The following is a 461,373-nucleotide window of genomic DNA, read 5'->3' on the forward strand; positions in this document are numbered from 1 at the left end:
CGCTGATCAATACATCGTTTTTCCATAGTGACAAGTGATATGAGGAAATTTTATATAGATTTATTAATAGTATGTGATCTTTCTCTGTTTCATTTTGCTCAACGATTTTCTCATTCTCTCTTCTACTGACATTATATTTATCTTTAACATCTTCAAATTTGATTCCATCCACAAAATTTTTGCTATATCTTTTAAAAGCCATTTCTAACTTTTTTTGGTTCATCATTGCATCCTCCCTATGAATTAATCTATTTTCTTATTCCAGTCCTTTACCTTTAACTTTAAGATAATGTTAATAAGACAGATTGTTATTTTATTTTTTCTTCATATTGTTTAGCAAGTTTATAAAATGAAGAACGTTTGATGCCATACTTTTTCATGGCTCCTACTGCTGTAATTGAACCGGATTTCCATTCCTTGTAAGCATCCGTGAATTCTTCTGTTATTTCGACAGGCGGACGTCCTAAACGTTTACCTTGTTTTCTGGCAAGAGCAATTCCTTCAGCTTGACGTTGTTTAATATCAATGCGCTCTTTTTCTGCAAAGGCTGATAATATTGTAAGAGTTGCTTTTTGAATCGCACTCTGAATGACATCATTTGTACTTTCTCCAGTGTAATTGACATTAATATATGGTTCCTTTATAAATTGTAAATTTACTCTATGTTTTTCATAGTACCTAAATCCTTCTAATGTATCATTCCTATTTCTCCCAAGTCTTGTTAAGGAATCAAATACAATGGTATCTCCAGTACGAGCAAGACGCTTTAGCATTTGGTAATTCTCTCGCTCCATATTTTTTCCAGATTCTTTATCAATGAAAAATATCTCGATCTTCTATCCCTAGATCCTTCATATTTTGAATTTGTCGTTCTTCGTTTTGATCTTTACTTGAAACTCGTACATATCCAAATTTTTTATGTTTCATATGCCACACCTCACTGGTAATTACATCAATAATGTCTGTAAAGGTATATAAAATAAACAGATGTCTGTAAAATTAAAAATTAATATTTATAGACGTGGTTTTTTTTAGTTTTCTATATATCTGTAAAGGTATACCTTTACGAACACATAAAAAGAAAAATCAAAAATGGACTCTTCTTTTGTAAATTTAAATGGGGAAGATTTAGATATGTCAGAGCATTCCTCAAATCGTTCTGTAAGTAAATGCCAGAGTGGCACCTCATTCCCTGAATCGTTTCCGTACCCCTAATTCATCTGATACAGAAATTGACATACAAAAACGCCATCCTTTCCTATGATTCTACAGAAAGAATAGCGTATTTTTTCATTTTAGGGGAATTTTATTTTGTTAGCTGGATAGCGATGTGGCAAACTTTTCTGATAGGCTGATAGGCATGATGTGCTACCTCACATCCATCACCTTAAGTATTTAGAATATATTCAAAGTTAAAAGCACGTTACTATCTTCTTATGTTAATGAGTAAGAGTGACGTGCTTTTTATGGACTTGCATCAAAAACACGAATTATCTTTATTCACCGAAGAGTTATATCGATATATGTCTTTCGCAACTCTTATTAATGAGTATAGCTCAAAGTACTTATCGTCAATTCATTTATCAAGGGAACTAGACAAAAATTCTCTTCTAAACTGAAATATTGCATCAACTGCTTTCTTACATCCACCTGCTTCACGTAAACTCTGACCAATTATTTTGCTTCCTTCCCTATAAGTTTTGTTATTAAGTACATTCCTTACCGTTTCTTTCAATAAATCAGATGTAATTTTTGTATAATCCAAAGTCAAACCAGCATTTAAATCCTCGACTCTTTTTGCTACAAAAGGTTGATCATTTGTAATTGGTAAAACAACAAGAGGCGTGTCATAATATAATCCTTCGCTTACACTATTCATACCACCATGTGTAATAAAGACATCTGTATATTTTAAAACCTCTAACTGTGGAACATAAGGACGAATAATGAAATGGGGTGGCATATTAAGAAAACGTCGCATCTCTATTTCCTTACCTACAGAAATTACAACTATTCCATTAAATTCTTTAAATGCATGCAAACATTTCTCATAAAATTCCGGCTGTTTATTTAACTCTGTTCCCATCGAAATGTAAATAACCTCTTTTCCGTCTAACCTATAAAGAGGAAATTCTACTATTTCCTGCCGTGAAGTGATAGAAGGTCCTATAAACTTAAAGGTATGATTAAAACAATGAGCATGAGGTTGAAAATATTTAGAAGTAAAAACTAATGTCATGTCACTTTCATAATGAAAAAGTTGCTCTAATGAATCAACATTCACCCCATAACGATCACTAATTCTATTTACAATCATTTGACATTCCTCAACCAATGGTGAAGTAGGATTAGATTCGATGTTTCCCAGTGGAATTTCCTCCAATATTTCTTTATTCATAGCAAATGTTGTACAGGACGCAATTGTAGGTATAGGTAACATTTCAGCAAGAATTCTGCCTAAAAGAAAATGCTGATCATAGATCATATAATCATACTTTTCACGAGTAATTTCTTCTAAAAGAAAAGGGATGGCATTCTCTGTTACCCTTAAAAATCTATACATCATTTGTAAAGGGTGAAACATATCCTTCATTCTATTTTTTAAATTAATTTCTTTTAAGTAATCTCCATAGTTTCGAAATTCAACATCTATATTCTTTAATTTATGGCGATATTCTTCCTCGCAATAATAAATAACTTCTTCTCCCCTATTCACTAATTCATTAACAAGACCAATTGTAGGATTGATATGACCTTCTGCAGGAAAATTTATAACCAACGCTTTTGACATAAAAAATCTCTCCATTTCTATATATTTTTATTAGAGTAGATTTCTAGTTGTCATTTTAAGTTTCTTGTTACATTATTTGTCTACACACGACAATTGGAAGTGAACTTTACAATTTCCTCAACTGCCTGTTTATAGCCACCAGATTCACGTAAAGACTCTCCAATCTTACGACTATTTTCTTTAAATTCCTTATCATTCATTACCTTTTCTACTGCTTCACGCAGCATTTCAGGAGTTAATGCTCTGCGATCAAGCTGAACTCCGGCTCCCACTTCAGTGACTCGTTTCGCGACTAATGGCTGATCCCCTGTAACTGGAATCACAACTAACGGGACACCATAATATAACGCCTCGCTAGAACTGTTCATACCACCATGTGTAACAAATACATCTGTATGCTGTAATACTTCTAATTGAGGTACATAATTAAACACTTTAAAATTCTCTGGAATATTTTCAAATTGGTCTATATTTATCCTTTTCCCGACCACTAACACGACCATTGCATTCATATTTCTAAATGCTTCAAAACAGTTCTCATATAAATCTGGTTGCTCATTAAAGACTGTCCCCATGGAAACGAAAATAACTTTCTTTTTTAAAATGTCAACTGGAAAGCTTCCTACCTCTTTACGTACTGCAATTGATGGCCCAACGAATTTAAAAGAATTATTAAATACTTGAGAAAACGGTTGATATTCCTTAGATGTATATACTATCGTAATATCTCCAGGGTGATTCATAATATCATACAAGTTATTACACTTAATCCCATATTTCTCTTCCCATCGTTCCATTCCTAATAAACATGATTGATATAATGGAGAATTTTCATCTACTTTTCTCGATTCAGATTCTTCATTAAAAGTGATGTAATTATTAAAAGCAAATGTTGTACAAGAAGAAATTTTAGGTAACTGTAAAACAGTTGCTATAATGCGACCTACTGCGAAATGATTATCATATATAATATAATCATATTGTTCTTCCTTTATTTCCTCTAGAATCTGGTTTACAATACGATCTGTAGCTGCAATCATATTGGACAACATTTCGACAGGACTATTGCCTTCATTAATTCGATTCATAATATTGATTTGTGGAAGAAAATTTTCATATGCTCGAAATTCCACACCGGTTGCTTCAATTTTATTTCTATAGTCCGCTATACAATACGAAACAACTTTTTCTCCTCTGTGTACTAATTCACTTACAACTGCTAATGTCGGGTTGATATGCCCCTCTCCAGGAAAATTTATTACAAGTACATTCGCCATAATACTCGCTCCTTTCAAACTCATTAACAAAGTTAAATTAATATTTGATTGACCTTTTAATTTAGAGTCTATTATAAACAAATATTTTTTAATATTTCATATGATTAGCTCATTTCATTATTGAGAAATATATTCCTGAGCACTTTGACATGCCTGTTTAACAATAAAAATACTTTTCGATAAACAAATCCCATTTTCTATTTATTCATATTCTCCGGTTAGCAAATAACTGCCTTTGCAAAAACTAGATATTCTTCCTAAATCTCTTAAAAAACATTATTTTAATGATTCTTACAAAAAAAGAATAACACTCTTATTTTCTTTTGTTCTTTTACGGTTGTTGCAACACCCATAAATATTAAAGCAACTATAAAGTCGAAGAAATGTACTGGTAAAGGTGTTTTTTCTTTATGAAAGATTCCCGCACAAAGTACAGGTACCAAGAACGTATCCTTTAGTTAGATGACCACTTTCAACATAGCAAAATTATATTTCCTATAGCCATAGTGATAAATATCTATACTGAACATTAACAAAATTACGTATGAATATTCTTAATTTACAATCTATTTTCACGATGTTAACCTATAAGTGCAGTAACAATTTGTCAAAATCAAGTCCCCAAACGAGATTTTGAAACAGTCATCTCAATACGCGAGAACAAAACAAAAGAACACTCATGTTGAGTGTTCTTTTGTTTTGTAATAATTAATATAAATATAACGAAATATTAATTAGATAGAGGCCCAAATATACACGTATATTTGGTTCTGGTGCAAAGATAAAATAAAAGATAATATAGCTCATATATTTCTAGCGGAATTCTATTTTATGCTGTAAGCCCAAACAATCGATGGATGAATTCTTTCTGGTTTTGGACAGACTGCTCCCGTAAATCAATCTGTTCTTTTTTAATCATATGCATAGCTTTCACTCCTGCAAGAATGGATGTAGCTGCGCCAAAAGACTTGAACCCTAACATAGAACGAACACGTTTCTTAATAAAACGATGATCTTGTTCCACTATATTATTGAGATATCTAACTTGCCTTAGTTGTATGCTTTCAGGGGTTCTGGTGCAAAAAATACTGTCATTGTGTACACTGAAAATATTCATAAATATTAGAAAAGGACACACTTTCCATGGGGAAAAGTCTGTCCAAAAGCAGATACAACTGATTAATATTCTCTTTGGCCTTACCGCATAAGCAGTCATTCCGTTAGGAATGAATCATTCTTTTTACTCTTCATTATCTTTTTGCACCAGAACCATTATTAATAGTTTCATAAAACTGGCCCACAATATTCCCCATCTCTTTATGTCTTCGGAAACTTTGCAACAGAACCTTAAACTACATTATAAGGCGTTTTTCATTATATTCAAATATCTATTACGTTATTTGAATATCTGCTAGGGCACAATTTAAATTTAATAAAGTTTGTAATACTGAAGAATAAATAATTAATTCAGAAAATTTTTTAGCAACTTCATTATATCGCAATTACTTTTTAAAATTAATCAAAAAATTTTTCCTTTACTTTAAATTCCAGAATTCATATAATTTTCTATGGAATTACATTTTTTTCTAAACAGCTCCTGATTCATACACATTCTAAAGGATAAACACAAATCATTTCACTCGTATATTTAACTAGGTAAAATAAAAATCCATATTTTCACAAGGAGAAGTGGCCACATGCAAGATATTTTGAATCTATTTCCGAGCGCTGATGGAAATGAAAAAAAACAAAAACTTTTTTTAGAATCTATGCAGAAAATAGTTGAAAATCTTAGCCGATTAAAAAATGAAGACCAAGCATCTTTAGGTAACTGTGAGGAAAAATCAGATGGATATTACAATAACTTAATTCACCAAAGTCATATACCACTGGCTGGAATTGCTATGTCTGAGGTTATGGAAGAACTAAACCAATTTATGAATGGTCATCCTTATCCAAATAAATACTATTTGTCTAACGCTGTACCACTACCAAGTATTCCATCACTATTAGGTACAATGACCATGGCGCTTTTAAATGGTAATGGCGTTTGGGATGTATATGGCCCTGGGGCAGCTGAAGCAGAAGTAAAAGTTGTATCCATGCTTTCAAAACTGATCGGTTATAATCCGCATAATAGCGGTGGTTATACAACATGGGGTGGACAAGGATGTGTATTTTCAAGCTTACGTTTAGCAATTGCTAAACAATTTCCATTAGCAAAGGAACACGGTGTTCCACAAAATGTATATTGCTTTGCTTCTGAAAATGCACACTATAGTTTATTAAAGTCAGCTGAAGCAACTGGCATTGGGACAAATCACCTAATTAAAGTGAAAACTGACCCTTATACAAATTCTATGGATATAGAAGATTTAGAGGATAAAATGATAAATGTTATTGAAAACGGAGGTATCCCCCTTTATATTCTAGCTACTATGGGGTCAACAGATACATTTACAATTGATGATATAGAAAAAATTAAAGATAGTGCTGAATCAATACAGAAAAAATATAAATTAAAACCTATTTATATTCATGCAGATTCTGCAATGGGCGGATTCTATGGTTTCTTTAATAATTATAACTTTGAAGAAAATCCACTCTCATTTGAACCTGATGTGAAAGATGCCTTACAACTCGTTCAAGGGAAAATGCAATATATGTCTCTTGCAGATAGTGTATGTTTTGATTTTCATAAATTAGGACAAACACCTTATACTTCAAGTATTTTAATCGTGAAAAATCATACTGACTTACAACTTATGGACATCGAACAAAATGACACACCTTATCTTGGGAATAGATCATATGGCAGTTATCATACAGGCTATACCTTAGAATGTTCACGAGCTGGTAGTTCTATTCCGATGTATATAAATTTATTAGCCTTTGGAATTGAAGGATATCAAAAATTATTAGCAAATTATGTTCGTGTAAATCTATTATTTAGGGAGAAATTGCGCAAGGCTCTTCCTCAAGTAGCAATAACAAATGATTTTACTTATGGACCAATTACAACATTTCGTTTCTATATGAATGGAGATGGCCAGGTAAATTGGGAAAAGGAGCGTACAGGTCTCGCAACACAAGAAGAGATTGAGGATACAAATCGGTTAAATATAGAACTATTTAATTACCTAGGAAAAAATCGTGATCAAATATTCTTTGGCGATACAACTCGTTCTTGTGTAGTAGATGTAATAAACAGTTGTGATAGAAAACCAATTTCTACATTAAAATTCTTTTCTATCTCGCCATATACAAATGTTGAATGTTTAGATGAGATTGTAGCATTTCTTCATAAACATGTATCGATTGCTACTAAACAGATTTATTCATATGTTTAATAACCTTATTTGTTAGCGCTTTAATATTTAAACTTAACTACATTAAATAAAATTTCCAATCCCTTTTAATCAATATCTAATTTCAATTTACCACTATCTATATTAAGAAATGAGGAAAAATATATGAATATAGAGCTACTAGATACACACCACGTGAAAGATGCAGCACATTTAATTGCACATTCTTTTGTGAATAACGAACCTCTTGTAAGCAGTTTACAAATTCCTTTTGCTCCTTTTCACAAAATGTGCGAGGAAATGGTAAAACAAGCTGTATCTCAATCTATGTCATTTGTAGCAATAGAAAACTTTCAAATTGTTGGTGTTCTTTTAACAAGAAAAGTAACCCAACCATTAATAGATAAAGATAAAGCGAGTGAACTGTGTCCACAAATGGATCCTATTTTTCTACTCTTAGATACTTTAGAAACGGAATCAATTGAGTTTTCAAATTTAGATAAAGAAAGATTAGTCTATCTAGATATGGGCGCTTGTCATCCAGATTGGATGGGCAGTGGGGTAGTCACTACTCTTATTTCACATGCTATTCAGGAAATAAGTACAAGAGATTTTGATTTTATTGCTGCTTGTACAAATAAAATTTCTCAAAAAATCCTTAAAAAATTGTATAAGACTTTTGAGATTAATGAAATAGTGTATAATAAATTTCCTTATAAGGAATCATTGCCTTTTGCTAACACAACAACTTCCTTAACAGCTCAATTATTATATATACCTCAATCTCAATTTGTCATTAAAGCTATATAATTTTTAGAACTACTATAAATTCGAAAAAAATTATCCTATATGTGCATGAATCCTAAATTATTACTTTTCAAATAGTATACCCATACTTTTATAGCAGCTAAAAAAGGCTCCGAATTGAGGAGTCTTTTTCTTTATAATTGGTCAATATCTTAACTTTTTCGGATTCTGGTGCAAAAAATCTCTTAAACTTGGACATACTGATATTACTACTCTAGAAAAGGTGCGTGACCAGTATGGAAAAGGAAAATTTGTTCAAATGGAAGCATTATCAGCCTGAACTCATCTTATTAACAGTAAGGTGGTATCTACGGTACAATTTGAGCTTTCGAAACCTAGTGGAAATGATGGAAGAAAGAGGTTTATCCATTACTCACACAACGATTATGCGCTGGGTTCATCAATATGGATCTCAATTAGAAGAGAAAGGGTTCTGTTGCAAAGTTTCCGAAGACACAAAGAGATGGGGAATAATGTGGGCCAGTTTTATGAAACTATTAATAATTCATGTAATGCGTTATACGTCGAAAAAACGAAGTTTGGTTGAAGACTTTGAAATCCTAAAGAACGGGAGAATCGACGTTTCACATGTCGGTGATCTTGCTCAATGATATTATTGAGATACTTGATTGTACGATGAAAGGTATTTTTGTAAAGACCTATCTCCTTTAATTTTTTGAATGCGAAAGCTAAAGAAGGGGCCTTATCTGTCGTCAGAACAGTTGGTTCTCCAAAAGTTCGAACAAGTCTTTTCATAAAAGCATATGCTGCTTGTGTGTCCCGTTTTTGACGAAGTTGAATAACAAGTGTTTGTCCCTTTTTATCAATTGCTCGATATAAATAACACCATTTCCCTTTCACCTTGACATAGGTTTCATCCAAACGCCAAGATAACAATATGTTTTTGTTTTTCTTCTTCCAAATGTGATAGATAAGATTTCCATATTCATGAACCCAGCGCATGATAGTTGTTGGATGAATAGAAATACCACGTTCTTTGAGAATTCCAGACACATCGCGATAACTTAAAGAAAAACGACAATAGTAGCCAACAGCTATTAAAATAAGATTCTTCTTGAACTGGTTCCCTTTAAAATATCCCATCTGTGATTCTCCTCGTTTTCTTTTTCGAAAGTGTAGCTTAGTTTAGAAAACTTTGCAACAGAACCCTAATTTTCATATAGGATACCGTCATATTGATAAAAAGACGTTATCCTTTCCCATGATTTCTCAGAAAGAATAACGTCTTTTTCATTTTAGGGGGTATTTTGTCTTGTTAGGTTGATAGTACTCCCATAACGAAATTTTCTGCTAAATTGTAACAAAAAAGCTCAGTTTTTCATTTTGGGGTAATTCTGAATTCTTAAGTTGATGAGCATGGGACTGAACCCCTAATACTTTATTTTAATAATGACTCTTTTCATGAAATAAAACTCAGTTATCAGTCTAAACCATTTTTTAGATTTAACAATAACAAGTGTGCATTTTTACCTTTCAGATAGTCTCTTTTATTCTAATTCCTTCATTTCTTTCAGCCGTTCTATATCCTTTTCTGAAGCCTTTTCTATTTTATACAGTTCATAGCTACCCTTTATCTCATTTATCACTACAAATTCAATTTCATTCCGAACATAGCTTTTAGTTTTTCCCTTTTTATAACCAATAACATTATCTAATATAGTTTCCCCACTATCTTTTTTATATAAGTTATAGCTAACAGGTGGACGACCAATTACATACTTATTATCAGAAAATCCGACTATATCATCCCTCCCTAATCCTGTCGAAACACTCCAGACAAAAATAATCTGAAATATAGAATAAACAACAATACCGCTTAAGAAAAAAAATAGGATTGATTTAAAAAATAACTTTAAAGGTATCCTGCCCAAAAACTATTCCCTCCCATTTCATCTCGGGATAGCAAGAACAAACCGTGAATTTTGTACGCTAAGGAACCGATTTTTTTAGATTGTTGAACTTAATCCCCCGTTAGTACCATAAGAAAAAGAGTTACCGCAGTAACCCCATTGTTTATAATACACGTCATTGGGAGACGCTATGGATGAATATAGTCAATCTATGAAATTTCCCATAATCTTTTAACCTCCACCAATTCCTGTCCATTGAATTCCATTCTGTATATATCTGGTTTTGATGTATGTAGTAAAAAATTCAAATCATACTTACTGTCATAATACCCCATCATCAAAGTCATAACAGCTCCATGAGTGCCTAATACTACTTTCTGCCCTCGATAGGTGTTTAATAATTCTTTTAAGACTTTTATAGCACGTTTCTGACAGTCGACATTAGACTCTCCTCCCGTTAAAGCAAAGTCGGGTTCTAAGAATGACTTTGTTATCAAAGGAAATAATTCTTTATCCGACATTCGTTCCTCTTCAGCAATAAAAATTCTCTCTTTTAAGTCTTCAAATACTAAAACTTCTTTTCCTATTTGCTTCGCTAATTGCTGAACAGTTAGAATTGAACGATTGTATGGACTTGAGATAACAACGTCAATTCCCTCACCTTGTAATACATCTGTTATTCGTTGAACTTCTAATTTTCCTTTTTCCGTTAATCCTCTCGCTCTTTCTTTTCCAGATTTCGGTGAATCTCCGTGTCTCACCATATATATGAAAGTTTTCATAATTACCTCCAATTTTTTAGGTTTCTGTATTCCATATATAGCTTATATTAATTAAAAAGAACTTTCCCAGTGACCATAACTAATACTCACTATAAATCCTTCTGTATGCGATATCTTAGATACATTTCTTTACAATTCCGTGAACGTAAATGTATTAAAACAAAAGAACACGTAAAATGGAGAGCTAAAAAAGACGCGTTCTGTTCTAGCTCTTTTTTCATTTTCTAATTAATAATTCGTTTGCATATTCACGAGCCCAATGATCGGCGTCTAATACTGTTTCCAAATCTGGCTTTGCAATGCTATGATGAGCTTCAAGAGTAGAATCAGGGTGAGTTGCAACTTCAATTAATCCATCTGTTCCATATGTGACTTTTGTATCTGTAGGAATTCGCTTCCGAAGATCATCTGTTAATTCTTTTGTACTTACGCTTACAATTCGAGGGTAAAATGTATATATTTGTTTTTCAAGAAGGTCAATATTGTGATTTGCTGTTAAACCAATAATTTTAAAATGTTCCGGATGAGAAGTAACTACATCTAATGCAGACGTACCAATTGAGCCAGTTGAACCAAGAATTGAAATATATTTTACCATGATAATTCCTCCAAAGTTGTAGAATCCCTTTTTGCAAACCTAGATATAATTAGACAAAAAAGATAAAATTCCTTCTTTTATAAAAAAGAAACAACAGGAATTAAGCGAATATAAAGTAATTGGTTCTGTTGCAAAGTTATCCAAAACATAGAAAATCTAGGGTTGCATCGTTAAATGCTTATGCAACCATTAATAATTCCTGTAATTCGTTATACACCGAAAAGGCGGAGCCTATTTGAAGAGTTCGCCTTTGTTTGTATAGGGCATGAATGATTTCAATGCCTTTTATTGTGCCGTCATCTTTTTCCAAAGTGTACTTGAATTTCGAAAACTTTACTACAGAACCACTTTTATTGTATATTTTAGAGTTACTTTATGTTTACGTCTAGAACATGTTAAAATAACCACGTATGCAAACTATATAAAGAGAATAAGGGAGTCATGAGCTTGAAGAAGGTATTGAAAGGTTTATTATGGGGTACAGGCTCAATATTTGGTGCTTTCGCGGCGTTTATTACGTATGTGGTAATTACGGATGTGAAGCATAAGGATGTTGAGAAGTTGAAGGTGGCAAATAATAACGAGCGCATTCTTAAGGTTGGGGAAGAGTTTAAGGCGACAACGTTTAATATTGGCTACGGCGGTTTAGATAAGGATCAAGATTTCTTCTTAGACGGAGGGACGGGTTCGCGCTCTAGTAGTAAAGAGCAAACAGAAAAGAATATCAGCAATATGCTGTCTTTCTTACAAAAGGAAGATTCTGATTTTATTTTAGTGCAAGAGATGGATGAGAAGTCACTTCGTTCATTTGATGTGAATCAGTATAAGGCGTTTCAAGATGGACTGAAAGATCATGCGTCTACGTTTGGTTATAACTTTAATGCGCAGTGGGTGCCGGTGCCAATTAAGAAGCCGCACGGATATACGAACAGTGGACTTGGTTCGTTCTCAAAATATAAAGTAGAAGAAGTGACGAGATATCAGCTTCCTGGAAGAGAAATGTGGCTTCGTCAATTATTCGAATTAGATCGAGCGATTGTTGAGCATAAGGTTCCAGTTGATAACGGGAAATATTTACGAATGGTGAACGTTCATTTATCTGCATATGATAAGGGCGGAAACATTCGAAAGCAACAAGTTGAGTTTTTGAAAGAGTATATGAATAAGCATTATAAAAATGGCGATTATCTCGTGCTTGGCGGAGACTGGAATCAGCTATTATCTGATGTGCAGTTAAAAGATCCGAAGTTTAAAGAAGAATGGCCAGAGTGGTTAGTACAGCTGCCAGAAGATTTCACTGATGGTGGATTCCAGTGGGCTGTTGATGATACTGTTTGGACAGTTCGTGATAATGTAAAGAGCTATGTCGAAGATGAGAACTTTGTTACGATTATCGATGGATTTTTAGTGTCTCCAAATGTGGAGATTGTGAGCGTACAAGGGCATGATTTGAAGTTTGAAAACAGTGATCATAACCCGGTTAACGCAGTGTTGAAGTTAAAATAGTAGGGGAAGACAACGGAATGGTTCAAGAGAGAATGTGTGCAAGAAGAGTGTAACCATATGTTGTCTGAAGTCTTATCCAATGTAAATACTCTCGGCTCTTTCATTCATTCCATTAATGGATGAATGAAAGAAATTGCAACGCATCAGTTTTCTCTTTCCTGACTTTTATAAAACTCATCAATTACTTATTTGTAGATGGATATACCCAGAATTAATATTCTGAATATTCAGCTCGAAAAATATCAATTTACTTTATCTAACAATTATGTAAAACTATAACCAAGCTGAATTCTTCTTTAAAACTTTCCCCTAATAAAGATTTAAAGACAATTCTGTTTTTATTCGAACTTAAGAAAGAAGCCAATTCCTATACAAATTGGCTTCTTTCTTATGAATTCACGCTACAACGTGAATTCATACTCTTTTTCATCTATAATCTTACCACATCATCAACATTTTTACGATATTTTTTCCGATAATTCAGACAAAATAGCTCGTTTTGATGAAAGGTATTTTTGTAAAAGTCTATCCTCTGTAATTTTTTAAATGCGTAAATTAAAGAAGGAGCCTTATCTGTAGTCAGAACCGTTGGTTCTCCATAAGTTCGAACCAGTCTTTTCATAAAAGCATATGCCGCTTGTGTCTCTCTCTTTTTACGCAGTTGAATATCAAGCGTTTGCCCCTCTTTGTCAATGGCACGATATAAATAACACCATTGTCCTTTTACTTTAATATAGGTTTCATCGACTCTCCATGAGTCATTTATTGATTTAAGGTGATATCGTATTTTCTCTTCTAATTGAGGCCCATATTGATGAACCCAGCGCATAATCGTTGTGTGAGTAATGGATAAACCTCTTTCCTCCATCATTTCCACCAGGTTACGAAAGCTCAAATTGTACCGTAGATACCACCTTACTGTTAATAAGATGAGTTCCGGCTGATAATGCTTCCATTTAAAAAAATTTTCCTTTTCCATACTGATCACACACCTTTTCTAGAGTAGTAATATCAGTATATCCAAGTTTAAAAGATTTTTTTGCACCAGAACCTCCAAAATTATCTTTTGTAGTTGAAGTTTTCCAAATAATAAGTTACATTTTTAAAGTTCAAGCAACTTTATGACAATACAAAAAGGGGAGAAATATTGTTATTATGCCAAAAATGAAATGGAAGAACTATGTATGTTATTTTGTTATTCTTGTACTTCTTGGAACAGCAGTAACAGTCAAACCAGCTATCTCTAAAGCTGAGGAATCTGATGTTAATATTACATTATTGGGTACTGCAGATATTCATGGTAGATTTATGCCTTGGGATTATGCGCTTGATGGTGCAAATATGAGTGGAAGTTTAACGCAGCTTTATACGGTTATAAAGAAGGTACGTCAAGAAAATCCAAATACCATATTATTAGATGCCGGGGATACAATTCAAGGAAACTCAGTAGAATTATTCAATGATAAGCCACAATCTCCAATGATGGTAGCGATGAACGCAATGGGATACGATGCTTGGGCATTTGGAAATCATGAATTCAACTTTGGATTAGATACATTGAAAAAAGTTAGTGAGCAATATAAGGGAAAGACGTTAGCAGGAAATATTTATAAGGAGAATGGAGAGCGTTTTCTTCCTGCATATACGATTGTTGAAAAAGGTGGAATTGAAGTTGGGATTATTGGCATGAATACACCAATGATTAGTGATTTTGAAAAAGGGACAGATCATTTGGCTGGTTTAGTGGTGAAAAATCCAGTAGAAGAGACAAAAAAGGTAATTAAAGAATTAGAAGGTAAAGTAGATGTAATGGTAGGGGTTATGCATATGGGACTAGAAAATGAGAATGGAATCCCTGGTACTGGGGTTCAAGATATTGCGAATGCTTGTCCGGAAATAAGTGCTATTTTTGCAGCTCATATGCATAAACTTGTTAAAAAAGAAGTTGTAAATGGTGTTATTATTACAGAACCAGATAAATATGGAACGCATATCTCACGTATTGACCTTACTTTTACAAAGCAAGATGGGAAGCTGGTTTTAAAAGATAAAACAGCTACCGCTTTACCTGTAAAAAATGCTGATGGAACAACGGTATTATCTGATCCTACACTTGAAGCAACACTAACACCTTTTCACGAGTATGCGAGAGGAGATGCAAATGTTGTAGTCGCTCAATTAAAGGGTAGAAATCTTGTTCCTGAAAATGAAATAAAGGGTATTCCAAGTGTGCAAATTCAAGAGACACCTTTATCAGATTTTTTTCATGAAGTCATGCTCTATTACAGCAAAGCAGATGTAGTAGCCCATCAAATTGATAACGATTATGCCCGTTTGGATGTAGGTCCTATTAAGAAGAAAGATATTGCATATAATTACCAATATGCTTTGGGAGAAATTACAGTATATAAGATAACTGGGAAAGATTTAAAAGACTACATGGAATGGGCGGCAGGGTATTTTAACTCATCTCGTGCCGGAGATGTAACAATTAGCTTTGATAAAACCCGCCGTGCGTCTAAATACAGTACGAACGATTTCTTTGGAGGCGTAAAATACGAAATTGACTTAACAAAACCATATGGAAGTAGAATTACAAATTTACGATCTATTCGTACAAATAAACCAATCAAAATGAGCAATGTTATGACGCTGGGAATGAATGCATATAGAATGGAGGCTCTTCAGGCAAAAGGGGGAGCTTTAGAGGGACGTAAGTTTGAACAAATTTGGTCATCTAAACAAGAGAATGCATTCGGAGAAACAGGTGGAACCATTCGTAACCTTGCTATTACATATTTAAAAGAGGTAAAGAATGGTGTATACACGCCAAAAGTTATGCATAATTGGAAAATTACCGGTGTAGATACACATTCTTCAGAGCATAAGGCTGTAGTGGATCTTGTAAATAAAGGAATTTTAGAAATTCCAAAAACAGAAGATGGAAAATATACAAATATAGCATCTATAAATACTAAAGATTCAATTACAAAAGAAGAGATTGTAGCACTCTCTCAAAAAGCTAATATGAATCCGAATCAGTTTAATCATGTAAAAACAAAAGGTGAATTTTACAAAAAACTTAATAGGATTATTAAAAAAATATAAGAAAAATCTGGTTCTGGTGCAAAAAAATCTCTTAAACTTGGATATACTTGTAGCTTTAAAATAAAGTTTGATTAAATTATTACTAATAACCTTGATATAAAGACAAGTCTAAAGAGCATGTTTTGATCAATCTTTTTTCAAAACATGCTCTTATTTAATGTACTCGATTCATTTCTTTATAAAAAAGTTTGATAATTTTATTGGGTCTGTTGCAAAGTTTTTTACACATAGAGACATGGGAAGATTGTGGTCAAATTTTATGAAACCGATAATAAATTCTGTAATTCGTTATACGTCGAAAAGACGGAGTCTGATTGAAGACTTCGTCTTTGTTTGTATATGGCATGAAGCGTTTCTATCCCTTTTATCGTACGTGAGGCATGACGAAGACTTTGAAATCCTAAGGAACGAGCGAAACGGCAAGCGGGTACACTCCGCTTGCCGTTTTTTCATAGCCTCGTATGTATTTGAATTCCTTTCGCTTTCTCTTCTTCACCCTTCACGCGTACAATTAAATCATATGATCCGGATTTTGGCGCTTCAAAAGAAAGCAAACCTTCTTTTTGAGAAGTGACTTCTTCTTCATAAATGACCTTATCGTCTTTTGTGACTTGCAATAAAATCGTACCTTCTTCAACGGCTGCCTCATAAGGAATTTCCACATTTCCTTTTTCAGCTTTAATCGTTTGCACATCGTGATACCCTTGCAGGGAGCCAATTTTTAAAGTCGTTTCGCCATTTTTTTGAACCTTTGTGACTTTTGTTGCTGTATTGCATGCGCTTAACAATACAACAAGAGTGAGAATGAGAAATGAACGTAGCAATTTCATAGAGATTCCCCTTTCTTTTTTATCATGATAAAATTTTACCATTGCGGTAACTATTTTATCATTTTTTGATAAGCCAACATACTCATCAAAATTAAAAATTGTTATTTACTGATAACCTGTATGACATCCGCATCCTGTCAGCCTAATAAACTCCCGTAAATTTACTTAATCTACATTTCTTTTTGTAAATTTTAATACAGATTCTCTTGAACGTTCGATTTCATTTTTATTTTCATTATAGAACTTTGACACAAACCTTAATATCATCATTTGTTTTTGAAATGACTGATACATTTTTTCAATAATCCGTAATGCTATCGCAATTGCCATAACCGCATTCTTTTTCTGATAATAATACCAATCATTAGCTAACATCATTTGAGCCTTTATCACCTTATCGCTCATTACTTCACTCTTTAAATACTTCCACTCAATAATTTCCCTTTGCTCAATATGGGGTACCACCCCACATCCATCAACTTAAGAAAACAAATCCACCCCAAAACGAAAAAAGTGAACTTAATTGTCATGAATAAATGTGGCGTGAAAAATGTTGTTATGGGTATATTTCGAAATCTTAGAGAGAATAAAAAAAGATATTGTCATATTCTTAAATCTGTAATATAATGAATTTATAGAATTCTCAATATTCAGATATTTAAAGAGGAGGAATTATTATGGCAATCGCAATTGCAGTTTTATCATTTTTAGGTGGAGTAATTCCGTTAGTAACAACCCTATTAAAAGCATTCATGTAATCTTTACTTCTTTACAATGAATTATTATCTTACAAATGATCTGTTTATCAAAGCTAAATTGATGCACAGATCATTTGTGTGAGTCTAAATAGTAAAAAGGCTTATTTTCCTCACAAGGACTAAGTCTTTTTTATGATTTCTTGTGAAAAATATACAAATTTACTTCTTCTCAAAATACACAGCTAGAATCATAGCACTCTCAATATGTTCATGAATTATATGTAATAATAACATGAGTTTCATTTTATTATAGTTAATTAATCCCAAATATAAATATAGGTCATTAAGTAAGAATGCCTCATTCTTCTCTATTTACCTATATCTATATTTTTACTAATTTATTATGATATCGACATTGATTTAAAGTGTTTTACACGAAATAAACAAGTGGGATTTTTTGGTTGATACAAGAGTAATAAACGATTTTGTTTTCGTAATTCACAAAATTTTCAAAATCAAAATCTTTAAATGTTAATATTTGTTATATAATAAACCTATCAAGAAACATCCCTATGTTTTTCTAATATGCCTGTTAAGATAGTTTGTGTTACCCTTTTTGTCACCTTACCTTAAAAAGAACTTGTAGTGATTCCTACAAGTTCTTTTTGTTTTTTAACTTATAAAACCTACAATAGATCTTTAAAAATCTAAAAATTTTATTTGAAGTCAAAGTTTATATAAACTTAGTTTGATGAGCATAGGAAGACACTCTAAAATAAACATTTTTTGTAATTTCAATCATTTTGGGTTCTGGTGCGAAAACTTCAAGATAATTGCAAGTAATCTCTAAATCTTGGGCATACTGATACTATTACTCTAAAAAGGTGCGTGATCAGTATGGAAAAGCGAAATTTATTCAAGTGGAAGCATTATCATCATAATATTATTTTGCAAACAGTAAGATGGTACCTACGGGGCAACTTGTTTTACTGGACAAGTCTGTCCAAAATCAAGTGAAGTTCATCCATCAACTATTTGGAATTGCTGCTTAAGACTAGATTCCACTAGGAAACTTTTCGCCTCTTTATATCTTTCCTAAGTATTTGCACCAGAACCCCCAGAATCGTTTCCGTACCCCATATATACATAATTACTTTTCGATCTACAGCAAGAACCCTATGATTAAACCTATGTTAGGATTTAAATCTTTTTACACAGCTAAATCCACGATTTCTGGTATTGAAGCGATACATATGATAAAAAACAGAAACTTATTTTACGGGATCAGTCTGTTCAAAATCAGAATATCTTTATCAATCAATTATTTGGATTAGCTGGATAAAGGATGATTCCGTTAGGAATTTACCCTCCCTTTCATTTTCCGTTATATATTTGCACCAAAACCCTTTGATATCATATTCCTCTTTAATTAGATAAGAAAGAATAACGTCTTTTTTCATTTCAAGGAAATTTCTTTTTGTTAGCGTAATAACGATGTAATTCTATCCCTCTATCAAGTTTAAAGCTTCACTTCGAAGTGCACTATTATCTTTAAATATTCCTTTATATGAGGAAGTTATAGTCATTGAACCAGGTTTTTTCACACCTCTCATTGTCATACACATATGCTCAGCTTCAATTACAACAATTACTCCTTTTGGCTCTAAAGTTTCAAAAATTACATTTGCTAATTCATTGGTTATTCTTTCCTGCAACTGTGGTCTTTTGCATATGGTTTCTAAAGCTCTAGCTAATTTGCTTAACCCAGTTACTTTTCCATTATTGGGAATATAACCTATGTGGGCCCTTCCAAAAAAAGGTACCAAATGATGTTCACACATAGAATAGAACGGAATATCTTTAACTAATACCAATTCTTCATGATTTTCATTAAATATTTTTAACAAATGTTCAGAAGGGTTTTGACCTAAGCCTTGAAAAACTTCCTTATACATTTTTGCTACTCGCTTTGGGGTTTCCAAAATACCTTCCCTATTAATATCTTCTCCAATTGCTTCAAGAATCATTTTTACTGCTACTTCAATTTTGTCAGTATCTATTTCTACACTTTGGATTGTTTTTAAGCTCATATATTATTTCCACCTTATTAATTTATTCATAAAATGCTCTTATTTATACGCCTCGTTTATTTCCCCATACTAAAGCATGAAGTTGAGGTAATACTTTCGCATCATTCATTTCTTTACACTGTACAGCTTTTTCAATCAACCGTTCATATTTCTGTAATAAGTTTTTAATAAGCGCTGCATCATCCACCGTTTTCGTATCATCGTTCCCAACTTGTAAGAAAAATGGTACTTGCGGATATCGCTTGTGCACCTTTACTGCATATTCAAAATCATAATCTTCAAATACGACTACTTTTAAACTAAAATCTTTTCTTACTAATTTATGAATAATAGAATCTAGCATCGTAAAATCTGTTTTCATCTTCGAACTTGGTGGTTTAGGCGAAATCGTCACTTCATCAATTTGAAGTAACCATTCTTGCCACTTACTCCCTTGCGTCTCAATCGCTGTACGAATTCCATTCTCTTTTAATACAGTAAGAAGAAACTGAATATTTTTCAGCAAAACGGGATTCCCACCTGAAATTGTAACGTGAGAAAAATTTTCTCCACCAATTTCAACAAGTTCATTCCAAATTTCTTCTGGCGCCATTTGTCTAATTTGTTCTTTTGTTGAGCCATCCCATGTAAAGGCTGAATCGCACCAAGAACAGCTATAGTCACAACCTGCTGTGCGAATGAACATCGTTTTTTGCCCGATAACCATTCCTTCTCCTTGAATGGTTGGACCAAATATCTCCAAAACAGGAATCTTACTCATCGAGTATCCACTCCCGTCTTACTTCTGCATAACTCGTTGGTGTTTCAAAGAGACGTACGAATTCGACACGAGCTCCTTTATATTCTTCTGCTCGATTCCCTTTTGTTAATGCTTCCGCCATCTTTTCATAAATCCAGACGACCATATTTTCCGCAGTCGTATTCATCACTGGTAATGTTTCATTTAAATAGCGATGATCCAAATAAATCTCTATTTCGTTTTTCCAAATTTCTTTTATATCTCCAAAGTCAATTGCAAGTCCAATGTCATTTACATATCCACTAATACCAAATACAACTTTGTATGTATGACCATGTAAATTTTTACATTTCCCTTCATAACAGTGCAAATGGTGTGCTGCATCAAATGTAAATTCCTTGCTGACCATTACTCTTTTATTATGGTATTTTAATTGCTCACGCTGAATATCCTTGTCCATTTTTTGCAAATTTTCTACAATGCGAAATCCGAAAAAGTTTTCCATTATTCATTCCCTCCTTCGCGTTCTTGTAGATACGTATCTAAACCTGCTTTACGAAGTTGGCACGCTGGACATTCACCGCAACCATTACCAATGATTCCGTTATAACATGTTAAAGTTTTTTCTCTAACAAACTCGAATGCTCCAAGTTCATCTGCTATTTTCCATGTCTCTGCTTTATCAATCCACATAAGTGGTGTATGAATGACAAACGGATAATCCATTGATAAATTTAATGTAACGTTTAACGATTTCACAAACACATCACGGCAATCTGGATAACCACTAAAATCAGTTTCACATACACCTGTTACGATATGGTGTGCCCCAACTTGTTTTGCTAATACAGCAGCAAATGATAAGAATAGTAAATTTCGCCCATCTACAAATGTCGATGGTAATTCACCTTCTTCGTGTGTAATCTCCATATCTGTTCTTGTTAACGCATTTGGAGCTAGCTGATTTAGTAGGCTCATATCTAGCACTGTATGTTTAATGCCAAGCTCGTTCACAATTTCCGCTGCACAATCAATTTCTAACTTATGACGTTGATTGTAGTTAAATGTTACAGCTTCCACCTCCGCAAACTGTTGCATTGCCCAAAATAAACATGTTGTGCTATCTTGCCCACCACTAAAAACAACTATTGCTTTATCATTAGAGTACATTTTATTCTCCCCTTAACTACTTGCACTGTTATAATATCTTAAGGCAAACTTCCAAAAATAAATTGAAATAATAAAAAATCCACTAGAATAACCCATTAACACGAATACATCGTTTAGTTCTAATCGACCAATTAAAGCATAAGTTGGAATATTACTAACAATAACAATAGGAAAAACAAATAAAAAAACAAATCGACTTATTCCTTTATATAAGGAAGATGGGTATCTAAGTAATGTCATAGTACCAAGAAATAACTCATGCATACCTTCAACTTTGGTTAACCATATAGATAAAGTCATTAAAATATACCACAGAGAATACGAGAGTAAAATCCCTAAAAACAATAGACCCAAGAAAGAAAATCCATTTACAATACTAACACTCTCTCCCTTTTGTAATAATGCATAACTAATTAACAGTACGGCTGGTAAACAGTTCCCTAAATTCCCTAAATCAAGCTTTCTTAATGAAACTAGAAACTGACTATTAATAGGTTTAAACAATATATGATCTAAACTTCCTTGGTTAACTAAACCCGGTATATACGGTAGATTATTAATAAAAAGAGTAAACATCAAAGATTTTATCAACTCACTTGTTCCAATTAGCAAATAAATATCATTTGTATTCCAACCATTAATATTACCAAAACTATCAAATATACTATTAAAAAATATTAATGTAACAATGAACCAAACAACGCTATCTAATATATTTAAAAAAAAGTTAACTCTATACATCATAATATTACTTAAATTAATTTTAAGAATTGCTTTTAACATTTTTAAATATCTAATCATATTTATGCACCAACAGATTCATATTTATTTAACCCCTTCTTCCAAAGTACTCTAATAAGGACATAGAAAACTAAAGACCATATCACTTGTAAAATTAATCCATTTACAATTTCAGTGCCACTTAAATTTCCTAAATATACATTTACCGGAAAGTGAATCAAGTATGAAAAAGGTAAAAACTGAGTTATTGTATTTAACGGGGCTGGTAAAAATTCAAGCGGAATAAGCGATCCAGATAATAATTCTAATACTATATCTACAGTAAAGAAAAAGGATGATATCTCTACAAAGTAAAATGAGAAGAGTGATATCAAATAATAAATCATATAATATAGTATTAATGCTCCTACTATTGAAAGAATGAACAGGAAAGTATATTTTAAAGTAGGCAAAAGGAAATAATCCCTGTTCAGGAATATTATCGGTATTATCGGTATCACTGACATCAGTACCTGAATAATTTTGTTACCTAAATTATGACTAAACCAATATCCAAAATATGAAAATGGTTTTGTAAGATATTTTGATAATTCACCGGATTGTATTTCCTCATTTATCGACCAGTGCATTTCAGGAATTAGTAAAAGTTCAATTAACTTAGCAATTATTACATAAGTAATCATCATTTCAAGAGTATAGCCTTGAATATTGTTTTGTGTTTCAAAGAGAGAATGCCACAATAGTATTAAAGCCACAAGCGGTATTAAACCAAAAATCATATATAATACAACATTCATGCGATACTGAAAAACCGCTTGAAATGAAAGCATCATTGGTTTTAAATACTTCTTCATACTGTTATTTTCACTCCAGTCGATTCCATTGAATAAATATCTTCAATGAGGTCTTGTGATGACATTTCAGTCAAATTGTAGTCAATAACATTGAATTCTTTTAATATGCTAGATATGGTCTCGTTCACTAGCTTATCTTGAATTTTTATTGTTACACTAAATTTATCCGATTCTTTAACTTCTCCATATTTCTTAAGATCTTGAGAATTTATTTCATTCTCAAAGCTAAGAGATATATATTTATAACTCTTAATTTCTTCTTTTATTTTTTTGAAATTGTTATTAAAAACAACTTCTCCATTCTTCAATATTATTAATTCTTCACATAACTCATATATATCTGGGAAATAATGGCTAGTCATTATAACTGTTGTATTTCTTTCTTTGCAATAATTCTTGAGAAAATTTCTAATATTCTTTTGAGCAAGAAAATCCAATCCAATAGTCGGTTCATCTAAAAATAATATCTTAGGTGAGTGTAAGATTGAAGCAATTAACTCACATTTCATTCTCTCTCCTAACGATAGATTCCTTACTGGCGATTTAAGAATTTCTGATACCCCAAGATTTTCAGCTAATTCATCTACATTCTTTCTAAACTCTGTATCAGACAGTTCATATATTTCTTTATGTAATAAAAATGTTTCGTAAGGGGAAAGATCCCACCATAACTGATTTTTTTGGCCTAAAACAACACCAATTGACTTTAAAAAATCTTTCTTCTTATTATGGGGGTTAAATCCATTTACCAAAATCCTCCCGGAAGTTGGTTTAATTAACCCAACCATTGCTTTCATTAAGGTAGACTTACCAGCACCATTCGCGCCAATAAGCCCTATTATTTTACCTTCTTTTATTTTGAATGACACATCACTTAAAGCAGTAACCTTGACCTTTTCTCTTTTAAATAAACTCTTGAAAGAGTTTATTAATCCTTCTTCAATTTTTACTCTTTCAAAAGTTTTTGATACATTTTCAATTTCAATGATATCCATCTTCTCTCTCCTTCTTACTACTTACTTACCACTCTAAAAACTTCTGCAAATTGCACTCCTGCCTGCATACCTCTATAAGAATTTAACCCCAAAACTCCATCAACCAAATTTAATGTTTTAAGTTGTGATTCGTATTTTTTAATTGATGCTTTTTTCAGTTCAATAAACCTGGTAATATCTTTTACAACCTGATAGTTTTTCATGGGAGTCCATACTTCATACTGTAAACACATCCTTATATAAGGAGCACAATCCTCTTTTAAGAACCCTGATTGACACAGGAATATTGCTTCTGATACAACTTCATTTACTATTCGATGATCCCTATCACTTTCCATATCATGGGGGAAATAAATAAAATTAGGCTTATATAGAGAGATTTCGTGAATAATTTCTTCCACAAAATCTAAAGAATACACAAGTGATCTGTCTGGTTTCTTTAAAAATTTAACATTTTCTTTTTCTATCCCTAATGTATTACAAGCTTTTATACACTCGTTCTCTCTATTTGAAACAATTTCATTTAAATCCCCTACACCTCCAGATAAATCTCCTTTTGTAATTATTATTACTTTTATATGTTCACCCTTACTAATAGCTTGAGCAATTGTTCCACCACAGCCAATGACTTCATCGTCATGGTGTGGCGCTATAACTAAATGTTTTTTTACTATATCCTTCATTCAGCATCACCTTTATTGAACAGGTAAATCATTTACCTATTATTTTAATTAAAAATTATTTACTCTGGAGTCCCTATACTAACTGGATACATTTTATTTCCACTAGAAAAATATACTTTTTTAAGAACGTCTATTCGCACTGTATATCATTAAAATTCTACCCTTACTTCCTACATTCATACACCATAAATTCACTATTCCTCCCAAAAGGATTTTTATTGTAATCACCATAAAAATTTTTTATATTGAATCCTTCTATTTCTAAGAGATACTGCATTTCGGATGGTAAAGTATATTTTGCAAGAAATCTAAATTCTTTTTTACTTAAGAAATTATCTGCTATGTCATAAACCTCAAAATAACAAGTGGTTTCAATTATTTGCTTATAATGATCTGCTTTTACGACATCCCATGATTTAACTTTATAATTTTTAAAATTCTCCCCTTTAATAGGACCATTTCCTCCATCACTCACTCTCTTAGAATAAGGAAGAATAGTTGGAGGTGTAATAATATCGAAAACAAAAATCCCGCCTTCTTTTAATAGTAATTTAATATTTCTAAGAGCTAATTTTTGTTGTGACGATGTAAGTAAATATTCAAATACACCACCAGACATAAATATAAAATCAAATTTTCTTTCAGACTTAAAATCTGTAGCAGAAGAAACCTTAAATTCTATTTTATCCTTAATATTTGGCATCTCATCTAGCTTCTTACTAGCTTTTTCAATCATTCCTGCTGATATATCAACACTAGTTACATTAGCGCCTTTTTCAGCAAGAATAAAAGATAATCTACCAGTACCGCACCCCAAATCTAAAACTTCATCATTTGGTTTTACCAAACCACTGTAAAAATCAAAAATACCATCAGGTTCTGGGATGATAATGTCGTATAATTCAGAAATTTCATCGTATTGTTGCTGCATTGTTTTCCTCCTTAATGTATTTCTTTTTCATATCCCCTATAAAAGGCAATCTGCCAAAATATGAGATAGAAAGCAGTTAAATAACCGTATTTTTTCTTGATATACTTATATGAGTTAATAATCGACCTTAATTTATTTTTAGGTTCATAATAACCATTTTTTTGTTGTAAAACCCCACGTGCATGACCTATCCCATAATTAAATGAACTTTTCAAATCTTGCTTAATGCTTAACTCTGGATGAATAATTCTTGCATTATCATCATATAAAATCTTAAGACTTGCAGATTTAACTCTAATATCAAAATCATAATCCTCTGTCCAAGATAAATTCTCATCAAAATAATATCCATTTACCTTCGCTAAGATTCCTTTATTAAATGCCAATGGAGGTGAATATGCATTTTTTTTGCAAGTATGTATATGTCTTGCACGTGCAATGATTTTTCCAATTTTGCTGTTAAATGAAAACATCACTCTTCCTTTAGCTAAAGATCCTGCATCTAATAATTTATATAACTTATTGATGGTACCTGGCATAAAAACACAATCTGAATCCATAATTAACACATTATCTTTACTAGAAATTTCAATTCCATAATTATATGCTTTTGCTAAATTAGGTGTAGGTAATTCGCCAATTACTGCATCGCTAGAATAGGCGATTTTTTTTACTTCTTCGGTTGCACCATTTAAAACAACGACAACCTCTACATTTTCATCAATACTCTTTAAACACTTTTCTAATCTAATATCGTTATAAGCTGGTATTACAATTGATAGATTCAACATATCTACTCACCTTATTTAAACAATTATCCATACTACTCAGAACTTCATCTAAACAATAAAATTCCCCTGAATCCTTTAACTCGACTAATTTATCTTTATTATTTCTATATGTTTCTATATCTGGGGTTAAAAGAAAAGTAATTCCTAATTCCTTACAAATATCTTTAATTGCAGGAGCCATTGAATATTTTTTTACCGGTACACCATATTGTACTACTACATCGTATGAATTTGATTCTAGGTATCTCCTAATTCTTTGTATCAATACATCCCTATATTCTTTCATCAATTCTTCGTAAATTACTGGATCCTCAATATCTTCCATCCAATCGTATGCACAAAAAGTAGGGTTCATTTGGTATTCATATGGTATAACTCCCGCATTTGATAGAATAATTGGATGAACCATAGGGTATTTATTTGTAACTTGCCTAATTTTTTTACCAATATATGAAAAGTCATATGGTTTAGCCCAAGTACAAACTTGTAAAAAAGCAATTCTTTTCCCCTGAGGCTTTTCGTAATAATCCCCACAAAAATATTCCTGCCATGTATTGAACTCTTCATGCTGAATATACTTTGAGCAAGCTCCTCGTTTAAAAATTGTTTCCTCTTTTATTAAATCTAATAGTATATATTCTGGGTAGTTAGGATAACTTTTTTTATTAAGTAACAAATCCTCTATCATTCCATCTTTTAGATTAGAATAATTTCTATTTCTCAAAATCTCTCCTCCTTTATTTAATAATCAAAAATGAACCTAATAAAAGGGCATCCACCTCTGATCCATAAAATGACCTAATAGCATCACTTGGGTTACAAATAATTGGTTCTTTTCCTACATTAAACGATGTATTCATAACTGCAGGAATTCCTGTTTTCTGGTAAAAGTTGCGGATTGTTTCATAATAATCAGAATTCATATCCCTAGTAACTACTTGAGCCCTTGTTGATCCATCAACATGAACAATTGCTGGAACTAAATGATGTACCTCTTTTTTAACAGTAGAATTTAACAGCATATAAGGGTTATTTATTTTTTCTTCTAATACTACAGAAGCGTTTTCATCTATGATGCTAGGAGCCAATGGTCTCCATTGCTCTCTTTTCTTAATAGTATTTACTTTATTTAACATATCCCTCCTCTGAGGGCTAGCTATTATGCTTCTATTTCCTAAAGCTCTAGGGCCGAATTCCATCTTTCCAGAAAATCTTCCTATTACCTTATTTTGAATTAATAACTCGGAGCATTTATCATATTTGTTAGAGCCTAATTCTATATATGATAGATTATATTTTTTTAGTATATTTAAGATACTAGAATCAGGAAATTCCGGACCAGAATATACATGATCTTCAGTGAACTTAGGCGTTATACCATTTTTGGCAAGAAACCATGAAGCTGCTCCAATACTTACCCCACTATCTGAAGCACCTGGTTGAATGTACAAACTATCCACTTCTGGTAAATCAGCTATCATTCTATTCGCTATACAATTTAATGCTACTCCTCCCGAAAGACACAAATTATCTATTCCAGTTAGATTAATAGCTTTTTTTACAAGCTTAACAATTGCTCTTTCCAAGGCTGCCTGACCTGAGGCTGCAATATTTTTATATCCCATTACCGATGAATCCATTAATAATATTGAATCTATTGGATTATATTCATACTTAATATAATTAGGAGCAATCTTTGTTATACTATTAATAACTTTTATCCAATCTTTTAATACCGAAAAATATTTACCATTCATACTAACTGTATTTTTATTTGGTTTCAAAGGGTTTTCCAGTATATCAGGAAATTCAAATATTTCTTCCCCATATGAAGATAGGCCCATTAACTTCCCTTCATTATGCCTCCCTAAACCTGAAAATACAGTTAATGCTTCATAAAAAATACCTAAAGAATGTTCCAGCGGGTATTTTTCTAGTACTTCTATTTTATTACCTTTTCCTTTTGCTATCGTTATTGACTCTTCTTCTCCACTCCCATCAATAACTATTAGGGTAGCTTCATTGAATCCCGAACTAAAAAACGCACCAGAAGCATGTGCCAAATGATGAGAACACATATGAATTTGGGGATCTTTATCTCTCTTAAAAATTCCCTTCGGAAAAACCTTTTCAAGACAATCTTCTTTGTTAAGCTTCTTTGAATACTTCTCAAAATATAATTGCTCTACATCCCAACCCATAACAATATGATCTACTTCATTTGGAGTAATTTCAGCTTCCTTTAAACAATAAGCTATTGAATTATATGGAATTTTATCTAATGCCTTTTTTTGACGAATAAATCTTTCTTCTTCAGCTGCAGCTATTAATTTACCATTATAAAATAAACACGCACTTGCATCATGAATATCAAAGTCCCACCCATTGACTCCTAAAACATACATTATTTTACCTCGCAGTTATTTTATATTTTTCTTCTAATCTCATAATATTCTTGCGGAAAGAGGGTTGGTTTATCTATTAATCGTACAAAAACTAACATGTCTGTTTGAATATACAAATTATGATATGTACCTTTAGAAAAACCAATGCTATCTAAGTCCTTTTTTATTAATTCTTCATCAATGTAAGGCTCTTCAGCCACTTTATAAGAACTTAAATCGTGAATAATTTCTTTTAAATAAAAACCTAAAGATGTCAAAAAATTCTGCAAATAAACCGCCCTATTACCTAATCTTTTAACACTTATATTTAAAAAAATTAAATCACCCTTTTGACCTTTTAATAATTCATTAGCTCTATTTAACCACAAATCTAACCCTCTACCATCATCTATAGGGTCACAATGTATTGCATCATACTTATTCCTTAAATCTTCCATAACTTCATTTCTAACATCAAAATTATAAAACTTAATATCATCGTTTGTATATTTCAAATATTCAATCATCTCTTCGTCAATATCTCCTACATCTATTTCTCTGTTTTTATATTGTTTAAGGGCTAAACTTGTATAATCATCATCTCCACAAAAAAAGATATTTTTATTAGACGATAACTCTTGATTTATTATTTCAGCTCTCCTCAACGAACTATCCCAAGTAGCTTTAAATTGAGCATATTTTTTTTTGTTTATTTTATTCTCATATCCTGTATTACGAAGAGGGGTTGGTTCATATAAAATACTACTTGTTAACTCTTGTGAAAACCTTATTTTATTTTCTATAATTTCAACTAAATTTCTTTCTTTTAATACTTTTAATAATCTTAAAGCCAAACTTAAAGTCCCAGTTATTTTGACTAGATCATCTAAAGTATCTACAGTATTAATGGACTTCCAAATTATAAATTCGAATTGTTTTTCACTAATTTCATACCATTTTTTCCAAAAATTCAAAAGTACCCCTCTGTTTTTTAATTTTGGTACTTTATCTAACTCTTCTTCATAGTCTAATTCAATAAATCTTTCATATAATAAAATAATCTTATTTTCTTTCATTCTGTATACCCTACCTTAAAAAAAGTTACATATACAGTTAAACTGCATATGTAACCTCCTTATTTTAAAACTTAACCTAATGTCTTGCCTGCACGAATTAGTAAATCCTCTTCATCTAATTCAAGATCTTCAAGCTCTAACATTTCTTCATGAATATATTCCTTTTCCATTTCACATTCCCCCCTTATATAGATAATTGTGTAATTCAAATATTTGCAACAGAGCTGCACCACCAATACTACCATAGAAATAGAATTTTCTGATTAATAAAAATTTTATATTTGTGGATAAAATTCATTCAGAAAATTAAGTAAAATTTTTCCTGATAAAACAATACCAGGAATAATTATGGGTATTTTTATTATCATAATTTATATATTGAGATTTTTTAAAAAACCTAGTATAGAGCCCTTTTTTAGAAATTTTTGTCGATTTTTTTATTTATAAATTTTTCGAAAAATATTTATTTTTGGGATTATTAGGGGGTTTTGTGCTAACAAATACCAGTGAATTATCATAAAAATAGAATGAAATGGAGGCGTTATTATGGGTTCTGGTGCAAATATATGAAGAAGAACGCGGATAATAGTATATTCCTAGTGAAATCGTATTTTATGCTATAAGTCCAAACACTTGGTGGATGAACTCTTTTTGATTTTGGATAGACTGATTCCGTAAATCAATCTGTCCCTTTTTTATCATATGCATGGCTTCAACACCACTCAATATAGAAGTTGCAGTTTTAAATGACTCTATTATTTTTCAAACAACTTTATTATTCGTGAACACGTATTTTTTTTCACTTTAAGAAGATTTCTTTTTGTTAGCTTGATAGCGATGTGGCGGTACCCCATGCCAATCAAACTAAAGCGAAATTGTATCCATAATACGAAAAACACCTCCATTAAAATCATAACTGATACTTACGATTTAGAGAGGTGTTTTTTATTGTCTCTTTCTCATGGGGCACTCCAATAGGAAAGGATGACGTATTTTTTCATTTTAGGGAGGATTTTGTTTTATTAGCTTAATAGCATTGGGTTGTCAACGAAATCCCGAAAACTCCCAATTTTTTTAGAGTAAGTTGGAAGTTTTTGAACCAGAATGGTATATTTATAAAAACTATGACAAAATTTATTCGTTTTTCCTTTTTGCCTACTTGCTAAATTCAGCAAGTAAAATATTTTTAAAACAATCAGGACTGTTAGCTTTACCCATACTGTTCAAATTGACGGCCAACGTATGCTTGCCTCCAAGTGTACCCCCAGCAAGAGTAACAAACCCTGGAATGCTACCTGTGTGTCCCCATATCGAGACACCGTTTGGAAGCTTAGTTTCATAGATTCCAAGACCATATCCGCCGATTTCAGCACTTCCTGTTGGAACTGTAGTAAGCATTTGTTTTAATTGCTGTTCCTTCAGTAATTTGCCACTGAGTAAGTAAGAGAAGAATTTGTTTAAGTCGTCAGCAGTAGAAATCATATCTCCAGCCGAGCTAGCTATACTTGGGTTATAATAAGTAACGTCTTTTAGCTCACTTGCTCCGTCTGGTTGGAAATATCCACGGGCATGCTTGGTGCCTGGAATAACACTTGAATTGCCAGGTAGGAATGTATTCGACAATTCAAGCGGTTCAATAATCCGATTTTCAATCTCTTCCGCATAGCTGTTCCCGGTTACTTTTTCAATAAGGATACCCAGTAATACGTATCCTGTGTCTGAATAAGACCAGCCCTTTCCTGGGGCAAAGTCTGGAGGCAGAGAAAGCCCAATCTTCACTATTTCTTCAGCGGTATATGTTTTTTTGGTATTCATCATATCAGCGTCTTTTGACCTTAAGTATTCAGCGATACCACTTGTATGGTTCAATATCTGCCGGATAGTAATCTGGTTACCATCATATCCGTTTCCTTGAATGACACCAGGCAACCATTTTTCGATGGAGTCGTCTAGATTCAGGCGGTTCTCTCCAGCTAATTGAAGTACAACTGTTGCGGTGAACGTCTTCGTCACGCTGCCAATGCGAAAGCGAAAATCTGTTTTCATTGGTTTCTTGGTGCTCAGATTCGCTACCCCAGCGGCATAACCCCACGTTTTTCCATCCTCGGAAGTTTTAGCAAGTATCCCCGGGATTCCAAGTTGCAATGTATCCCGCATTGCTTGCTTGACGGAATTACGATCTCGTTGAGTGCTTGTTTGTAAGGAACTAGATACATTTTGAGTGGACTCTGCTTTTACAATTGAGGTTGGTGTTGTGTATAACAGGGAACTTCCAGCTATTAAAAGGGCCAGACTTGCACATGTAATTTGACTACGTGTTTTCATAATGAATTCCTCTCCTCTATTCATATTGTATAGGTGGTTGCTTGCTGTTTCATACTAACCACACAGCTATCATCTCTACCAATGACAAAAGGTCAACATTAAATTTGTGATCATCTTCATAATGATTATTTTTACAAACGCTATTCTGTCCTAACAAACGGTAAATCCCTCTTTTTTCACATGTATGTTAACCCCAGAAATCACTTCTTTTCCTTGAAACACTCTTGTTAACTGGTTTTTTTCATATATAAGTCATATCTGTTCCGCCTTTCATGCTTCTTTATATTTTGATCATACACAATGAAAATCTCTTTTTCCTTATCTATTCCTTACAAATCCCTTACGTTCAAAATAGCTTCTATAATAGGGTAGAAGGAGTATCTGTGCCTGAAAGTTCAAAGTATTTTCCAATAAATATATGAATCAAAAAGAAACACAGAAGTTTTTCACTTCTATGTTTCTTTTTTTCGTCCTTTAAATATTAAAGATTTGGTTTACTCTTAACAGGGTGAATTCCGGCTCTTTTCTAATGTAATTTTTCTTCTTGCGATACAACATAAATGACATTGTGCTGCATGAAACACTCCTAACGTTGTTAAAATCACTTGTTTCTAAGTGGGGTCACTATATCACGGAGTTTATAATGATATGTAAATGTAAACTAATATTCAAAAGTTCACTTTCATTTATGGTATTAAAAAAGATCCTAATTAAGGATCTTTTTTTGTCTATTATAAATTATTTAATTATAAAGTTTAAAATCCCTATAATTATACATGCAATTCCGGCTAAAAATTGTCCTATTCCAGTGATTTTGTCTAAAAATGTTTCATATTTTTTAGTACTATATATACCCCATAATACTAAGAGTACTCCAAAAAGTATAAATGATAGTTTTAAAATCATCTTATAATTACCTCTGCCTATTATATTTTTTCTATGTATGTATTTCTTATACCTTTATTATTACATTGAAATAATAGTTGTACTATCTAATAACCTTACATAAAGATGACAGTTTTGTAAGATTTCTTTCATAAGTAAAAAATAAACTTTTTGGTATTATTAACGTCTGTGTCCCTTGTCATCAAACGTCCATGTTTTACCATCTATTTGAACAGTGGTATTTTGGTGAATTGATCCATCCTCTTTAGCATAATACCTAAAATATCCATATTGACCATGATGCGTTTCATAATCACCATTGAACCATCCTATCTTGGCTGCTCCAGAATCATCGAAGCGATACCATTTACCATCTATTTCTTGCCACCCTGTCTGCTTTACGCCTTTATCATCATAATGGTATATCTTACCATTCGCTTTCTCAAACCCTATCATCATAGCTTGTCCGTCATTATTAAAATAATATCTTTTTCCTTCAATGGTTTCATGACCATCTAAAGTATAGTGTATGCCATCTTTAAAGCGGTATTTTTTTCCTTCAATTTCCTTCCAACCAGAATAGGAATCCCCTTCTTCTAAGCTGTAATATACGATTGCAGCCTGCTTCTGTAATCTGAAGTTGCTGCCCCGATCTTAAGTTGTGAATCTCACTTTTCCCATTTGGATAGAGAACTTTAATCGATTTAGTAAAATTCTCATCATCTTTCGTATGATGCACAGAAATATTAAATTCCCCCGATTTAAAGTTAGGAGCTCTGTAAGATACATTCTCTGCATATGGACCCGCGTAATTAGTTAGGTCAGCACCCCCCCACCTCTTCGCCAACTGCTTCATAAATATCTTTCGCTGCTCCTAATGAAGTAATAGTCACGTCCAGCACTTAGCTATAAACCCTACACTTATTTTTGCGCTTGCCTGGTTCTCTGCAACAGGAGCTACAGAAAAAAGAATACCTAATGCCGCTGTGGCAGGAATCACTTTTTTTCCAAATCCACTTATTTTAAATGTTTTTTTCATTTTTGTTTTCCTTCCTTAGTAAGATTTAGATTTCTTAAACACAATACTGTAAAATAATAAGCACCGAGAAATTATCATAACTTCTTTTTGTCTTTTCATTCATCACGTTGTTCTTCACTCTTTGTTTATACCTTTTATTACCGACTTATCTAAAATAGGTGCCGGGAAATTCATTTTATTTTAAATATTTTTCATCTCCCTTTCATAAAGGTTACAAAAGTCTTGCAACGGTTGTGTTATATTACGCAAACTGTAATAAATAGAAATATTAAACATTAATAAGTGGGAGAAAATATAATAAATTAGAAGTATTTATGGAGAAGAACAACATAAAAACCCCGCTTTTTTTAAGAGGATCAGGACATCTGAGCGCGTTTGAGAGCTTTTTCTGCCACATGCGAGGGTTAAAACAAAGAAAGAACTTGAGTTCAAGTCATCTCTTCTTCTGCATATCAAAAACTTATATGTAAAAAAATGAAAATGGATTTATATAGGTAAGAGGTAACAAAATAACATAACAATATAATAATATATAAAACAAAAATTTTATTCATTACACTAAAAATGACATGGAATATGAATTCCATGTCATTTTTCAAAGTGATTTCGAAAATAAGGGGGAAAGGGATTGCTCAAGCTTATTTTTCTAGCACATCTGAGCCAATTAATTTTAAATCCTATGTTTTAATTGCACTTGTTGAGGTAAATGAAACTATAAAACATAAGATTATACTGTACATTGCTTATACTTTTTACTTCTGAGTTAAAATAAAATCAACTTTGCTTTATTCATCTTATTATATATCCCTTTCAATTTGCTTTCATAAATGTTACAAAAGTCTTGCAATCATCTTATTTCTTTGCTGATGTAACGGGGAAGAGTAAACCAAAATTCACTCCCCTGTTTAGCGCCTGAACGATCTCGTACACCAATTTCGCCTTTGTGCATTTCAATTAATGATTGTGCAATGGCTAATCCAAGTCCAGATCCCCCAGATTGTGAGCTTCTTGATGAATCTGTTCTAAAAAAGCGTTCAAATATGCGCAGTTGATCACTATAAACAATGCCTTCTCCTTCATCACGTACAATGAATTGAACGTGATGCTTCTACTTATTTTCCTCTACAATTAACTCAATCGTTCCAGACACTGGAGAATATCGAATTGCATTATGTAACAAATTACTGATAACCCGTGCTATCTTACAAGGCATAATCCAGAGCTTAGGCAATGTATCAGAAACTTGGAATTGCAAATAGATCTGTTTTTCTTCTAATAAAATAGAATGTGAATCTAGTACTTCTAATAGAATACGATCCATATGTGTGAAACTTGGATAAAAATCTTCTTGTCCAAGTTCTAACTTAGAAAGATCAATACGTGTATTCGATTTGATACGCGAGATATAATAGGGGTCACCATATCACTATCAACTTAAGAGATTTTAATAACTATAAGTACAAAAAACGGTATCCTGTCTAATAATCTAGCTTGCTTAGAAAGAATAACGTTTTTACTTTTTAGGATCGTGAATATTCTTAAGTTGATGGGCATGGTATTGTGACCCCTAAAGAGGAATCCGGTTTGCTCAAACTTTATGTCAAAGCTACATTTAGATAAACATAAAACCGTAGAAATGATTAATTTCTACGATTTTTATTGCATTAATTTAAAATTCTTTCGTAGTGGCCCCTCATACCAGCTGCTACTCCACCGATGGATTGGTCGGATAATACAATTTCAAATGAAATATTTGCTGTATGATTATGGTTTATTCAGTAGGATGTACATGGACTCTACTGATTATTAATAACATCCACAGTGATACATCACTACTATTTTCTTTTATTAATCATCATCTCTAGCATGATCTTATCCATATTCGATGAACCTTCATTTCCTAATCGGCAAAAGTTCTCAATTGTTTTATCAACATCTGCTTCGATAAATCCATCTGTAGCAGAGATACACATTCCTTGTGAGGCTAACAGTGCAGATTGTACAGCTGCACTTGAACAAGTTGCAACCTTCATCGCACATCCTGCTTTTGCTCCGTCACAAATCATCCCTGTCACATTTCCAAGTGTATTTTGGATTGCATACTTTATCTTTTCAATATCTCCACCTAATAAATACGTAATAGCAGCCGATGCACTTGCACCAGCAACTGTTACACCACAAAGTGCAGACAAACGTCCAAACTGATTTTTAATGTAAATCGCTAATAAATGACTTAACGTAACAGCACGAATTAGCTCTTCTTCCGAAGCATTTAATTTCTCACCTGCGGCTACTACAGGCATCGTTACGGCAATCCCTTGATTACCACTTCCTGAGTTAGCCATTACTGGCATTGTCGAACCGGCCATACGTGCATCTGAACCAGCAGCTGCTAATGCCATCGCATGAGTTGTTAAATCATCTGATAAAATTCCTTTCAATACATTTGCCTTTAATGTTTTTCCAACTTGTAAGCCATATTCATTCGACAAACCATCTAATGCCACATTACGATTCAGTTCAATACTCTTTTTTACAAGTACCAATTCCTTTACATCTACAGTCGTAACAAATTCATATAGTTCTGGAATCGTTAGTTCATCACGTTCTTCTTCAGAAGTGGCAAAGTGTGTATTTCCACATCCATTCTTATAAACAAGCTCCCCGTTCGCTTCTACTAATGCGATAAATGTGTGATTATCCTGAATAATAGCCCTTGCATATCCCTCGTCTGTCGTAAACTTCACTTCAATGTATAGCTTTTTAGACGTATCTGCTAATTCTACAGACACTTTCCCCGCTTCTACTAAAGAGATTGCTTGTTCTTCATCTTCTTCTGAGATTCCGGCTAACACTTCTAAATCTTTTTTGCTATCTCCTGCTAACACCCCTAAAGCAGCAACAAAGTCAATTCCAGTAGCCTTCATTCCTGGTATACCAACCGCCATTGCATTTTTAATGACATTTGTACTTGCAAGTACTTCAATTGACTGTATGTCGCCCTTCATATAATCTCTTGCAGTAGCTGCGGCTAACGCAATCGACACTGGCTCTGTACACCCTAAAGCAACGACTAATTCTTTCTCTAACACACGTAATATACTATTCTTGTTCACAAATTGCCCCCCTATCTTTCAACCACCCATCATGTGAAATGATGAATAAGTTTTCACAAAAATTAATTGTTTTCATCTTTAATCTTCTGTAAATAACGGTATATAGTTGGCTCAGATGTTTTTAACATTTTCGCCACATCAGCATTTACACATAGAATCCCCACTAACTCTTTCTTATCATTCTTAATGAAAAAGCTAGAGGAGCGAAAGACCTTTCCATCCTTATTTACTGCTTTGTAATTAGCGATAAAATCACGCGTTAAATATGTTTTTTCTTGAAGTACCTTTAACACTAAGTTTGTAGGTGCGTCCCCGATCTTACGACCAGTTATATGCCCGTTCTCAATAGCAATGACAGAGCTTTCCGGCCTTGATAAATCGTGCAATACGACTTCACAATTTCTTCCCATTACCTTCGATAGAAATGTAACGAACGGATAGTATTGCTGTAATAATGTTTCGTTCTTCATCCTTCATTACTCCTATACTTCCTGTATTAAATTGTAATAATAAACTATCATTATAATTTATTATTACAATTTAATAGTATCACAATATGTAAGCGCTCACAAAAAAAAAAAAAAAACGAACCCTTTTAATATTTTTTTCTATCCCTAGATATTCTCATTGCAAGCAAGCCTTTAAGGGGTACTGAAACGATTCAAGGAATGAGGGGCATTCTGGAAAATAAATATAAAACAAAGGGGTTAATTTTAAAATTCAACGTTTATATCCAAATTTTATTTATAAAGGGGTCTCGCCACATCCATCAACTTAAGAAGATTTACTACCCATTATTGTTAAAAACATTATTCCTTCTAGATTAATAAGAAGGGATAACACACAAAAAGACACCTTCTCAGGTGTCTTTTTTCATTATAGAAATATCTTAAAATAGATATCTAGTGTCATATATTCAATTTAAAAGGCCTTTTGTTATATCATAACGCCATTATCGGCAAATTGATACCATTTTCCATTGATATTCTTCCATCCAGTAGCCATATATCCGTAGTTATCAAAGTAATACCAGTTACCTTCAATTTTTCTCCAATCCGTAGCCATAGAACCATCTTCTATGAAATAACGCCATACTGCATCAGCATCGGATTTACCAAAACTTATCCATCCTGTAGACATAACCCCTTCATAACCAAAGTAATATGTCTTTTCATTAATAGTTTGTAACTTTAAAGACATACGTCCATCTTCATCTAAGTAATACCAATTCCCTTTATCTTGTATCCAGCCAGTTTTCATCGTGCCATCTTCATTTAGATAGTACCAATTATCTTTATCTTGTACCCAGCCTGTTTGCATCTTTCCAGCAACAAAGTAATACCAGCTTCCGTTATAGCTTAACCAGCCATTATAGCTAATACCCTCGTTATTAAAGTAGTACCACTCATTCTTAATTAAATTCCACCCAGTTGCCATGGATCCATCTTCAAAATAATAGCTAGCAGTGCGGTATTCTCCTATCCAACCTGTTTGCATTCTCCCATTACTATATCCACTTAAAAAATATGTCTTACCATTATATTCAAGATGACCTGTGTGTAGATTTCCGCCTTGGAGAACGTAATACCAACCTCCTTCATATTGAACCCATCCTTCATTAGTATGCAGTGCACCGTCTGCTCCTAATAAGTAAAATCTATTATTTCCATCTTCAATAGGACCCGTTTGCATTTTTCCGCTTGCATCAAAATAATACCATTTTCCTCCATCTTGTAGCCAACCTATTTTCTTCATACCTTTTTGATCATAGAAATACCATGTATCTCCCTCTTTTACCCAACCACTTTTTTGCATTGTCTGTTCTGCCTTTGCAGTGGTCTGTTTCACATTATCTTGTTTTTCAGCATGTGATACCGCAGGAACTACAAGCATTGCAGACATTAAAACTGGTAAAATAGCTTTCTTCATTTTCCATATCCCCCAAATAATGAATAATTTTAGTCTTTATTTCCATAAACAGAATTATATTATGATGTTTAAATATAATCAATATTTTTTGTAACAAAAATGAAATATACTTTATCTAATCGAAATAAAATATATTAGATATTAATTTTATTCATTTTTTTGTTACATTGTTTTTAAACTTATTCTAAATGTACAGATGAAAAAGCATCACTAAAAGTGGACAATACACTTTTGGTGATGCCTGGGTTAAAAAACATTTCAGAAACCGGATATTGCATAAACGCTTCCTTATGTAACATTCATATGTTGCAACTTAAGTTAATTCTTTCTTTTTCTTATTATATTGTGAATAGGAATACAAGAAGAAAAGGAATGCAATGATAAAAATCCAAGGTGATAAAAAGCGAAGCATAGCAAATGGAGTTTCAAATAAAAAAGTACTCCAAAACGCTGTCCCTTCCTTTTCCCATAATCCCTCTGTTAAATAGCTCACTTTAGGGTTGAATAAACGAATAAATGACGGACCGTTAAATAACACAATTGTGTACATAAAAGACATCATCGCACACGTAAACGAATAGTTCGATAATCGCTTGTAAAAAGCGACTCGAGACGTTTGATCAGAGAACATTTCATCACGCCCATCCTCTTCCTTTTGCCAATAGTGCATGCTACCGAAGCGACTACCATAAACATGCTCCCAGCCAAAGTCTTCATGTATTGCAACGTATTCACCGTATTTTTCCTTGCTCATATAATCTTGATAGTCAAGGCGCATTACTTTTTTGATATTTGTTTTTTAAAATGTATATACCCCAAACGGATTGACACTGGTACATGTATAGCCTTGAGCAAGCATATCGTTTAACCAAAATTGTTCGTTTAAAACATTTGTAAATAATCTAAATTTCTTCATCGAACTACCTCATTTCATAGAGTGATAATACATGTTGCAACCTTCTTTTTTCGATTCCTAAAATTTCTTCTCCAGTATGTGTAATCTGGTATATTTTACGTCTTCCTGTTTCACCTGTTACCGGTTCGATCCAACCTTGTTTACTCAAATTTTCGATTGCACCATAAAGAGTGCCAGCTGCTAAAATTACATTCCCTTGACTCATTCGTTCTATTTTTTGCATAATTGCATAGCCATGTAACGGCTCTCGTAACGCTAATAAGATATAATGCATCGTTTCGGATAACGGCAGTAATCTATGCTTCATTCATTCACCTCCTAGTATTAAGTCCAACTATACAGTTTAACTTAATAATCATTATATACAGTTCAACTATACATTTCAACTGAATAGTTAAACTACACAAAAAACATACACTGATTTTACTAAGTGTATGTTATAACTAGAATTCTTAATTACAGAATGGGGTAGCGTCAGGTCTATGCGGATTTACAACGTTAAGCGGAAAACCTAACGGGGCAGGTTAAGTTAGTAAGAGGATTAGATAAAACTGTGTCGAATATACTTTATTTGGTGAAATTGAAGGCTTGAAGGATACATTTTGAAGAAATATGAGATTAAAAATAACATTCCAACATTGGAAGAATACAAATATTTGTGTGACTCTGTGGGATGGACTAATTATATGAATTTTGAAGTGGTGGAAACATCACTTCAAAATTCTATTCACTGCATCACAGTCAATGATAATGATCAAATTGTGGGTATGGGGAGAATTGTTGGCGATGGGGCTATCTATTTCTATATCCAAGATATAGTGGTTCATCCAGATTATCAAAAGAATGGTATTGGAAAGGAAATAATGAATATTTTAGTTGAATACTTAAATCGGAATGCCCCAGATAAAGCGTTTATTGGTTTGTTTGCATCACAAGGTAAAAAATCATTCTATGAAAAATATGATTTTAAAGATTACTCACCCAACATGACAGGGATGTTTACTGTAATTTCAAAAAAATAGACATAATAAATTTAAAATTTTAGAAGAAGACATTAATCAACATAAAAGCCATTATTCTTCTAGTAGGGGTCACTATATCATTTCAGGAAAATTGTACGTTAATTAGAGTATTATGAAGAGAGGATTGTTCGTTCAATATAGAGACGAATACCCTCTCTTTTTATAGATGTTAGGAATATAAACAGTAGCTTACATATTTAGTCTAGTTCGTTTATTATGTAGCTACAACGCCGTCTCAAGAAGTTGGAAGGTGGGAACAAGCAATTATGTGAGCAATTAAAGGTTGCTTACGCAGATATTTATAAGCATATATACCTCACTCTTAGGGGCTAGTTTAGTATAGCTTCTTAAACTATTGAAGTAGCCCAGTTGAAAAATCAAACCAGTTCAGATATGGTAATATAAGGGTTAAAGGTACCCAACGCTAAGTTTAAAGGGGACGTCTAAATGTCAACGATAAGGATCGAGAAAGCATCTATTACGGATGCTGAAAAGTTAACAGAAATTAAGAAAAGAACTTTTGATGAAGAAGCAAAAAAATGGCTTCCAAATCAAGAGAATATAATTGACTATAATATTCAGCCACCAGGGTACTATTCAATTGAAATGACTAAGTATATGATTAAGGAGTTAAATTACTTCAAGGTTATATACAACAAAACAATTGTGGGTGGAATTATTGTCACGATTTCCGGTAAATCTTTCGGAAGAATAGACCGTATTTTTGTAGACCCTGACTCTCAAGGTAAAGGCATAGGCTCAAAGGTCATAGATTTGATAGAAAAAGAGTTTCCGAATGTGCGAGCCTGGGATCTTGAAACATCTAGTAGACAGCTAAACAATCACTACTTTTATGAAAAAATGGGATATCAAGCAACCTTTAAAACCGAAGATGAATATTGTTATATAAAGAGAATAGAAACCCCATTAGGGATAGAAAAATCAGTTGAAAATGAGGACATTTCAGGTACTCAATATGAAAACTGTAATATGGCTAAAACGGAGTGTTATCAAGTAACTTTAGAGGGTAGTTCTTTTAGCAATAGTAACTTGATGAGCAGCCACATTAATAATTGTAATCTTAGTCATTCAAAGTTCCACAATATAAATTTTAGAAATACATTGTTTGCCGATCTAAATTTTTCTAATAGTGAAATGGCTTTGGTGACTTTAGATGGGGTTCGTTTCGTTGATACAAGTCTTGGAGATGAAGGTAATCCAATCACATTTGAAAGGTGTGACCTTAAAGGTAGTAAAATAAATAATAGTAACCTTAGGAACGTGGAAATACAGCAGAGTGATATAACGGGTATGAAAATAAATAACATTCCTGTGGAAGACCTTCTCGAACTATACTATCATGTGAATAAAAAGTAAACAATCAGTGCTTCCCTTCAAAATTGGCTCTTTTAAATATTGGATTCATTTTTGAATGATGACCTCTAAATCAAAGGAGCTTACATATTAGATATGTCTAATATGTAAGCTCCTTTATTTTTCAAGGATTCTCAGAATTTAGGTTGGTATGTCAACACGAAACTAGACAATTTTTTTAAGGTGTTCCTGCCTGTACTGAACAGGGCTCAAATAGCCTAGTGTGCCATGGATTCTAATATTGTTAAACCAGTTTACGTAGTTGTTCAATTCTAAAATCAATTCTTCTAAACTTGCGAAATGACGATCGCGAACGAACTCTGTTTTAAGAAGATTAATTGTTATTTTTATAGTAGAAGATGGTAGCAGCTAATTCACCATTCTCAGATTTCGCATAGTTAGGAATCCGCCCAGCTTGAATATAACCTAATGAAGTATATAGTTTATTGGAAGGGTCTCCTTCTCTTGTATCAAGAACTAATAATGACCTATCCTTCTGTTTTGCTATTTCTTCAGCCCCTTGCATAAGTAAACGACCAATACCATTACGTCGATAATTGGGGTGTATCATTAATTTTGCGATTTCAGCTCTATGGCTTCCATTCTGCTTCGTCGATAATTGTAACTGTACACTTCCAACAATTTGATTGTTTGATTTAGCAACAAATAAAATCACTTCGGGGCTAAGAACGGTTTCCCAGTACTTCTCTGCATCTACTTTTCCCATTGGTGGTAAAAATCCAATCGAAGCCCCATCTTCTACGACCTTTATTAAAAGTTCTGAAAGCTCATTAAGATGTTCTTCAATTAAAAATAATTGTTCAATTTTTACATCAATATCCAAGACAATCACCTCCATTTTAAATTAGCAACTTAATAAAAATTAGGTGTATCTGTGTTGCCTATCTAATTTCATAAAATAACCATTCGGATATTTCTCCTCCCTATAACCAATTTTCAATATTATTTTTTTATTCATACGAATAGATAAGAGTTTGAAGTTATCGCTCCCTTTTCCCCCCGTTAGCACCGTACGTGCAACTTTCATCACATACGGCGCCCCAACTAATCCAAATTTATTTGCTCATTGACACTTCTGATACTGTGTATCTTCAGAGCCTCAATTCTTCCGTATTAATAAGTCGGTGCCTTTCGCAAAAGGTGAACCTCTATTATTCTCACAAAAACCTTATTAATCGATAAAGATTTGCCTTGCATGAACAAATAATCCTTCATTAGTCTAGTGGCTATCCCTCCATGTGGATTGGACATTTCATCGATACTGTGCCACCACTTTCACTGATATAAAGAGAAGTTATACATTCGCTAATCTCACAAATGCTTTCTAACTCAACGCTTCAAAGAGAGTAAGCCCTCCACGTTATCAGCTTACAACGTTGAATTATATCTATCATAGAACAAACGTAGGTGCTTCCTGTGAGCCTGTTAATCTTCATACGCCTGTAACGTATCATGAATTTTCATATTAGCTAGTTTTACTCATCCACTACTAACTTCACACAAGGTGAGATACACATTTCTATGTATTGCAGGTCTAGACCCGTACATTCGAAAGTTCGTCAGAAACCCATTTCTTATTGTAAGGTGCATTGCATTCTCACCATATTTGTTCAACTCAAGCATCATAATTTACACCGCCCCCTCGTGTAAAGTTTTCGTCAGCCGATACTGTTACGGTAAATTCTCACGCCTATTTGCCGAGCTTATAACACGAAACTTCTTACTCAATGTCGTGCTATTCGACGCAGAGAGAGCCTTTCAAGGCGTTACCCTATCATTCGACTCTTCGATATAATCCTTCCGTTTCATCAAGATGAAACGGTCTAGCCTTTACCAGAGTAATGTGACCATTCTCCATTTAAGCTAGAAATATTTCGCACAACTATCCTGCACCTTTAGTGAAATAACAGAGTGTAGTTAATTTTGGTACATCTTTTTTATAAACGGTTTAACTTTCTTCAAAATGGCATGACTTTTTTATAAACAGTACAACTTTGTTTTAAGTCGACATGTCACATCTTCTGCTAAAGTTCTCTTATTTTTAAATTCTTCCTGTTTTCACTGCTCTAGCCCAATCTAAGCGACCGTTTATTTCACTTTTGTTAATTGCTCCATCTTGATTATAAGGAATATGTAATTGCTCTATCATCCAATCATTTTCTTGTTTTGTAACAATTGTATAATTAGCAAATGGTGAACCTGATTCCATTTTATGATAGATTGGTAATGCATCTTCATAGGCGGGTAGCCCAACACTTCCTGGATTAATAATTATTTTATCATTTGGAAGATAAATGACTCTTGGTATATGTGTATGTGCACAAAAAATAAGCCTTTGTGGAATACCACTTACTAATTTCATAATATCTTCTGTCTTTTTAAGTACTGATCCACTAGAGTTCATTTCCTCTAACAAATATATTTCATCACTTGTCGGTGTTCCATGACAAAAATAGAAATCATCGGTTTGTAAGAAATTAGGCAAATTAGAAATCCACGTTTTATGCTCATCCTCTAATAAATTCTGTACATATTGAACTGTTAAATTAGACGTATTAGGCTCTAATAAAATTCGATCGCAATTCCCTTTAATACTTTGAATATTTTGGTTCATTAAAAGATCATAGGTTTCCAGTGGAAATAAAGGACCATATAAGCTATCCCCCAAATTATAAATAGATTGAATCCCTCGGTTATTAATATCTGTTAGTACAGCTTGTAAGGCATCTTTATTTCCATGAATATCAGCCATTATTGCAATTTTCATACCAATCACCCCTTCAGAATTTATAGTTTCGCTTTTATTTCATCATAAATATGAAAAGAATTCTGTCCTTACCTTATATAGAATGAATATTCATACTATTATTGTACATTAATTGAAAAAAGCCGACACTAAATGTTATAGGTAATGGAGATGTAAAAGCACAGGGCATATTTAAAGCTTTAGAAGTCTACGTTATGAATCGTCAAGAGGAACCTATTACACTAAATAGCAAAAACTTTAAATTAATTGATGATCTAGGAAGAGAATATTACAGTTCTACTGAAGCTCAATTAGCACTTAAAGCTGTGAATAATGCTACATTTAAATTTGATACTCTTAATCCAGATTCAAGTTCGTCAGGAAAAATTGTATTCGATGTACCGAAATATGCTAAAGGATTAGTTTTACAATTTAATGGTGATATGTTGGATAAAGAGATTGATTTAAAAGTTGAATAGTCAAAAGAACTCGAAAAAGTGTTTTTTGAATGAAATACTGATTTGAATCATATTTCTCAAAAGTAAATGCGGATAAATATGGTAAAATAGTAATTGGATGGGAGTCCAATACATATTATTAAAATTAAAGTGGTTCAAGTCGGAGAAAGGCACCTTATGGTGTCTTTTCTTTATTTCTTAAAGGACCTGCTCATTCATCATTATAAAACATAAAGTAATGTAAACCCGTTAAAACACAAGAATGACCCAATGTTCTCCCCTCTTATCTAAAAGGAGGAACTGTTATGGGCTTTGGAGGTAGTTGCAGTAGTTTTGGTGGTGGATTCGCCTTAGTCGTTGTGCTCTTTATATTATTAATCATAGTTGGAGCTAGCTGCTTTTGCTGATTTACTTACTAGTAAAGAAAAGGCACTCATTGGAGTGTCTTTTCTTTATGAAAAAATCCCCACACAATGCGCAGGGGAAAGAGCAAACTGTTCAGTTGGATGAACATCTTCATCATAATGGCGTACCGCTCCATGCCCATCAACTTAAGAAAACAAATCCACCCCAAAACGAAAAAACTTTTTAGGGAAAAAATCAAGATTACAACCAAATTTTTGCTAGTTGAGATACTCCTTTTATTATCTTTTCTTCACATAAATTACCCAATCCAAGTTGAATATGTGGATATCGTGGTATACATTTCGAGAAATATTTCGAGCAAGGATAAACTGCAATTCCGTATTCATATGCCCTTTCAATTAGCATTTTTTCACTCATTTTTGTTTTAACTTCAATAATAACGAAAATTCCGGAGCTACCACCTTTTATTTCAACATAATTCTTAAAGTGTTTTAGTAATTCCCTATTCAATAGATTCATTTTACGTTTATACAAAGCTTTCATCTTCCTTAAGTGTGAGTACCAATATCCTTCATCCATAAAGGTCGCCAGTGTTCGCTGATGAATAGATGAGGATGTTTGCTCAAGGAAAGGGAGTATCTTTTTATATTCACTTACTAGCCTCCTAGGTAAAACCATATAACTGACACGGATAGAAGGTAGCAGTGCTTTTGAAAAAGTTCCTAAATAAACCACCCTATCATTAGAATCTAAACTTTGAAGAGACGGTACAGGTTGATGGATGTATCGAAATTCACTATCGTAATCATCCTCAATAATATATCCTTCCACCCTTTTTGCCCATTGAATTAACTTTAATCTTTCATTGACGGGGATAGTCACTCCATATGGAAAGTGGTGAGTAGGAGTGACATATAAAAGTCTAGAAGGCGACTTTAAAAGGCGATCGACTTGGATGCCTTGTTCTTTTACCGGAATCGGATCAATGATAAATGACTGAAGAGCAAATAGTTCCCTTGCCACATCATAGCCAGGGTCTTCTACTGCCAGATAATGATAGTCTTGCTTTAGCAACAGCGACAAAAGTAATAACAAGTGTTGTGTGCTACCGCCAATAATAATCTGTTCAGCAGAAGTATTAACCCCTCTTGATTGAAACAAGTAATCTGCTAGTACCTTTCTTAATTTAATATCACCTTGTTTTTCTCCGTATGAAAACATGCTAGAGTCTTTAACGATTTTGTTTGTAAGCATTCTCCATTTTTTCAAAGGGAAGTTCTCTTGATCCACTGTCCCAATCTTAAAGTCAATAGTTTTCATGTCAGTTTGATTTTTTTCATGATGCTGTTCTCTAATGGGTTCATAATTAAGCGTCTCATCCGATATAGTGGCCTCTACAAAAAATCCCTTTTTGTTCTCACTTCGAATATATCCTTCCGATTGCAATTGTTCATAGGCTACCTGAGTTGTGTTTCTGCTGACCTCTAATTGGAGAGCAAGTTGTCTAATCGATGGCAACTTTGTATTCCTTTCTAATTTACCAGATAAAATCTGGGTACGTATGTATTGATAAACTTGTTGGTACATAGGAGTGTTACTTTCTCGATTGATATTAAATATTAGTTCATTCATCATTGAAATACCTCATCTGTCATTTGTATTTATTGTAAACTGTACCTTTTAGAAATGACAGTATAAATGAATAATGAATTTAGAAAAAATTTTGATCTGGGAGATAACTTATGACAATATTTATGTACATATTTTGTTTGATTGTATGGGGACTCAACTTTATTGCAGTAAAAATTCAAGGAACTCCTGTCAGCTTGGAATTATCCTTAACTTATCGTTTAGTTATGACAGCCTTTTTATTTTTGATTCTTGTTTGGTTCCTTCGACCAAGAGGGAGGCCAACAAGAAAAGATATCCCATTTGTAATAGTTTTTGGTGTATGTAACTTTGCATTAAGCTACTTATGCCTTTATTACGCCACAATTTTGAGTTCTGCAGCAATCGTAACATTGATTTTTTCATTAAAGGTGATTTTGACCCCGATTACTCTTCGGATTTTTTTAAAAGAAAAGTTACATTCACGCGTTTTGTTTGGGGGGATTTTGGGTGTATTAGGCGTATGTATTCTCATCTATCCGAATTTGAACAACTTTCAAGGATCCAATGACATAAAAGGAATTATGGTTGCGATCTTAGGTACGCTTCTTACAGCAGTAGGTGATGCCAGCTCGGCACGAAATGCAAGTCACAAGGTGAATCCTATCTATGCAAATGCCATTGGATTTACAGTGGGCAGTATATTGATGGGAGTAATTGTATTATTTCAAGGACAAGAATTTATATTTCCAACATCGTTTTCATACTTATCTGTGTTGCTATATTTAACCCTGGTTGCTTCATTTGTAGCATGGTTATTCTATTTGAAGCTTGTAGAAAAAATTGGAGGAGCTCAAAGTGGCTATATGGTTGCACTTTTCCCGGTAATTGGAGGAATAGCTTCCGTTTTAATCGGTGAGTCAGATCCATCATTGTATTTGTTTGCTGGCTGCTTTTCTAGCTGTACTGGTGCTGCCATCGCATTAGGGTTTGGAACTCGGAAGCAAAATGCGAAATTACCTCTAAAAAGAGCTAATTAAGAAGGAATAAGTCTTGTGAACTTGAAAATAGAGCTCATTTATTTGGTTCTCAGGTTGTTGACCAAGAATGCATGAACACTTAAACAAATGGAATATAGACTATAGGGGTCACCATACATTACTATCAACCTAAGAGGAATTTGTATCCATAATTCATAGAAAGCGTTATTCTTTTTGTAGAAATATACAGAAAGGATGGCGTTTTTGTATGAATCTATCGATTCAAGATGAGTTTTATTTGTTCGCTGAAGAATTACAGCGATATCTATCTCCACATATTCTTCAACAACTTGCACAAGAGACAGATTTTGTAAAACGAAAAAGTAAGTATGGCGCACGAGATTTGGCTCCTATTTATCCTGGTTCAGGAGAATGTGCACAAACAGCCGGTATTAAAATTCAGCTAGAGTATGATTTACATAGTGGAAAATTCCTCAATTTTCAAATGGAGCCAGGTGAAAATAATGATAAAACCTTTGGTACAGATTGTTTAGATACTTTATGTCCAGGAGATTTATGCATCCGGGATTTAGGTTATTTTCACTTGAAAGATCTTCAACATATACAAGATAAAAAGGCTTATTATATCTCAGGTATCAAATCGAATACACGTATTTATCAAAAAAATCCTAACCCTGATTATTTTCAAGATGGCAGAATCAAGAAAGGTACAGAGTATATCCAGATAGATATGGAGGTTTTAATGAACTCTCTTCAACCAGGACAAACATGTGAAATATCCAATGCTTTTGTAGGAATGGTTGACTTACGCTGTTTCCATTCTTGATATACGGATATAAATCTATTATCAATCTCAATTTTCTTTCGACCAAATTTAATACCCTTAAAAAATCACTATTCTCCCATTTCTTCTAAACCGATGAGAGGATAGTGATTTTGAAACTTCTTCACCTGTTCAATTGAAATTTCCCGTTATTTATTATGGATTCATCGTGATTTCAATTGCTGAAGCCCTATCATTCCAATCCGCAGCCATATTAGCAGTTTTACCATACCACTCATAATGTCTAAACATGACTCCTTGACCATATCCCTGAGATGAAGTATGCTCCCACAGCGTCGTTGAGTAGCTTGCAGAAGGTGACGCCGTACTTAAGGAGGAAATTCTGTCATTCCAGCCAGAAGATAAGTTTGTAAACCCACTGCTCCAATAAATATACTGTCCACCTTTATTTATATGCTCATAGAAATCCGTACTTTCAGGACCACTACCTAGAGGCTTTATTACATTTTTAAGTTGAGGCTGTATTACATTTTTAAATCTTTGCTTATCTTTTTTAATGAAAGCCTCCAAGGTTTCTCTGCTCGTAAAACCATACGCTAACCAATCTCCCTTGTTATTCTGTTTAGGCAAAACCATGGTTATTTTTATGTCTTCGTTAGATTTGTTATTCACTTTGGCCAGGGAATCCACACTCTGTTCATCTACAGTTAAATACTCGAACGATTTAATCGTGTAATCTTCTTCTACACTTGCTGATACCGTTCCCAATCCTCCAGTTAATGCAAAACCAGCTGCTAATGCTCCTACTACTAACTTCTTGAACATACAACCATCCCCTTTTCGCTTAGATTTTTGGTACAACTAAAATATATGTTATTTTTAGAATCATATAAATGTTTAGAACTTTAGAAATAAAAAACGGAATATTCACTGTTTTTTATTTTAATTTTTAGAAAAAAATACACTATTGAGGTTTTATGGCATGCCTATTAAGTTAAAAGGTTCTGTTGCAAAGTTACCCCAAACATAGAGAATCTAGGATTGCATCGTTAAATGGTTAGGCAACCATTAATAATTCCTGTCATTCATTATACGTTGAAAAACCGAAGTCTGAGCCAAGACTTCAGTTTCTTTTATATAGAGCATGAATGGTTTCGATTCCTTTTATCGTACGTGAAGCATGCCGAAGGTTTTGAAATCCTACGGATTTGGCAAAACGCCTCTTGACATGCCTATGATCCTGTTCAACGAGATTGTTCAAATGTTTGATTGTACAATGAGCTGTATTTGAATAAAAATCTTGTTTTCTTAATTTCTTAAATGCGCAAAGTAATGCCAGCGCTTTGTCTGTTGTTAGAGCCGTTGGTTCGCCAAATGTTTTCACTAATCTTTTCATAAAGGCATAAGCAGCCGGATAATCCCGTTTTTTACGAAGTTGAATATCCAATGTATGCCCGTCTTTATCTATTGCACGATATAAATAACACCATTTTCCTTTGACTTTTATATAGGTTTCATCTAGCTTCCAAGATAATTGGACGTTTTTATTTTTCTTCTTCCAAATTTGATAGATAAGATTTCCGTATTCATGAACCCAACGCATGATAGTTGTTGGGTGAACTGAGATTCCACGTTCTTTTAAAATTTCAGAGACATCACGATAACTTAAAGAAAAACGACAGTAGTACAGGGCGGCTACCAAAATAATATCTTTCTTGAACTGTTTTCCTTTAAAATATCGCATTTATGTTTCTCCTTACTCTTTTTTTCTAGAGTGTGGTCTCATTTAGAAAACTTTGCAACAGAACCCTTGGTAGCCATTTGGTGAAACTTTTTTACAAATAATTTAACTATGTTTCAAACCAACAATATTTTCTCTTTTTACAAATTATAGTTAAAAGGTTAGGCTTCAAACTCTTTCCTTTAAAAGTTCATAAAAATGTTTTAATATGTTTAATTATGCTATTTCCTTATTCAAGAAATTAGTCTATAATTTTCTAAGGAATATTATGGGGATAGAGGAGTTTATGCAAGAATATGGAGATGAGAAAGTTACATTATTTAATTGAAAAAAGAAAAGAAGAATTAATTGAGCTTGTTAAACACTATGGTTTTTGTCATCCTAGGGTGCTAAAATTTAGCCAAGATCTAGATAAATTAATTATTCATATGATGAAACAAAGTGAAATACGTGACATTATTACAAAAGCAAACAGTAATACATGTAAAAAATAAAAATTCTATAATTTTACCTCTTATATTTATATATCAATCTATAAAGAACTTTTTTTCATGGAATATTTATAAAATAAATATATTTCTAGATCCTTTTAACTGGTTCGGTTGAGGTGTAGGTACAAGCATTAAATAAGAACTGCATTCGTTAAAAATTAACATAACTAATAGCAAAAAAAGAAGCGGAAACCGCTCTTTTTTGTTCATTCTCTAATCGTTAGCATAGCAGGTGAGTAGTTCACGAGATGCTCACAATCTAATTTTATTTAAAAATGAAATCTTATTAAGTGTAAATAATGCATAATCTAAAGTTGTAGTTCTAATTAATATACAATCTGATTCACCACTTTGTGTTCCTATCTTTACTAACTTTTTCTTTTCAGGAACATAGTCATTATCTTCAATAATCTCAACAATGTCCTCTAACAGAATATTAATTTCTGCAGTTTGCCATTCAATTGTTAATTGTTCATGTGTCTTTGTTACCTTAATATCTTGCATATAACTCTATTACCTACCTATTAAATTTAAATTTCATTATAAATGAATGTAACGAAATTATATCAAAAAGTTATAAAAACAGCTACAATTTTTTATTCTTAAACAAAGCACCAAGATTCCTATTTGTTAATTAAAAAACCAGGGATTATTACCCCTGGTGTCTCAAAAAAAATGTTTTAGACCATAGAAAAAAGGGTTCTGTTGCAAAGTTTTCGAAACTCAAGTACACTTTGGACACAACCACCATACCTTTTTAGTGTAGCTTTGAAATAAACTTTGATCAAAAACAACTCGAAAACCTTCATTTTACAATACAGAAAATCCAAAAATCACCTGAGTAAACCTGTATATCGAATTAATAGTATCTTTTTTATAAAGAGTTTAATAATATATTATGGTTTCCATAAAACCCTTGGAAGATCCTTTATACCCTCTCCATCTATATATACAACATTCGTTTCAAATTTCACTTTTTGCCGTATTGCTTCTTTAAAATTTTTAAAATAGTTATCTACTGATTCTTCTGTAACACTAGATACGCCTTCATAATTATATAGGACTGCTTTTCTAACCTTTTCTACCATCGCTTCATTAAATTGTTTTCCATCTTCACCTGTTAATTTACTCATTTTGTCTATATCTTTATCATAGAAGCCCACCTATTGTAAGTGATACTATCAAACTCATACCTACTAAATTTTTGGAATATAACATATTCTACTTCAACTCTTTTCTGTATAAATTATGAATTACAGTAATATGACACCATTATATCTCGGTGTTCTATAGCATATTTTATTTATATGCAATTATTAAAATGTAAAAACCACAAAAACATCAAACCCTATTTTATTTCAAGGTGCGCCGTTATCTATAGCACTGGAATAAAGTTTAATTAAAATGACCCTACTAAATCCCTATGCAATACACAAAAAGAAACCATTTTGAAAGATCTTTTATCAAGACCTAAAATAAAAAAAGATAGATAAATTAAAGGACATTACATATTTTATATGACTAATATGTAATGTCCTTTCTTATTCAACAATAGCGTTCTTTAACAGAAGACTCGATTTCAAGATAATCTTAACAGACATTAATATCGATCTTCAGTTACTACCCCCTTATATGTCCTAGTGACAGGGTTCTTACCATAGACCGCAAAGCACCATGATGTCAATGATTCTCCTAATTCGAATGCTCTTCTTTTATGATTTAAATGTAATGAATTATAGTATTTCTATATAACCTTCTGTTCCATTTACTCGAATACGTTGCTCATCTTTTATCAGCTTGGTGGCATTTTCAACACCGACAACGGCAGGTAAGCCATATTCACGTGCGATGACTGCTCCATGGGTCATCAGTCCGCCAACTTCGGTGACAAGTCCTTTTATGGATACAAACAATGGTGTCCAGCCAGGGTCAGTAAAGGAGGTGACTAATATATCTCCATCTTCTAAATCAGCATCTTCCATGTTTAAAATAACACGCGCTCGTCCCTCTATAACTCCGGAAGAAACAGGCAGACCTAAAATCGCTTCGGCTGGGAGATTTTCTCGTTTGTACTCACCCGCAATAATTTCACCATCAGACGTGATAACACGTGGGGGAGTTAATTTTTCATATAATTTGTACTCGTCTTTTCGTTTGCTGATGATCTGGTAATCCAGTTTGTTTGTACGTACGACTTCGTGAAGTTCTTCAAAAGTGAGATAGTATATATCTTCTTTTTCGTGAATAACGCTGGCTTGCACGAGTTGTTCGGCTTCTTTCAGTAAAGCCTGCTTATAAATGAAGTAGCGATTAATCATGCCGTATTTTGGATATTCACGATAACCGATGAAATTCCGGATCAGGCTGATCATTCGTTTTGTCTCTTTGGCTTTTCGTTTACCATCCGGTAATTGCTTCAATCGATCTAATAACTCTTGTTCTTTTTTCAAAGCTTCCTGTCGCCCTTGCTCAAATTTCCGGTTGCCAGAATTAGGATCAAATTCTTTGATGTTATTGAGAATCATGTGGACAAGTGTAGTTGGTTTTTCACTCCAACGAGTTTTAGTAATATCAATTTCTCCAGCACATCGCATTCCGTATTTGTTGAGATAAGCATAGATAGCGTCTTGGATTTCCTGTCCACCATCAAACTTAACCAGTTCATCCAAAAAGTTATCATCTTTTACATGTTGTAAATAATTGATTACTTCCGGATAAGGACGAATCACATCTGCAACATCCAATAGCGCCAGACCCATTTCTGAAGTAATATTGTTTGGTGCAGATAGAGAAAGCGTGTCTGCTACGTTTTTTTCACCTAACCACTTGTTCATTTTCTCATTGATCCATGATGAAGCATCTATAGCAGCCATAATTACACCCAAACTTTGTGGGTCAAATAAAATCGTCTTTAATTTCTGGATATCTTCTAGAATACAATCAAATAAATCTGATCCTGATTTCGTTTGGATGTCTTGTTTTAACTCTTCTATCGATGTTTGACTACTCTGAATCAAATCAGAAACGATTGTCGGATTGTTTTCGATTTGTGCTTGAAAACCCGAAGACGATATACCTTTATTGCTTTTACTAGAACTCGGTACTTTTTTACCATCTGGTGACGATTTTATAAAATCTTCTCGCTCTATTATAGTCATGAGTGCGTCTTTTATAAGCGGATCGGATTGCCCCAAGGTATCTATTATCGTTTTTCTACTGACAGGCGAAGCCAGATTATGCGTGATATCAACAAATAACCTTCCACCAGCTTTAAACCTGGGTCCAAAAGATGTTAACTGGAATAAAGACATCCCCAATGGTTTCAAGGGATCGGTCATCATTTGTTGGTGACCGACAGATACATAAACGTGATTTTCCTGATCATCTGCTTCAGGGACAGGGTATAAAGTAGTGATGGGACGACTTTGCACGATATAAAATGTCTCGTCAGCCAGACACCATTCGATATCTTGTGGGCAACCAAAATAAGCTTCAATCTCTCTGCCTATGCGTGCGAGCTGTAAAATTTGTTGTTCAGTAAGTGTTTGCGTCTTTTGCCGATCAGGATCGATCTGCTGTGTCTCTGTTCCGCCTTCTTTTAGTCCATAGATGGCCAATTTTTTGGTTGCTATCATCTTATCGACGATTTTATCTTCTTGCACCTTATAGCAATCCGTAGATACCAAGCCGGAGACAAGAGCCTCTCCTAGTCCAAAGCTAGCATCAATCGATAGTAGCTTTCGATTGGAAGTAATCGGATCAGCAGTAAATAAAATTCCTGAAGCCTGTGGGAAAATCATCCGTTGAATGATAACGGATAGGTAAACCTGGCTGTGATCAAATCCGTTTTGAATTCGGTAAATTACTGCGCGATCAGTAAATAGGGAAGCCCAACATTTACTGATGTGTCGCAATATTGCATCTTTTCCGATGATATTTAAATAGGTGTCCTGTTGACCAGCAAAGGAGGCAAATGGAAGATCCTCGGCTGTAGCACTTGAACGAACAGCATATGCATGCTCGAAGCCAAAAGTTAAGAGACATCGATCGATATCTTCTTCGATCCCCTTCTCGATCTCGATCCCCTCAATCAGCTCACGAATCTTCCTGCTAATTTCACTAATTCTTTCTCGTTCGTCCACTTTTTGAACTGCTAGTTGATCCAGTAATTGATGAAGCTCCTCATTTTTCCCAATGACTCTTTTATATGCCTCAGTGGTAACACAAAATCCCTCTGGTACAAGTATTCCTTCAATCCTCGAACATTCGCCCAAATTCATCCCTTTGCCACCGACCACCATTTGTCTCGTTTTATCGATCTCACGAAACTCTAGTACATATGGTTTCATTTCTTTCCCTCCCATTTATCGCTCAATACCAAGACGAATCATATGACAAAAATTGTTCATCTGATCAACCAATTACCCTGTCCACTCGTTCTTGCTCCTCGCGAAGTTCCATGTTCATATCAAACACTCCTTTAAAAAAATAAAAATAGGGGTTGACTGAAAAGGATTTTATGACCTATAATTAAAATAGGGATAATTTACATAAAAATCCATAACTGGTGTATCTATATAAATTTACCACACTTTCTCATTTTTATCAATGTATTTACACGACCATAATTGTTGCAAATTCAAAGGAAGAAAAACCCCATTTCACAAGACAAATGACTTACAAAAAATGATATCCAAATATCCAATCATTTAGTGTAGCGTCAGGAAAATACGGATTTACAACGTTAAGAAATTCCAATATTAAAAAGCCCAATTTCTTAGTATTAATATTAAGAAATTGGGCTTTTTTCGTTACCCCATTAAAGCGCCCTATAATTGAATAAAAACCTAATTGATTTTTATGTCCCAAGGAGAAGAAGAAGTAAACTGCCTGCCCAAAGAAAATATGCAAGTTGAGTTAATATATACATGGATAATTAACAAAAAGCATGACATAAAATTGTCATGCTTTTTTTGCCTATTAAAAAATTCTTTTCGTACATTATTATTTTTTCAGTATATTAACACAAAAACTCATTAATTCAGTGGTATTTTTCATTCTTTATACTAACTTTAAACAGTACAAACAATTTTCATTTCCCATTAGCGGACTTTTTTCCCGTTGGACACTCTCCTACATCACCCGCTTAAACATCTTCTCCAGTTCATACGTCGAATGATGCACAAGTATAGGTCTACCATGCGGACATGTGTAAGGATTTGTTGTTGTACGCAGTTCTTCTAGCAAAGCAAATATTTGATCGTTCGTTAAATATTGATTTGCTTTGATCGATGCTTTACAGCTCATCATAATAGCTGCTTCTTCACGCAGTTTTTTTATATCGACTTTTTTTAGTTTGACAACTTGCTGCATCATTTCATCGATGATTTCTATTTCCTGTCCTTTTGGGAACCACGTTGGATGCGAACGAACGATAAAGGATTGATGACCAAATTGTTCTAAGAATAATCCTACCTTTTTCAATTCCTCTAATTGCTCTTCGACACGTAAGAATTCAGTGAGAGATAAATCAATACGATATGGTACGAGCAATTCTTGTACTTCTTTCGTTACTTGTCCTACTTTATCACGGAAATATTCATAATTGATTCGCTCTTGCGCTGCATGCTGGTCAATCATATATAAACCTTTATCATTTTGGGCGAAAATATAGGTTCCATGCATTTGCCCGATTGGATAAAGCGGTGGTAAGTCGTTTCCATTCATTTCGATTTCTTGGATTTCTGCTACTTCTTCTAATTCAAAATCTTCCTCGCTGTTATCCCATCCATTCCTGTCTTGGACAGATTTTCCAATCATTGATTTAGAAAGTTGCCAACTATTTTCTTCTTTTACTAAAGATTCTGGTGGCTGCCATTCCTGCTTCGGTGGTTGCCAAAGTAAATTTTTGTTTTGTGGTTTGGCTTGGATTTCTTCTTGTTTCTCATCCATTCCAGTCGGTAAGACGATGTTTGGCAGTGGTACTTCTTTCGGTTTTGTATGTTCAAAATGAAATTGCTCTTGTACACTTTCATCTTTTTCTTTTTTCTTTGATGTAACACCAGCATCTGGAATGAGCTGTATTTTTTTAAACGCGTCCTGCAATGTTTTTTCAATCAATTGCAGTAATTCCTGCTCTTTACTAAAACGCACTTCTAATTTCGCTGGATGAACGTTCACGTCAACTAACATTGGATCCATCTCGATTGATAAAATACCGATTGGATAACGTCCCACTGGAAGTAATGTGTGATACCCTTGCTGAATTGCTTTCATTAAGACATAGTTTCGAACGTAACGGCCATTTACAATCGTAGATATGTAATTACGAGATGCTCTCGTTACTTCAGGTAACGTTACATATCCACGAATGGTAAAGTCCAATGATTCCGCTTCAATCGGAATGAGTTTTTTCGCAACTTGAATGCTGTAAATTGCAGCAAGTACTTGCCTCACATCACCATTCCCCGAAGTGTGTAGCAGTTTTTTCTCATTATGAAACAATTTCAAAGATACTTCTGGATGGGACATAGCAATGCGATATACAATGTCTGTAATATTCCCAAGCTCTGTATGAATTGTTTTCATATATTTAAGGCGTGCTGGCGTGTTAAAAAACAGATTTTGAACCGTAATATCTGTCCCTTTACGGCTCGCTGTTTTTTCCTGCATTATAATGTCTCCGCCCTTAATAATAAGATGTGTACCTGGTGCATCCCCTGTACTTGTGACTAACTCTAATTCACTAACAGATGCGATACTTGGCAATGCCTCACCACGGAAACCGAGCGTGCGGATGCGAAATAAATCATTTTCATCTTTAATTTTACTTGTTGCATGCCGCTCAAAAGCAACAATACAATCTTCTTCAGCAATGCCATCTCCATTATCAATGATGCGAATTTTTGATAATCCAGCTTCTTCTAAGTGGATTTCAATAGATGTACTATTCGCATCGATGGAATTTTCGACAAGTTCTTTTACAACTGAAGCAGGTCGTTCGACTACTTCCCCTGCGGCAATTAAGTTAGAGAGTTGATCATCGAGTTTACGAATTTTCCCCATCTACTTACTCATCCTTTCTTTAACTTTTTCTGCAAACGATACAGTTCATTTAAGGCTTCTAGAGGAGTCATATCAAGTAAATCGATTTTTTTAATTTGTGTTAATACAGCTGTTTCTTTTTGATCAAACATAGGCTTGTCTTCTTTTTTCACAGGCTGTTCTGTAGTAAAGAAAGATAGCTGTGATTCTGCAGGTTCTTCTTTCTCTTCTAGCTGCGGTTCTGATTTTTCTTTTACAACGACTGGTTCTTGGACAATTTCTTCTTGTACTTTCACTTCCACTCGTTTTGGAATGATGATTTCCTCTTGTCCTTCTAGCTGCGCTAACACTTCTTTCGCACGAGCAATTAAGCTATCTGGTAGTTCAGCAAGCTGGGCAACGTGAATACCATAACTTTTATCTGCTGCACCATCTTGAATCTTATGCAAGAAAACAACTTTTCCGTTTTCTTCAATAGCTGAAACGTGTACATTTTTCAGTTGCTCTAAGCTTTCTTCTAATACAGTTAGTTCGTGATAATGTGTTGAGAATAATGTTTTCGCTCCAATTTGATCATGAATATGTTCTATGATTGCTTGTGCGAGTGCCATACCGTCATACGTAGATGTACCGCGTCCAATTTCATCAAATAGAATTAGACTTCTTTCCGATGCATTCGCAATTGCATTTTTCGCTTCTAACATTTCGACCATAAATGTACTTTGACCTGAAATTAAATCATCTGCTGCACCTATTCTCGTAAAGATTTGGTCAAATACAGGTAACACCGCTTCTGTTGCTGGTACAAAACAACCGATTTGCGACATAACAGTAATAAGTGCTAATTGACGCATATACGTACTCTTACCAGACATATTTGGACCCGTAATTAAAAAGACATCCATATTTTCAGGCATCATGCAGTCATTTGGAACATACAATTTGCCGTTCAATACTTTTTCTACAACAGGATGGCGACCATCTTTTATAAAGATTTCACGTTTATCTGTTAAAACTGGTTTTACAAATTGCTCTTCTTCACTTACTGTTGCAAAGCTTTGCAGTACATCTAGTTCACTAATAACTTTCGCTAGATGCTGTAATTTAGGAATAAACACCTTTACTTCTTCACGAAGTACAGTGAATAAATCATATTCTAGCTGTACAATTTTTTCTTCTGCCTCTAAAATCAATGTTTCTTTTTCTTTTAATTCATCTGTGACGAAACGTTCTGCGTTTGCAAGTGTCTGCTTACGCTCATAGCGCCCCTCTGGAAGAGCAGAAAGATTTGCCTTTGTCACTTCAATATAATAGCCAAAAATACGGTTGTAACCAATCTTTAATGATTTAATACCTGTAATATCACGCTCACGTTTTTCAAGCTCTGCAATCCACGTTTTTCCGTTCTTACTAACATAGCGATATTGATCTAATTTGTCATTATAGCCATCTTTTATAATATCCCCATCTTTTATAGAAAGCGGTGGGTTTTCTTGAATACTTCTTCCTAGTAACTCTGTTAAACTTTCACATGGATCAGCGCCTTGAATTAACCTTGCTGCATAAGAATTGTCTAATAAACTAATGGCCTCTAAAATAGCTGGCACTTGCAGAAGTGAACGTCTTAATTGCAGTAAATCACGCGCATTTACGTTACCATATGCGACTTTTCCTGCTAAACGCTCTAAATCATACACTTCTTTTAATTTTTCTTTTAAATCTTCACGTAAAAAATAGTCATTCACAAACGTTTCAACCATTTCTAAACGTTCTTCAATGTTGTCTTTTTGTATAAGTGGACGTTCCATCCACTGTTTTAACATACGGCCACCCATAGCTGTTTTTGTTTTATCTAATAGCCATAATAAAGAGCCTGTTTTCTCTTTTGTTCGAAGTGTTTCTGTTAACTCTAAATTACGCTTTGAATGTACATCAATTTTCATAAATTGATTTGTATAATAAATATCTACCGGCTGCAAGTGATCCAATGAACGTTTTTGCGTTCTTAATACATAATTCAATAAGCGTCCTACTGCTGCAACTAATTTCGTTTGCGTCACACTTTTAACAAGGTGTTCCAACCCTTCAGGAATCTTCGTTGCATCTTCATATGAAATTGTCATTTTCAATGTTTCTGTTAGCTTGTTTAGCTCATCTTTTGAAAATGTAGAATCTACAACAATTTCTTTTGAACCTGTTGCATACACCTCTAATAAAACATCTTCTACCGTACCCGTTAATAGTGTCACTGTATTTTGTCCTGTTGTTAAATCATTACAAGCCAGTGCATAAGAACCATCTTCAAAATGAGTTAACGCCGCTAAGAAGTTGTTTTCTTTCTCATCAATTGTGCGCCCTTCCATCATCGTTCCTGGCGTAATCAATTGAACAACTTCACGTCTTACAACACCTTTTGCTGTTTTGGGATCTTCTACTTGTTCACAAACCGCAACCTTATATCCTTTTTCAACAAGCTGTTCAATATAGTTTTTTGCTGCATGATATGGGACACCACACATCGGTATACGATCACTACTCCCACCATCTCGGCTTGTCAATGTAATTTCAAGCTCATGTGCTGCCTTTATAGCATCCTCAAAGAACATTTCATAAAAATCTCCTAAACGGAAAAATAAAAAGGCATCTTGATAATCTGCCTTGACCTTTAAATATTGTTGTATCATCGGGGTGTACTGTGCCATTTGTTTCCTCCATACTTCATAAAAATGTGCTATATTTATATGCCGCACTTCACGGACAATTTCCTCTCCACTTATAGGAGTCTCTCTTCATTATAGCACATTTTCAATACAAAATAGTTCCATCCAGTATGACTAATACTATGTAAAAAGCTAGGAAGAAATTCTCCCTAGCTTTCTATTATTCTTCTTCTGCATCTACAATAAAGTTTGGATCTAACTCTTCAAATTCATCATCATCTACTTCAAAGCTATCCTCATCCTCTGGACATCCATCTGGATTTACATTTACACAAATTTTTGTTTCACCGACAACTTCTGTTACAAATTCACGCTCTACCGTTACAACAATTTTGTTATCATTTGGTGAAACAATTGCTTCTAAACAATTTGGATGTTGAATAACGCGGGCAATAATTTCTAAATCTTCACCTGAAAAATTTTTGTCACGATATCCAATATTGATTTCATCCGTGTAACTAACACGTTCTGTTACAACTTCTGTTTTTGTGTTTTCATCAAATGAGTACCACGTATTCACATCGTAGTATCCTTCAATTTCTACAGCCTTCCCATTCTTTCTTGCTTCATATGTGTGATTAATTACCCAACATCCGAGAATACTTGTCGGCTCATGATTTGATTCACATGTATGCGTTGACTTTGTATACTTACGTCCTTTGCCCACTACTGCCTTTGTAATAATCTCTCTAAATTCGGACATTCGGAACCCTCCTCAATCAATATTCACTTAATCATATGCGTGACAATAGCGGAATGTGTCATTCTTTTTTTGACAAAAGACTATAGAGCAAAATAAAAACAAAAAAGAGATGTCCATAAGACATCTCCCTTAACAATCACAATTCCCTTTTTTACTCTCTACTTCAGCACCCGTTTCACCTTTTAACACATTGCCACCAGTTGAAATTAAAATTTCATCCGTTACGTTATTAGAAATGGTACTTGCTACAAGCTGCAGTAAATCATTTACATATGTTTGTGAAGATTTAAATTCCTGTACAACCGGAATGCTATCAAGTTTATCTTGCAGAGCATCTATTTCCGCTTCTACTTTTTTCAATGCTTCCCATTTTCCATAATGCTGTAAGTTTACGGCTTGTTTTTGCAGCGCTTTAATTTCATCAATTGCACGTTTTACATTTTCATTTTTATGAATTTGCGCTTCCGCACGTTTAAAGAAATCCACTTCTTCTGTTTCAGAAATCATTTTCGCTAATTCTTTCGCTTGCTCAACAATTTCATCTTTTGTATAAACTTTCATCTATTATTTCACCTCGAGTGGCTCCTCAACCAATTCCCCGTTTAGAGACCAAGTTTTTGCTTCCGTTACTTTTACTTTTACAAGCTGACCGATTGCATATTTTGGAGCTACGAAGTTTACAAGTTTATTGGTACGCGTATAGCCTGCAAGCACGTCGGGATTATTCTTACTTTCTCCATCAACTAGTACTTCAACGATTTGGCCTTTATATCGTTTATTCTTTTCCATAGAATATTCATTAACCAATGCATTTAAACGTTGTAAACGCTCTTTTTTCACTTCCATCGGTACATTATCCTTCATTTTTGCAGCAGGTGTACCTTCACGTGGAGAATAAATAAATGTAAATGCACTATCAAACCCTACTTCGCGATATAACGACATCGTTTCTTCAAACTGCTCGTCTGTTTCATTTGGGAAACCAACGATAATATCAGTTGTTAATACTGCATTCGGAATCGCTTCTTTAATTTTACGTACAAGTTCTAAATAGTGTTCCCGTGAATATTTACGTGCCATAATTTTCAACATATCTGTACTTCCAGATTGCACCGGTAAGTGGATATGTTCAACTAAATTACCGCCTTTTCCAAGTACTTCAATTAAGTGATCATCGAAATCACGTGGGTGACTTGTCGTAAAGCGAACACGTGCTATATCAATCTTACGAAGTTCATCCATTAAATCACCAAGACCATATTCTAAATCTTCAAAGTCTTTACCGTATGCGTTTACGTTCTGACCAAGCAACGTAATTTCTTTATATCCATTTGCCGCTAAATGACGAATTTCATTAATAATATCTTCTGGGCGGCGACTACGTTCTTTACCACGTGTATATGGTACTATGCAATATGTACAGAATTTGTCGCATCCATACATAATATTTACCCATGCTTTAATATCACCACGACGTACTTTCGGAAGGTTTTCAATTACATCCCCTTCTTTAGACCATACTTCAACAACTGTCGCTTTTGAGAACATCGCATCTTTTAAAATGTACGGCAAACGATGAATATTATGTGTACCAAATACCATATCTACATGCTGGTTTTTTTGCATAATTTTATTTACAACAGATTCTTCTTGAGACATACAACCACACACACCAATTAAAAGATCTGGGTTTCTTTGTTTTAATGGTTTTAAATGACCAAGTTCACCAAATACTTTATTCTCAGCGTTTTCACGAATGGCACAAGTATTTAATAGAATCACATCTGCATCTTCTGTCGAAAATGTTGGTTCATATCCAAGTGTTGTAAAAATACCAGCCATTACTTCTGTATCATGTTCATTCATTTGACATCCATAAGTACGGATATAAAACTTTCTTCCGGCACCAAAGTTACGAAACTCTTCTGGCAAACCAAAATCACGTTCAATTTTAACTTCTTCTTTTCCGCGTTTTTTCGCATCTTTTAAAGAAGGCGGCTGATATACACTTTCAAAGTATTTACTGTAATCTTTTTCTCCTTTTTTCATAGAAGAATTGGCTTGTTGACTTGCTAATCGTTGTTGCTCGTTCATGGGTAATCTCCTTTCAACCTTAACTATACACACTCTGTAGTCCATTCTAATGACAATCAGACCCATCTTAAAGATTAGGATAGTTTGAGAGATAACTTGCCCCTTTGAAACTCGAGTAATCGATCTAACCATCCGTAAGAATGGAGTCTTCCCGACACCAATAGACATTCCCTTTTTTGTTGTTTTAACCTTGTCCTTTTAAATAGCATGTTATTTTATTCCTATACACACTATCATAGTATAAAGTGTTTAGCTAAATTTAACAACAAAGAGACAGTATCATACCCACGTACTACAGCGCACAAACCAATTTTTTCTGGCAAGACGATACACTATCATTTTATCATTCTGAATTTTCCGAGTAAACAAAATGTATTAAAAAGTTAACTCATTTTGTTTACTCACCATGTAAATAAAAAAGCTGCCATTAAGCAGCTTTTTTATTATGATTACATAAATTCAGCAACGAGTTCATCAAACATTTTTTGATCCATTTGTAAATCAGCTTGCACTAAAGGCTTTTCACTATATCCCTTTACAAGTTCTTGGTAAGAAGGCTGCTCTGTATTTTGATAAATTAAGCCTGTTACTAAACCTTTGTTTTCCATTAATGTTTGCATAGCAATCATACGATTAGATGGATCGTATCCTTCAACTGTGCTTAATTTTGTTAAATTCTCTTTAAACCAGTCATACGTATTTACTTTATTATAAGTTACACATGGGCTAAATACATTAATTAAAGAGAATCCTTTATGCTGAATACCAGCTTCGATAAGCTGCGTTAATTCTTTTAAGTCACTAGAGAAGCTTTGTGCCACAAAAGTTGCACCAGCTGTTAACGCCATTTCCATTACAGATAACGCTGGTTCAATTGAACCTTGCGGTGTACTTTTCGTTTTAAATCCCGCTTCGCTACGTGGTGAAGTTTGACCTTTTGTTAAACCGTAAATTTGGTTATCCATAACGATGTACGTAATGTCAATGTTACGACGAATCGAATGAATTGTATGTCCCATACCGATTGCAAAGCCATCTCCGTCACCACCAGATGCGATAACTGTTAAATCACGGTTTGCCATTTTCACACCTTGTGCAATTGGAAGTGCACGCCCATGAATACTATGAACACCATACGAATTAATATAACCTGAAATACGACCTGAACAGCCAATTCCAGAAATAACAGCTAATTCATCTGGGTTTAAACCAACGTTAGCTGCTGCACGTTGAATTGCAGCTTGCACCGAGAAGTCTCCGCAACCTGGACACCAGTTTGGTTTTACACTGTTCCGAAAGTCCTTAAATGTTGCCATTTAATACAACCCCTTTTTTGCATTCGTTGTAAATTTCTTTTGGGAGGAATGGATTCCCGTCATATTTTAACAGACTAGAAATTTTCTCACCAATGCCAAGATTCATTTTCATAATGTTAGCAAGCTGACCAGTTGCATTGTTTTCTACTACAACAACGCGTTTTGCATCCTTTACAAGTGGAAGAATTTCATCAGTTGGGAACGGATGAATTAAACGAACATGAGCATGATTTACTTTTAATCCTTCTTGCTCTAAACGCTCCATTGCTTCTTCAATTGCACCACGAGTAGAGTTAAAGCCAACTAACAATACATCAGCTTCATCATACTTAGCATTTTTGTAAACAGGGGTATTAAACTTTAAATTCTCCATTTTACGGAAACGTTTGTCCATTTGTGCTTTACGATTCAGTGCTGATTCAGATGGTTTACCAGTTTCATCATGTTCTACACCTGTCACATGGTGAACACCATTTTTCATACCAGGTAAAACACGTGGTGAAACACCATCTTCTGTCACTTCATAACGTTTAAAGTAAGCTTTATTTTCACGATCTGGTAACTCTGCCTGTAAATCAAGCTTACCGCGGCGAATTTCTACTCTGTCTAACTTCAATGGTTCTACTGTTTGCTTTCCTAAAGAAAGCTGTAAATCTGTTAAGAAAATAACAGGAACTTGATATTCTTCCGCTAGGTTAAATGCTTCTACGATATCATAGAACGCTTCTTCAACAGTACTTGGCGCCATTACGATTTTTGGAATTTCACCGTGTGTCCCGTAAATCATCGCCATTAAATCAGATTGCTCTTGCTTTGTTGGTAAACCAGTACTTGGACCTCCACGCTGTGTATCAACGATTACAAGTGGTGTTTCTGTAATACCAGCTAAACCAATTGATTCCATCATTAAAGATAAACCAGGTCCTGCTGATGCTGTTAGGGTACGTACACCCGCATAGTTCGCACCAATTGCCATTGTACAAGCAGCAATCTCATCCTCTGTTTGGATGACTGTTCCGCCTACTTTTGGCAATTTTTTAATTAAGTATTCCATAATTTCAGAGGCAGGTGTAATTGGATATGCTGACATAAAGCGCGCTCCACCAGCTACTGCGCCAAATGCAATTGCATCGTTACCGATCATAAACATACGTTTTTGACCATCAGCTTTTTCAAGCTGCATCATATTCACTTTCTCACCAAGTAATTCTTTCATATATTGAGAGCCGCGTTTGATTGCTTCCATATTCTTTTTAACGACTTGCTCTCCCTTGCGACCGAAAATTTCTTCAACAACTTCTAAATATACAGTTTCATCTAACCCTAATACTGCACTAGATGCCCCAACGGCAACCATGTTTTTCATTAATGATGTCCCTAATTCAGAGGCAATATCTGTAAACGGTATTGCATATAGATTTACATCTGAACTTTCTGGTATAGTTGGATTAAATTTTGCATCTGCAACAACAATTCCACCTGGTCGTAGTTCGTGGAAGTTAAAATCAATTGTTTCTTGATCAAAAGCAATTAAAATATCTAAATCATCTGATATTGCGCGTACTTCAGTTGTACTTACGCGAATTTTATTATTTGTATGACCACCCTTAATTCGTGATGAAAAGTGGCGGTAACCGTATAGGTAATACCCTAAGCGGTTTAATGCAATACAGAAGATTTCTCCTGTACTTTCAATTCCTTCACCTTGTTGTCCTCCAACTTTCCATGAAAGTTGACTAATCATCTCCTACACCCCTTTTGGCTGCATTCATTGTAGTGTATTTTTTTACAGTAATAGTGTAGCACTTTTTATGCAAAGAAACTACAATGGACACAAATTATACCTCTTCAGACTTCCCTGAATGTTTTGCATAATCTTAATTCGTCTACAATTCTAGCCTTACAATGAAAAAAATGCAATAATTTGGTCTGAATTTCATTAGAATTTTTTAATTTTTCTAACTTTTTATTTTCAAATAAAAAAACAATAAAAAATAAGAAACTAGAAAGAAATATGATTAATGAAATTATCATATAAAAAGCTTTGAACATTTGTTTCACTGTATCGCTTACTCAGTTCATTGATTACATATTCATAACGCCGATACGCTTCCACACCGACAACCATTTCTGTGATACCATCAAAATCCGAACCAAATCCTATATTGCACTCTCCTCCGAGCGAACAAATGCGCTCCACATGCCGTAATATGTCATCCATATAAGCAGGCCCATGGTTGGTTAAAAACTCTGGAACGAACGTTACACCAATTACACCATCTTTTTGAATAAGTGCTTGTACTTGTTCATCTTTCAGATTACGCGGGTGCTGACAAAGCCCATAACAATTTGAATGTGATGCAATTGGATATTGAGCAATTTCCATCACATCCCAAAAACCTTTTTCATTTAAGTGAGACACATCTGTCCATAAACGAAACGAATTCAGCTCTTCTACAACCTTCTTACCAAACGCAGTAAGTCCCGCTCCTCTTGTTTCCAGTGCTCCATCAGCTAATAAATTCGCATGATTCCACGTGAGTCCCATAGATCGGACTCCTAAACGATAGAGCGTGCGCAATTTCATCATTTCTTTTCCAATTGCTTCGCCGCCTTCTAATGTTAAAATCGCGCCAATTTCATTTGATTCTAACTGCGTTATATCTTTTTTTGTCTGAATCAATTTCATGTTTGGTAACGATAAAACCTGCTTATAAAATATATCTATCATAGCTAACGTAGCTTCAAAACGTTGTTCATATGGTACGATTTCAGGTACATATATCGCAAAGCATTGTACGCTTCCTTTTCTTTGCTCCAATTGTTCAAATGTAATATGTAAAGACGGATCATTTTGAAAATTCTTCTTTCCTTTTGCACTCCATAGTTGCCATAGTACATCACAGTGCGCATCAAATACTTTCACTTTCATTTCCCCTTCCCCATAAAAACAACCTGTTTGCATAAAAGCAAACAGGTTGTTCAAACTTAACGAGGTTCTACAATTAATTTTATTGCTGTACGTTCTTCACCATCAATCATAATGTCTGTAAAAGCTGGGATACAAATCAAATCCAAACCACTAGGCGCTACAAACCCTCTTGCAATTGCTACTGCCTTCACAGCTTGATTTAATGCACCTGCGCCAATAGCTTGGATTTCTGCTGTTCCGCGTTCGCGAATAACTCCAGCAAGTGCACCGGCTACAGAGTTAGGGACCGAAGTTGCTTTAACTTTTAATATTTCCATTCCTCGTTTCCTCCTCGTTTCTTTAAAAAGTATTAGCGATTGATTTCACTTTAACTTATATTCACGAGGGGAGACATGTATTCCTGCTAAATTTCTGTAATTTTTCTAAAAAATTAAAATATAATGTTTTTTCTAACTTCTAAATAATCTTATTCGAAAAATGGCTGATCATCATTGATTAAAATACGCTCAATTTTTTTCGCTTTTCCTGTATTTGGATCCACATCAATTAATACTGCACTTAGTTGCGTTCTTCCATTTGTTACTTCAAAACGTACAGGTAAATTCGTTAAAAATTTCTTCAGTACAGCTTCACGATCCATACCTAAAATCCCATCATACGGACCAGTCATTCCAACATCTGTAATATAAGCTGTTCCGCTTGGCAAAATACGATTATCTGCTGTTGGAACATGCGTATGTGTCCCTACGACTGCCGTAGCACGTCCATCTACGTACCAACCAAGCGCCTGTTTTTCACTTGTTGTCTCAGCATGAAAATCAATAAAGATAATATTTGTACGTTTTTTCGCAATGTTAATTAATTCATCTACTTTTCGGAACGGGCAATCAATTGGCGGAAGAAACGTACGTCCTTGTAAATTAATTACCGCTACTTCGGTACCGTTACAATTTACAAAAATAAGTCCTTTTCCCGGTGTTCCCTCTGGGAAATTGGCTGGTCTTGCAAGATATTTTGCATCATCAATAAACTCAAACACTTCACGGTTATCCCAAGCATGATTCCCAAGCGTAACTGCTTGTGCACCACACTCTAAAAAGTTTCGGTAAATTTTCTCTGTAATACCACGGCCACCTGCAGCATTTTCTCCATTAATAATTGTTACAGTAGGCGTATATTTTTTCTTTAACGCCGGTACGTATTGTTGAATCATACCTCTTCCAGGGGATCCTACTACATCTCCAACAAATAAAATTCTCATATGTCTTACCCTTTCTATGTACTACTTATTTTATTACTCACTAATAAGAAAAACAAACTGCTCATTAAAACTCTTCTTCCATTCTAGCCAACTAGAATGGAAATCGAATAAAGTGATTTGCAAACGATTTATTTTATATTGCCCAATCCCAACACAAAAAAATAAAGTGGTGTTTCACCACTTTATTTTGCGTATTCCACTGCACGTGTTTCACGAATAACTGTTACTTTAATATGTCCTGGATAATCCAGTTCATTTTCAATACGTTTTCGAATATCACGCGCTAAACGATGAGCTTCTAAATCATCGATTGTATCCGGTTTTACCAAGATGCGAACTTCACGTCCTGCTTGAATTGCAAAAGATTTTTCTACTCCTTCATAGGATTCTGAAATCTCTTCTAACTTTTCAAGACGACGAATATAGTTTTCAAGCGTTTCACTACGAGCTCCTGGTCTTGCAGCTGATAACGCATCCGCTGCTGCAACTAAAACTGCAATGATGGAAGTTGGTTCTGTATCACCATGGTGAGATGCGATACTATTAATAACAACCGGATGCTCTTTATATTTCGTTGCGAGTTCAACACCAATTTCAACGTGACTACCTTCTACTTCATGGTCAATTGCTTTTCCGATATCATGCAATAGACCTGCACGTCTTGCTAGTTTTTCATCCTCGCCAAGCTCCGCTGCCATAAGTCCTGTTAAGTACGCTACTTCCATAGAGTGTTTCAACACATTTTGTCCATAACTTGTACGGTATTTCAAACGACCTAAGATTTTAATTAAATCTGGATGTAATCCGTGGACACCTACTTCAAATGTTGTTTGTTCCCCAACTTCGCGAATATACTCATCCACTTCACGTCTCGATTTTTCGACCATTTCCTCAATACGTGCTGGGTGAATACGTCCATCCTGTACGAGCTTATCAAGAGCGATACGAGCTGTTTCACGACGAATTGGATCGAACCCTGATAGGATTACCGCTTCTGGCGTATCATCAATAATAAGGTCAATACCTGTTAACGTTTCTAACGTACGAATATTACGACCTTCACGCCCGATAATACGTCCCTTCATTTCGTCATTTGGAAGATTTACAACCGAAACGGTTGTTTCAGCAACATGATCAGCTGCACATCTTTGCATTGCAAGAGATAAAATCTCTTTTGCTTTCTTATCCGCCTCTTCTTTCGCACGAACTTCACTTTCTTTTACCATAACGGCAATTTCATGAGAAATTTCACTTTCCACTTTCCCTAAAATGATTGCTTTCGCTTGTTCGCGTGTCAGATTGGAAATGCGCTCTAATTCCGTTTGTTGCTTTTGAACTAACTCTCCCACTTTGCTTTCCAACTCTTCAATCTGTTGTTGTCTCGCTACAAGAGATTCCTCTTTCTTTTCTAACATCTGCTCACGTTTATCGAGCGTCTCGTCTTTACGATCAAGGTTCTCTTCTTTTTGCATTAAACGATTTTCTTGTTTTTGTAATTCGCTTCTACGATCACGAATTTCTAATTCAGCTTCTGTACGAAGTGTATGAATTTCATCCTTTGCTTCTAAAAGCGCTTCCTTCTTAAGTGCCTCTGCTTCACGATTTGCATCTTCTAAAATGCGTCTCGCTTCGTTTGCTGCACCATTAATCTTCGCTTCTGCAATAGACTTTCGAACAAAAAAGCCAACAACTGCACCGACTGTTGCAAGCAAAATGGAGATGAGTATCCAAATTAATGTACTACTACTCATGATTTCACCTCCCCTTGCCATGAATGAAAAAAGACTGTCGGCATGTACATTAATTTGCAACGTACAGCAAAGACCGTCGCCCCGCTTTTTAAGGGACTTTCTTCATTTCACAATTAAAATGTCATATTATTATTTCGAAAAGGTATAGAACCTACTCCGAATGTTACTTCTCTTCTAGAGAAGAGTGTATCGTATATAAGAAAAAATATACATTCTCATTGTATCTATCGCAATTTTCATTGTCAAGCGTTGTCTACTTTTACTTTCTTTACCTTTGTCATATAAATCTCCTTTTAACGAAAAAAGTTTATATTCACCAAAGATGGCACCCCTTACCTAATCAGTTTTAACAAGGGAGAACGCCTGAATGAAAGACCTTGCTACATATTATTGTGAAATAAAAAATAAAAGACACGAAATCGTGTCTTTTGTTAATCTAGAATAGCACCTTCTTCTAAGTTTCCAGAATCTTCACCAATACCATGATGTTCACGAATAAAGAATGCAATTTCATCTCTTAATTCTGGATTTTCTTTTAAGAATTGTTTTGCATTTTCGCGCCCTTGTCCTAAACGTTCTTCATTATAAGAATACCAAGCACCACTTTTTTGAACGATATCAAGTTCAGAAGCCATATCTAAAATTTCGCCTTCTCTTGAAATCCCTTCTCCGTACATAATATCAACTTCAGCAACACGGAAAGGAGGTGCTACTTTATTTTTCACTACTTTTATTTTTGTTTTGTTACCAACAATATCATTACCTTGCTTTAATTGCTCAGCGCGACGCACTTCAAGACGAACTGTTGAATAGAATTTCAACGCACGACCACCTGGAGTTGTTTCTGGGTTCCCGAACATAACCCCAACTTTTTCACGAATTTGGTTAATAAAGATTGCAATTGTTTTTGATTTGTTAATCGCACCGGAAAGCTTACGAAGTGCTTGTGACATTAGACGTGCTTGTAAACCGACGTGAGAGTCACCCATTTCTCCTTCGATTTCCGCTTTTGGTACAAGAGCCGCTACAGAGTCAATTACGATAATATCAATTGCACCGCTTCGTACTAAAGCTTCTGCAATTTCTAGACCTTGTTCTCCTGTATCAGGCTGTGATAATAGTAACTCATCAATATTAACACCCAATTTTTGTGCATATACAGGATCCATCGCATGTTCTGCATCAATAAATGCTGCTTGTCCACCTTGACGTTGCACTTCTGCAATCGCATGTAAGGAAACCGTTGTTTTACCTGAGCTTTCAGGTCCATAGATTTCGATAACACGTCCGCGCGGGTAACCACCAACACCTAAAGCTACATCAAGTGCTAATGAACCACTTGGAATTGTAGAAATTCTACGTTCTGCCTGTTCTCCTAATTTCATAATGGAGCCTTTACCAAATTGCTTCTCTATTTGTTTTAACGCCATATCTAATGCCGCTTGACGATCACTCATTCAAAATTCCTCCTTAACTGAATTGCTAATCTTATTATACCTATTTTCATATCAATTTGCCAACAAAAATCGAACGTTTATTCGTTTTTTTGTTTTCCATGGAAAAAGTTTCATTTTTCATCACAAAAAAACTAGAAGAAACTCACATCTCTTCTAGTTTTTTGTATAAATGATAAAATCCATATTTCACAGAGCGTTCCCGAATTTGCTGACGACTTCCACTTAATTTAAGAGGAAAAACAAACGTTGGTTCATTCTTTATCGCTAAACCTACAAAAACAGTACCAGGCTCTTTATTTTCCGAAGCACCCGGTCCTGCCACTCCAGTAAAGCTAATCCCAATATCTGCCTTCAATAGTGTCTTTACATTTTCAGCAAGATAACGAGCACATTGTTCGCTAACAGCACCGACTGTTTGTAAGGTTTCTTCAGGCACTTGTAAAACATGTTGTTTCACATCGTTATGATAGCAAATCACGCCGCCTTTAAAAACAGAAGATACGCCGGCATTTTCTGTTACTTGATTTCCAAACAGACCGCCTGTTAAACTTTCTGCACACGCTAAAGTTAAAGCTTTTTTCTTCAATAAATCAATCGCTTTATTATGAAGAAAATCTTGATTATATCCGTAGAAAAACTCCCCTACTCGTTCTAAAATCAAATCTTCTATATGTTGAATTAACACTTCCGCATGCTTTACATCATGGTGTTTAGCGGTCAAACGAAGCGTTACTTCTCCATCTGAAGCTAGCGGAGCAATTGTTGGATTCGTTTGACCATCAATTAAGTCTTGAACTTTCACTTCCAGTTGGGATTCTCCAATGCCGAAAAAACGAAGAACACGGGAATATATATGCTCTTCAGTTGTAAGGTTACGTAAAAACGGCTCTACGTAGCTTGTATACATCGGTTTCATTTCTTTTGGCGGGCCCGGTAATAAAATATAAACCTTCTGGTTCTTAGCTAGCCCCATACCCGGTGCCATACCATGATCATTTGCAAATACAGTCGATCCCTTCAAAACAAGTGCTTGTTTCTTATTATTTTCTGTGAATTCGCGTCCTGTACGTTTAAAATACTCGCCAATTGACGTTAAAGCCTCTTCATCATAAACAAGTTCTTCTTGTAAGGTTGAAGCAATTGTTTCTTTCGTTAAATCATCTTTTGTCGGTCCTAATCCACCAGTAAAAATAAGTATATCTGCACGCTTCTCAGCAATTTGAATTGCTTCTTGTAAACGATGATTATTATCACCTACAACCGTATGATAATACACATTAATTCCGATGGAAGCTAACTTTTCAGATAAAAACTTCGCATTTGTATTTGTAATTTGCCCGAGTAACAATTCTGTTCCAACCGCAATAATTTCGGCATTCATTCCGATTCCCCCATAAGCTGTTATTTTGAATTTACAAAAGCAGCTCTATTTTTCCAGAAATAGTCCCAACCAGAAATAACCGTAAAGATAAGTGCAATCCATATGAAAATATCCGCAACCGGAATATGGATTAAATTTAACGGTACATCATGTAATAAATATGCTGAAATCGCAATAATTTGTGTCCATGTTTTAATTTTCCCTAACATATTCGCCGCAACAACCTCACCAGTTCCAGCCAATATAAGACGTAATCCTGTTACAGCAAACTCACGGCTAATGATTACAATAACGATCCAAGATGGAACATATTGCATTTCTACTAATGTAATAAGCGCTGCTGAAACAAGTAACTTATCAGCTAATGGATCAAGAAACTTACCTAGATTCGTCACGAGATTATACTTTCTTGCATAATGTCCATCAATCCAATCTGTAGCTGAAGCAACAATGAAAACTATCGCTCCTACTAAATGTTGAATTGGTAAATCTACATTTCCAACTGTATATGTTCCCCAGTTAAAAGGAGCTAACATAATTACTAAAAAAATTGGAATTAAGCAGATTCGAGATATTGTAATTTTATTTGGTAAATTCACAGCTATTCCTCCATCATGTCAAAAACATTTGTTCATTGGAAAAAAGTCATCGAAGCGATGACTGTTATTGTGCAGGTTGTCCTATCCCTAGATTTTTAATCACTAATCTTTGGTGATATTCCTTTTCTGGATCTAGTGGGAAAGCAACAACTTGGCCATTCAGTTTAATTTCAACATTCGGTGCACTTCCAATGTTGAGAAGTACTTCTTTTGCTGTTGTTAAATCATGTTTTTCTGTTTGACCTTCTTGAAGTGTACCATTAAAAACGACATTTCCACCTTCATTTTTAATGTCTACATAACTTGCACCCTTCGCTGTAATTTCTAACTCCAGTGCTTTATTATTATGAATTTCCAAAGTAGATACCTTACCACTTGTTCCAACAAGCTTCACTTCTTCTTGTCCAGCAGGTGGCTGTTGTGCTGGTGGCTCTTCTTTTTTAGGTTCTTCTTTTTTAGGTTCTTCTGCTTTTACTTCTTCTTTCTTTTCATCAAGCGGAGAATTTTTCGCCTTCTGTACTTCTATTTGCTCACTTTTCGTTTGTTTTACTTGTCCTTCATCTTTTCCAATTAACCATTGGAAAACAAACCACACAGCTACCCCTACTGCAATTACCAATAATGCAATCAATATTTTAGACATATGATCTGCTATTGGAAGCGATGCTGCTTTTTGCATAGTTTCTTGTGTTTTTTGACCTTTTGATATTTGCGGTACATCATGAGATTCAGATTGTGGTACTACGCTTTGATACTCTACAATCAACTCTTCTCCGTTCAGACCAACCGCGTCCGCATATTGTTTAATAAATGCACGTGCATAAAATGCACCAGGCAATATACTATAATCGCCCTCTTCAATTGTTACTAAATACCGTTTTTGAATTTTCGTTACCTCATGTAGCTGATCAATAGATAAGCCTTTCGCTTCTCTTGCTTCCTTCAGCTTTTGTCCTAATTCCGTCACTACTAACACCTCAATATTTCTTTAAAAGTCAAACATAGAGAAATTATTTTGCGCTCCTTGCTCAATTTCATCTACTAAATTATATTGAATTTCTTCATCATAATCGTTACGCAATTCAATAATATAATCAAAATCATCAAGTGTATATTCTGATTGACTCACAAATACATCTGGATGTTCGACAACTTTAGTTGCGGGTAACCTCATAATTTCACGAACGAGTTGCCAATGCCTTTCATTCGCACGCTTTGTTGAAACAATGCCATCTAATATAAAAATATTATCGTCACTATACTCATCTTCAATCAGTTGACTGCGTACAGTTTGTTTAATAAGAGTAGACGAAACAAATAGCCAACGCTTATTTGCACAAACACTTGCAGCAACGATAGATTCCGTTTTTCCAACGCGAGGCATTCCTCTTATTCCGATGAGTTTATGCCCTTCTTTTTTCATTAGTTCCGCCATAAAATCAACGAGTAAACCCAATTCATCACGAACAAAACGAAATGTTTTCTTATCATCTGCGTCTCGCTGTATGTACCTACCGTGCCTAACTGCCAACCTATCTCTGAGCTTTGGCGGACGATATTTCGTTACAGTTATATTATCCATCGTATTCAAAATTGATTCAAGTCTAGAGATTTGCTCTTGGCTATCACACATAAGCAACAGCCCGCGCCGAGCGTTGTCTACACCATTAATTGTGACAATATTAATACCAAGCATACCGATTAACGAAGAAACGTCACCAAGCAAGCCAGGTCGGTTTTTATGTATTTCATATTCAAAATACCATTCAATCATCAAATGTCACTCCCCCTGCTTACTTTACACCTACGTACTATATTATATGATTTTACGTTAATAGGGAAGATAAATGTATAATGAATCACGGTATTTTCAATACCTAAAAAAAAGAGAGGATTTTCTCCTCTCTTTTTTACTTATGTTGTACAAACTTTACCATTAAGTTAGCAATCATGTGTTGTTCTTGTTCATCAGCCACTTTCCAAAGCTCAGCTAATAATTTTTCTTGATCATTTCGCGCCTCTACTTCATTTGCCAAATAATCACCTACACGGAATGCCATATCTGAAACTGCACCACCATCAAGCCCTTTTCCTTGCGCTTGTTCTAAACGTTCTCCTAAAAAGCTTTTCCACTGGTCAAAATTCTCTAATACTGACATGTTTAAGCACCTCACTATTAAGTAATAGAATCATACTTAATTTGTACAATTTCTCACTTTTTATGTACATATTTTTATTTTAACAATGCCAGCCACCGTTTACTCCAATAATTTGCCCTGTTATATAGGAAGCCCCTGGTGATACAAGGAAAGAAACAGTTTTGGCGATTTCCTCTGGAAATCCAATCCTTCCAGCTGGAATCTCTTCTGCGATCTCTTTCTTGTCCTCTTTTGAAAACACACTTAACATTTCCGTCTCTATGGCTCCTGGTGCCACTGCATTTACACGTATACCACTTAGCGCAACCTCTTTTGCGAGCGCCTTTACATAAGAGTTTTGTGCACCTTTTACCATAGAATACAGCACCTCACAAGACGCTCCTACTTGTCCCCATATAGATGAAATAACAACGATATTTCCACTTCGCAGGCGGATCATCGATGGAAGCGCAAGTGAAAGAAGGTTATAAACACTCTTCACCTGCAATTCCACCATCTCATTCAATTGCTCATTTGTCACATCTGTCGCCAAACCAAATATACTTTTTCCAGCTGCATACACAATAACATCAATCGGATAATGAATTTGCGCCCAGAGCTTTTGCACGCCATCTACCACTGCTAAATTCGCTTGAACTGGAATAATTGCACCAAGTTGCTGTTCTAATTTTTTTATTTTCTCTTCACTTTTGTTGTAATGGACATACACCGTATAACCATCTTCAACTAATTGTTTCGAAATTGCAGAGCCAATTCCTCCGCTTCCTCCAGTCACTAATGCAAACTTTGTCATATGTATCCTCTCTTATCTTTCCTCTACAGAGAAACTCTTTCAAAACACTAATCTTATCATGTATTCACAAACAAATAATACCCCCCACCTTACAATTCAGCAATAGCCAAAAGGTTAGGTGGGGGATAAACTGTCCGTAAAGTTCTAAATCGTAAGGCTTAAGCCCCACTTATTCATGTTTCATTTTATTTCTTCGGCAAGACTTGGCAAATACTCATTCTTTCTTCAGATAAAAATACTTTGGCTGCTTCTTGTAAATCTTGAACAGTTAATCCCTCTAAAACGGACAGAGCATCAAACAAACTAGATTCATTAAACGCATACCTTGTGAATTGATTTGCAATATATTCAGGTGAGTTAAGCGATCGTAAAAAGCCGCCAATTTTCTTTTTCTTTACACGCTCTAACGCATTCTCATCTAATTCATTATAATTAGTCTGTAGTAAAACACCTTTTAAACGTTCAGCTAGCTCATCAGGTTGCTTCGTATCACCACCAACCATCGCAAAACCAAAGTTACCTTCTTCTGTATAATCATAAGAGAATGAGTCATCAATAAGTCCTTCATTATATAAAGACTCATAATGAACTGATCCTTTCCCAAATAAATAATCTAAAAGTAATGTAAGCGCGATCTCTTGTTTTAAAAGCTCTTGCCCTTTTTCTTTAAGACCAGTCGCCTTTATGCCTATTAAACATTTCGGTGTTTGAACAGGCATAGAAATAATTTTTTTCTTTTCATTTACTGATTCTGGTTCATCTTCAAACGAACGTACGATTTCTGGTTGATTTTTATAATCTTTTTTCGCCTGTTTTTCACGTACTAAGGTCATTGTTTTTTCTGGGTCAATTGCTCCTACAACAAATAACAACATATTGCTAGGATGATAAAATGTCTCGTAGCACTCATACAATAAGTCTTTTGTAATTTTACTAATGGACTCAATTGTTCCTGCAATATCAATTTTAATTGGGTGTTTGACAAATAAACTATCGATTAAGCCAAAATACAAACGCCAATCCGGGTTATCTTGATACATTTGAATCTCTTGACCAATAATTCCCTTTTCCTTTTCAACTGTTTTTTCAGAGAAATAAGGTTCCTGAACAAAATTTAATAATGTATTTAAATTTTGTTCTACATTTGATGTACATGAAAACAAGTACGCTGTTCTCGTAAATGATGTAAACGCATTCGCAGAAGCGCCTTGTTTACTAAACAACTGAAACGCATCATGATCTTCTTTTTCAAACAATTTGTGCTCAAGAAAATGAGCAATCCCATCTGGCACTCGAACCATTTCTTCTTTTCCAAGTGGAACAAACGTGTTATCAATGGAACCATATTTTGTTGTAAACGTCGCAAAAGTTTTATTAAACCCTTGCTTCGGCAATATATATACATCTAAACCATTTGGAAGCTTTTCATAATAAAGTGTTTCTTTTAATTGTTCATAAGAAATTTTCTCCATCTATTCTCCCTCCGTTCCGTGTAAAAAGTAAATCGTATCTAGCTCAATATTATTGGCAACCTTTACAATTTTCTCTTTTGTAACACGTTCAATTCCAGTTAACCATTCCTCTACTGGACGGGTACGTTCTGCAATGACGCCATGATAAAGCATTTCTACGAAACCACGCGGTGTATCAATTGCCTCTAAAATTTGGTTTTGAATTACACTCTTTGTTTGATGAATTTCTTCTTCAGAAAAGTCACCGTTTTGCATTGCTTTCATTTGCTCTTTAATAATCTCGACTGCTTTTTCATAATTTTTCGCTTCAATTCCCGACATAACAAAGAGAAGACCTTTATGACTTTCAAAACGCGACGCTGCATAATAGGCTAAACTGTTTTTTTCACGTACATTCACAAATAATTTCGAATGTGAGAATCCACCAAATAACCCGTTAAACAGCTGTAGCGCAAAATAATCCTCATCACGGTACGTAATATATGTGCGATATCCGATATTTAATTTACTTTGCTTTAATTCTTGTTTTTCAACAATTTCTTGTTCTTCATTATTTCGCTTATGAAGAATGACATTTTTGTCTTTTGCTGTACGAGGCGCGATTGAAAAGTATTTACCTACTAAGTCAACCGCATCTTCATCTATGTCACCAATGATATATAGATCCATTTCATCTTCCGCTAACACCTTTTGATAATAGCGGTATAAAGTTTCATTTGTAATAGAGGCAACGCGCTCTTTTTGACCATTTGCACTTAAACGATATGGTTCTACTTTACACATTTCTTCTATTAATCGTTCATTCGCATAGCGCATTTTATCATCATATGTAGCTTCAATTCGTTGCACGAGCGCTCTTTTTTCACTTTCTACAATTGATGATAAAAAACCGCTCCCTTCAGTTGCTGGGTGTAATACAATATCAGACAGCATAGACAGTGCTTTTTCAAACAACGGCGGTGCATCTTGTAAATATGTTTCGTTGGCAATATCCACATAAATAGAGATGATATGATCTTCCCCTTTTTTACTTACATCTACCGCCAGAGAAGAACCGTACAACTCCTCTAAATATTGGCGAAGACGAATTACAGATGGCAGTTTTTCTGTTGCACTTTGCAATACATATGGTAATAAAGCACGCTCTGTCACCGTTTCTTCATTTAAAGGTGCTTTAAGGCGAAATACAAATGTATTTGTTTTATATTTATCTGTCGGAATCATATGTACACGTAAACCACCTAGTTCATGCATTTGCTGTTCCATCAGTTTCATTTTATAGCCCTCCTTTACGTATGTAGGAATATTCCTCTTCAATATACAGTTTTTAGAAAAGAAAAATCAACTTTTCTCCCTTACATACTTTTCCCTCAAACAGTTTACTAATTAAAAAGAGAAAGTAATTTTCTGTATTAAACATATTCTATGTAAAAAAGCCCGCACTAATGTGCGAGCTTTTTCCATACTTGTAAAACGCTTATCTTTTTCCTTTTTCATAGGGTGTTCCAAGTGCCTTTGGAGCTTCTGAACGTCCTACAAAACCAACAAGCGCTAAAATTGTGAACACATATGGTAATATCGCTAAGAAAACACTCGGAATTTCTTTTAATACAGGGATTGTACCACCAGTTACCCCTAGTGATTGTGCAAATCCAAAGAATAAAGCAGCTCCTAGTGCACCAATTGGGTTCCATTTCCCAAAGATCATAGCAGCTAACGCTAAGAAACCTTGTCCCGTAATCGTTGCACCTGAGAAGTTGTTTGAGATTGACAGTGCAAAGGTTGCACCGCCTACTCCAGCAAACATCCCTGAAATACAAACAGCAATATAACGCATTTTATATACATTAATCCCCATTGTATCCGCAGCCATCGGATGTTCACCAACCGCACGAAGACGAAGACCAAACGGTGTTTTATAAATAATATACCAAACAACAAATGCTAAAATAATGGCAATATACGATGTTAATGGTACATTTGAGAAAAAGATTTTTCCAATAACCGGAATATCCGACAGTCCTGGAACATCAATTTTCTCAATACGGTAGTGAATAAAATCAGTTTGTCCTTTACCAAAGATTTTCTTAATCGCAAAAACAGTTAAACCAAGAGATAAAAAGTTAATTGCTACTCCACTAACAACTTGATCCGCACGGAATGTAATCGATGCAACTGCATGAAGAAGTGCAAATAATCCGCTACCAATTGCGGCAAATATAAGTGCAATCCAAGGAGTCATAGCCCCCCAAGTATCCCCCATTAATAGCGTGGTAACAACACCAACAAATGCACCAAATAACATTAATCCTTCCAATGCGATATTTACAACACCAGAACGCTCACTAAATACGCCACCTAACGCTGTAAAGATTAGAGGTGCTGCCGTGTATAACGTACCCGTCACAAGAATGGCTAAAACATCTAGAAAGCTCATTTATTTCCCCTCCTTGCTTATGCGCGTAAGTGTCCAGCGTAAAATATAACTACAAGCAACAAAGAAAATAATACATGCAATAATTACATTAATTAACTCAGATGGTACATCTGCTTCAAAGTTCATTTGCGGCGCTGCACTTTTTAAACCTCCAAATAATAACGCAGCAAGTATAATACCAAATGGATTATTCCCTCCAAGAAGCGCTACCGCAATCCCGTCAAATCCAATTCCGGTAAATGTAGCCATCGCTGTCATACTTTGGAACGTTCCAAGCCCTTCCATCGCGCCACCAATACCAGCAAATGCACCCGCAATTGTCATAGATAACACAACATTACGAGACACTTTCATACCAGCATATTGAGACGCTTGTTGGTTAAACCCAACTGATTTCAATTCATAACCTAAAGTTGTTCTATCTAATAAGAACCACATAAGAATCGTAACAAGAATTGCGACAACAATTCCCCAGTGAAGACGAGAGCCATCTGTTAAAGAAGCTAACCAATCTGAAGCTAATGACGCACTCGGCTGAATATCATATGTTTTGTCATTGCCTTCATGTAAAAAGCGTTTAATGATGTCATATGTAACATATAATGCAATGTAGTTCATCATAATCGTTACAATAACTTCATTAACCTTAAATTTCCCTTTCAAATATCCCGGAATAAATCCCCATAGTCCACCAACTATAGCTGCCACTAAAATAGACAATGGAATATGAAGAAAGGCAGGTAATGATACTGCATAACCAAACCAAACAGCAGCAAGCCAACCAACTAACAATTGTCCTTCTACCCCGATATTAAATAAACCTGTACGAAACGCAAAAGCTACCGATAACCCCGCAAGAATAAGCGGAATCATTGTACGAAGCGTCTCTCCAATTGCACTGGGACTTCCGAACATACCAGTCCAAAGTGCACTATATCCAACAATTGGATCATACCCACTAACTAACATAACAATGGCACCAACAAGCAACCCAAATATAACGGATAATACAGGAACTAAAATATTAATCGTTCGCTCCGTTAAAAACTTTTTAGCCATTTGTACTCACCTTCGCTTCCCCTGTTCCACCAGCCATTAAAAGACCTAATTGTTTTTCATTTGTTTCTTTTGCATTAACAATCGCGACAATTTTCCCTTCATAAATAACAGCAACGCGGTCACTCACATTTAAAATTTCATCGAGTTCTAAAGAAAGAAGAAGCACCGCTTTTCCTTTATCTCTCTGTTCAATTAATTTCTTATGAATAAATTCAATCGCACCTACATCTAAACCACGTGTCGGCTGCGCTGCGATTAATAAATCTGGATCACGATCTACTTCACGTGCAATAATTGCCTTTTGCTGGTTCCCGCCAGATAATGCACGAGCTACTGTTTGCTCGCTAGGTGTACGTACATCAAACTGCTCAATCAGCTCTTTTGCCTTTTTCGTTATTTTACTAAAATTTAAAATTCCTTTATTTGAAAATGGATTCTTATAATATGTTTGTAAAACAATATTATCTCTAACGGAAAAATCAAGAACGAGTCCATGTTTATGACGGTCTTCTGGAATATGACCGACTCCTTCTTCCGTAATTCGTCTAACAGGCCAGTTTGTGATTTCTTTTCCATTAATTGCAATAGAACCTGACTCAACTTTTCGTAAACCAGTAATTGCCTCTATTAATTCACTTTGTCCATTCCCATCAATCCCTGCAATACCGACGATTTCTCCTGCACGAACAGTTAAGTCAAGGCCTTTTACAGCAGGCAATTGGCGCACATCATGAACAACAAGATTTGCAATAGAAAGTACATCTTCCTTAGGTCTGGCATCTATTTTTTCTGTTTTAAAATTCACTTGACGTCCGACCATTAGTTCTGCAAGTTTATGTTCATCTGTATTTGCAACGTCAACCGTTCCGATTCCTTTTCCTTTACGAATAATCGTACAACGATCACAAACTTCCATAATTTCTTTTAACTTATGTGTAATAAGAATGATAGATTTCCCTTCTCGCACAAGCTTTTTCATAATTTGAATAAGCTCATGAATTTCTTGAGGAGTTAATACTGCCGTCGGTTCATCAAATATTAAAATCTCTGCTCCGCGATACAGCGTTTTTAAAATTTCAACACGTTGCTGCATACCAACTGAAATATCTTCAATTTTCGCATACGGATCTACAGCTAAACCATATTGTTCTGATAATTGTTGAATCTCTTTTGCAGCTTCATCAATAGCAATTTTCCCTTTTCTCTTCGGTTCATTTCCAAGAATAATATTCTCTGTAACTGTAAAATTATGAACAAGCATAAAATGTTGATGAACCATACCAATCCCGAAGTCATTTGCAATATTAGGGTTTGTAATCTTTACAGGATTCCCTTTAATTTTAATTTCTCCTTGTTCTGGCTGATATAATCCAAAAAGAACGTTCATTAACGTTGACTTCCCTGCACCATTTTCTCCGAGTAAAGCATGTATTTCTCCCTGTTTTACTTGCAGCGTAATATTATCGTTCGCTACAATGCCTGGGAATACTTTTGTAATATTATTCATCTCAATTACGTATTCCATTTTGTTCCTCCTTTTAGCAGGGAACAGTCCCCAATTACACTCTATTAACAGTAATTTTATATATACAAAGGTTAGTTCTAAGAACTAACCTTTGCTATTTCTCTATTATTTCTTAAGAGCAGCTTCGTATTCTTTGTACTCTTTATCAGTAGCAGGTACTTTAATTTCACCAGCAGTAATTTTCTTTTCAAACTCTTCTACTTTTGGTAAAATTTCTGGATTTACTTTTTTCACATTATCAGTTGTTTTCGCAATGCCAACACCTTCATCTTTCAAACCAAACGCTTCTACTTTTCCGCCTTTTAACTTACCATCTTTTGCTTCTTGTGCTACTTTTTCAACCGCAACATCAACGCGTTTTACCATAGAAGTTAGCGTTACGTTTTCAGGCATACCTTCTTGATTTTGGTCACGGTCAACACCGATTACCCAAACATTTTCACCTTTCTTCTTACGGTTTTTCGCTTCAGTAAACACGCCGTTACCAGTACCACCAGCAGCATGATAAATTACGTCTACTCCTTGTCCGTACATTGCTGATGCAAGTGCAGCACCTTTTTCAGGTTTATCAAATGCTTCTGCATATTCAGATACAATCTCAATATTTGGGTTAACAGCTTTAGCACCAGCTTTAAATCCATTCTCAAACTTACTAATTAAATCACTCTTCATTCCACCAACAAACCCAACTTTATTTGTTTTTGTTGACATCGCTGCTACTGCACCTACAAGGAATGATCCTTCATGATCCTTAAATGTAATACTTGTTACGTTCGGTTGTTTTACTACAGTATCTACAATCGCAAACTGTTGCTTTGGATTTTCCTTCGCAACTTCTTCAATTGCTTTTTCTAATTTATAACCAATACCAAAAGATAAATCATATTTATCTTTTGCAAATTTCTTTAAGTTCGGAATATAATCTGCTTCTTTTTCAGACTGAAGGTAACGATAGTTCGTCTTCTCTTTTAGCCCATTATCTTTACCGAATTTTTGTAAACCTTCCCAAGAAGATTGGTTAAATGATTTATCATCAACGCCCCCAACGTCTGTAACCATACCTACTTTAATGCTCTTTCCATCTTTTTTATCTCCACTTGCTTTATCCGAGTTACCACATGCACCTAACACTGTACTCGCCGCTAACGTTAATGATAATAAAAGACCTGTTTTTTTCTTCATACTAGAAACCCCTCCTAAATGATATATGTATCTATTAATATGCTAGTGTCCCCTTCTTCTTGCTGTCACCTCCCTAAAAAGGAACGAATTACATACGTTTTCGTAATACGTGGAAGCTAAATTTATCTGCTCTAAAATAATTAATAGAATATAAGATCGGCTCATCATTTTGATCATAGTGCATTTGTTTTAGAATCAGCAGCGCTGTTTCTGGTTCGCATTGTAAAATTGGTGATATTTTTGGATGATAACCAATTGGTTCAATATGAGCAACCGCGTATGTAATGCGTTTATGCGTGTTATTATGAATAACAGTAAGTAGCGATTCCTCATTATAATCAGACAAATCTGGTAATACTTCTTTTGCCAACTTGTCAATGCAATAGACAACAGGTTCCCCATCTGCTGTACGAACACGCTCAATCATCACAGCCTCAAAGCCTTCATCACTATTAAACTTTTCTTTTTCCTCTTCTGTTAGACTCGTAGTAGATGATGATAAAAAGATTGTTCCCGGTGTTTTCCCCACACTAGAAATCATATCTGTAATACTAGAAAGTTGTTCAATTCCAGAAGAAAACAGCGGTTTTGCATTCACAAAAGTACCAACGCCATGTCTGCGAATAACAACATTTTCCTCTTCTAAAATACGCAATGCTTCCCGTAAAGTCGCTCTACTTACGCCAAGTTCTTTTGCTAAATCAAACTCTGAAGGCAATTTTTGTTTTTCTTTATATGCCCCGCTTTTGATTTTCTCTTTAATATGATCGATCACCCGTAAATATAAGTGTCGACTATCGGATTTAACTGACATAAGACTCCCCCGCATTCCAATTATTCGACCTCTGATGTAAGACTTCTGTTCTCGATTTTCAACCAATACATGACATACCTTACATAACGATACGATAAAATAAAATTTGTCGAATAAATGTTAATAATTTTTCAAAATGAAATTTTCTATCTTTATTTCATAAAAAAAACTTTGCACCCCAACATTCCTCATATAGAGAAAAAGTTAGATACAAAGATCCCTTACATCCTTTGTTACACACTTTTCCCCTCATAGTCCAGCAATTCATGGTTGCCAGGTAGAAACTTATGGACCCTATCTCCAAGATTATATGAGGCAGTGATTCTTTTCGAAGTAATCGTACCACCTGCTCCCATATGTGTCAACACAATTCAACATTTTTTTGCAAGTAATATCGAACATTTTCCAAAAATAATATTGAAAGCATTCGTATTCTAAAGAACTATCATAAATGAAAGCCCTTTCTTCCGTGATAGTTCTAGTATATAACAAAAACTCCATATAAAAAAGCCCAATTGTAAACAATTGGGCTTTTTTATTAAGAACTTTTTTCTTGTATATCTTTAATCAAAACTTCTCTCGGCTTACTACCTTCATAAGGTCCAACTACACCATTCATCTCCATCGCATCAATTAAACGCGCCGCACGTGTATATCCCACTCGGAATCTACGTTGTAACATAGAAACAGAAGCCGTCTGCATTTCTACAACAAGCTGAACCGCTTCATCATATAATTCATCTTCTACTTCTTGTCTTGTTTCTGGTACATCCTGTGGAATCATGTCCTCTTGATATTGCGCTTTTTGTTGTCCAACAACATATTCCACAACTCTTTCCACTTCATCATCTGATAAAAATGCACCTTGTACACGAACTGGTTTCGATGCTCCAATTGGTATGAACAGCATATCCCCTCGTCCTAATAATTTTTCAGCGCCTCCGCCATCAAGAATCGTTCGAGAGTCAGTTTGTGAAGACACAGCAAACGCAATACGTGATGGAATATTTGCTTTGATAACACCTGTAATAACATCAACAGATGGGCGCTGCGTCGCGATAATTAAATGAATACCAGCAGCACGTGCCATCTGTGCTAGGCGCATAATTGCATCTTCTACATCTGAAGAAGCAACCATCATTAAATCGGCCAACTCGTCCACGATAACAACAATGTATGGAAGTTCAGGCTGTTTTGCTTCTGATTGTTCATTATGATGTCTAATGTATTCATTATATCCTTCAATGTTACGCGTTCCGCTATGAGCAAATAATTCATAGCGACGCTCCATCTCACTCACAACTTTTTTCAAAGCTTGTGATGCTTTTTTCGGATCCGTTACAACAGGTGTTAATAAGTGCGGAACGCCATTATATACGTTCAACTCTACCATTTTCGGATCAATCATCATTAATTTGACTTCATGTGGTTTGGCACGCATTAAAATACTAACAATAATACCATTAATACATACACTCTTTCCACTACCGGTCGCTCCAGCTACTAATAGATGGGGCATCTTATTTAAACGTGCTAATACTGCTTCACCAGTAATATCACGCCCAAGACCAATTAATAACTTTTCTTCTGGATGATTATTCGCTTTCGAATCAAGTACTTCTCTAAGCGTTACCATAGAAACCTCTGAATTTGGAACTTCAATCCCTACCGCGGATTTCCCAGGAATAGGGGCCTCAATACGAATATCTTTCGCAGCTAATGCGAGTGCTAAATCATCACTCAAACTAACAATTTTACTTACCTTTACTCCCATATCAGGATACACTTCATATTTCGTAACTGCAGGTCCTTTATGCACTTTCGTTACTTTTGCCTTTACACCAAAACTTTGAAAAGTACGTTCCAACTTACGAGCATTTTCATAAATCTTCTCATTTTCATTTGTAACCTGTTTATTTTTTGGGAACTTCAATATATCGATAGAAGGAAGCTTGTAATCTTTGTTTTCCACATTTGAAAATTGCATTGGAGGAGCTTTTGTTTCTCCTTCCAGAGATTCAACAATTTTTTCTCCTCGTTTCTTTTGTGTTCGTTCTTTTGATGCAGATGGAATCTCTTCCTCTGCCATAGAAGGCGGCGCAATCAACTCATTTGCAATCTCATCTTCACTTTCCTTATCTTTTTCTTCACTAACTGGATAGTTCTCTGTAAAATTCGAAATAATTGGCGGTCCAATTTCTATCTCTTCTAACGGCTCAGTAATTTCTTCTTCGCTATCAAAACGTTCACTACGCGTACGCCTTGTCGTTTTTTTCTTTTCTGTTTGTTCAGCAGTACGTTTCGATCTCCAATCCTTGTAATCCCCTTGCATCCCCTGAAATTGACTTCTGAGTATTCGTCCAACCGGGGCTAACACTTCCCCAATGTGTTTGTTTGTAATGCAAAGTATACCAAGAATAACAAGAATGATACCTATAATGTAGGCTCCTACTTCATCAAACAAAAAGTAACATGTAGCAAACATAAGGGCACCAACCATCCCCCCGCCTAAGTGAACGGACTCTACTACACCTTTCTTCATCTCATAAAAAAATAAATCTTTTGTACTGACAATCACAGATGTATTTTCTACGGTTCCTTCTTTTGAAAGCAAATTAAATAATGTAATATGACTAAACATTACTATTGCTAATACAATTAAATAGACACCGATTAACCGTTTATTTAAAAGGTTTGGCCATGCGCGCTTTATAACAAATGCAATCGATAATGCAATCACACCAAGCACACCAATTATGTACCATTCACCAAAGAAAAAGCGAAAGAAGAAAACAAACGATTTCCCTACAATACCTAGCTGTAAAATTGTAATGATTGAAAGTGCAAAAAGAGTCAATCCGACGATTTCGTAATACAAGGTTGGCTTTATCGTACGTCTTGCTTTTGATTTCGTCCCTCTTTGCTTTTGTTTTGCCATTTCTTCACCCCAAGTCCAAAAATTAAGTACGACTTTCATTCATTGAAAGTATTCTCTACATGTTGTTCATCACATCTTCTAGATCTGTTCATTTGACATTTTACACTTCTTGTAAAATGTCAAATAAACAGAAGAAAGCAGCCTAATCATGGCTGCTCAACCGTCTTGTTTTTTATATTATACCATAGCTTCTACACAAAATCCTGCTTTTTGCTAAAAGGTTATTTTCTGGCCTGGTTCATACTGTAAGTAGTGGGATGGATTTGTACTTAGCACACGAACAACGGAATAATATTGACTACCCTCTTCAGATACAATCATCTCTACTCCATTTACATTCACTATTTTTTGTTGTTCATACTGTGAATAATCAGCCTGATAAACAAGTTGCTCTGGCATAATTGTATACAAAATCATTGCAGCAACTTCCCGTCTTGATTTCCATCTGTTCGCATGTCTATTAATTCATTCAACTTTCGAATCGCATCCCCGATACCACCGACATCATCTATAAGGCCATACTTTACTGCATCTATTCCAATTACATTTGTTCCAATATCTCGTGTTAAATTTCCCTTCGCAAACATAAGCTCTTTAAAACGATCTTCCGTCACTTTTGAGTGTTTTGTTACAAATCGAATTACACGTTCTTGCATTTTATCCAAATACTCAAATGTTTGCGGCACACCAATAACAAGACCCGTCAGACGAACTGGATGAATCGTCATCGTTGCAGTTTCAGCAATAAACGAATAATCTGTTGACACTGCAATTGGCACACCTATCGAGTGCCCTCCACCTAAAACCAAAGATACAGTTGGCTTCGATAATGAAGCTACCATTTCAGAGATTGCCAACCCAGCTTCAACATCACCACCAACAGTATTTAGCAATAAAAGTAACCCTTCAATTTTTGGATTTTGCTCAATTGCCACAATTTGTGGAATTACATGTTCATATTTCGTCGTTTTATTTTGCGGTGGAAGCTGTACATGTCCTTCTACTTGTCCAACAATCGTTAAGCAGTGAATACGTGATTCATTCATTTGCGGAACATTCGTTTGACCAAGTTGTTGGATTTTTTCTATTACTGACGCCTCTTTTGAATCCTCTTTCGGTTCTGCTTCTTTTTCCTCATTTGTTAAACCATCACGTTCTGTCATGTCGCATCCCCTTTCACTCTTATACAACTATTATTTCTTAAGTTGTAAATTTCATGCGATAGGGATAAAAAAGAAAAAACCACCGATAAAGGTGGTTTTTCTTATACTTCCATGATAATTGGTAAAATCATCGGTTTTCTCTTCGTTTCCTCATACAGAAACTGTCCTAATAATTCACGAATATTTTGTTTTAGCATGGACCATTCAATAGAATACTCTTTAATGGACTGTTCAACAATTGTACGTACAATATCTGTAGACCTTTCGATTAACGCTTCAGATTCACGAACATACACAAAACCACGCGAAATAATTTCTGGTCCAGAGATGATCTTTTTCTCATCTTTTCCAAGCGTTACAACAACGACTAAAATTCCGTCTTGTGATAACATCTTACGATCACGCAAGACAATATTTCCGACATCACCTACACCTAATCCATCAATAAGAACATTACCCGCTTGTACCTTACCAGCTTGCTTTGCCTCTTCGCCCTCAAAAGCAATTACATCGCCCTTTTCTACAATAAAAATGTTTTCTTTCAATACACCAACATCTTCCGCCAAATACGCATGTGCTTTTTGCATACGAAACTCGCCGTGTACGGGTATAAAATATTTCGGTTTCATTAAATTCAGCATCAATTTCAATTCTTCTTGACTACCATGACCCGAAACATGAACTTTTCTTTCTCCATAATAAACAACTTCTGCACCAGCCCTAAATAATAAATCAATAATTTTAGATACTGATATTTCATTTCCCGGAATTGGAGAAGCTGCAATGATAACTGTGTCTCCTTTACGGATTGAAATTTGTTTATGAGCTTGCTTTGCCATTCTTGAAAGAGCTGCCATCGGTTCCCCTTGACTACCAGTTGTTAAAATCGCTACCTTCTTCTCCGGGAAATTATCTACCTCTTGCAATGAAATAACCATACCATCTGGAACGTCTAAATATCCAAGACGCCTTGCAATATCTACCACTTTTACCATACTACGACCTACAACGGCCACTTTACGGCCTGTTTCAGCAGCTGCATCAAATACTTGTTGAATACGATGTACATTAGATGCGAAAGAAGCAACGATGATACGTCCTTCTGCATTATAAAATACTTTTGAAATTTCTATACCAACTTCTTTTTCAGACCCCGTGTAACCAGGACGTTCAGCATTTGTACTATCTGATAACAGACAAAGAACGCCTTCATTTCCAATTTGCGCCATCTTTCCAAGATCTGCCCCACTGTTGCCAATTGGTGTTTGGTCAAATTTAAAATCTCCTGTATATACAATGGCTCCTTGTGATGTATGGAAGCACACACCAACAGAATCTGGGATACTGTGTGTTGTTCCAAAGAAGGAAACCGTTGTCGTATTAAATTCTACAGCCGAATTCGAATCAATTGTTTTTAAGTCTACACGGCCTAGCATTCCCGCTTCACCGAGTTTTTCTTGTATAAGACCTACCGTTAACTTCGTTGCATACACCGGGATGGAAAGTTTGCGCAGCACATAAACAATTCCACCAATATGATCTTCATGACCATGTGTAATAAATAAACCTTTTACTCGCTCTTGATTTTCTACTAAATATGTAATGTCAGGGATAACAATATCAATTCCAAACATTTCGTCTCCCGGGAACATCAATCCTGCATCCACAATAAAAATTTCGGAATCAATTTCCACACAATACATATTTTTCCCGATTTCACCTACTCCACCAAGAGCAAATACCTTTACAGAATCAATCTCTTTTCTCTTCATGTTGTTGCCTGGTTTAAAAATCTTACAAACACTGATTTCACTAAAATCGTAGAGACACCAGGGAAGCTCTACAACCACCATATATTCACCGTCCAAGACGAATGTCCTTACCGTTATGCGATATCATGTTCTTGTTCGTTTTTTAAACCAGGTTTCACCTCTCTTTCATTATATAAATCAAATATCTTATGCGATATGATATAAAAATTCCGTTAAACCATAATTTTTTCCAATTTTGCTAAGCATACCCGTACTAAGCTACTTAGCCATATTATAACTGATACCAGAAATAGAACACAAGTTAATTTGCGAGAAAGAGAAGAGAAGCATAGAAATTTTATATAAATTAAACTACCCCCACCTTCACTTCGTTTAGAGGAGGGGTCTTCTCGGTTAAAATGATAAATAAAAAATGGCCTAGTTTTTACTAAGCCATTTTTTATTTAGCGAGGAATCGATTGGATTACTTCTTGTAATGTTAATCGTTCTTCTTCTGTTAATGGAAGAAGTGGAAGACGTACAGATCCTACGTCTAATCCAACCATTTGTAATGCTGTTTTGACTGGAGTTGGGCTCGGCGCCATAAATAATGCATTTGTCACTTTGACAAGTAACTGATGCAATTTCTGTGCTTTTTTGAAATCTCCTGCTTGGAATGCCGCAATCATTTCTTGCATTTCATTTCCAATCACATGAGATGCAACAGAAATAATACCTTTAGCTCCAACTGCCATAGCTGGTAACGTTAAACCATCATCACCGCTGTATACAGCAAAGTCGTCCGCTGTTTTTTCAATAATTTCTGTCATTGTTAATACATCGCCGCCAGCATCTTTAATTGCAACAATGTTTTGTATTTCTGATAAACGAACAACTGTATCAACGGAGATTTGTACAATAGATCGTCCTGGAACATTATATAGCATAACCGGAAGTTCTGTACTTTCAGCAATTGTTTTAAAATGCTGATACATGCCTTCTTGACTCGGTTTATTATAATACGGCGCCACTAACATAATTGCATCGACACCAACTTCTGTAGCTTTCTTCGTTAATTCGATAGAAGCATGTGTATTATTACTACCTGTTCCAGCGATTACGGGCACCCTTTTATCGACAACAGATACAACATGGCGATATAACGCTACTTTTTCTTCTGATGACAATGTAGGAGACTCTCCGGTTGTTCCTCCTACCACGATTGCTGTTGTACCGTTATCAATTAAATAATTTACCAATTTAGTTGTCTTTGCAAAATCGACGTTTCCATTTTTATCAAACGGTGTTACCATCGCTGTCGCAATTGTCCCAAAATCTATCATGGTCTCACTCCTTATTGTTCCAGTTGCTTTTCTTTTGAAAGCTCAAACGCACTATGCAATGCATTCACAGCTTCCACTAAATCTACTTCTTTTACAAGCACCCAAATGGTCGTATGACTATCTGCCGATTGTAAAATTTGAACACCTTTTTCTGCCAATGCTGTGACAATTTTCGCAGTAACCCCTGGAATACCTGCCATTCCAGCTCCTACAATAGATACTTTTGCACAGTGCTCCGTCACGATCGGATCATATCCAAGCTTATGAAGAACTTCAACAGCACGACTTGATACATTATCATTTACTGTATAAGCCACACCTGTAGGCGAAATGTTAATTAAGTCTACACTAATTCCTTCATTTGCCATCTCTTTAAAAACATGCTTTTGTAAATCATACGATCCGTCTTTTGCAAGCACTTTAATTTGCGTCACGTTTGATACGTGAGCGATACCTGTAACAGGTCGTTCTTCTACATCACGGCCTTTTGTAGCACCATCATATGCAGCAATAAGTGTCCCTTCACTATCAGAGTACGTGGAGCGCACACGAAGTGGTACTTTTGCATGCATTGCAATTTCAACGGCGCGCGGATGAACAACTTTTGCACCTTGATAAGCCATGTTGCAAATTTCATTATATGTTACGTTTTGAAGATGACGCGCATCCTTTACAATCCTTGGATCAGCAGTCATCACACCTTCTACATCAGTAAAAATATCGATATATTCAGCTTGAAGCGCAACACCTAGTGCTGAAGCTGAAGTATCACTACCTCCGCGTCCAAGTGTTGTCGTATCGCCTTCTTTAGTTCGCCCTTGGAATCCAGTAACAACAACAGCATCTACGTTTTGTAACTCTCCATGTATACGATCACAATTCATTTCAATAATCTTTGCATTCGTAAAATCATCATTTGTTACAAAACCAGCTTGTGCACCATTTAGTGCTGCTGCTTTCACACCATTTTCATTTAGCATATTTGAAAAGACGATTGCCGAGATTAATTCTCCGCATGATAATAATAAATCTTGCTCACGTTTTGAAATGCTAGATTCCTGTTGATTTACAAGACTTAATAATGTATCCGTTGCATATGGTTCACCTTTACGTCCCATAGCTGATACAACCGTAACTACTTTATAACCAGCATCTAATGCTTTTTTAATATGGTGAAGTGCATGCTTACGTCCGTTTTCATCACGTACCGATGTACCACCAAATTTTTGAACAATAATTTTCATTTTTTTGCACCTTCTCTTAGCCGTTTACACTAATTGTAATTTTACTAATCGTTCTGCAATTTGAACAGAGTTCCATGCAGCACCTTTTAATAAGTTATCAGATACGACCCAAAGATGGAATCCTTTTTCATTATTTAAATCTTTACGAATACGCCCAACAAATACTTCATTTTTCCCTACCGCAGTAGATGGCATTGGATATAATTGTTCTGCTGGATCATCTTGCAGTACAATTCCTTCCGCATCCGCAAGCAAGTTTTTCAGTTCTTCTACAGTTACGCCTTCTTTTTCCACTTCAATGTAAACGGACTCAGAATGACCTGATACAACTGGCAAACGTACACATGTCGCTGCTACTTCTAACTCGGGCATATGCATAATTTTTTTCGTTTCATTAATCATTTTCATTTCTTCAAATGTAAATCCATTATCTTGAAACTTATCAATTTGTGGAATGGCATTAAAAGCAATTTGGAAATGTTTTTTGTCACCTGATACAGGTAAAACATTTGCTTTTACTTCTTCTCCATTTAAGATTGCTTGTGATTGTTCATGAAGCTCTTCAATTGCAGCAGCACCTGCACCTGACACCGCTTGATATGTGGAAACGATTACTCGTTTTAAACCAAACTGCTGACGAATTGGTTCAAGAGCAACTACCATTTGAATTGTAGAACAGTTTGGATTTGCAATAATACCACTATGTTCTTTTAAGTCATTTTCATTCACTTCAGGTACAACAAGTGGTACATTTTCTGTCATACGGAATGCACTTGTATTATCAACAACAATTGCACCACGTTTTGCTGCTTCTGGTGCTAGTTGTTTCGATACAGATCCACCTGCACTAAAGAGTGCAATATCGACTCCTTCAAAGCTTTCAGGAGTTGCTTCTTGTACTGTGAATTCTTCTCCTTTAAATACAAGCTTCTTGCCTGCAGAACGTTTAGATGAAAGTAACGTTAACTTCCCAATTGGAAATTCTCGTTTCTCTAAAGTATTTAACATTTGTTCACCAACTGCGCCGGTTGCTCCAACTACAGCGACATGAAAAGATTTTTCCTTTTCCATCACTATGCCCCTTTCTAGATACCAATCCTTCTATACTTAGAATTAGAAGGAGTATAGAGTACTCCTTCTAATCTTAATAACATTAATTTTATCATATTCTGCGATAAGAATGATGGTTTCGTAAAAAATTGTCTGTTTTTTTTCGTTTTTTAATTCATATATCTGAATTTTTCTACAACAACTGGCTGTAATTGCTTCCCTTCTATTGCTTCTATAATTGTATCTTCAAGAAGTTCCATACGAGCTACCATTGAATTTGGTTTTTTTTCTGGTGCATCTTGCCCAAATGGCACAAAATAAATATGTTTTGTCGCCATTAAACGCATAAGGTTTACACCAACAAGATGACGACAAAGATATTTATTTTTTCTTTCTTCTATTATATATAAACATGATGAGGAATTAAAAGAGAAACATACACAAGTGGTTGATTTACTTGAAAAAGCCAAAAATCTTTAAAAGTAAATAAAAAACCGACTACATTATGAGTTGGTTTTTCTTTTCATTTGTTCTTTACCTTTTAAAATATCTTCCTTATAAATATTAAAAAATGCTAGAAAAATAAAAGCAGCTATATATACAGCTGCTAAAAATTTATGTTCTAAGAAGAATATATCTAGTCTAATTTAACCATCTCATCCACTGTGTTTGTTATAAATAAAAAAATTACAAATTATAAATTTTTTCACTGTACAGATTGTTCCATTTGTTTTTGTTTTAATCGTTGTTCCAAAACATGAATCATAAAAAGGAAGTGCTCCGCTTCCCTTGTTACATGATCAGCTAGTAACGGATTAATTACATTTTTAATTTGACATGTTTGAATAAGCTCTAATCCAGCTTTTTTGAAATTCCTCAATTCAACTGTAGCATTTTCACTATCTTTATTCATTTTTCCGATAATTGGATATGTTGGTTGCTTTTGATATAACATTGATTCAACATCCCTCGCTTGACCAAGAAGAACTTCAAAATCATCACCAAATTTTAAAGCAGTATGAACTAAATTTCGCTCTGATTGATCAAGCAAGGAGGCAATAAAACGAGAGTGCTCCATCATAATCCGTAGCCAAAATACATTTTCACTAATAATTGCATCCTGAATCGGATCCATTTTTCCTTCATTAAACTTTTGAAGCGTCCTCATAAAATATTCTGCTTCACGTGCAATATGATCTACTAATAACGGAAAGTTGAACCCACTTACTTTACAATTAATAATTAAAATTAACAGATTTCTTTTATAATTACGAAATGCATAAACGAGTTGAATACTTTCTTCATTTAATTGCCTAACTGCTTGAACAGTTTGAGGAATAGAAAACGATTTTTGCAAATGTCGGTCAAAAAGTTGAAAAAACTGTTCTACTTGTTGAATTAAATTTGTATCTTTCCGATTAAATCCTTCACTAAGAAATAAAGCATGTTCCTTCATAATTCTTAACCAAAATTGATTTTCTGTTAATGACCTTTCAATAAAAAGTTGTTCTGTTAATGATTCTGATGGAGCTGCTTTCAATTCTGGTGGTAGAAGCATGGCTCGTTGAGGATCCATAACAAAATGACCAGGAATAGGTTGATTAGAAATAGGTTGATGACTAGACATAAAAATCACTCCTTATTCTTTAAATCTCATCATTTTACTATATATATAAATTGAGACAATACGGTTAGGAGGTGTATTATTATTTTCAAATTTTCTAACGACTTCTAACAAGATACCTTTTTTACATAAAAGGTGTTTTTATACAAACTTCATTTGTCACCTGGAGCTGGTTGATCTACTCCCTTAATACGGTGTTTATGCCCATCATCCTCAGTCGCATTAAAATCGTAATAATGAACATGCATCCCATTCCCAACCGGAATTGCTGGTCCAGAATATGCCTTATAATAATGCATATGTCCGTCCTCAAAAAGAACATATCCTTCTGTGTAATGTATATACCCTCCATCCTGTGCAGGAATTGGTGAGGATGTAACATCTAAACATTGATGTACATGCCCACCTTCAACAGATGTATACTCCACTGATCCATGGTTATGATGCGGTACAAATCCCGAAACAAAATCTGCTTTTCCTACTATATTCATGCTCCCTATACAAAAAATAAATTCTATAACTAATATGCTTTTCATCCCAAGATAATTACTACATATGTTTTTTCCTTTACTGTTGTGTACTTTGTATTGTGGAGAACCGTTAGAGCAGCCGACTCTGGATGAGAGCCGGCTTTAACCTTATTTAATATCAAAATGTTTTTCTTCCACATAGTTTTTATTATCGATAGCAAGCCATCCATCTTTTCTATAATAGATGTCATAAGGAACAGAACCGTCAACTCTACCAAGAAATGGACCATTAGGTGATTCATACGTATTGATGCCATATCCAGCAGGATGTTTCGAATACGCTTTAAACCATCGGACATCAAAATGTTCTTGCTTTGCCCATTGATTTGCACCAAAACAAAGCATGTTTTCATTTCCACCATACCAAGCACCTTCAAGAATTGCATATGGTGTTTTGTCACTAAAACGTTCTCCAGTAAAGTTACCATCTGGCGCATCATAAATATTAATTCCATATCCAACAGGATACTTAGAAACAGCAGTTCCGATTCCTACATTTTTGTTTGGAGCTATTGTGTTTACATCATCACCAATATACCAATCTAATGTTTTATCTCCCAGTAATAAATTAATATCTACTCTTCCAATACCATTGATATATCCGTTATCAGTGTATTGCCAAATATCACATGGATATGCTGGTTTGACTTGTGGTTGTCCATCATTTGTCCCGTAACGTGGTAACCAAATAAAATTCGCTTTTACATTTTGCAAATTATATTGATTATACATATGATGTGATACATATAAACCAACTTTCCAACCTGCAGCCTTACAAGTATCAATAAATGCTTGTGATGCCTTTGCTAAGTCTCCCAAGTTACCCTTACTTTCCATAGATGATACAGTATCATCTTCTACATCTAAAACAAGAAACTTAGCATTCTTATTAACTCGGTTCAAGAAGTCTTTTGCTTCCACAATTGCATCATTTACACTAACATAGCAACCATACGCATATGCTGCATGTGGAATACCTCTAGCTTCTAAATTTTTTACGTGTTGATTATATAATTCATCTACTTTATTTGAACCATATTGCACACGGCAAATTGCTAATCCCAATTGTGGCGCTGCTACATTCCAATTAATTTTATCGTTAAATTTTGAAATATCTACAATGTATTTTTCTGTTGTCATTATTCAACATCTCCTTTTTCATTCTCTTCATGATCTGACCAAATTCCCAATGCAATACCAACGGATAATATATAAGGCGCTAATTCATCTAAAAACCTTTTTGCTTCTGGTAAGCCGAATTTAGTGAATAGAAATCCGACCAACGAAAAAACCGCAACCCATGTTTTCCAGTTGCGGAATCGTTTCATAATATCTTGTTTGTTCATTATTTCCCCCTACTTCCCTGCAAATTTAAAAAGCAATGTAATGGCACCAGCAATAAGTGAGCCAATTACTGTTGTTCCCATCCAAAAAATTAATCTATCTAAACGATCTACACGCAAGTGCGCACTTTTTGCTGATTGCTGCGCTTCTATTGCAAGTTCCCTCACATTGCCAAGACCATCAATTTTTGTTTCTACTCTTGTTAATCCAATAATTACTTTAGTGAAATCATCATGATTTTCTTGTTCCGGCAATTTTTTCATCCCCTTTACTGCTTACCATCACTTAATTGGATATGATAGCGAAAATGATACATAGCGAGTTTGCGATTCTGGAAGATAAGTAGAAACTCTTCCGTCTGCATGAACAATCACATCGGCTGCAACTGGACGATTTGGATCGTTATCTAAATACGCTGTAGCAGAAAAATAAGAATCTTGTCGTGGTGCAATATCTGGTGTTATTCTTGTGAATACTTGTTGGTTTTTAACCAATCTAATCGCACCTGTCATGTGAACCCAGTTTCCATGTCTACGTAGCATTGGAGGTGTATCAGTGTCAGCTACTGCATTTGTAATAATAAGCTCTTCCCAAGGTACATCGTCCTCATAAAAAAGCCCTTCACCATCCATCCAAATGCTACTTTCATAATTACCTTTATTTAAGAAGATAGCACCTGCTTCCTTATCCTCACTGAAGAATCCCGGAATTAAACCGAAACGTCTTCGGACCTCTTTAATTACCTCTTCAACTACTGCTTGATTTACCTCATTAGAATTATTAGCCATTATTAAACATCTCCATCGAATTTTTTTGTTTGATTTTTTGATTCTCTTTAATCGACTCTTATTTATCTTTTTCTACATTGTTCTCACCCCCTTTCGAGCAAAATAAAAAGAGAGACGATTGTCCCCCTTTATAACCACATTTAAACATATACTTTAAATACCACCTTTTATTATCAATCCTAAAACTGCCATAACTATTGCACTGATAACAATTCGCAAAATCCATGTTGTATTCATGCTAATTTTTTCTAACTGCCTATTAATTGTAGAAATGTCTTTTTCGTTAATAGTTGTACGAGTTTCTAAATTGCGAATATCTCTCATGATTTCTTTTTGTTCCGTTTTTAGGCTGTCAATTTTTTTATATACGTCTTCCATACGCTCACACCTTTCATCCACCTTAATAAATCAATCTTTATATATTATGAGACAACCCTATTCACTGTGAATGTAATTCAGATGTTTGCGTATCAAAGCCGTATTTTATCCAAAATAAAAAAGCCTACTTCTGTACACTTACTTATTAAACCGCATTATTTTCATCTAAACCTTTTGATAACTGGGTAACAGTAGTTCTTGCTTCCCAAACATAAATCTGATCTTTGTCTTTATTGTTATAAACAACTTTGAATTTTTGCCCTGCTGTAAAGTACCACTGAAAACTACCTGTCATCCTAACCCATTTACTTACATAGCCCGTAATTTCTCCTGCAATTTCATGTTCTTCAATTGTTTTTCCACTTGCATCTAATATGTGGATTTCAAGTATATGTTCAGCATCCGCTGTTTGGGCTAATGCAGACAGGTAAGCATGTATATCATAGATACCACTTTCTTTAATGTGAAATAGACCACCAGAACGATCTACACTTCTATTAAAACCCCAACGTGGTTTATCGTTAAACTCTACAATCCACTTTCCGCTATTGTAGCGTTTTTCTTTATGAAACCAAACAGCAGCATTAGAAGGAGCTTGAAGTTTATTGTGGATTAAGAGATCAGCTTCAACTTTAACTTTTTTATATTTCGTATCTTTACTAATGACTAGAGCATCAGTTTCTTCTTCTAAAATTGATTTACCATTCAAAAGCAATCTCTTCTCGTCAAATCCCCATAATGAGAACAATTTTTTCACATCTTCAAACGATGGATGTTCAACCCAACCTAACCAGCCTTTTGCATCATCAATATAATTAGTCCAAAGTTTATTTTGGTAATCTTTCGCAAAAATAAATCCATAGGTAGGGGAATTTATAAATGAGATACCACGCCAAGATTTAGCATTAGGTGTATTTCCTTGCACACTGCCATGACAATATATTGTGTTTATCCCTAGTCCCCTGGCTACAATTTCATCAAGAATATTTTTTGTAGCATCACTGACCGAGATTAACGCACCGCCTATATCTGTTGTGATTTTGGGTACTTGAACATTATTTGCATTAATTAATTTTGTTAACTCTACGATTTGTTTATTTGTATCATCAATTTCTTTTCTATATTCTGCTACTTGTTCCAAGGCTTTTTCAAAATCAGAAATATAACTTTCCAGTTTGATATTTCCTTCTTTAACATCTCTTCTTAAAACAATTCGGATATCAGGTGTACTTGTACGTTCTGAATCTCCCTTTTCTATAACAAAATAAGCCATCCATTCGTTAGAAGTTGAGACTGCTTTGGCAGGTAATATATATTCGATGATTCCATTACTCACATCAATAATTTTGGCATCATCCCGAATAAACTGTTTATTATTTGTTGCTTCATACTTTGCTACATATCCAGTTAAATCAACTACTCTACCATTATCTTTTAGATATACAGTTAGTTTTAAACCATTTTTATCATTTTGGCGTGAACGAATGGTTTTGGTGAATACTGGATCAGCTAAATCAATTGTAATTACTTCATTTCTCATCTCGTTACGCTCCTTTCAATCACACCATTTTTAAGACGTCTAGGTGGTCTTCTCGTGCGTTTTGGTCTTTCTCTATGCTTTACATTTCCTTTTGGTTGTTGTGGCTCTATTTTTTCAATTCTGGTATCAGTTTTTGTAACATACTCTTGAACCCCTTTTGTTAATTGTGAAAGCATACCATATAAACCTACGCCTGTTTCTTCATCTTCATTCGGAATAACTAAACCATAATGTGTTGGAATTGCATCAGTGGTAATTGGTGGCTCTCCTTCTTTTCGATTCATACGCATTTCATAAAGCTTTGGAATATCTGTTTTCAGATTGTATTGTTTAATATCCCAATCCATGACTTTCTCTAATGCACTAAATTGTATATCTCGAATATTAGTCTTGTATTTTTTCTTTGATGATACTTTAAAATCAGCAGCTAAAATCCCACCATAAAATGAACCAGTGCCAGACATAACTTGAAGGTATCCATTTGCAGAATTAGAATTTCGTAGCAAAGAATACTGAAGCACTAAGTCTGTATCACCGCTAGAAGCAGTTTTTACCGAAAAGATTCTCTTTCCGTTTTGATGAAACAGAAATCCTTTTCCTGCTGTAAAATGCATATTCTCTTCAGTTGCTTCAAGCATGAGATTCTTTTTACTTTTCGCTGCGAAATCTGTTGCAGCATAAAAATTCATGTATGAATATAATGCATCTATATTTAAAGACTCTTCTGCTTTTATACTCATCTTTCCATTTTGGTCGAAGATAATACTTGCTGGAAAGTACAAATCTGTTTTACTTCCGCTTTCATATCCTCTAGTGATACCAATGCCGCCAACTTTGGGATACCTGTCAGAAAGTTGATATACTGCTACCGCTCCCTGTGAAGCAGTTACATCATTATCTCCACCTAAAAAGAGAGTAGGCTGCATTTCTTTTCTCGAGTTTGTATAATATCCTAAAAACATACGGGTAATGTCTGACTCAAACAAACGTATAAATTGTTTTGATATACTTACGTAATTTTTTGTATCAGACGTTCTTAAAGTAGCACCGTTTATTTCTCCACCTTTTATTAAATTCCCATTCATTGTTCCAGCAGTAATAAAATCAGCAACAATTCGCCCATCCATTGTCATAGCAAGTCCATATGGACCATTGATTCCAGTACTTGAATACCCTAAACCGTTAATATTCCATTGCCAAACCTTTGTAGCTGTCATTTCATCTTTTGTATCCATAATCAAAATTCTGTCTGGATGTATGCGAACATGACCACCAAAACCACTATTAATTAAATTGGTTGCATGTTCTTTTGCTGCATCTAAAATATCATATGGCATATCTTCTAAGTTATTTTGCATCTGATCCAGCTTATTGGCTAAGTTTGTAAAGGATTCTTTAAAATTCCCAATCGTTAAGTCGATATATTTCTTTTCAATTGGATCATATTTATATGCATTTACTTTTGCTTGAATATGAAGGTTATCTTCTTCATGGTTGATAGTAACGATATCCCCCATGTACACCTTCTGTAAAACAGCATAGTCTTTATATTCCTCTGTTTGTGATAGTTCTAGAAATTCAACTTTGTATGTTGCTTTGGGTTGATCTACTCTTTGAATCTCATACATTTCTTTTGCAGCTTTGCGCAATAATTTATATGCTTCTTCCAATGGAACTGCATCTTCATCTTTTGCATGATCTCCAATAGCTGCTTTTATATCTTTAAATTCCACCACTCTAATTTTAGGATGAGGATATTTATTTATAAGTGGACTATCAACATATTTTTCTGGTAAAAGCAAACCATCAAACCCTTGTGGCATAATCCTTGTAACAGGGCTTTTCCAATCAACATTTCCTTCATATCCTAATAAATCTTTTTTGTGTTGAATGACAACTCCTCTATCCATTCCCCGATTCTTTAACATTTTCACATCAAAATTATCTCGTTTTAATTCGCCACCCCAACGATTGATAAAAGAGTTATCTTGATTATTATCTAAAATCACTTCGACTGGATTTTTCCGTACAATACGAGCGCTTGCAATGGTTGGTATATCAGAATAAAAGGTAAACGGATGCTTATATTGACATCCTGCTGATAAACGATTCATTGCACCGTTTCCGTTTGTTGTTTGAATAAATATATCCTCAATTAAGTTTTCAGTTAGATCATAGAAAATGTGATAGCATTGTACTTTTAATTCGCCCATGCTTGGTTTAGGTGTCACAACACGAAATAATTGATCTCCATCAGGTGTTGGTGCTTTAACAATGCTCATACCATCAATTTTTGTTCCGTGAGGAGCAAATAAAGGATAACTAAAAGTAAATACAAATAAACCGTTGAGTTCTTCCTCAACAGTTGCATCATAAATATGGTTATCTAAAACCCCTATTCCATTGTGTGTAAAATCTGTTTCATTTGCTTCATATAGTGTAATCATACATATCGCCACCGTGGTTCAATTAGAATTTTATTTACATTTCCAGACCATGTAATTGTATTTTCTCCAACTTTGAAAACAGGGAAACTCCCTACTGTTTTTATTGGTTTTGTGCCTTCATAAGCAATGAGAAGTTCAGAATCAACTATAACAAAATTGGTTATTCCTTTTATTTGAAAGGAAACGTCATTTATCATAATTCGCACATCATTATTCCCAAAAATCTCAAATTTAGGAGCAGATTCATATGTTCCGATATTCATAAACGTTTCTGATTTCGTTACTACAAATGGAACTGTTTCAACATATTCAAAAGGATCAAGTGTAAATTCCACTTCAAATTCTCCGTACTCTTCAATTTCATTTACAATGTCGCCAATTTCTACATGTTTGATTTTTCGATACACTTCATCATCTGTAAAATAGAGAGTTTTACCATTCGTAAGCCAAACTTTTATATCACGTACTAAAGGTTTTATATTTTCTTCTTCTAGCAAATTAAATTTAATTTTAAAAGGGACATCCTCAAATGCCCCTTTTTTCGTGAGTGAACCGTGCCTTCCGGGTACTTCTATGTGTTCTACTTTTTGTTTTGCAGTAGGAATAACAGGACGATCTACCATGCATAATCCGTAATCACTCGCTAATCCCTTATCAATTCCAATGTCTAGCAAATCAATTCCTCCCTATGCCAATATTCAAGTTACGTCCTTTTTGTGCAAACCAATCATCCGCTTTTTCAAACATACGATCAATGTCACGTTCATTCCGAACAGTATTATAAAAATTAACTTCAATTGGTTGTTGATTATTGCCTTCTCCTGTTGTTGTTCCTGCAATATTAGGAAGACCATTTAAAAGTGCATCCCCTAATGCATTGGGTACATCAAATGCAACTATTTGTGCCAATTGTGCAGCTGCATTTTGTATCGTTTCCGCAACATTTCTTGTAAGTAAGTTCAATTGTCCACCAATACCAGCTGATTTTTCTGAAGAACTTAAAGGTGTAACAGATACTTTATTTCCTTTTTTACTGAATAATTCGGGACCAGCTTCACCGGCAATAAATTGTCCATCCCCTAAAACATGCCCACCTTTTGCAAGCATCGGTACATGTGGAATGGTTGGTGCATCTACACCGGGAATTTTGTTTAATAGATTAGCAGGTGTATTAAATCCATCAATGAATTTATTAATCATACTAATAATACCATTAATGACTGTTCTGATACCGCTTTTGATACCATCCCAAACACCTAATACAGCAGATTTCATTCCATTAAAAGCGCCTTCTACTGCACCAGTAACCCAACGAACGGGTGTCATAATTACTTCTTTTAACCCATTCCAAACACTAGAAGCTGTCGATTTAATACCTTCCCATATACTTGAAAGAGTAGATTTTATGCCTTTCCAAACACTGCTACTTGTACTACTAATTGCATTCCAAACAGTAGATATTGCTGATTTTATGTTGTTGAAAATTGGAGTTACCACAGAAACAATAGAATTCCAAATGCTTGATAAAAAATTTTTTATCGTGTTCCATACCGTGCTTGTAGTAGAACTAATTGTATTCCATACAGAAACAATAAAATCTTTAATACGATTAAAAATAGGCGTGACAAAAGAAACTAGTCCATTCCAACAAGTAGATAAGAAGTTTTTAATCGCTTCCCAAACCGTACTTGTAGTAGAACTAATTGTATTCCATACACCTGTAATAAAAGTTTTAATCCTTTCAAATATTGGCGTTGCAAAGTAAGAAATAGCATTCCAAATCGCTTGTAAATATTGACTAATAAAATTCCATACGGTTTGAATTACAGTAGAAATACCATTCCAAATCAATGAAAAGAAATCTGCAATCCCTTGTAAGACAGGTGTTAAAAAGGCTACAATTCCATTCCAAATTTCCATAAAGAAAGTTGAAATAGCAGTCCAAGTTGTTGTAAAAAATGTAGCAATCCCCTGTAAAACTGTAGTGATAAACAGTACAATGCCATTCCAAATCATTGTGAAGAATTCTGAAATAGCAGTCCAAACTGTTGTTGTAGTTGTACTAATCATATTCCAAGTATTAGTTAATATTAGAAGTAAACCATCCCAAATACCTACTAAAAACTCCTTAATCGTATTCCAAGTATTTATTGTCCATTCTTTAATAGAATCCCAATTTTGAGCGATTGCAACAACTAATCCCACAACAGCCGCTATAATGATTGGGATGATTGCGATCCAGCCAAGCATTGCCCCTGCTGTAATTCCAAATGCACCAGCTAATGCACCAGCGAGTGGTGCAAGTGAGGATAGAATGATTAGCAAGGGACCAATGGCGGCAACAATTCCACCAACTATTATGATGATCTTTTGAGCAGTTGGAGATAAATTATTAAATCCATCTGATACGGTTTTTACTGCACTTGAAATAGAAGGCATGATATCTTTTGCTAAAGATAATAAAACTTTTCCTAAAGGTTCAAGAGCAGCTGCTAATTCTCGCAACATACTTTTAAATTGTTGCCCAAACGCTTCCTCTTGGAGTTTTTTCATGTTATCCATAGCGCCTTTGGTTTTACCTAATCCACCATTTAATTCATTTAGACCTAAAACTGCATCAGCGCCCATATCTTCGAATTTTGTACCCATAAGAGCAACGCCAATTTGATTCGCTTTTACTTTGTCATCCATGTTTTTTAAATCACCAGTAACAGCTTTAAACACGTCGGCTGCGGTTGCTTTTCCTGCGTTAAAGCTTGCCCAAACATCTTGTGTTTCCTGGGATAACTCACCAAATCCTTCAGCGACGCCCTTAGAACCATCTTGCACACGAATTCCAAATTCTTTTATAAGATCATTAATATAATCAAGATTGTAAGAACCATCACGAGTACCATTTGCTAGAATATTAAACATCTCATCAGCCGTAAAACCTGCTTGTTTAAATAACGGTGCATATTCTGAAAGGTTATCAAACAATTCATCTGAATAGTTCAGTCCTTCTTGAGCACCTGCAGCAAGTAAATCAAATGTTTCTTCTGTAGATAATCCGAATTGACTCATTAATTGACCTGCACCACGAGTTGCTTCATTTAGATCAACATCATATGTTTGAGCAAGTGTTAATACATTTTCAGTTGCACCTTGTAATTCTTCATTTGGAACATCACGCATATTTTGAAATACTTTTATTAATGCTGTATCGACTTCTGCCAGATTTTCACCAAATCCATTTTCCCAAGTACTTTCTGCTATCTTTTCAAGATTTTGAGCACCTTCGGATGTTAAACCTAAACTTGCTTGGATTTTTCTTTGTGAAGCATCCATGTCAGAAGCTACTTTCATTGCTCCTGCACCCAAACCTAAAATAGCTGGTGTTGCAGTTGTAGACATAGTTTCCCCAGCACTTCGCATTTTTTCACCAGCAGCATTAATTTTTTCTGATGCTTGGCTTGCAGTGTTTGCTTGTTCTGATAGTGCTGTATTAGCTTGTCGAACTTCATTTTGCAATTGCTGTTCCGCTGCTCTTAGTTGTAATAATTTTGTTTCAAGCTTATTTACTTCAGCAGAATTTTTTCCATACTGTGATTTAGCAACTTCTAGTTTCTGTGCACAATTTTGTGTTTGTTGAGCAGCATTTTGCTGCGCTTGTTCCAAGTAATGAATCTTTGCAGTTAATTTTTCAGATTCAGTTGCATTATTACCAAGTGCTGCACGTTGCAAATCATATTCAGCACGTAATTTTGCTGATTTATTTGCAAGACTAGTTTCTTCTGCACTTAATTTATTTAATTCTTGTGCAGCAACACTATTTTGTTGTCCTAATCTTTGAAGTGCTGATTCAGTTTCTTTAACTTGATTTGAAAACTTTTGTTCAGCTATTTGAGCATTCGCTAATTGACGTGCAAGTTTTTCTACTTCTACAGAGTTTTCACCATATATAGCTTTTGCTTTACTTAATTGTTGTTCAGTTGCTGCAACCTTTTGTGCTGCCAATTGTTGTTGCTGCTGTAGGTATCCTAACTTTGCAGTTAGTTTTTCTGTTTCTGTACTGCTTAATTTAAGTTGTTCTTGTTGCAAGGTGAATTCTTGACGTAACTTTGTACTTTCATTCTTCATTTCACCCATTGCTTTATTAAATTCTTGATTGAAAACTTTAAATGTTATTTTTGATTCTGGACCATTTGCCATATTTTCACCTGCCTTTCTTTAACGTGGATTGGCTTTCCAACCATCAAAAGCAAGTTTTCCTTCGGCTATTCGCTCCACCGATGCAACAGGAAAGTGCCAAAATGTATCTGGATCAATCCCATAAATTAAAACGTAGAGAACATATTTGTCCTCTACGCATTCAATGTTTATTTTCGGTGGGCTTATTTCTTTTTTCCGTTTCTGGTGCTATTGGCTAATCCTTTTGCAAATCCGTTTTGTTGTCCTGTTGTTACACCAGAAATTAATTGTGCATATAATTTTACTGTTGCATCAAAGGAATAATGAAATCGCTCTAAAAATGCATCAAAATCATAAGGGAAATTTTTATTTGCACCTAAGCACCCTAAATAAATGATCTTTTGTAATTCAACCTCGTCAATTCCTTGTAAAGCAGTACTATCTATACTATCAAGTTGATTTGGATCAACGTTCACTAAACCTTTTAATTTAAATAACCCCTGCAAAAGGGATTCTTCTAGTAATCCTAAATCTTTGCCCTTCTTCACTGCATAATTTGTAATGTAACAAGGGACAGTTTGTTGATTTTTAGTTATTCTTTGGAATTGTCCGTTGTCTAACTGTACAGTTTCTACTTCTTGTAATTTTACAATTTCTACTTTCACCAATTTGTTGTCCCCCTATTACTGTTGTGGTGTTTGAGTTGTTGCTTTTACAAGTTCTGGTGTGAACTTTGTATGCCATTGATCTTTTACCGTTTGGTCTTCTAGTTCATCCACTAATGCTTCATAATAGAATTCATTATTACTATCTTTCATTACAGTAAACTCAAGTTCTGTTTCCGCAACTTCATCTGCACCATTTTCCACTTTAAATTTGAATCCTGTTGAAGAAGCACAATTAGAAAAGGCAACAAGTTTTTGTAAATCCTCAAACTCATCAACTACATCTGCAGTTAGGACAAATGGTTTCCCTTTAGATTTAGCACCATATGACCATACACCTGGTTTTAATCCATCTGTTTTTATTCCGAAAATCTTTCTAAGAACTGCTACACGTAAATGCCCTGAAAGAGTCATAATCATTTTGGATGGTCTAGAAATCTTTTTAACTTCTAACCCCTCACACTTTTTAACAATTTCAAGCATTTCCGTTTCACCTTCGATGGTCCCAACACAACCAAACTTTGTTCCTACTTGTTGTTCTCCACCTTCAATAAATTGAATCCCTACATTGGTAAATGTCATTGGATCAAATTCTTTAATTATTGTTTTTGCCATATTATGAACCTCCTAATGTTTGCTGAATAACTTTATCTAACTCTGTATTTAAACGTTCCGATATTTTCGGTGTAGCTGTTTGTAATCCTCGCTCCAATATTTTTTGAGGAGTGTTTTTTGCTGATCTACCAATACCTAAATCGGGATATTTTAAATAATTAAACCTTGGTGTTGGACGAATCGTAAAACCAAGGTTCATTTTGCTATTTGTTAATGCTTTTTCATTTCTTGCATGTCGCTTATTTCTAACTCTCCCTTTCCATGTAGAGATAGGGATTTGAGGTTGAATAGATTCTACTGCTAAATTTACACCGTCATTATGTAACACTTTATTTAGTGCTTGTTCTGACTTGTTCGGAATCTGTTTAAGTTTGTTTTCTAATTTCTCAATATCTCCAAACTCTAAACTCCATGAACTAGCAGCCATATTTGACAATCCTTGTTACATAAATCTCAATTTCATCAATATATTCATCCAATTCGCCTTTTTGAATGGATGTTTTATTAGAATGCTGAAATGAATTTCCTGCAGCTTCAAGTGCAGCAATAATATCTAGCATTCTTTCGTCTAGATCATCACGATTTTCAGAATAATAACGAATTAAAACATTTTGTTTTAATGTGAACTTGCTATCTGTTTTTTCAAAACCACCTGTTTCAAAGATGAAATAATGATAGTCTTTTTCTTCATCTTCACTCACTTGATCTTGATAAACTCCTATCTCAAACTGTTCTTTCAACTTTGAGATTAGCAAACTATTCATTTTTTGCAGTCGTTTCTTCGATTGTTCGTTGCTCATCATATCCACCTACTTCCTGCAAATAAAAATATAAATATCTCTTGTCTGAATCGACTTTGATTACATCATATTGCAAAGCATCTATAACTGCTTTTAACTGGTTTTTATTAACGGAACGAAAAGAAGGTGGAAACAGCGTTTTGACTTTCTTATCTAGCTTTGCATTTAATAATCCACAAGATTGATAATCGCTATCTCGTGCTGATAACTCTCTAAAAGCAAGTTTTCCTTCTTCAGAAAAAATCCCTTTAATCCGTTTTCCATTTTCACTACGTTTTGTTTCTGTCCGTCCGTATTTTAGAAAACCATCATTAAATGTTTCGTTATATGGCTTCATCTTTTGCCCTCTCTTTTAAGGCGGCATCTATAATTAACCGTTGTAATTCTCCTCGGAAATTCTTTTCAAAATCTTCTAGAGCATTGTTGTATTCATATCTGCAACGCTCAATCAATAATTGCTTTACTTGATTTTCTTCATCAAATGAAAAAGACGTACCACAAAGATTTTGCAAATACGCCTTTCCACGTTCAATTGTTTTATTTATTTGTTCATCTTCATCATTCCAAGTGATACGCAAACGGCTTTTTACATCTTCAAGTAATGTTTCATCTAATGTTTTCCCCATTTTAATCACCATTTGTAACTGATTCCTCTATAATTTTACGAATATCCTCTTTTAAGGTTGCAGAAGAAATATCTATATTATGTTGATTTGCGTAAGCAATTAATTCTGGTTTTAACATGCTACTAAAATCAATTCCCTCCACTCTTAATGTAGAGGGTTGATTAGGGTGTAGGTGTTTGACTACCACCATTTTTTAAGCTGCTAATATCAAATACTAAGAACGATTCATTATCTTTTGGACGACCATTTGCATATTGCTTAGATAAATAAACTGTTTCATCTTCTAAGAATTTATATTCTGTTGATACTTCAATTTTTTGAGTCGAACCAACACCCATAAAGTAATCACTTGCAATCCCTGCAACCATCTTTCCTTTTGGAACAGCTAAAGACTGAATAACTGTAGCTGGAATTGGAAGCACACCAGATACATATGCACCATTTTGTGTTAAGAATGTAGTTGCTGGGAAGATTTTTTCCCAATAATCAAGAGGATTCACAACCATAAGTGCATTATTTACGGCACGTCGTCCACCTTTTGTTAGTGGTGCCATAACTTCTTTTCCTAATGATTCTGGTGATAAACTAGTAAGCACAATTGCTTTTTTATCACTATAAACTCCTGCTGTTACCGCTGCATTAAGATCTTTCATCATCCCAATTGGTTGATCTTTCCCTGTTCCATTTACAATTGCTTCTTCTAACGCAATTGCCATTGATTCCGTTAAAATTTCACGAACATAACGATCTAACCAAACTGGGCCCAAATCTAACATTGCGTTACAAACTGGAACATATGCACTTAATTTATATAAGTTTGTTGGGATAGATTCAAAACCATCATCTAATAATTCTTTAATTTCTTCACAAAGTTTTCCCCACCAAGCAGATTGTACATTCCCTTTTTTCACAATCCATTCTGTTACACCAGTCGTATTTACAAATTCAATATAGTTTAACAATGCGTGATTTGTGCGTAAATACTCAAATACACGTTCGAAAACTGTTGCAGGTACTAACTTTTCAACTCCTGCAAAACCTTTATTTGCGATTACTTCGTTATAATAGGATTGCTCATCTTTTGTTAAAACTTGTAGTCCACGGCTTGCCATCACTTGTTGATCTGTTAAATCTTCATTAACTGCTCTACGTGCTTCATTGATAATATTTTCTTGGATAGAATTTGCAAACTCTACCATAGCTGCAGCTGCAGCTTCTTCATTTCCACTATTCATTGCATTTAATAATTTTTCTTTCATTTCGTTTTGTTTCTGTGCTTCACGATCTAAATTTTTAATTGCCATTTTTCATTTCCTCCTATTTTATGCAAAATAAAAAACACTACCTTTTGGAAGTGTTCAATGCCGTTAGTAATGTAAATAAAGCATTTTTAGTATTGTTCGTATTTTCTTGGTTTTCTTCTTTTGTACTAGCTGATACTGATGATATATATTTGTTTAATATTTTTTCTTTTGTTGTTTCATCATCTTCATCTTCTTCATTATCTTCTTCTGGTATTTCAATCTCATCTACAATTTCATCACAGAAGCCAAATGTTTTACATTCTTCAGCAGTCAACCAAGTTTCTTCTGCTAACAATTCCTCTAATTCGTTTCTTTCTCCTACAAATCGGGAAGTATAGCTTTCTGTTACTGCAGTATCAATTTTATCAAGACGATCAGCTACTTTTCGTAAATCTTCAGCATTACCAGCTGCATATGTCCACGCTCTATGAATCATCATCATTGTATTCTTCGGCATAATAATTTTATCGGCTGCCATTGCAATAACAGATGCTCCACTTGCTGCCAAACCATCAATGTGAATAACGATTTGGGCAGAATGATTTTTTAATAAATTAGAGATGGCAATTGATTCAAATACATCTCCACCACCACTATTGACGTGAACGTTAATTGTTTTGGCTGTAATATTCTTTAACTGTTCTCGCACTTTACTACTTGAGATACCGTCATACCAAGAATACGCTGAAATAGTTCCATACATATATAAGTCTGCTTCTTCAGTATTAGCGCTATTAAGTACCTCAAATCGATTTTTGATTTTCGGAATTTCCGTTACTGTCATTCTCATCACCTCCCCCTAATGCTGCTGCATTTTCAACTGATTCATAGTTTTTCGTAACATACCGTTTATTTGCCCATTCCTCATTAATTGGTTCACGTCCTAACATCCGTAAAATATCATTAATTGAATTTGCACCAATTCTAAAGAACACATCACAAGCACTTGCTAGTTGTGTAATATCTACATATTTAATACGACTCGTATCTACTTTTAAATATGTTCGTTCTAAGTACTCTTCCTTCTTATAAAACTTACGATTTATTTCATCTGCAATAAGTTCTATAAGCGGATTAATACAGAACATAAGGAAATTATCTGTTTGCTTGGAGACATCGACAACATCACCTTTTAACATTCCTTTTGGTACATGAAAAGCCATTGAAACAAAATCAATAATGTCATCAACAAGTGCTTTAATATCTCGACTATCTAATTTGTTTCCTTTGGAAGTGTTACTAAAATTCTCTAATGTATATCCATCTTGTAATTGGAACACAGCACCTGCATTATCTGCTTCAAAAAACGCTTTAAACTGTTCATTGAACATTGCATCCATTTGTTGTTGCATTTCTGGTGTTTGCGCTCTTAAAAATTCACCTTTCACCACAACACGCATTGCATTAGAACGCTTATAAATACTTGTAGCAGAAGTAATTAATTTGCCCCAGCTACTATATAAACCATCAATTACATTCATGATATTTTCATCATTTAATTGAAAATAAAAAACCTCACTCTCTTTAAATACCTTTTCGGTAAAAGTGAAGTTTTTAACAGTAACGCCTTTATATATATTTTCTTTTAATGCAAATTCTTCTTTGCTAAAACTATCTGCAATATATAGTTGATCGTTATGCATAATTACTAAACACTCATTATCATAAATTAAATGTGAGACTAAACTATGCATAAATTGTGAAGCATTTTGGTTTTGGTTGGGCTGCACATTAAATAAATAGTGATTTCCCTTTCGAACTTCTATTCCTTTTTCAAATGTTTGAAATTCACAACGAACAAGCGTATTCGCAATTAAATCTACACAAGTATTAACAGCCAGTTTTTTAAAGAAGTAATCTATGGAAGCTTCATAAAAACAACTTTTTAAATCTGCCCTGCTCCTTTTTCCAAACCAACCACCAATCCAATCAATTAACCCCATTCCCTCACCTGCCTTTCTAGTAAGTTCTTACCTTAAATGCATCAACAGAAAATGGTTTTGCTTCTGTTAATTCACTATCTTGTGTTAAAGCATGAGTAAAAGCAAAGAAACCATCTGTTTTCCGTTTCTCTTTATCAATCTTGCAATACTCTTTGTTGCCATTTCCTTTTTCATCTACATAAACATTCCCTACATACCAACGCATTAACGGATCATCACCAAACACAATTAATTGTTTAATAAACATCTCATCAATTAATGGTGCTAATTTTGCATGTGTAATCGGGCCTCTTCTCACAATTTCTAAAGGAATCCCCGTTTCCTTGAATTTCTCCTCTAAGATGGAAGCACGGAAACTATCACAAGCGACCTTCTTGATATTAAATATTTTTGCTTGTTCTAAATACCAATTTACAACACGATCTGCATCAATGGATTTATCATAAACAATCGTACATAAACCTTTTTCTTTTGCAATTTCAATAATATCGGGGTTGATATCTTGCAATTTTAAAGCCATATGATGAATGAAAGTGTGCTGTATCCAATATCTTTTCCCATCATGTTTAAATAACAAACCAACAGAACAAAAGTCTCGAACATCTGCAAAATCAATACCGCCTACTGCATCAATACCCTTTAGATTCTCTGGAAAAGGTTGATCTGTTGCTAATCTATCTTCATAGGTTGCAACCTCTTTTCTAGAATCTTCAACTGGTGAATTCATTCGTTTTGTCATAAATTCAATACGTAATGAACTGTTTTTCTGCATATCGTAGTATTCTTGACGCATTTTTTGTTGTAAAGATGGATTATATCGGTATGATGGATTCGCTTTTTCCCACATTTCTTCATTATCTACTTCTGACGGATCATCTAATTTACAAATGAACGGAAATAATGTGGAATCTGGCAACTCTTTATTTAATACTGCTCTTGCTTCTTCTTTTAAATCATCAAGAACACCACCACGAACATAACCATCTGTAGAAATATAGAAAATACGTGGATCTTTCTTTTTACCAAGACCAGAAGTAAATACCTTTATATTCTTGTAATTGTCATATTCATGTATCTCATCGAAAATAACAATACCAGAACGCTTACCATCTTTTGTTCTAGCATTTGATGTATTGTAGTTCATTTTTGATTTTGTACGTTTATGTTGAATCAATGTTTGAGACTTATAAAAATTCTTCTTCATTTTTTTCTTATGTTTTAGATCATCTAAAACATTGTAAACATCTTCGAATGAGGTTTTTGCTTGATCTTCTGATGTTGCAACAATATCAATATCGTAGTTTGGTATTCCATGATGTGATGTCAGCATAAAAAAACCATCATAACCCATCCAACCATTCTTACCAGCACCACGCCCTAATAAATTAAAAAAGCGATCAAACATCAATCGACCATCATCATAACGAACGCCAAATATAAATGCATTGCAAAACTTCTGCCAAGGGAATAATTGAAAAGGAAAATAAGGTGCTGGAACACTCACTGATTTTTCAATTGCTTCTGCATCTATTACAACGTTTGGTTGATCTAATTTCCATCGTAGAAATTCCATAAGCTGTTTTTGTTCTTTACAAGCTTGAATTTCTCCATTTTCAACCATTCTCATGTAATCATCAATGTAGGGGTGATAATTATACGTCTTCGTCATCATCATCATCCTTATCTACTTCTGTTGCTTTCAATCCTAGTTCTGCTAAAAGTTTAAGCATTTGAGCATTCGTTTTATTTAGTTCACTAATACTTTCATTTTTCTTTTTGCCCCTTTGCTTTCCATTCGACCAATCAACAACAACACCCCTTTCTTCTATATCAAGAATGAGATTGTTTTTAATGTCCCAAAGTGCCATATAGTCAGATACTAAATCAGTATAATGTGCGCCAAATGTTCCGTTTTCTTCTAATTTGTTCATTAAATCCTGTTTGATAGTCTCTTTTAGCTTGTTTATTTTCGGCTTTGGTTTTGTGTGCACCCTTGTTTTTTTAGGTGCAACCTTTTGAACTTTGTGTGCACCCTCTCTTTGCCACCCATATCTCTTTTTCCATGACTTTACGGTATTAATAGAAACAGCATATTTTTCTGCAATGTCCTTATACTTCATACCGCTTAAATAGTCACTGTGAGCGACTTCTTGAGGTGTCGCATTATTATTCATCCATATTCACCACCTCTTTCCATACATCGAATTTGAGGCGGTTTTAAACGAATTTAAAAAGGATGCACCCTGTATTTTGTGTGCACCCCTCCCCCTCACGTGAGAAAATCAAAAAATATTTTTTCCGACGTCCCCTCCCCGTTGAATGGTTCCCCAGAAAAAAAGCTAAAATTTTTGACCGGGGGGGTTTTAGGAAACTAATTCAAAGTATGTTTCGATAAAATCTAAAATAAAAAAGACTTCTTCACTAGAAATCTTTAGAATATCTATAGTAAATTTTAATTTCTCTTCATCTTGCGATCTTTCTCTTACATCAATAAGTTTAAGTCGTTTGCACTTCCTTGGATTAACACAGTCTCTTATCTGACAGTAACGCCAGTAAGAATACTTTCTAAACTGATTCAACATGTCACGTTCATATGAAGTTCGTTCTTCCTTATCAGTATCAGCATATTGAATCATTAAGTCAGTATCGAATGTCCAACTACCATCCACAATAATCATAGCTACCACCGTTCCTCATTCAAGAACTTAGGTTTTTTCTTCTCAATCTTATCTAACCGATCATGTACTTCATTATGACATCGAATGCATAAACATTGTAAGTTATCCAAGTCTAATGCTAAATGTGGATGCGTCTTTACTTCTTTAAGATGATGCACATTCTCAGCAGGTTTGTATTTACCTTTTGACTTACACATCTGACATTCATAGTTATCTCGCTTTAAAGCTTTAAGCCTTAGCTCTCTCCACTCTTTAGACTTGTAGAACTTCATAAGTTTTCCTTCTCTTATGAGTTTAATATAGTCAATCATTAGCACACCATCCTTGCTCGTACACAGATAGGCTTACGATACATAACCTGTGATCTTATTACTTTATGTTTAACGTATCCATATACTGGACGCTCTGGACGTTCCAACTTATACTCCATATACTTTGCTGAAAGTTCTTTAATTTGTTCCCAGTAGCTAGAAAACAACTGAGAGATTACTTTATATAATTCATACGCTAACTTGTTAAAGGCTTCTCTAAGTGATTCAATATTAATGTTCATTCCTTCACCCCTTAACCTTCTTTATCCTCACCAATGCGATAACCAAAATATACTACTAATAAAGTAACAAGTGTACCTATGAAGTATCCCATAAGACCTCCTAACCAAAACACCCCATCACTTCCTCACAATAGAATATGACGCTAAACCGATAACGGCAGCGCCTAGGATAATTGATATTGGTTTAATCATTATGCTTAATGTTCTTTCATTCTTGAAGGCATGCTAACTTTTCTAAAAGATCATAATAACTACCATAAGAATCTATAACTCCTTTACATGGTCCCACTGTCAAGGCGCCTTTAGGGTCTTGCTCTTTCCACTTCCTGCTAGCTTCTTCCATAATATATCCAAGTTGATGTGTATTGTTAGCAATAAATCGTTGTATTTCGTCCATCATTTATCTTCCTTCCTGTTAAAACTATCCGCTTTATATAATAAAAAGAGCACCCGTTTCCGCGAGCGCTCCTTTTAAGGGATTACGAGAATCCCATTAACGAAAGTCAAGGCTACTAAAGTTAATGAGGTACAAGTAGTATATGCTTGTCTCATTCAAATGTTCACTAGTTTAATGTGTAATTTCTATATAACAAAGAAAAGCACCCGAATGGATGCTATATCACTACTTATTAATTTGTAATTTAAATACGGTAAATGAAGTTTTATTCTTTTCTCAAGAAGCCAATGTTGTTTGCACAACTGCATCTACACAGTATCAAGTTCCTGAGAGAAGAGCAAAAAGCCCTCCTATATTAACGAGATCATTCAATCAATACCATTAAAGCTGGTTACGGATTTTAAATTATGCCGTCAATATGAAGCCGTTTAGAATTATAAAGGTATCCTTGTGAGAAGTGTTTTCCGCCACTTCTCACAATACAAATATAACATGGTGATTCTAAAACAACCGGCACATTTACGGCCAAAAAGCGGTCACGACTCTGCCACTTATTTTAATTCGCCAATAACCTTTATTTCCCTAGACAAGCCCACTGCAACAACCATAAAGAATAAATTGGATTTCTATTAAGGTGTTATGCTTGTTCTGATTGTTGAACATGTAATGGAGGCGGAATAATCCAACCTTTTTTCTTATTCAGACGAAGTAATATAGCTCCAGCTTGTGCTTTTTTCATATGGAATTGACCAAACATCATTCCTACATCTTCTCGAAGAGATTGTCCCATTGCTTGGCTACATGCTACTAATCCAGCAGCAAGATCCATGGAAACTTTAGCTGCAATTTCTGCATCATTAATACGAGCACCTGGAGGAATCGTTTCAATAGATGCAACTGGTCTTTCTGGAGGTGCTGGTGGTAATGCAACACCATTTAATTTTAATAAATTTTTTAATTCTTCAACTTCTGATTGGATATCATTCTCTACAAGATTTTCTAAAAATTTCTTTAAATCCTCGTCTCCTGTGTGGTTAATAAGAACTTGATATCCAGCAATTGCACCTTGTGCCGCTGCAAGATAACTCCAAATCCCAAAGACTTCTCCGTAGTGCATTGGTTCATTTTGTGGATTTCCACTTAAAACACCCATTAAAATATTCCTCCTTAAAGAAATTAAACTTTTAATAACAACTCTTACTATAGAAAAAATTTTCCCAACCATGTTCCGGGTTAAAGAAAATAAGTTCTTATAACTCATAAGGCACACCTTACCCATATATAGTAATTACACCTTATAGAATGTACTGCTACAAAAAAATTATTCATATAAATAACACATATATTTCAATTAACATAATCCATTATTATCAGTACTTTTAATAATAGAAATTAAAGATATTTATCATAATTTTAACTCAAATGAATTTATATATTCTTAAACGAATATTGTCTAAAGGAACTGGAGACATTACTAAATATGAAAGGAGGGAAAACTATGAAGAAAAAATTGTCATCTATTTTAAGTGCTCTATTACTAACTATTATGTTTTTTGGTACAAGTGTCCATGCTGAATACGATGGAAATAATATGAATAGAGTTAACAATAATGATATTACAACTCGAGTTAATGACAATAACATGAATAGAGTTAATTATGATACTAGAACTCGAAATGTGAATACAACAAATGATTTAAATAATGATCGTGATGATAATAATAATTGGGCGTGGCTTGGTTTATTAGGACTAGTAGGTTTATTTGGTCTTAGAAGAAAAGAAAAAGAACCTGAAACACGTTAATGTAGAGCATTGCATTTAACTTTAAAAGATACTTATTTATCAAAAGAATGCAAAATGAATAAACTATGAATCGCCTTTTATAAGGCGATTTTTTATTTTTTCAAAATCTATAATAATTACATAAAAACGGATACCATTAATCGGAAACAATGAATTTCTTAACTTGATGGTAATAATGGAGCGGTACGTCCATTTAACGAACAACGCTTCTTTTTTATACCGTCGCTTCACTTACCCATATCTTATATTTTGTGTAACTGCCCCTATCGCTGAATCCCTTGATATCCATAGCTCCATAACACTTTCCTTTTTGAGTTACACAACACATAAAAAATGGGTAACTATAAAAGACAAAAAAATAAAAAGGATGTTGCTATATTTTGAATCTGGTCATAGCTTTATCCATTGCATCTTGGTTAACACCTATGTATCTTAATGTAACTCTTTCGGATGAATGGTTAAATATCTCCATCAGCAATGCGATATTCTTCGTTTGCATATACATATGATAGCCGAATGTCTTACGTAATGTATGCGTTCCTATTTCGTCTAACCCAAACTCTGCTGCAGTACTTCTAAGTATCTTATATGCCATACTTCGTCCGATTGGTTTATTCTTTCCTTCGCGACTCTTAATCAAGTACTCATTATCATCTCTTTCTTCGATATACCAACGTAATTCTCTTTTTAATGCTGGTGTCAATTGAATACGTTTCTGTTTTCCTGTCTTCTTTTCTCTCATTGAAATATGACTACCTTTTAAATCACCTATTTTAAGCTTGAGGATGTCACTAATACGTAGCCCGGTATTAATTCCCATTACAAATAGAATATAGTTTCGTATATTCTCCTCTTTTAAGTATTCTTTAATTTGTTGTATTTGCTCTGGATCTCGAATAGGTTGGACAAAATTCATAGATCATCCCCTCCATAATGCTTTTCTACCTCATATGCTTCTAATCTCAGAGCGAAAGCTAGTTTATAAAAAGCATTAGACTTATTACGTCTATATGTGCGCTCACTCATGCCAATCTCGTTATAAACCATATAATCAAAAACTTCTTCATCTTCTAAATAACGTTTTATAATAATGTCTCTTTGATTCTTACTAAACCTACTTAATGCCTTGTCGATCTGAAAAGATAGGCGTTTTAACCTTTCTTCTCTTATACGTAATCCTATATTCGCTAAAGCAACATCTTCAGCTGGCTTCCCTACTACATTTGTTGGTCCGTGATATCTTATCTCACCTGAAGCTGTAACCTTCATTTCATTTCTAATCATCCCAAATTGTCTATAAATACGAACGTTTTCAAGAACCTCTTCTAATCGAGATTGTGTTGCTTTACGGTCGATTTTTGGTAAGAATGTCAATTGTGTCATATATATAAACACTCCTTGTCTATTTTATTAATGAAAATAAAAAAAGCGGACACCAAACCACAGAGCAATATTGTTATTACTCTTAATAGTTTGATGTCCGCTGGTTCTTCCAGTAGGACTAAATATTTAATTTCTATTATTATATCATTTTCTTTCGTCTTAGTAATTTTTAAAAGGATTATTTTGTTCAATTTCTGGATAGATGTTAATATTCTTCATAAAGGAGGTCTATTGATGAAGAATTTATGGACAAAGATTTTTATAGGTGTTCTCATAGGAATTCTTATAGGAACTGCTCTTTTAATAACATTATATTTTGTTAGTGTTTCACTTTTTTGGAATCAGCCCTAAATTAAAAGTGTTTTAAAATACTACTATTAAAAATATCCTCACGTTTATTTAACGAGTATTCCGTCAATAATGTAGATAGGCTGTATGCCAAAACTCATTTAAATTTCTTTCTCCGTCCCCCTTTTGGAGATACCTTGGAGCCGAACAGTTAGCTTTTGCTAGCTGCTCTTTTATTTAAAATGCAATTTTTATTTTCACCTTTAACTGATACACACATATATTAATAATCTAAATACAAATGTTAACTAGCTCCCTAAAGAGCACTATTCGAAAGTGCTCTTTTTGGTTAATCCAACCTTTTTTCAAATAGCGTTTTTGTTGATTTTTGACACATTTAAATGAAACAAACATATGTTATTGTATAGAGACCCTCTCCCATAAAAACTTATCTTCCTATGAGCACACTATATTTGTGCTCTTTTTGATTTTTTAAATAGACATTTTCTTTTTTACATATTTTCAAATAGGATGCACACACTATCCATAAGCCGTTCGAACTAGCGGCTTCACTCTTTCCTTCAATGAGTAAGCGATTAGTTAATCTCCCAAACTCATGAGACCCACAGGCAGGCAACAACAAATGTTGTCTGCCAATTCATTAACAAATTTGTATAATTAATACTGATTTTTCACATACTCTTTAAAGAGTTATTGACATTTCCATAATTTCTCTAACGGACTCTTCACCGTTATCCAAGGGCTTTAGTAACAGACAACTGAAAAAAGTTGTCTGTTATTTTTTTGTATAATCTTTTCCCGTTCACACATACTATCCATGAGTCAATTTACCAATACGAGTCATTTTGGTGCTTTTAAAATCTTCCTAAGTTATTTTATCCCTCATGGGACAAGCAATTTCGCTTGTCCTATTTGCAATTAAAGCTTTATCTTTATGTCTCTTTTCCCGATTCTCTACATTTAAATTTATTTTTTTATTTAGTATTAAAAGCAAAAATTTGTACATTATAAAAAATGTTGTTCACTACTATGTGGGTACAAAAGGAGGATTTTAAAATGGACAAACGAACAGAGAAAAAAGTTGAAGCTGTAGCACGTAAAGCTGCTGACTTAGAAGTTTCACAAGAATTAACTAGTCTTAAAAATCAAATTCAACAGTTACAACAGTCTTTATCTCAAGCATCTCAGAGTCAACAACAAGGGCAACAACCACAAGGATTACAACAAGCTAATCAACTGATGCAACAACTTCAACAGTTTAGTCAACAATCCCAACAACAAATGCAACAAGCTGATCAACAATTACAGCAAACTATTCAACAAGCTATTCAAACGTTAAATCAAGGCTTACAATACCTGCAAGCTAATCAAACATTAGGCCAAATCAATCAAGCTATTTCTCAAGCTCAGACACAAGTTGACCAAATGAGCAGCCAACAAGGGCAACAAATGGGTGGTCAACAAGGTTTACAAACGGGCGGCCAACAAGGGCAACAAATAGGTGGCCAACAAGGTTTGCAAATGGGCGGCCAACAAGGGCAACAAATGGGCGGCCAACAACAATTTCAATAAGTGCATTCCTAATAATCCAAGAAGCAGTAAATTTTCCGTATCTTATATAACAGTAAGTAAACTTCAACTTCTTTTTGTTAGTTATTTTTAGTATCAAATAAACAGCAATACAGTTCTTGTAAGAGCACTTTTATATAGTGCTCTTTTCTGATACAAAAGTCTAAATACCAAAATGAATTTTTTATTATTCATCCTTTTCATTCCTGTATAACATTTCAAATCTCGTTTATACCATAGCTGTGACTTATGGAAATGAGGCATATTCACTCATACGCCCTACTTTTATAGAGGGTTTTTAATAATTTTGTTAACACTTTCTTGAGATTAGCATATCTTATCTTATACTACCCATTGATTCAAAGAGCACTTTGGCTCAGTGTTCTTTGATACCTATCTTTTGAAGAGCACTGCATACCAGTGCTCTTTTTGCGTATACATATTGTGATTTCAATTATTTAATTTTCACGCTTACAGCGACACCAACGTATACATATAAAAATAAGTGAAAACCTATTAGGCATTAGAACCCTCTTTCTAGGAGCATCTTAAAAAGATGCCCTTTTTACATATACAAGTCAGATATCAAATAGCATTTTTGCTGATTTTTTGAACCTTTAAATAAGACAAGCATATGATATTGTATGGAGACCCTCTCTCATAAGAACCTATTTTTCTAAGAGCACATTTATATGTGTGCTCTTTTTTATTTGCTACAAAATAACTATTTTATTAAGTTTCTCAATTTACTAAAGTAATGCTCTCGAAAAGGCATTCATATATATATTTATCGAATGCGCTTTGGAATTCTTAGAAAATCAAATACTTTAGGAGTTGATTAACATGGAAAATAAATCACCAAAATTAATAATTCCTCCTGACACGAAAATCCAATTTACATTTTTCTCTCCTTCTGGTGAAGTAATTTTCAAACAATCTCTAGCAAACGAAACTTTAGAGTCCATCATACTTCCTATTCATTGTCCTATCGAATACGAAAGACTTGAAGCTGTAAGAATCCCATTATCTAAAGAATAGCTCCCCATAGAGGGTTACCCAAATCCCCTTAATTGCAAGGTATTTTTCAATATAAAATAACGCTTTTGTTTAGTTCATAATTTAAAAAATTCCTTTCCTAAGTACTGTTTCTATATGCTATACTGATTCTTAATTAATTGTAGAAGGATTGATAAAATGAATGATAGATCCTCAAGACGATGGCAAATGCAACAAAAGTTAAGAGCACTGAAAACAAAAAACAGGAATAATACAAATCCTTTGTTTAATGAATGTCTTGAATCCCTAGGAGACGAAACTTTAATTTTCTCTCAGGGAAAAAGCCAGCAGATTGCTACTAATTTAATAAAATCATTTCCTATAACTGTCTCTGGAAAAATAGATTGGGAACAGATAGACAATCAATTAGTAGTTCCAAACAAAGAACGACTAATTTCCCTTATTAGAGCACACAAACTAGATTTTAATGAACAGATTTTTATACTATGGGATAACTATGAAATCCCTGTAGTAGGTACAAATCTTGATAATGTATTCCAATCACTAGCTGACGTTGATGCAGTCAGTTTTTATTACTGGTTATTAGATAAAGAATATAGATTCGTAATTGAAATAGAGGATGAAGAAATGATTAGGGTTGGATTTCGCTAATAATCTACTCATCTTTCCTTATTCTGCTTTTCTACAAAATTCAAATTTGGTATTAAATCAACTGCGTCTTCCGTTCATCCATACGAGTTACTTTTCCACTTTTATATACAAAGGACTGTTCCCCGTGACCACTTGTGGGTGGCTCTATTGGATGAACTTGTCCATCTTTCACAACATAAATCATATTTTCTACTAATGAAATTTCAGCCTTCATTTCTGCAATATTTTCCTTAATAATTGCCACTGGAACCACTCCTATTTGTGTTATAATTACTTTGTCGAATAATTATGTCGGGAGTGATCCCGGCTTTTTTATTTGCCTATAAGTATTGCACAACATTCTCTGGAATGAACGGTTGCTCAACAGATAAGTGAAGCCGTATCGAAATTGGCTTTTTACTATCCCTTGCTCGCCTACACATTTCTTCCGCTTCTTCCCACTCAAATTGTTTATCCTCCGCTCGTTTATAACGCCAAACCCCAATTGCGTACTCTTCAAATAATTCATAACGATCGTCTGGTGCTGTCGTTGGTTTCAATTCATTAATTGCTTTGGCTTGACGAGGTATTTGCACAACTACATCAGCAAAACGTAATTTTGAATTCAATCGATGAATATTCGCTTTATTAAGATCAAATGAAACAACAGGCTCAACATCAAAAATCGTTAGCTGCTTCATAATCTTCACTCTTTTCTTTTCTCATCATCACAACATAGCAAGTATCAGCATCCGTTTGTTTAAAGCTATAATTAGCTGTGCTAATCTTTCCGTTCGTTCGCTTATGAATGAATTCTCTCTGCCGCTGCACTAACGATCTAATCGGATGAACACATGAGTATCTTCTTTTTTCTAAATCTTGTACGGCATGTAGGATATCTTTAAATTTTTTACGTTTGAGATGAATCGTATCTCCATTACGCCAATTTCTTGTTAGAATCATTTTTTGTTCCCTCCAGCACTTGCAAGCTTGCTGCTAAAATCCCTTCAAGCTGCGTTAACGTTAATTGGTCTAATGTTTGTCCGTTTATTTCAGATAATCCTAAATCTAGTAATTTACGAATAATAAACAATTTTCTTCTTTCAACTTCCCGTCGTAATAACATCATCTGGCCTCCTGCTGCTCATTAAATTTACGTTCTAAGTTAACAAACTTACTAAACTCTTTAATGAATGCCAGCTCTACTGTACCGACAGGCCCATTTCTCTGCTTGGCCAAAATAATTTCAGTTATGTTTTTATTCGCCGCTTCTGCATCGTAATAATCTTCACGATATAAAAATGCAATCAAGTCAGCATCTTGCTCAATTTGCCCTGTCTCACGTAAATCAGATAACAGAGGACGTTTATCTTGTCTGCTCTCAACAGCACGACTTAATTGTGATAAAGCAACTACACATACATCTAATTCCCTGGCCATCAATTTCAACTTACGACTAATCTCACCAATCTCTTGCATACGATTTCCTCGATGCTTTGGATCACCAACAATAAGCTGTAAATAATCAATCGCTATTAATACCTTTTTATCTGGATGTTTACGTTTTAGTTTTCTGGTCTTTGCATAAATTTCTTGCATTGTTACATTTGCTTTATCGTATATTTCCAACGGTAAATTATTTATCAGCCCCATCGCTTGACTAATATTTTCCCAATCTTTGATATTGCAAAGCTTCTTAGGATTTTTCATTTTGGTTGCATCAACATTACCAGCACTAGAAATCATTCGCTTGAGCAATTGTTCTTCTCCCATCTCTAAAGAAAAGATTCCAACTGCTGTATCCGAGCTTGCCGCATGATAAGCAACGTTCAGTACAAATGCTGTTTTACCCATTGCTGGACGTGCACCAACGATGATTAAATCTCCTGCTTGTAATCCAGAAGTCATTCGATTCAAGTCGCTGTATCCTGTATCGATGCCTGTTAAATCACCAACATCGATTTGCATTTTCTTATATAGATCAACAAGCGTTCCCTTTAAATCAAACTCACCTGAATAACCTGTTTCCTCTATCGCATTTAATTCATCAATTGTATTGCTGATTGCACTAATATCTTTGTCTTTCCGAAGACGCTTATATAAATCACCAGCAACCTCTTGAGCATGTCGCATTTTCCATGCTTCTATCACAAGACCCTCGTGATACGAAAAGTTTTTTGTTGTTGAAACGCCCTCAGCTAAATTAACTAAAAACTGAATGCCACCAATTTGATTTATAAAACTATCTAATTTTTCAACTACAGTCACAAGATCTATAGGACTTTCAACATATTCAAGTTCTCTCATCGCTTTAAAAATGGCTTGATGTGTTGGAAGAGAAAACTGTTTTTGTTTTAACTGACAATCTTTTATCAAATCCCCTTCGATGATGATGCTACCTAAAACACTTTGTTCGGCTTCTACATTGCGAATGATTTCGTTACTCATTGCATCATCCACCCATTCTGTTGGTTAAGTGCTGCAAGTTCCTCGTCTGTAGGAATGTTTTGTTTCCATGATTCCTGCTGCTGTAACACTTGCTTAGTAGATTCAGACATAGCTGCCGATTGATATACAGGTTGTTGCTTTGCTTGTGCTGTTCGTTTATCACGAAATGCTTTATCAGCTGCCTCAACATCACCTACTGTTTTCAAGCCTTTAAGATGCCAATCTCGTAAAATCGTATTTACGTAAGACATGTTTCTAGTATTTTTTTCTAAAGCAATCTCCATTGCCTTAACAACTAACTCTGCATTTAAGTCATCTACCCATGCGTTAATGCCTTCTGCGATAAAAGGTGTAATGAATCCGAAGTTTTGTTCGTAAAAAGAAATTGGATTAACAACAACCTCTTCCGCATTCGCACGTTCTTCTTGTTGTTGTTCTTCTTTTTCTTTTTCTTCTTCTTTTTCCCCACTTATCGTGGACGTATCGTGGCACGTATCGTTAACAGCAAGAAACTCTTCGAAAATAGCACGAATTTTATCATTTTTAACTTTTGGAGTTACTAAGCTAATAAGACTAATATCTGTTACTCCATCAAGTTCTTTGCGAACACAATCTTCAATTGGTTTACCGCCTCTATTAAGGTTATATTTACCCCAATTGATAATTGCTAGTTCTCGTGTTTCTGGATTGTATTTAACCAATTTATGATGATTTTCAAAACGATCTAAGAGTGCATTAATACTTTCCATGGAGTATCCTAAATCAAAAGCCATTTGTTTCTTTGTAATTTGATATACACCAATTTGTGTAGTACATGGGTTTGTAAGAAGATACAGATTGAATAATTTATCTTCTGGAGTCATCTCCTCAATAACTTTTGCATCCTGCCAAAATGAAACTTGTACTGGTCTATAAACTGCCATGTTATTCATCCTCCCGTTTACATATCGCAAATCCGTCCTCTATACGTAATAAGCGATAATTTTTATAACCTTTTTAAGATATTGCTTTACTAAATAAACAAGGTGCTGTTCTGATGTCGATTGCTGAAGCAATTTAGGATTCAGCAATACTTTATGTAGTGTTTTGTCTAAAAGCATCTAGCACCCTCCATTGTTATACCAACTACGATTTGTTATAATTAACCCAACTTAAATTAAAAAAGACCTTTTCTTCTATCACTCGGCAAAGTGATAGATTTTTTTATTTCCTACGACTTACCAGTGAAACATTAATACCTTTAGAGTGAAGCCCTTTAATAATCACACGATAGCTTTTAGATACTTCATGTTCTTCCTTTTCTTCACGAAGCATCTTAAACTCTTTTACACATCGATTAAGCTCTTCTTCCCAATAATTTGCTTCTTCATGAGATTTAGCGTTAAACATGTTGTAAATGCATGTATTCATGCAATCATGAAGTTCATTTGCAAATGCAAAGTCCCCTAGAAGAACAAGATCATGAAGACTATTGTATTCAGTTGGCATGGTTTTCACCTCTTTTCCATGTATATTGATGCTGTACGCATCGTTACAACCAGAAAGGGATATCTTTAAAGGGGGTCTTTCTAGTCATAACGACAAGCACAGTGGCTTGTCCAAACAAATAATAAAATGTTATAATTGCTTTATCATATTTTTTTCAGAGCTACTGTTTCCTAGGCGGTAGCTTTTTCTTTTACCCATTTATGTTTTAACGTGAATGACGCTTCAATAATTTTTATACGAATTTCCACTAACTTCTTCTCTTGTTGTAATTCTTCTAATTTTTTTACATCATTAAATGTTTTAGCTATTGTTATTTCACCGTTTAACTGTGCATCGTAACGAATTAAATTCTTGTAATCATTTAAGTTAGGATTTTTATAATCTACTGTCATATGTATTCCCTCCCTTACAACGCTTTTGTTATATTTATTAAACTATCTACCGAACGAATAATGACATTTTCTGACATCGCTTTTTGTAACCAACTTCTTTGTATTTGATCCATAATGTCGGAATGAACTTGTGTTAAAGCTTGTACTACACATTGAGTCGCTTGGATCATATCGAATATTTCTTTCGCGTGAACTGCATATTCATGTTTCTTCTTTTCATCCAACTTCCATGAACGTGTTGTAACTTGCAAATTCATAATTTCCTTTGCTGCCGCAATTCCCTCTTCGGCTTGCTTGATGTAATTCATAAGCTGCAAGTTTACATCGCTTGTTAAACGTGGATCTGTAGGTGGTAACCCTACACCATAAATATGTTTAATTGCTTGTTTGTTTATCGGTGCTTCCGTTGCATCACACCAATCCATCGCTAATTCAAAAGGCACTTTAGAAAAACCAGATTCAATATTTTTTAAACGTTCGTAAGTAATGCCGAGGTACTCCGCTAGACCTTTCTTTGTTCGATAATGTGCATTTTCACAACGTTCTCTCGCATTACGTAATAATATTCCTACTGATGAATTGCAATATATACTTGTTCCCATATTTGTTCGCCTCCGTATTCAGTTTTCAAAGGATTACAATAAAATATATAGAATACATAACTTGTCTATTTTTTAAGTAAAAAGAGAGGAGCTATTCCTCAACGTTTTCTTTCACTTGCATTTCTTTGATGATGGCCCAACCAGCCTCGTAATATGCTTGAAGGATTTTATCAACTTCCTTTTGCGATTTAGGTTCAGGAGCCACAACATAGACTTTCGTTTTTCCAAATTCATAATTCGCTGCATATTCTTCTTGTTGGCTCATGGTGTCACCTCTTGAAGTGCTTTTTATATGTGTATGCCGCTGATTTACTGGTACTGCCATTTGACCCATTGACATTTTCCCACCTTTCCAGAAACATTTCGTTTCCTTTTTAATTAAAAAAAAGATCATCTATTGTGGTTTTATAAAAATCAGCTATTTTCTTAGCTAATTCTAATGAAGGTGTCCTATCACCTCGTTCAATTGCCCCTAACATTTGAGGAGTAATTTCCAACATCTTTGCGATATCTATTCTCGATTGACCATTTCTAAAATCAATCATTTTATTTCTTGCTTTGTCCACCGGTTCACCCCCTTAGAAACATTTTGTTTCTTTGTACCCCTAATATATAGAAACGAAATGTTTCTGTCAATATTTATTAGAAACTTTTCGTTTCCTTTATGGATTTAGAAACTAAACGTTTCTATAATTAAGAAAAAAAGCTCCTATTCTTATTTAGAAAGAAGGAAAAAATATGCTTGGAAAAAAGATTTCAGAACTTAGGAAACAACAAAAACTAAGTCAATATGAACTTGCTGAAAGATTGGGCTTTTCAAGAGGGAAATTAGCTAATTATGAGCAAGGTCAGCGTGAACCGGATTATGATACTTTAAAAAAAATTGCTGATTTCTTTGAAGTATCAACCGATTATTTATTAGGTAGAACTGAAAAGAAAGAATTATTCTCTAATCCAATCCCTAATTTATCAGAAAAAGAAAAGCGTGATATCGCTAAAGACTTAGAAAAAACATTGGAACAACTAGAAAACAGTGATGAAGCGTTAATGTTTGACGGAGAACCAATAGACGAGCATACAAAAGAAATGATTCGTATCTCTCTTGAAAACTCAATGCGAATGGCAAAACAACTGGCAAAGCAAAAATTCACTCCAAACAAATACAAACAGGATTGAATGAGGCTAATTTAAATGGGCATCAAAGAATATGTACTAAACATCGCGAAAAAATACGGAACAACCAATCCATTTGAAATTGCCAGGCAAAAAAATATTTATGTGTTGTACGAGGATTTAGGGAATACCCTCGGTTTTTACAACACTTATAAACGATTCAAATTCATTCATATTAATAATCAAATTGAAGAAACAACTCAACGATTTGTTTGTGCTCATGAATTAGGACATGCATTACTTCACCCTAAAGCAAATACTCCTTTCTTGCGTAACCAAACTTTCTTTTCCGTGGATCGCTTAGAAATTGAGGCAAATACATTTGCTGTGGAATTATTACTTACTGATGAAATAGTTTCTGAATATAAAAATACCAATCTATCTATTCAAGAGGTTGCGGAAATCCATGGGATTCCAAGAGGATTTGCTCGTTTAAAAACGTATTAATATAAATTTATAGGTTAGGAGTTACATAGATGAAAATCTTTTTCTCATTTTTATTCGTAATAGCGATTATTGCTACATTCGTTTTATTAATCACATCATTAGTATTTCGTTTTAAAAAGAAAACGAACACTTCGAAATATTTCAAGTTTACTGGTATAACCTTTGCTTTATCTATCATTTCGCTAATTGTAGTTAACATGAATATGACACCACAAGAAAAACAAGAGATTCTTGCTAAACAGCAAGCTGAAGAAAAGCAAAAAGCTGAAGAAAAGCAAAAAACTAAAGAACTAAAAGAAGCTGAGAAAAAACAAAAAACCGAAGAGAAACAAAAAACTAAAGAACAAAAGGAAGCTGAGAAAAAACAAAAAACCGAAGAGAAACAAAAAACTAAAGAACAAAAGGAAGCTGAAGAAAAGCTTAAAGCCGAAGAGAAACAAAAAGCTGAAGAACAAAAGGAAGCTGAAGAAAAGCTTAAAACCGAAGAGAAACAAAAAGCTGAAGAACAAAAGAAAGCTGAAGAAAAGCTTAAAACCGAAGAGAAACAAAAAGCTGAAGAACAAAAGAAAGCTGAAGAAAAGCAAAAAGAGTTTGTATCCTATGCTCAAAACATCAGAGGCGGAAACTTTATTAAAGATATGAAGCTTAACAATAATGAAGCTGAAATTGCATTCCATGATTCATTTGTATCTTATAAATCTGCTAATCCTACTAGTACAAATACAGAAGAACAATATAAACAATATTTTTCAACTGGAGATGCTATTGAGAAAATGTTTGTAAGTGAACCTGCTAGATTACTAAGACAATTCCCTAATTTAAATACCGTAAAAATGACTCTTCCATTCGACGGGAAAACATATAGTACTAGTTTGGATAGAAAATCTTTGAATTCATATCTTGGATTTAAAATTGAAGATTTAAAAGTTGAAGATCAGTCTTGGAGTAAAAAGTTTAATAATCCATACGTATATGATAAGAAAAAACGTAAGGATTTCTTTGAGAAATTCGTTACGACCTACTAAAATAAAAAAGGAAGGAAACGAGAACATGGATATAAATTTATTAAATAATACTGATTTTTTCAAAGCTCTTCCAGCTGTTAATTTATTAATAAATTTATCACTGACTATATTATTCGGTTCAGCTGTTTTTACGTTTAGACAATTCTTCTTAGTGGCAACAACCACTCATGTAGACCGTCTCTTTCTTGACAGCACGCAACAAAAAAAAATAGACCTTTCTAACTTTTTTGTTGGAGCATTATTGATGTGTTATACGTATGGTATTATAAGTGCAACTTTCCATTTTAATTCTTATAATACATTAATGCATAACAAAGATATATTGCGTTTCTTTCTCTTAACTTCCTTAGTTATTTTAATTATTATTTATCCTATTTTTAGTACGGTAATTTATAAAAAGTTAAGAAAATGTAATCCTAATAAAATTATAAGAATTAGAAAATTAATCAATTATTTAACATTCTTATCCGTTTTACAAGTTTTAAGCGGGGGAATCTTTTGGTCATTTTGTTTTAGTGGTATTGTACTAGATTCAAAAGACTCACAATTATATTCTATAATTGTAATATTATTCATTATGTTAATTTTCTTACATACTAACTCATTAATGAAAATTCACAGATTATCTCGCCCTAAATACCAAACAACAGAAATAACTAAAGAACAATTAAACGATATTCAAGCCAGTGTACCATTAATCCATATACATATAATTGATGATAAAAGAACTCTATGCATTCAAGCTGATAAAAAGCTTCAAGATCATTTTTATGTATGTGATTTTTCTTCAGAAATATACCTGGAGTATAAAATACACGAACGCTTTACTTTAAATTAATCATTAACATAGCAATAGAGCTCCTATCCAGGAGCTTTTCTTATACCGTTAATTCCATTTACTTCTTCTATCTCTCTATTTCTCGTATAATAACTAATAACAAGGAGGTCTAACTATGAAAACAGCAATCTACTTACGTAAATCTCGTGCCGATCTCGAAGCTGAAGCACGCGGTGAAGGTGAAACTTTAGCAAAACACCGCTCTACCTTGCTGAAAATTGCAAAAGAGAAAAACTTAAATGTTCTAGCTGTCCGTGAAGAAATCGTTTCTGGTGAAAGCTTAGTGAAACGTCCTGAGATGTTAGCACTACTTGAAGAAATTGAAGATAACAAATATGATGTTGTTCTTTGTATGGATATGGACCGTTTAGGTCGTGGTGGTATGAAAGAACAAGGAATCATTTTAGAGACGTTTAAACGCTCGAATACGAAGATTATGACACCAAGAAAGACTTATGACCTTAATGATGAGTGGGACGAAGAATACAGCGAATTCGAGGCGTTTATGGCTCGTAAAGAATTAAAGATTATTACACGTCGTATGCAACGTGGGCGTATTGCAAGTGTAGAGGCTGGTAATTACCTTGGTACGCATGCACCTTACGGATATGATATCCATCGCTTAAATAAACGTGAGCGTACGTTAACAATTAATCCAGAAGAAGCTTCTGTTGTAAGAATGATATTTGAATGGTATGCCAATGAAGATATGGGTGCGAATGCTATTATGCGGAAATTAAATGAACTTGGCTACAAAAGTAAGTTAGGTAACGATTGGAACCCATACAGTATATTAGACATGTTAAAAAATAATGTGTACATTGGAAAAGTAACATGGCAAAAAAGAAAAGAAGTGAAACGTCCGGATGCAACGAAACGTAGTTGCACTAGACAAGATAAATCAGAATGGATTATTGCGGATGGAAAACATGATCCGATTATCCCAGAAAGCTTATTCGAAAAAGCACAGGAGAAATTAAATACGAGGTATCACGTTCCTTATAATACGAATGGATTAAAGAATCCGTTAGCTGGGATTATCAGATGCGGAAAATGTGGATACAGCATGGTACAACGATATCCAAAAAATCGAAAACATACAATGGATTGTAAACATCGTGGTTGTGAAAATAAATCCAGTTATACAGAACTAATCGAAAAACGTTTACTCGAAGCATTAAAAGAATGGTACATCAATTATAAAGCTGATTTTGAAAAAAATAAGCAGGATGAAAGCACAAAAGAAACACAAATTATTCAAATGAACGAGGCTGCTTTACGAAAACTTGAAAAAGAGTTAGTGGATGTCCAAAAACAAAAAAATAATTTACACGATTTATTAGAGCGTGGTGTTTATACTGTTGATATGTTTTTAGAACGTTCTAATGTTGTTTCCAATCGTATTAATGAGATTACTGAAACGATGAAAAACCTCAGAAAAGAAATTAAAACAGAAATAACAAAGGAAAAAGTGAAGAAAGATACAATTCCTCAAGTCGAGCATGTGTTAGATCTATATTTCAAAACAGATGATCCACAAAAAAAGAACAGCCTCCTAAAGTCAGTTTTAGAAAAGGCTGTTTATACGAAAGAAAAATGGCAAAGACTCGACGATTTTAAACTTGTGCTTTACCCTAAGCTCCCTCAAGATGACGACAAATAAATGTTTGCTTTTTGTCGTCATCTTGTTGGTGTAATTAGGTTTACACCATTAAGGCCAAGAGCATCATTTGTTGAAACAGCTAACACAACTGGTTTTCCATTCCGAAGCGTCGCCTTTGCTGCCATTAATACAGGAGAATCTGTCATTGCATTAGCAAATTTACTCATTGAATTCCCTGTTAATGGAGCAATCACCATGCAGTCTAATGGAATTTTAGGACCGAGTGGTTCTGCGCCTACAATAGAATTAATAACCTTATTTCCTGTTATCTCTTCAATCCTTTCAATCCACTCTGCTCCTTCACCAAATCTAGTATTTGTTGTTTGTACAGTATATGAAACAACCGGCAGCACTTCTGCTCCTTCTACAATTAGTTTCTCTACATGCGGCATAACTTCCGCATACGTACAATGTGATCCTGTAAATCCAAACCCAATTCGTTTTCCTTTTAAACTCATTTTCCATTCTCCTCCTTTGCCATCATATCTGCCGTTAATAACTGAGAAAGAACATTCGCTAAAATTTGCCCTGCTGTTTTTGGTGCAACAATTCCTGGAAGACCGGGTGCTAACAAGGCTTTAATCCCTCGTTTCTCTGCATAACGAAAATCCGTACCACCAGGCTTAGAAGCCAAGTCAATAATCAACGTATGAGCTGGCATCCTAGAAATAGCCCTTGCCGTTACAACGAGGTGCGGAATCGTATTAATGACAATATCAACATCACTTACTTCTTTCTCAATATCCTGCATATAAAAAGGAGAAAACATCATTTCCGAAATACGAGCGATATGTTCTGAACGTCGTGCTCCTACTTTGACATGAGCTCCTAGTGATTGAAAAGCTCTCGCTACACTCATTCCAGTTCTACCAAATCCTAAAACCATTACATTCGAACCGTGAATTGTATAATCTGTATGTTGAATAACCATCATTAATGTTCCTTCTACCGTTGGAATAGAATTATAGATCGCCACATCATCACGATCGAATAGTTTCACAAGTTTTCGATTTGTTGTAGATGTAATACTTTCTAAATACGGTGTACCAATTCCTGAATATATAGTAAAGTTTGCTGGTGTTTTTTCAATCTGTTCTTTCGTAAGCGCAACTTTTTCATTTGAAAAAATAGTATCTACTTCTCCTTTTGCATTTGTTCCTGCTACCGGCAAAATAATTGCATCTAAAGAAGTGAAATCTAGATCTTGCATACTCTCTTTTGCTGCCCCTGTAAAACCATGATCCAATTGATCAAATCCTACTAATGAAAGTTTTGCATCAAGTTCAACCAACTTACGAATCACTTCTAGCTGCCTTGCATCTCCTCCTATGACAGCAATGTGCATCTCAGTCAACATTCCCTACTTCACCTTCTTTTTCTTTCATTTATAAGAAAAGTGCCTACTTTTTCTTTTTCCTCCACATAATATGTACCGTACGAGTTAGAGGTGATTGAAAAGCAAAAAGCATTCAATATTTCTAAATATGTGAAATTCTATAAGATAAAACTTCCATTAGAGTTACACTCTTCCTCATTACTTAACTACTACTCCCTCACTCCATTTTCATTTGAACGTGCTACACCTGTTCCAATAAAGCGAAACTTTAATCAACGACATCCCCCACCGATTATTATGCTTCATAACTTGGACCTTTACCGACAGTTTATCTTCCAACCTATCTTCTTTGTTTTACTGAATCTTGAGGTAGGAGTATTACTTGCCTGTGAATAGTGGAATAAAAAAAAGACAACCAAAATGGTTATCTTTTACTGTGAGCTTGGGCGGCTTGCAAGGTCAAAAATAATCATATCATGACCGACCTTTTTAATACGGTTCCATTCTACACGAACTTCTTGCTGCTCCCTTTTAAACCCACCCCATTTTCCTACCGGTATAATGAGAGCTTGAATTTTCCCATCCTTCTCGTTTATTTCTAAATCAGCATGACCTAAAACTCCCATTTTTTCCGCACGCTCCAAGTCCACAATCTCTTTTCCACTTAATTCACTTAAACGCATATGATTCTCCCCTTTACGAATATCTTCCATACAACATCCTCAAATCCTAGCCTATAATAAGTACGTATTCTACACGTCTCTAAAAAATACCAAGAAAATGAACTCCTCTCCCTAGCATTCAAAATCTGTTATACTTATAAAAAGCTTAGTACATAAAAATAACCGTATCTCCTCGTATGAGATACGGTTATTTCGTCTTATTTCATTCCTTTTGGAAGCTCTCCATTCGGACTAATTAGCGCTGCGGAAAATTCATTTGTAAATATACTGCGAATCAATTGATCCACATCTGTTTTGGTAACCTTGTTCACACTCTCAATAATTTCATCAAGCGAACGATGTTTTCTAAGGAGCAATTCATTTTTTCCATTGCGACTCATACGGCTATTCGTACTTTCTAAACTTAACATCAGATTTCCTTTAAGCTGCTCTTTACTATTAACAAGTTCTTTCTCTGTAATACCTGTATTTTTCAATGTCTCTAACGTTTCTTGCATTGTATCATATAAAGTATCTAATTGTTGGCTTCCTGTACCACCGTAAAGTGTTAACATTCCTGTATCTTCATATGAAGAATGATAAGAGAACACTGAATATGCTAATCCTCGTTGCTCACGTACTTCTTGGAATAAGCGGCTACTCATACTGCCACCTAATACATTATTTAATACAATTAAGTTATAAATATCTTCATGCCCCATTTGTAATCCTTGGAATCCTAAACATAAATGAGCTTGCTCTGTTTCCTTTTTACGCGCCACTTTATTAAAATGAAAAATCGGACTATGTACTTGTTCACGATTTGTTGTTCCCTCGTAGTTGCCAAAATATTGTTCCACTGTTTGAACAAATGTTTCATCAATATTTCCAGCAATCGAAACTACAACATTTTCAGGTGTATAATGATCTTTTATATATTGACGTAATGTATCCCCTGTAAATGTTTCAAGCGTTTCTTCTGTACCTAAAATTGGGTATCCAAGTGGATGCGTTTCATATGTCGCTTTCGTTAACATGTCATGCACAATATCATCTGGCGTATCCTCATACATTTTAATTTCTTCAAATACAACGTTCTTCTCTTTTTTCAATTCTTCTTCATCAAATGTAGAATTGAAGAACATGTCAGCTAACACATCTAGTGCATATTTTGCATGCTCATCAAGTACCTTTGCATAATAGCACGTGTATTCTTTTGAAGTAAATGCATTCACTTGACCACCAATACTATCAAATGACTCTGCAATTTCTCTCGCACTACGCGTCTCTGTCCCCTTAAAAAACATGTGCTCTAAAAAGTGCGAAACTCCATTGTTTTTTTCATTTTCATTTCTTGAACCTGCATGAATCCATATACCAATTGCAACAGAACGAACAGTTGGTATATTCTCCATAACGATTCTTACACCATTTTTACAAGTATATTTTTTAATCAAAAACTTTCCTCCTAATGCCAGTTTCTCTAAATAATTGCTATTATTTAATGATAACAAGTTTGAACATGAATGTCATGTAAATGTATTTAATCAATGCGTTTTTCATCTAATAATTCTGTAATATTCCCTACTTTATACCCTTGTTTTTTCAACTGTGAAATCATCGTATCTAACGCCTCAGCTGTTGGAGGTGTCGGATGCATTAATACAATTGCACCTGGGTGTACTTTCCGCATCACACGCTGAAGAAGCACTTCAGGCTCTGGACGTTTCCAATCAATTGTATCAACTGTCCACATAATAGTCCCCATCTTCAATCCGCCCGCCACTTCTACAACTTCATCGCGGAAACTTCCACTTGGTGGTGCAAACCATCGTACTTTTTGACTTGTAGCCGCCTCAATAATTTGATTCGTTTTTTGTAATTGTTCTTGTATTTGATTTCTAGACAGCGTTTTCATATCCGGATGCGTATAAGAATGATTTCCTACTTCTTGCTTTGCATCTACAATCATTTTTGCAAATCTTAAATTTTCTTTTACCCAGCGTCCTTCCAAAAAGAACGTTGCCTTTACATCATGCTTTTTCAATGTTTCTAATATACGCGGAAGATACTCATTTCCCCACGCCACATTTATCGTTAATCCTACCATTTTTTTATGTGGATGCCCACGATAAATGGGAGAATACGATAAATCTTCTAAATGCGTGCTTGGTGAAACTTCCCGATATACAAGTTGCTTCTCATCAAACCTCCCTATTTTCTTCATGTTATTATATGACGCTTCAATATCAACCTCTTTACCATTATACCCTGGCGTCGCTTTCCAAATCTTATCAATTATCGCATTTTGCGGTGCAATTGAATATTGCTTCGCTTGTTTCTGAATTTCTTCATAAAGATCATCATTTGCTAGCGCTGAATATGAGCATAAACCCATACAAAGAAAGAATATAGATATGAATACAAATATACGAGTTCTCATATAACCCCTCCCATTAACTATACACATAAGAAAAATCCATTTTCTTCTTATCCTTGTTAATTTGAGCGTTATTATGAAAACTATACCTTTTCACTAATAAAAATCTATGCATCGAATGTATTTTTATTTAACAAAAAAAGCCAGGAACCCTGGCTTTTTTACTTACTTCTGTTCTTGTATATTTTCTTGTTTTGAAGCTTCTTCTTTTGCCGCTTCTTTTTCTTGCTCTTCTTTTAGCAATACTTTTCTAGACAAGTTTACACGGCCTTGTTTGTCAATCTCGATAACTTTTACTGAAATCTCGTCACCGATTTTCACAACGTCTTCTACTTTACCTACACGTTCAAGTGCAAGCTCAGAAATATGAACAAGTCCATCTTTACCACTAAATAATCCAACGAAAGCACCGAATTTTTCAACGCGTTTTACTTTTCCTAAGTAAATTTCGCCTACTTGTACTTCACGAACAATATCTTCGATGATTTTCTTCGCCTTTTCATTCATCTCTTGATCAATAGAAGAAATAAAGACTGTACCATCTTGCTCAATATCAATTTTCACGCCAGTTTCTTCAATAATTTTGTTAATTTGCTTACCGCTCGGTCCAATAACATCACGGATTTTGTCCGGATTAATTGTCATTGTAATAATTTTCGGAGCATACGCAGATAACTCTTTACGAGGCTCGGCAATAGCAGATAGCATATGATCTAGAATGTGCATGCGGCCAACTTTCGCTTGTTGTAATGCTTCCTCTAAAATTTCACGAGATAAACCAGCAATTTTAATATCCATTTGTAGCGCTGTTACACCTTGAGCTGTACCTGCTACTTTAAAGTCCATATCACCTAAGTGATCTTCCATACCTTGGATATCAGTTAAAATTGTGTAGTGCTCACCAGACTTCACAAGTCCCATTGCAATACCAGCAACTGGTGCTTTAAGTGGAACACCTGCATCCATCATAGCTAACGTACTTCCACAAATACTTGCCTGTGAAGTAGAACCATTTGATTCTAATACTTCTGATACAAGACGAACTGTATACGGGAAGTCTTGCTCAGATGGAATAACTGGTTCAAGCGCACGTTCACCTAATGCACCATGACCGATTTCACGACGACCAGGTCCACGCATTGGTCTCGTTTCTCCAACACTAAAGGATGGGAAGTTATAGTGATGCATAAAACGTTTTGATTCCTCTACACCAAGACCATCTAAAATTTGCACATCGCCTAATGCACCTAACGTACAAATACTAAGCGCTTGTGTTTGTCCACGTGTAAATAAACCAGAACCGTGCGTACGAGATAAAATACCTACCTCTGATGCTAAAGGACGGATTTCATCACCTTTACGTCCATCCGGGCGGATTTTTTCAACTGTAATAAGACGACGTACTTCTTCTTTTACAATTTTATATAAAATCTCATTTACTTGTCCTAATGTTTCTCCATCAGCTTCATTTGCTTCATAGTGCTCAATCACACGCTTTTTCACTTCGTTAATTGCATCTTCACGTGCATGTTTTTCATGTACTTGAATCGCAGCATGCATATCTTTCTCTGCCATTTCGCGTACATCTTGATTGATTGTAGCATCTACTTCATATAATTTCACTTCTGTTTTTTCTTTACCAACTGCTTGTACAATCTCTTCTTGGAAAGCAACTAAACGTTTAATCTCATCATGACCGAACATAATCGCTTCTAACATTATTTCTTCAGGTACTTGATCAGCCCCTGCTTCTACCATGTTAATTGCATCTTTTGTTCCAGCTACAACAAGGTGAATATCACTTTGTTCTTGTTGTGCTACTGTTGGGTTAATAACAAATTCCCCGTCAATACGACCAACTGTCGCACCAGCAATCGGACCTTCAAATGGCACATCTGAAATCGATAACGCTAATGAAGAACCAAGCATAGCTGCCATTTCTGACGAACAATCTTGGTCCACACTCATAACGATGCTGACAACTTGTACTTCATTACGGAATCCATCAGCAAAAAGTGGACGAATTGGACGGTCAATTAAGCGACTCGCTAAAATTGCCTTTTCACTTGGACGACCTTCACGTTTAATAAAACCGCCTGGGATTTTTCCGACTGCATATAAACGTTCTTCATAGTTTACTGTAAGTGGGAAGAAATCTACATTTTTTGGCTCTTTTGATGCAGTTGCTGTAGATAGAACCGCTGTGTCGCCATATCTTACTAATACTGCCCCGTTTGCTTGTTTTGCAAGCTGGCCTGTTTCAATTGTTAGCTGACGACCAGCTAAATCTATCGAGAAGACTTGCTTTTCTTGACTCATTTAAGTACCCCTCTCAATTTAAAATATTCAATTCTTCTATGTAAATGGATAATATATCACAATATTCTTCCTCTAGTATTACCGAAATTTAAGTAAGCTATTAAGAGTAAAAGATATATTTTTACCTAACAAAAAAGCGGGAATATTCCCGCTTCTTTGACTATCGACGTAAGCCAAGCTTTGTGATTAATTCACGGTAACGTGTGATATCGCTATTACGAAGGTAAGTAAGTAAGTTACGACGTTTACCAACCATCTTTAATAGACCACGACGTGAATGATGATCTTTCTTGTGAGTACGTAAGTGCTCGTTTAGAGTGTTAATTTGCTCCGTTAGGACAGCAATTTGAACCTCTGGAGAACCTGTATCAGTCTCATGAGTTCTAAATTGTGCAATGATTTCATTTTTACGCTCTTGTGTTAAAGCCATCCTATTTCACCTCCTAATAATTAAACCCCCAATTACCTAGCAAGCGTCGGTGAGTCGCAATGCCAAGCAATGGTTGTCATAAAGTACATAACATAGAATACTACTTTTCATTGGAAAAAGCAAGTATATTCTTTGTTGTGCTAAAATATTCTTGTGCTGTTTTTTTATCTTTGGCAATTTGAGCAACTAACTCATCGATGCCATTAAACTTTTTCTCTTCTCGAATACGCATGTGCCATTCAACAGTAACAACCTGATCATATATATCCTCATTAAAATGGAATAGATGTACTTCAATAGACAGATTACGCTCATCATCTTTAAAAGTTGGTTTATAACCGATATTACATACACCATCATGCCACTCACCATGAACTTTTAATCTTACTGCATACACACCAACAGGCGGCAGAAGATACTCCTCACTTAAAGCTACATTAGCTGTTGGAAAACCAATTTGACGTCCACGTTTATCTCCGTGAACAACCATTCCTTCTACTGTATAAGCTCTACCTAAAATAGATGGGATTTGTTCCATTTCTCCATTTCGAATCAATTTTCGTAATGCTGTGGAACTTACTTTTTCTTCTTGAAATTCAACTTTTTCAATCACGGTCTGTGTAAACTCCCCTCTTGCATGAAATGGTAAAGTCTCCATCGTCCCTTTTCCTAAACGTCCATATGAATAATCAAATCCTGCTACTACATGCTTTACATTTAGCCCAATAATATATTCATCTACAAACTGTTGTGGTAACAATCCAGCAAATGATTCATCGAATTTCACCACATATAACATATCAATCCCTAGGCTTGCAATTACTTTTTCTTTAATACGTAGCGGTGTAATATACTCCACATGCGCTTCCTTTTTCCCTAAGACAACAGATGGATGTGGATGAAACGTTATGACAGCACTTTTACATCCTCTTTCATCCGCTATTTTTTTTGCTGTGCGAATCACACGTTGATGCCCTAAATGAATGCCATCAAAAAATCCTAATGCCATTACAGTAGGTGGTAATTCTATTTTATTTTGTTCATGTGGATGAGTTAAATGAATGAGTTTCACGCTTGAATTCACCTTTTTCTGTAATAATCCTTCCAATAATTCATTATAGCTTTAGTTCCTGATTATTCACAAGTACTTTCATTGGCTTTAACATGCCAGGGTGTTTTGGATGATGTTCGTAAATTGCTAAGCAACGTTCATTTTTATCAAATACTGTAATAAACGGCGCTGTCACTTGCAGTTCATTCTTTAAAAACATACCATTTTTTATTTTTTCCGCTTGTTTTTCATCTACAACCATTTTTGGAAATTTACTTAACGCTTCATCGATTGAGATAAAAATAGACTGTACTGTTCCATTTTGCATGTTTTCTTCAATTTCTTCAAATGATATGCAATCTTCTAACAAAAATTCTCCTGAAGCTGTTCTCACAAGATGTGACATATGTGCTGGGAATCCTAACTTTTCTCCAATCATAACCGCTAATGTTCTCACATACGTTCCTTTACTACATGTAACGCGGAAGCGAAATGAAATATTCTTCCCTTCAAATACCTCACGATCATCAAGTAACACAAATTCATGAATTGTTATTACACGAACTGGACGTTCAACTTCTTGCCCCGCTCTTGCGTATTCGTATAGTTTCTTTCCGTTTACTTTTACAGCTGAATACATAGGAGGTACTTGCTCAATTGTACCCGTTAGTTCCGCTAATACAGTTTCCACTTCCGCACGTGTAATTACACGATTTACATCCTGTTTTTCCACTACTTCACCAGAAGCATCTTCAGTCGTTGTCGAAAATCCTAGTGTAACTTCACCTTCATATGTTTTTGTTTCACTTGTTAAAAATTGCGCAATCTTTGTAGCGCGCCCTACACAAATTGGTAATACTCCTGTTACATCTGGGTCTAATGTCCCTGTATGGCCAATTCGCTTTTCACGCAATATCTTTCTTAACTTAAATACACAATCGTGTGATGTCATTCCTTTTGGTTTATGTAACAATAATACACCTTCCATATGTTCACCTCATCGTTATACTTTTGTAGATGATGTTCAAAAAATCCGGTAAAGGTAGCTATCGCATTTCTTCGCCTGCGTCGCCAGTCCGGTACTGATGTAGGCCCCCTGTTCCTCAAAATGGTGGACTCTCTTTATCCTCCTTTTTGAACATGCACTTGTATGCCAAACTTACTTTCCATTGAAAAAATGGATAGACAAATGTCTATCCATTATTCTTCACGTTTACCGTCTTTATTAATTTCATGTAAAAGCGTATCAATTCTATGTCCATAAGCGATAGACTCATCAAATTCAAAGGTAATTTCAGGTGTTTTACGAAGACGAATACGCTGCCCAATTTCAGCACGAATAAATCCTTTTGCCTTCGCTAAGCCTTTTAATGTATTTTCTTTCTGTTGTTCGTCTCCTAAAACAGAAATATATACTTTGGCAATCTGTAAATCCCCACTTACTTGCACATCTGTTACCGTCACAAAACCAATACGTGGATCTTTAATTTTGCGACTGATAATTTCGCCTAGTTCTTTTTTCATTTGCTCGCCCACGCGATTTGCACGTAGCTTCATAACTAATCACCTCATTCAATACCATTCCAATTGTGTTATCGTACGTTCAATCTCAGGAAACGAGTCAACATACGCAAGTACACGATTCATTTCTTTTTCGCAGACAACACGATTTGAGGATACGGAAACGATTGCAATTTCTGTACGTTGCCATACATCCTGGTGTCCAACTTCTGAAACAGATACATTGTACCTTTGTTTCACACGAGTTAAAATACGCTGTAAAATTGCTCGTTTCTCTTTTAAAGAATGCACATCATAAATCATACACTCAAATGAGAGTGAAGCGATAATCATCGCTTCACTTCTTCCATAATGTACGCCTCAATGATGTCCCCTTCTTTAAGATCATTATATCTTTCAATTGTGATACCACACTCATAGTTTTGTGCAACTTCTTTTACGTCATCTTTGAAACGTTTTAACGTATCAAGCTGTCCTTCGAAAATAACTACGCCATCACGAATGATACGTACGCCGCTATCACGTGTGATTTTACCATCAGTTACATAACAGCCTGCAATTGTTCCAACTTTAGTAACTTTGAATGTTTGACGAACTTCTGCTTGACCAATTACTTTTTCTTCGAATTCAGGATCCAGCATACCTTGCATTGCTGCTTCAATTTCTTCGATTACTTTGTAAATAATGCGGTGTAAGCGAATATCAACATTTTCTAATTCAGCTGTACGTTTCGCGTTTACATCAGGACGTACGTTAAATCCAATCACGATTGCATTTGATGCAGAAGCTAAAATAATATCAGACTCTGTAATTGCACCTACGCCTGTGTGAATGATTTTTATTTTTACGCCTTCAACATCAATTTTGCGAAGTGATGCTGCCATTGCTTCTACAGAACCTTGTACGTCCGCTTTCACAATTAAGTTAATTTCTTTCATTTCGCCTTCTTGAATTTGTTGGAATAAATCTTCAAGGCTTAATTTAGATTTTTCACCACGTTGTGCAAGCAATGCTTGTTGTGCACGTGATTCACCGATTTGGCGTGCTTTCTTCTCGTCAGCAAATGCCATAAAGCGATCGCCTGCTTGTGGTACTTCATTTAGACCTGTAATTTCAACAGGAGTAGACGGACCAGCAACTTTCACACGACGACCAATATCATTTACCATCGCACGAACACGTCCGAATGATGTACCAACAACAATTGGATCTCCTACTCGAAGTGTACCGTTTTGCACAAGTAATGTTGCGATTGTTCCTTTACCTTTATCAAGCTGTGCTTCGATTACAGTACCAGCTGCATAGCGATTTGGATTTGCCTTATATTCTTCTACTTCACTTACAAGAAGAATCATTTCTAACAGGTTGTCAATTCCTTCGCCTTGAATTGCAGAAATTGGTACGAAAATTGTATCTCCGCCCCAAGCTTCTGGAACTAATTCGTACTCTGTTAATTCTTGCATTACGCGGTCTGGATTTGCTGATGGTTTATCCATCTTATTCACAGCAACGATAATTGGTACTCCAGCTGCTTTCGCATGGTTAATTGCTTCAACTGTTTGTGGCATAACACCGTCATCAGCTGCAACAACAAGAATTGTAATATCTGTTACTTGTGCACCACGTGCGCGCATTGTTGTAAACGCTGCGTGACCTGGTGTATCTAAGAACGTAATTTTTTTGTCATTTACTTCAACTTGGTATGCACCAATATGCTGTGTAATTCCACCAGCTTCGCCAGCAGTTACTTTTGAATTACGAATAGAATCAAGCAGTGTTGTTTTACCATGGTCAACGTGTCCCATAATTGTAACAACCGCAGGACGTTCTTTTAAGTTTTCTTCATCGTCTTGCTCGTCCATGAAAGTTTCAAATTCTGTTTCGCTAACAATCACTTCTTCTTCTACTTCAATACCGTAATCACTAGCAATTAGCTCAATTGTATCTTTATCTAAATCTTGGTTAATTGTCGCCATAATACCTAGCATAAAGAGCTTTTTAATAAGTTCAGATGGCTCTTTTCCTAGTTTTTTTGCAAGTTCACTTACTGTAAGAGAACCAGTGAAAGTAACTTTATCCGGTGTCTCTACTGTTTGTGTTGGTTGTCTTCCAGCAAAGTTTTCTTGACGTTTGTCTTCATTTCCTTTGCTTTTTTTCTTCTTCTTATTGCTGTTCTTTTTGCTGCGAACAACTTTTTCTTCTACTTCAAACTCATCTGCAACAGAAGGTTTTTCTGCTCCAGTATTATATTGATTATCTAAATTATTTACTACTTCATCGTCTAACATTGTCATATGATTGGAGACCTCAATATTCATTTCTTTTAGTTTTGTAATAATATCTTTACTTGAGACATTGTGTTTCTTCGCATATTCATACACTCGAATTTTACTCATACCTTCACCCCCGGTAAGTTGTATCGAGCATGCTACGCAGCTTTTTCGCAAAGCCCTCATCTAACACGGCTACAACGACTCGCTCATCTCTCCCAATCGCATGCCCTAATTGTTGTCGATTTTCGACTTTTTTCATTGGTACGTTGTAGTACGTTGTTTTATCAGTAATACGTTTTGTTGTGTTCGCTGACGCATCTTCAGAAAGCAATACAAGCTTTGCTTTGCCACTTCGTACCTCTTTTAAAACGAGTTCTTCACCCGAAATTATTTTTCGAGCACGGTTTGCTAGTCCTAAAAACGATTTCCAATCGGACACTTATTTCGACTCCTTCTCAACAAGCTCAAGGAGCTCTTCATAAAGAGAACTGTCGACCTTCGCTTTTAGATGATGTTCCAAAATATTTTTCTTTTGCGCTTGGATGATGCATTCCTTGTCTTTTGACAAATATGCACCACGTCCTGATTTCTTTCCAGTTAAATCAATAGACACTTCGCCCTCTTTGGAACGAACAATGCGAACGAGCTCGCGTTTTGATTTCATTTCTTGCGTTGCAATACATTTTCGTAACGGAACTTTTCGATTGCTCATACTCATCACCTCTATTCGATTTCATCTTCAACTGAATCGAATGCGATCATGTTGTCTTCTTCTGTTACAATGCCAAGTTGCTTCGCATCAGACTCGCTCTTAATATCAATTTTCCAGCCTGTTAATTTTGCTGCAAGACGTGCGTTTTGTCCACGTTTACCAATTGCTAATGAAAGCTGATGGTCTGGAACAACAACAGTTGTTGCTTTTTCCTCTTCATTCACAAGTACTTTTACAACTTGTGATGGGCTTAAAGCATTTGCTACATATTCAATTGGATCATTCGACCAGCGAACAATATCAATCTTTTCACCTTTTAGTTCATCTACGATGCGTTGTACACGTTGACCTTTTGGACCTACGCAAGAACCTACTGGATCAACATCGATATTCTCTGCATATACAGAAATTTTAGAGCGGTCGCCTGCTTCACGTGCTACCGAACGAATTTCTACAGTTCCATCGTAAATTTCCGGCACTTCAATTTCAAATAAACGTTTTAAAAGACCTGGATGTGTACGTGATACATAAATTTGTGGTCCTTTTGTCGTTTTTTCTACTTTTGTGATGAACACGCGAATGCGATCATGTGGTTTATATTGTTCGTTAGGCATTTGCTCACTTACTGGTAGTAGTGCTTCTACTTTTCCTAAGCTTACATAAATAAAACGAGCATCTTGACGTTGTACAATACCAACCATGATGTCTTCTTCACGATCACTAAATTCTGAATAAATAACACCGCGTTCCGCTTCACGCACACGTTGTGTTACAACTTGTTTTGCAGTTTGTGCTGCAATACGACCAAAATCTTTTGGCGTTACTTCAATTTCTAATACATCGCCATCTTGATAGTTCGGATTGATTTGTCTTGCTTCTTCTACAGAAATTTCAAGACGTGGGTCAAACACATTATCAACAACGTCTTTACGTGCTAAAACTTGAATTGTTCCCACTTCTGGGTTAAAGCTAACACGAACGTTTTGTGCTTGGTTAAAATTGCGTTTATAAGCAGAGATTAAAGCTGCTTCAATCGCATCAATAATAATATCTTTGCTAATACCTTTTTCTGATTCTAATACGAGCAAAGCATCTAACAACTCAGTGCTCATGAAGATCCCCCTTCTTACTAAAACGTAACAGCAAGTCGCGCATTCGCAACTTTGTCCATTGGAATTTGAATTTCTTTTTTACGTGTTTTAATTGTTAATAGTAGTGTAATTGTTGTACCATCGTAGGATAGTAGCTTTCCTTCAAACATCTTTTCACCATCGATCGGCTCATATGTTTTAATTGCCACTTGCTTTCCTACCGCTTGCTGGAAGTCTTTTTCTTTCTTTAATGGGCGTTCCGCTCCAGGAGATGATACATCCAAAAAGTAAAGATGAGGAATTGGATCCTCTTTATCTAAAGCTTCGCTTAAACGTTCACTTACCGCTCCGCATTCTTCAATGTCTACTCCTGTCTCTGAATCGATGGATACGCGTAGGAACCAGTCTTTTCCTTCTTTCACATATTCTACATCTACAAGTTCAAGATTTAACTCTTCAACAATCGGCTGCGCAAGTGCTTCAACAACTTCTGTGACTTTCTTATCCATAAACAGCCTCCTTTCTGCCGCCATGTACCATTTGAAAGAAAAAATCCGCCCTATTTAAAACGGTCTATCTTATTCTTTCTTGTTAGCTAACAAAAGCCCCTGCCATTAAGCAGGGAATATCTGTCTTAGTATTACCAAATTTAAGAAGTAAAACTTGTAACAAAATATGTATATACGACAGAAATGTCTCACCTACATCCATAGATAAAACATAGATAGTAACACGAAAGAGTGGGTTTCCCCACTCTTCTTTTCGCAAAATATACATGACATGGTTATCTCGGTTAATAGTATACCATAGCAAATAACGATTTGCAAAGATTTTTCCTGCCTGTTAGAACAGTGATAATTGGTTTTTATCCGGTAGATCTCCTAAACAACCTTGGCTATCTAAATACTCAATGATTGTTCTAGAAAGCTTACTACGTTGTTGCAAATCTTCTTTTGATAAAAACTCACCATTTCCACGTGCTTCCACAATACTTAAGGCCGCATTTGTACCAAGACCAGGTATCGCATTAAATGGAGGAATTAACGTATCTCCATCAATAATAAAGTCAGTTGCATGTGAACGATATAAATCAACCTTTTGGAATGAATAACCACGTTCACACATTTCAAGTGTCATTTCTAACACTGTTAGTAAACTTTTCTCTTTCGGCGCTGCATCCAATCCTTTTTGCGCAATTTCATCAATTCTTGCACGAATTGATGCCGAGCCTTTGACCATCGCATCTACATCAAAATCATCTGCACGTACTGTAAAATATGCTGCGTAGAACAAGAGTGCAAAGTGTACTTTGAAGTAAGCAATACGTACAGCCATAAGTACATAAGCAGCCGCATGGGCCTTTGGAAACATGTACTTAATCTTTTTACAAGAATCAATATACCAACTAGGTACATTGTTATTACGCATTTCCTCTTCCCACTCTTCTGGTACACCTTTACCTTTACGCACCGATTCCATGATTTTAAATGCTAAGGATGGATCTAATCCTTGATAAATCAGATAGACCATAATATCATCACGACAACCGATAACTTCACTCAGTGTACATGTACCGTTATAAATGAGTTCGTTAGCATTACCAAGCCATACGTCTGTACCATGAGATAGTCCAGAGATTTGGACAAGTTCTGAGAATGTTGTTGGCTTTGTTTCCTCTAACATCTGCCTTACGAATTTTGTACCAAACTCCGGTATACCTAGTGTACCGGTTTTACAATTAATTTGTTCTTCTGTTACACCTAAAGATTCTGGCCCAGAGAAAATCTTCATTACTTCTGGATCATCTGTTGGTATTGTTTTTGGATCCACGCCGCTTAAATCTTGCAGCATACGAATAACGGTCGGATCATCGTGTCCCAGAATATCCAGTTTTAATAAATTATCATGAATAGAATGGAAGTCAAAGTGTGTCGTTCTCCATTCTGCCCCTACTGAATCGGCTGGGAATTGAATTGGTGAAAAATCAAAAATATCCATGTAATCGGGCACAACAATAATTCCGCCTGGATGCTGCCCTGTTGTGCGTTTTACACCAGTACAACCAGCAACAAGACGATCAATTTCTGCATTTCGAATGGTTAAGTTATGATCAGATGCATACCCTTTTACATAGCCATAAGCTGTTTTCTCCGCAACTGTACCGATTGTTCCAGCACGGTATACATAGTCCTCACCGAACAGTACTTTCGTATAGTTATGGGCACGTGGTTGGTACTCTCCGGAGAAGTTCAAGTCAATATCGGGAACCTTATCCCCTTTAAAACCAAGGAATGTTTCGAACGGAATATCATGTCCATCTTTTACATACGGGATATTACATGTTGGACACTCTTTATCAGGTAAGTCAAAACCAGAGCCTACAGAACCATCATTAAAGAACTCTGATTGCTTACAATTCGGACATACATAGTGTGGCGGCAATGGATTTACTTCGGTAATTTCCATCATCGTCGCAACGAATGATGACCCTACGGATCCACGTGAACCTACAAGGTAGCCGTCAACCAGCGATTTTTTCACAAGCTTATGTGAAATTAAATAAATAACGGCAAATCCATGCCCAATAATACTTTTTAATTCTTTTTCCAAACGTGCTTCTACGATTTCTGGCAATTCTTCACCGTAGATGCTGCGTGCCATTTTATAACTCATGTCACGCGTTTCATCATCAGCACCTTCAATTTTCGGTGTATATAGGTCATCTTTTACTGGATGAACATCACCAATTAACGATGCGACCTTTTGTGTATTCGTCACAACAATTTCTTTTGCTTTCTCTTCTCCTAAGAATGAGAAGCAATCTAACATTTCATTTGTTGTACGGAAATATACAGGCGGTAATGAATGACGATTTAATGGATTTGCCCCGCCCTGCGAACTTACTAAGATTTTGCGATACATTGCATCTTCTGGATCTAGATAATGCACATTCCCTGTAGCAACAACAGGTTTATCTAACGTTTCACCTAGTTTTACTAAGTTAGAAATAATTGTTTTTAACTGTCCTTCATCTCGAACGAGTTCACGTTCTACTAAATGACGCAACACTTCCGGAGGCATAACCTCAATGTAATCATAGAACTGCGCAATCTCTTCTACCTCTTCAGGAGCCTTTTGCATCATCGCTTCAAATACTTCACCCTTATCACAAGCAGTACCAACTAATATACCTTCGCGATATTTTTTTAATAAAGAACGTGGTACCCGTGGTACGCGGTAAAAGTAATTCAAATGAGAATATGAAACAAGCTTATATAAATTTTTTAAACCAACATCTGATGTTGCAAGTAGTGTCATATGACTTGGACGTCCACGTTTATACGCATCCCCTTGCCCCATGCTGTCATTTAATTGATCGTGATATTCAAAACCTTTTTCAATGACATCTTTTAACATTTTCACAAGTAAATAACCTGTTGCCTCTGTATCATAAATTGCACGGTGATGTTGCGTTAATTCAATATCAAGCTTTTTACACATCGTATTTAAACGATGATTCTTCATCTCTGGGAATAAAAATCTAGCTAACTCCAATGTATCAATAACTGGATTTTTCGGCTTGTCTAAGCCACATTTCTTAAACCCAACATTTAAGAATCCCATATCAAAACTTGCGTTATGGGCAACAAGTGTATGGTCACCCATCCATGATTCGAACTTTTTAAATACTTCTCCTACTTCTGGTGCATCCGTCAACATATCATCTGTGATACCTGTTAATTCAATAATTGTTGCTGATAATGGTTGATGCGGATTTGCAAAAGATTCAAAGCGATCGATAATTTCGCCGCCTTTCACTTTTACAGCGGCTAATTCAATAACCGTATCATATACAGCTGATAGCCCTGTCGTTTCAACGTCGAAAACAACGTATGTTTCATCTGCAAGTAGTCGATGAGTCTCATTATAAGCAATAGGAACACCGTCATTTACTAAATTGGCTTCTACACCATAAATGACTTTTACACCGGCTTTTTTACCAGCGGAATACGCTTCTGGGAAAGACTGTGCAACAGCATGGTCTGTAACAGCGATAGCCTCATGTCCCCATTTTCCAGCTTGAGCAACAAGCTTAGATACCGATGTAACAGCATCCATTTGACTCATAGGGGTATGCAAATGAAGCTCTACCCGTTTTTCTCCTTCAGGTGCTTTATCTTTACGAGAAGGCCCTGTTATTTCGTTAATATCGTTCGCAATCATTACTAAGTCACGAACAAACGTATCGTTTTGGACCGAACCTCGCGCTTTTACCCACATTCCTTTTTTTAAGGATTGCAGCATCGGAATATCTTCTTTATCACGTGAGAACATTTTAATCATAATAGAATCCGTATAATCCGTTATTTTTAACGTTAATAACGTACGTCCACTACGCAGCTCTTTTGTTTCCACATTGAAGACATAACCTTGAACAGTTTTTCTTCTTTCTTCATCTTGAATTTCGCGTAGCGGTGTAATCTCTTCATCAGGCTTAATAAGGTAACCGAGTACAATCGGCCCTTCATGTACAACATCACTTTCTTCAGCTTGCTTCTTGGCCATTTCTTCCATAGCTTGTATAACACGCTGACGATCTTCTTGCTGTGTTTGTTCACGAAATTTTTGAACTTCCTCTTCGTTTTGCTTTATATTTGTTTCAAGCTGAAAACGTGGAAATCCGAAAACTTCATATTGATCCCCTACCGACTTCGCAAGATTTTTCTTTAGCGCAGTAGATTCTAACTCATTATTCACATCAAGTAACAACTTCACTCCGTTTACATGCGGAAGTTGCTTTTTTAAATACGCAAACATAGGTGAAAAAGTAATTCGATCTGTACAAAGTGGCCAATATGCTTTGACCTCTTCTTCTGTAAATTGTTTATTCTCTGTTTCTAGTGCAAATGACGTTTTTGCAATATGTGAAAATGACTGCTTGAGCTGTGTTTCTAACAGTTCATATAATTCTGTTGGCAAAATACGTGGCACTTGTAAATCAAAATGCCAACTCTTATTTGCTTTATCAACAACTAGCCTTTGAATACCGCCACCTTGTAAATATTGATTGATAAGGTCTTCAGGCATTTGCAGCTGTTGGAGCAAAATTTGAAATCGCTCTTGTTGTTCGTTTGTTAATGACATAAGCAACCTCCTTCCATCTGCTATTATAAATTGAAACGTTCCGCAAAGAAAGATTTCTTCCTTTTAACTGATTATTTTTTATTTTACATAGAAATAGAAGGTACCTCACCTGGAGGTACCTCTTCTTATTTCAAAATATTAGCAATGTATGCATGAAGTTCTTCTACCTTTACTTCTGCAGATTCATTTGTAGCACGCACTTTTACTTCAACAATGCCTTCATCAGCTTTTTTACCAACTGTTACTCGAACTGGAAGACCAAATAAGTCTGCATCAGCAAATTTAACACCTGCACGCTCTGCACGATCATCTAACAATACTTCATAACCTTGTTCTTGTAATGAATTGTAGATCGTTTCACCTACTTCACGCTGTGCATCAGACTTCATGTTTACTGGAATTACATGTACATGGAATGGTGCAACAGCTTTTGGCCAAACCAAACCATTTTCATCGTTAAATTGCTCAGCGACTGCCGCAACTGTGCGAGATACCCCGATACCATAGCATCCCATGATAAGTGGCTTCGTTTTTCCATTCTCATCTAAGAACGTTGCATTCATTGCTTCGCTATAACGTGTACCTAATTTAAACACATGTCCAACTTCGATACCACGAGCAAAACGGATTGTCCCATTTCCATCTGGAGATTGATCTCCTTCTTGAATGAAACGTAAATCTGTATATTGACTCACTTTGAAATCACGCTCTGGATTTACATTTATATAATGGAATCCTTCTTCGTTTGCACCACAGCAACCATTTACAATTGCTGCTACAGCATGGTCAGCAATGACTTCAATGTCTCCTGTTACACCAATTGGTCCTAAATAACCAACTTCGCAATTTAACAGTTCTCTTACCTCTTCATGTGAAGCAAGTTCAACAACTGAAGCACCATAGACATTCTTCACTTTTACATCATTTACTTCATGATCCCCGCGAACAAGTACAACAACAAACTTTTCATCGACTTTAAAGACCATAGATTTGATGCAATTTGACGCTTCCATATTTAAGAATGCAGAAACCTCTTCAATTGCTTTTTGATCTGGCGTTGCTACTTTTTCAAGTGCTTTTTCTGCTTCATCGCTTTTTGCATAGGAAGCAACAACAGGTGCCATTTCAATATTTGCTGCATAATCAGATGTATCAGAATACGCAATTGTATCTTCTCCTACATCAGATAATGCCATAAATTCATGTGTATCTTTACCACCCATTGCTCCAGAATCAGCAATAACCGCACGGAAATTCAATCCACAGCGAGCGAAGATATTAGAATATGCTTGGTATAGGCCACTATAAACTTCATCCAAACTTTCTTGTGTCGCATGGAAAGAATAAGCATCTTTCATTAAAAATTCTCTTCCGCGTAATAAACCAAAACGGGGTCTTTGTTCGTCACGGAATTTTGTTTGGATTTGATATAATGTTAACGGTAGCTTTTTATAAGATTTAATTTCATCACGTACAAGGTCTGTAATAACTTCTTCATGCGTTGCTCCTAGTGCAAACTCACGATCATTACGATCTTTCATACGCATTAACTCAGAACCGTAAGAATACCAACGACCTGATTCTTGCCACAATTCAGCTGCTTGTAATGCTGGCATTAATAATTCTACAGCTCCTGCTCGTTCCATCTCTTCTCGAACAATACGTTCCACTTTATGCAATACTTTTAGCCCCAGTGGTAAAAAGCTGTAAATACCAGAAGCATTTTGACGCATGAATCCTGCACGAAGTAGCAATTGATGACTTTTAATCTCAGCATCGGCTGGTACTTCACGTAATGTAGGACTAAATACCATACTTTGTTTCATCTATTCGCACCTCTTTAATTTACTCTAATACGCAGTAAAACCCCCCACCTCAAATTAGGTGAGGGATTACGACTCTAAGAGTTTTATTCATTTCATTCACTATTCACAAAAAACATCGTGAATTTTATACTTACTACAAGTTTCACTTTATTTTACAAGAAAAATCTCCGAATGTCATTCCAAGTTACAACTAACATAAGTAACATCAATAACGCAAAGCCAATAAAATGAACCATTCCTTCTTTTTGGCGATCAATTGGTTTCCCACGCAAAGCTTCAATTAAGAAGAAGAACAAGCGTCCTCCATCAAGAGCAGGAACCGGTAATAGGTTGAATAGACCAAGGTTTATGCTTAAAACAGCCGCCAAACTAAGAACACGAATAAAGCCATAATCTACTACTTGGTCTGTTAAATTATAAATTCCTACGGGACCTGATAAATCATTAATAGAAAACTGACCCGTCACTAGTTTTACAAGGGAATCAAAAATTAATTTTGTCCATGTATACGTCTGCTCAAAACCTGATTTAATAGAACCAAAAATAGATTTCTCTACAGGCGAGTATACACCAATTCTACCAACCTCTTCTTTCCCCTCTTTATCAGCTGATGGCGTTACTTTTACATTCAATTGTTCGCTGTCACGTTTTACATGAAGCGTAATTTCTTTATTTGGGTGTTCACGTACAATCGTGACAACATCTTTCCATGTATTCGTGTCTTTCCCATCAATTGCTTGAATCGTATCATCTTGTTTCAATCCTGCTTGTTCTGCAACACTATCCTTCATTACTTTCCCAACCATTGGCTTATCAACAGGAATACCTTGTACCAATCCAATGATAACAAAAATAACAAATGCAAGAATGAAGTTCATAGCAGGACCTGCAAAGATTGTTAATGCTCGCTGTCCTAGCGTTTTAGAACCAAATTGTCTGTTAAACGGGGCGATTTGTATTTCTTCTCCTGCTGAAACAATACGAGCTTTTTCACTCACACGGAATGTTTGCAATTCCTCCTCGTATTCTTCGTAACCAGCAATTGTGAGATTGTGTTCCAAATCAGCTTGCTCTACTTCAATCACGCGAACATTCGGATACTTTTCGCGCCCGTCTAAAACTAATTTCATAACTTCTTCGTTTTCATTTAACACGAGTCCAACTTTTTTTCCTGGTTTTAATTCAACCGTTTCTGCATCCTCACCAGCCATTCTAACATAGCCTCCAAGAGGTAGCAGCCGAACTGTATAAACTGTTTCATTCTTTTCAAATGAAAATATTTTTGGTCCAAAACCAATTGCAAACTCGCGACATAAAATACCCGCTCTTTTTGCGAAATATAGATGCCCTAGCTCATGGAAAAATACGAGTGCACCGAAAATTAATATAAAGGCAATCGCTGTATTCAATTCCATAACCACCTTTGCTAAATTTGTTCCATCACAAACCGTCTTGTGGCCGCATCAATTTCCTGAATTTCTTCTAAGCTCGGACGTGCAATGACATTGTGATGGTGCATTGCTTTTTCAATGAGGTCTTCTACTGTTAAGAAACCAATTTTCTTTTGTAGAAAGGCTGCTACAGCTACTTCATTTGCTGCATTCATAACAGCTGGCATGCTCCCACCCATCTTTCCAGCTTCATATGCAAAACGTAGGCAACGGAAACGATCTTGATTCATTTGTTCAAAATGCAGTGTTCCAATTTCCCATAAATTTAACTGTTTTGTATCTGAGAGAGGTAATCGATCTGGATATGTAAGTGCATATTGAATTGGTACACGCATATCTGGTGAGCCGAGCTGTGCCATTACACTACGATCTTCAAATTCAACCATAGAATGAATAATGCTTTCTTTATGTAAAACAACATCAATTTGCTCATAAGGTATGCCGAAAAGCCAATGCGCTTCAATTACTTCCAGCCCCTTATTCATCATTGTAGCAGAATCAATTGTAATTTTCGAACCCATTGACCAGTTTGGATGACGAAGCGCATCTTCCACAGTCACATGATGTAATTCATCTCTCGTTTTATCGCGGAAACTCCCACCTGAAGCAGTGATAATTAAGCGAGAAATTCGCTTTTCATTTTCTCCATTCAAACATTGAAAAATAGCCGAATGCTCACTATCTACTGGAAGTAACGGCACATTATGTTTGCGTGCAGCTTCCATTACAATATGTCCCGCAGTTACTAATGTTTCTTTGTTTGCAATTCCAATTGTTTTTTTCGCCTCAATTGCACGGAGTGTTGGTAACAACCCTACACTACCTACAACAGCATTTATTACAACTTCTGCACTTGGGTGAAGAGCTACCTCTAATAGTCCTTCGTCACCATATACTACTTTTGTATTTCCAGAAACTGATTGTAACCTTACAACATCTTCCTCTCTTTGTACAGAAACAAGCTGAGGAGAAAATTCTTGAATAACTTTTACTGCGTAGTCAATATTTTTCCCTACAGAAAAAGCAACGAGACGGAATTGGTCTGGGTGCGAGCGTACTACATCTAAAGTTTGCGTCCCTATTGATCCGCTTGCCCCTAATAAACTAATGTTTTTCATGACTCCAACCCCTCGTTTTATTATGAAATGAAATGTAAGAAGTGTAAAATCGGTAATACGAACAACCAACTATCTGTTCGATCTAAGATTCCACCATGTCCAGGTAAAATTCTACCTGAATCTTTCACACCGTAATGGCGTTTAAAAGCAGATTGTACTAAATCACCAAGTTGTCCAAAAATGGAGATTGCAATTGTAACAATTATTAACATTCCAACGTTCCCTTGAACTTGGAAAAACATATTGTATACAAAAGCAACGACAATCCCACAAACAATACCACCTAGTGAACCTTCTATCGTTTTATTCGGACTAATTTCTGGCCACAATTTTCTTTTTCCGATTGCTTTCCCTATGAAATATGCACCTGAATCAGTTGCCCAAATAACAAATAACGCATAAAATACAAAATGGATTCCCGCTATTCTCGTTTCATTTAAATATAAGAATCCCATTGCAACATACGTTGTTGCCATAAGTAAAAAAGAAGCATTGTCAAAAGTAAATGTATTCTTTGAAAGGACTGTATATGATAAAAGTAATAAAACAATCACAAATGTGATTTCTAGTTTATCTAATCCAATCCAATTGAACACTCCTGATGCATTACTTGGAACTAAAATACTCCACAATAATAATGCGGCTAAAACTGTTGGCACCGAAATAAGTGTAAGCTTGTTCATACGAATTAATTCATATAATCCTATAGAAGCAAGTGCATACACTAAAACTGTAAAAGGCACGCCACCGTAAATTACGATGGGAATGAACAGCGCGGCAGCAATCACTCCAGTAATAATTCTCTGTTTCACTACCAAACCCTCTCTTTCTACACGCCTCCGAATCTGCGCCCTCTATGTTGAAAGTCTGTAATCGCATTTAGCAAATGTTCCTCGGTAAAATCTGGCCAATACACATCTGTAAACCAAAGCTCCGAATACGCAATTTGCCATAGCATGAAATTACTAATACGTAGCTCCCCACTTGTACGAATAAGCAAGTCTGGGTCAGGTAAAGAGCTTGTCATTAAGTATGAAGAAAGCATTTCTTCATTTACATCTTCTGAACGAACTTTCCCTTCTTCGCTATCTTTCATCATATGTTGCACAGCAGAAACGATTTCATCGCGACTTCCATAGTTTAACGCAAAATTGAGAATTAATCCCGTGTTCTCTTTTGTATCTTCCATGGCTTTTTCCATCGCTCTGCGCGTATGCGTAGGAAGACGATCTTTTTGTCCAATTACTCGAACTTGTACATTTTCTTCAATTAATTCTGGTAAAAATGCACCTAAAAATTCTTCTGGAAGCTTCATTAAATAATCGACTTCCTTTTTCGGTCTTTTCCAATTCTCAGTAGAAAAAGCATAAAGAGTCAGCACTTTCACATCAAGTTTACTAGCAAATTTCGTAATTTTTTTTACTACTTGCATTCCTTCATGATGTCCGGCAATGCGGGGCATTGCTCTTCTCTTTGCCCATCTTCCATTACCATCCATAATGATCGCAATGTGCTCTGGGATATGTCCCTTTTTCACTTTTTCAATGAGATGATCAAACGATGTGACCTTTTTACCTTTAAAAAAAGGAAACTTTTTAAACATCATTCATACCCTCCAACAAGCAGACGTATGCCTAAAAGTGTAAAAAGACCCCCTTAAGAAGAGGGTCATATTTGCGAAGGTATCGCTATTACACTTCCATGATTTCTTTTTCTTTGTTTTTTGCGATTTCGTCAACTTTTGCAATATATTTATCTGTTTCTTTTTGGATATCTTCTGTATATCCTCTTAAGTCGTCTTCTGTAATATCTCCAGCTTTTTCAAGCTTTTTAAGATCATCATTAGCATCACGACGTACGTTACGAACTGCTACTTTTGCTTCTTCAGCATATTTCTTAACAGTTTTTACTAGGTCTCTACGACGTTCTTCTGTTAATGCAGGGAATGCAATACGAATTACTGATCCGTCGTTAGAAGGATTTAGACCTAAATCAGCTTTTAAAATTGCTTTTTCAATATCACCGATAGAAGTTTTATCATACGGCTGAATAACAAGCAAACGTGCTTCAGGAACTGTAATGTTCGCTAATTGCACAACAGGTGTTGGTGCACCATAATAATCAACTTGTACTTTATCTAATGCAGACGCGCTTGCACGACCAGCACGAACAGAAGCTAATTCACGAGAATAAGCAGCAACTGCTTTTTCCATTTTTTCATTTGCAGCTTTTAATACTTGTTGTCCCATTTTTATTTCCCCCTTACAATTGTTCCAATATTTTCGCCTAAAACGGCACGCTTAATATTACCTTTTTCCATAACCGAGAATACAATTAATGGAATATCATTATCCATACATAAAGAAGAAGCAGTAGAATCCATTACACCTAAACCTTCTTTTAATACATCTAAGTAGGTAAGTGTTTCATATTTCGTAGCTGTTGGGTCAATAGATGGATCTGCATTATATACGCCATCTACATTGTTTTTCGCCATTAAAATAACATCAGCTTCGATTTCTGCTGCACGTAATGCTGCAGTTGTATCTGTAGAGAAGTACGGGTTACCTGTACCCGCTGCAAAGATAACAACACGCTTCTTCTCTAAGTGACGAACTGCTTTGCGGCGAATGTAAGGTTCTGCCACTTGACGCATTTCAATAGAAGTTTGAACGCGTGTTTGAATTCCAATGTTCTCCAAGCTATCTTGAAGAGCTAATGAGTTCATAACTGTCGCTAACATGCCCATGTAGTCCGCTCCTGCACGGTCCATGCCCATTTCACTTCCAATTTTCCCACGCCAAATGTTACCGCCGCCAACAACAACAGCAACCTCTACATCAAGTTCTGCAATTTCTTTCACTTGTTCTGCAACTGACTTAATAACAGCTGGGTTAATTCCAAATCCTTGTTCACCAGCTAAAGCTTCTCCGCTTAGTTTTAAAACGACACGATCATATTTCGGTTTACTCATAATGAACCTCCAATTGCTTACATCTTTATTTTAAAAAAGGGAACACAATGTGTTCCCTAATCTGTATTAGTTGTTACCTTTTACTTGGTTCATTACTTCTTCAGCAAAGTTGTCTTCGCGTTTTTCGATACCTTCACCAACAGCGTAGCGAACGAATCCTTTTAATGTTCCGCCTTTAGACTCAACGAACTGACGAACTTTCATATCAGGGTTTTTAACGAATGCTTGGTCAAGTAAGCAAATCTCTTCAAAGAATTTACCTAGACGGCCTTCAACCATCTTAGCAACGATTTTTTCAGGCTTGCCTTCGTTTAAAGCTTGTTGTGTTAATACTTGACGCTCGTGCTCAACTTCTTCAGCTGTTACAGCATCGCGGTCGATGTATTTAGGGTTAACTGCTGCAATGTGCATTGCTACATCTTTAGCAGCCGCTTCATCTGTAGAACCTTCAAGAACTGTTAATACACCAATGCGTCCACCCATGTGTAGGTAAGCACCGAATGCATCTGCATCAGTTTTTGATACGATTTCGAAACGACGAAGTGTAAGTTTTTCACCAATTTTAGCGATTGCTTCGTTGATGTACTCTTCTACTGTTTTGCCGTTTGCAATTGTTTGAGCCATAGCTTCTTCAATGTTAGCAGGTTTGTTAGCTAATAAATGAGCAGCTAATTCTTTAATTAATGTTTGGAAACCTTCGTTTTTCGCAACGAAATCAGTTTCAGAGTTTAATTCTAAGATTAAACCTTCGTTACCGTTTGTTTCGATGAAAGTTAAACCTTCAGCAGCGATGCGGTCTGCTTTTTTAGCAGCTTTCGCAATACCTTTTTCACGTAAGAAGTCAATTGCTTTCTCCATGTCGCCGTTAGTTTCTGTTAAAGCTTTTTTGCAGTCCATCATACCCGCGCCAGTTTTTTCACGAAGTTCTTTTACCATTTGTGCAGTGATTGCCATATTTTTCATCCTCCTAAAATATGTATTTATACCTTTTGAAAAGGTGTTTATACCTTAAAAAAGGTGATAAAAGGCCGAACCCCTTATCACCTTTCAAATTTGTTACGCAGTAACAGTTTCTTCACCTTGTTTTGCTTCAAGGATCGCGTCTGCCATTTTAGATGTAAGAAGTTTTACAGCACGAATTGCATCATCGTTTGCTGGAATTACGTGATCGATTTCGTCTGGATCACAGTTTGTATCAACGATACCGATGATTGGAATGTGTAATTTGCGTGCTTCAGCAACTGCGATACGCTCTTTACGAGGGTCTACTACGAATAATGCACTTGGAAGACCTTTCATATCTTTAATACCGCCTAAGAATTTTTCAAGACGCTCTAACTCTTTTTTAAGTTGAACAACTTCTTTCTTAGGAAGTACATCGAATGTACCATCTTCTTGCATTCTTTCGATGTCTTTAAGACGCTTGATACGCTTTTGGATTGTTTGGAAGTTTGTTAACGTTCCACCTAACCAACGTTGGTTAACGAAGTACATACCTGCACGAGTTGCTTCTTCTTTAATAGCTTCTTGTGCTTGTTTTTTTGTACCTACGAATAAAATGTCGCCACCTTCAGCAGCGATGTTACGCATTACGTTGAAAGCTTCTTCAACTTTTTTCACAGTTTTTTGTAAGTCGATGATGTAGATACCGTTACGCTCTGTGAAAATGTAACGTTTCATTTTTGGGTTCCAACGACGAGTTTGATGTCCGAAATGAACACCAGCTTCAAGCAATTGCTTCATAGAAATTACTGACATAATTTAGTTCCTCCTAAATGGTTTTTGATATCCTCCGTTTACTTCATCTTTAAGCGAAACTACAAGCGTAGCACCAACACTTAAATCGGTAAACGTGTGTACTTTGTACTGACACCACTGCTTACTATATCATAATGAAATATTACAATCAAGTCGAAAATGCGAACAATGTAAAACTTTCTTTTTAATTATGATTTTACTCATCTATTTCTCAATTCTAACTTCAGTATTACCACTCTTCCTTTACTTTAAGCAGCCGTACCTAATAAAGCAAAACTACGGCTTTTTCCCCATCAGAACGCAATGAATCTTTTAGAAAATAAAAAAGCTCTCCTCACATGAGGAGAGCTTCCCTTAACAATTAGTTTGTTTTTAATTTAGCAAGTTCATGTAAAAACTTGTCGTTTAATACTTTAATGTATGTTCCTTTCATACCTAAAGAACGAGATTCAATAACGCCTGCACTTTCTAATTTACGAAGTGCGTTTACGATTACAGAACGAGTAATTCCTACACGATCAGCAATTTTACTTGCAACAAGTAAACCTTCTGTTCCATTTAATTCTTCGAAGATGTGCTCAATTGCTTCTAACTCACTGTATGATAACGAGCTAATTGCCATTTGAACGACCGCTTTACTACGCGCTTCTTCTTCGATTTCTTCCGCTTTTTCGCGTAAGATTTCCATACCTACTACAGTTGAGCTGTATTCAGCAAGAATTAAATCATCATCTAAAAATTCTTGACCAAGACGCGCTAACACTAGTGTACCTAGACGCTCACCGCCACCAACGATCGGTACAATTGTAGTTAAACCTTGACCGAATAATTCTTTGTTTTCTACAGGGAATGCTGTAAATTGACTGTTTACATCTAAGTTCGAAGATGTTTCTGTAACGTTGAATAGGCTTTGTGTATACTCTTCTGGGAATTGACGCTCTGCAAGCATTTGTTTCATGCGCTCATTCTCGATTTGTTGGTGAATTGCATATCCTAATAATTTACCGCGACGACTTACAACGAATACGTTTGCTTCAATTACTTCACACATTGTATCTGACATTTCTCTAAAGTTTACAGGCTTTCCTGCTGCGCTCTGTAATAACGCATTTAATTTTCTCGTTTTTGCTAATAATTCCATTTCAAAAGTTCCTCCTACATGTTACTTACATATTTTTTCATCACTTGGAAACTAGGGCGAGTCACCTGATGACACTATTACAAAATAAACTGGCTCACATCTTTATTTTTAGCAATCGTTGCTAATTTTTCCTCTACATATTGAGGTGTTATCGTTATTTTCTCTAACGTAATCTCAGATGCTTCAAACGATAAATCTTCAAGAAGTTTCTCCATAATGGTATGAAGTCTTCTCGCTCCAATATTATCCGTATCTTGATTAACTTGATAAGCAATCTCAGCAATCTTACGAATAGCTTCGTCAGAAAATTCAATTTCTATACCCTCAGTTGCTAATAATGCTATATATTGCTTCACTAAAGCATTATCAGGTTCTACAAGAATTTTAACAAAATCATCTACCGATAATTTTGTTAATTCCACTCGAATCGGGAATCTTCCTTGCAGTTCTGGAATTAAATCAGACGGTTTGGACATATGGAAGGCACCAGCCGCAATAAATAAAATATAATCTGTTTTCACCGATCCATATTTCGTTGCAACGTTCGATCCTTCTACAATTGGCAAAATGTCACGCTGTACACCTTCACGCGATACATCCACGCTATTCGACTGCTTACCAGCAATTTTGTCAATTTCATCAATAAAAATAATCCCAAGCTGTTCAGCACGATAAACAGCCTCTTGTGTAACTTCATCCATATCAATTAAGCGCTGTGCTTCCTCATTTGTCAAGACTTTTCTTGCTTCTTTTACAGAAAGTTTACGTTTTTTCGTTTTTTTCGGCATAAAACTTCCTAATGCATCTTGGAAATTCATCCCCATTTGCTCCATACCAGTACCTTGCAACATATCAAACATAGAAGACTGTTGTTCCGTCACTTCAATCGATACAATTTCATCTTCAAGTAAACCTGCGGCAAGTTTCTTTTCAACTTCTCTGCGCTTCTTTTCAATTTCTGTGTCATCTTGTGTTTCAGATGTCTGATTCGCATTTTGATTTCCACCAAATAACATCTCTAACGGATTTTTGAATCCGGATTGTTTTTGCGGACTTGGCACCAAAATTTCAACAAGCCGTTGATTTGCTTGCTCCTCAGCCTTATCTTTAACCTTGACGACCATTTCTTCTTTTACGATGCGAACTGAAGTTTCTACAAGGTCACGCACCATAGATTCTACATCTCGACCGACATATCCAACTTCTGTGAATTTCGTCGCTTCAACCTTAATAAAAGGTGCTCCAACGAGCTTCGCCATTCGTCGTGCTACCTCTGTCTTTCCGACCCCTGTCGGTCCAATCATTAAAATGTTCTTCGGAGCAATTTCATCGCGTAAATCTTCCGCTAATTTACTACGACGATATCGATTTCTAAGCGCTACTGCAACCGCTTTTTTCGCATCTTTTTGACCAATAATATATTGATCCAATTTTTCTACAATTTGACGCGGAGTAAAATGTAAATGCATATAAAATGCCTCCCTTACGATTCTACAATTCTTCCACAATAATGTTGTGATTTGTATACACACAAATGTCACCAGCAATTTCTAAACTTGCTTTCGCAATTGCTTTTGCTGTTAAATGTTCACTCGCATGTTGCTTTAAAGCGCGGCCAGCTGCAAGCGCATAATGTCCACCTGAACCGATTGCTAAAATGCCATCATCCGGTTCAATTACTTCTCCTGTTCCTGAAACAAGAAGTAACGTTGTTTGATCCATAACGATTAACATCGCTTCCAATTGACGCAGCATTTTATCACCACGCCATTGTTTCGCCATTTCAACTGCAGCACGTTGTAAATTTCCATTATACTCTTCTAACTTCCCCTCAAACATTTCAAAAAGAGTAAACGCATCCGCAACAGAACCTGCAAATCCAGCTAACACCTTCCCTTGAAATAGCTTTCGAACTTTTCGTGCTGTGTGCTTCATCACAACAGCATTGCCAAATGTCACTTGTCCGTCGCCGGCCATAGCACACTCTCCATTATGGTGAATGGCAAATATCGTTGTAGCGTGGAAATTTCCCATAGAAAAAACTCCTTTATATGTTTTTATAGCTTTAAAAGCAATTTATGCCCTCGGGTGATGCTTCATGTAAACAGAACGCAATCTTTCTTTTGAAACATGCGTATAAATTTGTGTCGTTGATAGATTTTCATGACCCAATAACTCCTGCACAGTTCGTAAATCTGCACCTTCATCTAACATATGTGTAGCAAATGTATGCCTTAACATATGCGGACTTATTCGCATTGTAAGAGAAGCTTTCTTAATGAGCTCATTTAAAATATAACGAACACCGCGATCCGTTAATGGCTTACCCTTTGCATTTAAAAACACCATTTGAGAATGTTCCTCTGTTTTTTTAGCTAACTGTTTTCTACCGTTTTCTATATAAGTAATTAAAGCATCTTGGGCATAACTTCCAAACGGAACGTACCTTTGTTTTTTGCCTTTTCCCGTCACTAGAATTGTCCCTACCGAGAAATCAATATCAGTAAGTTGTAAACTTACACATTCACTCACACGGATTCCCGTTGCATACATAAGCTCTAATAAAGCTTGATCCCTTTGACCAAGTGGTGTTTTTACATCAGAAACTTCAAACAATTTCTCCAATTCTTCAACATACAAAAACTTTGGGATTGACAGTTCTTTTTTGGGGAGTGACGCAAGTGCAAACGGATTATCTTCTCGATATCCTTCACGCATCAGAAAACGATATAAACTTCGTAAGCTCGATACTTTTCTTGCGACAGATTTACGGGCTAGCTTTTCATCGTGTAATGTCGTTAAGTACAAACGAACATCTACGTATGTAACGTCTAAAAAAGAGGATATGCCTTCTCGCTCCATAAATTGCACAAAATGTTCTAAATCATTTTGATAACTTGCAATTGTATATTTTGAATAATTTCTTTCAATTTGTAAATATCCAACGAATAATTGTAACAATTTCTTCACATTCACATAACTCACCTCAATAAAGGCTACTAAATCGTATCACAACTCAGTAGCCTTTGCAAGAAATTTAACTAAATATTTACAAAATTTTGAATCATCTCTAAAGCGCGTGTTGCGTATGCTTCATTTCGCTCTTGTTTCTTTTTAATTTTCTTTTCTAATGGCGCAAATAAACCAAAGTTTGCGTTCATCGGTTGGAAGTTTTTCGCATTAGTTGCAGTAATATAATTCGCCATACTGCCCATTGCTGTTACAGGAGGTAATACAACAGGCTCTTCTCCCTTTACAAGACGAGCTGCATTAATACCTGCTAACAGCCCTGAAGCAGCCGATTCTACATATCCTTCTACGCCTGTCATTTGTCCAGCAAAGAATAAATCATCACGATGTTTATATTGGTATGTTGGACGAAGTAATCTTGGTGAATTAATAAACGTATTACGATGCATTACACCATAGCGTACAATTTCTGCATTTTCAAGTCCAGGAATCAATTGTAATACTTCTTTTTGAGGTCCCCACTTTAAATGTGTTTGGAACCCAACAATATTGTATAACGTTCCTGCTGCATCATCTTGACGTAATTGAACAACAGCATATGGCGTTTTACCTGTTTTCGGATCTTCCAGCCCCACTGGTTTCATCGGTCCAAATAACAATGTCTGTCTACCACGGCTTGCCATTACTTCTACAGGCATACAACCTTCAAAGAATACTTCTTTCTCAAATTCTTTTAATGGCACTGTCTCTGCAGCAATTAAAGCATCATAAAAACGATCGAACTCTTCTTCTGTCATTGGGCAGTTTAAATAAGCCGCTTCTCCCTTATCGTAACGAGATTTTAAATATACTTTGTTCATATCAATGCTTTCTTTTTCCACGATTGGTGCAGCTGCATCATAGAAATAAAAATAATCTTCACCCGTTAACTCTTTTAACTGTGCAGAAAGTTCTGGAGATGTGAGTGGACCTGTCGCAATAACAGTTGGTCCTTCTGGAATTTCTGTCATTTCTTCATTCATCACAGTTACGTTTGGATGATTTTTCACATACTCCGTTACTTTTGCTGCAAATTCATGCCGATCAACCGCTAATGCTCCTCCTGCTGGCACAGAACACTCATCTGCCGCACGGATAATAACAGAGTCCATTTTACGCATTTCTTCTTTAATGACCCCAACAGCATTTGTTAATGTATTTGCACGAAGTGAGTTACTGCATACTAACTCAGCAAATTTATCTGTGTGATGAGCCGGCGTTTGTCTTACTGGTCTCATTTCATATAATTTTACTTGAACACCACGTTTTGCAATTTGATAAGCTGCTTCACTTCCTGCAAGACCTGCACCAATGACGTTTACCACTTGTATTGTCATGTATTTATCACCTTTCCTTTTCTATCCCGAAAAAAATGTGAGCAGTTACGCTCACATTTGTTGTTCTTCTTCATAATCACAAGAAATACATTGTACTTGAACGCCTTTTTTCAACTTCTTCTCTACGAGCATACCTTCACATTTCGGGCATTTCCGGCCAATCGGTTTATCCCAAGATACAAAGTCACATTCTGGATATGTGCCACATCCATAGAAAAGACGTTTCTTTTTATTACTTCGGCGTTCAATAATTTGTCCTTTATCACATTTCGGACAAGTTACACCGATTTCTTTCACAATCGGTTTTGTATTGCGACAATCAGGGAAATTAGAACAAGCCATAAACTTCCCGTATTTGCCCATTTTAAAGACCATTGGGTGACCGCATAATTCACAATCTTCCCCAGCAGGTTCATCTTTAATTTCGACTTCACGCATCTCCTTTTCCGCTTTTTCTAAGCGGGGTTCAAAGCCTACGTAGAAATCATCAACAATTTTCACCCAATTTGCTTTCCCCTCTTCTACTTCATCAAGGTTTTGCTCCATATTGGCCGTAAATTCAATGTTAATAATTTCTGGGAAAAACTCTAAAATAAGTTCAATTACAATTTCTCCAAGTTCAGTCGGAACAAAGCGTTTATTGTCTAATGCAACATATCCTCGCTTCTGAATCGTTTCAAGTGTTGGTACGTAAGTAGACGGTCTCCCGATTCCAAGCTCTTCAAGCATCCTAACTAAACGGGCCTCTGTATAACGTGGTGGCGGCTGCGTAAAGTGCTGCTTTGGATCCATATCTTTTGAAAATACAGTTTCTCCTATTTCTAAAGGAGGCAACATTTTATCTTTTTCTTCCGCACCATCATCTTTCGATTCTACGTAAACTTTCATAAACCCTGAAAATTTCACTACTGAGCCACTTGCACGGAATTGAACGTTATTATTAATGAGTTTAGCCGTAACAGTATCCATTACAGCAGATGCCATTTGACTTGCAACAAATCGCTCCCAAATCAATTTGTACAAACGATGTTGATCACGACTTAAGAAACTTTTTAGTTCCTCTGGCTTTCTCATTACCGAAGTTGGACGAATTGCTTCATGCGCATCTTGTGCATTCGCTTTTTTCGTTTCCTTCTTCTTCTCTGTCCCTATGTATTCTGAACCAAACGCCTCAGTAATATAAGAGCGAGCTTCCTCTTGAGCAGTTTCCGATATACGCGTTGAGTCTGTTCTCATATACGTAATAAGACCTACGGTTCCCTGTTTACCAATATCTATCCCTTCGTATAGCTGCTGCGCAAGCATCATTGTCTTCTTTGCTCGCATATTTAATTTACGTGCAGCTTCTTGTTGTAAAGAAGACGTTGTAAATGGTAATGCAGGATTACGTTTCCGCTCTTTTTTCGTTACATTTTCAACTGAAAACGCATTGTCTTTCATTGTTTCAATTATGTCTTTTACTTGCGCTTCATTTGTTAATTGAACCTTTTCTCCATTCACACCATAAAAAGATGCTTCAAATGTGTCTTTTCCTTTGACAAATTCTGTTTTAATTGTCCAGAACTCTTCCGGAATAAAACTTTGAATTTCTTTTTCACGATCAATAATTAAGCGAACCGCTACAGATTGTACACGTCCTGCACTTAATCCCTTTTTGACTTTCTTCCATAATAAAGGACTAATATTATAACCAACAAGGCGATCAAGTATCCGTCTTGCTTGCTGTGCATCTACTAAATCCATATTAATTGCACGAGGATGCTTAAATGACTCTTTAATCGCATCTTTTGTAATTTCATTAAATACAACCCGGCAATCTGATTCAACATCCACATTTAGCGTATTCGCTAAATGCCAAGCGATCGCTTCTCCTTCGCGGTCTGGATCGGCCGCGAGATAGACTTTTTTTGCTTTTTTTGCTGCTGATTTTAAATCTTTTAAAACAGGACCTTTACCACGGATGGTAATATACTTCGGGGTGAAATTATTTTTTACTTCTATCCCCATTTGACTTTTAGGCAAATCGCGAACATGTCCCATAGACGCGACGACTTTGTATTTTTTCCCTAAATATTTCTCAATGGTTTTCGCCTTAGAAGGCGACTCCACGATTACGAGGTAATCTGACATGCTAGTGCCTCCTTAAGAGGTGGATTCAAGTCTTCATTAATCTTATTGATTTCTCTTGTTTTTGTCAATCAAGAATGAGTATAACATACAGTGCCACTCTACCATTTGTCAATAATTGTTTAATAAAAACATAAAAATATACGGTTAATTTAAAAATTCCTCGAGAATATCCTCTGCTTTTTGAACAAGTTTCGCCCCTTGCTTTATAAGTTGATTTGTTCCTGCTGCACTTTCTGTAAAAATAGGACCTGGAAGAGCAAATACCTCCCTATTTTGTTCTAAAGCGAGATCTGCAGTAATAAGCGAGCCACTTTTCGATTTCGCTTCCACTACTAGAACCCCTTTACAAAGACCACTGATAATTCGATTTCGCTTTGGAAAATACCATTTTCTAGGCGCGTAATGTGGCGGATATTCTGTTAATAACAGTACAGTATTCTTCCATATTTTATAAAAGTAGCAATTCTCTTTTGGATACATATACTGTAATCCATGCCCTAAGACAGCAATAGTAGGGCTATGTTGTTGCACTGCGATTTGGTGAGCAATGGTATCAATTCCATTTGCAAAACCACTTACAATTAGCCATTCTTTGTCTATTAGCGGTTGTAAAATAGATTGTATGCTTTCTTTCCCGTATAAAGAAGGTTTTCTTGTTCCAACTACTGCAAATTTATTTATTTCTCCTAATAATTCTCTCTTTCCCTTTCCATATAAAATGAAAGGCGGATCTGATATTTCACGTAATAATTCTGGATAATCATCATCCCATATTGTGACATAAAAAATATGCTTTTCTTCTAAATGATGTATACATTGTGCCGGGGTAGATGTTTGTAAGAAGCTAACTAATTCAGCAGATTTTTTCGGAGTCAGCCCAGCATACTTTTCAAATTCCACTGAACTAAATTTATACAGTTTCTTTATCTCTGGATCTATATGCAATAAGCGAGTTAACGCTTTCCAATGATCCGCTAACACATAATGAAGATGGAGCAATCGTTCCCTTTTCATGATCATTCTCCTTACCCATAATTTTTATTATGTAAACAGGAAAAAGTGTAAAAAGACACCCTCTAGCACGAAGGTGTCTTTCAAAAAGATTAATAGTTTTTACAAGTTTCAAATAATCCTTTTTCTTTTAAAACAGCGATTAAAGTTTCGCCCATAACAGCTGGTGTTTCAGCAACTTTAATACCACAAGCTTCCATTGTTTTGATTTTTTCAGCAGCTGTACCTTTACCGCCAGAAATAATCGCACCAGCATGGCCCATACGTTTTCCTGCAGGCGCTGTTTGACCACCGATAAATCCAACAACAGGTTTTGTCATATTTGCTTTTACCCACTCAGCAGCTTCTTCTTCTGCTGTTCCACCGATTTCACCAATCATAATAACAGCATGTGTTTCTTCGTCTTCATTAAACGCTTTTAACGCATCAATAAAGTCTGTACCATTGACAGGGTCGCCACCGATACCTACAGCAGTAGATTGACCAATGCCTTCTTGTGTTAATTGATGTACAGCTTCGTATGTTAATGTACCTGATCGAGATACAATACCTACATGACCTTTTTTATGAATATATCCTGGCATAATACCAATCTTACATTCATCTGGTGTAATAACACCTGGGCAGTTTGGTCCAAGTAAACGCGTCTGTTTACCTGCCATATACTTCTTAACTTTAACCATATCTAATACAGGGATTCCTTCTGTAATACATACTACTAAGTCAATCTCTGCATCAACCGCTTCCATAATTGCATCAGCCGCAAAAGCGGGTGGAACGTACACAACTGAAGCATTTGCGCCCGTTGCTTTTACAGCATCTTCTACCGTATCAAAGACAGGTACACCTTCAATTTCAGTGCCACCTTTACCAGGTGTTACACCACCGACAATTTTCGTACCATATTCAATCATTTGTTTTGTATGGAATAAACCTTGTGAACCAGTAATACCTTGTACAATAACTTTTGTATCTTTATTAACTAATACGCTCATTTTTCTCCCCCGCTTTCTATTAGCCCACTAGTGAAACAATTTTTTGTGCACCGTCTGCCATAGATTCTGCTGCAACAATATTTAAACCAGATTCATTTAAAATTTTCTTACCTAGCTCAACATTTGTACCTTCAAGACGAACAACAAGTGGTAATTCAAGGCCTACTTGTTTTGTCGCTTCAATAACACCTTCTGCAATAACATCACATTTCATAATGCCACCAAAAATGTTAACGAAAATACCTTTTACATTTTTGTCAGAAAGAATAATTTTGAAAGCTTCTCTAACTTTTTCAGCTGTAGCACCGCCACCAACATCTAAAAAGTTAGCTGGATCGCCATGGTAATGTTTAATGATATCCATTGTTGCCATTGCTAATCCTGCACCATTTACCATACAACCAATATTTCCATCTAAAGGAATATAGTTTAAGTCGTATTTAGAAGCTTCAATTTCTTTCGGATCTTCTTCTTCAAGATCGCGAAGTTCTAGAATGTCTTTATGACGATATAATGCATTAGAATCAAAGTTTAATTTTGCATCTAATGCCATAACTTTTCCATCACCTGTTGTAACAAGTGGGTTAATTTCTGCAATAGAGCAATCTTTTTCGATATAAGCACGATATAAGCCCATCATAAACTTCACAGCTTGTCCTACAAGCTCTTTTGGAATATTGATGTTAAATGCAATGCGGCGTGCTTGGAAACCTTGCAGACCTACTGCTGGATCAATATATTCTTTAAAGATTTTTTCTGGTGTTTTTTCTGCTACTTCTTCAATTTCTGTTCCGCCTTCTTCAGACGCCATTAAAACAACTTGAGAAGTCGCACGGTCTAAAACTAAACCAACATAATATTCTTTTTTAATATCGCAACCTTCTTCGATAAGTAAGCGTTTTACTTCCTTACCTTCAGGACCTGTTTGATGCGTAACAAGCGTAGTACCTAAAATACTTTCCGCATATGTACGAACTTCATCTAAATTTTTCGCAACTTTTACTCCGCCAGCTTTGCCGCGTCCACCAGCGTGAATTTGTGCTTTCACTACACATACATCTGTTCCTAATTCTTTCGCTGCTTCTACAGCTTCTTCTACTGTAAATGCAACCTTCCCGTTCGGAACGCTAACCCCATAGCTTCTAAGGACTGCTTTACCTTGGTACTCATGGATATTCATGGTCCCATCCTCCCCTGTTTTCCTGTTTTACTCAAAAAGTTTTTTAATGTTTAAAAAACACTACATTGCCATTGTATAAAATGATTGGCACGCTGTCTACAATAAAGTGTCAGAAAACTGAAATCGCTTTATTCTTTTTTGAAAATAGTAATGTTTATATACCAAAATAAAAAAATAAGCTGTGAGTCACAGCTTATTTTTGAATCATATCCTTAATCGGCGCAAATGTTTTTCTATGCTCTTCTAATACTCCGTACATTTCAATCGCTTGTAAATGTTGTTTCGTTCCATAGCCCATATGTTGCTCAAATCCATATGCTGGATATTCTTTCCCAAGTTCTTTCATCATGCGATCTCTCGTTACTTTCGCAATAATAGACGCAGCTGAAATAGAAATACTTTTTGCATCACCTTTAATAATAGATGTTTGCGGAATTGGTGTAGGAAGCTTCATTGCATCAATTAATAAATGCTCTGGTGTACATGCTAAATTCGCAATTGCATCTAACATTGCTCGTTTCGTCGCTTGATAAATATTTATTTCATCAATAACTTGCGGAGATACAATTCCAATCCCAATCGCGATTGCCTGTTCTTTAATTTCATCATAAAAACGCTCACGTTTCGCTTCACTTAGTTTTTTAGAGTCATTTAACCCTGGGATATAGAAATCTTCCGGAAGGACGACAGCAGCCGTAACAACGGGCCCAGCTAGCGGCCCCCTTCCCACTTCATCGATACCAGCAATATATATGAGCCCTTTTTCACGTAATGCTTTTTCATATTTTGACATCTCTAAAAACTTTTCTTTTTCCTTTTGCGCTAACTCTTTTTGTTTATACCATTTTAAAATGAGCTTTTGAACGCCTTTCCGCTCATCCTTCAATAACACTTGAAATCTTTCATCTTCTTCATTCTTAATTTCTTGCAATACACATTCTGCCTCTTGAATTGTGATTTTTTGCATCAATGTACACTCCCTTTTAAAAATAACCAAAAAGAAAAGACGCACAAACGCACGTCTTATACTTCTTCTACTTCCTCTGCAAATTCTTCCGGTGTTTCAAATGTCATTTTTCCAAGTTTACCACCGCGAAGCTCGCGAAGAATAAGCTCAGATGTTTTATCATAATCAATCATTCCGCCGCCCATTAAGCAACCTCTATTTCTTCCAATCACATCAAAGAATTCTACAATGTCTTCTGGAATTTCACTTATTTTATAACGTTCTTGTATACGTTCTGGATAATGCTTTTCCATAAAACGAAGTGCATATACTGCTACATCTTGTAAATTTAAAATAGAATCTTTAATTGCACCCGTTGTCGCAAGGCGAAGTCCAACTAATTCATCTTCAAATTTAGGCCATAAAATACCTGGTGTATCCAGTAGTTCCATTTCCTTACCAACCTTAATCCATTGTTGGGCTGTTGTAACACCTGGACGATCACCTGTTTTTGCAATATTTTTCTTTGCTAATTTATTAATCAATGTAGATTTACCGACATTGGGAATACCTACAATTAAAGCGCGAATTGCTCTTGGACGAATGCCTTTTGCAACCATTTTGTCAAATTTTTCTTTTACAAGCACTTTACATGCAGCTGCAATTTCTTTCATACCTTGTCCAGCCTGCGCATTAATTGAAATTGCTTTATGCCCTTTTTCCTCAAAATAGGCGATCCATTGCTTAGTTAAGCGATCATCTGCCATATCCGCTTTATTTAAAACAACAAGCCTCGGCTTATGTGTAATAATTTCATCAATCATCGGGTTTCGAGAAGATAAAGGTAATCGAGCATCTACAAGTTCGATTACAACATCAATTAACTTTAATTTCTCTGTTACTTGGCGCCTAGCTTTTGCCATATGCCCTGGGAACCATTGAATTACCATGTTGCCACCTTCTTTTTTCGTTTATTTCACAATACGTGCGTCTTTTAATGGCCAATATAACATATTCGCTTCTCCAATTACTTGGTCCATCGAAATCGTTCCAATAGTACGACTATCTTTACTAAAACGACGATTGTCACCTAGTACAAATAATTGACCTTTTGGAACTGTTTTCTTACCTGTAATTTCTTCAAGCTTGAAATCATATGTAAGTGGTCCATCAGCAAGTTGTTTTTTCTGCTTGTCTAAATACGGTTCCTCATAAGGTTTTCCGTTAATATAGAGTTTATCATTTCGATACTCAATTTCATCGCCTGGCAAGCCGATAACACGTTTAATATAATCTTTTTCTTCTGTTGCTTGGAATACGATTATGTCAAAACGTTTCGGTTCACCAATGTGATAGCCGATCTTATTGACAATCATTCGATCACGATCATGTAGCGTCGGTGACATTGATACACCATCCACAAGGATTGGAGCAAAGAAAAATTGTCTAATAACACCCGCTAACACAATAGCAATCAAAATTGCTTTTATCCATTCCCAAAGTGAACTCTTCTCTTTTTTCATGTATTTCCCCTCCACGGTTATGTAAGCTGTTCGTATTATATCAAAATTTCATATAGATTGGAAAAAGGGAGCTTGTGCATTTACAAGCTCCCATACATGTCTTATCGAATTTCTTTGATACGCGCTTTTTTACCGCGAAGGTTACGTAAGTAGTATAACTTAGCACGACGTACTTTACCACGGCGAAGTACTTCGATTTTCGCGATTCTTGGCGTGTGAACTGGGAATGTACGCTCAACACCTACACCGTAAGAAATCTTACGCACTGTGAATGTTTCACTGATTCCGCCACCACGACGTTTAATTACAACACCTTCAAAAAGCTGAATTCTCTCACGAGTACCCTCAACTACTTTTACGTGTACACGTAAAGTGTCACCAGGACGGAATGAAGGTAGGTCAGTTTTTAATTGGCCTTTTGTAATTTCTGCGATTAATTGTTGCATATTCAATTCTCTCCTTTAAACGGATGCTCTTATAAAGTCTTAATAAATTACAGCGGAACATCGTTAATACGGCTACTGATTTCAGTAACACAAATGTTATAATATCATATTGCTAGGCCTGTTGCAATAGAAAATATATGAAGTTCTTATTGCTCTTTTTTAATTTGTTCAAGCCATTTTTCTTCTTGCTTTGATAATTGACGTTCTTCAAGTAAATCCGGTCGACGTGTATACGTACGGCGCAGGGATTCTTTATGACGCCATTCATCAATATTTTTATGATTTCCTGACGTAAGTACATCCGGTACCTTCATGCCACGGAAATCAGCTGGACGTGTATAGTGCGGATGCTCTAACAAACCAGTACTAAAAGAATCTTCCACCTGAGAAGCGTGATTTCCAAGTACTCCTGGCAAAAGACGTACAACACTATCGGTAACAACCATAGAGGCTAATTCTCCGCCCGTTAATACGTAATCACCAATAGAAATCTCATCTGTTACAAGATGTTCACGAATTCGTTCATCATATCCTTCATAATGACCACATACAAAAATAACATGCTCTTCTCCAGCAAGCTCTTCTGCCTTTTTCTGCGTGAAACGCTCTCCTTGTGGACACATTAAGACAACCCTTGGTTTACGGTCAGTTTCCTTCGTTAACTCTTCCACCGCATCAAAGATAGGCTGTGGGGTTAATACCATCCCCGCGCCCCCACCGTACGGATAATCATCTACACTGTTATGCTTACTTGTTGTATAATCACGAAAATTTACAACCCTAAGCTCCACTGCCTTTTTTTCTTGCGCTTTTTTTAAAATCGAAGATCCAAAAACACCGGTGAACATCTCTGGAAATAATGTTAAAATATCGATTTTCATTATAGCAATCCTTCCATTACATGAATGGTTACTAATTTATTTTCAATGTTAACTTGAAGTACAACATCATCAATGTAAGGGATTAAAAGATCTTGACCTTTCGGGCGTTTAATCACCCAAACATCATTCGCACCAGGAGATAGAATCTCTTTTATCGTACCTAAATCCTCTCCCTCTTCTGTTACAACTTTACAGCCAATAATTTCATGGTAATAGTACTCACCTTCAGCAAGTTCACCTAACTGCTCTTCTGGTACTTTGATTGAAGAACCTTTTAGCTTCTCTACTTCATCTACATTGTTATACCCTTCAAATGTCAATAAATCAAATGTTTTGTGTTGGCGATGAGAAGCGACCTTTACCGAAAGTGGTTCCGTCCCTTTATCATGCCATATGTATAATGTATTCCCTACTTTATATCGTTCTTCAGGAAAATCGGTACGAGAAATAACTCGAATTTCCCCTCTAACACCATGAGTATTTACAATTTTACCTACGTTAAACCATTTTGTCATAAACAGCATGTCACCCCTGTTTTCTATATAAGTTAAGCATTTCCATTCCATATATGGAACATGCAATTTCTTTAAAAATGTTAAAAAAGGGAGAGGAAAAATCCTCGCCCTTTTAACGTTTATTGAATTTCCAGTGTGACTTTCTCATCATTGTGATGTCCCACTGAATACAAGAGCATCCGAATTGCTTTCGCAACTCGCCCCTGCTTTCCAATGACTTTTCCAACATCCTCAGGATGCACAGTCAATCGATACTTTATCTCTCCGTTGCAAAGTTCCTGTGAAACTTTTACATCTTCAGGATGATCTACAAGAGGTTTGACAATTGTTTCGATCAACTTTTCCATTGTCATTGCCTCAATTACTTACCTTGTTTAGATAAGTGGAATTTCTCCATGATACCTTGGTTAGAGAAAAGATTGCGAACTGTATCAGATGGTTTCGCACCATTTCCTAACCATTTTAATGCTGCTTCTTCGTTGATTTTCACTTCAGCTGGTTGAGCAACCGGATTGTAAGTACCGATTTCCTCAATGAAACGTCCGTCACGAGGAGAACGAGAATCTGCAACAACTACACGATAGAAAGGAGTTTTTTTAGCTCCCATACGTTTTAAACGAATTTTAACTGCCATTTATAAAGCACCTCCGAATTTATTTCACACAGATAATTATATTAGCAAAAAGACTATTGCTTTGTAAAGTATTTTTTCTTAACAGAGCCATCTTTTTTTCCTTACATAAATGGAAACTTCAATCCACCTAGTCCTTTTTTCTTACCTTTTTGCATGCCTGTCATCGTCTTCATCATTTTTTTCATATCTTCAAACTGCTTCAGTAGACGATTAATTTCTTGTACTGTTGTACCACTACCTTTGGCAATGCGTTTTTTACGACTAGCATTGATAATTTCCGGATGTTCTCGCTCTACTTTTGTCATAGAACGAATAATTGCCTCAATATGCCCAATTTGTTTTTCATCAACTTGTGCATTTTTCAGCCCTTTAATTTTATTTGCACCAGGAAGCATTCCTAGCAATTCATCAAGTGGTCCAAGTTGACGCACTTGTCCAAGTTGCTCTAGGAAATCGTCTAGTGTAAACGAAAGCGTACGCATTTTTTGCTCAAGTTCTTTTGCTTTTTCCTCATCAACTGTAGCTTGCGCTTTTTCAATTAATGTTAAAACGTCACCCATCCCTAAAATACGGGATGCCATGCGTTCTGGATGGAACGCTTCAATCGCATCTAGCTTTTCACCCATACCAGCAAATTTAATTGGTGTGTTTGTTACTGCTTTAATAGATAGTGCCGCACCACCGCGCGTATCACCGTCTAATTTCGTTAAAACAACACCTGTTAAACCTAACTGTTCATGGAAACTTTGTGCAACATTTACCGCATCTTGTCCTGTCATCGCATCGACAACAAGGAAGATTTCATCCGGTTTCGCAACTTCTTTCACTTTCGCTAATTCATCCATTAGTTCTTCATCAATATGCAGGCGACCCGCTGTATCGATTAAAACATAATCATGATGATCTTCTTTTGCTTTCGCAATCGCTTGTTTCGCAATTTCAACAGGACTTACTTGATCCCCTAATGAGAAAACAGGCATGTCCAATTGCTTCCCTAATGTTTCAAGCTGTTTAATCGCTGCAGGACGGTAAATATCGGCTGCAACAAGCATCGGTTTACGATTATGCTTTTTACGAAGCAAATTCGCAAGTTTACCTGTTGTCGTTGTTTTACCTGCACCTTGCAGACCAACCATCATAATAACAGTTGGTGGCTTATTAGCGACAGCAATTTTACTTTGCTCTCCGCCCATAAGTTCTGTAAGTTCTTCCTGTACAACTTTAATTACTTGTTGGCCAGGTGTCAAACTCTTCATTACATCTTGTCCGACAGCACGCTCAGACACACGCTTTACAAAATCTTTTACTACTTTAAAGTTAACATCCGCTTCTAAAAGAGCAAGACGAACTTCTCTCATCATTTCTTTTACATCGGCTTCAGAAACTTTTCCTTTGCCGCGGATTTTTTGCATCGTCTGTTGAAGTCGGTCGGCTAATCCTTCAAATGCCATATTGCCGCCCTCCTAATCTAATTTTTCGATAGCTTCAACAACTTGTTTCATTTCTTCATTCACATGCTCTTCTTCGCTGATTAGCTGTTTTAGCTTTGCAACAAGTCGCTGTCGCTCTTGAAACTTTTGAAGTAATACTAATTTCTCTTCATATTCTTCAAGCATCGCTTCAGTCCGTTTAATGTTATCATACACGGCTTGGCGACTTACATCAAATTCTTCCGCAATTTCACCAAGAGATAAATCATCTAAATAATAAAGCGACATATAACTTCTTTGTTTTTGCGTTAACAACGATTGATAAAAATCAAATAAATAATTCATTCTCGTTGTTTTTTCGAGCATGTTGGATCATCCTTTGTTAAGTGATTTCCCTTTACATGAATTAGTTTACATGGAGTATAAAAGAGTGTCAAGTTTTTTTCTTAACATGATATATTTTTTATAAAAAAGAAGCGGAAAAACCGCTTCTTTCACTTCCCCCGCTATTTGCGGGCAGTAAGACCTCCACCTTAAGATTCAAAAAGAAGCGAAGAAGATAGGTGGAGAATAACCACCCATAAATACCCGATTGGTGAGGGCTAACCATCCATGGAAAATGCCTCCACGGATGGAAGTTTCACTTTATACTTCTTCTTTTTCTACTAAGTTTGCAAATAAACCATACACATATTGTTCTGGATCAAATTGCTGTAAGTCGTCCATTTGTTCTCCAAGTCCAACAAATTTCACTGGTACGTCCATCTCATTACGAATCGCTAATACGATACCACCTTTAGCAGTCCCGTCTAATTTCGTTAGAACAATACCTGTAACATTCGTTGCTTCGCGGAATGTTTTCGCTTGACTTAAACCATTTTGACCTGTCGTTGCATCAATAACAAGCAATACTTCATGAGGAGCACCTGGAACTTCGCGTTCAATGACACGTTTCACCTTTTCTAACTCCTTCATTAAATTCACTTTATTTTGCAAGCGACCTGCTGTATCACATAGCAAGATATCTACTTTACGCGCTTTTGCAGCCTGAACAGCATCATACATAACCGCTGCCGGGTCAGAACCAGATCCTTGTTTAATAACTTCCACACCAACTCGGTCGCCCCATACTTCTAGCTGTTCGATTGCTCCTGCACGGAACGTATCCCCTGCTGCTAATAAGACAGACTTACCTTCGGATTTAAACTTATGAGCCATTTTACCAATTGTTGTCGTTTTCCCAACACCATTAACACCAACAAATAAAATAACCGTTAATTGATCTTGTTGTATGTTAAGTTCATTACTGAAGTCTTCTTCACCTTTGTAAATCCCTACTAGTTTTTCCGAAATAACAGCTTGCACTTCTCTCGGATCTTGAATATTGCGGCGTTGTACTTCTTCCTTCAACTGATCGATAAGTTCCATTACTGTTGCAACACCAACATCTGCACCAATTAAAATTTCCTCTAATTCCTCAAAGAAATCCTCATCGACTTTACGATAGCGATACACTAAATCATTTACTTTATCCGCAAATGAATTTCTCGTTTTTTCTAACCCTTGCTTAAACTTCTCTGTTACAGTATCTGTTTGTTTCGAAATCTTTTCTTTTAATTTTTTAAAGAAGCTCATTCTTCTCATCCTTCCTATTTGCTTGCAACAAGCTCTTCTCCGTCATCTAAACGAACGGAAACAAGCTTAGAAACACCTGATTCTTGCATTGTTACCCCGTACAGTACATCTGATTCTTCCATCGTACCTTTTCGATGTGTAATAACAATAAACTGCGTTTCATCACTAAACTTTTTCAAATACTGCGCAAAACGAGCTACATTCGCTTCATCAAGCGCCGCTTCAACCTCATCTAGTACACAGAACGGAACAGGTCTTACTTTTAAAATACCAAATAGCAGTGCAATTGCAGTTAAGGCACGCTCCCCACCTGAAAGTAAACCTAAATTTTGCAGTTTCTTACCCGGTGGCTGCGCAACAATATCAATCCCTGTATTTAATAAATCTTGCGGATTTGTCATCACTAAGTCTGCTCTTCCTCCGCCAAATAGTTCACAAAAGACGGTCTGGAATTCTGTACGAATTGCCTGGAATGTAGTAGAGAAGCGTTTTTTCATCTCTTCATCCATTTCCATAATAACTTGGTGCAATGTCGCTTTCGCTTCTTCTAAGTCATCTCGCTGCTCTAACAAGAACGTATGTCGTTCTGCTACGCGTTCATACTCTTCAATTGCCCCTAAGTTTACTGTTCCGAGCTCCTCGATTGATAGTTTGATTAATTTCACCTTTTTACGCGCATCTTCTGCAGGCATTATCATTGTATACTTCAGTTTTGCTGCTTCAAATGAAATCGTATACGTTTCGCGTAAATGTTGCAATCTATTTTCTAATTCAACATCAAGGCGATTGATTTTCACTTCTTGATCTTTTAAAACCTCGAGAACATATTTATGGCGCCCTTTCGTATCTTTCACTTCACGCTCTATATGTTCTACCCGTTCTTGAAGGCTCAGGCGTTGCTCACGACGGGAACTAATTAATTCCGATGTTTGATTTCGGTCATGTGCTTTCTTTTCAATCATATTCGTAATTTGCTCTTCACCGCTTGAATTCGATGTCATTTCTTGCTTTAAGAATGCTAAATCTTCTTTTGTTTTTACAAGCGTTCGCTGCGTTTCCTCTTGTTCTTTCGTCAAACGATCTACTTTCTCTTTTTGATTAGACAAACGTTGCTGCTTTTCTGCTGCTTGTACTTTCAGCTCCGTCATCTCCGCCTGAACTTTTTCTTTCGAAGAATGCTGGTCACTTTTTTGCTTCGTTAAAGCAACAATTTTTTCATCAAGCTCTGTGATATCTTTTTGAAGCTCTACTAAAATTCTATCCAGCTCTTGTTTTCGCCCTTGCATTTTCACTTGATCTTGTAAAAATCCTTCTATTTCCAAATCATAAATAGATAAACGATCATTAATACGATGCTCTTCTAGCTCAAGCTGATTAATTTCTTCTTTTAATTTTTGTTCATCTACACGCTCTTGTTCTGCATCGTGACGTAATTCTTTTATCTTAACTTCTTTTTCTTGAATTTCTTGTTTTAACGCTTTAACAAAGTTTTCTAACTTAGAAGTTTTTCCTTCCATTTCAGTAAGCTTCTTGCTCCACTCTTCTAATTCACGTTGTCGCCCTAGTAGAGAAGATTTCGCTTGTTTTACAGCCCCACCAGTCATAGAACCGCCAGGATTTACAACATCTCCTTCAATCGTTACAATACGGTAGCGATATTGTAATTGCTTCGCTAACTCATTCGCACCTCTTAAATCTTTTGCAACGACGACCGTTCCTAATAAATTTGAAACTATATTTTCATATTTATTATTGTAATGCACGAGTTCTGCTGCCACACCTATAAACGCTGAATGTTGCTTTATCATACGTAGCTGTTCAAATGATAACGATCTTCCCTTAATAACTGCCTGTGGTAAAAACGTCGCACGTCCATGGCGATTTTGTTTCAAAAAGGCAATTGCCTCGCGAGCATGCTCTTCTGTTTGTACAACAACGTGTTGCATTGCTGCACCAAGTGCAATCTCCATAGCAACTTCATATGCCTTCGGTACAGTAAGTAATTCAGCGACCGCACCTTCAATGCCATGTAGTTTACTTTCACGGGCCTTTAATACTTCACGTACACCTTGATAAAACCCAGAATAGTCTTCTTGCATCTCTTCCAGCATTTCTTTTCGAGAGCGAGCTTGTTGAACAAATTGATATGCTTGATACAATTTTGTTTCATTTTCACTATATTGTGCCTTGCATTTTCCAAGCGCCGCTTCTGTTTTTTGTATATTGGTAATAACGCTTGTCACTTTCTCTTTTACTTCTTCATAACTCTCTACAAATTTTTCCTTTTTAGTTGTAATTTGCATACGCATTTGTACATACTTTTCATTTTCTTCATCAAGGCGTTGATTTTTAGAATTTTGTTGTTTGAATTGTTCCTCAAGCATAGATAATTCATTACGATTACTTGCTTGTTGATTTAAAAGTTCAATATAATCTCCTTTTAAATGCTCAATTTGCTCTTCTAGGTTTTCTGCATATGTAGAAAGAAGTTTCTCATTTTCGTGTAGCTTTTGTTCTAATGCTTTTACCTGATTTGCAAATTTCATTAGTTCTTCTGTACCGGTTTCAATTTCCACATCATAAATCTTGGCTTTTTCTGTTAACTCAATAATTAACTGTTCAAGCTGTGTGCAGTGCGTTGTTGCATTTTGCTTTCGTTCCTTTAGCAATTCACGCTGCCCTTCTAATTTTTCTAACTCTTTACTAGAAAGAAGGAGAACTTCTTGCAAGGAATCTACAGATTCATCAATCGCTTGCAATTGTCCGCGTAATTCTTCGAGCTCTGCTTCATTTTTTTGTAAATGCGTTGACATTTTTACTTCTTCATCTTTATTGTGTCCAAACTGCTTTCTAAGCGCTTCCCATTTTTCATGTAATTCTTCAATTTCATATACAATGAGAGCTGCTTCTACTTTTTCTAGTTCTTCTTTTTTCTCAAGATAGTCTTTCGCAATAGAAGCTTGTCTTTCAAGCGGCTCTACTTGAGTGCTTAATTCGTGAATAATATCTTGCACACGATTTAAGTTTTCTTGTGTTTCTGCTAATTTTCCTTCAGCTTTCTTTTTGCGAAGTTTATATTTTAATACGCCTGCTGCTTCTTCAAATACACCACGACGCTCTTCAGATTTACTGCTTAAAATTTCTTCTACTTTTCCTTGGCTAATGATTGAGAAAGCTTCTCGTCCCATACCAGAATCCATAAATAAATCAACAATATCTTTTAATCGACAAGATTGTTTGTTAATAAAAAAGTCACTATCTCCCGAGCGAGAAACGCGGCGCGTAACACTCACTTCATTATACTCAATAGGTAAACGCTGATCTTCATTATTTAAGGTTAATGTTACCTCTGCAACATTAACTGCTCTTCGCGTATCACTTCCCGCAAAAATAATATCCTCCATTTTTGCACCGCGTAATGATTTTGCAGATTGTTCACCAAGTACCCAGCGAATCGCGTCAGTAATATTACTCTTTCCGCTTCCATTAGGACCAACTACAGAGGTTACACCTGGAACAAAATCAACAGATACACGCTCCGCAAAGGATTTAAATCCTACTATTTCTAATCTCTTTAAAAACACGAAAGGCCTTCCCCCTATTCTTCGTTTTTATAGTCTCTGCCTATAAAAACAAACTACTGTACGGATTCATATTTATCTTTTCATATCCAAATAAAAATAAAGTTTCATTCTATGCATAAGGAATCCCCCTCATGTAAAGGGGGATTCCTTATGATTGTTCTTTTAACTTTTTCAACGCCTCTGAAGCAGCTTGTTGCTCTGCTTCTTTTTTCGACTTACCGCTACCAAGACCTAGAGCCACGCCATTTAATGTAACACGTGACACAAACTCTCGATTGTGAGCAGGTCCTTTTTCTTGCAAAATTTGATACTCAATATTACCGCTACCATCACGCTGAATTAATTCTTGTAGTTGACTCTTATAATCCATCACATGAGAAAAAGCACCTTCATTAATTTTTGGATATACAATTTCTTTTAAGAATTCCCAAACTGTCTCCAACCCTTGATCAAGATAAAGGGCACCAATAAACGCTTCAAAGACATCCGCTAATAAAGCTGGTCGTTCACGTCCACCTGTCATTTCTTCACCTTTTCCTAGTAAAACAAGGTTACCAAATGACAATTCATTCGCAAAGCGGACAAGAGATGGTTCACATACAACAGCTGCACGCAACTTTGTTAGCTCTCCTTCGCTCATTGTCGGATATTTTTGAAACAAATACTGTGATACAGTTAATTCTAATACAGCGTCTCCAAGAAATTCTAGACGTTCATTGTCTTCATGTGGCTTTTTTCGATGCTCATTCACATACGATGAATGCGTAAATGCTTGAATTAATAATTTTTCGTCTGTAAACGTAATACCTATTTTTTGTTGAAACATTTTAAAAGCTTCACGATATTTTGTTTCATATTTTTTTTCTCTATATTTTCGGTACGGCATAGGTCCCTCCAGATATAAGCCGAGAAAGCCCCGCTATAAAACGGGACTTCACTCAAACATTATAGATGACTCTCTATGTAAGTCACAGCATCGCCAACAGTAGCAATTTTTTCTGCATCTTCATCAGAAATTTCCATTTCAAACTCATCTTCCAATTGCATTACAAGTTCAACTACATCTAGGGAGTCTGCACCTAAATCTTCTTTAAAGCTTGCAGCTGGTACTACTTCTGTTTCTTCTACTCCTAAACGATCCACGATAATTTTCGTTACACGCTCTAAAACATCTGCCATAATTCATTCACCTCCCCTCAAATATTATATTAAATATTTCACAAAAAAACTAGGTGAAATCGTTTCTTTTATTACATTACCATACCACCATCAACATGTAATGTTTGTCCTGTAATATATTTGCTGTGATCAGCAGCAAAAAATGTTACAGCATTCGCAATATCTTGCGCTTCTCCAAACTTAGCAGCAGGGATTAATTTTAACATTTCCTCTTTTACGTTTTCGCCTAATACATCTGTCATATCAGTAGCAATAAACCCTGGAGCAATTGCATTTACTGTTATATTTCGGCTAGCCAATTCTTTTGCGGAAGTCTTTGTCAATCCAATTACCCCAGCTTTTGCTGCAACGTAATTTGCTTGACCGGGATTCCCTGTAACACCGACAACAGAAGCAATATTAATAATACGACCATGACGCTGACGCATCATGTAACGAGATACTGCTTTCGTACATAAGAATACACCTTTTAAGTTTGTATCAATAACTGTATCCCATTCTTCTTCTTTCATACGCATTAATAAATTATCTCTTGTTACCCCTGCATTATTCACAAGAATATCAACTCGTCCAAATGTATCCACAGTGTGTTTTACCAGGTTTGTAACTTCTTCAACATTAGCAACGTCTGCTCTCACTGCGATTGCTTCTGAACCAAGTTTTTTTATTTCATCAACTACTTCATTTGCTTTTTGCTCATTACCAGCATAGTTAACTACAACTGTTGCCCCTTGCTTCGCTAAATCAATTGCAATTGCGCGGCCAATTCCACGTGATGCACCTGTTACTAATGCAACTTTCCCTTTTAACATCCGCTTTCTCCTCTCAAACTTGAAATGGTATCTTTCAATGTCTCTTCATCATATATCGCATATACCTTTGCAGATGGAGCAATTGATTTCATAAGACCAGCAAGAACTTTCCCGGGACCAATTTCAATAAATGTATCTACACCTTGTTCTACCATCTGTTCAATAGATGGGTACCATAAAACAGGTGAATAGAGCTGTTCAATTAGCTTTTCTTGAATATCTTCACTGCGATTAACGCAATTAGCCGTAACGTTTGCAACAACTGGGATGTTTGCATCTTGAATTGTAATTTCATTTAAAACATTTTGAAACTTCTCAGCTGCTGGTTTCATTAATGAAGAATGGAACGGACCGCTCACACGAAGCGGAATTGCTCGTTTCGCACCATTTTCTTTCACTTTTTGAGAAGCGAGTTCTACTCCTCGTTTCGTTCCAGAGATAACGATTTGCTTCGTACTATTCATATTAGCAATTTGCACAGCATGACCTTCACTCGTTACTTCTTCTGTAACTTGTTTCAGAACATCTGGATCTGCCCCTAAAATAGCGGCCATTGCACCTTCTCCGCTTGGCACAGCTTCTTCCATATATTCACCACGTTTTCTCACAGCGTAAACAGCATCTTCAAATGTTAATGCTCCCGCTGCAACAAGCGCGCTATACTCACCTAAGCTATGGCCAGCAACATAATCAGGCGTAATATCATATTGTTTCAAAGCTGTTAAGATTGCAATACTTGTCGTTAATAGTGCTGGTTGCGCATTTGTCGTTAACGTTAGCTTCTCCTGAGGTCCTTCAAAAATTAATGATGAAAGAGACTCCTGTAAAACTTCATCCGCTTTTTGAAATATTTTTGCAACCTCTTTATTATTCCCTGCTAATTGCTGTCCCATTCCAACCGCCTGTGAACCTTGGCCCGGAAAAAGAAATGCTAGTTTTCCCATTTCAAACCCTCCTCTTATTGAAGCGGCTCTTTCTCCATTACACTTGAAATTGTAGGAATGACTTCTTTCGCTACCATTTCTCTCGTTTGACGAATCGCACTAAAAATCGATTGATCATTAGAAGATCCGTGAGCCTTAATGACAGGAGCTTTTAATCCAAACAATGCTGCTCCGCCATACTCCGAATAATCCATTTTATCTTTTAATATCATCAGCTTCGGTTTTAATACTGCCGCTGCTAATTTACTTGTGAACGAACTCATTAATTGTTCTTTTAACATAGAAAATAATGCTAGTGCAGTTCCTTCTAATGATTTTAATGCTACGTTTCCAGTAAAACCATCGCATACAACTACATCTGCCACACCTTGTAATAGGTCTCTTGACTCAACGTTTCCAACAAAATTAATTGGCGCATCTTTTAGCATAGCGAATACTTGTTTTGAAAGTTCGTTTCCTTTGCCATCTTCTGTCCCGACATTCAAAAGACCAACACGCGGATTGTTAATTCCTCTTACTTTCTCAGCGTAAATAGAACCCATTACCGCATATTGATATAAATGAATTGGCTTCGCGTCAACATTTGCTCCAACGTCTAACATAACAAAACCTTTTCCATCAATTGTTGGCATTGTAGGAGATAACGCTGGACGTTCAATCCCTTCCATACGTCCTACCACAAACAATCCCGCTGCCATTAAAGCCCCTGTGTTACCTGCTGATATACAAGCATTGGCTACACCTTCTTTTACTTGCTGCGCTGCAAGTACCATTGAAGCTTGCTTTTTCCGACGAACAGCTCTTACTGGTTCATCTGTCCCTTCAATCTTTTCATCTGTATGAAGTACAGTAATACGCTCTTCGCTTGTTAAATACTGACGAATCTCCTCTTCTTTTCCTACCAAAGTAATATGTAAATCTGAATATTCCTTAATAGCTTTCATTGCTCCTAATACAGCTGCTTTTGGAGCGTGATCGCCACCCATTGCATCTATTGCGATTTTCATAAATTGTTACCTTCCTCACTATAATTACTAGATCGATACATTTCAAAAGTGCCTGTAAAAACAAGTTCTTCGCCAACAAAGCTATGCACTTTGACAACCGTCCGTCCTTTATCATTCTCCACATCTTCAACGCGGGCTTTTGCAACAACACGTTCTCCTAATTTTACAGGACGAATATATCGAATGGTAGACTTTGCAGTTAAAGCTAATTCTTCATCAATAACTGCAACAGCTAGTGAGTTCGCTTGAGCAAACAAATGGTGCCCACGCGCAATTTGATTTCTTTTAAATACATGCTCCATCTTCACTTCAAAAATAGAAATTGCATGTCTATCTAATTCTATATCAATAATTTCTCCAACTACCTCTTCTAACGGTAAAGATTTTACATCTTCTTCATGCTGTTTCGTTGCCACATGTTTAATTCGCTCTCTTAACTCAGGAATCGATAATTCCATTCGATCAAGGCGAACAGTTTGTATACTTACTTGAAACTGCTCTGCTAACTCTTCATCCGTTATGAAAGGATTCGTTTCTATTGTTTGTTGTAATAATACTTGTCTTTCTTTCTTACTTTTTCTTTTTTTCATACCGCACCATCCGTTTTTATGACTAGGTACTAACAGTAGTATATAATCATTAAAAGTAGAATGCAACAAAAAAATTTGCACATTCCATTTTTAATCGAGCTTTTCTCCTTGAAACACACTTGCTCCTTCAAGATATACGCGTAATGCAGCATACTGCTCGTTGTGCCAAAACGCTTCAGAATCAACCAGCACGACCGCATCTTGTCTCGCCGTTTCCAACGCTCGATAATCATGTACCATATCAGCTACCTTAAACTCTGGTAGACCACTTTGTTTACTTCCAAAGAAATCTCCAGGACCACGTAACTCTAAATCTTTTTCCGACAATACAAATCCATCATTTGTTTCTGTCATAATGCGCATGCGTTCTTTCCCAGTTTCCGATTTCGGATCTGCGATTAACAAACAATACGACTGCTCACTCCCACGGCCAACACGACCTCGAAGCTGATGCAATTGCGATAAACCAAAGCGCTCCGCATCATAAATTACCATAACCGTTGCATTTGGCACGTTGACACCAACCTCAACTACAGTTGTTGAAACAAGAATTTGCACTTTATTTTCACTAAATTTCTCCATTACATCTTCTTTTTCTTGAGAAGATAAACGTCCGTGCATTAATCCAACCTGAAACTTTCCTTGATAGTGATGTATCAGCATACTATGCAAATCAATTGCATTTTGCACATCAAGCTTCTCAGATTCTTCAATAAGCGGACAAATTACATAAGCTTGTCTCCCCTTATTCACTTCCTTTTCCACGAAACCAAGGACACGTTCTAACATATCATGTTTTGCCCAATACGTTTCAATCACTTTACGCCCAGCAGGCATTTCATCAATAATAGAAACATCCATCTCTCCAAAAGCAGTAATCGCCAATGTACGAGGAATCGGTGTTGCTGTCATAAACAACACATCTGGACTTTCACCTTTCTCTCGTAAAACGCGGCGCTGCGCTACACCAAAACGGTGTTGTTCGTCAGTAATAACAAGTCCAAGTCTATGGAAAATGACCTCATCCTGAATTAAAGCATGTGTCCCAACAAGAATATCTATTTCTCCTTGTTCAAGTTTCGCTAAAACTTCACGACGACGTGCCCCCTTAACTGAACTCGTTAACAATTCCACATTCATATTAAAATGCGAGAACGTCTCTGCTAGCGATTGATAATGTTGCTCAGCTAAAATTTCTGTAGGGACCATTAACGCACCTTGATAATGTGCAAGTTTCGCTGCATAAAGAGCAATTGCAGCTACAACTGTTTTTCCTGATCCAACATCCCCTTGTAATAACCGATTCATCCGGTACGGAGACTGCATATCTTTTATAATCTCAGAAACAACGCGACGCTGTGCGCCAGTAAGCGGGAACGGAAGTGCATCAGTGAACTCTTCTAATTCTTTCATTGAAATATCTTTTTTCGTCCCCTTCGAACTCTCTCTTTCCATTTTACGCAACGCTTGCATTTTGAGCTGGAATAAGAAAAATTCTTCATATACAAATCGACGACGTGCTTGTTTTAAATCTTCTTGACCAACTGGAAAATGCAGCGCTCGAAGCGCTTCATAACGCGGTAATAATTTATAACGCCCTAACAAACCATCTGGCAACATTTCTTCTATAGAGGAACCATACTCTTTTAAAGCTTGTGCAATAAAACGTCGCATTTGTTTTACTGTTAATTTTCCTTTTACTGAATACACAGGTTCCACTTCTTGCTGACGTACGACTGGACCAAAGTGAAGCTCGGATATAGAAATCGTTTGACGATGCTGATCCCATTTACCAGTAATCGTCACCGTTTCATCAAGCTTTAATTTTTGTTTATAATACGGTCTATTAAAACATACAGCCGTAATTAAATAACGGCCAACAAGTACGCGAACAGTAAGACGCGATTTCTTTTTCCCGTAATATTGTAATAAAGGAGCACTATGCACCTTTCCTTCCACTGTTACACGCTCTTCATGTTTCACTTCTGCCAAATCTTTCATCGCGTAGTCTTCATAACGGTACGGAAAATGCTCTAATAGATGGGAAACTGTATAAATCCCCATCTCATGTAATAATTCAGATGTCTCTTCCCCGATTCCTTTTACATCCGTAACAGGAACTTGCACAACTTCACTCAAGATTTTCACGCTCCGTCACATCATTTTCTTATTTTTACTCGCGTATATACTTCATGCATATATGGATATACAATTCCATATAACTTATACATTTACTATCCTAACTTGTAATCGTTCTCTTCTGCCTTTTCTATTCTATCATAGGCATTCTCAAGGAAACTACCCTTATACATTATCAGCCATATATAATGACACTTTCCTTTCATTAACCTAAATACCTACTTGATTAAACTTTGCGAAATCTTTTATCAAATTATGTATATTCCAAAGAAAGATATGCGATAAAAAAGAGCCTTACTATAGCAGCAAGGCTCTTTTTTATCGTCATTATGCTAGCCTTTTGAAAAAGAACCACTGACGATAGATTATCGCTAGTTCTTGCTCATTAGCAAGTAAAACCATTCATCTCTATGCAAAAAAGAAATTCCCTTTATTCTACAGAGAATATGAAAGAATATACAGGTTGATTTCCTTGGTGAACTTCTACCTCTACATCTTCAAACTTCTCTTCTACAAATGCAACTAACTCTGCAACTTCTTCATCTGTTGCATCTTCACCTTGCAAGATCGTTACAATCTCAGAATCTTCATCAATCATACTTTCTAGCAATCGCTTCGCTGCATCTACTTTTTTAGCATTTGTAGATACAATTTTCCCATCTGCAATACACATGAAATCATTTTTTTGAATCGCTACACCGTCAATTTCCGTATCACGAACTGCATACGTAATTTGACCTGTTTTCACATGTGCTAGTGCTTCTTGCATGTTCTCTTCGTTTTCTTCTAACGTTCCAACTGGATTAAATGCTAACATTGCAGCTATTCCTTGAGGAACAGTTTTTGAACGAACAACAATCACTTCTTGATCAACAACAGATGCCGCTTGCTCTGCTGCCATCACAATATTCCCGTTATTCGGTAATATAATGATTTTTTCAGCATTCGCTTCTTCGATTGCCTTTACGATATCCTCTGTACTTGGGTTCATCGTTTGACCACCTTCGATAACTTGTGTTGCCCCAATGCTCTCGAATAGGTTTTTAATACCTGATCCCATCGCTACAGTTACAATACCGTATGGTTGCTTTTCTTTTACTGGAATTACTTTTTCCGGCATCGGTGTTGGTTCATCTAATAAAGCAGTATGCTGTTCGCGCATATTTTCTACTTTAATTTTAATCAAACTACCATAACGTTGACCGTAGTTCATCGCATCACCAGGATGTTCTGCATGAATATGAACTTTTACAACTTCATCATCCGAGACAACAAGCAATGAATCTCCATATACGCTAATATCTTCACGGAATTTCTGCTCAGAGAAATTATGTTCTTTCATTTTTTCAGACTCTAATTTCACCATAAATTCCGTACAATATCCGTATTTAATATCTTCTGTACTCAATTGGCTTTGTACACTACGGTGATGCTCCGCACGCACCATTTCATTCATAGATGGTTGTGCTGGTACATCAGAAGAAATTGTTTCCCCTTTTAAATCAGCTAAAAAGCCTTCGTATACAACAACAAGACCTTTACCACCGCTATCTACAACGCCAACTTGTTTTAATACAGGTAATAAATCTGGCGTACGATTTAACGATGCATTTGCTTCTTTGACAACGTCTTCCATAAACAAAACAAAGTCGCGCTGTTTTTTCGCAACTATGACTGCATATTTCCCCGTTTCTCTTGCAACTGTTAAAATCGTTCCTTCAATCGGCTTCATAACCGCTTTATACGCCGTTTCTACACCAGCTTCTAAAGCTGCCGCAAAATCAACTGTTGTTAATTCTTCTTTTTGTTCAATGGATTTAGAGAAACCACGGAACAACTGAGATAAAATAACACCTGAGTTACCACGAGCTCCCATTAATAATCCTTTTGCTAAACTTACGCCGACTTTACCAGCATGCTGCGAAGGGTTTGCTTTCACTTCACGCGCGCCTGAAGTCATTGATAAATTCATATTTGTACCGGTATCGCCATCTGGAACTGGAAAAACGTTTAATGCATCAACAAGCTGAACATTGTTTGTTAAGTTATTCGCTCCTTGAATAATCATTTGTGATAAACGTTTCCCATCAATTTTTTGAATTGACACAGATTTTCCTCCTTAATGCACATTACAAGTTTATTACTTTAACTCCTTGTACGTAGATGTTTACAGAATCTACTGCTAGTCCTACCGTTTGGTCTAATGTATATTTCACTTTCGTTTGGACGTTGTGTGCTACCTCTGAAATTTTTGTACCATAGCTCACAATAATATACATATCAATATGTACTTCATCTTCGTCTTTACGAACAATAACGCCTCTAGTGAAGTTTTCTTTTCGTAAAATTTCTGTTAATCCATCTTTTAATTGATTTTTTGAAGCCATACCAACGATACCGTAGCAATCTACCGCGGCACCTCCAGCAATCGTTGCAATTACATCTGTACTAATATCAATTTGACCGTACTTCGTTTTAATTTCAATTGACATCTCTTTTCCCCCTTCATAAATGGTGAAAGTGAGCTAGACTACTTTAATTACTATCATATAATCTTTTTAAAGAAAATTCCATCGTTCTTTCTTTTCGCTCTCATATTTTATACTTATTATTACACTTTTCTACGACGAGCAAAATAGTCCATTGTTATTATACAACATGTACCACTATAATATGTCAAGTGATTTTTCTTGATTTCTACTTTTCTTTACTGAAATTTAGTGTCAAGTAATTTTTCTTGATTTCTTTTTTATACACTGTTGCATTCTCTTTTTAGTTGTGTTAAATTATAGTAGTGTTTTTAGCATCGCATAAAAGACTAACATTGAAAAAATTACGTATGGTAAGGTAGTTAAGGGAGGGAAATATAGATGGCTCGTGTTTGTGCTATTACTGGAAGAAAAGCTCGTTCTGGTAACTCTCGTTCTCACGCAATGAACGCTACAAAACGTAAATGGGGCGCTAACCTTCAAAAAGTTCGCGTACGCATCGACGGTAAAGTTCAACGTGTTTACGTTTCTGCTAGAGCATTAAAATCTGGCAAAATCGAACGTGTTTAATAATAAAAAAAAGAGCCAATAGGCTCTTTTTTTATTATCCTCATGAAAAAAGCACCATTAATGGTGCTTTTTTAGTCCTTTTTAAAGGTATTTAACACCGCGCGAACAATTCCACCAAGAAATTTAGGTAACTTAATTGTATAAAATCTCATGGTTTCCCTCCTAATCCCCATTACTCCACTTGTTTACTATATGATGCAAGTAGCAAAAGTGTTTCTTCAATCAGTGCTTCTTATCACCATTAATATGCCAGAAGCAAATGAAAAAGTACCTTTTTCCGCAATGAGTTCATTACTAATACAAAGCGTCGATCCCCATTCTATCGTTTTATCAGTAAGAGGATATTTAAAGCCACGAAGTGTAATACCTTTTACAATTTCCGTAACAGGTACAAAGGATACGTATGGAAATTGTTCATTTTCTTCAATTATATATGTGCCTACTTTTTTTACAGAGATTTCATTTTTATTGTCAACGATATACATTTCAGTATGTGCTTCCAGCCCTTTTAAAAGCATTTGTATGTTCGCTAACCCATGATCAAGCCTTCCGCCTGTAGCACCAAAAATGCGAATCAAATCCGGCTTTTGCTCCAGTGCCCAATGAATTGCAATTTCTAAATCCGTTTGATCTTTTTCACGCGGAACAATATGTAACTCATCTGTCTGTTTTTGCATCCACGCTAATTCTTCATCTGTAACTGAGTCATAATCACCAAATGCAACAGTAGGTATGATTCCTCTTTGCAACAAACGATATACACCACGATCAACCGCAGCCCATACTACTTCCTCATTTTCATACCGAGAGAAATCAGCACAGTACTCCGCCGGTCCTCCAGCTAAAATATGAATAATCATCTTTTCTTTCCCTTCTATAGAAAAAAGCAATCTGCCAGTCGGTAGATTGCTTTTTTCACATTAGCCCGTTCTAACAGGTCTTAAAAGTTTTCTTATCTATATTCCTTACCCACGAATTACTCGAATTGCTTCACCGCGGTCTTTTTGATTGTACACTGCTGATCCTGCTACAAGAACATTTGCTCCAGCTTCTACACAAAGTCTCGCAGTCTCAGCATTCACACCACCATCAACTTCGATTTCTACTTGTAAATTACGCTCTTTGACCATTTCTGCAACTTGTTTAATTTTCGGTAATACAGAGTGAATAAACTTCTGTCCACCAAATCCTGGATTTACTGTCATAAGTAATACCATATCAATATCTCCCAATACGTGTTCAATCATTGAAACTGGTGTATGTGGGTTTAATACAATTCCAGCTTTAATACCATGTGATTTAATTAATTGAATCGTACGATGTAAATGCGGGCACACCTCTACATGAACAGTAATAATATCCGCTCCAGCTTTTGCAAAAGTAGGGATATAGTTATCCGGGTTTTCAATCATTAAGTGTACATCTAATGGTAAAGATGTAATTGGACGAATCGCTTCTACAATTAATGGACCAATTGTAATGTTCGGAACAAAATGCCCATCCATTACGTCAACATGGATATAATCCGCTCCGCCCTTTTCTACATCTTTAATTTCTTCCCCTAGTTTGGAAAAATCTGCTGATAAAATCGATGGTGCAATTTTAATCATAATTAATACCTCGGCTTTCTCTCTCTAATTTCTTCTACAAATTGTTTGTAATGTTCATAACGATATTGTGTAATTTTCCCTTCTTCAACCGCAGCTTTTACTGCACATTTCGGTTCTGAAAGGTGTGTACACCCTCTAAATTTACAGTATTGACTCTCTTCTTTCAACTCTGGAAAACAATACGTAAGATCTTCTACTTCGATATCAATAAAATCAAGAGAGCTAAAACCCGGTGTATCTGCAACCAGACCGCTTCCTACTGCAATTAATTCTACATGCCTTGTCGTATGCTTCCCTCGCCCTAAATGCGATGAAATATCATCTGTTTTTAGGGCTAAATCTGGGCGTAATACATTTAACATGGAAGATTTCCCTACACCAGATTGCCCCGCAACAACTGAGACACAACCTTCTAAGAATGGTTTTAAAATATCAATACTTTCCGATGTATTTATAGAAGTAAATAACACATCATATCCCATTTCACGATAATCATTTGCATAAGATTCAACAGTTTCTCGCATTTTTTCATCTACTAAATCCATTTTACTGATACAAATAATTGGTTTAATGTTATGATATTCAATTAATACTAAAAATCGATCTAATAACCCTGGGTTAAAATCTGGTTCAACTGCTGAGAAAACAAGGATTGCTTGATCAACATTGGCAATTGGCGGCCTAACAAGTTCATTTTTCCGCTCAAAAATCTCTAAAACATAGCCTTCATTCGGATTCTCCGCTTGAAAAACTACTTGATCTCCTACAAGTGGTGTAATTTTATTTTTTCTGAATACACCACGACCACGGCATTGTGTAATGCCACCTTCATGCTGTACATAATAAAAACCACTTAAAGCTTTTACAATTTTTCCTTCTGCCATATAATTCTCCTTTATTCTATATAAAGTGAAATTGTTATCAGCCTCTCCATACAGTTATCCCTTCCTTAAAATATTGAGACGGGGTACTGCCAGCGAATACTAGGATAAAACTGACTATGTATCAGTTCAGATTCTCCTTTATTTCCACTTCACTTTTATGGCTGTCCTTCTATTTCAAAACGTAATTTCTTACCCTTCTACGTTAACAGCATAACAGGCAAGAGCAACAAATTCCACTCTCCATACAAAGAAGGTGGAATCCACCAAATGGAGACACACCTTTACTAGGCTGGATATGGCACTTCTTTATCAATAATTGTCGTCCCATCTCGAACAATTTTGTAATGACCTTTTGTTCCTTCTTGAATCACAAATTCCAAAGTAATAGTAGCAGATTCTGTTATTGTTCGCGTTTCAATCGGCTTATCCATTTTCTGCTGCATATCTTCTTTATAAATTTCAATTGTTTGTGGCTTTTTCTCACCTGTCGCAGGAGGCTCATACGGAATCGAAATGTTATCAACCTTTACTGTTTTCATTACTTTAGGCTTCGGACCATCAGAGACAGTAATCGTTACTTTATCCCCTTCTTTTAACGGCGTTCCTGGTTTTGGTGATTGTGAAATTACTTGTCCCTTATCAACAGTATCCGAATATTCTCTTTTTATATTTGGGACCAGTTTCTTTTCATTTAAATAGCTATTCACACTATTTTCCGTCCATCCAGAAAAATCAACAGGTCGAATTTGGTAAGGACCTTTACTCACCCAAACTTTCACATCTTGCTCCGCTTCCACAACCATTTGGTCTGCTGCTGGACTTTGTTCTACGATTTCACCTTTTGGTTTTTCGCTTTCAATATCGTATCGAACAACAATTTTATACTTCCCTTCCAATTCGTCCTTCAAACTATCAAAATCTTTTCCGATTAAATTACTCATCTTATCCTTCTTTTTTCCACCGGATTGATAGATAGTAATTTTCGACCTTTCTTTTACAACCCTTCCTGCTGCCGGACTTGTTTTAATTACTTTCCCAGCTTCAACATCATCTGTATAAACAATGTTCGGTTCAGCAACTTCAAATCCTTTCTCAACAAGAGTGTTAACAGCAGTCTCATACTTCATACCAGACACATCAGGAGTTTTTACGTCTTTAGGAATAAAGAATCCTGGAATCACAGTCAGCGCTAACGTTGTGCCGATTGCTAAAAGTAAAAATGTTGTAAGTAACACTTTCAGCCATTTGTTACTTCGCTTTTTTTTCTCGTTCGGTTTCACTTCTTCATCTTTTATCTGTTCATCCGCTTTACTTCCATTCAATACAATTGTTTCATCGCTTACATTTCCAAATAATTGTTCTTGTTGAATAATTGGAATTGCCTTCGTCGCTTCCATATCTTCAGGTATATAAAATGGTTGCTCGTTAATACGTTCTGGATATAGCGCCGTTTCAATATCTCTCTTCATCGCATTAGCAGACTGATAGCGATGAAATGGATCTTTTGCAGTTGCTTTTAAAATAATATTTTCTACACTTTGCGGAATATCTGGATTCCAGCGTTTTGGAGATGGTGTTTCATTCTGTAAATGTTTTAAAGCGATCGCAACTGCAGACTCTCCTGAGAAAGGTTGTCGCCCTGTTAGTAATTCAAACATAACAATACCAAGCGAATAAATATCCGATTGTTTATTCGCTATCCCTCCACGTGCTTGCTCTGGTGACAAGTAATGGACCGAACCAAGCACTGAGTTCGTATGCGTTATCGCCGTTGCACTTGTAGCAGTCGCAATCCCAAAGTCTGTCACCTTCACGACCCCATCATTCCGAATTAAGATGTTATGTGGCTTTATATCTCTATGGACAATTTCAAAATGATGCGCATGTGCCATTGCAGATGTTAACTGCTCCATAATATCAAGAGCTTCTCCTATCGGTAACATTCCACGCTGCGTTATGTATTGCTTTAATGTTTGTCCAGGTACATATTCCATAACAAGATAATAAATTCCATCTTCTTCCCCAACATCATACATATTCACAATATTTGGATGCGACAACGTTGTAACAGATTGCGCTTCTCGATGGAAACGTTTAATAAACTCATCATTATTTGCATAATCGAGTCTTAATATTTTTACCGCTACATCTCGGCCTAGTATATCATCATGAGCCAAATATACATTGGCCATCCCTCCGCCACCGATCATTTTCAGTAGCTTATAACGGTCGTTTAGGCGTTTTCCAATCAGCACGTTGTAATTCACCTACTTTCGTTTGCCGAATCCGCATAATCAACAATGACAAGGGTAATATTATCTTCTCCCCCACGATCATTCGCAAGTTGAACAAGATGTTCTCCCTTTGTCTCGAGTTGTTCGTTTAATTGCAAAATCTTTCGCATATCATCCATAGCAACTTTATTTGATAATCCGTCAGAGCAAAGAAGCAGTTGATCATTTTCTTCTAACACTAATGTTTTAACATCTAATCCAACTTTTTCTTCTGTTCCAAGCGCTCGTAAAAGCAAATTCTTTTTTGGATGATACTCTGCATCCTCTTTTGAAATCTCACCATATCTAACAAGTTCATTTACAAGTGAATGGTCTTCAGTTATAAGTGAAATCTCATCATCTGATAACATGTAACATCGACTATCTCCTATGTGTCCAATTGTTACAAATCCCGCTGTACAAATCGCAACAATAACAGTAGTTCCCATACCACTACACTCTGTATGTTTCTTCGAGTATTCGTATACCCTCTCGTTAATCATCTCAACGTTTGTATGTAGCCATTCTTCGGCCTTTTTTGGTGTATCCATATTATACGTTTGTTTCCAATAATCATGGAATAGTTGAATGGCCATCGAGCTAGCAACATCACCTGCTCGATGACCTCCCATTCCATCAGCTACAACAGCTAAAATATCTCCATCTAAATTATGAAAAACTCCTGCACTATCTTCATTATGTTGACGAACTTTCCCTTTATCCGATAGAAACACGGCTTTCATCTTGTCACCTCGTCTCTTCTTTGCGCTCCTTTGCACGCAACTGACCGCAGGCAGCATCAATATCATGACCTTGTTCACGGCGAATCGTTACATTCACTCCACGGTCTTTCAACGTTTTTTCAAATAAGAAAATTTGTTCACGTGGTGTTCTTACGTAATCGCGTTCTGGTACATAGTTTACCGGAATTAAGTTCACATGACATTTTACACCTTTTAAAAGTTGAGCCAATTCTTCGGCATGCTCAACTTGGTCGTTTTCTCCTCCAAATAAGCCATATTCAAACGTAATGCGACGCCCGGTTCTATTTACATAGTATTTAATAGCTTCCATTAAGTCAGGCAGCTTATAAGCACGGTTAATCGGCATTAATTTTGAGCGTAATTCTGTATTTGGAGCGTGCAATGAAATCGCAAAGTTAATTTGCATATCCTCTTCAGCAAACTTATAAATTTTCGGGATGATTCCACTTGTTGAAACCGTCATATGACGTGCACCAATATGAATTCCTTTTTCATGGTTAATAATGCGTAAAAACGACATTAAGTTATCGTAGTTATCAAACGGCTCTCCAATTCCCATTACAACAAGAGAACTCACGCGCTCATCTGTCTCATCAAGCGCACGTTGAACCTCTACTACTTGCGCTACGATTTCTCCAGCCTCTAGGTTTCGCTTTAAACCACCTAGTGTTGATGCACAGAATGTACAACCAATTCGGCAACCTACCTGTGTTGTTACACAAATGGAATTTCCATATTCATGTCGCATTAATACTGTTTCGATAGAATACCCATCATATAATTGGAATAAAAACTTAATTGTCCCATCAGAAGATGTTTGCTTTACTAATGTATTTAAAGTAGTAATATCAAAGGAATTCGACAATTTATCACGCAATCCTTTTGAAAGATTTGTCATATCCTCATAATTTTTTACACGCTTTTTATATAGCCAATCAAAAATTTGACCTGCACGGAATTTCGGTTCACCTTGTTCCTTTAACCAATTTTGCATTTCATGAAGTTGTAAAGAGTAAATAGATGTTTTTTTTGTTTCTAAATCTTTCTTTTGTTTTTTTACAGTCGTTTCCATGATGCTACACCTTCTTTCTTAAACAAGCAATATAAAAGCCATCTGTTGCAAAATAATGCGGTAAAATTTGTACTTGCCCTTCATTTATATAAGGACGTAATTTTTCTGGCATGCGCTCTTTCATAGTAGTATCCCATTCAAATTCAGGATGCTCTTGTAAAAATTGCTCTATCACTTGTTCATTTTCTATTTTTTCAATTGTACACGTACTATAAACAAGGCGACCACCTGCTTTTAACAGTGGAGCTACCTTTTCTAGTATCGATAGCTGAATTGTCGACAGTCTTTCACTATCGCCTTTTTCTTTACCTAATTTAATATCAGGCTTACGTCTGATAACACCAAATCCAGAACATGGTGCGTCTACTAATATTTTGTCAAAGCTTTCGTTCGCAAAATGTTCTTGAACTTTTCTGGCATCTAGCGCCTTTGTTTCAATGTTCTCTAATTCTAGACGCTTCGCCTGTTGCTGAATTAGACGAACTTTATGCGGATGTAAATCCAGCGACGTTACCTGACCAGTCCCCTTTAAACGCTCTGCAATGTGTGTTGTTTTCCCACCAGGCGCCGCGCAGCTATCAAGAACCATATCTCCTTCTTCGGGTTTCAAAGCACGCGCAACAAGCATAGAGCTTTCATCTTGAATAGAAAGGAAACCGTTTTTAAACGCTTCTGTATGCGCTACGTTTCCTTTTTCAATTTGGATAGCATCTTCTGATAAATCACCACATTTTGCTTGTACACCCTCACGTTCTAGCAAAGCAATCGCTTCTTCTACCGTTATTTTATCAACATTCACACGTGCTGTCGGTACCGGCGGAACCATATTTACTTCGCACATTTTTTGCGCTGTTTCTAAATCGTATGCTGATACCCACTCTTGTACAAGCCACTCTGGATGACTCGTTGCAACAGAAACTCGCTCTACAGGATTTTGTATCTCCTCTAAAGATGGCACACCTTCACGTTGAATCGAACGGAGTACCCCGTTTACCATCCCTGCAATTCCTTTATGACCACGACGTTTTGCAATCTCAACAGCCTCATGAATCGCCGCTCTTTCTGGGACGCGATCTAAATATAGCATTTGATATAAAGATAAGCGAAGTAATATTTTTACCCACGCTTCAACTTTTTTTCTTAAAAATGGTTGTAAATAATAGTCAAGTGTATCACGACGTTGAATCGTTCCATAGACAATCTCAGTTAACAAACCAATATCTTTTCTATCAATCGCACTTTTTTCAATCAAATTATTTAAAAGTAAGTTGCTATAAGCGCCACTTTTCTCTACTTGAATTAGACCATCAAGAGCTAACTCACGAACATTTTGTCTCATGCGTCTTCTCCTAACTTCGTACCAATTTCAGGTTTTGTTCCACGTAAAAATTGTGAACAACTCATGCGCTTTTTACCAGATGGTTGTAACTCAGTAATTTTAACACCTGTTTCATTTCCTGTTGCCACAACGAAACCATCTTCTTCAATTGCTACAATAGAACCAGCTTCAGCCTGTACTGTTACAGGAACTTTTTCGCCCCACCATACTTTTACAACTTGCCCTGCTAAAGTTGTATAAGCAACTGGCCACGGATTTAAACCACGAATGTGATTGTAAACCTCTTCTCCTGTTTTCATCCAATCAATCTTTTCTTGCTCACGTTTAATATTGTAAGCGAATGTTACTTCATCCTCATTTTGTTTAATCGGTTCTAATTTTCCTTGTATTAAAAGCGGAACTGTTTTTGATAATAAGTGCGCTCCAGCCTCACTTAATTTATCAAATAATGAACCAGTTGTTTCACGTTCTTCGATTTCCACTTCTACTTGCGTTAAAATATCACCAGCATCTAATTTTTCCACCATATACATAATTGTGATACCTGTTTTTTCTTTTCCCTGCATGATGGAGTAATGAATTGGTGCACCGCCGCGAAGTTCTGGAAGTAATGAAGCATGAACATTAATACATCCATACTTTGGTGCTTCTAAAATTTCGTTTGGTACAATTTGTCCGAACGCAGCTGTCACAATTAAATCCGGCTCTAATGCCAATACTTTTTCATATTCGTCTTTTTCACGAATTTTTAACGGCTGTAACACCGGAATACCATGTTTTTCCGCTTCCACCTTAACAGGTGTTGGTGTCATAACCTTTTTTCTTCCCACTGGACGATCCGGCTGCGTTACAACACCAATTACATCATATCCATCTTCAATAAGACGACGAAGCACCGGTACAGAAAAGTCCGGTGTTCCCATAAATACTACTTTTATCATTCAAAAACCGCTCCTTTTACATCTCTTCTAATTCATTTTCCTCATAATATCTCGTCACTTTTGATGTAAATAACACACCATGTAAATGGTCGATTTCATGTTGAATTGCGCGTGCTAAAAAATCATCTGCCTCTAATAAAAAGATTTTACCACGACGATTTTGTGCACGTACTTTAATATACTCTGCACGCTCCACTTCACCATAAAGTCCCGGAAAGCTTAAGCAGCCTTCGGGACCTACTTGTTCACCACGTTTTTCTAAAATAACTGGATTAATCAGTTCGATTTTTCCCGTATCATCACCAATATCAACAACTGCCACTTGCAAACTTACGCCGACTTGTGGTGCTGCTAAACCAACACCATCTGCAACTAACATTGTTTCATGCATATCTTTTAACAAATTCACTAACTTTTTATCAAAGTTCATTACCCGTTCACATGGGGTTTCTAACACTTCATTTGGATGCTTTACAATTTCTAAAACTGCCATATTTTCCTCCGCTACATTAACATTGTTGGATTAAAGTCGATTGAGATCTGCAAATCTTTTTGCATTTCTGCTTGATAATGTTCATTTACCATTTTGAGCACGTACTTTAAGTTTGGTTCCCGCTTGTATTTTATCATGCATTGGTATCGATATCTATCTTTTATCCTTGGAATTGCTGAAGCAACCGGTCCTAGCACCATTGTTTGCCGCGAGCAATGCGTTCGTAAATAACCGACAATTTTTTCCGTTACTTGCACTGCTTTTAATAACTCTGGATGCGAAACGGTTACAAGTGCGACATAGTAGTATGGCGGGTATTGCCTTGTTTTTCTCATTTGCATTTCTTGTTCAAAAAATACATCGTACTGCTGATTCTTTGCTAGTTCTACGCTATAATGTTCTGGCGTATACGTTTGAATTACTACTTCTCCTGGTAATTCATGTCGACCTGCACGTCCACTCACCTGTGTCAATAACTGATACGTCTTCTCGCTTGCTCGAAAATCTGGTAAATGTAGCATCGTATCAGCTGTTAAGACACCAACAAGTGTAACCTTTGGAAAATCAAGCCCTTTAGCGATCATCTGTGTTCCAAGTAAGATATCAGCTTTCTCTTCACCGAAGGCTTTTAATAACTTTTCGTGCATTCCTTTGCGACTCGTTGTATCAACATCCATACGGATAACCCGCGCCTCTGGAAATAACTTTGTAATTTCTTCTTCTACCTTTTGTGTTCCTGTCCCAAAGAAACGAATATACGAACTATTACAAGCAGGACAAGCAGTTGGCATACTTTCCTCATAACTGCAATAGTGACATTTTAAACGATGATTCATTTTATGATAGGTGAGTGATATATCACAGTGTGGACATTGCACGACATAACCACAATCACGACACATGACAAACGTTGAATGGCCTCTTCGATTTAAAAAAAGAACCATTTGTTCTTTCTTTTCTAACCGATCCGCTATTTTCTCATGAAGTAATTTTGAAAACATAGAACGATTTCCATCACGCAGTTCCTCACGCATATCAACAATTTCTACTGTCGGCAACGCTTGTTCATTCATACGCTTTTGCATGGTTAGTAGCTCATAAACACCTTTTTTCGCTCTAGCAAATGATTCTAGAGTCGGCGTTGCACTGCCGAGCACGATTGGACAATTATGATATTGCCCTCGCCAAATCGCAACATCCCTGGCATGATATTTCGGATTATCTTCTTGTTTATAACTTGACTCATGTTCTTCATCAATAATAATAATTCCTAAGTTTTCAAATGGAGCAAAAATAGCGGAGCGTGCTCCAACAACAACTTTTACTTCTTTTCGTAAAATTTTCCGCCATTCATCATATTTTTCCCCAACAGAAAGCGCACTATGAAGAACCGCAACTTGCGAACCAAAACGTCCTTTAAATCGATCTACCATTTGCGGTGTTAACGCAATTTCTGGAACAAGTACAATCGCCTCTTTTCCCTTTTTCAACACCGCAGCAATGGATTGCAAATACACTTCTGTTTTACCGCTTCCTGTAACACCATATAATAAAAATGGATTATATGTTTCATTTGTAATGGATGACAAGATGGGCGTAATCACTTGATTTTGTTCATCTGTGAGCGGAAATGGCTTTGTCTGTTCAAAAGCCTCATCGTCATATGGGTTACGATATACTTCAATGTACTGTTCTAAAAGCAACCCTTTTTTCACAAGCGACTTTACCGGTGCATCTGTTATTTGTAGTTCTTCTGTTAATGTTTTTAATGGCACACTGTGATAATTTTCTACAAAGTAATACAGTACATCTTGTTGCTTTTTACTTTTCAGCTCAAAGGCAGCTGCCTCTAATTGTTCCTGTGGCAATTCTGGCTGAATCACCCTTTGTTTCTTCTTTTGCACCTTATCTTTTACTTTATAGATGACTTCAATAGTGCCGTTTGTTATCTCTTTTTGAACCATGCGATACATATGTGAGTGCGTAGCAATTTCTTCCCAATCTATCGCTTCTTCCCCTTGAAACAAATCACGAATTTCCGGCGCCACTGTAGCTGTTTTATGGAGCTGTAGCCGTTTTTTATAAGTCGCTTTTATCGCAGCTGGAAGCATAACTTGAAAAGCTGAAATCATATAACATAATGTTTCATCCGTCAGCCAAAAACCAAGTTGTAATAATTCTTCATTTAAAACTGGCGTAACATCTAGTATTTCATGCAATGCTTTTAACTTTTTACTTTCCACATCGACTGAATCTTTTATTTCAATAATAAAGCCTTGTAATTTCCGTGGACCAAACGGAACGACTACACGCATACCTGTTTGTACAATATCTTCCCATTTCTTAGGGATAACATAATCAAACGGGCGATCTGTTTGACGTGCCGGTACATCAACGATTACACTTGCAAATTTCATACACGATCCTCTTCTAACATCGCTTTAATTTGCATTAAAATTTCACGTGCAACTTCTTTCTTTGTTAAAAGAGGTAATCGAATAACTTCTCCATCTTTTCTATACATTGTTACAATATTCGTATCCGTACCGAATCCTGCACCTTGTGCTTTCACATCATTTGCAACAATCATATTTGCATTTTTTTCACGCAATTTTTTCGTTGCATATTCTTCTATATTTGTCGTTTCAGCAGCAAAACCGATTAGGAGTTGATGCTCTTTTTTCTCACCGAGTGTTTTCAAAATATCGATTGTTCTTTCTAACTCAATGACTGCATCGCCACTTTTCTTTTTCATCTTCTGATTATGCACAATTTTCGGGCGATAGTCTGCTACTGCAGCTGTTTTAATAACAACATCCATAGATCCATAATGTTGCATTACAGCTTCTAACATATCTTGTGCAGATTCTACTTGCACAGTTGTTACATTTACAGGTGGTGCTATTGCAGTTGGACCTGAAACAAGTATTACATCCGCTCCTAAGTTAGCAGCAACTTCCGCTAGCGCATACCCCATTTTCCCTGAAGAAAAGTTCGTCATAAAACGTACTGGATCAATTTTTTCACGAGTTGGGCCAGCAGTTACTAAAATTTTCTTTCCCTTTAATGGTTTATGTTCTGAAAACGCTTCTTGTAATCGAGCGATAATTGTTTCTGGTTCTTCTAATCGACCTTTCGCAACATATCCGCATGCTAAAAAGCCTTCTCCAGGCTCAATAAATGTATATCCCAACGCTTTTAACGTCATCATATTCTTTTGGACAATTTTATTTTCATACATATGCACATTCATAGCAGGTGCAATCCAGACTGGCGCTATAGTAGCTAACAATGTTGTTGTGATCATATCATCAGCAATACCATTTGCTAATTTTCCGATACAATTCGCTGTTGCTGGTGCAATAAGCACAACGTCCGCCCAATCCGCTAAATCAATATGAGCGATAACTGCAGAATCTTTTTCATCAAACGTATCCGTGTATACATCATGGCGAGAAAGCGCTTGAAATGTAAGAGGTGTAACAAATTTCATCGCCGATTCACTCATCATTACTTTTACAAGTGCTCCTGCTTGTGTTAATTTACTCGTTAACGCAGCCGCTTTAAAAACAGCAATGCCTCCTGTTACACATAGAAGTATCTTTTTCCCTTTTAGCATATGACTCGTCCTCTTTCTTTTTCAAACTTATTCTGCTGAAATGTATTCATTCCAGCTCGTCAGTGCTAGTATTTCATTAAACAAAAACCTATTTCTTTTAGCTCTATCATAAAAAAATAACAACCTACTTGTAAATAGGTTGTTACCGTTACATAGAAAAGTATAAAGTCTATGTTTTCATTTGTCGAAGAGAATGCCTTACTCAGATACTTTCTCTTCGCTTGGTACATAATTTAATGCTTCCGCATCGATTTCTTCCAACGCTTTACCTACACATTTATGAGAAACAGGATTTTCAACAACACAGTTGTTAGCCATTTGCATTTCACGAGCGCGTTTTGCCGCTACTGTTACTAATGTATATTTAGAGTCGATTTTTTTTAGCAATGAATCAATTGATGGATTTAACATATTATATACCCTCCGTCATTTCTTTATAATATTTCGCTACTCTGTCGCGGCGGCAATGTTCACCAACCACAATAGCTTTAATGCGTTCACAAGCAAGTTCTACTTTATCATTTTCTACTACATAGTCATAAGCGTCCATCATCTCGATTTCTTCTTTTGCTACAGTTAAACGATTTTCAATAACATCTTCAGTCTCTGTACCGCGACCAACGATGCGATTCTTAAGCTCTGATAAGCTTGGAGGAGCTAAGAAAATAAATACCCCTTCTGGGAAAGCTTTCTTTACTTGAATTGCTCCTTGTACTTCAATTTCTAAGAATACATCTTTTCCTTCTTGCAATGTTTTTTCAACATAATCAATTGGTGTTCCATAGTAATTCCCAACGAACTCTGCCCACTCAAGCAGCTTTTCGTTACGAATCATTTCTTCAAACTCTTCTCTCTCTTTAAAGAAATAATCCACACCATCTACTTCACCTTCACGCGGTTTACGTGTCGTTACTGAAATAGAGTATTGAAATCTTGTATCTTCATGGCTGAACAACTCTTTTCGAACTGTCCCTTTCCCAACGCCAGAAGGTCCTGAAAGAACGATGAGCAACCCTCTTCTACTTCTCATAAATATGTAAAACCTACCCTTCCTCACTTAAATCTTCTTTATTATTTAAACGATGTGCAATCGTCTCTGGCTGAATTGGGCTTAGTACAATATGCCCATCATCCATAACAATAACCGCCCTTGTTTTTCTCCCATACGTAGCATCTAGTAACACGTTATGTTCACGCGCTTCCTGCACCGTTCGTTTAATAGGAGCTGACTCCGGACTTACAATTGCAATAATTCGATGAGCAGATACAATATTCCCATATCCAATATTTAAAAACCGCATGGCCATAGTTTGCGCCTCCTAGTAAGTCTATCCGATTTCCCCACCACGTATAACTTTATATATTTTTTGACAGCTACTCAATATTTTGTACCTGTTCACGAATTTTTTCAAGGTTATTTTTCATTTCTACAACATATTTTGAAATTGTTAAGTCATTTGCCTTAGAACCGATCGTGTTAATTTCCCGATGCATCTCTTGTACAATGAAATCCATTTTTCTACCAACAGGCTCCTCGATCTCAAGGGCTTCATGAAATTGAGCTAAATGACTTTGCAAGCGAACCAATTCTTCATGAATATCCGAGCGCTCCGCAAACATCGCTACCTCTGTCAGCAACCTTTGTTCATCTAACTCATGATTATGTAATTCTTTTAAGCGATTTTCCAATCGTTCACGATATTTTTGAGTAACAATTGGTGCATGCGGGATAATCGCATTTACACAATCGTGTATCTCTTGTAAACGATACGCCATATCTTTATGTAATCGTTCTCCTTCACCATCTCTCATCGTTTTTAACGTACGAGCAGCTTGGCGAACAGCTTCATATAAATTTTGTTCAAATTGTTCATTTACATTTTCCATTTCTTCAATCGCCGTTACTTCTGGCATTGCCATTAATTGTTGAAGTGTAATGGAATCTTGTAATTGAAATTTCGTTTTCACGTCTTCCATAATGGATTTATACTGCTTAAGAAGCGGCCAATTCACACTTAACTTTCTTTCAACAAGCCCTTCCCCTGTAATAATAATGGACACTTCAATACGCCCGCGGCGAACTTGTTCTGCAATTAACTTACGAATTTTGTCCTCAAAAACCATCATTTGTTTCGGAAGTCGAATGTTCATCTCTAAAAAACGATGGTTCACTGACTTCATTTCTACTGTAATTTGAAAAGCATCGTTTTCCACTTTCGCTCTTCCAAATCCTGTCATACTAGAAATCATCTTTATCACATCCACACCATGAAATAACTCAATGAAAAAGGTAATAGAGATGCAACTCTACTACCTTTTGTAAATTATATCACATTTTCATATCATTGACTATTTCAAGTTTATGCCTCTCTTATACAAGATCGGCTTCTTCTTCTCCTTTTTCCCTGTCAATAAAGAGCCGACTAATAAAAATGTTGGAATGGACGATAAACCAACGATTAATAACCAATCTCTCGCTTGAATTGGCATTGTACTAAAAATCGGTTGCAGTGGTGGATAATAAATAACCACAAGCATTAATAACACCGAAATAATAACTGCTCCAACCAAATATATATTCCCAAAAGGATTACGATGGAATATAGAGTGTTCACTGCGGCAGTCAAATACATGAATAAGCTGTGCTAAAACTAGTGTAGCAAAAGCTACTGTTTGCGCATATTTCAATTCATTTGGATGCTGATTAAATGCAATAATAAATGCCAGCAAGGTTACAATACCAATTAAAAAGCCTCTACTCACAATTTTCCAAGCCAACCCTCTTGCAAACACCCCTTCTTTCGGATGCCGTGGATTTCTTCTCATCACATCTCCCTCAGCTGCATCTAACCCTAGTGCCATTGCTGGTAAACCATCTGTTACTAAATTCACCCATAAAATTTGAATTGGAACCATCGGAAGTGGTAAAGCAAGCATCATCGCAAATAACATAACTAAAATCTCTCCAACATTTGATGCTAATAAATACCGAATGAACTTCCGAATATTCTCATATATATTTCGTCCCTCTTTAATTGCCGATTTAATCGTAGCAAAGTTATCATCTAGCAAAACAAGAGAGGAAGCTTCTTTAGCTACATCCGTTCCTGTAATTCCCATCGCTATCCCAATATCAGCTGTTTTAATAGCAGGAGCGTCATTCACTCCATCACCTGTCATCGCCACAATATGATCTTTATTTTGAAGAGCTTTTACAATTTTTAATTTATGTTCAGGAGATACACGTGCAAATACATAGGTATCTTCTACAATATCCTCTAGTTCATCTACAGACATATTTGCTAATTCTACACCTTCTATAACGCGGCCATTCGGTGGTAAAACCCCTAACTGCTCCGCAATTGCCATCGCTGTTACTTTATGGTCTCCTGTAATCATTACCGTTTTAATACCAGCCTCTTTACACTCTTTTACGGCCTGTTTCACTTCTGGTCTTGGCGGGTCTATCATTCCTTGTATCCCGACAAGCATGAAATCTTTTTCTACTTCTCTTTCATGTTCAATTGAATCTGTTACTTTTAAAGCCCTAAATGCAACAGCAATCGTTCGAAGCGCTTGACTCCCAAGGTTATGAATTGCCGCTTGCACTTCTTTACGATATAACTCACTTAAAGGTTGCTGTTTATCCCCCCATAAAATTGTTTGGCTCATTTGCAAAAGAACATCAGGTGCCCCTTTTGTGACTACAAATTTTTTACCATCACGATCACGAACGATTACGCTCATCATTTTTCGTGTGGAATCAAAAGGGAGTTCATGAATAATTTCAAACTTCTCTTTTAAAGCTTCTCGGGATATTCCTGCTTTCATCGCCGCTGCAACGAGCGCACCTTCTGTCGGATCTCCATCTAGGACATATGTTTTTTTCTTTTTTACAATGCTCGCGTTATTGCATAAACACCCAAATGTTAATAATTGATATAACGCCCTTGTAGATTCCGGATTAACCTTCTGCTCACCTTTCATAAATGATCCAGTAGGCTCGTAGCCTTGCCCGGTTACATGCCATGTTTCGCCACCTGACCACATATGTGTTACCATCATTTTATTTTGTGTCATCGTACCCGTTTTGTCCGAACAAATAACAGAAGCACATCCTAAAGTTTCTACTGCTGGTAATTTTCGAACAATCGCTCTCTTTTTAATCATGCGCTGTACACCAAGTGACAATGCGACCGTAACAATCGCTGGTAATCCTTCTGGAATTGCTGCAACAGCAAGTGACACACCCGCTAAGAACATATGATACACTTCATTCCCTTGATACACTCCAGCTAGTACAACAAGTGCTGTTAAAATAAGGGCAACAATGATTAGAATCTTCCCAAGTTGTTCTAATCTTCTTTGCAGCGGTGTTTCCATTTGCTCTGCATTTTGCAACAGATTTGCAATCTGCCCCATAGCCGTGTTCATCCCTGTAGCTACTACTACTCCGGCCCCGGAACCCCTTGTTATCATCGTCCCCATAAATGCCATATTTTTTTGATCACCAATCGCAACATTTTGACCGCTTAATGCTTCCACTTTCTTTTGAACAGGTACAGATTCTCCCGTTAAAGCCGATTCCTCGATATATAAACTCGATGCTTCAACAAGACGAATATCAGCACCAATACGGTCGCCGCTAGAAAATTTAATGATATCCCCAAGGACAAGTGCTTTAGATGGTATTTTCATCCATTTTCCATTTCGTAAAACCGTTACTTGCGGGGCAGCTAATTCTTTCAAAGCCTCCAATGATTTTTCTGCTTTTCTTTCTTGAAAAAAACCAAGAACACCATTGATAATAACAATTGCGACAATTGCAATCGAATCAATATACTCTCCTAAAAAAGCTGAAATGATTGTCGCACCAAACAAAACAAGTACCATAAAATCTTTAAACTGCGCCAAAAATACAAGAAGTGCAGAAGGCCGCTTTGCTTCTTGTAATTCATTTGGCCCTAGCTTCTTTAAGCGCCCTTCCGCTTCTTGCTCTGACAGTCCTACCTTCACATTCGTATTCGTTCTTTCTTCCACTTCATGTGCACGCATTTCATACCAATTCATCTCGCTATCGACCTCCTGATTGCAGACATGCTCTAATGAAAGCTTATTCAGCCCCGTCCAAAAAAATGCTATAATTAACATTTAGTTAGAAAGGAGTGTTCATAATGGCATTCGATGGATTATTTACAAGAGCGATTACACATGAAATTGCAAATTCTCTTCAAACAGGAAGAATTTCAAAAATATATCAACCCTCAAAATATGAGGTTTTGTTACATATTCGAGCAAACGGAAAAAATCAAAAATTACTTATTTCCGCACACCCTACATACGCACGTATGCATCTTACAAATCAAAGTTATGATTCACCAGCATTACCACCAATGTTTTGCATGCTTCTTCGCAAACATTTAGAAGGTGGATTTATTGAGAAAATTGAACAAATCGATTTAGAACGTATCATTCAAATTACCGTTCGAAGCCGTAACGAGATTGGGGACGAATCGTTAAAAACATTAGTGATTGAAATAATGGGTCGTCACAGCAATATTATTTTAGTAGACGCGAAAACAAATATCATTTTAGATAGCTTAAAGCACGTTTCTTTAGCGGTAAATCGGCATCGTACTGTATATGCTGGCGCTGAATATGTTGCACCACCAGCACAGCATAAAATTAATCCCTTGCAGATTGAAACACAAGATGAGTTTATTAGGCCACTAGACTTTTTAGCAGGAAATATGGATAAACAACTTGTTGGGGCCTTTATGGGGATTTCTCCGCTATTTGCAAAAGAAGTTGTAAAGAAAGCTGTTATGGTAAATGAACATGCATTATCAGAAGCGTTTTTCACATTACAAAAACCAATGCAAGCGCATCAATATGAACCAACAATGATAACGGCAAATGGAAAAGAGTTCTTTTATCTCTTCCCTCTTACACATTTAAAAGGGGATAATAAAACATTCTTATCTGTAAGTGAATTATTAGATCGATTCTTCTTTGGAAAGGCTGAACGCGATCGTGTAAAACAACAAGCACATGATTTAGAACGATTTATGCACAATGAAAAAGCAAAAAATGAAAAGAAATTAATTAAATTACAAAAAACACTACAAGATGCTGGGAAAGCTGATAAATATCAATTATTCGGTGAACTTCTTACAGCTAACATGTATGCATTAAAAAAAGGTGACAAAGAAATTGAGGTTGTCAACTACTACGATGAAAATGGCGGAACAGTAAAAATTACATTAGATCCACTGAAAACACCGTCAGAAAACGCACAACGTTATTTCCAAAAGTATCAAAAAGCGAAAAATTCTGTCGCAATCGTAAAAGAACAAATTGAAAAAACAAATGAAGAAATCCTTTACTTTGATAGCCTACTTCAACAAATGGAGGCTGCTTCTTCAAAAGATATCGAGGAGATTCGCGAAGAATTAGCTGAAGAAGGTTATATGCGTAACCGTAAGTCGAAGAATACAAAGAAAAAAACATCAAAACCGATATTAGATAAATATACCTCTACCGATGGAACAGAAATTTTAGTCGGTAAAAATAATAAACAAAATGACTATTTAACAACCAAATTTGCACGTCGTGATGAAATTTGGTTACATACAAAAGATATTCCTGGTTCTCACGTTGTTATTCGCTCATTAGAACCAACTGAAGAGACTTTATTAGAAGCTGCTAAACTCGCTGCTTATTACAGTAAAGCAAAAGATTCTAGTTCTGTTCCTGTAGATTTCACAAAAATTCGCCATGTAAAAAAACCAAGCGGTGCTAAACTTGGGTTTGTGACATATGATAATCAACAAACATTGTATGTAACACCAGATGCTGATACGGTGATGAAATTAAAAGCTTAAAACAAAAAGAGGTAATAACGATATTAATTAAATCGTTATTACCTTTTTTTATACCTATCACTTAATAAAAACTATTTTTCACAAAAAAGTTATTGAGCAATTAAAAATATATCGTGTTAAAAAGTTTATACCCTAGATTTTCATGTCAAAAAAATGTAGACACATATAATTTTATATGTCTACATTTTTTGACAGTGTATTCATTACTAAGTATCTTCCCTCATAAAGTGAAGCTTTAATCAGTAGGAGGTTTTCTTCATCCCCACTGATTATTAGCCCTCACCAATCGGGTGCCCGACCCCCACCTATCTTCTTTACTTTTGTTGAATTTTACAGTGGGGGTCTTATTGCCCACGAACAGCTAGATTGAGAATATTGGCATAATTATTGCTTTATATAGACAATGAAAAGGAGGAATCAAAATGACTACTAGAATCAAAAAAATTCAAGAACAACTAACCCAATATGGAATAGACGGATTACTCATTACGAAAAAGGAAAATCGCCAGTATGCAACTGGATTTACAGGTAGTGCTGGAGTCGTATTACTATCTGCAACTGAAGCTGTATTCATTACAGATTTCCGCTATGTCGATCAAGCAAAAACACAGGTACAAGAAACTGAAATCATTATGCATAAAGGAAACATAGAACAAGAGATTGCAAATCAGACAACTAGATTAAACATCCAAAGACTAGGCATCGAAGAAAACAATATGACCTTAAAACAGTATAGTTCGTTAAAAAAATATACAAACATCAAACTTGTACAAGTAAGTGAACTAGTAGAAACAATCCGTTCCATTAAGGAAGAGTCTGAAATCGAAACAATTAAAGTTGCAGCACGTATGGCCGATGAAGCATTTCAACATATAACAGGATTTCTAAAACCCGGTGTATCTGAATTTGATGTCCGAGATGAATTAGAGTTTTTTATGCGAAAACAAGGGGCCTCTTCCTCATCATTTAACATTATCGTAGCTTCTGGAGTCCGTTCTTCTCTTCCCCACGGCGTTGCCACAAATAAGATGATTGAAAACGGAGATATGGTTACATTAGATTTTGGTGCACTTTACAATGGGTATTGCTCTGATTTAACACGTACTATTGCGATTGGAAGTTACTCCAAAGAATTCGAAAAAATATATAGTATTGTATTAGAAGCATTAAAACGAGGAACCAAAGCAATCCGGCCTGGTGAATCCGCAAAAACGATTGATGATGTGACAAGAAATTACATTACAGATAACGGCTACGGTGAATACTTTGGCCATTCTACCGGCCATGGCGTTGGATTAGAACTTCATGAACCACTTCGATTATCACAAGAAAGTAAAGCTACTTTACAAGAAGGAATGGTTGTTACTGTCGAACCAGGTATTTATATTCCAAACTGGGGTGGCTGTAGGATTGAAGATGATATTGTCATTACAAAAGATGGGCATGAAGTAATTACAAAGGCAAATAGAGACCTTATTGTTATTGGTTAATAACCACAAACTTGATTCATATACGCTCCTAAAAAAGAATTTCTTTCTACATATAGAAACCCTTCTATAAAGAAATTATTTATTGGGAGGAATTTCTATTGAATTTCGTAATTGATAAGATTGACGGATTAAACACAGAGTTCTCAAAACTTGTTTCTATGATGAATTATACTCGCTATACAACTATGCAAGCTGTACAAGACTTAACAATTGAAGAACTCGATTATTTGCACGATGATTAGGCAAACTCGATTGGTATGCTTTTGTACCATATGGCTGCAGTCGAGTTTTATTATCAAATTCATACCTTTGAAGATCGCGAGCCAACAGAAGCTGAATTAGAACGCTGGTTACCAGGAGTTGAATTGGGTGATCTTGGACGTCAAACGATTAAAAATCACCCTATAGACTACTACATAGATACGTTACAAGAAGTTCGCGATAAAACGATTGCAACGTTTCAATCACTACCAGATGAATGGCTATATAAAACCACAACGTTTTGGCACGACAAACCTGCAAATAACTACTTCAAATGGTTCTATGTATTCGAGGATGAGCTGAGTCATCGCGGGCAAATTCGTTTAATTAAAAAAATGCAAAAAACTCATTCTGTAAAATAAGAAAAAGTGCTATCTCTTAGCGAGGTAGCACTTTTTTATGTTTTAGATACGTCATCACCTAATAATAATTTTTTATTCACTTTTGTAACAATCATTCCCACAATACCTAAGATTATAAGTAAATATACTAATCTAGCAAAAGATAGCCACCCTTGAAAAATTGGCATCATATCCATTTATCTACTGCCTTCCAACAATATGAATGGCACTGTAGCTATTAAAATGACAAACTCAATTCCTAAAACGATCTTCTTTTTTCCGGTGTATGCTCTAAATTCATCCCAACAATATAATACAGCAAAAATAAAACCCACTGCATAAATAGTGTCGATCCAATCACTTTCAATAAAATACTTTAAAATAAGTCCTATAGCAAAGCATCCCATAAGACCGTAAAAACCTATTTTCTCCTTCATATATTCCATCTCTCTATCTAGTAATAAAACCGTATAATATTTTATCCACTTTCAGGATTATTTGTATTATATCATCCACTTTCACCTTGTAAGTGCAGTACATGAAATTGTTATATTTTCTTTCTCTACGTACTCACACACTCCCACTCTCTTCATACACTAAACTACCCGAACGCCTAAAGGATGTGAGCAAAATGGGAGTAGAATTAACACTTCTGCACGCCCTCTATATTCTTTGTTTACTTACAATTATCACCTTTTTTTATTCTTCGAAAAGATACGACAATCATTTGTATTGTTTTTTATCTTTTTACTAGCTCTAACCGCAACACATTCCATTCCTCTTGCCGTTAGCGAGATTTTTCAAAGTTTTATCTATGCCATTACCGAACTACTACCAACTATTTTAATCATCTCTATTATTATTTCAATGAGCAATTTACTCGTGCATACTGGTTCTGTTGAATCAACTGAACCAGCTAAAGTTCTTACTTCTATTACTCCTCGCACAAAAAAATGGTTAGCAATTTGTAAAGTAGATCCATTCGAACTTGCTAGACGCAATTTTATACCGGTCGTTATCGGGTTAATTGTCACTACAATTGTCGCGATGTTTCTTTTATAACCGTAGACAAGTTTTCTTTGCTTACTGTTTTCCTTTGCGAACTGTTGAAATATACTGATTCCCAAAAGGGATTTCAAACCATCTGTCAAAATTATATTAAGAGAACAATTTTTAAAACGTTTAAAAGAAACATATTACTTCTTAAGAAAAGGGGACATAACCATGAGTGAATTGATTTTCTTCTTATTTATTTGTCCATTACTTATTTTTATTGTTTCAGTACTTGGGACACGTAGAACAAGAACGTATTACGTAATGCCAATTGTAACGTTTGCTATTTTTCTTATATTAGGAGTTATATTGTTTCCCCCTTCATTTTTCTTTTGGGTTGGCATGTATAGCATCTTCTCATTTATCGTTTCTTATATAACTTTATTATTTGTAAAGGGGTATGAAGCTGTGGAGGGAAAATAGTAATATCTTTTATTTAAGAAATTTAACGATTCTGTTTGAAAATGTACCTCTCATCTTCAAAATCATTCTCTTTATCTTTTTTAAATAGCCTTTTTAATTTATCAAACAATCTTTCCCCTCCACCTAAAGATAATGATATATAAGTTTTCGTTTTCTTAGCTTGATGACAATGGGGTAACACAACATGCCCATCAACTTAAGACATTTTATAATTCATAAATATTTAAAGATGAAGTTACCGCTCAGAGAAAAATTTGATAAAGTTTTTAATAATATTCTTCCTTATCGCAATAATTATATTTTATAAAGCTGGGTCCTGCCACATCGCTATCAAGCTAGTATTTTGAAATGTCCCCACAACGAAAAAAATGAAAGCTGTATTCCCATGCAACTATGAAGAGATAAAATTTTCGTTTTGAGGAAACTTCAGTAACGTTCAATTCGTCTTGTAAGCTCTTTTCAATATATTCAATTGAGTTTTGTATTCTTTCAAAATAATTCATTCCTCAATACCACAGTATATTCATATTTTATAATTCAAACAAAATATTTTTTGGTAATTTACGCTAATTCTACCTTTATATTGTAACCTATACTCTGTGCCTCTTTATGAATTTTAAGTGCATTTAAAAAGATGGCTTTCCTTTAACGCAAGGAAAGCCATCTTTTAATTTTCATAAGTTATCTTTTTACCATTGTTTCCATCTTATGCAAACTTATGAATACTTTGATTAGGGATCTGTATGAACTATTTAAGGGCGCAACACATTTGTACCAGAGCCAATAATCGTATACATGTGCTTTCAGATAGATAAGTAATGTTTATGAACACATAAAAAAAGAAGAGAATTTTTATAATTCTCTTCCTTTTTAAGTAGGGAAACTTTCATGTTCTTTAGTTGTTCAGTTCATTGAAAAATGCTGTGAAATTTACCCTTTCTATTATCTACTCTTGAAAATTAAGGTTCTTATTCGTCTTTTGAAGTAGCTCCCTATCTTCATCAAGCAAAAAATAAAAACATCCCAAAAACGAAATTTTTTTTCGTTTTTGGGATGCAAATGTATTTTAACTTAATGGCATTTTAGACTACCCATTATACATGCATTTTTGATAAATTATCCTCTAACAAACTAGAATTATAATTAGGTGCTAGTACGATATTTGTATATGTTCCTATACCCGAAAGGTACTTATACCTATGCTTGAAACCCGCTGGAATAAAAACAGATGCAGGACTCTCAATGATTTGAGACTCTCCCTCAATTTCCACTTCACATACGAGGCCTGTACCATCTATTTTATTCCCCCAGAAGATAAAGGCACTATCACAATGATGTGCGTGAATATCTACATGTCCTTCTAAGTTATCATCCATATGCGCACCGTAGAATACACGCTGTATCACATAAAATGAAGCCCGTTCATCCGTTCTATAATCCATCTGCACCCACCGCTCTCCTGGACCATCGCGATGATATAAAAGCTCAGATGCTCCCTTTACAAATGGTTTACTAACTCGGAGAGACTTTGAAAGCCTTGGCCCTTTTCTTTCTATGCATTTTTGTTGAATGTTCCTTACTCTTCCTATCATTTCAGGCTGAATACCCTCGTATGCTGAGTCATTCTGCTGAACAGCTTTTTTATGATAAGGTGCCGTATGAGTAAATATGTTCTTTCCAATAATCGGTCTCCAATGATCTACTTTACAACCAGTAGCTAATTGAAGAGATTGAGTCAATTCAGGAATCATCTGTAGTTTAAAGTACTGAAGATTACGCTTTTGAGATAAAAATACTGATAAATTTAGCAAGTCAACAATCCCAGCACGTTCACCTATTCCGCACAATGTAGTATCAATGACAGATGCCCCTGAATCGATTGCAGCAAGAGCATTTGCCATGGCTAGTCCTAAATCATTATGAAGGTGAACTTCAATCTCACAAGGGAATGTCTCAACAGATTTCTTCACGATTGTCGCACACTGACTTGGTTCCCAAATTCCTACAGTGTCTGCTAAACTGATTCGGTCTGCTCCAGCTACATGTGCTACCTGTCCAATGTAGGCGATATCTTCCCATTCAGTTCGCGAAGCATCTTCAATAGTAAAACGGATTTTCATCCCTAAAGATTTTGCTTCTTCAATAGCTTGTTTCACTTGATTAATAACGTAGTCTTTTGATCTATTGGTGTACTTTGTTTGTAAAGAAATGGGGTTAATAGACGCCCAGATTCCTATCCAATCGGCACCAGCACGATAAGCCGCATGAACTTCTTCTTTTTTTGCCCGAGCATGCATAAGTATTTCAGCGTACTTTGCAGAGGCTGCAACTTCCCGGCAAATCTCTTCTTCTTCTTCAGAAATACCCGGGTGTCCAACCTCGATAAGAGTTACTCCAAAATTCTCTAACATATGGAGTAAGGTAATTTTATCTTCCTTGGAGAAACGAATACCACATTGTTGTTCGCCTTCACGTAAGGTGGCATCCAATATTGTTATACCCTTATTCATTCCTTTTTTCCTTCTTTCATTTCTATAAAGTTTAACGTTTGTTCGAATAGGCTATTACGATTCTTTTCATAAACAGCCCAGTGCGTTGCATCGGGGATTACAACTTCTTTTTTTTGTTTTGTACCTGTTAGTTTTGACATCATATTTCGGTCTGCAAACGTGTCATCTTCTCCATAAATGACAAGTACTGGAACGTTAATTTTAGATACATCATATAAAGGCTGATTTTTCCAAATGTAAAACAAATCCTCTAGTGGACCAATTGGTCGACGAATAGTTTGATTATTTTTCTTACTCATAGGATCCGAATTGATAAATACTTGTTTTACGGCATCCATTGCTTCATTTGTAACGATTGTTTTCTTTCCCATCATCATATGCCAATGATGCATTCCTTTATCAAAGTCCACCATTTGATAGGCTGATGCTTCAGGATTAAATTGATTAGGTTGTAATGGATTTTCAAGAGATTTTGTCATCATAGGAAGTGTGAATCCATGCATATACCCATATAAAATAAGTTTATTAATATCTTGAGGATGGGATATTGCATAATTTCCAGCGACAACACCTCCATATGACCATCCTATTATATGAATCTTTTTCACATTTCTTTTCTTTTGGATCCACTTTACAACTGTTTCTAGATCCTTAGTTGCATCATTCAGATGAATAACCGGACGATTTTGGGAAGGAGGATCTGACATTTCTTTAGGGCGAGAAGAATGACCAAACCCTCGAAAATCCATGGCCCAAGTATCATACCCTTTTTTGGCATACTCATCCATCCACGAATATTTTGGTACATCAAATGCTTGAGCTGTAGGTACACTAAATGGTTCTAAAAATAAGACAATTTCATCGGATTTATACTGTTTTTTATTATTTAAGTTTTTATGAAGCAAAAATAATTTTTCTTCTCCTTGCTGAATTTCTAATTCTTGTTTTACTACTTTAGGAGTCTGAGCATTTTGAGAAGTTTCTTTTATATTAGAACAACCAGACATAAGCATTATAAAAAAAATCCCTACTAAACTAATATGTGTCCATTTTATCTTCATTTAGAATGTCCCTTTCATTTCATAGAAATAATAGCTATTATTCCAGCCGCAATAATTAATCCGGCTGGTAAACCTTTTGTAAATAATACGGCAACAAGAGTCCCTATTAAGACACCTAACAATATCGTAGGATTCATAGATAGAATTCCTACACCTTTCCCTCCTATGTATGACACAGTGAAACCTGCAAGAATGGACCCTAATCCCATAGGGGAAGCAATTAATTTTACTACGTTTTCGTTTGTAATCTTCCCTGATGCAATTGGAATTAAAAAGAATAACATAAGAAAGAAAATACCAATTTGAAAAGAGTATTGTTGAATAAAATGTAATAAAGTTTTTTGTCCAACAGCAAGTAAAACTCCTAATAAGCAAGCCGCACCAGCTAGTGCATAATCCTTTATAAGCAGGGCGAGTATTACAATTATTCCAAGTAACAAAAAAGGAAGCATAATCTTTTCTCTCATCTATAGTGTGGTATAGTCCCAACTACCATTTTCCGGTATAGAGACTTGTACCATATTCTGGTTTGCAAGGTTAATTTGAATTAAATTTGGACTTATTACAGGTCTTAACTCTTCTCGATTTATCATAAATTTAAATGCTTCAAAGCTTGCTAGAATGCCTACTATATTCGCAACAGGAGACAATACAGCCCATGGACGATCTTTTTGTACATAACTGCTTGCCCATTTCTCATCCGCGCCATATGTAACGGAATGAAGAGCACGTCCATCTTTTAATTCATGAATTTTATTTTGCATTTCTGGTGTTAGCTCTTGTTGATAAGACGGATATCCTAACGCAATTTCATAGGGCGTAGAGTTAGGAGTTAAAGACATCACGCCACCTCTAAAGGGGGGTGTAACCGCAATCCAAATAGAAGGGATTCCTAGTTTCTGAGCTGTACGATGGATAATTACTCTCGCTACTAAATTGTCAGTTGCATCTATAATGACATCTGCATTCGTTAGAAGTTCTAATGCATTGTCCTCGGTAACAAATTCTTTTGTTATCTCTATTTGTAATAATGGATTAATGTCTTGCAAAACTTCTAAAGCGACCTCTGCTTTTTGCTGTCCTAATTTACTGATGGAACTTAGCATTTGTCGATTAATATTGCTTGCTTCAAATACATCTTGATCAATAACATGTAAAGAACCTACACCCATTCGTGCCAATTGAATGAGTGTAATTCCTCCTACTCCCCCTGCTCCAACTACAGTAACGCGAGCATTTTTTAATTTTTCTTGCTCCTCTACAGAAATGACGCCAATATTTCGCGTGAAACTTTCTTCATATATATTTTGTGTATTTTTATTTTTTGTTAACAAATTATTTTCCTCCTTACAGTGTTGTATAATCCCAACCATCTTTTGGTGCATTTTTTACTTGGACGGGGTTCTGGCTATTTACATCAATAACAATCCCTTTTGGAGCTCTCGCTAACGGTTCACGACCAGTTAACACTTGGATTGCTTCATGAAAGCTAAATAATGACAATAGATGGGCACGCATCGGCGTGATAATCCATCCTGCTTTTCCATCACAAAAATCTTGTGCCCACTCTTTTGGTGCCCCTTTTTCTACAGAATACCAAGCTCGACTTTTCTTTATATCCGCAATTTGTTGTCTTAATTCGTGATTTGTTAATTTGCCTCCTACAATAGATACATTCAATGCTTCCTCATAAGGAATTCCAGTTGGAAAAAATGTAGAAACAAATCCTCTTGTGGGAGGACTACCTGACATCCCCACACTTGGTATACCTAATTCTCTAGCAGTTCTATGTATAATAACTCTTGAAGGCATATCATCTACGGCTTCTACTACAATATCGTGCCCTTTTATAAGTTCGATTACATTATCTTCATCTACTCTTGTTTGTATAAAGTTTGTTGATATATAGGGATGTATATCTTTTACAACCTGTTCTGCAACTTTTGCTTTTGGTTCACCTATAACACTAGAAAGTGCTAACATTTGTCTGTTAATATTAGATATTTCAAATTCATCTGGATCAACGCCTGTAATATGCCCAATCCCCATCCGAGAGAAGAGAATTGCTTCATATCCACCTACACCCCCTAATCCAAAAATAATAACCTTCTTATTTCGAAGACATTCTTGTTCCTGTTCAGAATACACACCAATATTCTTCTTAACCATTTCCCAATAATATGAATCCATATCCATTTTGAAGTCTCCTTTATATGTAGTAACCATTTCAAAAAAATAATTCCTGTATATAAAAATAGCCTAGAAGTATGTCTTTTTTGTGTGCTATTTGTAAAAAAATAGAAAAGTCTTCAATTCTTATTTTTTTAACAAATGAATATCTCTCCATTTATCCCGCGTTAACGGGTAGTAATACTCCCACCTCAAAATTCTACGAAAGCAAAGAAGTTAAGTGGGAGATAAACTGCCCATAAAAGCCCGATTGGTTCAACTAATAATCAGTGGGGGATGGAGAAACCCCCACTGATTAAAGTTTCACTTTATTAAAGAACTAAATAAATATAGCAATTTTTTTTTAGTTAACAGAAGATGTCTTCCGTTAACTTGTTAAACTTAATATATATAATAGATACTTTTTACGGAACACAATTGAAGAAAGAGGGATGATGATGGATTTTAAAACTTGGTTAAAAAATGAAGAAAAACGAACGGAAATCGCACCGTTACGAAAAGAAAACGATTTTTGATATTTTGGGTGTTATGTATTGTAAGATGTTACAAATACGAAAATCTACATAAAAATAAAAAAAAACCATTAAATAGTTTTTTTAATGCCCATTTTTAGTGTATTCATAGAGAATCAATAAAAATGCACTACCATATTACCTTTTAGTATGCTTAGCTTGATAGCGATGTGTCGGGACCTCATCTAGAATAATTGTTAGAATTACCAGGATAAGAGGATATTTATCTAACCATATTTTCTATAAAAAACACGACCGCGTTTCCCCAGCGGTCGTGTTTTTTATATTTAGGCTGTAATCCAAGCCTCGTCAGCTGGATTTTTACGCCATTCTTGTAATTTCTTTGTTTCAGCTTGTCCGATCATACCTTTTTCTGCTGCCACTTCAGTTAATGCACTGTAGTCGCTTAGAGAATATGATGCTACGTTTGCTGCTGCTAGTTTTTCTTTTCCTGCTTCAAGCTCATACGTGAAGATTGATACGATTCCTAATACTTCACAGCCAGCTTCGCGAAGTGCTTCTACACAAGTAATTGCACTGCCGCCAGTTGAAATTAAGTCTTCTACTACTACTACTTTTTGACCTTTTTCTGCTTTTCCTTCAATCTGGTTCCCTTTACCATGACCTTTTGCTTTACTACGTACATAGCACATTGGTAAATCCATACGATCACTTACCCATGCAGCGTGCGCAATACCAGCAGTTGCTGTTCCTGCAATAACTTCTACAGTTGGGAAGTGTTCTTCGATTAACTTCTCTAATCCTGCCGCAATCGCTTGGCGTACTTTTGGGTATGATAACGTTAAACGATTATCACAATAAATTGGTGATTTCATACCAGAAGACCATGTAAATGGATCATTTGGTTGTAAAAATACTGCGCCAATTTCTAATAGATGAGATGCGATTTCTTTTTTCATATTGTTACACCTTCCCACTGTTGTTTTACGGTTTTATACGCTTCAAGCGGATTTTCTGCCTTTGTAATACTACGTCCCACTACAATGTAACTTGAACCAAGTTCACGTGCACGCTTTGGCGTTGCTACGCGTACTTGATCATTAACATCATCGCTTGCAAGACGAATCCCCGGTGTTACTGTTACAAATGCAGGTCCGCATACTTCACGTAACTTTGGTACTTCTAGTGTCGAACATACAACACCATCAAGTCCACTTTCTTTCGTTAATTTTGCATAATGAGCAACCGCTTCTTCTAACGCTTTCTCAATACCAATCTCTTTTTTCATCATAGCTTCCGAAGTGCTTGTTAGTTGTGTAACTGCAATACAAATCGGTCTCTCTTTTCCTTCTTGCTTACCTTCCACTAATCCCTCAACCGCAGCTTTCATCATGCTGCTTCCCCCAGCAGCATGAACATTTACCATATCGACATCTAGACTAGCTAGGCTGCGCATAGCGCTTTTTACTGTATTCGGAATATCATGGAGCTTTAAATCTAGAAAAATTTGATGCCCTTTTTCTTTTAAGTACGTAATGATAGCAGGTCCCTCTTTATAGAATAGCTCCATACCAACTTTGACAAATAACTGTTCCCCTTCAAAGTGGCTTAAAAACTGTTCTACTTCTGCCTTACCTGGAAAATCCAGTGCAACGATTAAAGACTGTGACATGTTTATTTCCAGCTCCTTCCCTGACATTCCGAAATGTGATCAAATCCTAATTCATCTAATAACGCTGGTAATTCTTCAATAATTGTTGGACATACGAACGGATCAACAAAGTTCGCTGTACCAACTGCAACTGCGCTTGCACCAGCGTAAAAGAACTCAATTACATCTTCTGCTGATTCAATACCGCCCATTCCGATAATCGGAATGTTAACCGCTTGACTCACTTCATGTACCATACGAATCGCCACTGGCTTAATTGCAGGTCCTGATAGTCCGCCTGTACGGTTTGCTAAAATCGGTTTTGCTGTTTTTAAATCTAGACGCATACCAAGCAATGTATTAATCATCGTTAATCCGTCTGCACCTGCATTTTCAATTGCCTTCGCAATCTCTACAATGTTTGCCACGTTCGGTGACAATTTCACATATACCGGCACTTCAGAAACCTCTTTTACTCGCTTCGTTAAATCAGCAGCAATTTCTGGGACAGTACCAAAAGCTATACCACCCGTTTTTACGTTTGGACAAGAAATATTTAATTCTAGCGCATGAACATTCGGTGCTTTTGAAATTTCCTTTGCAACTGCTACATAATCCTCAGCTTGTGAACCTGCAACGTTCGCAATAATCGGAAGATCGAATTGCTCTAGCCATGGTAATTCAGAAGTCATTACCTTTTCTAGCCCAGGGTTTTGAAGTCCGATTGCATTTAGCATTCCGCCTGGTGTTTCAGCAACACGAGGCGTTGGATTTCCATAACGAGGTTGTTCTGTCGTTGCTTTAATCATGATTGATCCAAGTACGCTTAAATCGTAAAATTGCGCATACTCACGACCAAACCCGAAGCAACCAGAAGCTGGGATGATTGGATTTTTCAACGATAATCCTGGTAATTCAACTTGCAATCTGTTCATAGTACAACCTCCCCGATTGGAAATACTGGCCCGTCGCTACACACCTTCTTGTAAGAATGTCCGCTTGGATCTTCTTGCAAGTGACATACACATGCGAAACATGCTCCAATACCACAGCCCATACGTTCTTCTAGTGAAATGTAGGCTTTTTTCTCTTTATAACGACCTTCTAATGCACGTAGCATTGCCAAAGGTCCACATGAGTATAAAATGTCAAAGTCGATTCCATAAGCATCAATCACATCTGTTACAAATCCCTTTGTACCATGTGTACCATCAACTGTTGCCACATACGTATCGCCAAGCTCTGCAAATTTCTCTTCGTAGAAAACAACATCTTTTGTTTGGAAACCTAAGATGTGAATGACACGTACACCCTTTGCAACAAGACGCTGTGATAACTCATAAAGTGGTGGTACACCAATCCCTCCACCTACTAATAGAGCTGTTTGCCCAGCTTCCGCTTCTTCTACAGGAAAACCATGGCCTAATGGTCCTAATACATCTACAATTTCACCTTGTTTTCTCTTTGCTAGTGTTTTTGTTCCTTGTCCTTCCGCACGATATAGCATTGTAAATTCGTTCTTGTCTTGATCGACATTACAAATACTAATTGGGCGGCGCAGAAGGGGCGTAATGCCCTCTGCTACCTTAATGTGCACAAACTGCCCTGGTTCGTTCATTTGCTGTACAAGATCACCTTGAAGCACTAATTCATAAATATTTTTTGCGATTTCTGTTTGGTTAACGACGATCATATTTTGCTTTTGCATCATGCATGTACCACCTCGTGACGCTGCGCTGGCGCGATTTCTTTCATTGCGTGAGCTGAGAATGTCATGGATTCTAGTACTCTTAAAATTGCTCTTGTTGTATCAAGTGAAGTTAAGCAAGCCACACCATTTTCTACTGATTCACGGCGAATGCGGAAACCATCACGCGCTGGTTGTTTTCCTTTTGTTAACGTATTGATTACAAACTGTGCTTTCCCTTGACGGATAATATCAAGTAAGTTGTAGTCTTCAGAATCAATTTTGTTTACAACTTGCACCGGAATGTTTTTCTCTGTTAACGATTGTGCTGTTCCTGCTGTTGCTAATAAGTTATAGCCAATTTCATGGAAGCGTTTTGCAATTTCCATTGCTTCTTCTTTATCTTTATCCGCCACAGTAATGATTACTGATCCGTGCGTTGGAATGTTAATTCCAGAAGCAACAAGTCCTTTATATAGTGCTTTTTCAAGCGTTAAGTCTTTCCCCATTACTTCCCCTGTTGATTTCATTTCAGGCCCTAATGTTGTATCAACTGAACGTAGTTTCGCAAATGAGAATACTGGAGCTTTTACATACACTTCATTCTCTTCTGAGCGATAGCCAGTTTCATATCCTTGTTCTACAAGATTTTGACCTAAAATAACTTTCGTTGCGATATTCGCCATCGGTACGCCTGTAATTTTACTTAAGAATGGTACTGTACGGCTCGCACGTGGGTTTACTTCAATTACATACACTTCGTCTTTGAATACTACAAACTGGATATTCAGTAATCCAACAATGTTTAATCCTCTTCCAAGTGCAATTGTATTTTCGATAATTTGTTCTTTCAGTTTTGCAGATAAGCTTTGCGGTGGGTATACTCCAATTGAGTCACCAGAGTGAACTCCAGCGCGTTCAATATGTTCCATAATACCTGGAATGAATACATTTTCACCGTCTGAAATTGCATCTACTTCAATTTCTTTACCAACCATATAGCGGTCAATTAATACTGGATGATCCGCATGAACTTTAACCGCATTTTTCATGTAATGCAGTAGTTCTTCTTGACGATATACGATTTCCATCGCACGCCCACCAAGTACGTAAGATGGTCTTACTAATACTGGGTAACCAATTTCTTCAGCGATTGCTACCGCTTGTTCTACAGTCGTTGCTGTTTTACCAACTGGTTGCGGGATACCAAGCTGCGTTAAAGCTGCTTCAAATTTATCACGATCTTCTGCACGGTCTAAATCTTCAAGTGATGTTCCTAAAATTTTCACACCGTGTTCTTCTAATTTAGCAGCTAAGTTAATTGCCGTTTGTCCACCGAACTGAACGATAACACCTTCTGGCTTCTCTAAATCAATGATGTGCATTACATCTTCGATTGTTAATGGTTCAAAGTATAATTTGTCAGAAATACTGAAGTCTGTTGAAACTGTTTCTGGGTTATTGTTAATAATAATTGCTTCATATCCGGCTTCTTTAATTGCCCATACAGAGTGAACAGTTGCATAGTCAAACTCAACACCTTGACCGATGCGGATTGGACCAGATCCAAGTACAACTACGCTTTTACGATCTGTAACGATCGATTCATTTTCATCTCCATATGTGCTGTAGTAGTAAGGTGTTGCAGATTCGAATTCTGCCGCACAAGTATCTACCATTTTGAATACTGGCGTCATGCTATTTTCTTTACGCACATCATAAATTTCACGTTCTGTTTTACCCCAAGAAGCTGCGATGTAATGATCACTGAAGCCCATTTCTTTTGCTTCTTGTAATACTTCCATATTTCCTACATTCGCTTTTACTTCGCGTTCCATGTTTACGATGTTTTCGACTTTTTGTAAGAAGAAGAAGTCCATTTCACACCATGCGTTGATTTCTTCTTTCGTTACACCTTGACGGATCGCTTCTGCTACAACAAACAGGCGCTCATCATCTGCTTTTATAATACGTTTTTTCATCGTTTCTTTATCAAGTTCTTTTAAATGATCTAGTTCTAGGTGATAAATACCAAGCTCTAGAGAACGAACTGCTTTTAGTAATGATTCTTCTAGGTTACGTCCGATAGACATAACTTCACCAGTTGCCTTCATCTGTGTACCAAGCGTTCTGTTTGCTGATTCAAACTTATCAAATGGCCAACGTGGAATTTTAGAAACAACATAGTCTAGTGCTGGTTCGAAACATGCATATGTTTTTTGTGTTACTGGGTTTACAATTTCATCTAATGTTAAGCCGACTGCAATTTTCGCTGCTAACTTCGCAATTGGATATCCTGTTGCTTTAGATGCTAGTGCAGATGAACGACTTACACGTGGATTTACTTCGATTACATAATATTGGAAGCTATATGGATCAAGTGCAAGCTGAACGTTACATCCTCCTTCAATTCCTAACGCACGAATAATTCGTAATGAAGTGTTACGTAACATTTGATACTCACGGTCACTTAATGTTTGGCTCGGCGCTACAACGATAGAATCACCTGTGTGAACCCCAACTGGATCGATATTTTCCATGTTACATACTACGATGGCATTGTCGTTTGAATCACGCATTACTTCGTATTCGATTTCTTTACAACCAGCAATACTCTTTTCTAATAAACATTGCGTTACCGGGCTATGTTTTAAACCACTTGTTACGGTTTCAATTAATTCTTTTTCATTGTGGCAAATACCGCCGCCTGTTCCGCCAAGTGTAAATGCTGGGCGAACGATTACCGGATACCCAATTTCTTTTACAAATTCATATGCTTCATCAAGCGTATGAATGATTTCACTTGGTGGTGTTGGTTCATTTAACTCTTGCATTAATGTACGGAATAGATCACGATCTTCCGCTTGCTCAATTGCTGATAATTTTGTTCCTAAAATTTCAACTCCACACTCGTCAAGCACACCTGATTTCGCAAGTTCAACAGCCATGTTTAAGCCCGTTTGACCACCTAATGTTGGTAAGATTGCATCTGGACGTTCTTTACGAATAATACGGCTTACAAATTCTAATGTTAATGGTTCAATATATACTTTATCTGCTGTTGCAGTATCTGTCATAATTGTTGCTGGGTTAGAGTTAACAAGGATTACTTTGTAACCTTCCTCTTTAAGAGATTGACAAGCTTGTGTACCAGAGTAGTCAAATTCCGCTGCTTGCCCAATTACAATTGGTCCTGATCCGATTACTAAAATTGTGTTAATGTCTAAGCGTTTTGGCATAACTCTTCCCCTTCTTTCTTGAAGTTTTCAATCATTGTTAAGAAATCTTCGAATAAATCATTTGCATCTTCTGGTCCCGCTGAAGCTTCTGGATGATATTGCACTGTAAATGCTGGGAACTTCTTATGACGAAGTCCTTCTACAGTTCCATCATTTAAAGCTACATGCGTAATTTCAAGATCTGTATTTTCAACTGACGCTTCTTCTACTGCGTAACCATGGTTTTGAGAAGTAATTGCTACTTTTCCAGTTGCAAGATGTTTTACTGGATGATTTAAACCACGGTGACCGAATTTTAACTTACTTGTATTCGCACCAGATGCTAGAGCAAACAATTGATGTCCAAGGCAAATCCCGAATAAAGGTACTTTTCCGATGATTTCTTTTAACATTTCAATTGCTTCTGGTACATCTTTTGGATCACCAGGTCCATTACTTAACATAATTCCGTCTGGACTAAGGCGTAAAATTTCTTCCGCTGTTGTATTGTAAGGTACAACGATTACATCACAATCACGTTTATTTAGCTCGCGCAAAATACCGTGCTTCATTCCGAAGTCTACAAGTACAACACGATGACCACGGCCTGGACTTGGATATGGATCTTTTGTTGATACGCGTTTCACATGATCTGTAAAGACTGTCGCTTTTAATTGGCTAACGATGTACTCTACATCCGCATCCATGTTGCAAAGACGCCCGCGCAGTGTTCCATATTGACGAATTTTTCGCGTTAATTTTCTTGTATCAATTCCTGCGAGTCCGGGAATATTTCTTTCTTTTAAGTAATCATCTAACGAAATTTCATTACGGAAGTTAGATGGGTGATCACAAATTTCGTTTACTATTAAACCATTTACAGATGGATGAATTGATTCGAAATCATCACGGTTAATGCCATAGTTTCCGATTAATGGGTACGTAAATGTTACAATTTGACCGCAGTATGATGGATCAGATAATGTTTCTTGATATCCAGTCATTCCTGTTGTAAATACAACCTCACCTGACTTTTCGATCTCTCCTCCGAAACCTTTTCCAATTAATACTGTTCCGTCTTCTAAGATAAGCTGTCTTTTCATACTAATGCACTCTCCTTTTGCCATGCGATCTTACCGCCAACTATTGTCATAACCGGCCATCCTTGACACTTCCAGCCTGCAAACGGCGTATTTTTTCCTTTTGATAAGAATGTTGTTGGATCAATTTCTTCTTCTTGTTCTAAATCGATAATTGTAATATCTGCCGCTCTTCCTTCCTGCAAGCGACCTGCTTCTAAACCAAATGTATCAGCTGGTTTTTCTGTTAAGCATTGAATCAATTGTTCTAATGTGATAATCCCCTTTTTCACAAGGTTTGTATATAGTAATGGGAATGCTGTTTCAAAACCAGTAATTCCAAATGGTGCTCTTTCAATACCTTGTGCTTTTTCTTCTGCTGCATGCGGTGCATGATCTGTTGCGATTATATCGATTGTTCCATCTAATAATCCTTCAATTAAGGCTTCGTGATCTTCTTTTCCTCTAAGCGGTGGATTCATTTTAAAGTTTGGATCAACACCTGGGATATCATCTTCACATAATACTAAGTGGTGCGGTGTTACTTCTGCTGTCACTTTAATTCCAGCACGTTTTGCATCACGAATCACTCGTACAGATCCTTTTGTACTTACGTGACATACGTGATAGTGGCAATCTGCCGCTTCCGCAAGTAATATGTCCCGGGCAATATGTACAGATTCACATACTGATGGGATACCGTTTAATCCGTGTTCCTTAGAAAACTTCCCTTCATGTACACAACCTTTATTAATTAGTGTATTTTCTTCACAGTGTGCAACGACTGCCATATTTAATTTTGCTGCACGTTTCATAGCAGCTAGCATCATGCTTGCATCTTGTACGCCTACTCCATCATCAGTAAACGCGAATGCTCCAAGTTCTTTTAATGTTTCAAAGTCTGTCATTTCAGAACCTGCTTGACGTACTGTAATTGCGCCATATGGCAGTACATTTACATGTGCTTTTTCTTTAATTCGTTTTTGTAAGTCTTCCATATGTTCTTTGCTGTCTGGTACTGGGCGTGTATTTGGCATTGCGCAAATTGTTGTAAATCCACCTTTTGCCGCTGCAAGCGTACCTGTTTCAATTGTTTCTTTATGTTCACCACCTGGTTCGCGAAGATGAACGTGTACATCTACTAGTCCAGGTGCGATTAATTTTCCATTTACATCGATTACTTCAACATTATCTGCCGTAATATTTTCTGCTACTTTCGCAATTTTACCGTCTTGTACAAGAAGATCTGTTGCTACAATTTTTCCTTCTTCATTTAGATAACGTCCATTTTTAAACAAATAATTCATGTTTCATTCCTCCTAATACATTTGGTAATGCGCGTTTTAGTACAGCCATTCTTACGTAAACTCCGTTTTCCATCTGTTTGAAAATGCGGGAACGCTCACACTCAACGAGTTCGCTCGCAATTTCTACATCGCGGTTTATAGGAGCTGGATGCATAATAATACTTCCTTGTTTCATACGCTTTTCTCGTTCAATTGTTAATCCGTGCTGTTCATGATACTCTTTCATGATGTCTGTTTCATAATGGTCATGACGCTCATGTTGGACACGAAGTAACATCATCACATCAACTTCTGGAACAAGTTCATCTAAACTTCTGTATGTTCCGAATGTGTTAGTTTCATCTTTCCACTCTTCTGGGCTAGCAAAGTAAATTGTTGCTCCTAGTTTCGTTAATGCTTCAGCATTAGAGCGGGCTACTCGGCTATGGCGGATATCTCCAACAATTGCAATCTTTAATCCTTCGAAGCTTCCAAACTCTTGTTTAATTGTTAAAAGGTCTAGCAAGCATTGTGTTGGATGATTTCCACATCCATCTCCAGCATTTAGGATTGGAATATTTACTTTATCTTTTAGCTCATCGAAGTAGCGATCTTGCTGATGGCGGATGACTACTGCTTTTGTTCCGATTGATTCTAGTGTTCTTATCGTATCGTATAATGTTTCTCCTTTTTGTACGCTAGAAGAATCTGCTGAGAAGTTTAATACGTCTAGTCCTAATCTCTTCTCGGCAACTTCGAAGCTAAACTTTGTTCTCGTACTATTTTCGAAAAATAAGTTCGCTACAAACGTTTGCTCTGTTGTTTTTTTACTTCTTCCATTTGCGAAATCTTCTGCGTCTTTTAGGATTTCTGAAATCTCTTCTTTCGATAATTCACTCATCGTTAACAAATGGCTCATTGTCATCCCTCATCTTTCTGATTTTTATGATAACATTTTTGTATTTATATAACAACGATTGCATAAAAATACCCTAATCGTATGAGACTAGGGTGCGAGAAAAAAGCCACCCTTTTCGGTCTCACAGGACTGAATTAAAAGGTTGTTTTTATGAAGCAATCTGCTTAGATTGTTGTTTCTGTTTCATTTCAGGTAACAGTAGATTTAACAGTACGCCAACGATTGCTGCAAGCGCCATTCCTTCTACTTGGAATGATTCTCCGACACGAAGTACCGCGCCACCAATACCGATTACCAAAATCACTGATGCAATCATTAAGTTTCGTTTGTCGCTTAAGTCTGTTTTATCATCTACCATCATGCGTAAACCGCTTGATGCGATTACTCCAAAGAGTAAGATTGATACGCCCCCCATAACTGGTGTTGGAATCGAGTGAATCAGTGCGGAAATCTTACCAATAAATCCGAACATAATCGCGAAGACTGCTGATCCGATGAATAAGTATACACTGTAAGCTCTCGTAATTGCCAGCACACCTATGTTTTCACCGTATGTTGTATTTGGTGGTCCACCAATTACTGATGCGATTAATGTCGCTACACCATCTCCAAAAATCGAGCGATGTAAACCTGGTTTTTCAATTAAATCCCGCTTAATAACATTTCCAAGTACGATTTGATGCCCGATATGTTCTGAAATTGTTACAAGTGCTACTGGCACCATTAAGAGTACAATCTTCCATGAAAACTCTGGCGTGTAAGTTACAAATGGTACGACAAAGTCTGGTACATCAAACCATTGCGCCTCAGTTACTGGCTTTAAGTCCACCAATCCTTGGAAGTAAGCGAAGATATATCCTCCGATAATCCCTAATAGAACTGGTATGATGCTGAAAAATCCTCTTCCGAATATAGAGCAAATGATTGTAATTGCTAGCGTTACTAATGCTACTGAGAAGTGTGTAACACTATACTTGCCACCTGCATCATTCATTGCCATATTCACTGCTGTGTGTGCTAATGCTAATCCGATAACCATTACAACTGGACCAACGACAATTGGTGGGAGTAACTTCATAATCCATGCTGATCCCGATTTCTTAATTCCAAGTGAAATTAAGATGTATACAAGTCCTGCTAGTAAACCACCAAGCATTGCTGCTCCTGGTCCTCCTGCTGTCTTCGCCGTAATAATCGGTGCGATAAACGCGAATGATGAGCCTAGATATGCTGGTACTTGACCTTTTGTTATAAGAATAAACGCGAGTGTTCCTAATCCACTGGAGATTAAAGCTACTGATGGATTCAGTCCTGTTAAAAACGGAACAAGCACTGTTGATCCAAACATCGCGAACAAATGTTGTATACTTAAAAATAACCATTTTCCGGGTTTCGGTACTTCATGAATGTCTAACACTGGCTTTTGCTCCATTGTTATATCCTCCTTCAGTTTAAAACTTTGCAACAAAAAAACTCTTTGCGCCCTATGCACAAAGAGTCCTATACTTTCGTATGTCAAATTTGACATACGAAAGTCAAGACCCTTTGGCAGCCTCACAGGACTACATTTAAAAGGGCTTTACTTATCGTATATACTTACTCGATCTTGCTGATCCGTCTCTTGCAAATCAACTTCAATACGTTCTTCACTTGATGTTGGAATGTTCTTCCCTACATAATCAGCGCGAATTGGTAATTCACGATGACCTCTGTCTACAAGAACAGCTAGTTGGATTTGTGATGGTCTACCTAAATCCATAAGAGCATCCATTGCTGCTCGAACCGTTCTTCCTGTATACAATACATCATCCACAAGAATAACTTTTTTCTTCGTAATGTCCACAGGAATATCTGAACCTTTTACAAGCGGTTCTTTATTTTTTGATTGCAATGTTAAATCATCACGATATAGTGTAATGTCTAACTCGCCTACTTCTATTTCTTTTCCTTCAATTTGACCAATTCGTTCCGCTAAACGCTGTGCAATAAAAATCCCACGTGTTTTAATTCCGACAAGAACACAATTATCGACACCTTTATTACGTTCCACAATTTCATGACTGATGCGTGTTAAAGCGCGGCGAATCATTTGGTCATCTAAAACGACAGCTTTTTCTTGCATGCTCTACACCTCCAAGCTTTTTTCTTGCGTGAGAGGAATGGTATAAAAAAAGTCCTCTCAGCGTGTGCGAGAGGACTTTTGAAAAAAGGGTACAAGTACACCCTAAGTATTTCAAACCGTTACCTTCTCAACCTCACGGGGCTGTGTTAAAGGATCATTATTCAACTGTTGCTATTATCGCAGGTTTTAATCGTTTTGTCAATACTATTTCCGTAAAACATTTAAAACTTCTTCAAATACTGCTGGAACTGGCGCCTCAAACTCGATATATTCGCCTGTACGAGGATGATCAAACCCTAAAATCCCCGCATGAAGCGCTTGTCCATTTATATCTAATGTTTTTTTCGGACCATATTTCGGATCTCCCGCAAGCGGGTATCCAATATATTTCATATGAACACGAATTTGGTGCGTACGGCCGGTTTCTAAACGACACTCTACAAGTGTAAAGTCTTTAAATCGTTCTAACACCTGAAAATGCGTAACAGCATGCTTCCCATTTTCATCAACCGTCATACTTTGGCGGTCCTTTTTATCACGGCCAATTGGAGCATCAATTGTCCCTTTATCATGTGGAATTACACCATGGACGATTGCTTTATATCGTCTTGTTACTGTTTTTGCCACAAGCTGATTTACAAGAGATTCATGTGCCATATCATTTTTAGCAACCATCAATAAGCCAGATGTATCTTTATCAATACGATGTACAATCCCTGGACGCATTACACCGTTAATACCTGATAAATCTGTACAATGATGCATTAACCCATTTACAAGTGTACCACTTGTATGTCCAGGAGCTGGATGCACAACCATGCCACGTGGCTTATTCACAACAAGCACATCTGCATCTTCATAATAAATTTCTAAATTCATGTCTTCTGGCAAAATATCAAGCTCTTCTGGATCTGGAATTGCTACTGCAATTTCATCATTTACTTTTACTTTATAATTTCCTTTAATGTCGTTTCCATTTACGGTTACAACGCCATCTTTAATCCACTGTTGTACTTGTGAACGTGACCATTCATTGTTCACTCCCGCGAGAAACTTATCAATCCGTTCGCTCTTTTGTTCTTCTGTAACTATTACTTGTACTACTTCGCTCATTCAATTACTCCTTCATTTTCTTTCCTTCTAATAATGTTTGAATAATAATCAATACAACCCCAATACATAAAGCTGAGTCAGCTATGTTAAATACCGGATAGTTGTATGAAAAAATATACACGTGAATGAAATCCACCACTTCTTGTCTAAATACACGATCAATAAAGTTGCCAATTGCTCCGCCTAAAATAAGACCTAATGAAATCCCTAGGAGCCTATCTGTTTTTGCATACTTTTTCATATAAAATACGATAAATCCTACAAAAACAACTGTAATAATATAGAAGAACCACATTTTGTTTTCTAAAATGCCCCAGGCAGCTCCTCTATTCCGATGTGATGTTATGTATAATACATTATCGATAATCGGGATACTTGTACCTAATTCCATGTTTTTTACAATTAACCATTTCGATACTTGATCGATGGTAATGACAAATAACGCTATTAAATAATATATCATTTTCATTTCCCCCACAAAGACAGTGTACCTCAAAATTTTAGCATAGCTACGGTCTTTTCACAATGAACCTTTACGGAAGAATAAAATAAAATAAAAAAAGGTAATATAATATCGTTGTGCCTCTTAGACATTTACTTTCTCATATAAAAATTCATGAATTGTACGAGCTGTTGGCATCATTTTCATTTGCTTTACAGGAATGTATTTCCCAGTTTCCTCACAAATGCCATACATATCGATTTCCATTTTAAATAATGCTCGTTCCACATCTTTTAAATCTTCTCTTATATCATGTAAAAATAATTTCTTTTTTCCATCTTCCTTCGATTCATAGCCTAATTCCAGTCCGAATTCTACATAATAAGTTTCTATCGCTTCTTTTGCCAGTCGTTCCTGTAGTTCTTTTTTCATCAATTGTAATTCTTCTTTGATTTCCATATAGATTTCATTCACGTGTACATCCCTCCCGGCTGCAATGTACCGTTAGTGTGTCCGAAATTTTCTCGCTTACCGCTCACACATTTTTCCTTCATAGGAAAGTGCTTAAAAGTTACTTCCTCCTGCCCAACAGAAAAACTTTAAGCAGTCGAACTTTTCATACATCTGCCACATGTTAAGAAGAATCCTTACTAAATACAAAAACTGACTACCGTAATAGCAGTCAGTTTTTATCACATCATTATTTTACATAATTTTCTTTTACTACTGTTGCACAACGCTCACATAATGTTTCATGTTCAGCGTCTTTACCAATTGTTTCAGAAACAACCCAGCAACGTTCACATGTTTCACCAGTTGCCTGCGCTACAACAACAGCTGTATGCTCATATTTTGGTGCACCCGCTGGAGCTTCTTCCATTGTTCCACCAAGTTTATACTCAGAGACAATAAATAATTGTTTTAAATCTTCACTAATAGACTCTAACATTTGTTTCATTTCTGCAGTTGGATATAGGGTAATACTCGCATTTAATGACTTACCGATTACTTTTTCATTACGAGCCACTTCTAAAGCTTTTAATACGTCATCTCGAAGTGTCATAAATGCATCCCATTTTGTTTTTAACGCTTCCGCACCCTCTACTTCTACAGCTTCTGGCATATCGGTTAGCTGAACGCTTTCCTCTACAACACCAGGAACATATGGCCATACTTCATCAGCTGTATGAGGTAAGATTGGTGTTACAAGTTTTGTTAATGCAACAAGAACATCGTAAAGTACTGTTTGAATCGCACGACGGTCATGATGATTTGCTGCTTCAATGTATAAAATGTCTTTTGCAAAGTCTAAATAGAATGAGCTTAAATCAATTGTGCAGAAGTTATGAATTGCATGATATACTGCCGCAAAGTCATATGTTTCATATGCTTCTTTTACTTTTGTAATTAAGTCATTTAATTTCACTAGCATGTAGCGATCTACTTCACGTAATTCAGCTTTCGCTACTGCATCTTGACTTGGATTAAAGTCAGCTAAGTTTCCTAATAAGAAACGGAATGTGTTACGGATTTTACGATATACTTCTGCAACTTGTTTTAAAATATCATCTGAAATACGCACATCAGATTGGTAGTCAACAGAAGATACCCATAAACGTAAAATATCTCCACCTAATTGATCCATGATTTTCTTCGGTACAACAATGTTCCCGATAGATTTACTCATTTTACGACCTTCACCGTCTAATACGAATCCATGACTCAACACACCTTTGTATGGTGCTTTACCTGTTACTGCAACTGCTGTTGATAATGAAGAGTTAAACCAGCCACGGTATTGGTCAGATCCCTCTAAGTATAAATCAGCTGGACGTTGTAAGTCTTCGCGCTCTTCTAGGACAGCTTGGTGAGAAGAACCTGAATCAAACCATACGTCCATAATGTCTGTTTCTTTACGGAATTCGCCATTCGGACTAGATGGATGTGTAAATCCTTCTGGTAATAAATCTTTCGCTTCACGTTCGAACCATACGTTAGAACCGTTCTCACGGAATAGATCTGCTACGTGATTGATTGTTTCATCTGTAATAATTGGATCGCCATTCTCTGCATAGAAGACAGGAATCGGTACACCCCATGCACGTTGACGAGAAATACACCAATCACCACGGTCACGAACCATATTATGAAGACGTGTTTCTCCCCATGCTGGTACCCATTTCGTTTCTTCAACAGCTTGTAATAACTCCTTGCGGAACGCTTCAATAGATGCAAACCATTGCGCTGTCGCACGGAAGATAATTGGTTTTTTCGTTCTCCAGTCATGTGGATAAGAATGCGTAATAAATGTTAATTTTAATAACGCGCCAATTTCTTCTAATTTTTCCGTAATTGGCTTATTAGCTTTATCATAGAATAGACCTTCAAATCCAGGTGCTTCACTTGTTAATACACCTTTATCATCAACTGGGCAAAGAACTTCTAATCCATATTGTTTCCCAACAAGGAAATCGTCTTCCCCATGTCCAGGTGCTGTATGTACACAACCTGTACCAGCATCTGTTGTAACGTGCTCACCAAGCATAACTAAAGAATCACGCTCATAGAATGGATGCTTCGCAACTGTATACTCAAGTTCGCTACCTTTAACTGTTTTCACAACTTCAGCATTTTCCCACTCTAACGTTTTAGAAACTGTGTCAAATAGTTCAGAAGCAATAATATATTTTTCATCATTTACTTTCACAATGCTGTATTCAAGTTCTGGATGAACAGAAATACCTAAGTTGGCTGGTAATGTCCAAGGTGTTGTTGTCCAAATGATAAATTTCTCGTCGCCCTCTAATACGTCTTTTCCGTCTTTTACAGGGAATGCCACATAAATAGATGCTGACTTTTTATCATTGTATTCAATTTCAGCTTCAGCTAAAGCGGATTCACTTGTTGGAGACCAATAAACTGGTTTTTGTCCTTTATAGATATAACCTTTTTTCGCCATTTCACCAAATACTTTAATTTGCTGCGCTTCATAAGCTGGCTCTAAAGTAATATATGGACGATCCCAATCAGCACGCACACCAAGACGTTTAAACTGTTCACGTTGGCGATTCACTTGTTCGTATGCATACTCTGCACATAATTTACGGAATTCTGCAACCGTCATTTCTTTACGTTTTACACCTTTATTTGTTAAAGCTTGTTCAATTGGTAAACCGTGTGTATCCCATCCTGGTACATATGGTGCACAGTATCCAGTCATTGATTTGTAACGAACAATAAAATCTTTTAATACTTTATTTAACGCATGTCCCATATGAATGTCACCATTCGCATATGGAGGACCATCATGCAGTACAAATAAAGGACGACCTTTTGTATGTTCTTGTACCTTTTCATAAATGTTCATCTCAGCCCATTTTTCTTGCATTGCAGGCTCACGCTTTGGTAAATTCCCACGCATTGGGAATTCTGTTTTCGGCATTAGTAATGTATTTTTATACTCCACGCTTAATTCCTCCTCGAATGTATAAAAGAAAGACCCTAAAAAATGGAATAAAAAAGAGACTTTCTCATCCCCAAAAAAGGGACGAGAAAGTCTCCCGCGGTACCACCCTAGTAGACCGTACACGTATGCACAAAGTCCTCTTTATATTCTTAACGCGAATATACGCCTACGCTTACTTTTTTGTTCAGCGCGGAACTCCAGGGTGATATTCCCATTTATCTCCTTATCCTGAGCTTACACCGTCCTCAGTTCGCTATATAAGGTATGAAAAAGGTACTTATCCCTATCTTCGTTTTTCTTAATAAATATGTTGTTTAAAATTATATGTAATAATGAGAAAAACGTCAAGCTTACACTGTTTCTTCTTTCTTTAATAGCTCGTCCACTTCTTCTTCTAGCTCAATTAATTTGTCCCAATCATCGTTGTTTAACATTTCAAGCTGTGCTTCTAATAACATACGGAAACGCGTACGGAATACTTTCGCTTGTTTCTTTAGCTCTTCAATATCAAATGCAACTTTTCTTGATTTTACTAAAGCTTCATTAATGATACGATCTGCATTCTTTTCTGCTTCACGTACAATTAATTTCGCTTCTTTTTGTGCATTACGCTTTACTTCTTCCGCCGCTTCTTGTGCAACAACGATAGACTTATTTAGCGTGTCTTCAATGTTAGAAAAATGATCTAATTTACCTTCTAGTTGAGCAACTTTTTCTTCTAATGCTTTTTTCTCGCGAATGACCAATTCATAATCTTTGATGATCTGATCAAGAAACTCATTTACTTGATCCTCATCATAGCCACGGAATCCGCGACCAAATTCTTTGTTATGAATATCTAATGGTGTTAACGGCACAAACGCCACCTCCAAGTAGTTATCTGAATTTTCCTCTTTTAATTATATCTTTTCTTCGACAAAATAAGGGATTTTCCTTCTAAAAAACCAATCATTTTAGTATACCATACAAAACTCGCCATTTGTCGCGTTTCGTTTTTCCTTCTACAGAAAATAATTTACTCCGGCCATATCCCCTAATTGAAAAAACATCACCCGGAAAACACTCATATGCAGTTTGTTCAACAGTTTTCCAGTTCACTTTCACAAGACCGTTTTTTATAAGCGGCTGTACTTTTTGCCGTGATAGATGAAGCATTTCAGCTAGCAGGACATCTAATCGAAGGGATGAAACAGTTCCATACTGCTCTTTCCATTCTTCTTGCAATCGTAATACTTTGTCTGCTTGTACAGAGGAAAGTGAGACCGTCATTTTCCCTATTGATTGTAAATTCATTTCAATGTAAGAAACAATTTCTTTTGCAACTATAATTTGGGCACGATTTTCTTGAAGCAAAATATCACCACACTTTTCTCTTGTAAGACCAAGAGACATAAATGCACCTAATATTTGCCTATGTTCAAGCGTATAAAACTTGGAAGGATAGTCAATTTCTAATACTTCAACTTGGAAATCTTCTTCATTTAAATCAAGATAACTCGGATAAATAAGAGCTCTTTTCCTTTCCGCTTTTGGCTCAGCACCATAAAGACGCAAAGTAGCATCCCCTTGATTTCCAATTATCGTAGCAACAATTTGCTGCTGACGCGGATCCAGAAAATCCGTTAATTTCACTTGATGATATTCTTCAGCCACCTGTTTCCACTCTAACACTTTATCGACAAAGACCACTTCTTCGGGTCTAAAATGCTCATAGATGCTCATTCATTCAACCTCTTATTACAAGAAATAACGAAACAGACTTACTAAACCACTACTAGCCAATCTCAACGCAATAATTGCAACAATTGGAGAAATATCAATCATGCCAAAAGGTGGGATAAATCTCCGAAACGGTTCTAAATATGGTTCACAAATACGTGATAGAAAATCACCAAATGTTGATTCTCTAGCCCCTGGAAACCAAGATAGAAGGATATAGATAATAAGCGCCCAGGAATAAATCTGGATGATCCAAAGCAATGCTTGTAAAATAATCGTCATGGCGTATTACCACCTCTTTATATTTGTCTCTTCCTCTTCACCGAACAACTCAGAAATGGCCCCAACAATATCCACAGTCTCAGGTGTACAAATAAATGTTTTCGGTCCTAATTTTTGAATATCCCCGCCTATAGCGTATACAGTACCACTTAAAAAGTCAACGATACGCACAGCTTGATCTGTTGACATCCTTTGCAAATTAATGACAACCGCTCTTCTTCCCTTTAAATGATCCGCAATCCCTTGTGCTTCCGAATATGTGCGCGGTTCTAACAAAACAACTTTGGAAGATTGCTTTGCTGTTTCAATACTTACAATATTTTGTTTCGGCTGTGCTTTCGTAAGTGGAATATCCTGCTGCTCTGGTGGATCTTGTTGTTTTTTCATTTCAGCTTGCTCCTTTTCCTTTTCGTAAGCTTCTCGCTCTTCTGGAGTGTCAAAAAAGAAGTATTTTACTTTTGACCAACTCATAATAACATTCTCCTTCCTTTTATGCTTTTCCTACTAAAATCGTTCCCAAACGAATATATGTAGCACCTTCTTCAATTGCAATCGTATAATCATTTGACATTCCCATTGATAACTCTTTACACGGAGCGTATGATAATCCTAGTTCTTGTACTTGTTTTTGCAAACCACGCAATTTCTTAAAACAATGACGAATTTCGGCTTCTTCCTCAGTAAATGGTGCCATTGTCATCAATCCAACAACTTCAATTTTATCAAATTCTTGCAAAGCACGAATAAACGCAATCGTTTCCTCAGCCGCTATCCCTTGCTTTGATTCTTCAGACGATGTTTTCACTTGTACAAAACATCGAACCTGCTTTGTAGTACGCTTTTGAATTTCTTTCGCAAGTGAAATGCGATCTAATGAATGCAAATAATCAATCTCATTAATAATTTCTTTTACTTTTCTCGTTTGTAACGAACCAATGAAATGCCAATTTACTTTTGAACCAAAATGCTCATACTTCTGTAAAAAACCTTCATTACGATTCTCACCTAAATCAGTAAGTCCAGCTTCTATTACTTCATTTGTTTTTTCAATTCCTACTGTTTTTGTTACTGCAACGAGCTTAACCTCTTGTGCCGAGCGCTCTGCTCGTTCACATGCTATTTTAATTTTCTCATTTACAAATGCTAAATTCTCTTGCACTACCACTGTTTTCAATCCTCCTTAAAGCCTATGAAACTCAACATTCTTCCTGTTTTTCCCCGATCACGACGATGTGAGAAAAACAATTGTTCTTCACAGCTTGTACAAAGAGACGACATCATAATATGCTCTTCTTTTATGCCAGCTTGTATGCATAATATGCGATTGATTTCTTTTAAATCAATTGCATATTGTCCGTCTGAAATCAATTTATATGGAACATGTCCGTTTACCGCTTGTTTTGCTGCTGATAATACGCGATCATCAACTACATAACAGCAGGACCCTATGGCTGGTCCAATTGCAACATAAATCTCATGAGCTGGCACCCCTTCCGCACGCCACTTTTGAATCATTTCTTTTGCAATTTCTTTTACAGTGCCTTTCCATCCAGCATGTGCCAGTCCTATCATACCTTGTGATGGTGCATAGAAATAGAGTGGAACACAATCAGCATAACAAGATGTTAAACATACATCTCTATCAGTCGTATAAATACCATCTGTGTTTGGAATACCATCTTCATATGAATAGATTCCTCGCCCTTTTTCTTGCTGTCCTACTTTTTCAACATGATGATCATGAACTTGTTCTGAACAAATCCAATTTTCTAATGTTTTTTGTAACTTGTTCGCTAAAATACGTCTATTTTCATGAACATTTTCCATCATATCATTTACATGTAATCCTAAATTCATCGCATGAAAGGAGCCTGTACTTACTCCACCATCTTTTGTCGTAAATCCTGCAGTAATGTTTCCAAGTTCTTTCCACGCTTGTAAATACAATATACCGTCCTCATATATAAATGGTTCTCTCATAAAGCGGCTCCTTTTAATAAAATAACATAAAAAGCATGGTACTTCCTGTCTATTTTACCATACTTTTATTTTTCCATAATGACAACATAAAAAAAAGAGGAATTTGTAATATTCTTTAAGAAATTGTCGGTGTTTGTATTGATTCTGTTACAGAATTGACATGATCAGCTCTTACTAATATTACATCCTCTCCAATTTTTACAATTTGCTTCCACGGAATAACAAACTCTGCTTCTTTCCCAAATATCCCTAACATACGTGTTTGCTTTGAAATAATGACAGCTTGAATCTTCCCTGTATTCATATCAATATCGATATCGCTAATGTTTCCAAGTTTTTTTCCGTCAGAGACATTTACAACATCCTTAATTTGAAACTCTGAAATTCGTATCATTGTCATTCTCCCCTTTTATGTTGTGTAATCGATAAGTCTCCTTCTGCCAGCGGTTTCACTTTACTGTCATTATATGAACACGCAATCTTTCCTATGAACAGAATCTCGGGGCACGCAACATAAAAAGATCTCATCGTAAATGATGAGACCTTATCCTTGAATTGTTTTATTCATTTGTTTAATTGCTGATTTTTCAAGGCGTGATACTTGCGCTTGAGAAATCCCAATTTCTTCGGCAACTTCCATTTGTGTTTTCCCTTGAAAAAAACGTTTTCGGATAATCATTTTTTCGCGATCATTCAATCGTTTCATTCCTTCTTTCAACGCCAATTCTTCCACCCATTGCTCGTCCCTTTGTTTATCATCACTCAGTTGATCCATCACAAAAATAGGATCGCCCCCATCATTATAGATTGGTTCAAATAGTGATACTGGATCTTGAATGGCATCAAGTGCAAAAACGATTTCTTCATGTGTCACTTCAAGTACTTTTGCAATATCCATCGCCGTTGGTTCTTTTGAATTCTCAGCAATTAGCTTTTCTCTTACCTGTAATGCTTTATACGCAATATCTCGCAACGAACGAGAGACGCGAATTGGATTGTTATCACGCAAATATCTACGAATTTCTCCAATAATCATTGGCACAGCATATGTTGAAAATTTAACATTTTGGCTTAAGTCAAAGTTATCAATGGATTTCATAAGTCCAATGCAGCCGACTTGAAATAAATCATCAACAAATTCTCCTCTGTTGTTAAATCGCTGAATGACGCTCAGTACAAGACGTAAGTTTCCATTTACTAATTTCTCTCTTGCGCTTATCTCTCCACTTTGCATTTCTCGAAATAATTTACGCATCTCTTCATTTTTTAGTACTGGAAGTTTAGCTGTATCAACACCGCAAATTTCTACTTTGTTTCTCGTCAAAGTGTTCCCTCCTATCGGGAGTTGCTGTACAGTGTAAAGTATCTCCTTTGGAGGGAATTTTATGCATACCGTTTTTCTGTCACTTTTAATAAAAATATCATTCGTGCTTTACTCGGAAATACAACAAAACCAATCGGAATACCGATTGATTTTGTACAATCTCCTTGATGATCTAACCTTTTAACAACGTCACTTTATACCATTTTATTAAATTCTTTTCGAAGCCTTTTTATAATTCTCTTTTCAAGTCGAGAAATATAAGACTGTGAAATCCCTAGCATATCTGCCACATCTTTTTGTGTTTTTTCTTCTCCCCCTGCAAGTCCAAAACGGAGTTCCATAATTTGTTTTTCACGATCATTCAGTTGGTGTAGTGCTTTCTTAAGAAGATGTCTGTCTACATTAGCCTCTAAATCTTTTGTAATAATATCATCATCCGTACCAAGAACATCTGATAGTAACAATTCATTCCCATCCCAATCAATATTTAATGGCTCATCAAATGACACTTCTGAACGATTTTTATTATTTCTACGTAGATGCATTAAAATTTCATTTTCTATACAACGTGATGCATAAGTCGCTAATTTTATTTTCTTTTCAGGGTTAAATGTATTCACAGCTTTAATAAGACCAATTGTTCCAATACTAATCAAATCCTCAATATTAATTCCTGTATTTTCAAATTTACGTGCTATATACACAACAAGCCGTAAGTTACGCTCAATAAGTAATGACCGTGCTGCTTGATCACCTTTTGGCAATTTATTGAGGAGTACTTCTTCTTCCTCTTTTGTTAAAGGCGGTGGCAATGCCTCACTTCCACCGATATAGTAAATTTCATCAGTCTTAATTCCAAGTTTCAGCAATACTTTATACCAAAGATATGTGAAATAAAATTTTATTTTCGTCATATTCTCCCGCCTCTCATAATTAAGCAATTGTCACTTTTGGTGATATCAACATTTTCGGATGTATAATACATTGATACTCTCCATTTGTAGATAATTGCTGTGTATTTAAGCCGATTAATACTTTATTTACGACCATATTGCTTCCTTCATGATAAATTTGAACAACATCTGGCTTAATTGCCCATAAAAATTGATGATCAACTCCTACTGCTCGAAAAGGAATTAAACGTAGTCTCGTTGCCCAACCTGAATCATTTTCTGGTATTTGTGGAATCTCTGTTTTGGAATAAATTTGTTCTATTAACCATGTTGGTAAACAATGCTCTAATGATGAAATATGCATAATCATTACCGGTGTTTTTGTTATAGGGTCATGAAGCTGATTTCCACTATCAATCAAGCCATCTAGTTTAATTTCATTTTCAACTAATCTAATATTCACTTGTACAATTTGGTCATAATGAATCTTAGTCACTTCCACATTTTCAATACGTTTTTTTGAAAAGTAATAAATAATCGGAAATCCCAAAATCACAAACATCCAACTTACTGGATCACCATAAGACATTGCTTTCGCCTGAACTAATCCATCTACCATGTCATTCGTTTGTAGGAAAAAATGAGTTCCAATTAATCCTCCTCCTACCATAAATGTTACAAAATAAAAGGTAAAAACAGTCTGTGTATAATCTCTAAAAGTAGAAAATCCAAATGCTGTATACACAATAAGTAACGAATACAATAATTTCATAATTGGTTGTGTCATCATAGAAGCAAAAGGAGTAAAGGCAAAAATAACAATTGTAGAACCAATAAATGTCCCTAGCACAAGCCTCCATCTTTTGATCTTCTTTTTCAACACAGTTGCTGTTAATAAAAGCAAAAGAAAATCAATGCAGGCGTTTAACAACCAAACAACGTCGGCGTAAACAACCAAACAATTCACCTCTTTTTTTAAGTTGAGACTAGTATAAAGCATATCCAATAGGAAAGTGTGTCAATTTGCGGAGGGGTTTTTTTGTTATTTTGTGGTTTCTAGACATAATCTGTCGTGAGGTATATATTGTGAGCTTTCTAATAATAAATTCTTCGGTTCCCTTCATCTATTTTTCTTACTTTCTATAATTTAGATGATGGTCTTACTATATAAATACAAATTGAAAAAAACGACATAAAACCTTTCTTTTTAAGTGAAAGAGTGCATCCGGCCGTGCATAGAAGCGGTCAGATTAATCCTTTTCCTGCCATATGCAAGTTAAAACAAAGAGCGAAACGAGTGCTGGTCACCTTTTGTTCTTCGTAACAGCGACTTATACGTTGAAAAATCAAAAAAATTTATATATTTATGAATAGCGAGATAAGTTTTTTTATTTTAAAATATTTAAGGTTGTGTAATAAAAAAGAAAGGAGCCCTGAGGCTCCTTTCTTTTTATCGTCTACGACGGTTACGTAAAAATGCTGGAATATCGATATCATCTGAATCTGTATTACGATCATGTACAATAGACTCTTCACGTTTCACTTCGCGTTTTACTTCACGTTGTTTTTGCGGCTGTGCTGTTGGTTGTTGCTGTTGTGCGTGATTTGTAGTCGCCGTTGAACGTACAAATGTTTTTGGCGGCTGAACTGTAACACTATCATCAAAACCAGTTGCAATTACAGTAACAACAATTTCATCTTTTAAACTCTCATTAATTACAGAACCGAAAATCATATTCACTTCTGGATCTGAAGCTGAAGCAACGATATCTGCCGCTTCTTGCACTTCATATAAACTTAAGTTTGTGCCCCCAGTAATATTCATAAGAACACCTTGTGCACCATCGATAGATGTTTCTAATAACGGACTAGAAATTGCACGTTTTGCTGCTTCTGCTGCACGGTTTTCACCAGTTCCAACACCAATACCCATTAATGCAGAACCTTTATTAGACATAATTGTTTTTACGTCTGCAAAGTCTAAGTTAATGAGACCAGGTGTAGCAATTAAATCGGAAATACCTTGTACACCTTGTCGTAATACGTTATCCGCTTCGCGGAACGCTTCAAGCATTGGTGTATTTTTATCTACAATTTCTAAAATACGATCATTCGGTATAACAATGATTGTATCTACATTATCTTTAAATGCTGTAATCCCAGATATAGCTTGCGTCGCACGTTTGCGACCTTCAAATGTAAATGGACGTGTTACAACACCAACTGTTAACGCGCCTAGTTCTTTTGCGATTTGTGCAATAACTGGAGCTGCACCCGTACCAGTTCCACCGCCCATACCAGCTGTTACAAAGACCATATCTGCACCACGAAGTGCTTCTTGGATTTGTTCTTTACTTTCTTCAGCGGCTTTTTTCCCTACCTCAGGATTTGCGCCGGCACCAAGTCCACGCGTTAATTTTCCGCCAATTTGCATTTTCGTTTCAGCTTTTGATAAATTTAATGCTTGCGCATCAGTGTTCACAGCAATGAAATCCACACCTTGTACACCGTGCTCAATCATACGGTTTACAGCGTTATTTCCGCCACCGCCGACACCGATAACTTTTATGCTCGCTAATTGATCTTGAGTAGTATCAAACTCTAACATGTCGAAATCCCCCTAGAACCTCATTTTTCGTGTGCAATTTTAATCCCATAAATAGCGGAATACACGTTTTACTTTTGACATCATACGCTCATTGTCTTCATTATTTTTGCTTTGCTTACGCGTTGTTTGTTTTACAGGTTGCTGCTGTACCGGCATTGGTGCTGGTACAGGTTCAAAATGCTCTTCCTTTTCCTGAACATTTTTTCCGCGCAATTTCGCTTTTTGATAAGAATGTTTAATTAATCCGACTCCAATTGTATACTGTGGTTCACGAACGCCAATATAATCTGGAGTGGCTATACGAACATTTTCATGTAAAATATCATATGCAAGATCAAGAACACCCGGCATAGAAGCAATCCCACCAGTAAGTACATAACCAGACGCTACTTGTTTTACTCCTAGCTTCTGGACCTCTTCTTGAACAAACATCAAGATTTCCTCTACACGTGCCTCAATAATATCAGATAACTCTAGTTGTGAATATTGTTCTGTTTGATCGCTTCCCATAATAGGAACCGTAAACACTTCTTCTTCAGATGCAGTATCATAAAAAGCATGTCCATATTTCAGCTTAATTTGATCCGCACTTTCAGTTGAAGTTTTAAGTCCTATAGCGATATCCTTCGTTATATGATCTCCACCTAAAGGCAATACACTTGTTGCTTGTAACTCTCCATCTTGAAAAATCGATAAGGTTGTAGATCCTCCGCCAATATCAACAAGGGCTACACCTCTATTTTTCTCATCAGAAGATAAAGCAACCGTTGCAGCTGCTAAAGGTTGCAGACAAATATCAACAATTTCAAGGCCCGCTTTTTCCACACAACGTAGTAAATTATGTAATAACGTTCTTGAGCCTGTAATTAACGTGCCTTCCATTTCTAATCTTACACCAATCATCCCGCGTGGATCGTTAATCTCATCAAGACCGTCTACTATGAATTGTCGAGGCACCACATCAATAAATTCACGTTCAGGAGCAATTGATACAACTTGTGCTGCATCCAGAACGCGTAAGACATCTTCATTTCCAATTTCACGATCTTCATTTGAAACAGCGACAACTCCATGACAAGGAAGAAGCTGCACCTGATTTGCATTCACACCTACAACAACTTGTTCAATGTGAATTCCCACCATACGCTCAGCTTGTTCAATTGCTTTTTTGATTGATCGAACAGTTTCGTCTATGTCAACTATGGAGCCCTTTTTCAAACCATTTGATTTTACGTTTCCAACACCAATAATGTTTAAACCATCATTAACCATTTCACCAATGATGACTTTAACATTGGATGTACCGATGTCAAGACTAACATATATTTCATTGCTGTTCATTCTTTGGCACCTCCTTCTTTATTTATACCATACAGGTCAATATATGGAACAACAATCGCAGCTTTACTATTTATAAGAAAAATATTCAACGTCTTTATGCGTTTCCCTTTTTTAACCCTATATTTTTCTTATTTTTATTTAACATTCACTTATTGCAATCACAGTAATCTGTGAATGACTGCTTTATCTTTGAAATAACTCGATTTCAAATGCAAAGATTATCGCCAAATATAAGTCTACACTAAGATGTACTCATAGAAAAGCTAAACTTGTACCAATCCTAGCATGAATCGAAGAAAATCTAGTTATTTTTCACCAAATTAATCATAATTGTAATGAAATTTACACATAGAAAAACACACTTGTCGTTATTGTATTTGAAAAGAAATAAAACTACTACTCTACTGCTTTTTTTCTTCATTATCTAAATATTTAAAGTATGCGCCAACTTCTAAATCAATTAGGGCTTTTCTACCCGACTCTATATTTTTTATAATAAGTGGATATGCTTCCATACGCTTCGCAAAATCTTGTATAGTTGTACTCACTTCATAACCTTCATTCATATACAAAGTAAGATGGTCTTCATTTGAATTCGTTGGAGCATAATGAATTTCAGAAATAGATCTGAGAATAGTCGGAGTTAATTTTTCTAGCTCTTCAATTAACTCTTTCATTTTCTCTTCTTTAAATGGTTCAAAAATCGGAGCTGCGACAGGTAATTTCCCGTTCGGAAGCACGTCAAGTGTTTTACCATTTTCTAGAAGTGGCTGTAACTTTCCACCTTTGTTTATATAACCTATCGTTACATACTCTTCAATGTGAATGTCAATTTTATTTGGAAAACGTTTTTTGACATTTACTTTCTTAATTTCATTTCGTTTTGTTAAATTCTCTTCAGCCTTATGTGCTGTCACTCGAAAATAACTCGTGTCATATGTAACTCCAGATTCCTTCATGACTTGTTCATCTGTCATATAATGATTTCCTAGAACACTTATCTTTTTTATATTACTAAGTGGAGACCGAAAATAAATTAAAAAAAGTACTAATAAAAATAAAATCGATACATATAAAATTAATCTCTGATTGACAGGTTTTTTATTCTTCTTTTTTTGATTCTTTAGTTTTGGTACACGATCTTGTAGTTTAATCACTTTACTATTTTTCATGTACGATCCCCCTATGTAACATAAAGAACGGCATGTTACGCATGCCGTTCTTATCTTCTTATTATACCATAAATGATAATGAGCGGAACAAATAACAGCTATCTTCCGATAATTTCCACTTCCGTATGCATATCTACACCAAATTTTTCTTTAATTGTTTTTTTGACAAATGCAATTAAATCCAGCACATCTTGTGCTGATGCAGATCCTGCATTGACAATAAAGTTTCCATGCATTTCGGAAATTTTCGCACCGCCAATTTGATGACCACGTAGACCTGCCTTTTCGACTAAATCTCCAGCGAAATTTGGTAGTGGATTTCTAAATATACTACCGGCACAAGGATGATTCCATGGCTGAGTTTCACGACGATAGTCTTTATTCTTTTGCATTACACCAACTATTTCTTCACGATTTCCTTCTTTCAACTGCAATTTTGCTTCTACTACAATGCCAGGACGCTTTGTTTGTAAAACAGAAGTACGATAAGAAAATCCCATCTCTTCTTTTGTTAACCACTTCATTGTACCATCTTCAAACATAATACGCGCGCTCATCAAAATTTCTGACATATCTGATTTATGTGCACCGGCATTCATATATACTGCTCCACCAACACTTCCTGGGATACCACTAGCAAACTCTAATCCAGCTAGACCTTGGCGACTAAGTAGTGTTGACAACTTAATAAGAGGATATCCTCCTCCAACTCGTACAGTAGTTCCTTCTACTTCTAAGTGATCTAATCCTTCTCCTAAACGAATTACAACACCTTCAATACCTTTATCAGATACTAGAAGATTAGAACCACGTCCAATTGCTGTCCACTTTGTGTTATATTTCTTTACTAAATCTAAAGTATCCTCCACACCAGCAACACTACTTGGCACGATTAGAATATCAGCTGGCCCACCTATTTTCATAGTTGTATAACGAGCTAACGCTTCATTTTCTAACACTTTACCAACTTCTGCTTCGATAAGTTCCTTTGCTAATTGTTTCATGATGATCTCCCCCATATTAAATCTCCGTATTACAGTAGTATGCAGGGCATTCACCTAACGTTATTTTGTACAAGTTTTTTCATTACTTCAAATAACTTATTTGCTGCATCCGGAATTCCTAACTGCGTAGCAGCTAGTTTCATGTTTTGTAATGTTTGTGTATTTAATAGAATTTCATCAATATCATGAAGAAGAGCTTCAGCAGTTAAATCTTTTTCAAGAAGCATTTTTGCTGCTCCCTTATCGACAACAGATCTCGCGTTTTTCTCTTGATGATTATTTGTCACATAAGGACTCGGAATTAAAATACTTGGTTTTCCTAACGCTGTTAACTCTGCTAATGTTGTAGCACCAGCACGTGAAACGACAAGATCCACACCAGTAAGTACCTCTGGCATATTATGAATAAATGGTTTAATGATTACATTATCCGGATTCCCTTTTTGTTTTATAGCCTCCATGACTTTATCATAATGCACTTCACCTGTGATATACAATACTTCATAATTTTTGTTACCAAATTGTTCAATTGCTGCCACAAACGCATCATTAATCGGTCTTGCCCCGCGACTTCCACCAAAAATAAGCACAGATTTTTTAGAAAGAGATAATCCAACAGAACGCTTCCCTTTCATGCCATTTTGGTTCATTACTTCTGATGCACGCGGATTTCCTGTCATGACAACTTTCGACTTTGGGAAATGTTCAGATGCCGCTTCAAAACAAACAGCTACCTTATCCACATAGCGACTTAAAAATTTATTGGTTACACCAGGTACACTATTTTGTTCATGTACAATTGTAGGAATCCCTAATTTCGCCGCCGCATAAACGACTGGACCACATACATAGCCTCCTGTACCAATTACAACATCTGGATTGAAGCGACGAATATATCGTTTACTATCTTGTACACCTTTTAGAAAACGCATCACTGTTTTTACATTATCAAGGGATATTTTCCGTTTAAATCCACTAATGACAATCGATTGAAATGGTATCCCTGCTTTTGGAACAATTGTACTTTCTAATCCATTTTCCGTACCAATGTATAGAAATCTTGCTTCAGGATGTAGTTTTTTTATTTCTCTAATTAACGCAAGAGCTGGATATATATGACCTCCCGTGCCACCACCACTAACTAATACTCGCACTACAAATTCCTCCGCTTCTCTGTTCTAAATTCAATTTTATATATTCATATATTTATAATATATTTTCCGTTTTCTACACACGAAAAACCCTGTCTTATAAACAGGGTTTAGTAGCGAGAATGACGACTTATATTCAATAATACGCCAACTGCCATTAGCATTAAGGTCAAACTCGACCCACCATAACTTAAAAATGGCAAAGTAATTCCTGTAACAGGCATTAGTCCTGTTACAACACCAACATTAATCATCACTTGAATCGCAATCATCGCCACAATACCTACTGCCAAAAACGTACCATATAAATCAGGCGCTCCTAATGCTATACGAATCCCACGCCATAATAACAGACTAAATAATAATAACACAAACGACCCACCAATAAAACCTAATTCTTCGGATAAAATCGCAAAAATAAAATCTGTTTGCGGCTCGGGTAAATAAAGAAATTTTTGTCTACTTTGTCCAAGTCCTAGCCCAAACAAACCACCGGGGCCAATCGCAAGTAACGATTGAATAATCTGAAATCCACTCCCAAGTGGGTCTGACCACGGATCCAAATAAGACGTAATACGTTTCATTCGATATGGTGCCGATGCAATTAATCCAACAAATCCCGCTACTCCTATTAGCCCTAGCATTGCAAAATGAAAAATGCGTGCTCCTGAAACAAAAATCATTATGATACATGTCCCAACCATTACTGTTCCTGTTCCAAGATCTGGTTGTAACATAATCATTCCAAATGCAACAAATACAAAACCAAGTGCTGGAAGTAGCCCCTTTTTAAAAGATGTAATCAATTTTTGTCTTTCCGCTAAAAATTTAGCTAAAAAAATAATCATCGCAAATTTCATAAATTCTGACGGTTGAATCGAAAATGCTCCAATCCCAATCCAGCTTCGCGCTCCCCCTCGAACAAGTCCAACTCCAGGGATTAAGACAAGAATGAGAAGGATAAAACAAATGAGCAAAATCACTTTCGAATAAGTACGCCATGTCCAGTAGTCAATTTTCATAATAAAAAACATGGCAGCTACACCAAGTACCGCAAATAATAGCTGTCGTTTTGCAAAAAAGAATGAATCCCCCATCTTATAGGAAGCCCAGACAGCACTTGCACTGTAGACCATAATCATTCCAATTGTTAACAACAAAAGTGTTACGATAATTAAAATAAAATCAGGCGTTTTCTTCATTGGCAATGAGCACCACCTTTTTTGAAGAAGCTTTTTTCTTCTATGTAACAAAACATCAGTAGGTGTTAACCTACTGATGTTTTGTTTACTTTATATAAGTTTATGCACAGCTTGTATAAAAATGTCTCCTCTTTCTTCAAATGTTTTAAATTGATCCCAGCTTGCACAAGCTGGCGAAAGAAGAATTACATCTCCATCTGTAGAATGAGAATACGCTCTTTCTACAGCCTCTTCTAAATTATCGACACTTTCAATAATATCTATCCCTGCTTTTTCAGCTGCCCTTACTAACTTAGGTGCTGTTTGTCCATATGTTAATATCGCTTTTACATGTTCAAAATATGGAATTAAATCATCGAATTCATTTCCTCGATCAAGCCCACCTGCTAACAAAATAACAGGCTGCGTAAATGCTGATAGCGCCTTTTCTGTTGCTAACATGTTTGTTGCTTTTGAATCATTATAAAACTTACGATTATTAATTGTTGTTACATATTCTAAACGATGTTTTACACCTGTAAAGCGTTTTAATACGGCAATAATTGCCTCATTTTCTACCCCTAGCAATTTAGCAATACTCATAGCAGCTAGAATATTTTCTAAATTATGTTTACCCGGTAAAACGATATCTTGAACTTCAACGATTTTCTCACCTTTAAAATAAAGAGCACCGTCTCTAATACATGCACCATCTTCAATTACCTTAGTAGCCGAAAATAATACTTTTTGTCCTTTACTATTTGCTGATAACGCCATTACATCTACATCATCAGCATTAATTACACTATAATCAGCTTCAGTTTGGCTTTTAAAAATATTCGCTTTTGCTAAACCATACTCTTTTTTTGTACCATGATAATCTAAGTGAGCCTCGAACAGATTTAAAAATGCTGCAATTTTAGGCTGGAATGTTTCCACTCCCATTAGCTGGAATGATGAAAGTTCTGTAACAACTACTTCATTTTCTTTCGCTGCTTGCGCGACTTCACATGCTACGGTACCTATGTTTCCAGCAATAACAGGATGTTTTTGTCCTTCTTTCAACATTTCAAACGTTAGTGTTGTCGTTGTTGTTTTTCCATTTGACCCCGTAATTCCAACAAACGGTGCTTCTGAAATACGATATGCAAGCTCCACTTCTGTCACAATTGGAATCTGTTTTTCTTTCGCTGCAACCAGTAGTGGATTGGAATATGGAATCCCTGGATTTTTTACAACAAGTGAAATATTTCTTTCTAACAACTCTAGTGGATGACCACCGCATACAACGTCCATTCCTTTTGCTTGCAATTCTGCAGCTAATACATTATTTGCTAACGGTTTTCCGTCATTTACAATAACATTTGCACCTAAGCTTTTTAATAAAGTTGCTGCTGCATAGCCACTTTTTGCAATACCTAATACAAGAATATTTTTATTTTGATAGTCAGTTACAGTTTTCAATTACATCCACACCCCGATATAAATTCCTAATACTGCCAATAAAAATCCTACAGACCAGAATGTTACAACAACACGCCATTCTGACCAGCCACATAATTCGTAATGATGATGCAGTGGACTCATTTTAAAAACACGTTTTCCTGTCGTTTTAAATGAAATAACTTGAATAATAACAGACAAAGTTTCCATTACAAATACGCCGCCAATTACAACAAGTAATAATTCTTGCTTTAATAAAATAGCTACGGCAGCTATTGCACCACCTAAAGCAAGGGAACCTGTATCTCCCATAAACACTTTAGCTGGATTTGCATTAAACACTAAGAATCCAAGTACCGCTCCTACAACTGCCATACAGAAAATAGCTACGGCATATTGATCTTGAGCAACTGCAATAATGCCAAATGCTCCAAATGCAATTGCGGCTGTTCCTGATAACAATCCATCTAAACCATCTGTTAAATTGACTGCATTTGATCCACCAATAAGCATAAATAGCACAAGGATAAAATATGCCCAGTGTAAATCAAATTTAATTTCGGTTCCTGGAATCATTAAATGTGTATCAAATCCCTGCCCTTTTGCAATTACAAAGAATGCAATTGCAATAACTAGCTGACCGATTAATTTTTGTTTTGATGTTAAACCAAGATTTCTTTTTTTAACAACTTTTATATAGTCATCTAAAAAACCAATCAATCCATAACCAAATGTAACTAATAATAATAATGATACTTCCGTATTTAAATGTTTAAATTTAATTGCCATGATAAGTGTTGTCACCATCATAGACACATAAATGACAATACCACCCATCGTTGGTGTTCCCGATTTCTTTTGATGTGATTTTGGCCCTTCATCACGAATACTTTGCCCAAACTTTAACCTACGTAAAATTGGAATAAACAATGGCGAAAGGGCAACAGAAATTAAGAAAGCTACCCCAGCCGTTACTAATAAACCTTGTTCAAGCACATGTAGTCCCCCTCTCATGTTGTTACTCTTTGTTGTTTAAACGCTCAGTGATTGCCTCTTTCGCAATTTCACGATCGTCAAAATGATGTACTTCTTTGCCAATAATTTGATACGTTTCATGCCCTTTTCCAGCAATGATAATAATATCTTCTGCCTTCGCTTCTGAAACCCCATGGAAAATCGCTTCTTTTCGATCAACAATGACTTCATAATTATTTCCTTTTGCACCTGCTAACATATCATCCAAAATCGCTTGTGGATCTTCACTTCTTGGGTTATCTGAAGTCAAGATTGCGTGTGTTGCATATTCTGTAGCGACACCAGCCATAATTGGCCTTTTCGTCCGATCACGATCACCGCCGCAACCAACAATACAATACACATTCCCTTTTGCAAATTGTTTCGCTGTTGTTAACACATTTTCTAAACTATCTGGAGTATGTGCATAATCGACAATAACCGTATAATCTTGCCCCCCGTCCACAACTTCAAAGCGGCCTGGAACTCCAGTTAAATTCGTCACAACATGAATAATCGTTTGCAAAGTTACACCAGACACAAGAGTAGCGGCTATTGCTGCTAAAACATTGTATACGTTAAACTTTCCAATTAACTTCATCGTAATATTTACACTTTCACTTGGCGTAACAAGGGTAAATGTTGTTCCACCACTCGTCATCACAATATCTTTTGCCATAATATCGCTATGTGTATCAATTCCATACGTAATAACCGTAGCCGCAGTACTTCTCATATACTCTTCTGTTACTGGATCATCACTGTTTAACACAGCGTACTTTTCACGGTTATGATGATAGCTATTACCAAGCTGAGCAAAAAGCAAGCCTTTTGCATGCTTATATTCTTCCATCGTTTTATGATAATCTAAATGATCTTGTGTTAAATTTGTAAATACAGCTACATCATAATCACAACCGTGTACACGGCCAAGACTTAATGCATGTGAAGAAACTTCCATTACTGCGCTATTTACATTTTGCTCAACCATACGGCGAAACGTTTGCTGAAGTGTCAGTGCATCTGGCGTTGTATTTTTCACCTCGAATGTTTCATCACCGATTTTCATATTAATTGTTCCAATTAGCCCTGTTTTATGACCGTGTGCCCGCATAATTTCATCCATAATATGCGATGTTGTTGTCTTTCCATTTGTACCTGTAATCCCAATCAAGTGTAATTTATGCGTTGGCTGTCCGTAAAAATAATCAGCTAAAACCGCTAAAGAACGATAGGTATTTTTCACAAGTACAACTGGAACGTCAACATCAATCGGTCTTTCCGCAACAATAGCAGCCGCACCTTGCGCGGCTGCTTGCTTAGCAAAATCATGGCTATCAACCGTATACCCTTTCATACATACAAATAAGCTTCCATTTGTCACTTTACGTGAATCTGCTTCAATGGATGTAATTTCTGGATTTTCTTTTGGAACAACTGGAAAATCATGCAAACATGATACAAGTGTGTGCAACTTCATTTCACTAAACCCTCTCTACATTGTTTATTTATCTCTTACTTAATAAGTAATTCTTCCTATCCTTCATTCGCTAAAAATTGAAGAAGGAAGCATTTGCTGAGAGCCCGAAAAATCAGACTCGTTTATCAGTGCATCATATAATACCTCAGCTGATAAATTCTTTATTTTTTATGTTCAAGAGCAATATAATCTGTTTTCATAGAAAATAAATTTCTATGAAAACAGAGATTATATATTAACTCAACTTCCACCAATTGTATCACAAAACACAATCTCTGACTTTTAATTACCAAAGTAAATCCTAATTTTTGATCCTTCCTTTACTTTGGCACCAGCTTCTGGTGATTGTTTAATTACTTTGTCTCCCTCACCACTTACATCGAGCTGCAAATCTACAAGCTGCGTTTGCAAATCTTTTTTCTTCATCCCGATTAAATCCGGAACTTCTATTGTAGGTGTATCGCCCCATTTATATTCCCTTTCAACCTGCTCCTTGCGTGGCTCTACTCCCATCACAGGAAGCACATCACGAAGAATATTTCCTACAATTGGCGCAGCAACAACACCACCAAATTGAGTAACTCCTTTTGGATTATCCACCGCAACATACACAACGATTTGTGGGTCATCTGCTGGAGCAAACCCAATAAAAGATACAATATAGTTATTATCTAAATATTTTCCGTCTTTTACTTTTTGGGCAGTTCCTGTTTTTCCACCAACACGATAACCATCAATATATGCACCTTTACCAGAACCTTTCGCTACAACATTTTCTAACGCATAACGAACTTTTTCCGATGTTTCCTTGGAAATAACTTTTCTTTTCTCGACCGGTGTTTTCTTTCTTACAACTTGATTATTCGATGGATCAACAAATTCTTTCGCAATATACGGCTGGTATAATGTCCCACCATTTACAGCTGCCGCTACCGCTGCAACTTGTTGGATCGGTGTAACAGAAACCCCTTGCCCAAAAGAAGTCGTCGCCTGTTCAACCGGACCAACCTTATCTAAGTTGAATAAAATCCCTTTTCCTTCTCCTTGCAAGTCAATCCCTGTCTTCTGTCCAAAACCAAAATCACGAATGTATTGGAATAACTTTTCTTTTCCAAGGCGGTCCCCAAGCTCAATAAAACCTGGGTTACAAGAATTTTGAACAACTTCTAAAAACGTTTGACTACCGTGGCCACCAGCTTTCCAACAACGTAGCCTAGCGCCTCCAACTTCAGCTGCTCCATCATCATAAAACGTATCTTTCTCCAAGTCTACTAATTTTTCATTTAAAGCAGCCGCAAGTGTAATGATTTTAAAAGTCGATCCCGGCTCATATGTACTCCATACAGGCAAGTTTCGATTAAACACTTCTGGTGAAACACTCTGAAAATCCGCGGGATCGAAACTTGGGCGACTTGACATTCCTAAAATTTCACCATTTTTCGGGTTCATCGCGATTGCGATCATACCATCTGGATTATACGTAGAATCTGCGATATTCATTTCTCTCTCTATAATCGTATTGATTCGAGAATCGATTGTTAATTTTAAATCTAAGCCTGCCTCTGGTTTTTTGAAATCATCTCCAACATTCGGCATCCTTTGCCCTTTCGCATCTGCAAAAAAGCGCACATGCCCTTTATCACCATTTAGCTCTTTATCATAATACGACTCAAGTCCCATAAGCCCCTGATTGTCACTACCAGCAAACCCTAGTACATGCGATAAATATTTTCCGAACGGATAATACCGAATGGAATCTTCAGCAATATAAACACCTTTTAAACTTAAAGCACGTACTTCCTTTGCTTTATCATGAGAAATTTTCCTTCCGCCCTTATCCAATCTTACAATGGACTCTTTTTTTGTAACCCGTTTATAAATTTCCTCTTTTTCCACACCTAAAACTGCAGCTAACTTCTCTGCAGTCTCTGCTGGTTTTTCAATTTGCCTTGGTACAACAAAGACAGTTGGTGCACTTTTATTCGTTGCAAGCTCCACACCATTTCGATCTAAAATTTTTCCTCGTTCAGGTTCGAAAGTAATATTACGACTCCACGAATCCTTTGCACGATCTGTTAACATATTCCCAAGAAAAAACTGTACGTATCCAAGACGAATATCAATAATTGTAAAAATGAGTATACCTGATATAAGTATAAAAATAAGTCGCTTTCTAACTGTTACATTCGATACACGCATATTGGAACAAGCCTCCTTTACGCCTAGCTTGTTCCAATATATGCTTGTACCTATTCGAATAGAACCTCTTGGACTTCTTACATTATGCACCTAGAACATTCTATGGCTTTTCTGCCTCTTGCTGTGGCTCAAGCGGTGGTACAAGTGTTACAGCTAATTCCGTACCTGCTTGTAACGGCGTTCCTTCCGCCACACTTTGTTCTGTCACATATCCTGTACCAGATGGCTTCAAATTAAGATTTAACGTTTTCGCTAAATTCATTACATCCCGAAGTGCCCATCCTTGTATATTTGGCATCAACGGTTTATCTCCTACTAAGAAGACTCGATCTCCCTTCAATGTTTTTTCAGTCGCTTTTGGTACCTGTTGTTTTACTTTTCCTTCACCTACTATAATCGGACGGAATTTGGCTTTTTCTAACGTTGCTTTTGCCTCTTCCATTGTTTTTCCGGTTACCTCTGGAACAACCGCCTGTTGCTCTTTCACATATTTCTTCGAATCTTTCACTTGATTCGGTTTAATTTTCAAATACTCTAAACTATTTTTCGTTACAGATTTAAACATTTCCGCGAGAGGTTGTGCCCCGTATTCATTATCTTTTAATTTCGGCTGCTTAATTGCAAAGTAAACAATTAATTGCGGATCGTCCATTGGTGCCATACCAAGGAATGAGAAAATATAGTTTTCTTTTCCAGTCATATATCCACCTTTTCCATCCGGAATTTGTGCTGTTCCTGTTTTACCACCAACAGAGTATCCATCGATTTTATACGCATTCCCTGTTCCTTTTGGTGAGGTAACAACGCGTTCTAACAATTGTCTTACTTGTTCTGCTGTTTCTTTTGTAACTGGTTGTCCCACTTCTTCAGGTTTATGCTCTAATTCCACTTTATTCGTTAGTGGATCTACAATTCGTTCGATGGTATAAGGTTTCATCATTTTCCCACCATTTGCGATTGCGGTTGCAGCTTGTACAAGTTGCATCGGTGTTACAGTAGAGCCTTGTCCGAATGCTGTTGTTACCTGTTGAATCTGCTGGTCAAATACAATTGTATTTTTTCCTTCCTTAGGTAAATCAATGCCAGTCTTTTCATCCAATCCAAATTTATGAATATATTGACGGAAACGATCTGGACCAAGTTTTTGATCTCCTAAAATTGCAAATGCAACGTTAGAAGAACGCTCAACCCCTTCATCAAATGTAATAGATCCCCAGCCTGCACCACCGTTATGATCTTTTATTTTACGATTTCCAACTGGATACGTACCTGACTGGTAATATTCTTGACCATTATATACACCTTCATTAATCGCCGCAGCTAATGTGAAAATTTTCATCGTAGACCCCGGCTCATACGCATTTGCGATTGGATCATTCAAATAGTATTGAATATCACCCTTATTTGGGTCATAGCTAGGTCGACTAGACATTCCTAGTATTTTTCCTGTTTTCGGATCTGCAACCAATCCAATTAGCATAGAAGGTTCATAGTGCTGATCAGCTGCTTTCATCGCATCTTCTAAAAAACCTTGAATACGTTGATCAATTGTTAAATATACATTTTCTCCATTTTTCGGTGGCTTTACATTTTGCTTCCCACCATCGAGAGAAACACCATTACGATCTCCTGTATATGCTACACTTCCATTAGATGCACGTAAATACTTATCTAAACTCTCTTCTAATCCAAATTTCCCCTCCGCAATTCCTTTATCATCAGGTTTTGCATAACCTAACACGTACGATGCGAAATCCCCATTTGGATACACTCTAGCTTTTTCTGTAACAAATGAAATACCTGGTATTTTAAGACTTGCTAGTTGCTCTTTCTTCTCTTTCGTCAAGTTCTTTCCCAGCGCTCCGAACTCTACCTGACTCTTATCTTTGTTTAAAGTGGCTAAAATTTCATCTTCACCTGTCCCAAGTACACCTGCAATTTTCTTTGCAGCATCCTCTTTATCTTTTACAGGTTTTTCACCTTTTAGTTTCGCAACAATCTTGTATGAGTTCGCATCTTGCGCTAACACATGTCCATTTTGATCATAAATCGTTCCACGATTCGCTTCAAGTACACCATTTTTATTATGCTTGTCTTGTGCAAGTTTCTTTAAGTCTTGACCATGTACTGTTCCTGTCGCTTGAATATAAAAGAATCGGGCTAACAACAGCAAAAAGAGCAGGAGGAAAAATATCATAAAGTAACCTGCTCCTTTATTGGTATGAATTTTGTTCATATTCGTCTTCATATTTTCTTCACACCTACTATATTAATGTAAACCTTTCACATTATTCGCATTAATTTCTAGCCCGTGTTTTTTTGCGATTTCTGCGATACGCTCATAGCGACTTAACTTTTCCACTTCAGCTTGTAATTCTTGGTTCGTTTTTTGTTTTTCCACAATTTCATTCTCTATTTTTGCTGCTTCCGCATCAACTTGGTACAGGCCTGCTTTATTTCCAATAAAAGCCACACAAGCATATAATAAAAAGCCAATAAAAGCCACATACAACAATTTTTCAATTCTTGTAATTTTTGTTTTCGCTTTTGGTTGTACGTTTTGCTGCGGAGCTTGAGATTGTACTTGCACTTGTTCTTGCACTTGTTGTTGTTTATACTTTACAGCTAAATTTGTCATACCTCTCTCTCCTTTTTATCGTTTTTCAGCGATTCGTAACTTCGCAGAACGCGCTCGATTATTTTCTTCTAATTCTTCATCAGAAGGTAAAATCGGTTTTCTTGTAATGAGCTTTAGTTTCGGCTTAAACTCATCAGGGATAATTGGTAATCCTGGAGGAAGCTGTGGTGTTGTACTATTTCGTTTAAATGTTGTTTTACAAATACGATCTTCTAATGAATGGAACGTAATAACACTGATTCTTCCACCTGGCTTAACCATTTCAATCGCAGATTCCAGTGCCTCCTCGAATACTTTCAACTCATCATTTACAGCAATTCGAATCGCTTGGAACACTCGTTTTGCAGGATGTCCACCCGTTCTACGAGCTGGAGCAGGAATTCCTTCTTTAATTAGCTCTACTAACTCTCCTGTCGTTTCAATCGCCTTATTCTCGCGGTACGCTTCGATTTTCCTTGCAATTTGCTTTGAAAACTTCTCTTCACCATATTGGAAAAAGATTCTTACGAGTTGTTCATATGACCAGTTGTTTACAACATCATATGCCGTTAATGGGGCATCTTGATCCATCCGCATATCTAAGGGCGCATCATGATGATAACTAAAACCACGTTCTGGTGTATCTAATTGTGGGGATGAAACACCTAAATCAAATAAAATTCCATCTACTTCTGTTATTCCTAATTCATGTAGCTTTTCTGACAAATAGCGGAAATTACTCTTCACTGTTATAAATTGATCACCATAAGAAGAAAATCTTTCTTTTGCATTTTGAATCGCAATTTCATCTTGATCAAATGCAATTAATTTTCCCCCTTCCGTTAGCTGGGATAATAAATAGGAACTATGTCCTCCACCACCTAGCGTACAATCTACATATGTACCACCTGGTTTTATATCCAAACCATCTACTGTTTCTTTTAAAAGAACTGTTACGTGTTTAAACATTGTTGCACCTACTTTTTGCAAAATAATTACGTTGAATGTCTCTTTTTCTTCCTAATAAACCACCCAATATGTCGGGAAATTAATGCTACGAAAACATGTCACATCCAACTTGGCGTCAGTGGAAATCTAGTATCCACAAATCGCAGTTTCACTTTATTATATACTAAATTTTATCATTTTTTGCGGGAAATTAAATAAAAACATGTCGAAAAACACAATAATACGTTTACATTTTGTTCTATTTTGTCATATACATGTGCTTTATTATAAATATCATACTCCTGAACATTTCGTTAGATAATTCAGAAAAAACCACTTTACAGTTAATTCCACATACAAAAAATAAAATCCTGCTCCTAAGAGCAAGATTTTATAGTTTTATAATATGATGGTTCCCGTTCCAAGAGTACGATTGCTTCATTACTCGTTCAACAAAATCTAATCCAAACCGATTTAAATAATAACATATATTCCATACCCGTTCTTGCGGCGCACCGAGCGGACGGAGCGCGTATTGTAAACGGCGAAATTTATTCAGCTCTACTTCATGTTTTTTCTCAACATTTCGCTTTAACATTCTTTCTAGCAACTCAATTTGCTCTTTAATTTTCCGCTCATTTTTCTCAGCGAATTGCTGCAATCCCGGGTCAATTTTTTTTACAAACTGTTGTAAAGAAGTATGAACATCCATGATTTTCTCTGTCGCTTCTATAAACTGATTGTCAATTGGTTCTTCTATTTGGTTAGAAAGCCACTCTTCACGTAGCATATCTATGTCATTTACAAATGGATCACTCTCTTGTAATTGTAAATCATGTAAATCTGTTATAATATCGCGTTCCATATAACTAATTGTGAGTCTCGGAACAACCGGAGGCATCTGAAAACCAAACACATGAAATACTTGCTGCAATTCACTCCAGTAAGCAATTTCACCAGGCCCTCCAATAAACGCTAATGTCGGAAATATATATTCTTGCATAAGTGGTCTTGTTACAACATTATTACTAAATCGTTCCGGACTTTTTTCCATTTCCGCTATCAACTCTTCATACGAAAATGAATAAATACCATCTTTTCCAACAAATTTCCCATTCTCTTCTTCTAACAACACACGCTCTTCATCAATTTGCATAAATATGTGCACTGCATTTGATTTTGTTTCAATAATCGGTTTATATCCTTGTTCCTTTACTAATTGCTGTTGTTTTTGAAGACTCATTTGCACTTCTTTATATCGACTTAGTATTTGTTTAAAAAAAGAAACTTCTAACTTTCTTAACGCTGGATGATGGGAATCAACGAGAATCAATCCTGAATCTACAAATAATTTCATAATAAGATGCGCAAAGAAATCTACATATGTACGAGAATTCTGCAAAGCATCTTCAACAAACTGTAATACATCCTTTGTAAAATTCGTTTCCGGATATGTTTTGAAAATTTCTTCAATCCACTTTCTACAGTCTTCTATTGAAAGATCAGATTCAGATGCACTTGCCTTTTTTGGATGACGATCATGGAAAATCGTCTTTTTTATTTTTTTATTTTTCGTTACAAACACATGATTAATTTCATCGATATCGTGATCTTCACCAGCAATCCAAAAAACAGGAACTACACGAACTCCTAAACTTGCTTCTTTTTCTTTTGCAAGCTGTAAAATCGAAATAATTTTATGCACAGTATAAAGAGGTCCTGTTAATAGTCCTGCTTGTTGTCCTCCAACAACAACATATGTATTTTCATCCGCTAGCGCCTCTATATTCCGAAGAGTATGGTCTCCAGCATGTAAATTAGTATTATATTCCAATAAATGTGCCACTAAGTCCTGACGGAAAAACTTCTTATCACGCAAATCATACAGACGCCGCCCGAATCCATCTTCTGTCAACGGATAATCGAAGAATGCCTGCACTTCTTTTCTACCCTTCATATAGTCCGCCACAACACCTTGTAGTGGAACAGAGATTTCTTTTATCTCCATATAATTCTTCCTTTCCTATCCTGTTCTCTCACCAATCCAAATTGTAGTCAATGTTTGATGTAAAAGCAAAGAATATCTCTTATACTTCTAATCCCTTTATTGAATTGTATAAAAATTGCAGTGTGGGAACTTGCTTTCGCTGTTTCCTCGCTTCTTCTATCGCATAGCCAATAATAGCATCAATTTCCGTTTCCCGATTCTCTTTTACGTCAGCTAACATAGAGGATGTATTACTGGATGTTGTTTCACATATATGACAAACCAATTGCCACATCTCTTCTTTTTTTTCCTCCCCTACAAGGAACATGACCTCCTGAAATATTTGCTCCATCACTTTATAAAAAAAAGGATTCGATAGCAATTCTCCGTTTTGTATACCAAATAAAGCTGTTAGTGGATTAATGCAGGCATTTATTACAAGTTTATAACTCATTGTTTGTTTCCAATCTTCTTCTACTTGCACCGAAAAATACTTTGAGGAAAAACAATCCAATAGTGCCTCAAATTGAGACCAATCACCATTTACTACTCCAAATTTCGTAACCCCTACTCCTGTATGGCGCACTGTATATTCATTTTCTTTTTTTGCCCCATGCTCCACAATCCCCACCGCTACATTTTCACACTTTATTTCGTGTAATATATCCAGATGAGACATTCCATTTTGCAAAAAGATAATCTTCCTTTGTCCTTTTATGAAAGGAAGTATATTCGCTAAATGATATTGTTTTACAGCAATAAACGTATAATCCATTTGTTCACCTACAATACTCTCTAATGGCGTAACATTCGGAAATACCGTTTCCTTTCTTCCCTTACGAATACAGCTTATCCCCTCCTGCATTAACTTTTCAGTCTGTTCTACCGTTCTTGTAAATAATGTAACATCCTGTTTGTTCTTTTTTAAATAAAATGCAAAAAGAAGACCAATAGCTCCCGGACCAACAATCCCAATCTTCATCTCTATCCCCTCAGAATCTCCTAACGAATACAAAGAAGAAAGATATCCTGTAATCAATTAGAAGCCTCCTGATTACCTCCCCTCTATAACTCATCATAACATTGAGTATATCTTATTTATATTTCAACAACTAAAAGTACATTTCATAAATATATATAAATTCCCTTCATACGACTAGTGTAGCAAATCCTCAAAAAAAATACTGAAAGAAATATTCTATTTCCTTCATAAAAATGAAAAAATGAGTTATAATATTATTGAAAATATTTATACTTTTCTTTATTTTACAAAACGAGAAAAGGATGTGTTGTAATGACATTCCCAAAAGTTGAGCGCTTGCTCATCAATTATAAAACGTTAGACGAATTTAAAAAATTTAAGGGCTGTGGCGCTCAAGAACTCTCCATGTTCGAAGAATTGCAAGCAAATATTATTGAAAATGATAGCGAGTCCCCATTTTACGGCATTTATTACGGCGGATCCCTTATCGCACGTATGAGCTTGTACATGAGGAGACATGGTGAATTAAATCTTGAGATTACTGGATCTTACGTAGAACTCTCTAAACTTGAAGTGTTACCAAACTTCCAAAAACAGGGTTTTGGTCAAATGCTTGTTAATTATGCAAAACAACTACAATTTCCAATCAAAACAACAGCTCGTATTCAATCCGCTGCATTTTGGGAGAAACTAAACTTCGGGCAAATATCAACCACTGATGGCGAATTTTACATTTGGCATCCAGAAGCTAATTTGAATGCGGTTACAAATGAAGAATCCGCATAAAATAAAAACAGCTGTTATTCAGCTGTTTTTATTTTTTCACCTTTTCTAATGTTTCATGCTCATGAATGGTATCTCTTTCTTTTGTTTCTAGTACCATCACACTTCTTTTTCGATCAATATAATCAAGCAAAGTACGATACTCTTCTTCATATACAGATACACGCTGTAGAAGCCATTCCTTTTCCTTTTGTAACAATTCAATTTTTTGGTGTAATTCTTTTAATTCTTTTTCATCTTTATATTTTTGTAAGAAGTTAATAACATCGTCTAATGTAATTGATGTAGGAGAAAACTCCACCACTTTTGGTTGCCTTACTACATAATTCTCTACCTTACGAATTTGTTTTGCCTCTTCAATACGTTCTTTATACTGCTTTCTAACGTAAGAATTCCACCTAAATCCGCATGCTGCAGGTGTACGAGATAAATGTCTACCTACCTCTTTAAATGCGGAAAGCTGGGTTCCTCCTTCACGAATATGCCGGAGTACCACTTCTGCCAGAAGTAAATCTTCATCATCAGTCCATGCATCTTGTCTTGTTGTCGCCATTCCTCTAGTCCTCCTTATGCATTTTTTATTAAACATATGCAGTTACTAGAAAAGATAGAATACCAACATATAAAGAATAATACAAAAAAAAATAAACACAGAAGAATATCTTCTGCGTTTATTTCCACAATTACTTGCTGATTACTTCTTTACCTTTGTAAGTACCGCATGCTTTACATACACGGTGAGCTAATTTCGCTTCACCACAGCTTGGGCACTCTACCATACCAGGTACTGATAATTTGAAATGCGTACGACGCTTTCTTTTTACTGTTTTAGAAGTTCTTCTAAAAGGTACAGCCATTCTTCCCACCTCCTTAAAAGAAATAGTTATTTTCATATGAAGGCCTGAACCAGTCTTCCGATTATTTGTCAAAAAACTTCGCAAGTCCTGCTAACCTTGGATCAACAGGCTTTTCTTTGCTTTCTTCCGAAATCACTTGCCAGTCTTGACCTTGCGTTGGTGCTCCACCGGAAACATCATCACTGAAAATTTGCATTGGAATCTCCAAAAGTATATTTTCCTTGATTATTGGGAGTAAGTCAAGTACTTCTCCTTCTAAGTAATGGATTTCCGCTTCCGTTTCATACTCTTCTTCTGAAGTTTGGAACACCTCAGTTGTTTTAATGTCAAATGGTAATGTTACATCTACTAAAGAGCGAGAACATGGTAAAACCATGCTTCCAGTTATATGTAGATGAAACGTAAACTTACTGGAGCCAAAATCAACTCTACCTGTTACATGGACAGGATTAATTTCTCGAATTTCTTTCTCGACTTCTTTTAGCTCACTTACATCTACCATCTCATCCAATGTCAATCCTTTATGTCTCAATTTGTTTAATTGATGGATGGACCATTTCATATCATATCACCTCAAGGCAACAAACAAAATTATAGCTAGCCATTTTATATTTGTCAATGTTTTTTCTTTACACTATAATGAAGTCATTATAGGAAATAATATATAGATTATCATGTTTTTAGAAAAGATGCTACATCGAAAGGAGAGATTATCATAAAGGCAAGCGGTATTATTGTTGAATATAACCCCTTTCATAACGGTCATGCTTATCATGTGCAACAAACAAAAAAGTTAACACAGTCCGACATTACAATCGCTGTCATGAGCGGATCATTTTTACAACGTGGTGAACCAGCTCTCGTATCAAAATGGTTCCGAACCAAGATGGCTCTAGCCGGTGGTATAGATCTTGTTGTTGAACTCCCTTATACATTCGCAACACAAAAAGCCGAAACATTTGCTAACGGTGCTATTTCTATTTTAGATGCCCTTGGCGTTTCTGAAATTTGCTTCGGCAGTGAGGATGGAGAGGTTCAAAACTTCTATAATACCATTTCTTTACGCCAAAAGGAAAAAGATACTTTCAATCAACTTGTGCAGCAATTTATGGATGCTGGAAACAGCTATGCCAAAGCAACTTCTCAAGCTTTCTCACACATCTTATCGGACGTCAATACTGTTGATATGTCCCAGCCAAATAATATATTAGGCTTACATTACATTGAAGCGATTCTTTCTCAGAAAAGTTCCATTCATGCACATACCATTGAAAGGTTCGCATCTCATTACCATGACGAAACCTTTCAAGATAACCATATTGCAAGTGCGACTAGCATTCGCAAACAATTATTTAGTGAAAATGATTCATTCACAACCATTTATCCATTTGTACCCAATTGTACCGCATCTTTTTTAGAAAGCTATAAACAAACGTATCATACACTGCATTGTTGGGAGGAGTATTTCTCATTTTTTAAATATAGACTTTTGACAATGTCTTCCCAGGATTTACAACATATATATGAGGTAGAGGAAGGATTGGAGCATCGTATTTTATCAAAAATACATAATACCTCTTCATTTCTTACTTTCATGGAAGCATTAAAAACAAAACGTTATACATGGACTAGATTACAACGGGTATGTACACATATTTTAACAAATACAACAAAAGAAGAAATGGAAAAGGCACATATAGAGCAACATGCACCATATATCCGTTTACTTGGTATGTCACAAAAAGGACAAACTTATATTTCGAAACAAAAAAAAAATCTAGGGCTCCCGCTTCTTACTCATACGAAAACATTTCAACATCCCGTTCTAGATATAGAGCGCAAAGCAAATGCTGTTTATTTTTCAGTGCTACAAGAACCTTTACGTACAAAATGTATACAAAAAGATATAACTCAGCATCCTATTCGGTATGATGAAACAACGAATAATTTTTTATAAAAAAACCTCTCTAGGGCGAGAGGTTTACTTTTTTTCTGACATTTTTTCTAAATACGCTAGCGCATCATCTAATGTATCTACTGGTACAATTTTCATCTTTGTTTTTATATCTTTCGCTGCTTCAAGCGCATCTTTATAATTCGATTTCGGTGCCCCTTTTTCATTTGGAGCAAAGAATATTTCTGCACCCGCATCACTAGCAGCTACAACTTTTTGTTGAATACCACCAATCGGACCAACTTCTCCCTTTTCATTAATGGTTCCCGTTCCAGCAATCTCATGACCTTTTGTCATATCCTCTTCAGTCAATTGATTATAGATTTCCAATGTAAACATTAATCCTGCTGATGGTCCCCCAATTTCATGTGAATCAATTTTCACCTTTGGATCTACTACTAAGTCCCTTTCAGTAACAATGGAAACTCCAATACCAACACGTCCCTTGCCATCAGGAATTTGTTTTAGCGTTAGTTTTTCTGTAGAACGTTTCCCCCCACGAATATACTCAATATTTACTACATCCCCTTCTTTTTTACCTGACATATATGCAATAAATTGGTCTATCGCTTCAAAAGGCTGACCGTCAACAGCGACAATTATATCCCCAAGTTTTAATTTCCCTTCAGCGGACATATTTTTCGCAATCCCAGCAACTAAAACCCCTTTGTTTTGAAAGGAAACTGAACGATTTGCTCGCTTATACGCATTATAAATGGCTGCGTTTTGAGAATCTTTCATTGCATACGCTTGGCGGAATTGATATTCTTCATCACTCTCACCTTTTTGCAAAATCTCCTCTGCTTTAGAAATGTGATTATATTTATTAAATTGGGCAGCTATTAGATTTACAACATTCGCAGGCCCCATCGAAACGGTCACGAGCATAAAATCACCTGACTCTTTCTTCCCACCATCAACTTGTACATATGGTTCTAATTTCGCCGCCATACCTGGTTTTGTTACATAATATGGTAGACGTACATAGACAAGCAACATTGCTAATATAACGCCAATTAAAATTGCATATATAAAACGAAAACGCTTAAACATTATTTTTCTCCTTCCACTGCTCAATTAATAAGTAAATTTTCTGAATGTGTTTTTCGGCCTCTTCTTCTCCAACTCGAATAATGTCTTCGATATTGGTAAAAGCACGAGAACTAAACTGTTCTACTGCCGGGCGCATCATTAAGTCTGAAGCAATTTGCCGATTAACAACAAGTTCATGCTGCATAATCTCAATACTCTGCATGATAACATCATAAATGGATGTAACTTCTCCGTTCACCTTAATAGGAGATACATCTACAGCAATTACAATATCAGCTCCTAAGTCTTTAACAACGGATACAGGGATGCGATCAATCACTCCGCCATCCACTAATAAACGACCATCTATTTTTTCAGGTACAAACACTCCTGGCACAGAAATACTCGCCCTCACCGCATCAGCAATAGAACCGCTTGTAAATACAACTTTTTCCCCCTTTAAAATGTCAGTGGCCACAACTGCAGTTGGGATATCTAACTCTTCTAAATTTTTATTATATGTAAACATTTTAATCATATCTTTTACCCGTTTTCCAGAAATAAATCCCATTTTCGGTACAGTAAAATCCAAATAGTATTTTCGTTTAAATAATGTGGCCATTCGATAGAGTCTCTCCACGTTGCAACTCGCTGCATAAAATGTCCCAATTAACGCCCCCATACTACTTCCAGCAATCATATGAATGGGAATATTCGCCTCTCGTAACACTTTAATCACCCCGACATGCGCAAAGCCTTTCGCACCTCCAGATCCAAGAGCTAAGCCTATTTTTGGTTCATTCATTTCTCTCACCCTTTAAATTTTTTCATCCTCTTTTTCATACTTATGGTCTAAATTCACCATGTATCCACGTATACTGAAATGAACGTTTTTTGGGACAAAGGGGGCTACGTTAAAATGTATGAAAAATGGAAAACAGCTTTTCTCACCATAACGATGATATTTCTAACATTTTCTCTCGTACTTCACCCCCAAGCCGCTTTGCAATCTTCTATTCGCGGATTAAATATATGGTGGGAAGTTGTCTTTCCTTCACTACTACCTTTTTTTATCGTTGCGGAGCTTTTAATTAGTATAGGTGTTGTAAAGTTTATCGGTATTATATTAGAACCGCTTATGCGCCCGCTCTTTCGTGTGCCTGGTATTGGCGGATTTGTTTGGGCAATGGGAATGGCCTCCGGCTTCCCTGCGGGCGCCAAATTAAGCGCAAGACTCCGGAAAAGTAATCAGCTAACGCAAATAGAAGCGGAACGACTCGTATCATTTACCAACTCTTCAAATCCATTATTTATTTTTGGAGCTGTTTCTATTGGCTTTTTTAACAATCCTAAATTAGGTTTCATACTAGCTGCTGCACATTATGTTAGCAACCTTACTGTCGGATTACTTATGCGTTTTTATGGAAACAACAATACTTACATACAAGAAAAACAATCCATTCAAAAACGTCCCTTACAACACGCTTTTTCAATTCTCCACGAGACGCGTTTACAAGAGAACAGACCAATTGGAAAACTACTTGGTGATGCCATTATCTCCTCTATTCAAACTTTACTCATGATTGGTGGATTTATTATTTTATTCTCCGTTTTAAATAAAATGATTACTGTCTTCCAACTCACGGCAGCACTAGCTTTTATTATGCAACATATTTTAAAATTCTTCCAACTGTCACCACACTTTAGCATTCCCATCCTATCAGGACTTTTTGAAATGACACTAGGTAGCCAAATGATCAGCCAAACCAATCAGACTACAATTCTTGAACAAGCAATGGTAACGAGCTTTATCCTCGCATTTAGCGGCCTTTCTATCCAAGCTCAGGTAGCGAGTATTTTAGCCGAAACTGATATTCGCTTTAAACCCTATTTCTTTGCAAGAATTATCCAAAGTATTCTCGCCCCAATTTACACTTTTATATTTTGGGTACCACTTTATGAAAAATTACATTCTTTTTCACCAAATCAACAAGATATCCCTGTTTTTTTATCAAACCATGCTTCTATTCTTGCAACGACTTGGGAAATATTGCTTCGCTACGGTCCTACTTTTACACTATTTTGTTTATATCTATATGTTATTTTATTATTCTTACGCATAATAAACAAAGAAAAACCCCGTTCATCTTAACGGGGTTTGAAACTTTTCTTTTAAAGCGTGCTCTACAACAGAAGGAACAAGACCAGCTACATTTCCACCATAACGAGCCACTTCCTTCACAATGCTCGAACTTAAAAATGAATATTGATTATTTGTCATAATAAAAAAGGTTTCAATATTTTCGTCTAACTTACGATTCATCGATGTAATTTGCATCTCATATTCAAAATCAGAAACTGCACGTAAACCACGTAAAATTGCGTTTGCATTACGCATTTTTGCATATTCAACTAACAGTCCGCTATGCGAATCAACTTTTACGTTTGGAATATCTTTTGTTGCTTCTCGAATTAGCTCTAGGCGCTCTTCTACTGAAAAGAACGGTTTCTTGGAAGAATTGTTTAAAACGACAACATATACTTCGTCAAACACCTTTGCGCCTCTTTTAATAATATCCAAATGCCCAAGAGTTATCGGATCAAAACTCCCTGAAGAAATTGCTATGCTTGTCATTCGGTCCCCTCACCTTCATGCTTATAAATGGAAATCGCTGTCATACCATAATTTTCTGCTCTTACCTTTACAAGTCCCCCTATTGCTTCCGGTAAGACTACATCATCCCCATGTTCTGCCATAATCAATCCATCTTCGTTCAATAATCCGTGTTGGTCCATAACACTAATTAATGAAATGATTTTTTGATCTTTGTATGGTGGATCTAGCAGTATGAGATCAAATGATAGTTCACGTTTAATTAACGCCTTCAAAGCGCGCTCTGCATCATTTCTATATACTTCAGCTTGGTCATGTACTCTACAGCTTTCTAAATTTTGATGAATAACCTTCACCGCTTTATTATCCCGATCAACAAAAATGGCTTTGTCAACCCCTCTGCTAAGCGCTTCAATCCCAAGCCCTCCACTACCTCCAAACAAATCGAGGGCAATTCCTCCTTCGAAATAAGGACCAATCATATTAAAGATGGCTTCTTTTACCTTATCTGTTGTCGGTCGCGTTGTATTACCTGGCACAGCCTTAAGCGGATGCCCTTTACATTTTCCAGAAACTACTCTCATTTGCTGTCACTACCTTTATTTCAATCTATCGAGCGATTATTACAAACGCATATTCGTTTGGTTAACCGCTATCAAACCTCACTGTTTTTTTGGTGTTTTTCCATTAAAGGATAAACGAATCCGCTATCTATTAAAAGAAAAACTAATTTATTTCGTTAAAAAAGTCATCATTACATGATAACTTTCCAGTATCCCATATGTATATTCATCTCGCTATTGGCGAGTCAGATCCCTCTCTACTAACGCAAGTTTCACTTTATCTTTTTTATCCTATCATAAAATAAAAAAAAGAAAAATAAAAAGCCTACGATAAATTTTAAATTCATTATGTATATCTTCATTTAGATTGGACATAAATAAATATAACAACATCACCTTCGATGTTGTTGCCAACCGCGGAGAAGACTTACGTTTCCCCATAAGTTCTTCCTCCGGTTTCTCCTCTCCCTTTGCCTTCTTACTAGTACATACTAGTATAAGAAGGGCCCTGCTTTGCAGGGTTTTTTTTCTTTGTCTGCTTTTCATTTTAAAAACGAAGTGATACAGTAAAAGAAAGAGGAGGAAATAATATGATTCAACGTTTTATTGAACTAGGAGAAGGCTACTCCGATTTATATGAATTACTTGAGATTGCAAAGACAAATAAAGATCGTGTATCACATATGTTACAATTTGAAACCTTAAAAAATGATAAAAAAGTATGCTCACTTGTTGTTGTTCTTAAACCTACAACGGTTGGGGATTTCCAACCGCTATATATATGCCGCGAAGGGATTCCTATACTTGAAGGTACAAAAAGTAAACGAATCGTTTTATTCGAGGAAACAGCAGAACAAATCGAAAAAAACGTTACTTCTTTTACTGTAAAACCTTCTACAATTTTCCCAGAAAAAGAATTATATTTTAATCACCTTATCGGCATTTTACGAATGAATCATTTCATTCCTCCAATGCAATAGCAATTTATACTCATTGTATTTTTATTAAATTGAACTACCCTCACCTACCTCTACAAGAGCTTAAGGTGGGGGATTCTCCCGTCTCTGTCCTCACAAAAACAGTTCCTCTCGTTCAACAAAGAGGATACAACAATATAGAGTTCGGTAGTGTCTGTATGCAATGTAAGACGACCCATTCTATCTTCCGACGAAAGGCAAACAAAATAGGTACAACTACTTTATTCTTATATCGAGGATAGAACACTTTGTCATGCATCCAGTTCCTAGACTTGTTATCTGCTCTAGTAATAAGCGTAAAAATCTAGGACAAATTGCTCTTTTTTATCATGCAAATAGTTTTGCTAGTTTTTTCTTTTCATTTTCAAACAAGTGTAACCGTTCGATTTGTAAGACTTCTTTCGGTTGATCTACATCGTATAGCTGATAGAAATGATGCATGCCAATATCCAATCGATTGTTTAATTGATGCCAATGGCTCCAGTGATGTGCATCTTTCTTTGGAATATAAGGCTGAAGCACCCCAGCTACTTTTTCTTTATACCCTAACCCTCGGCGACCAATCGTAAAAGCCGCGGATTAATGAATAGAGATGCCGAATTTCCGCTTGAGAACGAGATGAAGACTATCTGTATATATCTTACGGTTCCAACGTTTTTCCCGAACAATCATTTGAAACGCAAAGCGCTTCGCCTGATTAAATGTTTCGATTGTCTCTGCCAATGCATCTACCATTTCATGCGGTAAATCTACCTTATAGATCCGTTTCGAAAAATATGCTTTCTTCACCTGTTCTCACCTCATTTTATTTGATAAGATCATTATACACCAAAACAAACATACGTTCTGCAGAAAAGAGACGTTTTCTTTAAAAAGAAAAAACCGAGAAGACCCCCACCAAAATAGTGGGGGTCTTTCTCTTTAACTATAGTCGTATTCTTTCGCGCGATCCGGACGTGAATTTTCAAATTCCGTTTTAAGAAATGGGCGATATGACTGCTCAATTTTTTTCACAAAAGGAAGTTTATTTAGCTTTTGTATCATATGCTCTATTTGTTCCATATCACAATATACAACTGCATATTTCAAACGCTTTGATATGTAATGAATATTACCATATTTCCTTAAAATCTTGGCATGTTTCAATGAATGTAAATAAACAATCATACTTTGTCGTTGCCCGAACATAATCTTCTCCATCTTCTCCTTTTATATACTCATATTCTTGTATCTTATAAACATCAATCAGAAATTTGTGAAATTATAGTACATTGTTAAACGAATTCTGTATACGTTTTCTTCCATATTCTAAAAAACGGGGCACATCACCCCGTTTTTTTACAACCACAACTTCCACCAGAGCCACAACCGCCTCCGCATCCACCTGCATCAAAAAACGGATTTCCAGTAGGAACTTTAATAGCAGATGATACTTCGGAACCAATCGCTACACTGACTTCATCTAATAGTTTTTGCAAAGCATTTTCTGCTTTTTTAAAAGCAGCTATCTTTTCATGCAAATCTACAGAACGTTTTAATTCTCGCATATTTTTCGAAACCAAAGTATAATCAGGATGATATTTTCCAAAGCGTTGCACTTCTTCATATCGCTCTTTCATTGCTGTAAATTGACTAATTAATGTTTGAGCTTCCAAATCTCCCTGTAACGCCTTATAACATTCCCGATAACCCTTTGCTATATCTGAACAGACAATCGCTTTTGCAAGCTGTTCTGCCTCGTCTAATATCATTACGCTTTCAAGCGTCGCTACAATCATGAGAGACACCTCCGAGTATCCATCATAACACATTTAAAACCGAACTACTAATTTGAATATCCCATCTGAATATAAAGTAAAAAGTCCGATTACCGAAAACCATCATCCGTCATAATTTCTTATACGCAAATATGCTCCGCGATATTATATCGTAGCACATCCCAGCTTCCATTTTCCTCTTTTACATAACTAATGCAAGCATTTTTCAATGGAGTTTTAAATGTAATTTCATCAGGGGAGATTGCATTTAAAATTGCTTTTATCGCATGTGAATGTGCAACGATAATAACGCGCTTACCTGCATGTACTTGTGCAACATCTTGCAATGCAGAAAAGCAACGATTTACAATCTCTCCATCTGTCTCCATACCTTCTACATTTCCCTCTGCAATCAGCTCTCTAACTGTGGAAACGGGTTTCCCTGAAGCTTCGCCAAAATTCCGTTCAACAAACCGCTCATCAAGAAGAATAGAATGTATTCCAACAGCGTTACTAATCATCTGAGCTGTTTCCTGCGCTCTAATTAAGGGACTGCTGATAATCACATCCCATGTGTCCAATTGCAACGCAGCTGCACTTTGACTTGCTTGCCTTTTCCCAACTTCGTTAAGTGGAATGTCTTCACGCCCTTGAATAATCTCTTGAAAATTCCAATCAGTTTGTCCATGTCGTACTAAACAAATTTCCGTCATGCTATAACTCCTTTTTTCAATAATCCTTTTCTATTGTAACAAAAGTTTCGCATGACGGACATAGTTTTCCCTTCCAATTACGTTGCATTTTGCTGCTTCATATATTGAAACATGTCAATCATAATAGAAGCAACCGCCAATTGATTTTGAAATTTTGCAACTTTGTCCGGGATTGTCTTTTTATAATACTGTAAAGCAGCTAATTCAAATGCCTCCTTTTCCTCCGGATTACGTGATAATTTTCGATACCAATGGGGTTGTTCACGAATATAACGCCCTAAATCTTCATCAGCTTTTATAAATTCCATAAGCTCTGCCCTCATCCTCTTTCCTCCTAATCTTTTCGAAAGAAAAATGGATTGTTTTCAGAAGTTCTTTGCTCAGGTTGTGTACGATTCCCTTGAAATTGCTGAATAACCTGTTGCACACTCCCAATGGCACTCGTTACATTAGCTAGATGTTGCTGCATTTGCTCTGCATCTAATTTTTTTAAAAAAGAAAGCATTTGTCCCATCAAATCGACGGCTTTTTCATCATTGTTTTCTTGAGCTGGAGAAGAAATCGTTTCTCCATCTGCTTTATACACCTTCCACATTTCATCTTGTTCTCCAAGTAAATACCATTCCTCATAAAATTGTTGCCATGTTTTTTGACCATTTCGAACTTCATGAACCATTTTAGGGTGATGGTTTACAAACTCTTTAAACTGTTGAACAGAAGGATGTAACGGTCCTTTTGTTTTTGTCATAATCCTCACCTCTTCAGATGTATCTACTATATTGTAAGAAAAAAAAGGCGCATGGTTCGCCTATTTTTAAACGATTCATGCACCTTTTCCTATTTTCTAATGAAATTTTGAGTATAAAATTTATCGAAGACTCCAACACCTAGTCCAGTAAATTGTTCATTTAGCAAGTTTTTCCGATGTCCTTCACTATTCAACCAACCTTGTACTGCAGCGATCCCATCAGTATGCTGTGCTGCTATATTTTCACCTGCAAGTTGAAATGCGACTTGACCACGTTGTAATCGATCTCCTAAAGTCCCAAATTCCGGCGAATCATGCGAAAAATAATTATTCTCTTTCATATCCTTGCTATGCCCAAAAGCCACTTCAGCTGTTTGTTGATCCCATGTTAGTAACGGTAGTTGATGACGACTACGAATAATATTCGTCAAATCTAGAATTTGTTGCATATTGCCATGTTCTATTTGTGTCATTTTCTCTGGAGTAATTGGCTGCTCCGCCCCTAACTCTCCAGAATAAACAAGCTGATACGGCCTTTGTCGAAGCAATGTCTCATCATCCATATACCGAATTCCGACAAGTTTATGTGTGAATCGGTCAAAGTATAACTGCGCCCAACCATCTTCTTCTATCGAAACAAGTGGTTGTTCTGCAATTTCAGTATCAGATAATTCAAATTGATAGCTGTTTCTTCCTTTTTTCAAAGAAATTTCATGTGAGAATGGATTTTTTTTATAGACATCTTCATATTTTTCATCCATACGAAATGGAACTACATCCACTTTATTACCAGCAACATAAGCTGTTACAATTTTATGTTCTGCAACACCAAACTGCACATATTGTGATAAATCTTGATTATAAATCCACCATTCGTAACCATACGCAGAAGGTTCGATTCGAGCTGGTTCACCCCATTTTGCTAATAAACTTTCCGAATCCCCTCCTATTAATTGGGAGATTGTCTCTGGAAATCCTTCATTTATCTGTTTCTTTTTCTTAACAATCTTATGTTCCTGCTTAGAATGAGATGGCTGTAATATATATTGCGAAACGAGTAATTTCCCGTATAAATCAATAGCTAAAATAAAAACCGTAATCATTACGATACGTAATAATTTCTTCAAACAATATACCTCCTGGTCAAACATAAAATTGAGATATACACAAATGCCTGTCTTCTCTTTTGTGTGTACCGCACTATTTTCACTATATCATATTTAAATAAAAAAAGCCGTGATTCTCCCTTTTCTCTCAATATGAATTGCGATTTCTTATTATTCATACTATTATAAAATTAAAGGTTTTCAAATAAAGATAAGGAGGTATTCCATGCAATTTACAAATTCAAAACTTATAGGGGCGACCATTGATTTTACACTGCTCACGGAAGTTATGCAAAATCAACGTTTTGTACTTGCTGGACAGTGGGACTATGAGCGAGTTACATATGACTATAAATTTGAAATATTGAAGGATGTATATTATTTACGGATACAAGGCTTTGCGGTAGAAGGGGAAATCGGAGGACGCCATGCACAAGTTAAATTACTTCCACCATTGTTAGGAAAACATTACTATCCACATGGCGTTGAATATGGTGAAAATGAAGTTTTCCCTACAAACGTAATCCAAAAAAGCGAACAACTCTTGCAAAATATTGAAAAAAATCTAAAGGAATTTGCAGTTATAGAATAGTAAAGAAGGTGTATCCATGTGATACACCTTCTTTATTTTGGTTGCAAATAAGGAGGCACTTTCTGTAGTTGCTCCTCATCTTTTTTACGTTCTTTACGTGCCCATTTAAAAAACACATAGCCAATAATTGTACCATACACTATTTCCTGGACAATTTTCATAATGATACCGCCTGTTTGTTGATCTTGCACAATCGGCATCCAATGTAAAAATTCTGGTCCGGTTATATTTAAATCACTCAATGTTCCTGCAGGTACACAGAGCTCCATCGCTTTCATCCACGCACTCGGATCCGTATATGTAGCAAACAACGATTCACTAGCAAATATGATTAGCGCACAAGCTGGTGTCAATAATACACCGTTCGCAAACATGTAACCAATTTTCTTTATTTCACTTAATGTTTGATACTCCGGTAATGGATTTAGCATAGGCCACCACATCATCATTGCTGTAAAAAATAAAACAGCAAGAAAAATAGGATGAGCAACTTGATTTTGCTTTACAGCATCAAAAACAACAGGTAAATGATAAATAGAAAATAATCCATTAAATACAAACAGAGCAATAAGCGGTTTTGTAAACATAATCAATATCACTTGGATAAAACGGAAAGAGGTAATATATGTGTATAACCAAACTGGAATCCCTAATAACAATAATGGTGGTACAGCGATGTACATCACTGCCATTTCAAACATATGTGCACTAAATACAATATGTCCAAGTAAATCAATAGGCCCACCTTTTACAAGATACAACAGGATAATCCCAGTCGTAAAATAAAACATTTGCTTTTTATTTACCTTTTCTGCATTATCGAACCGATTTCTATACGGCCCGATAATAAGAAAGTAACAGATAAGGATAGACACCATAAAAAGTAAAAAGATCGGGCTCCATAAAGCTTGAAAACCAAATATCCATAAGTTGCCCATTTTACACCCACCCTTTCAATATGAACTCCTTACCCTCATAGGAAAAAGGGAGCGAAGATAACTTCAAGCTCCCTATCCTTTACTTTTTAAACCCAAACAATTGTCATAAAAGCTAAAATGGTTAACAACCCTATCAATAGTCCAGAATATAAGAAAAAGGTTGCTGCTTCATGTCCCTTATGACTCATATGCATGAAATAATACAATTGAAATATTACTTGAACAACAGCTAATAGTAAAATAAATGGTACAGAGAAAAGAGGACTAAATGTTTTCGGATAAGCGACTGCCACAAAAGCTACAATCGTTAAGAAAATCATTAGACCAAATGTAATCACTTGATGTCTCATTTCCTCAGCACTTTTTTTTCTACGATAAACAAGATCTACTTTTGAGTTACTTGTATTTGTTTGCTTTATCGCCATTGTTTATCCCACCATTCCCATCAAGTATACTACAGTGAAAATAAACACCCAAACTACATCAATAAAGTGCCAGTAAATAGATGCAACGTAAAACTTTGGAGCATTATATAAATTCAGCCCGCGCTTCGCATTCCGAAAAACTAATGTTAAGATCCATAATAATCCGAACAATACGTGTAATCCATGAGTTCCAACAAGCGCATAAAACGCTGAACCAAATGCACTACTTCTCATCGTATGTTTGAATTCGTGTGTATAATGATAAAATTCATAAATCTCAAACCCTAAAAACCCTAATCCTAATAGTACTGTAACAAGTAACCAAAGCTGCATTTGCTTAAAGTTAAAGTTCTTCATATGATACATCGCATACACGCTTGTTAAACTACTTGTTAACAAAAGCATCGTCATAATAAAGACAAGTGGCATTTGAAACATTTCTTGAGAAGTGGGGCCACCGTTTGTAGAATTTTTCAACGCTAAATATGTGCCAAATAAGGAAGCGAACAATACAGTTTCGCCTCCAAGAAATAGCCAAAATCCAACAAACTTATTTTTCCCCTCAAGGGTTGCTTTTTCAGGCTCTGCTGGAAACGTTTCATTTGTTAATTTTTCCTCTACATGCATTACGCCGTGCCCCCCTTATCATCTAAATCTTCTTTATGAATATGATAACCATGATCATCAATTACTGAACGTAAGAACATTGCACCAAATGTAATGATAAGTCCAATAATTGCAACCAATAACCAAAACTTATCTTTCCCACCTTGCATGTACATCGCACCAAATGCTGCTATAAATAATCCAAGAGATATAACAAATGGTGAAAATGAAGGGTTTGGCATATGAATATCACTAACAGGCTCTGCTGGTGTTATTTCTTTATTCCCTTCACGTTTTTCAATCCAGAACGGATCTAATCCGCGAACGAATGGTAATTGTTTAAAATTGTATTCTGGTGTAGGTGCAGGCATTGTCCATTCTAATGTACGAGCATCCCACGGATCGCGGCCAGCTTTCTCTTTAGACAACGATGTTTTCACAACATTAAATAACAGAACGATCGTTCCTAGCCCCATAAATACAGCACCAATCGAACTAATTAAGTTCCCCGTTTCTAATCCTTGGCCTGGTAAATACGTAAAGTAGCGACGTGGCATACCAATTAAACCAAGGAAATGCTGGATAAAGAATGTTAAATGGAAGCCGATAAAGAACAACCAAAATGTTATTTTCCCCAAGGTTTCATTTAATACTTTGTTAAACATAAGTGGCCAATAATAATGTGCACCTGCTAATAGTCCAAATACAACTCCACCAACGATTACGTAGTGAAAATGCGCTACAACGAAATAGTTATCATGGAATTGATAGTCAGCTGGAGCCGAGGCAAGCATGACCCCTGTTACACCACCCATTACAAATGATGGAATAAAAGCAACAGCCCACATCATTGGCGTTGTAAACCTGATACTTCCACCCCACATTGTAAAGAGCCAGTTAAATATTTTAATACCAGTCGGAACTGCAATTGCCATTGTTGCAACTGAGAAAATAGCGTTCGCAACAGGTCCAAGACCAACTGTAAACATATGATGCGCCCATACCATAAATCCTAAAAATCCAATTAACACCGTTGCAAATACCATAGATGAGTAACCAAATAGTCGTTTTTTAGAGAATGTAGCGAAAATTTCTGAGAATATTCCGAAAGCTGGAAGGATAAGAATATACACTTCTGGGTGACCGAAGATCCAGAATAAATGTTCCCATATAATCGTGTTCCCCCCTAAAGCTGGGTTAAAGAAACTTGTGCCAAATAAGCGATCTAACATAAGTAGTGCCAATCCCACTGTTAATGGTGGGAAAGCAAATAAAATAAGTGAAGAAGTTACAAATGTTGTCCATGTAAACATTGGCATACGCATATATGTCATTCCAGGTGCACGCATATTAATAATTGTGACAAGGAAGTTAATACCACCAATCAGTGTACCTATACCTGATATTTGTAACCCTAGTACATAAAAATCAACACCATGTCCTTTAGAAGCAAGAGATAACGATGCATAAGATGTCCACCCTGCATCAGGTGCCCCTCCTAAAAACCAACTTAAGTTTAAAAATACTCCACCGAAGAAAAATAACCAAAATCCAAGTGAATTTAAAAATGGAAACGCCACATCCCGTGCCCCAATTTGAAGTGGTACAGCGGCGTTCATAAATGCAAACACGAGCGGCATAGCTGCGAGGAAAATCATTGTTGTACCGTGCATCGTTAATACTTGGTTATAAGCATCCCCAACAAGAAAAGCATTGTTTGGAATCGCTAATTGAAGACGGATAAATAATGCCTCTATTCCGCCAATGATAAAAAACAATCCACCTGCAATTAAATAGAGAATGGCAATTTTTTTATGGTCTACTGTCGTCAAATAATCCCATATAACAGCACCCATCCCCTGTTTTTTTGCTACAGAACTCACGTTTTCAACCTCCCCTTCGCAAATAATCCCTCTTTACTTCTCAACTTTTAACGTTTTCAAATATGCATTTAATGCATCTACTTGACCGTCCGTTAAGTTGCCATATTTACCAGTCATTTTATTTCCTGGCTTCATATTTTCAGGATCCTTTAACCATTTTTTTACGTTTTCTTCATTATTTTCAGCAATGCCGGCAACCATATCGCGATCAGCAAAGTTTGCTAGGTTTGGTGCGATACGTGCAGAAGGTGGTCTACTATCATTTGATCCAGTTGCATGACAACCAATACAGCTTTTGTTGAATATTTCTTGACCTTCTTGTTCTTTTGGAGAAGAAACTTCCTTCTTACCATCAAGTTTCTTCATATCAGCAATCCAATCTTTGTACTCGCTTTCATCAAGAGCCTTTACTTTAAATTGCATTAAAGAATGTGATGGGCCACAAAATTCTGTACAAAAACCATTATAAGTTCCTGATTTATCTGCCTTTAACCACATTTTATTGACATTATCCGTATTCGTATCCATTTTCCCAGCTAAAGATGGGACCCAAAACGAATGTTTAATGTCAGCACCTTTCAAATTCAAATATACTTTTTTACCTGTGGGGATAACTAGGTCTTGCGAAGTTACTATCTTTTCTGATTTATAAGAAAATTCCCACCAATAAAGATTCGCTGTTACATCAACAACGATTGTGTCTTTATCAATATTCTTTTTCTCCATCGCACTTACATCAGCAAGTTTGAATGTATATGTAACAGTTGGAACAGCCAATATCAGCAAAAGAATAATCGGAATGACTGTCCATATAATTTCTAGTTTGTGATTTCCTTCAACTTGCTTTGGGATATAATCTTCTTGACCCTTCTTTTGTCGGAAACGCACAATTACATACAAGAAAATAATAGTAACTACAAGTACGACACCTACCATAATTGCACTTGCTAACAAGAGTAAATCATATTGCATTTTTGCTACTTCACCTTGCGGAATTAAAGTAGATTGAAAGGCTTTACCGCATCCCCCTAACAGTAAAGCCAGCAGTGAAACGAATGAAAGCAGTCGCCACTGTTTCTTCATACAAACAACCCCCACTTTCTTTGTGAATTAGATTGTACTTTATTTATAGTAAGTAAAGTAAATCTCAACGTAAAGAAATCCCCTCATGTCGTTGTCTTAGAAGAATGTAACTACAATCATTGACACAAATAAGATTGTCAAGTAATTCAAGGAGTAGACAAACATTTGTACGGACCATTTTATGTCATCCTTCTTACGGAATCCATAGAATCCTAATACGATCCATCCAATGTTAAGCAATGTTGCAATTACCATAAATGTTACTCCCAGTCCACTCATATAAAATGGTAATGGTAATAAACATACTGTCCAAATCATGATTTGACGTTTTGTAATATCAAATCCATGTACAACAGGAAGCATGGGAATACCTGCATTTCGATATTCATCAACACGTTTCATCGCTAACGCGAGGAAATGTGGGATTTGCCAAATAAACATAATTAAAAATAGCATCCAAGCAATTGGATGATCTAAACTAGGATCAACTGCTGCCCAACCAATTAAAGGTGGAACTGCTCCAGATACACTACCTACTACTGTATTTAGTGTATATGCTCGTTTTGTCCATAATGAATACAAAACAACGTATGTGAAAGCACCGATGAAACCTATAATTGCTGCCATTGGTGTTGTAAATAACAAGAATACAAAACCAAGAAGCAATAAAGTCATACCTAATGTTAACGCAAAACCAGGTTTATATTTTCCTGTTACTGTCGGACGATTTTTTGTCCGTTCCATTAAGTGATCGATATCCCGATCAATATAGTTATTCAAGCTACATGATCCTGCCATAATTAAAGCCGAGCCGACAATTGTAAAGAACATTTTATCCAAATGGTTAACAGCATTTAATCCATTAAAGTGTAAAGCCAACCAAAATCCTGTAAATACCGTAAGTGTATTCGAGTTTACAATCCCCATCTTAACGAGCGCTAATAAATCTTGTACACGTGTTGTTTCCGGCACATTTGTTATAGCTGACTCATCATGCAGCTCACTTGTTGCATGGTTCATCATTTCAACCCCCTCTTAAAACTTTCATCCTTCTTTCGCGTCTTTACTTTACAAAAGTATTACGCTTCTATATAGCAATATTATTACAGTAGAAATGTTGTTTTCTCATTCTACTACTAATCTACGCTCATACTCGAGTATATTAAATCATATTTCCCTAACAATTTGTGAAGAAAACGTGAACTTTTTGTGTCGGATAACAAAAAAGTTTCTCCCATTACTTCCTAATCATAACATGAGGTTACCTTCTATAATAAACTATTTTGTCATATTTAGCATATATTCTTCCCATTTCTTTTTATAATAGAAATAATTTCTCCTAAAATATGTAATTAAAATCCCATTTTTTTCTTATTCCAAACTCTTTATCCCCTCTCTCCATTTCTTTGCTATTTTATTATTTTTTATATATCATAGGACTGTAGCGCGTTTTGTTCTATAAATTTGATGGAATGAAAATATTTCGCAATAACTTCATAACAGAAAGATGGTGAAACAGATTGCAACGCTTTATTAAATGGTTAGCAGTCATTACAAGCCTCGACTTACTAGGGGTTTTATTAGGAGGGGCTTTAGTTACAAAAACAGGTTCAGGTCAAGGATGCGGTAAATCCTGGCCACTTTGTAATGGTGAACTCGTTCCCTCTAATCTATCAATGGAAACGATTATTGAACTAAGTCACCGCTTAACATCCGGATCGGCAGGGATTCTCGTTACACTTCTTTGTATCCTATCCTGGAAATATTATAAACATGTACGTGAAACAAAAACGCTAGCTGTTTTATCTTTCGTATTTTTAGTGGCACAAGCACTCATGGGAGCTGCCGCAGTTGTTTGGGGACAAGTACCTGCTGTATTAGCTATTCATTTTGGTATTTCTTTAATTTCGTTTGCTTCTGTCATTTTACTAACGTGCCTTATTTTTGAAATCGACAAAAAATTCGATGCACGTTCTCTCATTATGGACAAAAAAATGAAATTTCATATTTATGGTGTAACAATTTACAGTTATATTGTCGTCTATACAGGAGCTTTAGTACGTCACGAGCGTGCAAGTTTAGCTTGTCCAGACTTTCCACTTTGTAGTAAAAACAGACCATGGCCTACTCAATTGCATGAATGGGTTCAAATGGGACACAGGGTTGCCGCAATACTAATATTTGCTTGGATCCTATACGCAATGATTGTTGCTATTCGTCACTATAAACAGCACCGGGTTGTATATTGGGGATGGATTATCTCATTTATTCTCGTTACACTTCAAGCAGTTGTTGGTATTTTAGTCGTTTATACTAATGCAAGTTTATCAATGGCATTGTTACATTCACTCTTTATTTCTTGTCTCTTTGCTGTATTATGCTATTTAGTCATGTTAGGTACACGAAGCACAGCAAATGCAAAAGAGGCACACCCATCAACTACAACGCAAAATAAACAATCGTTTTAATAACTTGCCACTGTGGCAAGTTATTATTTTTATATAAAGAAAAGAGCTGCCTTCAAGCAACTCTTTTCTTTATTATTATTGTTCTAGTTCAATAAGTAAATCGCCTGTTTGAATCGCATCTCCATCTTTTACATATACCTTCTTCACTTTTCCATTGAATGGCGCCTGAACCGTCGTTTCCATCTTCATCGCTTCTGTAATTGCCATGGAATCGCCTTTTTTCACTTCATCACCTTCATTTACAACAACTTTAATGACCGTTCCCGGCATTGTTGCACTAATATGATTTGGATTCTCACGATTCCCTTTCACACGCTGCGCGACTGTTGATTTAACACCTTCATCTTTCACAACAATTTCACGCGGTTGCCCGTTAAATTCAAAGTAAAGTACACGTGTCCCATCTGGTTGTGGTTCACCAATTGATACTAATTTAACCATTAATGTTTTACCACGTTCAATTTCCACACCAATTTCTTCACCAAGCCTCATACCATAGAAGAATGTTGGCGTATCGAGTACAGACACGTTTCCATAAAGCCCAGCGACTTTTTCATAATCCATAAATACTTTTGGATATAATGCATATGCAACAACATCAAAAATCGTTACTTCACGTCCAAGTTTATGGAACAACTCTTCTTTTAAAGCATCGAAATCCACTGGTTCTAACAATTCCCCTGGTCTTACTGTTAATGGCTCTTTCCCTTTTAAAATGATTTTTTGTAATTCTTTCGGGAAGCCACCATATGGTTGTCCAAGATCTCCAGAGAACATTTCCACAACAGAACCCGGGAAATCTAAAGAATGCCCACGCTCAAAAATATCTTGTTCTGTAAGGTGATTTTGTACCATAAATAGCGCCATGTCGCCAACAACTTTTGATGATGGTGTTACTTTTACAATATCACCAAACATATCATTTACACGGCGATACATCACTTTCACTTCATCAAATCGGTCTCCTAAACCAACTGCTTTCGCTTGTTGTTGAAGGTTACTATATTGGCCACCTGGCATTTCATGCATATATACCTCTGTATGAGGTGCATTCATACCACTTTCAAATGGTGCATAATATTTACGAACATCCTCCCAGTAATGTGAAAGTTTTTCTAATGAATCCACATTAACATCTGGTTGTCTTTCATTTCCACCTAGCGCATAATATAACGTATTTGCACTTGGTTGTGATGTTAGACCTGCCATTGAGCTTACAGCTACATCGACAATATCAACACCTGCTTCAATTGCTTTCGTATACGTTAAAACACCATTTCCACTTGTATCATGCGTATGAAGATGAATCGGAATCGATACCGTTTCTTTTAAAGCAGAAACTAAATCATAGGCTGCATTTGGTTTTAATAATCCAGCCATATCTTTAATACCTAGAATATGTGCTCCTGACGCTTCCAATTCTTTCGCTAAGTTTTTATAATAATTCAAGTCATATTTACTGCGCATTGGGTCATGGATATCCCCTGTATAACACATTGTTGCCTCTGCAATTTTGCCACTCTCTCTTACAGCATCAATTGCAACTCTCATACCTTCTACCCAGTTTAAGCTATCAAAAATACGGAATACATCGATACCAGCTTGCGCTGAACATTCTACAAATTTTTGAATTAAATTATCTGGATAGTTTTTATAACCAACCGCATTTGATGAACGAAGAAGCATTTGGAATAAAACATTTGGCATTCTTTCACGAAGTTCTAATAATCGTTCCCATGGATCTTCTTTTAAGAAACGATACGCAACATCAAACGTTGCACCGCCCCACATTTCCGCTGAGAATAAGTTCGGTAACATTCTAGCTGTCGGTTCAGCAATTTGGTTTAAATCTTTTGTACGAATCCGTGTTGCAAGTAATGATTGGTGCGCATCTCGGAATGTTGTATCTGTTAAAAGTACACGTTTTTGATCTTGCACCCATTTTACTAATCCATCCGCTCCGCGTTCGTCTAAAATTTGTTTTGTTCCATCTTGAATCGATTCATAATGTTTTACATTTGGTATACGTGCATCTGGGAAAATTGGCTTCTCTTTCTTCCCTACTCCTGGGAAACCATTTACTGTTACCGTACCAACATAACTTAACATCTTTGTTCCACGATCTTTACGTTTTGGAAACACGAACAGTTCAGGTGATGCATCAATAAATGACGTATCATATTCCCCTGACAAGAAGTTTTTATGTTTTACTACATTCTCTAAGAATGGAATGTTTGTTTTAATCCCACGAATACGAAACTCTTTTAAGTTGCGCTCCATTTTCGCAGCCGCTTGTTCAAATGTAAGCGCCCAAGTTGTTACTTTTACAAGTAATGAATCATAGTACGGTGTAATAACAGCCCCTTGGAAACTGTTACCTGTGTCAAGACGAACGCCAAAACCACCACCAGAACGATACGCCATAATTTTCCCTGTATCAGGCATAAAATTATTAAGCGGATCTTCTGTTGTTACACGAGATTGAATCGCATAACCATGCACAATAACGTCTTCTTGTTTTGGTATACTTACGATTGGGCTATGTAAAGCGTGTCCATCTGCAATTAAAATTTGTGACTGAACAATATCAATGCCTGTAATCATCTCTGTAATTGTATGTTCTACTTGAACACGTGGATTTACTTCAATGAAATAAAAGTCATCGCCTTTTACAAGGAACTCAACCGTACCAGCATTTAAATAATTTACATTTTTCGTTAACTGTACCGCTGCTTCACAAATACGATGACGAAGATCATCTGAAAGTGACACGCTTGGCGCAATTTCAACTACTTTTTGATGACGACGTTGTACAGAGCAATCACGCTCATATAAATGCACAACATTTCCTTCTTCATCTGCTAATATTTGAACTTCTATATGTTTAGGTTTTTCAACGAATTTTTCAACATACACTTCATCATTACCAAAAGCTGCTTTCGCTTCTGATTTTGCACGATCATAGGATTCTTTTAATTCATCACCGCTACGTACAATACGCATACCGCGGCCACCACCACCAAGTGATGCTTTAATAATTATCGGGTAATCATACTTCTTAGCAAACTCTTCAACTTCTTCTAGTGAATTAATAGGTCCATCGCTGCCAGGAATAACTGGAATATTTGCTAATTGCGCTTGTGTTCTTGCTTTTACTTTATCTCCAAACATATCTAAATGTTTGCTCTTTGGTCCGATAAAGATAATTCCTTCTTCTTCACAACGTCTAGCAAATTGGATATTTTCTGACAAGAAACCATATCCAGGGTGAATTGCATCCACGTGATTGCTTTTTGCAATCTCAATAATACCTTCAATATCAAGGTAAGCATCGATTGGTTTTTTGCCTTCTCCCACTAAATAAGATTCATCCGCTTTATAGCGATGGTAAGAACCGCTATCCTCTTTTGAATAAATTGCAACTGTATTTAATCCAAGTTCTGAACAAGCTCGGAATACACGAATTGCAATTTCTCCACGGTTAGCTACTAAAACTTTTTGAATACGTTGCAGCTTTGTCATGATTTTCCCCCTCTACTTTCCTACCACTTTAGAGATTAAATAGGTACACGCTCTAAAAGCGTGAAGTTCTTCACTTTCTTTTCTAAACTATACTCGGAAAGCTTCACCTTATTTTTATACATCATACCTTATTTTTTAACAAATGATAAGTTTTCTGATCAATTTGTTTCACAAAAATAGTATAGCACATCTCTTCTTTTTCTGACAGTTTTATTGTATAACACATTAAAATATTTATGACACACTATTGTTATTTAAACCAAACAAAGTATAACTTATTAAAAAACAACATAACAAAAAGGTTTTGTGTCATCAAACACAAAACCTTTTTATTTCACAACAACAAGATGTGGCTCACCTTGTTGTTTTTTCTCATATATTTCTTTTTGTTGCTTCTCTTGTCGTTTCACATAACTCCCTAAGTTCAACAATATACCCATTGCAAATAGATTCGCCATTAAAGAACTACCACCATAACTGACAAACGGCAAAGGCACACCAGTAAGAGGCATTAGCCCAGACATACCACCAATGTTAACAAACGTTTGCACCCCAAACAGGCTAGCAATACCTATAGCAATTAAACTTCCAAATGGATCCTTACACTTTTGAGCAATTCGCAATGCACGAATAATAATAAGTAACAAACTAATTAAAACAATCGCTACACCGACAAAACCAAGTTCCTCAGATATGATCGCCATAATAAAGTCTGTATGCGGCTCAGGTAAATACCCAAATTTTTGTATACTATTACTAAGTCCTCTACCATTCAGTCCACCTGAAGCAATTCCAATAAAGGAATTCACCAGCTGAAATCCATCACCCTGTGGATCATCAAATGGATTTAAAAACACCGCAAAACGTGCTTTTTGATAAGGTTTCAATGCATAATTACCAACTAAGTATAAAAGCGGAATCCATACAATTGTGCTTAATGCAAGACGCTTTATCCACTTGTTAATCGGAATCCCTGAACAAAGAAACATAATTCCGACAATACCTATGATTAACAAAACTGTTCCTAAATCATTTTGTTTACGAATTAAAAACAATATTAATCCTATAAACATAATCGTACCTGCTGATCCCTTCCAAACTGAAGTATCAGTTTCTTGCCTTCTCGCAAAGAAACGCGCGAGTACAATAATGATAGCAATTTTAACAAATTCAGCGGGCTGTATACCAAGCACCCATGCTTGCGCACCATTTACTTTCTTTCCAATCAATAATGCTAACGCTAGCAATCCAATACTACCTGTCATCATTAATAACAAAACAATTCGTTTTCTCCAAACGTGGTACGGAATAGCAACGATAATTCCTAACCCTACGGTTCCAATAGCTAGAGCTAATAATTGCTTATTAAAAAAGAAATCGGCCGGTTTTTCATGCCTTGTAATTGCTACAATAGAGCTAGAACTGTATACCATTATAACTCCCAGTACACATAAAATAGCAAGAGGAAGCAATAATGAATAATCCATTGACTTCCATACTTTTTTCATTCAATATCCTCTTTCTGTTTTCAGTTTAATTGTTGTATTCCATATGTATTAGAATTCTTCCTGCTTTATTATACAAATAAAAAGCTCAAACTTAGTCAGTTTGAGCCCCCTTATTTGAACCCTTTATTGTTGTTTGTTTGTAAATGCTTCATGAAGTGCTGATAATTCCCGTTCGAGCTCTCCTAACATTTCTTTCCCTTGCTCTTCTGTAATAAGACCAAGACGAACCGCAAAGTCAACTTCACGGGATAGTCCAAACATTTGCGTGTCCAACACTTCTTCATATAATGGACATTGCGGCATCGTAAGGTGGTCCATTTGCACCTTAATAAGTCTTAAAATCTTCTCCGCATCCGCTTTTAGAAGGGCAAGTGCCTTTTCCTGATGATTTGCTACTGTCTCAGACGCCAAATTGATTCCCTCCGTTTCCGTCCTACTCTTCTATCCTATCTATTAATATTAGCGATAGTTTTAATAAATTGCAATAGAAACATTTTTTGTGACAATCGTGTCTAATGCTATTATACTGAAAAGTGGGAGCATAATACAAATGGGGGAACAACAATGAGTGAAATTTTATTTATAAATGGAAAAGTACGCTTTCCGATCACACTTGACCCAAGCGTTTGGATTTTTGATGATCGAAAAGTAGATTTAACAACTTACTTCACCGAAACGAAAGAAGAAAAATCAGAATTAGAAGACTATCTCAAGCACACTTCCGAACATTGGGATCGTGAAATCCGTGATGGTGCCGCTTTTCCACCTATTCAAAAAAGCGTAAAAAAATTTAAAAAGGAACAGCTTATTACAGGAACGTTTGGCATACCACTTCATCCCTTTTTCAAAAATGCTGAAATTACAGCTGAAGCAACACATGTTGAAATCCACACATTGCATGATTCAATCACACTTTCATTAGAAGAAGCAAACAATGTTATTCTTGGATTTTCAAAAGATGGAAAACCATTACGAGAAGATGGACCTGTCCACCTTTACTTTGGTGACGGCTCTAATATAAACAATCCAATTCGAAATATCCGTAAGTTTACAATTATTTAAAAAAGGAGTAGGCAAAAGCCACTCCTTTTTTTCCACTCTTTGCGGTCAGAAGTATTCCCACCTCAAAATTTAACAACAGCAAAACAGTTAGACTTCGGCTGATGAAATCCCTTACTGATTAAAGTTTCACTTTATAATAAGTCCGCTGCTAGTTGCGCTAAATTAGAACGCTCTCCTTTTACAAACTTTACATGTCCGCTAATTTTTTGTTCTTTAAATTTCTCTACAACATACGTTAAACCATTATTATATTCATCTAAGTAAGGATGATCAATTTGTTGTGGATCTCCCATTAATACAATTTTACTTTTTTCTCCAACTCTTGTTAATATTGTTTTCACTTCATGTTTCGTTAAATTTTGCGCCTCATCAATAATAATAAATTGATCTGGAATACTTCGTCCTCGTATATAAGTAAGCGCCTCTACTTCAATTGAACCCATACCCGCTAAAATCGCATCTAATTCGCCTGGTTTTTTTGTATTAAATAAATACTCTAGATTATCGAAAATTGGTTGCATCCACGGTCTTAACTTTTCTTCTTTTTCTCCTGGTAAATATCCGATATCCTTACCAACTGGAACAATCGGCCGAGCAACAAGGAGTTTTTTGTACAATCCTAAATCCTCCGTTTGCATAAGACCAGCAGCTAACGCGAGTAATGTTTTACCAGTTCCTGCTTTCCCTGTTAACGTTACGAGTGGAATATCTTCACGAAGCAACAATTCTAATCCCATAATTTGCTGCACATTCCGTGGGCGTATTCCCCAAACTTGCTCATTATGAAAAATAAGTTTCTTCACTTTTTTCCCTGAATAATCAACAATTCCAAGTGCAGAGCTAGAACCACCTAATGCATCTTTCATCACGATAAATTGATTTGGATAAAATGGATGATTTGCAATTTCCGATAAAGGAAATTCTCCTTTTTCATAAAAATAATTGAGCTGTTCTTTTGATATGTAACCTTCTAAAAAACCTGAATATATATTTTCTACTTCAATTACACGATCACTTAAATAATCTTCAGCTTGTAAACCAAGAGCATCTGCTTTTACTCTCACAAGTACATCTTTACTTACTAAAATGACAGACTTTCCATTCTCTTTCTCTTGCTCTTCTAAGAATAAATTTTTCGCAACAGCTAAAATACGATTATCGTTTGTTTTTTCAACAAAAATATCTTGCAGTTGAACAAATGAGCGATGGTTTAATTCAATACGAAATGTCCCTCCATTTTCAAGGGGTATACTCTCATGCAGTTTTCCTAATTCGCGAAATTTATCTATCAATTTAGATACATAACGAGCATTTCGTCCGACTTCATCCATGTAGCGTTTTTTCGAATCAACCTCTTCTAATACAACTGCTGGAATCACTACCTCATTTGTTTCAAAAGAAAAAATAGATAAAGGATCCTGCAAAAGTACATTCGTATCTAACACATAAATTTTATCCAACCTGTTACCCCCTGACTCCACTTTTAAATTTGTAGAACAAGGGTTTCATCCATAATCATGATATGGACGAACCATTGTTATAATTATATGTAATGTATTAACGAGGCAGAATCGAAATTCATATAAATTAAAACTTTTTTTAATCATTTTTCTCATTCATAACTAGGTATCGTATTCATTCGTCAAAATTTATATTCTAACATGCAGCAAAGATTCCTTATTCACTCAGGTTAAAATAGCAGAAAAGGATGAACAACCATAGTGTTCATCCACTTTTCTACAATTCTTTCATCGCCGTTAACACTTGATTATCAAGTGTTTCAGCAGCACGAGGATCATATGTTTTTTCATATGTTGGTTCCGAAGCAAGCTTTGCTCCATAAAACATAACATCACGTACTTCTTGAACAGATACTTCTACTGCAGTTAATTTGAGTGGACTGCCATCCAATCTCTCCTTTAAAATCTTTGCTTCACCGCTAATGGAAAATACAGATTCATTTGCCATTACAGTGAGTACAATCCCTGCATGATGGCGCAAATTTTCCGCAATACGAGAGCGTTGATCAATCGCAAATCGAATACTTGTCTCATTTATTGCATATACCCATGAAATAGCACTTACATTCGGAACAGCCTTTTCAAAATCAATTGTTGCAATTGTTATAATACGTCCTTCACGTAAAGATTGGACTAAAGAATCTGTCAATGTAGGTTCTACTACATTTGCCATATTTCCACCTCCAAAATTTTATTTATCTTAATGATAACTTATTTTTTGAATTGCGAAAAATTTTTTTTCCCCCTATAGTTCAAAAATATCAAATTTACATGATATACTTATATCGATAGAATTTGTATTGAGGTGACGAAATGAGAGTCAAATGCATGCTTTGTGATAAAAAAGAAGAGTTAGATGACGAAAATCCTATGGCCAAAAGGCTTCGTAACCGTCCTATTCATACATATATGTGCATGGAATGCACAGAACGTATTGCAGAACGTACAATGGAACGCCATGCAACTGGAAATTTCCACTTATATCGTGATAAAACAATAGAAGATGAGTGGTAAACTGTCAAATAAGTCCTTAATCATTCAGATGAGGGCTTATTTATATTTCTCCGGCTCTCGTTTCATTTGATCTAAGAAACAATCTATAAGCTCTATCGGAAATCTTGTAGAATGTTTTTCTCCTTCTTGTTCATATGTAACCAAATACATATCTTCTTTTTTTTCCACCGTTATATCTCTTAATTGATGATCTTCATGTAACATGTGATGAAACAGTAAATATGTTTCTTGCGCAGCTGCATCATGCAGGCGTGCTTCCGCGACAGTTTTAATTGTTAGCCAATTATATAACGCATCTTGTACAGAACGCATGAAACATCCCCCCTTTAACCCACTCTTTGTTGCTTTGCTTGGCGTAAGCGTAATCTATAAATACCGAATACAATCGCTGTCACAACAAGTCCTTCTCCTACTGGTAAAAACACTCCCAAAAAAGTTAAAACTGTACATCCAATTGCTAAGGATACATAAATCACAATGTTTTTTAGTAACGGTAACTTCCTAGCAAATCCTAAATTATATACGAGTGCACTTAGTATAATCATTGTACCGTAAAGCTGCCACATCCCTACTTCTGGATTCACATCTACATTGTATAACTTTGCAAAAAATGACATTCTCTCTAGCATTATACTTCTCCCCTTCATCTAGCAAAGATGAATATAAATCCCCCTATCTAAAATAAAGATAGAAAATAATCCATATCGGCCAAATTCATTCAACTAACTAGCAGCGCCTTACTTCTTAATTTTTAAATTCTATGTTGTCTACTATAAGATTACCTTGTAGAAAAAATACTGTCTAGACAAAAGATTAAATTTTCGAAAAATAAACAAATTAAAAAAGCTGCCTTTTTAATGAAAAGGCAGCTTTATCTTTTACGCTTCTACAGATTTCTTTTTCTTAGCAGCTCTTTCGCGCTCGCTCTTATCAAGAATCTTTTTGCGAAGACGGATTGATTCTGGTGTTACTTCACAGTACTCATCGTCATTTAAGTATTCTAATGACTCTTCTAATGTCATGATACGAGGTTTTTTCATTGTTGACGTTTGGTCTTTTGTTGCAGAACGAATGTTAGTTTGTTGTTTCATTTTTACAACGTTAACTGTTAAATCATTCTCACGTGTATGCTCCCCAACAATCATACCTGCATATACTTCTGTACCTGGTTCAACGAAGATTACACCACGATCTTCAACTTGCATAATACCGTATTGTGATGCTTTTCCTGTTTCAAGTGAAACTAGAACACCTTGGCGACGTCCACCAACTTGTCCAGCATGTACTGGCTGATAGCTATCGAATGTATGGTTTAAAATGCCGTAACCACGTGTTAAAGTTAAGAACTCTGTTGTATAACCAATTAGGCCACGTGCTGGAACCATAAACGTAAGACGAACTTGACCGTTTCCGTTATTCACCATATCTAACATTTCACCTTTACGTGCACCCATTGACTCCATAATAGAACCAGTATACTCTTCTGGCACGTCAATTTGTACACGCTCTACAGGCTCACATCTTACACCATCAACATCTTTAATAATTACTTCTGGTTTAGATACTTGTAATTCATATCCCTCACGACGCATATTCTCAATTAAGATTGATAAGTGTAACTCTCCACGTCCAGATACAATCCATGCATCAGGAGAATCTGTGTTATCTACACGTAAGCTTACATCTGTTTCTAGCTGTGCACGAAGACGCTCTTCAATTTTACGAGATGTAATATATTTACCTTCACGACCTGCAAATGGACTGTTATTTACAAGGAATGTCATTTGTAATGTTGGCTCATCGATACGTAGTAATGGTAATGCCTCTTGATGCTCAACTGGACATACTGTTTCACCAACGTTGATGTCTTCCATACCTGAAACCGCTACTAAGTCTCCAGCTTTTGCTTCTTCAATTTCTTGGCGTTTTAATCCAATGTAACCAAATAATTTAGTTACACGGAATTGTTTTACACTTCCGTCAACCTTCATTAATGCTACTTGTTGTCCTACTTTCATTGTACCGCGGAATACACGGCCAACCCCAATACGGCCAACATAGTCATTGTAATCAAGAAGTGCTACTTGGAATTGAAGTGGCTCTTCACTATTATCAATTGGTGCTGGAATATGTTCAATGATTGTGTCAAATAATGATTTCATATTCTCTTCTTGATTTGCTGGGTTTGAATCTAAGCTTGCTGTTCCATTCATTGCTGATGCGAATACAACAGGGAACTCTAATTGATCTTCGTTTGCACCAAGCTCAATGAATAAGTCAATTACTTCGTCAACCACTTCATCAGGACGAGCAAAGTCACGGTCAATTTTGTTTACAACCACGATCGGAGTTAAGTTTTGTTCTAATGCTTTCTTTAAAACAAATCGTGTTTGAGGCATACAACCTTCGTATGCATCAACAACAAGTAAAACACCATCAACCATTTTCATAATACGCTCTACTTCACCACCGAAGTCAGCGTGTCCAGGTGTATCTAAAATGTTAATTCGTTTATCTTCATAGTGAATCGCTGTATTTTTCGCTAAAATGGTAATACCGCGTTCTCTTTCTAAATCATTTGAATCCATTGCACGCTCTTCTACGTGCTCATTTGCACGGAACGTCCCCGCTTGACGTAATAATTGGTCAACAAGTGTTGTTTTACCATGGTCAACGTGGGCGATAATTGCTATATTGCGTAAATCTTGTCGTTTTTTCAACATGTCCAACTCCTAGTGTCTTTTTAATCCTTCTCTATTATAAGAGCGAAGGTGATACAATGGCAATCAAAATAAAATCAAGAATGAAAATATAGTTGTATTCTTACTTTTGTGAAAGTAAAATGAAATTGGAGGGTGAAGATATGGAACACATTCAATATCGCTTTTTATTAACGGCTATTATCGGTGTTATTTTCTTAATTGGCATTGGAATTATGATTGCTGAAAATAGTCCCATCGGTATTATTATTTGCATTATTGGCACATTTGTTACAGTTGGATATGGATTTATAACAAAACGCAAAATGCGCAAATCACAGTAACAGTAAAAAGTAAGAAGCTACTTCTTGGCCTCTTACTTTTTTTGTTACTGTGATACAAATGGTAGTAACTCTTCATATACTCCCGGCTTCGCAACTAATACACTGCTTTTTTCCACGATAGAAAGAGTAGTGCCAGCAAATGTCGTCACCTTACCACCAACTTCTTCTACAATAATCATTCCACCGCCAAAATCCCAAGGAGATAATCGTGGCGTTACGTAAGCATCCAATCTTCCGGTTGCAACATAGACCATTTCTAGCGCTGCACATCCATATGATCGTGTCCCTCTTGCCAATTTCACAAGCTGCATCATTTTCTCCATATTAAGTAATGGATTATCAGTGAGCCAAGTTGCATTTAACGCAATTATTCCATGCTCCACTGTACTTTTCTCAAGAGTAGGAATGGATGTATCATTACAAAAAGCTCCTTCACCTTTTACAGCATGATACAGTTCTTCATGAACCGGATCATAGACGAGACCGATTTTTCCGATACCGTTCTCATAAATGCCAATTGAAATCGCAAAGTTTCTTTTTTGATGAACAAAATTCATCGTACCATCAATTGGATCAATTAACCAAACAACTCCATCCGAAGAAGCAACCTCATCTCCATACCCTTCTTCTCCTAAAATATAATGATCTGGGAATGTTTGTTTAATTTTCCCAATCAAGAACTGTTCTGTTTCTCGATCCATATTTGTTACTAAATCAGCTGCATTTGATTTTGTCTCTACAATAAGTGTCTTTTGCAATGATGCCATTAAACGCTCGCCAGCTTCTCGAATCCACTGCTTTGCATTTGTATCGATTTCTTTCCATACCTCTTGCATGTTTAAACACTCCGATCTATACTGTTCACAGAAAAAACGAACCCTTTATAAGGTTCGCACCAACTTATTTTTTATACATATACTATTATTACGCTTCTAAACGAATCATTTCAAGTCTTAGTACTTCTAATTTTTGCACGCACTCTTCTTTTTTCTGATTATCATTTTCCATCATTGCATCGTATAGCGTTGCTAATTCATAATCTAACTCCAATCTTAGCACCGGAATTCTTTTTTCAGCATCTGTTCTCTTTAACGCATTAATCACCTGTCTCATTTTTATTGCCTCCTCCCAATATTCGTCTGCCCTTAGACTGTAATTGACTTAATTTTCTGATTTTTTGTTTTATACTATATTATGTTGGATAAATCATCTATGCAACAAAATTATATTTTTTTACGTAAATTTTTTATGCTGATTTTTTTATGAATAGTACAAGCTATGCTAAAATTAAAAACAAACTAGGAGTTGGAGGAACAGTCATGACATTACAAACATTTAAAGAAAAGGACTTTGCAGTCTTTTCTGTTGATGGCCTTGAAGAGCGAATGAATGCTATTAAAACAAACATTCATCCTAAATTAGAAGCTCTAGGCGAACAATTTTCTCATTATTTATCAGAACAAACTGGTGAAACTTTCTTCTATCATGTAGCGAAACACGCACGTCGTAAAGTCAATCCACCAAACGATACTTGGGTTGCTTTTTCAACAAATAAACGCGGTTATAAAATGTTACCACATTTTCAAATTGGTTTATGGGGAACCCACGCTTTCATATACTTTGGTTTAATCTATGAGTGTCCACAGAAAGTGGAAGCGGCTCATGCCTTCTTAGGACATTTAAATGATTTAAAAACAAATATACCAAATGACTTCGTTTGGTCCATTGACCATACTAAACCAGGTGTAAAACCGCATAACATGCTTGAAGCAAATGAATTACAAAAAATGATTGAACGCTTAGCCACTATAAAAAAAGCAGAGTTACTAGTAGGTATTCACATCTCACCAGAAGAATTTTCAACACTTACTGATGAACAATTTCTTACAAAGGTTGAAGCTACGATGCAATCACTCCTTCCTTTATATAAAATTTGTAATCGATAGTAGAAAACGGACAATGTACATTGTCCGTTTTTAGTTGTTATCCCATTATAGCACTTTGAATTTAAATTTTCAAAATATTTTTACACTTTTACAATCTTTTGTTCTTCTACTTCTTTCGCTTTTTGAATTGCCCGATATATAGAGTAGCCACTTACCTCTTGAAACTCTTTATCAATTTTCTTCTCTTCTGCTTTCGACGGTACAATTTCTTTAAAACGACGATATAATCTCATCAATTCTTCTCTAACGATACCTTTTTCATATGCCTTTTCAATTGCCTCATAGAATGTCACGATTGCAATCATCTCATCATTTGACCAATCATAATCAAGTGGATATTGATATTCCATATGTACACCTCATCCATTTTTATTTTCTACCATTATGCTACCTTAAAAATAAAACTTTCAACCTTCTTTGCTATAGCCACTTTGCATTATACACTATTTCTCTTTTATTATGGAATTGTCTCCCTTCATACTGAAGACAACAGAGCAATAAAAGACATATGTCTTCTTTCTTGTTTGAAACTGAACCACTGATAAAGTGAAATTCCAATCATTTCTTTCGCATTCTTCACTAATTATGAGCCCTGATCAATCGGGCTTTTACGTACATTCTATCCCCCACCTAATTTCTTTGCTTTCACTGATTTTTAAGAGGTAGATATTATTGACTGCAACTAATAGGATGAAATATAACTCTATCTGTAGGATTCAACGTATCTCTTCGTTTTCTCTGAACCTTGGGCCAAGAGCTTCCTACCTACGAATAAAAGAATAAACTTACTACTAATTATGCATATAATAAAAATAATAATTTTCCCTATACATATATAATCATTGGTGATATAATGCTTTTGTTTTATTGAAAATAAAGTGAAGCTTCCATGACAAAATTTTTGAATGGTAAGTAGAACAATTCAAGTTCTTATAGACGGTTATATAACTATACAGGGGAAATAACTTTCTTATTGAACAAGATAAACATAAAACAATTCATAATAAATATTACGAAGAAGAAGGGGTGTATAGATTGTCCCAATACAAAACACCATTGTTTACCGCTTTAGTAGAGCACAGTAAGCGAAATCCAATTCAATTCCATATCCCAGGTCATAAAAAAGGACAAGGAATGGATCCTATGTTTCGCGAATTTATTGGGCATAATGCATTAGCAATTGATTTAATTAATATCGCGCCGCTCGATGATTTACATCATCCAAAAGGTATGATTAAAGAGGCTCAAGACTTAGCAGCGACTGCGTTCGGTGCAGATCATACTTTCTTTTCCGTCCAGGGAACAAGCGGTGCAATTATGACAATGGTGATGAGCGTTTGTGGCCCAGGTGATAAAATCCTTGTACCACGAAACGTTCATAAATCTGTAATGTCAGCCATTATTTTCTCAGGTGCAAAACCAATTTTCATTCATCCTGAAATTGATCCGAAGCTCGGTATTTCACACGGGATTACGATTCAATCTGTAAAAAAAGCACTTGAGGAGCATTCAGATGCAAAAGGATTACTTGTTATTAACCCAACGTATTTCGGATTTGCTGCAGACTTACAACAAATTGTAAAATTAGCTCATTCCTACGATATACCTGTATTAGTAGATGAAGCTCACGGTGTTCATATTCATTTTCATGAGGAACTACCGATGTCAGCCATGCAAGCTGGTGCAGATATGGCAGCAACAAGTGTCCATAAATTAGGAGGATCCTTAACACAAAGTTCTATTTTAAATGTAAAAGAAGGTCTTGTGAATGTAAAACATGTCCAATCTATTATTAGCATGCTTACAACAACATCAACTTCTTATATTCTATTGGCTTCTTTAGATGTTGCCAGAAAACGCCTTGCGACTGAAGGACAAGAATTAATCACAAAAACAATTCAGTTAGCTGAACATGTCCGCAATACTGTAAATAAGATTGAAAACCTATACTGCCCTGGTAAAGAAATGTTAGGTACGGATGCAACATTTAGTTATGATCCAACAAAACTGATTGTATCTGTCAAGAATTTAGGTATTACAGGTCATGAGGCAGAATTATGGTTAAGAGAACATTACAACATTGAAGTCGAGCTTTCGGACTTATATAACATTCTATGCCTCGTTACATTAGGGGATACAGAGGATGAAACCAACATTCTCATCCAGGCCTTACAAAAACTAGCAACTACATTTAAAGATAGAGCGGACAAAGGTGTTCAAGTACAAGTTGAAATTCCAGAAATCCCTGTACTTGCCCTCTCTCCTCGAGATGCTTTTTATTCAGAGACAGAGGTCATCCCATTTGAAAATGCTGCTGGCCGCATTATAGCTGATTTTGTAATGGTTTATCCACCAGGGATTCCAATCTTTACTCCAGGTGAAATTATTACACAAGAAAACTTAGATTACATTCATAAAAATTTAGAAGCGGGTCTGCCAGTACAAGGTCCCGAAGACATGACATTACAAACATTACGCGTTATTAAAGAATATAAGCCTATCATTTGATAGGCTTTTTTTTCACCATTTTTTCTTTTACTCATACCATACTAAAGAATGTAACGTATAGGTGGGGATACAGTTATGATTGTGATTGGTCGTTCTATTGTACATCCTTATATCACGAGTGAAAACGAACCGTTCGCTACTGAGAAACAACAAATATTAGCCATTATGGCTGGAAATCAAGAAGTGTATGCATTCCGAACGGCTGATGAACTCATTTTCGATCTAAATTTACGAATTCATATTATTACATCTGCCTTAGAACTCTTTCAAAGCGGACTTCAATTCCGTACATTCCAAGAGTCCTATTGTAACCCTGAATTTTGGCAAAGGACACCACTGGGAGGGTTTCAACTACTCCCAAATGTACCACCCTCCGTCGCGATACGAGATATTTTTAAAAACGGAAAAAAATACGGAACAGAATGTGCAACAGCAATGATTATTATTTTTTACAAAGCACTTTTAGCTCTATATGATGACCAAATCTTTAATCACTTATTCGCAAACCTTCTACTATATACATGGGATTATGATCAAGATTTAAAACTGGTGACAAAAACCGGTGGGGATATCGTTCCTGGCGATCTTGTTTACTTTAAAAACCCACAAGTAAATCCAGCTTCGGTTGAGTGGCAAGGAGAGAATGCCATTTATTTAGGCAATTTCTTTTTTTATGGGCACGGTGTAGGAGTACAAACAAAAGAACAAATCATTTATTTATTAAATGAACGAAGAATTCCTTATGCCTTTATCTCAGCATATTTAACAGATTTTATTACACGAATAGATAGCCGTCTTATGAGTCAACATACTTCTGTTAATAATCTACAAACAACACTCAAATTTATTCCCATCAGGGACGATGCAATTGTTGCAACGGTTGGTCATACAACTACAATCTATTAAAAAAGGCGCCTGCAGATGTGCAGGCGCCTTTTTTATTATTGGGCTTTTGTATGCTCCTTATGATCACATCCGCAAGATCCACATTTCCCATAAAGTACTGTTGTTTTTTCATCTTCAAAGTGTGCGATTGTTCCTTCACAAGCTTGACATACAATTGTTCCCATTTTTTATTTCCCCCTGAGTTTCATTTATAGTTTCAAATCTTTATATTCATAAACTTCCTATATATTACTGGGCTTTTGTATGTTCTTTATGATCACATTCACAATGAGATCCACATTTCCCATAAAGTACTGTTGTTTTTTCATCTTCAAAGTGTGCAATTGTTCCTTCACAAACTTGACATACGATTGTTCCCATTTTTCATTTCCCCCTAAGTTTATGGTCCTAAAAACTTTTTCAGCTGCAAGATTCCTATATATTATTGGGCTTTTGTATGCTCCTTGTGATCACATCCGCAAAATTCACATTTCCCGTAAAGTACCGTTACTTTCTCATCCTCGAAGTGTGCAATTGTACTTTCACAATCTTGACATACGATTGTTCCCATTTTTTATTTCCCCCTAAGTTTATAATCCCAAAAACTTTTGTAACCGCTTAACTTTCTGTCTTTATTTTAATATGTTATACTTTTTACGTCAATAGGTTTTTAGTATAACACATTAAAAATTTTATTTTACATTAGTATGAGACAATAACAAAAAAACAGTCATATCTTAATAAGTACGACTGTTCCCTTTTGTTTATTCTTCATATTCAGCATGTAAAGAAGTAGGTGGTACAAGAAACTTAAAGAACTGTGCTAAATCATCCGCCTCCTCCTCCGATTGTAATTTAAAGACCTGTTGTAAATGTTGAACATTATCTACATCATCTTGTCCTAGTAGAGTTGCTCTCCCTGTTTGCATGCACACGACAAGAGGTTTCCCAAAAAACATATTTGTATAAATGACCCCAAAGTCATAACGGTTCTCATGTGTCATAAATCCTAGAAATCGTACCTTCACACTTTCATGCTCATCATACAATTTTTCAAACATTTACTCCCTCCTTTCTTCACAACACTTTCTACTTGTATATATTAAACAAAACGAGGAATGATCCCTTTTTAATTGTCAAAAAATTTACAACAGTGTTAAAATAAATATATATATTACGTCAGGAGGAAAATCTTTATGCAACATGCATTTATTAAACTTGTACCTAAATCTAAACAACAAGCTATCTCATTAGAAGATGTAAAACAACTTTTTCGTTATTATAAAGAAATTACTTCCCAAACCGGTGTGCAAGTTAGCTATGCATATACTAACGTGGCATTTCCATACGAAATACTTGATACGTCTGATACTACACTTGAGCTAAAATCTAGTCATGATCGATATAATTCTATTTATGTGGGGATTGGAATAGAAAACGAGCAAGCTTTCGTTCAAATCTCCTTACCTTCTACTGCCACATTTGGAGATAAAGGAAAAGCGAATGAATTCTGCCGTTTTGTAGCCAAGAAATTAGAAGGTGAATTAAGGTTATTTAATGGAAGAACAATGTATTTTTATAAACGCTAACCTGTGAAAAAGAGATATTTAATGAAAAAAAAGAACATACTATTTCCAATGGTGCAACAAACTGCCTCTTTTCTGGAGTGCAACATAAAATGTGCAATAACATAGGCTAAATAAAAAAATATAAAAAAAAGTAATACTTTGTAATGTGCTTTATCACGATTTGATAATAATAACACTAATGAAAACCCGCTCCATATAATAAAATGAAAGATCGAAACAAGTGATATTTTCAAGTCGTTGCCCCCTTTCATATGTCCTAGTTTATTACAATATATATGGGCATTTCAAAAAATCATTACATAATATACGTAAGAAGCATCCTAGCTGTCCCAAATCTAAAGGACAGCTAGGATGCTTCTTCTTTTAAAAAGATTTTACATATGAGAGCGAAAAATTTCAATTAAACAGATAATTATAGTAAGATTAAACTCTTTATATTTTTGTGATATAATATTTTACTAACTGCCTATAAACTTACAGAAAGGACTTAACATAAATGGTATTTAGTAACCTCTTATTCTTATGTTTGTTTTTACCTGCAGTGTTATTTGTATATTACACTGTTCGCAAAGAATTGCAAAATATTGTTCTTCTATTATTTAGCTTATTATTTTATGCGTGGGGAGAACCAATATATGTATTTCTCATGCTCTTTTCTATTTTTATAAACTATTGGTTTGGTATTTGGCTTGCCAAAGAAAGAGCAACTATACTTAGTAGAAAAACGCTCTTAACTTTAGCTATTATTATAAACACAGCTATTTTAGGTTATTTTAAATATGCTAATTTCTTAATCGATAATATAAATACAATGTTTCATACAAACATTGTATTAGAAAAGATTCCATTGCCGATTGGTATTTCCTTTTTTACTTTCCACGCTATGAGTTATATCATTGACATATATAAGAAGAAAGTAGATGCTCAGCGTAATATTTTTGATCTCGCATTGTACTTTACTGTTTTCCCTCAATTAGTTGCTGGACCAATCGTTCGTTATAATACAATTTCTCATCAACTACATACCCGAACAGTTGATGCCGATAAATTCTCTGAAGGAGTTCGACGTTTTATCATCGGATTAGGAAAAAAAGTGTTAATCGCTAATCAATTAGGCGCTATTGCCGATGAAATTTTCGCCATGGATCCAGCAACCATGAGTGTTTCTACCGCTTGGATTGGTGCTATCGCTTATACACTACAAATCTATTTTGATTTTTCTGGGTATAGTGATATGGCAATTGGATTAGGAAAAATGTTTGGATTTGATTTTCTAGAGAATTTCAATTATCCATATATTTCAAAATCCATTTCTGAATTTTGGCGTCGTTGGCACATTTCACTTGGTTCGTGGTTCCGCGATTATGTCTATATTCCACTTGGAGGCAACCGAGTATCCAGCTGGAGAGTCTATCGTAATCTTTTTATCGTATGGGCACTAACAGGTTTTTGGCATGGAGCTAGTTGGACATTTATGATTTGGGGAATTTATTACGGATGTCTCATTGCTTTAGAAAAAGCCGGTTTTGAGAAAGTGTTACAAAACATGTGGCGCCCGGTTCAACATGTATACGTTATGTTTTTAGTAATCATTGGATGGGTTTTCTTCCGAGCTGATAATTTTGCTTACTGTTTTGAATTTCTCCAAACAATGTTTGGAATAAATGGACCATTAACTGACATTAAGAGTTACTTCTATGTCATGAACTATTGGGGAATTTTTCTCCTGGCAATTGTTACTTCAGCTCCAATTTTTTCTTGGCTGAAAACTATGCTTTCAACAAAAAGGATAGTAATTTTATCTCCACTTTATTATTTAAGTGTGCTAATAATCGTTATGATGTATTTAACAAATGCAACGTATAATCCATTTATTTACTTCCGCTTTTAAAGGAGGGGTAGCTATGAAAAATTTAAATAACCGTATATTAATTACAGGATTTTTAATTGTTATTTTCGGAATGTGTATATGGACTGGAAAAATTATTTACTTGGATAAAAAAAACTTTTCTAATTTTGAAAATAGGGATCTAGCTATTGATCCTGTCTTAACTAAAGATGGTTTAAAATCAGGAAAATACTTCAAAGATACCGAGTTACACTTTACAGATCATATTGCAGCTCGAGATTTCTTTATTAAAACATATACAAATTTACAAATGCACTTCAACCGAACATTTATAAATCAAAAATATGTTGCAAACGATGGTTTTATTTTATCTGAACCAACAAAAACTGACGAACGTGAACAAATGAAGCAATCTGTAAATGAATTAGATAATTTAAGAAATCAGTTTCCAAAAACTGAGTTTTATTTTATGTTAGCACCAAGTAAACTAACGACATTTTCATATAGATATCCACCCTACGTAGATCGTGGATATGACCAAAAACATCGCGATTACCTTGTACAAGCATTAAATAATATAAACTTTCCTGTTATCGATGTTCTGCCATTCTTCCAAAAAGAGTTTAGCCGTGAACAGTTAGAAAGTTTATACTTTAAAACAGACCATCATTGGAATATGAAAGGTGCGTTTTATGGATATGAATATGCAATGAATTATATATCTGATCACTCAAAGATATATAAAGATGCTAAAGTAAATCCAGATAATTATAAATTCATTACTGAAAAACCTAATGGAGATTTTATTGGAAGTTGGAATAAACAACTGTATAATTTAATAAAAACTCCTGAACAAATCCCTTATGTGCAATTAAAGCAAAATCCAAATGCTTGGGATGATTACACCGTATATATTGGGCCTGTATCTGAGCAAGCAACTAAAGTACCAATGAAAGAGTTCTTTGCAAAGGATAAAAAACAACCTGCACCAAATTATGCTGAGGTCTATCAAACAGACTATGCACAAATTAATATCCTAAATTCGAAAGCAAAAAACAAATTACATGCTGTAGTTATCAAAGATTCTTATGCTGATGCAACATATCCCTTATTTGCTCAGCATTTTGAACAAATAACATTTATCGATCCACGATTTGCAGCTAGTAAAAATATAATAAAAGATCTAAAAGAATTAAATCCTGATGTCATACTATTCCTGTATAATGACTCTAGTATAAGCCCAGAAATGTACCAATTTAAAAATGAACAATAAAAAACAACAAATAAGAGGTGACGAAGAATCACCTCTTATTTGTTGTTTTTATTTTTTCTATAATACACTGAAATTTTATTCAGTCCGAGAACTTAGATTTTATAGATCACTTATCTTGACAGCTTCTTTGCTTTCATTAAATGTGGGTTACTACACTACTATCTACGAATGGGAAGATAAAATGTAACTTCTATTAATAATATTATTCTTTCCTCCAATTCAATCCTCTATCTCATCCTAATAACTTTATTTCCTTCTAGCATGGAGATTAAAAAAGCTTATCTAACATAAAAAATAAAAAACCACCTTCTAATATCTAGAAAGTGGTTTTTTATCTATTTCATATTATTTTACAATGTGAATTGGCATTCCAAGAGCAACTTCCGCTGCTTCCATTGTGATTTCACCTAATGTTGGGTGAGCATGGATTGTTTGAGCGATATCTTCTGCTGTCATTCCAGCTTCGATAGCTAAACCAATCTCAGAGATAATATCAGAAGCGCCTGCACCTGCAACTTGCGCACCTACAAGAAGACCATCTTCTTTACGAGTTACAAGTTGTACGAAACCGTCTGTGCTGTTTAATGATAATGCACGGCCGTTTGCAGCGAATGGGAATTTAGAAACCGCTACTTCCATTCCAACTTCTTGAGCTTGTTTCTTAGTGTAACCAACAGATGCTAATTCTGGATCAGTGAAGCATACTGCAGGAATTCCGATGTAATCGATAGCTGATGCATGTCCACTAATTGCTTCCACAGCTACTTTACCCTCGTAAGAAGCTTTGTGAGCTAATGGTGGTCCAGGAACGATATCACCGATTGCATAGATGTTTGGTACGTTTGTACGGCATTGCTCATCGATTTCGATGATACCGCGGTCAGTCATTTTAACTCCAACTTGCTCAAGACCGATTTCTTGAGTGTTTGGACGACGCCCTACAGTTACTAATACATAATCTGCTTCTACAGTTTGTACTTCGCCTTTAACTTCGAAGCTAACTTTTACGCCGTTTTCAGTTTCTTCAACGCCTTTAGCCATAGCTTTTGTATGGATGTTTACGTTACCTTTTTTCTGAAGAGCACGTTTAACAACTGTGCTCATTGCTTTTTCGAAACCAGCTAAAATTTCATCGCCAGCTTCTACTACAGTAACTTCAGTACCGAAGTTAGCATATGCAGTTCCTAATTCCATACCGATGTAACCGCCGCCGATTACAACAAGTTTTTTAGGAATTTCAGGTAGGCTTAAAGCACCTGTAGAGTTGATAACACGTTTAGAGTATTTGAATCCAGGAATTTCGATTGGTGTAGAACCAGTTGCAAGAACAGCATTTTTAAACGTATAAGTTTGAGCTGCATCTTCAGTCATTACACGTAATGTGTTAGCATCTACGAAGTAAGCTTCACCGCGAATGATTTCAACTTTGTTACCTTTAAGAAGGCCTTCAACACCGCCAGTTAATTTCTTAACTACGCCGTTTTTCCATTCTTGAACTTTTGTGAAGTCAACTGTTACGTTCTCAGCAATGATACCCATGTCATCAGAATGTTTTGCATTCTCATAACGATGACCTGCATTGATTAATGCTTTAGAAGGAATACATCCAACGTTTAAGCATACGCCACCAAGGTTAGCTTTTTCAATAATTGCTACCTTTTGACCTAATTGTGCTGCACGAATTGCTGCAACATATCCACCAGGACCTGCACCAACAACGACTGTATCTAATTCAATTGGGAAATCTCCTACTACCATTGTTATTACGCCTCCATTACTAATAATTGTGGGTCGTTCAATAAACGTTTAATTTGGTTTAATGCTTTTTGAGCAGTTGCGCCGTCAATTAAACGATGGTCAAAGCTTAGAGATAATGCTAATACTGGAGCTGCAACGATTTCACCGTTTTTCACAACTGGTTTCTCAGCGATACGGCCAATACCAAGGATTGCTACTTCCGGGTGATTAATAACTGGAGTGAACCATTGTCCACCTGCAGAACCAATGTTTGTGATTGTGCAAGAAGCACCTTTCATTTCTGCTGGAGCTAGACGACCGTCACGTGCTTTACCAGCAAGCTCATTGATCTCGTTAGAGATTGTGAAGATAGATTTACGATCTGTATCTTTAACAACTGGTACCAATAGACCTTTGTCTGTATCAGCTGCGATACCGATGTTGAAGTAATGTTTATGAACGATTTCTGAAGATGCATCATCTAAAGAAGTGTTCAACATTGGGTATTCACGTAATGCAGATGTTAAAGCTTTTACAACGTATGGAAGGTAAGTTAATTTAATACCTTTGTCAGCTGCAACAGCTTTGAACTTTTTACGGTGAGCAACAAGTTCTGTTACATCTACTTCGTCCATTAATGTTACGTGAGGAGCTGTGTGTTTAGAGTTAACCATTGCTTTTGCAATCGCTTTACGGATACCGCTCATTTTCTCACGAGTTTCTGGGTATTCACCAGCTGGAATTGGTTGTGCTTTTGGTGCTTCTTCTTTCGCTGCTGCTGGAGCTTCTACTGCTGGAACTTCAGTTGCTACTACTGCTTGTCCACCATTTGCAAATGCATCGATGTCAGCTTTTACAACGCGGCCATTTTTACCAGAGCCAGCTACTTTATGAATGTCTACACCTTTTTCACGAGCGTACTTACGTACAGATGGCATAGCAATTACGCGCTCGTTTACTTCTTCAGCTGCTGCTGGAGTAGCTGCTGCTGGAGCTGCTGCTTTTGCTTCCTCTGCTTTTGGAGCATCGTCATGGTCGTCACCTTTAAATTTAAGGTTTTCGTATCCAGGAGCATCAAACTTAATTAAAGTATCTCCTACTACTGCAACTGTACCTTCTTCTACAAGTACTTCAAGTACTTTACCTTTAACTGGAGAAGGGATCTCTACAACTGCTTTATCATTTTGTACTTCAAGAAGTACGTCGTCTTCGTTTACTTCATCGCCTGGTTTAATAAACCATTTTACGATTTCACCTTCGTGGATACCTTCACCGATATCTGGTAGTTTAAATTCAAATGCCACGGAATTCAGCCCCCTGATTCATATCATTATTATGGAATAAGCACAAAAGAAATCAGCATGTGCTGATTTCTTTTGCACATGAAAAACTAAAATTAGAAGTTCATTACTTTGTTAACAGCTTCAACAATATCTTTATGGTTTGGTAACCATACGCTCTCAGCTTGAGAGAATGGGAATACTGTATCAGCAGCTGCAACACGTACAACTGGAGCTTCTAAGTTTAAGATTGCACGGTCGTTAATTTCCGCTACAACGTTTGCTGCAATACCAGCTTGTTTTTGAGCTTCTTGAACAACAACTACGCGGCCTGTTTTTTCAACAGAAGCAATGATTGTTTCGATATCTAATGGTTGAACTGTACGTAAGTCAACAACCTCTAAAGAGATACCTTCTTTTTCAAGTTCTTCAGCAGCTTTTAATGCAGCGTGAACCATAGCACCGTAAGCGATAACAGATACATCTGTACCTTCACGTTTGATATCAGCTTTACCTAAATCAATTGTGTATTCGCCTTCTGGTACATCTTGACGGAATGAACGGTACAATTTCATATGCTCTAAGTAGATAACTGGATCGTTGTCACGAATCGCAGAGATTAAAAGACCTTTTGCATCGTATGGAGTAGATGGAATAACAACTTTTAGACCAGGTTGTTGAGCCACTAATCCTTCTAAGCTATCAGCATGTAGTTCAGGAGTATGAACACCACCACCGAATGGAGAACGAACTGTTACTGGAGCAGTCCAACGTCCACCAGAACGGTAACGCATACGAGCTAATTGACCAGAAATTGAATCCATTACTTCATAAACGAAACCAAAGAATTGGATTTCTGGAACTGGACGGAATCCTTCAAGTGCAAGTCCAACTGCAAGTCCACCAATACCAGACTCTGCAAGTGGAGTATCCATTACACGGTCTTCACCGAATTCAGCTTGTAAACCTTCAGTAGCACGGAATACACCGCCGTTTACACCAACGTCTTCACCAAACACAAGTACGTTAGGGTCATTTTTCATTTCAACGCGTAAAGCATCAGTGATTGCTTGAATCATTGTCATTTGAGCCATGGCTTACTTCGACTCCTTTTCTTTGTAAATTTCATACTGTTCAGCTAAGTTGTAAGGCATTTTTTCGTACATGATTTCCATTAAATCAGTAACTTTTTGTTTTGGAGCTTGGTCAGCCTTAGCAATTGCTTGTTTGATATCTTCTTTAGCTTCTTCGATTACCTTTTCTTCTACTTCTTGAGACCATAGGCCTTTGTTTTCTAAGAATGCACGGAAGCGTACGATTGGATCTTTTTGTTCCCATTCGTTTTCGATATCTTTTGTACGGTAACGAGTTGGGTCATCACCAGCCATTGTATGTGGACCATAACGGAATGTTAAAGTCTCGATTAAAGTAGGACCTTCGCCATTTACTGCGCGCTCACGAGCAAAAGCAGTTGCTGCGTATACAGCTAATGGGTCCATACCGTCTACTTGAATTCCGTAAATACCTGCTGCTACTGCTTTTTGCGCTACAGTTTTTGCTGCAGATTGTTTTTCTACTGGAGTAGAAATTGCATAACGGTTGTTTTGAACAACGAAGATTGCTGGAGCTTTGAATGCACCTGCAAAGTTCATACCTTCGTAGAAGTCACCTTGAGAAGCACCGCCGTCACCTGTGTAAGTAATTGCAACAGATTTTTTACCACGTAATTTCATACCTAACGCAACACCAGCAGTTTGGATAATTTGCGCACCGATGATGATTTGTGGAGCAAGTGCATTTACATTTTCAGGCATTTGGTTACCCATGAAGTGTCCACGAGAGAATAAGAATGCTTGGTATAATGGTAAACCATGCCATACTAATTGTGGAACGTCACGATATCCTGGTAAGATGAAGTCTTCTGCTTCAAGTGCGAAATGACTTGCTAATTGAGAAGCTTCTTGTCCAGCTGTTGGTGCGTAGAAACCTAAACGTCCTTGACGGTTTAAAGAAATAGAACGTTGATCTAGTACGCGAGTATACACCATACGGCGCATTAATTCTTTTAATTGATCATCAGTTAATTCAGGCATTGCTGCTTCATTCACAACTTCGCCTTTTTCATTTAAAATTTGTAATGTTTCAAATTGAGCTGCGATAGCTTTCATTTGCTCATCAACATTAAATAGGGTCTTTTTTGTTTTAGTACCCATTCCGTTCACCTCTTCCTCTCTTGAACCATATTCTGAAACGCTTTCACTAGCAACTAGCTAGAAAGAAAACGCAACCATGTAAACCGACAAGAAACCTCGCCGGTTGAGAATAATTTTGTGTACCTAACAATCTGTACTAATGTTTTTTCAGAAACATATTAATACAATCTTGATCACGTTTTTTAGTTTACAACTATTCTAATCACGATGTCAATTACTTTGGTTACGTTTTTTTTTATGAATAACATTGAGGTTTCCACTGTACATAGGTGTTTTCATTTTCACATCTGTATTAGTAAGCAATAACCTACTGTTATATTATTCCCTTTTTAACCATCTTTTCATCGTAGAATAATATGTAAACGATTAATTCTTCTTAGTTTTTCTCTCTTTACAACAAAAATATGCAATCGCTTCTTCCTTTTCTAGGCGAATGTCTATACACTCCTAATCACTCTCCCATACATTATAATAACCGCAGTGTTAGCGGGAAATGATAAAGGAGGTCATCTCATGTACGGATACACATATTGCTATCCAACTTGTTCATATCCTTCCTATGGCTATGGAGGTTCTTGCGGAGGAGGATCCGGACGCGGCTTTGCCTTAATCGTTGTATTGTTTATCCTTTTAATTATCGTTGGTGCTGCTTGCATTCGTTAATGTAAAACAAAACAACTATAGAAAGAAACAGGCGGCTATGCCGTCTTTTCTTTTTACTAAACGAACTCTGATGAAGAAAGTGCCGTACCCGGCATACTCTTAATTCTCTCCAATTATATATAGAGGCTATGTACTTTATCATGACTTTTTTCAGCTCCTTTGGTAGACTAAAGGAGAAAGGAGAGATTGTGAATGCTTACAATGAATGATGTAATTCGTGAAGGAAATCCCATTCTACGAGCAGTAGCAGAAGAAGTACCTCTGCCAGCAAGTGAAGAAGATATACGTACTCTTAAAGAAATGATCGAACTTGTAATAAACAGTCAACACCCTGAAATGGTTGAAAAATATAATTTACGTCCAGGAATCGGGATTGCTGCACCACAAATTGGCATTTCAAAAAGAATGATTGCTGTTCATGTTACTGATACAAATGAGACATTATACAGCTATGCTTTATTCAATCCAAAAATTATTAGTCACTCCGTTGAACGTACATACTTATCGGGCGGCGAAGGGTGCCTATCTGTAGATCGTGAAGTTCCCGGCTACGTTCCGCGTTACACACGAATCACAGTTAAAGCGACTACTATCGATGGTGAAGAAGTAAAATTACGTTTAAAAGGGTTACCAGCGATTGTATTTCAACATGAAATTGATCATTTAAACGGCGTAATGTTCTATGACCACATTAATCAAGAAAACCCTTTTGCATCCCCTGATGATGCAAAACCATTCGAAAGATAAAATAACAAAAAAGCAGAAGCTTTAGCTCCTGCTTTTTTTATAATGAAATGGTTCCCATACTCTTTTGTTACAATAAATGAGCCCACTGTAAGCCGTGAAGAATCCCATCTTCACTAACATCTTTCGTCACATAATTAGCAAGTTTTTTCAAATCCTCATGACCATTCCCCATCACAATACCTGTTCCTACCGCTTCAATCATCTCTAAATCATTTAACCCATCTCCAAAAGCATAGACCTGTTCACGTTTAAATCCTAATTTCTCAATAAACTTTTCAATTCCCTTTGCTTTTGAACCACCATTTGGGATAATGTCCATCGAATATGCATGCCAACGAATAAAGTGAAAATCTGGATAATCATGAAGAAACTTTTCTTCTTCACCTGCTTGGCAAAAAAGAAGCGTTTGATAAATATCACGATTTTCATAAAAACCCGGTTCATATACTGGATGTTCAAACTCCAAACTTCCGAAACTTTCTTTTACATAATCATGATATTCTACTGTTGCCTTCATATCCTTATGATCTAAATAAACAAGCGGGTATCCCTCTTGCTTTGCAAATCTTGTAAATGTATGTAACGTATTAGAATGTAGCGGATTTTTAAATATAACCTCATCTTCAAATACAACATATTGGCCATTAAAACTAACATAATTATGAATATTAAGTTCATTACGAATATCTTCAAACATGAAAGGCGCACGTCCTGTCGCAATTGCCACATGTACTCCTTTTTCCTGCAACATACGCACGGCTTCTCTTGTAGATTGCGGGATTTTTTTATCATGATCTAGTAATGTTCCATCAATATCAAAAAAGACGATTTTATCATTCATTTTCAAAACCCTTTCTAGCCCTTCTATGTTCCTACCTTGACTATTTCTTTTCAAATCCTAAAAAAAAGTATAACATATTAAACATCTGTGAAGAAAGCGTTCACTTCCTAACCTTATTCGCACAATATGCATATACTATCAAAAGAACATTGATGTTTGTTTGAATGAATTTTCTTTTCTAATCTATCTCATACTATATTCATAACTGGGGGGCATACTGCCTGTGAGAGCCAAAAACGTAACATAAGATTACATCTGCACGAACCAATAAAACCCTTGAATATCCGGACAGCACTTCCCTCATTTCTCTTCTATGATTTCCTAGTATGTAGAGATGAAGAGTTACTACTGACTAAATAAAAAATAAGTATGCATGTTTGAAATAAGGAAAGGAAGGAGTAATCATGCTGAAGAAGCTGAAGAAAAAGTTAAAACGATATTTAAACGATTTAGTCCGTAAAAAGACCATGGCTTAAATCGTGCCCATTTCGGGCTTTTTCTTCATTCTCATTCGAAAAAACATGAAAATCATGACTATTTGCTTTATAATAGGTAACAGATAATGCAAAACATAGACAAGGAGAGGTTTTCCCAATGATTTTTAAAGTATTCTATCAAGAAAAAATGACTGAGGTTCCAGTACGTGAAAATACAAAAGTTTTATATTTAGAAGCGGAATCTGAAAGAGACGTTCGTACAAAATTACAAAAGTTCGCATATAATATTGAGTTTGTCCAATCTGTTACTGGCGCTCATCTTGAATACGAAAAGCAAAATGCTGATTTAACATTAACGGAGATCGTATAATTTATGAAATTCCTAAAAAATGATCAGGCGGCCGTTTTTGCTCTTGGTGGACTCGGTGAAATCGGCAAAAATACATATGCTGTCCAATTTCAAGATGAAATTATTATAATTGATGCTGGAATTAAATTTCCAGAAGACGAACTTCTCGGAATCGATTACGTGATTCCTGATTACACTTATTTTGTACGAAACGAAGATAAAATTAAAGGGTTATTTATCACACATGGTCACGAAGATCATATCGGTGGAATCCCTTATTTATTACGCCAAGTGAACATCCCAATTTATGGTGGGAAATTGGCAATCGCCTTAATTAAAAACAAGTTAGAAGAGCACGGATTACTTCGTAAAGCAAAACTTTACGAAATTCAAGAAGACGATGTTATTAAATTCAAAAAGACATCTGTTTCCTTCTTCCGTACGACGCACAGTATTCCAGATTCATATGGAGTTGTTGTGAAAACACCGCAAGGGCAAATTGTTCATACGGGAGACTTTAAATTTGATTTCACACCAGTAGGGGAACCAGCAGATTTAACAAAAATGGCAGAAATCGGTAAAGACGGTGTCCTTTGTCTCTTATCTGATAGTACCAATAGTGAAGTACCTAACTTTACAATGTCTGAACGCCGCGTCGGTGATAGCATTCAAGATATTTTCCGCAAAGTGGAAGGACGTATTATCTTTGCAACCTTCGCGTCCAATATTCATCGTTTACAACAAGTTGTAGAAGCTGCTGTTGAAAACAATCGTAAAGTAGCTGTATTTGGCCGAAGCATGGAAGCAGCAATTGAGATTGGTCATAATCTTGGTTATATTCGTTGTCCAAAAGATACATTTATAGAAGCGTCTCAACTAAATCGCCTACCAGCTAATAAAGTTGTTATTTTATGCACAGGTAGTCAAGGGGAACCAATGGCAGCACTCTCTCGTATTGCTAACGGTACACATCGTCAAATTCAAATTATCCCTGGTGATACAGTTGTTTTCTCTTCTTCACCAATTCCAGGGAATACAGTTAGCGTCAGCCGTACAATTAATATGTTATACCGTGCTGGTGCTGATGTTATTCATGGTAAACTTTCAAACATTCACACAAGTGGGCATGGTGGACAAGAAGAACAGAAGTTAATGCTACGTCTCATTAAACCTAAATACTTTATGCCAATTCATGGTGAATTTCGCATGCAACGTATGCATATGAAATTGGCAAACGATTGTGGTATTCCAGAAGAAAATTGCTTCATTATGGACAATGGTGATGTTCTTGCCTTACGTTCAGATGAAGCAAACGTTGCTGGAAAAATCCCATCCGGCTCTGTTTATATTGATGGAAACGGCATTGGTGATATTGGTAACATTGTATTACGCGACCGTCGTATTCTTTCTGAAGAAGGACTTGTTATCGTAGTTGTCAGCATTGATATGAAAGAATTTAAAGTTGCAGCAGGACCTGATATTATCTCTCGTGGATTCGTTTATATGCGTGAGAGTAGCGATTTAATCAACGATGCACAAACTTTAATTACTACTCATTTAGAAAAAGTAATGGAGCGAAAGACAACACAATGGTCTGAAATTAAAAATGAGATTACAGATACATTAGCACCATTCTTGTATGAAAAAACAAAACGCCGTCCAATGATTTTACCAATCATTATGGAAATATAGAAAAAGGACAATGCTTGCTGCGAGCATTGTCCTTTTTTATTTCACATTATATCCTATCGTAAGAAGTGCTTAAAGCGATTCACTTCATCATCATGACCAATTACAATTAAAATATCTCCTGATTGAATATTTTCTGTAGCTCGAGGAGAAACAATAACTTCCTTCCCTCGCTTAATTGCCACAATGTTTAATCCAAACTTCGCACGAATATCTAGTTCAATTAAAGAGTGGCCATCAATTTTTTTATTTGCGATAATTTCTACAATACTATGCTCATCTGAAAGCTCTAAGTAATCTAATACGTTACTTGAAGCAATATTATTCGCAATTCGTTTTCCCATATCGCGTTCAGGATGGACAATATGATCTGCCCCTATTTTAGTTAACACTTTTTCATGATAATCATTTTGAGCCTTAACAGTAATATTTTTTACGCCTAATTCTTTTAAAATAAGAGTCGTTAAAATACTCGCATTTAAATTGTCACCAATCGCAACAACTACATGATCGAAATTGCGAATTCCAAGGCTCTTTAAGACCATTTCATCTGTTGAATCTGCAATCACTGCATGCGAAGCAATATTTGCAAATTCATTTATCTTGTCTTCATCAGAATCAATTGCCATTACTTCCATACCTAATTGAGCTAATTCACGACAAATACTGCCTCCAAAACGTCCAAGTCCGATGACAGCAAATTCTTTCTCTTTCTCACTCACATGAATTCCTCCAATAACATCAAGTCCTGTCTACTTTTATTGTAGCATACTTTATATTCGCCACAAAGACTAGTAATCAACGTATACTTATTTTTGCTTTTGTATATAGAAATACTGCTGCAAATAAAATGCAATAATACAAATGAGCATACCAAAAACAAAAATATTTCCAAACGAACTAAACGTTTGAAACACAAATAATAATGTTTCTTGACCAAAAAAGGCAAATAAGAGCTGTGTAAAAGCAAATAAGAGCGCCCATTTATAATGCTGTTGATGAAATAAATAATGAGTTGCTCCTAAAAATGCACAAAATGAAATAATAAATATCCACCAGGTCTCTAAAAACACTTGCCATCCTGCAAAGTTATATCCATTTACAACAAGTGCAATGCTTCCAATGACTAACATCGTGGGAACACTCCAAAATAACGCTCGACTCCGAAAAAATCGAATCCCATTAAAATCACCTTTTTCATTTGCGCAATACGTTAAAAATGCTGTACTTATATACAGGACAGAAAGAATTGTTAATACGATGATTAACCAAAAATGTAACTGATTATATTCATGTTCTATATTCGTAACAATAGCTGCTAACATACTTGGAATCAGCATACCTGTCCATCCGTCAATTTTCCTTTCATTCCAAAACACAGCATTTCCTATTCGAATTCCTAAAAGCATAAAAATAGTGACACCAATTACAAATAATGTTGTCTTATTTCCAACTAGACTTGTCGAAAAGGCAATTAGACCAATAAATAAAAAAAGAACGAATCCATTCATAATCTCTAATACTGGTGATAAATAACCTTTCACCCATTTATATGTTTCTTCATATCCTCGTTTATTCGTTAAGCGATATGCGTAAAAACTTATCCCGAAATAAACTGCTGCAATAATAACATATGCGTATAAAAAGAAACACAAGATTGCACTGCCAATCTGCACCTGATTCCCCACCCTTTTTTCTATATATCACATTGATTTTACACATTTATCGCATAAAAAGTAAACTAAAACATACAGTTCCATTTCCTTCAGTAAGATTTTTATTTCTAAATTAGTATGTACACGTCCCATTTCTCATTTATCCTACTATTTATAAAGTGAAATTTTAATCAATGGAGGTTTCTTCCCCCCCACCTACCTTCTTTACTTTCGCTGCATGTTGAGGTGGAGCTCTTACCACCCATGAATAGCGTAATAAAACAAAAACCTCCTAATGAAAAGGAGGCTTTGCACATATCAAAAGAAACTTCTCCTTCCAAGTCATCTAGCATGTAAAGAGAAAGCTTCCCATCTTATTCAGCTTCTTTTTTCGCTTCATCTAACACACGATTTACTCGTTTTGTTAGCATTTTCATTCCACTTCCACCTGCTTGGAAATGACGAAGCACACCATTTTTATCAAATACATAATACGCTGGTACATATTGATTTTCAAATGCATCGGCAATCTTGTGTTGGTTATCCACCAAAATCGGTTGGGATATTCCATGCTCTTTTGCAACTGCTTCCACTTGCTCAAGATTTAAATCTTCTTCTGAACGTGGCATATGAACTGCAACAACATTTAATTGCTCTTTATATTCATCACGGAATTTATTAATATCTGGCATTGCTTCTTTACATAAGTGACAACTAACTGACCAGAAATGAATAAGTGTTGGCTTTTCGCCAATTAGTGATTCACGTACTACTTCTCCATTTAACACTGTTGTTGCACCGTCTAAAGAAGGCATTGGTTGACGTAATTTCATGATTCCCCCCCCTTACGAATGTAGAGAAAGGCCTAACAAAATATTGTTAGACCCTGCTATATTTCACAATAAAATTAAACGTTTAAAGTTGCTTGACCTGGTTTCCAGTTTGCTGGGCAAAGTCCACCAGTTTGAAGAGCTTGAAGAACACGAATTACTTCGTCAACTTCACGGCCAATGTTGTTGTGATGTACAACTTGGTACATTAATTCGCCTTCTGGGCTAATGATGAATAAACCACGAAGTGCGATACCTTCTTCTTCAAGTAATACACCGTAGTCACGAGATACTACATGGTTTGTATCAGCAGCTAGAGGGTATTTTAATTCACCTAAACCGTTTTTCGTACGGTCAGTGTTAATCCAAGCTAAGTGAGTGTGAATTGTATCAGTAGATACACCAATTACTTCTGCATCTAAATCTTCGAACTCATCATAACGATCAGAAAGTGCGATAATTTCTGTTGGACATACGAAAGTGAAGTCCATTGGATAGAAGAAAAGTACCGTCCATTTGTCCTGTTTCATAACCTCTTCAAGACTTACTTTACCAAATTCTTTGTTTGGCATAACAGCGTCCATTTCAAAGCGTGGCGCTTGTTTTGCTACCATACGTTCTGCCATATGTATCAACCTCCGTAAATTTTTTATCATATATTGTCTACTCTTGTATTATATAAGAGGAATTAGTTTTTAGTCAATTTTATTTGATAATTATTATAAAATAACTTACTAACAACTTGTTCCTCCACCTACCATTATAAAGTATTGTGTTAGAATTACAAAAAAAATGCATCATAAATTATAATTTTCCACATAAAAAGAACAGGCTTTAACCCCTGTTCCCTTTCCATTTTACATATTGATTTAAAAACGAAATGGTTTGTTCGATTGCCTCTTCTTTCGGTTGTAGCTTTGCATGATGTAAACCATATTCTGAGTCTACCCCAAGCCAAAACATAAATCCCGGGATATCACGAAGCATATACCCGAAATCTTCTCCTGTCATCGCCTCTGTACATGTAACAACATTCATATTCGTTTGCTCAGATGCAAACATCATAAACTCTTGCGTTAACTCTTTATGATTATATACTTGATGATACATTGCTCCATAATCAATAACAGCTTCACATTGAAATGCTGCTTCGATACCTGTGACAATCGCTTCTATTCTGCTCTTCACTCGTCTCATCGATTCAACTGATAGTGTTCGAATTGTCCCTTCTAGGCGAGACTTTTCTGCAATAATGTTTTGGACTGTACCACCTGTAATTTTACCAATTGTAATAACCGCACTATCAAGTGGATTCACATTACGACTAACAACCGATTGAAGCTGTGTAACAAGATGACTTGCCGCAACGATCATATCGTTCGCAGTATGTGGATATGCTGCATGTCCACCTTTTCCTTTTAAATCAATATATAGTTCCGATGTATTTGCAAATAGTAATCCTTCTTTTGTTGCGATTGTCCCCACTGGATACTCTGGTGCGATATGAAGACCTAGAATGATATCAGGCTTCCACTCTTGTAGTTCTTCGCTTCCTAACATAGGTAAAGCGCCACCTGGTCCTTCCTCCGCCGGTTGAAAAATAACTACAAGGTTATCATCTATCCTGTCATTTACAACCGCTGTTAAGAGTCCTAAGCCGATTGTAGCATGCACATCATGACCACATGCATGCATCATTCCTTCATGAATAGAAGCGAATTCATACCCAGTTTCCTCTGAAATCGGTAAACCATCAATATCTGCACGATAACCAATCGTTTTCCTTGGATTTCTGCCATTCACTTTAACGATTACGCCCGTTTTCCATGTTTTAACTTCAATATATTCCTTAGGAAGAGTATAAATATAATCTAAAATATATTGTTGTGTTTTCCATTCCTTAAACCCTAACTCCGGAATCTTATGTAAATCCCTACGAATTTGTACAAATTTACTGACTGTCATGTCTCCACCACCATTTATCTCGCTATTCGCGGGCAGTAAGACCTCCAACTCAAAATTCAGCGAAAGCAAAGAAGTTAGGTGGGTGATCAACTGCCCGTAAAAGTTTCACTTTATAAAAAGCGTAAGAGCTTATTTGCCCTTACGCTTTTGTACTTTATTTTTCTGGGTTTAATTGACGAAGTTCTTGTTTAATTTCTGTTTTTGCTTTTGTCTTCTCATCAATTTCTTTAATAACACGAGCTGGTGTTCCTGCAACCACTGTATATGGCGGTACATCTTCCGTTACAACTGCACCTGCTGCAACAACCGCGCCTTTACCCACTGTAACACCTTCTAGGACAACTACATTTGCACCAATTACAACGTCATCTTCAACGATAACTGGTTTTGCAGAAGGTGGTTCGATCACACCTGCAAGTACTGCCCCAGCACCAACGTGACAGTTTTTACCTACTGTAGCACGTCCGCCAAGCACTGCATTCATATCAATCATTGAACCTTCACCGATTACTGCACCGATATTAATCGTTGCATTCATCATAATAACTGCATTATCACCGATTTCAACATGGTCACGAATAATTGCACCTGGTTCAATACGAGCTTTAATACCTTTTAAATCAAGCATTGGAATGGCAGAATTACGACGGTCGTTTTCAACAACGTAATCTACAACGTGCTTTTTATTGTCTTCAAGAATTGTCTTAATCTCAGACCATTCTCCAAATAAAACACCAGATTTTTTATTTACAAATGCTTGTACTGTTTCAGGGAATGTTACTTCTTTTAAATCCCCTTTTATGTATACCTTTACAGGAGTTTTCTTCTCGCTTTTTTGAATAAACGAAATAATTTCGTTTGCATCCATCATTTTCATGCTTGTTGCCTCCTAAATCCATTTATAATGTTACTCTACCAAACGAAAGAGCTACTAGCAAGACAATAATCTTATTTTTCCATTTGAATTTCTTCTATAATATCTAAAAATGCTTGCACTTGCTTAAGTTGCCTTGCAGAATCGCTTGTCAATAACCACGTTTCTCGAGTCAATTGAACAGGCGTTTTATATGTCTTTTCTCTTACTTCTTTTAACACAGTAGAAGGCAACAGCGCATAACCAATTCCATTTAAAACGAGCTGCTTACATGTTTCAATTTGATCAACTACAATCGTTCGTTTAGGAGGATTAGAAAATAAACTATACCACCAATTTTGTATTTGTCCATAGTATGTGGAATCGCTTTTAAATTGTATAAACGGTCTGTTTGTATCTTTCAACATAGAAATATCTTTAATTTCTGTGTCAACTAAATACAGCTCATCCTCAAATAATTGCTGTTTATACCCTTTATATTCTTGTTTCCCTCGTAGTATAGCTACATGAACATCCCCTTCATAGAATTGCTTCTGTACTTCACTACTCCATCCTGTGAAAAGGGAAATTTTAACAAATGGATATTTTTGTACAAACCGCTTTAAAACAGGTGGTAACCAATATTGCCCAATCACAGATGCCACAGCTATCTTTAATGTCCCATATGTTTCCGTACGATAGATTGCTAATTCACTTTTAATTGCCTCTTCCCTTTGCAACATATCTTTCGCATAATTGGCCACTTTTTCCCCTTCTGGTGTAATTGTCAGGCCTTTTTGAGAACGGATAAAAAATTTCATTCCCCACTGTTTTTCCATTGATTGTAATCGTTGACTGAGTGCAGGTTGTGAAACGAATAAGCGCTCCGCAGCTTTTCTCATATTGGATTCCTGTGCTAAAACAACCATCATTTGAAAATCATCAATTTGCAACTTTCTCCCTCTTTCCTTATCTTACATCTAACCTCAATATATATGTTGCACTATTCTCTAACATGCGATATTTAATTTTTATTTTCAAGAAGCTTGGATAAATTGACATTTCACTTAACCTTTTATACTTGTTGACGCTGTTCCCTATACACAATGGAAAAGAGACGCATGATAAAAAAGCGACTTCTTTTTTATTCGAAGTCGCTTACCCTTCTTTATCGATTATACTGTCTTACTTTTTTGTTCAACAATTTTAAAATAGCACGCCTTGTTAAAATTCCCTCAAAGTACCCGTCATTGTTTACAGCACAAATAAATGGATGATCAATTGTCATTTCTAACGCTTTAGCAAATGAATCTTCAAGTCCAAGATTCGGAATGTCCTTTTTCATTACATTCTCCACTTTCATATCCTCAAGCTTTTCAAATTCAATGCGTTCTAACCCTAAAATACCATCCAAAATCATCGCAGTACTTATTAATCCATGCAATTTATACATGGGATCTAAAACAGGAATCGCAGAATATCCAGACTTTACAAGAACAAGTAAAGCATGTTCTAAGCTATTTCCAATTTGAACATGTGCAACTTTTTCTGATGAAATCATTAAATCCTTTACAAGAACTTGTTGAAACTCATCTTTCGGAATACTAATCATTTTATATCCCCCACTTTTTCTCCCTTTTTCCTGCTAACATGATCTCCAATAGACTATTCATAAGAACCTTACTGTTCGAAGTTAATCATATCCACGGCTAAAAGTTTCACTTTATTTCCCATTTCTACTCATATCTTATGATAGCGTTTTCATATTATTATTTTGTCCTTATTTATTACAACAAAAAATAATGATACACAGTTCATTTTACCATAGAACACAAAAAAAAGACTACCTTTCTGGTAGCTCTTAGTATCCTTCATTTTTTAATCGATTAAATAACCTTGTAATTCTTCTATATTGGGAAATATCAGCTTTTTTTAAACCAATTTCAATATCTGTAAGCTCAACAGCTAGAATTTCAGTAGCGTAGTTTTGACGAAATAAAATATCTAACAGCAAGCTTTTTTCTTCGTTTGTTAAAGTAACTTCCGTCTGCATATACTCCTCTCCTTATGCTTTTTTCTTATTATTTATTATATAAAATATTCGCTTAGTTTAATAGATAAAAAATTCAGTTTTTTACTTTGTATATCGATTTGCATAACTAAAAGCTGCATAAGCATCAGGTTTAATTTTTGCAGTCAGCCCCATCGCCTTCACCTTCATTGTCATATCCGAAATAAATTCTTTTGTTAATCCATTATTTCCTATATCCAAGTGAATTTCCATTACAAATCCAGCTCCTTCATGAGCGTATGGATGTAAAATCTCCCATATCCGCCTTATATGTTCCGGTGTAAACAAACAGGCGACTTCTTGACTAAACTGTGTTTCTAAATATATTTTCTCACGTAAGGTAGGTGGTCTTTTATGTACTACTTTATGTTTTAAACATCCCCATGCTCCTTTCCCAACACGATGAATGTGCACTGCCGTAATAAAACGAGTATCTTTTTGATGTGCTTGTGAATCAGTTCCAATAGACAGTCGATATAAATTGCGTGGATCTCTTTTAATAAAATTACAGATGCGTGAGAAAACCGTTTCAAAATTCATATTCCTCTCTGATACATTATAAAATAGATGCTCACCGTCCACATAGTCACGTCCCTTCGATTAGACAGACTTTTTGCATTCTCATTGTATGGGACAAAAGAGGAAAATATGACTTTATTATCCTTTACTTGTTTCTATATTTCGGATGGAATACTTACATGCTGGACAAGTATAAATTACATTCTGATTAGACTGAGCTGTTAGCACATGATCAATTTCAAATGACATATGACATTTTGGACAAACAACAATTGGTAATCGTTCCACACTCCACATTCCCTTCAAACTTTTAATACCAGTGTAGGAAGAACCAAAAAATCTTATACATATAAAATGAAACTTCCATCAAGCTTTTACAAATCGTTATCTCCACATATCTTCTTTAATTCCTTATCCTCTTACTACCCATTAATGAAGAATGAAGTTATTATTAAAATCACCAAAAAAGGTACCGCTTCTCGCGGTACCTTTTTTGTATGTATCAAGAAATAATATCGTAGATCTCAATTGCAACCATATCAATGTTATCGAATTGATACACTTGTGGCTTTTCGCCTTGCTGATACACTTCTAACTCATACATTTCACTTTTATCGAAAAATTTCACGCTACATTTGCGTTCACCGTTCACTTCAAAATAGCGTTGTGCTACTTCACCGCTTTCAGCTTGTTCTTGTAGACTAACAAGTCGAGTTAAAATTCCTTGGAGTAGAGACATGAAATCTCCCCTTTCTCTAATCTTCCTACCAATAGGTTTTACAGCTATACTCATTCTATCCGTCATAACAGAAAAAATGTTCCACACTCTAGGATAAAGCTTCTTGACGAGAAACTCAACTAAAATTTGTCGAAAAAAGAAGTAAAAAGCAGAAAGGAAATCTTTTTTTTCCTTTATTGCGGTTTTTGTAGCTGCGGAATATAATAAAAAGCAGAAAAAGAGGAGGATTTATAATGAAAAAAATAGAGGTTTATACACAACCAGATTGCCCACCATGTACCATTGTAAAAGAATTCTTAAAACACAACAACATAACATACAAAGAATTTGATGTCAAAAAGGATACCGCTGCTCGCGACCGTCTTTTATATGACTATAACTCATACTCAACTCCAACCGTTGTCATTGATGGGGAAGTTGTCTCTGGTTTTCAAATTGAAAAATTACAACAGTTACTAAATCTAGAACAGGAATAGGCAATGATTCACCTATTCCTGTTCTTTCAACTCTTGTAATTTTTTCATTTCTATTAAAAGCTCCTGACTCTCATGATAACCAGCTAATTTCCATTTCCCTTCTTCCTTTTGCAACGTGATAATTTGATATTGTTCATTTTTCACCCATTCATATACGTATAAAAGCCCATGTTCTTCGTCAAATGCTAACTTTGTTTGAGAAGTAAAAGAAAAAGGAGCTTCTTTTGTAGGAAGTAAATGTTCACCACTTTGTTTGTCACCGTTACTATTTTCATCTGTAAAAACTTGAAGAAAGTTATTTGTAAAATAAGGTGATAGTGCATCATACATCTTCCCCATTGATAAATGCTTCCCACGAATTGAAAATTGTACCTCATATCCCTTTTGAATGGTTGTAAACACTTCTTTTCGATCCACTTTTATTTCTTCTTTACCAAGAACCGTTGTAACACTATACCCAACTAGAAAGGCAACACATAAAAATAGAACAAACCAAATTCCATATTTTCTCATTTTTTCACCTTCCTTTAACAGAGCTTGTCTTTGTAGTATTCATTGTAACAATGATTATGTAAAGAAAGGGATGGTTTCGTTCGTAAAATCTTTACAATGATAGACAGCATTTTTGCCATCTTTTTCACTATTACCAATTTATGCTAAAAACAAACAAAAAAATGCACGAATTGCTTCGTGCATTAAAATAAAACATCTTCTTCGTATAAAAATTCATAGGACAAATCAATAAATAAAAAATGTTCATCGTCAATTGGAAAGGAAAACGTTCGTACCATCTCTCCTGTTTCTATATCTGCATATAAATCAGAGAGTCTTGCTTTATTTTCAAATCTCATTTTCATTATATTTTCTAAAAAATACGGACGCCAGCTCCAATTTTTCATATAATACTCTGGCATAACAATCCATTCACCATCTTTTTTCATAATGTTTCCTGATTGCTGAAAGCCGTCTTCATTACAAATAAAGATTCTAAAACTATAATGCGATACATGTTGACTAAAATGCAATAACCAATCATTAACGTCTTCATTCTTTTTCTGCTTAGATAAAACATTCCCAACTTGATTACGCAATGTTTCCGTTAATTGATAAATTTTTTGTAGTTTTTTCTTTTCATGTTGAATAAATTGATGACATTCATTACCAAGACGTTCTTTTAAAATATCCGCTTCAATAAAATCAGGTAAACATTTTTTTAAATAATCCCCTTGATAATATCTTCCACCATTTTTCCAAGCGTATTGCAGTTGGTAAAAAGCATCAATTTCTTCATATAATAATGTCGCACCAATTCTTCTTGCTAATAAAGACAAAGAATATAAAATATCTTGATAAGATTGTAAAAGTGCAGTTTGTCTTAAATTCGTTAAGTCCACCTTTAAAATATCAGGTGCCAGCACACTAATTCGTTCTAGATTACTCGTACCTGTCCCTACTTTATTAATTGAAATTTGAATGCCATATGTACGGTAATACATAAGTAAGTGATTAAATTGTTCTATATCTTCCTTACAATCATGCTCTGTTATTTCTAAAACGATATTCCCTAAGTTCAATCCTTTTTTTTCATACATTAACAGCAAATGAAGTAAACTTTCATCTTCATCATTCATTAATATGTTCGCACCCCGATGTATAAACAATAAAAATTTTTGATCTGTTTCCAAGTAACGTTCTAATGCTTTTTCTACTATGACATTATCCGCCTCTAGTTGAAATTCACCTGGAATGGAATCATCATGAAAAAAAGAAGAAAGACTTTGTATCCCTTCTTCCGTTTGGATACGTCCTACTACCTCATATCCAATTACTGTATGCTCATCAGCACTAAAAATAGCTTGATAATAAGGAAGGACTTTATCTAAATTACTCATCACATCTAATGCATCTACCAAAATGTTTCCCTCCCTTTACTTTTCAAAAATTATAACACGGTATGTATAGAAAAATAATAAAAAATCCCTTCAGTTTTCCTGAAGGGATTAGAGGGGTAAAATGCTAAGGGGAATTAGCAATTCTACTATGAAGAAAAAAGAGGTCTTAAATATACCTTATAAAAAACCTGTTGTAAACACTTTTCTTTCACATGTCACAAATCCGTCACATTTTACCTCACATTCATGGGCAGTAATCCCCACGTTTCACTTTATATAATCCCTTTAAAATGGATACTGATGCAAATGCTGTCCACCATCCATTGTCATACACGTTCCATTTATGTACGCTGCCTCATCAGAGCATAAATAAAAAGCTAAACCCGCAATTTCTTCTGGCGTACCAAGCCGACCAAGCGGGACGCTTTGCAGTGTACGATTGGCTGCCTCTTCTGAAATCCATAATTTATCCGCACCACCTGTTCGTTCAATTGGTCCAGGAGCAATTGCATTGACGCGAATACCATATTTACGCCCCCACTCAACAGCGAGCGTTTTTGTCATTGCCAACACACCTGCTTTCGCCGCAGCAGAATGAATGACACCCGGTCCTGCATCCCATGCATACGTTGCTACCATATTAATGATATTTCCTTTTATGCCCTTCTCAATCCAATACTTCCCTACTGCTTGACTACAATAAAAAGTTCCGTTAAGCACAATATTAATAACCGCATTCCAACCATTAATCGATAAATCTTCCGCAGGACAAATAAAATTACCTGCTGCATTATTTACTAAAATATCAATGCGTCCAAATTTTCCATCAACATATTCAATCATATTTTTTATATCTTCTATATTTCGAACATCCATTTGTACTGTCAATACTTGTCCTGAAAATTGCTCAATCTCCTTTTTCGCTTCTTCCAGCTTTTCTTGTGTACGCCCTGTAATAACAACGCGTGCTCCTTCCTTTGCAAAACGAGCTGCCATCCCTTTTCCCATTCCGCTTGAACCACCTGTTATAATCGCTACTTTTTCTTTCAAAATTTCCCCTCCCTAAAAATGAATACACATTCATTTTACCACTTTATTTCATAGAAATCTTTATATTTTTAAATTTTTCTGATATCTTTAGATAAGTAAATCACTTTCATTGCCATATTTCTTATAATCTATATAAATCCATTTTGGTTTTTCGACATATAATCCACTGCTATGCAGAACAAAAAGTGACCCGCACTTGTTTTCTCTCTTTGTTTTCACTTAGCATGGGGCAGGAAAAAAATCTGACTGCCTCTATGCATGGCCGGATGCTCTCTCCCACCTAAAGATTAGGTTTTTGTCGTTTTTTCAATTTGTATTTATATATACTACTTTTCGATATCTCAAAATATAATTCTAGAACAAGAAATAAACGGAAAGGAGAGCCAAGTGACCTATAATGATTTGCCTGTATATCTTATAAACTTCCTTTTGTATACTATAGGTTCGCTCATATTCCTATGAAACAAATAACGAGAAGAAACTTTATAAAAACAGGAATACGCACTTGTCTCTATACTTGTATTACAGCTGGTCTCGGCTATTACTATGCAAAATATATAGAGCCGAACTTTCTTTCTTTCACACATCATACCCTTCGTTCTCCACTTATTCCCAAAAACTTTCACGGTATGAAAATCGTCCAATTTAGTGATTTACATTTAGGATACTATTTTTCTCTCCAGCACCTTTCAACAATCGTTTCAAAAATAAATAGTGCTGCGCCTGATATTGTCCTTTTTACTGGTGATTTAATCGATGACTACCAAACATATAGCGAAACTCCTTTTGTTTCTTCAATTTTGCGAAATATTCGTGCACCCTTTGGTAAATTTGCAATCTATGGAAACCATGATCATGGTGGGTATGGAACCGAATACTATAGTCAAATTATGAGTGATGCAGGTTTTGAAGTATTACAAAATACCGAAAAACGTATTCGTATATTCGATAATAGTGAAATTTCTATTTTCGGAATCGATGACATCCTTCTTGGCAAACCAGAAATCGAGGTAACATTACACCATGTGCAAAAAGAGCTATATACAATTGTGCTCGTACATGAACCTGATATAGCACCTAAAATTGCAAACTTCCCAGTAAACCTCCAACTTTCTGGACATAGTCATGGTGGACAAGTACAACTTCCCTTTTTAGGAGCAATCATTACCCCAGCACTAGCAAAACATTACATTGAGGGATTTTATCATATTCAAGAATTACTCCTTTATGTAAATCGCGGTCTTGGAAGGACACGTGTTCCATTTCGTTTTTTGTCCAGGCCTGAAATTACAGTATTCACCCTTCAGCACCTGTAACCTATAATTGCCTATTTTCTCATATATCCTTCCTTGTACTCGCTCATCCATGCTTTTTCACCATATGATAACAATGAGTCCAATAAAGGAGGTTTTTACATGTACCCATATCCTCAGCCCTATCTAGTTCGTTCAGGACCCATTGGCCCAGTAAGTGACTCACGCTTCTTACCCTTCTTCGGTGTTCCATTCTTAGCAGGACTTGCTGGCGGTTTACTTGGCGGAGCATTAGCATTCGGTCCTAGACCATCTTACTATCCTCCATATCCGCCAACACCGTTTCCTTGTTACGGAGGGCCATGCCAGCCGTATTATTATTGATATAAACAAAAACTATGAAAAAAGCCCCTTATTTATATAAGAGGCTTTTTTCATTCATTTCTATTAATTGAAATTTTATTTGATCATTTTTCTATATGGATCCATTTTGATTTTCCAATATATAATCCGCTACTATACAGAACAAAAAGTGATCTGCATTCGTTTTCTCTCTTTGTTTTACCGTTGCACGGAGCAGGAAGTGGGATTGACCGCTCCTATGCATAGCTGGATGCTCTCTCCCACCTAAAAAAAGGAGTTATGTCGTTTTTTTCAATTTGTATTCATATATAATATCCTTATAATCTTAGTACTAGGTACTTACTCATAAGTTATTATTAACTATTTCATACTATACAAAACATTACTCTACATCAGTATTTTGATAAGCCATTTTAAATAATTTCACTTGGCTATCAATCTCTTGCGAACTATTATTGATTACATAATAGTATTCACCATCTTTGTTTTGTTCACGCGTTTTTACATTATCTGCTAAAACAAGCTGTAATATTGCGTTTATTCTTGCCTTCATTTCAAGGCCTAGAATTGGAAAAGATATTTCTACTCGCTTTTCCATATTCCTTGTCATCCAGTCAGCGGAAGATAAATAAATTTTTTCATCTCCATTATGATGGAAATAATAAATACGGCTGTGTTCTAAGTAGCGCCCAACGAGACTAATCACCCTAATATTTTCACTTACATTTTGAATACCAGGGCGTAAGCAACATGTTCCTCTCACGATAAGTTCCACCTTCACTCCAGCCTGCGATGCCTCATACAACTTTTGAATCAACGGTTTATCTGTTAATGAATTCATCTTAGCAATAATGTGTCCATTACCATATTGCTTATGATAGCGAATCTCTTCATCTATTAGCTCCATAAATTGCTGGCGTATATCAAAAGGTGCCACTGACAAATGATGAAAATGAGGTTTCGTTGTATAACCGCTCAAATAATTAAAGAAATTTGTTGCATCTACTCCAAAATCTTTCCGGGATGTAATATAGCCAAAATCTGTATATAGCTTTGCAGTCGCATCATTATAGTTTCCTGTCCCTAAATGTACAAATCTTTCAATTTTTCCGTTTTTTCTTCGTACAACAAGTGTAATTTTACTATGTGTTTTCAAATGACTTACACCATAAATAACGTGGCAACCCGCTTGTTCAAGTTCCTTTGCCCAATGGACATTATTTTCTTCATCAAAACGAGCCTTTAATTCAACAAGCACTGTTACTTGTTTCCCCTTCTCTGCTGCGGTCTTTAATGCCTGAATAATCGGAGAATCTCCACTTACACGATATAACGTTTGTTTTATAGCCAGCACATTCGGGTCATCTGCCGCATCACGCACAAAATCAACAACTGGCTGAAAAGATTCAAATGGATGATGCAATAAAATATCGTGCTCAATTGCTTTCTCAAATACATCTTCTTCATCGTCTAAATCTTGAGGCGGTTGCGGAATAAGAGCTGGATAAACAAGATGTTCATATAAAGGTGCTAATTTTTTGTATAAGGAAAATAAACATGTTAAATCTAATGGTCCCTCCATCATATATACATCTTCATCCTTTACCTCTAACACTTCATATAATAAAGCTAAAACTCTTTCATCTACGTGTTCTTTTCCAATTTCCAAACGAACAGCCGTCCCCCACTTACGTTTTTTTAACTCTTTTTCAATTACTTTCAATAAATCACGTGCACCCTCTTCATGTATTGTCAAATCCGCATTACGCGTAATACGAAAACGAGTGACCGAGGATACTTTATATCCTGTAAATAATTTATGAGTAAAACTACTAATTACGTCTTCTAATAAAATAAATTTATGTTTTTGATCTTCACTTGGCAAAAAAATAAAACGCTCGAGTAATGAAGGCACTTGGACAATACCAAGCTTTGTTCTGTTCTCTTCCTCTACCTGTTTCTCATCATAGAGAATAGTAGCTAAGTTTAAACTTTTATTTAAAAGCATCGGAAACGGACGATATGCATCTATCGCTACAGGTGTTAAGACTGGAAAAATTTGTTCATCAAAATATTCTTCAATAAACTCACGTTGCTCTTTCGTTAAATCTTGAAATGTTAACGGCTCAATACCTTCCATTCCAAGCGCTGGCAGCACAGTATTTTTAAATGTATTATACTGAACTGTCATCAATTCATGAGCTTTCGTAGCAATTTTATTTAGCTGCTGTTTTGGTGTTAATCCAGCCTTATTTTCTGGTTGATTGAAGCCCGCTTTTACTTGATCTTTTAATCCAGCAACACGTACCATAAAAAATTCATCCAAATTTGAACTAAAAATACTAATAAACTTTAATCTTTCTAAAAGTGGATTACTTTCATCTTGTGCCTCTTGTAACACACGTTCATTAAAAGCAAGCCAGCTTAATTCACGGTTATTATAGTAAGCAGTATCATTCAAATTTACAAAGCTTTCCTTCATCAATTCCAATTCCATTTCCCCTCACACTTCCCTTGAAACTTTTTCAATATAATTTAGTTACATTTATTGTAACAAATTCCAATTTATCGAAGTGTAAAACTTTTGTAAAGACATCCGTACAACTTAATATTCCTCTTCAAATATTAAATCAATATTCATCTTCAATGCTTTTTCTAACTGCTTTTTCTGCTTTTCTGCTTGTACCTTTTCTGCTAAAGCTGATTGTTTACAAACAATGTGGAATACAAGCTTCTCTTTATTTTTTTCTACGTTAATCTTTTCAATAAGCGCCCTTTGTCTCACATTTAAAGCAGCTGAAAATTGTAAAACTGCCCCTAACAATCGAATTTTTTTCTGTTCACTCTTATCAAACCAACCTTCAAATGGTGTTAAGTGCTGTTTAAATAGCATTTTCGACTTATAAGATGCGATGAGTGCAAGTCTAATACGTTCTTTATGCATCATGCCGTCGATTGTTTTATTCGCCAATAAATAGAATGTATGCAGACGGCTTGCTTCTGTATCTATGTATTTCCCGATATTAAATACTTTGGCAGCTTGATAAAATATACCCCAATCTTTTTCTGAAAAAGAAATAATTTCAGACTCTTCAAGTTGTGTACAAATTAACGTTCCTTGCTTAATAAGTTGAACGACAAATTTCATATCCATTTCATATTCATAGGACAATAAGTGTAAACTTTCCTCTACTACATTTGGATAATAAGAAATACCTAATTTTTTTGTAAGTTCCTCATAGAAAACACCTTCTCGTAACCCTTTTCTGCTTAATACAAATGATGGGGCTTGTATAATATTTGTTAGCATATAAAATACTTCTATCGCTGGAATAATTGTATCAGCTCGATCTTTTGCTAACCCATCTAACTTCTGTAATTCTGTAAAAGAAAGACTTTCTAGTTCCTCTCTTACATCCCTTATATCTGCTTCCTTCATTTTATATAAATGCAAACCTGCTATCGGATAAGAAATTGCATTTTGATGAATTTTCACCATATTTCGAGCACTCCCACCTATAGCAATAAGGGGTAGTCTTTTTTCCTTTAACCAAGGTAACGTTTGAAATTGATACCATAGATATCTTCTTAATTCTTCTAATTCTTCTGTGGTTGGTGTCTCACGATGAATAAATTGTTGTTTTAAAGAAAGCGCTCCAAAAGGAAAGCTATAATATTCTACAATTTCTCGGTCCCGAAAATATGTAACCTCTGTACTTCCCCCACCTATGTCGACAGTAACTCCTTCTGTAAAAGAAGTTGAATTCATCACAGCTAAGTAACCATAGCGTGCTTCTTCATATTCAGATAATACCCTAAGCACAAAATCAGTTTTTCCTTCTACAAGTTTTTTTATTTCTTCTTGATTCTTTGCTTGTCTAATTGTTGCTGTCGCAACACAAAGCACATTATGTAATCCGTGAAACCTTGTACTTTCTTGAAATTGAAGTAATGTTTGCAGCAGTATATCCATCCCTCCTTGTATTAACACACCATCTATTAGATAATTTCTTAATCGTGCAACAACCTTTGTATTTTCAACTTCCTTATAAAAGCCTCCATTTTGTTTTTCATAAATCACCAATCGCATTGTATTTGAACCAATATCAATAATGGCATATTGCTGTTTCAATATATCTTTCACACTTCTCACTCTTTCGTTATCAAATTTCTAGAAATCATTCCTATCACTATTATACAAAATAGTTGTTTTTTGTAACAATATTGCTTTAATATTGAAAATGTATACAATCATTTTTTGTATATAATAAAAACTACTTTTATTTATGCTATAATATTGAAAAACTAGAAAGGGGTCCCACTATGAAACCTTCACAACCACAGTCTCAATCACACAAACAATATTCTATTGATCAATTAGCTCAATCTATTTTCATTGTGAACCGTCATGCCAAAGCTGCTACAAATCCTAAATATTTATATTGGTTGAAAAAGATTGCTTTAGAACGTTTAATTAGTGAAAAGAAAGCAATAAAAGAAGGATTACATTTCTCTAGGAATCCACGTTTTAGTCAGCAACAATCAGATGTTCTCGTTCGGTTAGGTGACTATTTTTTCCATATCCCTCCTACAAAAGATGATTTCAGTACTCTCCCACATCTCGGTAGCCTTGAATCTTCCTATAGAAACCCCAAAACAACTCTTTCTTTAGTAGTAGCAAAAAAAACGCTTCAAGATTTTATTGGGCCGGAAGCGCTAAAACAGGAAAAAAAATTAAGCGAACCAATTCCTTGGTATCGGCGTACGTATACAAAGAAATAAAGCAGGCTTGGCCATAATGGCCAACCTGCTTTATTTCTTCTCTTCTTTTATTTTAATGTTCGCTTGTTTATAAAATGCTACTTTTTCTGTATTATATGATTTTGTATATTCGTTGAACTTATCTTTTTCAGCATCAATATCTTTATAAGATTGGTTCACCGTTTTTACTTTCTCACTAATATCTTTTAATTTTGCTCCTTTATCTTGAAGCATTGTGAATAATTCTTTTTCTAACTTTAATGATTTACTATAGTTGTCATACATCTTCTTAAAAGACTCATATCGTTTTTCGTAAGTATTCTTTACTTTGTCTGCTTGTTCTTTTAACTTACCATTCTCGATTTTTTTCACATATTTATCAACCGATTTCACTTCTTCTTGTGCTTTGTTTAATGCTTCTTTTTCTTTATCAATTACTTTTCCACGTTCTGCTGTATTTTTCATTGCTTGATCTAATTTTTCTTTCGCAGCTTGATTATTATCTTTTCCTTCTTGCACGATTTGACCGTATAATGTTTGGCCTTCTTTTTCTAATGCCTCTAATTTTTTCGCGTCTTCAAACATTGGCTTTTCTTGCTTCGCAGCATTTTCAAATGCTACATATAATTCCTCTTCTGGTTTTGGTCCGAAACAACCAGCTAATAATGTCATAGATAAAGCCGCTACAATTGCTATTTTATTATATTTCAACTTTTTTTCCTCCTACTTATATACGATCATCATGCCAAAAATTTAATGGAAAATGAGCAGCTTCTTCATACACTTCAAACTCATACCCTTTTTTACGAAGATCATCAATAATTGTTTGCAATGCTTGTACAGTTTGTTTTTTTTCATGCATTAAAATGACTTCACGTTCTTGTTTAGCCCCTGAAATGACATTTTGTACTACACCATTCGGATTCCCTGGTAATTTCCAATCTAAAGAATCAATAGTCCAGTCCCATTCTTTCATATTTACTGTTGCCATTTGGTCCCGCAATGCTTGATTAAGCCCTGGCATACTTCCGTACGGGCAACGAACAAGCTTAGGTTCCATCCCTGTAACATCTTTCACAATTTTCTGCGCTTGTTTCATCTCTTCTACAAACTGTCCTTGTTTATACAGTTTGGCATAATCATGTGTCATGCTATGAACACCTGGATAATGTCCTTCCTTTACTAAACGTTTCACACTCTCTGTATGAGAAGGGATGTTTCCACCAATCATGAAAAATGTTCCTTTTATTTCATTTTTCTTTAAGATATCTAAAATTTCTTTTTGAAATTCACTCGGCCCATCATCAAAAGTTAAGTATGCAACTTTGCGTACTTCCCCATTAAATTTCACCGGTGCTTTTTTATTCAACTCAACTTTTACCTGTTCACTAGCAAGCTGGATTTGGTTTACCTGAGTGGCTACAGCTCTTGCAGGTGATGTAAAGGATTGAAATATGAAAAACCCCGCCGCGATAGCACTAATTGCAATAGCAATTATAACTAGCCACCTGATCAAAGGTGATCGTCGGCTCCTCACGTCTATCATTCTACCATTCCCCTTCTCTCTTTCTATCAATCTTTTCTTGTTCATTTTACACAGTGTAAAGGTTTACTTGCAACAATTTACAAATATTCTTTTTGTTTCCTCAAAAGGAAAAGTGTAGAGATTGTTTTCCCTACACTTTTAAATAAAAAAACATTGTGCAAAATGTATTGACACATCCATTACAATTATATGATGTTTAAATCTATTTTTAAAGACTTTTGTTACAAAATATCATTTTTTTGTAACAAAAGAGATGAAATTGTTACGAAGAAACTTTTATAATTCTCTATTTTTTAAATCTCTATGTTATACGATTGAGTTCTCACTTTATTTCATAGCTCTTCTAATGATTTTCGCTCTCCTGGATAAGTTACCGTCTAAAATAATAACTGAATACCTTTTATATAATATAAATTATAAGTAAAGCAAAAAGGATTGAGCATCTATACATCTTGCATTACTAATCATACTGTATGCTTCTATATCAATAATATTTTTTTACAAAACAAAAATGTACGTATTTTTCGTACATTTTCTCTCTTAAACTTGTATTCATTTTCTTTTCTATTTCATATATATAGTATATATCTATTTTGATTTTCCAACATATAAATCGATGCTATGAAGAACGAAAAGTGACCGCTACTTGTTTTCTCTCTTTGTTTTAACTTGGCATGGGGCAGGAAAAGGGTTTGCATGGCCAGATGCTCTCTACCACCTAAAAAAAGGTTTTATGTCGGTCTTTCAATTTGTATTTATATAATATATATCCATTACCGAAAGGAGAAAAAGATGTTACAAAGAGAAAATATTTCAGACGTCATTCGTTTTTTAGCCGGATTTCTCTTATCATTAAAACTATTATTTGAATCATTCGGGCTTTCTTTTATTACAAATGACCAAATTGATGCTATCATAAATGTTGCTTCTTTCTTATTTATTTTATACTTCGGATATAAAAATAACTATGTAGGAAAAAAAGGCCTGGAACAAAAAGAATTACTAAAGAAGCATAATTTGCATTAAAAAAGGAACCCACTTCCCGGGGCTCCTTTTTATTGTTGTATCAATATTGCTTCTTTTGTTTGAAGTGGTCCATATAATCGGCCCTTCTGCTGAAATGTGTATGTAGCACGTAACGAAATATGAGACGGGATTTGTATACGTGATGCTTTCACCTGACAGATTAATTGAGCTTTTTCACCAGGTAGTAATTCATCAATTCTCCACCTTACAAGTTGGAATAAAAACTCTCCCGTCCCTTTACTCGTTTGTAATGTATTAGGGATATATGCAAAATGATCACGAATCATATGACTAACGATTACGCGAGAAATTTCTTCGCTTCCTATGTTTTCAACTTCTAATTGAATAAAAAGAATTTCATGTACATCATAAACAACTTCTTGTGAAAAACACTTTTCTTTTTTACTGCGAATTTGTAATGTTACCGCTACATTTGGATTAGACTGTTTGCTCGTAACTTCTTTAGAACCACCTTCCATCCACATAACAGGTTGTAAAGACAACGGAAACAATTCTTTATCTAGACTTATTTCCCACATTTTCACAATCACAATTCACCTCATTCCAGATGGTATTATCTGTACAAATTTATTCTGCTCTCCTAAATAATAAACTACCCTTCTCCAATTCGTTCACCTTAAAACATTCCCCTATTTATTCCAATAAAAATACACGTCTTCAACACTTTTATCTTTCTTCTTTATCTTATTCGACGACGTGATTAAAAAACCATTTTAAATAGCTATACACTCCTTCATTCGCTAGATTCCTTTTGTTTCTTCAATATTAAAAGCTATAAAGTGAAACTTTAATTCAGTAGAGATTTTCTTCATCCCCCACTGATTATTAGCTCTCACCTAACCTCTGAGCTTTCGCTAAATCTTGAGGTGGGAATATTACTGCCCCAAAATAGCGGGATAAAATAAAAAAATTTGCCTTTTAGTCAAATTTGACTATAATATGATTTATGCTTTCTATTCTTTATGGCACTATCTTCTCTTATAAAAGGAATAGTGAAATTATAGTCATACATAAAGACATGCTAAAGTACGAACTACTAATAAGATTTTCCTACAGAACAGTTGATCTTATATAAAAGGAGGGGTATGTTTGCAAGAACAAGCATCTCAAAACAAAGTAAGTAAAACAAAGTTTGTTGTTGCTGGATTGTTACTTGGTATTTTAATGGCAGCAATGGATAATACAATCGTTGCCACTGCCATGGCGACAATTGTTGGAGACCTAGGAGGATTTGATAAATTTGTTTGGGTCACATCAGCTTATATGGTAGCAACAATGGCAGGGATGCCGATTTTCGGGAAATTATCTGATATGTATGGACGTAAACGTTTTTATATCGGTGGATTGCTTCTCTTTTTGCTTGGTTCTATTCTTTGCGGTACAGCAGCAAGTATTGAACAGTTAAGTATCTACAGAGCGATTCAAGGAATTGGTGGCGGCGCTTTAATGCCAATTGCATTCACAATCATGTATGATATATTCCCGCCGGAAAAACGAGGGAAAATGACTGGACTATTTGGAGCAGTTTTTGGAACATCAAGCGTATTCGGTCCTTTATTAGGGGCTTATATTACTGATTATATAAGTTGGCACTGGGTCTTTTATATCAATATTCCATTAGGGCTTATTTCCTTCTTCTTCATCTCGAAGTACTACAAAGAATCTCTACAATATAGAAAACAAAAAATCGATTGGGCTGGTGCCATTACACTTGTAATAAGCATTGTTTGCTTAATGTTTGCTCTAGAACTTGGTGGTAAGGAATATGCTTGGAATTCTAATATGATTCTTGGCTTATTTGCTACTTTTGCTATTATGCTTATTATCTTCTTCTTCGTAGAAAGACGAGCAACAGAGCCAATTATTTCTTTCCATTTATTTAAAAAGCGCTTATTTGCAGCGAGCCAAGGTGTTGCCTTTTTCTATGGAGCAACTTTTATTATTTGTACAGTTTACATTCCAATCTTTGTCCAAGGCGTTCTTGGCGGTTCAGCATCTAATGCAGGATTAATTTTAACACCAATGATGGTCGGTTCTGTAGTCGGAAGTCAAGTAGGTGGACAATTGGCATCTCGAACAAGTTACCGTAACATTATGATCGTATCTGGAATTTTCTTTGTACTTGGGATTTATTCACTTGGCACATTAACACTAGAAACATCACGTACACTCGTAACAACCTTTATGATTCTAACTGGGCTTGGAGTTGGCTTCTCATTCTCTATTTTAAGTATGTCTTCTATTCACAATTTAGAAATGAGAGATCGCGGCTCTGCTACATCAACAAACTCTTTCTTCCGTTCTCTTGGAATGACTCTTGGTGTGACAATTTTCGGTACGATTCAAAATCAGATTTTCACTGATAAATTAAAAGCTGTTTTCCCTCCAGAATTAGCAAAAATGGTACCAACAGGTGGAGACACAAGCTTTTTATTGTCACCACATGCTACTGAAAAAATTCCACCTCAAATATTGGATGGAATTAAACAAGCACTTGGGACATCTATTGCCGATACATTTTGCTGGGCGCTTATCCCAGCTGTTCTAAGTATTATCTGTATTATACTGATGGGTAAAGAACGTCTCTTAACGGGAACAAAGAAAAAACAGAAACAGGTAAGTTAATACACGCCAAAATGAAACGGTATATCTCTTTCGATAAAGAGATATACCGTTTATAATATGTATAAAGTTTATATTACAGGAGTTGAGACAGCGTGAGCATGAAATTAGTCATTCTCGGCTTGCTACTCGAAGGAGATAAACATCCATATGAAGTGCAGCATATAATAAAAGAACGACAAATGAATTGTTATATTAAATACGCAAAAGGATCCCTCTATTACGCCTTTGAACAATTGGAGAAACAAGGGGCAATTGCGGTTACAAATGTTGTACGAGATACCAATCGACCAGATAAGACAATTTTCCATATAACTGAAACTGGAAGAGAATTTTTCCATACACTGCTTTTAAAGCAATTCGAGGCAAAAAACCAAATATATAAACCAATCTATTCAGCACTATCCTTCTCTCACTTTGGTGATGAAAAAACAATCATTCCTATTTTAGAAAAAAAGAGAGATGACACAATTCAATATTTACATACGATGCAATCCATATACGAACATAGCAAGGAAAATGTTCCGCGTGCACAGCTTTATATTTTAAACAGTGTTATTGAACATATTACTGTTGAATTACGTTGGTTAAATGAACTCCATAAAGATGCAAGTGCTGGTCGCCTTTCAGAAATAGGAATGAATGGAAATTGACACTTTATCAGTGGGGATTTTCCTCACTGATCATTCTCCCTACCATCCACCGCCTTATGCTCTTTATTATTTCTTCTCTCTTATTTAGACATAAATCCTCATCATTCATGTTGAAAACAAACATAGAACCTTTGATTCCATCCCATTTATAAAATCATAATTTTCACAATGATGAAAATTATAATTTTATAAATATTCTTATTTTAAAACAGTAGACAAAATTCAAAAAATTATGTTAGAATTTGTTTCAATATCATATTCGCTTGTTAAATTCCTTTCAAAAGGAAAATAGGTACACGACATTTCTGAGTTCGTGTTGAAAAGGGAAGTTTGGTGAAATTCCAACGCGGTCCCGCCACTGTAAGTGCAGAGACTTCTTTTCTATACCACTGTGAAAACGGGAAGGTGAAAGAAGTCATATGAAGCATAAGCCAGGAGACCTGCCTATTTTAACAACACTGATAGACTCACGGATGATGATTAGGTGTTATGAACGAGAAGAGAGGGCTATTTTCTGTACCTTTATACTTTTCGTTACATGCATTTCCGAGTAAACGGAAATGCTTACTTTCAATTAGGGAGGAATTTTAAATGGCAATTCAAACAAGTAATTTAGGGTATCCACGAATTGGGTTACACAGAGAATGGAAAAAAACGTTGGAAGCTTTTTGGTCAAATAAGATTGATGAGCAGCAATTTTCAACAACAATGAAAGAAATTCGTCTTCAACATGTGAAAGCTCAGCAAGAAAAAGGAATCAATTTAGTTCCAATTGGCGACTTTACATATTATGATCATGTGCTGGACACAGCCTACATGCTTGGCTTTATTCCATCTCGTTTTTCAGAGTTCACTTCTTATCTTGATGTATATTTTGCAATGGCACGTGGCTCTAAAGATCACGTTGCTTCCGAAATGACAAAATGGTTTAACACAAACTATCATTATATTGTTCCAGAATATGAAGAAGGATTGGAGATTTCTTTAAAAGACAATCGACCACTTCGCTTATACGAAGAAGCAAAACAAGAATTAGGCGTTGATGGAAAACCAGTTATATTAGGACCTTATACATTCTTAAAATTAGCAAAAGGATATAAACAAGAGCAATTTGCTACTATTTTAAATCAACTAGTTGCTCCTTATGTACAGCTATTAACTGAATTACACGAAGCTGGTGCAAAATTCATCCAAATTGATGAACCAATTTTTGCATCTTTAACAAAAGAAGAAATAGCAGAGGCGAAAGAACTTTACGCGACAATTCGTAAAAGCGTTCCAAATGCAATTCTTATCTTACAAACTTATTTTGATAGTGTAGAAGAGAACTATGAAGAAATTATTACATTCCCTGTATCCGGCATTGGATTGGACTTTGTTCACGGTAAAGAAGGTAATGTAAACACAGTTTTAGAGTATGGATTCCCATCCGATAAAATTTTAGCAGTCGGTTGTATAGATGGCCGTAACATTTGGAGAGCTGATCTTGACGAAGTCCTTTCTTTATTTAAAACATTACAAGATCACATTACACCGAAAGAGTGGATCGTTCAGCCTTCATGTAGCTTATTACATACTCCAATTGATAAAACGGAAGAAACACACTTATCAACAGAACTATTTGATGCCCTTGCATTTGCAAATCAAAAATTAGAAGAACTTACACTTATTAAACGCGCGCTTTCTGAGGGTGCAGAAAGTGTTAGTACGGAATTAGCTACTTACCGTAGCGCTCATGAAGCAATTCGATCTTCAGCTGCACGTAATCGTGAAGATGTACAAACAGCAAGAGCAACTCTTAAAGAAGAAGATTTCTCTCGTCCTCTTCCATTTGAACAACGTTATGCTTTGCAACAAGAAGCATTACAGTTACCGCTACTTCCAACAACAACAATCGGTAGCTTCCCGCAAACTACTGAAGTTCGTCAAACGCGTAAACAATGGCGAAGCGGTGACATTACAAATGAACAATATGAACAATTTATTGAAAAAGAAACTGAAAAATGGATTCGATATCAAGAAAAAATCGGCCTTGATGTGCTCGTTCATGGTGAATTTGAGCGAACTGATATGGTAGAATACTTTGGCGAAAGACTTGCTGGTTTCTCTTTCACTAAGAATGGTTGGGTTCAATCATACGGTTCCCGCTGTGTAAAACCACCTGTAATCTATGGTGATGTTGCCTTTATTAATGGGATGACAATTAAAGAAACCGCATATGCCCAGGGCCTTACAGATAAAGTTGTAAAAGGCATGTTAACAGGTCCTGTGACCATTCTAAACTGGTCATTCGTTCGGAATGATATTTCACGAAAAGAAGTTTCTTACCAAATCGCATTAGCACTTCGTCATGAAATTAAATTGCTTGAATCTTCCGGTATCCGTGTTATTCAAGTCGATGAACCAGCACTTCGCGAAGGAATGCCGCTAAAAGAAAAAGATTGGAACACATATATTACATGGGCTGTTCAATCATTCCTTCTAGCAACTTCTTCTGTAGCGAATGAAACACAAATTCACACACATATGTGTTACAGTAACTTCGAAGATATCGTAGATGCAATTCGTGCATTAGATGCCGATGTTATTTCTATCGAAACATCAAGAAGTCATGGTGAATTCATTCATACATTAGAACATACAACATATGAAAAAGGGATCGGTTTAGGAGTTTATGATATTCATAGCCCTCGTGTTCCAAGTAAAAATGAAATGTATACAATTGTAGAACAATCCTTAAAAGTATGTGATCCAAAATACTTCTGGATTAACCCAGACTGTGGTTTAAAAACAAGAAGAACAGAAGAAGTTATACCTGCTTTAGAGCATATGGTTCAAGCTGCTAAAGAGGCCCGCTCTCTTCTAAAAACAAACGCATAAGGAAATAAGAGTGTCCTTTAAAAGGATACCCTTATTCTATATTTCAACTAGCGTTCATCGCCAATAACAAGGTGGTACAAATAAAAATAAAATGAACTTCCTGACAATTACGCTAATTTATTCACATCATCAATTCCTAGTTCTTCTATATAAAGAAACACAAATAGAATAACCAAACTTAATCCGCACGATGTTGAAAAGCAGCCGATCCAATAAATGATAAGATTACGCCGCAAACTTGGCGTATATTTACACCTTCTTCCGTTCTTCATTGTAACGAAGTTTAAAAGAAAAAGCCACGATACCGTGGCCTTTTTTTTTTACTCTTTCTTTTCAAAAAACAATTCATATTGTATCTTGTACAATTCATCATCTGTTGGTTCCTCAAGCGGTATTGCTTGTAGTACCAACAGATAATCACCTTTTGGAATTGAAATGGGAAATTTGTCAGAAAGAATACTCCTTACAAAAACTCCTTCGTCCCCCACCCTAAAAGGGACTGATATCGTTCTCATTGTCTCTTCTTTCTCAATACGCTTCCCAACTGTTGCTTTGATTTCACACGTATAATCAGAAAGTGCCTCAAAAATAATTACTCCTTCTGCTTCAGCGTATCCCCTCTCAAAATCTTCATTCGTCCAGTCTACATAAGGCTGTTCCCCCTCATAATTCATCACGATTAATTGTGAGTAGGAAATTGTTAATTCCACAAGCACCATTCCCTTCTACTACTTAACCTCAAACTTCACACGTGTCCCATCTGGGTACTTATCTAGCTTATTTCCCACCCATGAACCTGCGCCTCTATTATCAGCAGGGTTAATATATTCAATATGCGCATCTTTTCCACCTTCTTTGCACATTGCCATTGGCCATTCATCACGATCGTACCCTTTTTTTGCTGGATATGGAGCTAGAGACAACTTTCTTCTATCAGCTGCACCACTTCGATCAATCGTACATACTTTAGAATGCCCTTCTTTAATCGCATCTGCTATATGTTTCCCCGTCTCTGGATAACGTTCTTTTGGAAATTCTAGAACTTGATCATATGTAACTTCTTTCTTACTCTTTGGTTCTGTTGGTATAAACGCTTCATAGACAGCAACTAAAATAGAAAGAATAGCAATAATCGAAATGATAATGCCTTTTAATTGTTTCATATATGTGCCTCCGTTTTTCGACCCAATTTCTTTTCCTAGGCTATTATAACAAACTTCCTCCATATATGTTTTCAGACATTATTTTATCCCTTCCTCCCCTTTACGCCAAAAACATTCATTTTTATGCAACTTTTCGCTAATCATGTAGAAAACTTCTAGACTTCCGACATTCTTTTTCAAAGGAAGTCTAAATAAAAGATGGAATTTGTATATACGATACTTTTTGGGGAGGAAATGTTATGGAGGCGACATATAAAACGAAGGATGTTACAAATAAAACAGGAATCCCGAAACATATAGTTCGAAAATATAGTCAACTTTTAGAACAACATGGTTATATGATTGCAAAAACTGCTGATGCTCGTATATATAAAATGGATGATATGAAGCTTTTAAAATCAATTCACGAACGAGTAGCCACTTTACAAGAAGATATTACAGAAACAATTCCTATCATTTTAAAAGAAAAAGATAGTCCACCTGTACCGATGTTAAAACAAAATCAAGAAGTACATGCGAAAGAAGAAGACCGAAACTTTGAAGAATTCATGTTAAAACTTGAGATGCTCGCACAATTAAACGAAGCAATTATTCATCAAAACTCTACCTTAATTACACAAAACCGCTTAAAAGATGAAAAACTAGATGAATTAATGCAACAAGTTTATGTAAAAGAGGGTACACAAGAAGAAATGCTGCAAGAACTTATTGATCACGCAGCTCAAACAGATGCCCTACAAAAAGAAAAAATGGACTTATTGATGAATCATATGTATAAGCGTGAATCAAAGCAAGAAGAAAAAATGAACAAGCTTGTCAATCACGTTTACAATAAAGACAACAATCGAGATGCACAGCTTATGCAAGTCATTCGTGAAATTCAAGAAACAAAACGACTAATCGCCGCCTCAAAGGAGCAAAGCTTATTTCAATCATTTAAAAATTTATTTATTCGAGTCAAACCAGAAAAAACAAATGAATAAAACCTTCATCGTTAGCTTTTCATCATCCAAGGTAGAAGCTTTACAAGCCTTTCATTTTCACGTATATAAATCTATTTTAGTTTTTCGACATATAAGTCGCTCACGCGAAGCAGAAAAAGTAACCGTTAGTTGTTTTCTCTTTCTATTTTTACTTGGCATGGGGCAGGAAAAGGCTCTGACCGCTTCTATGTATGGCTGGATCCTCTCTCCCAACTAAAACGAAGGAGTTTATGTCGTTTTTTTAACTTGAATTTATATAGATAAATAAAAAAGTTACCTTATATCGGTAACTTTTATTCCTTATTTCTAACTGCTGGTAATGTAATAATTGCTTCCGTTCCTTTTCCACTCTCGCTTTTATATTCCAGCGTACCATTATGTGCTTGTAAAATACTAAAGGTAACCATAAGCCCTAGACCCGTTCCTTTTTCTTTTAATGAATAATACGGTTGTCCAAGCCTTGCTAGCTGTTCTTTCGTCATTCCAACGCCACTATCTTTTACTCGCACTATAATCACATCATCTTTTTGAATGGCGGTTACTTTTAAATACCCTTTGTTTTCCTGAATCGCTTCAATTCCATTTTTAACGATATTCATAATCGCTTGCTTTAACTTTGTCTTATCACCAATCGTATAAAGGCTCTCAGAAATTTCAACTTGTAAATAAACGCCTTGCATTGCCGCAAATGAAGACATTAAAGTAGTCATTTCTATGAGCTGCGCTGATAAACATATATGTTCCTTTTTTTCAATTTGCGGTCTAGCTAAATTTAAGTAATCCGAAATAATTTGTTCGGCCCGATCAAGCTCAGCTAGTACAAGACGCATATAGTCCTTATTCTTCATATCTTCTGTACTCTCTAATAGCTGAATAAACCCTCGAACAACTGTGAGGGGATTTCGCACCTCATGTGCTACACTTGCCGCTAGCTCGCTTATAATGTTTAACTTTTCAGATTTTTGCATTTCTGTACGTAACAATGCATTTTCATTTAAATACTCTGTTAAATACACTTGAAATACCATTGTCATAACCATAATAAAGGAAGCAAATATGTATCCACTATACAAATGCGACATAGGTGGCGTAAAGCCTACTCTCAGTAAAATCCCAAACATACTACACACTAAACCGACAAAAACATACAAAGATGAAATAATAAAGGCCACAATAAGTTTTTTTTCTCTCGGAAAAACAGACCACTTTTTTGATAGCAGGAAAGGAATGATTGCAAGACATAAAACTTCTATTATCCGAAACCACTGTAAACCATTCAAAAACCATTCGTATACAATAAAAATACAAGCTGGGATAATCCCTACAATCCCACCATACAAAAAAGCACTCATAATCGGAATCGCATGGAAATTGTAACTACAAGCATCGACAAAACAAATCGGATACGTCATAGAGAGAACAAGCGTAATACTAGATAAGAACATAATAAAATAGCGATTGGGCTTTGGAAGCATATCTTGATAACGGTTTAGACGAATCGCTTCATATAAAAACAGTGGCAAAATAATGATCGCGACTTGGATCATTAAGTCACGAATTAGCTCCATAGCCTCTCATCCCCTATATGTATTTTGATATGATTATATCATTTTACAGTTGCTTTTGTTTTAAAATTTAGATTTTTCTTAACATATTTGTAAATTATTTGTGAATAAACGTTAAGAAATGTTACAACTTTCCGAAATGATTGTAAACCCTGTACCAAACTACCATGATGCAGTATACAATGAATACGGGTTAACAAATAAAATAAAACATAGTCCAATAAACAGACAACTATAATAACATACAGCATATAATCCATACTATCTACGTGTACAAAGAAGTGATTATTATTTTAGTAGGAGGATGATAACTATGACAGGAACTACGCTTGTTTTAAAAGAGGAGAATTTGGTCGTTCTCGAAAATGTGGATAAATCAGTATACGAAGAATTGCAAGACAAAGCTGGGGAAGAAAATTGCACATGCGCTGTGAATGAATCTGTGGTACACCTTGGAAAAGTTTCTTCAGTTCTTTGGAATGAAGATGAAATAGATTGGGAATATGGGTATTAAAAAGTCGCTTTAAGCGGCTTTTTTTTTGCGCTCCAAAGCGAAAATATAAAATTTATGATAAAATAAAAGAAATTTTGTAAACGGAAGAAAGGGAGACAAAATGGAACAATTCATTAATCCTAGAGTGAAGGATATCCAAATTTCCGGTATTCGTCAATTCTCTAATATGATTCAAAACTATGATAATCTCATTTCTTTAACAATTGGACAACCTGATTTTCCAACTCCTTCTTTAGTCAAAGAAGCTGCTAAACGAGCGATTACAGAAAACTATACGGGCTATACACACAACGCCGGCCTATTAGAATTACGCAATGCAGCTTGTCATTTTCTAAAGGAAAATTACGATTTACACTATTCACCTGAAAACGAAACCATCGTTACAATCGGTGCTAGTGAAGCGATCGATGTTACATTTCGTACTATTTTAGAACCTGGAACAGAAGTTATTTTACCAGCTCCTATTTATCCAGGCTATGAACCCATTATTAGACTGTGCGGGGCAATCCCTGTGTTTGTAGATGTTCGTGAAACTGGATTTCGATTAACAGCAGAAGCGATTCAAAATGCAATTACAGATCAAACAAGATGCATCGTTTTACCTTATCCTTCTAATCCGACTGGTGTTACACTGTCAAAAGAAGAACTAACAGATATTGTATCTGTTTTAAAAGATAAAAACATTTTCGTTCTTTCTGATGAAATTTATAGTGAGCTTGTATATGAAGATAGTCATACATCCATCGCTCATTTTCCAGAAATGCGTGATAAAACAATCGTCATTAATGGACTATCAAAATCACATTCAATGACAGGCTGGCGCATCGGTCTTTTATTTGCTCCAAGCTATTTAGCAGGGCATATTTTGAAAGTTCATCAATACAACGTTACATGTGCAACTTCAATCGCACAATACGCTGCAATCGAAGCGTTAACAGCAGCAAAAGATGCACCGCGAATGATGCGTCATCAATACAAAAAACGCCGTGATTACGTATACAACAGACTGATTCAAATGGGCTTAACTGTTGAGAAACCAACTGGTGCCTTTTATTTATTCCCATACGTTGGAAATCTTACATCCTCATCATTTGATTTTGCCATTGATCTTGTTAAAGAAGCTAGACTCGCTGTTGTTCCAGGAACAGCATTTTCAGAGTATGGTGAAGGGTATATTCGTCTTTCATACGCTTATAGTATGGAAACACTAAAAGAAGGCTGCGATCGTTTAGAAGAATTTTTAAAACAAAAAGCTAAGAGATAACACTCTTAGCTTTTTACGCATAATGATCACAAGTTTGGCGCTTCAGTAATTTATGCGGAATAATAATGCATTTTGAAGTGGACTCGGAATGCTCCACCTTATCAACTAACGCTTTTGCAGCCTCATACCCTAATTGATAAATATTCACATCAACAGTTGTAAGCGGCGGGCTCGCAATTTCAGATAATAAAGCATTATTAAAGCTCACGATTGAAACATTTTTTGGTACAGCAAGCCCTTTTTTGGCAAGCGCACTTAACACCCCAAGACCGATTAAATCATCTGTTGCCATAATTGCCGTCGGCGGCTTTTCAAGTCCCATTAACTCTTCTACAGCCTGCTGGCCACCCTCTCTTGAAAAATCAAAATGTAAAATATATTCATCTGGCAACATAATGTCAGCTAGTTTTAAAGCATCGCTCATTCCAGCTAAACGATCTTTCGTAACAAGTAAATCAGAACCACCGCCAATAAACGCTATCTGTTTATGTCCAAGTGAAATTAAGTATTCCGCTACTTCTCTTGCAGCTGTATAGTTATCATTATCTACATATGTAATTTCATCTTTTCTTTCGTATGGTTTTCCAATTAAAACAAATGGGAAATTTTGTTCATGTAAATATTGAATAATACGATCGTTCTCACGTGAATAAAGAAGAATAATTCCGCCGATTTGACGACCCTGTACCATCTTCACAACGCCATTAAAAATCTCCTCTTCTGTTTCACCGGTTGACATATACAACGCATAACCTTCGACATGTGCAAACGAGCTAATCCCTCGAATTACTTCTGGGAAAAATGGATTTTGAAATGCTTTACTTGCAGAACTCGGCATAACAAGACCGATTGTTTTTGTTGTTTGATTCGCAAGGCTTCTCGCATTTAAATTTGGATGATACCCTAGTTCACTCATTACTTTACGGACACGGCGCTTTGTTTTTTCACTTATACTTGGATTATCAGCAATTACACGAGACACAGTGGAAGGCGCAACATTTGCCTTTTTCGCTACATCTTTAATTGTAACTGTCATAAAATCTCCTCCTCTCTTCTAATTCTTCATTCATATCTATTTTTATCCTGCAGTTCTACAGGTAGTAGGAGAAAACGAAAGCCGCCATTACTTTATTTCATTCCTCAAAAAATTATATTAATGTAAACTAATATTCTCCCTCTTCATGTATTGTAAGGGATACAAGCTTATTTTCCTATACTATAATATACTATTTTTTTCACATCTTTCCCCTTACAATGTCATATGAATCGAAATTCTCCCTAAAAAAGAGAAATGGGACATAATGTCCCATTTTCATCCTTTCGTACCTCCAGCTGTTAAACCAGAAATAAAATATTTTTGCAATGATAAGAACAAAATTGAAATCGGTATAGCAATTAATACGGAACCCGCTGCAAATGTTGTAAATTCATTACCAAATTTCTTCGCTACCATTTCATATAATCCAACAGCTAATGTATAGTTTTCTGGTGTCCGTAAAATGATACTTGCTAAAATAAAATCTGTAAACGGACCAATAAAGGTAAATAAAGCTACAACTGCCACAATTGGTTTTGCGAGCGGCATAATAATTTGCCAAAAAATCCGGAAGTGCCCTGCCCCGTCCATACGAGCCGACTCATCTAATTCTTTTGGAATCGTATCAAAGTAACCCTTCATCAGCCACGTATTCATTGGAATTGCTCCGCCCACATAAATTAAGATTAACGCTAGATGCGTATCAATTAATCCTGTCAACTGCGCTAATACATAGAGTGCGATTAACGCTGAAAAATTCGGTATCATTTGTAGAATTAAAAACGTTAATAATCCATTCTTTCTTCCGACAAAACGATATCTTGAAAAAGCATAAGCGGTGAAACTAATGGATAGTACTGAGAAGATCATCGTCAATACACTAACTTTCAGTGTATTTTTGTACCAAAGTAAATAATTACTCTTATCAAGATTAAGTAGGTCTCGATAATGATCTAGCGTTGCATTTTTCGGAATAATACTTGATCCTGATAAACTATCTCCTGGATTAAACGATGAACCAACAATCCATAGTAATGGATAGAAAATAATGACACACATTATGAAAATGACGAAATAACTTAATGAAAGACGTAACATCTTCTGTCGTTTTATATTCATTTACATCATATCCTCTTCTTGGAATGATTTTGTTCTTTTAAATTGCCATAACGCCACAGAAATAACAATTAACGATAAAATCATCGTAAGTGCCGCTGCTTTTCCGTATTGCGCTGATGTCATTGTTAATTTATAGATCCAGGAAATTAAAATATCTGTTCCACCTGCATTTTGTCCCGAAACAGCAGGCCCCCCGCCATTAAATAGGTAAATAATACTGAAATTATTAAAGTTAAATGTATATTGTGTAATTAAGATTGGTGCTGTTGCATATAGAACAAGCGGCAAGGTAATTTTACGAAATTGTTGCCATGCCGTTGCTCCATCTACTGTAGCAGCTTCATACAATTCCCCTGGAATCGATTGCAGTATACCTGTTGTCATTGCAAAAATAAATGGGAAACCAAGCCATGTTTGAATAAAAATCAAAGCAATTTTTGCCCAAAATGGATCTGTCATCCAAGCAATTTTTTCAATTCCAAATAGCGCTAACACTTGATTATTAATTGCTCCAAATGATTCATTGAACATACCAGCAAAGACAAGGATGGATACGAATGCTGGAACTGCCCACGGTAAAATAAAGATTGTACGAATCACTGCTTTCCCTTTAATACCAGGCTGATTCACTAATATTGCTAAGAAAATTCCAAGTGCTACTTGTAAAGTAGTCGCGACAAATGTCCAAATCACAGTCCAAGAGAATACACTTAAGAATGTATCCCTCCACATTGGTAATGTGAAAATATCAGTAAAGTTTTTAAAACTAACCCACTCGACTAATTTCGCTGGAGGAGAATGATATAAATCATAGTTTGTAAATCCAATTAAGAATACGAAAATAATTGGAAACACAACTACAAAAATCAATAACAGAAATCCCGGAGAAACCATCAAATATGGAAAACCTTGATCTAATAAATTACGGTATTGTTCTTTCACAGAATTTAACGGTATTCCTATATCACGTTTTTTCCCATTTTGATAGGCATCATATAAATTAAAAGCATATATTCCTAGTCCAAACGCAATAACAATTAGTGCTAAAATCCCTTCTACTAATAGAAAGATAGAATGATCCCGAGGAACCTCTGTACCAAGTGTAACAATTCCCCACAATCCCATATTTAACAAATCTGCAAATGCTACGATAAATGAACCTGTTAATACAAGAAAGATAAGAGCTTTTACATATTGTTTATTGTATATTTGACCAACGCCTGGAATGATTGACAACATCGCGGCTGTTTTGCGGTATTTTGAACCATTTACCTCTTGCATTGGTTCAATGGATGCTTGCATATTTCTTCCCCCTTTTTTCTTCCCCTTGGAAGGAGGAGAATTCGTATCCCTTCTTTATAAGAGATACGAATTCCGTCTTATTTTTGCTTACTATGGTTTGCTTCAATGTTTCCTTTAATTTGTTTCACAGCTTCATCAAGTGCTGGTTTTGGTTCTTGTTTTCCAGCTGCAAGTAACTCTAATGCAAATCTTGCAGGCTCCCATACTTCTTGCATTTCTGGAATATTCGGCATTGGAATACCTGTCTCAGCCTGTTTCGTTATTGCTTTTGCAGCTTCACTGTCTTTAATCATTGGATCTTCCATTAATGATTTTACAGGCGGAATTTCTTTTGATTTTTCATAACGAATTTTTGCATTTTCTTCATTTGTTACCCAATCAACAAATTTCGTTGCTAAATCTTTATTTTTTGAAAAGCTTGTTACATGCCATCCTTTTACACCAACAAAAGTTTTCATCGGTTGACCATTTGGTAATTTTGGCATCGGTGCTACACCATAATCAATTCCGTTTTTCTCCATAGCTTGAAATGCCCATGGACCATTCATAATGGATGCAGCTTTTCCTTCATTAAACAATCCATCTGCAGCTGCCCCACCAGACTCACCAATAATACCTTTTGGGAACAAGTTCTCCTTGTACCATTTTTGAATATATTCCATCCCTTGTACCGCGCCACTACTATTTAATCCGATATCGGCTGTATTCGGTTTTCCATCTTTCTCACCAAATACATACCCTCCCATACCAGCCATAAATGCATTTGCAAAATATAAATTATCTCCTAGTGCTAAAAATCCGTACTTACCATCTTTTGTGAAATCTTTCGAGAAATTATATAATTCATCCATTGTTTCTGGTGCCTTTGGCATAAGCTTTTTATTATAAATAAATACAGGTGTTTCGATCGCCTTTGGCAAACCATATAATTTCCCTTTATATGTTTGAGCTTCTATAGATAAATCGGTAAATTTGCTCTTTACAGCATCATCAACCTTTACTTCATCAATTAACCCTTCAGTAACAACATTTCCAATATGATCATGCGGTAATGTTACAACATCAGGTCCGGTACCTGCTGGACCATCCAAACGTAGTTTTTTTGTTTGATCTGTCATTTGAATTTCGGCCACTTTTACTTTTACATTATATTTTTTTTCAAAGCTTTTTACTGCTGGTTCTAATGCAGGACCTTTTTTAAGATCTTCCCAAACAAGAAGGTCATAATCTTTCTTCTCTTTACTCGCTTCCTTTTTTCCTGAATCTTTCGGACCACATGCCGATAACATACCAATTGTCAAAGCTGAAACTGTTAATAATGATAATGCTTTCTTCACCCTCAAAACCTCCCTAAGTTATATGTAATAATCAACTAAAATGAAAACGTTTGCACTTACAAGTTTTATAGAAGCGCAAACAATCTTCTAATCTATGAAAACGTTTGCACTATTTGTCTATCATTATACATTCTTTTATATATTTTGCAAATATTTTCTTTATGTATTTTTCAAAAAATTCATGAAGTATTTCTTTATATCCATTGACTTTATATAAAATGAATACTACTCTTATAAGCAATATTGAAGTTATATAAAAAGCAATCGTTTGCAATATATTATTATTTATTGAGATATCAAAGGGGGATTTTCTATATGTTTAAAGAAGCAATATACCATAGACCGAAAGATAATTACGCATACGCTTACGATGAAAAAACGCTCCATATTCGATTGCGCACAAAAAAAAATGATGTAGATATCGCCTCACTCATTCATGGCGATCCTTATGAATGGCAAGATGGGAAGTGGATCACAGCAAACATACCGATGAAAAAGAGCGGCTCAACAGATTTATTTGATTATTGGTTCGTTTCAATCGAACCGAACTTTAAGCGCTTACGATATGGATTTGAACTAAAAAATAATACAGAAACGATCGTCTATACAGAACGCGGCTTTTTCCCTGAAACACCTAATGATGATGTTGGCAACTTTTTTTGCTTTCCATTTATTCATGAACAGGATGTTTTTAGAACTCCTTCATGGATAAAAGATACAGTGTGGTATCAAATTTTCCCAGAACGTTTTGCTAATGGAGATCCTTCATATAATCCAGCTGATACTCTTCCTTGGGGGAGCACTGATCCAACAACTACTAACTTTTTTGGCGGAAATTTCGCTGGAGTTATCCAGCACCTTGATTACCTTGTAAAACTTGGTATTTCCGGAATTTACTTCACTCCAATCTTTACAGCACACTCTAATCACAAATATGACACAATTGATTACATGGAAATCGATCCGCAATTTGGGACGAAGGAAACTTTTAAAAAACTTGTTAACGCCTGCCACAAGCGAGGTATAAAAGTAATGCTAGATGCCGTTTTTAATCATAGCGGATATTTCTTTGATAAATTTCAAGATGTTCTCAAAAAAGGAAAGCAATCTCGCTATACCAACTGGTTTCATATTCACGAATTTCCAATTGTAACAGAGCCACTTCCGAACTACGATACCTTCGCCTTTACACCATATATGCCTAAATTAAATACAGCCCATCCAGATGTAAAAGAATACTTACTCAAAGTAGGGCGTTATTGGGTACGAGAGTTTCACATTGATGGCTGGCGCCTCGATGTAGCAAACGAAGTTGATCATAGCTTTTGGAGAGAATTCCGTAGTGAAATAAAAGCAATTAACCCTGAAGTCTATATTTTAGGAGAGATTTGGCATGATGCTCAGCCATGGTTACAAGGTGATCAATTCGATGCCGTCATGAGCTATCCTGTTACAAATGCTCTGCATTCTTACTTTGCAAACGAAACAATTGGGGCAAGTGAATTTATGGAACAAATTACAGCTTCTCTTCACTCCTATTCCATGAACGTAAACGAAGCTGCTTTTCATCTATTAGACAGTCATGATACACCGAGAATTTTAACAACCTGTAAAGGAAATAAAAATAAAGTAAAACTACTTTATGTATTCCACCTTTCTTTCATCGGTTCACCATGCGTTTATTACGGTGATGAAATCGGTATGGATGGCGGAATGGATCCTGGGTGCCGGAAATGTATGGTCTGGGATGAAGATAAGCAAGATACAGTATTATTTAAGCATATACAAAGATTAATTTCATTACGAAGACAATATAAAGCATTTGGTGGACATGGATTATTCCAATGTATTGAAGCAAACGATGAACAAGGTTACATTTCTTATACGAAAACATACGGAGAAGAAACGATATTTTTTGTTTTAAATCCAACAAACCAAGAAATTTCAGCTCCTATACCTTTTGATATCGCCGGTAAAAAAATTGTAAATTTATATACAAACGAAGAATTTTCAGCAGAAGCAGACTCATTACAGGTTACACTTCCACCATATGGATTTTCAATTTTAAAATGGTAAAATATAAAAGCCTTGTGTCATTTCTGACCCAAGGCTTTTCATTATTTTAACTTGTATACCCTCGCTTCATATGGCTGTAAATCGATACTCTTAATTGTTTCATTTTGCACATCATAATTGTGTATCAATAATTCTGAACTATTATAATTTACCTCTTCTGGTATTTCAAATACACACTCATTCTCAGTAAAGTTCGCAATGACAAGTACTTTCTCATCTTTCCATGTCCGCATATAGGCAAAAACAGATGGATGTTCTTCAAAAATTAAATCATATGTTCCATACACAATGATTTCATGTTTTTTACGAAGTTCAATTAATTTTTTATAGTAATAAAAAATAGAATTTTTATCCTGCAACGCTTGTGTCACATTAATTTCTTTATAATTAGAATTTAATGCAATCCATGGTTCTCCAGCTGTAAATCCAGCGTGCTTTCCATCATCCCATTGCATTGGTGTTCTAGCATTATCTCGCCCTTTTATATAAATCGATTGCATTACTTTTTCTTCATCTTCACCACGCTCTATTACTTTTTCACGGTACATATTCAGCGTTTCAATATCTCGGTACTCATCAATCGAATCAAAGTGAACATTTGTCATCCCAATTTCTTCTCCTTGGTAAATATAAGGAGTACCTTTCATCATATGAAGTACCGTCGCTAACATTTTCGCTGATTCTATGCGGTATGTTTTATCGTTACCAAAGCGTGAGACAACACGGGGCTGATCATGATTGTTCCAATACAAACTATTCCATCCTGTTTGTTCCAACGCTTTCTGCCATTTTGTTAAATTACGCTTTAACGTTAAGAGTGAGCATGGCTTTACGTCCCATTTTCCTCCTTTTCCAGAATCTAAATCCATATGTTCAAACTGAAATACCATTTGTAATTCTTGACGTTCTTCAGCTGTATACAGTTTAGCCTCCTCTGTTGTTACACCCGGCATTTCACCAACAGTCATAATATCGTATTTCGACAATACTTTCTGATTCATTTCATGTAAGTATGCATGAATATTTGGTCCATTCATAAAGTATTGATGGCCTGATACATAACCTTCTTTCTCCGTTTTCACAGTTGGTAATCCCTCTGTTTTAGAAATAAAATTAATCACATCCATACGAAAACCATCGATTCCTTTTTCAAGCCAAAACTCCATCATCTCATAAACATCTTTTCGCACTATTTCATTATCCCAATTTAAATCTGGTTGCTTTTTAGAGAATAAATGTAAATAATATTCATCTGTCGCTTCATCATACTGCCAAGCAGATCCACTAAAAGCCGCTTCCCAGTTATTTGGCTCTTTTCCATCTTTCCCAGGACGCCAAATATAGTAATCTCGATACGGGTTATCTTTTGACTTACGAGATTCGATGAACCAATTATGTTCATCAGAAGTATGGTTAACAACTAAATCCATCATTAATTTCATATCACGTTGATGCATTTCACTTAATAATTCGTCCCAATCGTTCATTGTTCCAAACTCATCCATAATATTACGATAATCACTAATATCATAACCATTATCATCATTGGGAGATTCATAGACTGGTGATAACCAAATTACATCTATACCTAAGTTTTGTAAATAATCAAGCTTTGAAATGATTCCGCGAAGGTCACCAATTCCATCACCATTACTATCCATAAAGCTACGTGGATAAATTTGATATACAACACTTTCTTTCCACCATTGTTTTTCCATCATGCTACCTCATTTCATTTTTAAATCGAAAAATCCAGGCGCAAACGTTTTCATTAATGAATGATAACAGATTTTAAAACAAATGAAAACAGCGCTTACATTTTTCTATTTTAATTTAGCCAATTTTCACAGAGAAGAGGCTTTATTATTAAATATCCCCCCCTTTATGAAAACGTTTTATTTTTTTGTATCATTTTTATTTATTTTTTAAATACATTCGTTTATAATGAACTCAAAGAAAACGTTTGCATAATTTTTCTAGGAGGAAAAGTCATGGCAGAACTAAAGTTAGAAAATATTTATAAAATTTATGATAATAACGTAACAGCAGTAACAGACTTCAATTTACATATTCAAGATAAAGAGTTTATCGTTTTCGTTGGTCCATCTGGCTGTGGAAAATCGACAACATTACGAATGGTAGCTGGACTTGAAGACATTTCAAAAGGGGAATTTTCTATTGATGGTAAGGTAATGAATGATGTTCCTCCAAAAGATCGCGATATTGCAATGGTTTTTCAAAACTATGCACTCTATCCACATATGAGTGTTTATGACAACATGGCATTTGGATTAAAACTTCGTAAAATCCCAAAAGACGAAATTGACCGCCGCGTAAAGGATGCGGCTCAAATTCTAGGGCTTTCGGAATATTTAAATCGAAAACCAAAAGCATTATCTGGTGGACAACGCCAACGTGTTGCGTTAGGTCGTGCTATCGTTCGTGACGCAAAAATTTTCTTAATGGACGAGCCATTATCAAATTTAGATGCAAAATTACGTGTAGCGATGCGCTCAGAAATTTCTAAACTGCATCAAAGACTTGGGACAACAACAATTTATGTAACACATGATCAAACAGAAGCGATGACAATGGCTTCACGCCTTGTCGTTATGAAAGATGGGAAAATTCAACAAATCGGTTCACCAAAAGAAGTATATGAAACACCGGAAAACATTTTTGTTGGTGGATTTATTGGCTCACCTGCAATGAATTTCTTCCATGGTAAATTAACAGAACAATACTTTGTTATAGATGATAAGGTAAAAATCAAAGTATCTGAAGGCAAAATGAAATTATTACGCGAACAAGGTTATGTGCATCAAGAAATTGTATTGGGGATACGTCCAGAAGATATCCATGACGAACTTTTATTTTTAGAGGCTTCACAAGATACAACATTTACAACTCAAATTGAAGTTGCTGAACTATTAGGTGCAGAATCTATTTTATATATGAAACTTGGAAATCAAGATTTTGCAGCCCGTCTGGATGCAAGACATACCTTTACACATGGTGATCAAATCAAACTTGCATTTGATATGAATAAGGCACATTTCTTTGATAGTACAACAGAAAAACGTATTCGATAAAGCACCACTTTTCTTTACGTCATACAGATACAAAAAAACCGTCCACATATGTATTTCGGGCGGTTTTCTACTATTATATTAGGGTTCCTACTGTATGAAATGACTGTTCTTTTGTACTAATAATACCGAAAATAAGTAAATCAGTTAGCATTACTTCTTCTTGATGTTTCATAAAAGATACCGTCAATTGTTTTAGTTCTATCCAAACGTCATTAATACAAAGTACATTGGAATCGTTCTCTTGTTGACGTAAAAAAATAGAATCTATTTTATATAAACCAGCATTATTAAAGAGCATATCAATACGATTATAAGCGACAATAGCAACTCCAATGACACGTTGCCAATCTCCTTGTTTCGCCATATCATGAGTAACAAAAAGGGCTTCACCATCTAAATCTACGATTTCCTCCGCTGTTGCTTGTCCATTTTCCTGATCAATATCCGTCACAATTACTTTTGCACCTTGTTCTGCCAACAAAAGAGCCGTACTACGTCCAATACCGATGCCACCACCAGTTACAACGGCAACTTTTCCTGCAAGTTTCATCGTCATTACCCCTTCTGTAAGTCTCCCTTTCGCCCGTAGCTCTGCAAGCAGGAAAAGCCCACATCCCTTTTTGTAATCGCTTACTTATCTGTTTTCTCTTTTTCTTACTATTGTATTTATCAAAAGCTAGACCGATAAAAATAAGTACCCCCCAAAAAATTAAGTTACTTTCTGTCATTTCGATCTCCCCCTTGTTATACAACACATCTGTTTCATTTATCATATCTTTTTCCTAACTTTCAGTCTAATATAATAAAAAAATAGGATGTGTTAAAAAGTTTACTATTGCTTGCTTTTTAACACATCCTGCATCAATATGAAGGGTACTCTATAGGAGATGTCCGCCCTATATGAACTCCATTATACCAATTAAATTTATCGAATTTCGTAAAAATTTAAGGGTACATATATTTTTTAATACGTCCTAAATATAACTCTTTATCATTCTATCCTAGTATTCTTTAAACGAGACTCATCACTTTCGTTTTCATAATTAAGTCATGGAACCCACAATTATCGTGACGGAACAACATCATATATACGTTACAGATAGATGGAATTCCAAGCAACAATATGTTTGGTAATAACAATACAAAGAACCGTACTGTTAGTGTTTGAATTGTTAACTTTTCACTTGTTAATGATACAAGTCTTGTTCGGGTTATTTTTTTACCAATTGTACAGCCATTCCATATAAATGGAACAAAAATAAAATAGATAGCCATTAATATAAAAACAAGCGCAAGATCATATCGATAATCACCTAAGCTTATGTTAAAACGATTGAAAATGGCCCCATAATTCCTCGTTACAACTGCCACAACAGCACCGTACATAACCGAGATTAAAAACATATCGATAATGGAAGCACCTATGCGATTCATTACTACCGCTGGACGATGCATCTTTAACTTCATTTTATGTCGACTCCTTTGTATCCTTCTTTACCTGTCTCATCGTACCATTTCTAAAAACCATTGTAAACAACTCATATATTGGCGTTTCTTTTCCTTTTCTTGTACAATATGTTTACCACAAGCATTTTATAAGGAGGGTCTCATATTGAAGCGATTGATGACCGTAATTGCCATTATACTTTTGACTGGTTGCACAGCAAACTCTAGCCATTCAGCTTACACCATCAATGAAGAATATGAACTAATAAATACTTCCGGAAATGCATTTGAACTTTTTCCAAAACCAGACGCTGTATATGCTACACAATATGTCCCAGCTAAAATTGTAGAAATTGCATGGGACGATATATATATTATTGCAAAACAAATTGAAGAAAAATCCGATCCCAATAACCCAGAATCTAGTATTACAAATAAACGGAGCGAACATTACTGGATTATTGATATGAACAACAATCGTCGTTTTGGTCCTTATAATGAAAAACAATTTCAGGAACAAAAAGAAGCATTTCGAATTTCTGAACAATTACAAACCGTAGAAACCTATTTAAATGAGCAAAACAAACGGTCAGTAAACGCCTAATAACGGCTGTTTATTTCAAGAACCAAAAATAGTATATTTTTTTCAGTCCATTTGCTGATTTTTATAGCTTGGATGTTCCCCTGTTATCGCGATAACAGTACCGCATTTTTTACAAATTTCTACCACTGCGACTGCTTGTGCAAATAAAGTAAGATAACCTTTTTGGTCTGGTGCTATCGTTGCTTTTTCTATCTCCTTACTACCGCATTCGTAACATCTTTTTTCCATTTTTCTTCCCCCTTTGCACTTTATAATACATTCGCTTTGATTTGACAAATTTCCTGTTCTTTTTCTATACAAAAAACATCTCACTTAGACAGTGAGATGTTAAATGTTTGCGGTTCTGTAACCGTTTCATGTGTATCACCCGTTGCAAGAACATCTGTTGTAAATGAGATTTGAGTAATCTCTTTTTTCTCATCCTCGAGTATTAATCCAATTATCCCTTCCCTCGTCTCACCTGGTTTATACTCTTCTCTTGTAACACTTTTTGTACCTACAAGCGTATCCTCTTCATATAAAAAGTTTTGTTTTGGGACATTAAAGTGCTGCGTTTCATTAATAGTAATATCATTCATAGAGAAAAACTGCATGTCTTTATCTCCACTATTTTCTACCTTATATGTAATTTCAACATAACGCACTTTATCTCCAATGTCTTTTCCGCTTAACGAAGCGTACAACTCAGCATCTTCTCGATTGACTTTGTCTCCAAGTCTACGCTGCACTTCTTCTGGACTTAATGCTGTATATACTTTCAATGTATCTTTTGCATCTTGACTCATTTGTGATAATGCAATAACCTTTACATCTTGTACATGAATTTTCATTGGAGCTACTTCAAACGTTTGATTAACATGTTTTAACCTCTCTAATTTAAATGTTCCCCATCCTTTTTCTTTTACAACCTGTCCAACTTTCTTTAATTCCTTGCCACCGTATTCAGTTGTTTCTGGAATAGATTCTTTCTTTACTTCTTTTTTTTCTTCCTTTTGAAAACAACCGCTTAACAAAACAATAGAACTACATAAAATACAAATACTTTTCCATACTTTCATCATCTTACTCCTAACACTCTCATTCATACTAACTCGATTCTTCTCTTGTTTCGTATATTGCGGAAACAATGAATAGACCACAAAAAACACTTGTAAATCCAGAAACTATTATACTCCCTATTTGTAAAATTTGAAAATAGGGGTCTAGCAACACGTGCATAGTAAACACTACTAACGCCGTAATCATCGTCCATCCCCAATATTTCCTTTTCTCTCTTGCTGAAACTATATCTACTTTTATTTGAAAATCTCGATGTTTCCATAGAACATATATAAGCAGCAAAAAAACAAGACATGTACTCCCGTGCTGCATGAATTTATATATCGGCATGGAATATATATGTTGTTGTAGAGATGGTAAATTCATAACAAAATAACCCATCTTATGGGTAAAAGCATCCCAAACGAAATGTGTAAGCATACCGAATAATGCAGAATAGAGAAAAACAAAAATTTCTTTCCCTGAAGTAAGCCTCCATGGAATAGATGCTACATAACGATAGTAGACTGAAAACGAGCGGTAAGTTCAAATAAAAGAACCCTAAATGTATGTCCAATGACACCATATGGTCGAAAATGCAAAAAATATTCAAAATCGGGTACCATACTTCCTAATACTAGCGCTGTTACTGAAACATATCGTTGTTTCTTGCAAAAAGGAATGACAGCAGCAGGATGCGCAAATGTAAACGGCATATGTTACTCCCTTCTGAAACCAAAAAAATATTTCTATGTAAGACACCCTCTATCATAACGATATCGATTCTTGATATGCAACACTTATTTTGACATTGGAATATCCACAACTTACATGATACAATCCAAATGTAATATTTAGGAAATGGAAGTGATATCATTTTGTCCCTAATGTTTGTCTTTCTCCTTATTCTATTAGAACTTTTTATAACCACGTATATAGGCTTTTTTCTATGGAAATATATAAAAATAGTAAAGTATATTCCAAATCTACTAGTTTTTATAGCTACTATACTGATTTTTATTATAAAGAGACACACCTATGGCTGGGAAGGACTAGGTTTCTCGGCTTTGCAAGTTGCCTGATCCTTGTACTTGCTGCTATATTAGAAACAAAATCTTCAACGAATTGAGGTATATATTTTGAATGAGCGTACAGCCTTTCTAAAGAACGTCTCCTTACAAAAAGAACATATCCCTAATTTTTCCGTGTATCCATATTGCTTACCCGCTATCCGAACATTACAATCACTAGACTTCCATCCAAATGTAACATTTATAATTGGAGAAAATGGAACTGGGAAGTCTACATTGTTAGAAGCCCTCGCCATCGCTTTAGGATTTAATGCGGAAGGTGGAACAAAAAATTTCCGTTTTGCTACACATGATTCGCATTCATCCTTACACAAATATATTCGCGTAGCAAAAAGCGTCGCGACACCAAAAGACGGATTCTTTCTGCGAGCAGAATCATTTTATAATGTTGCTTCTTATATCGATGAAATTGATTCTGAACAATTTTTGGGAGGTAAGGTTATTGATTCATATGGTGGTATTTCCTTACACAATCAATCACATGGTGAATCATTTTTTTCTTTATTTATGAACCGTTTTACAGGACAAAGCTTATATATTTTAGACGAGCCTGAAGCAGCTTTATCTCCAATGAGGCAGCTTTCTATGCTCATTCGTATGCGTGAATTAGCAGAGCAAGGATCACAATTCATTATCGCAACTCACTCTCCTATTTTGATGGCTTATCCAGAGTCCAATATATATTCTTTCTCACAAGAAGGAATCACAGAAGCAATCCTAGAGGAAACTGAGCATTATCAAACGATGAAACTCTTTTTCGAGAATCGGGATCGCTTGTTTCATCATTTGTTCCAATCATAAAGAAAAAGGTAATATTACTCGTTGATACCCAAAAAAAGAAGGAGCAGCTCGCTGCTCCTTCTTTTTTATAGTGCTTCTATAAATAACGCTACTCCAATGCCACCACCGACACAAAGAGATGCAATTCCTTTTTCTAAACCTCGTCTTTTTAATTCGTGAATTAAACTTACCGTAATACGTGCACCTGTGCAACCAATTGGATGTCCAAGTCCAACACCACTTCCGTTGACATTTACTTTCTCACGATTTAAGCCAAGTTCCTTCTCAACCGCTAAGTATTGTGCAGCAAAGGCTTCATTGATTTCCAATAAATCAGCATCTTCTAATGACCAATTTACTTTCTCTAAACCTTTACGAATTGCTGGTGCTGGACCAATCCCCATAATCTTCGGATCTACCCCAGCTACAGAATAACCAACAATTCTAGCTAATGGTTGTAAGCCTTTCTCCTTAGCCTTTTCTTCACTCATTAATACTAAAACTGCACTTCCATCATTAATACCCGAGGAATTCCCTGCAGTTACTGATCCACCTTTACGAAATGCTGGCTTTAGCCCCGCCAATTTTTCTGCTGTAATATCTGCACGTGGATGTTCATCTTTTGAAAATACTACTTCTTTTCTACGCTCTTTTATTGTAATAGGAACAATTTGCTCATCAAAATAGCCTGATTCAATTGCCTGAAGCGCTAATTGATGGCTACGCAGCGCAACTTCATCTTGTTCCTCCCTTGTAATCTCATATTGTTCAACTAAATTTTCCGCTGTTTCGCCCATCATAATATGATGCAACGGATCTTCTAAAACTTCCCACACCGTATCACGAATTTCTCCGTGCTGAAGACGTTGTCCCCAGCGGTGCTGTTTCAATGCATAAGGGCTTGAGCTCATCGCTTCTACTCCACCTGCAACAACAACTTCACTTACGCCTAATTGTATTTGCATTGCCGCTGACATAATCGCTTGCATACCTGAAGAACATTGACGCTGGATCGTATAACCTGTAACTGTATCTGGAAATCCTGCTGCTAATGCAGCTGTTCGCGCTGTATTCGCCTCATCTGTTCTTTGAATACAATGACCTAAAATCACTTCATCAACTTCATGTGGTTCCACTCCGCCTCTTTTTACAGCTTCCTGAAGTACAGGAACAGCTAATTCCACTGGTGTTACATTTTTTAATGCTCCTCCAAAAGTTCCAATTGGTGAACGAACTGCAGCTGTAATGACAACATTATGCATCTTGCACTTGCCCCTCTCTTATGTACCCTAGTAAGTTTTTGGATGGTATAACATAAGATGTATATCTGCATTTATCATACTACAAATATACCAAAAAAATCAAAATATTTAATATAATAAAAATAGGAGGAATATTCCCTCCTATTCTGTTAGTGCATATAAAAATTTTTGTAAAATTTTCTCTGTTGTTTTATTTAAATTTGGCAACTTTTCAGCAGGAAAATATCGAAGGTCCAACCCTTCTTCATCAAGCTTTATTTCTCCGCTCACATAATGTGCTTGATATAGATGAATCACATTATAAATTTCATCCCCATTTGGATAACGATAATATACATCTTTCCCAGAAAGAACACCAAGAAACTGCAACATCTTCGCTTCTAACCCAGTTTCTTCAAATAGCTCTCGTCGAGCCGTTTCTTCCGTCGTTTCTCCTAGTTCCATCGCGCCACCTGGTACACCCCAATCATATGTATCCGAACGATATTGAAGCAATACCTCTTGTTTTTCGTTTAAAATAATCACAGCTGCTCCTACAAGAATGAGCGGCCTTGTACCAACTGATTTTCGTAATTCTTCAATATACCCCATTATATAAACTCTCCTTTCCTCTCCTTCCTTATCATAGCAAAATTCCTTATTTTTTTGTGTGATGTGAAAAAATATTCCTACTAACAAAAAAAGGAAGCATCCGCTCCCTTTTCATTACATTTATTTTCGAAAACTTTCATATTTAACTGCTTCAAATGCTTTTTCAATCTCTTCATTTCGATAATGAACGTATGTAAAGCGCCCTAATTCTACTAACCGAGCGATTTCTTGTAATGTTTTTTGCTGCTCATATGTCTCTTCAATCGTTACCTGTACATAAAATTTCATAAGTGGATGTTCATATAAAGACTCTCCAACTTCCACATATACATCCTTCACCCCTTGAACCACCTTTACATAACTTGCAAACTGGTAAACAGCTTCTCGGTCTGATACAATTTTTAATGTATACATACATTCTCCCCCTTTCTTTTACTATAGCAGAATAAATAACATATAATGTAATTAAACTATGAATATTTTTCGACTTCTTTTACTCATTCTTATATTCCGTTCTGCATTAATCTATATTTTGCTTGTCAGTCAAAAAAACAGCTATCAATAAACAAATTACACCAATGTACCTTTTCTCAATTTATATAAATATTGGATTTTTTCAATTTATTAAAATACATCCCTTTATAGGGTTTATATCCATACATAGTACTTTCCCGTCACATACAGTATAGCAATAGACTGTTTTCCATTTGAGGTGTTTCTAATGGATCCATACGTAAATATATGTATTTGCATTACTCCAGGCTCCGATATTACAGACGACCGTATTGCAAAAGACTTAGCAGTCGCCGAATCAATATGGCAGCCAATTTCATTTCAAATTAAAGACGTTATTATACTAAATGAATCATTTAGATTTCACGATGGTGAAATTAGTTATATTGATTCTATCCAAATCCAACCAAAAGTTTCTTCTTTTTTTAACACTTGCTCATCACGAATTCCAAATTGTGACATTTATATTTGTTATATTGGAAGCAATTATTTTAAAGAGCAATCCGTAATTGCATGTGCCTATTCATTCGTTATAAACCAAATCCTCACAGGTTATATCATCCTTACTAACGCCGCTTCTCCTATGAAAAATATATATACGCTTGCTCATGAAATTGGTCATATTTTATTCACACGACGTATAGAAGGGAAACTTACACATGCTGACCCTCACTCGCAAACCGGCTCTGAACATCACCCTTCTTCCACAAACCTCATGTATCCAATTGTACCTCGTCCTGATCAAGTACACATTGATTCTTTATTAACAAAAGAACAGCGAGCATTATCTTTACAAAGTTCTTTATTACACAAAGAAAAACAGTAACCCATTCGTTACTGTTTAAAATAAAATATTCCAGTCTATATGCCCAATACCGGCCACAAAGAAAAGGCGATCCTATATATTCACTTTTCTTGTCTCTAATTTTGTATAAATCATTACAAGAACAAATAAAATAGCTAATTTTATAAACCCTATCCGAAAAGCCATTTTACGGGAAGCTATATTAGGTGCTACAAGTGCGATCATTCATGCCATACCCAATACATTGAACGAATGAAATCTGTAATGGCCCGTTATCATTTACAATTAAAATGGAAGCAATAACCCAAAATACAACAATATTCATCACTGTATATCCGATTTGTTTCCCGCTCTCTCTTCGATCTTTTTCCATTACCCGAACAAGCTCATTTACATATACTTTCGGTGAGCTTCCAAAAATATCCTCTATACTTTCCCCATCATTCTCACCTTCAATTAAGTGTAGTTCTGCATCTTCTAAAAAACTCTCAATATCACTTTCTTTGATAACCTTTGCCGCCAAAAAGATTCGCGCCTCCCCTTTCCTTTCAGCAAACGCCCTACACTACTTTGCATCGCTTCCCAGCGATCCATAAATTCATCCAGTGTATCTTCACCTTTTTATGTTAATATATAATATTTTCGCTTTGGACCAGATGGAGATTCCTTCATTGTACTTGTTATTAGCCCTGCCTTTTGCATCCATATTAATAACGGATAAATACTTCCTTCACTTGTCATTGTGAAACCATACTTGGCTAGCTTTTCACTCATTTCATAGCCATATATTTCGCCTTCAGAAATAATGGCAAGGAGACCTCCTTCTAAAATCCCTTTCAGCATTTGACTTGTCGACATGATCCAAATCCTCCCTCTATCTTGTTATGCAAGATAGATAACCACATTTTTCCCAAAATCTTTGCAGGATTTTCGTTACACCTCCTCTAAATAGAGCAATAAGATAAATTCTATATAAAGGGGTGTTTTTCATTGTGGTTACAAATCGTGTTGTCTTTTTAACAGGTGCTGCAAGTGGTATTGGTTATGAAATGGGAAATGCATTTGCAAAAGAAGGAGCACAAGTGGTCATTAGTGATCGCCTTGAAGATCGTGCAAAGGAAGCTGCCGAACAGTTGCGCAAGGAAGGATATGAGGCAATCGGTCTAAGATGTGATGTTACATCTGAACAAGAAATATCAGAAGCTATTTCTGAAACTATTACTAATTTCGGCTCACTTGATGTGTTAATAAATAATGCTGGTATGCAACACGTCTCACCAATTGAAGAATTTCCAACCGATAAGTTTGAACTTCTTATTCAAATCATGCAAATTGCGCCGTTCATTGCAATAAAACATGCGTTTCCAATTATGAAAAAACAAAAGTATGGACGAATTATTAATATTGCATCTATTAACGGTCTTGTCGGATTTGCTGGAAAGGCTGCCTATAATAGTGCCAAACACGGTGTGATTGGTTTAACAAAAGTTGCTGCCTTAGAAGGAGCTGTACACGGCATTACTGTAAATGCTCTTTGCCCAGGCTATGTTGATACGCCTCTTGTCAGGAATCAACTCCAAGATTTAGCGACAACACGAAACGTTCCACTAGAAAGAGTATTAGAGGATGTCATCTATCCCCTCGTACCTCAAAAACGATTGCTAGCTGTTCAGGAAATTGCCGATTATGCTTTATTTTTAGCAAGTGAAAAAGCAAAAGGAATAACCGGCCAAGCAGTTGTTATTGATGGGGGTTATACGACGCAATAATCTTTGTTACAAAAGGCTTTGCTCATTGAGAGCAAAGCCTTTTGTCATTTTGTTTCGTGCGGAGCTTCATACTTTGTCATCTGTTGTGGTAATTTCTCAATTGCAACAATTACACCATCTAATTTACTTTCAATACGATGCAGTAAATATAATGTCACAACAATTGGAAATCCAACATTACCGATCATAGATATCCATTCCCCCATCTATTTCCCCTTCTTTCTTTTAAATAAATAAGCAAAAGAAAGGAAATTGGGCAATAAAAAAACAAGCTACTGTATATTATATATATCCCTTTTAATTTTCCGACATATAAGTCGCAGTTATGAAAACAAAAGAAGTTCTCCACTCATTTTCTCCTTCTATTTTCATATGGCATGGGGCTAAAAAAGGCATTGACCGCCCTACCCATAGGCGGATGCTCTCTTTCACCTAAAAGGAATGGCTTTATGTCGGTCTTTCAATGCGTATTTATATAGCTTGTTTTCTCAAATAATGAAGCAATCTCTACGGCATAATCTCCTTATAGAATTCCTTTTTCAGTAATAATTCCAGTAATTAGATCATGAGGAGTTACATCAAATGCAGGATTATAAACACCGACTCCCTCGGGAGAAATTTGTTTTCCAAAAATCTTTGTAACTTCAGTCTCATCTCGTTCTTCAATTACAATTTCAGCACCAGTTTTTTTCGTAATATCAAATGTAGAAAGTGGAGCAGCAACGTAGAAAGGAATATGAAAATATTTTGCTAGTATAGCTAAATTCAAGGTTCCTATTTTATTTGCTGTATCACCATTTGCGACAATTCGATCTGCTCCTACAATAATAACAGAAATATTTTTTGTTCGGATAGCATGTGCCGCCATATTGTCCGTAATGAGCGTTACATCAACACCAGCTTGTTGCAATTCCCATGTAGTAAGACGTGCTCCTTGCAAAACAGGTCTTGTTTCACATGCATAAGCTCGTAAATTCACCCCACGCTCTTTTCCAATATAAAATGGAGCTAGCGCTGTTCCATAACGAGCAGTAGCAATACTTCCGGCGTTACAAATCGTTTAAATATGGTCACCATCTTTAAACCTAGTTAAAGCATGCTCTCCAATACTACGACATATATTTTCATCTTCTTGCTGAATTTTAAGTGCTTCCTCTTCTAATATTTTTCTTGCTTCTTTTATTGTTGTTGCTTGCTTAATAGAAGCTGACATGCGATCAATTGCCCAAAATAAATTAACAGCTGTCGGACGTGAAGTTGCCAAATAATCACAATCACTTTTAAACTTTTTTTCAAATTCAGTGATATTCGTAACATTATATTTTTTTACTGCAAGTGCTAATCCAAAAGCAACTGTAATACCAATTGCAGGTGCCCCGCGCACTTCTAACATAACAATACTTTTCCACACATCTTCAATAGTGTTCAACGTTTTATATTCTACAACATGCGGTAACCGCGTTTGATTTAATAATGCAATAGAATCTCCTTTCCAACTTATAGAACGCGGAACGGCAACTGTTGTGTTCATGCTTTTACCCCTCCCAAAACACTATCTTGAAATAACGTTTGGAACAATCTAGCATTCGCACCTGTCGTTTCATGTAATAATAACTCTCGACCTAAATATAATGCATGCTTTTTAGCTTGAATTCTTCTATTCTTATCCTTAATTCCATCTAAATCTACTACATGCGCTAATCCAATTGTTCGACGAATGATTTCACAACCAGCAAATCCAACTGCATCAGCAAAAATATTTTGTAGTACAATCGCAAGCCATCGTTTCTCCTTTGTATATGGTTCTACCCCTTCTAGTACCCATAGCTTTGTAAATACTTCTACAAAATTACTCCATGTTTTTTCAATATGATAGAATAAAATATTTCGTTTCTCGTCTTCTCTTGATAGTGCATTCAACAATAAATTTGCAATAAATTGACCAAGGTCAAATCCAAGCGGTCCAAATGTTGCAAACTCCGGATCAATCACCTTCGTTTCAGAAGGTGATGAAAAAATACTACCTGTATGTAAATCACCATGAATTAACGCTTCTTTTCTAGTTAAAAATTTATATTTATACTGCGCTACCTGTAATTTTAATTTCTTATCACACCAAAGTTCATCTAAGACAGGTTGCAATTCTTTCTCATAATCGTTTGTTTCATAGTTTCCAAACGGATCTGTAAACACAAGATCTTCTGTAATTTTACAAAGATCAGGATTTACAAACTTTCCGTCTAACACCCTTTTCTCTTCTGCTGGTAGGCCAAAATCTGACGTATAGAACAAAACATGTGCTAAAAAACGTCCAATATGCTGAGATAAAAGCGGATAGTCTTCCCCTTCACTCAATCCTTTACGAGTAATTGTAAGAGTTGACAAATCTTCCATTACTGTCACAGCTAACTCTTCATCATGACCATATACTTTCGGAACGTATTCTGGTACATATTTTGCAAAAACTTGTAATGCTTGACTTTCAATTGTGGCTCTACTTAACGAAAGTGGCCAGCTTTCTCCAACGACTTTTGCATATGGAAGAGCCTGTTTTACGATAATACCGCGTTCTCCATCATGGAGCCTAAATACATAATTTAAATTTCCATCTCCTATTTCATGACAAGTTACCTTTGCCTTTTTCTCAAAGTATCCATGCTCTTTTACATATTGAACTGCTGTTTCTTCTGTTAATGAACGATATCCCATTTTCTTATCCCCCTTTTTTAATTCAGAGGTTTTTCATCATACGAAAAACCTCTTTCCATGAAGAAAGAGGTTTGAAGTTCAGCTTCTCCCCTCTTATCTGTCAGAAAGCTATCCTTTCTGCTGGAATTAGCACCGTGCCTTTTTGGCGCATAAACGCCCCATCTCACAATGGTATTACGGTCGGTTGCTGGGTTTCATCGGGCCAAATCCCTCCACCTGCTCTTGATAAGAGTTGCATGATTTATTTGAATTTTTAACTTTCTGCTACAGACTATAACAAGAATAAAAATCATTTGTCAATATTTTTTATTTATATAATTCTGGACGTCGATCAGTAAAGACAGGAATTCCCTTACGTACTTCCTTAACTTTTTCTAAATTTAGCTTCCCATGTAAAATAGATTCTTCTTCTCCTGCTTCTACTACAATTTCTCCCCATGGATCAACAATAAGAGAATGTCCAGCAAACATATTATCCGGATCCTCTCCTGCTCTATTACATGCAACCACATAACATTGATTTTCTACCGCTCTCGCTTGAAGAAGTAAACGCCAATGGGCTAAGCGAACAAGCGGCCATTCTGCTACAACGAATAATACATTTGCCCCTCTTACAGTATGAACACGCATCCATTCTGGAAAACGAATATCGTAACAAATTGTCCCCCCGCACTGCACATCATCTAACGTGAACTCACCGGTTCCATCACCAGCTATTAAATACTTATGTTCGTCCATTAACTGGAACAAATGTACTTTACTATATTCATTTCGCACTTCACCTTCGCGATTCACAACATACATCGTATTCGTAACACCTTGTTTTGTTTGCTTTGCAACAGAACCCCCAACAATATTCACCACAAATTGCTTCGCCCATTCTGATAGAAGTTCTTTCGTTTGTATTCCTCCTTCATCTGCAATTTCAGGAAGTCGTTTTAAATCATAACCAGTCGTCCAAAGTTCTGGTAATACAATAACGTCTGGTTTTCTTTGCATCGCTTCTCCTATTTTTTTCTTTGCATTTTCAATATTTGTGTTCACATCGCCAAAAGCAATATCCATTTGAATACATGCGACTTTCATTTTATCCGCCCCATTTTCAATTATTTTTTCTTTACAAAAACTTGGAAAGGTTATATCATTTGTCACTAGAATTGTAACAACTTTCAAAAGAGGTGGAAAGTATGAAACATTTTCAACCTTCCGAGATTGTAACATCCTTACCAACACAGTTTTTCGCTTCACTTGTTGCAAAAGTTAACAAAGTGGTTGAAGCAGGTCACGATGTTATCAATCTAGGGCAAGGTAATCCAGATCAACCAACACCGCCGCATATCGTAACAGCTTTACAACGTGCAGCAGAAAAAGCAATTCATCATAAATATCCGCCATTTCGTGGACATGAAAGCTTAAAAACAGCCGTTGCAACGTTCTATGAACGTGAATATGGAGTCAAAGTAAACCCTAAAACAGAAGTTGCTGTTTTATTTGGCGGAAAAGCAGGGCTGGTTGAATTACCGATTTGTTTTACAAATCCTGGCGATCCAATTCTTGTACCCGATCCAGGATATCCTGACTATTTATCAGGTGTCGCTTTAGCAAAAGCAAAATTTGAAACGATGCCGTTATTAGCAGAAAATGATTTCTTACCAGATTACACTAAAATCGATGATACTATTGCCAAACAAGCGAAATTGATGTTTTTAAATTATCCTAACAATCCAACTGGTGCTGTCGCATCAAAAGAGTTCTTTGAGGAAACAATTACATTTGCAAATGAAAATGATATTTTAGTGGTTCATGACTTTGCTTATGGAGCAATTGGTTTTGATGGTAACAAGCCAACTAGCTTCTTACAAGCAAATGGCGCGAAAGATGTTGGCATTGAAATTTATACATTATCAAAAACATTTAATATGGCTGGTTGGCGCATCGCCTTTGCTATCGGTAACGAAAGTGTAATTGAAACAATCAATTTATTGCAAGATCATATGTATGTCAGCATTTTTGGCGCTGTACAAGAGGCTGCTCGTGAGGCACTATTAAGTTCACAATCTTGTGTAACTGAACTAGTTGATCGCTATGAATCTAGAAGAAATGCCCTTATTTCAGCTTGTCAATCAATCGGCTGGAATGTAGTCGCACCAAAAGGCTCTTTTTTCGCTTGGTTTCCCGTTCCCCATGGTTTTTCATCTGAACAGTTTGCCGATGTATTACTAGAACAAGCACATGTAGCAGTTGCACCTGGAGTCGGGTTCGGCAAACATGGCGAAGGCTACGTTCGTATTGGATTATTACATACAGAAGAGCGACTACAAGAAGCTGTTCAACGAATCCAGAAATTAAAAATTTTCAAAAAACCATTGACATTCTAAAAAAACTCTGTCAAAATTCAGATATCATAAAAATTCAAATATTTCTAAATACTTCTTATCAAGAGCAGGTGGAGGGACGAGCCCGACGAAACCCGGCAACCGATCTACAATTGTAGGCACGGTGCTAATTCTCGCAGCATTACGCTGACAGATAAGGAGCTGGTTGTAAAAAAACCTCTCCTTAGCTGAGAGGTTTTTTTATTTAACTAGGAGGTTATAAAAATGAGTGGAATAACAGCAACCTATTTAATCCATGATGATTCTCATAATTTAAACCAAAAAGCAGAACAAATTGCTCTCGGTTTAACAATTGGTTCATGGACTCATTTACCACACTTATTACAAGAACAATTAAAACAACATAAAGGCAATGTCATTCATGTAGAACAATTAGAAGAACAAGAGCATGTAAATACGTATCTCGGAAAAAAAGCGACACGTGGACTCATTAAAATTCATTATCCATCACTAAATTTCAGCCCTGATTTACCAGCTATTTTGACAACAACATTTGGAAAATTATCACTAGATGGCGAAGTTAAACTGATTGATTTAACATTTTCAGATGACTTAAAAGAACATTTCCCTGGTCCTAAATTTGGCATTGGGGGCATTCGAAATCTCTTACAAATTCACGACCGTCCACTTCTGATGAGCATTTTCAAAGGAATGCTTGGACGCAATATAGGATATTTAAAAACACAGCTCCGTGATCAAGCAATTGGTGGTGTAGATATTGTAAAAGATGATGAAATTTTGTTTGAAAATCCATTAACACCGCTCACAAAACGAATTCATTCTGGAAAAGAAGTGTTACAGTCTGTATACGAAACATATGGTCATAAGACTTTATATGCAGTGAATTTAACAGGACGTACATATGATCTTAAAGAAAATGCAAAACGTGCCGCCACAGCTGGTGCAGATATTCTTCTGTTCAATGTATTCTCGTATGGATTAGATGTATTGCAATCACTTGCGGAAGATGATGATATATCGATTCCAATTATGGCACATCCTGCTGTAAGCGGCGCATACGCTTCATCGGAATTATATGGACTTTCTTATCCATTGCTACTTGGAAAGCTACTTCGTTATGCTGGTGCAGATTTCTCTTTATTTCCATCACCATACGGCAGTGTTGCATTAGAAAAAAAAGAAGCTCTTCTTATTACAAGTAAACTAACTAAAAAAGATCAATCTTTAAAACGAAGCTTTCCTGTTCCATCAGCTGGTATTCACCCTGGTTTTGTTCCGTTTATCCTTCGTAATTTTGGCAAGGATGTTGTCATTAACGCAGGTGGTGGTATTCATGGTCACCCAGCTGGAGCGCAAGGCGGTGGAAAAGCATTTCGAGCAGCAATTGATGCCACTTTGCAAAGAACACCATTGCATGAAGTAGATAACACTGATTTACATGCTGCACTGCAATTATGGGGGAATCCATCACGTGGGGTGAAACTATGAGTCTTCAAATTTTTTGTGACTTCGATGGTACGATTACGAACAATGATAATATCGTTGCGATTATGGAAAAATTCGCTCCACCAGAAGCCAAAACGATTAAACAAAAAATTCTATCACAAGAACTTTCTATTCAAGAAGGTGTAGGGGAATTGTTTTCTCTTTTACCTACAAGTTTACAAGATGACATCACTACTTTTATAAAAGAAACAGCGGTGATTCGGGCTGGATTCCAAGAGTTTGCACAGTTTGCCCAAACAAATCAGATTTCACTTCATATTATATCAGGAGGAATGGATTTTTTCGTCTATCCTCTTCTCAAAGGACTAATCAGCCCAGACCATATTTATTGCAATACGACTGATTTTTCAGGGGAAACAATTAAAGTAAACTGGCCTCACCCTTGCGATGAACATTGTAAAAACAACTGCGGTCTTTGCAAATCAACGCTAATTCAGCAATTAAGTTCAAACGGTGATTTTAACATTGTAATTGGAGATTCGATTACAGATTTACAAGCAGCAAAACTGGCTGATAAAGTATTCGCTCGTGATTTTCTCATTACAAAATGCCAAGAACATCAAATTTCCTATACAGCATTTGAAACGTTTTATGACATACAGACAGAAGTTCAGCAATTGTTGGAGGTGATAAAATGAGACAACTTTTTCGTCAATGGGAAGAATTGAGTAAATTAAAGAAAGAATTAACGGATCGCAACTGGTTTCCTGCTACAAGTGGAAACATTTCAATAAAAGTGAGTAACACTCCAATGACCTTTCTTATTACAGCAAGCGGAAGAGATAAAACGAAAACAACACCTGATGATTTTCTATTAGTTGATCAAACTGGAAAGGCTGTTTTAGAAACCGATTTACGCCCTTCAGCAGAAACATTGCTACACACTCATATTTATAATCATACAGAAGCTGAATGTGTCTTACATGTCCATACAATTGATAACAATGTAATTACAAACGTATACGACAAAGAAATCTCATTTTCTAATCAAGAAATCATTAAAGCTCTTAATATATGGGAAGAAGGAGCCACTATCAAAATTCCAATTATTGAAAATCACGCTCATATTCCAACGTTAGGAGAAGATTTCCGAAAACATATTTATGATGATGCTGGAGCTATATTGATTCGCAACCATGGCATTACCGTTTGGGGAAAAGATAGCTTTGATGCAAAGAAAAGATTAGAAGCATATGAGTTTTTATTCCAATTTCATATAAAACTATTATCAATTCAAGGAGGCGTTTCACATGGCGCAAATTCGTATTCATGAAATAAATACCCATATTGAAAATGAACAGGAAGTAAAGCAATTTTTACATGGAGAAGGCGTTTTATATGAAAAATGGAATATTTCAAAACTTCCTACTCATTTAAAAGAAAACTACTCCTTAACTGATGAAAACAAAAAAGAAATTTTAACAGTATTTTCCAACGAAATCACCGATGTTTCAGAACGTCGAGGTTATAAAGCACAGGATGTTATTTCCCTTTCAAATGCAATACCTAACCTCGATGAGTTATTAATTAACTTTAAACAAGAGCATCATCATACTGATGATGAAGTTCGCTTTATCGTCAGTGGGCATGGTATCTTTGCTATCCAAGGCAAGGATGGTCGCTTCTTCGATGTTGAACTTGAGCCTGGTGATCTAATTTCTGTACCTGAAAATGCAAGACATTATTTCACATTACAAGATGATCACCAAGTTGTAGCTATTCGTATTTTCGTTACAACAGAAGGCTGGGTTCCTATTTATTAAGGTAGTTAGTTGAATAAAAGGGATTGGATCCCCTTTTCCTTCCTTTTATTTACTCTACATATATACATCCTCCTATGGAACAGGCTTATTTCACGAATATGAAATAAGCCTGCTTTTTTATTTTCTCTCGCCTTGCAATATCTCCTGATGGATGAGGATTCATCATCAAGGGGGAATGGTCCCTCATGATATTTTTCATTTTATCAAGTATGTTTCTCAATAAATTTTGAACATTTTTTGAACTTTTTCTGAAAATTCTGTTTAAATTATGATATAATACAAATAATAGAAAATGAATTGAACAGAAAACCGCAAAAAGAGGAGGAAGAACATGAATTTAATTATAGCACTTATACTTGGGGTTACTTGTGGAGCTATTCCTGCTATTCTCGGGGCAATTATGGAGGAATTAGAAATCGGTATGTTAGGTTTTGTCGCATCTTCTGTAAGCGCTTTACTTTTTGGTTTGTACGGTGCTATACCTATCGCTATTCTCTTTGCATTATATATATTACGTCACGCTCGTACAAAGCAATTTAGTCGCAATCATATGGCCAAAATCATTCCATTTCCAATCGAACGCTCTCGTCGTGCTTCTAGCTTATAATCCCATTACATTGTATCTCACATTTTTATATCCTCACAATACATCTACCTTAATACAACCTGCCTTTATCAAAATTAGCTTCCAATTTTCCTAAAAAATATATTAAACAAAATAAAAAGTCCTCAAACGAGGACTTTTTATTTATTATCTTCCAAAAACTGAAATAGTTCTTGTAAGTGAAGAGCATCTTCTCCGTAGCTAACAGATACATAACATACTCCATCAATTTCAGCATGCATATAAAGGTCAATACCTTCCCGATCATACTTTAAAGCTAAATAAAATTCCATTTCTTCTAACATCTTCTTTGATGTTCGAATCACGTAATGGCCGCTTTCATCACGTCCATATTCAAATGTTGGCTCAAAATCATACTTTTGTTTAAATGCTGCTTGTTGCTTATCATTGATTGGCATACAAGTCGCACGCTGTACAGCATCAATCATCCCGTCAAACTTTTCTAAATTCATCACATTACTCCCTTATATATTTCTTATACAACACCTGTGTGCCACTATCCTCTTCTCCCTCTTCTATTAATTCATCATATAGCTCTTTTGCTAGAGCTAATCCAGGTACAGGTAACTTTAACTTTTCAGCTTCATCTAACGCAATTTTTATATCCTTCATAAAATGTTTCACATAAAATCCTGGTGCAAAGTCCTCTTTTAACATACGTGGAGCTAAATTACTTAATGACCAACTACCAGCTGCTCCAGTTGAAATACTTTGTAGTACTTTCTCTGGATCTAAACCTGCTTTCTTTGCATACGCTACCGCTTCACAAACACCTATCATATTCGATGCAATTGCAATTTGATTACACATCTTTGTATGCTGTCCACTTCCCGCTGGCCCTTGTAACTGAACGTTCTCTCCTAGTTTTTCAAACACAGGGAGACATACTTCATATACTTCTTGCTCTCCACCAATCATAATAGCAAGTCTGCCTTCTTTTGCTCCAATATCCCCTCCTGATACCGGAGCATCTAGCGTATGTACACTCTTTTTCTTTCCAGCTTCATATATACGTTTTGCTAACGTCGGTGTAGAGGTTGTAAAATCAATTGCAATTGTCCCTTCATTTGCATGTTCCAGAATTCCCTCTGTTCCAAAATAGATTTCTTCTACATCATGCGGATATCCTACCATCGTCATAACAACATCTACATTCTCCACCAATTCTTTTGGTGAATCACACCAATGTGCCCCTTCTTTTAATAAGGAAGTTGCTTTTTCTTTCGTACGGTTATACACATATACTGTATAACCACCTTGTAATAAATGATGTACCATACTTTTCCCCATAACACCTGTACCGATAAAACCAATTGATGAAATTACTTGTTTCATCTACTCATCCCCTTTGTTCTAATAAGTCGCTGACCATCTTCCGAAATTCCTTATTAAAATCATCATTTATGCCATTTTGCACATTTGAAAATAAAACAACAAACGTTCCCTTATCTTTATTAAAGTTATTAAATGTATTCCACCCAGCAACTACACCATGGTTATGAAAATAATCGGGATATATATAGAAACTAAATGCATATTTCTTTTCGGATGATGGTGTAAACATCACTTGTATACTTTTCTCTGAAAGAAGTTTTCCATTTATAATTGCTTCATCTAACTTCTTCATATCCCCAACTGTAGTATACATCTCACCACAGCCATATAGCCAGTTCATTGCTAATTTTGGTGCTGGTACAAGTACATTGTCTTTCTTTTTGTACCCTTGCGTGAAATGTTGCTCTCCTGGCACCATATTTCCCATACCTGATTCATGCATGTCCGCTCGTGCAAATATATTTTCCTTTACATATTCTCCTAAAGGCTTTTTAGATATATTTTCTATAATATAAGCAAGCACCATATAATTATAGTCACTGTATTTCCAACCAGTTCCTGGCGGAAAGGCTACTTGCTGCTTTCCAATCCAAGTAACCAAATTCAAACGTGATGCAGCATTCATTTTTCCCTTTCCCTTCTCTGGTAAACCAGAAGTATGTGTTAGAAGATGGTATAATGTGATATTTTTATCTGCTGGAAATAAAGGTATATATTTATTTACATTGTCCTGAATATTTAACTTTCCCTGCTCTTGCAACTGTAAAATCGATGTTGCCACAACAGTCTTAGTAATGGAACCAATGCGATATTTTGTTTGTGGTGTATTTTCAATTTTACTTTGAACATCTGCATATCCATACCCTTTATTCAGCACAACACGATCTTTATCTGTGACAAGAACCGTTCCATTAAAATCTTTATCTTTTAAATATTGATCTAACTTTTGTGCCACACTAGCATAATCAATTGGCGGTTCCTTTTTTTCTTCTAAATTATCCTGTAACTCAGACTCGACAGAAGGAGTTGCCTTCGAAGTTAGTGCTTCTTGCTTCTTGGGTATATAAAAAAAGTAATACACACTTCCACATACTATAAAGCAAATCAAGACCATAATAATCATTTTTTTTATCATTCAAAAACCTCCGCAGTTACTTCCTTATAAATGGCCCCTCTTTCTATTATCGAGTAACAGAAAAAAATCGCAACACTTTGTTGCGAAAAAATCACATTTTTTCTTTTCTATATAAACGTACTTGGTTTTTGCCATTTTTTTTCGCTTCATATAAAGCAATATCTGCTCGCTGTATCAATTCTTCTTTTGTCATTCCTTGCTCATATAAAGCAACTCCAAAACTTGCGGTTAATTTTGAAATGCTAGAGAATTGTTTCGTTTCAATAAAAAAACGTAGCGATTCAGCAACTTGGAAAGCCTCTTTTTCTGTTGTATTTATTACTAATATAATAAATTTCTCTCCACCCCACCGCGCGAAAATATGTTGGGATGCTATTTTAGATTTCATCAGTTCGGCTAACTGAATTAATGCTAAATCACCAAAATCATGTCCATATGTGTCGTTCACTTTTTTAAAATCGTCTATATCAAAAAGAATAAGCGCCATCGTTTGATTTACTCGTTTCTCACTTTTCCATTTTTCTTCTAATAATTGTTGAAACTTCAAACGGTTGTATATTTCTGTTAAAGAATCAATTGCAGCAAGCTGTTCTTGCTCTTGATATAATTCATCTAATTCCGTAATATCTGTACACTTAACAATAAACCTAGACAAATCTTCCGGTACAGGTGTAGCACGTAATAAAAAAACAAATGCTTCGCCTTCATGACTATACATTTTTATTTTTCTCGCTTGCGCTAAAGAATCATCAAGCCAAGTTATATCGTGATTTGTTGCGTAATATCCATGTTCTTGAATAAAATGTTCCGCAAATACCATATGATTCTCATGATATGAAAATAAATTTTCATATCCAAAAAAACTCAAAAAGTTCGTATTACAGTCGACGATCTCATCATCTTCTACAATGAATAATAAATCATTTTGAAAATCAAACATCATTTGAAGAAGCTCTTGTTGAATAGTCACTTGTTGCAATAGTGATAATTGATAGAGACTTTTGTTTACCTCTTCCAGCACAACCTGTGGTGTAACAGGAGCTATAACAATATTTCGTACTCCTATTGTAAGCAACTCTACAAATTTTGAAGTCACCGGCTGATCCCAGATAACAATAAAAGAACTCATCGAATTATATATGTGTTTTATACACTCTACTTGTGCACCATTCGACACATAAATGATCACAATTTGTGGTCGCACTTTTTCAAATAACATTTCCCCTTCTTCAAAACTATTTGCTATAAACATACATTTTGGATGTATATCATCAACCGTATACTGGTGATTACATCCTTCTTCTATATAAAGTACATTTACATGGAGATCCTGTAATACATTTTGAAAAACCGTATTCTCTAATAAAAAATGTAGTATGTTCACCACTGGTCTTCACTCACTTCATATATCCTGTTCTACTGAATTCTTCACTTTCCTTTTCTATAAGGGGCCGTTATCAAAAGAACTCGATTGGTGAGGGCTGTGCATCAGCAGGAACAAAGAACTCTCCCACTGACAGGAGCTTCACTTTACATATTTCTTCTTGATCTGCGAATCATCTTTTTATTGTATGACTACATGAATGACAGCGATTGTACGAATGTCCCCTTTTTCTTCTATTCTCAACAACTTGACAATTAAAATAAAGATATTATATTCTTTTACAGTGATAACTTACAAAATGTAAGTACAAAATTGTTACATATGGTATTTTTTTATAAATCCACATAAAACTTAGGAGGCATATTATGACACAGCAAGATTTCTTTACTGTTCTATATGAACGAACATCTAATCGTGCATTCAATTCTGAAAAAGAAATTTCAAAAGAGGAATTACAAGAAATTTTGAAAGCAGCTGGTCAAGCACCATCAGCTTGGAACTTACAACATTGGAAGTTTCTTGTTTTCCAAGGTAAAGATGTACAAAGCCGTTTACATCCAATCGCTTATAATCAACAACAAATTCTTGATGCTTCTGCAGTAGTCGCTATTTTAGGTGATCTAGAAGCAAATAAAAACATCGATTCTGTATATGGACCTATCGTAGAGCAAGGATTTATGAAAGAAGAAGCTAAAGAACGTTTGGCACAAAATATTGAATCTGCATATAAGCGTGAACAATATCCACGAGATGCAGCCTTCTCTAATGCATCCTTAGCCGCAATGCAACTTATGCTTGCAGCTAAGGCAACTGGCTGGGACACTTGTGCAATCGGTGGATTTAACCCACAAGCACTAATGGAAGAATTTAATGTTTCTTCTCGTTATGTACCTATCATGCTAATTACAATTGGTGAATCTACATTAAAAGGACATCCAGCACCACGTATGAATGTCGAACAAGTAACGGAATGGGCAAAGTAAACAGCCCCACAATAACATAAAAAAAACGAAGGGTATCTCCCTTCGTTTTTTTATGTTATTTCTTTGTAATATTCCAACATATATGAACAGTAGTTTATTTCTCTATCCCCTTTAAAATCACAGTATTTTGTCGAATTTTGTTATACAATGAAATATAAAGGATGTATTTTTGTTACAATTATGATACAATAGTAACAAATAGATAACAAGAGAGGGATTTTCATTGAATTCATATGGAAGCTTTATTGCATTTTTAAGCTATGCCGTAACTGTACTGCTTCTATACTTTATTGGAGATGCCACAAATATTACAATGCTACAATTCCCAAAAGAAAAAGCACTCCAGCTAGAAGAAGGATTACATATCTCACAGTCTATCGTACCATTACTGTTGGCTCTTCCCGTATATGCAATCGTTTTATATAAAAGTAAAAAAGTGTAAAGGATACCTCGTTATAAATAAAGGTATCCTTTTCTATGTATCCAGTTATGCGTGGATAGTAAGACTCACCTAAAGATTTTTATTGATTCAAAGATGATCATAACCAGTGGGGGTCTTACTGCTCTCAAATAGCGGGATCAATAAGGAAAAACTACCCGTGAATTTCAGATCCTTGAATAAAGAAAAAAAACAATAATAAAGGTTTCGACCTCCCTCCCCCTGTCATTTATCCTTATCCAAATACCATTAAGTAACAAATACCCATCTAGTTATTTAAAATAAGAAAATATCCCAGTAAAAATTCCACGTTCGGTCCAATCACCACATATACAACTTACATACATTATAAGTGTGAAGGGGGTGATGAGAATTATGTTTGGATCTTTTGGATGTCGTGAAGATTTTAGAGAATGTCATCGTGGTCATTGCTGTGATCGTGATCGTGAAAGAGAAAGAGAAAGAGAAAGAGAAAAAGAAAAAGAAAAAGAAAGACACCATGTATGTAATGTCCTTAGACACATTGCAATCGGAACAGAAATTTCTCTTTTAACTATTAAAGGTAACGTTACTTTCAGAAATGTTATTTTTGAAGGGTTTTCTAACGGCGTTGCTCTTTTCTCCGCTTTAAATACGGGAGATGACAAAGATAATAAAGATGATAAAAATAACATGAACACAAGTAAATTCACAGGTATTTTACGTGTTTGCCCAGAGGATATCATAGCAATCGCTATCTAATTCTGCTTCGTATCCTCAAAATCATAAAAATCAAATCTAAATTTAGTATATAAAAAAACCTGAGACCGATTTCAATCGACTCAGGTTTTCTTTTATTATTAGATGCTTTTAACTAATTCAACAACTTCTTCAGCAGTTGACATTGTTAATGCTTTTTGTGCTAACTCTTCCATTTGTGCTTTTGACAACTTGCTTAGTTGTGTTCTTGCAGGAAGGATAGATGTTGCACTCATACTGAATTCATCTAATCCTAATCCAAGTAGTAACGGGATTGCAAGTGAATCTCCTGCCATCTCACCACACATACCAGCCCATTTTCCTTCTTTATGAGCAGCATCGATAACCATTTTTACAAGGCGTAAAATAGATGGATTATACGGTTGGTATAAGTAAGATACACGTTCATTCATACGGTCTGCAGCCATTGTGTATTGGATTAGGTCGTTTGTTCCGATAGAGAAGAAATCAACTTCTTTTGCAAACTGATCTGCTAATACTGCAGAAGCGGGAATTTCTACCATCATACCTACCTCAATAGCATCAGAAACAGTTGTACCAGCTTGAACAAGTCTTTCTTTCTCTTCTAATAAAATTGCTTTTGCTTGACGGAATTCATCAAGAGTTGCAATCATTGGGAACATAATTTTTAAATTACCATATACGCTTGCACGAAGTAATGCACGAAGTTGTGTACGGAACACATCTTGTTCTTCAAGGCATAAGCGAATCGCACGGTAACCTAAGAATGGGTTCATTTCTTTTGGTAAATGTAAGTATGGAAGCTCTTTATCTCCACCGATGTCAAGTGTACGAACAACAACTGGTTGATCTGCTTTTACACCTTCAAGAACTGCTTTATATGCTTCGAACTGCTCTTCTTCTGTTGGAAGATTGTCACGACCCATATATAAGAATTCTGTACGGTATAAACCAACGCCTTCTCCACCATTGTCGATGATACCTTGTACATCATTTGGTGTTCCGATGTTTGCAACAAGCTCAACATGATGCCCATCACTTGTTACAGTTGCTTGATCTTTTAATTTCGCCCATTCAACTTTTTGTTCTTCGAATTTTGCTTTCTTTTCTTCGAAAGTACGAAGCGTTTCTTCAGATGGATTTACAATTACTTCTCCATCTAGACCGTCGATAATTACGATATCGCCGTTTTGGATTTTCTCCATAACAACTTTCGTACCAACAACAGCTGGAATTTCCATAGAACGAGCCATAATTGCAGAGTGAGATGTACGTCCACCAATATCAGTCGTGAAACCTTTTGCATAGTTACGGTTTAATTGTGCTGTATCAGATGGTGTTAAATCTTCAGCAATAATAATTACTTCTTCAGAAATCGTACTTGGATTTGAGAAGTTAATTCCTAGTAAATGTGCAAGAACGCGTTTTGTTACGTCGCGAATATCCGCTGCACGCTCTTTCATATATTCATTATCCATGTTTTCAAACATAGTAATGAACATTGTTGCAACTTCGTCCATTGCAAATTCAGCATTTACTTTTTCATTATTTACTTTATCTTTTACTGGATTTACTAGTTCTGGATCATTCAATACTAGTAAATGTGCTTCAAAGATAGCAGCTTTATCAGCACCAAGCTCAGCAAAAGCATGGTCTTTAATTGCTTCTAGTTCAGATTTTGCTTTCTCAAGCGCAGCGTCTAAGCGTACAATTTCTGCAGCTTCGTTCGTAATCGTTTTCTTTTCAATGTTAAATTCAGGATTCTCAAGTCTGAAAGCCTTCGCAATAGCAATCCCACTTGATGCAGCGATCCCTTGAATGTTAAGAGTCATTATTCTCCTAATCCTTCGTTTTTCATAGTTTCTTCGATAGCTGCTAGTGCTTGAGCTGCATCATCACCATTTGCAGTGATTTTAATTTCTGCGCCTTGTTGAATACCTAAAGACATAACACCCATGATTGATTTTAAGTTAACGTTTTTACCGTTATACTCTAAGTTAATATCAGCACCGAATTTGCTTGCAGTGTTTACAAGTAGAGTTGCTGGACGAGCATGAATCCCTGAGTCGCTAGTTACTTTAAAGATTTTTTCCATAATAATCTATCTCCTTTAAATACAGTATTTTTTCGGTTGTATAGACGTGAGTACTACATCATCTATTGTATATAATAGGCGATGTTCGGTCAACCACATCGCCCATTATAATTATAGACATTTTGCGTCAATTTCTTACTGAATGTCAATAATATCGGCTTCGCCTTTCTTGACATTGCCTTCTTTTTTCAATTCAACTTGTTGTCCTTGCCCTAAATTCGTAAAAATAATTGGTGTAATAATAGATGGTGCATTTTCTTTTACAAATGCGATATCTACTTTCAATAATGGTTGTCCTTGTTTCACTTTATCACCTTGCGTGACAAGTGCTTCAAAACCTTCACCATTTAATTTTACAGTATCAATACCGAAGTGAATTAAAATTTCTTTTCCACCTTCAGATTGAATACCAATTGCATGTTTTGTTGGGAAGACATTGACAATCTCACCGTCAACTGGAGAAACGACTGTTCCTTCTGCTGGCTCAATTGCGAATCCATCCCCCATCATTTTCCCTGAAAATACTTGATCAGGAACTTCTGTAATCGGTAGAATTTTACCTTCAATCGGAGATACAATTGTTTCATTTGTATCCGCTTTTTGTACAGTTTCTTCTACTTTTACAGGTTTTTCTTTTTCAACATGAGGTGTACGACCCGACATAATATCATGAATTTGTGATTTTAATGTGTCAGATTTTGGTCCAAAAATAGCTTGAATGTTATTTCCTACTTCAAGCACTCCCGCTGCCCCAAGTTCTTTCAAACGATCTTTGTTTACATTTTTTTGTTCGTTAACTTGAACACGTAAACGTGTAATACAAGCATCTAAAGAAGCAATATTCTCTTTACCACCAAGCGCTACTAATACTTCACGTGGAAGTTCACCTGCTTCTGTTTTCCCTGCGCCATCAGTATCTGTTGTTACTTCACGACCAGGTGTTTTTAGATCCCATTTGCGGATTGCAAAGCGGAATCCGAAGTAGTAAATTACTGCAAGTGCAAGACCAACAACAATTACCCACCACCATGCTGTACGGCCTGGTAAGACACCAAATAGCATAAAGTCAATTAAACCACCAGAGAATGTCATCCCAATTTTAACACCTAAAATGTGCATTGTCATAAACGATAAACCAGCAAATATAGCATGTATTCCGAACAATACTGGTGCTACGAATAAGAATGAAAATTCAAGTGGTTCTGTAATACCTGTTAGGAAAGATGTTAACGCAGCAGATCCTAAAATACCAGCTGCTAATTTTTTATTTTCTGGACGTGCTTCATGATACATTGCTAAAGCTGCTGCTGGAAGACCGAACATCATGAACGGATATTTACCTGTTGTAAATGTACCAGCTGTTAACTCAACACCATCTTTTAATTGTGCCATAAAGATCTTTTGGTCACCGTGGATAATGTCACCCGCCGCACTTGTATATTGACCAAACTCAAACCAGAATGGTGCATAGAAAATATGATGTAATCCAAATGGAATTAAAGAACGCTCAATTAAACCAAACACAAATGCCGCTAACGTTTTATTCGCATCGATCATTTGATGTGAGAATGCATTCAAACCACCTTGAATTGTCGGCCAAATAAAGCACATTACAATCCCTAAAAGTAAAGAGAATGTTGCTGTTGCGATCGGTACGAAACGCTTACCTGCAAAGAATCCTAAGTATGATGGTAATTCAATATTGAAGTATTTATTATAGCAATATGCTGCTAATATCCCGACAAGAATACCCCCAAACACTCCCGTTTGAAGTGTCGGAATACCTAATACATTTGCATACGCTTGATCTGTAAAACCAGTTTTAACTGGAACTTTGTCACTTACAATTGTAACAAATTTTTCTACTCCTAAGAATACGCTCATCGTTTTGTTCATAATTAAGTATCCAACGAAGGCTGCTAACCCAGCTACTCCGTCTCCACCTGCTAATCCGATGGCAACCCCTACTGCGAATAATAATGCAAGGTTTGCGAAAATAATATCACCAGATTGTTCCATAATTTTTGCAACTAGAACAAACCAATCTGCCTTTAAAGCAGGAACTAGATTTGTTAACTGTGGATTTTGAAATGCATTACCAAATCCAAGTAAAATACCTGCAGCCGGTAAAATTGCTACTGGAAGCATAAGCGCTTTTCCGACTTTTTGAAGAACACCAAAGATATTCTTAAACATGAAAACCCTTCCTCTCTTATCTATATTGTGCTTTTCGACAAACGCCAAAAAGGCATGAGGAAAAAAAGATAGAACGATAGCTATACAAAGGGTAGTATGTCCCTTTCTCTAGCTTACATTCCTGACTTTTCTCCACTCATGCCTGATCGAATCAGTAACACGTGTCAAAAATAGGTTTACGTATAAGTTCACTACTTTAGAGCAAACGTTTTCGTTGTTTGCCTTAACTTGTTTGTCGAATTTTGTATAACTTTGCATGACTTATTATACAAAACAATTGTAAGCGATTCAATCATTTTTTTTAACGTTTTCATTTTAGACAAAAATATATGTCTTTTACACATGTTCTGCTTTTACTAATCTTTGCAAATGCATCGTTAAATAAATACTCTCCGCTTCATATACAGGGAGCTGTAATTCTTTCTGCATCACCTTCACAAGCTTCCAAGCTAGATTATAACAAACTGGATACTCTGCTTTTAATAACTCAGCAAACCCTTGTGCTTCTTCTACCTTCTCTCCCTTTTTCACTCGTTCAATTGCATATTGTAAATGACGAATAAGGCGTAAATAATGAATACTTTCTGGATCTAATGTAAGGTGTAGATTTGTTTCAATTAATGAAACAAGCTTTGCAATAAGACGGGAGTTTTGATTAACAGCAGATACATCAGAATTTGTGAGTGAACTATAAATATGAAGTGCAATAAAGCCAATTTCCCCTTCTGGCAATGTAATTTGCAAACGGGAATTTAAAAGTTGTACAACTCCTTCAGCAATTTTGTACTCTTCTGGATACAGCATTTTTGTTTCAACTAAAAAAGGATTATCTATTGTAAAGCCCTGTTTCAGTCTTTTAATTGCAAAAGAAATATGATCGGTTAAGGCAATATGAATATGCTCGTTTAATGGTGACTGCGCCTTTTCTTGAATATACATCATAATATCGTTCATCAGTTCAATTAACTTTTCGCTCACATGTGGCACTAAAAGCTTATATTGTTCACGGTCACGTTCATTTTTTAAAACAAACATTTTTTCAATTTGCTCCGCCTTTAATACATCTTTCGTTTTCTTTCCAAATCCAATTCCCTTGCCAATCACTACTACTTCCTCGTGTTCCTGATGACTCGCAATGATTACATTATTATTTAAAACTTTTTTAATTTCTAGATAACTATTCATATAACACCACCCTCGTACTTAAATAGCCTACTTTTATGTTACAGAACATCCTTCTTTTTCGTCAATGCAAAACATCTACCATTTTAGAAAAATTCATTTTTTAGACATGATTGCACGAGATGCGTATAATGTAAGAGCAAATGTACATAGAAAGGAGAATGCAACATGATTAAAATGTTTGTAAGCGATATTGACGGCACAATGATGCAACATGGCGGCATGATTGATGAGCAAGATGTTACAGCTCTTCGCAATCTTGCAGAACAAAATGTGATTCTTTGTTTCGCCTCCGGTAGGCTTGATAATGAAATCGCTGGTTTAATGAAAGAGGTTGGTACCACCTTCCATCGCATTAGCGTAAATGGTGTATTCGTATATACCCATGAGAATAAACAATTATTGTCTGCAACATTTGATTCGAGCATTTTGCCAGATTTGTTAGCGGTGACGAAAGAAGAACCGTATTTTCGTTATGTAAGTGATGAATATAATTATTACATTGAGGAAAAAACACCATTTATTCATGAACTTGAGAAACAAGTTACAATGACTTCTGTTGAAGAACCAAACTTATTACAAAAAATTGATGATACAATTTTTCCTAATAAAATTTCTGTTGGAGGCACAAAAGAAGACTTACAAGTACTTCAGAAAAAAATCAATGAGAAATTTAGCGGCAAAGTCAGTACCTTTATCTCCGCTGAACAATGCTTAGATGTCATGCCACCAAATATTAGCAAAGGATCAGCAATCTCTATTTTATTACAAGAGTTCCAAATAGAACCTGAAGAAATTGCTTGTATCGGTGATTCTTACAATGATATTCCTATGTTCAATTTAACATCTCATAGCTTTGCCATGTCACAAGCTGACGATGCAGTGAAAGAACATGCACATTATGTCGTAGACTCTGTAAAAGACGCTGTAGAACACGTGGTAACTTACAACTCAAAACAAAACAAAAATACGACTCATTCCCTGTAAGGATGAGTCGTATTTTTGTTTCTCTACATACCCAATGAATTGAAAATTTAATGTATTTCACAAAATAAAATACACTACTTGTTTCGTGAAATACTGGTAATGAACTTATAACGATCACCACGATAAATACATTTCACATATTCTAACGGTAATTCACCTTCTGCATATGACCATTGTCTCATTACAAGCACAGGTGCTTTTTTAGGTATATGCAGATGTTCCGCTTCATCATCCGTTGCAATTGAAGCTTCAATTGCTTGGGTAGCACGAACAAGTTTAAAGCCTAACTTTTTCTCTAAATGTTCGTATAAAGATTGTTGCAAAATTTCTTCGTTAATATCTTTTACAAGAGTTGGCGACAAATATGTCGTCTCAAAAGCAATCGGTTCGTCATCGGCTAAGCGGATACGCCTCACTTCATACACCGATTCCCCCTCTTGAATTCTAAGCCGGTCTGCTATTTTAGCAGTAGCTGAAACTAGGCGGAAGCTTAATAACTGACTGCTCGGTTTCATACCACGGGAAAGCATATCCTCTGTAAATCCCGTCATCCCTTGCAGTTTTTGCTCCACTTTTGGAAGCTGAACAAACGTTCCAATTCCACGCTTTCGATATAAATACCCTTGTTCCACTAAATTATTAATTGCCTGTCTGATCGTCATGCGACTTACTTCGAACTTATCACAAAGTTCATTCTCAGATGGAATTTTATCTCCCGGCGTCCATTCACCGTCCTCAATTAGCTGTTTCACCCACTCTTGAATCTGATAATAGATCGGAAATGGTGAATACTTGTCGATGTTCATCAGCAATCGCCTCACTGCATAAAGATAGAGCTTCTGGATCTGCGATTACGGTTACATTCGGATGACGTTGCAGCACTGTAGCAGGACACGCTTCGCTATACTCACCTTGCAATAATTCTCTGATTGCTTCTGCTTTTTTCGGTCCCATAGCAACAAGTAGAATTTGTTTCGCTTTCATGATGCTTCCAATCCCCATTGTAATTGCATGAGTTGGTACATCTTCTTCTTTTTCAAAGAAACGAAGGTTTGCTTGGCGTGTAGACTCTGTTAATTCAACAATGTTAGTTGGAGAATCAAAAGATGTTCCTGGTTCGTTAAATCCGATGTGACCGTTTTCACCGATTCCAAGAATCTGTAGATCAACTGGGTTAGCTGCTAGAATGCCTTCATAACGCTTGCACTCTTCTTCTAAATCACTTGCCATCCCGTTTGGTACATAAGTTTCTTTAAAGGGAAGATGATTAAACAACTGTTCTTGCATAAAATAATGATAGCTGTTTTTATCTTCGTGTGGTAAATTTACGTACTCATCTAAGTTTACAGTGGTTACACGGCTTGTATCAAGTTTATTTTTTCGCATTTCTGCATAAATACCAAGTGGAGAGCTTCCTGTAGCCATTCCTAACGTTGGATTTTCCTTTGATTTTACAACTTCTTCAATTAATTTACAACCTGCTTCTGCTAATTCTTCTGGCGTTTTTACAACAAGAATATTCATCTATTTACTTCCCTTCCTTCATATGAATTCCTAATCGAACCGTATCATATACATGTAGATCTTCCGTCATGACAACAAAGTCCGCATCTTTTCCTACTGTTAATGCCCCTTTATTCGTTAATCCAAACTCTTCTGCTTGGTTAACTGATGTCATAAGTACAGCGTCCTCAATCGAGCATCCTGTAAATTCAATTACATTTCGGAATGCTTGGTCCATTTTCAAGATACTACCCGCTAACGTTCCGTCTTCTAAACGAGCGCTGCCATCTTTCACATGTACAGGCTGTCCACCAAGCTCATACAATCCATCTTCTAAACCTTTTGCACGCATCGCATCAGTAATGACACTTACTTTTTTAGGACCTTTTAATTTATATGCTAATTTCACCATATCTGGGTGAATGTGAATACCATCTGTAATCACTTCAACCATTACATTTGGGTTCAATAACACGTGACCGACAACACCTGGTTCACGGTGATGTAAACCGCGCATTTGATTGTATAAGTGTGTAGCATGTGTAATGTTTCTACTTTTCAATTGTGCATCAACTGCGTCTGTATGGCCCATTGTACCAACAACACTCGTTTCAGCAAGATACTTTTCAAATTCTACTGCGCCTTCTTCTTCTGGTGCATACGTTACTAATTTAATTAGATTGCCACTTGCTTCTTGCCATTGTTTAAATTGTTCAATATTCGCCGGAACGATATGTTCAAGAGGTTGCGCCCCTGCACGTTTTTTTGAAACATATGGTCCTTCTAAATGAATATATTCAAAATGCGCTCCTTTTTCTTTCGCTTCTTTTGCAGCACTTAAAGCCGCTTCAATTGCTTCTGGAGCTTGCGTCATTGTTGTTGGGAAATAAGTTGTAACCCCTTCTTTTAACATTTCTTTACCAAGAGTTACTAACCCATCGCTATTCGCATCCATCGCATCAATATCGTATCCACCATGAATATGAACATCGATCATACCTGGAATCACAATTTTTCCTTCTGCGTCAAAAACCGTTTCATTTTCTTGTGATACATATTGAGCCATCAAACCAATTTCTTCAATTTTTTCTGCGTAACGAATAAATCCACTTCCCATTACTTCGTGACCTGTATAAATTTTGGCATTGATGACAACTTGCGTTTTCATTTTCATCGATCCTCTCCCATGAAATACCTACTTGTTATTATTACCTATTTGCCTAACCCCATCTTAATATATACACGAGTAGTTGTCTATACATTCAAATGAAATTTCCTCTTCTCTTAGTAAAAAAGGAAATTTATCTTCTTTAATTATAATATATATTATTCTTTTTTTCCAAAAGGAGACAATGCATCTTTTATGAAAACGAATACCAATTCCTTGTTTCCATTTTCCTACTTAGCATTCTATTATACAGTTTTAACTACTTCTTTACTTTAACAATGGAAGCGGCGTATTTGACCATATAGCAATATGGTCTCCATCCGTTTCAATTTCTACCGTTCGTTTATCCGTTGTATATGTCATGACACCATATCTCTTTAACCTGTTTACTACACTTTGATGTGGATGCCCATATGGATTTTTTTTATCATAAGAAAGAATAGCAAATTGAGGGTTTGCCTCCTCTAAAAATTGTTCACTAGTTGACGTATATGAACCGTGGTGACCTACCTTTAAAACATCAGCATGTACATCATATTGCTTTATTATTTTCTTTTCAGTTTGTATATCCGCATCTCCCATTAGCAAAAAATCAGCCTTACCATATCGAACTTTTAAAACAATTGATGATTCATTATTTTCATCCTTTGACTTCCCATTATTTAATACTTGAATTGAAACTTGGGGATCTAACGGTATATGCTGTCCTTGTTTTACACGAACAAATGGAATTCCCCTCTTTTTAATATCGTTCCTATACGTATGATATGTAAAAGAACTATAGGTTTTGCCGCTATCTAATACAAGTGAAACTGGCATTTGTTCTATAATCGGTATAAGCCCTCCTATATGATCCATATCTGGATGCGTCCCTACCACAACATCTAAATGGTTAATTCCTTTTTCAATTAATTTCTGAATAATTACCTCTCCAGCCTCATAAGGTCCTCCATCGATTAACATTGTTTGACCATTAGGTAAAATAATAAGTGTGGCATCACCTTGTCCTACCTTAAAAAAACTCACTTTCATTCTTCCTAAATGTGGACGTTGCTTGGAAAAAGAGGACACAGTATGAACAGACGTCATATATCTTTTGACAGATGTGCTGTTTAATGAAAAACATATTAAAACAGAAACTAGCAATAGAATAATCCGTACAACTTTCATAATTCGTCTCCTTTTTTCATTTAGTATGGCACGAGTCGTATTTCATATACAAAAAAGCTTAGCAATGCGCTAAGCTACGATTTTGACAATTCCTGCAAGGATCCAAAGAATAAGTCAGCTTCATTCATTTGTTCATTTTCTTCAGAAAGGGTTGGTAAATCATCTAATGTTTGCAGTCCAAACGTATCTAAGAACTCTTTCGTAGTACCATATAAAATAGGGCGCCCTGGTCCTTCTGCCCGGCCCGTTTCTTTTATAAGTAAGTGCGATACCAATGTTTGCAGTGCTCGATCTGTTTTCACACCACGAATTTCTTCCATTTCCGTTCTTGTAATTGGCTGGCGATAAGCAACAATCGCCAATGTTTCAAGAGCAGCCTGGGAAAGAGACGCTGCTGTTGGTGTATCCATTAATTTTTGATAATAAGGCGCATGTTCTTTTTTTGTGGCAAAGCGATATACTTTTGCAAATTGTACAATTTGCAACCCTCGCTGTACACCTTCACATTCCCTTTGCATTTCCTCGATAATCTGAATTACATCTTTCACTTCAATTTCAAGTACTTTTGCAATTTGTTCCGGATAAACTCCTTCATCACCCGCAACAAATAAAAGCCCCTCAACAATTGCCATCTGTTCTTTTCTATCCAACATACAATCTCCTTTCTCATATCTTTCCATACAAAAATATCCACAATAAAAACCGAATCACAGTATATTGCGACCGGTCCAACATTCCTTTTATCGTTCCAAACAAAATTATGCGAAACCATGATCAGCGGGGATTATTTCCACTGATCATTCGTTTTGACTAATCAAATACTTACTGCTAGTTTTCCTCACAATTTTGAAATGGGAGTTTTACTAAACTTTAGAGCGAGTCAAAAAGATTTCATCAAAATTGTGTTCTTGCTCAATAATAATTTGTTGGTTTTTCATAAGTTCGAGTATGGCTAAAAACGTTACAACCATTACTTCGCGCTCTTCATCAACGAATAAATCATAAAAACTTTGGCGTCCTTCCGCTGTTTCTAATTGCTGTAAAATATCACTCATACGTTGTTCAATCGGTATTTCTTGACGAGCAATTCGCGTTGTTACTGGACGTTTTGATTTTTTACGACGCATAAGTTTTTGAAATGCTGCTAACATATCATACAGTGTTATATCGAGAGGTAAACTTGTCTCCTCTTCTTGCTGAAATGATGTAAAATCGATTGGTGAACGTGTATAAAGTTGTGCTCTTTCTTGTTCTCTCTCTTTTAATTCAGCAGCAACTTGCTTATATTTTTTATATTCAATTAACCGCTCCATCAACTCTTGACGGGGATCATCTATAAAGTCTTCACCATTATCAGGTACATCTTCCTCTTGTTTCGGTAACAGCATTTTACTTTTAATTTGCAATAGCGTTGCAGCCATCACCAAATACTCACTTGCAACATCCAGTTGCAAGTCTTTCATCGTATGAATATAAGATAAATACTGCTCTGTAATTTCCGCTACAGGAATATTATATATATCAATTTCATAGCGATGAATTAAATGTAACAATAGATCTAAAGGCCCTTCAAAAGCCTCTACTTTAAAATTATATTGCACAAAGCATCCCACCACATTTTTTCTATAACAACATAAGTATAGAGCATACTTATGTTCTATCCAACCTTTTTCAGAAATTTAGTTGAAAATAGACACCTGCCCATGCAACAATGCCCACCTCTTCATATGATAAAAGTGTAGTAAGTTCAATGTAGGAGGTAAAAAAACTATGGGCCATATTGATTGTGGTTTTAACGGCGGTTTCGCTTTACTTGTTGTGCTCTTTATCTTATTAATCATTGTAGGCGCGGCTTGCTTCTGCTAATGCAGAATATAATAAACGGCTAGAGATTCTCTAGTCGTTTATTATTTATCCCGCTATTCGCGTGCAGTAAGATCTCACCTTAAAATTCAGCAAAAGTAAAGAAGTAAGGTATGGGGCGGGTTGCCCGTAAAAGCCCGATTGGTGAGGGCTGATAATCAGTGTAGATAAAGAAAACTCCATTGATCACATCATAGTTTCACTTTATGATAAACTGTACGTAAGACCGTTTAGACAGGAGCGAAAAGGATGTATCCTACAGCATACATACAATTTTTAATTCATTTTCATGGAGATTATGATTACTTTGAATGTCACGAAGTACTAGAAGAATATTGGAAATTGAAACCACGAGGAGAGCGAGAAAACTACTGGGTTGGTTTTATTCAAATAGCAGTTGCTTTATACCATCACAGACGCTCAAATTGGAATGGTTCAATGCGAATGATGAAAAGCGCCATTGCTATTTTAAAAAAGGAAAGTATACAAGTACACAGATTAGGTCTTGATTACCCAAAACTTTTAACTATATTACAAAAACAATTACAGTCCATTCAATCAAAAGAACCTTTTGCACCTATATTTTTTCCTTTTTCAGATTCCTCTTTAGAAAACACATGCTTACAATTATGTACAGAAAAAATGATTCCTTGGAAAGATGCTCATTCACTACCTACTGAATACATTATCCATAAACACAAATTGCGTGACAGAAATGATGTAATTGCCGAACGAAACGAGCAACTAAAAAAAAGAAAGCAGAGATGACACAAATTCCATCTCTGCTTTTATGAATGTATATTTTGTTCAATTCCCTTACACTTTTCAAAAAAACTAGCTGTTTGTTCGTTTCCACAAATTGTAATACCTTGAAACTTATTTTTTAATTCTTGTACCATCTTTGTACCAATCCCCATGTGACGATGAGATGGATTCACACTAAGATGTTGAATCTGTAATACATTTTCTTCGTTGATAACTCCAACTATCCCAACAAAATCATCATTTTGTTTCCACAAATATAGTTGCCAACTATCATTTTTATCATATTCTTTCATTGTCAATTGTAAAATTTTAACATCTTTTTCAGTCGGCATAAACGAAAGAAGCCCCATTGCAATCTTTTCATAACTTTTTTTAAAACGAATTAACATAAACCTTATCCCTTCTTACAAAAGTTACAAACCATGTATCCCCTCTACCACTATTGCTATATCATCTCCATTTTACAATATTTTCACTATAGTGAGAAGGGCTGCCAAAACAACTTGATAATCATACAAAGAGAATGTAGGAAAGTCAAATGTATAGTAATAAAAGAAATTCTCTCATTGAGAATTTACTTTTCTCAAGCTAATGAATAAACTCCATCTAACTTTTTAGCTTCTCGCATAACGCATTGAACTACAAAACTTATAAACCACGAATAACGAAATAAAACTTTACTGTATCCTATGTATTTTTACAAAAATAGTTCTATCGCTAACAATTTAGTTAGCTATAATAACTTTATCATTTACTCTCTCTTATCATTTACTGCATATTGCCCACAAATTCCTGTTTATAGATTACAACTTTTCTTAATTTAAATTTTTTCTCCGATTGCCACTACAAATATGGAACAAAGCAAAATTTTATACTTACATGTTTTCAATCTTCTCTTAATATCATATAAAGCTTTTGAATGATGATTATTTAACAGTAAAAAAATAAAAAGAGAGCACTTTGCTCTCTTCAATTTATTCTTCCCAAACTTTAACTTCTTTCATTACATCGCCTTGACGCATGTTTAATACTGTTTCAATACCGCTTGTCGCTTTACCAAATACAGTATGTACACCATCTAAATGTGGTTGTGGCTCATGAACGATGAAGAATTGGCTACCACCTGTATTACGGCCAGCATGTGCCATAGAAAGTGATCCAACTACATGTCTATGCGGATTCCCTTCAGTTTCACATGGAATAGAGTAACCAGGACCGCCTGCACCTGTTCCTGTTGGGTCTCCACCTTGGCTTACGAAACCAGGAATAACGCGGTGGAATGTAACACCATTATAGAACCCTTGATCTGCTAATTTTTTGAAATTTTCAACTGTTTTCGGTGCTTCTTCTGGGAAAAATTCTAATTCAATTTTTTCACCATTCTCCATTAATATGTATCCTAAAGTTTTCATACGTATATGTCTCCTTTCAACTATCTCAGCACTATATTACCATATTCGTGCTCAGAAACAAAAAGAATCCGACAATCTGTATACTTCTTTTTTAAAATCAGCAAGAAGACGGATGACAAATTTTAAAAATATACTATAATTACTGTGTTGCCCGCAAATTTCAGAAAGAGAAAGGGAGCGATTTTTCGTGAAAACGAAACTATTAGCTTTGCTACTAGCTGTTACGGTGTTTATGATCCCAACAGCTTCATTTGCAGACGTGATTGAGGGAGAATCAATCGTTACATTAGGAGAAAATTTATCTGAACAACAAAAACAAGATCTTTTAAAAGAAATGAAAGCGCCAAAAGATGCGCAAATTATTACTGTATCTAATGCGGAAGAACATAAATTTTTAGAGGGTATTGTTCCAAAAGCACAAATTGGTACGAGAGCTATTTCCTCTTCTATAATTACGTATACAAAACCAGGATCAGGTCTTATTGTGCGAGCGAAAAACATTAATTGGGTAACAGATGCAATGTATACAAACGCACTCATCACAGCAGGTGTTAAAGATGCAGAGATCCAAATCACGGCACCATTTAAAGTATCAGGAACAGCTGCTTTAACAGGATTAATGAAGGCTTACGAAACAACATCGAAAAAAGAAATTCCTGAAGAAGTAAAAAAAGTAGCCAACGAAGAAATGGTACAAACAGCGAAACTTGGTGACAAAATTGGTGACGAAAAAGCTGTTCAACTTGTTGCGAAAGTAAAAGAAGAAATTGCTAAAGAACAGCCAAAAACAACAGAAGATTTACGTGCGCTAATTAAAAAAATTGCTGATCAACTTGGTATTACACTAACAGATGAGCAATTAGATAGCTTAGTTTCATTATTTGATAAAATGAAAAATTTAAATATTGACTGGAACCAAGTTGGTAGCCAATTAAATAAAGCGAAAGAACATGTTTCAGCATTTTTAGGATCTGAAGAAGGACAAGGCTTCCTAGATAAAGTAAAAGATTTCTTCTCTAGTATCATTGATTTTATTAAATCATTATTTAAGTAATAAAAAGCTCGTCATTGACGAGCTTTTTATTATATAAATCCAAATTAAAAAACCGACATAAAATCTTTCTTTTTAGGTGGAAGAGAGCATCTGGCCGTGCATAGAAGCGGTCAGATCCTCTTCCTGCCCCATACCAAGTGAAAACAAAGAGAGAAAACGAGTGCAGGTCACCTTTTGTTTTTCATAGCAGCTTATATGTGAAAAATCAAAATGAATTTATCTATTATATAAGCAACGGTAATTTCATAATCGCTTCCTCTACAGAACGAACAACATGACATGCCTTTTCCTTCACATATGGATGTGCATGATGAAGAGTAAAAGAATGTGGTGTTACTTCAAACATAGAAATGTCATTAAAAGAATCACCAATACATGCTACTTCATGCGCTTCAATTTTCAAATGCTCCATCAAACGTTTTAAAGCACTTCCTTTACTAACCCCCCTTGGCATAATATCTACATATCCTTTTCCAGAAATAAAAATTTCAGCGTGCTCATGAAAAGTGTCTCTTAGCTCTTGATCCAATGTCACAATCTTTTCTGCTTCTCCATACACAAACAACTTTGCAGGATGGATTGTTTTACCAAATTCCTCCTCTAATGTTTCTATTTCAGCAATATGCACACCCATATATTCTTCAAAAACATAATGATGTTCATTTTTCTTTTTCGTATATCTCTGCTCTTTTGCACACACAATATCAGCTAGCCTTTTTTCATGTATATATTGATATATTTCCTGGGCAACTCCATCATTGAATTTCGATTCATGGAATATTTGTCCGTTTGGTAATAGCATCGTAGCACCATTTAATCCTGTCGTGTAATATGGAAATGAGAATTGCCTAACTGCATCATGAATTCGATGCGTAAAACGACCAGAAGCAAAGCAAATATTTGTCCCTTTTTCCGCTAACCAACAAAGTGCTTTTTCATCTTCCTTATGAATATTGCTTACATTATAAAAAAGTGTATCATCTAAATCACTTACAAATAATTTAATCATGCCCTCTTCCCCTTTCATACACAATGTCTACTCTAAGTGTACGAAAAAAATGTTGTGATTTTGTTAAAATACGTTAAATTTCTAATAAAAAATAAGCAGGAAGATTGATTCCTGCTTATTTTTGTCTACGTATATTTTGTGGATGTACAATGCTTGGGCGTACTTTTAAACTAGACATGGCCGGGCGTAATAATATTGTTTTTAATGCCCCCCAGTCAAATGGCAAAAACGGCCATAAATATGGTGTTTGTAAACTTTTGATAGACGTTAAAAATAAAATTAACATCGTCATGCCAATTATAAATCCTATCTCATGGAACAAACCAGTTAAAATAATGACAAATAATTTTCCAAGTTTGTTTCCAAGTCCTAATTCATAACTTGGTGTTGCATATATTCCAATCATTGAAACCGCTGTATATAAAATAACTTCTGGAACAAATAACCCAACGTCAATTGCAATTTGCCCAATTAAAATCGCTGAAATTAATCCGGTAGCTGATGATAAGGGAGTTGGTGTATGAATCGATGCCATTCGCAAAAACTCAAGTCCAATATCGGCCATAATTATTTGTAATATAATAGGGAGATGGGTCATTTTATTTGGTCCAATGAAAGCAAGTTTCTCTGGTAACAACGTTGGATCGAACACAAAAACGAGCCAAAACGGCAATAAAAACACAGAAAATATAATACCTACAAAACGAACCCATCGTAAAAATGTACCCACTGCCGGGTTTTGTCTAAACTCTTCTGCGTGCTGCACATGATGAAAATAAGTTGTTGGTGTAATCATTACACTTGGAGATGTATCAACAATAATTAATACATGCCCTTCTAATAAATGATTTGCCGCTACATCTGGTCTTTCTGTATAACGAATAAGAGGGAAAGGGTTATAACCCTGCTTCACTAAAAATTCTTCAATCGTTTTGTCAGCCATTGTAATTCCATCTACTTCAATACTTTCTAGTTCTTGCTTAATGATTTTTACCAAATCTGGATTCGCAACGTCCTGAACATAGGTAATACAAATATCCGTTTGTGACCGATCCCCAACCCGGATAATTTCGTTTCGAAGGCGCGGATCGCGAATACGCCTTCTTATTAGTCCTGTATTTACAATGATATTTTCTACAAAACCATCTCTTGCCCCGCGCACTACTTTTTCTGTATCTGGTTCTGTTGGTGTTCGTCCTGGATAACTACGAACATCGATTGCAAAGGCCTCTGTTTCACCTTCCACAAAGATAATAACAAGTCCCGATAATACTTGTAGCATTACCTCATCCATCGTTTTTACTTTACTTACTTGTTGATGGATAAGGCGATTTTCTAAAAGCTTAACTGTATCTTCTTCAACATCTCTTATTTCATTTGTATCTACTGCTTCTTCCAAAATGTGAATGAGGTAATTTGTATCACACAATCCATTTACAAATAATACACCGATTTCTTTATCAAGAATTTGAAACTTACGAATCCCGACATCAAATGTGACGCCAAGCCCAACTGTTTGTTTTAAATAATTTTCATTATCACTCAAGAAGGAAGAAATCGGAATATTAACTTTCTTCTGTTTCGTCATAAAACCCACTTCTTTCTAAAATTAATTGAATTGCTTTTTTGGTAATTGGTGATCCTCGCTCCCACTCATCATTTCCACACATTTTCCCTATATCACCAATTCCAACAATTACAGGCACATTTAATGCATCTAAACAATAAATCGTATCCCCATTAATTCTCCCAATTTCACCATCAGGAAGTCCAAATTTATCAACACCGTATTCTGTTAATCTGCCTTCTCGATCTACGCTGACATCTACACGCGCCCACTCCCAATGATGTGTATTAGATGCAACAGCTAAAATGCCAAGAACATCAATTTGTTTATGCATTGCCACATATTTTAACGCTTTTTCACCTGAACCTTCTCCTATAAATCCACTATCATCAAACATGACAAATACAGGGTCATATGGCGTTTGCATAATTAGCTCCACAATCTTTTTCCCTGTCAATTTCGTCGGATTACTTTGCGATGCTGAAATACACCTTCCGCCAAACTCCTTTGTTAACAGCTCAATTGCTCGCTTTGCATATTCATCTCCATCTGTCACCAAAATAACCCTTCGTCTCATTTGATTTATCCTTTCGGTTTACATATAAGTGCTACAAAAAATGCAAATAATATCGATGCTGAAATACCTGAAGAAGTCAAACTAAACATACCCATTCCAATTCCTAAGTAACCATGTTTTTCAGCCGCCTCTAGTGCTCCATGCAAAAGGGAATGTCCAAAGCTCGTTATCGGAACAGTTGCTCCAGCACCTGCAAATTTTATGAGCTTATCATATAGTCCAAAGCTATCTAAAACCGCTCCAATTACTACAAAAGTTGCCATCAAATGTGCAGGAGTTAATTTAGCAAAATCCAATAAAAGCTGTCCTACTACACAGATAGCTCCCCCAACGATGAACGCGTATACAAAATCCACAATTCACACCCCTTTTATCCTTTCAAATACAACGCCGTGTGCAATTGTCGGAATCGTTTCTTTTTGTTGTATCATAATCGGGCTTAACAATGCTCCTGTTGCAACTACAAAAATACGCTGTAAGTTTCCTTTTTTCATTTCTTGTAGTAAATGACCGTATGTTACAACTGCCGAACAGGCACAACCGCTTCCACCTGCAAAAACCTCTTCTTGATCTTTGTTATAAATCATTAATCCGCAGTCATTATATACATTTCCTAAGTCATACCCTTCCTCAAGTAAAAGTTGCTTCGTAATTGGTGCCCCAACACCTGATAAATCCCCTGTAACGATAAGATCATAATCAGCTGCACTTCTCCCTAAATCTTCAAAGTGCTGTTGAATCGTATGGGCAGCAGCAGGTGCCATTGCTGATCCCATATCAAAAGGATCTGTAATTCCTAAATCTTGCACTTTTCCAATGGTTGCAGCCGTTATTTTAATATTGCTCTGTTCTTTACTAATTAAAGCCGTCCCTGCCCCTGTAACAGTTGAAGTTGCTGAACCAGGTCTTTGCCCCCCGTATTCTGTCGGATAACGAAACTGCCGTTCTGCAGTTGCATTATGACTACTAACCGTAGCTATCACACGATTAGCAAAGCCTCCATCAATAAAGGCCGATCCAATCGCTAGTGTCTCCATTGATGTTGCACAAGCGCTGAACATTCCTAAAAAAGGAATCCCAAGCTCCCTCGCCACATAATTTGCTGTAACGGTTTGGTTTAATAAATCTCCCGCTAAAAAAAAATCAATTTGCGAAGGCTTTATATCCCCCTTTTGTATGACCTGCTGAATTGAATCATTCATCAATCTTCTTTCAGCAAGCTCCCAATTTTCTTCCTCACAATGCAAATCATCATATGAAATATCAAAACACTTTCCAAGAGGACCTTCCGCTTCTTTTGGACCGACAGCAGTACCTGTTGCATTCACAAATATATTATTTTGAAATACCCATGTTTGCTTCCCTGTCAATCTCATATCTAGTCTCCTTTAAGACAACCAAAGTTTAAACGTATATCGAATTAGACCAACAATGTATGCTCCAACAACTCCAAATACAATTACACTTCCAGCAAGCTTAAACATATTTGTAGCAACTCCGAGTACAATTCCCTCACTACGGTGCTCCATTGCCGCACTTGCCATTGAATTTGCAAATCCAGTAACAGGAACTGCTGAACCAGCCCCTCCGAATTGACCGATTTTATCATATACACCAAATCCAGTTAATATGGCTGATAATAATACAAGTGTTGCTATCGTAGGATTTCCCGCATTTTGCTCATTAAAGTGAAAATAATACATATAAAATTTCATCAAGCATTCACCTACTGTACAAATCAGTCCACCTACAACAAAAGCTTTTACACAATTCATCACATAATTTGGCTTTGGATGATAATTTTTCACTTTATTTATGTAATCATCTTTTAATTTATTTTGGGCCATCTTGATACCTCCTATCTTGCAAAATAAATCCAATGAAATAAAGAGCCCATTACCTTTCCAAGTACAAGTGCAACGAGTAGAATGACAATTTTCCCATCTACGCCTACTCGTTTTGCTAATATAGGTAAAACATTCAATACCTCTGTCAAAGCCGCAGCAAGCATACCAATAAATGTTCCACAAAATAAGCCAAGTAAAACGAGCCAATACTGAGATGTTTGAAAGGTTATATCTCTTAAACTGCACCATGCTCCGGCCAAAGAACCACCAATTACGGCCCACTCAAAAAATTGAACCCGATGGCCACTCCTTGTTAACTGGGCTAAACGTGGGATTACACCAAGCACAGCTAAAAATGCCACATATCCCCCTCCAACTGCGATCCCACCAGCAAGCCCAATTACTATCACTACTCCATACTCAATCATCTGCGATTTGTTTTGCACTCTCTTTATTTTCATTGATCATGACATATTGATCGAGTGACTGTTGATACTGGAACATTTCCACTTCTAACGGACTTGGTTCTTCATTAATTCGTTTTTGAAACACATGATTAAAAAATAAGACCATCCCTAATCCCAGTCCTAAAGAATACGGAATTTGAAACAGGAGCGGTTTATAATTGATTTCTCCCGTAATCATGTAATATAAGCGCCAGTGTACTTGCTGCATACTTACATCTTCATGAAAATAAATAATCGCAAGAGCCGCACCGACAAAAAGTAACATCCAAACCAATCCAAAGAAAATGGGGTGTACTTTCTTTTTTTCATAGACGATTTCTACAAGTGTTTGTCCAGGACCAAATAAATTAATTTGTATATGCTGCGTAGTTTGTTGAATCACTTGAATGATTTTCATCGCATCAATTACAACATGTGTTTTATCACGTTTTGTGATTTTATAGACATGTTGCTTTTTTATTTTTTCTACTAAGCCAGAATCTCCAACTACTTGTGCAATATCTTCAATCTTCACCTCATATGAAGGGGATACTTGCAGACGATTTCGCATTTTGAGATAGATTGTTCGCTCCACTCCGTTCACCTCTTTACTATTCCTCGTAGTTGTAGTATGGTTTCTGGAAAATTTTCTAATACAACTTTTTTTATAAAATGGAACTTTGCACGTTGGATTTTTAATGAATAATCACTCGGTGAATAAAGTAACTGTATTTTTTTAGAAGCGTTATTTTCATATTTTGAACTTTCAAGTGAGGTTTATTAAGGTTTCCTTTCCCCTCTATGACAAGTTTATACTTGAATTACATCCCCAATTTACATAATTATCAATAAATTACATAAATACTTCTGGGTGAATGAAATTTTTTGATTTTGGAAAGGATAACAACAGTAACATAAGATGCGATTTTTTCTTCTTCTCAATCTTATTTAAACTATCACTGGTTTCTAGTTCAAAGCAAAAAAATCGAATAGATGGCTATTCATCTATTCGATCTTTCATCTGTTTTAATATTTTCTTTTCAAGCCTCGATACTTGGACTTGTGAAATTCCAATTCGCTCTGCTACTTCTGATTGAGTTTGATCTTTATAATAGCGCAAATATACAATTAAGCGTTCACGCTCATCCAGTTCTCTAATTGCCTCTTTTAAAGCGATTTTATCAAACCATTTCGTTTCTGTTTGATCCGCGATTTGATCTAGTATCGTAATAGGATCTCCATCATTTTCATAAACTGTTTCATGTATGGATGATGGTGTGCGACTCGCTTCTTGCGCAAGAACAACTTCTTCTGGTGTCAACTCAAGCGCTTCTGCTACCTCATTAATCGTTGGAGCTCTTCCATATTCTTTAGAAAGCTCATCTTTCATCTTTCGAATCTTATTTCCAGTCTCCTTTAAAGAACGACTTACTTTCACGGATCCATCATCACGCAAAAATCGCTGTATTTCTCCAATAATCATTGGAACTGCATAGGTTGAGAATTTCACGTCGAAAGACAAATCAAATTTGTCTACCGATTTCAAGAGTCCAATACAGCCAATTTGAAATAAATCATCTGGTTCATATCCTCGATTGAGGAAACGTTGCACAACTGACCATACAAGACGCATATTACTTTGGACTATTGTATCTCTTGCTTGTTGGTCTCCATCTTGACTTTTTTGAATTAACGCTTTTAACTCGTGGTCCTTTAACTGAGGTTTCTTCTTCTCATTTCTGACCTCAATGTCCATAGGCAATTCTCCTTAATTGCATAGAGCGTTACTATTTGATAAGTATTTTGTCAAATGGATTGTTGTCCCGAAAGATTCATTTGAAATAACTTCTACTTCATCCATAAAATTTTCCATGATAGTAAATCCCATTCCGGAACGCTCTAATTCAGGTTTAGTTGTAAAAAGAGGTTGCCTTGCCTCATCTAAATTAAAAATGCCAACCCCTTCATCTCGAATCATGAGTTTCACCATTGCTTCTTCCAAAATCACTGAAATGTAAACAACACCTTCTGCATTCCCTTCATACCCATGAATAATTGCATTTGTGACTGCTTCAGACACAACTGTTTTTATCTCTGTCAATTCCTCCATCGTTGGATCCAATTGTGCAATAAAAGCAGCAACTGTGACGCGAGCGAACGATTCATTTTGACTTAATGCTGAAAATTGAAGGTTCATTTCATTTCTCATTTATGCCACCCCCAATGTCGCGAGCGCATGCGCTTCACTTTCTTCTAAGCGAATGATTTTAAACAGACCTGACATTTCAAATAAACGCTTTACAGGAGGTGAGATTGCACAAACGACCATCTCCCCTCCTAAACCTTTAACATGCTTATATCTGCCTAATATAACACCAAGACCAGAACTGTCCATAAATGTTAGTTTTTCTAAACTTAGTACAATATGATGAACGCGATGCGTCTCAATCATATCCGTTACTTTTGCTCGCAACTCTTCAGCAGTATGATGATCTAATTCACCCGCTAGCCGAACACATAAGACATCACGCTTTACTTCTAAATGCATGGAAAGACTCACACGATTTCCTCCTTATGCTTAAACTTGACTCATTTACATAAGGTTTTCGTGAACATAAAATAAGAATCCTTCCTACTGACAAAAGAAGTACTATTTCGTCATAATGTGAATCTTTCAGCAATTATTCTACCTTTTTCATGCATGAGGGTAAGAAAGTAGTAATACCTTTGCTTCTATTTCGATGTTGAAAACATCCCTAAACTTCTTTTAAATAGTTCCCACCAGCTCGCTGCAGCAACATCTTCTTTCGCTACAATCGTTTGCTTTAGTAAAACATCTTTATCTTTTTTTATAACAAGTGTACCGAGTGCATCACCTTTTTTAATTGGTGCTTTTACTTTCTTTTCAGCGATAACTTCCTGTTTTACCTTGTCCATATTCTCGCCTTTTTTCATCAGAAGAGATACGTTATCCGATGAAACTAAATCTACCTTTTCTTTCTTCCCTTTTCCTACTTTTACTGTTTGAATTTTTTCACCACGTTTATACAATTTTTTCGTTGTATATTGTCCAAATGCATAATCAAGGAGCTTTGTTACCTGGTTGTTACGTTCTTTTGATGTTGGCGCTCCCATGACAACAGAAATGACACGCATGCCATTTTTTTCAGCTGATGCTGTTAAACAATATTTTGCTTCTGTTGTAAAACCTGTTTTCACCCCATCCACCCCAGGATAAAAACGAACTAATTTATTCGTATTCACAAGCCAAAACTTTTTCTCTGTATTTTCACGTAAGTAATCTTCATACTTTCCTGTATATTTTCGAATGAGTGGATATTTCATCAACTCTTTCGCCATAATTGACATATCATATGCTGTTGAATAATGGTCTTTCGCTGGAAGACCCGTTGGATTTTGAAAATGTGTATTTTTCAATCCTAAATCCTTCGCTTTTTTATTCATCATGTTTACAAAGCCTTCTTCTGAACCAGCGATATGCTCAGCAACCGCAACAGATGCATCATTTCCCGATGCAATTGCAATCCCTTTTAGCATTTCATTCACTGTCATCTCTTCACCCGGCTCAAGAAAGATTTGTGAACCACCCATTGAAGCTGCATGTTCACTTGCTCTGACTTTATCCTCTAGTTTTAGTTTTCCCTTTTCAACTTGTTCCATGATAAGCAACATTGTCATAATCTTTGTCATACTAGCAGGCGGCAGTTTTTCATTTGGACTTTTCTCAAATAAGACTTTACCTGTATCTTGCTCAATAACAATTGCTGACGATGCTTCCTCCGCTAACTTCGGTGTCTTTTCTACTTCTGTTTTCTCAGACTGCGCTTTCTCAGATTGTGCAAAGCCAACTAAAACACTAGAAAATAGCAACATGAAACAAACAAGTATTCCAAAAACTCGCTTCATGACTAACCCTCCATTCTATATCAAACCTATTTTTTCCAAACAATATGTTTTTATACCATATTTTTCTATAAATTTGTGTTGACAAACAAATCTATCATATATATTGTATTAAGTGTATTACATCTAGTAGTACACTTAAATTTCATCAGGAAGGAGACATTGCTCTTGCACATTCAACTTGATCCAAGAAGCAGCACTCCGATATGGGAACAAATTGTTCAAAGTATAAAAGAACTCGTACTAAAAAGCATGTTAGCACCAAACGATAAACTACCATCTGTACGTGAACTTGCTTCACTTCTTGTCATTAATCCGAATACAGTAAGCAAAGCGTACCAAGAATTAGAACGACAAGGAATTATTGAAACACTGCGAGGAAAAGGTACATTTGTCTCTCAATCGATTACACCGACATGGGATGAAAGGAAAATTGCTATGGTCCAAAAACAATTTCACCAACTATTACTAGAAGCTTCTTATCTTGGAATTACGAAAGAAAAAATTCACGACTGGATAGACTCATACTATAAAGAACTGGGAGGGAATACAGATGCTAAAAGTGACGAACATCAAAAAAACAATTGATAACCAAGTCATTTTAGACAATATTTCTTTCACATTACAAAAAGGAAGTATTGTTGGATTACTCGGAAGGAACGGTGCGGGGAAAACCACTTTACTTCGGACGCTTGTTGGGATTTTAGATCCGGATGACGGAACTGTTACATATGATGATATGGATGTTCATAAACATCCAGAAATTAAGCAGAAGGTAGCTTATGTACCGGATTCTACTAATATATTAAGTGGATATACAGTAAAAGAAATTGCGAAGTTTTATAAGACTGTTTATACAAACTTTAATGAAGAATATTTTTATCAGCTGCTAGGGCGCTTCAATCTACCTGAAAAACGCATTCGTAGCTACTCACGCGGTATGAAAGCACTTCTTGCTATTATTTTAGCTTTTTGTACAGGTGTAGAATACATTATTTTAGATGAACCAACCAATGGACTTGATCCAATTGTAAAAAGACAATTTTTGCAATTTTTAATTGAAGAAGTGGCAGAACGGGAGATTACCATTCTCATTTCTACTCATCATTTAGATGAAGTGGAAAAAATTGCAGACACGGTTATTATTTTAAAAAATCATACGATTGCTTCGATTACAGCGTTAGAAGATACAAAATCTCGCTACGCAAAAATACAAGTTGCCTACGAACGTTCATTGCCGCAAAAACTAGAAAATTTAAATAATATAAAAATATTAAATCAAACAGGAAAAGTATATACCATTTTAATTGAAAGCAATGTAGCAATTACGTTAGAAAAATTCCATAAAGAGCAACCTCTGTTACTAGAAGAATTACAAATGTCACTCGAAGATATATTTGTCACAACATTTGAGGAGGATTCGCATGTTTCATAAAGCTTTATGGATACGACAATGGAAACAGGGGAAATATATTGTTTTATTGTTTTGGTTAATTAGTTTGTATCAGCTACCTTATAAATATTATCAAGCAGCACAAATGGAGATAAACCAATCAAAAATGAAGCTTGATGACTATATGTATTACTACTCCTACTATTTTCAGACATCTGATGGTGCCGTCCTCTTTCAAGGAGCTGCTCTTATTGCACTTGCTTGTCTTTTAATTGGGTGGGAACGTAACAATCAATCAACCGATTTTCTATTCTCGATGCCTTTTAAACGAAAAGATATTTTTTTAACAAAATGGTTGCTTGGCGTTTTGAATATTATTACAGTGCAAATTGTTTGCTGGATTAGCATGTACGGAATAAAAAACATGTCGTTTCACAATGAGTATCAAATCTTTACTCCGTTCCATAGTTACTTTTTATATGCTACGGTTGTACTCATTGCTATTTATACATTCACCTTATTTATCGGAACCATTACTGGACATATTTTCTCGCAAAGTAGCTTAACGGCAATTTTATTATTTTTACCATACGGTTCCGTATTATTAATTTCTGGATTCATTTATACCCATACACAATGGTCTTTAGAGGCAATGGGAGAAATAGAGCGACATACTCATGAGTACTTACAACATGTAGGCATCATTTCACCATTAGAATCTTTTTCAATTACTTTTGATTACCACCCGATAGAAACATTTGATGACCAAGGAAATAAACTTTCTAGTGTCCCACAGGACGATCCAATGGAACATACTTCTATCCCTTCTCCTTGGACACTATTAACGCCATTTACTTACATTATTACCTTGTTACCGATCGCAACTTTTCTGTACACACATACACCTAACGAACAAAACGGAAAAATACTATTGTTCCCTAAGTTACAAAAGTGGTTCATGCTTTGCACTGTTCTATGCTTCGGACTGCTTGGCGGTAGAATATTTGGAGGACGAGATGCACTCCTTTCTTATTATATTGGATTTTTCCTAGCTGCTATCATTAGTTACTTTGTGTTTACACGTCTATTAAAATTGAAGTTTTCTTTTGGAGGAAAATAAGTATGAATTGAGGTAAATATATGTTTCATAAAGCTTTATGGATACAGAATTATAAACAAGGAAAATATGTAATTTGGCTCTTTTGGCTAAGCACTTTATACGTCTTACCATATAAATATTACACGGACGCTCAGCATATGGCTGAATATTTACGCAAAACAACAGATACTTATTACGGGTATTTTTTACAAGGAGCTGGCATACTATTCCCAGCTCTTCTATTAATGGGATTAGCTATTCTATTAATAGGACGGGAACGCAATAATCAAAGCATTGACTTCTTATGGTCTATGCCATTTAAACGTTCACATCTATTTTTGTCGAAATGGTTACTAGGTATCGTTCATATTGTGGGCGCACTGAGCCTGAGTTGGCTTTTTATGTATATCATCTATAGGAATACGATACATGCTCAGTATCAATCCTTTTCACCTTTTCATTTGTACTTTGTATATACAATCATTACGCTTATTGCAGTCTATACGTTCACACTCTTTATTGGAACAATTACAGGGAACGTAATCTCACAAGGCGCTTTAAGTTATATTATGATCATTTTACCTTTATACATCTTTAGGCTTACGTTCCCTTTTTTCGCATTACATGTAGATTTATCACAAGAAGAGTACAATTATAATTACAATAAATATGCCCATTATACCGAAAATGTAAGTGTTGTAGCTCCTCTTAATTATTTTCATATTCATTATAACTATGACCCACAAAATGGACCTTTTAAAGATGAATTTGGAGACCTACAGACGGGACCAACTTATCATCACATCCCATCTGTTTGGACATTGTTAAGTCCCGCTATCTATATACTAATTTGTCTTCCGTTAGGATCTTATTTATATACGCGTGCGCCTAATGAGCATAACGGAAAAATATTGTTATACCCAAAACTTCATAAGTATTTCTTAATCTGTACTTCTATTTGCTTCGCACTTCTTGGCGGCGTTGTTTTTACTGATGGCAGTAATTCTTTGCCTCTTTACTATATCTACTTTATGGGCTCTGGCCTACTAACATATGTTACCTTGTACCGACTGTTAAAACAGAAGCTCTCTTTATATGCAAAATAACCTCCTCACCCGAGGAGGTTATTTCACATTCTCTCTTCTTTTCCCATATCCCTTCTCTTCTTTCATTCCAAATCCATCGCCATTCTCTATCATTTGATCTGTCGGTGCTATAATACTTTCAGCAACTTTCCAATCTCCTTGTTCCTGCACAAACACTTGAAGAAAATAATTCATTCCATTTAATTGATATGGATTTTCTTTTTTCACTTCATAACGAACAGCAACGTAATACACTTGAACATTTTTATTTTCAAATTTAGAGACGTATTGAGATAACCTCGGGATGTAATGCGAAGCCTTTTCAAGTGAAAGTTGTTTTACTTTTACGAGAGAAGAATTTGTGACATTGCGCAGTGTATCTTGCTCACGAATATTATTACTATGGTGAAAAAGAATAGTATTCTGCATAGAACGAACCCATAATTTCGAATATAAAACGGGCTGATCACTCGCAATATAGTGCAGTTCTTTTTGAACAACTTGGATTGGTGTTTTTGCATAAATTAATGTGCTAGAGCATATAAAACTTCCAATAATAATTACGAATGAAACGATGTATTTCATTATTTTCCCTCCGATACTTTTTACTTAAAGTATTGGAGTTTCAAAATATTTTTATTCAAAAGAAAAAGGATAGGAAAGCACTTTGCCCCCCTACCCTCATTTATTGTAATTATAGTACGCGACCAAATAGTTCTAATACCATCTCAATCTCTTGATCGCTCCACCCTTTAAATTTTTCTTTATAGTATTCTTTACGTACAGCTTCAAGTTCTTGTGTAACTTCTTTTCCATGTTCTGTAATCTCCAAATACACAATACGACGGTCTGAATCAGAACGTTTTCTTGTTACAAAACCTTTTCTAACTAAACGATCTGTTACTGCTGTAATATGACTGGATGTTACGTTCACTTCACTAGCTATTTGCGAAGCCATTTGTGGGCTTTTCAAAAATAATGCACGCAATACAGAAAATTCATTATATGGCATATGCTCTGAAAAACGTGTATTAATATCATTTTGTAATAAACGTATCATCTTTCGAAATGATGTAGATAAATCTAAAATCAGTGCTTCTCTTTTTTCGCTCACTAGCCTCGACCCTTTTTTATCATATTTACACATATTATAATCTATAAATACCTACATTGTATATGCTTTCTTTCCTTTTGATTCTCAATTATGTAACTTTTTACATACAATTTTCTCTCTCTTTTGTTCATATACATATAGAAAGGATGGTGAGCAAAAATGCAAGTTGGCATGAATCCCTATTCACCCGATATCCGCAATGGAAAACAAGCAACTATTACTGTACAAGGAGAAGGAGTTATAAAAGCGAAACCAAATGTCGTTGTATTAACAATTGGTATTAGAACAGATAATAAAGATGTGAAACAAGCACAGGAGGAAAATGCAATCCAATCTAAACAATTACTTGCTGCACTTAAACAAATCGGTATCGCTGATAAGGATATAGAAACCATTTCCTATACAATTACTCCTCAATATGAATACGTAAACGACAAAGCATTATTACAAGGGTACCGAGTAGAGCATTTGTATGAAATTACCGTTTTAAATGTACAAAAAGCTGGGGAAGTATATGATATAGCCGTTACAAATGGAGCAAATGTAGCAAGAGGATTACGCTTCCGCATTTCCCATCCAAACGCTTACTATCAACAAGCACTATTACAAGCAGTCCAGCACGCTCAAGAAAAAGCTCGTACAATTGCGAGTTCGTATAATTTAAATATTAATCCCGTCCCACTTTCACTCGTTGAAGAATCAGCACAAACACCGCGTGAATTTATGTCTCAAGCTACTTTACACGCACAAGCTGCTCCTCCAATTCAATCTGGAGAACTAGAAATCATCTCTAATGTCCGTGCCATTTTCACATATTTATAGCACCAGTTACCTTTTAAGTAAACGTTCTCATTTTATTTATTGTAAAAAGATTATGTTCTGATATAATAAAGGACGGTGAGCTCTTTACAAAAGAGATATCACGGGTGGGAGAGGGATATGAAAAAGAAGGTTTAACATGAAAGGAATACTTGAAAGAACATTTAAATTAGACCTACACCATACATCACCAAAGCAAGAAATATTAGCTGGAGCAACATCATTTTTCACAATTGTTTATATTATGATTGTCAATGCTTCCATTTTATCAGATGCCGGCATTCCACTTGAAGCAGGAATTTTGGCAACTGTTTTTAGTTCATTTGTCGGATGTCTAATGATGGCATTTTGGGCAAATGCACCTGCTATTCTTGTACCAGGTATGGGTGTAAATGCATTCTTCACGTACACAGCTGTGCATACGCTTGGATTAAGTTGGCAAGAAGCATTAGCAGCTGTCTTTATCGCCGGTATTATTTTTGCAATCGCCGCGTTTACACCGATTGCTCGTACTCTTTCATTATCAATTCCAAAGTCATTAAAAGAAGCGATTACTGTCGGCATCGGTTTATTCTTAGCTTTCATTGGTTTGCAAAAAGGCGGTCTTGTCGTTTCGCATCCGAACACTGCTGTTGCATTAGGAAAATTAAGTAGTCCTGTTGTTTTGGCAACACTGCTTACTCTTATTGTGGCACTTGTGTTATTTATTCGTAACGTACGTGGGAACTTTTTATGGACGATTGCAATTGGAACCGGTATTGCATGGCTATTTGGTCTTGTTGATACAAGCCAAGTAGGAAATAGCTCATTTTCATTCGCTAACTACGGGGATGTGTTTGGTGCTATGTCATTTGGGAAACTTTCTTCCTTACCGTTTTGGATTGCAACATTTTCCTTAAGCATGGTGCTTATTTTTGAGAACATGGGACTTTTACACGGATTATTAGAAGATGACCGTAAATTTCCACGTGCTTATCAAGCAAATGCAATTTCAGCAATGACATGTGGTCTATTTGGCACAAGTCCTACCGTTTCAACAGTAGAAAGTGCCGCAGGTATTACAGCAGGCGGTAAAACAGGTCTGACGTCTATCGTTACAGGGATGTTATTCTTTGCATCACTGTTTGCTCTTCCGTTTGTAAAATTAATTCCTGATAGTGCCATTGCACCAATCTTAATTATTATTGGCGGTCTAATGATTACAAACATTCAGGAAATCCCTCTAAACGACTTTTCAGAAGGATTTCCAGCGTTCTTAATTATCGTTATGATTCCGCTCACATATAGTATCGCTGATGGCATTGCGTTCGGATTTATTGCTTATCCTATTTTGAAGATTGCTCTTGGAAAGCATAAAGAAGTCGCACCGTCTATGTATATCATTACATGCCTATTCTTAGCCATGTTTGTGTTACATGCTATTGGCTAGAAAAAACGCCGGGGAATCCCCTCGGCGTTTTTTTACTTAAACCATCCTTTTTTATAGAACCAGGCCATCATTCCTCCACCAATTAACGCCATAATAACTAAACAAATAAAATAGCTATATTTCCCTGCTAACTCTGGCATATGCGCGAAGTTCATCCCATACACCCCTGCAATAAATGTTAATGGCATGAAGATGGTCGAGAAAACCGTTAATGTTTTCATAATATTGTTCATATGATGCGAATTCAATGAAAAATAGCTATCTCTAATATCAGCTGTTAATTCTCGGCTTGCTTCAATCATTTCAGAAAGCTTTAGTAAATGATCATGTATATCCTTAAAGTAAATTTCATGATCACTTACACCGTAAAACCGAGTTGAATTTAAAATACGATACAAGAGGTCACGCATCGGTATAATTGTACGTCTAAGCTTAGATAAGTCCGTACGAATATCGAATACTTCTTCTAGTACACGCCCTGCTGTATCCCCTGTTAAATTATCATCAATCGCATTTAAATGATCTTCAATATAATAAACAGGTGCAAAGTAGTCATCCACAATTTGGTCAATGATTGTATGTGCTACATGGAGGGGACTCTTCTTGATACGTTTCCTCTCGCCAAGTGTTGTCCACACTCTTTCAATCGCATTATTATGTGAAAAATGGAAAGAGACAATATAACGATCACTAACAAATAGATCGATCTCATGTGGCTCTAATCCATCTTCTCCAAATGCATGGAGAACTAAAAAGTTATATCCATCATAGAAATCCACTTTTGGTCTCTGTACATATTCTACACAATCTTCAATCGCAAGGGGATGGAACTTAAAATGTTTTTGTAAAATGTATGTATACTCTTCTTTTGTTGGCTTATATAAATCAAGCCAATACCATGCGATATCTTCTCGTCCTGTTTCTTCTAACGAAACATCGTATAATACTTCATCTTCTTTCGTTACTGCACAAATTTTAATCATAATTTCACCCATTATTATTATAAACAAAAAACAGTAAAAAAAGCCAAGGAGAAGGCTCCTTAGCTTTTTAGCTTATTTCGTTACAATGCCATGCACGAGTTTCGGTGCATCAACATGGTCTTTCGCAATTTTCATGTTCTCATAAATTTTCGCTTTTACATCTTCTACATTTTCGCGATTCGCGTAAATCGTAACAAGTGAGTCACCTTTTTTCACGCTATCGCCCACTTTTTTGCGAAGCATAAGTCCAACAGCTAAATCAATCTCAGATTCTTTCGTTGCACGGCCTGCCCCTAAAAGCATTGCTGCTGTTCCAATTTCATCTGCAACAATTTCAGATACGTATCCATCTTCTTTTGCCTCTACTTCAATTTTAAATTGTGCTTGTGGCAGTTTAGAAGGATCATCAACAACAGAAGCATCCCCGCCTTGCGCTGCCAGGAACGTTTTAAACGCTTCTAACGCTTTTCCATTGTTCATTACTTCGATTAGTTTTTCACGCGCATCTTCTAAAGAAGAAGCTTTTCCAGCAAGGTATACCATTTGACTTCCAAGTGTTAAACATAACTCTTCTAAGTCTTTTGGTCCTTTACCTTGTAATGTATCAATTGCCTCTTGTACTTCTAATGCATTACCAATTGCCTCGCCAAGCGGTTGGCTCATATCAGAAATAACTGCCATCGTTTTACGACCAACATTATTACCAATACGTACCATTGCTTCTGCTAAACGTTTTGCATCTTCATCCGTTTTCATAAATGCACCTGCACCTGTTTTCACATCAAGTACAATTGCATCTGCACCAGCAGCAATTTTTTTACTCATAATAGAGCTCGCAATAAGAGGGATCGAGTTTACTGTCGCTGTTACATCACGAAGTGCATATAACTTTTTATCAGCAGGTGTTAAGTTTCCACTTTGTCCGATAACTGCAATTTTATTTTCATTTACAAGACGAATAAATTCATCATTTTCAATTTCCACATGGAATCCTGGTACTGCTTCTAATTTATCGATTGTACCGCCTGTATGCCCTAATCCTCGACCAGACATTTTAGCAACTGGTACATCTAAAGCAGCCACTAATGGACCTAATACAAGCGTAGTTGTATCACCAACACCGCCCGTTGAATGCTTATCTACTTTTACTCCTTCAATCGCTGATAAGTCAATTGTATCGCCGCTATTCACCATTGCCATCGTTAAATCGGCACGCTCTTGATCATCCATATCTTGGAAGAAAATTGCCATTGCGAATGAGCTCATTTGATAATCTGGAATGTCACCATTTGTATAGCCTTCTACAATAAATTTCACTTCTTCTGTTGTTAATGCATGTCCATCACGTTTTTTGGCAATTAGGTCCACCATTCTCATTGTAAACTCACCCCTTCATTTGTTTTACAATTGCTTTTACTAATGCTAAGAAATTAGATTTCACACGTTCTGTCGTTTCAATTACTTCATCATGATGAAGTGGCTGATCTAAAATACCAGCTGCCATGTTTGAAATACAAGAAATTCCAAGTACTTTCATACCAGCATGGCGCGCTACAATAACTTCCGGTACAGTAGACATACCAACTGCATCTCCGCCAAGTGTACGAAGCATACGAATTTCAGCAGGTGTTTCGTATACAGGACCTGTCATTCCAACGTATACACCTTCTTGCACTTTAATATTTAAGTCTGCCGCAACTTGTTTTGCCATTTCGCGAAGCTCTTCCGTATACGATGTAGACATATCAGGGAAACGTACGCCCATTTCAGCATCATTTGGTCCGATTAATGGATTCGTACCCATGAAGTTAATATGGTCTGAAATTAACATAAGATCGCCTGGTTCAAATGATGTATTTACACCACCAGCTGCGTTTGTTACAACAACTGTTTCTACACCTAGTTCCTTCATAACACGAACTGGGAATGTTACTTTTTGCATGTCATATCCTTCGTAGAAATGGAAACGTCCTTGCATCGCAACTACAGTAACACCTTGAAGTGTACCAAATACAAGCTGCCCTGCATGACCTTCTACAGTTGATACTGGAAATTCAGGAATTTCGCTGTATGGTACTGTTACAGCATTTTCGATTTCATCTGCTAAGACACCTAGTCCAGATCCAAGGATAAGTCCTACTTGTGGTGTTTCTTGGAATTTCTCTTTTAAGTATGAAGCTGATTTTGTAATAAGTTCACGATTCATTATGTTGTCCCCCTTATTTCTTTAAGTTGTTTAAGAAACTTGTTCCGTATTCTGGCATTTTCACACCGAAGTTTTCTGCTACAGTCGCACCAATATCAGCAAATGTTTGGCGAAGTGTTAATTCTTGTCCGCCGTCTTTCATGCTTGGGCTATATGCTAGTAATGGTACGTATTCACGTGTATGGTCAGTACCATGATGAATTGGATCATTACCATGATCTGCTGTAATGATTAATAAATCATCTTCTTTTAGTTTTTCAAATACTTCTGGAAGACGTGCATCATATTCTTGCAATGCTTCTCCGTATCCTTGAGGATCACGACGATGACCGAACATCGCATCAAAATCAACTAAATTCAAGAAGCTAAGACCTGTAAAGTCCATATTCAATGTATCTACAAGCTTATCCATTCCATCCATATTAGATTTTGTACGAAGAGATTCAGTTACGCCTTCCCCATCGTAAATATCAGAAATTTTACCAATTGCAATTACGTCATAATTGCTATCTTTTAGTTCGTTCATTACTGTACGACCAAATGGTTTTAATGCATAGTCATGACGGTTTGGTGTACGTGTGAAGTTTCCTGGTTCTCCAACGAATGGACGAGCAATAACGCGGCCCACCATATATTTTTCGTCCAGTGTTAACTCACGTGCAATTTTACAAATGTTATATAGCTCTTCAAGTGGTACTACTTCTTCATGAGCTGCGATTTGTAATACGCTATCAGCAGAAGTATACACGATCAAAGAACCTGTCTCCATTTGCTCTTGACCAAGTTCATCAAGAATCTCTGTTCCAGAAGCAGGTTTATTACCGATGATTTTGCGCCCTGTTTTTGCTTCTAACTCATCAAGTAACTCTTTTGGGAATCCTTCCGGGAACACTTGGAATGGTTTATCGATGTAAAGACCCATGATTTCCCAGTGGCCTGTCATTGTATCTTTACCAGTAGATTTTTCTTGCATTTTTGTATAGTAACCAAGTGGCTTCTCTACTTTAGAAATCCCTTTCATTTCACGAATATTACCAAGGCCTAATTTCACCATGTTTGGCATTTGTAATCCATTCATATGTTCAGCAATATGACCGATTGTATCAGAACCTACATCACCAAACTTTTCAGCATCTGGAGCTTCTCCGATTCCTACAGAGTCCATTACGACTAGGAAAATACGTTTATATTTATTCATAACTGCAACCTCCTATATGTTCAGTTCTACTTCTTGTAGTATGTTCAAAACGTTGTAAAGTGAAACTGTTATCAGTAAGAATTCTCTCGTTTCCCCACTAACTAAAACACTTGTTCAAGCCATTCTCCAACCCGCTTCGCTCTATTTTCAAACGAAGCAAAAAACTTTCCTGTTTTTTCTAAGTCAGATGTCAGACATCTCATACTGATATCATAACATGTTTACGCTTTCTTTTTAATACATTTTCGTAGAAATTCTTATTTTTGTCACACTTTCTATTGTAATCCATTCTGCACAGAAGTGCTAATGAAATTATGATATATTTCATTAACCTAAAGAAAAAAGCAGCTCTAAAGAGCCGCTCCTTATTTTACCTCTACTGTTTCTTCCTTATGTTCGTGAAGTTCACCTTTTCTCACATGAACCTTCACCTTATAAGCACCTGCGTCTTTAAACGTATGTTTGCTTTCATACTCGCCTTTATTACCTTCTTTTGCTGGAATAAACTCATGTTTTTCCACGCCGTCTTTCCAAATTTCAAGTTGTACTTCAGCTCCAGTTAATGCTTCTTCCTTTTGTTTCAAATGAACTTTCATTGTTGATTCAGCATTTGCTTTTACATCGCCAGCCATAAGGTGAATCATCGTATCACTCTTATGTTTGCCATGTCCTGCCTCATGACCACCATTTTCTTTCTTCGTATCCTCAACTTTTGCATTTCCTACAGCAATTTTTTCTTCTGGCATAACATGCATTTCACGTGCATTTGTATGTGCAATAACATGATACACGCCGTCAGATGGGAATGTCTTCTCTACCGCATAAACACCTTTCCCTTTATGCTTACCGTTTAACATTTCATGTTTTTCTTCGCCATCTTTCCAAATTTCAAACTTCACATCGTCAGCATCCGTTACTTTTTCTTTTCCTTGCGTAACAAGTGCCTGTACTTCTGTTTTTTCATTTGGCTTAATTTCTTTCGGGTTTGTTTGAACTGCTACTTTAACTTCTTCAAGTTTCTCTTTTTTCGGCGCTTCTTCTTTCTTTGTATTACAACCAGCTAATGCTAGCATCGCAATAAATAACGTAATTATCAGTTTTTTCATTATCATTTCCTCCTTCATACTCTACTTAGTATAGAGGAAAAGACTAGTCGTATTCTAGCCTCCTGCTGAAAACAATATAAGAAATGTTTGTGAAGTTTTTGTGAAGTGCTTTTTTCTACTTATTTTCCATTTTCAAAATGCATTCTATAATTACTAGAATGCGAATCGTCAAAACTACCTAACTCTTACACTCCCGCCTTACATTACCATAAAAAAAGAGCATAATCATTATGCTCTCGGGTGAAACTGTTTATATACATCTTTTAATCTAGCTTTTGAAACATGCGTATAAATTTGTGTTGTTGAAATATCTGCATGTCCCAGCATTTCTTGTACAGCACGCAAATCCGCTCCATTTTCCAATAAGTGTGTCGCAAACGAATGACGCAAAGTATGCGGCGTAAGCTCTTTTTCTATATTCGCCTCTTTTGCTAGTCGTTTTAAAATTTTCCAAAAACCTTGGCGTGATAAGCGGTTGCCATGATGGTTCAAAAAAAGTGCATCTACTGTTTTTTTGCCCATCAATTCTTTTCTTCCCTTTTCAATATAGCGCTGAATTGCTTCCGTTGCTAAGCTTCCAAGCGGAATGATTCTTTCTTTATTCCCTTTTCCGACGCAGCGAACAAATCCCATTGTCAAATGAACATCCTCTAAATTTAGTGCAATTAATTCGGAAACACGTAGTCCTGTTGCATACAATAACTCTAGCATAGCCTTATCGCGAATACCGAATGCACTTGTCTCTTTTGGCGTTTGAAGCAATGCCTCTACCTCACTCACTGACAATACTTTCGGTAATTTCCGCTCACCTTGAGGTGTTTCAATATGTACAGATGGATCATGTTCTACCACTCGTTCACGAAGTAAAAACTGATGAAACGAACGAATAGAGGCAATGTGGCGTGCCAACGTTTTTGATGATTTTCCGTTCTCTTTTAAATACTGCAAAAAATTCACAATGTGTATCCTTGTCACTTCGTGAAATGTTTTGATTTGCTCGACATGTTGTAAATACTTCACATAACTTTTCAAATCACGCTCATAGGATACAACTGTATTTTTAGCTAACCCTTTTTCAACAATCATATAATGAATAAAATCTTTTAATTGATCTTCCAATCTGCACTACTCCCCATTTTCATAGAAAAAAATCATTCTATTTACGAAAACATCTTTTGCTGGTTCCTCATTCCCTGATACTTTTTCTATTGTCTCTTCTTTTGGTTTTTCATAACGATGATAACTTTCATATTCTTCATTTATCCATAGTATAGCGAAATAAAACAAAATCGTACAACCTGTAAATAATAAAAATACTTTCATCCCATCAAAAGTTAATTTTAAAGCTCGGCGCATTGTAAACTCCTCCAAAATATATGTTATTACAACATATGCCAAGCTTTCTGCGATTTATACCTAAATTCAAATAAAAAAACCTTTTCCTAGCTAAATAGGAAAAGGTTATTTTTCATCCGTTTCATTTTCTTGACAATTTTTACAAATCCCATGGAAAGTTAAACGATGGTCTTTTACCTTAAAGCTCCAGTCTCGTTCTACTTTTTTCTCCACTTCACCAAGTAAATCCTCTTGAATTTCTTGTACAGCACCGCATTGTGTACAAATTAAATGATGATGGAAACGCTGTGCACCTTCTTGACGTAAGTCATAGCGTGAAACACCGTCTCCGAAGTTAATTTTATCAACAACTTTTAACTCAGATAATAACTCTAAAGTTCGATAGACGGTTGCTAGTCCGATCTCTGGCGACTTTTCTTTTACAAGGAGGTAAACATCTTCTGCGCTTAAATGATCTTCTTCATTTTCTAGCAGCACACGAACCGTTGCTTCACGTTGTGGTGTTAACTTATAGCTCGCTGCATGCAATTGCTTCTTAATTCGTTCAATTCTCTCTTCCATTCGGTACTACTCCCTCCTCGCCACTCTTACACCATTATATCAGAAGAAGGGCTTCTGTCAAAAGAAAAAACAATCAAAATAACTTGATAATTATTCTCAAGTAGTATTTATTTTTTATTAATAGACTCCACGACTTCTTTCATTAAAACTGGTGAAGCATACACTTCAATACTAGAGGCAATTGCTAATATCACTCCAATGATTAGAAAAAAGCAAGTGTAACGTATTAACATCGGCAATAGCGGCTCGTTGATTTTTCGAATAAATTGATGCCTAATCATACGTAAAGAAAAACTTGCAGCAACTGTCGTCATTACAAGAAACGCTGGAATGATAATTAAATTTTGTGGCAACACGGATACAAATGCTAATAACAATCCATTCCAACCGTGCTGACTCACTAAAAAACCTACTGTAAACCCAACAACTACCCCTTTTAAAAATAATAAAATAAAGATCAGTGGTAATCCAATAATTGAAATACCTAACAGCCAAATAAATCCAATATATTTTAATTGTGAAAAGTAACTTTCTCGAAACATTTCACTCGCAATTGCAAATTCACCTTTGGAAACTTGTCCAAAAAATCGGTTCAAATAAAAAGATAAATCTTGCTTTTGATTCACCTGCAAACTATTTACAAGAATTGCCCCAAATACTACTCCCATCAATAATAAAACGGAAACAAATATGTAAAGCGAAGAATTCTCTTGGATATGAGAAATTACACGATTTTGCCAAGTTTTTCGTAACATTTTTCTTCCCTCCGTTCACACTCTTACTAAAATGTATGAAAGAAAGAAAAAAGTATGACGAATTAACATTGAAATTCCGCTCTACTTTGCTAAACTTAAAAGTAGAGAATAGGAGGGATTTTGCTTGAAACCATTATTATTAGATTTTCCTACATTATTTCAAACTGAGCGCCTACAAGTACGCAAACCATTTCCAGGTGATGGAACAGAGGTGTATGAAGCAATTCAAGCTTCTGTAGAAGACTTACAACCTTGGATGTCCATTACATCTGAAACAGAAGAAAGTGCTGAGGAAATAGTTCGGGAAGCTCATGGACAATTTTTACTTCGTGAAACATTAGCTTTTCACTTATATGATAAAGTATCTGGTACGTTTATTGGAGCTCTTACCCTTCATCCAGAAAACTGGGATATTCCAAAATTTTCACTTCGTTTCTGGTTACATAGCACTTATACAAAACAAGGTTATATGACAGAAGCAGTAAAAGGCGCTGTCCAGTTTGCTTTTGATAAACTTGGTGCGAGACGACTTGAAATTCGCTGTGATGCTACAAATGTAAATGCATGTGCCTTAGCAGAACGTCTTGAATTTATTTTAGAAGGTACACTAGAAAACGACTTTCTTGCTCCAGACGGTAGCTTACGTGACACACGCGTATACGCCAAAATTAATTAAAACACTCGCCTTGGGCGAGTGTTTATTTTTGTAATTGCAAGTATTGCACAGCGAACATAGTCTTTGCATCATGGATACGTTGATTTTTCATAAGTTCAACTGCTTCTTCTAATGAAACTTCCATTAATTCCACAAACTCATCTTCATCTAAAGCTGCTTTATTTTCCTTTTTCTTCAATCCAGTTGCTTTGTATACATATAGAATTTCATCCGCAAAACCAGGTGATGTATAGAAAGATGTAACAAATTCCATTTTGTCACATACATACCCTGTCTCTTCTTCTAATTCACGAGCCGCTGTTACCTCTGGCTTTTCTCCAGGCTCTAATTTTCCAGCAGGAATTTCTACAATCTCTTTTTCTAATGCTTTACGGTACTGCTCAACAAGCACGATTTTCTTTTCATCTGTCACAGCAATTATAGCAACCGCACCAGGATGATTGACAATCTCACGTTTACTCACTTCTCCATTTGGCAATACTACATCATCAACACGAACTTTAATAACTTTCCCATCAAAAATCGGTTCGGTTGCAATCGTTCTCTCTGCAAGATTACTCACAATATTTCATCTCCCTATTCTATTTCCTACTTGTTCTTCATACATTTTACCACACTGAAAGGAGCGTGATAAAAATGAAAGTATATATTTTACCAAATCGTATCACGTTGGTCGGAAAGGCTTGGCAAATTCGGCATCAGCTAAAGCAATACGGAAAAGAGTATAAAACTGTAAAAGAATGGATTACAGCAAACGAAAAGTAAACATTTGTCAACCTTCTTCTGCTTTCGTACAATACAAGTAAGGAGGTTGGCCTATGAAAAAACGTCAATTAGGAAACTCAGATTTATATGTTACTGAAATGGGACTCGGTTGTATGTCCCTTGGCACCAATGAACATGAAGCGATCCACATCATCCATGAAGCAATGGATTTAGGAATTAATTTTTTTGATACAGCAGACTTATACAATTATGGATTAAATGAAGAATTTGTCGGAAAAGCTCTTAAGGGAAAACGCGATCAAATTGTTCTTACAACGAAAGTAGGAAACCGCTGGATTGAGGAGAAAAACGGCTGGTCTTGGGACCCTTCTAAAACTTATATAAAAGCAGAGGTAAAAGAAAGTTTACGCCGCCTGCAAACGGATTATATTGATTTATATCAACTTCACGGCGGTACAATCGAAGATCCTATCGATGAAACAATCGAAGCATTTGAAGAATTAAAACAAGAAGGTGTGATTCGTCATTACGGAATTTCTTCTATCCGTCCAAACGTCATTCGTGAATATGCAAAACGTTCTAATATCGTTAGTGTATTGATGGAATATAGTCTTTTAAATCGCCAGCCTGAAGAATGGTTTCCACTACTTCAGGAGCATCAAATTAGCATCATTGCACGAGGACCACTTGCGAAAGGATTGTTAACTGATAACAATGAAAGAAAGATAGAAAAAGTGAAAGAAAAAGATTATCTTTCTTATTCTTATGATGAGTTAATAAAAACATTAACTACTGTAAAAGAAATTACAAAGGAACGTTCGTTAACTGAAACAGCTCTTCAATATTGTTTACATGACCCGATTGTGGCAGCTGTTATTCCTGGCGCTAGCTCCATCCAGCAACTACAAGAAAATGTACAAGCTAACAATCAATCTCCATTAACAACTGAAGAATATAAACAAATTCAAGCAGCTGTTAAATGCGATACATACACATTACACCGATAAAAAATGCTACCGTAATCGGTAGCGTTTTTTTACATCGTATCGTATTTATCAGGATTTGTTCCAACATGTAAATTGCGATCAAGCGTATCAATTTGTTTGATTTCTTCTTCTGTTAATGAAAAATCAAAAATAGTAAAGTTCTCTTGAATACGCGATGGTGTAACAGATTTAGGGATTGTTACAATGCCACTTTGAATATCCCAGCGTAAAATAATTTGAGCAGGCGTTTTTTCATACTTTTTAGCAATTTCTTGAATAATCGGATGCTGAAATACTTCGCCGCCTCTCATTAACGGGCTCCATGCTTCCATTTGAATTTGTTCATTTTGACAAAAATCACGTAATTCAAACTGTGCAAGCATCGGATGAAGCTCTACTTGGTTCACCATCGGCTTCACATTACAATTTGGCAACAACTGTTCTAAATGGTGCTGATGAAAATTTGAAACACCAATTGCACGTACTTTTCCTTCTTCATATAATTTCTCAAGGGCACGATATGTATCTATGTATTTCCCCCTTATTGGCCAGTGAATCAAATATAAATCTACATAATCCATTTGTAATTCCTTCAAACTTTTGTCAAATGCTTGAAGTGTTGCTTCATAGCCTTGATCGTCATTCCATACTTTTGTCGTAATAAACAATTCTTCACGTGCGATTCCTGATTCACGAATTGCTTCTCCGACACCGCTTTCATTTTCATATACAGTCGCTGTATCAATAGAGCGATATCCAACTTCTAAAGCTGTTTTTACCGCTTGCTTTACTTCTTCTCCCTCTTTTGCTTTATATACACCTAAACCAAGCATCGGCATTTTCACGCCATTATGAAGTGTAGTTGTTGGAATATACATGATAGGCCGTTCCTCCTTCTTCTCTCCTGCGAATTCTATAGACAGGGTGCCGCTAAATTTTATAACCGTCACTTTATTTGAACAAGATTCTTGAAAAAAGTCAAAAAATATATACAGTTAACATAATAATTTTATTAAATAAGATAAGACTGTTTCATCTTATAGCTTTTGTAAAAACTCCTCTATTTCAGCTGAAGATTTGAAAATAACAATATTTTTCTCAGCAGATACAGCTTGTATTTTCCCAAAAATAGCAGGTCGTTTCACTTTTGGATACGTCCATACCCACTTCAAGAACTCAAAATCTAATTGTTCTTCACACCCTTCTCCCATATCAGGACGCGTTTTATTATGATATTGTATCCTTCTTTTTATTACGCGATATAAACATTGTATTCTTGGCAAATCAATAAAGATAATGGTATCCGCTGCCTCTAATCGTATATTCATTGTAAATCCATAGTTTCCATCGATAATCCAAGCTTCCTGCGTTACTAATTCTTTTTGTACCTGTATTTGTTCTTCGCGACTTGCTAGCACCCAATCTTTTTTCCAATAGAGTGCATCAAGATGAAATACTGGAAGTTGTAGTATCTCCCCTAATCGCCGTGAAAAAGTTGATTTTCCAGCTCCCCCAGAACCAATAATCATAATCTTTCTCATCTCTTCTCTCCCCTTGCAAAAAATAACGCAAGCTTACTCGCTTCCGTTATTTTTTCTCCACTCAAGTGCTTTCTCATCAATGTTACGCACGAAGTCATTCTTTCCTTCTGTATATTGATCTCCATCATATAATCGCGAAATGCTAAATGACGTGTAATTTCCGGATTTCCTGTTCCGAAAACATGTAAATGATACGATCGTTTTTCTTCTGTTCCATGAATAAAAAAGCGGCGACCCGGGATACCATTCTCACCTTTTACAATGTAGCCAAGTTGTTGAAAACATTCATTCCAATGATCTACGCTCTCAATGTTCTCTACTTCCATAATCATATCAACAATTGGCTTTGCTGCGAGTCCCGGTACTGATGTGCTACCAATGTGATGTACTTTCACATGTTCTGGCATCGCTGCTTTTAACCTCTGTGATTCTATTTGAAATTTCTCACCCCAATGGTTTTCATAAGGAACGACTACAATCTTTCTCATCCCAATTCCCCTTTTCTTATCAAATCGCTAAAAAATCATCAGGACAATTGTACTGATGATTTTTTACATTATTTAAAGTCTTTCCAAGTGAGATTACTTTCACTTAATAATTCTTCAAACGATTTATTCTTTTCACGTTCCTTTTGCTCTTTACGCTTTCTTTCTTGTTCTTCTATTTCTTTTTGCTCCACTCTTACTTGTAATTCTTTCTTCTTACTTTTCAATTGATTCATTAACGATTTATTCAATTGATCACCAATTGTAATGGAATCTTTCTCTGGCTGATTCATTTGCGTTTGTCTTTGCATTTGTCTCTGTTTCTTTTTCTTCATACTGCTCACCTTTTACTTTTTTCTCCATTATAGGGGAAATACCTTACTCTCGACAATAAAAAAGACCATTCACTTTCGATTTCCCTATTATTTTTATTTTGTAAAGATGTAAAGAGAAAAATAAAATTTCATTAATTTTTATAATAAAAAGAATTTTTATAGCAATAACTCTCTTAATCTATTAAAATTATGTCGTATGATGTCAGATTATAAAAAAGGGAGAGAAAACTCATGTGGAAAAAAGTCATTCCTGCAGCTTTAGTATTAAGTACAATTACTTTTTCAAGTGTATTTGCTGCACCTCCATCTCAAGTACCAGCAGAACAAAATCGCTACATAGACGTACAAATGCTTGGTATTAACGACCTTCACGGTCAACTAGACACTGTAAAGAAAATTAACAACAAAGAAGCAGGGGGAGCTGAGTACTTAGCTGCTTATTTACGTGATCGTGAAAAACAAAACCCAAATACACTTATGGTTCATGCTGGCGATATTGTCGGAGCAAGTCCTCCAGTTTCTGCATTATTGCAAGATGAACCTACAATCGAATTTTTAAATGATCTAGGTTTTGATGTTGGAACTATTGGAAATCATGAATTTGACGAAGGTATTAACGAAATGAATCGCCTTATTTACGGTGGGTATCACGAAAAAACAGGGAATTTTAAAGGAGCAAACTTCCCTTATGTTGCTGCAAATTTCTACAATAAATCAACTGGACGCTTATTTCTACCACCATTTACTGTAAAAATGGTACAAGGAGTTCCTGTCGGCTTTATCGGGGTTGTAACAACGGATGTTCCTAACGTTGTTATGCCTACTATGCTAAAAAATGTACAAATTACAGATGAAGTTGAAGCAATTAACACATCCGTAAAACAACTGAAAAAACTAGGTGTTAAATCGATCGTTGTTCTTGCACATAATGGAGGTACAACGGATGATAACGGCGTAACAAATGGCGATATCGTTCGCTTAGCAAATGAGACTGATCCAGAAGTCGATGTCATTTTCGGCGGTCATAGTCACACTTATGTAAATGGAACCGTTAATAACAAACTTGTCGTACAAGCAAATTCTTATGGAATGGCTTTCGCTGATGTCGATGTAAAAATTGATCGTAAAACAAAAGATATCATTGAGAAAAAAGCAGAAGTTGTTACAACCTACCATGAAGGAATAAAACCTGACCAACAAGTGAAAAAGAAAATGGATCAGTATAAAGAAAAAATTGCTCCTCTTGTAAATCAGGTTGTTGGAAAATCTACCGCTCCAATGGATCGTAAACAAAATGCCGCGGGTGAATCTACTCTTGGAAATTTAATTGCTGATGTTCAGCGCTCGACCATGAATACTCAAATTGCCCTCATGAATCCTGGTGGTATTCGCAATGATCTAGATGCTGGCGATATTACCTGGGGAGAATTATATGGCATTCAACCATTTGGGAATCAATTGATAAAAGTTAATTTAACTGGTCAAGACATTCGAGATATTTTAAATCAACAATGGCAAAAAGACATAACAAGAATGCTTCAAATTTCAGGTATTCAGTACACTTGGGATGCGAATAAACCAAATGGTGAAAAAGTTACAAATATCCACTTAACAAACGGAGAAGAGTTAGTTGCCTCTAAAACTTACAGCGTCGTTGCAAATGCTTTTCTAGCTTCAGGCGGTGATGGATTTGTATCCTTTAAAAATGGAAAAGATGCCGAAACAGGACCAACTGATTTCGAAGCGTTAGTGGATTATGTAAAACAAGTAAAAGAACCGATTCAACCTATTATTGATGGGAGAATTCAAAAAGTTAATTAACTTTTCTTTTAAATAAATTTATAAAAAAGAGAGAAACTATATTATTAAATTATGATTTTCCAAAAATTAATCTTTATGATAAGAACCCTGTATTCCATTAGAATACAGGGCTTTTTATTGGTCTCTATGGAGAAAGGACATGCAATAAAAATTCACTTTCCCCTAAATAACCTTTTAAAGGATATGCACTCAGTATATTGATTTCTCGTAGGATATATGAGCAGACACTGGGAGGTGAACATATGTATTCTTATTCAAATGATTGCAATTTGATATACAGACAAAACGACAAGCTAATTCATGACATTGAAAATGCAATTAACGGAGAGTATAGTGCAATAAATTGCTATGCTAAATTAGCTAATTTAGCTCCACAAGATAATGAACGCAATCAAATACTCGAAATCCGACAAGACGAAATAAAACATTTCCAGCAATTTGTACAAATTTATATTCATTTAACCGGTAAACAACCTCAGCCAAAAATTATTGAACAATGTCCAGATTCTTATGTGAATGGATTAGAATACGCGCTACAAGATGAGCAACGAACAGTCGATTTTTACTTGAAAATTGCAGATGATACTACAGATCAATATATTAAAGAGACATTTCGTAGAACAGCAGCAGATGAACAAAATCACGCCGTTTGGTTCCTATATTATTTTTTAAAAGCTAAAAAATAATAATTGTTTTATACAAGGCAAATGCCTATTCCATGAAGATTTTCTCATCCCCACCTAACTCCTTTACTTTCACTAAAAACTCTAACTATCCACAAATAGCTAGATAAAAATACAGAGGATACATGCTCTTACATTGAACATAGTATCCTTTCTTTCATTTATCCTGATACATTTCATCAGCTTCTTCATATTTCCGCAAAAATTCTATCAACGCTTCTTCTACAATTCTAGATTTATGAATACCTGTTGCATCCGATACAACGTCTAGTTTCTCTAAAATTTCCGTACATATAGAAAAAGTACGTTTTTTCTTCTCATTACTTTTGACTCTTTTGGGGATAATAAGTTCCTCTCGTTTTCGCAGTAATTCATAAATTTTTTGCAATTGTTCATAAATCAAAACCTGATAATCTGTTTTTACATATTGAAGCGCAGTAGCTTCTTGAAGATATAAATGGCGGGGCTCTTCTCCCTCTCCAATGAATATTCGTTTCTTCTGTTCACCATCATATTCATATCCAAGCACTCTTAACTTTTTCGACAATGCATATGGGCTCATGTCGAGGCGTTTCGCAATAATAGCAAGTGGTTCACGTTTGTTTAAGCAATCTATAATTTCTCCAACCGTCACTTCCTTCCCCCTCTCCCTGAGCTCTCATAGTTGAAATACAGTCGGCATGTTATGATACAATAATTTCTTAATAGTATATGCAAAATCGTACACCCTTGCGATACATACCATTAGAGAAAAGGAGGTTTTTTATATGCTGTTTCGTAGCCACACTCCACAGTTTTACAACGAATTTAAGAATCCAACTCCAAATAGCGTCGCTACGATAGAAAGCGTGACGATTAACAATCATCAGCAATCTCTACTCATTCGCGGTCAAGACGTAAATCAGCCTATTTTATTATGCTGTCATGGCGGTCCTGGTATGGCGCAAATTGGGTTCATTCGCCATTTTCAAGAAGACTTAGAAAAGCACTTTATTGTTGTCAATTGGGATCAACGCGGAGCTGGAAAATCCTTTTCTTGGCGGGATATAAAAGCACCTTTCACAATTGAACAATTTGTTTTAGATGCACTTGAAGTAATAAAATACCTTCTTTCTCGCTTCAAAAAACAAAAACTATTTCTCGCTGGACATTCTTGGGGAAGTATTATCGGTCTACAAATCGCAAATCAATATCCAGAATACATCGAAGCCTACATTGGCATCGGTCAGATTGTACATATGAAGCAAAACGAAGAATTGCTCTATCAGCATTTAATTCATTCTGCAAAAAAACATGGACACGAGCGGGCATTGACCTCTCTAACAAAACTAGGAAAACCTCCTTTTCTAGATATGCGGCGTCTTATCATTCAAAGGAAGTGGCTCGGTACATTTGGAGGAGCAGTTCAAAACGGGACTTCGTTTTCTTTCATTCGTAAAGGACTATTTTCTTCAGAATATACATCGCTAGATTGGGTGAGATTTCTCGCAGGAAATATGAAATCCGGGGCATTATGGGAAGAAATGCTGACAGTAGATTTCTTTTCTTCAATCTCAAAACTTTCCGTACCTGTTTATTTTTGTTCTGGTCGTTTCGACTATCAAACACCTTATGCACTCGTTCAACAATATTGCGATACAATTCAAGCACCCATCAAAAAAATGATTTGGTTCCCAAACTCTGCTCATTCACCAAATTTAGAAGAACCTAAACTGTTTGCAAAGTCTTTATGCTCTATTAAACAAGAGCTATCTTTTCCACACTAGTAATCGTTATACCTTTTACATTTCACAGAAAACATTTTATAATTACATGTCGCAACTTTACTCAAGTTAGTAAGCATTTCTATCCAGAATAAGCTGCACAAACAGAAAAAGATCAGGGAGATTACATTTATTATGAACGCTGTACTCATCGCAGTAGCAGTGATGCTACTGCTTAGTTTATTACGTGTCCAAGTCATTGTCGCTATTATCGTCGGTGCCTTAACAGGTGGACTAATTGGTGGACTTGGAATTTCAGAAACAATCAATACTTTTACTACGGGTCTTGGAAACAGTGCTCCAATCGCTTTAAGTTACGCCATGCTCGGAGGATTTGCTATTTCTCTTTCCAAAACAGGTCTGCCCGATGCTATGATTCATACTGCACTGAACTTAGTTGGTAATGAAAAAGACACACAAAAGCAAACATATTCAAAAATACTCATTTTATTTATTATTTTGGCAATGGCTTGTTTTTCACAAAATGTTATTCCGGTTCATATTGCTTTTATCCCTATTCTAATTCCAGCGCTTTTAAAAGTACTAAATGAACTGAAAGTGGACCGCCGGCTTGTTACATGTATTATTACATTCGGATTAATCACTCCTTACATGTGGATTCCAGCTGGATTTGGAAAAATTTATCACGATGTACTACAAACAAATGCACAGCAAAGCGGACTTACATTTGATGTAGCGCTTATCCCAAAAGCAATGACAATTCCAGCAATAGGAATGATTATCGGTCTATGTATCGCTGTTTTCATTACATATCGTAAACCACGTACTTATCACACCGAACCTATTCATGCCACATCTGATGAAGCCGCTCCTTATACAAAAAGAAGCATTTCCTTTGGGTTATTGTCTATTATCGCAACACTAAGTGTGCAGCTAGCAACAGAATCCATGATTTTTGGCGCACTAGCTGGAATCATTGTATTATCCGTTAGTGGTAGCCTTCCTTTAAAAGAAGCTGATGCTATTTTAACAAGTGGTATGCGAATGATGTCATTTATCGGTTTCGTCATGATTTCTGCCGCTGGATTCGGAGCAGTTCTTCGGAAAACAGGGCATGTTGAATCACTTGTTCAGACAAGCGTCAATTTAATTGGAAACAGCAAACCGCTCGCTGCCTTTCTTATGCTTGTTATCGGTCTGCTCGTTACGATGGGAATCGGTTCTTCCTTTTCTACCATTCCGATTTTAACAACCATCTTCGTCCCGCTATGTATCCAACTTGGGTTTAGCCCGATGGCAACCATCGCGATTATCGGTACAGCTGGTGCATTAGGTGATGCTGGTTCTCCAGCATCTGATAGTACACTAGGACCTACCTCAGGTTTAAATGCTGATGGCAGGCATCATCATATATGGGATACGTGTGTCCCAACTTTTCTTCACTACAATATTCCGTTACTTATATTCGGCTTTATTGCTGCTATAACATTATAAAAAAGGTGCGTTTACTAGACGCACCTTTTACTTTGTAGATTCTCGTTCGATTAATATAAACTCTTGCTTCACTTCCTCAAGTTTTACTTGTTCCTTTTTCATTTTCCCTACCAATCTTTGTACAGCTAATACTCCTTGCCTTTCAAAACAACTTCCAATTGTTGTCAAAGGCGGCGTAACCCATTCACCTTGTAAACTTCCCTTAAAACCAATGACTTGCAAATGATTCGGTATATGGAGATCAAGAGCATTCGCCGCGCGAATTGTAGCAATTGCAATCGCATCGCTAGCAGCTACTATACCATCTATATAAGGATGCTTCCGTAATAATTCAGCAATTTGACTTTCCTCATCTTGTCCCTTTATTTTTTCTTCTCGATAAGCAATTCCTTCATCCCAAACAGCATCTAAAAAACCAGCAGTGTGCTCTTCCATTGCTTCGTCTTCTATCTTATCCCCAATATAAGCAAGAAAATGACAACCTTTTTCTTTCAATACAGTAACGGCCTTTCTACCACTTTCATAATATGTAGAAATAGATGCTGCCTCTGTTCCGCCCTCAAGTACAACAAATGGAAGGGAAAGTTGCTTCACATGCTCAAATACATCTTTCGTCATAATAACGCCAGCAATATTATTTTGCATTAATATATCTATATATCCTGTTTTATTTTCTGTATTACAAATAACAATTTGATATCCTTCTTTATATGCAGCTTCTTCTACTGAACGAAGTAATGTTATATAGGATGGATCTTCTAAATTTGATACTAATATAGCAATCATTGTCGAAGATTTTTTAAATAACGCCTTCGCTACAGCATTTGGTTTATACTGTAGTTCTTCAATTGCTTGTTTTACTTGTTTTACTGTATCCTCATGAACATACCCTTTTTCATTAATGACTCGTGAAACGGTTGCGACTGAAACACCGGCCAATTTTGCAACATCACGTATGGTTGCCACATCGTCACCCCTTAATATGGTAATAGCTTACAATTTAAACCTAAAACAAAGTAGGGTATTCGTCAAGGTTATTATTTTATATTTCTGAAAATTGTTACATAAAATACTTCTTACATTTTCCATCTTCAACATATATAAAGATGGATTTTATAAATTCATCTTTTCTAGTTGAATTTCATGTAAAATCGCGATGTTATCATAGCCAATAAGCGGAATTTCTCGCTTTATCTTCCTTGCTTCCTTGACCGCATCAATATATAAATTCGTCATCATAAAACCACGTTTCTGATAAAAACGAAGTGCGTTTGTATTATCATTTGTTGTAATAAGCCACACCTTTTTACAACATTGTTTTTTTGCAATATCAATTACGTACTCTACAAGCTTAGTTCCAATTCCCTTGTTCTCCTTAAAGCTATCTAAAGAAACAATCTCACAATCATTTTCTTTTATTTCATATGTAATAATTCCTATTATTCTGTTATCTTCAGTTGCAATAAAACCAGGCAATTGATCTAACTGATGTGCTCTTTCACGTGAAACCATCAACGTGCTTCCCCAATTTTCATGCATAAAAAGTTCAATTGTTTTTCTCATTTCCACTGTGATTTTTTGTATTCGAATCATGTCCCACTCTCTCCCCCTTTTACATCATTATGATACAATATAAGTGTATCATATGCAGAGATATTTGGAGGATGAGGGAAGATATGAAACGTTTTTTTACAGCATTGCTAACCATAATAGGAGCATTAATTGGTATCGGTATTTTCTTTACCAATAAAGTAATGTATTTAAAGAAAAAAACAGAGGAAGAAATTTTAGAACGTGAAACAAAAAAACACTTTCGCTTAGAGGATTTTAACGCCATTCCAAAAGAAGAGGTTCGTATCCCGTCTCAATTTAAATACGACCTTCACGGCTACTACATTTCTGCAGGCAATTCTAATAAATTTATGATTTTTTGCCACGGTGTAACCGTAAATAAAATAAACTCTGTCAAATATGCAAATTTATTTTTAAACAGAGGCTACAATGTATTTATTTATGATCATCGTCGCCATGGTAAAACAGGTGGTAAAACGACAAGTTATGGCTATTACGAAAAATATGATTTAAAGACGGTAGTTGACTGGCTCAAAGACCGTTTTGGTACAAATATTATACTTGGTGTTCATGGAGAATCAATGGGAGCAGCGACATTGCTACAATACGCAGGTATGGTGGAAGACGGTGCTGATTTTTACATTGCAGATTGTCCATTTTCTGACTTCTACGAACAATTACACCATCGCTTAAAAGTCGAGTTTCATTTACCAAAATGGCCACTACTACCATTGGCAAATGCCGTTTTAAAAGTACGAGACGGTTATACAATACGTGAAGTTTCTCCTATCGATTGTGTAAAAAACATAAATAATCCAGTCCTTTTTATTCATAGTAAAGACGATGACTATATTTTATGTGATATGACAAAAGCCCTTTATGAAGCAAAAGAAAATAATAAACAGCTCTTTATTGCAGAACACGGTGCACACGCTTGCTCTTATAACGAAAATAAACAAGAGTATGAGGATGCCGTTGATCAATTCATAGAAACATATGTAAAAGAAACAAAAAACAGGCTTGCATAAGCCTGTTTTTTCATATTACTGCGCTAAAACATCTGTAACTTGTTCCATATTTTCAGAAATCCATTTTACCGCTTCATCAAGCGTTTGAAATTCTGTCGTTTGAAATGTTACCTCATCTTGCAAAAGCCACACATCTTTTGCTTCTTGTCCCACACCTGCAATCGACCAATGAAGTAAGCTATATGGATGATTATCATTTAAAAACGATGCCCAAGTGCGCTCATTTGCAATATTTTGTAATGTACGTAATTGTTTATTCATGTTTCGTCACCTTACTGTATTTCAGTTATAAACGTTATTATAACATTCTCTGCCCCTACACACAAAGAACTGTTTTCTTATTGTCAAGTGCTTCCTACAATTATATGATGAACATAAGCGTTTGAGAGGAGGGGAATAACGTTGGCAAAAGTTCAAATTAAAGTAAATGATAATGGTTCATTTCGCATTACAGGGGATGTGGAATTAATCGACTCACAAGGGAATGCTTTCCCGGCAAAACCTGCATTTTCTTTATGTCGCTGTGGCTTATCAAAAAATATGCCTTATTGCGACGCTTCGCATAAAGGCATATTTGAATCTGTTGTTCGAGCACCAAAGGGAGAATAATGATATAAGAAGCACGCGCAATGACTTGCGCGCGCTTCTTATATATGCCCTATATAAAAACCTAAAAATGCTGAAAAAATGCCTAGCATATAACTCATTATTAAATACAATACAGCCTTTTGTCCTTCTCGCTTATGTATCAATTGAACAATTTCAAGCTTAAATGTTGAAAACGTAGTAAATGCTCCCATAAATCCTGTTCCGCATAATAATAGCCATGTACTACTCACCTCAGCTCCATACAATAGACCTAGTAAAAATGAGCCTAATATATTTACAAATAGTGTTCCATATGGAAACAAGCTTCCGTACTTTTCTTTCATTGCATTACTAATAGAAAATCTAGCAATTGCTCCAAAAAAACCACCGATTCCTACAAGCAATATATTCATAGTGCTCCTTCTTTCTTCATGCTTTTTTCATATAATGCATTTCCAAGATAAAATCCAAATAAAGAAAAGAGCAATCCTCCAACTACACTTGTACTTACATAATAAAATGCCATAAGAAACGCTTCATGCTGCATGAATTTCAATGTCTCTACGTTAAATGTTGAAAAAGTGGTAAAAGAACCAATCATTCCTGTTCCAATGCTACTCATTATCACTTGTGAAACATGTTTCATACGAAACAAATACATCGTTAAAAATGCCAATAAAAAACTACCAATCATATTCGCTGACCATGTTGCCAGCGGAAAAGAATCGACTGAATGAATACCAGCCCATTGTCCTAATTCGTATCGTGCTAAAGCTCCAACAATACCACCGATTCCTACTGCAATATATTTCATATTTCCACCTCGTTTACATATACTGAAATCTTTCCCATACTATATATACATTTTGATTCTCCAACATTTAAGTCGCGGCTATGAAAACAAAAGCAGACCTCCATTTATTTTCTCCTTTTGTTTAACATGGCATGGGGTGAACCGCCTCGGACTCTCTCTCCTCCCCTAAAAAGAAAAGGTTTTCTATCAAGTTTTCAATTTGTATTTATATAGTATAACAAAATTAATTCCCCCCTTCATTTTCATACAATTCTTCACATTCGAATATTTTTTACTATCCCTTTTTCTTTTTTGTGCTATAATGTGAGCAAACAGCATCCTTCGGGGTCGGGTGAAATTCCCAACCGGCGGTGATGAAGTGCACACTTCTAAGTCCGTGACCCGTTTCCAACTCGGAAACGGTGGATCTAGTGAAATTCTAGGGCCGACAGTATAGTCTGGATGGGAGAAGGATATGTTTTCTAGTGCTTATATAGCGAATACACTTTTATTTTGGCGTACACATTTTTACTGATTCGTTTTGAATCACTGTATATGTTTTATTTCATATACCTATTTTTCTATGCTGAAATAAAAAGATACGACTAGCGTATAAAAAATTGATAGTTTGCTAGGCTTTTTTCTCGTGCAAAAATATCAATTATCGTTAGGCTTCTTTCCTATACTCTCGTATTCGAACTATATTACTAGAAATCACGTCTCCCAAACCCCAAGGATACTATTATCCTTGGGGTTTTTTGATTTTTCTTAGGAGAGGTGAAAAGAATGACAGACCAAGAATATATGAGGATTGCCTTGCAATTAGCACAAAGTACTGCAGGTCAAACAAGTCCAAATCCAATGGTCGGTGCTGTTGTTGTAAAAGATGGAAACATCGTTGGAATGGGAGCGCATCTGCGTGCAGGCGAAGAACACGCTGAAGTTCACGCTCTTCGCATGGCCGGTGATAAAGCACACGGCTCCACTGTATATGTAACGTTAGAGCCGTGTAGTCACTTTGGAAAAACTCCACCGTGCTGCGATCTACTTATTGAAAAAAAGGTGAAACGTGTTGTAATTGCCACACTTGATTGCAATCCGCTCGTTTCAGGTAGCGGCGCAAAACGTTTGCAAAAAGCTGGTATTAGCGTAACTACTGGTGTTCTCGAAGAAGAGGCCACCGCATTAAACCGGTACTTTTTCCACTATATGAAAACGAAACTGCCGTTTGTAACAATAAAAACAGCGATGAGTTTAGATGGAAAAATAGCAACTACTACCGGGGAAAGCAAATGGATTACAGGTGAAGTTGCTCGTACAGATGTCCATCAATATCGTCATACGCACGATGCCATCCTTATCGGAGTGAATACTGTCATAGCTGATAATCCATCTTTAACAACACGCCTTCCAAACGGCGGCAAGCATCCGATTCGTATTATTTTAGATACACATTTACGAACTCCGCTATCCTCTCATGTCATTACAGACGAGATGGCACCAACATGGATTATTGTTGGAAAAGATGTAAATAAAGAAAAAATAGCGGGCTACGAATCTCAGGCGGTATCTGTACTTCAAATGAAGACGAGCCAAATTGAAATACGCGACCTTCTCCTCCTTCTCGGTGAGAAACAAATCCTTTCACTCTTTGTTGAAGGTGGACAATCGGTACACGCGAGCTTTTTAGAAACAAAGTGTTTCAATGAAATTGTGACCTATATAAGTCCAAAATTAATCGGCGGAAAAGATGCTCCAACTATGTTTGGTGGCACCGGCTTTATAAAACTGCAAGATGCAATTTCCTTGCAAATTCAAGAGATGAAACAAATTGGTGATGATATAAAAATCGTTGCTAGTGCGCGAAATGAGGTGCCTGCATGTTTACAGGAATTGTAGAAGAACTTGGAACTGTTTCGAATATCAGGCAAAGCGGAGAAGCGATGAAGCTAACAATTACAGCAAACACAATCTTGTCAGACGTAAAACTAGGAGACAGTATTGCTGTAAATGGGATCTGTTTAACCGTCACTTCTTTTACAGCGTCTTCTTTTACTGTTGATGCGATGCCTGAAACGGTGCGAGCGACATCATTACGTATGCTCGACACCAGTTCTAAAGTAAATTTAGAACGAGCAATGGCTGCAAACGGACGCTTTGGTGGACATTTCGTCACAGGGCATATCGATGGAATTGGAACCATTTTAAATAAAAAACAGCACTACAATGCTATATATTACAAAATTGGAATTCCAGATGATTTACTCCGTTATTGTTTACAAAAAGGGTCCATTGCTGTTGATGGCACAAGTTTAACAATATTTGATATAGATGAATCTTCCATTACAATCTCGCTCATTCCACATACCGTAAGCGAATCTATCATTGGTAAAAAAGCGGCGGGAGATATTGTGAATATTGAATGTGACATGATTGGAAAATATATCGAACGTTTTATTTCAAAGCCAACAAAGCGAAGCACTTCAGTTACAGAAAGCTTTTTACAAGAAAACGGATTTCTATAAGGAGGAAGCACAATGTTTCATCGTATTGAAGAAGCACTAGAAGATTTAAAACAAGGAAAAGTCGTCATCGTATGTGATGATGAAAGCCGTGAAAACGAAGGAGATTTCATCGCTTTAGCAGAGAACATTACACCAGAAACAATTAATTTTATGATTACACATGGCCGTGGCCTTGTCTGTGTACCGATTACAGAACAATATGCGGAACGCTTACAGTTAGAGCCTATGGTTTCTCATAATACAGATTCTCATCATACTGCGTTTACAGTAAGCGTTGACCATATTTCTACAACAACAGGTATTAGTGCTTACGAACGTGCAACGACTGTGCGCGAATTATTAAATCCGGATTCAAAAAGAACAGATTTTAATCGTCCGGGTCATATCTTTCCTTTAATCGCCAAAGAAGGTGGAGTCCTGCGCCGCGCTGGGCATACAGAGGCAGCTGTTGATTTAGCAAAATTATGTGGCGCAGAACCAGCCGGAGTTATTTGTGAAATTATAAATGAAGACGGCACGATGGCACGTGTTCCTGATTTAGTACAAGTTGCAAAACAATTTAATATAAAAATGATTACGATTGAAGATTTAATCGCCTATCGCCGCCATCATGAAACGCTCGTGACAAGGGAGATTGAAATTACATTACCGACAGATTTCGGTACATTTCATGCAATCGGTTATTCCAACTCATTGGATCAGAAAGAACATATCGCTCTCGTAAAAGGAGACATTTCTACTGGTGAACCTGTTCTCGTTCGTGTGCATTCTGAATGTTTAACTGGCGATGTTTTCGGTTCATGCCGCTGTGACTGTGGTCCACAGCTTCATGCTGCTCTTTCTCAAATTGAACGCGAAGGAAAAGGTATTCTTCTTTATATGCGCCAAGAAGGCCGCGGGATTGGCTTGCTGAATAAGCTCCGTGCATACAAATTACAAGAAGAAGGATTAGATACTGTTGAGGCAAATGAAAAACTAGGATTTCCTGCCGATCTTCGCGATTACGGCATTGGTGCCCAAATCTTAAAAGATCTAGGGTTACAGCAATTGCGTTTATTAACGAATAACCCAAGAAAAATCGCAGGTTTGCAAGGTTATGATTTAGAAGTTGTCGAACGCGTACCATTGCAAATGCCAACAAAAGAAGAAAACAAAACATATTTACAAACAAAGGTAGAAAAATTAGGTCACCTATTAAACTTATAATCTATTAATTATAATTAAAGGAGAGATATCTTATGGTATTCGAAGGTCATTTAGTTGGTACAGGATTAAAAGTAGGGATTGTTGTTGGACGTTTCAATGAATTTATTACGAGCAAACTACTAGGCGGTGCACTAGACGGTTTAAAACGACATGGTGTAGAAGAAAATGATATTGATGTTGCATGGGTTCCAGGCGCATTTGAAATCCCATTAATCGCAAAGAAAATGGCAAACAGCGGCAAATACGATGCTGTCATTACACTAGGTACAGTCATTCGCGGTGCTACAACTCATTATGATTATGTTTGTAATGAAGTTGCAAAAGGTGTTGCCTCTTTATCATTACAAACAGACATCCCAGTTATTTTCGGCGTATTAACGACTGAAACAATTGAACAAGCAATTGAACGTGCTGGTACAAAAGCTGGCAACAAAGGATATGAATCTGCAGTTGCTGCGATTGAAATGGCTCATTTATCAAAACAATGGGCATAAAAAAAGAGGCTTTCGCCTCTTTTTTCTTCTATTTATTTTCCCACTTTTTTCCGCACATCTTTTATCAATTCAGCCATCGTTTTTCCTTCTGTCTTAATACGAAGATTTTGAGCTGTTTTCCAGACATTTTCTCGCTTCTTTTCTTCCTCTACAATATGTAGCTCTTTTCTTACTTCTTTTAGATCCTTCCCTTCAGTTTCAATACCAAAATGCTCAGCTTTTGTTCGAAAATGCTGTTCGATTCTTTGCTGCATTTCTTTCTGTTCCGGATTTTCAGCTGCCTTAACAGGATCGGTGCTTATTGCCTTTAATAAAATAAGAAAGGTCATAATAGCTAGTATATATTTGTGCATTTGAAATCCTCCAACCCGAAATAAATTACACCTTTACTATGTACAATTACAGGGTGGAAAATTCGCCCACACAATTAAATTTTTTACTAAAAAGCTACTTATCTGAAGGACTAGAGGTACTTTATTACATTTTATTTACAATAAAATTTCACGAAAGACTACATTCATAAAGCTACAATCAATTTTTATTCATCTCTTAATTAAGTAACATCGTTCAAAACTTGAACGGTGTTGAAATAAGCTAAATTTCTAAGAAAGCTAATGTTAATATTTCACAATTATTGCTTAATTAAGACGAAGTAATAGAAAACGTTCACAAGAAAAAACGACTTTTTTAACATTTAATTATTAATCTTCCTAACATTCAAGATCACTGTCATCCATACTATATGGGCAAAAATCTTCTTGAATAAATCGTACTGCATTTAAAGCGATTATCTGTGCAGGCATAGAAGGATTACCATCTGGCAATCTAAGTTGCCGCCCAATTACTTGCTCTATTTTAGACAAAATATTAAATGAAAACTTATTATCAGTAGCTAAGGTAAGTGCATTCACCACAGAAGGATTACTTAATTGATTCGTCATATTTGTCCCTGCTTCAAGAACTAGCACGGAAGTACATTTATCATCTGTCAATTCTTTAGCGATTACCCCTCCGGTAGTTCCAGCACCAATCACAATATAATCGAAATATTTTTTTATTTACCTTTTTATTTCAATCACCCCTCCTTCATTTTCCATATGTGTTATTTGTTAGTGAAAAAAGGTGTTTGTACACAAAAGAAAATATTTTACTTTGTAATGGAAACCATAAAAACAGCCATCCTTTCATAAATATTCCATGAAAAAATGGCTGTTTTGTATAAACTTTATTCGATTATTCTAATCTACAAAGGGGCTTTCCCCCTCATTTTTACAGCGCACATTCCTCAATCTCAAACCCTAAATCTTCAATCATATTCCAATCTGCTGTTGGCTCTTGCCCCTCTGTTGTTAAATAATCACCAACAAAGATTGAATTTGCTGCGAATAAGCCAAGCGGCTGCACAGAGCGCAAATTAATTTCGCGGCCACCGGAAATTCGAATTTCTTTTGATGGATTGACAAATCGCATCATCGCTAGTACTTTTAAACATTCTACTGGTGTTAATTCTTTCTGTCCTTCAAGCGGTGTTCCTTTTACAGCAACAAGGAAGTTACATGGAATAGAATCCGCATCTATACGTTGTAATTCAAGCGCAATTTCAACGCGCTGCTCTTTCGTTTCCCCCATTCCAAAAATCGCACCAGAACATGGGGAAATACCCGCTTGCTTTGCTTTTTCTACTGTATCTACACGATCATCATACGTATGTGTTGAGCAAATGCTATCATAATTGTTTGCATGTGTATTTAAGTTATGGTTATAACGGTGAACACCTGCTTCTGCTAAGCGTCCTGCTTGATCCTCATTTAAAAAACCTAAGCAGCAGCAAATTTTCAAATCCGTTGTTTCACGGATTTCTTTCACTGCACCGATAACATGATTTACTTCTTTATCAGTTGGACGACGACCAGATGCAACAATACAGTATGTACCCGCTTTACGGCGAATTGCTTCGTGTGCACCTTCAATAATTTTTTCCTGTGTTAACCATGCATACTTATCGATTGGTGCCTCTGAAACGATAGACTGTGAGCAATACCCACAATCTTCTGGGCATAATCCAGATTTCGTATTAATAATCATATTTAATTTTACTTTTTTACCAAAATGATGATGACGTATGATATAAGCTGCATTCATAATCTCTAATACTTCTGTATCATCTGCTTCTAAAATAGCTATCGCTTCTTCTTTCGTTATACTTCTGCCCTCTACTACTTCAGATGCAATTTGCTTCCAATCTACTTTTGTTTGTACTTGTTTCATTTCTTCTCTTCCCCTCTTTTTCAATATACGCAAATAAAGCATGGTACGTTGCTACAATTTCCCCTTCTTCCGTGAAATCTTTTTCGTATATGCGGAGCATAGTTCGAAAGATAGACGGGCTTTGACAGTAAGATTCTGCATTGCTATTCGTCGCGCCTACTTTCCGAATCGATTGCAGAAACTCACGAACTGTAGCAAACTTCTCTATGTAACATGTTTCAGAAACATGAACATCCTCTGTTACACTTTCACATACATCTTGCAGCTGTTCTCTCGTTAAAAAATGTTGTCCAACAGATGCATCATTTTGCATATTTCTTTCTTTTTTAGCACTTTGAAATGCCGTATGAAGTTCTTGAAATGTTTGCTCTCCAAATGTTGAAAATAACAACAAGCCATCCTCAAATAAATGATGATGATATAAACGTTTCACCGTTGTTTGCAAATCGTTTAGCCATTGAAATGTTGCACTTGAAATAATGACATCAAATGACTCACTTAATGTAAGATGTTCAATATCTTCACACCGAAATGTCACAGATTCCACGTGATTTCTCGTTTTCGCAACAGCAATCATACTTTCAGCAAAATCAATTGCAGTAATTGCTGCATTTGGAAAGGAAACAGCTAATTGCTCAGTCAAATAGCCTGTGCCACATCCGAGTTCTAAAATACGGATAGACGACATCTTGTGATAGTGTTTTTTCATTATAGAAATTAATTGTTGCGCCATCTTTTTTTGTACACTTGCATATTGATCATAGGATACAGCTGCCCCATTAAATCGTTTTTGTAATAACGTTTTGTTGATCATTTTGTATCCCCTCTACAAACTGGATGATTTCATTTGCGCAATATTCGGAATCAGTTACACAAAGTGCATGCCCAGCTCCATTTATTACTTTAAGCGCCCCATTCGTATTTTCTTGTATATAGCGAGCAGCAGATAGTGGACATATCGCATCCTGTTCTCCATGAAGAAGTAATACCGGCATCTTTACATGCTTTAACTGACTTCTCATATCCATCTCTATTAAATAATCAAGTCCCAGCTGTAAAGATTCAATGAAATCACCTTGAAAACGTTCTGCAATGTCTTCAAATTGTTCACTATCTTTTATCTCTTGTTTTGTAAACATACTTTTATAGAAACGCTCCAATGTGTGGTCCTTTCGCTTCACTAAACTTCTTTTCATCCGCTCTACAAAAGGAAGTTTCCATCCACTCTCGTAATTTTCATCCACTGTAAACTTTGCTGTACCACCTATTAAAATCATCCCTTTTACCCGCACTCTATCACATGCTTGAAGGGCAGCTAATGCACCAAGTGACCATCCAATCAAAATCACATCCTGCCCTCTTGCAGCTTCTGCTACTCGTTCTGCAAACTCACTAAGTTCTTTTACACCACGCCATTCAACATGCCAGACAGAATATTCCTGAAAATACGGAAGTAATGGATCCCATACTTGTTTTTCCATCCCCCATCCAGGAATGAAAATAAGCTCGGGCTGTTTCATCTCATTCCCCCCTCTTCTTTACCAATTCGAATGATTTTCTCAATAGCCCATTGTAAGTCAGCTTTTGTATGTTCAGATGTAACTGCGAATCGGATTCGCGAACTATTATAAGGAACAGTTGGTGGCCTGATAGCAATTGCAGCAATTCCTGCCTCCTGCAGTTTTTTACTAAAATGTAGTGTAGCTTCATTCGACGCCACAATAATTGGTACTATATGTGTTGAACTATCACCAATATTGAAACCAACTTCTTCTAAAGCATTGCGGAAATAAGCTCCATTTTCTAAGAGCCGCTGCCGTCTTCCCTCATCTTCCTTCACAATTTCAATTGCACGTTTCATTGCGCCAAGTGTCCCTGGCGGTAATGCTGTTGTGAAAATGAAGCTTCTCATCGTGTTTTTCATATAATCGATACAAATTGCATCACCTGCTAAATAAGCTCCATAACACCCTAGCGCTTTACTAAACGTTCCCATATGAATGTCGATTCCTTCAGAAAGTCCCTGCTCTACATGCGCTAAACCAGCACCATGCTTTCCATATATTCCACCTGCATGCGCCTCATCAACCATCAATAATGCTCCATATTTTTCTTTCAGCATAATCAACTCTTTTAGATGCGCAACATCTCCATCCATGCTGAAAACCGTGTCTGTTACGATTAACTTTCGCTTTGCGACAGGTGCCATCTGCAACAATCTTTCCAAATATTCTAAATCATTATGTCGATATCTTTTATGTTCTGCACCGCTAAGCATAATCCCATCAACAATGCTGGCATGATTTAACTTATCGCTAAAAACAATGTCGTGACGCCCAACTAAAGAAGAGATTGCCCCGACATTTGCTGAATATCCACTGTTCACAATGATTGCTTTTTCAGTTTCTTTCCAATCACAAACACTCTGTTCTACCTCTTCATATAGTGCATAATTTCCTACAACAAGTCGTGATGCTGTCGCTCCTACTCCATATTCCTTTGTCGCTACAATAGACGCTTCTTTTAATCGTCTATCTCCCGCCAAGCCTAGATAGTTATTCGAAGCTAAATTTAACATACGTTTTCCATTCCTAATAAGCCATGGTTCTTCAGCTTGCTCAGTCATAACTACATGTCGATATTGTGATTTCTCTTTCAAACGATTTAAACTAGAGTGAAAGTGTAGATTCCACGTTTGATCCATGTTTGACGAACTCCTCTAAATTTGAAATCGTAATATTCTCTTCTGCTGCTCTCAATAGTTCTTCACGCGTAAACCCTTCTTGAAGCTCTGGTAGTAAACCCAAAACCGGAATACCACTTAACTCCTCAATCATTTCTTTATTCTCTTGCACACGTTCCTTCTCACATTCCTTACAGCCGGATAAAATAACACCCGCAACTGTTAAACCATGGGCTTTCGCATACGAAATCGTTAAAACGGTATGATTCACAGTACCTAACGCCGGACGCGCGACAATAATAAGTGGTAATTTCAATTCCTTTGCAAAATCAACCACTAAAGCATCTTCTGTATATGGGACTGCAAGACCACCTGCACCTTCTACAAGCAAACTATCAAATTCTGTCATTAACTCATTATAATGAGCCGTAATTTGTGCTAGTGTCACAGTTCTTCCTGCTCGCCGCATTGCCAATCTTGGCGCGAGAGGTTCTTCAATAGAATAAGGACAAATGCGATCAGCCTCTGTCATTACTCCTGATGCCATTTTCAATCTAACTGCATCCCCTTCTGGATTCGAAGCGATGTGCCCGCTTTGCAATGGTTTATATATCCCTACGTTATACCCGCGATTTCTAAATACTCCTGCTAATGCACCTGTAACAACTGTTTTTCCCACTTCCGTATCCGTTGCCGTTATAAAAAAGCCACCCATTATTCTCCCTCCGTAACATCTGCAATTGCTTGATATAAAATGTGCAGCATTTCATCAATCTCATCTACTTGAGATGCTAACGGTGGCATAAATACAATGGTATTACCAAGCGGACGTAAAATCATTCCTAGTTCTCTTGATCGCTTACACACTTCCACGCCTACTCGCTCCGTCCACTCAAACGGCTCTTTCGTTTCTTTATTTTTCACAAGTTCAATTCCTACCATCAATCCACACTGACGAATATCTCCAACATGTTTGTATTCATAAAGTGCTTCCAATTGTTTCCCTACATATTCTGCTTTGTATGCAACATCTTTTACTAGATTTGTTTTTTCATAAAGTTCTAAATTAGCAATTGCAACTGCGCAACCTAATGGATTGCCGGTATAACTATGACCATGGAAAAATGTTTTCTGCTCTTCATAGCTACCTAAAAAAGCATCATAAATTTCATCTGTTGTCACAGTAATAGCTACCGGTAAATACCCACCGGTTAAGCCTTTTCCAGCTGTTAAAATATCCGGTGTAACATTTTCATGTTCACAAGCAAACATTTTTCCAGTACGACCAAATCCCGTTGCCACCTCATCTGTAATAAATAAAACATTATATGTTGTACAAAGATCTCGAAGACCTTTTAAATATCCTTTCGGCATTGTAATCATACCGCCTGCACCTTGCATTAACGGCTCTACAATAATCGCTGCAATCTCATCATGTTTTTCTTTTAATAACTCTTCCATTTCTTCCAAATGTTTTTGAACAATTTGTTCTTTGTCATCCCCATAAGGAGAACGATATGTATATGGATATGGCATTTTTATTGCTTCAAATAAGAGCGAACTGTACACTTGGTGAAACAAGTCAATCGCTCCTACTGAAACAGCTCCAATTGTATCTCCATGATATGCTTCTTTTAATGTAATAAACTTTTGTTTTTTAGGTTTTCCTTTATGCTGCCAATATTGAAAAGCCATCTTAATTGCAATTTCAACAGCTGTAGAACCAGAATCTGAATAGAATACTTTTTTCAAACCTTCCGGAACAACTTCAATGATCTTTTCTGCAAGTAAAATCGATGGCACATTTGCAAGTCCTAGCATAGTCGAATGCGCGACTTTATTTAATTGTTCACGAATTGCATTATCTAATTCAGGAACATGATGTCCATGAACATTAAGCCAAATGGATGAAACGCCATCCCAATAACCATTTCCATTTACGTCATATAATTTACGGCCTTCTCCTCGCTCAATAATAACTGGATCTTCCGCTAAATAGTCCTTCATTTGCGTAAATGGATGCCATACGTATGCTTTATTTTTCTCAGCCAACTCTTCATATGTATAGGTTGTTCTTTTACTTGTATTGCTACTAACAGTCACAATTGTCACCCCTAATGTTAACTTTTATATAAATATAGTTAACATTAAAATTAAAATACTGTCAATTATTTTAAAAGGTAAATGTTCTTAAAAAAGAACGACTTATCATAAGATAAGTCGTTTTATTTTCCATGCTGAATCTTTCCGATTTCCAAAATAATCTCTTCGTCTTTTTTCCCTTCAGTATCAATTCCAAGTTTTTTTGCATGTTCTATAAGCAGCTCATGACGCTTTTCAAACCTTGCTGTATTTAACTCTTTTTGAATTTCTTTTTCTGTTTTTCCTTCAAGAGGAACACCTAATTTAGCAGCTGTTTTCTCTCTATTCTTTTCTTCTTTGACTTTCTCTAATTCCTTTGTTTCTACTTTTTGCTCAACCTTTAATTTCGGTTGATCTGGTGATGCCGCAAATACTGTATAAATTCCAGCACCTCCACCAAGAACAAGTAAGGTTGTCAAAAGAAATAATTTTTTCTTCATTCACTCCCCTCCTTTCTATTTTCATTATAACGCACAAATAAGAACTAAAAAAAACATTCTCTCGTTATTTTCTTTAAAAAAATAATAAGTATATATGTTGACATATGTGATAGATATGTGATAAAAATTTAACTAACATCATATGAATCGGCGATGATAGGATTTAGTAGTATTTCGTTTCCTGATTTCAGAGAGCTGGTGGTCGGTGCGAACCAGTACAGAGCGAATTATGAATTACCCCCTGGAGCTTCTTTTACGAAACGTTTGGAGTAGTGAAAGACGGTTATGGACCGTTATTTCTACAGAGTGGTGAAATGAAACTGTTTCACAATTTAGGGTGGTACCGCGATTTTTTTCGTCCCTGCATATACTGCAGGGGCGTTTTTTATTTTCTGTTGGTGCATATTATACGACTCTTTATTTTGTGCTACGTTCATTTCACAAGCTAGGGTGGTACCGCGATTCTTTTCGTCCCTGCATATTTATATGCAGGGACGTTTTTTTATGATGCTAAACAATTACCGGTAATTTGTCGCAAAATTCTAAATTTTAGAAGGAAATATACAATATTGGCGAATTTTATATAAAAAAGAACTATTTTAGATTATTAGGAGGGGCAAACAATGGTTTCAAAAATTGAATCTATTCTTTTAACATTTTTCATCTTTTTCTGTATTGGCTTTAGCGTTATTCAATTAGGAACATCACCACACATTCCAATTTTATTTGGCATTATTGTATTATTAGCATTTGGATTTATTAAAAAAATCCCTTGGTCTACTATGGAAAAAGGAATGATAAGTAGTATTTCAGCTGGTATTCCATCCATTTTCATCTTCTTACTTGTCGGTGTATTAATTAGCGTTTGGATCGCTGCTGGGACAATTCCAACATTAATGGTATACGGATTCGGGCTTGTAGCACCAAAGATTTTCATCCCGACAGTCTTTGTTGTTTGTGCAATTGTCGGAACAAGTATCGGCAGCGCCTTTACAACAGCAGCGACAGTAGGACTTGCTTTTATGGGAATGGGTACTGCTCTTGGATACGATCCAGCACTTATTGCTGGTGCAATTGTTTCTGGAGCTTTCTTCGGGGATAAGATGTCTCCTTTATCGGATACAACAAACTTAGCTCCTGCTGTAACAGGAGTGGATCTATTTGAACATATTCGTAACATGCTTTGGACAACAATTCCTGCTTTCATTATTGCCTTTATCGCTTTCTTCATTTTAGGAAGTGGTTCTTCAGGAAATGTTGATTTCTCTACTTTTACAAATGCGTTAGAAAAGAATACAATCATTTCAATTGTCACACTTATTCCGATTCTATTACTATTCGTATGCGCATTTAAAAAAGTACCGGCTGTTCCAACTTTACTTGCTGGCATTGTAGCTGGTATTATCATTCTCTTTATTTTCAAGCCGGGTACATCACTTGCTGATTTGATGAAAATTATGCAAGATGGCTATGTTGCTAAGACAGGCATAAAAGATATTGATAGTTTATTATCACGCGGTGGATTACAAAGTATGCTTATGTCAATTGCACTTATTTTCCTTGCTCTTTCTATGGGTGGGTTACTACAAGGAATTGGCATTATTACTCAGCTTATGAACATTATTTCTAATTTCGTTAAGACAAGCACTCGTTTAATTATTTCTACCGCTTCAACAGCAATTGGAGTTAACTTCTTGCTTGGTGAGCAATACTTATCTATCGTTTTAACAGGACAAGCATTTGCTAACAAATACGATGAAGTCGGTTTAGAACGCCGTAATTTATCACGCGTACTAGAAGATGCAGGCACAGTTGTTAATCCTCTTGTACCATGGGGCGTAAGCGGCGTCTTCTTAGCAAACGTACTAAGCGTTCCAACAATTGATTATGTTCCATACTCAATTTTCTGCTTAGCTTGCCCAATCGTTACAATTATCGTTGGATTCACAGGATTCGGGCTTTCATGGAAAAAAGAAAAAACTGTTTCAGTTTCTTAAATGAAATATAAAGAAAAAGGGATTACCGATAGTGGTAATCCCTTTTTTCTTTATTCCTCTATTTGCGAACGTTATTATCTATTTGCTTTTTTTCGTCTAAATAACATAAACACGCCTGCTCCAACAAACGCAAGTCCCGCTCCAATTGTAGAGAAGACACTCGCTCCCGTTTTTGGTAAATCACGATCATCTTTGCTTGTTTCTTTATCCTCACTTACATTGGTAGGTGGTGTCGGTTTGTCCCCGCTGTTTCCTTCATCTGTTGTTGGTGGCGGTGTTGGTTTGTCCCCATCGTTTCCTTCACCTGTCGTTGGTGGTGGTGTTGGTTTGTCCCCATCGTTTCCTTCACCTGTCGTTGGCGGTGGTGTTGGTTTGTCCCCATCGTTTCCTTCGCCTGTCGTTGGCGGTGGTGTTGGTTTGTCCCCATCATTCTTTTTCGTTAAATCAATCGCATACTTCGCAAACTCATTTTCAGATGGACCAACATAAGAGATTTCCCCATCTTTTGTAATATACTTTTGCGCATTTGGTGAAGAGTCAAATGTCGTATTTAATTTTTCAGCAACGATTGGTTTAAACGCCCAGTTTTGATCTGCTGCCGGGTTAATAACTGGTGTTTCTTTCATATATTTCGCAATGATTTGACGTGTTTCATCTTGAGATTGATACACAACTTCTCCCTTACTTACACCTGGGAATGTTTGGCTACTACCACGGTAGTTATTGGTAGCAACAATAAATTCTTGATTATCAGCGATTGGTTTCCCATCATATGATACGTTCACAATACGATTCGCATTTGGATTTACTACTTTTCCATCTTTATCATATTTTGCTGGTTGTGTAACATCAATTTCGTATTTTACGCCATCTAAAATATCAAAGTTATATGTAGGGTAGTTTACATTTACTAATGACTGTTCTTCTGCTTTAGCTGGATCAATTTGATTAAACTGGCCTGCAGACATTTCAAGCCATTCTTTTACTTGTGCACCATTTACTTTTACAGCATACAGTGTATTTGGATATACATATAAATCAGCAACGTTTTTAATCGCTAAAGTTCCTGCTGGAATATCAGTATAATAAGTTGCACCATTTCGGCCGCCCGCTTTAAAAGGTGCACCTGCTGATAAAACTGGGATTCCTTTATATTTACTGTATTGTCCATTTTCTGCAAATAGCTTTTCTACATACCATTTTTGGGCATTCGTAACAAGCTGTACAGATGGATCATCTTGTACAAGTGAAAAATAACTATTAATTGGTGCTGTTGTTTTACCGACAGGTGTATTTACATATTTAATTGTCGCTTCATGATCTTCTTTAATTTCATCAACTAATTTCTTATCAGATTCTACTAATGCATTTCCTTTACTATCAGAAATCGGACGAACACTTGGAACTGATTTATCTTTTTGTACTTCCCACTTGCCGTTTACCTTTTTCAGCTCCATATCAATGATACCTAAATTACTTCCAAAAACACCTGGCATCACAACTGGAACACCGTTAAACTTGTCCGTTATTACCGTATGAGAATGTCCCATTAACACTGCATCAACACCAGGCACTTTTGTTGCTAAATAATATGATGCATTTTCCATGCCAGCATTATAACCACTTTGATCAACACCAGAGTGGGCTAATGCAACAATAATATCTGCACCTTTAGCTTGCATTTCTGGAACCAATTTCTCTGCCGTTTGTACAATGTCTTTCGCTTTTACTTTTCCTTCTAAATTCGCTTTATCCCAGCCCATAATTTGGGGTGGTACAAAGCCCATTACACCGATTTTCACTGTTTGTGTTTTGCCAGCTTCATCTGTTACTACTTTGTCAAAAATATGGTACGGTTTAAAGTAGTTTTCATCATTCTCTTCAATATCATCGCCATCGTATTTATATACATTTGAATTAATAACCGGGAACTGCGTTTTACTAGTCGCCTTCTTTAAGTAATCCAAGCCATAGTTAAACTCATGGTTTCCAAGAGAAATGACGTCATACTTCATTAAATTCATTACACGATATAAAGGGTGAACATAGTTTCCATCCAAACCTTTTTGCGCCACATAATCCCCAAGCGGCGTCCCTTGTAGAGCATCCCCATCATCAAATAGTACAGAGTTTTTCGCTTTTGCACGTTCCTCATTTACAAGAGTTGCTGTCTGAACTAAACCAACTTTATTATCTGTTTTCGTTTGATAATAGTCGTAGTTCATTAAGTTAACATGAATATCCGAAGTTTCCAATATTCGTAAATTAACTGTACTTTCTCCTGCTTGTTCCTCTGCATGAGCAATAGTTGGCATTACTTGAGGTGCGATAACACCTAATGCAAGCGTCGCTCCTGCTAGCGCTTTCTTTGATTTCTTCACAAAAAATCCCCCTTATTAAATTGTCCCTTTAAAAACAAATAAAATGAACTTTTCATCAAACTCTAATAAAGTATTCTCTACCTTCATTCTCTTATTTCCTCATATTAGAATATTAGAGTGATGCCTATTCACTTATCCCGCTATTTGCGGGCAGTAAGATCCTCACCTCAAAATTTAGCAGAAGCAAAAAAGTTAGATGGGGGATCAACTGCCCGTAAAAGCCCGATTGGTTCAACTAACCATCAGGTGAAGGGATGAAGAAAATCCCCCACTGATGGAAGTTTCACCTTATCTGACATTATCATATCGAACATACTTTCATATCGTCAATAATTTTTGACATACTTCTACAAATTTTATGTAAAGTTATTGTAAACTTTACATAAAGATATAATATAACCTTCCATTGCTTATACAGCTAAATATGATACAATAACCAATTACAAGGAGGATAATTTTATGAAAAAAGTCATCTTAACTATACTTTGTCTCCTCCTTCTAATCATTTCTTATTCGTATTTCGAAAAGAACGATGAGACAAAACAAAAGGAAAAAGAAACAACATCTGCCCCTCGTTGGATTGATAAACAAACAAATGATTCCTTCTATCATCTTGTCCTAGGCGATTCTCTCGCAAAAGGATATGGCTCTACACAAGGGGGATATGCGGAGCTAGCCTCTAATCAAATAGGGGAACAAATTCATAAACCAATTACAGTAGAAAACCTCGGTGTAAACGGGTTAACAACGGATCGTCTTGTTCAGAAGGTTCAATCAGAAGAAGTAAAACAAAAAATTCAAAAAGCAAATTTAATTACCATTAATATTGGAGGAAATAATTTATTCCGTTTAAATCGTGATGTAGGTGTTATAGATGGTATTAAAATGTTAAATAAAGAAAAAACTCATTTTGAAGAAGACGTAAAAAACATTGTAAAGACAGTTCGAACTCTCAACCCAAATGCTTTACTCATTCTATCTGAGCTCTATAACCCTCTACAACTCGATGATTCAATTGCTTCTTATGCAGATATGTTTTTAGATGGCTGGAATGATGCGGTTTACTCAATTTCAAAAGCGAATCAACCGTCCATTGTTTTACCAATTCGAAAATTAATACCAAATGATAAAAAAGAATTACTGTACGATCAAGTACATCCAAATGATAAAGGTTATGAAATTATTGCCAACGCGTTTACTAAACAAGT

460 protein-coding genes, 29 pseudogenes, 5 riboswitches and 2 other annotated features (1 of these 496 only partly in view) are annotated in these 461,373 nt (G+C 35.8%); of the genes and pseudogenes, 102 read left to right on the forward strand and 387 right to left on the reverse strand.

All coding sequences use genetic code 11. The features are described 5' to 3' along the window. From ORL93_RS04970 to ORL93_RS04990, 5 genes and pseudogenes are all read right to left on the reverse strand, one after another. Positions 1–226: pseudogene (locus ORL93_RS04970) on the reverse strand (hypothetical protein); the annotation flags it as partial. Between the two features lie 82 nt (positions 227–308). Further along, positions 309–927, reverse strand: a pseudogene (locus tag ORL93_RS04975) (recombinase family protein). Between the two features lie 649 nt (positions 928–1,576). Continuing rightward, positions 1,577–2,806, reverse strand: coding sequence for a macrolide family glycosyltransferase (locus tag ORL93_RS04980; protein ID WP_265958737.1), 1,230 nt, complete (start codon positions 2,804–2,806; stop codon positions 1,577–1,579). 65 nt (positions 2,807–2,871) lie between these two features. Further along, on the reverse strand, positions 2,872–4,068 hold the full coding sequence (locus ORL93_RS04985; protein WP_265958738.1) for a macrolide family glycosyltransferase: 1,197 nt from the start codon (positions 4,066–4,068) through the stop codon (positions 2,872–2,874). Between the two features lie 829 nt (positions 4,069–4,897). Beyond that, positions 4,898–5,137 (reverse strand): annotated as a pseudogene (locus tag ORL93_RS04990) (DDE-type integrase/transposase/recombinase); the annotation flags it as partial. Positions 5,138–5,192: 55 nt separating this feature from the next. On the opposite strand from ORL93_RS04990, the pseudogene ORL93_RS31475 reads away from it, so the two are divergent. The 4 genes and pseudogenes from ORL93_RS31475 to ORL93_RS05005 all read left to right on the forward strand — a co-directional run. Beyond that, a pseudogene (locus ORL93_RS31475) lies at positions 5,193–5,276 on the forward strand (IS6 family transposase); the annotation flags it as partial. A 489-nt stretch (positions 5,277–5,765) separates the two neighbouring features. Further along, positions 5,766–7,418 carry a pyridoxal phosphate-dependent decarboxylase family protein gene (locus tag ORL93_RS04995; protein WP_265958739.1) on the forward strand — a complete coding sequence of 551 codons (1,653 nt, stop codon included), beginning with the start codon at positions 5,766–5,768 and terminating at the stop codon, positions 7,416–7,418. A 123-nt stretch (positions 7,419–7,541) separates the two neighbouring features. Further along, positions 7,542–8,186 carry a hypothetical protein gene (locus tag ORL93_RS05000; RefSeq protein ID WP_003204295.1) on the forward strand — a complete coding sequence of 215 codons (645 nt, stop codon included), beginning with the start codon at positions 7,542–7,544 and terminating at the stop codon, positions 8,184–8,186. Positions 8,187–8,419: 233 nt separating this feature from the next. After that, positions 8,420–8,611: pseudogene (locus ORL93_RS05005) on the forward strand (IS6 family transposase); the annotation flags it as partial. A gap of 58 nt (positions 8,612–8,669) precedes the next feature. Here the strand turns inward: ORL93_RS05005 and ORL93_RS05010 are convergent. The 5 genes and pseudogenes from ORL93_RS05010 to ORL93_RS05030 form a co-directional block, all read right to left on the reverse strand. Continuing rightward, the gene (locus ORL93_RS05010) at positions 8,670–9,287 is read right to left on the reverse strand and encodes an IS6 family transposase (RefSeq protein WP_265958740.1); all 618 of its coding nucleotides are present in this window, start codon (positions 9,285–9,287) and stop codon (positions 8,670–8,672) included. Between the two features lie 404 nt (positions 9,288–9,691). Next, positions 9,692–10,075 carry a hypothetical protein gene (locus ORL93_RS05015; protein ID WP_265958741.1) on the reverse strand — a complete coding sequence of 128 codons (384 nt, stop codon included), beginning with the start codon at positions 10,073–10,075 and terminating at the stop codon, positions 9,692–9,694. A 188-nt stretch (positions 10,076–10,263) separates the two neighbouring features. Continuing rightward, the gene (locus ORL93_RS05020) at positions 10,264–10,836 is read right to left on the reverse strand and encodes a histidine phosphatase family protein (protein ID WP_265958742.1); all 573 of its coding nucleotides are present in this window, start codon (positions 10,834–10,836) and stop codon (positions 10,264–10,266) included. Positions 10,837–11,071: 235 nt separating this feature from the next. Then, a pseudogene (locus ORL93_RS05025) lies at positions 11,072–11,434 on the reverse strand (1-deoxy-D-xylulose-5-phosphate reductoisomerase); the annotation flags it as partial. A gap of 178 nt (positions 11,435–11,612) precedes the next feature. Further along, positions 11,613–11,726, reverse strand: a pseudogene (locus ORL93_RS05030) (IS6 family transposase); the annotation flags it as partial. 155 nt (positions 11,727–11,881) lie between these two features. Here ORL93_RS05030 and ORL93_RS05035 point away from each other — a divergent pair. Further along, on the forward strand, positions 11,882–12,940 hold the full coding sequence (locus ORL93_RS05035) for an endonuclease/exonuclease/phosphatase family protein (RefSeq protein ID WP_018782248.1): 1,059 nt from the start codon (positions 11,882–11,884) through the stop codon (positions 12,938–12,940). 502 nt (positions 12,941–13,442) lie between these two features. Here the strand turns inward: ORL93_RS05035 and ORL93_RS05040 are convergent. Then, a pseudogene (locus ORL93_RS05040) lies at positions 13,443–13,919 on the reverse strand (IS6 family transposase); the annotation flags it as partial. A gap of 176 nt (positions 13,920–14,095) precedes the next feature. Between ORL93_RS05040 and ORL93_RS05045 the strand changes: the two are divergent. Then, positions 14,096–16,048, forward strand: coding sequence for a bifunctional metallophosphatase/5'-nucleotidase (locus ORL93_RS05045; protein WP_265958743.1), 1,953 nt, complete (start codon positions 14,096–14,098; stop codon positions 16,046–16,048). A 257-nt stretch (positions 16,049–16,305) separates the two neighbouring features. Here the strand turns inward: ORL93_RS05045 and ORL93_RS05050 are convergent. The 3 genes and pseudogenes from ORL93_RS05050 to ORL93_RS05060 form a co-directional block, all read right to left on the reverse strand. Beyond that, positions 16,306–16,467: pseudogene (locus tag ORL93_RS05050) on the reverse strand (IS6 family transposase); the annotation flags it as partial. A gap of 30 nt (positions 16,468–16,497) precedes the next feature. Continuing rightward, positions 16,498–16,878: a BA_1872 family lipoprotein gene (locus ORL93_RS05055; RefSeq protein ID WP_265958744.1), complete on the reverse strand. Its 381-nt coding sequence runs from the start codon at positions 16,876–16,878 to the stop codon at positions 16,498–16,500. A 165-nt stretch (positions 16,879–17,043) separates the two neighbouring features. Beyond that, the gene (locus ORL93_RS05060; protein WP_265958745.1) at positions 17,044–17,283 is read right to left on the reverse strand and encodes a hypothetical protein; all 240 of its coding nucleotides are present in this window, start codon (positions 17,281–17,283) and stop codon (positions 17,044–17,046) included. Positions 17,284–18,464: 1,181 nt separating this feature from the next. Between ORL93_RS05060 and ORL93_RS05065 the strand changes: the two are divergent. The 3 pseudogenes from ORL93_RS05065 to ORL93_RS05070 all read left to right on the forward strand — a co-directional run. After that, positions 18,465–18,566: pseudogene (locus tag ORL93_RS05065) on the forward strand (IS6 family transposase); the annotation flags it as partial. Continuing rightward, positions 18,539–18,628, forward strand: a pseudogene (locus ORL93_RS31480) (IS6 family transposase); the annotation flags it as partial. The pseudogenes ORL93_RS05065 and ORL93_RS31480, both read left to right, overlap by 28 nt. A 129-nt stretch (positions 18,629–18,757) precedes the next feature. Then, a pseudogene (locus ORL93_RS05070) lies at positions 18,758–18,918 on the forward strand (IS6 family transposase); the annotation flags it as partial. Positions 18,919–19,078: 160 nt separating this feature from the next. On the opposite strand, the gene folE reads toward ORL93_RS05070, so the two are convergent. The 24 genes and pseudogenes from folE to ORL93_RS05190 form a co-directional block, all read right to left on the reverse strand. After that, on the reverse strand, positions 19,079–19,666 hold the full coding sequence (gene folE / locus ORL93_RS05075) for a GTP cyclohydrolase I FolE (RefSeq protein ID WP_003203751.1): 588 nt from the start codon (positions 19,664–19,666) through the stop codon (positions 19,079–19,081). Between the two features lie 43 nt (positions 19,667–19,709). Further along, positions 19,710–20,426, reverse strand: coding sequence for a 7-carboxy-7-deazaguanine synthase QueE (queE, locus tag ORL93_RS05080; RefSeq protein WP_033796907.1), 717 nt, complete (start codon positions 20,424–20,426; stop codon positions 19,710–19,712). Further along, the gene (queD, locus tag ORL93_RS05085; RefSeq protein WP_000426941.1) at positions 20,419–20,910 is read right to left on the reverse strand and encodes a 6-carboxytetrahydropterin synthase QueD; all 492 of its coding nucleotides are present in this window, start codon (positions 20,908–20,910) and stop codon (positions 20,419–20,421) included. Before queD ends, queE begins: the two co-directional genes overlap by 8 nt. Then, positions 20,910–21,575 (reverse strand): 7-cyano-7-deazaguanine synthase QueC, encoded by a 666-nt coding sequence (gene queC / locus ORL93_RS05090; RefSeq protein ID WP_097795070.1) that lies wholly within the window; start codon positions 21,573–21,575, stop codon positions 20,910–20,912. Before queC ends, queD begins: the two co-directional genes overlap by 1 nt. Positions 21,576–21,587: 12 nt before the next feature. Further along, positions 21,588–22,376, reverse strand: coding sequence for an ABC transporter permease (locus ORL93_RS05095; RefSeq protein ID WP_265958749.1), 789 nt, complete (start codon positions 22,374–22,376; stop codon positions 21,588–21,590). 2 nt (positions 22,377–22,378) lie between these two features. Then, the gene (locus ORL93_RS05100; protein ID WP_018782253.1) at positions 22,379–23,170 is read right to left on the reverse strand and encodes an ABC transporter permease; all 792 of its coding nucleotides are present in this window, start codon (positions 23,168–23,170) and stop codon (positions 22,379–22,381) included. After that, positions 23,167–24,165 carry an ABC transporter ATP-binding protein gene (locus tag ORL93_RS05105; RefSeq protein ID WP_265958750.1) on the reverse strand — a complete coding sequence of 333 codons (999 nt, stop codon included), beginning with the start codon at positions 24,163–24,165 and terminating at the stop codon, positions 23,167–23,169. Before ORL93_RS05105 ends, ORL93_RS05100 begins: the two co-directional genes overlap by 4 nt. Positions 24,166–24,182: 17 nt before the next feature. Beyond that, the gene (locus ORL93_RS05110; protein WP_003203739.1) at positions 24,183–24,848 is read right to left on the reverse strand and encodes a PIG-L deacetylase family protein; all 666 of its coding nucleotides are present in this window, start codon (positions 24,846–24,848) and stop codon (positions 24,183–24,185) included. A gap of 163 nt (positions 24,849–25,011) precedes the next feature. Continuing rightward, positions 25,012–25,779, reverse strand: a complete 768-nt coding sequence (locus ORL93_RS05115) for a class I SAM-dependent methyltransferase (protein WP_265958752.1) — start codon at positions 25,777–25,779, stop codon at positions 25,012–25,014. An 11-nt stretch (positions 25,780–25,790) separates the two neighbouring features. Continuing rightward, positions 25,791–26,570, reverse strand: a complete 780-nt coding sequence (locus ORL93_RS05120) for a glycosyltransferase family 2 protein (RefSeq protein WP_033796905.1) — start codon at positions 26,568–26,570, stop codon at positions 25,791–25,793. After that, positions 26,536–27,294, reverse strand: coding sequence for a DUF5591 domain-containing protein (locus tag ORL93_RS05125; RefSeq protein WP_097795074.1), 759 nt, complete (start codon positions 27,292–27,294; stop codon positions 26,536–26,538). Before ORL93_RS05125 ends, ORL93_RS05120 begins: the two co-directional genes overlap by 35 nt. Before the next feature lie 13 nt (positions 27,295–27,307). Beyond that, positions 27,308–28,975 (reverse strand): carbamoyltransferase family protein, encoded by a 1,668-nt coding sequence (locus tag ORL93_RS05130; protein ID WP_265958754.1) that lies wholly within the window; start codon positions 28,973–28,975, stop codon positions 27,308–27,310. A gap of 20 nt (positions 28,976–28,995) precedes the next feature. After that, entirely contained in the window at positions 28,996–30,030 is a 1,035-nt protein-coding gene (locus ORL93_RS05135) for a class I SAM-dependent methyltransferase (RefSeq protein ID WP_265958755.1), read from the reverse strand. Positions 30,031–30,642: 612 nt separating this feature from the next. After that, positions 30,643–30,783, reverse strand: a pseudogene (locus ORL93_RS05140) (IS6 family transposase); the annotation flags it as partial. Between the two features lie 402 nt (positions 30,784–31,185). Continuing rightward, complete coding sequence (locus tag ORL93_RS05145) at positions 31,186–32,355, reverse strand: serine hydrolase domain-containing protein (RefSeq protein ID WP_265958756.1); 1,170 nt, start codon at positions 32,353–32,355, stop codon at positions 31,186–31,188. A 1,065-nt stretch (positions 32,356–33,420) separates the two neighbouring features. Further along, positions 33,421–33,699, reverse strand: coding sequence for a hypothetical protein (locus ORL93_RS05150; protein ID WP_265958757.1), 279 nt, complete (start codon positions 33,697–33,699; stop codon positions 33,421–33,423). A gap of 3 nt (positions 33,700–33,702) precedes the next feature. After that, a pseudogene (locus tag ORL93_RS31235) lies at positions 33,703–33,855 on the reverse strand (hypothetical protein); the annotation flags it as partial. Positions 33,856–33,859: 4 nt separating this feature from the next. Then, positions 33,860–34,279 (reverse strand): annotated as a pseudogene (locus ORL93_RS31485) (cell wall-binding protein); the annotation flags it as partial. Positions 34,280–35,126: 847 nt separating this feature from the next. Beyond that, positions 35,127–35,666 (reverse strand): annotated as a pseudogene (locus ORL93_RS05165) (sensor histidine kinase); the annotation flags it as partial. Positions 35,667–36,114: 448 nt separating this feature from the next. Further along, positions 36,115–37,395 (reverse strand): L-cysteine desulfidase family protein, encoded by a 1,281-nt coding sequence (locus ORL93_RS05170; RefSeq protein ID WP_098019303.1) that lies wholly within the window; start codon positions 37,393–37,395, stop codon positions 36,115–36,117. A 62-nt stretch (positions 37,396–37,457) separates the two neighbouring features. Then, complete coding sequence (locus ORL93_RS05175; RefSeq protein ID WP_006095687.1) at positions 37,458–37,865, reverse strand: PAS domain-containing protein; 408 nt, start codon at positions 37,863–37,865, stop codon at positions 37,458–37,460. A 466-nt stretch (positions 37,866–38,331) separates the two neighbouring features. After that, on the reverse strand, positions 38,332–39,324 hold the full coding sequence (locus tag ORL93_RS05180) for a PspC-like choline-binding domain-containing protein (protein WP_098161140.1): 993 nt from the start codon (positions 39,322–39,324) through the stop codon (positions 38,332–38,334). A gap of 313 nt (positions 39,325–39,637) precedes the next feature. Then, complete coding sequence (locus ORL93_RS05185) at positions 39,638–40,102, reverse strand: DUF2812 domain-containing protein (protein WP_265958758.1); 465 nt, start codon at positions 40,100–40,102, stop codon at positions 39,638–39,640. Positions 40,103–40,244: 142 nt separating this feature from the next. Further along, the gene (locus tag ORL93_RS05190; protein ID WP_018782267.1) at positions 40,245–40,547 is read right to left on the reverse strand and encodes a PadR family transcriptional regulator; all 303 of its coding nucleotides are present in this window, start codon (positions 40,545–40,547) and stop codon (positions 40,245–40,247) included. Between the two features lie 295 nt (positions 40,548–40,842). Between ORL93_RS05190 and ORL93_RS05195 the strand changes: the two genes are divergently transcribed. Both ORL93_RS05195 and ORL93_RS05200 read left to right on the forward strand, forming a co-directional pair. Beyond that, positions 40,843–41,262, forward strand: coding sequence for a GNAT family N-acetyltransferase (locus ORL93_RS05195; protein ID WP_003210015.1), 420 nt, complete (start codon positions 40,843–40,845; stop codon positions 41,260–41,262). A gap of 447 nt (positions 41,263–41,709) precedes the next feature. Further along, a complete protein-coding gene (locus ORL93_RS05200; protein ID WP_098161142.1) occupies positions 41,710–42,639 on the forward strand; it encodes a GNAT family N-acetyltransferase in 930 nt (309 codons plus the stop codon). A 162-nt stretch (positions 42,640–42,801) separates the two neighbouring features. On the opposite strand, the pseudogene ORL93_RS05205 reads toward ORL93_RS05200, so the two are convergent. The 3 genes and pseudogenes from ORL93_RS05205 to ORL93_RS05215 form a co-directional block, all read right to left on the reverse strand. Continuing rightward, positions 42,802–42,966 (reverse strand): annotated as a pseudogene (locus ORL93_RS05205) (IS3 family transposase); the annotation flags it as partial. A 4-nt stretch (positions 42,967–42,970) separates the two neighbouring features. Next, positions 42,971–43,480 carry a GNAT family N-acetyltransferase gene (locus ORL93_RS05210; protein WP_373926168.1) on the reverse strand — a complete coding sequence of 170 codons (510 nt, stop codon included), beginning with the start codon at positions 43,478–43,480 and terminating at the stop codon, positions 42,971–42,973. A gap of 1,218 nt (positions 43,481–44,698) precedes the next feature. Further along, entirely contained in the window at positions 44,699–45,424 is a 726-nt protein-coding gene (locus ORL93_RS05215) for a metallophosphoesterase family protein (protein ID WP_265958761.1), read from the reverse strand. A 167-nt stretch (positions 45,425–45,591) separates the two neighbouring features. Here ORL93_RS05215 and ORL93_RS05220 point away from each other — a divergent pair, with 167 nt between their 5' ends. From ORL93_RS05220 to ORL93_RS05230, 3 genes are all read left to right on the forward strand, one after another. Then, positions 45,592–45,882 (forward strand): DUF4352 domain-containing protein, encoded by a 291-nt coding sequence (locus tag ORL93_RS05220; protein WP_257130780.1) that lies wholly within the window; start codon positions 45,592–45,594, stop codon positions 45,880–45,882. A 284-nt stretch (positions 45,883–46,166) separates the two neighbouring features. After that, complete coding sequence (locus tag ORL93_RS05225; protein WP_018764670.1) at positions 46,167–46,268, forward strand: YjcZ family sporulation protein; 102 nt, start codon at positions 46,167–46,169, stop codon at positions 46,266–46,268. Positions 46,269–46,315: 47 nt separating this feature from the next. After that, the gene (locus tag ORL93_RS05230) at positions 46,316–46,453 is read left to right on the forward strand and encodes a hypothetical protein (RefSeq protein ID WP_265958762.1); all 138 of its coding nucleotides are present in this window, start codon (positions 46,316–46,318) and stop codon (positions 46,451–46,453) included. A gap of 14 nt (positions 46,454–46,467) precedes the next feature. Here the strand turns inward: ORL93_RS05230 and pdxR are convergent, their stop codons facing one another. After that, the gene (gene pdxR, locus ORL93_RS05235; RefSeq protein ID WP_265958894.1) at positions 46,468–47,859 is read right to left on the reverse strand and encodes a MocR-like pyridoxine biosynthesis transcription factor PdxR; all 1,392 of its coding nucleotides are present in this window, start codon (positions 47,857–47,859) and stop codon (positions 46,468–46,470) included. Between the two features lie 110 nt (positions 47,860–47,969). Here pdxR and ORL93_RS05240 point away from each other — a divergent pair, with 110 nt between their 5' ends. Next, entirely contained in the window at positions 47,970–48,875 is a 906-nt protein-coding gene (locus tag ORL93_RS05240) for a DMT family transporter (protein ID WP_265958763.1), read from the forward strand. Positions 48,876–49,083: 208 nt separating this feature from the next. Further along, positions 49,084–49,641: pseudogene (locus ORL93_RS05245) on the forward strand (transposase); the annotation flags it as partial. Between the two features lie 174 nt (positions 49,642–49,815). On the opposite strand, the gene ORL93_RS05250 reads toward ORL93_RS05245, so the two are convergent. Continuing rightward, complete coding sequence (locus ORL93_RS05250) at positions 49,816–50,445, reverse strand: hypothetical protein (protein ID WP_265958764.1); 630 nt, start codon at positions 50,443–50,445, stop codon at positions 49,816–49,818. Between the two features lie 301 nt (positions 50,446–50,746). Further along, positions 50,747–51,364, reverse strand: a pseudogene (locus ORL93_RS05255) (IS6 family transposase); the annotation flags it as partial. Between the two features lie 299 nt (positions 51,365–51,663). Between ORL93_RS05255 and ORL93_RS05260 the strand changes: the two are divergent. After that, complete coding sequence (locus ORL93_RS05260; RefSeq protein WP_239500230.1) at positions 51,664–51,855, forward strand: aspartyl-phosphate phosphatase Spo0E family protein; 192 nt, start codon at positions 51,664–51,666, stop codon at positions 51,853–51,855. A gap of 249 nt (positions 51,856–52,104) precedes the next feature. Here the strand turns inward: ORL93_RS05260 and ORL93_RS05265 are convergent, their stop codons facing one another. The 64 genes and pseudogenes from ORL93_RS05265 to ORL93_RS05580 form a co-directional block, all read right to left on the reverse strand. Then, positions 52,105–52,356, reverse strand: coding sequence for a SunI/YnzG family protein (locus ORL93_RS05265; RefSeq protein ID WP_003203088.1), 252 nt, complete (start codon positions 52,354–52,356; stop codon positions 52,105–52,107). A 392-nt stretch (positions 52,357–52,748) separates the two neighbouring features. Next, positions 52,749–52,985 carry a DUF5105 domain-containing protein gene (locus ORL93_RS05270; RefSeq protein ID WP_255262368.1) on the reverse strand — a complete coding sequence of 79 codons (237 nt, stop codon included), beginning with the start codon at positions 52,983–52,985 and terminating at the stop codon, positions 52,749–52,751. A gap of 600 nt (positions 52,986–53,585) precedes the next feature. Next, positions 53,586–56,201 (reverse strand): phosphoenolpyruvate synthase, encoded by a 2,616-nt coding sequence (gene ppsA / locus ORL93_RS05275; protein WP_265958767.1) that lies wholly within the window; start codon positions 56,199–56,201, stop codon positions 53,586–53,588. Positions 56,202–56,985: 784 nt separating this feature from the next. After that, positions 56,986–58,917: a DNA mismatch repair endonuclease MutL gene (mutL, locus tag ORL93_RS05280; RefSeq protein WP_265958769.1), complete on the reverse strand. Its 1,932-nt coding sequence runs from the start codon at positions 58,915–58,917 to the stop codon at positions 56,986–56,988. Between the two features lie 8 nt (positions 58,918–58,925). After that, complete coding sequence (mutS, locus tag ORL93_RS05285) at positions 58,926–61,598, reverse strand: DNA mismatch repair protein MutS (protein ID WP_097795828.1); 2,673 nt, start codon at positions 61,596–61,598, stop codon at positions 58,926–58,928. A gap of 178 nt (positions 61,599–61,776) precedes the next feature. Further along, positions 61,777–62,319, reverse strand: coding sequence for an outer spore coat protein CotE (gene cotE, locus ORL93_RS05290; protein ID WP_003199431.1), 543 nt, complete (start codon positions 62,317–62,319; stop codon positions 61,777–61,779). Between the two features lie 129 nt (positions 62,320–62,448). Next, positions 62,449–62,880, reverse strand: a complete 432-nt coding sequence (locus ORL93_RS05295) for a YlbF/YmcA family competence regulator (protein WP_006095670.1) — start codon at positions 62,878–62,880, stop codon at positions 62,449–62,451. A gap of 3 nt (positions 62,881–62,883) precedes the next feature. Then, entirely contained in the window at positions 62,884–64,413 is a 1,530-nt protein-coding gene (gene miaB / locus ORL93_RS05300) for a tRNA (N6-isopentenyl adenosine(37)-C2)-methylthiotransferase MiaB (protein ID WP_003199427.1), read from the reverse strand. 449 nt (positions 64,414–64,862) lie between these two features. Then, positions 64,863–65,729: a 2-oxoacid:ferredoxin oxidoreductase subunit beta gene (locus ORL93_RS05305; RefSeq protein WP_018764680.1), complete on the reverse strand. Its 867-nt coding sequence runs from the start codon at positions 65,727–65,729 to the stop codon at positions 64,863–64,865. Further along, positions 65,716–67,473: a 2-oxoacid:acceptor oxidoreductase subunit alpha gene (locus tag ORL93_RS05310; protein ID WP_003199424.1), complete on the reverse strand. Its 1,758-nt coding sequence runs from the start codon at positions 67,471–67,473 to the stop codon at positions 65,716–65,718. Before ORL93_RS05310 ends, ORL93_RS05305 begins: the two co-directional genes overlap by 14 nt. Before the next feature lie 258 nt (positions 67,474–67,731). Beyond that, on the reverse strand, positions 67,732–68,694 hold the full coding sequence (locus ORL93_RS05315) for a dipeptidase (RefSeq protein WP_176524575.1): 963 nt from the start codon (positions 68,692–68,694) through the stop codon (positions 67,732–67,734). Between the two features lie 23 nt (positions 68,695–68,717). Then, a complete protein-coding gene (spoVS, locus tag ORL93_RS05320) occupies positions 68,718–68,978 on the reverse strand; it encodes a stage V sporulation protein SpoVS (RefSeq protein WP_000404341.1) in 261 nt (86 codons plus the stop codon). Between the two features lie 149 nt (positions 68,979–69,127). Then, the gene (locus tag ORL93_RS05325) at positions 69,128–69,922 is read right to left on the reverse strand and encodes a TIGR00282 family metallophosphoesterase (protein WP_003199419.1); all 795 of its coding nucleotides are present in this window, start codon (positions 69,920–69,922) and stop codon (positions 69,128–69,130) included. Positions 69,923–70,104: 182 nt separating this feature from the next. Next, the gene (rny, locus tag ORL93_RS05330) at positions 70,105–71,673 is read right to left on the reverse strand and encodes a ribonuclease Y (protein WP_016115916.1); all 1,569 of its coding nucleotides are present in this window, start codon (positions 71,671–71,673) and stop codon (positions 70,105–70,107) included. A 431-nt stretch (positions 71,674–72,104) separates the two neighbouring features. Continuing rightward, positions 72,105–73,130: a recombinase RecA gene (gene recA, locus ORL93_RS05335; protein WP_006095669.1), complete on the reverse strand. Its 1,026-nt coding sequence runs from the start codon at positions 73,128–73,130 to the stop codon at positions 72,105–72,107. Between the two features lie 142 nt (positions 73,131–73,272). Continuing rightward, on the reverse strand, positions 73,273–74,511 hold the full coding sequence (locus ORL93_RS05340) for a competence/damage-inducible protein A (RefSeq protein WP_097795826.1): 1,239 nt from the start codon (positions 74,509–74,511) through the stop codon (positions 73,273–73,275). 20 nt (positions 74,512–74,531) lie between these two features. After that, a complete protein-coding gene (gene pgsA / locus ORL93_RS05345) occupies positions 74,532–75,110 on the reverse strand; it encodes a CDP-diacylglycerol--glycerol-3-phosphate 3-phosphatidyltransferase (RefSeq protein ID WP_018764686.1) in 579 nt (192 codons plus the stop codon). 64 nt (positions 75,111–75,174) lie between these two features. Next, complete coding sequence (locus tag ORL93_RS05350) at positions 75,175–76,086, reverse strand: helix-turn-helix domain-containing protein (RefSeq protein WP_265958773.1); 912 nt, start codon at positions 76,084–76,086, stop codon at positions 75,175–75,177. Positions 76,087–76,098: 12 nt separating this feature from the next. Beyond that, entirely contained in the window at positions 76,099–76,884 is a 786-nt protein-coding gene (locus ORL93_RS05355) for a DUF3388 domain-containing protein (protein ID WP_016115921.1), read from the reverse strand. A 136-nt stretch (positions 76,885–77,020) separates the two neighbouring features. Beyond that, positions 77,021–77,269, reverse strand: coding sequence for a DUF3243 domain-containing protein (locus ORL93_RS05360; protein WP_003199403.1), 249 nt, complete (start codon positions 77,267–77,269; stop codon positions 77,021–77,023). A 79-nt stretch (positions 77,270–77,348) separates the two neighbouring features. Continuing rightward, the gene (gene ymfI, locus ORL93_RS05365; RefSeq protein ID WP_265958774.1) at positions 77,349–78,062 is read right to left on the reverse strand and encodes an elongation factor P 5-aminopentanone reductase; all 714 of its coding nucleotides are present in this window, start codon (positions 78,060–78,062) and stop codon (positions 77,349–77,351) included. Between the two features lie 185 nt (positions 78,063–78,247). Further along, on the reverse strand, positions 78,248–79,534 hold the full coding sequence (gene yfmH, locus ORL93_RS05370; RefSeq protein WP_265958775.1) for an EF-P 5-aminopentanol modification-associated protein YfmH: 1,287 nt from the start codon (positions 79,532–79,534) through the stop codon (positions 78,248–78,250). Continuing rightward, positions 79,535–80,809: an EF-P 5-aminopentanol modification-associated protein YfmF gene (yfmF, locus tag ORL93_RS05375; protein ID WP_003199395.1), complete on the reverse strand. Its 1,275-nt coding sequence runs from the start codon at positions 80,807–80,809 to the stop codon at positions 79,535–79,537. A gap of 202 nt (positions 80,810–81,011) precedes the next feature. After that, a complete protein-coding gene (locus tag ORL93_RS05380; RefSeq protein ID WP_003199393.1) occupies positions 81,012–81,971 on the reverse strand; it encodes an ABC transporter permease in 960 nt (319 codons plus the stop codon). Beyond that, positions 81,972–83,030, reverse strand: coding sequence for an ABC transporter permease (locus tag ORL93_RS05385; protein ID WP_018764690.1), 1,059 nt, complete (start codon positions 83,028–83,030; stop codon positions 81,972–81,974). Then, positions 83,023–84,555 carry an ABC transporter ATP-binding protein gene (locus ORL93_RS05390; RefSeq protein ID WP_003199388.1) on the reverse strand — a complete coding sequence of 511 codons (1,533 nt, stop codon included), beginning with the start codon at positions 84,553–84,555 and terminating at the stop codon, positions 83,023–83,025. The genes ORL93_RS05385 and ORL93_RS05390 overlap by 8 nt, the downstream gene beginning before the upstream one ends. 105 nt (positions 84,556–84,660) lie before the next feature. Next, the gene (locus tag ORL93_RS05395) at positions 84,661–85,737 is read right to left on the reverse strand and encodes a BMP family lipoprotein (RefSeq protein ID WP_003199386.1); all 1,077 of its coding nucleotides are present in this window, start codon (positions 85,735–85,737) and stop codon (positions 84,661–84,663) included. Positions 85,738–85,825: 88 nt separating this feature from the next. Continuing rightward, the gene (locus ORL93_RS05400; protein WP_000114183.1) at positions 85,826–86,551 is read right to left on the reverse strand and encodes a GntR family transcriptional regulator; all 726 of its coding nucleotides are present in this window, start codon (positions 86,549–86,551) and stop codon (positions 85,826–85,828) included. A 232-nt stretch (positions 86,552–86,783) separates the two neighbouring features. Continuing rightward, a riboswitch (purine riboswitch) is annotated at positions 86,784–86,885 on the reverse strand. 204 nt (positions 86,886–87,089) lie between these two features. Continuing rightward, positions 87,090–89,489 (reverse strand): DNA translocase FtsK, encoded by a 2,400-nt coding sequence (locus ORL93_RS05405; RefSeq protein WP_098161149.1) that lies wholly within the window; start codon positions 89,487–89,489, stop codon positions 87,090–87,092. 213 nt (positions 89,490–89,702) lie between these two features. Further along, positions 89,703–89,906 carry a YlzJ-like family protein gene (locus ORL93_RS05410; RefSeq protein ID WP_018782288.1) on the reverse strand — a complete coding sequence of 68 codons (204 nt, stop codon included), beginning with the start codon at positions 89,904–89,906 and terminating at the stop codon, positions 89,703–89,705. Further along, complete coding sequence (locus ORL93_RS05415) at positions 89,903–90,652, reverse strand: ClpP family protease (RefSeq protein WP_003203721.1); 750 nt, start codon at positions 90,650–90,652, stop codon at positions 89,903–89,905. The genes ORL93_RS05410 and ORL93_RS05415 overlap by 4 nt, the downstream gene beginning before the upstream one ends. Before the next feature lie 101 nt (positions 90,653–90,753). Continuing rightward, positions 90,754–92,424: a ribonuclease J gene (locus tag ORL93_RS05420; protein WP_006095695.1), complete on the reverse strand. Its 1,671-nt coding sequence runs from the start codon at positions 92,422–92,424 to the stop codon at positions 90,754–90,756. A gap of 443 nt (positions 92,425–92,867) precedes the next feature. Further along, positions 92,868–93,746: a 4-hydroxy-tetrahydrodipicolinate synthase gene (gene dapA / locus ORL93_RS05425; RefSeq protein WP_003203717.1), complete on the reverse strand. Its 879-nt coding sequence runs from the start codon at positions 93,744–93,746 to the stop codon at positions 92,868–92,870. Between the two features lie 11 nt (positions 93,747–93,757). Further along, a complete protein-coding gene (dapG, locus tag ORL93_RS05430) occupies positions 93,758–94,990 on the reverse strand; it encodes an aspartate kinase (RefSeq protein WP_018782290.1) in 1,233 nt (410 codons plus the stop codon). 24 nt (positions 94,991–95,014) lie between these two features. After that, positions 95,015–96,061 carry an aspartate-semialdehyde dehydrogenase gene (gene asd, locus ORL93_RS05435; RefSeq protein ID WP_003203711.1) on the reverse strand — a complete coding sequence of 349 codons (1,047 nt, stop codon included), beginning with the start codon at positions 96,059–96,061 and terminating at the stop codon, positions 95,015–95,017. A 149-nt stretch (positions 96,062–96,210) separates the two neighbouring features. Then, positions 96,211–96,405 (reverse strand): annotated as a pseudogene (gene spoVFB / locus ORL93_RS05440) (dipicolinate synthase subunit B); the annotation flags it as partial. Positions 96,406–96,746: 341 nt separating this feature from the next. Then, positions 96,747–97,667 carry a DUF2935 domain-containing protein gene (locus tag ORL93_RS05445; RefSeq protein ID WP_199665766.1) on the reverse strand — a complete coding sequence of 307 codons (921 nt, stop codon included), beginning with the start codon at positions 97,665–97,667 and terminating at the stop codon, positions 96,747–96,749. 149 nt (positions 97,668–97,816) lie between these two features. Further along, positions 97,817–98,155 (reverse strand): YmaF family protein, encoded by a 339-nt coding sequence (locus ORL93_RS05450; RefSeq protein ID WP_265958777.1) that lies wholly within the window; start codon positions 98,153–98,155, stop codon positions 97,817–97,819. A 147-nt stretch (positions 98,156–98,302) separates the two neighbouring features. Further along, positions 98,303–99,334, reverse strand: a complete 1,032-nt coding sequence (locus ORL93_RS05455; RefSeq protein WP_265958778.1) for a GH25 family lysozyme — start codon at positions 99,332–99,334, stop codon at positions 98,303–98,305. After that, entirely contained in the window at positions 99,334–99,540 is a 207-nt protein-coding gene (locus ORL93_RS05460) for a hypothetical protein (RefSeq protein WP_265958779.1), read from the reverse strand. Before ORL93_RS05460 ends, ORL93_RS05455 begins: the two co-directional genes overlap by 1 nt. 9 nt (positions 99,541–99,549) lie before the next feature. Further along, positions 99,550–99,801, reverse strand: a complete 252-nt coding sequence (locus ORL93_RS05465; RefSeq protein ID WP_265958780.1) for a hemolysin XhlA family protein — start codon at positions 99,799–99,801, stop codon at positions 99,550–99,552. An 18-nt stretch (positions 99,802–99,819) separates the two neighbouring features. Continuing rightward, a complete protein-coding gene (locus ORL93_RS05470; RefSeq protein ID WP_097794273.1) occupies positions 99,820–100,326 on the reverse strand; it encodes a hypothetical protein in 507 nt (168 codons plus the stop codon). A 153-nt stretch (positions 100,327–100,479) separates the two neighbouring features. Continuing rightward, on the reverse strand, positions 100,480–100,704 hold the full coding sequence (locus ORL93_RS05475; RefSeq protein ID WP_003210100.1) for a hemolysin XhlA family protein: 225 nt from the start codon (positions 100,702–100,704) through the stop codon (positions 100,480–100,482). Between the two features lie 145 nt (positions 100,705–100,849). Further along, complete coding sequence (locus ORL93_RS05480) at positions 100,850–102,244, reverse strand: BppU family phage baseplate upper protein (protein ID WP_265958781.1); 1,395 nt, start codon at positions 102,242–102,244, stop codon at positions 100,850–100,852. Beyond that, the gene (locus ORL93_RS05485; protein WP_265958782.1) at positions 102,241–104,691 is read right to left on the reverse strand and encodes a phage tail spike protein; all 2,451 of its coding nucleotides are present in this window, start codon (positions 104,689–104,691) and stop codon (positions 102,241–102,243) included. Before ORL93_RS05485 ends, ORL93_RS05480 begins: the two co-directional genes overlap by 4 nt. Next, positions 104,688–105,365: a phage tail domain-containing protein gene (locus ORL93_RS05490; RefSeq protein WP_098100911.1), complete on the reverse strand. Its 678-nt coding sequence runs from the start codon at positions 105,363–105,365 to the stop codon at positions 104,688–104,690. The genes ORL93_RS05485 and ORL93_RS05490 overlap by 4 nt, the downstream gene beginning before the upstream one ends. Before the next feature lies 1 nt (position 105,366). Then, complete coding sequence (locus ORL93_RS05495) at positions 105,367–108,882, reverse strand: phage tail tape measure protein (RefSeq protein WP_265958783.1); 3,516 nt, start codon at positions 108,880–108,882, stop codon at positions 105,367–105,369. Between the two features lie 182 nt (positions 108,883–109,064). Continuing rightward, a complete protein-coding gene (locus ORL93_RS05500) occupies positions 109,065–109,526 on the reverse strand; it encodes a hypothetical protein (protein WP_003199608.1) in 462 nt (153 codons plus the stop codon). Positions 109,527–109,544: 18 nt separating this feature from the next. Further along, positions 109,545–110,141: a phage tail protein gene (locus ORL93_RS05505; protein WP_265958784.1), complete on the reverse strand. Its 597-nt coding sequence runs from the start codon at positions 110,139–110,141 to the stop codon at positions 109,545–109,547. A gap of 1 nt (position 110,142) precedes the next feature. After that, on the reverse strand, positions 110,143–110,568 hold the full coding sequence (locus ORL93_RS05510; RefSeq protein WP_097786551.1) for a hypothetical protein: 426 nt from the start codon (positions 110,566–110,568) through the stop codon (positions 110,143–110,145). Then, positions 110,558–110,944 carry a hypothetical protein gene (locus ORL93_RS05515; protein WP_041488510.1) on the reverse strand — a complete coding sequence of 129 codons (387 nt, stop codon included), beginning with the start codon at positions 110,942–110,944 and terminating at the stop codon, positions 110,558–110,560. The genes ORL93_RS05510 and ORL93_RS05515 overlap by 11 nt, the downstream gene beginning before the upstream one ends. Then, on the reverse strand, positions 110,898–111,278 hold the full coding sequence (locus ORL93_RS05520; protein ID WP_098114343.1) for a head-tail adaptor protein: 381 nt from the start codon (positions 111,276–111,278) through the stop codon (positions 110,898–110,900). Before ORL93_RS05520 ends, ORL93_RS05515 begins: the two co-directional genes overlap by 47 nt. After that, on the reverse strand, positions 111,265–111,567 hold the full coding sequence (locus ORL93_RS05525; RefSeq protein ID WP_026008416.1) for a head-tail connector protein: 303 nt from the start codon (positions 111,565–111,567) through the stop codon (positions 111,265–111,267). Before ORL93_RS05525 ends, ORL93_RS05520 begins: the two co-directional genes overlap by 14 nt. A 1-nt stretch (position 111,568) precedes the next feature. Next, on the reverse strand, positions 111,569–111,757 hold the full coding sequence (locus ORL93_RS05530) for a hypothetical protein (RefSeq protein WP_265958787.1): 189 nt from the start codon (positions 111,755–111,757) through the stop codon (positions 111,569–111,571). Beyond that, positions 111,729–112,871, reverse strand: coding sequence for a phage major capsid protein (locus ORL93_RS05535; RefSeq protein WP_265958788.1), 1,143 nt, complete (start codon positions 112,869–112,871; stop codon positions 111,729–111,731). Before ORL93_RS05535 ends, ORL93_RS05530 begins: the two co-directional genes overlap by 29 nt. A gap of 37 nt (positions 112,872–112,908) precedes the next feature. Then, positions 112,909–113,655 (reverse strand): head maturation protease, ClpP-related, encoded by a 747-nt coding sequence (locus ORL93_RS05540; protein WP_041488508.1) that lies wholly within the window; start codon positions 113,653–113,655, stop codon positions 112,909–112,911. Next, positions 113,615–114,814 (reverse strand): phage portal protein, encoded by a 1,200-nt coding sequence (locus ORL93_RS05545; protein ID WP_098018215.1) that lies wholly within the window; start codon positions 114,812–114,814, stop codon positions 113,615–113,617. Before ORL93_RS05545 ends, ORL93_RS05540 begins: the two co-directional genes overlap by 41 nt. A 16-nt stretch (positions 114,815–114,830) precedes the next feature. Beyond that, positions 114,831–116,483, reverse strand: coding sequence for a terminase TerL endonuclease subunit (locus ORL93_RS05550; protein WP_265958790.1), 1,653 nt, complete (start codon positions 116,481–116,483; stop codon positions 114,831–114,833). Beyond that, positions 116,467–116,988 (reverse strand): P27 family phage terminase small subunit, encoded by a 522-nt coding sequence (locus ORL93_RS05555; RefSeq protein WP_265958791.1) that lies wholly within the window; start codon positions 116,986–116,988, stop codon positions 116,467–116,469. The genes ORL93_RS05550 and ORL93_RS05555 overlap by 17 nt, the downstream gene beginning before the upstream one ends. 189 nt (positions 116,989–117,177) lie before the next feature. Beyond that, the gene (locus ORL93_RS05560; protein ID WP_033796355.1) at positions 117,178–117,492 is read right to left on the reverse strand and encodes a hypothetical protein; all 315 of its coding nucleotides are present in this window, start codon (positions 117,490–117,492) and stop codon (positions 117,178–117,180) included. Positions 117,493–117,494: 2 nt separating this feature from the next. Further along, positions 117,495–117,803: an HNH endonuclease gene (locus ORL93_RS05565; protein WP_018780955.1), complete on the reverse strand. Its 309-nt coding sequence runs from the start codon at positions 117,801–117,803 to the stop codon at positions 117,495–117,497. Beyond that, entirely contained in the window at positions 117,803–118,045 is a 243-nt protein-coding gene (locus ORL93_RS05570) for a hypothetical protein (protein ID WP_033796356.1), read from the reverse strand. Before ORL93_RS05570 ends, ORL93_RS05565 begins: the two co-directional genes overlap by 1 nt. A gap of 208 nt (positions 118,046–118,253) precedes the next feature. Next, a complete protein-coding gene (locus ORL93_RS05575; RefSeq protein ID WP_231398641.1) occupies positions 118,254–118,442 on the reverse strand; it encodes a hypothetical protein in 189 nt (62 codons plus the stop codon). Between the two features lie 637 nt (positions 118,443–119,079). After that, positions 119,080–119,595, reverse strand: a complete 516-nt coding sequence (locus ORL93_RS05580) for a DUF3231 family protein (RefSeq protein WP_018780953.1) — start codon at positions 119,593–119,595, stop codon at positions 119,080–119,082. A gap of 345 nt (positions 119,596–119,940) precedes the next feature. On the opposite strand from ORL93_RS05580, the gene ORL93_RS05585 reads away from it, so the two are divergent. Beyond that, positions 119,941–120,246, forward strand: a complete 306-nt coding sequence (locus ORL93_RS05585; RefSeq protein WP_265958794.1) for a WGxxGxxG family protein — start codon at positions 119,941–119,943, stop codon at positions 120,244–120,246. Between the two features lie 63 nt (positions 120,247–120,309). Here the strand turns inward: ORL93_RS05585 and ORL93_RS05590 are convergent, their stop codons facing one another. The 3 genes from ORL93_RS05590 to ORL93_RS05600 all read right to left on the reverse strand — a co-directional run bounded on the left by ORL93_RS05590 (position 120,310) and on the right by ORL93_RS05600 (position 121,629). Beyond that, positions 120,310–120,477, reverse strand: coding sequence for a hypothetical protein (locus tag ORL93_RS05590; RefSeq protein WP_265958795.1), 168 nt, complete (start codon positions 120,475–120,477; stop codon positions 120,310–120,312). Between the two features lie 142 nt (positions 120,478–120,619). Next, positions 120,620–121,162: a site-specific integrase gene (locus ORL93_RS05595; RefSeq protein ID WP_265958796.1), complete on the reverse strand. Its 543-nt coding sequence runs from the start codon at positions 121,160–121,162 to the stop codon at positions 120,620–120,622. Beyond that, positions 121,159–121,629 (reverse strand): ArpU family phage packaging/lysis transcriptional regulator, encoded by a 471-nt coding sequence (locus tag ORL93_RS05600; protein WP_265958797.1) that lies wholly within the window; start codon positions 121,627–121,629, stop codon positions 121,159–121,161. The genes ORL93_RS05595 and ORL93_RS05600 overlap by 4 nt, the downstream gene beginning before the upstream one ends. Before the next feature lie 1,365 nt (positions 121,630–122,994). Between ORL93_RS05600 and ORL93_RS05605 the strand changes: the two genes are divergently transcribed. From ORL93_RS05605 to ORL93_RS05615, 3 genes are all read left to right on the forward strand, one after another. Continuing rightward, positions 122,995–123,510, forward strand: coding sequence for a hypothetical protein (locus tag ORL93_RS05605; protein WP_265958798.1), 516 nt, complete (start codon positions 122,995–122,997; stop codon positions 123,508–123,510). Positions 123,511–124,350: 840 nt separating this feature from the next. Further along, on the forward strand, positions 124,351–124,545 hold the full coding sequence (locus ORL93_RS05610) for a hypothetical protein (protein WP_003208133.1): 195 nt from the start codon (positions 124,351–124,353) through the stop codon (positions 124,543–124,545). A gap of 156 nt (positions 124,546–124,701) precedes the next feature. Beyond that, positions 124,702–125,175 carry a CDI toxin immunity protein gene (locus ORL93_RS05615; RefSeq protein ID WP_003208136.1) on the forward strand — a complete coding sequence of 158 codons (474 nt, stop codon included), beginning with the start codon at positions 124,702–124,704 and terminating at the stop codon, positions 125,173–125,175. A 52-nt stretch (positions 125,176–125,227) separates the two neighbouring features. On the opposite strand, the gene ORL93_RS05620 is transcribed toward ORL93_RS05615, so the two are convergent. From ORL93_RS05620 to ORL93_RS05675, 12 genes are all read right to left on the reverse strand, one after another. Further along, positions 125,228–125,419, reverse strand: a complete 192-nt coding sequence (locus ORL93_RS05620; RefSeq protein ID WP_003199563.1) for a DUF3954 domain-containing protein — start codon at positions 125,417–125,419, stop codon at positions 125,228–125,230. Positions 125,420–125,495: 76 nt separating this feature from the next. After that, on the reverse strand, positions 125,496–125,858 hold the full coding sequence (locus ORL93_RS05625; RefSeq protein ID WP_265958895.1) for a cell division protein SepF: 363 nt from the start codon (positions 125,856–125,858) through the stop codon (positions 125,496–125,498). Next, positions 125,833–126,117, reverse strand: a complete 285-nt coding sequence (locus ORL93_RS05630) for a hypothetical protein (protein WP_265958799.1) — start codon at positions 126,115–126,117, stop codon at positions 125,833–125,835. The genes ORL93_RS05625 and ORL93_RS05630 overlap by 26 nt, the downstream gene beginning before the upstream one ends. Further along, a complete protein-coding gene (locus ORL93_RS05635; protein ID WP_098100898.1) occupies positions 126,092–126,280 on the reverse strand; it encodes a hypothetical protein in 189 nt (62 codons plus the stop codon). The genes ORL93_RS05630 and ORL93_RS05635 overlap by 26 nt, the downstream gene beginning before the upstream one ends. Next, positions 126,280–127,602 (reverse strand): replicative DNA helicase, encoded by a 1,323-nt coding sequence (dnaB, locus tag ORL93_RS05640; protein WP_265958800.1) that lies wholly within the window; start codon positions 127,600–127,602, stop codon positions 126,280–126,282. Before dnaB ends, ORL93_RS05635 begins: the two co-directional genes overlap by 1 nt. Further along, the gene (locus ORL93_RS05645; RefSeq protein WP_265958801.1) at positions 127,599–128,525 is read right to left on the reverse strand and encodes a DnaD domain-containing protein; all 927 of its coding nucleotides are present in this window, start codon (positions 128,523–128,525) and stop codon (positions 127,599–127,601) included. The genes dnaB and ORL93_RS05645 overlap by 4 nt, the downstream gene beginning before the upstream one ends. A 39-nt stretch (positions 128,526–128,564) precedes the next feature. Further along, on the reverse strand, positions 128,565–128,702 hold the full coding sequence (locus ORL93_RS05650; protein ID WP_179864875.1) for a hypothetical protein: 138 nt from the start codon (positions 128,700–128,702) through the stop codon (positions 128,565–128,567). Between the two features lie 103 nt (positions 128,703–128,805). Then, positions 128,806–129,090, reverse strand: coding sequence for a hypothetical protein (locus ORL93_RS05655; RefSeq protein ID WP_040118944.1), 285 nt, complete (start codon positions 129,088–129,090; stop codon positions 128,806–128,808). A 170-nt stretch (positions 129,091–129,260) separates the two neighbouring features. Further along, positions 129,261–129,482, reverse strand: coding sequence for an RNA polymerase subunit sigma (locus ORL93_RS05660; protein ID WP_098784293.1), 222 nt, complete (start codon positions 129,480–129,482; stop codon positions 129,261–129,263). Positions 129,483–129,496: 14 nt separating this feature from the next. Continuing rightward, the gene (locus ORL93_RS05665; protein WP_098784292.1) at positions 129,497–130,084 is read right to left on the reverse strand and encodes a helix-turn-helix domain-containing protein; all 588 of its coding nucleotides are present in this window, start codon (positions 130,082–130,084) and stop codon (positions 129,497–129,499) included. 91 nt (positions 130,085–130,175) lie between these two features. Next, positions 130,176–130,424, reverse strand: a complete 249-nt coding sequence (locus ORL93_RS05670) for a hypothetical protein (protein ID WP_098784315.1) — start codon at positions 130,422–130,424, stop codon at positions 130,176–130,178. Between the two features lie 34 nt (positions 130,425–130,458). Further along, positions 130,459–130,650, reverse strand: a complete 192-nt coding sequence (locus tag ORL93_RS05675; RefSeq protein ID WP_098784291.1) for a helix-turn-helix transcriptional regulator — start codon at positions 130,648–130,650, stop codon at positions 130,459–130,461. A gap of 172 nt (positions 130,651–130,822) precedes the next feature. Between ORL93_RS05675 and ORL93_RS05680 the strand changes: the two genes are divergently transcribed. Continuing rightward, entirely contained in the window at positions 130,823–131,260 is a 438-nt protein-coding gene (locus tag ORL93_RS05680; protein WP_098784290.1) for a helix-turn-helix domain-containing protein, read from the forward strand. A 15-nt stretch (positions 131,261–131,275) separates the two neighbouring features. Further along, the gene (locus ORL93_RS05685; RefSeq protein WP_265958804.1) at positions 131,276–131,704 is read left to right on the forward strand and encodes an ImmA/IrrE family metallo-endopeptidase; all 429 of its coding nucleotides are present in this window, start codon (positions 131,276–131,278) and stop codon (positions 131,702–131,704) included. A 7-nt stretch (positions 131,705–131,711) separates the two neighbouring features. On the opposite strand, the gene ORL93_RS05690 is transcribed toward ORL93_RS05685, so the two are convergent. After that, the gene (locus ORL93_RS05690; RefSeq protein WP_255295718.1) at positions 131,712–131,903 is read right to left on the reverse strand and encodes a hypothetical protein; all 192 of its coding nucleotides are present in this window, start codon (positions 131,901–131,903) and stop codon (positions 131,712–131,714) included. On the opposite strand from ORL93_RS05690, the gene ORL93_RS05695 reads away from it, so the two are divergent. The 3 genes from ORL93_RS05695 (at position 131,902) to ORL93_RS05705 (ending at position 135,230) form a co-directional block, all read left to right on the forward strand. Beyond that, positions 131,902–132,729, forward strand: coding sequence for a hypothetical protein (locus ORL93_RS05695; RefSeq protein ID WP_265958806.1), 828 nt, complete (start codon positions 131,902–131,904; stop codon positions 132,727–132,729). The two genes, ORL93_RS05690 and ORL93_RS05695, sit on opposite strands and share 2 nt — an antisense overlap. A 25-nt stretch (positions 132,730–132,754) precedes the next feature. Next, positions 132,755–133,567, forward strand: a complete 813-nt coding sequence (locus ORL93_RS05700; protein WP_265958807.1) for a hypothetical protein — start codon at positions 132,755–132,757, stop codon at positions 133,565–133,567. 115 nt (positions 133,568–133,682) lie between these two features. Then, positions 133,683–135,230, forward strand: a complete 1,548-nt coding sequence (locus ORL93_RS05705; protein ID WP_265958808.1) for a recombinase family protein — start codon at positions 133,683–133,685, stop codon at positions 135,228–135,230. Between the two features lie 32 nt (positions 135,231–135,262). Here the strand turns inward: ORL93_RS05705 and dpaB are convergent. The 56 genes and pseudogenes from dpaB to ORL93_RS05985 form a co-directional block, all read right to left on the reverse strand. Further along, a pseudogene (gene dpaB, locus ORL93_RS05710) lies at positions 135,263–135,688 on the reverse strand (dipicolinate synthase subunit B); the annotation flags it as partial. Beyond that, positions 135,685–136,587: a dipicolinic acid synthetase subunit A gene (dpaA, locus tag ORL93_RS05715; RefSeq protein ID WP_018764697.1), complete on the reverse strand. Its 903-nt coding sequence runs from the start codon at positions 136,585–136,587 to the stop codon at positions 135,685–135,687. The gene dpaA and the pseudogene dpaB, both read right to left, overlap by 4 nt. Positions 136,588–136,997: 410 nt before the next feature. Then, positions 136,998–137,249: a YlmC/YmxH family sporulation protein gene (locus tag ORL93_RS05720; RefSeq protein WP_029426914.1), complete on the reverse strand. Its 252-nt coding sequence runs from the start codon at positions 137,247–137,249 to the stop codon at positions 136,998–137,000. 197 nt (positions 137,250–137,446) lie between these two features. Further along, positions 137,447–138,685: a M16 family metallopeptidase gene (locus tag ORL93_RS05725; RefSeq protein ID WP_018764699.1), complete on the reverse strand. Its 1,239-nt coding sequence runs from the start codon at positions 138,683–138,685 to the stop codon at positions 137,447–137,449. A gap of 86 nt (positions 138,686–138,771) precedes the next feature. Then, positions 138,772–139,671, reverse strand: coding sequence for a polysaccharide deacetylase family protein (locus ORL93_RS05730; RefSeq protein WP_033796363.1), 900 nt, complete (start codon positions 139,669–139,671; stop codon positions 138,772–138,774). A 162-nt stretch (positions 139,672–139,833) separates the two neighbouring features. Beyond that, positions 139,834–141,987, reverse strand: coding sequence for a polyribonucleotide nucleotidyltransferase (gene pnp, locus ORL93_RS05735; RefSeq protein ID WP_097794291.1), 2,154 nt, complete (start codon positions 141,985–141,987; stop codon positions 139,834–139,836). Between the two features lie 160 nt (positions 141,988–142,147). Next, positions 142,148–142,417: a 30S ribosomal protein S15 gene (gene rpsO / locus ORL93_RS05740; protein ID WP_001229392.1), complete on the reverse strand. Its 270-nt coding sequence runs from the start codon at positions 142,415–142,417 to the stop codon at positions 142,148–142,150. A gap of 100 nt (positions 142,418–142,517) precedes the next feature. Further along, a complete protein-coding gene (ribF, locus tag ORL93_RS05745) occupies positions 142,518–143,489 on the reverse strand; it encodes a bifunctional riboflavin kinase/FAD synthetase (protein ID WP_018764701.1) in 972 nt (323 codons plus the stop codon). 43 nt (positions 143,490–143,532) lie between these two features. Continuing rightward, positions 143,533–144,456, reverse strand: a complete 924-nt coding sequence (gene truB, locus ORL93_RS05750; RefSeq protein ID WP_097794292.1) for a tRNA pseudouridine(55) synthase TruB — start codon at positions 144,454–144,456, stop codon at positions 143,533–143,535. A 212-nt stretch (positions 144,457–144,668) separates the two neighbouring features. Continuing rightward, positions 144,669–145,025, reverse strand: a complete 357-nt coding sequence (rbfA, locus tag ORL93_RS05755) for a 30S ribosome-binding factor RbfA (protein ID WP_018764703.1) — start codon at positions 145,023–145,025, stop codon at positions 144,669–144,671. A 15-nt stretch (positions 145,026–145,040) separates the two neighbouring features. Continuing rightward, positions 145,041–145,322 (reverse strand): DUF503 domain-containing protein, encoded by a 282-nt coding sequence (locus ORL93_RS05760; protein WP_018764704.1) that lies wholly within the window; start codon positions 145,320–145,322, stop codon positions 145,041–145,043. Then, complete coding sequence (infB, locus tag ORL93_RS05765; RefSeq protein WP_097794293.1) at positions 145,319–147,385, reverse strand: translation initiation factor IF-2; 2,067 nt, start codon at positions 147,383–147,385, stop codon at positions 145,319–145,321. The genes ORL93_RS05760 and infB overlap by 4 nt, the downstream gene beginning before the upstream one ends. Positions 147,386–147,389: 4 nt before the next feature. Continuing rightward, positions 147,390–147,701, reverse strand: coding sequence for a YlxQ family RNA-binding protein (locus ORL93_RS05770; protein ID WP_003199515.1), 312 nt, complete (start codon positions 147,699–147,701; stop codon positions 147,390–147,392). Beyond that, complete coding sequence (gene rnpM / locus ORL93_RS05775; RefSeq protein WP_017151265.1) at positions 147,702–147,974, reverse strand: RNase P modulator RnpM; 273 nt, start codon at positions 147,972–147,974, stop codon at positions 147,702–147,704. An 11-nt stretch (positions 147,975–147,985) separates the two neighbouring features. Continuing rightward, positions 147,986–149,086, reverse strand: coding sequence for a transcription termination factor NusA (gene nusA / locus ORL93_RS05780; RefSeq protein ID WP_003199512.1), 1,101 nt, complete (start codon positions 149,084–149,086; stop codon positions 147,986–147,988). A gap of 17 nt (positions 149,087–149,103) precedes the next feature. Beyond that, positions 149,104–149,574, reverse strand: coding sequence for a ribosome maturation factor RimP (gene rimP, locus ORL93_RS05785; RefSeq protein ID WP_018764706.1), 471 nt, complete (start codon positions 149,572–149,574; stop codon positions 149,104–149,106). Between the two features lie 334 nt (positions 149,575–149,908). Then, positions 149,909–154,210: a PolC-type DNA polymerase III gene (locus ORL93_RS05790; protein ID WP_098161181.1), complete on the reverse strand. Its 4,302-nt coding sequence runs from the start codon at positions 154,208–154,210 to the stop codon at positions 149,909–149,911. A gap of 125 nt (positions 154,211–154,335) precedes the next feature. Next, a complete protein-coding gene (locus tag ORL93_RS05795; RefSeq protein ID WP_098161182.1) occupies positions 154,336–156,036 on the reverse strand; it encodes a proline--tRNA ligase in 1,701 nt (566 codons plus the stop codon). Between the two features lie 152 nt (positions 156,037–156,188). Next, on the reverse strand, positions 156,189–157,445 hold the full coding sequence (gene rseP, locus ORL93_RS05800) for an RIP metalloprotease RseP (protein WP_018764708.1): 1,257 nt from the start codon (positions 157,443–157,445) through the stop codon (positions 156,189–156,191). Between the two features lie 17 nt (positions 157,446–157,462). Beyond that, the gene (dxr, locus tag ORL93_RS05805; RefSeq protein ID WP_003199500.1) at positions 157,463–158,605 is read right to left on the reverse strand and encodes a 1-deoxy-D-xylulose-5-phosphate reductoisomerase; all 1,143 of its coding nucleotides are present in this window, start codon (positions 158,603–158,605) and stop codon (positions 157,463–157,465) included. A 20-nt stretch (positions 158,606–158,625) separates the two neighbouring features. Then, positions 158,626–159,417 (reverse strand): phosphatidate cytidylyltransferase, encoded by a 792-nt coding sequence (locus ORL93_RS05810; RefSeq protein ID WP_097794296.1) that lies wholly within the window; start codon positions 159,415–159,417, stop codon positions 158,626–158,628. Positions 159,418–159,434: 17 nt separating this feature from the next. Then, positions 159,435–160,211 carry an undecaprenyl pyrophosphate synthase gene (gene uppS / locus ORL93_RS05815; RefSeq protein ID WP_006095735.1) on the reverse strand — a complete coding sequence of 259 codons (777 nt, stop codon included), beginning with the start codon at positions 160,209–160,211 and terminating at the stop codon, positions 159,435–159,437. A gap of 85 nt (positions 160,212–160,296) precedes the next feature. Beyond that, positions 160,297–160,854, reverse strand: coding sequence for a ribosome recycling factor (frr, locus tag ORL93_RS05820; RefSeq protein WP_003199493.1), 558 nt, complete (start codon positions 160,852–160,854; stop codon positions 160,297–160,299). A gap of 2 nt (positions 160,855–160,856) precedes the next feature. Beyond that, positions 160,857–161,579: a UMP kinase gene (gene pyrH / locus ORL93_RS05825; RefSeq protein WP_003199491.1), complete on the reverse strand. Its 723-nt coding sequence runs from the start codon at positions 161,577–161,579 to the stop codon at positions 160,857–160,859. 66 nt (positions 161,580–161,645) lie between these two features. Beyond that, complete coding sequence (gene tsf / locus ORL93_RS05830) at positions 161,646–162,533, reverse strand: translation elongation factor Ts (RefSeq protein WP_018764711.1); 888 nt, start codon at positions 162,531–162,533, stop codon at positions 161,646–161,648. Positions 162,534–162,635: 102 nt separating this feature from the next. Next, the gene (gene rpsB, locus ORL93_RS05835) at positions 162,636–163,337 is read right to left on the reverse strand and encodes a 30S ribosomal protein S2 (RefSeq protein WP_018764712.1); all 702 of its coding nucleotides are present in this window, start codon (positions 163,335–163,337) and stop codon (positions 162,636–162,638) included. A gap of 361 nt (positions 163,338–163,698) precedes the next feature. Beyond that, a complete protein-coding gene (gene codY / locus ORL93_RS05840) occupies positions 163,699–164,478 on the reverse strand; it encodes a GTP-sensing pleiotropic transcriptional regulator CodY (protein ID WP_000421292.1) in 780 nt (259 codons plus the stop codon). A gap of 77 nt (positions 164,479–164,555) precedes the next feature. Beyond that, positions 164,556–165,947, reverse strand: coding sequence for an ATP-dependent protease ATPase subunit HslU (gene hslU / locus ORL93_RS05845; protein WP_003199484.1), 1,392 nt, complete (start codon positions 165,945–165,947; stop codon positions 164,556–164,558). Between the two features lie 22 nt (positions 165,948–165,969). Continuing rightward, positions 165,970–166,512, reverse strand: a complete 543-nt coding sequence (gene hslV, locus ORL93_RS05850; protein ID WP_003199482.1) for an ATP-dependent protease proteolytic subunit HslV — start codon at positions 166,510–166,512, stop codon at positions 165,970–165,972. Positions 166,513–166,554: 42 nt separating this feature from the next. Next, complete coding sequence (gene xerC / locus ORL93_RS05855; RefSeq protein WP_016133222.1) at positions 166,555–167,454, reverse strand: tyrosine recombinase XerC; 900 nt, start codon at positions 167,452–167,454, stop codon at positions 166,555–166,557. Between the two features lie 65 nt (positions 167,455–167,519). Next, positions 167,520–168,824 carry an FADH(2)-oxidizing methylenetetrahydrofolate--tRNA-(uracil(54)-C(5))-methyltransferase TrmFO gene (trmFO, locus tag ORL93_RS05860; protein WP_097794297.1) on the reverse strand — a complete coding sequence of 435 codons (1,305 nt, stop codon included), beginning with the start codon at positions 168,822–168,824 and terminating at the stop codon, positions 167,520–167,522. Between the two features lie 51 nt (positions 168,825–168,875). Continuing rightward, positions 168,876–170,954 carry a type I DNA topoisomerase gene (gene topA, locus ORL93_RS05865; protein ID WP_098161183.1) on the reverse strand — a complete coding sequence of 693 codons (2,079 nt, stop codon included), beginning with the start codon at positions 170,952–170,954 and terminating at the stop codon, positions 168,876–168,878. Between the two features lie 144 nt (positions 170,955–171,098). Then, entirely contained in the window at positions 171,099–171,968 is an 870-nt protein-coding gene (gene dprA, locus ORL93_RS05870) for a DNA-processing protein DprA (RefSeq protein WP_018780928.1), read from the reverse strand. 89 nt (positions 171,969–172,057) lie between these two features. Continuing rightward, on the reverse strand, positions 172,058–172,960 hold the full coding sequence (sucD, locus tag ORL93_RS05875; RefSeq protein WP_003199472.1) for a succinate--CoA ligase subunit alpha: 903 nt from the start codon (positions 172,958–172,960) through the stop codon (positions 172,058–172,060). Positions 172,961–172,979: 19 nt separating this feature from the next. Next, the gene (gene sucC, locus ORL93_RS05880; protein WP_265958812.1) at positions 172,980–174,140 is read right to left on the reverse strand and encodes an ADP-forming succinate--CoA ligase subunit beta; all 1,161 of its coding nucleotides are present in this window, start codon (positions 174,138–174,140) and stop codon (positions 172,980–172,982) included. 193 nt (positions 174,141–174,333) lie between these two features. Continuing rightward, a complete protein-coding gene (locus ORL93_RS05885) occupies positions 174,334–175,107 on the reverse strand; it encodes a ribonuclease HII (RefSeq protein WP_098161184.1) in 774 nt (257 codons plus the stop codon). 56 nt (positions 175,108–175,163) lie between these two features. Next, positions 175,164–176,036, reverse strand: coding sequence for a ribosome biogenesis GTPase YlqF (ylqF, locus tag ORL93_RS05890; protein WP_003199468.1), 873 nt, complete (start codon positions 176,034–176,036; stop codon positions 175,164–175,166). 21 nt (positions 176,037–176,057) lie between these two features. Beyond that, the gene (lepB, locus tag ORL93_RS05895) at positions 176,058–176,609 is read right to left on the reverse strand and encodes a signal peptidase I (protein ID WP_016115968.1); all 552 of its coding nucleotides are present in this window, start codon (positions 176,607–176,609) and stop codon (positions 176,058–176,060) included. Positions 176,610–176,710: 101 nt separating this feature from the next. Continuing rightward, entirely contained in the window at positions 176,711–177,055 is a 345-nt protein-coding gene (gene rplS, locus ORL93_RS05900) for a 50S ribosomal protein L19 (protein ID WP_001186516.1), read from the reverse strand. 146 nt (positions 177,056–177,201) lie between these two features. Then, positions 177,202–177,936: a tRNA (guanosine(37)-N1)-methyltransferase TrmD gene (gene trmD / locus ORL93_RS05905; RefSeq protein WP_097794301.1), complete on the reverse strand. Its 735-nt coding sequence runs from the start codon at positions 177,934–177,936 to the stop codon at positions 177,202–177,204. Continuing rightward, positions 177,936–178,451, reverse strand: coding sequence for a ribosome maturation factor RimM (gene rimM / locus ORL93_RS05910; protein ID WP_018764717.1), 516 nt, complete (start codon positions 178,449–178,451; stop codon positions 177,936–177,938). The genes trmD and rimM overlap by 1 nt, the downstream gene beginning before the upstream one ends. Before the next feature lie 119 nt (positions 178,452–178,570). After that, positions 178,571–178,798: a KH domain-containing protein gene (locus ORL93_RS05915; protein ID WP_018764718.1), complete on the reverse strand. Its 228-nt coding sequence runs from the start codon at positions 178,796–178,798 to the stop codon at positions 178,571–178,573. A 14-nt stretch (positions 178,799–178,812) separates the two neighbouring features. Next, complete coding sequence (gene rpsP / locus ORL93_RS05920; RefSeq protein ID WP_000268750.1) at positions 178,813–179,085, reverse strand: 30S ribosomal protein S16; 273 nt, start codon at positions 179,083–179,085, stop codon at positions 178,813–178,815. A 101-nt stretch (positions 179,086–179,186) separates the two neighbouring features. Continuing rightward, positions 179,187–180,536 carry a signal recognition particle protein gene (gene ffh, locus ORL93_RS05925; RefSeq protein ID WP_003199457.1) on the reverse strand — a complete coding sequence of 450 codons (1,350 nt, stop codon included), beginning with the start codon at positions 180,534–180,536 and terminating at the stop codon, positions 179,187–179,189. A 12-nt stretch (positions 180,537–180,548) separates the two neighbouring features. Continuing rightward, a complete protein-coding gene (locus ORL93_RS05930; protein WP_000891062.1) occupies positions 180,549–180,881 on the reverse strand; it encodes a putative DNA-binding protein in 333 nt (110 codons plus the stop codon). Positions 180,882–181,160: 279 nt separating this feature from the next. Next, positions 181,161–182,150: a signal recognition particle-docking protein FtsY gene (gene ftsY / locus ORL93_RS05935; RefSeq protein ID WP_006095745.1), complete on the reverse strand. Its 990-nt coding sequence runs from the start codon at positions 182,148–182,150 to the stop codon at positions 181,161–181,163. 14 nt (positions 182,151–182,164) lie between these two features. Then, entirely contained in the window at positions 182,165–185,734 is a 3,570-nt protein-coding gene (gene smc / locus ORL93_RS05940; protein WP_097794302.1) for a chromosome segregation protein SMC, read from the reverse strand. 148 nt (positions 185,735–185,882) lie between these two features. After that, positions 185,883–186,620 carry a ribonuclease III gene (rncS, locus tag ORL93_RS05945; protein ID WP_003199450.1) on the reverse strand — a complete coding sequence of 246 codons (738 nt, stop codon included), beginning with the start codon at positions 186,618–186,620 and terminating at the stop codon, positions 185,883–185,885. Between the two features lie 59 nt (positions 186,621–186,679). Continuing rightward, on the reverse strand, positions 186,680–186,913 hold the full coding sequence (acpP, locus tag ORL93_RS05950) for an acyl carrier protein (RefSeq protein ID WP_000786062.1): 234 nt from the start codon (positions 186,911–186,913) through the stop codon (positions 186,680–186,682). Positions 186,914–186,984: 71 nt separating this feature from the next. Next, positions 186,985–187,725 carry a 3-oxoacyl-[acyl-carrier-protein] reductase gene (fabG, locus tag ORL93_RS05955; protein ID WP_016115974.1) on the reverse strand — a complete coding sequence of 247 codons (741 nt, stop codon included), beginning with the start codon at positions 187,723–187,725 and terminating at the stop codon, positions 186,985–186,987. Beyond that, the gene (gene fabD / locus ORL93_RS05960; protein ID WP_003208176.1) at positions 187,719–188,669 is read right to left on the reverse strand and encodes an ACP S-malonyltransferase; all 951 of its coding nucleotides are present in this window, start codon (positions 188,667–188,669) and stop codon (positions 187,719–187,721) included. The genes fabG and fabD overlap by 7 nt, the downstream gene beginning before the upstream one ends. Positions 188,670–188,683: 14 nt before the next feature. Further along, complete coding sequence (plsX, locus tag ORL93_RS05965) at positions 188,684–189,676, reverse strand: phosphate acyltransferase PlsX (RefSeq protein ID WP_018780923.1); 993 nt, start codon at positions 189,674–189,676, stop codon at positions 188,684–188,686. Continuing rightward, entirely contained in the window at positions 189,673–190,266 is a 594-nt protein-coding gene (fapR, locus tag ORL93_RS05970; protein WP_003199443.1) for a transcription factor FapR, read from the reverse strand. Before fapR ends, plsX begins: the two co-directional genes overlap by 4 nt. 90 nt (positions 190,267–190,356) lie before the next feature. Then, entirely contained in the window at positions 190,357–192,405 is a 2,049-nt protein-coding gene (gene recG / locus ORL93_RS05975; RefSeq protein ID WP_098161186.1) for an ATP-dependent DNA helicase RecG, read from the reverse strand. Positions 192,406–192,835: 430 nt separating this feature from the next. Then, complete coding sequence (locus ORL93_RS05980; RefSeq protein WP_265958814.1) at positions 192,836–194,512, reverse strand: DAK2 domain-containing protein; 1,677 nt, start codon at positions 194,510–194,512, stop codon at positions 192,836–192,838. 22 nt (positions 194,513–194,534) lie between these two features. Then, positions 194,535–194,897, reverse strand: coding sequence for an Asp23/Gls24 family envelope stress response protein (locus tag ORL93_RS05985; protein WP_000021111.1), 363 nt, complete (start codon positions 194,895–194,897; stop codon positions 194,535–194,537). Positions 194,898–195,275: 378 nt separating this feature from the next. Here ORL93_RS05985 and rpmB point away from each other — a divergent pair, with 378 nt between their 5' ends. Then, the gene (rpmB, locus tag ORL93_RS05990) at positions 195,276–195,464 is read left to right on the forward strand and encodes a 50S ribosomal protein L28 (RefSeq protein WP_000124776.1); all 189 of its coding nucleotides are present in this window, start codon (positions 195,276–195,278) and stop codon (positions 195,462–195,464) included. A gap of 71 nt (positions 195,465–195,535) precedes the next feature. On the opposite strand, the gene spoVM is transcribed toward rpmB, so the two are convergent. The 17 genes from spoVM to ORL93_RS06075 form a co-directional block, all read right to left on the reverse strand. Then, complete coding sequence (gene spoVM / locus ORL93_RS05995) at positions 195,536–195,616, reverse strand: stage V sporulation protein SpoVM (protein ID WP_001213600.1); 81 nt, start codon at positions 195,614–195,616, stop codon at positions 195,536–195,538. A gap of 66 nt (positions 195,617–195,682) precedes the next feature. After that, positions 195,683–196,324 (reverse strand): thiamine diphosphokinase, encoded by a 642-nt coding sequence (locus ORL93_RS06000; RefSeq protein ID WP_018764724.1) that lies wholly within the window; start codon positions 196,322–196,324, stop codon positions 195,683–195,685. A gap of 105 nt (positions 196,325–196,429) precedes the next feature. Further along, the gene (rpe, locus tag ORL93_RS06005; RefSeq protein WP_097794305.1) at positions 196,430–197,074 is read right to left on the reverse strand and encodes a ribulose-phosphate 3-epimerase; all 645 of its coding nucleotides are present in this window, start codon (positions 197,072–197,074) and stop codon (positions 196,430–196,432) included. A gap of 2 nt (positions 197,075–197,076) precedes the next feature. Continuing rightward, complete coding sequence (gene rsgA / locus ORL93_RS06010) at positions 197,077–197,958, reverse strand: ribosome small subunit-dependent GTPase A (RefSeq protein ID WP_003199670.1); 882 nt, start codon at positions 197,956–197,958, stop codon at positions 197,077–197,079. A gap of 284 nt (positions 197,959–198,242) precedes the next feature. Next, a complete protein-coding gene (pknB, locus tag ORL93_RS06015; protein WP_097794306.1) occupies positions 198,243–200,213 on the reverse strand; it encodes a Stk1 family PASTA domain-containing Ser/Thr kinase in 1,971 nt (656 codons plus the stop codon). An 8-nt stretch (positions 200,214–200,221) separates the two neighbouring features. Beyond that, a complete protein-coding gene (locus ORL93_RS06020) occupies positions 200,222–200,974 on the reverse strand; it encodes a Stp1/IreP family PP2C-type Ser/Thr phosphatase (RefSeq protein ID WP_003199663.1) in 753 nt (250 codons plus the stop codon). Between the two features lie 4 nt (positions 200,975–200,978). Further along, entirely contained in the window at positions 200,979–202,067 is a 1,089-nt protein-coding gene (gene rlmN / locus ORL93_RS06025) for a dual-specificity RNA methyltransferase RlmN (protein ID WP_003199662.1), read from the reverse strand. 4 nt (positions 202,068–202,071) lie between these two features. Then, a complete protein-coding gene (rsmB, locus tag ORL93_RS06030) occupies positions 202,072–203,406 on the reverse strand; it encodes a 16S rRNA (cytosine(967)-C(5))-methyltransferase RsmB (protein WP_040118956.1) in 1,335 nt (444 codons plus the stop codon). Continuing rightward, the gene (fmt, locus tag ORL93_RS06035; protein WP_003199658.1) at positions 203,403–204,347 is read right to left on the reverse strand and encodes a methionyl-tRNA formyltransferase; all 945 of its coding nucleotides are present in this window, start codon (positions 204,345–204,347) and stop codon (positions 203,403–203,405) included. The genes rsmB and fmt overlap by 4 nt, the downstream gene beginning before the upstream one ends. A gap of 16 nt (positions 204,348–204,363) precedes the next feature. Further along, positions 204,364–204,840, reverse strand: coding sequence for a peptide deformylase (gene def / locus ORL93_RS06040; protein WP_097794307.1), 477 nt, complete (start codon positions 204,838–204,840; stop codon positions 204,364–204,366). 11 nt (positions 204,841–204,851) lie between these two features. Next, positions 204,852–207,257: a primosomal protein N' gene (priA, locus tag ORL93_RS06045; protein WP_098161187.1), complete on the reverse strand. Its 2,406-nt coding sequence runs from the start codon at positions 207,255–207,257 to the stop codon at positions 204,852–204,854. Beyond that, positions 207,254–208,459 carry a bifunctional phosphopantothenoylcysteine decarboxylase/phosphopantothenate--cysteine ligase CoaBC gene (gene coaBC, locus ORL93_RS06050; RefSeq protein ID WP_003199652.1) on the reverse strand — a complete coding sequence of 402 codons (1,206 nt, stop codon included), beginning with the start codon at positions 208,457–208,459 and terminating at the stop codon, positions 207,254–207,256. Before coaBC ends, priA begins: the two co-directional genes overlap by 4 nt. 198 nt (positions 208,460–208,657) lie before the next feature. Further along, positions 208,658–208,870, reverse strand: a complete 213-nt coding sequence (gene rpoZ / locus ORL93_RS06055) for a DNA-directed RNA polymerase subunit omega (protein ID WP_003199650.1) — start codon at positions 208,868–208,870, stop codon at positions 208,658–208,660. A gap of 1 nt (position 208,871) precedes the next feature. Next, positions 208,872–209,489, reverse strand: a complete 618-nt coding sequence (gmk, locus tag ORL93_RS06060; protein WP_003199649.1) for a guanylate kinase — start codon at positions 209,487–209,489, stop codon at positions 208,872–208,874. A gap of 13 nt (positions 209,490–209,502) precedes the next feature. Beyond that, positions 209,503–209,766 (reverse strand): extracellular matrix/biofilm regulator RemA, encoded by a 264-nt coding sequence (gene remA, locus ORL93_RS06065; RefSeq protein ID WP_001251459.1) that lies wholly within the window; start codon positions 209,764–209,766, stop codon positions 209,503–209,505. 67 nt (positions 209,767–209,833) lie between these two features. Next, positions 209,834–210,709 (reverse strand): YicC/YloC family endoribonuclease, encoded by an 876-nt coding sequence (locus tag ORL93_RS06070; protein ID WP_003208193.1) that lies wholly within the window; start codon positions 210,707–210,709, stop codon positions 209,834–209,836. Between the two features lie 99 nt (positions 210,710–210,808). Continuing rightward, positions 210,809–213,529, reverse strand: a complete 2,721-nt coding sequence (locus ORL93_RS06075) for a calcium-translocating P-type ATPase, SERCA-type (protein ID WP_018780917.1) — start codon at positions 213,527–213,529, stop codon at positions 210,809–210,811. 104 nt (positions 213,530–213,633) lie between these two features. Here ORL93_RS06075 and ORL93_RS06080 point away from each other — a divergent pair, with 104 nt between their 5' ends. The 3 genes and pseudogenes from ORL93_RS06080 to ORL93_RS06090 all read left to right on the forward strand — a co-directional run bounded on the left by ORL93_RS06080 (position 213,634) and on the right by ORL93_RS06090 (position 217,456). After that, positions 213,634–215,343, forward strand: coding sequence for an Rqc2 family fibronectin-binding protein (locus ORL93_RS06080; protein ID WP_097794309.1), 1,710 nt, complete (start codon positions 213,634–213,636; stop codon positions 215,341–215,343). 422 nt (positions 215,344–215,765) lie between these two features. After that, positions 215,766–216,833 carry a M24 family metallopeptidase gene (locus tag ORL93_RS06085; RefSeq protein WP_097794310.1) on the forward strand — a complete coding sequence of 356 codons (1,068 nt, stop codon included), beginning with the start codon at positions 215,766–215,768 and terminating at the stop codon, positions 216,831–216,833. 98 nt (positions 216,834–216,931) lie between these two features. Next, positions 216,932–217,456: pseudogene (locus ORL93_RS06090) on the forward strand (DinB family protein). A 35-nt stretch (positions 217,457–217,491) separates the two neighbouring features. Here ORL93_RS06090 and ORL93_RS06095 read toward each other — a convergent pair. Further along, positions 217,492–217,881: pseudogene (locus ORL93_RS06095) on the reverse strand (YoqO family protein). Positions 217,882–218,066: 185 nt separating this feature from the next. Between ORL93_RS06095 and ORL93_RS06100 the strand changes: the two are divergent. Beyond that, positions 218,067–218,386, forward strand: a pseudogene (locus tag ORL93_RS06100) (hypothetical protein); the annotation flags it as partial. Between the two features lie 273 nt (positions 218,387–218,659). Beyond that, a complete protein-coding gene (locus ORL93_RS06110; RefSeq protein ID WP_018780911.1) occupies positions 218,660–218,911 on the forward strand; it encodes a YbeF family protein in 252 nt (83 codons plus the stop codon). A gap of 1,094 nt (positions 218,912–220,005) precedes the next feature. Here ORL93_RS06110 and ORL93_RS06115 read toward each other — a convergent pair. From ORL93_RS06115 to ORL93_RS06330, 44 genes are all read right to left on the reverse strand, one after another. Further along, positions 220,006–221,421 (reverse strand): homocitrate synthase/isopropylmalate synthase family protein, encoded by a 1,416-nt coding sequence (locus tag ORL93_RS06115; protein ID WP_018780910.1) that lies wholly within the window; start codon positions 221,419–221,421, stop codon positions 220,006–220,008. Beyond that, positions 221,418–222,482, reverse strand: coding sequence for an alpha/beta hydrolase (locus ORL93_RS06120; RefSeq protein WP_018780909.1), 1,065 nt, complete (start codon positions 222,480–222,482; stop codon positions 221,418–221,420). Before ORL93_RS06120 ends, ORL93_RS06115 begins: the two co-directional genes overlap by 4 nt. 14 nt (positions 222,483–222,496) lie before the next feature. Then, a complete protein-coding gene (locus ORL93_RS06125; protein WP_097794311.1) occupies positions 222,497–222,934 on the reverse strand; it encodes a DUF441 family protein in 438 nt (145 codons plus the stop codon). Positions 222,935–222,949: 15 nt separating this feature from the next. Next, complete coding sequence (locus ORL93_RS06130) at positions 222,950–223,816, reverse strand: HesA/MoeB/ThiF family protein (RefSeq protein ID WP_003199617.1); 867 nt, start codon at positions 223,814–223,816, stop codon at positions 222,950–222,952. A gap of 13 nt (positions 223,817–223,829) precedes the next feature. Further along, positions 223,830–224,678 (reverse strand): HesA/MoeB/ThiF family protein, encoded by an 849-nt coding sequence (locus ORL93_RS06135; protein ID WP_033798445.1) that lies wholly within the window; start codon positions 224,676–224,678, stop codon positions 223,830–223,832. Between the two features lie 793 nt (positions 224,679–225,471). Next, positions 225,472–226,104 (reverse strand): orotate phosphoribosyltransferase, encoded by a 633-nt coding sequence (gene pyrE / locus ORL93_RS06140; protein ID WP_016116008.1) that lies wholly within the window; start codon positions 226,102–226,104, stop codon positions 225,472–225,474. Beyond that, positions 226,101–226,817, reverse strand: a complete 717-nt coding sequence (pyrF, locus tag ORL93_RS06145; protein ID WP_018764742.1) for an orotidine-5'-phosphate decarboxylase — start codon at positions 226,815–226,817, stop codon at positions 226,101–226,103. Before pyrF ends, pyrE begins: the two co-directional genes overlap by 4 nt. Positions 226,818–226,819: 2 nt before the next feature. Further along, positions 226,820–227,731 carry a dihydroorotate oxidase B catalytic subunit gene (pyrD, locus tag ORL93_RS06150; protein WP_018764743.1) on the reverse strand — a complete coding sequence of 304 codons (912 nt, stop codon included), beginning with the start codon at positions 227,729–227,731 and terminating at the stop codon, positions 226,820–226,822. Continuing rightward, positions 227,728–228,507, reverse strand: a complete 780-nt coding sequence (gene pyrK, locus ORL93_RS06155; RefSeq protein ID WP_018764744.1) for a dihydroorotate oxidase B electron transfer subunit — start codon at positions 228,505–228,507, stop codon at positions 227,728–227,730. Before pyrK ends, pyrD begins: the two co-directional genes overlap by 4 nt. After that, positions 228,504–231,722, reverse strand: a complete 3,219-nt coding sequence (carB, locus tag ORL93_RS06160) for a carbamoyl-phosphate synthase large subunit (protein ID WP_098161190.1) — start codon at positions 231,720–231,722, stop codon at positions 228,504–228,506. The genes pyrK and carB overlap by 4 nt, the downstream gene beginning before the upstream one ends. After that, positions 231,707–232,804, reverse strand: coding sequence for a carbamoyl phosphate synthase small subunit (locus ORL93_RS06165; protein ID WP_018764746.1), 1,098 nt, complete (start codon positions 232,802–232,804; stop codon positions 231,707–231,709). The genes carB and ORL93_RS06165 overlap by 16 nt, the downstream gene beginning before the upstream one ends. Continuing rightward, positions 232,801–234,087, reverse strand: coding sequence for a dihydroorotase (pyrC, locus tag ORL93_RS06170; protein ID WP_097794313.1), 1,287 nt, complete (start codon positions 234,085–234,087; stop codon positions 232,801–232,803). Before pyrC ends, ORL93_RS06165 begins: the two co-directional genes overlap by 4 nt. Then, positions 234,071–234,985 (reverse strand): aspartate carbamoyltransferase, encoded by a 915-nt coding sequence (pyrB, locus tag ORL93_RS06175; protein ID WP_018764748.1) that lies wholly within the window; start codon positions 234,983–234,985, stop codon positions 234,071–234,073. Before pyrB ends, pyrC begins: the two co-directional genes overlap by 17 nt. Positions 234,986–235,133: 148 nt before the next feature. Continuing rightward, positions 235,134–236,417: a uracil permease gene (gene uraA, locus ORL93_RS06180; protein ID WP_097794315.1), complete on the reverse strand. Its 1,284-nt coding sequence runs from the start codon at positions 236,415–236,417 to the stop codon at positions 235,134–235,136. Positions 236,418–236,564: 147 nt separating this feature from the next. Beyond that, positions 236,565–237,107 (reverse strand): bifunctional pyrimidine operon transcriptional regulator/uracil phosphoribosyltransferase, encoded by a 543-nt coding sequence (gene pyrR, locus ORL93_RS06185; RefSeq protein ID WP_001156487.1) that lies wholly within the window; start codon positions 237,105–237,107, stop codon positions 236,565–236,567. Positions 237,108–237,311: 204 nt separating this feature from the next. After that, the gene (locus ORL93_RS06190) at positions 237,312–238,220 is read right to left on the reverse strand and encodes an RluA family pseudouridine synthase (RefSeq protein WP_097794316.1); all 909 of its coding nucleotides are present in this window, start codon (positions 238,218–238,220) and stop codon (positions 237,312–237,314) included. Between the two features lie 4 nt (positions 238,221–238,224). Next, positions 238,225–238,683, reverse strand: a complete 459-nt coding sequence (gene lspA / locus ORL93_RS06195; RefSeq protein ID WP_018764750.1) for a lipoprotein signal peptidase LspA — start codon at positions 238,681–238,683, stop codon at positions 238,225–238,227. Between the two features lie 123 nt (positions 238,684–238,806). After that, positions 238,807–239,136, reverse strand: coding sequence for a TraR/DksA C4-type zinc finger protein (locus ORL93_RS06200; protein WP_018764751.1), 330 nt, complete (start codon positions 239,134–239,136; stop codon positions 238,807–238,809). 226 nt (positions 239,137–239,362) lie between these two features. After that, on the reverse strand, positions 239,363–242,128 hold the full coding sequence (gene ileS2 / locus ORL93_RS06205) for an isoleucine--tRNA ligase (protein ID WP_097794317.1): 2,766 nt from the start codon (positions 242,126–242,128) through the stop codon (positions 239,363–239,365). Between the two features lie 74 nt (positions 242,129–242,202). Beyond that, positions 242,203–242,427, reverse strand: a binding site (T-box leader). Between the two features lie 51 nt (positions 242,428–242,478). Beyond that, positions 242,479–242,985, reverse strand: a complete 507-nt coding sequence (gene divIVA / locus ORL93_RS06210; protein WP_016116021.1) for a septum site-determining protein DivIVA — start codon at positions 242,983–242,985, stop codon at positions 242,479–242,481. Positions 242,986–243,076: 91 nt separating this feature from the next. Further along, entirely contained in the window at positions 243,077–243,850 is a 774-nt protein-coding gene (locus ORL93_RS06215) for a YlmH family RNA-binding protein (protein ID WP_097794318.1), read from the reverse strand. Positions 243,851–243,865: 15 nt separating this feature from the next. After that, positions 243,866–244,129 carry a YggT family protein gene (locus tag ORL93_RS06220; RefSeq protein WP_003199802.1) on the reverse strand — a complete coding sequence of 88 codons (264 nt, stop codon included), beginning with the start codon at positions 244,127–244,129 and terminating at the stop codon, positions 243,866–243,868. 6 nt (positions 244,130–244,135) lie between these two features. Next, on the reverse strand, positions 244,136–244,600 hold the full coding sequence (locus tag ORL93_RS06225) for a cell division protein SepF (RefSeq protein WP_003199801.1): 465 nt from the start codon (positions 244,598–244,600) through the stop codon (positions 244,136–244,138). Positions 244,601–244,619: 19 nt separating this feature from the next. Then, complete coding sequence (locus ORL93_RS06230) at positions 244,620–245,294, reverse strand: YggS family pyridoxal phosphate-dependent enzyme (RefSeq protein WP_003199799.1); 675 nt, start codon at positions 245,292–245,294, stop codon at positions 244,620–244,622. Positions 245,295–245,299: 5 nt separating this feature from the next. Continuing rightward, positions 245,300–246,109, reverse strand: coding sequence for a peptidoglycan editing factor PgeF (gene pgeF / locus ORL93_RS06235; protein ID WP_018764753.1), 810 nt, complete (start codon positions 246,107–246,109; stop codon positions 245,300–245,302). Positions 246,110–246,224: 115 nt separating this feature from the next. After that, positions 246,225–246,503 carry a YlmC/YmxH family sporulation protein gene (locus ORL93_RS06240; RefSeq protein ID WP_016116026.1) on the reverse strand — a complete coding sequence of 93 codons (279 nt, stop codon included), beginning with the start codon at positions 246,501–246,503 and terminating at the stop codon, positions 246,225–246,227. Between the two features lie 150 nt (positions 246,504–246,653). Next, complete coding sequence (gene sigG, locus ORL93_RS06245) at positions 246,654–247,433, reverse strand: RNA polymerase sporulation sigma factor SigG (protein ID WP_003199794.1); 780 nt, start codon at positions 247,431–247,433, stop codon at positions 246,654–246,656. 194 nt (positions 247,434–247,627) lie between these two features. Next, entirely contained in the window at positions 247,628–248,347 is a 720-nt protein-coding gene (gene sigE, locus ORL93_RS06250; RefSeq protein WP_003199790.1) for an RNA polymerase sporulation sigma factor SigE, read from the reverse strand. 19 nt (positions 248,348–248,366) lie between these two features. Next, positions 248,367–249,284, reverse strand: coding sequence for a sigma-E processing peptidase SpoIIGA (gene spoIIGA, locus ORL93_RS06255; RefSeq protein ID WP_141556314.1), 918 nt, complete (start codon positions 249,282–249,284; stop codon positions 248,367–248,369). Positions 249,285–249,776: 492 nt separating this feature from the next. After that, positions 249,777–250,934 (reverse strand): cell division protein FtsZ, encoded by a 1,158-nt coding sequence (ftsZ, locus tag ORL93_RS06260; RefSeq protein WP_003199787.1) that lies wholly within the window; start codon positions 250,932–250,934, stop codon positions 249,777–249,779. A 39-nt stretch (positions 250,935–250,973) separates the two neighbouring features. Continuing rightward, the gene (gene ftsA, locus ORL93_RS06265; RefSeq protein ID WP_097794320.1) at positions 250,974–252,275 is read right to left on the reverse strand and encodes a cell division protein FtsA; all 1,302 of its coding nucleotides are present in this window, start codon (positions 252,273–252,275) and stop codon (positions 250,974–250,976) included. A gap of 401 nt (positions 252,276–252,676) precedes the next feature. After that, on the reverse strand, positions 252,677–253,447 hold the full coding sequence (locus tag ORL93_RS06270; RefSeq protein WP_003199783.1) for a cell division protein FtsQ/DivIB: 771 nt from the start codon (positions 253,445–253,447) through the stop codon (positions 252,677–252,679). A 98-nt stretch (positions 253,448–253,545) separates the two neighbouring features. Continuing rightward, positions 253,546–254,451 (reverse strand): UDP-N-acetylmuramate dehydrogenase, encoded by a 906-nt coding sequence (gene murB, locus ORL93_RS06275; protein ID WP_097794321.1) that lies wholly within the window; start codon positions 254,449–254,451, stop codon positions 253,546–253,548. Between the two features lie 50 nt (positions 254,452–254,501). After that, the gene (gene murG / locus ORL93_RS06280) at positions 254,502–255,605 is read right to left on the reverse strand and encodes an undecaprenyldiphospho-muramoylpentapeptide beta-N-acetylglucosaminyltransferase (RefSeq protein WP_003199778.1); all 1,104 of its coding nucleotides are present in this window, start codon (positions 255,603–255,605) and stop codon (positions 254,502–254,504) included. A gap of 107 nt (positions 255,606–255,712) precedes the next feature. Beyond that, on the reverse strand, positions 255,713–256,810 hold the full coding sequence (spoVE, locus tag ORL93_RS06285) for a stage V sporulation protein E (protein WP_018764756.1): 1,098 nt from the start codon (positions 256,808–256,810) through the stop codon (positions 255,713–255,715). 84 nt (positions 256,811–256,894) lie between these two features. Beyond that, positions 256,895–258,247 carry a UDP-N-acetylmuramoyl-L-alanine--D-glutamate ligase gene (gene murD / locus ORL93_RS06290; RefSeq protein WP_265958819.1) on the reverse strand — a complete coding sequence of 451 codons (1,353 nt, stop codon included), beginning with the start codon at positions 258,245–258,247 and terminating at the stop codon, positions 256,895–256,897. Continuing rightward, the gene (mraY, locus tag ORL93_RS06295) at positions 258,248–259,222 is read right to left on the reverse strand and encodes a phospho-N-acetylmuramoyl-pentapeptide-transferase (RefSeq protein ID WP_097794323.1); all 975 of its coding nucleotides are present in this window, start codon (positions 259,220–259,222) and stop codon (positions 258,248–258,250) included. Positions 259,223–259,244: 22 nt separating this feature from the next. Then, a complete protein-coding gene (locus ORL93_RS06300) occupies positions 259,245–260,720 on the reverse strand; it encodes a UDP-N-acetylmuramoyl-L-alanyl-D-glutamate--2,6-diaminopimelate ligase (protein ID WP_003199768.1) in 1,476 nt (491 codons plus the stop codon). Positions 260,721–261,002: 282 nt separating this feature from the next. Then, positions 261,003–262,919 (reverse strand): stage V sporulation protein D, encoded by a 1,917-nt coding sequence (locus ORL93_RS06305; RefSeq protein ID WP_003208238.1) that lies wholly within the window; start codon positions 262,917–262,919, stop codon positions 261,003–261,005. A 100-nt stretch (positions 262,920–263,019) separates the two neighbouring features. Then, the gene (locus ORL93_RS06310) at positions 263,020–265,167 is read right to left on the reverse strand and encodes a penicillin-binding protein (protein ID WP_097794324.1); all 2,148 of its coding nucleotides are present in this window, start codon (positions 265,165–265,167) and stop codon (positions 263,020–263,022) included. 21 nt (positions 265,168–265,188) lie between these two features. Further along, positions 265,189–265,557: a cell division protein FtsL gene (gene ftsL / locus ORL93_RS06315; protein WP_006095779.1), complete on the reverse strand. Its 369-nt coding sequence runs from the start codon at positions 265,555–265,557 to the stop codon at positions 265,189–265,191. 15 nt (positions 265,558–265,572) lie between these two features. Next, a complete protein-coding gene (gene rsmH / locus ORL93_RS06320; protein WP_016116040.1) occupies positions 265,573–266,505 on the reverse strand; it encodes a 16S rRNA (cytosine(1402)-N(4))-methyltransferase RsmH in 933 nt (310 codons plus the stop codon). Positions 266,506–266,875: 370 nt separating this feature from the next. After that, positions 266,876–268,492, reverse strand: coding sequence for a bacillithiol biosynthesis cysteine-adding enzyme BshC (bshC, locus tag ORL93_RS06325; RefSeq protein WP_097794325.1), 1,617 nt, complete (start codon positions 268,490–268,492; stop codon positions 266,876–266,878). Between the two features lie 79 nt (positions 268,493–268,571). Further along, positions 268,572–269,459, reverse strand: a complete 888-nt coding sequence (locus tag ORL93_RS06330; protein WP_176524571.1) for a 2-dehydropantoate 2-reductase — start codon at positions 269,457–269,459, stop codon at positions 268,572–268,574. Between the two features lie 306 nt (positions 269,460–269,765). On the opposite strand from ORL93_RS06330, the gene ORL93_RS06335 reads away from it, so the two are divergent. Continuing rightward, entirely contained in the window at positions 269,766–270,239 is a 474-nt protein-coding gene (locus ORL93_RS06335; protein WP_006095783.1) for an N-acetyltransferase, read from the forward strand. 28 nt (positions 270,240–270,267) lie between these two features. Here the strand turns inward: ORL93_RS06335 and ORL93_RS06340 are convergent, their stop codons facing one another. From ORL93_RS06340 to ORL93_RS06350, 3 genes are all read right to left on the reverse strand, one after another. Next, a complete protein-coding gene (locus ORL93_RS06340) occupies positions 270,268–270,789 on the reverse strand; it encodes an RsfA family transcriptional regulator (RefSeq protein ID WP_006095784.1) in 522 nt (173 codons plus the stop codon). A gap of 130 nt (positions 270,790–270,919) precedes the next feature. Next, a complete protein-coding gene (gene rpmF / locus ORL93_RS06345; RefSeq protein ID WP_001984764.1) occupies positions 270,920–271,093 on the reverse strand; it encodes a 50S ribosomal protein L32 in 174 nt (57 codons plus the stop codon). A 61-nt stretch (positions 271,094–271,154) separates the two neighbouring features. Further along, a complete protein-coding gene (locus ORL93_RS06350; protein WP_003199747.1) occupies positions 271,155–271,655 on the reverse strand; it encodes a YceD family protein in 501 nt (166 codons plus the stop codon). Positions 271,656–271,808: 153 nt separating this feature from the next. Between ORL93_RS06350 and ORL93_RS06355 the strand changes: the two genes are divergently transcribed. Beyond that, complete coding sequence (locus tag ORL93_RS06355) at positions 271,809–273,050, forward strand: nucleotidyltransferase (protein WP_176524570.1); 1,242 nt, start codon at positions 271,809–271,811, stop codon at positions 273,048–273,050. A 24-nt stretch (positions 273,051–273,074) separates the two neighbouring features. Here ORL93_RS06355 and ORL93_RS06360 read toward each other — a convergent pair whose 3' ends face one another. Further along, positions 273,075–274,100, reverse strand: a complete 1,026-nt coding sequence (locus ORL93_RS06360; RefSeq protein ID WP_097794328.1) for a SepM family pheromone-processing serine protease — start codon at positions 274,098–274,100, stop codon at positions 273,075–273,077. Further along, on the reverse strand, positions 274,093–274,884 hold the full coding sequence (locus ORL93_RS06365) for a patatin-like phospholipase family protein (RefSeq protein WP_016116047.1): 792 nt from the start codon (positions 274,882–274,884) through the stop codon (positions 274,093–274,095). The genes ORL93_RS06360 and ORL93_RS06365 overlap by 8 nt, the downstream gene beginning before the upstream one ends. Positions 274,885–274,998: 114 nt before the next feature. Here ORL93_RS06365 and ylbJ point away from each other — a divergent pair, with 114 nt between their 5' ends. Then, on the forward strand, positions 274,999–276,231 hold the full coding sequence (gene ylbJ, locus ORL93_RS06370; RefSeq protein WP_097794329.1) for a sporulation integral membrane protein YlbJ: 1,233 nt from the start codon (positions 274,999–275,001) through the stop codon (positions 276,229–276,231). Here the strand turns inward: ylbJ and coaD are convergent. Both coaD and rsmD read right to left on the reverse strand, forming a co-directional pair. After that, positions 276,223–276,714, reverse strand: coding sequence for a pantetheine-phosphate adenylyltransferase (coaD, locus tag ORL93_RS06375; RefSeq protein ID WP_018764765.1), 492 nt, complete (start codon positions 276,712–276,714; stop codon positions 276,223–276,225). The two genes, ylbJ and coaD, sit on opposite strands and share 9 nt — an antisense overlap. Continuing rightward, positions 276,711–277,277, reverse strand: coding sequence for a 16S rRNA (guanine(966)-N(2))-methyltransferase RsmD (rsmD, locus tag ORL93_RS06380; protein WP_003199738.1), 567 nt, complete (start codon positions 277,275–277,277; stop codon positions 276,711–276,713). Before rsmD ends, coaD begins: the two co-directional genes overlap by 4 nt. A 569-nt stretch (positions 277,278–277,846) precedes the next feature. Between rsmD and ORL93_RS06385 the strand changes: the two genes are divergently transcribed. Continuing rightward, a complete protein-coding gene (locus ORL93_RS06385; RefSeq protein WP_003199736.1) occupies positions 277,847–278,236 on the forward strand; it encodes a DUF7147 family protein in 390 nt (129 codons plus the stop codon). Positions 278,237–278,560: 324 nt separating this feature from the next. On the opposite strand, the pseudogene ORL93_RS06390 reads toward ORL93_RS06385, so the two are convergent. The 8 genes and pseudogenes from ORL93_RS06390 to ORL93_RS06425 form a co-directional block, all read right to left on the reverse strand. Continuing rightward, a pseudogene (locus ORL93_RS06390) lies at positions 278,561–278,839 on the reverse strand (transposase); the annotation flags it as partial. Further along, entirely contained in the window at positions 278,813–279,022 is a 210-nt protein-coding gene (locus tag ORL93_RS06395) for a hypothetical protein (protein WP_206776985.1), read from the reverse strand. The pseudogene ORL93_RS06390 and the gene ORL93_RS06395, both read right to left, overlap by 27 nt. Positions 279,023–279,154: 132 nt before the next feature. Beyond that, positions 279,155–279,421: a YlbG family protein gene (locus tag ORL93_RS06400; protein ID WP_016116052.1), complete on the reverse strand. Its 267-nt coding sequence runs from the start codon at positions 279,419–279,421 to the stop codon at positions 279,155–279,157. Between the two features lie 137 nt (positions 279,422–279,558). Next, entirely contained in the window at positions 279,559–280,011 is a 453-nt protein-coding gene (locus ORL93_RS06405) for a YlbF/YmcA family competence regulator (RefSeq protein WP_097794330.1), read from the reverse strand. A gap of 119 nt (positions 280,012–280,130) precedes the next feature. Beyond that, the gene (locus tag ORL93_RS06410; protein WP_097794331.1) at positions 280,131–280,703 is read right to left on the reverse strand and encodes a histidine phosphatase family protein; all 573 of its coding nucleotides are present in this window, start codon (positions 280,701–280,703) and stop codon (positions 280,131–280,133) included. Between the two features lie 77 nt (positions 280,704–280,780). Beyond that, positions 280,781–281,026 carry a YlbE-like family protein gene (locus ORL93_RS06415; RefSeq protein WP_006095792.1) on the reverse strand — a complete coding sequence of 82 codons (246 nt, stop codon included), beginning with the start codon at positions 281,024–281,026 and terminating at the stop codon, positions 280,781–280,783. An 11-nt stretch (positions 281,027–281,037) separates the two neighbouring features. Beyond that, positions 281,038–281,451, reverse strand: coding sequence for a YlbD family protein (locus ORL93_RS06420; protein WP_006095793.1), 414 nt, complete (start codon positions 281,449–281,451; stop codon positions 281,038–281,040). 89 nt (positions 281,452–281,540) lie between these two features. Continuing rightward, entirely contained in the window at positions 281,541–282,578 is a 1,038-nt protein-coding gene (locus ORL93_RS06425; protein WP_016116055.1) for a CAP domain-containing protein, read from the reverse strand. A gap of 205 nt (positions 282,579–282,783) precedes the next feature. On the opposite strand from ORL93_RS06425, the gene ORL93_RS06430 reads away from it, so the two are divergent. Further along, positions 282,784–283,149 carry a YugN family protein gene (locus ORL93_RS06430; protein ID WP_098161196.1) on the forward strand — a complete coding sequence of 122 codons (366 nt, stop codon included), beginning with the start codon at positions 282,784–282,786 and terminating at the stop codon, positions 283,147–283,149. A gap of 32 nt (positions 283,150–283,181) precedes the next feature. Here the strand turns inward: ORL93_RS06430 and ctaG are convergent, their stop codons facing one another. The 6 genes from ctaG to cyoE form a co-directional block, all read right to left on the reverse strand. Then, positions 283,182–284,087, reverse strand: coding sequence for a cytochrome c oxidase assembly factor CtaG (gene ctaG, locus ORL93_RS06435; protein ID WP_006095795.1), 906 nt, complete (start codon positions 284,085–284,087; stop codon positions 283,182–283,184). An 86-nt stretch (positions 284,088–284,173) separates the two neighbouring features. Then, positions 284,174–284,512: a cytochrome c oxidase subunit IVB gene (ctaF, locus tag ORL93_RS06440; protein ID WP_003199718.1), complete on the reverse strand. Its 339-nt coding sequence runs from the start codon at positions 284,510–284,512 to the stop codon at positions 284,174–284,176. A 3-nt stretch (positions 284,513–284,515) separates the two neighbouring features. Continuing rightward, complete coding sequence (gene ctaE / locus ORL93_RS06445; protein WP_003199716.1) at positions 284,516–285,139, reverse strand: cytochrome c oxidase subunit III; 624 nt, start codon at positions 285,137–285,139, stop codon at positions 284,516–284,518. Continuing rightward, complete coding sequence (gene ctaD, locus ORL93_RS06450; protein ID WP_170957067.1) at positions 285,139–286,974, reverse strand: cytochrome c oxidase subunit I; 1,836 nt, start codon at positions 286,972–286,974, stop codon at positions 285,139–285,141. The genes ctaE and ctaD overlap by 1 nt, the downstream gene beginning before the upstream one ends. A gap of 60 nt (positions 286,975–287,034) precedes the next feature. Continuing rightward, positions 287,035–288,084 carry a cytochrome c oxidase subunit II gene (gene coxB / locus ORL93_RS06455; protein WP_018764771.1) on the reverse strand — a complete coding sequence of 350 codons (1,050 nt, stop codon included), beginning with the start codon at positions 288,082–288,084 and terminating at the stop codon, positions 287,035–287,037. A 96-nt stretch (positions 288,085–288,180) separates the two neighbouring features. Then, positions 288,181–289,104: a heme o synthase gene (cyoE, locus tag ORL93_RS06460; protein WP_018780890.1), complete on the reverse strand. Its 924-nt coding sequence runs from the start codon at positions 289,102–289,104 to the stop codon at positions 288,181–288,183. A gap of 500 nt (positions 289,105–289,604) precedes the next feature. Here cyoE and ORL93_RS06465 point away from each other — a divergent pair, with 500 nt between their 5' ends. Further along, positions 289,605–290,552: a COX15/CtaA family protein gene (locus ORL93_RS06465; protein WP_018780889.1), complete on the forward strand. Its 948-nt coding sequence runs from the start codon at positions 289,605–289,607 to the stop codon at positions 290,550–290,552. Between the two features lie 75 nt (positions 290,553–290,627). On the opposite strand, the gene pyc is transcribed toward ORL93_RS06465, so the two are convergent. The 3 genes from pyc to ORL93_RS06480 form a co-directional block, all read right to left on the reverse strand. Then, the gene (gene pyc, locus ORL93_RS06470; protein WP_097794335.1) at positions 290,628–294,074 is read right to left on the reverse strand and encodes a pyruvate carboxylase; all 3,447 of its coding nucleotides are present in this window, start codon (positions 294,072–294,074) and stop codon (positions 290,628–290,630) included. Positions 294,075–294,403: 329 nt separating this feature from the next. Next, a complete protein-coding gene (locus tag ORL93_RS06475; RefSeq protein ID WP_018764775.1) occupies positions 294,404–295,582 on the reverse strand; it encodes an FtsW/RodA/SpoVE family cell cycle protein in 1,179 nt (392 codons plus the stop codon). Between the two features lie 123 nt (positions 295,583–295,705). Then, positions 295,706–295,993, reverse strand: a complete 288-nt coding sequence (locus ORL93_RS06480) for an Fpa/YlaN family protein (RefSeq protein WP_003199704.1) — start codon at positions 295,991–295,993, stop codon at positions 295,706–295,708. 153 nt (positions 295,994–296,146) lie between these two features. Here ORL93_RS06480 and ORL93_RS06485 point away from each other — a divergent pair, with 153 nt between their 5' ends. Continuing rightward, positions 296,147–296,644 (forward strand): molybdopterin-binding protein, encoded by a 498-nt coding sequence (locus ORL93_RS06485; protein WP_006095802.1) that lies wholly within the window; start codon positions 296,147–296,149, stop codon positions 296,642–296,644. Positions 296,645–296,775: 131 nt separating this feature from the next. Here the strand turns inward: ORL93_RS06485 and ORL93_RS06490 are convergent, their stop codons facing one another. After that, positions 296,776–298,104, reverse strand: coding sequence for a PhoH family protein (locus tag ORL93_RS06490; protein ID WP_018764776.1), 1,329 nt, complete (start codon positions 298,102–298,104; stop codon positions 296,776–296,778). Positions 298,105–298,381: 277 nt separating this feature from the next. Beyond that, positions 298,382–298,837, reverse strand: a complete 456-nt coding sequence (locus ORL93_RS06495; RefSeq protein ID WP_003199697.1) for a pyridoxamine 5'-phosphate oxidase family protein — start codon at positions 298,835–298,837, stop codon at positions 298,382–298,384. A 140-nt stretch (positions 298,838–298,977) separates the two neighbouring features. On the opposite strand from ORL93_RS06495, the gene ORL93_RS06500 reads away from it, so the two are divergent. Continuing rightward, positions 298,978–299,178 (forward strand): YlaI family protein, encoded by a 201-nt coding sequence (locus ORL93_RS06500; protein WP_016116066.1) that lies wholly within the window; start codon positions 298,978–298,980, stop codon positions 299,176–299,178. Between the two features lie 36 nt (positions 299,179–299,214). On the opposite strand, the gene ORL93_RS06505 is transcribed toward ORL93_RS06500, so the two are convergent. From ORL93_RS06505 to typA, 3 genes are all read right to left on the reverse strand, one after another. Next, positions 299,215–299,490 (reverse strand): hypothetical protein, encoded by a 276-nt coding sequence (locus ORL93_RS06505; protein ID WP_097794336.1) that lies wholly within the window; start codon positions 299,488–299,490, stop codon positions 299,215–299,217. A gap of 14 nt (positions 299,491–299,504) precedes the next feature. After that, positions 299,505–299,807, reverse strand: a complete 303-nt coding sequence (locus ORL93_RS06510; RefSeq protein WP_016116067.1) for a YlaH-like family protein — start codon at positions 299,805–299,807, stop codon at positions 299,505–299,507. Between the two features lie 249 nt (positions 299,808–300,056). Continuing rightward, positions 300,057–301,901: a translational GTPase TypA gene (typA, locus tag ORL93_RS06515; protein WP_006095807.1), complete on the reverse strand. Its 1,845-nt coding sequence runs from the start codon at positions 301,899–301,901 to the stop codon at positions 300,057–300,059. Between the two features lie 140 nt (positions 301,902–302,041). On the opposite strand from typA, the gene ORL93_RS06520 reads away from it, so the two are divergent. Then, a complete protein-coding gene (locus tag ORL93_RS06520; RefSeq protein ID WP_000400124.1) occupies positions 302,042–302,221 on the forward strand; it encodes a DUF5325 family protein in 180 nt (59 codons plus the stop codon). A 44-nt stretch (positions 302,222–302,265) separates the two neighbouring features. Here the strand turns inward: ORL93_RS06520 and ORL93_RS06525 are convergent, their stop codons facing one another. Beyond that, positions 302,266–303,057: an inositol monophosphatase family protein gene (locus tag ORL93_RS06525; RefSeq protein ID WP_003199686.1), complete on the reverse strand. Its 792-nt coding sequence runs from the start codon at positions 303,055–303,057 to the stop codon at positions 302,266–302,268. Positions 303,058–303,145: 88 nt separating this feature from the next. After that, positions 303,146–303,334 (reverse strand): hypothetical protein, encoded by a 189-nt coding sequence (locus ORL93_RS06530; protein WP_001250169.1) that lies wholly within the window; start codon positions 303,332–303,334, stop codon positions 303,146–303,148. A gap of 206 nt (positions 303,335–303,540) precedes the next feature. Between ORL93_RS06530 and ORL93_RS06535 the strand changes: the two genes are divergently transcribed. Continuing rightward, the gene (locus tag ORL93_RS06535) at positions 303,541–304,167 is read left to right on the forward strand and encodes a YktB family protein (RefSeq protein WP_018780883.1); all 627 of its coding nucleotides are present in this window, start codon (positions 303,541–303,543) and stop codon (positions 304,165–304,167) included. A gap of 80 nt (positions 304,168–304,247) precedes the next feature. Here ORL93_RS06535 and ORL93_RS06540 read toward each other — a convergent pair whose 3' ends face one another. Beyond that, the gene (locus ORL93_RS06540; protein ID WP_003199680.1) at positions 304,248–304,517 is read right to left on the reverse strand and encodes a UPF0223 family protein; all 270 of its coding nucleotides are present in this window, start codon (positions 304,515–304,517) and stop codon (positions 304,248–304,250) included. Between the two features lie 685 nt (positions 304,518–305,202). Here ORL93_RS06540 and ORL93_RS06545 point away from each other — a divergent pair. Together ORL93_RS06545 and ORL93_RS06550 are read left to right on the forward strand one after the other, a co-directional pair. Next, on the forward strand, positions 305,203–306,675 hold the full coding sequence (locus ORL93_RS06545) for an aminotransferase class I/II-fold pyridoxal phosphate-dependent enzyme (RefSeq protein WP_016116071.1): 1,473 nt from the start codon (positions 305,203–305,205) through the stop codon (positions 306,673–306,675). Between the two features lie 75 nt (positions 306,676–306,750). Beyond that, positions 306,751–307,581 carry a protein-glutamine gamma-glutamyltransferase gene (locus ORL93_RS06550; protein ID WP_003199676.1) on the forward strand — a complete coding sequence of 277 codons (831 nt, stop codon included), beginning with the start codon at positions 306,751–306,753 and terminating at the stop codon, positions 307,579–307,581. Positions 307,582–307,616: 35 nt separating this feature from the next. Here the strand turns inward: ORL93_RS06550 and ORL93_RS06555 are convergent, their stop codons facing one another. From ORL93_RS06555 to ORL93_RS06570, 4 genes are all read right to left on the reverse strand, one after another. Further along, the gene (locus ORL93_RS06555; RefSeq protein WP_006095810.1) at positions 307,617–307,745 is read right to left on the reverse strand and encodes a GapA-binding peptide SR1P; all 129 of its coding nucleotides are present in this window, start codon (positions 307,743–307,745) and stop codon (positions 307,617–307,619) included. A 64-nt stretch (positions 307,746–307,809) separates the two neighbouring features. After that, the gene (locus tag ORL93_RS06560; RefSeq protein ID WP_006095811.1) at positions 307,810–307,941 is read right to left on the reverse strand and encodes a GapA-binding peptide SR1P; all 132 of its coding nucleotides are present in this window, start codon (positions 307,939–307,941) and stop codon (positions 307,810–307,812) included. Positions 307,942–308,002: 61 nt separating this feature from the next. After that, positions 308,003–308,131: a GapA-binding peptide SR1P gene (locus ORL93_RS06565; protein ID WP_003199961.1), complete on the reverse strand. Its 129-nt coding sequence runs from the start codon at positions 308,129–308,131 to the stop codon at positions 308,003–308,005. Positions 308,132–308,324: 193 nt separating this feature from the next. After that, positions 308,325–308,621, reverse strand: coding sequence for a DUF3055 domain-containing protein (locus tag ORL93_RS06570; protein WP_003199960.1), 297 nt, complete (start codon positions 308,619–308,621; stop codon positions 308,325–308,327). A gap of 135 nt (positions 308,622–308,756) precedes the next feature. Here ORL93_RS06570 and ORL93_RS06575 point away from each other — a divergent pair, with 135 nt between their 5' ends. Then, on the forward strand, positions 308,757–309,149 hold the full coding sequence (locus ORL93_RS06575; RefSeq protein ID WP_097794337.1) for a DUF1885 family protein: 393 nt from the start codon (positions 308,757–308,759) through the stop codon (positions 309,147–309,149). On the opposite strand, the gene ORL93_RS06580 is transcribed toward ORL93_RS06575, so the two are convergent. After that, complete coding sequence (locus ORL93_RS06580) at positions 309,146–309,382, reverse strand: hypothetical protein (protein WP_033671441.1); 237 nt, start codon at positions 309,380–309,382, stop codon at positions 309,146–309,148. The genes ORL93_RS06575 and ORL93_RS06580 overlap by 4 nt on opposite strands. A 263-nt stretch (positions 309,383–309,645) precedes the next feature. On the opposite strand from ORL93_RS06580, the gene ORL93_RS06585 reads away from it, so the two are divergent. Together ORL93_RS06585 and ORL93_RS06590 are read left to right on the forward strand one after the other, a co-directional pair. Next, on the forward strand, positions 309,646–311,040 hold the full coding sequence (locus ORL93_RS06585) for an MBOAT family O-acyltransferase (RefSeq protein WP_097794338.1): 1,395 nt from the start codon (positions 309,646–309,648) through the stop codon (positions 311,038–311,040). A gap of 13 nt (positions 311,041–311,053) precedes the next feature. Next, entirely contained in the window at positions 311,054–312,271 is a 1,218-nt protein-coding gene (locus ORL93_RS06590; protein ID WP_097794339.1) for an alginate O-acetyltransferase AlgX-related protein, read from the forward strand. A gap of 345 nt (positions 312,272–312,616) precedes the next feature. On the opposite strand, the gene lpdA is transcribed toward ORL93_RS06590, so the two are convergent. From lpdA to pdhA, 4 genes are all read right to left on the reverse strand, one after another. Then, entirely contained in the window at positions 312,617–314,029 is a 1,413-nt protein-coding gene (gene lpdA, locus ORL93_RS06595; RefSeq protein ID WP_097794340.1) for a dihydrolipoyl dehydrogenase, read from the reverse strand. A gap of 5 nt (positions 314,030–314,034) precedes the next feature. Next, positions 314,035–315,312 carry a pyruvate dehydrogenase complex dihydrolipoyllysine-residue acetyltransferase gene (gene pdhC / locus ORL93_RS06600; protein WP_097794341.1) on the reverse strand — a complete coding sequence of 426 codons (1,278 nt, stop codon included), beginning with the start codon at positions 315,310–315,312 and terminating at the stop codon, positions 314,035–314,037. 92 nt (positions 315,313–315,404) lie between these two features. After that, entirely contained in the window at positions 315,405–316,382 is a 978-nt protein-coding gene (pdhB, locus tag ORL93_RS06605) for a pyruvate dehydrogenase complex E1 component subunit beta (protein WP_000068166.1), read from the reverse strand. Between the two features lie 3 nt (positions 316,383–316,385). Then, the gene (gene pdhA, locus ORL93_RS06610; protein WP_000536894.1) at positions 316,386–317,501 is read right to left on the reverse strand and encodes a pyruvate dehydrogenase E1 component subunit alpha; all 1,116 of its coding nucleotides are present in this window, start codon (positions 317,499–317,501) and stop codon (positions 316,386–316,388) included. A 513-nt stretch (positions 317,502–318,014) separates the two neighbouring features. Here pdhA and ORL93_RS06615 point away from each other — a divergent pair. Together ORL93_RS06615 and def (ORL93_RS06620) are read left to right on the forward strand one after the other, a co-directional pair. After that, positions 318,015–318,164, forward strand: coding sequence for a YjcZ family sporulation protein (locus tag ORL93_RS06615; protein WP_018764787.1), 150 nt, complete (start codon positions 318,015–318,017; stop codon positions 318,162–318,164). A gap of 192 nt (positions 318,165–318,356) precedes the next feature. Further along, positions 318,357–318,911, forward strand: coding sequence for a peptide deformylase (gene def / locus ORL93_RS06620; RefSeq protein ID WP_003199945.1), 555 nt, complete (start codon positions 318,357–318,359; stop codon positions 318,909–318,911). A 67-nt stretch (positions 318,912–318,978) separates the two neighbouring features. Here the strand turns inward: def (ORL93_RS06620) and ORL93_RS06625 are convergent, their stop codons facing one another. Further along, on the reverse strand, positions 318,979–319,752 hold the full coding sequence (locus ORL93_RS06625; protein ID WP_018764788.1) for a Cof-type HAD-IIB family hydrolase: 774 nt from the start codon (positions 319,750–319,752) through the stop codon (positions 318,979–318,981). 594 nt (positions 319,753–320,346) lie between these two features. On the opposite strand from ORL93_RS06625, the gene ORL93_RS06630 reads away from it, so the two are divergent. Then, on the forward strand, positions 320,347–320,559 hold the full coding sequence (locus ORL93_RS06630) for a DNA-dependent RNA polymerase subunit epsilon (protein WP_003199941.1): 213 nt from the start codon (positions 320,347–320,349) through the stop codon (positions 320,557–320,559). Positions 320,560–320,562: 3 nt separating this feature from the next. Beyond that, positions 320,563–322,230 (forward strand): ribonuclease J1, encoded by a 1,668-nt coding sequence (gene rnjA / locus ORL93_RS06635; protein WP_003199940.1) that lies wholly within the window; start codon positions 320,563–320,565, stop codon positions 322,228–322,230. 53 nt (positions 322,231–322,283) lie between these two features. Here rnjA and ORL93_RS06640 read toward each other — a convergent pair whose 3' ends face one another. The 12 genes from ORL93_RS06640 to ORL93_RS06695 form a co-directional block, all read right to left on the reverse strand. Then, positions 322,284–322,949 carry a potassium channel family protein gene (locus ORL93_RS06640; RefSeq protein WP_003199938.1) on the reverse strand — a complete coding sequence of 222 codons (666 nt, stop codon included), beginning with the start codon at positions 322,947–322,949 and terminating at the stop codon, positions 322,284–322,286. Positions 322,950–323,036: 87 nt separating this feature from the next. Beyond that, positions 323,037–323,903 carry a cytochrome C oxidase assembly protein gene (locus ORL93_RS06645; protein WP_097794343.1) on the reverse strand — a complete coding sequence of 289 codons (867 nt, stop codon included), beginning with the start codon at positions 323,901–323,903 and terminating at the stop codon, positions 323,037–323,039. A 353-nt stretch (positions 323,904–324,256) separates the two neighbouring features. Continuing rightward, positions 324,257–324,715 carry a TlpA disulfide reductase family protein gene (locus ORL93_RS06650; protein WP_003208302.1) on the reverse strand — a complete coding sequence of 153 codons (459 nt, stop codon included), beginning with the start codon at positions 324,713–324,715 and terminating at the stop codon, positions 324,257–324,259. A 74-nt stretch (positions 324,716–324,789) separates the two neighbouring features. Then, the gene (locus ORL93_RS06655; protein WP_003199933.1) at positions 324,790–325,338 is read right to left on the reverse strand and encodes a peroxiredoxin; all 549 of its coding nucleotides are present in this window, start codon (positions 325,336–325,338) and stop codon (positions 324,790–324,792) included. Positions 325,339–325,546: 208 nt separating this feature from the next. Then, positions 325,547–326,677, reverse strand: coding sequence for an N-acetyldiaminopimelate deacetylase (locus tag ORL93_RS06660; RefSeq protein WP_097794344.1), 1,131 nt, complete (start codon positions 326,675–326,677; stop codon positions 325,547–325,549). Between the two features lie 154 nt (positions 326,678–326,831). Further along, a complete protein-coding gene (gene dapD, locus ORL93_RS06665) occupies positions 326,832–327,554 on the reverse strand; it encodes a 2,3,4,5-tetrahydropyridine-2,6-dicarboxylate N-acetyltransferase (RefSeq protein WP_003199928.1) in 723 nt (240 codons plus the stop codon). Between the two features lie 71 nt (positions 327,555–327,625). After that, a complete protein-coding gene (locus tag ORL93_RS06670; RefSeq protein ID WP_003199927.1) occupies positions 327,626–328,483 on the reverse strand; it encodes a transcriptional regulator CcpC in 858 nt (285 codons plus the stop codon). A gap of 215 nt (positions 328,484–328,698) precedes the next feature. Then, a complete protein-coding gene (gene cbpB, locus ORL93_RS06675; RefSeq protein WP_003199926.1) occupies positions 328,699–329,142 on the reverse strand; it encodes a cyclic-di-AMP-binding protein CbpB in 444 nt (147 codons plus the stop codon). A 249-nt stretch (positions 329,143–329,391) separates the two neighbouring features. After that, positions 329,392–329,583, reverse strand: a complete 192-nt coding sequence (gene abbA, locus ORL93_RS06680; RefSeq protein WP_003199925.1) for an antirepressor AbbA — start codon at positions 329,581–329,583, stop codon at positions 329,392–329,394. A gap of 81 nt (positions 329,584–329,664) precedes the next feature. After that, positions 329,665–330,183 (reverse strand): ribonuclease H-like YkuK family protein, encoded by a 519-nt coding sequence (locus ORL93_RS06685; RefSeq protein ID WP_265958820.1) that lies wholly within the window; start codon positions 330,181–330,183, stop codon positions 329,665–329,667. Between the two features lie 75 nt (positions 330,184–330,258). Beyond that, a complete protein-coding gene (locus ORL93_RS06690) occupies positions 330,259–330,408 on the reverse strand; it encodes a hypothetical protein (RefSeq protein ID WP_042511459.1) in 150 nt (49 codons plus the stop codon). Positions 330,409–330,622: 214 nt separating this feature from the next. Next, a complete protein-coding gene (locus ORL93_RS06695; protein WP_000055151.1) occupies positions 330,623–330,859 on the reverse strand; it encodes a YkuJ family protein in 237 nt (78 codons plus the stop codon). A gap of 233 nt (positions 330,860–331,092) precedes the next feature. On the opposite strand from ORL93_RS06695, the gene ORL93_RS06700 reads away from it, so the two are divergent. After that, positions 331,093–331,335 carry a glutaredoxin family protein gene (locus tag ORL93_RS06700; protein ID WP_006095818.1) on the forward strand — a complete coding sequence of 81 codons (243 nt, stop codon included), beginning with the start codon at positions 331,093–331,095 and terminating at the stop codon, positions 331,333–331,335. A 12-nt stretch (positions 331,336–331,347) separates the two neighbouring features. On the opposite strand, the gene ORL93_RS06705 is transcribed toward ORL93_RS06700, so the two are convergent. From ORL93_RS06705 to fadH, 3 genes are all read right to left on the reverse strand, one after another. Beyond that, complete coding sequence (locus ORL93_RS06705; RefSeq protein WP_003199921.1) at positions 331,348–331,848, reverse strand: DUF3993 domain-containing protein; 501 nt, start codon at positions 331,846–331,848, stop codon at positions 331,348–331,350. Between the two features lie 182 nt (positions 331,849–332,030). Beyond that, complete coding sequence (locus tag ORL93_RS06710; protein WP_003199920.1) at positions 332,031–333,248, reverse strand: EAL domain-containing protein; 1,218 nt, start codon at positions 333,246–333,248, stop codon at positions 332,031–332,033. A 264-nt stretch (positions 333,249–333,512) separates the two neighbouring features. After that, positions 333,513–334,277, reverse strand: coding sequence for a 2,4-dienoyl-CoA reductase (gene fadH / locus ORL93_RS06715; RefSeq protein WP_097794347.1), 765 nt, complete (start codon positions 334,275–334,277; stop codon positions 333,513–333,515). 458 nt (positions 334,278–334,735) lie between these two features. On the opposite strand from fadH, the gene ORL93_RS06720 reads away from it, so the two are divergent. After that, entirely contained in the window at positions 334,736–335,593 is an 858-nt protein-coding gene (locus tag ORL93_RS06720; protein WP_097794348.1) for a metallophosphoesterase, read from the forward strand. Between the two features lie 99 nt (positions 335,594–335,692). After that, positions 335,693–335,914: a hypothetical protein gene (locus ORL93_RS06725; protein WP_003208297.1), complete on the forward strand. Its 222-nt coding sequence runs from the start codon at positions 335,693–335,695 to the stop codon at positions 335,912–335,914. Positions 335,915–336,275: 361 nt separating this feature from the next. On the opposite strand, the gene ORL93_RS06730 is transcribed toward ORL93_RS06725, so the two are convergent. After that, positions 336,276–338,384, reverse strand: coding sequence for an RNA degradosome polyphosphate kinase (locus ORL93_RS06730; protein ID WP_033799702.1), 2,109 nt, complete (start codon positions 338,382–338,384; stop codon positions 336,276–336,278). 114 nt (positions 338,385–338,498) lie between these two features. Then, complete coding sequence (locus ORL93_RS06735; RefSeq protein ID WP_097794349.1) at positions 338,499–340,037, reverse strand: Ppx/GppA family phosphatase; 1,539 nt, start codon at positions 340,035–340,037, stop codon at positions 338,499–338,501. 179 nt (positions 340,038–340,216) lie between these two features. Between ORL93_RS06735 and ORL93_RS06740 the strand changes: the two genes are divergently transcribed. Beyond that, positions 340,217–340,675 (forward strand): YkyB family protein, encoded by a 459-nt coding sequence (locus ORL93_RS06740; RefSeq protein WP_006095822.1) that lies wholly within the window; start codon positions 340,217–340,219, stop codon positions 340,673–340,675. 30 nt (positions 340,676–340,705) lie between these two features. Here the strand turns inward: ORL93_RS06740 and ORL93_RS06745 are convergent, their stop codons facing one another. Together ORL93_RS06745 and ORL93_RS06750 are read right to left on the reverse strand one after the other, a co-directional pair. Beyond that, entirely contained in the window at positions 340,706–341,326 is a 621-nt protein-coding gene (locus ORL93_RS06745; RefSeq protein WP_050774439.1) for a YkyA family protein, read from the reverse strand. Positions 341,327–341,381: 55 nt separating this feature from the next. Beyond that, positions 341,382–342,200, reverse strand: a complete 819-nt coding sequence (locus tag ORL93_RS06750; RefSeq protein WP_176524561.1) for a peptidoglycan-N-acetylglucosamine deacetylase — start codon at positions 342,198–342,200, stop codon at positions 341,382–341,384. Positions 342,201–342,992: 792 nt separating this feature from the next. Here ORL93_RS06750 and ORL93_RS06755 point away from each other — a divergent pair. Then, complete coding sequence (locus tag ORL93_RS06755) at positions 342,993–343,226, forward strand: phage holin (RefSeq protein WP_003199911.1); 234 nt, start codon at positions 342,993–342,995, stop codon at positions 343,224–343,226. A gap of 29 nt (positions 343,227–343,255) precedes the next feature. Here the strand turns inward: ORL93_RS06755 and ORL93_RS06760 are convergent, their stop codons facing one another. Further along, entirely contained in the window at positions 343,256–343,771 is a 516-nt protein-coding gene (locus ORL93_RS06760) for a hypothetical protein (RefSeq protein ID WP_029426891.1), read from the reverse strand. A gap of 565 nt (positions 343,772–344,336) precedes the next feature. Between ORL93_RS06760 and ORL93_RS06765 the strand changes: the two genes are divergently transcribed. From ORL93_RS06765 to metE, 3 genes are all read left to right on the forward strand, one after another. Further along, complete coding sequence (locus tag ORL93_RS06765) at positions 344,337–345,872, forward strand: MDR family MFS transporter (protein ID WP_097786583.1); 1,536 nt, start codon at positions 344,337–344,339, stop codon at positions 345,870–345,872. A 92-nt stretch (positions 345,873–345,964) separates the two neighbouring features. Then, positions 345,965–346,522 carry a PadR family transcriptional regulator gene (locus ORL93_RS06770; protein ID WP_097794350.1) on the forward strand — a complete coding sequence of 186 codons (558 nt, stop codon included), beginning with the start codon at positions 345,965–345,967 and terminating at the stop codon, positions 346,520–346,522. A 273-nt stretch (positions 346,523–346,795) separates the two neighbouring features. After that, a riboswitch (cobalamin riboswitch) is annotated at positions 346,796–346,984 on the forward strand. Positions 346,985–347,113: 129 nt separating this feature from the next. After that, the gene (metE, locus tag ORL93_RS06775) at positions 347,114–349,402 is read left to right on the forward strand and encodes a 5-methyltetrahydropteroyltriglutamate--homocysteine S-methyltransferase (RefSeq protein ID WP_097794351.1); all 2,289 of its coding nucleotides are present in this window, start codon (positions 347,114–347,116) and stop codon (positions 349,400–349,402) included. A gap of 107 nt (positions 349,403–349,509) precedes the next feature. On the opposite strand, the gene ORL93_RS06780 is transcribed toward metE, so the two are convergent. From ORL93_RS06780 to nucA, 3 genes are read right to left on the reverse strand one after another with little or no spacing between them, the layout of a single operon-like run. Continuing rightward, positions 349,510–349,674 carry a hypothetical protein gene (locus ORL93_RS06780; protein WP_003199904.1) on the reverse strand — a complete coding sequence of 55 codons (165 nt, stop codon included), beginning with the start codon at positions 349,672–349,674 and terminating at the stop codon, positions 349,510–349,512. Positions 349,675–349,722: 48 nt separating this feature from the next. Further along, on the reverse strand, positions 349,723–350,112 hold the full coding sequence (comJ, locus tag ORL93_RS06785) for a competence protein ComJ (RefSeq protein WP_097794476.1): 390 nt from the start codon (positions 350,110–350,112) through the stop codon (positions 349,723–349,725). An 18-nt stretch (positions 350,113–350,130) separates the two neighbouring features. After that, a complete protein-coding gene (gene nucA / locus ORL93_RS06790) occupies positions 350,131–350,565 on the reverse strand; it encodes a DNA-entry nuclease (RefSeq protein ID WP_029426887.1) in 435 nt (144 codons plus the stop codon). A 239-nt stretch (positions 350,566–350,804) separates the two neighbouring features. Between nucA and ORL93_RS06795 the strand changes: the two genes are divergently transcribed. Continuing rightward, positions 350,805–351,548, forward strand: a complete 744-nt coding sequence (locus ORL93_RS06795; RefSeq protein WP_097794352.1) for a DUF3967 domain-containing protein — start codon at positions 350,805–350,807, stop codon at positions 351,546–351,548. Positions 351,549–351,841: 293 nt separating this feature from the next. On the opposite strand, the gene ORL93_RS06800 is transcribed toward ORL93_RS06795, so the two are convergent. Further along, on the reverse strand, positions 351,842–353,116 hold the full coding sequence (locus ORL93_RS06800) for a sensor histidine kinase (RefSeq protein WP_097794353.1): 1,275 nt from the start codon (positions 353,114–353,116) through the stop codon (positions 351,842–351,844). A 310-nt stretch (positions 353,117–353,426) separates the two neighbouring features. Here ORL93_RS06800 and ORL93_RS06805 point away from each other — a divergent pair, with 310 nt between their 5' ends. Together ORL93_RS06805 and ORL93_RS06810 are read left to right on the forward strand one after the other, a co-directional pair. Then, on the forward strand, positions 353,427–353,627 hold the full coding sequence (locus ORL93_RS06805) for a hypothetical protein (protein WP_003199899.1): 201 nt from the start codon (positions 353,427–353,429) through the stop codon (positions 353,625–353,627). A 100-nt stretch (positions 353,628–353,727) separates the two neighbouring features. After that, complete coding sequence (locus ORL93_RS06810) at positions 353,728–354,891, forward strand: aminotransferase A (protein ID WP_097794354.1); 1,164 nt, start codon at positions 353,728–353,730, stop codon at positions 354,889–354,891. 13 nt (positions 354,892–354,904) lie between these two features. Here ORL93_RS06810 and malR read toward each other — a convergent pair whose 3' ends face one another. From malR to ORL93_RS06830, 4 genes are all read right to left on the reverse strand, one after another. Then, positions 354,905–355,927, reverse strand: a complete 1,023-nt coding sequence (malR, locus tag ORL93_RS06815; RefSeq protein ID WP_003199897.1) for a maltose operon transcriptional repressor MalR — start codon at positions 355,925–355,927, stop codon at positions 354,905–354,907. A 276-nt stretch (positions 355,928–356,203) separates the two neighbouring features. Then, entirely contained in the window at positions 356,204–357,046 is an 843-nt protein-coding gene (malD, locus tag ORL93_RS06820; protein WP_016116108.1) for a maltosaccharide ABC transporter permease MalD, read from the reverse strand. Beyond that, complete coding sequence (locus ORL93_RS06825) at positions 357,047–358,348, reverse strand: sugar ABC transporter permease (RefSeq protein ID WP_006095830.1); 1,302 nt, start codon at positions 358,346–358,348, stop codon at positions 357,047–357,049. 77 nt (positions 358,349–358,425) lie between these two features. Continuing rightward, on the reverse strand, positions 358,426–359,685 hold the full coding sequence (locus tag ORL93_RS06830) for a sugar ABC transporter substrate-binding protein (protein ID WP_006095831.1): 1,260 nt from the start codon (positions 359,683–359,685) through the stop codon (positions 358,426–358,428). A 315-nt stretch (positions 359,686–360,000) separates the two neighbouring features. Here ORL93_RS06830 and ORL93_RS06835 point away from each other — a divergent pair, with 315 nt between their 5' ends. After that, positions 360,001–361,761 (forward strand): alpha-glycosidase, encoded by a 1,761-nt coding sequence (locus tag ORL93_RS06835; RefSeq protein ID WP_265958821.1) that lies wholly within the window; start codon positions 360,001–360,003, stop codon positions 361,759–361,761. A 41-nt stretch (positions 361,762–361,802) separates the two neighbouring features. On the opposite strand, the gene ORL93_RS06840 is transcribed toward ORL93_RS06835, so the two are convergent. Then, entirely contained in the window at positions 361,803–363,479 is a 1,677-nt protein-coding gene (locus ORL93_RS06840) for a glycoside hydrolase family 13 protein (protein WP_097794357.1), read from the reverse strand. A gap of 273 nt (positions 363,480–363,752) precedes the next feature. Between ORL93_RS06840 and ORL93_RS06845 the strand changes: the two genes are divergently transcribed. Next, positions 363,753–364,853, forward strand: a complete 1,101-nt coding sequence (locus ORL93_RS06845; protein WP_018780863.1) for an ABC transporter ATP-binding protein — start codon at positions 363,753–363,755, stop codon at positions 364,851–364,853. Positions 364,854–364,926: 73 nt separating this feature from the next. On the opposite strand, the gene ORL93_RS06850 is transcribed toward ORL93_RS06845, so the two are convergent. Then, complete coding sequence (locus ORL93_RS06850) at positions 364,927–365,454, reverse strand: SDR family NAD(P)-dependent oxidoreductase (RefSeq protein ID WP_265958896.1); 528 nt, start codon at positions 365,452–365,454, stop codon at positions 364,927–364,929. A 410-nt stretch (positions 365,455–365,864) separates the two neighbouring features. Beyond that, positions 365,865–366,320 (reverse strand): RDD family protein, encoded by a 456-nt coding sequence (locus ORL93_RS06855; protein ID WP_018780861.1) that lies wholly within the window; start codon positions 366,318–366,320, stop codon positions 365,865–365,867. A 145-nt stretch (positions 366,321–366,465) separates the two neighbouring features. Here ORL93_RS06855 and ORL93_RS06860 point away from each other — a divergent pair, with 145 nt between their 5' ends. Beyond that, on the forward strand, positions 366,466–366,903 hold the full coding sequence (locus ORL93_RS06860; RefSeq protein WP_018764811.1) for a DUF3997 domain-containing protein: 438 nt from the start codon (positions 366,466–366,468) through the stop codon (positions 366,901–366,903). A gap of 42 nt (positions 366,904–366,945) precedes the next feature. Here ORL93_RS06860 and ORL93_RS06865 read toward each other — a convergent pair whose 3' ends face one another. From ORL93_RS06865 to ORL93_RS06875, 3 genes and pseudogenes are all read right to left on the reverse strand, one after another. Next, positions 366,946–367,131 (reverse strand): hypothetical protein, encoded by a 186-nt coding sequence (locus tag ORL93_RS06865; RefSeq protein WP_018764812.1) that lies wholly within the window; start codon positions 367,129–367,131, stop codon positions 366,946–366,948. An 80-nt stretch (positions 367,132–367,211) separates the two neighbouring features. Continuing rightward, positions 367,212–367,964 (reverse strand): hypothetical protein, encoded by a 753-nt coding sequence (locus ORL93_RS06870; protein ID WP_029426884.1) that lies wholly within the window; start codon positions 367,962–367,964, stop codon positions 367,212–367,214. A 25-nt stretch (positions 367,965–367,989) separates the two neighbouring features. Then, a pseudogene (locus ORL93_RS06875) lies at positions 367,990–368,657 on the reverse strand (DUF4184 family protein). Between the two features lie 423 nt (positions 368,658–369,080). Here ORL93_RS06875 and ORL93_RS06880 point away from each other — a divergent pair. Then, the gene (locus ORL93_RS06880; protein WP_006095840.1) at positions 369,081–369,833 is read left to right on the forward strand and encodes an AAA family ATPase; all 753 of its coding nucleotides are present in this window, start codon (positions 369,081–369,083) and stop codon (positions 369,831–369,833) included. A gap of 65 nt (positions 369,834–369,898) precedes the next feature. On the opposite strand, the gene ORL93_RS06885 is transcribed toward ORL93_RS06880, so the two are convergent. The 3 genes from ORL93_RS06885 to ORL93_RS06895 form a co-directional block, all read right to left on the reverse strand. Then, on the reverse strand, positions 369,899–371,074 hold the full coding sequence (locus ORL93_RS06885; protein ID WP_003199883.1) for an acetyl-CoA C-acetyltransferase: 1,176 nt from the start codon (positions 371,072–371,074) through the stop codon (positions 369,899–369,901). A 141-nt stretch (positions 371,075–371,215) separates the two neighbouring features. Next, on the reverse strand, positions 371,216–371,665 hold the full coding sequence (locus ORL93_RS06890) for an NUDIX hydrolase (RefSeq protein WP_003208272.1): 450 nt from the start codon (positions 371,663–371,665) through the stop codon (positions 371,216–371,218). 120 nt (positions 371,666–371,785) lie between these two features. Continuing rightward, complete coding sequence (locus ORL93_RS06895; RefSeq protein WP_003199881.1) at positions 371,786–372,079, reverse strand: DUF3928 family protein; 294 nt, start codon at positions 372,077–372,079, stop codon at positions 371,786–371,788. A gap of 307 nt (positions 372,080–372,386) precedes the next feature. Here ORL93_RS06895 and ORL93_RS06900 point away from each other — a divergent pair, with 307 nt between their 5' ends. Continuing rightward, positions 372,387–373,004, forward strand: a complete 618-nt coding sequence (locus ORL93_RS06900; protein WP_018780856.1) for an ImmA/IrrE family metallo-endopeptidase — start codon at positions 372,387–372,389, stop codon at positions 373,002–373,004. A 138-nt stretch (positions 373,005–373,142) separates the two neighbouring features. Here the strand turns inward: ORL93_RS06900 and ORL93_RS06905 are convergent. Further along, positions 373,143–373,512 (reverse strand): annotated as a pseudogene (locus ORL93_RS06905) (HAAS domain-containing protein); the annotation flags it as partial. Next, positions 373,461–373,841, reverse strand: a pseudogene (locus ORL93_RS06910) (PadR family transcriptional regulator). The pseudogenes ORL93_RS06905 and ORL93_RS06910, both read right to left, overlap by 52 nt. Positions 373,842–373,975: 134 nt before the next feature. Here ORL93_RS06910 and ORL93_RS06915 point away from each other — a divergent pair. Then, complete coding sequence (locus ORL93_RS06915) at positions 373,976–374,752, forward strand: 3-hydroxybutyrate dehydrogenase (protein ID WP_003199877.1); 777 nt, start codon at positions 373,976–373,978, stop codon at positions 374,750–374,752. Between the two features lie 44 nt (positions 374,753–374,796). On the opposite strand, the gene ORL93_RS06920 is transcribed toward ORL93_RS06915, so the two are convergent. The 4 genes and pseudogenes from ORL93_RS06920 to ORL93_RS06935 all read right to left on the reverse strand — a co-directional run bounded on the left by ORL93_RS06920 (position 374,797) and on the right by ORL93_RS06935 (position 378,634). Further along, positions 374,797–374,958, reverse strand: coding sequence for a YvrJ family protein (locus ORL93_RS06920; RefSeq protein ID WP_097794360.1), 162 nt, complete (start codon positions 374,956–374,958; stop codon positions 374,797–374,799). A gap of 317 nt (positions 374,959–375,275) precedes the next feature. Beyond that, positions 375,276–376,283 (reverse strand): annotated as a pseudogene (mtnA, locus tag ORL93_RS06925) (S-methyl-5-thioribose-1-phosphate isomerase). Further along, on the reverse strand, positions 376,280–377,461 hold the full coding sequence (mtnK, locus tag ORL93_RS06930) for an S-methyl-5-thioribose kinase (protein ID WP_097794361.1): 1,182 nt from the start codon (positions 377,459–377,461) through the stop codon (positions 376,280–376,282). The pseudogene mtnA and the gene mtnK overlap by 4 nt, the downstream one beginning before the upstream one ends. A gap of 90 nt (positions 377,462–377,551) precedes the next feature. Next, positions 377,552–377,693: riboswitch (SAM riboswitch) on the reverse strand. Positions 377,694–377,767: 74 nt separating this feature from the next. Next, complete coding sequence (locus tag ORL93_RS06935) at positions 377,768–378,634, reverse strand: carbon-nitrogen family hydrolase (RefSeq protein ID WP_097794477.1); 867 nt, start codon at positions 378,632–378,634, stop codon at positions 377,768–377,770. A 14-nt stretch (positions 378,635–378,648) separates the two neighbouring features. Here ORL93_RS06935 and ORL93_RS06940 point away from each other — a divergent pair, with 14 nt between their 5' ends. From ORL93_RS06940 to ORL93_RS06965, 6 genes are all read left to right on the forward strand, one after another. Beyond that, positions 378,649–379,839, forward strand: coding sequence for a pyridoxal phosphate-dependent aminotransferase (locus ORL93_RS06940; RefSeq protein WP_097794362.1), 1,191 nt, complete (start codon positions 378,649–378,651; stop codon positions 379,837–379,839). A gap of 52 nt (positions 379,840–379,891) precedes the next feature. Beyond that, positions 379,892–379,997, forward strand: a riboswitch (SAM riboswitch). A gap of 64 nt (positions 379,998–380,061) precedes the next feature. Continuing rightward, entirely contained in the window at positions 380,062–381,306 is a 1,245-nt protein-coding gene (gene mtnW, locus ORL93_RS06945; protein WP_097794363.1) for a 2,3-diketo-5-methylthiopentyl-1-phosphate enolase, read from the forward strand. Beyond that, entirely contained in the window at positions 381,303–381,962 is a 660-nt protein-coding gene (locus ORL93_RS06950; RefSeq protein WP_097794364.1) for a 2-hydroxy-3-keto-5-methylthiopentenyl-1-phosphate phosphatase, read from the forward strand. Before mtnW ends, ORL93_RS06950 begins: the two co-directional genes overlap by 4 nt. Further along, the gene (locus tag ORL93_RS06955) at positions 381,959–382,597 is read left to right on the forward strand and encodes a methylthioribulose 1-phosphate dehydratase (RefSeq protein WP_097794365.1); all 639 of its coding nucleotides are present in this window, start codon (positions 381,959–381,961) and stop codon (positions 382,595–382,597) included. The genes ORL93_RS06950 and ORL93_RS06955 overlap by 4 nt, the downstream gene beginning before the upstream one ends. After that, positions 382,575–383,087: a cupin domain-containing protein gene (locus tag ORL93_RS06960; protein WP_097794366.1), complete on the forward strand. Its 513-nt coding sequence runs from the start codon at positions 382,575–382,577 to the stop codon at positions 383,085–383,087. Before ORL93_RS06955 ends, ORL93_RS06960 begins: the two co-directional genes overlap by 23 nt. Before the next feature lie 331 nt (positions 383,088–383,418). Continuing rightward, complete coding sequence (locus tag ORL93_RS06965; protein WP_003199868.1) at positions 383,419–383,694, forward strand: hypothetical protein; 276 nt, start codon at positions 383,419–383,421, stop codon at positions 383,692–383,694. A gap of 137 nt (positions 383,695–383,831) precedes the next feature. On the opposite strand, the gene ORL93_RS06970 is transcribed toward ORL93_RS06965, so the two are convergent. The 4 genes from ORL93_RS06970 to ORL93_RS06985 all read right to left on the reverse strand — a co-directional run bounded on the left by ORL93_RS06970 (position 383,832) and on the right by ORL93_RS06985 (position 387,566). Continuing rightward, on the reverse strand, positions 383,832–384,164 hold the full coding sequence (locus tag ORL93_RS06970; RefSeq protein ID WP_003199867.1) for a DUF3909 family protein: 333 nt from the start codon (positions 384,162–384,164) through the stop codon (positions 383,832–383,834). 4 nt (positions 384,165–384,168) lie between these two features. Next, positions 384,169–385,047, reverse strand: a complete 879-nt coding sequence (locus tag ORL93_RS06975) for an NAD(P)-dependent oxidoreductase (RefSeq protein WP_097794367.1) — start codon at positions 385,045–385,047, stop codon at positions 384,169–384,171. 4 nt (positions 385,048–385,051) lie between these two features. Beyond that, positions 385,052–386,182, reverse strand: coding sequence for a serine hydrolase (locus ORL93_RS06980; protein ID WP_265958822.1), 1,131 nt, complete (start codon positions 386,180–386,182; stop codon positions 385,052–385,054). Between the two features lie 91 nt (positions 386,183–386,273). Next, the gene (locus ORL93_RS06985) at positions 386,274–387,566 is read right to left on the reverse strand and encodes a GGDEF domain-containing protein (protein ID WP_265958823.1); all 1,293 of its coding nucleotides are present in this window, start codon (positions 387,564–387,566) and stop codon (positions 386,274–386,276) included. A gap of 365 nt (positions 387,567–387,931) precedes the next feature. Between ORL93_RS06985 and ORL93_RS06990 the strand changes: the two genes are divergently transcribed. From ORL93_RS06990 to ORL93_RS07000, 3 genes are all read left to right on the forward strand, one after another. After that, positions 387,932–388,549, forward strand: coding sequence for a nitroreductase family protein (locus tag ORL93_RS06990; protein WP_003199861.1), 618 nt, complete (start codon positions 387,932–387,934; stop codon positions 388,547–388,549). 223 nt (positions 388,550–388,772) lie between these two features. Further along, a complete protein-coding gene (locus ORL93_RS06995) occupies positions 388,773–388,991 on the forward strand; it encodes a hypothetical protein (RefSeq protein WP_003200003.1) in 219 nt (72 codons plus the stop codon). A 372-nt stretch (positions 388,992–389,363) separates the two neighbouring features. After that, complete coding sequence (locus ORL93_RS07000; RefSeq protein WP_098160334.1) at positions 389,364–389,729, forward strand: DUF3915 family protein; 366 nt, start codon at positions 389,364–389,366, stop codon at positions 389,727–389,729. Between the two features lie 98 nt (positions 389,730–389,827). On the opposite strand, the gene ptsP is transcribed toward ORL93_RS07000, so the two are convergent. From ptsP to glcT, 4 genes are all read right to left on the reverse strand, one after another. Further along, positions 389,828–391,540 carry a phosphoenolpyruvate--protein phosphotransferase gene (gene ptsP / locus ORL93_RS07005; protein ID WP_003199999.1) on the reverse strand — a complete coding sequence of 571 codons (1,713 nt, stop codon included), beginning with the start codon at positions 391,538–391,540 and terminating at the stop codon, positions 389,828–389,830. Next, positions 391,540–391,803 (reverse strand): phosphocarrier protein HPr, encoded by a 264-nt coding sequence (ptsH, locus tag ORL93_RS07010; RefSeq protein WP_000411078.1) that lies wholly within the window; start codon positions 391,801–391,803, stop codon positions 391,540–391,542. The genes ptsP and ptsH overlap by 1 nt, the downstream gene beginning before the upstream one ends. Positions 391,804–391,938: 135 nt before the next feature. Continuing rightward, a complete protein-coding gene (ptsG, locus tag ORL93_RS07015; RefSeq protein WP_006095858.1) occupies positions 391,939–393,999 on the reverse strand; it encodes a glucose-specific PTS transporter subunit IIBC in 2,061 nt (686 codons plus the stop codon). A 336-nt stretch (positions 394,000–394,335) separates the two neighbouring features. Beyond that, a complete protein-coding gene (gene glcT / locus ORL93_RS07020; RefSeq protein WP_003199990.1) occupies positions 394,336–395,184 on the reverse strand; it encodes a glucose PTS transporter transcription antiterminator GlcT in 849 nt (282 codons plus the stop codon). A 165-nt stretch (positions 395,185–395,349) separates the two neighbouring features. On the opposite strand from glcT, the gene ORL93_RS07025 reads away from it, so the two are divergent. Beyond that, positions 395,350–396,168 (forward strand): HAD family hydrolase, encoded by an 819-nt coding sequence (locus ORL93_RS07025; RefSeq protein ID WP_097794371.1) that lies wholly within the window; start codon positions 395,350–395,352, stop codon positions 396,166–396,168. A gap of 74 nt (positions 396,169–396,242) precedes the next feature. On the opposite strand, the gene phnF is transcribed toward ORL93_RS07025, so the two are convergent. The 6 genes from phnF to ORL93_RS07055 form a co-directional block, all read right to left on the reverse strand. Further along, complete coding sequence (phnF, locus tag ORL93_RS07030; protein WP_077293862.1) at positions 396,243–396,974, reverse strand: phosphonate metabolism transcriptional regulator PhnF; 732 nt, start codon at positions 396,972–396,974, stop codon at positions 396,243–396,245. Beyond that, positions 396,904–397,692, reverse strand: a complete 789-nt coding sequence (gene nagB / locus ORL93_RS07035) for a glucosamine-6-phosphate deaminase (protein ID WP_006095860.1) — start codon at positions 397,690–397,692, stop codon at positions 396,904–396,906. The genes phnF and nagB overlap by 71 nt, the downstream gene beginning before the upstream one ends. 4 nt (positions 397,693–397,696) lie before the next feature. Next, positions 397,697–398,839 carry an N-acetylglucosamine-6-phosphate deacetylase gene (gene nagA, locus ORL93_RS07040; protein WP_033797066.1) on the reverse strand — a complete coding sequence of 381 codons (1,143 nt, stop codon included), beginning with the start codon at positions 398,837–398,839 and terminating at the stop codon, positions 397,697–397,699. A gap of 267 nt (positions 398,840–399,106) precedes the next feature. Further along, positions 399,107–400,009, reverse strand: coding sequence for a ComEC/Rec2 family competence protein (locus ORL93_RS07045; RefSeq protein ID WP_018766083.1), 903 nt, complete (start codon positions 400,007–400,009; stop codon positions 399,107–399,109). Between the two features lie 74 nt (positions 400,010–400,083). After that, positions 400,084–400,659 carry an SMC-Scp complex subunit ScpB gene (scpB, locus tag ORL93_RS07050; protein WP_018766084.1) on the reverse strand — a complete coding sequence of 192 codons (576 nt, stop codon included), beginning with the start codon at positions 400,657–400,659 and terminating at the stop codon, positions 400,084–400,086. 213 nt (positions 400,660–400,872) lie between these two features. Beyond that, complete coding sequence (locus tag ORL93_RS07055) at positions 400,873–401,610, reverse strand: segregation/condensation protein A (RefSeq protein WP_003199977.1); 738 nt, start codon at positions 401,608–401,610, stop codon at positions 400,873–400,875. A 169-nt stretch (positions 401,611–401,779) separates the two neighbouring features. Between ORL93_RS07055 and ORL93_RS07060 the strand changes: the two genes are divergently transcribed. Both ORL93_RS07060 and ORL93_RS07065 read left to right on the forward strand, forming a co-directional pair. Beyond that, a complete protein-coding gene (locus ORL93_RS07060) occupies positions 401,780–401,875 on the forward strand; it encodes a YjcZ family sporulation protein (RefSeq protein ID WP_018766085.1) in 96 nt (31 codons plus the stop codon). Positions 401,876–402,121: 246 nt separating this feature from the next. Beyond that, positions 402,122–402,640 carry a DUF309 domain-containing protein gene (locus tag ORL93_RS07065; protein ID WP_003199975.1) on the forward strand — a complete coding sequence of 173 codons (519 nt, stop codon included), beginning with the start codon at positions 402,122–402,124 and terminating at the stop codon, positions 402,638–402,640. A gap of 20 nt (positions 402,641–402,660) precedes the next feature. Here the strand turns inward: ORL93_RS07065 and ORL93_RS07070 are convergent, their stop codons facing one another. Together ORL93_RS07070 and ORL93_RS07075 are read right to left on the reverse strand one after the other, a co-directional pair. Continuing rightward, a complete protein-coding gene (locus ORL93_RS07070; protein WP_006095861.1) occupies positions 402,661–403,026 on the reverse strand; it encodes a GNAT family N-acetyltransferase in 366 nt (121 codons plus the stop codon). A gap of 585 nt (positions 403,027–403,611) precedes the next feature. Further along, entirely contained in the window at positions 403,612–404,049 is a 438-nt protein-coding gene (locus ORL93_RS07075) for a peptidylprolyl isomerase (protein ID WP_003208377.1), read from the reverse strand. Between the two features lie 187 nt (positions 404,050–404,236). On the opposite strand from ORL93_RS07075, the gene ORL93_RS07080 reads away from it, so the two are divergent. Further along, complete coding sequence (locus ORL93_RS07080) at positions 404,237–405,103, forward strand: DUF1002 domain-containing protein (RefSeq protein ID WP_006095863.1); 867 nt, start codon at positions 404,237–404,239, stop codon at positions 405,101–405,103. 223 nt (positions 405,104–405,326) lie between these two features. On the opposite strand, the gene ORL93_RS07085 is transcribed toward ORL93_RS07080, so the two are convergent. The 12 genes from ORL93_RS07085 to ORL93_RS07140 all read right to left on the reverse strand — a co-directional run bounded on the left by ORL93_RS07085 (position 405,327) and on the right by ORL93_RS07140 (position 414,476). Next, the gene (locus ORL93_RS07085; protein ID WP_141556340.1) at positions 405,327–406,130 is read right to left on the reverse strand and encodes an HAD family hydrolase; all 804 of its coding nucleotides are present in this window, start codon (positions 406,128–406,130) and stop codon (positions 405,327–405,329) included. 97 nt (positions 406,131–406,227) lie between these two features. Next, positions 406,228–407,700 carry a spore germination protein gene (locus tag ORL93_RS07090; protein ID WP_018766088.1) on the reverse strand — a complete coding sequence of 491 codons (1,473 nt, stop codon included), beginning with the start codon at positions 407,698–407,700 and terminating at the stop codon, positions 406,228–406,230. Then, complete coding sequence (gene spoVAEA, locus ORL93_RS07095; protein WP_026008598.1) at positions 407,678–408,256, reverse strand: stage V sporulation protein SpoVABEA; 579 nt, start codon at positions 408,254–408,256, stop codon at positions 407,678–407,680. The genes ORL93_RS07090 and spoVAEA overlap by 23 nt, the downstream gene beginning before the upstream one ends. A 5-nt stretch (positions 408,257–408,261) precedes the next feature. Further along, on the reverse strand, positions 408,262–408,612 hold the full coding sequence (spoVAE, locus tag ORL93_RS07100) for a stage V sporulation protein AE (RefSeq protein WP_003200018.1): 351 nt from the start codon (positions 408,610–408,612) through the stop codon (positions 408,262–408,264). A 3-nt stretch (positions 408,613–408,615) separates the two neighbouring features. Next, positions 408,616–409,632 (reverse strand): stage V sporulation protein AD, encoded by a 1,017-nt coding sequence (spoVAD, locus tag ORL93_RS07105; RefSeq protein WP_006095867.1) that lies wholly within the window; start codon positions 409,630–409,632, stop codon positions 408,616–408,618. Positions 409,633–409,644: 12 nt separating this feature from the next. Beyond that, positions 409,645–410,103: a stage V sporulation protein AC gene (gene spoVAC / locus ORL93_RS07110; protein ID WP_016116157.1), complete on the reverse strand. Its 459-nt coding sequence runs from the start codon at positions 410,101–410,103 to the stop codon at positions 409,645–409,647. A gap of 11 nt (positions 410,104–410,114) precedes the next feature. Beyond that, a complete protein-coding gene (locus ORL93_RS07115) occupies positions 410,115–410,531 on the reverse strand; it encodes a stage V sporulation protein AB (RefSeq protein ID WP_003200010.1) in 417 nt (138 codons plus the stop codon). After that, a complete protein-coding gene (locus ORL93_RS07120; RefSeq protein WP_018780837.1) occupies positions 410,524–411,144 on the reverse strand; it encodes a stage V sporulation protein AA in 621 nt (206 codons plus the stop codon). The genes ORL93_RS07115 and ORL93_RS07120 overlap by 8 nt, the downstream gene beginning before the upstream one ends. A gap of 402 nt (positions 411,145–411,546) precedes the next feature. Then, positions 411,547–412,305, reverse strand: coding sequence for an RNA polymerase sporulation sigma factor SigF (sigF, locus tag ORL93_RS07125; protein WP_003200028.1), 759 nt, complete (start codon positions 412,303–412,305; stop codon positions 411,547–411,549). 12 nt (positions 412,306–412,317) lie between these two features. Continuing rightward, entirely contained in the window at positions 412,318–412,758 is a 441-nt protein-coding gene (spoIIAB, locus tag ORL93_RS07130; protein ID WP_097794375.1) for an anti-sigma F factor, read from the reverse strand. Further along, positions 412,759–413,109, reverse strand: a complete 351-nt coding sequence (gene spoIIAA / locus ORL93_RS07135) for an anti-sigma F factor antagonist (RefSeq protein WP_016116162.1) — start codon at positions 413,107–413,109, stop codon at positions 412,759–412,761. A gap of 173 nt (positions 413,110–413,282) precedes the next feature. Next, the gene (locus ORL93_RS07140; RefSeq protein ID WP_265958824.1) at positions 413,283–414,476 is read right to left on the reverse strand and encodes a D-alanyl-D-alanine carboxypeptidase family protein; all 1,194 of its coding nucleotides are present in this window, start codon (positions 414,474–414,476) and stop codon (positions 413,283–413,285) included. A 165-nt stretch (positions 414,477–414,641) separates the two neighbouring features. Here ORL93_RS07140 and ORL93_RS07145 point away from each other — a divergent pair, with 165 nt between their 5' ends. Genes ORL93_RS07145 through ORL93_RS07160 form a run of 4 tightly spaced genes read left to right on the forward strand, consistent with a single transcriptional unit; the run spans position 414,642 to position 418,071 of the window. Beyond that, a complete protein-coding gene (locus ORL93_RS07145) occupies positions 414,642–415,061 on the forward strand; it encodes a GntR family transcriptional regulator (RefSeq protein WP_018766091.1) in 420 nt (139 codons plus the stop codon). Then, the gene (locus tag ORL93_RS07150) at positions 415,027–415,908 is read left to right on the forward strand and encodes an ABC transporter ATP-binding protein (protein ID WP_018766092.1); all 882 of its coding nucleotides are present in this window, start codon (positions 415,027–415,029) and stop codon (positions 415,906–415,908) included. Before ORL93_RS07145 ends, ORL93_RS07150 begins: the two co-directional genes overlap by 35 nt. Beyond that, a complete protein-coding gene (locus ORL93_RS07155; protein WP_265958825.1) occupies positions 415,898–416,986 on the forward strand; it encodes an ABC-2 transporter permease in 1,089 nt (362 codons plus the stop codon). Before ORL93_RS07150 ends, ORL93_RS07155 begins: the two co-directional genes overlap by 11 nt. 20 nt (positions 416,987–417,006) lie before the next feature. Beyond that, positions 417,007–418,071 carry an ABC transporter permease subunit gene (locus ORL93_RS07160; protein WP_097794378.1) on the forward strand — a complete coding sequence of 355 codons (1,065 nt, stop codon included), beginning with the start codon at positions 417,007–417,009 and terminating at the stop codon, positions 418,069–418,071. An 18-nt stretch (positions 418,072–418,089) separates the two neighbouring features. Here the strand turns inward: ORL93_RS07160 and ORL93_RS07165 are convergent, their stop codons facing one another. Next, the gene (locus tag ORL93_RS07165; RefSeq protein ID WP_018780834.1) at positions 418,090–418,635 is read right to left on the reverse strand and encodes a hypothetical protein; all 546 of its coding nucleotides are present in this window, start codon (positions 418,633–418,635) and stop codon (positions 418,090–418,092) included. Positions 418,636–418,744: 109 nt separating this feature from the next. After that, positions 418,745–419,164: a MarR family winged helix-turn-helix transcriptional regulator gene (locus tag ORL93_RS07170; protein WP_006095879.1), complete on the reverse strand. Its 420-nt coding sequence runs from the start codon at positions 419,162–419,164 to the stop codon at positions 418,745–418,747. Positions 419,165–419,323: 159 nt separating this feature from the next. On the opposite strand from ORL93_RS07170, the gene ORL93_RS07175 reads away from it, so the two are divergent. Both ORL93_RS07175 and ORL93_RS07180 read left to right on the forward strand, forming a co-directional pair. After that, the gene (locus ORL93_RS07175; protein WP_018780833.1) at positions 419,324–419,986 is read left to right on the forward strand and encodes an SIMPL domain-containing protein; all 663 of its coding nucleotides are present in this window, start codon (positions 419,324–419,326) and stop codon (positions 419,984–419,986) included. A gap of 136 nt (positions 419,987–420,122) precedes the next feature. Continuing rightward, a complete protein-coding gene (locus ORL93_RS07180; protein WP_018780832.1) occupies positions 420,123–421,412 on the forward strand; it encodes an NCS2 family permease in 1,290 nt (429 codons plus the stop codon). Between the two features lie 32 nt (positions 421,413–421,444). Here ORL93_RS07180 and corA read toward each other — a convergent pair whose 3' ends face one another. The 9 genes from corA to spoIIM form a co-directional block, all read right to left on the reverse strand. Continuing rightward, positions 421,445–422,407, reverse strand: a complete 963-nt coding sequence (gene corA, locus ORL93_RS07185; protein WP_003208351.1) for a magnesium/cobalt transporter CorA — start codon at positions 422,405–422,407, stop codon at positions 421,445–421,447. Between the two features lie 60 nt (positions 422,408–422,467). After that, positions 422,468–423,772, reverse strand: a complete 1,305-nt coding sequence (locus tag ORL93_RS07190) for a pyrimidine-nucleoside phosphorylase (protein WP_018766096.1) — start codon at positions 423,770–423,772, stop codon at positions 422,468–422,470. Between the two features lie 7 nt (positions 423,773–423,779). Continuing rightward, a complete protein-coding gene (locus ORL93_RS07195) occupies positions 423,780–424,601 on the reverse strand; it encodes a purine-nucleoside phosphorylase (RefSeq protein WP_003208346.1) in 822 nt (273 codons plus the stop codon). 13 nt (positions 424,602–424,614) lie between these two features. Next, positions 424,615–425,799, reverse strand: a complete 1,185-nt coding sequence (deoB, locus tag ORL93_RS07200) for a phosphopentomutase (RefSeq protein ID WP_018766097.1) — start codon at positions 425,797–425,799, stop codon at positions 424,615–424,617. A 365-nt stretch (positions 425,800–426,164) separates the two neighbouring features. Beyond that, positions 426,165–426,905: a FixH family protein gene (locus ORL93_RS07205; protein WP_040118977.1), complete on the reverse strand. Its 741-nt coding sequence runs from the start codon at positions 426,903–426,905 to the stop codon at positions 426,165–426,167. Positions 426,906–427,133: 228 nt separating this feature from the next. Then, entirely contained in the window at positions 427,134–428,024 is an 891-nt protein-coding gene (gene xerD, locus ORL93_RS07210; protein WP_003208345.1) for a site-specific tyrosine recombinase XerD, read from the reverse strand. Positions 428,025–428,030: 6 nt separating this feature from the next. Further along, positions 428,031–428,261, reverse strand: coding sequence for a YqzK family protein (locus tag ORL93_RS07215; protein ID WP_018780830.1), 231 nt, complete (start codon positions 428,259–428,261; stop codon positions 428,031–428,033). Positions 428,262–428,366: 105 nt separating this feature from the next. Beyond that, positions 428,367–428,822: a ferric iron uptake transcriptional regulator gene (gene fur / locus ORL93_RS07220; RefSeq protein ID WP_000392653.1), complete on the reverse strand. Its 456-nt coding sequence runs from the start codon at positions 428,820–428,822 to the stop codon at positions 428,367–428,369. A 107-nt stretch (positions 428,823–428,929) separates the two neighbouring features. Beyond that, positions 428,930–429,577 carry a stage II sporulation protein M gene (gene spoIIM, locus ORL93_RS07225; protein ID WP_018780829.1) on the reverse strand — a complete coding sequence of 216 codons (648 nt, stop codon included), beginning with the start codon at positions 429,575–429,577 and terminating at the stop codon, positions 428,930–428,932. Positions 429,578–429,701: 124 nt separating this feature from the next. Here spoIIM and ORL93_RS07230 point away from each other — a divergent pair, with 124 nt between their 5' ends. Continuing rightward, positions 429,702–430,253, forward strand: a complete 552-nt coding sequence (locus tag ORL93_RS07230; protein WP_006095883.1) for a GNAT family N-acetyltransferase — start codon at positions 429,702–429,704, stop codon at positions 430,251–430,253. A gap of 22 nt (positions 430,254–430,275) precedes the next feature. On the opposite strand, the gene ORL93_RS07235 is transcribed toward ORL93_RS07230, so the two are convergent. Beyond that, a complete protein-coding gene (locus tag ORL93_RS07235; RefSeq protein ID WP_003208342.1) occupies positions 430,276–430,815 on the reverse strand; it encodes an NUDIX hydrolase in 540 nt (179 codons plus the stop codon). A gap of 74 nt (positions 430,816–430,889) precedes the next feature. Here ORL93_RS07235 and mciZ point away from each other — a divergent pair, with 74 nt between their 5' ends. Both mciZ and ORL93_RS07245 read left to right on the forward strand, forming a co-directional pair. After that, a complete protein-coding gene (mciZ, locus tag ORL93_RS07240) occupies positions 430,890–431,018 on the forward strand; it encodes a Z-ring formation inhibitor MciZ (protein ID WP_018780828.1) in 129 nt (42 codons plus the stop codon). A gap of 53 nt (positions 431,019–431,071) precedes the next feature. Next, entirely contained in the window at positions 431,072–431,986 is a 915-nt protein-coding gene (locus ORL93_RS07245) for an aldo/keto reductase (RefSeq protein ID WP_018780827.1), read from the forward strand. 29 nt (positions 431,987–432,015) lie between these two features. On the opposite strand, the gene ORL93_RS07250 is transcribed toward ORL93_RS07245, so the two are convergent. From ORL93_RS07250 to ORL93_RS07265, 4 genes are all read right to left on the reverse strand, one after another. Next, positions 432,016–432,843 carry an aldo/keto reductase gene (locus ORL93_RS07250; RefSeq protein ID WP_003208340.1) on the reverse strand — a complete coding sequence of 276 codons (828 nt, stop codon included), beginning with the start codon at positions 432,841–432,843 and terminating at the stop codon, positions 432,016–432,018. A gap of 159 nt (positions 432,844–433,002) precedes the next feature. Next, positions 433,003–433,506, reverse strand: a complete 504-nt coding sequence (locus ORL93_RS07255; protein WP_018780826.1) for a DNA topology modulation protein — start codon at positions 433,504–433,506, stop codon at positions 433,003–433,005. Further along, positions 433,503–433,994: a GrpB family protein gene (locus ORL93_RS07260; protein WP_373926186.1), complete on the reverse strand. Its 492-nt coding sequence runs from the start codon at positions 433,992–433,994 to the stop codon at positions 433,503–433,505. Before ORL93_RS07260 ends, ORL93_RS07255 begins: the two co-directional genes overlap by 4 nt. Before the next feature lie 68 nt (positions 433,995–434,062). After that, positions 434,063–434,326, reverse strand: coding sequence for a YqkE family protein (locus ORL93_RS07265; protein ID WP_003202682.1), 264 nt, complete (start codon positions 434,324–434,326; stop codon positions 434,063–434,065). A gap of 231 nt (positions 434,327–434,557) precedes the next feature. On the opposite strand from ORL93_RS07265, the gene ORL93_RS07270 reads away from it, so the two are divergent. Further along, positions 434,558–436,147, forward strand: coding sequence for a bifunctional metallophosphatase/5'-nucleotidase (locus ORL93_RS07270; protein WP_018780825.1), 1,590 nt, complete (start codon positions 434,558–434,560; stop codon positions 436,145–436,147). Positions 436,148–436,389: 242 nt separating this feature from the next. Beyond that, on the forward strand, positions 436,390–436,833 hold the full coding sequence (locus tag ORL93_RS07275; RefSeq protein WP_006095889.1) for a ferritin-like domain-containing protein: 444 nt from the start codon (positions 436,390–436,392) through the stop codon (positions 436,831–436,833). Between the two features lie 154 nt (positions 436,834–436,987). Here ORL93_RS07275 and ORL93_RS07280 read toward each other — a convergent pair whose 3' ends face one another. Then, positions 436,988–437,464, reverse strand: a complete 477-nt coding sequence (locus tag ORL93_RS07280) for a ribbon-helix-helix domain-containing protein (protein WP_018780824.1) — start codon at positions 437,462–437,464, stop codon at positions 436,988–436,990. A gap of 133 nt (positions 437,465–437,597) precedes the next feature. On the opposite strand from ORL93_RS07280, the gene ORL93_RS07285 reads away from it, so the two are divergent. Together ORL93_RS07285 and ORL93_RS07290 are read left to right on the forward strand one after the other, a co-directional pair. Beyond that, positions 437,598–438,596 carry an alpha/beta fold hydrolase gene (locus ORL93_RS07285; protein WP_018780823.1) on the forward strand — a complete coding sequence of 333 codons (999 nt, stop codon included), beginning with the start codon at positions 437,598–437,600 and terminating at the stop codon, positions 438,594–438,596. 132 nt (positions 438,597–438,728) lie between these two features. Next, entirely contained in the window at positions 438,729–440,048 is a 1,320-nt protein-coding gene (locus ORL93_RS07290) for a Na+/H+ antiporter family protein (RefSeq protein ID WP_018780822.1), read from the forward strand. A 27-nt stretch (positions 440,049–440,075) separates the two neighbouring features. On the opposite strand, the gene ORL93_RS07295 is transcribed toward ORL93_RS07290, so the two are convergent. Together ORL93_RS07295 and ORL93_RS07300 are read right to left on the reverse strand one after the other, a co-directional pair. Then, positions 440,076–441,014, reverse strand: coding sequence for a LacI family DNA-binding transcriptional regulator (locus ORL93_RS07295; protein ID WP_018780821.1), 939 nt, complete (start codon positions 441,012–441,014; stop codon positions 440,076–440,078). A gap of 147 nt (positions 441,015–441,161) precedes the next feature. After that, positions 441,162–441,641 (reverse strand): GNAT family N-acetyltransferase, encoded by a 480-nt coding sequence (locus ORL93_RS07300; RefSeq protein WP_018766107.1) that lies wholly within the window; start codon positions 441,639–441,641, stop codon positions 441,162–441,164. An 83-nt stretch (positions 441,642–441,724) separates the two neighbouring features. Here ORL93_RS07300 and ORL93_RS07305 point away from each other — a divergent pair, with 83 nt between their 5' ends. Then, positions 441,725–442,648: an alpha/beta hydrolase gene (locus tag ORL93_RS07305; RefSeq protein ID WP_265958826.1), complete on the forward strand. Its 924-nt coding sequence runs from the start codon at positions 441,725–441,727 to the stop codon at positions 442,646–442,648. Positions 442,649–442,663: 15 nt separating this feature from the next. Here the strand turns inward: ORL93_RS07305 and ORL93_RS07310 are convergent, their stop codons facing one another. After that, positions 442,664–442,909 (reverse strand): DUF2552 family protein, encoded by a 246-nt coding sequence (locus tag ORL93_RS07310; RefSeq protein WP_003200083.1) that lies wholly within the window; start codon positions 442,907–442,909, stop codon positions 442,664–442,666. A 141-nt stretch (positions 442,910–443,050) separates the two neighbouring features. On the opposite strand from ORL93_RS07310, the gene ORL93_RS07315 reads away from it, so the two are divergent. Then, entirely contained in the window at positions 443,051–443,257 is a 207-nt protein-coding gene (locus ORL93_RS07315; protein ID WP_003200081.1) for a CDGSH iron-sulfur domain-containing protein, read from the forward strand. Between the two features lie 38 nt (positions 443,258–443,295). Here ORL93_RS07315 and crcB (ORL93_RS07320) read toward each other — a convergent pair whose 3' ends face one another. Together crcB (ORL93_RS07320) and crcB (ORL93_RS07325) are read right to left on the reverse strand one after the other, a co-directional pair. Beyond that, positions 443,296–443,649, reverse strand: a complete 354-nt coding sequence (gene crcB / locus ORL93_RS07320) for a fluoride efflux transporter CrcB (protein WP_016116195.1) — start codon at positions 443,647–443,649, stop codon at positions 443,296–443,298. Then, on the reverse strand, positions 443,646–444,050 hold the full coding sequence (gene crcB / locus ORL93_RS07325; RefSeq protein ID WP_003208320.1) for a fluoride efflux transporter CrcB: 405 nt from the start codon (positions 444,048–444,050) through the stop codon (positions 443,646–443,648). The genes crcB (ORL93_RS07320) and crcB (ORL93_RS07325) overlap by 4 nt, the downstream gene beginning before the upstream one ends. 313 nt (positions 444,051–444,363) lie before the next feature. After that, positions 444,364–444,507: riboswitch (FMN riboswitch) on the forward strand. A 308-nt stretch (positions 444,508–444,815) separates the two neighbouring features. On the opposite strand from crcB (ORL93_RS07325), the gene ribD reads away from it, so the two are divergent. Genes ribD through ribH form a run of 4 tightly spaced genes read left to right on the forward strand, consistent with a single transcriptional unit; the run spans position 444,816 to position 448,254 of the window. Continuing rightward, positions 444,816–445,928 (forward strand): bifunctional diaminohydroxyphosphoribosylaminopyrimidine deaminase/5-amino-6-(5-phosphoribosylamino)uracil reductase RibD, encoded by a 1,113-nt coding sequence (gene ribD, locus ORL93_RS07330; RefSeq protein WP_265958827.1) that lies wholly within the window; start codon positions 444,816–444,818, stop codon positions 445,926–445,928. Continuing rightward, a complete protein-coding gene (ribE, locus tag ORL93_RS07335; RefSeq protein ID WP_018780817.1) occupies positions 445,910–446,554 on the forward strand; it encodes a riboflavin synthase in 645 nt (214 codons plus the stop codon). The genes ribD and ribE overlap by 19 nt, the downstream gene beginning before the upstream one ends. A 12-nt stretch (positions 446,555–446,566) precedes the next feature. Next, complete coding sequence (locus ORL93_RS07340; protein WP_018780816.1) at positions 446,567–447,760, forward strand: bifunctional 3,4-dihydroxy-2-butanone-4-phosphate synthase/GTP cyclohydrolase II; 1,194 nt, start codon at positions 446,567–446,569, stop codon at positions 447,758–447,760. Between the two features lie 32 nt (positions 447,761–447,792). After that, entirely contained in the window at positions 447,793–448,254 is a 462-nt protein-coding gene (gene ribH, locus ORL93_RS07345; protein WP_016131961.1) for a 6,7-dimethyl-8-ribityllumazine synthase, read from the forward strand. Between the two features lie 32 nt (positions 448,255–448,286). Here the strand turns inward: ribH and ORL93_RS07350 are convergent, their stop codons facing one another. The 9 genes from ORL93_RS07350 to ORL93_RS07390 form a co-directional block, all read right to left on the reverse strand. Next, a complete protein-coding gene (locus ORL93_RS07350; RefSeq protein WP_018766113.1) occupies positions 448,287–448,607 on the reverse strand; it encodes a hypothetical protein in 321 nt (106 codons plus the stop codon). Positions 448,608–448,964: 357 nt separating this feature from the next. Then, a complete protein-coding gene (locus ORL93_RS07355; RefSeq protein WP_018766114.1) occupies positions 448,965–449,288 on the reverse strand; it encodes a GMC family oxidoreductase N-terminal domain-containing protein in 324 nt (107 codons plus the stop codon). A gap of 235 nt (positions 449,289–449,523) precedes the next feature. Continuing rightward, positions 449,524–450,522, reverse strand: a complete 999-nt coding sequence (bioB, locus tag ORL93_RS07360; protein WP_018766115.1) for a biotin synthase BioB — start codon at positions 450,520–450,522, stop codon at positions 449,524–449,526. Next, on the reverse strand, positions 450,476–451,336 hold the full coding sequence (gene bioC, locus ORL93_RS07365; RefSeq protein WP_265958828.1) for a malonyl-ACP O-methyltransferase BioC: 861 nt from the start codon (positions 451,334–451,336) through the stop codon (positions 450,476–450,478). The genes bioB and bioC overlap by 47 nt, the downstream gene beginning before the upstream one ends. Further along, positions 451,302–452,042 (reverse strand): alpha/beta fold hydrolase, encoded by a 741-nt coding sequence (locus tag ORL93_RS07370; protein ID WP_018780814.1) that lies wholly within the window; start codon positions 452,040–452,042, stop codon positions 451,302–451,304. Before ORL93_RS07370 ends, bioC begins: the two co-directional genes overlap by 35 nt. Beyond that, positions 452,039–453,226: an 8-amino-7-oxononanoate synthase gene (bioF, locus tag ORL93_RS07375; RefSeq protein ID WP_018780813.1), complete on the reverse strand. Its 1,188-nt coding sequence runs from the start codon at positions 453,224–453,226 to the stop codon at positions 452,039–452,041. Before bioF ends, ORL93_RS07370 begins: the two co-directional genes overlap by 4 nt. Continuing rightward, positions 453,192–453,920, reverse strand: coding sequence for a dethiobiotin synthase (gene bioD, locus ORL93_RS07380; RefSeq protein WP_018780812.1), 729 nt, complete (start codon positions 453,918–453,920; stop codon positions 453,192–453,194). The genes bioF and bioD overlap by 35 nt, the downstream gene beginning before the upstream one ends. Further along, on the reverse strand, positions 453,920–455,308 hold the full coding sequence (gene bioA / locus ORL93_RS07385) for an adenosylmethionine--8-amino-7-oxononanoate transaminase (RefSeq protein ID WP_040118978.1): 1,389 nt from the start codon (positions 455,306–455,308) through the stop codon (positions 453,920–453,922). The genes bioD and bioA overlap by 1 nt, the downstream gene beginning before the upstream one ends. Before the next feature lie 122 nt (positions 455,309–455,430). After that, positions 455,431–455,787, reverse strand: coding sequence for a hypothetical protein (locus tag ORL93_RS07390; protein WP_018780810.1), 357 nt, complete (start codon positions 455,785–455,787; stop codon positions 455,431–455,433). 144 nt (positions 455,788–455,931) lie between these two features. Beyond that, positions 455,932–456,153 (forward strand) — a binding site (T-box leader). A gap of 257 nt (positions 456,154–456,410) precedes the next feature. On the opposite strand from ORL93_RS07390, the gene nhaC reads away from it, so the two are divergent. Next, positions 456,411–457,784: a Na+/H+ antiporter NhaC gene (nhaC, locus tag ORL93_RS07395; RefSeq protein ID WP_003208412.1), complete on the forward strand. Its 1,374-nt coding sequence runs from the start codon at positions 456,411–456,413 to the stop codon at positions 457,782–457,784. 74 nt (positions 457,785–457,858) lie between these two features. On the opposite strand, the gene cpdB is transcribed toward nhaC, so the two are convergent. After that, positions 457,859–460,165 carry a bifunctional 2',3'-cyclic-nucleotide 2'-phosphodiesterase/3'-nucleotidase gene (gene cpdB / locus ORL93_RS07400; protein ID WP_265958829.1) on the reverse strand — a complete coding sequence of 769 codons (2,307 nt, stop codon included), beginning with the start codon at positions 460,163–460,165 and terminating at the stop codon, positions 457,859–457,861. A gap of 459 nt (positions 460,166–460,624) precedes the next feature. On the opposite strand from cpdB, the gene ORL93_RS07405 reads away from it, so the two are divergent. Beyond that, positions 460,625–461,373 carry the 5' portion of a GDSL-type esterase/lipase family protein gene (locus tag ORL93_RS07405; protein WP_265958830.1) on the forward strand. 19 nt of this gene lie beyond the right edge of the window, so the window shows 749 of its 768 coding nt (coding positions 1–749); its start codon is at positions 460,625–460,627; the stop codon falls past the right edge of the window.

This window comes from Bacillus sp. DHT2 (assembly GCF_026241455.1).
Lineage (GTDB): Bacteria > Bacillota > Bacilli > Bacillales > Bacillaceae_G > Bacillus_A > Bacillus_A pseudomycoides.

Coding starts and splice junctions, on each gene's coding strand:
- ORL93_RS05355 (WP_016115921.1), bottom strand. CDS start 76,884: ATGATTGAATGGTATTTTGAATATGAAATACATAAAAACCGACCTGGC.
- ORL93_RS05180 (WP_098161140.1), bottom strand. CDS start 39,324: ATGAAGAAAGCTATTTTACCAGTTTTAATGTCTGCAATGCTTGTAGTT.
- ORL93_RS07305 (WP_265958826.1), top strand. CDS start 441,725: ATGAAACGTTTTTTTACAGCATTGCTAACCATAATAGGAGCATTAATT.
- ftsA (WP_097794320.1), bottom strand. CDS start 252,275: ATGAACAGCAATGAAATATATGTTAGTCTTGACATCGGTACATCCAAT.
- ORL93_RS06840 (WP_097794357.1), bottom strand. CDS start 363,479: ATGGAAAAACAATGGTGGAAAGAAAGTGTTGTATATCAAATTTATCCA.
- gmk (WP_003199649.1), bottom strand. CDS start 209,489: ATGAGAAGTAGAAGAGGGTTGCTCATCGTTCTTTCAGGACCTTCTGGC.
- ORL93_RS07300 (WP_018766107.1), bottom strand. CDS start 441,641: ATGATTCGAATACAAAAAATCACAGTGGAAATGAGAAAAACAATTGAA.
- ORL93_RS05260 (WP_239500230.1), top strand. CDS start 51,664: ATGAGAAAGTTACATTATTTAATTGAAAAAAGAAAAGAAGAATTAATT.
- ORL93_RS05760 (WP_018764704.1), bottom strand. CDS start 145,322: ATGATTATCGCTTCACTCTCATTTGAGTGTATGATTTATGATGTGCAT.
- ppsA (WP_265958767.1), bottom strand. CDS start 56,201: ATGAAACCATATGTACTAGAGTTTCGTGAGATCGATAAAACGAGACAA.
- ORL93_RS07215 (WP_018780830.1), bottom strand. CDS start 428,261: ATGCGCCGAGCTTTAAAATTAACTTTTGATGGGATGAAAGTATTTTTA.
- corA (WP_003208351.1), bottom strand. CDS start 422,407: ATGGGTGAAATTATGATTAAAATTTGTGCAGTAACGAAAGAAGATGAA.
- yfmH (WP_265958775.1), bottom strand. CDS start 79,534: ATGGAGAAAATTTCTTATGAACAATTAAAAGAAACACTTTATTATGAA.
- pdhB (WP_000068166.1), bottom strand. CDS start 316,382: ATGGCTCAAATGACAATGATTCAAGCAATCACTGATGCTTTACGCGTT.
- ORL93_RS05325 (WP_003199419.1), bottom strand. CDS start 69,922: ATGAGAATTTTATTTGTTGGAGATGTAGTAGGATCCCCTGGAAGAGGT.
- coaD (WP_018764765.1), bottom strand. CDS start 276,714: ATGACAAGCATAGCAATTTCTTCAGGGAGTTTTGATCCGATAACTCTT.
- ORL93_RS05795 (WP_098161182.1), bottom strand. CDS start 156,036: ATGAAACAAAGTATGGTATTTAGTCCTACATTACGTGAAGTACCAGCC.
- bioC (WP_265958828.1), bottom strand. CDS start 451,336: ATGATCAACAAAACGTTATTACAAAAACGATTTAATGGGGCAGCTGTA.
- ORL93_RS06780 (WP_003199904.1), bottom strand. CDS start 349,674: ATGAAGAACGGAAGAAGGTGTAAATATACGCCAAGTTTGCGGCGTAAT.
- ORL93_RS05690 (WP_255295718.1), bottom strand. CDS start 131,903: ATGTTAACTACAATTAGCGAAATGATAGATAAAGCAAAGGTTATACCA.
- ORL93_RS07290 (WP_018780822.1), top strand. CDS start 438,729: ATGAACGCTGTACTCATCGCAGTAGCAGTGATGCTACTGCTTAGTTTA.
- ORL93_RS05585 (WP_265958794.1), top strand. CDS start 119,941: ATGAAGAAAAAATTGTCATCTATTTTAAGTGCTCTATTACTAACTATT.
- ORL93_RS05120 (WP_033796905.1), bottom strand. CDS start 26,570: ATGTTGAATCTATCAATTGTAATACCAGCTTATAACGATATTAGATTA.
- ORL93_RS06565 (WP_003199961.1), bottom strand. CDS start 308,131: ATGGGAACAATCGTATGTCAAGATTGTGAAAGTACAATTGCACACTTC.
- ORL93_RS05010 (WP_265958740.1), bottom strand. CDS start 9,287: ATGGGATATTTTAAAGGGAACCAGTTCAAGAAGAATCTTATTTTAATA.
- ORL93_RS06855 (WP_018780861.1), bottom strand. CDS start 366,320: ATGAAGTTAAAGATGCATCGTCCAGCGGTAGTAATGAATCGCATAGGT.
- ctaG (WP_006095795.1), bottom strand. CDS start 284,087: ATGGGCAACTTATGGATATTTGGTTTTCAAGCTTTATGGAGCCCGATC.
- ORL93_RS06115 (WP_018780910.1), bottom strand. CDS start 221,421: ATGAATAAGGGTATAACAATATTGGATGCCACCTTACGTGAAGGCGAA.
- ORL93_RS05310 (WP_003199424.1), bottom strand. CDS start 67,473: ATGATTAGTCAACTTTCATGGAAAGTTGGAGGACAACAAGGTGAAGGA.
- ORL93_RS05385 (WP_018764690.1), bottom strand. CDS start 83,030: ATGGCTAAAAAGTTTTTAACGGAGCGAACGATTAATATTTTAGTTCCT.
- spoVM (WP_001213600.1), bottom strand. CDS start 195,616: ATGAGATTTTATACAATTAAGTTACCTAAATTTCTTGGTGGAATTGTT.
- ptsG (WP_006095858.1), bottom strand. CDS start 393,999: ATGTTTAAGAATATCTTTGGTGTTCTTCAAAAAGTCGGAAAAGCGCTT.
- codY (WP_000421292.1), bottom strand. CDS start 164,478: ATGGAATTATTAGCAAAAACGAGAAAATTAAATGCGTTATTACAGAGC.
- rsmB (WP_040118956.1), bottom strand. CDS start 203,406: ATGAGACAAAATGTTCGTGAGTTAGCTCTTGATGGTCTAATTCAAGTA.
- ORL93_RS06430 (WP_098161196.1), top strand. CDS start 282,784: ATGCAATTTACAAATTCAAAACTTATAGGGGCGACCATTGATTTTACA.
- ctaD (WP_170957067.1), bottom strand. CDS start 286,974: ATGGGTGCTGTTATATGGGATTATTTGACGACAGTAGACCATAAAAAA.
- rimP (WP_018764706.1), bottom strand. CDS start 149,574: ATGGATAAGAAAGTCACAGAAGTTGTTGAAGCACTTGCGCAGCCGATT.
- ORL93_RS06335 (WP_006095783.1), top strand. CDS start 269,766: ATGACATTCCCAAAAGTTGAGCGCTTGCTCATCAATTATAAAACGTTA.
- ORL93_RS05380 (WP_003199393.1), bottom strand. CDS start 81,971: ATGAGCTTTCTAGATGTTTTAGCCATTCTTGTGACGGGTACGTTATAC.
- ORL93_RS06500 (WP_016116066.1), top strand. CDS start 298,978: ATGAGAGTCAAATGCATGCTTTGTGATAAAAAAGAAGAGTTAGATGAC.
- ORL93_RS05390 (WP_003199388.1), bottom strand. CDS start 84,555: ATGGAATACGTAATTGAGATGAATAATATTACAAAAGTATTCCCAGGC.
- ORL93_RS06800 (WP_097794353.1), bottom strand. CDS start 353,116: ATGGAGCTAATTCGTGACTTAATGATCCAAGTCGCGATCATTATTTTG.
- ORL93_RS05465 (WP_265958780.1), bottom strand. CDS start 99,801: ATGAAAAAATTGCCGGAACAAGAAAATCATGATGATTTCACTAAAGTA.
- ORL93_RS06405 (WP_097794330.1), bottom strand. CDS start 280,011: ATGATTGTAGCGACGCTTGAAAGCGTAATGATATTAGACGAGGCAGAA.
- ORL93_RS06300 (WP_003199768.1), bottom strand. CDS start 260,720: ATGAAGTTGCACACACTTGTATCATGTTTGCATGATTTTCCAGTTGTT.
- ORL93_RS05700 (WP_265958807.1), top strand. CDS start 132,755: ATGGATATAAATTTATTAAATAATACTGATTTTTTCAAAGCTCTTCCA.
- ORL93_RS06990 (WP_003199861.1), top strand. CDS start 387,932: ATGACACAGCAAGATTTCTTTACTGTTCTATATGAACGAACATCTAAT.
- ORL93_RS06510 (WP_016116067.1), bottom strand. CDS start 299,807: ATGCTAGAGAGAATGTCATTTTTTGCAAAGTTATACAATGTAGATGTG.
- ORL93_RS06970 (WP_003199867.1), bottom strand. CDS start 384,164: ATGAATTTAGAAAAGTTTGACGGGATGATTGATGCTGTACAGCGTGCG.
- bioD (WP_018780812.1), bottom strand. CDS start 453,920: ATGGGTGGCTTTTTTATAACGGCAACGGATACGGAAGTGGGAAAAACA.
- ORL93_RS06215 (WP_097794318.1), bottom strand. CDS start 243,850: ATGAGCATCTATGAGCATTTTAGACCCGAAGAAGTGGTCTTTGTCGAT.
- ORL93_RS06570 (WP_003199960.1), bottom strand. CDS start 308,621: ATGTTTGAAAAATTGTATGATGAGCATGAAAGTGTGAAGGTACGATTT.
- folE (WP_003203751.1), bottom strand. CDS start 19,666: ATGAGCTTAAAAACAATCCAAAGTGTAGAAATAGATACTGACAAAATT.
- ORL93_RS06750 (WP_176524561.1), bottom strand. CDS start 342,200: ATGATAGACGTGAGGAGCCGACGATCACCTTTGATCAGGTGGCTAGTT.
- ORL93_RS06725 (WP_003208297.1), top strand. CDS start 335,693: ATGTACCCATATCCTCAGCCCTATCTAGTTCGTTCAGGACCCATTGGC.
- tsf (WP_018764711.1), bottom strand. CDS start 162,533: ATGGCAATCACTGCACAAATGGTAAAAGAACTTCGTGAAAAAACTGGC.
- pyc (WP_097794335.1), bottom strand. CDS start 294,074: ATGACAAAGCTGCAACGTATTCAAAAAGTTTTAGTAGCTAACCGTGGA.
- ORL93_RS06550 (WP_003199676.1), top strand. CDS start 306,751: ATGATTGTGATTGGTCGTTCTATTGTACATCCTTATATCACGAGTGAA.
- ORL93_RS05295 (WP_006095670.1), bottom strand. CDS start 62,880: ATGAAAGTTTATACAAAAGATGAAATTGTTGAGCAAGCGAAAGAATTA.
- ORL93_RS06075 (WP_018780917.1), bottom strand. CDS start 213,529: ATGAATTGGTATGAAATGCGTGCACATGAAGTGGAAGAAAGAACGAAT.
- ORL93_RS06225 (WP_003199801.1), bottom strand. CDS start 244,600: ATGAGTTGGTCAAAAGTAAAATACTTCTTTTTTGACACTCCAGAAGAG.
- rsgA (WP_003199670.1), bottom strand. CDS start 197,958: ATGGCAGAAGGAAAAATTGTAAAAGCTTTAAGTGGTTTTTATTATGTA.
- crcB (WP_003208320.1), bottom strand. CDS start 444,050: ATGAAATATATTGCAGTAGGAATCGGTGGTATTGTTGGAGCTTTAGCA.
- ORL93_RS06165 (WP_018764746.1), bottom strand. CDS start 232,804: ATGAAAAGACAGCTTATCTTAGAAGACGGAACAGTATTAATTGGAAAA.
- ORL93_RS07245 (WP_018780827.1), top strand. CDS start 431,072: ATGAAAAAACGTCAATTAGGAAACTCAGATTTATATGTTACTGAAATG.
- rimM (WP_018764717.1), bottom strand. CDS start 178,451: ATGACAAAATGGTTTAACGTAGGTAAAATTGTAAATACTCATGGTGTT.
- pdhA (WP_000536894.1), bottom strand. CDS start 317,501: ATGGGTACTAAAACAAAAAAGACCCTATTTAATGTTGATGAGCAAATG.
- mutL (WP_265958769.1), bottom strand. CDS start 58,917: ATGGGGAAAATTCGTAAACTCGATGATCAACTCTCTAACTTAATTGCC.
- queE (WP_033796907.1), bottom strand. CDS start 20,426: ATGAGTAAGATTCCTGTTTTGGAGATATTTGGTCCAACCATTCAAGGA.
- ORL93_RS06415 (WP_006095792.1), bottom strand. CDS start 281,026: ATGAGGGCAGAGCTTATGGAATTTATAAAAGCTGATGAAGATTTAGGG.
- rnjA (WP_003199940.1), top strand. CDS start 320,563: ATGAAATTCCTAAAAAATGATCAGGCGGCCGTTTTTGCTCTTGGTGGA.
- ORL93_RS05680 (WP_098784290.1), top strand. CDS start 130,823: ATGCTTGGAAAAAAGATTTCAGAACTTAGGAAACAACAAAAACTAAGT.
- trmFO (WP_097794297.1), bottom strand. CDS start 168,824: ATGACAATACAAGTGGTAAACGTCATTGGTGCAGGTCTTGCAGGAAGT.
- ORL93_RS05415 (WP_003203721.1), bottom strand. CDS start 90,652: ATGACAGAACGTGATGGTTTAACAAATGAGGAAAAAGAAGCAGAACCG.
- ORL93_RS04995 (WP_265958739.1), top strand. CDS start 5,766: ATGCAAGATATTTTGAATCTATTTCCGAGCGCTGATGGAAATGAAAAA.
- ORL93_RS06000 (WP_018764724.1), bottom strand. CDS start 196,324: ATGATTATTCATATTTTAGCTGGAGGACCGGCGGAGTACTGTGCTGAT.
- ORL93_RS06190 (WP_097794316.1), bottom strand. CDS start 238,220: ATGAGCGAAGTAGTACAAGTAATAGTTACAGAAGAACAAAAGAGCGAA.
- ORL93_RS05730 (WP_033796363.1), bottom strand. CDS start 139,671: ATGAGAACTCGTATATTTGTATTCATATCTATATTCTTTCTTTGTATG.
- sucD (WP_003199472.1), bottom strand. CDS start 172,960: ATGAGCGTATTAGTTAATAAAGATACAAAAGTTATTGTACAAGGTATT.
- ORL93_RS04985 (WP_265958738.1), bottom strand. CDS start 4,068: ATGGCGAATGTACTTGTAATAAATTTTCCTGGAGAGGGGCATATCAAC.
- ymfI (WP_265958774.1), bottom strand. CDS start 78,062: ATGACAAAGTTTGCATTAGTGACTGGAGGAAGCGGAGGAATTGGCTCT.
- spoVAD (WP_006095867.1), bottom strand. CDS start 409,632: ATGAGATTGACAGGGAAGCAAACATGGGTATTTCAAAATAATATATTT.
- coaBC (WP_003199652.1), bottom strand. CDS start 208,459: ATGCTAAAAGGGAAAAAGATACTTCTATGTGTAACAGGAGGCATTGCT.
- ORL93_RS06920 (WP_097794360.1), bottom strand. CDS start 374,958: ATGGGGGAATGGATATCTATGATCGGTAATGTTGGATTTCCAATTGTT.
- ORL93_RS07340 (WP_018780816.1), top strand. CDS start 446,567: ATGTTTCATCGTATTGAAGAAGCACTAGAAGATTTAAAACAAGGAAAA.
- ORL93_RS06085 (WP_097794310.1), top strand. CDS start 215,766: ATGACTACTAGAATCAAAAAAATTCAAGAACAACTAACCCAATATGGA.
- rlmN (WP_003199662.1), bottom strand. CDS start 202,067: ATGGAAACGACTGTAAAAAAACAAAAGAAAGATTTAGAAACAAAAAAA.
- ORL93_RS05510 (WP_097786551.1), bottom strand. CDS start 110,568: ATGGCTGCTAGTTCATGGAGTTTAGAGTTTGGAGATATTGAGAAATTA.
- ORL93_RS05215 (WP_265958761.1), bottom strand. CDS start 45,424: ATGAAAATTGCAATAATGGCTGATATTCATGGAAATAAAGATGCCTTA.
- ORL93_RS05685 (WP_265958804.1), top strand. CDS start 131,276: ATGGGCATCAAAGAATATGTACTAAACATCGCGAAAAAATACGGAACA.
- ORL93_RS05145 (WP_265958756.1), bottom strand. CDS start 32,355: ATGAAAACACGTAGTCAAATTACATGTGCAAGTCTGGCCCTTTTAATA.
- ORL93_RS06845 (WP_018780863.1), top strand. CDS start 363,753: ATGGCAGAACTAAAGTTAGAAAATATTTATAAAATTTATGATAATAAC.
- def (WP_097794307.1), bottom strand. CDS start 204,840: ATGGCAGTTTTAGAAATTGTAAAGCATCCAAATGAAGTGTTAGAAACC.
- ORL93_RS07070 (WP_006095861.1), bottom strand. CDS start 403,026: ATGTTAATTCGTTTTAAAAAAAGTTATGAAAAGATTGCAATGGGGCTT.
- murB (WP_097794321.1), bottom strand. CDS start 254,451: ATGAAACAATTAGCAAAGGAACTTATCGAAGCAGAAGTTGGTAAAGTG.
- ORL93_RS05130 (WP_265958754.1), bottom strand. CDS start 28,975: ATGTATGTTTTAGGAGTCAATGGGTGGGACTTTGATATTCATGATGCA.
- ctaF (WP_003199718.1), bottom strand. CDS start 284,512: ATGGCGATAAAGCAAACAAATACAAGTAACTCAAAAGTAGATCTTGTT.
- rny (WP_016115916.1), bottom strand. CDS start 71,673: ATGAGTAGTAGTACATTAATTTGGATACTCATCTCCATTTTGCTTGCA.
- ORL93_RS06695 (WP_000055151.1), bottom strand. CDS start 330,859: ATGTCTCTACTCCAAGGAATTTTAACTCGACTTGTTAGTCTACAAGAA.
- rsmD (WP_003199738.1), bottom strand. CDS start 277,277: ATGAGAGTAGTTTCTGGAAAATGTAAAGGGCATCCGCTTAAGGCTGTG.
- ORL93_RS06240 (WP_016116026.1), bottom strand. CDS start 246,503: ATGATACGAATTTCAGAGTTTCAAATTAAGGATGTTGTAAATGTCTCT.
- ORL93_RS05720 (WP_029426914.1), bottom strand. CDS start 137,249: ATGCGTTTAAGTGAATTAAGTGGAAAAGAGATTGTGGACTTGGAGCGT.
- ORL93_RS07085 (WP_141556340.1), bottom strand. CDS start 406,130: ATGAAAGGGGAAGAGGGCATGATTAAATTATTTGTAAGTGATTTAGAT.
- ORL93_RS07140 (WP_265958824.1), bottom strand. CDS start 414,476: ATGAAGCGAGTTTTTGGAATACTTGTTTGTTTCATGTTGCTATTTTCT.
- ORL93_RS05100 (WP_018782253.1), bottom strand. CDS start 23,170: ATGAAGAAGTATTTAAAACCAATGATGCTTTCATTTCAAGCGGTTTTT.
- bioF (WP_018780813.1), bottom strand. CDS start 453,226: ATGGATCAAACGTGGAATCTACACTTTCACTCTAGTTTAAATCGTTTG.
- acpP (WP_000786062.1), bottom strand. CDS start 186,913: ATGGCAGATGTTTTAGAGCGTGTAACGAAAATTATCGTGGATCGTTTA.
- glcT (WP_003199990.1), bottom strand. CDS start 395,184: ATGAATAGTTATCTAGAAATTAAAAAAGTTTTAAATAATAATGTAATC.
- ORL93_RS06070 (WP_003208193.1), bottom strand. CDS start 210,709: ATGATTTCTAGTATGACAGGATTTGGAAGAGCGAAAGTGGAAAACGAT.
- ORL93_RS06585 (WP_097794338.1), top strand. CDS start 309,646: ATGGTATTTAGTAACCTCTTATTCTTATGTTTGTTTTTACCTGCAGTG.
- pdxR (WP_265958894.1), bottom strand. CDS start 47,859: ATGAATGAACTAATATTTAATATCAATCGAGAAAGTAACACTCCTATG.
- ORL93_RS05560 (WP_033796355.1), bottom strand. CDS start 117,492: ATGATTATTGTGGATGGTAGTTGGACATTCGATACTGACTTAATGATT.
- fabG (WP_016115974.1), bottom strand. CDS start 187,725: ATGTTAAAAGGGAAAGTTGCATTAGTAACAGGTGCATCACGTGGAATT.
- dapA (WP_003203717.1), bottom strand. CDS start 93,746: ATGATAGATTTTGGGACAATTGCGACAGCGATGGTAACACCGTTTGAT.
- mutS (WP_097795828.1), bottom strand. CDS start 61,598: ATGGCACAGTACACCCCGATGATACAACAATATTTAAAGGTCAAGGCA.
- ORL93_RS06900 (WP_018780856.1), top strand. CDS start 372,387: ATGGATCCATACGTAAATATATGTATTTGCATTACTCCAGGCTCCGAT.
- ftsY (WP_006095745.1), bottom strand. CDS start 182,150: ATGAGCTTCTTTAAAAAATTAAAAGAAAAGATTTCGAAACAAACAGAT.
- mtnK (WP_097794361.1), bottom strand. CDS start 377,461: ATGGGATATCGTTCATTAACAGAAGAAACAGCAGTTCAATATGTAAAA.
- ORL93_RS07255 (WP_018780826.1), bottom strand. CDS start 433,506: ATGAGAAAGATTATGATTATTGGTTCTGGGGGAGCTGGAAAATCAACT.
- ORL93_RS05445 (WP_199665766.1), bottom strand. CDS start 97,667: ATGTCTAGTCATCAACCTATTTCTAATCAACCTATTCCTGGTCATTTT.
- ORL93_RS05305 (WP_018764680.1), bottom strand. CDS start 65,729: ATGGCAACATTTAAGGACTTTCGGAACAGTGTAAAACCAAACTGGTGT.
- ORL93_RS05045 (WP_265958743.1), top strand. CDS start 14,096: ATGCCAAAAATGAAATGGAAGAACTATGTATGTTATTTTGTTATTCTT.
- spoVAC (WP_016116157.1), bottom strand. CDS start 410,103: ATGGCCCAAAATAAATTAAAAGATGATTACATAAATAAAGTGAAAAAT.
- crcB (WP_016116195.1), bottom strand. CDS start 443,649: ATGAATATATTGCTTGTAGGAATCGGTGGTTTTTTTGGAGCAATTGCT.
- ORL93_RS05660 (WP_098784293.1), bottom strand. CDS start 129,482: ATGACAGTAGATTATAAAAATCCTAACTTAAATGATTACAAGAATTTA.
- ORL93_RS07155 (WP_265958825.1), top strand. CDS start 415,898: ATGTTTCATAAAGCTTTATGGATACGACAATGGAAACAGGGGAAATAT.
- ORL93_RS06495 (WP_003199697.1), bottom strand. CDS start 298,837: ATGGCAAATGTAGTAGAACCTACATTGACAGATTCTTTAGTCCAATCT.
- ORL93_RS05200 (WP_098161142.1), top strand. CDS start 41,710: ATGTCAACGATAAGGATCGAGAAAGCATCTATTACGGATGCTGAAAAG.
- infB (WP_097794293.1), bottom strand. CDS start 147,385: ATGAGTAAAATTCGAGTGTATGAATATGCGAAGAAACACAATGTCTCA.
- ORL93_RS05185 (WP_265958758.1), bottom strand. CDS start 40,102: ATGCGCCTTGACTATCAAGATTATATGAGCAAGGAAAAATACGGTGAA.
- dxr (WP_003199500.1), bottom strand. CDS start 158,605: ATGAAAAACATTAGTTTATTAGGGGCAAGCGGATCAATAGGGACGCAA.
- cbpB (WP_003199926.1), bottom strand. CDS start 329,142: ATGATTAGTATTCCGAAAGATGAGTTTCAACAAGTTCTTGTAAAGGAT.
- ORL93_RS06110 (WP_018780911.1), top strand. CDS start 218,660: ATGAGTGAATTGATTTTCTTCTTATTTATTTGTCCATTACTTATTTTT.
- ORL93_RS06305 (WP_003208238.1), bottom strand. CDS start 262,919: ATGCGTGTATCGAATGTAACAGTTAGAAAGCGACTTATTTTTATACTT.
- ORL93_RS07250 (WP_003208340.1), bottom strand. CDS start 432,843: ATGTATATTCCAACAACTACACTTCATAATGGCGTGAAAATGCCGATG.
- ORL93_RS05095 (WP_265958749.1), bottom strand. CDS start 22,376: ATGATTAGATATTTAAAAATGTTAAAAGCAATTCTTAAAATTAATTTA.
- rpe (WP_097794305.1), bottom strand. CDS start 197,074: ATGATTAAAATTGCACCATCGATTTTATCAGCAGATTTTTCCAAACTA.
- ORL93_RS05270 (WP_255262368.1), bottom strand. CDS start 52,985: ATGAGTAAATTAACAGGTGAAGATGGAAAACAATTTAATGAAGCGATG.
- rnpM (WP_017151265.1), bottom strand. CDS start 147,974: ATGAGCAATCGAAAAGTTCCGTTACGAAAATGTATTGCAACGCAAGAA.
- rpoZ (WP_003199650.1), bottom strand. CDS start 208,870: ATGTTAAATCCATCAATTGATTCATTGCTAAAAAAAATCGACTCTAAA.
- miaB (WP_003199427.1), bottom strand. CDS start 64,413: ATGAACGAGCAACAACGATTAGCAAGTCAACAAGCCAATTCTTCTATG.
- ORL93_RS05670 (WP_098784315.1), bottom strand. CDS start 130,424: ATGTCAATGGGTCAAATGGCAGTACCAGTAAATCAGCGGCATACACAT.
- ORL93_RS05470 (WP_097794273.1), bottom strand. CDS start 100,326: ATGGCTAATAATTCTAATGAGGTAAATCAAGCAGTAGTTGAAGAGGTA.
- ORL93_RS05630 (WP_265958799.1), bottom strand. CDS start 126,117: ATGATTCTAACAAGAAATTGGCGTAATGGAGATACGATTCATCTCAAA.
- ptsH (WP_000411078.1), bottom strand. CDS start 391,803: ATGGAAAAAATCTTTAAAGTAACTAGCGACTCAGGGATTCATGCTCGT.
- asd (WP_003203711.1), bottom strand. CDS start 96,061: ATGGAAAAGGAAAAATCTTTTCATGTCGCTGTAGTTGGAGCAACCGGC.
- nusA (WP_003199512.1), bottom strand. CDS start 149,086: ATGAGCACTGAGTTGTTAGATGCTTTGCTCGTATTAGAATCAGAAAAA.
- ribD (WP_265958827.1), top strand. CDS start 444,816: ATGACAGACCAAGAATATATGAGGATTGCCTTGCAATTAGCACAAAGT.
- ORL93_RS05530 (WP_265958787.1), bottom strand. CDS start 111,757: ATGGTGGTAGTCAAACACCTACACCCTAATCAACCCTCTACATTAAGA.
- pyrR (WP_001156487.1), bottom strand. CDS start 237,107: ATGCAAGAAAAAGCTGTCGTTTTAGATGACCAAATGATTCGCCGCGCT.
- ORL93_RS07270 (WP_018780825.1), top strand. CDS start 434,558: ATGTGGAAAAAAGTCATTCCTGCAGCTTTAGTATTAAGTACAATTACT.
- ORL93_RS06655 (WP_003199933.1), bottom strand. CDS start 325,338: ATGGCAGAACGTATGGTAGCAAAACAAGCGCCACGCTTTGAAATGGAC.
- mtnW (WP_097794363.1), top strand. CDS start 380,062: ATGAGTGGAATAACAGCAACCTATTTAATCCATGATGATTCTCATAAT.
- ORL93_RS06955 (WP_097794365.1), top strand. CDS start 381,959: ATGAGACAACTTTTTCGTCAATGGGAAGAATTGAGTAAATTAAAGAAA.
- cyoE (WP_018780890.1), bottom strand. CDS start 289,104: ATGAACCATGCAACAAGTGAGCTGCATGATGAGTCAGCTATAACAAAT.
- ORL93_RS06895 (WP_003199881.1), bottom strand. CDS start 372,079: ATGTATACATTAAAAATTGTATCAGACCGAGAAGCTGTTTACCAGTTT.
- ftsZ (WP_003199787.1), bottom strand. CDS start 250,934: ATGTTAGAGTTTGATACTACTCAAGATCAATTAGCGAGCATAAAAGTT.
- spoIIM (WP_018780829.1), bottom strand. CDS start 429,577: ATGTTACGAAAAACTTGGCAAAATCGTGTAATTTCTCATATCCAAGAG.
- ORL93_RS06870 (WP_029426884.1), bottom strand. CDS start 367,964: ATGATGAAAGTATGGAAAAGTATTTGTATTTTATGTAGTTCTATTGTT.
- topA (WP_098161183.1), bottom strand. CDS start 170,954: ATGTCAGATTACCTCGTAATCGTGGAGTCGCCTTCTAAGGCGAAAACC.
- ORL93_RS05360 (WP_003199403.1), bottom strand. CDS start 77,269: ATGTCAGTATTAGAGAATTTTGACCAGTGGAAAAGCTTTTTAGGAGAA.
- ribE (WP_018780817.1), top strand. CDS start 445,910: ATGTTTACAGGAATTGTAGAAGAACTTGGAACTGTTTCGAATATCAGG.
- ORL93_RS05580 (WP_018780953.1), bottom strand. CDS start 119,595: ATGGGTGTTTTAAGTGGAAATCCACAAAATGAACCAATGCACTACGGA.
- coxB (WP_018764771.1), bottom strand. CDS start 288,084: ATGAAGAAACAGTGGCGACTGCTTTCATTCGTTTCACTGCTGGCTTTA.
- carB (WP_098161190.1), bottom strand. CDS start 231,722: ATGCCAAAACGCTTAGACATTAACACAATTTTAGTAATCGGATCAGGA.
- ORL93_RS06740 (WP_006095822.1), top strand. CDS start 340,217: ATGAAACCTTCACAACCACAGTCTCAATCACACAAACAATATTCTATT.
- ORL93_RS05505 (WP_265958784.1), bottom strand. CDS start 110,141: ATGGCAAAAACAATAATTAAAGAATTTGATCCAATGACATTTACCAAT.
- plsX (WP_018780923.1), bottom strand. CDS start 189,676: ATGAAAATCGCAATAGATGCAATGGGTGGCGATCACGCTCCAAAAGCA.
- ORL93_RS05460 (WP_265958779.1), bottom strand. CDS start 99,540: ATGAACAAACAAGATATTATGAAACGATTCCGCAACTGGAAAACATGG.
- ORL93_RS05420 (WP_006095695.1), bottom strand. CDS start 92,424: ATGAAGAGAAAAGAGATTGATTCTGTAAAGGTATTTGCTCTTGGTGGA.
- ORL93_RS06960 (WP_097794366.1), top strand. CDS start 382,575: ATGGCGCAAATTCGTATTCATGAAATAAATACCCATATTGAAAATGAA.
- ORL93_RS05000 (WP_003204295.1), top strand. CDS start 7,542: ATGAATATAGAGCTACTAGATACACACCACGTGAAAGATGCAGCACAT.
- malD (WP_016116108.1), bottom strand. CDS start 357,046: ATGAATATAAAACGACAGAAGATGTTACGTCTTTCATTAAGTTATTTC.
- ORL93_RS07065 (WP_003199975.1), top strand. CDS start 402,122: ATGTATCCTACAGCATACATACAATTTTTAATTCATTTTCATGGAGAT.
- ORL93_RS06825 (WP_006095830.1), bottom strand. CDS start 358,348: ATGCAAGCATCCATTGAACCAATGCAAGAGGTAAATGGTTCAAAATAC.
- ORL93_RS06505 (WP_097794336.1), bottom strand. CDS start 299,490: ATGCGTTCTGTACAAGATGCGTTATATAATTGGCTAACAATTAAAACT.
- ORL93_RS07160 (WP_097794378.1), top strand. CDS start 417,007: ATGTTTCATAAAGCTTTATGGATACAGAATTATAAACAAGGAAAATAT.
- ORL93_RS07060 (WP_018766085.1), top strand. CDS start 401,780: ATGGGCCATATTGATTGTGGTTTTAACGGCGGTTTCGCTTTACTTGTT.
- ORL93_RS05665 (WP_098784292.1), bottom strand. CDS start 130,084: ATGGGAACAAGTATATATTGCAATTCATCAGTAGGAATATTATTACGT.
- ORL93_RS06865 (WP_018764812.1), bottom strand. CDS start 367,131: ATGGAAAAAAGATGTTACGAATGCGGTAGTAAGGAGATAGAAAAAGCA.
- ORL93_RS06530 (WP_001250169.1), bottom strand. CDS start 303,334: ATGAGACAGGTGATTAATGCGTTAAAGAGAACAGATGCTGAAAAAAGA.
- ORL93_RS06020 (WP_003199663.1), bottom strand. CDS start 200,974: ATGAAAGCCGTGTTTCTATCGGATAAAGGGAAAGTTCGTCAACATAAT.
- ORL93_RS05475 (WP_003210100.1), bottom strand. CDS start 100,704: ATGGAAGACGTATATAAAAAAATTGACAGCCTAAAAACGGAACAAAAA.
- ORL93_RS05915 (WP_018764718.1), bottom strand. CDS start 178,798: ATGGAAAAGTTGATCGAAACAATTGTCAAACCTCTTGTAGATCATCCT.
- ORL93_RS04980 (WP_265958737.1), bottom strand. CDS start 2,806: ATGGAGAGATTTTTTATGTCAAAAGCGTTGGTTATAAATTTTCCTGCA.
- frr (WP_003199493.1), bottom strand. CDS start 160,854: ATGGGACAACAAGTATTAAAAGCTGCAAATGAAAAAATGGAAAAAGCA.
- metE (WP_097794351.1), top strand. CDS start 347,114: ATGGCAATTCAAACAAGTAATTTAGGGTATCCACGAATTGGGTTACAC.
- ORL93_RS05105 (WP_265958750.1), bottom strand. CDS start 24,165: ATGGATATCATTGAAATTGAAAATGTATCAAAAACTTTTGAAAGAGTA.
- rpmF (WP_001984764.1), bottom strand. CDS start 271,093: ATGGCTGTACCTTTTAGAAGAACTTCTAAAACAGTAAAAAGAAAGCGT.
- ORL93_RS05555 (WP_265958791.1), bottom strand. CDS start 116,988: ATGAATAATAATGCGACACCTCAAGAAGTCGCTCACAGTGACTATTTA.
- ORL93_RS06940 (WP_097794362.1), top strand. CDS start 378,649: ATGAAACATTTTCAACCTTCCGAGATTGTAACATCCTTACCAACACAG.
- ORL93_RS05480 (WP_265958781.1), bottom strand. CDS start 102,244: ATGAGAAATGAAGTAATTACAATTGATTTAGCTGATCCAGTATTCACC.
- spoIIAB (WP_097794375.1), bottom strand. CDS start 412,758: ATGAGAAATGAAATGAACCTTCAATTTTCAGCATTAAGTCAAAATGAA.
- ORL93_RS06385 (WP_003199736.1), top strand. CDS start 277,847: ATGATTCAACGTTTTATTGAACTAGGAGAAGGCTACTCCGATTTATAT.
- hslV (WP_003199482.1), bottom strand. CDS start 166,512: ATGGGAAATTTCCACGCTACAACGATATTTGCCATTCACCATAATGGA.
- truB (WP_097794292.1), bottom strand. CDS start 144,456: ATGGAAGGTGTATTATTGTTACATAAACCAAAAGGAATGACATCACAC.
- ORL93_RS05110 (WP_003203739.1), bottom strand. CDS start 24,848: ATGAAGGATATAGTAAAAAAACATTTAGTTATAGCGCCACACCATGAC.
- ORL93_RS07180 (WP_018780832.1), top strand. CDS start 420,123: ATGAAAGGAATACTTGAAAGAACATTTAAATTAGACCTACACCATACA.
- ORL93_RS06540 (WP_003199680.1), bottom strand. CDS start 304,517: ATGGAATATCAATATCCACTTGATTATGATTGGTCAAATGATGAGATG.
- pyrC (WP_097794313.1), bottom strand. CDS start 234,087: ATGAATTATTTGTTTAAAAATGGACGTTATCTAAATGAAGAAGGAAAA.
- ORL93_RS05230 (WP_265958762.1), top strand. CDS start 46,316: ATGAAAAAATCCCCACACAATGCGCAGGGGAAAGAGCAAACTGTTCAG.
- rpsB (WP_018764712.1), bottom strand. CDS start 163,337: ATGTCAGTAATTTCTATGAAGCAATTGCTTGAAGCTGGTGTTCATTTC.
- ORL93_RS06965 (WP_003199868.1), top strand. CDS start 383,419: ATGAATTTAATTATAGCACTTATACTTGGGGTTACTTGTGGAGCTATT.
- ORL93_RS05595 (WP_265958796.1), bottom strand. CDS start 121,162: ATGAATTTTGTCCAACCTATTCGAGATCCAGAGCAAATACAACAAATT.
- ORL93_RS05540 (WP_041488508.1), bottom strand. CDS start 113,655: ATGACAGTAACGGAAATTCCGAAAATCAAAAATCGATTTGAGGTACTT.
- ORL93_RS05650 (WP_179864875.1), bottom strand. CDS start 128,702: ATGCTTTTAGACAAAACACTACATAAAGTATTGCTGAATCCTAAATTG.
- ylbJ (WP_097794329.1), top strand. CDS start 274,999: ATGTATGAAAAATGGAAAACAGCTTTTCTCACCATAACGATGATATTT.
- lspA (WP_018764750.1), bottom strand. CDS start 238,683: ATGATATATTATTTAATAGCGTTATTTGTCATTACCATCGATCAAGTA.
- ORL93_RS06270 (WP_003199783.1), bottom strand. CDS start 253,447: ATGAAAAATAGTAAAGTGATTAAACTACAAGATCGTGTACCAAAACTA.
- dprA (WP_018780928.1), bottom strand. CDS start 171,968: ATGAAAAGGGAACGATTGCTCCATCTTCATTATGTGTTAGCGGATCAT.
- ORL93_RS07000 (WP_098160334.1), top strand. CDS start 389,364: ATGTTTGGATCTTTTGGATGTCGTGAAGATTTTAGAGAATGTCATCGT.
- pyrF (WP_018764742.1), bottom strand. CDS start 226,817: ATGTCACAGTCTTTAATCGTTGCACTGGATTTTCCAGGTAAGGCAGAA.
- ORL93_RS05175 (WP_006095687.1), bottom strand. CDS start 37,865: ATGAAGAACGAAACATTATTACAGCAATACTATCCGTTCGTTACATTT.
- ORL93_RS07195 (WP_003208346.1), bottom strand. CDS start 424,601: ATGAATCGTGAACTTATTACAAAATCAGCTTCATACTTAAAAGAGAAA.
- uraA (WP_097794315.1), bottom strand. CDS start 236,417: ATGGAGCAAAAGCCAGTGTTAGACATTCATGAAGTACCGAAACCCGGA.
- ORL93_RS06555 (WP_006095810.1), bottom strand. CDS start 307,745: ATGGGAACAATTGTATGTCAAGCTTGTGAAGGAACAATCGCACACTTT.
- fmt (WP_003199658.1), bottom strand. CDS start 204,347: ATGATAAAAGTAGTATTTATGGGAACACCGGACTTTTCTGTACCGGTG.
- ORL93_RS05455 (WP_265958778.1), bottom strand. CDS start 99,334: ATGACAACAGAAAAATACATTGTAGATATTTCAAAATTTAACGATAAA.
- rpsP (WP_000268750.1), bottom strand. CDS start 179,085: ATGGCAGTTAAAATTCGTTTAAAACGTATGGGAGCTAAAAAAACTCCT.
- sucC (WP_265958812.1), bottom strand. CDS start 174,140: ATGAATATCCATGAGTACCAAGGTAAAGCAGTCCTTAGAAGCTATGGG.
- ORL93_RS06590 (WP_097794339.1), top strand. CDS start 311,054: ATGAAAAATTTAAATAACCGTATATTAATTACAGGATTTTTAATTGTT.
- ORL93_RS06080 (WP_097794309.1), top strand. CDS start 213,634: ATGGCATTCGATGGATTATTTACAAGAGCGATTACACATGAAATTGCA.
- fur (WP_000392653.1), bottom strand. CDS start 428,822: ATGGAAGAGAGAATTGAACGAATTAAGAAGCAATTGCATGCAGCGAGC.
- queD (WP_000426941.1), bottom strand. CDS start 20,910: ATGGAAAACTTTTTCGGATTTCGCATTGTAGAAAATTTGCAAAAAATG.
- ORL93_RS06885 (WP_003199883.1), bottom strand. CDS start 371,074: ATGCATAATGTTGTCATTACAGCTGCAGTTCGTTCACCAATTGGAACT.
- phnF (WP_077293862.1), bottom strand. CDS start 396,974: ATGAACATCGACAAGTATTCACCATTTCCGATCTATTATCAGATTCAA.
- ORL93_RS07205 (WP_040118977.1), bottom strand. CDS start 426,905: ATGAAAAAACTGATAATTACGTTATTTATTGCGATGCTAGCATTAGCT.
- remA (WP_001251459.1), bottom strand. CDS start 209,766: ATGGCCATGCGGTTTTTAAATATTGGATATGGGAATATTGTATCTGCT.
- ORL93_RS06135 (WP_033798445.1), bottom strand. CDS start 224,678: ATGGATATGGATTCATATTATTGGGAAATGGTTAAGAAGAATATTGGT.
- ORL93_RS06365 (WP_016116047.1), bottom strand. CDS start 274,884: ATGAATGAACCAAAAATAGGCTTAGCTCTTGGATCTGGAGGTGCGAAA.
- ORL93_RS06980 (WP_265958822.1), bottom strand. CDS start 386,182: ATGATAAAAAAAATGATTATTATGGTCTTGATTTGCTTTATAGTATGT.
- ORL93_RS05545 (WP_098018215.1), bottom strand. CDS start 114,814: ATGGGGTTAATTGATTGGATTGGTGGTTGGTTTGGAAAAAGGAGCAGG.
- ORL93_RS06400 (WP_016116052.1), bottom strand. CDS start 279,421: ATGTTCGGGCAACGACAAAGTATGATTGTTTATTTACATTCATTGAAA.
- ORL93_RS07265 (WP_003202682.1), bottom strand. CDS start 434,326: ATGAAGAAAAAGAAACAGAGACAAATGCAAAGACAAACGCAAATGAAT.
- ORL93_RS05150 (WP_265958757.1), bottom strand. CDS start 33,699: ATGATGATAGGGTTTGAGAAAGCGAATGGTAAGATATACCATTATGAT.
- ORL93_RS05055 (WP_265958744.1), bottom strand. CDS start 16,878: ATGAAATTGCTACGTTCATTTCTCATTCTCACTCTTGTTGTATTGTTA.
- ptsP (WP_003199999.1), bottom strand. CDS start 391,540: ATGACTCTTAACATTCAAGGGATCGCTGCATCAAGTGGGATTGCTATT.
- ORL93_RS07025 (WP_097794371.1), top strand. CDS start 395,350: ATGATTAAAATGTTTGTAAGCGATATTGACGGCACAATGATGCAACAT.
- ORL93_RS07150 (WP_018766092.1), top strand. CDS start 415,027: ATGCTAAAAGTGACGAACATCAAAAAAACAATTGATAACCAAGTCATT.
- ORL93_RS07260 (WP_373926186.1), bottom strand. CDS start 433,994: ATGAGAAAGATTGTAGTCGTTCCTTATGAAAACCATTGGGGTGAGAAA.
- ORL93_RS06705 (WP_003199921.1), bottom strand. CDS start 331,848: ATGAGAAAATATGGAATTTGGTTTGTTCTATTTTTATGTGTTGCCTTT.
- ORL93_RS07175 (WP_018780833.1), top strand. CDS start 419,324: ATGCAAGTTGGCATGAATCCCTATTCACCCGATATCCGCAATGGAAAA.
- hslU (WP_003199484.1), bottom strand. CDS start 165,947: ATGCATTTACATTTTACTCCGCGTCAAATTGTAGAAAAATTGGATCAA.
- sigF (WP_003200028.1), bottom strand. CDS start 412,305: ATGGACATTGAGGTCAGAAATGAGAAGAAGAAACCTCAGTTAAAGGAC.
- ORL93_RS05495 (WP_265958783.1), bottom strand. CDS start 108,882: ATGGCAAATGGTCCAGAATCAAAAATAACATTTAAAGTTTTCAATCAA.
- rncS (WP_003199450.1), bottom strand. CDS start 186,620: ATGCCGTACCGAAAATATAGAGAAAAAAAATATGAAACAAAATATCGT.
- pnp (WP_097794291.1), bottom strand. CDS start 141,987: ATGAGTCAAGAAAAGCAAGTCTTCTCGATAGATTTAGCTGGTCGTCAG.
- rpsO (WP_001229392.1), bottom strand. CDS start 142,417: ATGGCTTTAACACAAGAGCGTAAAAATGAAATCATTGCACAATTTAGA.
- priA (WP_098161187.1), bottom strand. CDS start 207,257: ATGAAATTTGCAAGTGTAATCGTTGATGTACCGGCACGTCAAACAGAT.
- ORL93_RS05885 (WP_098161184.1), bottom strand. CDS start 175,107: ATGCAAAAAATCACAATTCAAGAGGCAGAATGTGTATTGCAAGAAATT.
- ORL93_RS05115 (WP_265958752.1), bottom strand. CDS start 25,779: ATGCAGCAACAATACGATGAAATTTCTGAATTATACGACATTATCATC.
- ORL93_RS06975 (WP_097794367.1), bottom strand. CDS start 385,047: ATGAAACAAGTAATTTCATCAATTGGTTTTATCGGTACAGGTGTTATG.
- ORL93_RS05570 (WP_033796356.1), bottom strand. CDS start 118,045: ATGAACATTAATATTGAATCACTTAGAGAAGCCTTTAACAAGTTAGCG.
- malR (WP_003199897.1), bottom strand. CDS start 355,927: ATGACAGTTACAATTAAAGATGTAGCGAAAAAGGCAAATGTTGCGCCT.
- nagA (WP_033797066.1), bottom strand. CDS start 398,839: ATGAAAACGCAAGTTGTCATCAATGCCAAAATTTATACAGGTCACGAA.
- ORL93_RS06340 (WP_006095784.1), bottom strand. CDS start 270,789: ATGGCGACAACAAGACAAGATGCATGGACTGATGATGAAGATTTACTT.
- ORL93_RS06560 (WP_006095811.1), bottom strand. CDS start 307,941: ATGGGAACAATCGTATGTCAAGTTTGTGAAGGAACAATTGCACACTTT.
- ORL93_RS05400 (WP_000114183.1), bottom strand. CDS start 86,551: ATGTCAGTTAAATCCGATAGTCGACACTTATATTTACGGGTGATCGAT.
- ORL93_RS05405 (WP_098161149.1), bottom strand. CDS start 89,489: ATGGCAAAACAAAAGCAAAGAGGGACGAAATCAAAAGCAAGACGTACG.
- ORL93_RS07350 (WP_018766113.1), bottom strand. CDS start 448,607: ATGCACAAATATATACTAGCTATTATGACCTTTCTTATTTTATTAAAG.
- dapD (WP_003199928.1), bottom strand. CDS start 327,554: ATGAAAATGATGGATGCAAACGAAATTATTTCGTTTATTCAAAAAAGC.
- ORL93_RS06805 (WP_003199899.1), top strand. CDS start 353,427: ATGACAGGAACTACGCTTGTTTTAAAAGAGGAGAATTTGGTCGTTCTC.
- uppS (WP_006095735.1), bottom strand. CDS start 160,211: ATGATGTTTAAAAAGTTTCCTTTTTTTAAAGGTAAAAAGGTCACATCG.
- ORL93_RS05265 (WP_003203088.1), bottom strand. CDS start 52,356: ATGCAAGATATTAAGGTAACAAAGACACATGAACAATTAACAATTGAA.
- ORL93_RS05340 (WP_097795826.1), bottom strand. CDS start 74,511: ATGAATGCCGAAATTATTGCGGTTGGAACAGAATTGTTACTCGGGCAA.
- pyrK (WP_018764744.1), bottom strand. CDS start 228,507: ATGATGCAAAAGCAAAATATGATCGTCGTTAACCAAACAGAAATCGCA.
- ribH (WP_016131961.1), top strand. CDS start 447,793: ATGGTATTCGAAGGTCATTTAGTTGGTACAGGATTAAAAGTAGGGATT.
- yfmF (WP_003199395.1), bottom strand. CDS start 80,809: ATGAAACTGATGGAACAGCAAATGCATGAACTAGGTGGTTTACGTGTA.
- fapR (WP_003199443.1), bottom strand. CDS start 190,266: ATGAAAAAAAGAAAAAGTAAGAAAGAAAGACAAGTATTATTACAACAA.
- rplS (WP_001186516.1), bottom strand. CDS start 177,055: ATGCAACAATTAATCGCAGAAATTACAAAAGGCCAATTAAAAACTGAC.
- ORL93_RS05020 (WP_265958742.1), bottom strand. CDS start 10,836: ATGAAAACTTTCATATATATGGTGAGACACGGAGATTCACCGAAATCT.
- ORL93_RS06575 (WP_097794337.1), top strand. CDS start 308,757: ATGCAACATGCATTTATTAAACTTGTACCTAAATCTAAACAACAAGCT.
- ORL93_RS06890 (WP_003208272.1), bottom strand. CDS start 371,665: ATGGGGTATATTGAAGAATTACGAAAATCAGTTGGTACAAGGCCGCTC.
- ORL93_RS05535 (WP_265958788.1), bottom strand. CDS start 112,871: ATGGCAATTAAAAATTTAGATCGTGAAGCACAGAAACAAAACGAAATG.
- ORL93_RS05985 (WP_000021111.1), bottom strand. CDS start 194,897: ATGTCAATTGAAATTAAAACGAAGTACGGTCAAATTGATATTAGTACA.
- ORL93_RS05550 (WP_265958790.1), bottom strand. CDS start 116,483: ATGACGAAGACGTATAATTATCACCCCTACATTGATGATTACATGAGA.
- ORL93_RS06700 (WP_006095818.1), top strand. CDS start 331,093: ATGAAAAAAATAGAGGTTTATACACAACCAGATTGCCCACCATGTACC.
- ORL93_RS06475 (WP_018764775.1), bottom strand. CDS start 295,582: ATGAAAAAAGTATGGAAGTCAATGGATTATTCATTATTGCTTCCTCTT.
- ORL93_RS05240 (WP_265958763.1), top strand. CDS start 47,970: ATGACAATATTTATGTACATATTTTGTTTGATTGTATGGGGACTCAAC.
- rbfA (WP_018764703.1), bottom strand. CDS start 145,025: ATGAAGCTACGTGCAAATCGCGTGGGCGAGCAAATGAAAAAAGAACTA.
- cotE (WP_003199431.1), bottom strand. CDS start 62,319: ATGTCCGAATTTAGAGAGATTATTACAAAGGCAGTAGTGGGCAAAGGA.
- ORL93_RS06360 (WP_097794328.1), bottom strand. CDS start 274,100: ATGTTTAAGCGTTTTCGTTTTATATATGCAATTTTAATTGGCGTTATA.
- deoB (WP_018766097.1), bottom strand. CDS start 425,799: ATGAATAAATATAAACGTATTTTCCTAGTCGTAATGGACTCTGTAGGA.
- nucA (WP_029426887.1), bottom strand. CDS start 350,565: ATGAAACAATTAAAAGGCATTATCATTTCGATTATTGCTATTCTTTCT.
- ORL93_RS05930 (WP_000891062.1), bottom strand. CDS start 180,881: ATGCTCGAAAAAACAACGAGAATGAATTATTTATTTGATTTTTATCAA.
- bshC (WP_097794325.1), bottom strand. CDS start 268,492: ATGGAGATAAAAGAAATCTCTGTTCCACTACAAGGTGTTGTGGCGGAC.
- abbA (WP_003199925.1), bottom strand. CDS start 329,583: ATGCAGACGGAAGTTACTTTAACAAACGAAGAAAAAAGCTTGCTGTTA.
- ORL93_RS06660 (WP_097794344.1), bottom strand. CDS start 326,677: ATGACAGTCAGTAAATTTGTACAAATTCGTAGGGATTTACATAAGATT.
- ORL93_RS05575 (WP_231398641.1), bottom strand. CDS start 118,442: ATGGACGAAATACAACGATTTATTGCTAACAATACACATCAACTTGGA.
- ORL93_RS06220 (WP_003199802.1), bottom strand. CDS start 244,129: ATGACGATTATTTTACAAGCATTGCTTTGGATCATCCAGATTTATTCC.
- ORL93_RS05485 (WP_265958782.1), bottom strand. CDS start 104,691: ATGATTACACTATATGAAGCAAATGAAACAGATTTTACACACAATGGA.
- ORL93_RS07390 (WP_018780810.1), bottom strand. CDS start 455,787: ATGAAGAAAAAATTATTTCTTTTGACAACCTTACTTGTTCTTGGTGGA.
- ORL93_RS07115 (WP_003200010.1), bottom strand. CDS start 410,531: ATGATTGAGTATGGAGTAGTGATAGTAATTGGGCTTGCTGGTGGGATC.
- trmD (WP_097794301.1), bottom strand. CDS start 177,936: ATGAAAATCGATATTTTAACATTATTTCCAGAGATGTTCACCGGTGTT.
- ORL93_RS06535 (WP_018780883.1), top strand. CDS start 303,541: ATGACATTACAAACATTTAAAGAAAAGGACTTTGCAGTCTTTTCTGTT.
- ORL93_RS07090 (WP_018766088.1), bottom strand. CDS start 407,700: ATGACGAAACAGAAGAAAGTTAATATTCCGATTTCTTCCTTCTTGAGT.
- spoVAEA (WP_026008598.1), bottom strand. CDS start 408,256: ATGAGACGAAGGGTTATTTTGGTGACAGATGGAGATGAATATGCAAAG.
- ORL93_RS05410 (WP_018782288.1), bottom strand. CDS start 89,906: ATGATTTTGTATACAATTATGCCAGAGCAACTTGTTTATCAGGCTGAT.
- ORL93_RS07310 (WP_003200083.1), bottom strand. CDS start 442,909: ATGAATAAACAATTACGTACATTACAAAATATTGCAAATGAGCGCACT.
- ORL93_RS05645 (WP_265958801.1), bottom strand. CDS start 128,525: ATGGCAGTTTATAGACCAGTACAAGTTTCATTTTGGCAGGATGCAAAA.
- nagB (WP_006095860.1), bottom strand. CDS start 397,692: ATGAATATTCTTGTTGTAAAAACGCCAGAAGAATTAGCAGAAGCAGGT.
- ORL93_RS05525 (WP_026008416.1), bottom strand. CDS start 111,567: ATGGGGAAAACATTAGATGAAACATTACTTGAAGATGTAAAAAGCCGT.
- dnaB (WP_265958800.1), bottom strand. CDS start 127,602: ATGAGTAACGAAATCATTCGCAATGTAGAAGCCGAACAAAGTGTTTTA.
- ORL93_RS06650 (WP_003208302.1), bottom strand. CDS start 324,715: ATGAAATTACGTCAACCAATGCCTTCTTTAGACGGTGCAACAACAGTG.
- pyrD (WP_018764743.1), bottom strand. CDS start 227,731: ATGAACAGATTGCAAGTTGAATTACCAGGATTATCGTTGAAAAATCCA.
- ORL93_RS06810 (WP_097794354.1), top strand. CDS start 353,728: ATGGAACAATTCATTAATCCTAGAGTGAAGGATATCCAAATTTCCGGT.
- ORL93_RS06525 (WP_003199686.1), bottom strand. CDS start 303,057: ATGCAAGAGGTATGGAAAGAAATCGATACAAATGCAAAGCAGTGGATT.
- queC (WP_097795070.1), bottom strand. CDS start 21,575: ATGTACTCTAATGATAAAGCAATAGTTGTTTTTAGTGGTGGGCAAGAT.
- ORL93_RS05705 (WP_265958808.1), top strand. CDS start 133,683: ATGAAAACAGCAATCTACTTACGTAAATCTCGTGCCGATCTCGAAGCT.
- ORL93_RS06420 (WP_006095793.1), bottom strand. CDS start 281,451: ATGACAAAAACAAAAGGACCGTTACATCCTTCTGTTCAACAGTTTAAA.
- ORL93_RS05135 (WP_265958755.1), bottom strand. CDS start 30,030: ATGAAAGAAAATAAGATTATTTTATTATATGAAAGATTTATTGAATTA.
- ORL93_RS07275 (WP_006095889.1), top strand. CDS start 436,390: ATGTATTCTTATTCAAATGATTGCAATTTGATATACAGACAAAACGAC.
- ORL93_RS07165 (WP_018780834.1), bottom strand. CDS start 418,635: ATGAAATACATCGTTTCATTCGTAATTATTATTGGAAGTTTTATATGC.
- ORL93_RS05060 (WP_265958745.1), bottom strand. CDS start 17,283: ATGAGCGATAAGGTGATAAAGGCTCAAATGATGTTAGCTAATGATTGG.
- ORL93_RS06485 (WP_006095802.1), top strand. CDS start 296,147: ATGAGTGAAATTTTATTTATAAATGGAAAAGTACGCTTTCCGATCACA.
- ORL93_RS05610 (WP_003208133.1), top strand. CDS start 124,351: ATGGAAAATAAATCACCAAAATTAATAATTCCTCCTGACACGAAAATC.
- ORL93_RS05635 (WP_098100898.1), bottom strand. CDS start 126,280: ATGTTATTACGACGGGAAGTTGAAAGAAGAAAATTGTTTATTATTCGT.
- pyrH (WP_003199491.1), bottom strand. CDS start 161,579: ATGAGTAAACCGAAATATGATCGTGTCGTTTTAAAACTAAGCGGAGAA.
- ORL93_RS06625 (WP_018764788.1), bottom strand. CDS start 319,752: ATGAATGATAAAATCGTCTTTTTTGATATTGATGGAACATTACTAGAT.
- ORL93_RS06630 (WP_003199941.1), top strand. CDS start 320,347: ATGATTTTTAAAGTATTCTATCAAGAAAAAATGACTGAGGTTCCAGTA.
- ctaE (WP_003199716.1), bottom strand. CDS start 285,139: ATGCATGTAGAGGAAAAATTAACAAATGAAACGTTTCCAGCAGAGCCT.
- ORL93_RS05615 (WP_003208136.1), top strand. CDS start 124,702: ATGAATGATAGATCCTCAAGACGATGGCAAATGCAACAAAAGTTAAGA.
- ORL93_RS06755 (WP_003199911.1), top strand. CDS start 342,993: ATGTTACAAAGAGAAAATATTTCAGACGTCATTCGTTTTTTAGCCGGA.
- ORL93_RS06520 (WP_000400124.1), top strand. CDS start 302,042: ATGGAACACATTCAATATCGCTTTTTATTAACGGCTATTATCGGTGTT.
- pyrB (WP_018764748.1), bottom strand. CDS start 234,985: ATGAGCCATTTGTTAACGATGAGTGAATTATCGAAAGAAGAGATTTCA.
- ORL93_RS05520 (WP_098114343.1), bottom strand. CDS start 111,278: ATGAAGCCATATAACGAAACATTTAATGATGGTTTTCTAAAATACGGA.
- ORL93_RS07285 (WP_018780823.1), top strand. CDS start 437,598: ATGCTGTTTCGTAGCCACACTCCACAGTTTTACAACGAATTTAAGAAT.
- ORL93_RS05790 (WP_098161181.1), bottom strand. CDS start 154,210: ATGTCATTAACAAACGAACAACAAGAGCGATTTCAAATTTTGCTCCAA.
- ORL93_RS07190 (WP_018766096.1), bottom strand. CDS start 423,772: ATGAGAATGGTGGACCTAATTGCCAAAAAACGTGATGGACATGCATTA.
- ORL93_RS07045 (WP_018766083.1), bottom strand. CDS start 400,009: ATGAAAGTTGTACGGATTATTCTATTGCTAGTTTCTGTTTTAATATGT.
- recA (WP_006095669.1), bottom strand. CDS start 73,130: ATGAGTGATCGTCAAGCGGCATTAGATATGGCGTTAAAACAAATAGAG.
- ORL93_RS06120 (WP_018780909.1), bottom strand. CDS start 222,482: ATGAAGATAAAATGGACACATATTAGTTTAGTAGGGATTTTTTTTATA.
- dpaA (WP_018764697.1), bottom strand. CDS start 136,587: ATGTTGACTGAGATGCACATTGCTGTCATAGGAGGAGATGCAAGGCAG.
- def (WP_003199945.1), top strand. CDS start 318,357: ATGCTTACAATGAATGATGTAATTCGTGAAGGAAATCCCATTCTACGA.
- ORL93_RS06795 (WP_097794352.1), top strand. CDS start 350,805: ATGGAGGCGACATATAAAACGAAGGATGTTACAAATAAAACAGGAATC.
- lpdA (WP_097794340.1), bottom strand. CDS start 314,029: ATGGTAGTAGGAGATTTCCCAATTGAATTAGATACAGTCGTTGTTGGT.
- ylqF (WP_003199468.1), bottom strand. CDS start 176,036: ATGGTAATTCAATGGTTCCCAGGGCATATGGCAAAAGCTAGGCGCCAA.
- dapG (WP_018782290.1), bottom strand. CDS start 94,990: ATGAAAATTATTGTTCAAAAATTTGGTGGTACATCGGTACGTGATGAA.
- ORL93_RS05190 (WP_018782267.1), bottom strand. CDS start 40,547: ATGAAGCATAGATTACTGCCGTTATCCGAAACGATGCATTATATCTTA.
- bioB (WP_018766115.1), bottom strand. CDS start 450,522: ATGAAACAAGTACAAACAAAAGTAGATTGGAAGCAAATTGCATCTGAA.
- ORL93_RS07075 (WP_003208377.1), bottom strand. CDS start 404,049: ATGAAAACTTTAGGATACATATTAATGGAGAATGGTGAAAAAATTGAA.
- pgeF (WP_018764753.1), bottom strand. CDS start 246,109: ATGAGAGAACCATTTATATATGAGGACGGTATATTGTATTTACAAGCG.
- ORL93_RS06350 (WP_003199747.1), bottom strand. CDS start 271,655: ATGAAATGGTCCATCCATCAATTAAACAAATTGAGACATAAAGGATTG.
- ORL93_RS06745 (WP_050774439.1), bottom strand. CDS start 341,326: ATGACATTATTAGCTGGTTGTTTCGGACCAAAACCAGAAGAGGAATTA.
- ORL93_RS05225 (WP_018764670.1), top strand. CDS start 46,167: ATGGGCTTTGGAGGTAGTTGCAGTAGTTTTGGTGGTGGATTCGCCTTA.
- rpmB (WP_000124776.1), top strand. CDS start 195,276: ATGGCTCGTGTTTGTGCTATTACTGGAAGAAAAGCTCGTTCTGGTAAC.
- ORL93_RS05315 (WP_176524575.1), bottom strand. CDS start 68,694: ATGCAAACAGGTTGTTTTTATGGGGAAGGGGAAATGAAAGTGAAAGTA.
- lepB (WP_016115968.1), bottom strand. CDS start 176,609: ATGAAAAAAGAGAAGAGTTCACTTTGGGAATGGATAAAAGCAATTTTG.
- ORL93_RS05600 (WP_265958797.1), bottom strand. CDS start 121,629: ATGACACAATTGACATTCTTACCAAAAATCGACCGTAAAGCAACACAA.
- ffh (WP_003199457.1), bottom strand. CDS start 180,536: ATGGCATTTGAAGGATTAGCCGACCGACTTCAACAGACGATGCAAAAA.
- ORL93_RS05655 (WP_040118944.1), bottom strand. CDS start 129,090: ATGCCAACTGAATACAATAGTCTTCATGATCTTGTTCTTCTAGGGGAC.
- ORL93_RS06720 (WP_097794348.1), top strand. CDS start 334,736: ATGAAACAAATAACGAGAAGAAACTTTATAAAAACAGGAATACGCACT.
- ORL93_RS07370 (WP_018780814.1), bottom strand. CDS start 452,042: ATGAAACAGCCCGAGCTTATTTTCATTCCTGGATGGGGGATGGAAAAA.
- ORL93_RS05695 (WP_265958806.1), top strand. CDS start 131,902: ATGAATATGACACCACAAGAAAAACAAGAGATTCTTGCTAAACAGCAA.
- nhaC (WP_003208412.1), top strand. CDS start 456,411: ATGGTTTCAAAAATTGAATCTATTCTTTTAACATTTTTCATCTTTTTC.
- ORL93_RS06410 (WP_097794331.1), bottom strand. CDS start 280,703: ATGACGGAAATTTGTTTAGTACGACATGGACAAACTGATTGGAATTTT.
- ORL93_RS06125 (WP_097794311.1), bottom strand. CDS start 222,934: ATGCTTCCTTTTTTGTTACTTGGAATAATTGTAATACTCGCCCTGCTT.
- fabD (WP_003208176.1), bottom strand. CDS start 188,669: ATGGGAAAACTAGCATTTCTTTTTCCGGGCCAAGGTTCACAGGCGGTT.
- mciZ (WP_018780828.1), top strand. CDS start 430,890: ATGAAAGTATATATTTTACCAAATCGTATCACGTTGGTCGGAAAGGCT.
- ORL93_RS05515 (WP_041488510.1), bottom strand. CDS start 110,944: ATGATGAGCAACGAACAATCGAAGAAACGACTGCAAAAAATGAATAGT.
- typA (WP_006095807.1), bottom strand. CDS start 301,901: ATGTTGAAAAAACGACAAGATTTACGCAATATAGCAATTATCGCCCAC.
- rsmH (WP_016116040.1), bottom strand. CDS start 266,505: ATGTTTAAACACGTAACAGTTCTTTTAAAAGAAACAGTAGATGGTTTG.
- ORL93_RS05565 (WP_018780955.1), bottom strand. CDS start 117,803: ATGATTGACTATATTAAACTCATAAGAGAAGGAAAACTTATGAAGTTC.
- ORL93_RS06835 (WP_265958821.1), top strand. CDS start 360,001: ATGTTTAAAGAAGCAATATACCATAGACCGAAAGATAATTACGCATAC.
- ftsL (WP_006095779.1), bottom strand. CDS start 265,557: ATGACAAATTTAGCTGTAAAGTATAAACAACAACAAGTGCAAGAACAA.
- sigE (WP_003199790.1), bottom strand. CDS start 248,347: ATGACGAAAATAAAATTTTATTTCACATATCTTTGGTATAAAGTATTG.
- ORL93_RS05250 (WP_265958764.1), bottom strand. CDS start 50,445: ATGTTCAAGAAGTTAGTAGTAGGAGCATTAGCAGCTGGTTTTGCATTA.
- ORL93_RS05605 (WP_265958798.1), top strand. CDS start 122,995: ATGGACAAACGAACAGAGAAAAAAGTTGAAGCTGTAGCACGTAAAGCT.
- pyrE (WP_016116008.1), bottom strand. CDS start 226,104: ATGAAAAAAGAAATCGCATCTCATCTATTAGAAATTGGCGCAGTATTT.
- ORL93_RS05395 (WP_003199386.1), bottom strand. CDS start 85,737: ATGAAGAAAAAAACAGGTCTTTTATTATCATTAACGTTAGCGGCGAGT.
- ORL93_RS06615 (WP_018764787.1), top strand. CDS start 318,015: ATGTACGGATACACATATTGCTATCCAACTTGTTCATATCCTTCCTAT.
- ORL93_RS06950 (WP_097794364.1), top strand. CDS start 381,303: ATGAGTCTTCAAATTTTTTGTGACTTCGATGGTACGATTACGAACAAT.
- ORL93_RS05450 (WP_265958777.1), bottom strand. CDS start 98,155: ATGAATATAGTAGGAAAAGCAGATTTTGTTTCGGGATTTGTACCGCAT.
- ORL93_RS06310 (WP_097794324.1), bottom strand. CDS start 265,167: ATGAAGACGAATATGAACAAAATTCATACCAATAAAGGAGCAGGTTAC.
- spoVS (WP_000404341.1), bottom strand. CDS start 68,978: ATGGAAATATTAAAAGTTAAAGCAACTTCGGTCCCTAACTCTGTAGCC.